The 461,373-nt window shown below is 37.2% G+C and carries 452 protein-coding genes, 1 tRNA gene, 7 pseudogenes, 4 riboswitches and 3 other annotated features (2 of these 467 cut by a window edge); of the genes and pseudogenes, 134 read left to right on the top strand and 326 right to left on the bottom strand.

What is annotated here, in order from left to right; genetic code table 11:
• A protein-coding gene (cyoE, locus tag AC625_RS07095) for a heme o synthase (RefSeq protein WP_049680653.1) crosses the window boundary here: on the bottom strand, positions 1 to 89 show its 5' portion. The gene continues 856 nt to the left of window position 1, outside the view; 89 of the gene's 945 nt are visible here — the first part of the coding sequence; it begins with the start codon at positions 87 to 89; its stop codon lies beyond the left edge, outside the window.
• Between the two features lie 703 nt (positions 90 to 792).
• Between cyoE and AC625_RS07090 the strand changes: the two genes are divergently transcribed.
• On the top strand, positions 793 to 1,770 hold the full coding sequence (locus AC625_RS07090; RefSeq protein ID WP_049680652.1) for a COX15/CtaA family protein: 978 nt from the start codon (positions 793 to 795) through the stop codon (positions 1,768 to 1,770).
• Positions 1,771 to 1,816: 46 nt separating this feature from the next.
• Here the strand turns inward: AC625_RS07090 and pyc are convergent, their stop codons facing one another.
• Together pyc and AC625_RS07080 are read right to left on the bottom strand one after the other, a co-directional pair.
• Complete coding sequence (gene pyc, locus AC625_RS07085; RefSeq protein WP_049680651.1) at positions 1,817 to 5,257, bottom strand: pyruvate carboxylase; 3,441 nt, start codon at positions 5,255 to 5,257, stop codon at positions 1,817 to 1,819.
• Between the two features lie 350 nt (positions 5,258 to 5,607).
• A complete protein-coding gene (locus AC625_RS07080) occupies positions 5,608 to 5,889 on the bottom strand; it encodes an Fpa/YlaN family protein (protein ID WP_049680650.1) in 282 nt (93 codons plus the stop codon).
• Between the two features lie 367 nt (positions 5,890 to 6,256).
• Between AC625_RS07080 and AC625_RS07070 the strand changes: the two genes are divergently transcribed.
• The gene (locus AC625_RS07070; protein WP_049680648.1) at positions 6,257 to 6,754 is read left to right on the top strand and encodes a hypothetical protein; all 498 of its coding nucleotides are present in this window, start codon (positions 6,257 to 6,259) and stop codon (positions 6,752 to 6,754) included.
• Between the two features lie 280 nt (positions 6,755 to 7,034).
• Here AC625_RS07070 and AC625_RS07065 read toward each other — a convergent pair whose 3' ends face one another.
• Positions 7,035 to 8,363 carry a PhoH family protein gene (locus tag AC625_RS07065; RefSeq protein WP_049680647.1) on the bottom strand — a complete coding sequence of 443 codons (1,329 nt, stop codon included), beginning with the start codon at positions 8,361 to 8,363 and terminating at the stop codon, positions 7,035 to 7,037.
• A gap of 330 nt (positions 8,364 to 8,693) precedes the next feature.
• Between AC625_RS07065 and AC625_RS07060 the strand changes: the two genes are divergently transcribed.
• Positions 8,694 to 9,293: a YhcN/YlaJ family sporulation lipoprotein gene (locus AC625_RS07060; RefSeq protein ID WP_180320072.1), complete on the top strand. Its 600-nt coding sequence runs from the start codon at positions 8,694 to 8,696 to the stop codon at positions 9,291 to 9,293.
• Between the two features lie 310 nt (positions 9,294 to 9,603).
• On the top strand, positions 9,604 to 9,804 hold the full coding sequence (locus tag AC625_RS07055; RefSeq protein ID WP_049680646.1) for a YlaI family protein: 201 nt from the start codon (positions 9,604 to 9,606) through the stop codon (positions 9,802 to 9,804).
• Positions 9,805 to 10,782: 978 nt separating this feature from the next.
• On the opposite strand, the gene AC625_RS07050 is transcribed toward AC625_RS07055, so the two are convergent.
• Positions 10,783 to 11,091 carry a YlaH-like family protein gene (locus AC625_RS07050; protein WP_049680645.1) on the bottom strand — a complete coding sequence of 103 codons (309 nt, stop codon included), beginning with the start codon at positions 11,089 to 11,091 and terminating at the stop codon, positions 10,783 to 10,785.
• A 28-nt stretch (positions 11,092 to 11,119) separates the two neighbouring features.
• Positions 11,120 to 12,961, bottom strand: coding sequence for a translational GTPase TypA (typA, locus tag AC625_RS07045; RefSeq protein WP_049680644.1), 1,842 nt, complete (start codon positions 12,959 to 12,961; stop codon positions 11,120 to 11,122).
• Positions 12,962 to 13,087: 126 nt separating this feature from the next.
• Here typA and AC625_RS07040 point away from each other — a divergent pair, with 126 nt between their 5' ends.
• Positions 13,088 to 13,270, top strand: a complete 183-nt coding sequence (locus tag AC625_RS07040) for a YlaF family protein (protein ID WP_049680643.1) — start codon at positions 13,088 to 13,090, stop codon at positions 13,268 to 13,270.
• Positions 13,271 to 13,494: 224 nt separating this feature from the next.
• Here the strand turns inward: AC625_RS07040 and AC625_RS07035 are convergent, their stop codons facing one another.
• The gene (locus AC625_RS07035) at positions 13,495 to 14,307 is read right to left on the bottom strand and encodes an inositol monophosphatase family protein (RefSeq protein WP_049680642.1); all 813 of its coding nucleotides are present in this window, start codon (positions 14,305 to 14,307) and stop codon (positions 13,495 to 13,497) included.
• Between the two features lie 450 nt (positions 14,308 to 14,757).
• Positions 14,758 to 14,955, bottom strand: a complete 198-nt coding sequence (locus AC625_RS07030; protein ID WP_049680641.1) for a hypothetical protein — start codon at positions 14,953 to 14,955, stop codon at positions 14,758 to 14,760.
• Between the two features lie 185 nt (positions 14,956 to 15,140).
• Here AC625_RS07030 and AC625_RS07025 point away from each other — a divergent pair, with 185 nt between their 5' ends.
• The gene (locus tag AC625_RS07025; protein WP_049680640.1) at positions 15,141 to 15,779 is read left to right on the top strand and encodes a YktB family protein; all 639 of its coding nucleotides are present in this window, start codon (positions 15,141 to 15,143) and stop codon (positions 15,777 to 15,779) included.
• 334 nt (positions 15,780 to 16,113) lie between these two features.
• Here the strand turns inward: AC625_RS07025 and trpA are convergent, their stop codons facing one another.
• The 9 genes from trpA to AC625_RS06980 all read right to left on the bottom strand — a co-directional run bounded on the left by trpA (position 16,114) and on the right by AC625_RS06980 (position 24,496).
• Positions 16,114 to 16,899 carry a tryptophan synthase subunit alpha gene (trpA, locus tag AC625_RS07020; protein WP_049680639.1) on the bottom strand — a complete coding sequence of 262 codons (786 nt, stop codon included), beginning with the start codon at positions 16,897 to 16,899 and terminating at the stop codon, positions 16,114 to 16,116.
• Entirely contained in the window at positions 16,889 to 18,100 is a 1,212-nt protein-coding gene (gene trpB, locus AC625_RS07015; RefSeq protein WP_049680638.1) for a tryptophan synthase subunit beta, read from the bottom strand. Before trpB ends, trpA begins: the two co-directional genes overlap by 11 nt.
• Positions 18,097 to 18,714, bottom strand: coding sequence for a phosphoribosylanthranilate isomerase (locus AC625_RS07010; RefSeq protein ID WP_049680637.1), 618 nt, complete (start codon positions 18,712 to 18,714; stop codon positions 18,097 to 18,099). The genes trpB and AC625_RS07010 overlap by 4 nt, the downstream gene beginning before the upstream one ends.
• Positions 18,704 to 19,498, bottom strand: a complete 795-nt coding sequence (gene trpC / locus AC625_RS07005) for an indole-3-glycerol phosphate synthase TrpC (RefSeq protein WP_049680636.1) — start codon at positions 19,496 to 19,498, stop codon at positions 18,704 to 18,706. Before trpC ends, AC625_RS07010 begins: the two co-directional genes overlap by 11 nt.
• A complete protein-coding gene (trpD, locus tag AC625_RS07000; protein ID WP_049680635.1) occupies positions 19,499 to 20,524 on the bottom strand; it encodes an anthranilate phosphoribosyltransferase in 1,026 nt (341 codons plus the stop codon).
• Positions 20,508 to 21,107 (bottom strand): anthranilate synthase component II, encoded by a 600-nt coding sequence (locus tag AC625_RS06995; RefSeq protein WP_049680634.1) that lies wholly within the window; start codon positions 21,105 to 21,107, stop codon positions 20,508 to 20,510. Before AC625_RS06995 ends, trpD begins: the two co-directional genes overlap by 17 nt.
• Positions 21,091 to 22,485 carry an anthranilate synthase component I gene (gene trpE / locus AC625_RS06990; RefSeq protein ID WP_049680633.1) on the bottom strand — a complete coding sequence of 465 codons (1,395 nt, stop codon included), beginning with the start codon at positions 22,483 to 22,485 and terminating at the stop codon, positions 21,091 to 21,093. Before trpE ends, AC625_RS06995 begins: the two co-directional genes overlap by 17 nt.
• A 53-nt stretch (positions 22,486 to 22,538) precedes the next feature.
• Positions 22,539 to 22,866: a binding site (T-box leader), on the bottom strand.
• 39 nt (positions 22,867 to 22,905) lie between these two features.
• Positions 22,906 to 23,135 (bottom strand) — a binding site (T-box leader).
• A gap of 63 nt (positions 23,136 to 23,198) precedes the next feature.
• Entirely contained in the window at positions 23,199 to 23,474 is a 276-nt protein-coding gene (locus AC625_RS06985) for a UPF0223 family protein (RefSeq protein ID WP_049680632.1), read from the bottom strand.
• A 62-nt stretch (positions 23,475 to 23,536) separates the two neighbouring features.
• On the bottom strand, positions 23,537 to 24,496 hold the full coding sequence (locus AC625_RS06980; RefSeq protein ID WP_049680631.1) for an NAD(P)H-dependent flavin oxidoreductase: 960 nt from the start codon (positions 24,494 to 24,496) through the stop codon (positions 23,537 to 23,539).
• Positions 24,497 to 24,723: 227 nt separating this feature from the next.
• On the opposite strand from AC625_RS06980, the gene AC625_RS06975 reads away from it, so the two are divergent.
• On the top strand, positions 24,724 to 26,181 hold the full coding sequence (locus AC625_RS06975) for an aminotransferase class I/II-fold pyridoxal phosphate-dependent enzyme (protein ID WP_049680630.1): 1,458 nt from the start codon (positions 24,724 to 24,726) through the stop codon (positions 26,179 to 26,181).
• 230 nt (positions 26,182 to 26,411) lie between these two features.
• Here the strand turns inward: AC625_RS06975 and AC625_RS06970 are convergent, their stop codons facing one another.
• The 7 genes from AC625_RS06970 to AC625_RS06940 form a co-directional block, all read right to left on the bottom strand.
• The gene (locus AC625_RS06970; RefSeq protein WP_049680629.1) at positions 26,412 to 26,537 is read right to left on the bottom strand and encodes a GapA-binding peptide SR1P; all 126 of its coding nucleotides are present in this window, start codon (positions 26,535 to 26,537) and stop codon (positions 26,412 to 26,414) included.
• Between the two features lie 626 nt (positions 26,538 to 27,163).
• Complete coding sequence (locus AC625_RS06965) at positions 27,164 to 27,412, bottom strand: hypothetical protein (protein WP_049680628.1); 249 nt, start codon at positions 27,410 to 27,412, stop codon at positions 27,164 to 27,166.
• A gap of 384 nt (positions 27,413 to 27,796) precedes the next feature.
• Positions 27,797 to 29,209: a dihydrolipoyl dehydrogenase gene (gene lpdA, locus AC625_RS06960; protein WP_049680627.1), complete on the bottom strand. Its 1,413-nt coding sequence runs from the start codon at positions 29,207 to 29,209 to the stop codon at positions 27,797 to 27,799.
• A gap of 4 nt (positions 29,210 to 29,213) precedes the next feature.
• A complete protein-coding gene (locus AC625_RS06955) occupies positions 29,214 to 30,506 on the bottom strand; it encodes a dihydrolipoamide acetyltransferase family protein (RefSeq protein ID WP_049680626.1) in 1,293 nt (430 codons plus the stop codon).
• A 146-nt stretch (positions 30,507 to 30,652) separates the two neighbouring features.
• Positions 30,653 to 31,630 (bottom strand): alpha-ketoacid dehydrogenase subunit beta, encoded by a 978-nt coding sequence (locus AC625_RS06950; RefSeq protein WP_049680625.1) that lies wholly within the window; start codon positions 31,628 to 31,630, stop codon positions 30,653 to 30,655.
• A gap of 3 nt (positions 31,631 to 31,633) precedes the next feature.
• Complete coding sequence (pdhA, locus tag AC625_RS06945; protein WP_049680624.1) at positions 31,634 to 32,749, bottom strand: pyruvate dehydrogenase (acetyl-transferring) E1 component subunit alpha; 1,116 nt, start codon at positions 32,747 to 32,749, stop codon at positions 31,634 to 31,636.
• Between the two features lie 607 nt (positions 32,750 to 33,356).
• Positions 33,357 to 34,196, bottom strand: a complete 840-nt coding sequence (locus AC625_RS06940) for a YkyA family protein (RefSeq protein ID WP_156187440.1) — start codon at positions 34,194 to 34,196, stop codon at positions 33,357 to 33,359.
• 87 nt (positions 34,197 to 34,283) lie between these two features.
• Here AC625_RS06940 and AC625_RS25535 point away from each other — a divergent pair, with 87 nt between their 5' ends.
• Both AC625_RS25535 and def read left to right on the top strand, forming a co-directional pair.
• Positions 34,284 to 34,451 (top strand): YjcZ family sporulation protein, encoded by a 168-nt coding sequence (locus tag AC625_RS25535; protein ID WP_082190977.1) that lies wholly within the window; start codon positions 34,284 to 34,286, stop codon positions 34,449 to 34,451.
• Positions 34,452 to 34,770: 319 nt separating this feature from the next.
• Positions 34,771 to 35,325, top strand: coding sequence for a peptide deformylase (gene def, locus AC625_RS06935; protein WP_049680622.1), 555 nt, complete (start codon positions 34,771 to 34,773; stop codon positions 35,323 to 35,325).
• Positions 35,326 to 35,477: 152 nt separating this feature from the next.
• Here the strand turns inward: def and AC625_RS06930 are convergent, their stop codons facing one another.
• Entirely contained in the window at positions 35,478 to 36,254 is a 777-nt protein-coding gene (locus AC625_RS06930) for a Cof-type HAD-IIB family hydrolase (RefSeq protein WP_049683624.1), read from the bottom strand.
• Between the two features lie 615 nt (positions 36,255 to 36,869).
• Between AC625_RS06930 and AC625_RS06925 the strand changes: the two genes are divergently transcribed.
• Positions 36,870 to 37,085, top strand: coding sequence for a DNA-dependent RNA polymerase subunit epsilon (locus AC625_RS06925; RefSeq protein WP_049680621.1), 216 nt, complete (start codon positions 36,870 to 36,872; stop codon positions 37,083 to 37,085).
• A gap of 3 nt (positions 37,086 to 37,088) precedes the next feature.
• Positions 37,089 to 38,756 carry a ribonuclease J1 gene (gene rnjA / locus AC625_RS06920; RefSeq protein ID WP_049680620.1) on the top strand — a complete coding sequence of 556 codons (1,668 nt, stop codon included), beginning with the start codon at positions 37,089 to 37,091 and terminating at the stop codon, positions 38,754 to 38,756.
• A 312-nt stretch (positions 38,757 to 39,068) separates the two neighbouring features.
• Here rnjA and AC625_RS06915 read toward each other — a convergent pair whose 3' ends face one another.
• From AC625_RS06915 to AC625_RS06900, 5 genes and pseudogenes are all read right to left on the bottom strand, one after another.
• Entirely contained in the window at positions 39,069 to 39,728 is a 660-nt protein-coding gene (locus tag AC625_RS06915; RefSeq protein WP_049680619.1) for a potassium channel family protein, read from the bottom strand.
• A 284-nt stretch (positions 39,729 to 40,012) separates the two neighbouring features.
• Positions 40,013 to 40,163: pseudogene (locus AC625_RS28475) on the bottom strand (N-acetyldiaminopimelate deacetylase); the annotation flags it as partial.
• Positions 40,164 to 40,228: 65 nt separating this feature from the next.
• Positions 40,229 to 41,110 (bottom strand): transcriptional regulator CcpC, encoded by an 882-nt coding sequence (locus AC625_RS06910; RefSeq protein WP_049683623.1) that lies wholly within the window; start codon positions 41,108 to 41,110, stop codon positions 40,229 to 40,231.
• Between the two features lie 509 nt (positions 41,111 to 41,619).
• Complete coding sequence (gene cbpB, locus AC625_RS06905; protein ID WP_049680618.1) at positions 41,620 to 42,063, bottom strand: cyclic-di-AMP-binding protein CbpB; 444 nt, start codon at positions 42,061 to 42,063, stop codon at positions 41,620 to 41,622.
• Positions 42,064 to 42,728: 665 nt separating this feature from the next.
• Positions 42,729 to 42,968: a DUF1797 family protein gene (locus tag AC625_RS06900; RefSeq protein WP_049680617.1), complete on the bottom strand. Its 240-nt coding sequence runs from the start codon at positions 42,966 to 42,968 to the stop codon at positions 42,729 to 42,731.
• Between the two features lie 729 nt (positions 42,969 to 43,697).
• Between AC625_RS06900 and AC625_RS06895 the strand changes: the two genes are divergently transcribed.
• The gene (locus tag AC625_RS06895) at positions 43,698 to 43,937 is read left to right on the top strand and encodes a glutaredoxin domain-containing protein (protein WP_049680616.1); all 240 of its coding nucleotides are present in this window, start codon (positions 43,698 to 43,700) and stop codon (positions 43,935 to 43,937) included.
• 114 nt (positions 43,938 to 44,051) lie between these two features.
• Here the strand turns inward: AC625_RS06895 and AC625_RS06890 are convergent, their stop codons facing one another.
• A complete protein-coding gene (locus AC625_RS06890; RefSeq protein WP_049680615.1) occupies positions 44,052 to 45,908 on the bottom strand; it encodes an SLC13 family permease in 1,857 nt (618 codons plus the stop codon).
• Positions 45,909 to 46,277: 369 nt separating this feature from the next.
• Here AC625_RS06890 and AC625_RS06885 point away from each other — a divergent pair, with 369 nt between their 5' ends.
• The 3 genes from AC625_RS06885 (at position 46,278) to AC625_RS06875 (ending at position 48,454) form a co-directional block, all read left to right on the top strand.
• Positions 46,278 to 47,144 carry a metallophosphoesterase gene (locus AC625_RS06885; protein ID WP_049680614.1) on the top strand — a complete coding sequence of 289 codons (867 nt, stop codon included), beginning with the start codon at positions 46,278 to 46,280 and terminating at the stop codon, positions 47,142 to 47,144.
• A gap of 283 nt (positions 47,145 to 47,427) precedes the next feature.
• A complete protein-coding gene (locus AC625_RS06880; protein WP_049680613.1) occupies positions 47,428 to 47,751 on the top strand; it encodes a hypothetical protein in 324 nt (107 codons plus the stop codon).
• Positions 47,752 to 47,950: 199 nt separating this feature from the next.
• Positions 47,951 to 48,454, top strand: a complete 504-nt coding sequence (locus AC625_RS06875; protein ID WP_049680612.1) for a YkyB family protein — start codon at positions 47,951 to 47,953, stop codon at positions 48,452 to 48,454.
• A gap of 130 nt (positions 48,455 to 48,584) precedes the next feature.
• On the opposite strand, the gene AC625_RS06870 is transcribed toward AC625_RS06875, so the two are convergent.
• From AC625_RS06870 to AC625_RS06835, 7 genes are all read right to left on the bottom strand, one after another.
• A complete protein-coding gene (locus AC625_RS06870) occupies positions 48,585 to 49,490 on the bottom strand; it encodes a chemotaxis protein (protein WP_049680611.1) in 906 nt (301 codons plus the stop codon).
• A gap of 185 nt (positions 49,491 to 49,675) precedes the next feature.
• Positions 49,676 to 50,677, bottom strand: coding sequence for a magnesium/cobalt transporter CorA (corA, locus tag AC625_RS06865; protein WP_049680610.1), 1,002 nt, complete (start codon positions 50,675 to 50,677; stop codon positions 49,676 to 49,678).
• 595 nt (positions 50,678 to 51,272) lie between these two features.
• Complete coding sequence (locus tag AC625_RS06855) at positions 51,273 to 51,638, bottom strand: hypothetical protein (RefSeq protein WP_049680608.1); 366 nt, start codon at positions 51,636 to 51,638, stop codon at positions 51,273 to 51,275.
• Between the two features lie 247 nt (positions 51,639 to 51,885).
• Positions 51,886 to 52,764: an NAD(P)-dependent oxidoreductase gene (locus AC625_RS06850; protein WP_049680607.1), complete on the bottom strand. Its 879-nt coding sequence runs from the start codon at positions 52,762 to 52,764 to the stop codon at positions 51,886 to 51,888.
• Positions 52,765 to 52,809: 45 nt separating this feature from the next.
• Positions 52,810 to 53,595, bottom strand: coding sequence for an SDR family oxidoreductase (locus tag AC625_RS06845; protein ID WP_049680606.1), 786 nt, complete (start codon positions 53,593 to 53,595; stop codon positions 52,810 to 52,812).
• 293 nt (positions 53,596 to 53,888) lie between these two features.
• Positions 53,889 to 55,610, bottom strand: coding sequence for a phosphoenolpyruvate--protein phosphotransferase (ptsP, locus tag AC625_RS06840; RefSeq protein WP_049680605.1), 1,722 nt, complete (start codon positions 55,608 to 55,610; stop codon positions 53,889 to 53,891).
• Complete coding sequence (locus AC625_RS06835; protein WP_028393030.1) at positions 55,610 to 55,876, bottom strand: phosphocarrier protein HPr; 267 nt, start codon at positions 55,874 to 55,876, stop codon at positions 55,610 to 55,612. The genes ptsP and AC625_RS06835 overlap by 1 nt, the downstream gene beginning before the upstream one ends.
• 638 nt (positions 55,877 to 56,514) lie before the next feature.
• Between AC625_RS06835 and AC625_RS06830 the strand changes: the two genes are divergently transcribed.
• Positions 56,515 to 57,276 (top strand): thermonuclease family protein, encoded by a 762-nt coding sequence (locus AC625_RS06830; protein ID WP_049680604.1) that lies wholly within the window; start codon positions 56,515 to 56,517, stop codon positions 57,274 to 57,276.
• 211 nt (positions 57,277 to 57,487) lie between these two features.
• Here the strand turns inward: AC625_RS06830 and AC625_RS06825 are convergent, their stop codons facing one another.
• Positions 57,488 to 57,682, bottom strand: a complete 195-nt coding sequence (locus AC625_RS06825) for a hypothetical protein (protein ID WP_049680603.1) — start codon at positions 57,680 to 57,682, stop codon at positions 57,488 to 57,490.
• A 628-nt stretch (positions 57,683 to 58,310) separates the two neighbouring features.
• Here AC625_RS06825 and AC625_RS25530 point away from each other — a divergent pair.
• Positions 58,311 to 58,487, top strand: coding sequence for a YkvS family protein (locus AC625_RS25530; protein WP_082190976.1), 177 nt, complete (start codon positions 58,311 to 58,313; stop codon positions 58,485 to 58,487).
• Positions 58,488 to 58,942: 455 nt separating this feature from the next.
• On the top strand, positions 58,943 to 59,695 hold the full coding sequence (locus tag AC625_RS06820) for a hypothetical protein (RefSeq protein ID WP_049680602.1): 753 nt from the start codon (positions 58,943 to 58,945) through the stop codon (positions 59,693 to 59,695).
• Between the two features lie 31 nt (positions 59,696 to 59,726).
• On the opposite strand, the gene AC625_RS06815 is transcribed toward AC625_RS06820, so the two are convergent.
• The 3 genes from AC625_RS06815 to AC625_RS06805 all read right to left on the bottom strand — a co-directional run bounded on the left by AC625_RS06815 (position 59,727) and on the right by AC625_RS06805 (position 63,586).
• Complete coding sequence (locus AC625_RS06815; protein ID WP_049680601.1) at positions 59,727 to 60,773, bottom strand: YkvI family membrane protein; 1,047 nt, start codon at positions 60,771 to 60,773, stop codon at positions 59,727 to 59,729.
• A 381-nt stretch (positions 60,774 to 61,154) separates the two neighbouring features.
• Positions 61,155 to 62,849, bottom strand: coding sequence for a M3 family oligoendopeptidase (locus AC625_RS06810; protein WP_049680600.1), 1,695 nt, complete (start codon positions 62,847 to 62,849; stop codon positions 61,155 to 61,157).
• Between the two features lie 299 nt (positions 62,850 to 63,148).
• Positions 63,149 to 63,586 (bottom strand): MarR family winged helix-turn-helix transcriptional regulator, encoded by a 438-nt coding sequence (locus AC625_RS06805; protein WP_049680599.1) that lies wholly within the window; start codon positions 63,584 to 63,586, stop codon positions 63,149 to 63,151.
• Between the two features lie 280 nt (positions 63,587 to 63,866).
• Between AC625_RS06805 and AC625_RS06800 the strand changes: the two genes are divergently transcribed.
• Together AC625_RS06800 and AC625_RS06795 are read left to right on the top strand one after the other, a co-directional pair.
• Complete coding sequence (locus AC625_RS06800; RefSeq protein WP_049680598.1) at positions 63,867 to 65,075, top strand: MFS transporter; 1,209 nt, start codon at positions 63,867 to 63,869, stop codon at positions 65,073 to 65,075.
• An 87-nt stretch (positions 65,076 to 65,162) separates the two neighbouring features.
• Positions 65,163 to 65,891 (top strand): ZIP family metal transporter, encoded by a 729-nt coding sequence (locus tag AC625_RS06795; protein ID WP_049680597.1) that lies wholly within the window; start codon positions 65,163 to 65,165, stop codon positions 65,889 to 65,891.
• 294 nt (positions 65,892 to 66,185) lie between these two features.
• On the opposite strand, the gene AC625_RS06790 is transcribed toward AC625_RS06795, so the two are convergent.
• Positions 66,186 to 66,449: an aspartyl-phosphate phosphatase Spo0E family protein gene (locus AC625_RS06790; RefSeq protein ID WP_049680596.1), complete on the bottom strand. Its 264-nt coding sequence runs from the start codon at positions 66,447 to 66,449 to the stop codon at positions 66,186 to 66,188.
• 377 nt (positions 66,450 to 66,826) lie between these two features.
• Between AC625_RS06790 and AC625_RS06785 the strand changes: the two genes are divergently transcribed.
• A complete protein-coding gene (locus AC625_RS06785) occupies positions 66,827 to 67,240 on the top strand; it encodes a YkvA family protein (protein ID WP_053178024.1) in 414 nt (137 codons plus the stop codon).
• Here AC625_RS06785 and AC625_RS27610 read toward each other — a convergent pair.
• The 4 genes and pseudogenes from AC625_RS27610 to AC625_RS06765 all read right to left on the bottom strand — a co-directional run.
• Positions 67,231 to 67,410: pseudogene (locus AC625_RS27610) on the bottom strand (methylated-DNA--[protein]-cysteine S-methyltransferase); the annotation flags it as partial. The gene AC625_RS06785 and the pseudogene AC625_RS27610 sit on opposite strands and share 10 nt — an antisense overlap.
• Positions 67,411 to 67,543: 133 nt before the next feature.
• Positions 67,544 to 67,954 (bottom strand): hypothetical protein, encoded by a 411-nt coding sequence (locus AC625_RS06775; protein ID WP_049680595.1) that lies wholly within the window; start codon positions 67,952 to 67,954, stop codon positions 67,544 to 67,546.
• A gap of 12 nt (positions 67,955 to 67,966) precedes the next feature.
• Positions 67,967 to 68,542, bottom strand: coding sequence for a replication-relaxation family protein (locus AC625_RS25525; protein ID WP_180320071.1), 576 nt, complete (start codon positions 68,540 to 68,542; stop codon positions 67,967 to 67,969).
• Positions 68,490 to 69,788 (bottom strand): FtsK/SpoIIIE domain-containing protein, encoded by a 1,299-nt coding sequence (locus AC625_RS06765; RefSeq protein ID WP_049680594.1) that lies wholly within the window; start codon positions 69,786 to 69,788, stop codon positions 68,490 to 68,492. Before AC625_RS06765 ends, AC625_RS25525 begins: the two co-directional genes overlap by 53 nt.
• Before the next feature lie 264 nt (positions 69,789 to 70,052).
• On the opposite strand from AC625_RS06765, the gene AC625_RS06760 reads away from it, so the two are divergent.
• Positions 70,053 to 70,262, top strand: a complete 210-nt coding sequence (locus tag AC625_RS06760; protein ID WP_049680593.1) for a helix-turn-helix transcriptional regulator — start codon at positions 70,053 to 70,055, stop codon at positions 70,260 to 70,262.
• 62 nt (positions 70,263 to 70,324) lie between these two features.
• Here AC625_RS06760 and AC625_RS06755 read toward each other — a convergent pair whose 3' ends face one another.
• The 5 genes from AC625_RS06755 to AC625_RS06735 all read right to left on the bottom strand — a co-directional run bounded on the left by AC625_RS06755 (position 70,325) and on the right by AC625_RS06735 (position 73,048).
• Positions 70,325 to 71,260, bottom strand: coding sequence for a hypothetical protein (locus tag AC625_RS06755; protein WP_049680592.1), 936 nt, complete (start codon positions 71,258 to 71,260; stop codon positions 70,325 to 70,327).
• A gap of 2 nt (positions 71,261 to 71,262) precedes the next feature.
• On the bottom strand, positions 71,263 to 71,898 hold the full coding sequence (locus AC625_RS06750) for a hypothetical protein (protein ID WP_049680591.1): 636 nt from the start codon (positions 71,896 to 71,898) through the stop codon (positions 71,263 to 71,265).
• The gene (locus AC625_RS06745) at positions 71,895 to 72,368 is read right to left on the bottom strand and encodes a hypothetical protein (RefSeq protein WP_049680590.1); all 474 of its coding nucleotides are present in this window, start codon (positions 72,366 to 72,368) and stop codon (positions 71,895 to 71,897) included. Before AC625_RS06745 ends, AC625_RS06750 begins: the two co-directional genes overlap by 4 nt.
• Positions 72,369 to 72,591: 223 nt before the next feature.
• Positions 72,592 to 72,831 carry a LexA family protein gene (locus AC625_RS06740; protein ID WP_082190972.1) on the bottom strand — a complete coding sequence of 80 codons (240 nt, stop codon included), beginning with the start codon at positions 72,829 to 72,831 and terminating at the stop codon, positions 72,592 to 72,594.
• Positions 72,824 to 73,048, bottom strand: coding sequence for a hypothetical protein (locus AC625_RS06735; RefSeq protein WP_049680589.1), 225 nt, complete (start codon positions 73,046 to 73,048; stop codon positions 72,824 to 72,826). Before AC625_RS06735 ends, AC625_RS06740 begins: the two co-directional genes overlap by 8 nt.
• A 104-nt stretch (positions 73,049 to 73,152) precedes the next feature.
• On the opposite strand from AC625_RS06735, the gene AC625_RS06730 reads away from it, so the two are divergent.
• Both AC625_RS06730 and AC625_RS06725 read left to right on the top strand, forming a co-directional pair.
• On the top strand, positions 73,153 to 73,413 hold the full coding sequence (locus tag AC625_RS06730) for a YolD-like family protein (RefSeq protein ID WP_049680588.1): 261 nt from the start codon (positions 73,153 to 73,155) through the stop codon (positions 73,411 to 73,413).
• Positions 73,406 to 73,768, top strand: coding sequence for a YhjD family protein (locus AC625_RS06725; protein ID WP_049680587.1), 363 nt, complete (start codon positions 73,406 to 73,408; stop codon positions 73,766 to 73,768). Before AC625_RS06730 ends, AC625_RS06725 begins: the two co-directional genes overlap by 8 nt.
• 219 nt (positions 73,769 to 73,987) lie before the next feature.
• Here the strand turns inward: AC625_RS06725 and AC625_RS06720 are convergent, their stop codons facing one another.
• From AC625_RS06720 to terS, 36 genes are all read right to left on the bottom strand, one after another.
• Entirely contained in the window at positions 73,988 to 74,806 is an 819-nt protein-coding gene (locus AC625_RS06720) for an N-acetylmuramoyl-L-alanine amidase family protein (RefSeq protein WP_053178021.1), read from the bottom strand.
• Between the two features lie 57 nt (positions 74,807 to 74,863).
• A complete protein-coding gene (locus AC625_RS06715; protein ID WP_049680586.1) occupies positions 74,864 to 75,256 on the bottom strand; it encodes a phage holin family protein in 393 nt (130 codons plus the stop codon).
• A 63-nt stretch (positions 75,257 to 75,319) separates the two neighbouring features.
• The gene (locus tag AC625_RS06710) at positions 75,320 to 75,718 is read right to left on the bottom strand and encodes a hypothetical protein (RefSeq protein ID WP_049680585.1); all 399 of its coding nucleotides are present in this window, start codon (positions 75,716 to 75,718) and stop codon (positions 75,320 to 75,322) included.
• 623 nt (positions 75,719 to 76,341) lie between these two features.
• The gene (locus AC625_RS06700; RefSeq protein WP_049680583.1) at positions 76,342 to 76,620 is read right to left on the bottom strand and encodes a hypothetical protein; all 279 of its coding nucleotides are present in this window, start codon (positions 76,618 to 76,620) and stop codon (positions 76,342 to 76,344) included.
• Positions 76,621 to 76,623: 3 nt separating this feature from the next.
• A complete protein-coding gene (locus tag AC625_RS06695) occupies positions 76,624 to 76,809 on the bottom strand; it encodes a hypothetical protein (protein WP_049680582.1) in 186 nt (61 codons plus the stop codon).
• Between the two features lies 1 nt (position 76,810).
• Positions 76,811 to 79,315, bottom strand: a complete 2,505-nt coding sequence (locus AC625_RS06690) for a hypothetical protein (protein ID WP_049680581.1) — start codon at positions 79,313 to 79,315, stop codon at positions 76,811 to 76,813.
• The gene (locus tag AC625_RS06685; protein WP_049680580.1) at positions 79,315 to 79,824 is read right to left on the bottom strand and encodes a hypothetical protein; all 510 of its coding nucleotides are present in this window, start codon (positions 79,822 to 79,824) and stop codon (positions 79,315 to 79,317) included. Before AC625_RS06685 ends, AC625_RS06690 begins: the two co-directional genes overlap by 1 nt.
• 201 nt (positions 79,825 to 80,025) lie before the next feature.
• The gene (locus AC625_RS06680) at positions 80,026 to 80,277 is read right to left on the bottom strand and encodes a hypothetical protein (RefSeq protein WP_049680579.1); all 252 of its coding nucleotides are present in this window, start codon (positions 80,275 to 80,277) and stop codon (positions 80,026 to 80,028) included.
• Between the two features lie 14 nt (positions 80,278 to 80,291).
• Positions 80,292 to 81,527 carry a WD40 repeat domain-containing protein gene (locus AC625_RS06675; RefSeq protein ID WP_049680578.1) on the bottom strand — a complete coding sequence of 412 codons (1,236 nt, stop codon included), beginning with the start codon at positions 81,525 to 81,527 and terminating at the stop codon, positions 80,292 to 80,294.
• Positions 81,528 to 81,968, bottom strand: coding sequence for a hypothetical protein (locus AC625_RS06670; RefSeq protein ID WP_049680577.1), 441 nt, complete (start codon positions 81,966 to 81,968; stop codon positions 81,528 to 81,530).
• Entirely contained in the window at positions 81,968 to 82,516 is a 549-nt protein-coding gene (locus tag AC625_RS06665; RefSeq protein WP_049680576.1) for a putative phage tail protein, read from the bottom strand. Before AC625_RS06665 ends, AC625_RS06670 begins: the two co-directional genes overlap by 1 nt.
• Complete coding sequence (locus tag AC625_RS06660) at positions 82,500 to 83,564, bottom strand: baseplate J/gp47 family protein (protein ID WP_049680575.1); 1,065 nt, start codon at positions 83,562 to 83,564, stop codon at positions 82,500 to 82,502. Before AC625_RS06660 ends, AC625_RS06665 begins: the two co-directional genes overlap by 17 nt.
• On the bottom strand, positions 83,564 to 83,965 hold the full coding sequence (locus tag AC625_RS06655) for a DUF2634 domain-containing protein (protein ID WP_049680574.1): 402 nt from the start codon (positions 83,963 to 83,965) through the stop codon (positions 83,564 to 83,566). Before AC625_RS06655 ends, AC625_RS06660 begins: the two co-directional genes overlap by 1 nt.
• Before the next feature lie 5 nt (positions 83,966 to 83,970).
• Positions 83,971 to 84,228 (bottom strand): DUF2577 domain-containing protein, encoded by a 258-nt coding sequence (locus AC625_RS06650; protein ID WP_049680573.1) that lies wholly within the window; start codon positions 84,226 to 84,228, stop codon positions 83,971 to 83,973.
• Positions 84,221 to 86,242 carry an XkdQ/YqbQ family protein gene (locus tag AC625_RS25520; protein ID WP_082190970.1) on the bottom strand — a complete coding sequence of 674 codons (2,022 nt, stop codon included), beginning with the start codon at positions 86,240 to 86,242 and terminating at the stop codon, positions 84,221 to 84,223. Before AC625_RS25520 ends, AC625_RS06650 begins: the two co-directional genes overlap by 8 nt.
• Before the next feature lie 15 nt (positions 86,243 to 86,257).
• Positions 86,258 to 86,923 (bottom strand): LysM peptidoglycan-binding domain-containing protein, encoded by a 666-nt coding sequence (locus AC625_RS06640; RefSeq protein ID WP_049680572.1) that lies wholly within the window; start codon positions 86,921 to 86,923, stop codon positions 86,258 to 86,260.
• Positions 86,923 to 89,118, bottom strand: coding sequence for a phage tail tape measure protein (locus tag AC625_RS06635; protein WP_049680571.1), 2,196 nt, complete (start codon positions 89,116 to 89,118; stop codon positions 86,923 to 86,925). The genes AC625_RS06640 and AC625_RS06635 overlap by 1 nt, the downstream gene beginning before the upstream one ends.
• A 4-nt stretch (positions 89,119 to 89,122) precedes the next feature.
• Positions 89,123 to 89,467 (bottom strand): hypothetical protein, encoded by a 345-nt coding sequence (locus AC625_RS06630; RefSeq protein ID WP_049680570.1) that lies wholly within the window; start codon positions 89,465 to 89,467, stop codon positions 89,123 to 89,125.
• Between the two features lie 279 nt (positions 89,468 to 89,746).
• Positions 89,747 to 90,100: a lipoprotein gene (locus AC625_RS06625; RefSeq protein WP_049680569.1), complete on the bottom strand. Its 354-nt coding sequence runs from the start codon at positions 90,098 to 90,100 to the stop codon at positions 89,747 to 89,749.
• Positions 90,101 to 90,431: 331 nt separating this feature from the next.
• The gene (locus AC625_RS06620) at positions 90,432 to 90,860 is read right to left on the bottom strand and encodes a phage tail assembly chaperone (protein ID WP_049680568.1); all 429 of its coding nucleotides are present in this window, start codon (positions 90,858 to 90,860) and stop codon (positions 90,432 to 90,434) included.
• A 64-nt stretch (positions 90,861 to 90,924) separates the two neighbouring features.
• On the bottom strand, positions 90,925 to 91,440 hold the full coding sequence (locus tag AC625_RS06615) for a phage tail tube protein (protein WP_049680567.1): 516 nt from the start codon (positions 91,438 to 91,440) through the stop codon (positions 90,925 to 90,927).
• Between the two features lie 17 nt (positions 91,441 to 91,457).
• Positions 91,458 to 92,768 (bottom strand): phage tail sheath family protein, encoded by a 1,311-nt coding sequence (locus AC625_RS06610; protein ID WP_049680566.1) that lies wholly within the window; start codon positions 92,766 to 92,768, stop codon positions 91,458 to 91,460.
• Complete coding sequence (locus AC625_RS06605) at positions 92,769 to 93,011, bottom strand: hypothetical protein (protein ID WP_218971215.1); 243 nt, start codon at positions 93,009 to 93,011, stop codon at positions 92,769 to 92,771.
• Positions 93,012 to 93,185 carry a hypothetical protein gene (locus AC625_RS27225; RefSeq protein ID WP_180320070.1) on the bottom strand — a complete coding sequence of 58 codons (174 nt, stop codon included), beginning with the start codon at positions 93,183 to 93,185 and terminating at the stop codon, positions 93,012 to 93,014.
• Positions 93,186 to 93,191: 6 nt separating this feature from the next.
• A complete protein-coding gene (locus AC625_RS06600) occupies positions 93,192 to 93,614 on the bottom strand; it encodes a phage tail terminator family protein (RefSeq protein WP_049680565.1) in 423 nt (140 codons plus the stop codon).
• Complete coding sequence (locus AC625_RS06595; RefSeq protein WP_049680564.1) at positions 93,607 to 94,071, bottom strand: HK97 gp10 family phage protein; 465 nt, start codon at positions 94,069 to 94,071, stop codon at positions 93,607 to 93,609. Before AC625_RS06595 ends, AC625_RS06600 begins: the two co-directional genes overlap by 8 nt.
• Positions 94,071 to 94,436: a hypothetical protein gene (locus AC625_RS06590; protein ID WP_049680563.1), complete on the bottom strand. Its 366-nt coding sequence runs from the start codon at positions 94,434 to 94,436 to the stop codon at positions 94,071 to 94,073. The genes AC625_RS06595 and AC625_RS06590 overlap by 1 nt, the downstream gene beginning before the upstream one ends.
• Positions 94,433 to 94,810, bottom strand: coding sequence for a phage head-tail connector protein (locus AC625_RS06585; protein WP_049680562.1), 378 nt, complete (start codon positions 94,808 to 94,810; stop codon positions 94,433 to 94,435). The genes AC625_RS06590 and AC625_RS06585 overlap by 4 nt, the downstream gene beginning before the upstream one ends.
• A complete protein-coding gene (locus AC625_RS06580; RefSeq protein WP_049680561.1) occupies positions 94,800 to 95,024 on the bottom strand; it encodes a DUF7210 family protein in 225 nt (74 codons plus the stop codon). The genes AC625_RS06585 and AC625_RS06580 overlap by 11 nt, the downstream gene beginning before the upstream one ends.
• A gap of 48 nt (positions 95,025 to 95,072) precedes the next feature.
• Positions 95,073 to 96,116 (bottom strand): major capsid protein, encoded by a 1,044-nt coding sequence (locus tag AC625_RS06575; RefSeq protein ID WP_049680560.1) that lies wholly within the window; start codon positions 96,114 to 96,116, stop codon positions 95,073 to 95,075.
• Between the two features lie 15 nt (positions 96,117 to 96,131).
• A complete protein-coding gene (locus AC625_RS06570) occupies positions 96,132 to 96,488 on the bottom strand; it encodes a hypothetical protein (protein ID WP_049680559.1) in 357 nt (118 codons plus the stop codon).
• A 14-nt stretch (positions 96,489 to 96,502) separates the two neighbouring features.
• A complete protein-coding gene (locus AC625_RS06565) occupies positions 96,503 to 97,102 on the bottom strand; it encodes a phage scaffolding protein (protein WP_049680558.1) in 600 nt (199 codons plus the stop codon).
• Positions 97,103 to 97,195: 93 nt separating this feature from the next.
• Entirely contained in the window at positions 97,196 to 98,224 is a 1,029-nt protein-coding gene (locus AC625_RS06560; RefSeq protein WP_053178019.1) for a minor capsid protein, read from the bottom strand.
• On the bottom strand, positions 98,208 to 99,644 hold the full coding sequence (locus tag AC625_RS06555) for a phage portal protein (RefSeq protein WP_245644943.1): 1,437 nt from the start codon (positions 99,642 to 99,644) through the stop codon (positions 98,208 to 98,210). Before AC625_RS06555 ends, AC625_RS06560 begins: the two co-directional genes overlap by 17 nt.
• Before the next feature lie 13 nt (positions 99,645 to 99,657).
• On the bottom strand, positions 99,658 to 100,935 hold the full coding sequence (locus tag AC625_RS06550; protein WP_049680556.1) for a PBSX family phage terminase large subunit: 1,278 nt from the start codon (positions 100,933 to 100,935) through the stop codon (positions 99,658 to 99,660).
• Entirely contained in the window at positions 100,932 to 101,687 is a 756-nt protein-coding gene (gene terS, locus AC625_RS06545) for a phage terminase small subunit (protein WP_049680555.1), read from the bottom strand. Before terS ends, AC625_RS06550 begins: the two co-directional genes overlap by 4 nt.
• A gap of 236 nt (positions 101,688 to 101,923) precedes the next feature.
• Here terS and AC625_RS06540 point away from each other — a divergent pair, with 236 nt between their 5' ends.
• On the top strand, positions 101,924 to 102,703 hold the full coding sequence (locus AC625_RS06540; RefSeq protein WP_049680554.1) for a DUF4393 domain-containing protein: 780 nt from the start codon (positions 101,924 to 101,926) through the stop codon (positions 102,701 to 102,703).
• Between the two features lie 129 nt (positions 102,704 to 102,832).
• Here the strand turns inward: AC625_RS06540 and AC625_RS06535 are convergent, their stop codons facing one another.
• The 3 genes from AC625_RS06535 to AC625_RS06525 all read right to left on the bottom strand — a co-directional run bounded on the left by AC625_RS06535 (position 102,833) and on the right by AC625_RS06525 (position 104,099).
• A complete protein-coding gene (locus tag AC625_RS06535) occupies positions 102,833 to 103,267 on the bottom strand; it encodes a LuxR C-terminal-related transcriptional regulator (RefSeq protein WP_082190968.1) in 435 nt (144 codons plus the stop codon).
• Positions 103,268 to 103,365: 98 nt separating this feature from the next.
• Complete coding sequence (locus tag AC625_RS06530; protein WP_049680553.1) at positions 103,366 to 103,866, bottom strand: hypothetical protein; 501 nt, start codon at positions 103,864 to 103,866, stop codon at positions 103,366 to 103,368.
• Positions 103,863 to 104,099, bottom strand: a complete 237-nt coding sequence (locus AC625_RS06525) for an XtrA/YqaO family protein (protein WP_049680552.1) — start codon at positions 104,097 to 104,099, stop codon at positions 103,863 to 103,865. The genes AC625_RS06530 and AC625_RS06525 overlap by 4 nt, the downstream gene beginning before the upstream one ends.
• Positions 104,100 to 104,537: 438 nt before the next feature.
• A riboswitch (cyclic di-GMP riboswitch) is annotated at positions 104,538 to 104,620 on the top strand.
• A gap of 69 nt (positions 104,621 to 104,689) precedes the next feature.
• Here AC625_RS06525 and AC625_RS06520 point away from each other — a divergent pair.
• The gene (locus tag AC625_RS06520; protein WP_082190967.1) at positions 104,690 to 105,052 is read left to right on the top strand and encodes a response regulator; all 363 of its coding nucleotides are present in this window, start codon (positions 104,690 to 104,692) and stop codon (positions 105,050 to 105,052) included.
• Between the two features lie 279 nt (positions 105,053 to 105,331).
• On the opposite strand, the gene AC625_RS06515 is transcribed toward AC625_RS06520, so the two are convergent.
• Complete coding sequence (locus tag AC625_RS06515; protein WP_049680550.1) at positions 105,332 to 105,652, bottom strand: hypothetical protein; 321 nt, start codon at positions 105,650 to 105,652, stop codon at positions 105,332 to 105,334.
• 18 nt (positions 105,653 to 105,670) lie between these two features.
• Positions 105,671 to 105,865: a hypothetical protein gene (locus tag AC625_RS06510; protein ID WP_049680549.1), complete on the bottom strand. Its 195-nt coding sequence runs from the start codon at positions 105,863 to 105,865 to the stop codon at positions 105,671 to 105,673.
• A gap of 171 nt (positions 105,866 to 106,036) precedes the next feature.
• On the opposite strand from AC625_RS06510, the gene AC625_RS06505 reads away from it, so the two are divergent.
• The 3 genes from AC625_RS06505 (at position 106,037) to AC625_RS06495 (ending at position 108,268) form a co-directional block, all read left to right on the top strand.
• Complete coding sequence (locus AC625_RS06505) at positions 106,037 to 106,336, top strand: DUF378 domain-containing protein (RefSeq protein WP_049680548.1); 300 nt, start codon at positions 106,037 to 106,039, stop codon at positions 106,334 to 106,336.
• Positions 106,337 to 106,638: 302 nt separating this feature from the next.
• Positions 106,639 to 107,496, top strand: a complete 858-nt coding sequence (locus AC625_RS06500) for a manganese catalase family protein (RefSeq protein ID WP_049680547.1) — start codon at positions 106,639 to 106,641, stop codon at positions 107,494 to 107,496.
• A 259-nt stretch (positions 107,497 to 107,755) separates the two neighbouring features.
• On the top strand, positions 107,756 to 108,268 hold the full coding sequence (locus AC625_RS06495; RefSeq protein ID WP_156187436.1) for a DUF3231 family protein: 513 nt from the start codon (positions 107,756 to 107,758) through the stop codon (positions 108,266 to 108,268).
• Between the two features lie 445 nt (positions 108,269 to 108,713).
• On the opposite strand, the gene AC625_RS06485 is transcribed toward AC625_RS06495, so the two are convergent.
• The 18 genes from AC625_RS06485 to AC625_RS06420 form a co-directional block, all read right to left on the bottom strand.
• A complete protein-coding gene (locus AC625_RS06485; RefSeq protein ID WP_049680544.1) occupies positions 108,714 to 109,019 on the bottom strand; it encodes a hypothetical protein in 306 nt (101 codons plus the stop codon).
• Positions 109,003 to 109,251 (bottom strand): hypothetical protein, encoded by a 249-nt coding sequence (locus AC625_RS06480; RefSeq protein ID WP_049680543.1) that lies wholly within the window; start codon positions 109,249 to 109,251, stop codon positions 109,003 to 109,005. The genes AC625_RS06485 and AC625_RS06480 overlap by 17 nt, the downstream gene beginning before the upstream one ends.
• A gap of 68 nt (positions 109,252 to 109,319) precedes the next feature.
• On the bottom strand, positions 109,320 to 109,781 hold the full coding sequence (locus AC625_RS06475; protein WP_049680542.1) for a DUF1064 domain-containing protein: 462 nt from the start codon (positions 109,779 to 109,781) through the stop codon (positions 109,320 to 109,322).
• Entirely contained in the window at positions 109,778 to 109,921 is a 144-nt protein-coding gene (locus AC625_RS26495; RefSeq protein ID WP_156187435.1) for a DUF6011 domain-containing protein, read from the bottom strand. Before AC625_RS26495 ends, AC625_RS06475 begins: the two co-directional genes overlap by 4 nt.
• Positions 109,918 to 110,091, bottom strand: coding sequence for a hypothetical protein (locus tag AC625_RS26490; RefSeq protein WP_156187434.1), 174 nt, complete (start codon positions 110,089 to 110,091; stop codon positions 109,918 to 109,920). Before AC625_RS26490 ends, AC625_RS26495 begins: the two co-directional genes overlap by 4 nt.
• Positions 110,091 to 110,363: a YopX family protein gene (locus tag AC625_RS06470; RefSeq protein ID WP_049680541.1), complete on the bottom strand. Its 273-nt coding sequence runs from the start codon at positions 110,361 to 110,363 to the stop codon at positions 110,091 to 110,093. Before AC625_RS06470 ends, AC625_RS26490 begins: the two co-directional genes overlap by 1 nt.
• Positions 110,364 to 110,473: 110 nt before the next feature.
• Positions 110,474 to 111,298, bottom strand: a complete 825-nt coding sequence (locus AC625_RS06465; RefSeq protein WP_049680540.1) for a DnaD domain-containing protein — start codon at positions 111,296 to 111,298, stop codon at positions 110,474 to 110,476.
• Positions 111,299 to 111,480: 182 nt separating this feature from the next.
• On the bottom strand, positions 111,481 to 112,359 hold the full coding sequence (locus tag AC625_RS06460) for a recombinase RecT (RefSeq protein WP_049680539.1): 879 nt from the start codon (positions 112,357 to 112,359) through the stop codon (positions 111,481 to 111,483).
• Positions 112,359 to 113,303 (bottom strand): YqaJ viral recombinase family nuclease, encoded by a 945-nt coding sequence (locus AC625_RS06455; protein ID WP_049683613.1) that lies wholly within the window; start codon positions 113,301 to 113,303, stop codon positions 112,359 to 112,361. The genes AC625_RS06460 and AC625_RS06455 overlap by 1 nt, the downstream gene beginning before the upstream one ends.
• Positions 113,304 to 113,407: 104 nt before the next feature.
• Positions 113,408 to 113,617 (bottom strand): YqaI family protein, encoded by a 210-nt coding sequence (locus AC625_RS06450; RefSeq protein WP_049680538.1) that lies wholly within the window; start codon positions 113,615 to 113,617, stop codon positions 113,408 to 113,410.
• Between the two features lie 290 nt (positions 113,618 to 113,907).
• On the bottom strand, positions 113,908 to 114,102 hold the full coding sequence (locus tag AC625_RS06445) for a hypothetical protein (RefSeq protein ID WP_049680537.1): 195 nt from the start codon (positions 114,100 to 114,102) through the stop codon (positions 113,908 to 113,910).
• Positions 114,099 to 114,365, bottom strand: coding sequence for a hypothetical protein (locus AC625_RS06440; protein WP_049680536.1), 267 nt, complete (start codon positions 114,363 to 114,365; stop codon positions 114,099 to 114,101). The genes AC625_RS06445 and AC625_RS06440 overlap by 4 nt, the downstream gene beginning before the upstream one ends.
• Complete coding sequence (locus tag AC625_RS06435; protein ID WP_049680535.1) at positions 114,356 to 114,619, bottom strand: helix-turn-helix domain-containing protein; 264 nt, start codon at positions 114,617 to 114,619, stop codon at positions 114,356 to 114,358. The genes AC625_RS06440 and AC625_RS06435 overlap by 10 nt, the downstream gene beginning before the upstream one ends.
• A gap of 182 nt (positions 114,620 to 114,801) precedes the next feature.
• Positions 114,802 to 115,644, bottom strand: a complete 843-nt coding sequence (locus AC625_RS06430) for a phage antirepressor KilAC domain-containing protein (RefSeq protein ID WP_082190963.1) — start codon at positions 115,642 to 115,644, stop codon at positions 114,802 to 114,804.
• Between the two features lie 9 nt (positions 115,645 to 115,653).
• Entirely contained in the window at positions 115,654 to 115,797 is a 144-nt protein-coding gene (locus tag AC625_RS26485; protein WP_156187433.1) for a hypothetical protein, read from the bottom strand.
• Positions 115,797 to 115,982, bottom strand: a complete 186-nt coding sequence (locus tag AC625_RS06425) for a helix-turn-helix domain-containing protein (protein WP_049680534.1) — start codon at positions 115,980 to 115,982, stop codon at positions 115,797 to 115,799. Before AC625_RS06425 ends, AC625_RS26485 begins: the two co-directional genes overlap by 1 nt.
• Before the next feature lie 47 nt (positions 115,983 to 116,029).
• On the bottom strand, positions 116,030 to 116,182 hold the full coding sequence (locus AC625_RS26480) for a hypothetical protein (protein ID WP_156187432.1): 153 nt from the start codon (positions 116,180 to 116,182) through the stop codon (positions 116,030 to 116,032).
• A 16-nt stretch (positions 116,183 to 116,198) separates the two neighbouring features.
• A complete protein-coding gene (locus tag AC625_RS06420; RefSeq protein WP_049680533.1) occupies positions 116,199 to 116,423 on the bottom strand; it encodes a helix-turn-helix domain-containing protein in 225 nt (74 codons plus the stop codon).
• A 162-nt stretch (positions 116,424 to 116,585) separates the two neighbouring features.
• On the opposite strand from AC625_RS06420, the gene AC625_RS25045 reads away from it, so the two are divergent.
• The 6 genes from AC625_RS25045 to AC625_RS06390 all read left to right on the top strand — a co-directional run bounded on the left by AC625_RS25045 (position 116,586) and on the right by AC625_RS06390 (position 121,433).
• Positions 116,586 to 117,011, top strand: a complete 426-nt coding sequence (locus AC625_RS25045; RefSeq protein WP_053178017.1) for a helix-turn-helix domain-containing protein — start codon at positions 116,586 to 116,588, stop codon at positions 117,009 to 117,011.
• 118 nt (positions 117,012 to 117,129) lie between these two features.
• Complete coding sequence (locus AC625_RS06410; RefSeq protein ID WP_049680532.1) at positions 117,130 to 117,714, top strand: ImmA/IrrE family metallo-endopeptidase; 585 nt, start codon at positions 117,130 to 117,132, stop codon at positions 117,712 to 117,714.
• 158 nt (positions 117,715 to 117,872) lie between these two features.
• Positions 117,873 to 118,556 (top strand): Ltp family lipoprotein, encoded by a 684-nt coding sequence (locus tag AC625_RS06405; protein WP_049680531.1) that lies wholly within the window; start codon positions 117,873 to 117,875, stop codon positions 118,554 to 118,556.
• A gap of 163 nt (positions 118,557 to 118,719) precedes the next feature.
• Entirely contained in the window at positions 118,720 to 119,640 is a 921-nt protein-coding gene (locus AC625_RS06400; protein ID WP_049680530.1) for a hypothetical protein, read from the top strand.
• A gap of 244 nt (positions 119,641 to 119,884) precedes the next feature.
• Entirely contained in the window at positions 119,885 to 120,082 is a 198-nt protein-coding gene (locus AC625_RS06395; protein WP_049680529.1) for a hypothetical protein, read from the top strand.
• Positions 120,083 to 120,257: 175 nt separating this feature from the next.
• Positions 120,258 to 121,433: a tyrosine-type recombinase/integrase gene (locus AC625_RS06390; RefSeq protein WP_049680528.1), complete on the top strand. Its 1,176-nt coding sequence runs from the start codon at positions 120,258 to 120,260 to the stop codon at positions 121,431 to 121,433.
• A gap of 137 nt (positions 121,434 to 121,570) precedes the next feature.
• Here AC625_RS06390 and AC625_RS06385 read toward each other — a convergent pair whose 3' ends face one another.
• Complete coding sequence (locus AC625_RS06385) at positions 121,571 to 121,930, bottom strand: methylated-DNA--[protein]-cysteine S-methyltransferase (RefSeq protein WP_049680527.1); 360 nt, start codon at positions 121,928 to 121,930, stop codon at positions 121,571 to 121,573.
• Between the two features lie 10 nt (positions 121,931 to 121,940).
• Complete coding sequence (locus tag AC625_RS06380; protein ID WP_049680526.1) at positions 121,941 to 124,115, bottom strand: PAS domain S-box protein; 2,175 nt, start codon at positions 124,113 to 124,115, stop codon at positions 121,941 to 121,943.
• Between the two features lie 724 nt (positions 124,116 to 124,839).
• Here AC625_RS06380 and AC625_RS06375 point away from each other — a divergent pair.
• Entirely contained in the window at positions 124,840 to 125,883 is a 1,044-nt protein-coding gene (locus AC625_RS06375) for an acyltransferase family protein (protein WP_049680525.1), read from the top strand.
• 100 nt (positions 125,884 to 125,983) lie between these two features.
• Here AC625_RS06375 and AC625_RS26475 read toward each other — a convergent pair whose 3' ends face one another.
• Positions 125,984 to 126,127, bottom strand: a complete 144-nt coding sequence (locus AC625_RS26475; protein ID WP_156187431.1) for a hypothetical protein — start codon at positions 126,125 to 126,127, stop codon at positions 125,984 to 125,986.
• The gene (locus tag AC625_RS27220; RefSeq protein ID WP_049680524.1) at positions 126,120 to 126,284 is read right to left on the bottom strand and encodes a hypothetical protein; all 165 of its coding nucleotides are present in this window, start codon (positions 126,282 to 126,284) and stop codon (positions 126,120 to 126,122) included. The genes AC625_RS26475 and AC625_RS27220 overlap by 8 nt, the downstream gene beginning before the upstream one ends.
• Positions 126,285 to 126,396: 112 nt before the next feature.
• Between AC625_RS27220 and AC625_RS06365 the strand changes: the two genes are divergently transcribed.
• From AC625_RS06365 to AC625_RS06355, 3 genes are all read left to right on the top strand, one after another.
• Entirely contained in the window at positions 126,397 to 126,594 is a 198-nt protein-coding gene (locus AC625_RS06365; RefSeq protein ID WP_049680523.1) for a hypothetical protein, read from the top strand.
• Positions 126,578 to 126,769, top strand: a complete 192-nt coding sequence (locus tag AC625_RS06360) for an alpha/beta-type small acid-soluble spore protein (protein ID WP_049680522.1) — start codon at positions 126,578 to 126,580, stop codon at positions 126,767 to 126,769. Before AC625_RS06365 ends, AC625_RS06360 begins: the two co-directional genes overlap by 17 nt.
• Positions 126,770 to 127,202: 433 nt before the next feature.
• The gene (locus AC625_RS06355; protein WP_049680521.1) at positions 127,203 to 128,393 is read left to right on the top strand and encodes an FtsW/RodA/SpoVE family cell cycle protein; all 1,191 of its coding nucleotides are present in this window, start codon (positions 127,203 to 127,205) and stop codon (positions 128,391 to 128,393) included.
• A 63-nt stretch (positions 128,394 to 128,456) separates the two neighbouring features.
• On the opposite strand, the gene nhaC (AC625_RS06350) is transcribed toward AC625_RS06355, so the two are convergent.
• Positions 128,457 to 129,836, bottom strand: a complete 1,380-nt coding sequence (gene nhaC / locus AC625_RS06350) for a Na+/H+ antiporter NhaC (protein ID WP_049680520.1) — start codon at positions 129,834 to 129,836, stop codon at positions 128,457 to 128,459.
• Between the two features lie 336 nt (positions 129,837 to 130,172).
• Entirely contained in the window at positions 130,173 to 131,750 is a 1,578-nt protein-coding gene (locus AC625_RS06345; RefSeq protein WP_049680519.1) for a peptide chain release factor 3, read from the bottom strand.
• 1,006 nt (positions 131,751 to 132,756) lie between these two features.
• Here AC625_RS06345 and cspD point away from each other — a divergent pair.
• Complete coding sequence (gene cspD / locus AC625_RS06340; protein WP_049680518.1) at positions 132,757 to 132,960, top strand: cold-shock protein CspD; 204 nt, start codon at positions 132,757 to 132,759, stop codon at positions 132,958 to 132,960.
• Between the two features lie 126 nt (positions 132,961 to 133,086).
• On the opposite strand, the gene AC625_RS06335 is transcribed toward cspD, so the two are convergent.
• The gene (locus AC625_RS06335) at positions 133,087 to 133,254 is read right to left on the bottom strand and encodes a YvrJ family protein (protein WP_049680517.1); all 168 of its coding nucleotides are present in this window, start codon (positions 133,252 to 133,254) and stop codon (positions 133,087 to 133,089) included.
• Between the two features lie 236 nt (positions 133,255 to 133,490).
• On the opposite strand from AC625_RS06335, the gene AC625_RS06330 reads away from it, so the two are divergent.
• A complete protein-coding gene (locus AC625_RS06330; protein WP_049680516.1) occupies positions 133,491 to 134,315 on the top strand; it encodes a glycerophosphodiester phosphodiesterase in 825 nt (274 codons plus the stop codon).
• Between the two features lie 122 nt (positions 134,316 to 134,437).
• Here the strand turns inward: AC625_RS06330 and AC625_RS27605 are convergent, their stop codons facing one another.
• Positions 134,438 to 135,253: a hypothetical protein gene (locus AC625_RS27605; RefSeq protein WP_180320068.1), complete on the bottom strand. Its 816-nt coding sequence runs from the start codon at positions 135,251 to 135,253 to the stop codon at positions 134,438 to 134,440.
• 264 nt (positions 135,254 to 135,517) lie between these two features.
• Between AC625_RS27605 and AC625_RS06315 the strand changes: the two genes are divergently transcribed.
• Together AC625_RS06315 and yidC are read left to right on the top strand one after the other, a co-directional pair.
• On the top strand, positions 135,518 to 135,805 hold the full coding sequence (locus tag AC625_RS06315; RefSeq protein WP_049680515.1) for a hypothetical protein: 288 nt from the start codon (positions 135,518 to 135,520) through the stop codon (positions 135,803 to 135,805).
• Positions 135,806 to 135,865: 60 nt separating this feature from the next.
• Positions 135,866 to 136,621, top strand: coding sequence for a membrane protein insertase YidC (gene yidC / locus AC625_RS06310; RefSeq protein ID WP_425415479.1), 756 nt, complete (start codon positions 135,866 to 135,868; stop codon positions 136,619 to 136,621).
• Positions 136,622 to 136,709: 88 nt separating this feature from the next.
• Here yidC and cphA read toward each other — a convergent pair whose 3' ends face one another.
• Complete coding sequence (cphA, locus tag AC625_RS06305) at positions 136,710 to 139,325, bottom strand: cyanophycin synthetase (protein WP_049680513.1); 2,616 nt, start codon at positions 139,323 to 139,325, stop codon at positions 136,710 to 136,712.
• Positions 139,322 to 140,131 carry a cyanophycinase gene (locus tag AC625_RS06300; protein WP_049680512.1) on the bottom strand — a complete coding sequence of 270 codons (810 nt, stop codon included), beginning with the start codon at positions 140,129 to 140,131 and terminating at the stop codon, positions 139,322 to 139,324. Before AC625_RS06300 ends, cphA begins: the two co-directional genes overlap by 4 nt.
• Positions 140,132 to 140,408: 277 nt before the next feature.
• Here AC625_RS06300 and opp4A point away from each other — a divergent pair, with 277 nt between their 5' ends.
• Positions 140,409 to 142,205 carry an oligopeptide ABC transporter substrate-binding protein gene (gene opp4A, locus AC625_RS06295; protein WP_425415478.1) on the top strand — a complete coding sequence of 599 codons (1,797 nt, stop codon included), beginning with the start codon at positions 140,409 to 140,411 and terminating at the stop codon, positions 142,203 to 142,205.
• A 472-nt stretch (positions 142,206 to 142,677) separates the two neighbouring features.
• Positions 142,678 to 143,727 (top strand): M42 family metallopeptidase, encoded by a 1,050-nt coding sequence (locus AC625_RS06290; RefSeq protein ID WP_049680511.1) that lies wholly within the window; start codon positions 142,678 to 142,680, stop codon positions 143,725 to 143,727.
• Positions 143,728 to 143,956: 229 nt separating this feature from the next.
• Here AC625_RS06290 and AC625_RS06285 read toward each other — a convergent pair whose 3' ends face one another.
• From AC625_RS06285 to AC625_RS06265, 5 genes are all read right to left on the bottom strand, one after another.
• On the bottom strand, positions 143,957 to 144,841 hold the full coding sequence (locus AC625_RS06285; RefSeq protein WP_245645081.1) for an ABC transporter permease: 885 nt from the start codon (positions 144,839 to 144,841) through the stop codon (positions 143,957 to 143,959).
• A gap of 35 nt (positions 144,842 to 144,876) precedes the next feature.
• Positions 144,877 to 145,842, bottom strand: a complete 966-nt coding sequence (gene opp4B / locus AC625_RS06280; protein ID WP_049680509.1) for an oligopeptide ABC transporter permease — start codon at positions 145,840 to 145,842, stop codon at positions 144,877 to 144,879.
• A gap of 13 nt (positions 145,843 to 145,855) precedes the next feature.
• The gene (locus tag AC625_RS06275; RefSeq protein ID WP_049680508.1) at positions 145,856 to 146,782 is read right to left on the bottom strand and encodes an ABC transporter ATP-binding protein; all 927 of its coding nucleotides are present in this window, start codon (positions 146,780 to 146,782) and stop codon (positions 145,856 to 145,858) included.
• On the bottom strand, positions 146,769 to 147,788 hold the full coding sequence (locus tag AC625_RS06270; RefSeq protein ID WP_049680507.1) for an ABC transporter ATP-binding protein: 1,020 nt from the start codon (positions 147,786 to 147,788) through the stop codon (positions 146,769 to 146,771). Before AC625_RS06270 ends, AC625_RS06275 begins: the two co-directional genes overlap by 14 nt.
• A 527-nt stretch (positions 147,789 to 148,315) precedes the next feature.
• A complete protein-coding gene (locus AC625_RS06265; RefSeq protein ID WP_049680506.1) occupies positions 148,316 to 148,825 on the bottom strand; it encodes an acyl-CoA thioesterase in 510 nt (169 codons plus the stop codon).
• A gap of 361 nt (positions 148,826 to 149,186) precedes the next feature.
• Between AC625_RS06265 and AC625_RS06260 the strand changes: the two genes are divergently transcribed.
• Positions 149,187 to 149,702 (top strand): GNAT family N-acetyltransferase, encoded by a 516-nt coding sequence (locus AC625_RS06260; RefSeq protein ID WP_049680505.1) that lies wholly within the window; start codon positions 149,187 to 149,189, stop codon positions 149,700 to 149,702.
• Between the two features lie 404 nt (positions 149,703 to 150,106).
• Here the strand turns inward: AC625_RS06260 and AC625_RS06255 are convergent, their stop codons facing one another.
• The 4 genes from AC625_RS06255 to helD form a co-directional block, all read right to left on the bottom strand.
• Entirely contained in the window at positions 150,107 to 150,289 is a 183-nt protein-coding gene (locus tag AC625_RS06255; protein ID WP_156187429.1) for an aspartyl-phosphate phosphatase Spo0E family protein, read from the bottom strand.
• A 386-nt stretch (positions 150,290 to 150,675) separates the two neighbouring features.
• A complete protein-coding gene (gene fbpA, locus AC625_RS06250; RefSeq protein ID WP_049680503.1) occupies positions 150,676 to 150,861 on the bottom strand; it encodes a Fur-regulated basic protein FbpA in 186 nt (61 codons plus the stop codon).
• 280 nt (positions 150,862 to 151,141) lie between these two features.
• Positions 151,142 to 151,247: riboswitch (SAM riboswitch) on the bottom strand.
• 66 nt (positions 151,248 to 151,313) lie between these two features.
• The gene (locus tag AC625_RS06245) at positions 151,314 to 152,525 is read right to left on the bottom strand and encodes an MFS transporter (RefSeq protein WP_049680502.1); all 1,212 of its coding nucleotides are present in this window, start codon (positions 152,523 to 152,525) and stop codon (positions 151,314 to 151,316) included.
• A gap of 84 nt (positions 152,526 to 152,609) precedes the next feature.
• Positions 152,610 to 154,919, bottom strand: a complete 2,310-nt coding sequence (helD, locus tag AC625_RS06240; RefSeq protein ID WP_049680501.1) for an RNA polymerase recycling motor HelD — start codon at positions 154,917 to 154,919, stop codon at positions 152,610 to 152,612.
• Positions 154,920 to 155,470: 551 nt separating this feature from the next.
• Here helD and AC625_RS06235 point away from each other — a divergent pair.
• The 3 genes from AC625_RS06235 (at position 155,471) to AC625_RS06225 (ending at position 160,436) form a co-directional block, all read left to right on the top strand.
• Positions 155,471 to 156,958 carry an aldehyde dehydrogenase family protein gene (locus tag AC625_RS06235; RefSeq protein ID WP_049680500.1) on the top strand — a complete coding sequence of 496 codons (1,488 nt, stop codon included), beginning with the start codon at positions 155,471 to 155,473 and terminating at the stop codon, positions 156,956 to 156,958.
• Between the two features lie 477 nt (positions 156,959 to 157,435).
• The gene (locus AC625_RS06230) at positions 157,436 to 158,929 is read left to right on the top strand and encodes a peptide MFS transporter (protein WP_049680499.1); all 1,494 of its coding nucleotides are present in this window, start codon (positions 157,436 to 157,438) and stop codon (positions 158,927 to 158,929) included.
• 274 nt (positions 158,930 to 159,203) lie between these two features.
• Entirely contained in the window at positions 159,204 to 160,436 is a 1,233-nt protein-coding gene (locus tag AC625_RS06225) for an aminopeptidase (RefSeq protein WP_049680498.1), read from the top strand.
• Between the two features lie 99 nt (positions 160,437 to 160,535).
• Here AC625_RS06225 and AC625_RS06220 read toward each other — a convergent pair whose 3' ends face one another.
• Positions 160,536 to 161,615, bottom strand: coding sequence for a site-specific integrase (locus tag AC625_RS06220; protein WP_049680497.1), 1,080 nt, complete (start codon positions 161,613 to 161,615; stop codon positions 160,536 to 160,538).
• A gap of 380 nt (positions 161,616 to 161,995) precedes the next feature.
• Here AC625_RS06220 and AC625_RS06215 point away from each other — a divergent pair.
• Positions 161,996 to 162,408: pseudogene (locus AC625_RS06215) on the top strand (DUF3888 domain-containing protein); the annotation flags it as partial.
• A gap of 431 nt (positions 162,409 to 162,839) precedes the next feature.
• Here the strand turns inward: AC625_RS06215 and AC625_RS06205 are convergent.
• From AC625_RS06205 to AC625_RS06150, 14 genes and pseudogenes are all read right to left on the bottom strand, one after another.
• Positions 162,840 to 164,396, bottom strand: coding sequence for an ABC-F family ATP-binding cassette domain-containing protein (locus AC625_RS06205; RefSeq protein WP_049680495.1), 1,557 nt, complete (start codon positions 164,394 to 164,396; stop codon positions 162,840 to 162,842).
• Positions 164,397 to 164,685: 289 nt separating this feature from the next.
• A pseudogene (locus tag AC625_RS26470) lies at positions 164,686 to 165,129 on the bottom strand (IS66 family transposase); the annotation flags it as partial.
• 132 nt (positions 165,130 to 165,261) lie between these two features.
• Positions 165,262 to 165,858: a YdcF family protein gene (locus tag AC625_RS06200; protein ID WP_049680494.1), complete on the bottom strand. Its 597-nt coding sequence runs from the start codon at positions 165,856 to 165,858 to the stop codon at positions 165,262 to 165,264.
• Positions 165,859 to 166,172: 314 nt separating this feature from the next.
• Complete coding sequence (locus tag AC625_RS06195) at positions 166,173 to 167,096, bottom strand: S66 peptidase family protein (protein WP_049680493.1); 924 nt, start codon at positions 167,094 to 167,096, stop codon at positions 166,173 to 166,175.
• A gap of 237 nt (positions 167,097 to 167,333) precedes the next feature.
• On the bottom strand, positions 167,334 to 168,479 hold the full coding sequence (locus tag AC625_RS06190) for a TcaA second domain-containing protein (protein ID WP_049680492.1): 1,146 nt from the start codon (positions 168,477 to 168,479) through the stop codon (positions 167,334 to 167,336).
• A 15-nt stretch (positions 168,480 to 168,494) separates the two neighbouring features.
• Entirely contained in the window at positions 168,495 to 169,556 is a 1,062-nt protein-coding gene (locus AC625_RS06185; protein ID WP_049680491.1) for a DUF5105 domain-containing protein, read from the bottom strand.
• Positions 169,557 to 170,070: 514 nt separating this feature from the next.
• Positions 170,071 to 170,247 carry a YezD family protein gene (locus AC625_RS25500; RefSeq protein ID WP_180320067.1) on the bottom strand — a complete coding sequence of 59 codons (177 nt, stop codon included), beginning with the start codon at positions 170,245 to 170,247 and terminating at the stop codon, positions 170,071 to 170,073.
• 84 nt (positions 170,248 to 170,331) lie between these two features.
• A riboswitch (SAM riboswitch) is annotated at positions 170,332 to 170,432 on the bottom strand.
• A 146-nt stretch (positions 170,433 to 170,578) separates the two neighbouring features.
• Positions 170,579 to 171,352, bottom strand: a complete 774-nt coding sequence (locus tag AC625_RS06180) for an amino acid ABC transporter ATP-binding protein (RefSeq protein WP_049680490.1) — start codon at positions 171,350 to 171,352, stop codon at positions 170,579 to 170,581.
• Positions 171,349 to 172,059 carry an amino acid ABC transporter permease gene (locus AC625_RS06175; RefSeq protein WP_049680489.1) on the bottom strand — a complete coding sequence of 237 codons (711 nt, stop codon included), beginning with the start codon at positions 172,057 to 172,059 and terminating at the stop codon, positions 171,349 to 171,351. Before AC625_RS06175 ends, AC625_RS06180 begins: the two co-directional genes overlap by 4 nt.
• Positions 172,060 to 172,076: 17 nt before the next feature.
• Positions 172,077 to 172,772: an amino acid ABC transporter permease gene (locus AC625_RS06170; RefSeq protein ID WP_049680488.1), complete on the bottom strand. Its 696-nt coding sequence runs from the start codon at positions 172,770 to 172,772 to the stop codon at positions 172,077 to 172,079.
• Between the two features lie 29 nt (positions 172,773 to 172,801).
• Complete coding sequence (locus AC625_RS06165) at positions 172,802 to 173,617, bottom strand: transporter substrate-binding domain-containing protein (RefSeq protein WP_049680487.1); 816 nt, start codon at positions 173,615 to 173,617, stop codon at positions 172,802 to 172,804.
• Between the two features lie 47 nt (positions 173,618 to 173,664).
• Complete coding sequence (locus tag AC625_RS06160) at positions 173,665 to 174,195, bottom strand: GNAT family N-acetyltransferase (RefSeq protein WP_049680486.1); 531 nt, start codon at positions 174,193 to 174,195, stop codon at positions 173,665 to 173,667.
• Between the two features lie 25 nt (positions 174,196 to 174,220).
• Positions 174,221 to 175,526, bottom strand: a pseudogene (locus AC625_RS06155) (LLM class flavin-dependent oxidoreductase).
• Between the two features lie 48 nt (positions 175,527 to 175,574).
• Positions 175,575 to 176,579 (bottom strand): LLM class flavin-dependent oxidoreductase, encoded by a 1,005-nt coding sequence (locus AC625_RS06150; RefSeq protein ID WP_049680485.1) that lies wholly within the window; start codon positions 176,577 to 176,579, stop codon positions 175,575 to 175,577.
• Between the two features lie 471 nt (positions 176,580 to 177,050).
• Here AC625_RS06150 and AC625_RS06145 point away from each other — a divergent pair, with 471 nt between their 5' ends.
• Positions 177,051 to 178,442 (top strand): amino acid permease, encoded by a 1,392-nt coding sequence (locus AC625_RS06145; protein WP_049680484.1) that lies wholly within the window; start codon positions 177,051 to 177,053, stop codon positions 178,440 to 178,442.
• A 471-nt stretch (positions 178,443 to 178,913) separates the two neighbouring features.
• On the opposite strand, the gene AC625_RS06140 is transcribed toward AC625_RS06145, so the two are convergent.
• The 7 genes from AC625_RS06140 to AC625_RS06110 all read right to left on the bottom strand — a co-directional run bounded on the left by AC625_RS06140 (position 178,914) and on the right by AC625_RS06110 (position 185,872).
• Entirely contained in the window at positions 178,914 to 180,626 is a 1,713-nt protein-coding gene (locus AC625_RS06140; RefSeq protein ID WP_049680483.1) for an adenine deaminase C-terminal domain-containing protein, read from the bottom strand.
• A 17-nt stretch (positions 180,627 to 180,643) separates the two neighbouring features.
• Entirely contained in the window at positions 180,644 to 181,708 is a 1,065-nt protein-coding gene (locus AC625_RS06135) for an ABC transporter ATP-binding protein (protein ID WP_049680482.1), read from the bottom strand.
• 15 nt (positions 181,709 to 181,723) lie between these two features.
• Positions 181,724 to 182,512, bottom strand: a complete 789-nt coding sequence (locus AC625_RS06130) for an ABC transporter permease (protein WP_049680481.1) — start codon at positions 182,510 to 182,512, stop codon at positions 181,724 to 181,726.
• A 7-nt stretch (positions 182,513 to 182,519) separates the two neighbouring features.
• Positions 182,520 to 183,341: an ABC transporter permease gene (locus tag AC625_RS06125; RefSeq protein ID WP_049680480.1), complete on the bottom strand. Its 822-nt coding sequence runs from the start codon at positions 183,339 to 183,341 to the stop codon at positions 182,520 to 182,522.
• 23 nt (positions 183,342 to 183,364) lie between these two features.
• A complete protein-coding gene (locus tag AC625_RS06120) occupies positions 183,365 to 184,291 on the bottom strand; it encodes a nucleoside hydrolase (RefSeq protein ID WP_049680479.1) in 927 nt (308 codons plus the stop codon).
• 18 nt (positions 184,292 to 184,309) lie between these two features.
• Positions 184,310 to 185,353: an ABC transporter substrate-binding protein gene (locus tag AC625_RS06115; RefSeq protein WP_049680478.1), complete on the bottom strand. Its 1,044-nt coding sequence runs from the start codon at positions 185,351 to 185,353 to the stop codon at positions 184,310 to 184,312.
• A 174-nt stretch (positions 185,354 to 185,527) separates the two neighbouring features.
• Complete coding sequence (locus AC625_RS06110; RefSeq protein WP_049683608.1) at positions 185,528 to 185,872, bottom strand: hypothetical protein; 345 nt, start codon at positions 185,870 to 185,872, stop codon at positions 185,528 to 185,530.
• Positions 185,873 to 186,295: 423 nt separating this feature from the next.
• Between AC625_RS06110 and AC625_RS28470 the strand changes: the two genes are divergently transcribed.
• Together AC625_RS28470 and AC625_RS27385 are read left to right on the top strand one after the other, a co-directional pair.
• Entirely contained in the window at positions 186,296 to 186,481 is a 186-nt protein-coding gene (locus tag AC625_RS28470; protein WP_049680477.1) for a DnaA N-terminal domain-containing protein, read from the top strand.
• A gap of 6 nt (positions 186,482 to 186,487) precedes the next feature.
• The gene (locus AC625_RS27385; RefSeq protein ID WP_218971213.1) at positions 186,488 to 186,688 is read left to right on the top strand and encodes a hypothetical protein; all 201 of its coding nucleotides are present in this window, start codon (positions 186,488 to 186,490) and stop codon (positions 186,686 to 186,688) included.
• Positions 186,689 to 186,766: 78 nt separating this feature from the next.
• Here the strand turns inward: AC625_RS27385 and AC625_RS25495 are convergent, their stop codons facing one another.
• From AC625_RS25495 to AC625_RS06090, 4 genes are all read right to left on the bottom strand, one after another.
• Positions 186,767 to 186,919 carry a YpzG family protein gene (locus AC625_RS25495; protein WP_082190958.1) on the bottom strand — a complete coding sequence of 51 codons (153 nt, stop codon included), beginning with the start codon at positions 186,917 to 186,919 and terminating at the stop codon, positions 186,767 to 186,769.
• A 115-nt stretch (positions 186,920 to 187,034) separates the two neighbouring features.
• Positions 187,035 to 188,507, bottom strand: a complete 1,473-nt coding sequence (locus tag AC625_RS06100; RefSeq protein ID WP_049680476.1) for a nicotinate phosphoribosyltransferase — start codon at positions 188,505 to 188,507, stop codon at positions 187,035 to 187,037.
• Positions 188,508 to 188,849: 342 nt separating this feature from the next.
• Positions 188,850 to 190,247, bottom strand: coding sequence for a penicillin binding protein PBP4B (gene pbp4b / locus AC625_RS06095; RefSeq protein ID WP_049680475.1), 1,398 nt, complete (start codon positions 190,245 to 190,247; stop codon positions 188,850 to 188,852).
• 396 nt (positions 190,248 to 190,643) lie between these two features.
• Positions 190,644 to 192,563 carry a heavy metal translocating P-type ATPase gene (locus AC625_RS06090; RefSeq protein ID WP_049680474.1) on the bottom strand — a complete coding sequence of 640 codons (1,920 nt, stop codon included), beginning with the start codon at positions 192,561 to 192,563 and terminating at the stop codon, positions 190,644 to 190,646.
• Between the two features lie 328 nt (positions 192,564 to 192,891).
• On the opposite strand from AC625_RS06090, the gene AC625_RS06085 reads away from it, so the two are divergent.
• Both AC625_RS06085 and AC625_RS06080 read left to right on the top strand, forming a co-directional pair.
• On the top strand, positions 192,892 to 193,182 hold the full coding sequence (locus tag AC625_RS06085) for a phasin family protein (RefSeq protein WP_049680473.1): 291 nt from the start codon (positions 192,892 to 192,894) through the stop codon (positions 193,180 to 193,182).
• A 21-nt stretch (positions 193,183 to 193,203) separates the two neighbouring features.
• A complete protein-coding gene (locus AC625_RS06080; protein ID WP_049680472.1) occupies positions 193,204 to 194,880 on the top strand; it encodes an ABC1 kinase family protein in 1,677 nt (558 codons plus the stop codon).
• Positions 194,881 to 195,123: 243 nt separating this feature from the next.
• On the opposite strand, the gene AC625_RS06075 is transcribed toward AC625_RS06080, so the two are convergent.
• The 8 genes from AC625_RS06075 to hmpA form a co-directional block, all read right to left on the bottom strand.
• The gene (locus tag AC625_RS06075; protein ID WP_049680471.1) at positions 195,124 to 195,414 is read right to left on the bottom strand and encodes a YxcD family protein; all 291 of its coding nucleotides are present in this window, start codon (positions 195,412 to 195,414) and stop codon (positions 195,124 to 195,126) included.
• Positions 195,402 to 195,842, bottom strand: a complete 441-nt coding sequence (locus AC625_RS06070; RefSeq protein ID WP_049680470.1) for a hypothetical protein — start codon at positions 195,840 to 195,842, stop codon at positions 195,402 to 195,404. The genes AC625_RS06075 and AC625_RS06070 overlap by 13 nt, the downstream gene beginning before the upstream one ends.
• Positions 195,843 to 196,075: 233 nt before the next feature.
• Positions 196,076 to 197,473, bottom strand: coding sequence for a PcsB-like coiled-coil domain-containing protein (locus tag AC625_RS06065; protein ID WP_049680469.1), 1,398 nt, complete (start codon positions 197,471 to 197,473; stop codon positions 196,076 to 196,078).
• Positions 197,474 to 198,298: 825 nt separating this feature from the next.
• The gene (locus AC625_RS06060; protein ID WP_049680468.1) at positions 198,299 to 198,601 is read right to left on the bottom strand and encodes an iron-sulfur cluster assembly accessory protein; all 303 of its coding nucleotides are present in this window, start codon (positions 198,599 to 198,601) and stop codon (positions 198,299 to 198,301) included.
• A 263-nt stretch (positions 198,602 to 198,864) separates the two neighbouring features.
• Positions 198,865 to 199,857 (bottom strand): Gfo/Idh/MocA family protein, encoded by a 993-nt coding sequence (locus AC625_RS06055; protein ID WP_049680467.1) that lies wholly within the window; start codon positions 199,855 to 199,857, stop codon positions 198,865 to 198,867.
• A 387-nt stretch (positions 199,858 to 200,244) separates the two neighbouring features.
• Positions 200,245 to 201,162 carry a proline dehydrogenase family protein gene (locus AC625_RS06050; protein WP_049680466.1) on the bottom strand — a complete coding sequence of 306 codons (918 nt, stop codon included), beginning with the start codon at positions 201,160 to 201,162 and terminating at the stop codon, positions 200,245 to 200,247.
• 238 nt (positions 201,163 to 201,400) lie between these two features.
• Complete coding sequence (gene pruA / locus AC625_RS06045) at positions 201,401 to 202,948, bottom strand: L-glutamate gamma-semialdehyde dehydrogenase (protein WP_049680465.1); 1,548 nt, start codon at positions 202,946 to 202,948, stop codon at positions 201,401 to 201,403.
• 491 nt (positions 202,949 to 203,439) lie between these two features.
• The gene (gene hmpA / locus AC625_RS06040; RefSeq protein WP_049680464.1) at positions 203,440 to 204,654 is read right to left on the bottom strand and encodes an NO-inducible flavohemoprotein; all 1,215 of its coding nucleotides are present in this window, start codon (positions 204,652 to 204,654) and stop codon (positions 203,440 to 203,442) included.
• Between the two features lie 172 nt (positions 204,655 to 204,826).
• Between hmpA and AC625_RS06035 the strand changes: the two genes are divergently transcribed.
• Positions 204,827 to 205,279, top strand: coding sequence for an RrF2 family transcriptional regulator (locus tag AC625_RS06035; RefSeq protein ID WP_049680463.1), 453 nt, complete (start codon positions 204,827 to 204,829; stop codon positions 205,277 to 205,279).
• A 244-nt stretch (positions 205,280 to 205,523) separates the two neighbouring features.
• A complete protein-coding gene (locus AC625_RS06030) occupies positions 205,524 to 206,492 on the top strand; it encodes a DMT family transporter (protein ID WP_049680462.1) in 969 nt (322 codons plus the stop codon).
• Between the two features lie 223 nt (positions 206,493 to 206,715).
• Here the strand turns inward: AC625_RS06030 and glpK are convergent, their stop codons facing one another.
• Together glpK and AC625_RS06020 are read right to left on the bottom strand one after the other, a co-directional pair.
• A complete protein-coding gene (gene glpK / locus AC625_RS06025; protein ID WP_049680461.1) occupies positions 206,716 to 208,206 on the bottom strand; it encodes a glycerol kinase GlpK in 1,491 nt (496 codons plus the stop codon).
• Between the two features lie 310 nt (positions 208,207 to 208,516).
• The gene (locus tag AC625_RS06020) at positions 208,517 to 209,851 is read right to left on the bottom strand and encodes an FAD-dependent oxidoreductase (RefSeq protein WP_049680460.1); all 1,335 of its coding nucleotides are present in this window, start codon (positions 209,849 to 209,851) and stop codon (positions 208,517 to 208,519) included.
• A gap of 415 nt (positions 209,852 to 210,266) precedes the next feature.
• On the opposite strand from AC625_RS06020, the gene AC625_RS26460 reads away from it, so the two are divergent.
• The 4 genes from AC625_RS26460 to AC625_RS28465 all read left to right on the top strand — a co-directional run bounded on the left by AC625_RS26460 (position 210,267) and on the right by AC625_RS28465 (position 213,307).
• The gene (locus AC625_RS26460) at positions 210,267 to 210,605 is read left to right on the top strand and encodes a hypothetical protein (RefSeq protein ID WP_156187427.1); all 339 of its coding nucleotides are present in this window, start codon (positions 210,267 to 210,269) and stop codon (positions 210,603 to 210,605) included.
• A gap of 405 nt (positions 210,606 to 211,010) precedes the next feature.
• The gene (nagA, locus tag AC625_RS06015; protein ID WP_049680459.1) at positions 211,011 to 212,198 is read left to right on the top strand and encodes an N-acetylglucosamine-6-phosphate deacetylase; all 1,188 of its coding nucleotides are present in this window, start codon (positions 211,011 to 211,013) and stop codon (positions 212,196 to 212,198) included.
• Positions 212,198 to 212,953: a glucosamine-6-phosphate deaminase gene (gene nagB, locus AC625_RS06010; RefSeq protein WP_049680458.1), complete on the top strand. Its 756-nt coding sequence runs from the start codon at positions 212,198 to 212,200 to the stop codon at positions 212,951 to 212,953. The genes nagA and nagB overlap by 1 nt, the downstream gene beginning before the upstream one ends.
• A 156-nt stretch (positions 212,954 to 213,109) precedes the next feature.
• Positions 213,110 to 213,307 carry a hypothetical protein gene (locus AC625_RS28465; protein ID WP_425415435.1) on the top strand — a complete coding sequence of 66 codons (198 nt, stop codon included), beginning with the start codon at positions 213,110 to 213,112 and terminating at the stop codon, positions 213,305 to 213,307.
• Between the two features lie 60 nt (positions 213,308 to 213,367).
• On the opposite strand, the gene AC625_RS06000 is transcribed toward AC625_RS28465, so the two are convergent.
• Positions 213,368 to 213,439 (bottom strand) — tRNA-Val (locus AC625_RS06000).
• Between the two features lie 540 nt (positions 213,440 to 213,979).
• Between AC625_RS06000 and AC625_RS05995 the strand changes: the two genes are divergently transcribed.
• The 5 genes from AC625_RS05995 to AC625_RS05975 all read left to right on the top strand — a co-directional run bounded on the left by AC625_RS05995 (position 213,980) and on the right by AC625_RS05975 (position 216,783).
• Positions 213,980 to 214,705 (top strand): alpha/beta hydrolase, encoded by a 726-nt coding sequence (locus AC625_RS05995; protein ID WP_049680456.1) that lies wholly within the window; start codon positions 213,980 to 213,982, stop codon positions 214,703 to 214,705.
• A 102-nt stretch (positions 214,706 to 214,807) separates the two neighbouring features.
• Positions 214,808 to 215,326, top strand: coding sequence for a YjcG family protein (locus AC625_RS05990; protein ID WP_049680455.1), 519 nt, complete (start codon positions 214,808 to 214,810; stop codon positions 215,324 to 215,326).
• A 5-nt stretch (positions 215,327 to 215,331) separates the two neighbouring features.
• A complete protein-coding gene (locus AC625_RS05985) occupies positions 215,332 to 215,757 on the top strand; it encodes a GNAT family N-acetyltransferase (protein WP_049680454.1) in 426 nt (141 codons plus the stop codon).
• A gap of 156 nt (positions 215,758 to 215,913) precedes the next feature.
• A complete protein-coding gene (locus AC625_RS05980) occupies positions 215,914 to 216,159 on the top strand; it encodes a hypothetical protein (protein WP_049680453.1) in 246 nt (81 codons plus the stop codon).
• Between the two features lie 138 nt (positions 216,160 to 216,297).
• The gene (locus AC625_RS05975) at positions 216,298 to 216,783 is read left to right on the top strand and encodes a spore coat protein (protein WP_049680452.1); all 486 of its coding nucleotides are present in this window, start codon (positions 216,298 to 216,300) and stop codon (positions 216,781 to 216,783) included.
• A 55-nt stretch (positions 216,784 to 216,838) separates the two neighbouring features.
• Here the strand turns inward: AC625_RS05975 and AC625_RS05970 are convergent, their stop codons facing one another.
• Entirely contained in the window at positions 216,839 to 217,150 is a 312-nt protein-coding gene (locus AC625_RS05970) for a hypothetical protein (protein WP_049680451.1), read from the bottom strand.
• A 376-nt stretch (positions 217,151 to 217,526) separates the two neighbouring features.
• Between AC625_RS05970 and AC625_RS05965 the strand changes: the two genes are divergently transcribed.
• Positions 217,527 to 219,809 (top strand): UvrD-helicase domain-containing protein, encoded by a 2,283-nt coding sequence (locus AC625_RS05965; protein WP_049680450.1) that lies wholly within the window; start codon positions 217,527 to 217,529, stop codon positions 219,807 to 219,809.
• Between the two features lie 95 nt (positions 219,810 to 219,904).
• Here AC625_RS05965 and spoVIF read toward each other — a convergent pair whose 3' ends face one another.
• From spoVIF to fabI, 10 genes are all read right to left on the bottom strand, one after another.
• Positions 219,905 to 220,162, bottom strand: coding sequence for a sporulation-specific transcription regulator SpoVIF (gene spoVIF, locus AC625_RS05960; RefSeq protein ID WP_049680449.1), 258 nt, complete (start codon positions 220,160 to 220,162; stop codon positions 219,905 to 219,907).
• A 291-nt stretch (positions 220,163 to 220,453) separates the two neighbouring features.
• Entirely contained in the window at positions 220,454 to 220,591 is a 138-nt protein-coding gene (locus AC625_RS25485) for a YjcZ family sporulation protein (protein WP_082190956.1), read from the bottom strand.
• A gap of 114 nt (positions 220,592 to 220,705) precedes the next feature.
• Positions 220,706 to 221,062 carry a stage V sporulation protein AE gene (gene spoVAE / locus AC625_RS05955; RefSeq protein ID WP_049680448.1) on the bottom strand — a complete coding sequence of 119 codons (357 nt, stop codon included), beginning with the start codon at positions 221,060 to 221,062 and terminating at the stop codon, positions 220,706 to 220,708.
• A gap of 37 nt (positions 221,063 to 221,099) precedes the next feature.
• Positions 221,100 to 222,128 (bottom strand): stage V sporulation protein AD, encoded by a 1,029-nt coding sequence (gene spoVAD / locus AC625_RS05950; protein WP_049680447.1) that lies wholly within the window; start codon positions 222,126 to 222,128, stop codon positions 221,100 to 221,102.
• Between the two features lie 2 nt (positions 222,129 to 222,130).
• On the bottom strand, positions 222,131 to 222,598 hold the full coding sequence (spoVAC, locus tag AC625_RS05945) for a stage V sporulation protein AC (RefSeq protein WP_049680446.1): 468 nt from the start codon (positions 222,596 to 222,598) through the stop codon (positions 222,131 to 222,133).
• 16 nt (positions 222,599 to 222,614) lie between these two features.
• The gene (locus tag AC625_RS05940; protein ID WP_245644939.1) at positions 222,615 to 223,091 is read right to left on the bottom strand and encodes a sporulation protein; all 477 of its coding nucleotides are present in this window, start codon (positions 223,089 to 223,091) and stop codon (positions 222,615 to 222,617) included.
• Between the two features lie 345 nt (positions 223,092 to 223,436).
• Positions 223,437 to 223,802, bottom strand: coding sequence for a DUF1360 domain-containing protein (locus tag AC625_RS05935; protein ID WP_049680445.1), 366 nt, complete (start codon positions 223,800 to 223,802; stop codon positions 223,437 to 223,439).
• 16 nt (positions 223,803 to 223,818) lie between these two features.
• The gene (locus AC625_RS05930; protein ID WP_049680444.1) at positions 223,819 to 224,397 is read right to left on the bottom strand and encodes a hypothetical protein; all 579 of its coding nucleotides are present in this window, start codon (positions 224,395 to 224,397) and stop codon (positions 223,819 to 223,821) included.
• A gap of 14 nt (positions 224,398 to 224,411) precedes the next feature.
• A complete protein-coding gene (locus AC625_RS05925; RefSeq protein ID WP_049680443.1) occupies positions 224,412 to 224,699 on the bottom strand; it encodes a hypothetical protein in 288 nt (95 codons plus the stop codon).
• A gap of 289 nt (positions 224,700 to 224,988) precedes the next feature.
• Positions 224,989 to 225,762, bottom strand: a complete 774-nt coding sequence (gene fabI / locus AC625_RS05920; RefSeq protein ID WP_049680442.1) for an enoyl-ACP reductase FabI — start codon at positions 225,760 to 225,762, stop codon at positions 224,989 to 224,991.
• 313 nt (positions 225,763 to 226,075) lie between these two features.
• Here fabI and AC625_RS05915 point away from each other — a divergent pair, with 313 nt between their 5' ends.
• A complete protein-coding gene (locus AC625_RS05915; protein WP_049680441.1) occupies positions 226,076 to 226,969 on the top strand; it encodes a cation diffusion facilitator family transporter in 894 nt (297 codons plus the stop codon).
• A gap of 253 nt (positions 226,970 to 227,222) precedes the next feature.
• Here the strand turns inward: AC625_RS05915 and mgtE are convergent, their stop codons facing one another.
• Positions 227,223 to 228,602 (bottom strand): magnesium transporter, encoded by a 1,380-nt coding sequence (mgtE, locus tag AC625_RS05910; protein WP_049680440.1) that lies wholly within the window; start codon positions 228,600 to 228,602, stop codon positions 227,223 to 227,225.
• A gap of 182 nt (positions 228,603 to 228,784) precedes the next feature.
• Between mgtE and prpE the strand changes: the two genes are divergently transcribed.
• A complete protein-coding gene (gene prpE, locus AC625_RS05905; RefSeq protein WP_049680439.1) occupies positions 228,785 to 229,534 on the top strand; it encodes a bis(5'-nucleosyl)-tetraphosphatase PrpE in 750 nt (249 codons plus the stop codon).
• Between the two features lie 136 nt (positions 229,535 to 229,670).
• On the opposite strand, the gene AC625_RS05900 is transcribed toward prpE, so the two are convergent.
• The 4 genes from AC625_RS05900 to AC625_RS05885 form a co-directional block, all read right to left on the bottom strand.
• Positions 229,671 to 230,582 carry an RluA family pseudouridine synthase gene (locus AC625_RS05900; protein WP_049680438.1) on the bottom strand — a complete coding sequence of 304 codons (912 nt, stop codon included), beginning with the start codon at positions 230,580 to 230,582 and terminating at the stop codon, positions 229,671 to 229,673.
• Positions 230,583 to 230,597: 15 nt separating this feature from the next.
• Entirely contained in the window at positions 230,598 to 231,392 is a 795-nt protein-coding gene (locus AC625_RS05895; RefSeq protein WP_049680437.1) for an NAD kinase, read from the bottom strand.
• Between the two features lie 28 nt (positions 231,393 to 231,420).
• Entirely contained in the window at positions 231,421 to 232,050 is a 630-nt protein-coding gene (gene yjbM / locus AC625_RS05890) for a GTP diphosphokinase (RefSeq protein WP_049680436.1), read from the bottom strand.
• A gap of 258 nt (positions 232,051 to 232,308) precedes the next feature.
• Complete coding sequence (locus AC625_RS05885) at positions 232,309 to 232,680, bottom strand: UPF0738 family protein (protein WP_049680435.1); 372 nt, start codon at positions 232,678 to 232,680, stop codon at positions 232,309 to 232,311.
• 354 nt (positions 232,681 to 233,034) lie between these two features.
• Between AC625_RS05885 and AC625_RS05880 the strand changes: the two genes are divergently transcribed.
• From AC625_RS05880 to AC625_RS05865, 4 genes are all read left to right on the top strand, one after another.
• Complete coding sequence (locus AC625_RS05880; protein ID WP_049680434.1) at positions 233,035 to 233,613, top strand: CYTH domain-containing protein; 579 nt, start codon at positions 233,035 to 233,037, stop codon at positions 233,611 to 233,613.
• Between the two features lie 18 nt (positions 233,614 to 233,631).
• Positions 233,632 to 234,294 carry a lytic transglycosylase domain-containing protein gene (locus tag AC625_RS05875; RefSeq protein ID WP_342670984.1) on the top strand — a complete coding sequence of 221 codons (663 nt, stop codon included), beginning with the start codon at positions 233,632 to 233,634 and terminating at the stop codon, positions 234,292 to 234,294.
• Between the two features lie 233 nt (positions 234,295 to 234,527).
• Positions 234,528 to 234,932, top strand: a complete 405-nt coding sequence (locus AC625_RS05870; RefSeq protein ID WP_049680432.1) for a globin domain-containing protein — start codon at positions 234,528 to 234,530, stop codon at positions 234,930 to 234,932.
• The gene (locus tag AC625_RS05865; RefSeq protein ID WP_082190954.1) at positions 234,929 to 235,816 is read left to right on the top strand and encodes a ClpXP adapter SpxH family protein; all 888 of its coding nucleotides are present in this window, start codon (positions 234,929 to 234,931) and stop codon (positions 235,814 to 235,816) included. Before AC625_RS05870 ends, AC625_RS05865 begins: the two co-directional genes overlap by 4 nt.
• Positions 235,817 to 237,086: 1,270 nt before the next feature.
• Here the strand turns inward: AC625_RS05865 and pepF are convergent.
• The 9 genes from pepF to AC625_RS05820 form a co-directional block, all read right to left on the bottom strand.
• Positions 237,087 to 238,901 (bottom strand): oligoendopeptidase F, encoded by a 1,815-nt coding sequence (pepF, locus tag AC625_RS05860; RefSeq protein ID WP_049680431.1) that lies wholly within the window; start codon positions 238,899 to 238,901, stop codon positions 237,087 to 237,089.
• A gap of 224 nt (positions 238,902 to 239,125) precedes the next feature.
• Positions 239,126 to 240,313 (bottom strand): competence protein CoiA, encoded by a 1,188-nt coding sequence (locus AC625_RS05855; RefSeq protein WP_049680430.1) that lies wholly within the window; start codon positions 240,311 to 240,313, stop codon positions 239,126 to 239,128.
• 139 nt (positions 240,314 to 240,452) lie between these two features.
• A complete protein-coding gene (gene mecA, locus AC625_RS05850) occupies positions 240,453 to 241,124 on the bottom strand; it encodes an adaptor protein MecA (RefSeq protein ID WP_049680429.1) in 672 nt (223 codons plus the stop codon).
• Between the two features lie 439 nt (positions 241,125 to 241,563).
• Entirely contained in the window at positions 241,564 to 241,959 is a 396-nt protein-coding gene (spxA, locus tag AC625_RS05845; RefSeq protein WP_049680428.1) for a transcriptional regulator SpxA, read from the bottom strand.
• Positions 241,960 to 242,379: 420 nt separating this feature from the next.
• Complete coding sequence (locus tag AC625_RS05840; RefSeq protein ID WP_049680427.1) at positions 242,380 to 243,321, bottom strand: ABC transporter ATP-binding protein; 942 nt, start codon at positions 243,319 to 243,321, stop codon at positions 242,380 to 242,382.
• The gene (locus AC625_RS05835; RefSeq protein WP_049680426.1) at positions 243,321 to 244,364 is read right to left on the bottom strand and encodes an ABC transporter ATP-binding protein; all 1,044 of its coding nucleotides are present in this window, start codon (positions 244,362 to 244,364) and stop codon (positions 243,321 to 243,323) included. Before AC625_RS05835 ends, AC625_RS05840 begins: the two co-directional genes overlap by 1 nt.
• Positions 244,365 to 244,380: 16 nt before the next feature.
• Positions 244,381 to 245,409 carry an oligopeptide ABC transporter permease gene (gene opp3C / locus AC625_RS05830; RefSeq protein WP_049680425.1) on the bottom strand — a complete coding sequence of 343 codons (1,029 nt, stop codon included), beginning with the start codon at positions 245,407 to 245,409 and terminating at the stop codon, positions 244,381 to 244,383.
• A complete protein-coding gene (gene opp3b, locus AC625_RS05825) occupies positions 245,409 to 246,338 on the bottom strand; it encodes an oligopeptide ABC transporter permease (RefSeq protein WP_049680424.1) in 930 nt (309 codons plus the stop codon). The genes opp3C and opp3b overlap by 1 nt, the downstream gene beginning before the upstream one ends.
• Positions 246,339 to 246,465: 127 nt before the next feature.
• The gene (locus AC625_RS05820; RefSeq protein ID WP_049680423.1) at positions 246,466 to 248,142 is read right to left on the bottom strand and encodes a peptide ABC transporter substrate-binding protein; all 1,677 of its coding nucleotides are present in this window, start codon (positions 248,140 to 248,142) and stop codon (positions 246,466 to 246,468) included.
• Positions 248,143 to 248,473: 331 nt separating this feature from the next.
• On the opposite strand from AC625_RS05820, the gene AC625_RS05815 reads away from it, so the two are divergent.
• Both AC625_RS05815 and trpS read left to right on the top strand, forming a co-directional pair.
• Positions 248,474 to 248,821, top strand: a complete 348-nt coding sequence (locus AC625_RS05815; RefSeq protein ID WP_049680422.1) for a DUF3899 domain-containing protein — start codon at positions 248,474 to 248,476, stop codon at positions 248,819 to 248,821.
• Between the two features lie 119 nt (positions 248,822 to 248,940).
• Positions 248,941 to 249,930, top strand: a complete 990-nt coding sequence (gene trpS / locus AC625_RS05810) for a tryptophan--tRNA ligase (RefSeq protein ID WP_049680421.1) — start codon at positions 248,941 to 248,943, stop codon at positions 249,928 to 249,930.
• A gap of 226 nt (positions 249,931 to 250,156) precedes the next feature.
• Here trpS and AC625_RS05805 read toward each other — a convergent pair whose 3' ends face one another.
• The 4 genes from AC625_RS05805 to AC625_RS05790 all read right to left on the bottom strand — a co-directional run bounded on the left by AC625_RS05805 (position 250,157) and on the right by AC625_RS05790 (position 254,707).
• Positions 250,157 to 250,912, bottom strand: a complete 756-nt coding sequence (locus AC625_RS05805) for a YjbA family protein (RefSeq protein ID WP_049680420.1) — start codon at positions 250,910 to 250,912, stop codon at positions 250,157 to 250,159.
• A 305-nt stretch (positions 250,913 to 251,217) separates the two neighbouring features.
• Complete coding sequence (locus AC625_RS05800; protein WP_049680419.1) at positions 251,218 to 251,991, bottom strand: DUF2268 domain-containing putative Zn-dependent protease; 774 nt, start codon at positions 251,989 to 251,991, stop codon at positions 251,218 to 251,220.
• Between the two features lie 487 nt (positions 251,992 to 252,478).
• The gene (gene fabF / locus AC625_RS05795; protein ID WP_049680418.1) at positions 252,479 to 253,720 is read right to left on the bottom strand and encodes a beta-ketoacyl-ACP synthase II; all 1,242 of its coding nucleotides are present in this window, start codon (positions 253,718 to 253,720) and stop codon (positions 252,479 to 252,481) included.
• Positions 253,721 to 253,768: 48 nt separating this feature from the next.
• On the bottom strand, positions 253,769 to 254,707 hold the full coding sequence (locus AC625_RS05790) for a beta-ketoacyl-ACP synthase III (RefSeq protein WP_049680417.1): 939 nt from the start codon (positions 254,705 to 254,707) through the stop codon (positions 253,769 to 253,771).
• Positions 254,708 to 254,929: 222 nt separating this feature from the next.
• Between AC625_RS05790 and AC625_RS05785 the strand changes: the two genes are divergently transcribed.
• The gene (locus tag AC625_RS05785; RefSeq protein WP_049680416.1) at positions 254,930 to 255,169 is read left to right on the top strand and encodes a hypothetical protein; all 240 of its coding nucleotides are present in this window, start codon (positions 254,930 to 254,932) and stop codon (positions 255,167 to 255,169) included.
• Between the two features lie 40 nt (positions 255,170 to 255,209).
• Here AC625_RS05785 and AC625_RS05780 read toward each other — a convergent pair whose 3' ends face one another.
• The 3 genes from AC625_RS05780 to AC625_RS05770 form a co-directional block, all read right to left on the bottom strand.
• A complete protein-coding gene (locus AC625_RS05780) occupies positions 255,210 to 255,398 on the bottom strand; it encodes a ComZ family protein (RefSeq protein WP_049680415.1) in 189 nt (62 codons plus the stop codon).
• 255 nt (positions 255,399 to 255,653) lie between these two features.
• A complete protein-coding gene (locus AC625_RS05775; protein ID WP_049680414.1) occupies positions 255,654 to 256,427 on the bottom strand; it encodes an NAD-dependent epimerase/dehydratase family protein in 774 nt (257 codons plus the stop codon).
• Positions 256,428 to 256,520: 93 nt separating this feature from the next.
• On the bottom strand, positions 256,521 to 257,243 hold the full coding sequence (locus tag AC625_RS05770) for a hypothetical protein (RefSeq protein ID WP_049680413.1): 723 nt from the start codon (positions 257,241 to 257,243) through the stop codon (positions 256,521 to 256,523).
• Between the two features lie 212 nt (positions 257,244 to 257,455).
• On the opposite strand from AC625_RS05770, the gene AC625_RS05765 reads away from it, so the two are divergent.
• A complete protein-coding gene (locus AC625_RS05765; protein ID WP_049680412.1) occupies positions 257,456 to 257,644 on the top strand; it encodes a YjzD family protein in 189 nt (62 codons plus the stop codon).
• A gap of 89 nt (positions 257,645 to 257,733) precedes the next feature.
• Here the strand turns inward: AC625_RS05765 and clpB are convergent, their stop codons facing one another.
• The 10 genes from clpB to AC625_RS05710 form a co-directional block, all read right to left on the bottom strand.
• Positions 257,734 to 260,328: an ATP-dependent chaperone ClpB gene (gene clpB, locus AC625_RS05760; protein WP_049680411.1), complete on the bottom strand. Its 2,595-nt coding sequence runs from the start codon at positions 260,326 to 260,328 to the stop codon at positions 257,734 to 257,736.
• Positions 260,329 to 260,554: 226 nt separating this feature from the next.
• Entirely contained in the window at positions 260,555 to 260,734 is a 180-nt protein-coding gene (locus AC625_RS05755; RefSeq protein WP_049680410.1) for a YjzC family protein, read from the bottom strand.
• Positions 260,735 to 260,886: 152 nt separating this feature from the next.
• Complete coding sequence (gene argF, locus AC625_RS05745; protein WP_180320066.1) at positions 260,887 to 261,840, bottom strand: ornithine carbamoyltransferase; 954 nt, start codon at positions 261,838 to 261,840, stop codon at positions 260,887 to 260,889.
• Positions 261,837 to 264,956 (bottom strand): carbamoyl-phosphate synthase (glutamine-hydrolyzing) large subunit, encoded by a 3,120-nt coding sequence (locus AC625_RS05740; RefSeq protein ID WP_049680408.1) that lies wholly within the window; start codon positions 264,954 to 264,956, stop codon positions 261,837 to 261,839. Before AC625_RS05740 ends, argF begins: the two co-directional genes overlap by 4 nt.
• On the bottom strand, positions 264,949 to 266,031 hold the full coding sequence (locus AC625_RS05735; RefSeq protein ID WP_049680407.1) for a carbamoyl phosphate synthase small subunit: 1,083 nt from the start codon (positions 266,029 to 266,031) through the stop codon (positions 264,949 to 264,951). Before AC625_RS05735 ends, AC625_RS05740 begins: the two co-directional genes overlap by 8 nt.
• 82 nt (positions 266,032 to 266,113) lie before the next feature.
• Positions 266,114 to 267,265, bottom strand: coding sequence for an acetylornithine transaminase (locus AC625_RS05730; RefSeq protein ID WP_049680406.1), 1,152 nt, complete (start codon positions 267,263 to 267,265; stop codon positions 266,114 to 266,116).
• Entirely contained in the window at positions 267,262 to 268,035 is a 774-nt protein-coding gene (argB, locus tag AC625_RS05725; protein ID WP_049680405.1) for an acetylglutamate kinase, read from the bottom strand. Before argB ends, AC625_RS05730 begins: the two co-directional genes overlap by 4 nt.
• Before the next feature lie 12 nt (positions 268,036 to 268,047).
• A complete protein-coding gene (gene argJ / locus AC625_RS05720) occupies positions 268,048 to 269,280 on the bottom strand; it encodes a bifunctional ornithine acetyltransferase/N-acetylglutamate synthase (RefSeq protein ID WP_049680404.1) in 1,233 nt (410 codons plus the stop codon).
• Between the two features lie 17 nt (positions 269,281 to 269,297).
• Positions 269,298 to 270,329: an N-acetyl-gamma-glutamyl-phosphate reductase gene (gene argC, locus AC625_RS05715; RefSeq protein WP_049680403.1), complete on the bottom strand. Its 1,032-nt coding sequence runs from the start codon at positions 270,327 to 270,329 to the stop codon at positions 269,298 to 269,300.
• Positions 270,330 to 270,811: 482 nt separating this feature from the next.
• The gene (locus tag AC625_RS05710; RefSeq protein ID WP_049680402.1) at positions 270,812 to 271,120 is read right to left on the bottom strand and encodes a metal-sulfur cluster assembly factor; all 309 of its coding nucleotides are present in this window, start codon (positions 271,118 to 271,120) and stop codon (positions 270,812 to 270,814) included.
• Between the two features lie 209 nt (positions 271,121 to 271,329).
• Between AC625_RS05710 and AC625_RS05705 the strand changes: the two genes are divergently transcribed.
• The 3 genes from AC625_RS05705 (at position 271,330) to AC625_RS05700 (ending at position 272,616) form a co-directional block, all read left to right on the top strand.
• Positions 271,330 to 272,145 carry a Cof-type HAD-IIB family hydrolase gene (locus AC625_RS05705; RefSeq protein ID WP_049680401.1) on the top strand — a complete coding sequence of 272 codons (816 nt, stop codon included), beginning with the start codon at positions 271,330 to 271,332 and terminating at the stop codon, positions 272,143 to 272,145.
• Positions 272,146 to 272,284: 139 nt separating this feature from the next.
• Positions 272,285 to 272,437, top strand: a complete 153-nt coding sequence (locus tag AC625_RS27210; protein ID WP_180320065.1) for a hypothetical protein — start codon at positions 272,285 to 272,287, stop codon at positions 272,435 to 272,437.
• Positions 272,437 to 272,616 (top strand): DUF3813 domain-containing protein, encoded by a 180-nt coding sequence (locus AC625_RS05700; protein WP_049680400.1) that lies wholly within the window; start codon positions 272,437 to 272,439, stop codon positions 272,614 to 272,616. Before AC625_RS27210 ends, AC625_RS05700 begins: the two co-directional genes overlap by 1 nt.
• 173 nt (positions 272,617 to 272,789) lie before the next feature.
• Here AC625_RS05700 and AC625_RS05695 read toward each other — a convergent pair whose 3' ends face one another.
• A complete protein-coding gene (locus tag AC625_RS05695) occupies positions 272,790 to 273,632 on the bottom strand; it encodes a YitT family protein (protein WP_049680399.1) in 843 nt (280 codons plus the stop codon).
• Positions 273,633 to 273,769: 137 nt separating this feature from the next.
• Here AC625_RS05695 and AC625_RS05690 point away from each other — a divergent pair, with 137 nt between their 5' ends.
• The 3 genes from AC625_RS05690 (at position 273,770) to AC625_RS05680 (ending at position 276,470) form a co-directional block, all read left to right on the top strand.
• A complete protein-coding gene (locus tag AC625_RS05690) occupies positions 273,770 to 274,639 on the top strand; it encodes a DegV family protein (RefSeq protein WP_049680398.1) in 870 nt (289 codons plus the stop codon).
• Between the two features lie 104 nt (positions 274,640 to 274,743).
• Positions 274,744 to 275,235, top strand: a complete 492-nt coding sequence (locus tag AC625_RS05685) for a YajQ family cyclic di-GMP-binding protein (protein ID WP_049680397.1) — start codon at positions 274,744 to 274,746, stop codon at positions 275,233 to 275,235.
• A 371-nt stretch (positions 275,236 to 275,606) separates the two neighbouring features.
• Positions 275,607 to 276,470 carry an SDR family oxidoreductase gene (locus AC625_RS05680; RefSeq protein ID WP_049680396.1) on the top strand — a complete coding sequence of 288 codons (864 nt, stop codon included), beginning with the start codon at positions 275,607 to 275,609 and terminating at the stop codon, positions 276,468 to 276,470.
• A 114-nt stretch (positions 276,471 to 276,584) separates the two neighbouring features.
• Here AC625_RS05680 and AC625_RS05675 read toward each other — a convergent pair whose 3' ends face one another.
• From AC625_RS05675 to asnB, 7 genes are all read right to left on the bottom strand, one after another.
• Positions 276,585 to 277,619: a LacI family DNA-binding transcriptional regulator gene (locus AC625_RS05675; protein ID WP_049680395.1), complete on the bottom strand. Its 1,035-nt coding sequence runs from the start codon at positions 277,617 to 277,619 to the stop codon at positions 276,585 to 276,587.
• Positions 277,620 to 277,774: 155 nt separating this feature from the next.
• Complete coding sequence (locus tag AC625_RS05670) at positions 277,775 to 279,436, bottom strand: glycoside hydrolase family 13 protein (protein ID WP_049680394.1); 1,662 nt, start codon at positions 279,434 to 279,436, stop codon at positions 277,775 to 277,777.
• Between the two features lie 274 nt (positions 279,437 to 279,710).
• A complete protein-coding gene (locus AC625_RS05665) occupies positions 279,711 to 281,252 on the bottom strand; it encodes an alpha-amylase family glycosyl hydrolase (RefSeq protein WP_049680393.1) in 1,542 nt (513 codons plus the stop codon).
• Between the two features lie 40 nt (positions 281,253 to 281,292).
• Positions 281,293 to 282,135: a sugar ABC transporter permease gene (locus AC625_RS05660; protein WP_049680392.1), complete on the bottom strand. Its 843-nt coding sequence runs from the start codon at positions 282,133 to 282,135 to the stop codon at positions 281,293 to 281,295.
• Between the two features lie 2 nt (positions 282,136 to 282,137).
• The gene (locus tag AC625_RS05655) at positions 282,138 to 283,424 is read right to left on the bottom strand and encodes a sugar ABC transporter permease (RefSeq protein ID WP_049680391.1); all 1,287 of its coding nucleotides are present in this window, start codon (positions 283,422 to 283,424) and stop codon (positions 282,138 to 282,140) included.
• Between the two features lie 254 nt (positions 283,425 to 283,678).
• Positions 283,679 to 284,971: an extracellular solute-binding protein gene (locus tag AC625_RS05650; RefSeq protein WP_049680390.1), complete on the bottom strand. Its 1,293-nt coding sequence runs from the start codon at positions 284,969 to 284,971 to the stop codon at positions 283,679 to 283,681.
• 568 nt (positions 284,972 to 285,539) lie between these two features.
• Positions 285,540 to 287,390 carry an asparagine synthase (glutamine-hydrolyzing) gene (gene asnB, locus AC625_RS05645; protein ID WP_049683604.1) on the bottom strand — a complete coding sequence of 617 codons (1,851 nt, stop codon included), beginning with the start codon at positions 287,388 to 287,390 and terminating at the stop codon, positions 285,540 to 285,542.
• A gap of 505 nt (positions 287,391 to 287,895) precedes the next feature.
• Between asnB and AC625_RS05640 the strand changes: the two genes are divergently transcribed.
• Positions 287,896 to 288,468 (top strand): DUF2777 family protein, encoded by a 573-nt coding sequence (locus AC625_RS05640; RefSeq protein ID WP_049680389.1) that lies wholly within the window; start codon positions 287,896 to 287,898, stop codon positions 288,466 to 288,468.
• Between the two features lie 148 nt (positions 288,469 to 288,616).
• On the opposite strand, the gene AC625_RS05635 is transcribed toward AC625_RS05640, so the two are convergent.
• From AC625_RS05635 to AC625_RS05625, 3 genes are all read right to left on the bottom strand, one after another.
• A complete protein-coding gene (locus tag AC625_RS05635) occupies positions 288,617 to 288,967 on the bottom strand; it encodes a YisL family protein (RefSeq protein ID WP_049680388.1) in 351 nt (116 codons plus the stop codon).
• 100 nt (positions 288,968 to 289,067) lie between these two features.
• The gene (locus tag AC625_RS05630) at positions 289,068 to 289,961 is read right to left on the bottom strand and encodes a fumarylacetoacetate hydrolase family protein (RefSeq protein ID WP_049680387.1); all 894 of its coding nucleotides are present in this window, start codon (positions 289,959 to 289,961) and stop codon (positions 289,068 to 289,070) included.
• Between the two features lie 24 nt (positions 289,962 to 289,985).
• Positions 289,986 to 291,167: a DUF418 domain-containing protein gene (locus AC625_RS05625; RefSeq protein ID WP_049680386.1), complete on the bottom strand. Its 1,182-nt coding sequence runs from the start codon at positions 291,165 to 291,167 to the stop codon at positions 289,986 to 289,988.
• Between the two features lie 200 nt (positions 291,168 to 291,367).
• On the opposite strand from AC625_RS05625, the gene AC625_RS05620 reads away from it, so the two are divergent.
• From AC625_RS05620 to AC625_RS05595, 6 genes are all read left to right on the top strand, one after another.
• Complete coding sequence (locus AC625_RS05620; protein ID WP_049680385.1) at positions 291,368 to 291,589, top strand: spore germination protein; 222 nt, start codon at positions 291,368 to 291,370, stop codon at positions 291,587 to 291,589.
• A 24-nt stretch (positions 291,590 to 291,613) separates the two neighbouring features.
• Positions 291,614 to 291,844 carry a spore germination protein GerPB gene (locus AC625_RS05615; protein WP_049680384.1) on the top strand — a complete coding sequence of 77 codons (231 nt, stop codon included), beginning with the start codon at positions 291,614 to 291,616 and terminating at the stop codon, positions 291,842 to 291,844.
• A gap of 261 nt (positions 291,845 to 292,105) precedes the next feature.
• The gene (gerPC, locus tag AC625_RS05610) at positions 292,106 to 292,720 is read left to right on the top strand and encodes a spore germination protein GerPC (protein WP_049680383.1); all 615 of its coding nucleotides are present in this window, start codon (positions 292,106 to 292,108) and stop codon (positions 292,718 to 292,720) included.
• The gene (locus AC625_RS05605) at positions 292,710 to 292,892 is read left to right on the top strand and encodes a spore gernimation protein GerPD (protein ID WP_049680382.1); all 183 of its coding nucleotides are present in this window, start codon (positions 292,710 to 292,712) and stop codon (positions 292,890 to 292,892) included. Before gerPC ends, AC625_RS05605 begins: the two co-directional genes overlap by 11 nt.
• 4 nt (positions 292,893 to 292,896) lie before the next feature.
• Positions 292,897 to 293,340 (top strand): spore germination protein GerPE, encoded by a 444-nt coding sequence (locus AC625_RS05600; protein ID WP_049680381.1) that lies wholly within the window; start codon positions 292,897 to 292,899, stop codon positions 293,338 to 293,340.
• 174 nt (positions 293,341 to 293,514) lie between these two features.
• Positions 293,515 to 293,733 (top strand): spore germination protein, encoded by a 219-nt coding sequence (locus AC625_RS05595; protein WP_049680380.1) that lies wholly within the window; start codon positions 293,515 to 293,517, stop codon positions 293,731 to 293,733.
• Between the two features lie 133 nt (positions 293,734 to 293,866).
• Here AC625_RS05595 and addA read toward each other — a convergent pair whose 3' ends face one another.
• From addA to AC625_RS05580, 3 genes are all read right to left on the bottom strand, one after another.
• Positions 293,867 to 297,634, bottom strand: coding sequence for a helicase-exonuclease AddAB subunit AddA (gene addA, locus AC625_RS05590; protein ID WP_049680379.1), 3,768 nt, complete (start codon positions 297,632 to 297,634; stop codon positions 293,867 to 293,869).
• Positions 297,627 to 301,127 carry a helicase-exonuclease AddAB subunit AddB gene (gene addB, locus AC625_RS05585; RefSeq protein ID WP_049680378.1) on the bottom strand — a complete coding sequence of 1,167 codons (3,501 nt, stop codon included), beginning with the start codon at positions 301,125 to 301,127 and terminating at the stop codon, positions 297,627 to 297,629. Before addB ends, addA begins: the two co-directional genes overlap by 8 nt.
• Positions 301,128 to 301,439: 312 nt before the next feature.
• Positions 301,440 to 302,054 (bottom strand): TVP38/TMEM64 family protein, encoded by a 615-nt coding sequence (locus AC625_RS05580; RefSeq protein WP_049680377.1) that lies wholly within the window; start codon positions 302,052 to 302,054, stop codon positions 301,440 to 301,442.
• A gap of 488 nt (positions 302,055 to 302,542) precedes the next feature.
• Between AC625_RS05580 and AC625_RS05575 the strand changes: the two genes are divergently transcribed.
• Complete coding sequence (locus tag AC625_RS05575; RefSeq protein WP_049680376.1) at positions 302,543 to 302,902, top strand: YhjD family protein; 360 nt, start codon at positions 302,543 to 302,545, stop codon at positions 302,900 to 302,902.
• Between the two features lie 71 nt (positions 302,903 to 302,973).
• Here AC625_RS05575 and AC625_RS05570 read toward each other — a convergent pair whose 3' ends face one another.
• On the bottom strand, positions 302,974 to 303,549 hold the full coding sequence (locus AC625_RS05570; protein WP_049680375.1) for a competence protein ComK: 576 nt from the start codon (positions 303,547 to 303,549) through the stop codon (positions 302,974 to 302,976).
• Positions 303,550 to 303,761: 212 nt separating this feature from the next.
• Here AC625_RS05570 and AC625_RS05565 point away from each other — a divergent pair, with 212 nt between their 5' ends.
• A complete protein-coding gene (locus tag AC625_RS05565) occupies positions 303,762 to 303,998 on the top strand; it encodes an IDEAL domain-containing protein (RefSeq protein ID WP_049680374.1) in 237 nt (78 codons plus the stop codon).
• Positions 303,999 to 304,203: 205 nt separating this feature from the next.
• Here AC625_RS05565 and AC625_RS05560 read toward each other — a convergent pair whose 3' ends face one another.
• The 9 genes from AC625_RS05560 to hemE all read right to left on the bottom strand — a co-directional run bounded on the left by AC625_RS05560 (position 304,204) and on the right by hemE (position 315,514).
• Complete coding sequence (locus AC625_RS05560; RefSeq protein ID WP_049680373.1) at positions 304,204 to 305,016, bottom strand: YitT family protein; 813 nt, start codon at positions 305,014 to 305,016, stop codon at positions 304,204 to 304,206.
• Positions 305,017 to 305,366: 350 nt separating this feature from the next.
• Positions 305,367 to 306,638, bottom strand: coding sequence for a M48 family metallopeptidase (locus tag AC625_RS05555; RefSeq protein ID WP_049680372.1), 1,272 nt, complete (start codon positions 306,636 to 306,638; stop codon positions 305,367 to 305,369).
• A gap of 479 nt (positions 306,639 to 307,117) precedes the next feature.
• A complete protein-coding gene (locus AC625_RS05550; protein WP_049680371.1) occupies positions 307,118 to 307,642 on the bottom strand; it encodes an HD domain-containing protein in 525 nt (174 codons plus the stop codon).
• A 452-nt stretch (positions 307,643 to 308,094) separates the two neighbouring features.
• On the bottom strand, positions 308,095 to 309,084 hold the full coding sequence (lplA, locus tag AC625_RS05545) for a lipoate--protein ligase (RefSeq protein WP_049680370.1): 990 nt from the start codon (positions 309,082 to 309,084) through the stop codon (positions 308,095 to 308,097).
• Positions 309,085 to 309,115: 31 nt separating this feature from the next.
• On the bottom strand, positions 309,116 to 309,850 hold the full coding sequence (locus AC625_RS05540; protein WP_049680369.1) for an MBL fold metallo-hydrolase: 735 nt from the start codon (positions 309,848 to 309,850) through the stop codon (positions 309,116 to 309,118).
• Positions 309,851 to 310,166: 316 nt separating this feature from the next.
• Positions 310,167 to 312,362, bottom strand: a complete 2,196-nt coding sequence (locus AC625_RS05535; RefSeq protein ID WP_049680368.1) for a YhgE/Pip domain-containing protein — start codon at positions 312,360 to 312,362, stop codon at positions 310,167 to 310,169.
• Positions 312,363 to 312,437: 75 nt separating this feature from the next.
• Positions 312,438 to 313,010, bottom strand: a complete 573-nt coding sequence (locus AC625_RS05530) for a TetR/AcrR family transcriptional regulator (protein ID WP_049680367.1) — start codon at positions 313,008 to 313,010, stop codon at positions 312,438 to 312,440.
• Between the two features lie 414 nt (positions 313,011 to 313,424).
• Positions 313,425 to 314,360 (bottom strand): ferrochelatase, encoded by a 936-nt coding sequence (gene hemH / locus AC625_RS05525; protein ID WP_049680366.1) that lies wholly within the window; start codon positions 314,358 to 314,360, stop codon positions 313,425 to 313,427.
• A 116-nt stretch (positions 314,361 to 314,476) separates the two neighbouring features.
• A complete protein-coding gene (hemE, locus tag AC625_RS05520) occupies positions 314,477 to 315,514 on the bottom strand; it encodes a uroporphyrinogen decarboxylase (RefSeq protein ID WP_049680365.1) in 1,038 nt (345 codons plus the stop codon).
• Between the two features lie 361 nt (positions 315,515 to 315,875).
• Here hemE and AC625_RS05515 point away from each other — a divergent pair, with 361 nt between their 5' ends.
• On the top strand, positions 315,876 to 316,391 hold the full coding sequence (locus tag AC625_RS05515; protein WP_049680364.1) for an antibiotic biosynthesis monooxygenase family protein: 516 nt from the start codon (positions 315,876 to 315,878) through the stop codon (positions 316,389 to 316,391).
• A 147-nt stretch (positions 316,392 to 316,538) separates the two neighbouring features.
• On the opposite strand, the gene AC625_RS05510 is transcribed toward AC625_RS05515, so the two are convergent.
• The 3 genes from AC625_RS05510 to AC625_RS05500 form a co-directional block, all read right to left on the bottom strand.
• Positions 316,539 to 316,748, bottom strand: coding sequence for a hypothetical protein (locus AC625_RS05510; protein WP_049680363.1), 210 nt, complete (start codon positions 316,746 to 316,748; stop codon positions 316,539 to 316,541).
• Positions 316,749 to 316,862: 114 nt separating this feature from the next.
• The gene (locus AC625_RS05505) at positions 316,863 to 317,090 is read right to left on the bottom strand and encodes a hypothetical protein (protein WP_049680362.1); all 228 of its coding nucleotides are present in this window, start codon (positions 317,088 to 317,090) and stop codon (positions 316,863 to 316,865) included.
• Entirely contained in the window at positions 317,090 to 317,287 is a 198-nt protein-coding gene (locus AC625_RS05500; RefSeq protein WP_049680361.1) for a hypothetical protein, read from the bottom strand. Before AC625_RS05500 ends, AC625_RS05505 begins: the two co-directional genes overlap by 1 nt.
• Before the next feature lie 398 nt (positions 317,288 to 317,685).
• Here AC625_RS05500 and AC625_RS28460 point away from each other — a divergent pair.
• Positions 317,686 to 317,823: pseudogene (locus AC625_RS28460) on the top strand (MFS transporter); the annotation flags it as partial.
• Between the two features lie 136 nt (positions 317,824 to 317,959).
• Here the strand turns inward: AC625_RS28460 and AC625_RS05490 are convergent.
• The 3 genes from AC625_RS05490 to AC625_RS05480 form a co-directional block, all read right to left on the bottom strand.
• The gene (locus AC625_RS05490; protein WP_049680359.1) at positions 317,960 to 318,640 is read right to left on the bottom strand and encodes a superoxide dismutase family protein; all 681 of its coding nucleotides are present in this window, start codon (positions 318,638 to 318,640) and stop codon (positions 317,960 to 317,962) included.
• Between the two features lie 322 nt (positions 318,641 to 318,962).
• On the bottom strand, positions 318,963 to 319,217 hold the full coding sequence (locus AC625_RS05485; RefSeq protein ID WP_049680358.1) for a hypothetical protein: 255 nt from the start codon (positions 319,215 to 319,217) through the stop codon (positions 318,963 to 318,965).
• Between the two features lie 323 nt (positions 319,218 to 319,540).
• Complete coding sequence (locus AC625_RS05480) at positions 319,541 to 320,203, bottom strand: phosphatase PAP2 family protein (RefSeq protein WP_049680357.1); 663 nt, start codon at positions 320,201 to 320,203, stop codon at positions 319,541 to 319,543.
• Between the two features lie 116 nt (positions 320,204 to 320,319).
• Between AC625_RS05480 and AC625_RS05475 the strand changes: the two genes are divergently transcribed.
• Together AC625_RS05475 and AC625_RS05470 are read left to right on the top strand one after the other, a co-directional pair.
• On the top strand, positions 320,320 to 321,504 hold the full coding sequence (locus AC625_RS05475) for a M20 family metallopeptidase (protein ID WP_049680356.1): 1,185 nt from the start codon (positions 320,320 to 320,322) through the stop codon (positions 321,502 to 321,504).
• Between the two features lie 104 nt (positions 321,505 to 321,608).
• A complete protein-coding gene (locus AC625_RS05470) occupies positions 321,609 to 322,424 on the top strand; it encodes an ABC transporter ATP-binding protein (RefSeq protein ID WP_049680355.1) in 816 nt (271 codons plus the stop codon).
• Positions 322,425 to 322,503: 79 nt separating this feature from the next.
• Here AC625_RS05470 and AC625_RS05465 read toward each other — a convergent pair whose 3' ends face one another.
• The 3 genes from AC625_RS05465 to AC625_RS05455 form a co-directional block, all read right to left on the bottom strand.
• Entirely contained in the window at positions 322,504 to 323,250 is a 747-nt protein-coding gene (locus AC625_RS05465; protein WP_049683603.1) for an EcsC family protein, read from the bottom strand.
• 110 nt (positions 323,251 to 323,360) lie between these two features.
• Positions 323,361 to 324,566, bottom strand: a complete 1,206-nt coding sequence (locus tag AC625_RS05460; RefSeq protein ID WP_049680354.1) for an ABC transporter permease — start codon at positions 324,564 to 324,566, stop codon at positions 323,361 to 323,363.
• Positions 324,559 to 325,302 (bottom strand): ABC transporter ATP-binding protein, encoded by a 744-nt coding sequence (locus AC625_RS05455; RefSeq protein ID WP_049683602.1) that lies wholly within the window; start codon positions 325,300 to 325,302, stop codon positions 324,559 to 324,561. Before AC625_RS05455 ends, AC625_RS05460 begins: the two co-directional genes overlap by 8 nt.
• A 1,252-nt stretch (positions 325,303 to 326,554) precedes the next feature.
• Here AC625_RS05455 and AC625_RS05450 point away from each other — a divergent pair.
• From AC625_RS05450 to AC625_RS05440, 3 genes are all read left to right on the top strand, one after another.
• Positions 326,555 to 326,980 carry an HIT family protein gene (locus AC625_RS05450; RefSeq protein WP_049680353.1) on the top strand — a complete coding sequence of 142 codons (426 nt, stop codon included), beginning with the start codon at positions 326,555 to 326,557 and terminating at the stop codon, positions 326,978 to 326,980.
• Between the two features lie 184 nt (positions 326,981 to 327,164).
• Entirely contained in the window at positions 327,165 to 328,277 is a 1,113-nt protein-coding gene (gene serC, locus AC625_RS05445) for a 3-phosphoserine/phosphohydroxythreonine transaminase (RefSeq protein ID WP_049680352.1), read from the top strand.
• A 144-nt stretch (positions 328,278 to 328,421) separates the two neighbouring features.
• Entirely contained in the window at positions 328,422 to 328,940 is a 519-nt protein-coding gene (locus AC625_RS05440; RefSeq protein ID WP_049680351.1) for a tryptophan transporter, read from the top strand.
• Positions 328,941 to 328,995: 55 nt separating this feature from the next.
• On the opposite strand, the gene yhzF is transcribed toward AC625_RS05440, so the two are convergent.
• Positions 328,996 to 329,172: a membrane protein YhzF gene (gene yhzF / locus AC625_RS26455; RefSeq protein ID WP_156187425.1), complete on the bottom strand. Its 177-nt coding sequence runs from the start codon at positions 329,170 to 329,172 to the stop codon at positions 328,996 to 328,998.
• A 271-nt stretch (positions 329,173 to 329,443) separates the two neighbouring features.
• On the opposite strand from yhzF, the gene AC625_RS05435 reads away from it, so the two are divergent.
• Positions 329,444 to 329,809 carry a YtxH domain-containing protein gene (locus AC625_RS05435; RefSeq protein ID WP_049680350.1) on the top strand — a complete coding sequence of 122 codons (366 nt, stop codon included), beginning with the start codon at positions 329,444 to 329,446 and terminating at the stop codon, positions 329,807 to 329,809.
• 256 nt (positions 329,810 to 330,065) lie between these two features.
• Positions 330,066 to 330,644 carry an HTH-type transcriptional regulator Hpr gene (locus tag AC625_RS05430; protein WP_049680349.1) on the top strand — a complete coding sequence of 193 codons (579 nt, stop codon included), beginning with the start codon at positions 330,066 to 330,068 and terminating at the stop codon, positions 330,642 to 330,644.
• Here the strand turns inward: AC625_RS05430 and AC625_RS05425 are convergent.
• Positions 330,641 to 330,976 carry a DUF1878 family protein gene (locus AC625_RS05425; protein WP_049680348.1) on the bottom strand — a complete coding sequence of 112 codons (336 nt, stop codon included), beginning with the start codon at positions 330,974 to 330,976 and terminating at the stop codon, positions 330,641 to 330,643. The genes AC625_RS05430 and AC625_RS05425 overlap by 4 nt on opposite strands.
• Before the next feature lie 215 nt (positions 330,977 to 331,191).
• Here AC625_RS05425 and AC625_RS05420 point away from each other — a divergent pair, with 215 nt between their 5' ends.
• Together AC625_RS05420 and AC625_RS25480 are read left to right on the top strand one after the other, a co-directional pair.
• The gene (locus tag AC625_RS05420) at positions 331,192 to 331,737 is read left to right on the top strand and encodes a DUF3267 domain-containing protein (protein WP_049680347.1); all 546 of its coding nucleotides are present in this window, start codon (positions 331,192 to 331,194) and stop codon (positions 331,735 to 331,737) included.
• A 112-nt stretch (positions 331,738 to 331,849) separates the two neighbouring features.
• Positions 331,850 to 332,029, top strand: a complete 180-nt coding sequence (locus tag AC625_RS25480) for a hypothetical protein (protein WP_082191243.1) — start codon at positions 331,850 to 331,852, stop codon at positions 332,027 to 332,029.
• A 329-nt stretch (positions 332,030 to 332,358) separates the two neighbouring features.
• Here the strand turns inward: AC625_RS25480 and AC625_RS25475 are convergent, their stop codons facing one another.
• Positions 332,359 to 332,442, bottom strand: coding sequence for a YjcZ family sporulation protein (locus tag AC625_RS25475; RefSeq protein ID WP_082190951.1), 84 nt, complete (start codon positions 332,440 to 332,442; stop codon positions 332,359 to 332,361).
• A gap of 151 nt (positions 332,443 to 332,593) precedes the next feature.
• A complete protein-coding gene (locus AC625_RS25470) occupies positions 332,594 to 332,680 on the bottom strand; it encodes a YjcZ family sporulation protein (RefSeq protein ID WP_082190950.1) in 87 nt (28 codons plus the stop codon).
• A 254-nt stretch (positions 332,681 to 332,934) separates the two neighbouring features.
• On the opposite strand from AC625_RS25470, the gene AC625_RS05415 reads away from it, so the two are divergent.
• A complete protein-coding gene (locus AC625_RS05415; protein WP_049680346.1) occupies positions 332,935 to 333,807 on the top strand; it encodes a peptidylprolyl isomerase in 873 nt (290 codons plus the stop codon).
• Positions 333,808 to 333,912: 105 nt separating this feature from the next.
• Here AC625_RS05415 and AC625_RS05410 read toward each other — a convergent pair whose 3' ends face one another.
• From AC625_RS05410 to AC625_RS05385, 6 genes are all read right to left on the bottom strand, one after another.
• Positions 333,913 to 334,101, bottom strand: coding sequence for a sporulation YhaL family protein (locus tag AC625_RS05410; protein ID WP_049680345.1), 189 nt, complete (start codon positions 334,099 to 334,101; stop codon positions 333,913 to 333,915).
• A gap of 263 nt (positions 334,102 to 334,364) precedes the next feature.
• Positions 334,365 to 335,309 carry a 3'-5' exoribonuclease YhaM gene (gene yhaM, locus AC625_RS05405; RefSeq protein WP_049680344.1) on the bottom strand — a complete coding sequence of 315 codons (945 nt, stop codon included), beginning with the start codon at positions 335,307 to 335,309 and terminating at the stop codon, positions 334,365 to 334,367.
• A gap of 109 nt (positions 335,310 to 335,418) precedes the next feature.
• Positions 335,419 to 338,520 carry an ATP-binding protein gene (locus tag AC625_RS05400; RefSeq protein ID WP_082190949.1) on the bottom strand — a complete coding sequence of 1,034 codons (3,102 nt, stop codon included), beginning with the start codon at positions 338,518 to 338,520 and terminating at the stop codon, positions 335,419 to 335,421.
• Entirely contained in the window at positions 338,439 to 339,647 is a 1,209-nt protein-coding gene (locus AC625_RS05395; RefSeq protein ID WP_049680342.1) for a metallophosphoesterase family protein, read from the bottom strand. Before AC625_RS05395 ends, AC625_RS05400 begins: the two co-directional genes overlap by 82 nt.
• Positions 339,648 to 339,861: 214 nt before the next feature.
• On the bottom strand, positions 339,862 to 341,112 hold the full coding sequence (locus AC625_RS05390) for an ABC transporter permease (protein WP_049680341.1): 1,251 nt from the start codon (positions 341,110 to 341,112) through the stop codon (positions 339,862 to 339,864).
• A complete protein-coding gene (locus tag AC625_RS05385) occupies positions 341,105 to 342,004 on the bottom strand; it encodes an ABC transporter ATP-binding protein (RefSeq protein WP_049680340.1) in 900 nt (299 codons plus the stop codon). Before AC625_RS05385 ends, AC625_RS05390 begins: the two co-directional genes overlap by 8 nt.
• 257 nt (positions 342,005 to 342,261) lie before the next feature.
• Here AC625_RS05385 and AC625_RS05380 point away from each other — a divergent pair, with 257 nt between their 5' ends.
• The gene (locus AC625_RS05380; RefSeq protein WP_049680339.1) at positions 342,262 to 342,450 is read left to right on the top strand and encodes a YhzD family protein; all 189 of its coding nucleotides are present in this window, start codon (positions 342,262 to 342,264) and stop codon (positions 342,448 to 342,450) included.
• 407 nt (positions 342,451 to 342,857) lie between these two features.
• Positions 342,858 to 343,706: a dimethylarginine dimethylaminohydrolase family protein gene (locus AC625_RS05375; protein WP_049680338.1), complete on the top strand. Its 849-nt coding sequence runs from the start codon at positions 342,858 to 342,860 to the stop codon at positions 343,704 to 343,706.
• A gap of 167 nt (positions 343,707 to 343,873) precedes the next feature.
• Here the strand turns inward: AC625_RS05375 and AC625_RS05370 are convergent, their stop codons facing one another.
• The 8 genes from AC625_RS05370 to AC625_RS05335 all read right to left on the bottom strand — a co-directional run bounded on the left by AC625_RS05370 (position 343,874) and on the right by AC625_RS05335 (position 350,961).
• Entirely contained in the window at positions 343,874 to 345,382 is a 1,509-nt protein-coding gene (locus tag AC625_RS05370) for a coproporphyrinogen III oxidase (RefSeq protein ID WP_049680337.1), read from the bottom strand.
• 325 nt (positions 345,383 to 345,707) lie between these two features.
• Positions 345,708 to 345,980 carry an HU family DNA-binding protein gene (locus AC625_RS05365; protein ID WP_049680336.1) on the bottom strand — a complete coding sequence of 91 codons (273 nt, stop codon included), beginning with the start codon at positions 345,978 to 345,980 and terminating at the stop codon, positions 345,708 to 345,710.
• A 260-nt stretch (positions 345,981 to 346,240) separates the two neighbouring features.
• Entirely contained in the window at positions 346,241 to 346,657 is a 417-nt protein-coding gene (locus AC625_RS05360) for a VOC family protein (protein ID WP_049680335.1), read from the bottom strand.
• Positions 346,658 to 347,138: 481 nt separating this feature from the next.
• Positions 347,139 to 347,321, bottom strand: a complete 183-nt coding sequence (locus AC625_RS05355; protein ID WP_049680334.1) for a helix-turn-helix domain-containing protein — start codon at positions 347,319 to 347,321, stop codon at positions 347,139 to 347,141.
• A gap of 281 nt (positions 347,322 to 347,602) precedes the next feature.
• Positions 347,603 to 347,821 carry a hypothetical protein gene (locus AC625_RS05350; protein ID WP_049680333.1) on the bottom strand — a complete coding sequence of 73 codons (219 nt, stop codon included), beginning with the start codon at positions 347,819 to 347,821 and terminating at the stop codon, positions 347,603 to 347,605.
• Between the two features lie 142 nt (positions 347,822 to 347,963).
• On the bottom strand, positions 347,964 to 348,830 hold the full coding sequence (locus AC625_RS05345; RefSeq protein ID WP_049680332.1) for a Cof-type HAD-IIB family hydrolase: 867 nt from the start codon (positions 348,828 to 348,830) through the stop codon (positions 347,964 to 347,966).
• 291 nt (positions 348,831 to 349,121) lie between these two features.
• Positions 349,122 to 350,066 (bottom strand): metal ABC transporter substrate-binding protein, encoded by a 945-nt coding sequence (locus AC625_RS05340; protein ID WP_049680331.1) that lies wholly within the window; start codon positions 350,064 to 350,066, stop codon positions 349,122 to 349,124.
• Positions 350,067 to 350,610: 544 nt separating this feature from the next.
• The gene (locus tag AC625_RS05335; RefSeq protein ID WP_049680330.1) at positions 350,611 to 350,961 is read right to left on the bottom strand and encodes a YlbF/YmcA family competence regulator; all 351 of its coding nucleotides are present in this window, start codon (positions 350,959 to 350,961) and stop codon (positions 350,611 to 350,613) included.
• Positions 350,962 to 351,668: 707 nt separating this feature from the next.
• On the opposite strand from AC625_RS05335, the gene AC625_RS05325 reads away from it, so the two are divergent.
• From AC625_RS05325 to AC625_RS05290, 9 genes are all read left to right on the top strand, one after another.
• Positions 351,669 to 353,033, top strand: a complete 1,365-nt coding sequence (locus AC625_RS05325) for a YheC/YheD family endospore coat-associated protein (protein WP_049680328.1) — start codon at positions 351,669 to 351,671, stop codon at positions 353,031 to 353,033.
• Positions 353,034 to 353,061: 28 nt separating this feature from the next.
• Entirely contained in the window at positions 353,062 to 354,159 is a 1,098-nt protein-coding gene (locus AC625_RS05320; protein ID WP_049680327.1) for a YheC/YheD family endospore coat-associated protein, read from the top strand.
• Positions 354,137 to 355,513: a YheC/YheD family endospore coat-associated protein gene (locus AC625_RS05315; protein ID WP_049680326.1), complete on the top strand. Its 1,377-nt coding sequence runs from the start codon at positions 354,137 to 354,139 to the stop codon at positions 355,511 to 355,513. The genes AC625_RS05320 and AC625_RS05315 overlap by 23 nt, the downstream gene beginning before the upstream one ends.
• Positions 355,510 to 356,706, top strand: coding sequence for a YheC/YheD family endospore coat-associated protein (locus AC625_RS05310; RefSeq protein ID WP_049680325.1), 1,197 nt, complete (start codon positions 355,510 to 355,512; stop codon positions 356,704 to 356,706). The genes AC625_RS05315 and AC625_RS05310 overlap by 4 nt, the downstream gene beginning before the upstream one ends.
• A gap of 258 nt (positions 356,707 to 356,964) precedes the next feature.
• On the top strand, positions 356,965 to 357,102 hold the full coding sequence (locus AC625_RS26450) for a DUF5342 family protein (protein WP_156187424.1): 138 nt from the start codon (positions 356,965 to 356,967) through the stop codon (positions 357,100 to 357,102).
• A gap of 136 nt (positions 357,103 to 357,238) precedes the next feature.
• Positions 357,239 to 357,424, top strand: coding sequence for a hypothetical protein (locus tag AC625_RS05305; protein ID WP_049680324.1), 186 nt, complete (start codon positions 357,239 to 357,241; stop codon positions 357,422 to 357,424).
• Between the two features lie 218 nt (positions 357,425 to 357,642).
• Positions 357,643 to 358,533, top strand: coding sequence for a helix-turn-helix domain-containing protein (locus AC625_RS05300; protein ID WP_049680323.1), 891 nt, complete (start codon positions 357,643 to 357,645; stop codon positions 358,531 to 358,533).
• A gap of 115 nt (positions 358,534 to 358,648) precedes the next feature.
• Positions 358,649 to 359,785 (top strand): ABC transporter ATP-binding protein, encoded by a 1,137-nt coding sequence (locus tag AC625_RS05295; RefSeq protein ID WP_049680322.1) that lies wholly within the window; start codon positions 358,649 to 358,651, stop codon positions 359,783 to 359,785.
• A gap of 963 nt (positions 359,786 to 360,748) precedes the next feature.
• Positions 360,749 to 361,633 (top strand): DMT family transporter, encoded by an 885-nt coding sequence (locus AC625_RS05290; RefSeq protein WP_049680321.1) that lies wholly within the window; start codon positions 360,749 to 360,751, stop codon positions 361,631 to 361,633.
• Positions 361,634 to 362,154: 521 nt separating this feature from the next.
• Here the strand turns inward: AC625_RS05290 and AC625_RS05285 are convergent.
• The 8 genes from AC625_RS05285 to AC625_RS05250 form a co-directional block, all read right to left on the bottom strand.
• The gene (locus AC625_RS05285) at positions 362,155 to 363,906 is read right to left on the bottom strand and encodes a CocE/NonD family hydrolase (RefSeq protein ID WP_049680320.1); all 1,752 of its coding nucleotides are present in this window, start codon (positions 363,904 to 363,906) and stop codon (positions 362,155 to 362,157) included.
• 196 nt (positions 363,907 to 364,102) lie between these two features.
• Entirely contained in the window at positions 364,103 to 365,584 is a 1,482-nt protein-coding gene (locus tag AC625_RS05280) for a sodium:solute symporter family protein (protein WP_049680319.1), read from the bottom strand.
• The gene (locus tag AC625_RS05275; protein WP_049680318.1) at positions 365,581 to 365,769 is read right to left on the bottom strand and encodes a DUF3311 domain-containing protein; all 189 of its coding nucleotides are present in this window, start codon (positions 365,767 to 365,769) and stop codon (positions 365,581 to 365,583) included. Before AC625_RS05275 ends, AC625_RS05280 begins: the two co-directional genes overlap by 4 nt.
• An 85-nt stretch (positions 365,770 to 365,854) precedes the next feature.
• On the bottom strand, positions 365,855 to 366,949 hold the full coding sequence (locus tag AC625_RS05270; protein ID WP_049680317.1) for a tartrate dehydrogenase: 1,095 nt from the start codon (positions 366,947 to 366,949) through the stop codon (positions 365,855 to 365,857).
• Positions 366,950 to 366,968: 19 nt separating this feature from the next.
• A complete protein-coding gene (locus AC625_RS05265; protein ID WP_049680316.1) occupies positions 366,969 to 368,420 on the bottom strand; it encodes an aldehyde dehydrogenase family protein in 1,452 nt (483 codons plus the stop codon).
• Complete coding sequence (locus tag AC625_RS05260; protein ID WP_049680315.1) at positions 368,413 to 369,498, bottom strand: aromatic ring-hydroxylating oxygenase subunit alpha; 1,086 nt, start codon at positions 369,496 to 369,498, stop codon at positions 368,413 to 368,415. Before AC625_RS05260 ends, AC625_RS05265 begins: the two co-directional genes overlap by 8 nt.
• A 101-nt stretch (positions 369,499 to 369,599) precedes the next feature.
• A complete protein-coding gene (locus AC625_RS05255) occupies positions 369,600 to 369,848 on the bottom strand; it encodes a ferredoxin (RefSeq protein ID WP_049680314.1) in 249 nt (82 codons plus the stop codon).
• A 32-nt stretch (positions 369,849 to 369,880) separates the two neighbouring features.
• Positions 369,881 to 370,900, bottom strand: coding sequence for an NAD(P)/FAD-dependent oxidoreductase (locus tag AC625_RS05250; RefSeq protein WP_049680313.1), 1,020 nt, complete (start codon positions 370,898 to 370,900; stop codon positions 369,881 to 369,883).
• A gap of 266 nt (positions 370,901 to 371,166) precedes the next feature.
• Here AC625_RS05250 and AC625_RS05245 point away from each other — a divergent pair, with 266 nt between their 5' ends.
• Positions 371,167 to 372,534, top strand: coding sequence for a sigma-54 interaction domain-containing protein (locus AC625_RS05245; protein WP_049680312.1), 1,368 nt, complete (start codon positions 371,167 to 371,169; stop codon positions 372,532 to 372,534).
• A gap of 251 nt (positions 372,535 to 372,785) precedes the next feature.
• Here the strand turns inward: AC625_RS05245 and AC625_RS05240 are convergent, their stop codons facing one another.
• The 6 genes from AC625_RS05240 to AC625_RS05215 form a co-directional block, all read right to left on the bottom strand.
• Positions 372,786 to 373,685: a glycerophosphodiester phosphodiesterase gene (locus AC625_RS05240; RefSeq protein WP_049680311.1), complete on the bottom strand. Its 900-nt coding sequence runs from the start codon at positions 373,683 to 373,685 to the stop codon at positions 372,786 to 372,788.
• Positions 373,686 to 374,236: 551 nt separating this feature from the next.
• On the bottom strand, positions 374,237 to 375,004 hold the full coding sequence (locus AC625_RS05235; RefSeq protein WP_049680310.1) for a glycerophosphodiester phosphodiesterase: 768 nt from the start codon (positions 375,002 to 375,004) through the stop codon (positions 374,237 to 374,239).
• A 486-nt stretch (positions 375,005 to 375,490) separates the two neighbouring features.
• Positions 375,491 to 376,834: an ABC transporter substrate-binding protein gene (locus AC625_RS05230; protein WP_049680309.1), complete on the bottom strand. Its 1,344-nt coding sequence runs from the start codon at positions 376,832 to 376,834 to the stop codon at positions 375,491 to 375,493.
• A gap of 51 nt (positions 376,835 to 376,885) precedes the next feature.
• Positions 376,886 to 377,704 (bottom strand): carbohydrate ABC transporter permease, encoded by an 819-nt coding sequence (locus AC625_RS05225; RefSeq protein WP_049680308.1) that lies wholly within the window; start codon positions 377,702 to 377,704, stop codon positions 376,886 to 376,888.
• Positions 377,701 to 378,639, bottom strand: coding sequence for a carbohydrate ABC transporter permease (locus AC625_RS05220; protein WP_049680307.1), 939 nt, complete (start codon positions 378,637 to 378,639; stop codon positions 377,701 to 377,703). The genes AC625_RS05225 and AC625_RS05220 overlap by 4 nt, the downstream gene beginning before the upstream one ends.
• Complete coding sequence (locus AC625_RS05215) at positions 378,636 to 379,763, bottom strand: ABC transporter ATP-binding protein (protein WP_049680306.1); 1,128 nt, start codon at positions 379,761 to 379,763, stop codon at positions 378,636 to 378,638. The genes AC625_RS05220 and AC625_RS05215 overlap by 4 nt, the downstream gene beginning before the upstream one ends.
• Before the next feature lie 592 nt (positions 379,764 to 380,355).
• On the opposite strand from AC625_RS05215, the gene AC625_RS05210 reads away from it, so the two are divergent.
• Both AC625_RS05210 and AC625_RS05205 read left to right on the top strand, forming a co-directional pair.
• Positions 380,356 to 382,089 (top strand): ABC transporter ATP-binding protein, encoded by a 1,734-nt coding sequence (locus AC625_RS05210; protein ID WP_049680305.1) that lies wholly within the window; start codon positions 380,356 to 380,358, stop codon positions 382,087 to 382,089.
• A gap of 277 nt (positions 382,090 to 382,366) precedes the next feature.
• Positions 382,367 to 382,861 (top strand): GNAT family N-acetyltransferase, encoded by a 495-nt coding sequence (locus AC625_RS05205; protein WP_049680304.1) that lies wholly within the window; start codon positions 382,367 to 382,369, stop codon positions 382,859 to 382,861.
• 186 nt (positions 382,862 to 383,047) lie between these two features.
• Here the strand turns inward: AC625_RS05205 and AC625_RS05200 are convergent, their stop codons facing one another.
• Both AC625_RS05200 and fumC read right to left on the bottom strand, forming a co-directional pair.
• Positions 383,048 to 383,290: a hypothetical protein gene (locus AC625_RS05200; protein WP_049680303.1), complete on the bottom strand. Its 243-nt coding sequence runs from the start codon at positions 383,288 to 383,290 to the stop codon at positions 383,048 to 383,050.
• Between the two features lie 185 nt (positions 383,291 to 383,475).
• The gene (gene fumC, locus AC625_RS05195; RefSeq protein WP_049680302.1) at positions 383,476 to 384,858 is read right to left on the bottom strand and encodes a class II fumarate hydratase; all 1,383 of its coding nucleotides are present in this window, start codon (positions 384,856 to 384,858) and stop codon (positions 383,476 to 383,478) included.
• 434 nt (positions 384,859 to 385,292) lie between these two features.
• Positions 385,293 to 385,403, top strand: a riboswitch (SAM riboswitch).
• Positions 385,404 to 385,482: 79 nt separating this feature from the next.
• Here fumC and AC625_RS05190 point away from each other — a divergent pair.
• Both AC625_RS05190 and metC read left to right on the top strand, forming a co-directional pair.
• Entirely contained in the window at positions 385,483 to 386,595 is a 1,113-nt protein-coding gene (locus tag AC625_RS05190; protein ID WP_049680301.1) for a methionine biosynthesis PLP-dependent protein, read from the top strand.
• Complete coding sequence (gene metC / locus AC625_RS05185) at positions 386,592 to 387,764, top strand: cystathionine beta-lyase (RefSeq protein ID WP_049680300.1); 1,173 nt, start codon at positions 386,592 to 386,594, stop codon at positions 387,762 to 387,764. Before AC625_RS05190 ends, metC begins: the two co-directional genes overlap by 4 nt.
• A 154-nt stretch (positions 387,765 to 387,918) precedes the next feature.
• On the opposite strand, the gene AC625_RS05180 is transcribed toward metC, so the two are convergent.
• The 18 genes from AC625_RS05180 to AC625_RS05100 form a co-directional block, all read right to left on the bottom strand.
• A complete protein-coding gene (locus tag AC625_RS05180) occupies positions 387,919 to 389,772 on the bottom strand; it encodes an LTA synthase family protein (RefSeq protein ID WP_049680299.1) in 1,854 nt (617 codons plus the stop codon).
• A gap of 6 nt (positions 389,773 to 389,778) precedes the next feature.
• Entirely contained in the window at positions 389,779 to 391,371 is a 1,593-nt protein-coding gene (locus AC625_RS05175) for an aminotransferase class V-fold PLP-dependent enzyme (protein ID WP_049680298.1), read from the bottom strand.
• A gap of 13 nt (positions 391,372 to 391,384) precedes the next feature.
• On the bottom strand, positions 391,385 to 391,966 hold the full coding sequence (locus tag AC625_RS05170) for a glycerol-3-phosphate acyltransferase (protein ID WP_049680297.1): 582 nt from the start codon (positions 391,964 to 391,966) through the stop codon (positions 391,385 to 391,387).
• A gap of 513 nt (positions 391,967 to 392,479) precedes the next feature.
• On the bottom strand, positions 392,480 to 394,498 hold the full coding sequence (locus AC625_RS05165) for an ABC transporter ATP-binding protein (protein ID WP_049680296.1): 2,019 nt from the start codon (positions 394,496 to 394,498) through the stop codon (positions 392,480 to 392,482).
• Positions 394,495 to 396,246, bottom strand: a complete 1,752-nt coding sequence (locus tag AC625_RS05160) for an ABC transporter ATP-binding protein (protein WP_049680295.1) — start codon at positions 396,244 to 396,246, stop codon at positions 394,495 to 394,497. The genes AC625_RS05165 and AC625_RS05160 overlap by 4 nt, the downstream gene beginning before the upstream one ends.
• An 822-nt stretch (positions 396,247 to 397,068) precedes the next feature.
• Positions 397,069 to 397,617 (bottom strand): signal peptidase I, encoded by a 549-nt coding sequence (gene lepB / locus AC625_RS05155; RefSeq protein ID WP_049680294.1) that lies wholly within the window; start codon positions 397,615 to 397,617, stop codon positions 397,069 to 397,071.
• Between the two features lie 209 nt (positions 397,618 to 397,826).
• Positions 397,827 to 399,056 (bottom strand): exo-beta-N-acetylmuramidase NamZ family protein, encoded by a 1,230-nt coding sequence (locus AC625_RS05150; protein WP_156187634.1) that lies wholly within the window; start codon positions 399,054 to 399,056, stop codon positions 397,827 to 397,829.
• Positions 399,057 to 399,092: 36 nt separating this feature from the next.
• Positions 399,093 to 401,168, bottom strand: coding sequence for a glycoside hydrolase family 3 protein (locus AC625_RS05145; RefSeq protein WP_156187423.1), 2,076 nt, complete (start codon positions 401,166 to 401,168; stop codon positions 399,093 to 399,095).
• Positions 401,169 to 401,515: 347 nt separating this feature from the next.
• On the bottom strand, positions 401,516 to 402,283 hold the full coding sequence (locus tag AC625_RS05140; protein WP_053178015.1) for an ABC transporter permease: 768 nt from the start codon (positions 402,281 to 402,283) through the stop codon (positions 401,516 to 401,518).
• 1 nt (position 402,284) lies between these two features.
• On the bottom strand, positions 402,285 to 403,193 hold the full coding sequence (locus AC625_RS05135) for an ABC transporter ATP-binding protein (protein WP_049680292.1): 909 nt from the start codon (positions 403,191 to 403,193) through the stop codon (positions 402,285 to 402,287).
• Positions 403,194 to 403,215: 22 nt separating this feature from the next.
• Positions 403,216 to 403,410: a PLDc N-terminal domain-containing protein gene (locus AC625_RS26445; RefSeq protein ID WP_156187422.1), complete on the bottom strand. Its 195-nt coding sequence runs from the start codon at positions 403,408 to 403,410 to the stop codon at positions 403,216 to 403,218.
• Between the two features lie 609 nt (positions 403,411 to 404,019).
• Positions 404,020 to 404,658 (bottom strand): SdpI family protein, encoded by a 639-nt coding sequence (locus tag AC625_RS05125; protein ID WP_049680290.1) that lies wholly within the window; start codon positions 404,656 to 404,658, stop codon positions 404,020 to 404,022.
• A complete protein-coding gene (locus tag AC625_RS05120; RefSeq protein ID WP_049680289.1) occupies positions 404,655 to 404,927 on the bottom strand; it encodes an autorepressor SdpR family transcription factor in 273 nt (90 codons plus the stop codon). The genes AC625_RS05125 and AC625_RS05120 overlap by 4 nt, the downstream gene beginning before the upstream one ends.
• Before the next feature lie 378 nt (positions 404,928 to 405,305).
• Positions 405,306 to 406,670, bottom strand: a complete 1,365-nt coding sequence (locus AC625_RS05115) for a TrkH family potassium uptake protein (RefSeq protein ID WP_049680288.1) — start codon at positions 406,668 to 406,670, stop codon at positions 405,306 to 405,308.
• 500 nt (positions 406,671 to 407,170) lie between these two features.
• Complete coding sequence (locus tag AC625_RS05110) at positions 407,171 to 408,007, bottom strand: HAD family hydrolase (RefSeq protein ID WP_245644938.1); 837 nt, start codon at positions 408,005 to 408,007, stop codon at positions 407,171 to 407,173.
• A gap of 426 nt (positions 408,008 to 408,433) precedes the next feature.
• Positions 408,434 to 408,586: a YjcZ family sporulation protein gene (locus tag AC625_RS28130; RefSeq protein ID WP_082190946.1), complete on the bottom strand. Its 153-nt coding sequence runs from the start codon at positions 408,584 to 408,586 to the stop codon at positions 408,434 to 408,436.
• 478 nt (positions 408,587 to 409,064) lie between these two features.
• Entirely contained in the window at positions 409,065 to 410,240 is a 1,176-nt protein-coding gene (iadA, locus tag AC625_RS05105; RefSeq protein ID WP_049680287.1) for a beta-aspartyl-peptidase, read from the bottom strand.
• Between the two features lie 65 nt (positions 410,241 to 410,305).
• On the bottom strand, positions 410,306 to 412,315 hold the full coding sequence (locus tag AC625_RS05100) for a transglycosylase domain-containing protein (protein WP_053178013.1): 2,010 nt from the start codon (positions 412,313 to 412,315) through the stop codon (positions 410,306 to 410,308).
• Positions 412,316 to 412,599: 284 nt separating this feature from the next.
• Between AC625_RS05100 and AC625_RS05095 the strand changes: the two genes are divergently transcribed.
• Together AC625_RS05095 and AC625_RS05090 are read left to right on the top strand one after the other, a co-directional pair.
• Positions 412,600 to 413,715 carry a histidine kinase N-terminal domain-containing protein gene (locus AC625_RS05095; protein WP_053178011.1) on the top strand — a complete coding sequence of 372 codons (1,116 nt, stop codon included), beginning with the start codon at positions 412,600 to 412,602 and terminating at the stop codon, positions 413,713 to 413,715.
• 388 nt (positions 413,716 to 414,103) lie between these two features.
• On the top strand, positions 414,104 to 415,423 hold the full coding sequence (locus AC625_RS05090) for a hemolysin family protein (RefSeq protein ID WP_049680286.1): 1,320 nt from the start codon (positions 414,104 to 414,106) through the stop codon (positions 415,421 to 415,423).
• 155 nt (positions 415,424 to 415,578) lie between these two features.
• Here AC625_RS05090 and uptA read toward each other — a convergent pair whose 3' ends face one another.
• The 3 genes from uptA to AC625_RS05080 all read right to left on the bottom strand — a co-directional run bounded on the left by uptA (position 415,579) and on the right by AC625_RS05080 (position 417,051).
• Positions 415,579 to 416,193 carry an undecaprenyl phosphate transporter UptA gene (uptA, locus tag AC625_RS05085; RefSeq protein ID WP_049680285.1) on the bottom strand — a complete coding sequence of 205 codons (615 nt, stop codon included), beginning with the start codon at positions 416,191 to 416,193 and terminating at the stop codon, positions 415,579 to 415,581.
• A gap of 217 nt (positions 416,194 to 416,410) precedes the next feature.
• On the bottom strand, positions 416,411 to 416,566 hold the full coding sequence (locus tag AC625_RS26440) for a hypothetical protein (protein ID WP_156187421.1): 156 nt from the start codon (positions 416,564 to 416,566) through the stop codon (positions 416,411 to 416,413).
• 86 nt (positions 416,567 to 416,652) lie between these two features.
• Positions 416,653 to 417,051: a FixH family protein gene (locus AC625_RS05080; protein WP_049680284.1), complete on the bottom strand. Its 399-nt coding sequence runs from the start codon at positions 417,049 to 417,051 to the stop codon at positions 416,653 to 416,655.
• Between the two features lie 496 nt (positions 417,052 to 417,547).
• Here AC625_RS05080 and AC625_RS05075 point away from each other — a divergent pair, with 496 nt between their 5' ends.
• Positions 417,548 to 418,930, top strand: a complete 1,383-nt coding sequence (locus AC625_RS05075) for a hemolysin family protein (RefSeq protein ID WP_049680283.1) — start codon at positions 417,548 to 417,550, stop codon at positions 418,928 to 418,930.
• 140 nt (positions 418,931 to 419,070) lie between these two features.
• On the opposite strand, the gene AC625_RS05070 is transcribed toward AC625_RS05075, so the two are convergent.
• From AC625_RS05070 to AC625_RS05055, 4 genes are all read right to left on the bottom strand, one after another.
• Positions 419,071 to 420,060, bottom strand: coding sequence for a YeiH family protein (locus AC625_RS05070; protein ID WP_049680282.1), 990 nt, complete (start codon positions 420,058 to 420,060; stop codon positions 419,071 to 419,073).
• Between the two features lie 283 nt (positions 420,061 to 420,343).
• The gene (locus AC625_RS05065; protein ID WP_049680281.1) at positions 420,344 to 420,754 is read right to left on the bottom strand and encodes a GNAT family acetyltransferase; all 411 of its coding nucleotides are present in this window, start codon (positions 420,752 to 420,754) and stop codon (positions 420,344 to 420,346) included.
• A gap of 646 nt (positions 420,755 to 421,400) precedes the next feature.
• Positions 421,401 to 422,060: a phosphate signaling complex protein PhoU gene (gene phoU, locus AC625_RS05060; RefSeq protein ID WP_180320064.1), complete on the bottom strand. Its 660-nt coding sequence runs from the start codon at positions 422,058 to 422,060 to the stop codon at positions 421,401 to 421,403.
• A gap of 320 nt (positions 422,061 to 422,380) precedes the next feature.
• Entirely contained in the window at positions 422,381 to 422,992 is a 612-nt protein-coding gene (locus AC625_RS05055) for a Type 1 glutamine amidotransferase-like domain-containing protein (RefSeq protein ID WP_049680279.1), read from the bottom strand.
• A 330-nt stretch (positions 422,993 to 423,322) separates the two neighbouring features.
• Between AC625_RS05055 and AC625_RS05050 the strand changes: the two genes are divergently transcribed.
• On the top strand, positions 423,323 to 424,783 hold the full coding sequence (locus tag AC625_RS05050) for a SulP family inorganic anion transporter (RefSeq protein WP_049680278.1): 1,461 nt from the start codon (positions 423,323 to 423,325) through the stop codon (positions 424,781 to 424,783).
• Positions 424,784 to 425,110: 327 nt separating this feature from the next.
• Here the strand turns inward: AC625_RS05050 and AC625_RS05045 are convergent, their stop codons facing one another.
• Positions 425,111 to 426,040: a manganese-dependent inorganic pyrophosphatase gene (locus AC625_RS05045; RefSeq protein WP_049680277.1), complete on the bottom strand. Its 930-nt coding sequence runs from the start codon at positions 426,038 to 426,040 to the stop codon at positions 425,111 to 425,113.
• Positions 426,041 to 426,595: 555 nt separating this feature from the next.
• Here AC625_RS05045 and AC625_RS05040 point away from each other — a divergent pair.
• From AC625_RS05040 to AC625_RS05025, 4 genes are all read left to right on the top strand, one after another.
• Positions 426,596 to 428,908, top strand: a complete 2,313-nt coding sequence (locus AC625_RS05040; protein ID WP_053178009.1) for a ribonucleoside-diphosphate reductase subunit alpha — start codon at positions 426,596 to 426,598, stop codon at positions 428,906 to 428,908.
• A 654-nt stretch (positions 428,909 to 429,562) separates the two neighbouring features.
• Positions 429,563 to 430,615, top strand: a complete 1,053-nt coding sequence (locus tag AC625_RS05035) for a ribonucleotide-diphosphate reductase subunit beta (protein WP_049680276.1) — start codon at positions 429,563 to 429,565, stop codon at positions 430,613 to 430,615.
• Positions 430,612 to 431,070, top strand: a complete 459-nt coding sequence (locus tag AC625_RS05030; RefSeq protein WP_049680275.1) for a flavodoxin domain-containing protein — start codon at positions 430,612 to 430,614, stop codon at positions 431,068 to 431,070. The genes AC625_RS05035 and AC625_RS05030 overlap by 4 nt, the downstream gene beginning before the upstream one ends.
• Positions 431,071 to 431,236: 166 nt before the next feature.
• Positions 431,237 to 431,539, top strand: coding sequence for a DUF3892 domain-containing protein (locus AC625_RS05025; protein ID WP_049680274.1), 303 nt, complete (start codon positions 431,237 to 431,239; stop codon positions 431,537 to 431,539).
• Between the two features lie 62 nt (positions 431,540 to 431,601).
• Here AC625_RS05025 and AC625_RS05020 read toward each other — a convergent pair whose 3' ends face one another.
• Together AC625_RS05020 and AC625_RS05015 are read right to left on the bottom strand one after the other, a co-directional pair.
• Positions 431,602 to 431,799 (bottom strand): cold-shock protein, encoded by a 198-nt coding sequence (locus AC625_RS05020; protein WP_028393295.1) that lies wholly within the window; start codon positions 431,797 to 431,799, stop codon positions 431,602 to 431,604.
• Between the two features lie 216 nt (positions 431,800 to 432,015).
• Positions 432,016 to 432,495, bottom strand: coding sequence for a hypothetical protein (locus AC625_RS05015; RefSeq protein ID WP_049680273.1), 480 nt, complete (start codon positions 432,493 to 432,495; stop codon positions 432,016 to 432,018).
• A 429-nt stretch (positions 432,496 to 432,924) separates the two neighbouring features.
• Between AC625_RS05015 and spx the strand changes: the two genes are divergently transcribed.
• Positions 432,925 to 433,320 (top strand): transcriptional regulator Spx, encoded by a 396-nt coding sequence (spx, locus tag AC625_RS05010; RefSeq protein WP_049680272.1) that lies wholly within the window; start codon positions 432,925 to 432,927, stop codon positions 433,318 to 433,320.
• A gap of 98 nt (positions 433,321 to 433,418) precedes the next feature.
• Here spx and AC625_RS05005 read toward each other — a convergent pair whose 3' ends face one another.
• The 18 genes and pseudogenes from AC625_RS05005 to AC625_RS04930 form a co-directional block, all read right to left on the bottom strand.
• Positions 433,419 to 433,739, bottom strand: coding sequence for a hypothetical protein (locus AC625_RS05005; protein ID WP_049680271.1), 321 nt, complete (start codon positions 433,737 to 433,739; stop codon positions 433,419 to 433,421).
• A gap of 212 nt (positions 433,740 to 433,951) precedes the next feature.
• A complete protein-coding gene (locus AC625_RS05000) occupies positions 433,952 to 435,373 on the bottom strand; it encodes a HAMP domain-containing sensor histidine kinase (protein WP_245645080.1) in 1,422 nt (473 codons plus the stop codon).
• Positions 435,363 to 436,055: a response regulator transcription factor gene (locus AC625_RS04995; protein WP_049680269.1), complete on the bottom strand. Its 693-nt coding sequence runs from the start codon at positions 436,053 to 436,055 to the stop codon at positions 435,363 to 435,365. The genes AC625_RS05000 and AC625_RS04995 overlap by 11 nt, the downstream gene beginning before the upstream one ends.
• A gap of 246 nt (positions 436,056 to 436,301) precedes the next feature.
• Positions 436,302 to 437,171, bottom strand: a pseudogene (locus tag AC625_RS28455) (cation diffusion facilitator family transporter).
• 725 nt (positions 437,172 to 437,896) lie between these two features.
• Entirely contained in the window at positions 437,897 to 438,493 is a 597-nt protein-coding gene (locus tag AC625_RS04985; RefSeq protein WP_049680268.1) for a DedA family protein, read from the bottom strand.
• A 793-nt stretch (positions 438,494 to 439,286) separates the two neighbouring features.
• Positions 439,287 to 439,415: a hypothetical protein gene (locus AC625_RS28125; RefSeq protein WP_281177215.1), complete on the bottom strand. Its 129-nt coding sequence runs from the start codon at positions 439,413 to 439,415 to the stop codon at positions 439,287 to 439,289.
• Between the two features lie 641 nt (positions 439,416 to 440,056).
• Positions 440,057 to 441,199 carry a mannitol-1-phosphate 5-dehydrogenase gene (locus tag AC625_RS04980; RefSeq protein ID WP_049680267.1) on the bottom strand — a complete coding sequence of 381 codons (1,143 nt, stop codon included), beginning with the start codon at positions 441,197 to 441,199 and terminating at the stop codon, positions 440,057 to 440,059.
• Positions 441,200 to 441,204: 5 nt separating this feature from the next.
• Positions 441,205 to 443,295, bottom strand: a complete 2,091-nt coding sequence (locus AC625_RS04975; RefSeq protein ID WP_049680266.1) for a BglG family transcription antiterminator — start codon at positions 443,293 to 443,295, stop codon at positions 441,205 to 441,207.
• Positions 443,296 to 443,528: 233 nt separating this feature from the next.
• On the bottom strand, positions 443,529 to 445,436 hold the full coding sequence (locus AC625_RS04970) for a PTS mannitol transporter subunit IICBA (protein ID WP_049680265.1): 1,908 nt from the start codon (positions 445,434 to 445,436) through the stop codon (positions 443,529 to 443,531).
• A 208-nt stretch (positions 445,437 to 445,644) separates the two neighbouring features.
• Positions 445,645 to 445,971, bottom strand: a complete 327-nt coding sequence (locus AC625_RS04965) for a YnfA family protein (RefSeq protein WP_049680264.1) — start codon at positions 445,969 to 445,971, stop codon at positions 445,645 to 445,647.
• Positions 445,972 to 446,242: 271 nt separating this feature from the next.
• A complete protein-coding gene (locus tag AC625_RS04960; protein ID WP_245644937.1) occupies positions 446,243 to 447,322 on the bottom strand; it encodes a copper resistance D family protein in 1,080 nt (359 codons plus the stop codon).
• On the bottom strand, positions 447,319 to 447,879 hold the full coding sequence (locus AC625_RS04955; RefSeq protein ID WP_049680263.1) for a copper resistance CopC family protein: 561 nt from the start codon (positions 447,877 to 447,879) through the stop codon (positions 447,319 to 447,321). Before AC625_RS04955 ends, AC625_RS04960 begins: the two co-directional genes overlap by 4 nt.
• Before the next feature lie 151 nt (positions 447,880 to 448,030).
• Positions 448,031 to 448,537 carry a PCYCGC motif-containing (lipo)protein gene (locus AC625_RS04950; RefSeq protein WP_156187420.1) on the bottom strand — a complete coding sequence of 169 codons (507 nt, stop codon included), beginning with the start codon at positions 448,535 to 448,537 and terminating at the stop codon, positions 448,031 to 448,033.
• A gap of 280 nt (positions 448,538 to 448,817) precedes the next feature.
• Entirely contained in the window at positions 448,818 to 450,236 is a 1,419-nt protein-coding gene (locus AC625_RS04945; protein ID WP_049680262.1) for a SpoVR family protein, read from the bottom strand.
• Positions 450,237 to 450,350: 114 nt separating this feature from the next.
• A complete protein-coding gene (locus tag AC625_RS28450; RefSeq protein WP_425415477.1) occupies positions 450,351 to 450,485 on the bottom strand; it encodes a hypothetical protein in 135 nt (44 codons plus the stop codon).
• A gap of 465 nt (positions 450,486 to 450,950) precedes the next feature.
• Positions 450,951 to 451,817, bottom strand: coding sequence for an MBL fold metallo-hydrolase (locus tag AC625_RS04940; protein WP_049680261.1), 867 nt, complete (start codon positions 451,815 to 451,817; stop codon positions 450,951 to 450,953).
• Position 451,818: 1 nt separating this feature from the next.
• Positions 451,819 to 453,234 (bottom strand): Na+/H+ antiporter NhaC, encoded by a 1,416-nt coding sequence (gene nhaC / locus AC625_RS04935; protein ID WP_049680260.1) that lies wholly within the window; start codon positions 453,232 to 453,234, stop codon positions 451,819 to 451,821.
• A 184-nt stretch (positions 453,235 to 453,418) separates the two neighbouring features.
• Positions 453,419 to 453,612 (bottom strand) — a binding site (T-box leader).
• A gap of 243 nt (positions 453,613 to 453,855) precedes the next feature.
• Complete coding sequence (locus tag AC625_RS04930) at positions 453,856 to 454,071, bottom strand: hypothetical protein (protein WP_049680259.1); 216 nt, start codon at positions 454,069 to 454,071, stop codon at positions 453,856 to 453,858.
• Between the two features lie 280 nt (positions 454,072 to 454,351).
• Here AC625_RS04930 and AC625_RS04925 point away from each other — a divergent pair, with 280 nt between their 5' ends.
• A complete protein-coding gene (locus AC625_RS04925; RefSeq protein WP_049680258.1) occupies positions 454,352 to 454,870 on the top strand; it encodes a hypothetical protein in 519 nt (172 codons plus the stop codon).
• Positions 454,871 to 455,197: 327 nt separating this feature from the next.
• Here the strand turns inward: AC625_RS04925 and AC625_RS04920 are convergent, their stop codons facing one another.
• On the bottom strand, positions 455,198 to 455,506 hold the full coding sequence (locus AC625_RS04920) for a DUF3889 domain-containing protein (protein WP_049680257.1): 309 nt from the start codon (positions 455,504 to 455,506) through the stop codon (positions 455,198 to 455,200).
• A 53-nt stretch (positions 455,507 to 455,559) separates the two neighbouring features.
• Positions 455,560 to 456,540, bottom strand: coding sequence for a M14 family zinc carboxypeptidase (locus tag AC625_RS04915; RefSeq protein ID WP_049680256.1), 981 nt, complete (start codon positions 456,538 to 456,540; stop codon positions 455,560 to 455,562).
• Positions 456,541 to 456,776: 236 nt separating this feature from the next.
• On the opposite strand from AC625_RS04915, the gene AC625_RS04910 reads away from it, so the two are divergent.
• Positions 456,777 to 457,019, top strand: coding sequence for a YhdB family protein (locus tag AC625_RS04910; RefSeq protein WP_049680255.1), 243 nt, complete (start codon positions 456,777 to 456,779; stop codon positions 457,017 to 457,019).
• A 180-nt stretch (positions 457,020 to 457,199) separates the two neighbouring features.
• Here the strand turns inward: AC625_RS04910 and AC625_RS04905 are convergent, their stop codons facing one another.
• The gene (locus AC625_RS04905; RefSeq protein ID WP_049680254.1) at positions 457,200 to 458,930 is read right to left on the bottom strand and encodes a phospho-sugar mutase; all 1,731 of its coding nucleotides are present in this window, start codon (positions 458,928 to 458,930) and stop codon (positions 457,200 to 457,202) included.
• Positions 458,931 to 459,390: 460 nt separating this feature from the next.
• On the opposite strand from AC625_RS04905, the gene AC625_RS04900 reads away from it, so the two are divergent.
• Together AC625_RS04900 and AC625_RS04895 are read left to right on the top strand one after the other, a co-directional pair.
• Positions 459,391 to 459,828 carry a disulfide oxidoreductase gene (locus AC625_RS04900; RefSeq protein ID WP_049680253.1) on the top strand — a complete coding sequence of 146 codons (438 nt, stop codon included), beginning with the start codon at positions 459,391 to 459,393 and terminating at the stop codon, positions 459,826 to 459,828.
• The gene (locus AC625_RS04895) at positions 459,825 to 460,301 is read left to right on the top strand and encodes a thioredoxin family protein (protein WP_049680252.1); all 477 of its coding nucleotides are present in this window, start codon (positions 459,825 to 459,827) and stop codon (positions 460,299 to 460,301) included. The genes AC625_RS04900 and AC625_RS04895 overlap by 4 nt, the downstream gene beginning before the upstream one ends.
• A gap of 145 nt (positions 460,302 to 460,446) precedes the next feature.
• Here AC625_RS04895 and AC625_RS04890 read toward each other — a convergent pair whose 3' ends face one another.
• On the bottom strand, positions 460,447 to 460,845 hold the full coding sequence (locus AC625_RS04890; protein ID WP_049680251.1) for a DUF5365 family protein: 399 nt from the start codon (positions 460,843 to 460,845) through the stop codon (positions 460,447 to 460,449).
• A gap of 207 nt (positions 460,846 to 461,052) precedes the next feature.
• Between AC625_RS04890 and AC625_RS04885 the strand changes: the two genes are divergently transcribed.
• Positions 461,053 to 461,373, top strand: partial view of an RluA family pseudouridine synthase gene (locus AC625_RS04885; protein ID WP_245644936.1) — the beginning only. 582 nt of this gene lie beyond the right edge of the window; only the first 321 of its 903 coding nucleotides appear in the window; it begins with the start codon at positions 461,053 to 461,055; the stop codon falls past the right edge of the window.

The following is a 461,373-nucleotide window of genomic DNA, read 5'->3' as shown; positions in this document are numbered from 1 at the left end:
AAATCCTTCCATGGTGTTGTTTCATTGTCAGAAATAGATATAGTGTTTGGTTTCATATCAGCTTCTGTCAATACTCTCGAATCAGACATTATTCATTCCTCCTTAGAGTATTTCGACAAATACATTCAAGTATTTAGGTTCCCTACTATTATTCCATACTTTTCATTATTTGTAACTATGGAAGCGCCAAATTATTAAAAGCAATGTTACCCAAAGCTTCGATAGCTTTCCAAGTATAGCGATTGGAAGCTCGAATACAATAAAAGTAAAATGCAGGAAAATACCTTTTTCAGATATTAAAGCATACTTTTTAACTATTTTGTGTGTGTTTTTCGTTTTCTTTTTGACGGAATTGTGACTCTTCCGGGAAAGATCTTCCTTTCTACTCAACCTAAGGAATAAGTAATTACAAATTATTAATTTATGCATACTCTTTATTTCTACCAGACTCTTGAGAAACTTTCAACCTTCTATATGAAAAATCTAAATAATTAGATTTCAATTATTATTTCACAGGTTGAGTTAGGTAAATTTGTAAGGGTTGTAATAATCTTATTGGCGTTATAATTCCCTTCCCACTTTCATCTATTCTTTTGTATGATAATAGCATCTTATTGTAATATCCTTTTAAATTGGCTACTAACAAGGAATTGTTTTATATAACTAAACATCGACAGACTGCTGATAACATATATAATTACATTAATTGTCGAAATATTGACATCATAGTTGATATAAATATGCTAAGATACATACATAGTCGAAATTGTAAATTTAAAGAAGGTGGAGTACATGCAAAAGCGCTTAAAATGGTTTGCTGTTTTAACAACGTTAGGAATGTTACTTATTTTATTAGGTGGTGCCCTCGTAACTAAAACGGATTCTGGTATGGGTTGCGGGCGTTCTTGGCCATTATGTGAAGGCCAGCTCATTCCAAAAGTAATTACACCAGAACTATTAATTGAATTCGCTCACAGAATAGTATCCGGTGTTGTTGGCCTCATGGTTCTCATTCTTTCTATTTGGAGCTGGAGAAAGATTGGCGATATCAGAGAAACTAAATTTCTTTCTGCTCTCTCTTTTTGCTTTCTTCTTCTTCAAGGATTAATCGGAGCAGCTGCTGTTAAATGGGGACAATCCGATTTTGTACTCGCTGCTCATTTTGGGATTTCATTAATTTCTTTTGCCGCTGTTTTCTTGCTAACATTACTTATCTTTGAGGTTGATAAGAAGTTTGATGCAGATAAATTGATCGTTGACAAACGAATGAAATTTCATATCGTCGGTTTAATCTCCTATTGTTTTTTTGTAGTCTATACTGGCGCATTAGTAAGGCATACAGAATCCAGTCTTGTATGTAAAGACTGGCCTCTTTGTGTAAATAATGGGTTTGTTCTTCCTTCTAATATGTATGAATGGGTTCAAATGGGACATAGGGCAGCTGCTGGGCTCATTTTCATTTGGGTCCTTTATATAACGGTTCTAGCATATAGACGATATCGACAGCAGAAAGTGCTCTATTGGGGTTGGCTTTACGCATTAATTCTTGTTTTTCTGCAAGTAGCCGCAGGGGCTCTCATTATCTATTCAAGACTAAATCTGATAATTGCACTCTCTCACGCCTTATTTATCGCTTGTTTCTTTGGCGTTCTCAGCTATTTACTACTTTTAACCTCTAGAAGCAAAAAGAATGAATTGGCATTAATGCAAACAATGCATATGAAAAGTAAAGATGAAGATATATCAAGTTCTTCAGTCACGATTCATTAAATAACGAAAAAGAGAAGGCTGACCTAGGTCAGCCTTCTCTTTTTCGTTATTTAATTATTTCTATCAATAAATCTCCTGTACTAATTGCATCGCCATTTTTAACATGGATATCTTTGATGATTCCAGAGAATGGAGCTTGTACAGTAGTTTCCATTTTCATTGCTTCATTAATAATAAGGTGATCACCTTGCTTAACTTGATCTCCTTTTTCAACAACCACTTTTAGTACTGTTCCTGGCATTGTAGCTCCAATATGTGATTGATCTTTCGAGTCTGCTTTAAGCTTTGCTTGTACAGATGACTTTATGCCCTCATCCTTTATGATTACTTCACGGGATTGACCATTTAACTCAAAATAAATCACTCTCGTACCATCAGATTGCGGCTGAGAGATCGAAACAAGTCTAACAATTAAAGTCTTACCTACTTCGATTTCCACTTCTATTTCTTCACCAAGCTGCATGCCATAAAGGAATGTTGGAGTATCTAGTTGCGATAAATCACCAAATTGTTCGCATGTTTTTACATAATCCAAAAATACTTTAGGATAAAGCGCATAGGCTAATACATCAAAACTTGTAACCGGTCTACCAAGTTCTTTAAATAAATCATCTCGTAATGCAGTAAAATCAACTGGCTCTAATAATTCACCAGGTCTTACGGTAATTGGAGCTTTTCCTTTTAGAATCACTTCTTGTAATTCTTTAGGGAATCCACCTTCTGGCTGACCTAAATACCCTTCAAACAGTTCAACCACTGAATCTGGAAAGTCCATTGTCTTTCCTTTTGTCATGACATCTTCTTCAGATAGATTGTTTTGAACCATGAATAGAGCCATATCACCAACAACTTTAGAAGAAGGCGTGACTTTAACAATATCCCCAAACAAAGCATTTACACGACGATACATTTCTTTAACTTCATTCCATCTTTCGCCTAACCCTACCGCCTTAGCCTGTTGCTGAAGATTACTGTATTGTCCGCCAGGCATTTCGTGTTGATAAATTTCGGTATGTGGTGAAACCATTCCACTTTCGAAATCATGGTAATACGTCCTTACACCTTCCCAATAAATGGACAATTTCTCGAGTGAATTGATGTCAATCTTTGGTTGTCGTTTCGTTCCTTCTAGTGCATAATAAAGCGTTTGTGCACTAGGTTGAGAAGTAAGACCTGCCATTGAACCAAGCGCTGTATCAACAATATCAACGCCTGCTTCAATCGCCCTTGCATACATATATGTGCCATTTCCACTTGTGTCATGGGTGTGTAGATGAATAGGTATGTTTACTGTATTTTTAAGTTCAGAAATCAAGCGATAAGCAGCTTCTGGTTTTAAGAGACCTGCCATATCTTTGATCCCAAGAATATGTGCTCCTTGGTTCTCCAATTCCTTCGCTAAATTTTTATAGTAGTCAATTGAATATTTCACTCTTGTCGGATCGTTAATATCTCCAGTATAACAAATAGCTGCTTCTGCTATTTTCCCGGATTGTCGAACAGCGTCAATAGCAACTTCCATTCCTTTAACCCAGTTTAAACTATCAAAAATTCGGTATACGTCTATACCGGCTTGTGAAGATTTTTGGACGAATTCCTCGATGACATTATCCGGATAGTTCTTATAGCCAACAGCATTTGATCCACGTAAAAGCATTTGGAACAGGACATTAGGTGCCTTTTTTCTTAGATCAAGAAGTCTTTCCCATGGATCTTCTTTTAAGAAACGATAAGCTACATCGAACGTAGCTCCTCCCCACATTTCAAGGGAGAAAAGATTCGGCACCAGTTTTGCCGTTGGTTCAGCAATCTGCAATAAATCCGTTGTTCTAATCCTCGTTGCCAAAAGAGATTGATGGGCATCACGAAACGTCGTATCAGTGATTAGGACATCATTTTGTTCTTTAATCCATTTCACGAGACCATCAGCACCATTTGCGTCAAGTATTTGCTTTGTTCCCGGCTGAGTCGGGACATCTGCTGAGATTATTGGAATAATTGGTTTTTCAAACACTGGTTTCTTCTTCTTTTCCACTCCAGGAAATCCGTTTACTGTTACATTCCCAATATAGGAAAGCATCTTCGTACCACGGTCTTTACGCACAGGGAAGGAAAACAGTTCAGGTGTTGTATCAATAAACGAAGTGTCATACTCGCCAGTTATAAACTTTTCATGTTTTACAACATTTTCAAGAAATGGAATGTTTGTTTTGATTCCGCGAATCCTGAATTCTTTTAAATTACGCACCATTTTAGCTGCAGCTTTTTCAAAGGTGAGTCCATGAGTAGAAACTTTAACTAATAAAGAATCATAGTAAGGCGTAATGACTGCTCCTTGGAATGCGTTCCCTGCATCCAAACGTACTCCAAAGCCACCGCCAGAACGATAAACTGCCAATTTCCCAGTATCCGGCATAAAATCATTTAATGGATCTTCAGTTGTTACCCTTGACTGGATAGCAAAACCATTCGTTGTAATTTCATTTTGATGAGGGATACCAATTTCCTTTTCATGTAATTTATGACCTTCAGCAATTAATATCTGTGACTGAACAATATCTATTCCAGTAATCATTTCAGTAAGAGTATGTTCAACTTGTATACGTGGGTTTACTTCTATAAAGTAAAATTCATGATTTGCAACGAGGAATTCAACCGTTCCTGCATTCACATAGTTCACATTTTCCATTAATCGTACAGCAGCTTCACAAATCCTCATTCTTAAATCTTCTGTTAAAGAAACGGATGGGGCTACTTCCACTACCTTTTGGTGACGTCTTTGAACTGAACAGTCCCGCTCATATAAATGAACAATTTCCCCATGTTTGTCTCCGAGAATTTGCACTTCAATATGCTTTGGATTTTGAATAAAGCGTTCAACATATACTTCATCATTACCGAAAGCCGCTTTCGCTTCAGACTTTGCCCTGTCGTACGCCTCCTGAACTTCTTCCAGGTTGTGAACAATACGCATGCCTCGTCCACCGCCGCCAAGCGTTGCTTTAATAATAATTGGAAAACCATGTGTTTGACCGAATGATGCAACTTCTTCTACAGAAATTACAGGACCATCACTTCCTGGTATAACAGGAATATTCGCTAGTTCAGCTTGAGTTCTCGCTTTTACTTTATCACCGAACATATCTAAATGTTTTGTTTCAGGACCAATAAAAATAATGCCTTCTTCTTCACAACGACGAGCAAAATCAATATTTTCTGCCAAAAATCCATATCCAGGATGAATCGCATCAACATTGTTTTTCTTGGCGATTTCAATGATGCCTTCAATATCTAAATATGCATCGATTGGTTTTTTTCCTTCCCCAACTAAATATGCTTCATCCGCTTTAAAACGATGGTAAGAATTTTGATCTTCTTTTGAGTATACAGCTACAGTTCTAATATTTAATTCTGTACAAGCTCGAAAAATCCTAATTGCGATTTCTCCCCGATTTGCTGCCAAAACTTTTTTTATACGTTTTACCATTAACTCACACCTACTTTTATGTATTTTTCATTTGTATATTGTAAAAAGAGCAAGAATCAAATCAAGATCTTATTCACACATAGTTATTACACATTTAAACAACTTTTATTATGAGGCATAGTTTGAACATTACGACATTTTTACTCATAATTTTGGTCCAAAAAAACATTTTAGTCAATCATTTTTTAAAATTCAAAATAGTTTTGATTATAGAATTTATTATTGCTTAGTATAATACAATGTTAATAAAAAAGTATATAACAATAATAGGAATCTAGTATAATAAGATAGAATTATATAAAAAAACTCAAACAACTATGATGATTCGTTTGAGTTAATTTCTTACTATATTATTTTCGTAAAGAAGCCTCATGTAAAGCAGATAGTTCCCTCTCAAGCGATTCTAAGAGTGACTTTCCTTCCGTCTCATCGACTAAACCTAAACGAACAGCGAAATCTATTTCACGAGATAGGCCGTACATTTGAGTATCTAGAACCTCTTCATATAGAGGACATTGAGGCATAGTTAAATTATCCATTTGTACTTTTATCAATTTAAGAATCTTGTCAGCATCTGCTTTTAATAAAGCATAGGCTTTTTCTTGATGATTGACAAGCATTTCAGATGCCATATGAAATCCCCCCGCCAATGAAGCGTACATTCTTATCTATAAATCTTACCCTTAGTCGTCTAAAAAAGCAAGGGTAATTAGAAAAACCGTCACTAGTTCTTGTCTACAATAATCTATCTAGTCGAACATATAATAGTTAGCCATTATGACTCTTCGAAAAACATTAACGTCTTAATTCTATAAGGACAAACTGATTGCTTCAGGAAGCTTAGACGCGCACAAAATCCATTTAGGAAAACGACTTTGAATCCACCTGGACAAATGAAAAGGTTTTCTGTGACTTTTTTAGCAAGTTTCTTTATACTTATTCTTGTATAATTATTATTAAGATCTTTTTGACCATACATAGAGAGAGGAATGTTCATAGATGGAATCCATCGTATTTATTCAAGGAAAAGTGAAATTTTCAATAACATTAGATCCAGGAGTATGGATTTTTGACGATCGTAAAGTTGAGCTTGAAACCTATTTTCAAGCTGAAAAAAAAGCGGAAAATGAATTAGAGGAATATACGATTGCAGCTTCAAAGCATTGGGAAAAAGAAATCCGCGAGGGAGCAACAATGCCCCCAACATTAAAGACAGAAAGAAAGTTTGAGAAACAACGTCTATTAGAAGGTACGTTTGTCATTCCTTTCAAGCCTTTTCTTGATAACGCTGAACCTAATTCCGATGCCTCTGAAGTTGTAGTCAAAACAGCGGATACTGAACAAGTGTTCACTAAAGAAGATGCCGAAGCATTTGTTCTAGGTTTTTCTATCGATGGAAGGCCTATAAAAGAAAATGGGCCAATGTACATTTATTTTGGAGATGGATCCAATATAAAGCAGCCAATTAAAGATGTACGCGCATTTATTATTCGTTAATATAATCTTAGCTCCATGACAAAGTGTCTGATTATTTTACCGACTCTTCGTCATGGAACAACTTTTTTCTTAAAGAGGTTGTTCAAAAAATCCGGTAAAAAAGCTTACGAATTGCATCAAATCTCATGAATGACCTTCTGTTAAGATCCGCACGTTCTGTGCGCAACACAGAAGTCAGCATAGCCTGTGCAAGTCCGGTCCTCACGTATTACTGTATATGCGCATGGCTAGAGACGATCGCAAACTTCTCGACTCTTTTTATTCTCCTTTTTAAACGTACTTAAAGTAGATTGGCGGCTAGCTGGGCCAAACCAGACCTTTCTCCTTTTATTAATTTTACATGACCTGCAATCTGCTGTTCTTTAAATTTCTCCACTACATAGGTTAGCCCATTATTATATTCATCAAGATACGGATGGTCTATCTGCTCGGGGTCCCCCATCAATACGATTTTACTTCTTTCGCCAACCCTCGTCAAAATCGTTTTTACTTCATGTTTTGTAAGGTTTTGAGCTTCATCTATTATGATAAATTGATCAGGTATGCTTCGACCTCGAATATATGTGAGTGCTTCGACCTCAATCGAACTCATCCCTGCCAAAATTGCATCCAATTCTCCTGGCTTCTTTGTGTTAAATAAGTACTCTAAATTATCAAATATCGGCTGCATCCATGGTCTTAGTTTTTCTTCCTTTTCCCCTGGCAAATATCCTATATCCTTTCCAACCGGCACGATTGGCCTTGCAACAAGTAGCTTTTTATATCGGCCAAGATCTTCAGTTTGCATTAAGCCTGCCGCAAGAGCCATAAGCGTCTTGCCTGTACCTGCTTTTCCAATTAGTGTAACGAGTGGAATATCCGATCTAAGCAGCATCTCCATTGCCATAATCTGCTGAACATTTCTAGCTTTAATTCCCCATATATGATCTTCATCAAAGATCAACTTTCTTGCGGTCTTTCCAGTGAAATCAACAAGAGCAACAGCCGAAGCGGAAGTGCCTAGAATATCTTTCATCAATATAAATTGATTAGGATGTAGTGTTTCTTTGGTAATACTTGAAACAAGTAGACTTCCTTTTCCATAAAATTGATTAAGTAGCTCTCGTGAAACTAATATTTCTTGAAAGCCACTATAAATATGATCTAATTCAACAACTCGATCATTTAGAAAATCTTGTGATAGTAATCCAATTGCATCAGCCTTCACACGAACAAGTGTATCTTTACTAACTAAAATGACTGACTTGCCATTTTTTTTCGTTTGTTCTTCAAGTGAAAGGTTTTTGGCTACTGCGAGTATTCGATTATCATTTGTCTTCTCGATAAAAATTTCTTGGAGTTCATGAAAAGAACGATGGTTCAACTCAATTCTTAATTCCCCACCATTATGGAGCAGGATCCCGTGATGCAATTTTCCTTTTTCGCGAAAACCGTCTATTAGCTTTGAGACTTGTCTCGCATTCCTGCCGATTTCATCCATATATCTTTTCTTTGAATCCAATTCTTCCAATACAACTGCAGGAATGATAACCTGATTGTCTTCAAACGAAAAAATAGCGTATGGATCCTGCAGTAAAACATTCGTATCTAACACATAAATTTTGTTCAAAAGGACGCCTCCCGCCTAATCTTTTGTCGGAATATTTGTGTTGTTATTCAAGGTGGTGACTTAATACATGATAAAGTTCCACCGGCGTATCCTTTCACATTTTTTTATTTGCTTGATTAATGAAACCTATGGTGAATGCCACCTTTTATAGTGGACGAGACGACTGTTGATAAAATATATGTCAATCTGCATAAAATAGAAGAACAATTACAGACTATAAAGGAAACTTCCATTAGTTTATGCATTACGACTCCATATACTTGTGGATAGTTACCTTTGATAATCTAGAAAAGCATATGAAAAAATACGAACATAAAGGAGGGACAATACATGATAAATCGCATAATTCCTTATTTGTTTGCCAGTTTTCTTTTATTAAATGGCTGTTCTTCAAATCAACAAGGTCAAGAGAATGTAAATACGAAGAAACAACAAGCAAAAAATGTGAATTATTCAACGATTCAACAAACAGATCAGGCAACAAATTCTGACACTGCTCAAAGACTTATTGATTTAGCTTCAAAAATTCCTCATGTAAATGATGCAACTGCAGTTGTTTTTGGTGATTATGCTATTGTTGGGATAGATATTGATTCTGATATCGATCGCTCACAGGTTGGGACGATCAAATATTCAGTTGGAGAAACATTAAAACATGACCCATTTGGAGCTAAGGCCGTAGTTGTTGCTGATCCGGACTTAAATGCACGGATTAAAGAAGTGGCTAAAGATATCCAAAATGGAAAGCCCGTTCGCGGAGTCTTAAATGAACTTTCGGACATTACATCAAGAATTATCCCAGAAGTTCCAGGGGATATTCAAGACCCCACTCCTGCAAAAGCCATTGAAGAACAAAAAGGGAATTTAAATAATCATGAAAAAAAGAATTTGGATGACAAACAGGAAAAGCAATCGAATGGACATAAATAAAAGGAATCATCGTACGGCGAGTTTACTTTCGAACTAAGCACCCTCTCTTCATATATACCATAAACAACATAGATAATTATTTACTATATGTTAAGAGAGGGTAAAGGTTCTATGAAGAAATACTTACTCATTAGGAGAGGGGTTATTCCTCTTCTTTTTGCTTTACATTTCTTCATTATCTAAAAAACGTGGTATACTAAATTATCAATGTTTTTTGTTAAAGCTGTGTCATCTAACGCTGTTAATCTCCAGCTCATCTTAACCAAAATCGTTTTATTAACAATTTTTTATATCGAAAGAGGTTCTTACTATGAATGTAAAATGTGTAATTTGCGATAAAGTTGAACCCATTCCTACGGATTCTCCAGAAGCAAAAAAGCTCCGAAATCGCCCTATACATACATATATGTGTCAAGAATGCCATCAGAGAATTGAAGTAAAAACAAATGCACGTATTGATACAGGTAATTTCAGACTTTATCGAACGGTTAAGAAGGATGATGAATGGTGAATATTCCCATTTGTCATTTAGCAAGAATTTTTCTTTAAACCACTAACAAAATGAACTAGATTCAACGTCTCTTCATTATTTTTTATATGTACTCCTTATCAGAGTCTGTTCAAAAAGTCCAGGAAAAATAGCTGTCGAATTTCTTCGTTGCTCTGTCTTTCCGGTCCTCACGTATTACTGTATACGCTTCGGTCCTCGAACTTCTCGGCTCTTTTTATCCTCCTTTTTGAACACGCACTAATCAGTATAAAAATTATGTGTTGTAAAGTCCGGTCAATCTTAATCACGTTCTAACAGCCCCCTGGCACAACCAAATCATTTTTTATAGCCAAATACCGCTCTAAGAGAAGAACATTAGCATCAAAAGATGTGGTCTTACATACGGATACTATTAAATACAGCTACGCCATGAGTCGATTAATTGACTCATGGCGTAGCTGTTAGTGACATAAAGGCGCACAGATGCCCCGCAAGCAATTAGACAACCTTGTTCACCTTCAAGCACACTAACCTAAAGCTTTCACTAGAGATTAAAATCCATTAAAACTAATACCATCAGCCCTTAGTTTTAATAAATTAGTTATTCTAACGTTAACTATTTCCTAATTCTGGTAAGTGAAGGTTAAATACCAAGTACTAAGTGAAAAAATTCTTTCTTCACTTAAAAACCGTTCACGATAGTATCACTTTATTTACATTTGTTTGCTTCAACTTTAAACAATAATACTCACGCGTTTTTGTTCATATATGCAAAAGTGTAGTCCATACATAAGTAAATTGCCTTCACTATTATTCTTATCCTCCTCGCAACCTTTTAGCCTATCTATTCCCCCATCATAGATTCAAATGATTTAACATCCTTTTCATACTGCACGTTTAAACATGAAACTACCACTATAAAAAAGAGGCTAATCCAAGTGGATTAGCCTCTTTTTTATAGTGGTAGTCAATCATCATTACAAGAATCAAGCAAGCTTTCTAAACCTGCTTTTCTGTTCTTGAATTATGCAAGCGATACTTATAAATTCCAAGGACAAAAGCTGCAATAGCAAGTGCCTCACCCATCGGAAGAAAAACTGCTAGGAAGGACATAACGGTACAACCAAGAGCCATAATTGCATAAATGACTACATTCTTTAGCAGTGGTAGTTTTTTCGCAAACCCTAACTGATAGACGATAACACAAAGTGCAAAAATCGTTAAATACAGGTACCACATACCAGCTTCAGGATTTTCATCAACTCGGTATAGAGCTGCAAAAAATGACAGCCGCTCCTGTATATCCATTTCAATCCCTCCTAGAGGCAGTTATTTATTATTCAACTTCAGCAAATTTTTTCTTTTTCGCTGATTTTTCACGCTCATTTTTTTCTAGAATTTTTTTACGAAGACGGATGGATTCTGGAGTTACTTCACAGTATTCATCGTCATTTAAATATTCAAGAGCTTCTTCAAGCGACATAATTCTTGGTTTTTTCATTGATGAAGTTTGGTCTTTGTTTGCAGAACGCATGTTAGTCATTTGTTTTGCTTTTACGATGTTAACAGTCAAATCACTTTCACGGTTATGCTCACCAACGATCATACCTTCATAAATTTCAGTACCCGGTTCAATAAAGATCACGCCTCGATCTTCAACTTGCATCGTACCGTATTGCGTAGTTTTTCCTGTCTCCATCGAAACAAGAACACCTTGACGTCTTCCACCAACTTGCCCAGCTGCCATTGGCTGATAGCTGTCGAATGTATGATTCATAATTCCATAACCACGTGTCAAAGTTAAAAATTCTGTTGAATAACCAATTAATCCACGTGCAGGAATGTTGAAAATAAGACGAACTTGACCGCCATTATTAATCATATCCAACAATTCACCTTTGCGAGCTCCCATTGATTCCATAATCGATCCAGTATTTTCTTCAGGAACGTCAATTTGTACACGCTCGATAGGCTCACAACGAACTCCATCAATGAGACGTACGATAACTTCTGGTTTTGACACTTGAAGTTCATATCCTTCACGACGCATGTTTTCAATTAAAATAGAAAGGTGAAGCTCACCGCGTCCTGAAACCGTCCAAACATCAGGAGAATCTGTATTATCAACTCTTAAGCTCACATCTGTTTGCAGTTGAGTTCTTAAGCGCTCTTCAATTTTACGTGCAGTAACATATTTCCCTTCACGACCTGCAAATGGACTGTTGTTTACTAAGAACGTCATTTGAAGAGTTGGCTCGTCAATCCGCAGAATAGGAAGAGCTTCTTGGTGTTCAGTTGGACAAACCGTTTCACCAACATTAATATCTTCCATACCAGAAACAGCAATCAAGTCACCCGCAACAGCCTCTTGGATTTCAACTTTTTTCAAGCCGATGAAACCAAAGATTTTTGTAACACGGAATTGCTTGACAGAACCATCAAGTTTCATTAAACCTACTTGTTGACCAACATGCATTTTCCCGCGGAAAACACGTCCGACACCAATACGACCGACATAGTCGTTATAATCAAGTAATGCCACTTGGAATTGAAGTGGTTCATCACTGTTATCAACCGGAGCTGGAATATTTTCAACAATGGCTTCAAATAAAGGAGTCATGTCCTCTTCTTGTTTAGCTGGATCTGGATCGACACTTGCAGTTCCAGAAATACCAGAAGCATAAATAACTGGGAAGTCTAATTGATCATCCTCAGCACCTAGCTCAATAAATAAGTCAAGTACTTCATCCACTACTTCTCCTGGACGTGCTGATTCTTTATCAATTTTGTTTACCACAACGATTGGCGTGATTTTTTGCTCTAATGCTTTTTTCAAAACAAAGCGTGTTTGTGGCATACAACCTTCATAAGCGTCAACAATTAGTAGAACACCATCAACCATTTTCATGATTCGTTCTACTTCTCCACCAAAGTCAGCGTGACCAGGTGTATCCAGAATATTAATACGTGTTTCTTTATATTGAACAGCCGTGTTTTTCGCAAGAATGGTAATTCCACGTTCTTTTTCAATAGCGTTGGAATCCATCGCACGTTCTTCTACGTGCTCATTCTCACGAAAAGTACCTGATTGCTTCAGCAATTGATCCACCATTGTCGTTTTTCCATGGTCAACGTGGGCAATAATGGCTATATTTCTAATATCATTACGTAATTTCAAACAATTCACTCCTAGAGGAAATTTAGTTTAAGCATATCTATATCATTAACTTACATATTATATCACAAACATAGTATAATCAAAGCAAGAAATTCTGTACATTACAAAATAAAAGAGGTGAAAATCATGGTTATCAAATGGAACTTCCTTGTATTGGCATTATTGGCAGTTATCTGCATTAGTGGTATTGGAATTGCAATTGCCGAAAAAAGCATTACAATCGCCGCTATTTGTTTCATTGCTTTAACAGGTATTATGGGGTATGGGTTTACCCAAAAAAAAAAACTACGAGAACAAGGAAAGTTGTAGGAGTGTCTCTTGCAAAGGAGTCACGAGTAACAAAAAAAGATTTAGTGCCAGAATTGAGATTATCATATTACAATGCGATATGACAAGAGATACTTTTATTTCTCACATTCATCGTAAAATAAATTCTGGCGCTAAATGTGAAAATTTTTAGTATGCTATCTACAAAAAAATCGCCTAATAATTAGCGATTTTTTTGTTCCCATTGTGATGTATTTAATAAATTTTTAGTAATTTACAGCTGGCCAGCTATTGTGAAAATAGGATTCTAAAATCTCTTGATGAAGACCTGGTTTTGAAACAAACAATGAAGAACCATTTATATAATCGAGCGGATTTCCCGACATCGTTGTTATTTCACCACCTACCTCCTCAATCAGAATTGAACCAGCAGCAAAATCCCACGGCGCAAGTCTCATTGTCATATAAGCATCTAATCTTCCGCACGCAACATATGCCATTTCAATAGCTGCCGAGCCATATGATCTTGTTCCCCTAACATCCTTAACTAGAGGTGTAAGTATCTGGTGATCAATCCTTTTGTTTTCCATAAGCCATGTAGCATTTAATGACAAGATCATTTCCGAAATTGGTACTTTTGTCAGCTTAGGTAGTTTTATATCATTCAGATAGGCACCTTTTCCTTTGAATGCATGATACAGTTCATTATGTACAACATCATAAATTAGTCCAATTTTGCCGATGCCATCTTCATAAATTCCAATGGATATCGCAAAATTCCGTTGTTGATGAACAAAATTCATTGTCCCATCGATTGGATCAATAATCCAAACAACGCCCTTTAAGTCTGTGACTCGTTTACCCATTCCTTCCTCCCCGAAAATTCGATGAGTAGGAAACGTTTCAGTTATCCTATCAAGAAAAAATTGTTCTATTTCTTTATCCATGTTGGTAACTAAGTCATTGGCATTCGCCTTTGTTTCAATATTGAGGTTCTCTTCAAATGATGATTTAAGTCTTTTTCCCGCGGTCATGATCCATTCCTTTGCATATGTACCAATCCCTATATAATTTTCCATCACTTTATCCTCCAGACATAGATGTTAGAAATCTGCAAACGATATTCGTACTTCAAGAATAATGGAAATATTGTCCTGTATCAAGTTTTATCATAGCGTATTTATTTAATTGAATCCTAATCTTATTTCACATTAAGGATTCCCATAATCAAAATAATATACAAAACGAATAGGCCCTGAAAAGCCATTAATCAGGAAGGTAATACATAGGTAGTGCCGCAAAACTAACTTAACAGTGTCCTGTAAAGAGCCAAGCTAATTTGAATGTATCCGCAAAATCTCTGTCGTCTCCATCAAAATTAGAAATGCTTGCACACATCATCTCTCTAAACAAAAAGCGGACACCTTCACCAAATTAAAAGGGTCCGCTTAACCAAAGTTTACTTTCATACAACAATTTTGTTGAATCCAATAACCCATCGTTTCTTTCATAATCATAATTTCTATATCTTACAAAGCCTTTAGTCTTAAAAGCTCATTCCGAATGCGTTCTAATTTTTGTTTACACTGCTTTTTCTTTTGCTCATTGTCTTCCTCAATTGCTTCAAAAAGAGTAGCCAATTCATAATCCATTTCCATACGAAGCACTGCTTTTCGGTGTTTTTCAACTTCTTTAGCTTTCATCGCTTGATTCATTACTTGTTTCATAAATAATTAGCTCCTTTCAGTAATTGACCAAATTTTCTGTTTTTTTATTACATACTATGATATCACTGCGGAAATCGTAACTAAATTGTGCTCTAACCTATAGCCAAGTTTTTTGTAATCCGATTTTTTTAATTATGTTTTTACCTATGCTACAATATCACTTAAAGAAATGAAGGAGGGAAAATATGAACGTAACAAGTTTTTCAGCTACAGATTTTAATGTATTTAAAATTGAAGGTCTCGATTATAGAATGCAAGCACTAAAAGATCGGATACGCCCTAAACTAGATGCACTTGGTGACCACTTCGCAAGTGAACTTTCCGCAATGACTGGTCAAGAACTATTCCCTCATGTAGCTAAACATGCAAGACGAACAATCAATCCACCTAATGATACTTGGGTCGCTTTCGCTGCTAGCAAAAGAGGTTATAAAATGATGCCTCATTTCCAAATTGGTTTATGGGGAAGTCATATGTTCGTTTGGTTTGCTGTCATTTATGAAGCTCCCATTAAGGTACAGTTTGGCGAAACACTTGAAAAATCAGTAAAGAATATTAAAGAAATGATCCCTGGCAACTTTGTGTGGTCGCTCGATCATACGAAACCAGAAGTAATTCCCCATAATACCTTATCTTTAGAGGAATTAACCGCTATGTTCAAAAGGTTGCAGGAAGTTAAGAAAGCGGAGATTCTTTGTGGGATTAAAATCCCACGTGAGGATGCTATTAATCTCTCAAATGATGAATTTTTCAGTACCATTCATGATGCTTTTGTCCATTTAATGCCCTTGTATAGATTAACTCAAACTCTAATTTACAAATGAGAGTTAACCTTTTGTATGAGGACATGGGGACGGAGCTTCGCGGCTTACTAATATAGCTAATCTACTTTGCAGATATACGTACTTTTTAAGAAAGCACTTCAAAATCCGGCTCCGAACCGCCACCATTATGATTAGGCGAGTGTAGTGTGCTTAATGATAGATCCTTCATAGTAAATGGTGGCGTTTTAACGCCATATTCATGTTGTTTGTAGGACTTAGTAAAGGGTCAGACCCCGCAACAACTAAATACAGTTTTAAGATAAGTGTATGAAACACTACATACTGATTTAGAGTGCGAGGTCAGACCCTTATGAGATACCTTCCTATCCTTTATTCAATAGATTACTTTTTTACTTGCTAAAATTAATTCATCAATTTCACGATAATTCTCCGATTGCAAACTTTGAATGATTTTACTGCCGACAATTACCCCATCACAATATAACGAGGCTCTTTCCACATGCTCAGGAGTTGAAATTCCAAAGCCTGCGAGAACTGGTATAGAACTTGCCTCACGGATTCTGTTTAAATAAAGACCAACTTCTTCTTCAAAGCTTTCACGAACACCTGTTATTCCTGTTACAGTGACAGCATATATAAAGCCTTCTGCGTTTTCAACAATTTTTTCGATTCTTTCCTGGGAGCTTGTTAAAGCAACCAATCTGATCAGCGAGATATTCGCATTTTTCAAATCTTGTGCAAGAATCTCTTCCTCTTCTATCGGTAGATCTGGGACAATACACCCTGACACACCAGCTTTGACACAATCATTACTGAAATTACCGATTCCATATGCAAGCAGAGAATTTAAGTAAGCCATAAAGATAATAGGAATGTCCACTTCATCTTTGATTTCGATAAGCTTGGAAATGATTTTTTTTAAGGTCACTCCTTCTGCCAACGCCCGCTTCCCTGCAAGTTGGATAGTTGGACCGTCCGCAACTGGATCAGAAAAGGGAACACCTAATTCGACCGCCGTTGCTCCGGCATTTTGCAAGCGAAGCAGGTCCTCCTTAAGCTTATCTAACCCACCATCTCCAGCCATAATATAAGGAATGAAGGCTTTTTCTTGCCTTACATGTAGTTCAGCTAATGTATCTTGTAATGATTTATTCCCCATCTTCGCGTCCTCCTAGTAATGAACGAACTTGTTCAACATCCTTATCCCCTCTACCTGATAAGCAAATTACAAGCCCTTCATCTTCCTTCATTTCTTTTGCAATCTTCATCGCATAAGCTATGGCATGTGAGCTTTCTAAAGCAGGAATAATCCCTTCCTCCCTAGATAAAAGAACAAATGCATCCAGCGCTTCATCATCGGTGACTGACGTATATGTCACTCGATTTTCGTCTTTTAAAAAACAATGTTCTGGACCTACACCAGGATAATCTAGACCTGCCGATATGGAATGGGCTTCTTGGATTTGACCGTCTGCGTCTTGAAGCAGATACATCAATGAGCCGTGAAGAACCCCTTTCGTTCCTTTTGTCAGACTCGCTGCATGCTTTTCTGTATCGAGCCCGCTTCCTGCTGCCTCGACACCTATTAGTTTCACAGAGGGATAATCGAGAAATGGGTAAAACATGCCCATTGAGTTACTTCCTCCTCCAATACAAGCAACAATCGTATCAGGCAACTTCCCTTCTTTTTCCTTATATTGTCGTTTTGTTTCATAGCCGATTACGCTTTGAAAATCACGAACAATTTGTGGAAACGGATGCGGTCCTAATACAGATCCCATAATATAATGCGTATCTGTAACATTAGATACCCAATATCTGAGGGCTTCGTTTACAGCATCCTTCAAAGTACCACTTCCTTGATCAACAGACACAACCTTCGCTCCAAGAAGCTCCATTCGGAACACATTCAATTTTTGTCTCCGCACGTCTTCGCTTCCCATAAAGACGACGCATTCTAGATTCAGCAAGGCACAAACTGTCGCAGTGGCTACCCCATGCTGACCCGCCCCTGTTTCTGCAACGATTTTTCGTTTTCCCATCCTAACCGCAAGCAATGCCTGACCGATCGTATTATTAATTTTATGAGCACCTGTATGATTTAAATCTTCACGCTTCAGGTAGATCTTCGCACCTCCAGCAAGCTTCGTTAAATTTTCTGCAAAATATAATGGATTTTCTCTTCCAATATATTCTTTCAAGTAATATTGAAGCCTTTCCTGGAACTCAGGATCCTGTTTTGCTTCCTCATATACGTTTTCGAGTTCTAATACTGCTGTCATTAATGTTTCTGGAACAAATCGACCGCCATATTCACCGAAATGTCCAGTTTTGTCCGGTCCACTATACGTGCTTATCATGCTAATTCCTCCTCTTTTAGATGCGCTTTACTAATAAATTTATTGATTTTTGTAAGATCCTTTACACCGCCTGTTTCGACACCACTTGATACATCAACAGCATAAGGTTGAATGACTCGAACGGCTGTTTCTACATTATCAGGAGATAATCCCCCCGCAAGGAAAATATGATTGCTATATAGTAATTTCCCCTTCATTTCCTCCCAATTCAGAGTCTTGTTTATAGGAGCTGTTTGATTTTTCGGTAAATCAAGTAGAATATACTCTGTTTTCCATTCATGAACCTTTAATAAATCTTCTATAGAATGTATTGTAATAGCTTTAATGACGGGTAATGAAAGCTGACTTGCAATTTCTTGACTTTCTGTACCGTGAAGTTGAATAATATCTAGCCCTGCATATTCGGCAATTTTTGATATTTCCTCAACCGATTCATTAACAAAAACCCCTACCTTTTTTACATTCCCCTTTAAATTTCTAATAATTTCTCGTGCTTTTATTGGGGTCACTTTCCGTTTACTTTCGGCAAAAATGAATCCTAGATAATCTGCTCCTGAATCAATAGCTGTTTGTGCTGCTTCTAAAGTTGATAAACCGCAAATTTTAACGTGCATAATTTTCACCTTTAAGTATGACGCCAAACTCTTTAAAGCTATGATTTAGATTTTCCGCTTGCATCAATGTTTCCCCAACTAATATCCCTTTCGCTCCAGCATCTCTAACTCGCTCAACATCGTGACGTACTTTCACTCCACTTTCCGAGATAAAGAGTTTGTCCATCTCAACTAATTGAGAACCGAGTCGCTCTGTTACTTCCAGATTAACTTCAAAAGTTTTTAAATTCCGATTATTAATTCCAATTAACTCTGGATCAATCGGAAGCACAGCTTGAAGTTCTTCTTCATCATGCACCTCTACTAGTACTTCTAGGTCTTCTGATTTGGCATATCGGTATAGTTCCGTCAAACGTTTTACTGGCAGAGCAGCTGCAATAAGGAGAATGATGTGCGCTCCCGCTCGTTTAGCATGATCAATTTGTATTTCATCAATAATAAAATCTTTACAGAGAATAGGGATTTTCACAGCTTCACTCACCTTCTTAAGATCCTCAAAAGATCCTTTGAAGAATTCTTTGTCTGTTAAAACAGATATCGCAGCGGCACCATTTTTTTCGTAAGCAATCGCTTGTTTTACAGGATCTACATCTCGATCTATGTCTCCCCGGGATGGTGAAGCTCGTTTTATTTCTGCAATAATTGAAACTTTTTGTGATTCCTTCATGCTTTGCAAAAGCGACCTCTTCGTATATTCTGATTGATAATTGGGAAATTTCAATTTTTTAAGTTTAATAATTTCCTCATGTTTAACAGCGAGTATCGCCGTCAGTATATTTGCCATTTACATTACCCCCGCCTGTTTATAGGTATCAAAATGTATAAGTGCTTCAAGTTTCTGCAATGCCTTCCCACTGTCAATACTTTCTTTTGCCATTGCAATACCTTCACGAGCATTGTCTGTTTTCCCATTTGCATAAATTCCGAGGCCTGCATTTAAAAGGACTGTATCACGATAGGCACCTTTTTCACCTTGTAATATTCGAAGCATAATGTCAGCATTCTCTTTTGCTTCACCACCGCGAATCATATCATTTGTATAATAAGGTAAATCCACATCCTCAGGGCTTAATGTGAAGTGTGTTTTCTTGCCGTTTTCTAATAAAATCATCGAATTACTCCCTTGTAGACTAGCTTCATCCATAGACCCCGCGCCATTTATCACTAAGGCTCTTCTTCTCCCTAACTTATCTAAGACCGATGCAAACAGATCGAGCATTTCACGTCGGTTAATCCCAAGCAATTGAGAGTCTAGTTGAATTGGATTAGTTAGTGGACCTGTATAATTAAACACCGTCGATATTTTCAGTTCTCTTCTTATTTTCATGATTCTTGCCAAATTCGGATGAACAGTAGAAGCAAACAGAAAAGCAATACCAATTTCTTTCAATCTCTCTTCAATTTCCTGAGTATTTAAATGAAGATTCACTCCTAACTCTTCCAATACGTCAGCACTTCCCGTTTTACTTGATACACTACGGTTTCCATGTTTGGCGACTTTGATACCTGCACCTGCAAGTACGAAAGCCGAAGCTGTGCTGATGTTAAAACTCTGTGATCCATCTCCGCCTGTTCCGCAATTATCCATCACATGATTAAATTGCACGTTAAAAGGGGTCGCTTTTTGTCTTAGAACAGTAGTAAGACTTGCAATTTCTTCAGCTGTTTCACCTTTAGATTTAAGAGCTATGAGAAATGCAGCCATTTCGCTATCTGTAATTTCATCAGAAAACAATAAATGGGCCGCCTCTAACATTTCTTCTTGCGATAATGATTCATGTTGCGACAGTTTTTCAAGATATTTTTTCATATCGAACACCATCTTTCACATTTTTGATAAATTGCAAGAGGATTGATTTCCCCGTAACTGTTCCAATCGACTCTGGATGAAATTGCAACCCATATAAGGGAAATTGTTTATGTTGAATTGCCATGATTTCTCCGTCATCAGCGGATCTTGCGAGAATTTCAAACTCTTTCGGAAGACTATGATCTTTTACAACCAATGAATGATAACGCATAACTTCTAAATAGCTTTCTTGAGCTTTGAATAGGCCTCTCCCATTATGCAGAACCACTGACGTTTTTCCGTGCATAATCTGAGTAGCCCGTTCCACCCTCCCTTTAAATGCACATGCAATTGCTTGATGCCCAAGACAAATGCCTAAGATAGGGATTGTTTTGTAAAAATGTGTGATAACCGGAATACATATCCCTGCCTCTTCCGGGCGCCCGGGCCCTGGTGACAGAATAATTGCTTGAGGGTTCATAGTTTCAATTTCTTCAATTGTGATTTGATCATTTCTTTTCACGATAATATCGGGGTAAAATTCACCAAGATATTGATATAGGTTATACGTGAACGAATCATAATTATCAATGAGTAATATCATCTCTTTGCACCTCCAATAGTGCTTTCGCTTTATTCTTCGTCTCTTCATATTCAGTGGCAGCTACGGAGTCATAGACAATCCCTGCCCCTGCTTGAACATAGGCAACATCATCTTTAATAACCATCGTTCGAATCGCCAGTGCCATATCTAAGCTACCACCAAAACCAAGATATCCGACTGATCCTGCGTAAACACCTCTTTTTACATTTTCTAATTCGTTGATTAACTGCATAGCTCTAATTTTCGGCGCTCCAGAAACAGTTCCTGCTGGCATACAAGCGATTAATGCATCAAGACTGGTAAGTTCCGAACGTAACAGCCCTTTAATTTTTGAAGCAATGTGCATAACATGTTTATATCGTTCTATTTTCATTTGAGCAGTTAATGTAATCGAACCGATTTCACAAACTCTACCAAGGTCATTACGACCAAGGTCCACAAGCATCTTGTGCTCTGCCAGCTCCTTCTCATCCTCAAGCAGACTTTGTTCATGCTTTTGATCTTCTTCTGGAGTATTTCCCCTCGGTCTAGTACCAGCTATTGGATTTACCGTGACTTGCCGATCCTTCACACTTATTAAACTTTCCGGTGAAGAACCAAGAACGGTGTATTCGTCAAAGTCGATATAAAACATATATGGTGACGGATTGGACAATCTAAGTCTACGATATGCCTGAAATGGATCAGCGTGAAATGGTGACTGAAACCTCTGAGATAAGACAACTTGAAATACTTCTCCTTCGATAATGGCTTCCTTGGCCTGATGAACAAGGTTTTCGAACATTTCCTGACTCATATTTGATTGAAAATCTAACTGCACTCGTTCACTCTCAGATTCGTTGCCGTTGGCCGATTCAATAAGCTTTTTCATGTCAGACAACCTTGTTTCAAACTCAGAGCTACATGTAATCAGATGAATCTTTTCTGTTAGATGGTCAAAAACGATAACATCTTCAAAAAGTAGAAAATGTGAATCTGGCATCTTTAAGGAGTCTTCTGGCACATAACCAATTTCCTCATACTGTCGAATCATATCGTAGCCCAAGTAACCAACTGCTCCGCCAAAGAATGGGATGTCGTAATCGTTCATTTCAAATTCGACGTCCAGCTCTTTTTTCAGTTCATCCATTAGCGAACCATTTTCTACCTCTTTTTTTTGATTCGGGCTAATTCTTTCAGTTACCTTATCTGTTGAAACTAATTCCAAGTACGGGTGGAAACCAATATAAGAGTACCTCCCTTTATCATGATGGGAAGGTGAGCTTTCTAATAGAAACTTCTTCCTACCAGGAAGTTTCTGAAAAATCGATATCGGTGTATGAATGTCACCTTCAACAATAACCTTATTGAATTTCAATTTTCTACTTGCACTTGTCATGTTATCCCTCCTTAAAAATAAAAAAGTCCCCTGCATACACAAAAAATATGTATGCAGAGGACGATTCATTCACCGCGGTGCCACCTCAGATTGAGGATGTCTTAAAAAGGGTTTCTGATCCCGTATCCTCTATACAGTAATTACATCACTGTATAGAGGGCACGAGGTCTAACACTTTTGTAGGAACATCCTCCTCTTTTTAAGTACAGGATCTATTATCCTAATACTAATCCCGATAACGGTGGAAGCCGTGTTCCTCTACTACTCATTCAAGGAACCTCTCACAAGTCCATTCCCCTTTTCATATCGTACCGGTTCCCACCTGCCCCGGCTCTCTGTTACGCGTCTAAAAAGGCTACTACTCTTGATCATCGAATTGTTCATTTATAGTTTTCAAAAAACACAAAAAGGGCCCCCATCCAAAAGGACGAGGAACCCGTGGTACCACCTTTATTAGCTCGAAAGCTCACTTTACAGCATTAATTAAAATGCCTGCCTCAAATAACGATGAGACGTTCCGCCAAAGCCTACTTTACATTTCGGTTTGGAGCTCAGAAGCCCATTCGCTTAAAGTTGTTCACCGATTTACACCAACCACCGGCTCTCTATAGAACAAACAATAAGGTACTCTTCTTCTTCAACGCTTTATATTCATTTTATTATTTATTATCTTAGATTGAATGATAATCTTTGTCAATGCCTTTTCAGAAAATTTATTTTTTTAATATTATCCAGCCTCCGTCATCTGTTTCTTTTGCACTTTTTATAACTAAGTAAGCAGAATACCCGCTACTTTCCTGGAATTCATCCGTAAAGTTCTTCTCATCAGCCTTTCCAGGAACAATTTCTTTAAAGCGTCTGTACGTTTTCATAAAATCTTCTTTACTGACGCGGCTTTCATAGGCTTTCTCAACACTTTCAAAAAATTTAATTACATCGACAATTTCTTCTGTACTCCAAGTAAAATCCAGTGGATATTGATATTCCATTTAAAGTCACCTTTCATTTATGCATTTTCATTGTATATACTTGCCTGGAACGGCATCGTTACTTATTTTATCCATTTCCTACTTATTTCTTCCGCTTCGGCAATCATCCTTTCGAATAAATCAGCGGTAGTAGGAATATCATGAATCAACCCAAGAGCTTGCCCAGCCCAGCCGAATCCTTCATCTGGTACACCATCATAAATATAACGCCTATTAGCCGTACCGCTTATGTACTCTTTTATTGATTCATACCCCGTATTTTCCTGTTCAATTTCCAGAATCTTTTCTGTCCAGTTATTAGATATAGCTCGGGCAGGCGCTCCGATTGATCGCTTAATTACGACTGTATCATATTCATTTCCCATAACCAATGATTTTTTATAGGCTTCACTCGCATGTACGCATTCTTTTGTAGCAATGAATCTCGTTCCCATCTCAATTCCTTCTGCACCGAGCGCAAGTGCCGCCATCATGCCTCTTCCATCTGCAATGCCCCCTGATGCAATGACTGGTATTGAAACCGCATCTACAACTTGAGGAATTAACACCATTGTTCCGATATCATCCCGACCAAGATGCCCACCGCCTTCCTGACCGACAACCATAACCGCGTCAGCCCCAATCTCTTCTGCTTTTTCCGCCTGCCTTCTAGCCGCAACCAGCACCAGCTTCTTTACATTAGCACCCTTCAGATGTTCAAAGAAGGGGGTAGGATTTCCCCCAGTTACCGATACAACTTCAATTCCTTCTTTCAGGGCTACTTCGAGCATATGCTCATAAGGTCTTCCGTGCTGCCCAATCGCGAAATTCACGCCAAACGGCTTATCTGTCATCGCTTTGGTTTTACGAATCTCATCACGTAACAGATCTGGAGTGGCTAAAGACATTGCAGTTACCTGACCAAGCCCCCCTGCATTCGACACAGCCGCCGCAAGTTCCGCATAAGCCAAGTAGGCAAGTCCCCCCTGAACAATTGGATATTTAATACCTAATAGCTCAGTAATTCTTGTCTTCCATTTCAACTATATTCCCCCTTTCAAGTACAACTACTCTCTTAATCGAGTATAATAAATTATTAATTATTAGACCAACGTTTACTAATACTATAATTTATACTACTAATCCCTTAATCGAATGTTTTTCTCATTGAGTATTCACTACATAATTATTCTTTTCAAATAATATTACGCATGATATAATTCATTTGTTTTCTTAAATTATACTTATAAAGAAGTGGGGTAATAAACAATTGTCACAGAACGAAACTCCCTTATTCACAGCTTTAGTGAACCATGCCAAGAAAAATCCTATTCAGTTTCACATACCTGGTCATAAAAAAGGACAGGGTATGGACCCCGAATTCCGTGAATTCATTGGTGATAATGCATTATCGATTGATTTAATCAATATCGCTCCTTTAGATGACCTTCATAGTCCAAAGGGGATAATCAAGCACGCTCAAGAACTAGCCGCTGAGGCATTCGGTGCTGATCACACGTTTTTTTCTGTACAAGGAACAAGTGGCGCTATCATGACTATGGTTATGACCGTTTGTGGCCCTGGTGATAAAATACTCGTACCTAGAAATGTGCATAAGTCGATTATGTCGGCGATTGTGTTTTCTGGTGCTATCCCAATCTTCATTACTCCTGAAATAGATAAAAACCTTGGTATTTCCCATGGAATTACAATAGATTCTGTCGAAAAGACATTGAGAGAAAATCCAGATGCAAAAGGTCTTCTTGTTATTAACCCGACGTATTTTGGAGTTTCTGCTGATTTAAAGAAAATTGTTGAATTGGCACACTCTTATCAAATACCTGTTCTTGTTGATGAGGCTCATGGGGTTCATATCCATTTCCATGATGAATTACCTTTATCAGCTATGCAAGCAGGAGCTGATATGGCTGCAACAAGCGTACATAAGCTTGGCGGCTCTATGACACAAAGCTCAATTTTAAATGTTAAAGAAGGTCTTGTTTCAGCTAATCGTGTCCAATCAATCATAAGTATGTTAACAACAACTTCAACCTCTTATATTCTTCTTGCTTCGCTTGATACTGCAAGAAAGCGTCTAGCAACGGAAGGGTATGAATTGATTGATCGCTCTATTAAGCTAGCGGATCAGTTGCGAACTGACATAAATAAGATTCCATTCCTTCATTGCATTGGAAATGAAATTATCGGTTCGCCAGCTACCTTTGATTACGACCCAACCAAACTTATCATTTCAGTTAAAGATCTCGGCATTTCTGGCTACGAGGTTGAGAAATGGTTACGTGAAAAGTACAATATCGAAGTCGAACTTTCTGATTTGTACAACATTCTGTGTATTATCACGAATGGTGACACCAAGCATGAAGCGGGTATTCTACTGCAAGCATTACAAGACCTGTCAAAAGAATTTAATCATCTTGCAACAAGCGGGAACAACCATGCAGAAGTCCTGCTCCCGACAATTCCTGTTCTCGCTCTATCGCCTCGAGAAGCTTTTTACTCAGAAACAGAAATCGTCGCGATTGATGAATCTGTAGGCCGTATCATTTCTGAGTTTATCATGGTATACCCACCAGGAATCCCGATCTTCATTCCAGGTGAAATAATTACGCAAGAAAACATTGATTATATTAAAGCGAATATAGAAGTTGGACTACCTGTTCAAGGTCCCGAAGATCCTAATCTTCAATACTTGAGAGTGATAAAGTGAAACTTCCATTAGTGGGATGCCTTCCCCACTGATGGTTAATCCCGTTCTAGTGTCGCTAAATCGCAAGCTCATCGTAGATTATGCGACACTACAAACTAATTCAATTAACACAGACGATGAATCCTTCGTCTGTGTGCCCAATAGGCCCTCAGGGTCTTCGAATAATCAATAATTAGAAAAATGAGGCTAACCATTTCTGGCTAGCCTCTTATTTTTTATCAGGATCGACATTAAATTTCTACTACTTCTTCTTCTTTACAGTCGCAATGGTTGCAAAGCGCATAAAGTACACTCACTTTTTCATCTTCGAAATGATCAATTGTTCCATTACATATTTGACAAACTATTGTACCCATTTCCAAAACTCCCTTCAAACTAAATTGAAAACGCTTTTACAACTTATTAATCTCATAATAATATAACACAATTAATAATTCAAGCATTAATTGTATGTCACATTTATTTTTTTTTGCATTCGTGACATCCAAAATGAAAAGGGAAAATTATGAGTTATTACTTTTAATCTATTATTTATGCATCAAACGATTGATTTACGACTATTATTTATTCCAAAATGTATCTGACTACTAAATAAGGGTATTCATCTAAATTATTTAATCTCCTTTTTATTTATTAACAATTCAAATAAAAAAACTCGATGACATCAAAGTTTCTTTACGATCAAGGAATTTTTATTTCGTTTTGAGTGATCATTTCGTAGCCATTTTCCTGAAGTCCTTTTATATATTTTATAAAAATAAGGCTGCTTTCGCATACTTTGTTGCTTTTAAATGATATTTACATCAATATCCTGGGTTGATTTCCGTTGCAGGTACTCGCTCTCAGGAGTCCTGTACCTTCCACTACAATCAACATCTGTTCGAATTTGTTTTGCTAATAACAACAATCTTTACGAAAAAAGCCAAAAATAAAGATAATTATTATACGATTTGCTTTTGTATCATGTTCCTCTATAGTATCTCTAAGTAATCGGTAAAATTGTTTGGAATAGAACTTGAATAATTGCATAACAGAGTAAACTGACACCGGTAACGATCAATGTCCGTTTATTTGATTTTAGTATAGCCTTAGCTATATATATAGCTAAGTATGAAAAGATGAAGAACATAATCACTTTAAACACAAGTTTGTCATGAGTTGAAAGCCATTCGACAACAGTATAACCGCTCCATACCATTAATTGAAAAAGAAACACAATGTAATTTTTCAAACAATCCAACTCCTGTCAAATGAATTGGTCCGCAGTCTATATGCCAGAGAACAAAATATCGTTTTATAGGGTCACAAAATTCGACCCTTTTTTAATATCTCTTTTTATAACACAGGCTGTACACCTAATCGCGTGACCCATTATATGTAAGTTATGAAATATTATGATTAGTATTACCTATAAGATTCCCTATCCTGCTAGATATATTTTTAAAATCCCCAAAACATTGTAGTATATAAAAGGATCAACTCCCAAAAGACACCGTTACTAAAATGAGATATTCTTAGGTCATGCATTGCACTAATAATTACTTCGATCAAATCATTTTTACAAAAAAAAAAAAACACACCCGAAATAAATCGGATGTGCTTTTTTGTAGCTCTATTATTTAACGATGTGAATAGGCATTCCTAAAGCCACTTCTGCAGCTTCCATTGTAATTTCACCTAAAGATGGATGTGCATGAATGGTCATTGCAATATCTTCAGCTGTCATTCCAGCCTCGATAGCAAGACCAAGCTCAGCAATCATGTCAGATGCACTTGGACCAGCAATTTGAGCTCCAATCACTAAACCATCTTCTTTACGAGTGATTAGTTTCATAAATCCATCTGTATTGTTCAATGAAAGAGCACGGCCATTTGCAGCGAATGGGAATTTAGAAGCCTTAGCATCAAGTCCCTCTTCTTTTGCTGATTGCTCAGTGTGACCAACTGTAGCAAGTTCTGGCTCAGAGAATACAACTGCTGGGATTCCCAAATAGTCGATTTCTGAAGCTTCTCCAGCAATTACCTCAGCAGCAATTTTACCTTCATAAGAAGCTTTATGTGCTAATTGAGGACCAGATACAACATCGCCAATCGCATAAATGTTTTTAACATTTGTACGGCATTGTTTATCAATTTCAATTAAGCCTCTTTCAGTAAGCTTAATCCCTACTTGTTCAAGACCCAGTTCATCCGTATTCGGACGACGACCAACCGTTACTAATACATAATCAGCTTCGATTTTTGATTCTTGACCGTTTACTTCATAAGTTACGACTACACCGTTTTCTGTTTCTTCAACGCCTTTTGCAAGAGCTTTTGTAACAATTTCTGCACCGTGTTTCTTCAAGTTTTTCTTAACTAATGCAGTCATTTGTTTTTCATAACCACCTGAAAGAATGTCTTCTGTTCCTTCAAGAATCGTTAATTTAGTACCCATATTTGCATAAGCGCCACCAAGTTCGATTCCAATAACGCCTCCGCCAATTACAACTAGAGAAGCTGGAACTTCCTCAAGTGAAAGTGCACCAGTCGAGTTGATCACACGTTTAGAATATTTAAATGTAGGCAGTTCAATTGGAGTTGAACCAGTAGCAATAATTGCGTTTTTAAATGTATATGTTTGTGCGGACGTTTCAGTCATAACACGAACATTGTTTTCATCAACGAAATACGCTTCTCCGCTAACAACTTCAATTTTGTTTCCTTTTAAAAGTCCACTTACTCCACCTGTTAATTTATTTACAACGGATGATTTAAAAGCTTGCACTTTTGAAAAGTCCAGTTTTACGTTTTCAGCCGTAATCCCCATATCTTCTGAATGCTTAGCTTCATGAAAACGATGTCCTGCTGCGATTAGCGCTTTTGATGGGATACAGCCTACATTTAAGCAAACTCCACCGACCGTTCCTTTTTCAACAACTGTTACTTTTTGCCCAAGTTGTGCGGCACGAATTGCGGCAACATAGCCACCAGGACCAGCACCGATGACTAAAGTATCTGTTTCAATTGGAAAATCTCCTACTACCATGTTATTACGCCTCCATTAACAATAGTTCTGGGTCGTTAAGCAATTTTTTAATGTGATTTAATGCATTCTGAGCTGTTGCACCATCAATCATACGGTGGTCAAAGCTTAATGATAATGATAATACTGGAGCAGCAACTATTTCACCATCACGCACTACAGGTTTTTCTGCAATACGGCCAATTCCTAGGATTGCAACTTCCGGATGGTTGATTACTGGAGTGAACCATTGTCCGCCTGCAGAACCAATATTACTAATCGTACAAGAAGCACCTTTCATTTCGTCAGGAGCTAATTTACCGTCACGAGCTTTTGCTCCAAGTTCGTTGATTTCATTTGAAATAGCAAATGTAGATTTGCGATCCGCATCTTTAACAACAGGAACAAGAAGACCTTTCTCAGTGTCAGCAGCAATACCAATATTGTAATAATGCTTATGAACGATTTCACTTGTAGCGTCATCAAGTGATGTGTTAAGTGCAGGGAATTCACGTAATGCACTAGTTAATGCTTTTACAACATAAGGAAGGAATGTGAGTTTAATTCCTTTTTGTGCTGCAACCTCTTTGAATTTCTTACGATGAGCAACAAGTTTTGTCACATCAATTTCATCCATCAACGTAACATGAGGAGCTGTATGCTTAGAATTCACCATTGCTTTAGCAATCGCTTTTCTAATTCCACTCATTTTCTCACGTGTTTCTGGATATTGACCTGCAGGAATAGCCACAGCTGCTGCTTTAGTCGTTTCTTTTTCTTCAACTTGAACAGAATCAGGTTGTGTTGTAGCTGGTGCTGCAGAACCGCCAGTTAAGAATGAGTCAATGTCACCCTTAAGAACACGTCCATTGTCCCCGCTACCTGCAACTTGACGAATGTCTGCACCTTTTTCACGAGCGTATTTACGGACAGATGGCATTGCAATAATACGACGGTTAGAATCTACTTCTGCTTGCGCTTCTTGTTTAGGAGCTTCTTCTGTTTTCACTTCTTGACCTGATTCAGCTTCTTTAGCGCCAGATTCTTCACCGTGGTCACCTTTGAATTGAAGATCTTCATACCCTGGAGCATCAAAAGAGATTAAGATATCTCCTACTATTGCTACAGTTCCTTCTTTTACATGTACTTTTTCAACTGTACCTTCTACTGGTGATGGGATTTCTACAACGGCTTTATCGTTTTGTACTTCACAAAGCACGTCATCTTCCTGTACTTTATCCCCTGGTTTTACAAACCATTTTACTATTTCACCCTCGTGTATACCTTCACCGATATCAGGGAGTCTAAATTGAAATGCCATTTAGTCTCAACCTCCTATAATTTAATCATACATATTATCTGAAAAAAAGTAATTTATCTTTCATAATTCGAGCAATTTTGCATAAAACCTAAAATCCGGCATCTATAAATTATGTAGGGACCGGATTTCAGTGAATTTTTAGATCATTAGAAATTCAACACTTTTTTCGCAGTTTCCATAACATCCTTGTAGTTAGGAAGCCAAACCGGTTCAGCTTGTGAGAATGCAAATACAGTATCTGCTGCTGTTACACGTAACACCGGTGCATCTAGGCTAAGAATGGCACGGTCATTAATTTCCGCTACAACATTTGCCGCGATTCCAGCTTGTTTTTGAGCTTCTTGAACGACAATTGCACGACCTGTCTTTTCAACAGATGCAATGATTGTGTCAATATCAAGTGGTGAAATCGTACGAAGGTCGATGACTTCTACTGAATGTCCTTCTTTTTCTAATTCTTCTGCGGCTTTAATTGATTCTTGAACCATCGCACCGTAAGTAATAATAGAAAGATCTTTCCCTTCACGTTTCACAGCAGCTACGCCTAGAGGAATTGTATATTCTTCTTCAGGCACATCTTCACGGAAAGAGCGGTATAATTTCATATGCTCAAGGAAGATGACTGGGTCGTTATCACGGATAGAAGAAATTAGTAACCCTTTTGCGTCATAAGGAGAAGAAGGAATCACTACTTTCAATCCTGGTGTTTGCGCCATTAATCCCTCAAGGCTGTCCGCATGCATTTCTGGTGTGTGTACACCACCACCGAAAGGAGAACGGATTGTAATTGGTGAATGGTAACGGCCACCTGAACGGTAACGCATACGAGACATTTGTCCTGCGACAGAATCCATTACTTCAAATAGGAAACCGAAGAATTGGATTTCAGGAACCGGACGGAATCCTTGAAGTCCAAGACCGATGGCAATACCGCCAATACCTGACTCTGCAAGCGGAGTATCAAATACACGATCTTCGCCAAATTCTTTTTGTAGGTTTTCCGTAGCACGGAATACACCACCGTTTTTACCAACGTCTTCACCGAAAACAAGAACATTTTCATCGTTTTTTAATTCAGTGCGTAACGCATCTGTAATAGCTTGAATCATCGTCATTTGAGCCATGGCTTACTTCGACTCCTTTTCTTTGTAAATTTCGTATTGTTCTTTCAAATTGGAAGGCATTTCTTCAAACATATTTGAAATTAAATCAGTAACCGTTTGTTTCGGCTCTGCATCTGCAACTTTAATTGCTTCTTTAATATCTTCTTTTGCCTTTTCAATTGTTTCATTTTCCATTTCTTCATTCCATAAACCTTTAGTTTCAAGGAATTTACGGAAACGAACTAGTGGATCTTTCAATTCCCATTCGTTATCAAGATCTGATGTACGGTAGCGAGTCGGATCATCACCAGCCATTGTATGTGGACCATAACGGTATGTTAAAGTTTCGATAAGTGTTGGGCCTTCTCCGTTAATTGCGCGCTCGCGTGCGTCTTTTACAGCTTTGTATACAGCAAGCGGGTCCATTCCGTCTACAACAACACCAGGAATACCAGCCGCAACTGCTTTTTGTGCTAATGTCTTAGATGCTGATTGTTTATCTACAGGCGTAGAAATCGCAAATCGGTTGTTTTGAATAATAAAGATGGCAGGAGCTTTAAATGCACCAGCGAAGTTGATTCCTTCATAGAAGTCACCTTGTGAAGTTCCACCGTCACCTGTATAAGTAATTGCAACAGCTTTAGCACCACGTTTCTTCATTCCAAGAGCAACACCAGCAGCTTGAACGTATTGAGCCCCGATAATGATCTGTGGAGAAATAACATTTACACCTTCAGGAATTTGATTTCCTTTAAAGTGGCCACGTGAGAATAAAAACGCTTGTGAAAGCGGCAATCCGTGCCAAATTAATTGTGGAACATCACGATATCCCGGCAGAATGAAATCTTCTTTTTCAAGTGCAAATTGGGATGCAAGTTGAGAAGCTTCTTGTCCAGCAGTTGGTGCATAGAAACCCAATCTTCCTTGACGGTTTAAAGAGATAGAACGTTGGTCAAGAATACGTGTATAAACCATTCTTCTCATAAGTTCTTGTAATTGCTCATCTGTTAACTCAGGCATTGCTGCTTCGTTTACGATTTCGCCTTCTTCATTTAAAATTTGTAATGTTTGAAACTGTTCTTCTACTGTTTCAAACTGTTTCTTGACATCAAAATTAGCTTGGTTTGCTTTAGAAGCCATCTGTGCCACCTCATCCTTTCAATAAAAAGGTTATATTTTATAAAGCATTCTTCATTTCTAAACGTCTAAATGAAATACCAATGTATTTTCCCCATAAATAATGAATGCAAAACATTCTTTTGGGTTTCCATCCTCACGATATTCTGTATCAGTAATAACTAATAACAAAATGATACAATGCTTTATCCATAATTCAGTTTACCTCACCACATGAGCATAGTCAATCACAACGACCTATATTAATAGGCTTTGGAACGATTAATATTCATAGAAATATTTATCATAAAAAAACTGTTATACTAAAAATTCAATATCTGTACTATAAAAGATGTTCTGTTTTAAGACAGATGTATGCGCTATCTTTAAATAATGCTTTTCTACCCATTTCTTTACATATGTTGCAATTCCCCTATACTATCATTACACAATTTCATAAAATTATTATATCCATACATTCATTTTTTCAGGAATCATATTAAACAAGCTGCAAGTACACGTACTCAGTGGATACAAACAAAATTAACTACCTAAAAATAAGCAACAGAAAAAACCGATCAGAATATGAGTCGGCTTCATTAGAGAATCCAGGTATTTTTTGCCATTCATTTTACTTAGCTTCATCCGTAGTTGCAATTTCAATCTCTGCATCTTTATAGAACTTCTGTTTTTCTTCATTATATTGATTCGTTTTATTATTAAAAGCATCGTTTGCTTCAATCACCGTTTGGTAGGATTGATTAATCTTCTCGATTTGTGCTTCTAGTTCATCCATCTTTAAGTTTTCTTTTTGAAAAAGAGTATATAAAGCTTTATCCAAATCTAAACTTTTCTTATAAAAAGTATAAAGTTTTTCGTGCGCCTCATACCGTTCAATCATAGTCACCTTTAATTTTTCCGCTTCTTTTTTTAGGTGCTGATCCTCAATATTTTTAATTTTATCATCAATTTGTTTAAACTTTTCGTGAGAAGCAAGCATGCTTTCACGTTCTTTTTCAATAAGCTCTTTTCGTTTTTCAATATTATTGATAGCTTCATTAGAAAGTTTAACAATTTGGTCAAACTCCCTCAAGCCAAGTTTAAGAATCGTGGTGTAATACTCTTTTTCTTTATTCTCCAGTTCAGCAATAGGCTGCTGCTGCTCTTCAAAGGTTTTTTCTTTCTTCACAGCCGCTTCGAGTATTTGATATATTTGTTCTTCTGGAGAGTCTTTAGCTGTACATCCCGAAAGGATTCCGCCCAACACTAAACATAACACAGTCCATTTAAAAAACTTACTCATTGTTAAACTCCCCCTAATCTCTATATAGACTACTATACTGGAATTCGTTTGTTTTTGACAGCTAACATCTATCCGTATATCCTGCCCCTTAGCATCTGAAAGAAATTTATATATATGTCCAGTATCTCTTGAATATATGACTTGTCTTAAATCTTTATGAATAGGCAAAAGCCCAGACCAATTTATCTTCTTCGCATAGGTTGTAAGTACATCGCTCCCTTAGGATTGATGGAATAAAAAAACGGAGGGATCCTTATGTATTATGGTGGCTACGGAAATGACTGCTGTTATCCAATTGAGACTTGCCCCAGTTATGGATACGGCGGAGGCGGAGGCGGATTTGGAGGCGGATTTGGTAGCGGATTCGCATTAATTGTCGTACTCTTTATTCTATTGATTATCGTCGGTGCTTGTTTGTGTTAACCCACACCTAATCTTTAATCTCTTAAATTTAAAAAAGAAACAAATAAAGTTTAGCTTATTCAAGTACCATTTCAAGGGAAGCGCTATATGTAGTAGCTTCCCCCTCATTGTATTTTTTGTATTACCTAAAACTGAAGCATAAAAAATTTCACCTATACTGTCATTAACACATTGAGACCATTAACTATTTGGTTAAACTTTGATAAACTATCTTTATGTATACATATAAAGCGAAACCCCAATTCAGTTGGGATTACAGCTTGTAAATCTAAGTAACATTTCTATCTCTGGATATATTTAAGAAAGAAGGTCGAAAGATATGCTTACAATGGAAGATATCATTAGAGAGGGACACCCAACACTTCGTAGTAAAGCTGCTGAAGTAACCTTACCAGCTTCTAAGGAAGAACGAGAAATTTTATCAAGTATGCTCGACTATGTTAAAAACAGCCAAGACCCTGAAAAGGCAAATGAATTTGGACTCCGGCCAGGCGTTGGGCTTGCCGCTCCCCAAATTAATGTATCAAAACGAATGATTGCTGTTCATGTAAAAGATTCTGAAGGAAACCAGTATAGTTATGCATTATTTAATCCAAGAATCATCAGGCACACAAAAGCGCAAACCTATTTAACCAATGGAGAAGGTTGCTTATCAGTTGATCGTCCCTTCCCGGGATTTGTTCCAAGATACGCAAAAATAACCGTCAAAGGTGTGGACTTAAATGACGAAGAAATAACGCTTAAGCTAAAAGGGTTGCCTGCTGTCGTTTTCCAGCATGAAATTGACCATCTAAATGGCATTATGTTTTTTGATCGAATTAACGAAATCGACCCATTCGATATTTCTGCTGATGCAATACCGCTTGAGCGATGATGGCGTTAAGCTAAAAAAGAAGGAGGTTGTCTCAAATTGATCTAACCTCACACTCTATACTCAATTTATTGTGTTAGATACACATCATAAAACGATATATAGTAGATGTGGGGTTTCTAACCCTTTCATTTTGGGACAAGCCTCCATTTTCGTTATATAAGCCCTACTTGACGTAAGCCATAAAGAATTCCGTCTTCACTTACATCCTTTGTTACATAATCCGCGTGTTTCTTAACCTCGTCTTGTGCATTACCCATCGCTATGCCATATCCAACCGTTTCAAGCATTTCAATATCATTTAGTCCATCACCGAATGCATAGACATTTTCCATGTCAAAGCCAGCTTTCTTTACAAACTGTTTAATTCCTTCTGCTTTTGAACCACCAAACGGTAACACATCGATAGATAGATCATGCCAACGAATAAATTTGAATTTATCGAACTTACCAGTAATCAGTGCCTCTTCTTCTTCCGTTGTACAAAAGACAAGGCTTTGATATATTTCTTTATCATGATAGAAATCATCTTGACGTTCCGGATGTGGAAATTTTAATGTACCTATCGCCTCTTCAATTCTATCACTATGACTAACATTCGCTTTCATCGTTTTCTCATTCATAAACACTAGAGATGTTTCATCATTCTCTCTGGCCATCTCATGCAAACGCTTAAGTTCATCGACTGAAAGGGGATTTTTGTAGATCACTTCATTTTCAAATACTACATATTGACCGTTAAAGCTAACAAACGACTCGATGTCCAATTCCTCTCTTAAGGATTCGAACATAAATGGTGCTCTTCCAGTTGCAATCGCAACATAAACCCCATTCTCTTGCAGTTGCTTAATAGCAGCCTTAGTCGATGCAGGCAATGTCTTCTCGTAATCAAGCAATGTTCCATCTATATCAAAAAATACAATTTTCTGCATATCTTCTTCAACACGTCCATTCCATTTTAATAAAGTTTTTGTCAAATTTTTTATCTTATTTGATTTTTTCTTAAAAATTATTCTGTAGCATTCTTCATATTTATTAAAAACTGCGTTCTGGTATATGTCAAGAATCTTCCATTAAAGAATGTTTTATCATCCATTATTTGGCATTAGAGAATTTTCATTCTATGTATATACTATAACTACTTCCTTCATCGGTCAAAGCTGGGTATCAGTGGTTTTTTTCTGATAATTCCTATTATCTGGGAAATATGTATTTACTTTATTAAATTATTCTATACAATAAAAGACAAGGGAGTGATCACCATGTTAAAGAAGCTACGCAAAAAGCTACGTAAACAATGGAATGATCTTTTAAAAAGGAAATCAATCGCATAAAATTATTTGATATAGCCCTTCAAATACTTGCGAAGGGCTTCTTGCTTGTGTAAAGTGCATTATAGACCTAATGAACGGAAATGAATGGACAGAAGAGGTCTTCACACTTACACTTAATTGATTCAGTGTTCACATGATGTACTAAAACATGAAAAAATTGTTTTTTTTATATATAATGAAACAAGCAATTTAAAAAGAAGAGGAGAGAAAGTAATGGTTTTTAAAGTTTACTATCAAGAAGATCCAAAAAATGTACCCGTAAGAGAGCATACCCAAGTTATTTATGTTGAGGGAGAGTCTGAGCGAGAAGTTCGCGATAAAATAAAGGATTTTCCTTATAATATTGAATATGTTGAGGCGGTTACAGGGGCATATTATGAATATGAAAAGAAAAATAAAGAAGATTTTAATGTATTGGAGTTAGGATAATTTATGAAATTTGTGAAAAATGACCAAACTGCCGTTTATGCACTCGGCGGCCTAGGTGAAATCGGTAAGAATACGTATGCAGTACAATTCCAGGATGAAATTATTATTATCGATGCAGGAATTAAATTTCCAGAGGACGAACTTCTAGGCATCGACTACGTGATTCCAGATTATACGTACTTAGTAAAAAATGTAGATAAAATTAAGGGTCTTTTCATTACCCACGGACATGAAGACCATATTGGCGGAATTCCCTATTTACTAAAAGCCATTAACATTCCTGTTTATGGTGGAAAATTAGCATTAGGATTGTTACGCAATAAATTAGAAGAGCATGGTCTTCTACGTCAAACAAAATTACATGAATTTCAAGAGGATGACGTGATTAAGTTCCGTAAAACATCTGTTTCGTTTTTCAGAACAACTCACAGTATCCCAGATTCTTATGGGATTGTTGTTAAAACTCCTCCAGGACAAATTGTTCATACTGGAGACTTTAAATTCGATTTTACACCAGTAGGAGAACCTGCTAATTTAACAAAGATGGCTGAAATTGGAAAAGAAGGCGTTCTATGCTTACTATCCGATAGTACGAATAGTGAGGTTCAGACTTTTACAATGTCAGAACGCCGTGTTGGCGAGAGCATTGATGATATTTTCCGTAAAGTGGAAGGTCGAATTATTTTCGCTACGTTTGCTTCAAACATTCACAGACTGCAACAAGTCGTTGAAGCAGCTGTTAAAAATGGGCGGAAAGTCGCGGTTTTTGGTAGAAGCATGGAAGCAGCACTCACAATCGGACAAGATTTAGGGTATATTGTTGCACCAAAAGATACGTTTATCGATGCTCAACAAATCAATCGACTTCCTGCAAACCGTGTAACAATTCTTTGTACAGGTAGCCAAGGCGAGCCAATGGCTGCTCTATCAAGAATTGCTAATGGTACGCATCGTCAAATTCAAATCATTCCAGGAGATACAGTTGTATTCTCATCTTCACCGATTCCAGGAAATACAATCAGTGTTTCTAGAACGATTAATCAATTATACCGCGCTGGTGCGGACGTGATTAGTGGACCGCTCAGTAACATCCATACGTCAGGTCATGGTGGACAACAAGAACAAAAGCTGATGCTTCGTTTAATTAAGCCAAAGTTCTTCATGCCGATTCATGGTGAATATCGGATGCAAAAATTGCACAGCCAGCATGCCATCGACTGCGGGGTTCCAGAGGAAAATTGTTTCATCATGGATAACGGTGAAGTACTTGCCTTAAGTGAAAATACAGCACAAGTGGCTGGAAAGATCCCTTCAGGCTCCGTTTATATTGATGGTAGCGGTATTGGTGATATCGGGAATATCGTTTTACGTGACCGTCGCATCCTTTCTGAGGAAGGACTTGTTGTCGTGGTTGTCAGCATCAACATGAAAGACTTCAAGATTGCCGCTGGTCCAGATATCATTTCAAGAGGCTTTGTATACATGAGAGAATCAGGCGACTTAATTAACGATGCCCAAGCGCTCATTACAAAGCACCTAAATAAAGTAATGGAACGCAAGACGACTCAATGGTCTGAAATTAAAAATGAAATTACAGACACACTATCTCCATTCCTTTACGAAAAAACAAAACGCCGTCCAATGATTTTACCAATTATCATGGAAGTATAACAAAAGTTATATATAAAAGAGGATGTCCCAAAAAGGTCGGACCCAGCACTTACCACACAGTTTATCGTGTTACTTACACTTCATTTAAACTGTATGTAGTAGTTGCGGGGTCCGACCCTTTGCTTTATGGGACATCCTCTTTATTACTGGGCATACTATATGATTTTATTATGGATCATTTAATGGGTCTGTCCGCAACTAGTGCAAACAACTACAAACGAATCAATCTAATGGGAAGAAAGTCGCCCCCCATACAACTTGCTTGTCTTATGCTTTAAGTTGAAGTTGATCAAGGCGCTTGTGCATTTGTTCTTAATCTACAGTCTTTTTTTCAAAACGGTTAATATCTGAGTCAGCACCGATGACAATCAAGATATCCCCTTTGTGAATTGGATCATTTCCTTGAGGCGAAACAATGATTTCTCCCCCTCTTTTTACAGCAACAATATTAATTCCATAACGCGCCCTAATATCAAGATCAATAATGGTTTTACCTTCCATTTTAGAACTTACCACAATTTCCACGATGGAATGTTCATCAGATAATTCTAAATAATCAAGAACATTATTCGATACGATGCTGTGTGCAATACGCTTTCCCATGTCTCTCTCAGGATGAACAACATGATCTGCACCAATTTTTATCAAAACTTTCTCGTGATAATCATTTTGGGCCTTCACTGTAATACTTTCAACACCTAATTCCTTTAATATTAAAGTCGTCAGGATACTCGATTGAATATTATCCCCAATTGCGACAATCACATGATCGAAATTTCGGATTCCAAGGCTTTTAAGAACATTTTCTTCTGTTGTATCTCCAATAACTGCATGTGAAGCAATCATCGCATATTCATTAACCCGATCCTCATCCATATCAATGGCAAGCACTTCCATGCCTTCCTCGATTAGAGCTCTAACGATACTGCCTCCAAATCGTCCAAGCCCGATTACTGCAAATTCTTTTTTCACGAATTCTACCTCCAACAAGCTAACTTTATGCACTGCTATTCTACCATATGAGAAGCGCGAAAGCTTTTTTCAACTCAATAAGCTTGAAGATAATGAAAATCCCCTTACCTCTCCTTATTATTATTTATTCGATCTTTTATAAAGTTATATTGTGAATAAGCAAAGTAATTGTTTTTCAATCGCCTGCTCATCTGGATTTAATTTAGTATGATGCAGTCGATATGTTGAATTTACACCTAACCAGAACATAATGTGAAACTTCAATCATGAGGATTTTCTTCATCAACCGCTAAATCAGGCGAATTCACGTTTCTAAAACAGTTGATTGCAGCTAGTGAACATGCAGCAACAACCATATCACTTGTTTCATGCGGATAAGCAACATGCCCCCTTCCCTTTTAAATCAATAAACAGTTCCGACGTATTAGCAATTAAAGGCCTTCTTTCTGGAAATAAAGGGTTAAAATCCTCCTACAATCATTTTACTCATACCTTGTTAATCATAGTCCATGCGTGAGAATATGTTCAGCAACAATCTCTTCAAATGCTTTTACTTGCTTTAATTGAAATGCAGATTCGTATCCACACAGCCATGTATCTCTCTGAATCGAATGATTTTGTCCGTCTAAGAGGGGGATTTTAAAGACATTTTGATCTTTATCATGAAGTGTAATAGCTGGAAGAATAGCATAACCGATACCATTGAAAACCATTTGCTTACATGTTTCAATTTGGTCAACAATAATCGTATTCTTAGGTGTCGTCTGGAAATGGCGATGCCACCAATCTTGAATTTCCTGATAATAATTTGAATCACTCTTAAACTGGATGAATGGCCGATCTGTTTCTAGAACTTGTTCAAGCTCATTCATTTCCGTATCAACTAAGTACAACATATCAGTGAATAAATGCTGTTTATGGCCCTTCCAATCAGGTGCCCCACGTATAATCCCAATATGTACTTGGCCATCATATAATGATTTTAATATTTCACTGCTCCAGCCAGTAATAAGTGAGATTTTGGCATAGGGATATTTTTGCACAAATTTTTTCAAGACTGGAGGTAGCCAGTTTTGCCCAACAATTGAAGCACAAGCTATTTTCAATGTTCCATACACTTCATGATCCATAGCTTGAATACTTTCTCTGGCTTTTTCTTCTTTTACTAATACTTCATTTGCTAGACGGATGACCACTTCCCCAGCTGGTGTTAAAGTAAGTCCTTTTTGTGAACGAAGAAATAATTTAGCATTCCAATCCTTCTCAATCGTTTGCAATCGCTGTGACAAGGCAGGTTGTGAGACGAATAAACGTTCAGCCGCTTTACGCATGTTCATTTCTTGCGCTAAAACAGATAATAAATGAAACTCAGAAAATGACATATTTTCAACACCTTGATTCGTTTTTCTTATACCAGATAAATATGAAACCATAGTATCATTTAATAATCTCCATATAAAGTAAAACTTCCAAAAGATTGTTCTGCATCCCTACTGATGGTTAATCTCGTACTAGTTTCGCCTTTATCGCTGCCACTTCGTCCATGTGACCCACTTCTTAGGCCTTCCTACGTGAAATGTAGCATTCTCCTTACCTAGCTGAACCTTTGCTCACACATCGGTAAATTTCACTGTATCTGACCAATCAGGATTTACTCCAAATAGCGATACGACTGCTCAACTCACCAAGTAGGATCGCTAATAACCATCTTTCTAGCTGTAGCAAGAAGTCGGGGCCTTTTAGTTGATGAATAAGTAAAGGACCAGACTCATAACTACTACATACCATTTAAATGAGGTGTAAGTAACAGTTGGATAAACCCATTTGGAACATCCTCGTGTTATCTCCCGTTAAAACGGGTTAAAAATAAGCCCCCAAAGGGGGCTTATTTTTATTTAGACGGAGATGCTGGACCTTTATATATTTCTTTCAAAATAGCTCTTCTTGTTAGAATTCCTTCAAAAATTCCCTCATCATTTTGAACACATACAAAAGGTTGATCAATTAAGAGCTCAAGCCCTTTATCCATTTTTTCTTCAACATGAAGTCGAGGAATATTTTTATTCATAATTTCAGAAACCTTTTTATTCTCCAACTTTTCAAATTCAATCCGTTGCATCCCTAAGATAGAGTCGAGGATGACTGGTGTACTTATCAGACCATGTAGCTTATACGTAGGATCTAACACAGGGATGGCTGTATACCCGCTCTTTGTCAAAACAAGAAGCGTGTGCTCTAGATTATTGGCAATCTGAACGTGAGCAACACATTCAGAAGGAATCATCAAGTCTTTCACATTTAACTCCAGTAAGTTCCCATCGTGAGTACCGATCATGTCAAAACCCCTTACCTAATAAGTCATAATTTCGTATATACCTCTAGTGTAACATAGGTAAAGGAATCTTTCTTCTTGAATTGACCTATAAAGTAAAACTTCTATCAGTGGGGGTTTCCTCACCTCCCACTGATGGGTAGTCCCGTTCTACTATTGCTAAGTTCTTCGATTTCGTTTCGACCATCACCAACACGAACTAAGGTTCAATGAATCATAGACTAAGCACACCATGTCCTTTAGTCTTTCGTCTGTGAGACCCAAACATTATGCTATGGGCCTCAACTAAAGCGCTGAAGAGCACAGTGGTGGGTCTTACTCCGGTTAAGAGTGGGATAAATGAGAGTTCTTATGTCAGCCCTTACTCGTTTCGATATTTCTTACCATACACCCACACTCGGGACACTCGTAAATGACGTTTTGATTAGACTGCGCTGTTAATACTTTACTCATTTCATTTTTTCTTTTACATTGCGGACATATTACAGTTGGCTTTTCCAATTCTTATCCCTCCATTTATTTAGAATGCAAAATTCAACTAGATTTCATGCGTTCAAACTGAAAATCGCAAAAGTACATTTATCCGTTTTTTTAAAATTCCATATTTCTGTAAGACAAAAAAAGCCGACAGCTTATGCCATCGACCTTTATTATGTTTTGCAATCTGATTATGATTGCAAAAGATCAAAAATTTCAATTGTAATCATATCAACATTGTCAAATTGATATTTAGAGGATTTGCTTTTTTCATTAAAAACTTCTAACTCAAACATCTCCGTTTTACTGAAATATGTAACCTGACATTTTAAAACACCATCTATTTCAAAAAAACGCTGAGCAGATTCAGTTTCCTGTGCTTGCTCCTGAAGATTTTTCAATCTAGTAAGAATGCCTTGTAATTGAGACATACTCCCACTCCTTTCTAGTATAAAACCTTTCCAATAGGTTTCACTATAACATAAAAATCTATCCAAAAACCAGAACGAATTAATTTCAGAATTTTTCATCAAACACGTCATTCTTCATCCTTTTCTGGTCCTAATAAAAGCATAGAATAACAGATTAATTTTGTATATAAAAACTTTAAAAAAAATGTCGAAAATATAGTTATTTTTTCTCAAAAGACGTTTCGCTATTCAATTTTGAATATTTTTTCATCATTTTGGTCGAGAAGACTCCCACTTCAATTTTGTGCAAGGCATAGCAAAAAAATAAGTGGAAGATAAATCGACTTTTTGCGTAGAGAAACACTTGTTCCTATGGTACAATGTTCCTGTAAGTTGTTCTTTGAAAACCCAAGATATACGATTGTGACAGAAAAAAACGTCTGTCACATAAAATCTTCAATGTTCTAAGCGTCCCACAGCGTTCGAAGTAGCGATAACCAAGTAAAGTAGAATGTGGGAGTCCAATGTACACGATATTTTGTGCCTTCACCGTAGGGACTACGGGTAGAGCCTACTCAATAACTGGTGGATACACGGGTGCTCGTAGGAATCCCCCACTTCAAGCGTTAGCTAAGTCAGGGATAGTTCAAAATAGCATTAATCTAAGTAATAATACTAAGTATTCTAAAATGAATTGAAAATCTTTTTGTTTCTTTTGAAATTTTACCAAGTATATATCGGAGGATAAAAATGAATAAAGTTACGCTATTTACACAACCAGACTGCCCACCTTGTACTATCGTCAAAATGTTTTTTAACGAATATAATATTTCGTTTCAAGAAAAAGATATCAAAGCAGATGCTTCAGCAATGAGAGAATTAACTAAAAAATACGGTTCCTATTCGACTCCAACAGTCATCATTAACGGAGAAGCGATTATTGGATTTGAAATTGAAAAAATGAAGATAGCTCTTTCCATCAACGACTAATGAACCCCGCATGCCATCTGCGGGGTTTCACCTTCCTATATAGCATTTTAGCGCACATTTGGGACATCGATTCTTGATTTCCCCCCCTTTATGTAATGACTCATCCCAATGATTTTAAAATGGAAAAAAGAAAGGAATGGCAAAAATCATGATTACACCAATGAAGAGTTGTAATAGAATACCAATCACCGCAAAATCCTTTTGCGTGTATTCCCCAGCAGTCATCACAAGTGCATTTGATGGTGATACAGATGGTGATGAGAATGCCATGCTTGCTGCAACTGCTACACAGATTAACACGGGAAGTGGACTATAGTGCAGGTTTTCAGCAAGTGTATAAGCAATAGGTGCAACGATGATTGCTACAGCCCCATTTGGAATAAAAAAGCTCATCAGCATTGTCAGTAAATATAAGATGCCTAATAATCCATAAGGGCCTGCCCAATTGATTACATTTTCTAATATCGAACTAATCAAAAGTATTCCACCCGTCTTTTCAAGTGCAAGTGCGAGAGGAATGTTGGCACCAATGAAAATAACGGACTCCCAGTTCATTCTTTGATAGGCCTCCTCTATTGATCGAAGACAACCTGTTACAATCATCAGCAAAGCTGCCATAGACATCGACAACGTAGGAGAAATCAAATCATTAGATAGCATAATTACCATAAGCAAGGTAATACCAGCGGCTATAAGAGCTTTATTTTTAGACACCTCAGGCTCTGTCTCAATCGATACACTACCTACAACTAGTACATCTTGCAAATCAGCAGACACCCTTTCAATATTTCCCCATTCGCCATGAATAAGAAGCGCATCTCCGGGTCTTAATTGTTCAGTCCCTAATTCTGATTGGATATATTCTCCTTTTCGATTAATCGCTAATACACTGCATTGATATTTTTCACGAAAATGGATATTTTGCAAGGATTGATTCTCATAATCAGAATGAGGCATGATCAGCACTTCTGTTAACCCGAATTTACTGCTAAGAAAATGTTTTTTGATCTCTTCCTGTTGAAAAGATCTCATTTCCAATTCAAAGTCATCTGCAAACCGCATTACTGCATCATCTTCACCAAAGACTAAAATAATATCTTCTGGATGAAGCACTTCTTCTGCTTTCGCTGAAAAAATCTGAGGTTTCGTTAAGATTGAACGCTGTTTATCTCTTGTTTTTCTTTTAACTTCAATAACAGTAATTCCATAATCAACCGGCAGCCTTAGTTCAGATAAACGTTCTCCAACAATGTCAGAGTCCGATGGAATATAGAGATAATGTAAGCGATCGTAAACTTTATACATTCCAGCCAATTCACTTACAGATAAACCCTTACCACTATTATTCAAGGAAATAAATCGATTCGGAAGAAGCCTTTTCCCTATAGTGAGCATAAAAATTAAACCTGAAAGAAGGGCCACAATTCCGATAGGCGTAAAATCAAAGAAAGTTAAATTTGCGTATTCATTTGTCCGTAATATCTCACTAACTACTATATTAGGCGTTGTACCGATCATTGTTAACATACCACCAAGCCCGCTAGCATAAGCTAGTGGAAGCAGGAGCCTGGATGGACTTTTCTTATTCTTTAAAGCCATGCTTGTCACGATTGGAAGCATCAAGGCAACAATCGCCGTACTGCTTAACAAGGAACCTAGTATTCCCGCAGTAGCCATTACATAAATAAGCATCCTAGCTTCACTGCCTTTTTTGCGTTGGTTTAATTGGCTTACAATTTTATCAGCAAGTCCGGACAGTGAAATTCCTGCTCCAACGACGTATAGAGATCCAATCATAATGACAACCGGATTTGAAAATCCAGAAAGAACCTCTTCCAAATTTAGAATACCGGTCAGCCCAAGTGTCACAAGTGATATAAGCGCTACTAAATCTGCACGTAATTTTCCTTGTATGATAAGTGCAAATGTGCAGACAAGTATGATAAATGTTACCAACATTGGTTGTGTCATGCGTGTTACCCCCAAAAAATGTTCCATAACCAATAGACTTTTCCTCTATTTGAAAAGATTACAAATGCAACTTTACGCTTGTAAGTCATAATTTCAAAGTGCAAGCGCCCTGTAAATAGGAGAAACAGCTAAGAACAGGCCTGTATGTCCTACTCTCAACAAGCCCCCAGACAAGCAAATGTTCTCTTCACTCGCGAAGTCACGTCTTTAACTTCCTTTATGGAGGTTATTTGGCATTAGTGAGCCAGCTTGTGTTAATTAATAAAGCTCACTAAAAAACTTTTATTTTAAAATATAATATATACTTCTTTTTATACATATTGTTTGGTAGTATAAGGAAGTGACATTTAAGTAGATAGGTTGATACGAATGAATAATAATATGACAAGAAGATCTTTTCTAAAAAAAACAGTAGGTACCATATTAACTCTAATGGGAGCAGGAGTAGGCGGTAGATATTATGTTCATGATATCGAACCTAAATGGATTGAATTCAATGAAATAATGATTCAGCATCCACTCATCCCAAAAGGTTTTAACGGCATGAAGATTGTTCAATTTAGTGATACTCATTTAGGTTTTCAATTTCAGTTAAAAGATTTGCAGGCTGTATTATCGAAAATACAGACATTCTCTCCAGATGTTGTTTTTTTCACTGGTGATTTAATGGATGAGCCAAATAAATATCCGCATCATTCCGAAATTATTCCACTGCTACAAAACATTCAAGCTCCCTTAGGGAAATTCAGTATATACGGCAATCATGATCACGGAGGGTATGGTTCTAAAATATATGACCAGATCATGGGGCTTTCAGGTTTCACTTTATTAAAAAACAGACATGCTGCAATTTCCTTATTAAACGGAGATAAAATATATGTTGCTGGAATTGATGATGCCATGCTTGGATCTCCAAACATAAATAAGGCCCTATTAGGTGTTCCAGAACAAGCTTATACCATCCTTTTATCACATGCACCCGATCTTGCTGATTTCGCAAAAGATTACCCAGTACAATATCAAATGAGCGGCCACAGCCACGCTGGACAAATTCAAATTCCTTTTGCTGGCGCCCTTGTGACGCCTCCCTTCGGAAAAAAATATATAGAAGGAATGTACGAGCTTGAAAACTTAACCCTATACGTGAATCGAGGGCTAGGAACTACAAGACTCCCTTATCGCTTCCTTGCTCGCCCAGAAATAACTTTATATGAATTACAGTCTAATGAAAAATAATATGCCAGATATGCCTTACAGAACAACAGCTAACTAACTTATCTGGCATTCTATCCATAAGTGTGCCTGGTACTTCTTAGTTAAAAAAACAAAGTGTCTATTGCAAATATTATACCATTAGTAGACTCAGAGCAGAACATAAACTTTTTATTCCAACCGCTCCTTTTATGTACAAGATAATAGAAGTAGCTAATAAAACGCACGCAAGCCAATGAAAAACAGTCTGATACAGGCTCCAAATTGAAAAACAACCATACAATAATGAGAGAAAGGAGAGAACCCCATGCAACCTTATGACTTCCCAGCATATCAATACTATCCAGCCGTTCCATCGCGAAATGGTCAAGACGAGCGTTTTTTTCCATTTCTGCTGCCATTCGTGGTAGGGGGTGTTGCAGGTCTTGCTACTGGATCATTACTTTTTAACAATCGACCATATTATCTTCCGTATCCGTCCCCAGCTCCTTATCCGTATCCTTATCCTTATCCACCAAACAATCCATATCAAGGCTACCCTGGATATCAGGCATATCCCCAAAGCTTCGGAGCCCAGGCAGGAGTATCGGAAAATATAAATATCTATACGTCTCCACAATACTCAAAATGAAGATTAAACGAGAAGAGGGAGATTTCATACCTCTTCTTTTTATTTACTATATACGAAGTAAGCAACTATCCGTATCATTTTTTGCTTTCGAAAAATCCCAATAAAAAGTTTTGTCTTATCTCTCTTTTACTTCCTTTCAAATTTGAAAATGGTATAATGAGAACTGTATGCAAGACCATATTAGGAAAGGAGTTTATTTATGAATGACATAAAAGGGGAGCCTTCCTCTATGAATACAGTCAACAGTCTTGCCCAAGCAATCTTTGTCGTGAATAAGCACGCAAAAACAGCCCCAGAACCAAAAACTTTATACGAATTAAAGCGACTTTCTCTTAATAAATTACTTACTGAAGGGAAAGCGAAAAAGTTAGGACTCCATTTTTCCGATAATCCAAGATATTCAGCGCAACAATCTGATGTAATTGTCGAATGTGGTGAATATATTTTCCACCTCCCACCTTCAAGAGAGGATTTAAAAAAACTCCCTCACTTAGGAAGCCGATCATCATCGGTTCGTAATCCTAAAGCTGCATTATCCTTATCACGAGCAAAGAAGATTTTGCATGCGTATATCGGCAATGCGAGCGAACCAAAACCACGTGAGCAAGCTGGCAGACCTCGCCATCAGGAGCGAAGTAAAACAAACTCTGCTTTTCAAAATACATTTCCTTCTTCATTTTTAGGGAAAGGTTTCAAACTTTAATTGGACCGCAATCATGAAGCAATTCCTGTCCATCAATATGAAATATCCGCAAAATAATAGGCTGACTTACAGGCAATCATATACCTGTTTAGTCAGCCTATTTCCGCTTTAAAGAAAGACTTGTCTTTCTTTAAAGTATATGCTCGTCAATCAATCGAATAAGTTCGGCAATTTCTGGCTTACTTACTTGTGCGTCCGCGCCAACCATATTTCCCTTATGGCGTAAATCATCCGTAATTAATGAAGAGAAAATAATGACAGGTAGCTTGCCTAAGTCATTATCTGCCTTCATTCGCTTTGTAAAATGAAGACCGTCCATTTGCGGCATTTCTACATCCGTAATCACAAGCTGAACTTCCTCTGTAAGTTCTTTCCCCGATTGAATGATGCTTTCTAAATAGTTTAAGGCATCTTCGCCATTTTCGAAGAATTCGAGGAATTCGTAGCCTGCTTCTGATAAGGTATCATGAAGGAGCTTTCTAAGAAGTGGTGAATCTTCGGCAACTACAAGCTTCTTATTGGATCTCTCTCTCTTTCCAAGCTTTTTCACTTGTTGAAGACTAATTCCAGATTCAGGATTGATATCCACAACGATTTTCTCAAAATCCAGAAGTAATAGCATTTCTCCATTAAGTTTAATGACCCCGATAATTTGACCTTCAAGACCTTGATACATGTCAGAAGGCTTTTCAATTTGCTTCCAAGAAATTCGGTGTATTTGTGTTACAGTATGTACATGAAAAACAATCTTCTGCTGATTAAATTCGGCAACGATAAATTTATCATCCTTCGGTTTTTCCGATGGCGGAAAACCAAGTGCCTTTGCTACATCAACGACTGGTAGAATTTCGCTTCTGAGCTCTATGATTCCTTCCACATTCTTGTGTGCATGTGGTACATATGTAATGGGGACTGGATTTATAATCTCTTTTACTTTAATTACATTAATGCCAAATTTATTTGTTCCTATTCCAAATTCAACGATTTCTAATTCATTTGTACCACTCTCAAGCAGAATACCTTTTGTTTGGTCCATTTTATTCGTCCTTCCTTTATCTTTCTTTCTAAAATATATCATGTTTTAGATTCGTCTTATAAGATATTTTAGTGAAATTAGCCTATATGTTAAAAAAGTGACTTATACTTATTGATTCGGTAAAAATAAAGATTTCTTAAGATAAATTGATAAAAAAGAAAAATATTCAATATATACTTGTTCACTCAATCATTTCGGCGATGCTTATTTTTCCTTCTAAATTTCATCATAGGAAGCCAGCCTTTTTTTATAAATAAACCGCACATCAAAACAGCAATCAAGGCCATGATTCCTATTACCGCATAATAACCGTAGTGCCAATGGAGCTCTGGCATATGATTGAAGTTCATTCCATAAATCCCGGCAATAAACGTCAAGGGCATAAAAATTGTTGTTATAACGGCCAATGTCATCATACTCGTGTTTAAACTATTGGAATTTACGGACAAGTAACTGTCACGGATATCGGAAGAAAAATCTCGATATGATTCAAGCATCTCCACCAGTTTAAGTAAATGATCATGTACATCATTAAAGTATAAATGCCGCTCTTTCAAATAACTCAAACGATCCGAATAATTCATCCGATACAGCATATCCCGCATAGGCAAAATGGTTTTTCTCAAAGTTGACATTTCAGCTCTCAAGTCAAATAACCGCTCAATTAACTCAGCTATTGTTTCATTTTTTGTGTTATCTTCTATCCAGTTCAGTTCTTCTTCAATTCGATAAACTAGCGGGAAGTACTCATCAACTAATTTATCAATCAAACCGTGCATGAGGAAAAATGGTCCTTTTCTCATTGAGCAGTTTCGATTCATTAAATCCCAAACCGTCTCAAGCTCCCTGATGTCCTCTTTATGGAAGGTAACAATAAATTTCTCGCTAATAAACATATTAAGCTCTATTGCTTTTAGATTATCTTTATTTAGGGCATGGAGCACTAGAAATTCATAATCTTCATAGAAATCAATCTTAGGTCGCTGATTGAAATCATCTAAGCTATCTTCAATTGCTAACGGATGAAATTGAAATGTACTCGATAATAATGACGATTCTTCTTCAGTTGGGTTAGCAAAATCAACCCAATACCAAGCTACATCCATTTTATTTAACTCATCAAGCTCTACATTATAAAGCGTCTCATTGTCTTTCGTTATGACACATGTTCTAATCACATTATCCATCCTTAATTAACTTTTTTACGTGCTTGTTCAACTTGATAGATAATAAAATCCATGCAGTTCAAGAATCTCTTTGTTTTAACCTAACAAGTATACATTTATTAAGCTCGAGATAAGAGACGGTTACTTTAAGAGCTTTGATACAATCTGACAATGATCTATCTTAGACTTTTTGAACATGCTCAACAAGGAGACTATTTGCAATATATCTTTCTCTACAGGTATTATACTTCACTCTCATTTTGCCTTGAACTTGTTGAAAAAACAAAGGTAGCTGTGATTCCAAGAGATGCCTTTTCCCAGCTTGGCGAGGGATATTTTCGATTTTCTTACGCTTGTTCTCTAGATATATTGAAAGAGGCTTTAAATAGAATTGAATGATTCCTTAATGAACTACCTGATATTCCTGGACATTAAACAAAATAGGGGCAAGGAAGCCTCAAATGGAGCTGCCCTCATACTCTATACATCGTTTATCGTGTCACATGCACACGTCATAATAACGATATATAGTTGATGTAGGCCTGAATCCTTTCCTTTTGGATATCCTTAGTCCCTTTAAGATAGCTTATTGTAAAAAATTTATTTAGTAGATACTTCAATAGAGCTTGCGTAGAAATCGAATATCTCGAAAGCCTTCATTTTGCTTAGTCGTCGTAATGTTCACTTCAATTATCGCACCCTTTAAACCTGTCAGAACCTCTGCAAATTCGGCTGCGGATTTTGGCTTTAAGCAGCCCAAATTCTTCAACTCACGCATTAGAATTTGAAATCCATAATTCGTTTCTATCTGACTGACTTTGACTGGTAAAGCAAGCGAACTCTCATTCATTAGCTTTAACTCCCAGCAAAGCGGATTCAAGTTGTGTTTCGTTTTTTTTCTATAATAGTTTTCAATTCTTACAATATACCGTCCATCCTCAAGCTCTTGAAACATTTGACCAATATCATCAAACATCCCCATACTAAACCGACTTCCTTTCGGTTGTTATATGACTAGCCTATTCATGACAGTATGCTTGTATTCAAGAGATTGGAGCGAGTTTTAAGAAAACGATTATATGAGGTTGTTCAAAAAATCCGATGAAAAAGCTAGCGAATTGCATCAAAGCTCATGAGTGATCTTCTATTAAAATCGCACAAGTCTAGAGACGATCGCTTGCAGAACTTCTCGGCTCTTTCTATCCTCCTTTTTGAACACTTTATAAATATTAAAAAAAATGTTTATAAAGTGCTTGAGTACCACAATCCTCTTCTCCAGCTTCGGCTAATTGATCATAAAGCGATTTAGCAAGCGTTAACCCAGGTAATTCTAGGTTCATTCGTTCTGCTTCTTCCAGCGCAATCTTCATATCTTTCAAAAAATGCTTAATATAAAACCCTGGTTCGAAATCACCTTGGATCATTCTAGGGGCCAAATTAGAAAGTGACCAACTACCTGCTGCTCCTGTAGTTATACTCTTTAATACAGTATTCGGATTTAGACCGGCTTTTTGGGCGTAAACAATTGCCTCGGTAACTCCAATCATATTAGATGCAATCGCAATTTGGTTACACATCTTCGTATGCTGACCTGAACCTGATTCTCCTTGGTATACAATATTCGTACCCAGAACTTCAAATATTGTGATTACCTCATTAAATATATCTTGTTCACCACCAACCATAATTGCTAACTTTCCATCTCGCGCTCCTATGTCTCCACCTGATACAGGGGCATCTAGTGAATACATGCCTTTTTCCTTTGCACAAGATGCAATCTTTTTGGCAAGGGTTGGTGTAGAAGTCGTCATATCAATTATAATCGTATTTTCATCCGCATAGTGGATGATGCCTTCCTCACCAAAGTAAATTTCCTCTACATCGCTCGGATACCCAACAATGGAAATAATCACATTTGTTTGTTTGGCTAACTCTTTTGGTGATTCCGCCCAGCCCGCTCCTGCTTTTAGAAGATCTGCCGCCTTCTCTTTAGTCCGATTATAAACCGTGACATTAAATCCCGCTTTCAATAAATTGCTTACCATGCTTTTTCCCATTACACCCGTTCCAATAAATCCAATTTTTGCAGTTTCGATCAAATGTGCCATATCATGTCCCCCTTTGTATTACGTTCACATTGGTATTCCCTACTTTTAAATCGATTTAATTGAACCACCATCCACTAAATACGTTTGTCCAGTAAGATAAGAGTTTGCCTCTGAAAGCAGGAATGTAACTAATTTTGCAAATTCCTCAGGCTCGCCGTAGCGCCCCAAAGGAATTGCTGCTTTCATTTTTGCTTCCATTTCCTTTACACTGACGCCTTGCTTATCAGCATTAACTTGATCGAGATGGGCTACTCTATCCGTTGCAATACGGCCAGGCCCCACTGTATTAATCAAAATGTTATCTGTAGCCAACTCTGTCGCCAAAGTTTTAGACAGACCAACAATGGCTGTTCGAAATGTATTAGATAAAATCAACCCAGGAATAGGCTCTTTAATTGATGAAGAAGCGATATTCACAATCTTCCCGCCCTGTTTTTGCAAGGATGGGAGTGTTTCGCGAATGATTCGGATATAGCTTAGTAAATTCAATTCAAATGAATGTTGCCAATCATCATCACTCATTTCAATAAACGAACCGGCCTTCGGACCTCCCGCATTGTTTACAAGTAGCTCTATGCCACCGAATTCCTCATTTGTTCGATTGACAAGATTCACAATCTCATTATTTTTTGTAATATCCGTGACACAATAGGCTACTCTACCGCCTTCTGAGCTTTCAAGCTCTCTTTGCACAGCTTTCAGTTTTTCTTCATCTCTACCAGAAAGCATAACGTTTGCACCTTCTTTCACAAGCAAAGCTGCAACCGCTTTTCCTAACCCCTGACTTGAAGCAATAACGAGTGCATTCTTGTTACGTAAACCTAATTCCATATGTAATTCCCCTCCATCCATTTTCTTCACTATCATTATAGCTTAGCGGATCTAAAGTGGAAAACCTTTTGCTAGTTAATAAAGACAAGTTGTAGCAAATCCGAACATAAGAATGTTTTTCGAATGTCCCTTAACAACGTAATTATAATTCTTATCAAAAAAAAGAGGCTGGCCCAAAACAAAAGAGTCAGACCCCACATCTACTATATTTCGTTTAAGACGTGAACATAACATAATAAACGGTGTATAGTGTGTGAGGTTAGACCTTTAATTTGAGACATCCTCTTTTTTAATTACGCTTTTGAAACAGCTGCTTCAACAGCAGCTTGTACATCTTCATTTGTTTCGAGATCCAAGACAGATATCGCCAATGCTTCCATTTCTTCTTTTGAGAGTTTGCTGATTAACGAACGTGCTCTCAAGATTGAAGTGGCACTCATTGAAAATTCATCGAGACCTAGACCGAGCAATACAGGGATTGCTGTTTCGTCACCAGCCATTTCTCCACACATACCAGCCCATTTGCCTTCTTTATGAGCGGCATCAATGACCATTTTTACTAAACGTAAAATAGCCGGGTTGTATGGTTGATATAAGTATGAAACTCGTTCATTCATTCGATCCGCAGCCATTGTGTATTGGATAAGATCATTTGTTCCAATACTAAAGAAATCAACTTCTTTTGCAAATGTATCAGCCATAACAGCAGTGGAAGGTATTTCTACCATAATTCCGACTTCGATACCTTCAGCCACAGTAACACCCTTCGCAAGAAGTTGTTGTTTTTCTTCTTCCAAAATCGCTTTTGCTTGACGGAACTCACCAAGGGTAGCAATCATCGGAAACATAATTTTCAAATCTCCGTACTGGCTTGCGCGCAATAATGCACGAAGCTGGGTACGGAAGATTTCCTGTTGATCCAGGCATAAGCGAATCGCTCGGTATCCTAGGAATGGGTTCATTTCTTTTGGCAAATTAAGATACGGTAGCTCTTTGTCTCCACCAATATCAAGAGTACGAACGACCACAGGTTTTCCTTTTAGGCCTTCTAATACAGCTTTATACGCCTCAAACTGCTCTTCTTCTGTTGGCAACTGCTCTCGGCCCATGTAAAGAAATTCGGTACGATAGAGACCGACACCTTCTCCACCATTATTAATCACGCCTACAAGGTCTTTAGGTGTACCAATGTTTGCAACCAGTTCAACATGGTGGCCGTCTTTGGAAATCGTTTGCTCATTAACAAGCTTTGCCCATTCCGCTTTTTGCGCTTCATAAGCTTGTGCTTCTTTCTCATACTGTTTAATAACTTCAGGGGTTGGATTAATATGTACTTGTCCATTTAATCCATCTACAATCACGATATCGCCGTTCTGAATCGTTTTCGTAGCTTCCTTAGTACCAACAACTGCAGGAATTTCCATAGAACGAGCCATAATCGCAGAATGTGACGTTCGACCGCCGATATCTGTCGTAAAACCTTTTACAAATTGGCGATTTAATTGCGCTGTGTCTGAAGGCGTTAAATCTTCAGAAATCACGATCACTTCTTCTGCAATCATGCTTGGATTCGGAATTTGAACACCCAAAAGATGCGCAAGAAGCCTTTTCGTAACGTCACGAATATCTGCTGCACGCTCTCTCATGTATTCATTATCCATTTGCTCAAACATCAAGATAAACATATCCGCTGTTTCCTTTAAGGCAAATTCAGCATTAATATTTTCGGATTTAATTTTGTCTTCAATCGGACCTAATAGTTCTGGGTCAGATATTACTAACAAATGAGCATCAAAAATCGCAGCTTTATCTTCACCTAAATCTTCAGCTGCTTTTTCCCGGATATTTTGTAATTCTGATTTCGACATATCTACCGCTGCTTTAAAACGAGCTGATTCTTCAGCAACATTTTCAATCGACTTCTTTTCAACCTTTAATTCAGGTTCAATTAACCGATATGCCTTCGCAATCGCAATCCCGTTAGAAGCGGCAATGCCGGATAATAAAGTTGACATTATTCAGCTAATCCCTCTTTTTTCAATGTTTCTTCTAATGTGTTAAGTGCGTCTTTCTCGTCGCTTCCTTCAGCAGAGATCGTAATTTCAGCATCTTTGCCAACTCCAAGTGACATAACTCCCATGATTGATTTAAGATTTACTTTCTTGCCATTATATTCAAGATTAATCTCCGAATCGAATTTACCTGAAGCTTGAACTAACAATGTTGCAGGACGTGCATGAATTCCAGTATCTGCTATTACTTTAAATGTTTTTTGTTGCATTAAAATCAATCTCCCTTTTCCAATAATATAAATAATCTTAACATATAACCACATTAAATGACGCAATAACTACTGTCATTTTACCCAATGTTGGTTATATCATGTTAAAAAGCAAAAAAGTATGCAAATGGAATTGAAAGTATTCCCATATATCTCATGTAAAATATCTCATGTTCCACTCATAATTAAGAATAGCATTCCTAATGATATCAGACAATGATTTCACCTTGCTTTTTCAAGGAAAATCCTACAAGAAATCCTTTATAAAAGCAACTATTATTCAATGTTAATTTATTCTTTTATGTAAATACCTAATTATTTTGAATGGAAAGAAACCCTTCACCACAGCGGAAGACATCGCTTACATAATCAGGAATTAATTTATAAAAAAATGGTACCTTTTTAAGTAAAATCGATCAAAAACAACCAAAATCATTCATGCGTAAATATGGCATTCACCATTTTTTCAATTCTATTTAATTGTATTTTTTACTTTCCTCACTGTAATATACATATTTGCATGGTCCATTTTTCAAAGTAGCCAATACTATTCTTATTTTGGAAATTTTTCTTATGGCTTGCAATCCAAAAATCCATCTGCTTTTTTTCCTTTTTACAACATTACTCCGGAGGTTAACATGAAATTTTACACTAATCAAATATTAATGATCTTTGCTTTTATATGCTGTATGACACTTATAGGATGTTCAAATAGCCAGAATACTAACGAAAGCAATCACCCCCATAAAACCGATTTAGCTGAGGTAAAAACTTCTACTATCCCAGCTTCCATTGTTCGGGTCGTGGACGGCGATACAATAAAAATCAAACTGGATAACAGTAAAGAAGAAACAGTAAGGCTTTTACTCGTTGATACGCCAGAGAGCGTACATCCTACAAAACCAGTCCAACCGTTTGCGATTGAAGCGAGCGACTTTGTTAAAAAGCTATTACCGGTTGGCACAGACGTCGAAATAGAGCTTGGTACGAATGAACGGGACAAATACGGCAGACTACTTGCATATCTATATACAAATGAAAAAATGGTGAATCAACTTTTACTTGAAAAAGGATATGCTAGGGTTGCTTATGTATTTGCCCCAAATACGAAATACATCGATGAATTCCGCGATATCCAAGAAAAAGCTCAACTAAATGAAATTGGTATTTGGTCCATCGAAAATTATGCAACAAGTACAGGTTTTGCTGAAAAAAAACAGAAAGAAAACGAAAGTCCTATTGCTTGTACAAATCCTGAAATTAAGGGAAATATTAACTCGAAAGGTGAAAAAATATATCATGTGAAAGGTGGACAGCATTATGAGCAGACGAAACCTGAAATGTTGTTTTGTACGGAAAAGGATGCACTTAAGGCTGGCTTTCGAAACGCTAAAAGGTAACAACATCCTAATACTTGAGATAGAACCGCGAAGAATCATTTCGAGTTTCCTTTGAACCACCTTATTAAAGGCTAAAGAAATTTCGGAAGCAATAAATGATGATGGATTTAAACGGAGTAAAATCTGAACAAAAAATACCTAAATCTAATAAAAAATGCCTGTCTTTATTTACGCAAGGAAAACGCATAGCTAGACAGGCTTATGTAAAAGTTTAACTTCTTGGTTCGTCCATGTATTGATAAGTGACTTCTCCACCATGTTTTGCTATACCACGAAAGCGTTTGAAATCTTCCCTGTTGACAAGAACAAGTTGGAAAGACAAAAAATGCTCCTTCGTAATGGTACATTCATCAATCTCCCGGTTTGCAAGCTGATTCAACAGCGTCTCTACTTCTTCTTTCTCCAATCCAATACCTCCACACGTTTCATAATTAATTCCAAAATCCAGTACTATAATACGTGATCATTGCGCATTATGCAATTTTTCAATTATGCTGCAAAGGAGTGAAGCTCTTTTATAATCACCTGGATATCTGCGTCTATTTTTTTAAGAGCAATACTTAATCCCAAAAAACTGACCAATATATCAATAATTGTAAACAAATTCTTTACGTATGGGAAAAAGTAGTGCAAACTGTATAGTAAACTATTCAGCATTTTACTTTTTTAATATACTCGTAATCATAAAGGAATTTATGAAAAGTTTTGTAGAGTTATTGAAAAATACATTGAAAGCGCTCTATGGATTTATTTACCTGATAACAGGAATATCTTTAAATCACTGAATAATCCCTCTATTGTTTCTAAATTAAGAAACAACACGGCGTTAAACGCTACAATCTAGTTTGAAGAATGTCTTTATGGAGCGGGAAAACAACTCTAATAAGGGGACGGAGCAGCAATTTTATAGATGTTCACTCGAAATCTAGTTTAACTTACAGTTTAATTGGTAACTGGTTTAAGTTAACAAAACTTCGTTCCCTTTTCCTTCAAACAAAAAGACAATTATGAGATGAAAAGGATGGTTGATAGCTATGAAAAAAGCAGAAATAGGTAATATTATTGAATTCCGAGATGGCTTGCAAGGAATCGTAGAAAAGGTTAACGAAAATTCAGTAATTGTAGATGTTACTTATATGGCTAATTACAGAGATTTTGATTTGGAACAGAAAACGGTAGTCAATCATAAAAATTATAAAATCATTAAATAGATGTTTATTGAGCACGCTACATATTAAAGCTTGGAAAGTGTTCGATAATTATTTACCCTGGTTTACTAGGCTGTAATACTCCCACCTCATTTTTTTGAGAAAATCAAGAAAAAATTGGTGGGGGATAAACTGCCTGTAAATCTCCAATTCATACAACACCTATATTTAGCGTACTTAAAATCGAGGGTGTCTCATAAGGGTCTGACCTCGCACTCTAAATCAGTATGTAGTGTTTCATACACGAAACTTGTACTGTATTTAGTTGTTGCGGGATCTGGCCCTTAGCTTTTGTGGCATCCTCTCCTCTTTTACAACAGATTATATAGAATTCGTAACCTTTTTTTAATCGATTCGTCTAACATTGTAAAAGCATTTCTACACAATTTATGGTATATTGAAATTGCTTTTTATTCTTTAGGAAGCGGGAAACTCACACAGGAAAGGGGATTATTCCAATGAACAAATGGAAATTAGTACTAGCTGGACTTACAGTTTCTGCTTTTGTACTAAGTGGTTGTGGTACTGGCAATAATGACGATAATGCCAAGGAACCAAAACTAGAAAATACAGACGTCAGTACAGAAATCACTGGAAATACTTCTGATACCAATGAGAATAGCAGTGAGGCAAACAAAGACAGCACCGTAAACACTGACTCTACTGATAATGCCGATCCATCTACAGACGAGCCAACTAAAGTAGATGGAGCTACTGAAACTTCAACAACCGAGGATAAAGGCGAAACAGTCCGAATTCCTGAACAACCGTTGAAATTCAAAGTCAATGGTAAAGAAAAAGAAGAAACGGCGTTCCTAAAAAAGAGCGATAATCAGCCATTCAGTTTGTATGTGCTGCCTGAATTTGAGCTAACTGCAGAAGAACCTAATAAGGATGTCCTGTATTTAACTGAACAAGATGAAGTTTACATGCGGATTGAGCACTTCCCTACTAATGTGAATTGGGATGAAATCGAAGCAAATGTCAAAACACAATTGAATGCCATTTCAGAAACGGTCACATCAATTGACGCTTCCCAATATTCTCTTGACCATGCAGTCGTTTATGAAGCAGTAAATGGAGACGACATCGTCACTTCTGTTCTTTTCCAAGACGAAAAGAACCAATCTAGAATAACGATTTTTACTAATAAAGATCATGATTACAGAGATGCCTTCATTCAAATGGGTAAATCAATAATGAAAAACTAAAGCAAAGCCATGAAATAGGTACCTACCTATTTCATGGCTTTTTTATTACGGGATTTCTAAACCATACCAGCACTAGAAAAATTAGAGTAATGTACCCAAACAGCGGGTACAAATATCCCAATAATTGTCCATATTCAAACTTCCCTATCAGAGCAGATAGAAGACATATCATGACAATTACTGTAAAACCAGGTATTTTTATATAAGTTTGAATTTGCTTTTGCAGACCAAATATATTGCCAATGACTGAGGTAAAGATTTCACCATAGATGACTAATATGAATAGCCAATGCAGATGTGCTGCTGCATTTTTCATTAATTCTGCTGATGGAATCGAATAGTTCATTAAATCGGGCAACATAACAAGCGAAAAATGCCCTGACAGCAAAATAACGGTCAAAAAGAAACCACCAAGCATCGCGCCTCGCTTCAATACCTTTTCCTCACGAATTTCATAAGCTACTGGGACTAGCACAGCTAGAGAAAGGGACAGATTAAAGGCCGTATAAGCAAATGGTGACATAACGATATCTAAGGTTTTCCGTCCTTCTGGAGTCGCTGTAAAAGCGGATACAAACCCACCACCCTTAATTGTAAGGATACATAACATTACACTAAAAAAAATCATCATTGGGACAACAAAGGAATTGACTGCAAACAACCCTTTCATTCCTCTCATCAGTACGATAGATGTAAACAATATCGTCACTGCAACGCCAACATTCTTTGAAAAACCAAGCTGTTCTTCAAAAATTGCTCCTGCACCAGAAATCATAACAGCTGTAACCCCAATTAACATGATCATAAATAACAAATTGACGAACACAGCAATTTTTTTCCCAAATAAAAGCTGATTGAATTCTTCGTATGTCGAAACAGCCGCTCGAGAAGATAACAACATGATTTTCGTACCAGTGAAAATAAAAATATATCCGGCTATCAATACTCCAAAAAAACCATACATGCCATATTGAGTGAAGAATTCAGCGATTTCCCTTCCTGTGGCAAACCCCGCTCCAACAACTGTTCCCACATAAACCGCTGCGATTTGAAATGCACCTGTCCATCTTGAAAGCATCCGCTCCCCTCCCCATTACCATATATATGTTAGGTTGAGGGAATTAAGACAAGCAATAGCTCAAGTAATTTCCTAGTGTATAAATATTGGCTGTTTTCTCGTGATTTTTGAAACAAAAAGAGGATGTACCGTAAGTTAAAAGTCAGACTCCGCAACTACTGCGCAGTTTAAATGAAGTGTAAGTAACACGATAAACCGTATGGTGTGGGCTGGGTTAGACACTTTTGGAACACCCTCTTTTGTCTTTAAATAAAGTAAAACGTCCATCAATGTTTTTTCATACCCAACCATTTTTTCAGTTTCTCTCATAAAAATTGAGGTAGGGATATTACAGCCTGTTAAACTGGGATAAGAACTAAATTCCTTATTATTTTATCTTTTTTAAAGTTTTGTATCATCTATCGATGTCAACCACTCGTCGATCACACAGACAACATTTTTGACGGTGCCGTCAGTAAACGGTGAATCTAAATGTGCAGATTCCACAAGCCCGAGAAACGATTGGCTACCACCAAGCTTACAAAGACTTAAATAATCATCCCATGCTTTCTCCTGATCTTCCCTTGATCGTTTCCAGAATTGGAAGGCACATATTTGCGCTAACGTGTAGTCAATATAATAAAACGGAGAATTGAAAATATGACCTTGACGCTGCCAATAGCCGCCATTTTCTAGAAATTCCACACCATCGTAATTACGATGTGGTAAATATTTTTTCTCAATGTCACGCCATGCTTCCTTTCTTTCGCTTGGCGTTGCTTCGGGATTTTCATATACGAAATGCTGGAATTCATCCACAGTCACCCCATATGGCAAGAAAGTGAGTGCGCTAGCCATATGCGAGAATTTGTACTTGTCAGTATCCTCTTTAAAAAACAGCTCCATCCATGGCCAAGTAAGGAACTCCATGCTCATTGAATGAATTTCACATGCCTCATATGTTGGCCAGTAATACTCAGGGAGCTTTGCGTTTCTGCTACTATACACTTGGAAAGCATGTCCGGCTTCATGAGTAAGCACGTCAATATCACCTGATGTACCGTTAAAGTTCGAGAAAATAAAAGGTGCACGATAATCTTCAATCATTGTGCAATATCCGCCACCAGCTTTTCCTTTTTTAGCTACAAGATCCATTAATCCATTATCTTGCATGTAATTAAAGAATTCAGCCGTCTCAGTAGATAACTCACTATACATCTTCTTTCCGTTCTCTACAATCCAAGCTGGCCCCCCTTTAGGTTCGGCATTTCCTGTTTGAAATTCAAATCCTTCATCATAAAATTTCAGCTCATCCACATTAATTCTTTGCTTTTGACGTTCTTTCAACTTACTTACGAGCGGAACGATATATTCTTCAACTTGTTTGCGGAAATTAGCAACCATTTCGGCATTATAATCCGTTCTAGCCATTCGATAATAGCCAAGTTCAACAAAATTCTTATATCCAAGCTTTACTGCGACTTCGTGACGAACTTTAACGAGCTGGTCGTAAATCTCATCTAGTTTCTTTTCATTTTCTTCAAAGTAACGAAATATCGCTTCGCTTGCATTTTTCCTAATTTCTCGATCTTTCGATTCAGTAAATGGCTGTAGCTGAGCAAGTGTTCGTTCTTCCCCTTCAAAATCAATTTTGGCAGCAGCCAGTAATTGCGTATACTCGCTTGATAACTTATTTTCCTTTTGCAATAAAGGGATGATTTCTTGCGAGAAAGTTTTCAATTGTGCTTCCGCTAGGGCAAACAACTGAGAACCGTATTCTGCTTCGAGTTCTTTACGGTATTTAGTTTTCACAAGTTTTTCATAATATTGAGATACTAAATCTTCAATTTCTGGTGATAATTCATCAAGATATTCATTCTCTGATTTATAAAATTCATCATTTGTATCAATCGAATGGCGAATGGAACAAATCGTTAACATTGTTCCTACGTTATTTCTTAAGCGATTAATTTCGTCAATCGCTTCTTTTTGTCCATGCACACTTTCAGCTGCCTCAAACTTCTCCAAAAGACTTGTGAATTTCAGCTTCACTTCTTCTAAATTAGGACGAATATACTCATATTGTTCAAATGTCAAAAAAACACTTCCCTTTGCTAAAATATGGGTTAATTTCACTACCTATAACTTACTTAATTTTCTCGATACTTAATGAAAACTCCTTCTTTTTTGCTTTATTTTTTCTAAAAAGGGTGTTCAATAAGGGTATATCATTATTCTTGTTTTACAAAAAAAGCCGTTCAACCTTTTGATGGATGAACAGCAAGCAGCCATATGCTATTTTGCCATTGAGTATGTAAAATAAAATGGGTGTTAAACCGATTTCGTGCTTACTCGTGTGAAACCATAGTTTCATAATACCTTTTAGCGTAGACTTTTCATTCGTACGCTTTATAGCCAATTTTTTTTATGAACTCAATAGCAGTTTGTTTCTCTTCTGGCTTAAGAATATTCATGATTTCATCAATCTGTTTCTCGTGTTCTGGAAACACCTTTTCAATAAATGTTTTTCCTTCTTCAGTTATCCTTGCATAAATAACTCTTCGATCCTCTTTACAGGCGACACGCTCTAAGTATTGCTTCTTCTCAAGCTTGTCTACTACATAAGTAATACTACCACTAGCAAGCAGTATTTTCCCGCCAATTTGCTGTAAAGGCTGTTCTCCTTTATGATATAACAGTTCTAAGACCGCAAATTCAGTTGGATTTAAACCTTGTGCAGCAATATATTTATTAACAACATCATTGATGGAGCGATGTGCTCTGGATAAAACAATGAACAGCTTGAGTGACTGCTGTACGCTATTATTCTCCATTTTATTCACAACCTTATTATATAAAATTTAAATATCTCGAATTAAGGCTATTATAAAAAATAAAATTGCTTTTGTCAATTTTTCATATTAAGTTTAATTTAACTGTTTCCAAATTAAGTTTGCTATACTAAAATTTATATCAATGCGAAAATTTATTCCATCTTGCCAAACGATTTACTCAGAAAAGTATAAACAGAATAGAAATCCTCGTTCTACTTACTGTATAAATAGAATGAAGGAACTTTGATATATATAAATTACTTGATAAGGAAGTGGTATCATGACCTCAATTTCTCTCAAGGTCGACAAACAATTACCTAATACCACAACAGCTTATTGGGTTTTGGTTCTTATGGGGTTTTGCCATTTATTAAATGACTCGCTTCAGGCTGTCGTACCAGCCATGTTTCCAACTCTGGAAAAGTCCATGCATTTAAACTATACACAGCTTGGATTGATTGCCTTTGCTCTTAATATCGTCGCATCCTTAATGCAACCTGCAATTGGTTGGTATGCTGATAAAAAACCGCTTCCTTTCGCTTTGCCTATTGGTTTAACGAGTACACTTATTGGTATTACTATGCTTGCTCTTTCACCTACATATGGGATGATTATTTTTTCAGTAATCTTAATCGGAATTGGGTCTGCGATCTTTCATCCAGAAGGATCAAGAGTGGCTTTTATGGCTGGAGGTCCGAAAAGAGGGCTTGCACAATCCATTTATCAAGTAGGTGGAAATGCGGGTCAGGCACTTGCACCACTCATTTCCGCATTGATCTTTCTCCCTTTCGGACAGCGAGGTGCCCTCTGGTTTGTCCCTGTTGCATTTTGTGCAGTTCTTATCCTCATCTATATTGCTAGTTGGTACAAATCAAGATTAGTTGATTTTCCTCTTCCTAAGAAAAAAGCGCATAAAGATGCAGGTAAGATACATCGAAAAGTATTAGCTGCACTTGGAATTGTTTTATTTATCATTTTCGCACGTTCGTGGTACATATCATGTATGACAAATTTCTATGCATTTTACCTGATAAACGATTATTTATTTTCCATACGATCTTCACAAATTTTCATTTTTGCATTTTTAGCAGCTGGTGCACTTGGAACCTTTTTCGGCGGACCTCTTGCCGACAAGTATGGTAGAAAAAATATTATCCTGTTTTCAGTAGCTGGAAGCGCACCACTGACAATTCTTCTACCGTTTGTCCCTGCATATGTATCCATTTTCCTACTTTTGCTTGCCGGATTTATCATAATGACTAGTTTTTCAGTAACCGTTATCTATGCTCAGGAACTATTCCCAGGCAAGGTAGGAACTATGGCAGGTTTAACGGTTGGATTCGCCTTTGGTATGGGGGCAATTGGCTCAGTTGCTTTTGGGTACTTAGCAGATTTGATTAGTATTGGAACTACTATAAAATTGGCCGGATTCTTGCCAATTCTTGGTTTGCTTGGAATATGGCTACCTAATAATACACAACAAAAATAGCGTATTCCATAAAAAAAGATTGAACGTGCGAAATGGTAGAGAGAATATTTTCAACAGAAGTTTTTTACTAAAGCAAAGGAGTTAATTATGAGTGAAGTACTACTAGGCAGCATTCTATCTGCCATGTCTACTGGAGTAGGAGCATTACTTATCCTGTTCATGCGTGATACATTAACACACCGACTTCGCGATAACTTATTAGCGTTTACAGCAGGGATCATGATGGCCGCATCCTTGCTGAGTCTAATTCCAGAATCTTTAGAGACAGGCGGATATATTCCGCTTGTCGTCGGGGTTTTTTTTGGGGTGTTAATTTTAACATTATTGGAGAAAAACATTCCCCATATTGATCTCGGTCATACAAAAAAAGGAATCGAATTTGATGAAAAAGCCTTATTGATTATTACAGCTATTACATTGCACAATATTCCAGAAGGTCTTTCAGTTGGTGTAAGTTATGCCTCTGATACTGAAGGAACTGGCAATCTTATTGCCTTTGCAATTGGTTTGCAAAATGCTCCAGAAGGTCTTCTTGTTGCACTATTCTTAGTCAATCAACAAATTAGTAAACTAAAAGCATTTATTATAGCTACCTTGACTGGTGCGATTGAGATTGTCACTGCACTGCTTGGCTTCTACCTCACCTCTTATATTGGTTTTCTTGTTCCATATGGCTTGGCCTTTGCTGCCGGAGCCATGTTATTCATCGTCTATAAAGAATTAATACCAGAAAGCCATGGAGATGGGAACGAGCGAACGTCGACTTATTCCTTTATTGTTGGACTTTTATTTATGATTCTTCTTCTTAATATGTAGATGAAATTGATGTCTTTTGCGATTTGAAAAGGGTTCACGTCTCATTTGATGGTTACGGAACGAATCGGGATGAGGTTACACGCTGTATCGTTATGATGTTTCTTTTTTAAAAGCTGTTTTTACAGGATAGATAAATTCTGAGAACAGCCTTTTTTAATTATCTTCGTTGTTTATCTAAGATTTTACATCTATTTTTGATATAGAAATCTGGGTGGAGGTCGTTTCTTAGATGATTTGAATGGTCGTTCTATTAATCTGACACTATTCGATGATTGAGCTTGCGAAGTTTTTTGATTATGTAGAGCTTACAACGGTTTGCTGAGATTGGTTCTGGTAAGAGAATGGTTGTTGAACAATAATAATCATATTGTTCACTTTAAGCTTTGATTCAAAAACAGGGCTGTCTTGCACAATACTATATTCATTTATTAGCACATCAAGCTCTTGACTAGAACGTATCGTAAGTTCATCTGTCATTCCGTACATTTCTGCTAATTGTAGCATTTCCATTCTCTTTTCTTGAATTTGATTAAACATTTTTACTGAACTGGGTTTCATGATTACTTCAGCTTCCTCCTGCCAAGTTAAAAGTTGAATACTAATGGATTATTACAAATTTTCCATCCTATGTAAATAGATTCGCAAAAATAGACAAAACCTTTTAAATTTTTACATTCGTATTCAAACAGTGTTGAGAAAGATAAGAAACTCAATTTTAGTGAATCAAAGAGTATACAATGATTACGGGAGTACCGGAATCAGTGCCCTAGAAAGGATCTCAGGCACAGATAAGTGGTTTTTTTCAGAAAAAATTCCCTCTAAACATTTTGAACTACCTTTACAAAAAAAAAGCAAAGCATTTATACAGTATTTGCGCTTCAATTTTGTTCAAATTGGGTAGATTAGGTACAGTAAAGTAAATGGGGGGCAGAAATATGATCCGACAAAGACTATTCAAAAAAAGCATTTCACTATTTAAAAAAGATGCTCAACATTATACAACCAATAAGGAAGATGCTAGTAAATTATTAGGGGTAGCAGGTATTAAAGCAAAAAAAAATAAAACAACGCTTAAAGGTGTTTGGACCAACCTTCAAACGCTGTTTCAAATGATAAAAGCGTGGATTTCCGGTGATTATCGGCAAATTCCAACCCGTTCTTTACTCATCATATTCGCTGCGATTGCCTATTTCGTCTCACCTATTGATCTCATGCCAGACTTTATATTTGGGTTCGGTTTGCTCGATGATGTAGCGGTCCTTACTTTTGCTTTTAAACAAATTGAACATGATATAGAAGCCTTTAAACTATGGAAACAAAAAGGAGAGCAATTGAATAATCAGTATTGAAAGGCCCTTTGACCAATTTGTTCTCCTTTAAGCAATAATTCTTTAATATGTATCCGACTGCCGGCGTATCCTGTTAATGTTCCGTTTTTTCCGACTACTCGATGGCAAGGTATAATGAACGGGAAAGGATTCGCGCGGCTTGCTTGACCAACCGCTCTAACGGTAGCAGGGCTTAATAGGAAGGTTCTAATTTTATTAGAACAAACCTTGACAGCGTGAGGGTTTTCAGAACGTTCATAGGATGTATTCTGAAACTTTTTATTCAATAATGATGAATTCCGCCCCCAATCCACCCCCAATAAGTTAAATTGCACCCCCAACTTCTTTTAACACATTCAATAAAAGAGGCATGATTTGAATTAGTACATAACCCAAACCGGCGTTCTGAATGCTACTCCAAGCTCTATCGCTTTTTCCAAGCATGAAGAAGAAACAAGCTCCAACTATAATGACAGAACAAACCGGAAAACTTAAAGCTACCATTAAATCTACTAGTGGATCCAAAGCGTGCGCAATTGTTTCTAAAGTCTTTTCCCCGATATACTGTGTAGCCCCTACTGTAATAGCTTCAGGTCCTGACGCAAAGGCACGCAAAGGAGATAGTAGGAAAGGCACTGATATCGTAGCAGCTGCTCTTAAAGATATGAAATTCTTTTTCTCCTTCTTATATGAGCCGGACATAAATTCACTAATTGACATACTTTGTGTTTTCATCATGAAGCCCCCTTATTTAATATCTTCCCATAAGTAAACCTTTCCTTTTAGTCCGGTACACAGTGATTCAAGTTTCTTTTTTCTATAAGGAGTTTTCGTCACCCATATCAGAGCAAACTGTGAATTAATTGTGGACAGTTTTTTATATCTATTTATCTTATCAACATTCTTCTTCATGGATTGTTGATAATCGACTTCGACAAAGTGGTGTATTTTATTGGAGATGAATGCGGAATCTGCAACTATAGATAGTTTGGTATCCGGGATCGATATTTTGATTTCATTCTTCCAGGATGACGGACGGTTCATATGAATATATAGATCATTTCGCATTAGATAGTGATGGATCATCGCTGTTTTCTTCCGAACTTTTTCGGATTGCACCACTTCGCGGCCAATTGCATTAAGATAATAAATTTTCTTCCGGTCCTCAGTAAAATGAGAAATATATTCTTCCATGCTACTTAATAATCGCTGAGCGTTTCGAGTTTGACCAAGATTGTGCATTTTCTGTAACTGCTCTCTTGATAAGTAATCACATTTCTTCAAGCTCAAAAGTATTTCCTCGATGCGTTGTTGGTTCTTCAATGATGGCATCCTCCTTCCTAGCTTTGATAACGATATGAGGTTTAATGATTTTCTCGATTGTTTTATTTTCAATAAATGGAGTCTGTATGATCTGTACACCATCTGGTGTCTTATAAATGGCCCGCCCTGGAACTGGTAATGATTCAGCTCCGGACTCATCAAGGACCACTCGTGAAGCAACTGCATCACGCAATTTATAAGTAATGACCGTATCACAATTCTGTTTGATCTGTTTGTTCATAACGTCTGCCGTAGGGTATTGGCTGCAGTAAATGAGGCGATATCCTAGCCCTGCTCCAATACGAGCTATTTCCGAGAGCGCTTCTTCACATTGCCGCGCTTTTTCCTTTTCTTCTTTCCCTGTGAGGATGTTTGGCGAGATTTGTGCTGCTTCATCAACAATAATGAAATGTCTAAGATCAATCCCAGCTTCTTTAATGTCTTCGCATCCATTTTTATCGAACCATCCTTTCATCTGCTCCATTTCCTTTTTTACCTGCTTCAAAGCAACCAAGGCGCTATCTAAGTCCGTAGCAACCATTTCTACTTGCTTCGCATTCTTGAATCTTGAGAAGGCAAGACCTCCTTTTAAATCAATTAGAGTGAGCTTTGTGTTATCTGGGTTTTGGTTTATCAACGAAGTGATAAGGAGCTTAAGAAAAACGGTTTTCCCCTTCCTGGTTGCCCCAGCTAGTGTGATATGGCCACGCTCCATGTCATGATGTAGAAAACCATATCTTGATTCTCCCAAAGGAATTTCCCAGTCGATACATTGACCAAGCATAGCTTCTTCGAAATATATTTGGTTAGGCATGTGTCGATCCAGTACCTTGATATGAAGCATACCGTCATAACTAAGCTCAATATCCTTATCAGATACATAACGATACTTAAAGATTTGCTTTATTTGCTGTAAAAGATTTTCTTTGAAATCAATTTGTAAAAATGCTTGCAAATCAATAGGATTCTTCCTGTTGTTTAGCCCATCCCTTAGATGTTCAGTTCTCTTCTTAAAATCAGCGAGAGATAAGCCTAGTGGTATTCGGTAAATGTATTCCATTCCCCAATCGCGCTTTTTCTTTCTATACAATTGCATAGCTTTGATCTCCTTCCCCTCTTTCACGTAGAGGCCACAATTAAAAGCAATCTTCTTAATCTTTTCTCCATCATCCAATTGTGATGTTTTCAAATAGCTCATTCCAACCAATCCAGCAGCAACAGAAGTAGAGAGAATTTCAAACAGCATTTCTTCACCTCGTTTATTATTTATAATAAATAGCTTCACCGTAAACGAATTCTAAAAGAAGTGTTCAATCTGTTGATATGACTAAACTTGTAAGATTCACTTACATGTTCGCTAGGTGTATTTGAGAATGAATATGTAAGACGAATAGTATTGTGAAGCTGTTTCTGTATTGATAAATGTATATTAAGGGTGATGTTTGTCCTAAAACAATTATTTTTAAAGGACAAACAGTTTTTTTGTTGAACATTAAATACAGGTGATGATATGGAGACGAAATTACAAATGATCTTAAAAGAAAACGGAATTAAACAGGGGTTTATTGCTAAAAAGGCAGGTATCTCACAAGGAACTTTCAGTTTAATTGTAAGGGGAAAATCAGTGCCTACTTTACCTGTAGCTTTAAAGATTGGCCGTACTTTGAATAAGAGTGTAGAAGAATTATGGGGATATCTTGTGGACGCGAAGGAGTTTTAAAAGGGGAAATAAGCCCATCTCGATTAGAGAAGGGCTTTTACACTACACATTTACGAATTTCCTTAAAAATCTCCTGTATTTGACAATCGACTTACTTTTTCATTAACTTTAGCCTGTATACTCTCTCCAATACCCTTGATTAATTCAATTTTTTGGTTAATCGACCAATTTTCATTAGCGATATCATTACCATAACTATCTATAATATTCGGAATAGATTCTAGCGCAACCATTAAAACCACTTTTGCAGTTAATTCTTCGGGTGGGTCCATAAAATAGTCCCCTAAGTAATTTTCAAAATTTATGTCAATAGATCCACTTAGCTTTAAAAAAAGCTCTATCGTATGACTTTTATACTCTATAACAGGCTTTACATATGTGACTTCTTCGTTTTCAAAAAGAAATGCAAGGGTACTTAGTGCATTCATAATTCGGTTTCCGGATCCAATTACTTCGGCCAACTGATCATGTGATGACCCCTTGAACCCAACAATCTTTTTTATAACTAGATGTGAGGACTCATCGATAGACTCATTAGTAGAGTTTAACACTTTAGAAATCATCCAGATAAAGAAATCCTCAGTTATTTGAAAGGGGTTACTTTTAATTTCTCCTTGACTAGTATAATTATTTATTTTCCTTAAAACAGTTTTTGTAGTGTCATTATTAGGTTTATTAGTAATATATTGCGTTCTTACATTATCAGAATAAACAATTATGTAACCTGCTATTGAGTGTATTCTGGAGGAACGCATTTCATTGGATTCTTCTCCCGTTCTAACTCTTTCATATTCATAATTTATTATATTGTAATTAATTTCTGCGCCATTTAACTCTATTACTTTATTATTTTCAAAAGCCTTCGTAATATTGTAACGTAAATCTTCATCAGTTAATGGATCTGTAACTGATATGTTCCATTCTTCGTAATTCAGCATATTTGATATTATTTCTTCCATAGATTTTTCTGTATTATCTGACCACCTAGATAAAGACATGCTCAATTCCCCTTTATTTCTATTTTCAATCCTTGAAATTTAACTCTTCTTAGAGGATTTCTATTTCCCTTTGTTAACTCAGGGATAATCTCAATTGAATTTTTTTCTTCAGGGTTGCCATTACCAATTAAATCAATAGCTATTTCCTTGGTTTGATTGATTTCTTTTTGTTGATTGAACATTTTTTGCAAATCTAAAACATATTGATTCTGCTCATCTAGTGAGGTCAAATAAGGTCGGCCCTTTATTTGCATATCTAACCAATCAGGATAATTTAACACCATTTCACCAGGAATGTTTTTCCTTTTACCTTTAGCTGTAATTTCTAATATTATTTGTTTGTTTTCATTATGTTTTATCTTTACATTTTTAAGTTTATCTTCAGTATAAAACAATTTAATTTCAATTGTTGTTTTTAAAGAAGAATAAAAATACATGAATGTAGATGCAATTATTGAAAAAATAAAATTATAAATACCCAAATCCATAAACCATAGGAGTTTATCATTTTGTGAATTAATGAACTTTTCTGCAAGTGATATTTCAAAATAGAGAGGAATTACTGTGAAAATAAGAACTATCAGATTTTTCAAATAATTTTTAAATTCTTTTTGTATATCTTTTTTTAATTCTGTCATGATAAGTAATTATCTAAAACTTTCTCAATAATATCTTCGAAAATTAAATTCAATTTATTACCCATTATCAATCCGTTTGAATAAACAGTATAATGGATTTTGTTATAATATAATTCAATATTAAAAATATCTATAGAGTTATTATCTAGAGCCCATTTTAAGAGTTCCTTTAAATTTATAAATTGCAAACGATCTTTTCTAATTTTTAACACGAAATTTTTTACATCTATTTTTAAATTTTCGTCTGTATTATCTGTGAAGTTTATACCTAATATGTACCCTTCGTTCATAATAACCGCATTTAGTATTTCTATCATTAGTTCTGAATTAATGATTACTTGTTTATAACTTTTGGCTTTCATTCTTAATATAACTTCATGATATTTTTCTACATCTGGATTATAGGATTCCATGCAAATATTCAGTTTATCATTAGAATACTTACGGAATATTTTTCCATATTCATCCATAAAAAAACTCCTCTAAAAATCTATAGTATATTACTTAAAAAAATGCCTATTCCAACTTGTAAAGTATACTACCCCAATGATTTATTTTAAACCTAATTTGCTAAATTAATTTATTCTACAACAAACTTATTTATCCTTTTTTCTGAATTCTTTATTTTATATTAACAGATATACGTTGCCCCTCTCAACTAAGAGAAGGGCTCTTTTTATGCAAATTATCTATTTAAACAAGGACTTCATTATCCTCTTTACTTATTACATGTAGCGTCCTCGGTTTCCCTTCCTCCCAATCAATTAGCCCTTTGTCCCTTAGCTTAACTAAATGACCTGAGACTGTGCTAGATGATTTCAAGCCCACTTCTTTTCCGATATCTCTAATTGAAGGTGGATATCCTTTATTTGAAAGATGATTTTTGATTGTGTCAAATATACTCTGTTGTCTAGTTGTAAGATTATTAAGCATGATTTACTCCTTTTCTTATCCGTGGTTTAGCAGCTGATAAAATGTTGGATTTTATAAATAATCTTGGTTGCCTTTTCTTAAGACAATAAGCACGAATGAACTTCTCATCTATCCCCTTTACGATAATTAGACGATCTGTAACGACTCCCTTGTTATTCATATACATAATTTCTACAGGTATTTGCTTTTCTAGTGACGCAATGAATAATCCCAACATTTTACCAACTCCTTTATTACCATCATTTTATACGAACGTTCGTTTGTTTTCAAGTTGTTTTCGAACATTTGTTTGTATATAATAATAAAAAAGGAGATGATTATTTGATAAGAAATGAAATTTTAAAGAAGACGGTGTTAGAGGAGCAAGTATATAAACAAATCGGTATTGCAGTAATGGAATCCCTCAACTACACTTTGCCCGTTCGTATTACCTATTGGAAGGCTGATAAACTAGTCAATAATATAGGTATTGTTAGCAAAGTAGATAGGCAAATGAAGTATTTAATACTGGATTTACTAAGCGGGGACATTAAGATTGAACTCGATTGTGTAGTAGCTGTAGAAAGGTATAACCATGACTAGGATTCCTGAGAATGACAGAGAAATTATAGAAACAGCTTTGTATTTACCAATGCTGCTTAAAATACTGGAACGAGATAAAGTTTTGATTGAACAAGGATCTTTTAAAATAAAATCACCCTATGTGGATATAGTTGAGAATGCAATTGTGACTGTACGGAAAGATTTAAAAAATGCCGAGGACCATTTACATAAGGAAAAAATTAAACTAGCAGAAATTAAAAGAGATGCTGATTTCACGATGTACTCATTTATATACAAAGGCGTCGAAGAACATCATAATTATTTCAATCCGCGATTGAGGAATAGAACTGAGGAATTGTTAAGGTTATATTTGCAGAAAGATTCAACAGGATAAGCCCCTCTCGATTAAGAGAAGGGCTCCTTGTTTGTCTTATTTTTGTTTCGTTCTTGCGTGTACTGACAGGCACGTTATTATGATTACCAACTATATTAGCTTTATACACAAAAAATTCACCCCTCTCAATTAAGAGAAGGGCTTAAGCATATGGATCACAGGGGTATTTATTATTTACCCCATTCTACAAAGAAACAAACATTAATTGAGTAAGATTTTTTATTTTTTATCTTCTTTTTCAATCTCCTGTAGCCTTGCTTCAAGCGCCTTTATATCATTTGTATTATTGCCAATTAACTTTAAAAAATTACTTCGTAGACGATTAATAACAACCGCAGCTTCTTCCCTCGTTATTGTTGCCCCAGGTCTTGTTCCATCAAAGTAACCATTTGCTACAGCCTCTTCCCAATTCTTTTCAGCCCAAGGACTTACTTTGTTAATATCTCGTTCTACCACTTTTGATTCCTCCATTGGTACTGGCATTTTCTTAACTGGCAAACTCAAATATTTTGCGACTCCTCTCGCGTATGCAGCAGCCATATCCTTGATGAAATTATTATTCTTTAGCAATTCAGCATCTTTTGAGTCAATATAAGCAATTTCAGTTAATACTGCAGGCATATTAGTTTGACGAACAACAGCTAAATTTCCTTGTTTGTTGTCTATACCATGAGCACCTAATCCGTACTTTTTAGCAGTAGCAAGAGCTTCAGCATTAACACTCTCTTGTAATTTCACTGAACCTGAACTTGGCTTTGTGTATATATAAGACTCATATCCAGTACCACCACCAGCATTCACGTGATTGGAGATAAATACATCTGAACCGTCTCTATTTGCAATGTTGGCGCGTTCTGATAGTTCTATGAAGATATCTGTTGTCCTTGTAAGAGTCGTTTCATGCCCTGTATAATTTTCATCAAGATACTTTTTCATTTCTTTTGAGATATCCAGAGTGAGATTTTTCTCTAGCAATCCATTTCCAACTGCACCCGAATCTTTTCCACCGTGGCCTGAATCAATTTTAATTTTTTTCATCTTTATCACCTCATATTTTTATTTGTATGCATTAAAAAAGCCATCCGTGTGGACAGCTTATTTTCCTTCCCTCTTTTGAAATATTGCTAAAGCCTTTTTAATTGGTTCAGGCATATCCACACCTAATCGGGCACTATTTTCGCTAAGCGACACAATTTCGTTTAATATGAACATTACTGTCACTGCATCAGGAATAACTTGTCCTGCTTCTAAGCCTTGTTCGCCTAAGATTAAATAGATAAGGTTAGCAATGACAATCCAAACCCACATGAGCCCTTTCTTGATGATGCCTTGAAAGCCCCGTTTACTATTGATATCCCCCCAGGATGCAGCCATTCCAGTTATGAAGTCTAAAAAATTCAAAATTAAAAGGACAGTCAACAAAAGCGACCATCCCCCAATTAACCATGATAAAAAACCAAACGCTGTTGAAAAAATAGCTTTCTCCATGTTTCACCTCTTTTTCTCAAAATAAAAAGAGCCCTAGAAAAGGACTCTTACTAAACAAAACATTTATTGTTTTTCATTCTTTTCTTCGCTAAAATCTAAAGCCACCATTCCTGGTTTTATTAATTCAACGTCACCAACTACAGGAGCATTTTTGTGATTTTTTTCAGCAAATAAAGATCCAATAATATACCCATTGATTACAAGGGTAGTTACCGATACAAAACTAAATATGATTCTTTCAAAATAATCCTCGATATAAAAGGAATCCAAATCTAAAATCGGAAATATATAGCCTATAACTAATAAAATTAAACCAATCCGTAATAACCAAGTTTGCTTATATCGCTCTAATGATCCTGGTAACTGTTTTCCGAAAACAGGAAATTGAAATGTGTCTGTAACAATAAAACTGGCAATCCCTAACAGAATACCAGCAGAAAGTTGAAAAATGTTTGCGAACAATTCAAACTCCTCCAAACCTCATTATATTATGAAGGAGATTACTATAATTTTCAACAATGGGTAAGAATTTAACCATCGCTTTGTTATGCCACAACAACTTCATCCTATTAGTAATAATTACTCCTGTAAATGCACTATTTTATTGAGAATTATTGACTAATAGATGATTCCTCAATTCACATCGTGTCCATATATTCCGATTCCGTAATATATAGACGATTTAAATAACCCGGACAATTAATTGACCGGGTTTTTCCTTGCTTATTTTTTCGTGAAACTACTAGACAGTTTCCACCAACTAAGACACAAACAAAATAATAATTAACATATAAAAAACTAAACCTAAGATTAATGAAACTACTTTAATCCACATTTTTTCTTTAACTATTAATATAAAAATAGTGGCGATGATCATCCAAATCCACTTTGATACATTGAATTTTAGAGACTTTATAAACTCAAGTTCAGGTAATATAGCAATGGTTAAAAACAGTAATATTCCTACTGTTAATGAATAAAATAATATGTTCAAAGCCTTCAAATTTTACACTCTCACTTCTTTTATAAAATAATAAATAGTATATCAAATAATTTTATAAAAATGAGAGCGTAAAAAATACACCTTACTCAGTAGGTGCTTCCTCTGGTACTATCGGAGTTTCAACTTTCGGTTTTGGAAGTTCCCAATCAGGATTCTTAATCTTCATCGTCTCCACATATTCATCTTCAGTAATGTATGCTTTGTCATACGCTTCTTTAATCTGCCAATCATAATACTTTGTGGCTGCATGTTCCTTAACAGATGCGTGATACTCGACAGGAACTCCACCATCAAATTTTCTGGCTCCATAGATGTACACGTTTTGTGCGTATGATGTTGTCATAAAAGATAGTATAGCCATTTGTTACATACCTCCTGCAATATGTTCCATGAATTCTAGTAGTAGAGTACTGGTTTCTTCTTGTTGCTGCTTAAGTGTTTCTAACTTCTTCGCTTGGTCTGTTTCGCCTCTTAGTTTTTCAACTTCTCTATCGAATTCATCTTGTGTTTTTCCTAATTCGTCTAGTACACGTTGTAGTAATTCTTCCATATTAGATTCCACCTGCTTTCATGCGAACAAGCATATCGTATATCAACTTGGAATATACACTTACCGTGGTAGCAATATCACTCTGCTTATTCGCAATATCCTTAACCGCACTTGGCAGTGATCCAGCCCAACTAACAGGAACAGAAACAGAATTCGTGGTTAATTTTTCTTTATCTAGAGCGATGTAGGTTACTGTGTATTCTGATGCTGGATCGAAGTCTGCTTGTGGAATGTATATTCGAATATTGTTTTTGTAAGATGAGTCCACACCAATAAGCCATTTAGTATCTCGTTGACCATTTTTATACAATCCAACAATTCTTAATGGTGTATTTTTAAAGTGTGTTGTAGGCATGGAAATATAATTCAAAAGATAATTAACACCATTTATTACAGGCGTAACCTTCTCCCGCACAATAACCCCACTACCAACCTCGATCTGAGTCAGCCCATTAACCGCAATATCACCCTCGACTAAGTGATTTACAACTTCCGTAACAGGAGTAGCTAAAACATACGACAATTTATAAGGCGTGTAATTAGGTGCCATATTCGTCTTCACATAAGCAAGAGTCTGCGTTGGTGCATCCGAACCGTCTACGATAGATTTCCATGCAGTAGGCTTACCATTAGCATCAACAGTCTTCACTTGCCAGCCGTTGAAGTAGGCTTTGATTTCATCAGATGTTGGTGCCACAGATTCTGTAAATCCAGTATCAGTATTAGAAACGGTAATAACTAAACTACTTGCCCCTGTATAAGAGTTATCCGATGATGTTGTGTCACCGATTAATCCATTAAGAACTGAACCATTATACTTGCTCAGTTTAAATTGATTACTTGACGCAATGATGTTAGTTGGATTAGTAAATGCGAACGCCTTGAATCCTGTTTTATTCGCGCTAAAAGCCCACGGCAAACTCCCATCCAATATTACGTCAAGTGTTGTTTCACGTCTGACTTTCCAATCCCCATTATCGTACATTAAAATATCTTTTTTATCGCCAATTTGTCCTAGCTTGACGTTAGCAAAAAGATAAGATGGATTTCTTGGGACATGTGGCTTGGCTGTTGATCCTAGTGTGAGCATTGGATCTTTAAAGGTACATTTTATTCCGGAGTCAACCGCCCGGAAGGTTACCTCAGTTATCTCGCTAGTTGCTGTGAAAGTGACAAACTGTTCACCCGTTAAAATGATTTTAGTTATTTCAATTCCGTTTTTATCCCGAACATAAATTCTTACTGCACCATTAGAAATAGAATTAACTTTAAATGTGTAAACTTGATTCTTTATAGTTGGAAGTTTCATAAACTTAATTTCTTGATTCGCAGATGGATTTGTAAATTCTACTTCATACGGTGCTTTAACACTTGCGCTGGCGCTAATAATATCAGCTTCATAAAAAGCCGGGAATAGATTCGCACCTTCAGCCATTACATAAACGCCCTGCAAATGCTTCGTACCTTCAACTCGTGGATAACGAGATAAAACAGTGTTTTCATCATAATTCACGAGTAATTTGTCGTACTCCGATTTATCAACTTCGAAAAGAGGTACCCGTGGGTCGTGTAGAATAGCTTCGGGTTTTAGTTCGATTTCGAGCTCTACCATATCGGTTGATATCGTCGAAGGGACAACCATACCCGGACTACTTTCTCCTGCTGGTTCAGCATAGGCTAGGAAGTGGACGAAACCGTCTACACTAATAACTACGTTTATGTCCGCTTGAGTCGACACTGGTCTTGTTATTTTCGTGATGTTCGGAGAAGAGCTTGAAATGTTCCCATACCATTTCATTGCATCATTACTCCACATTGCTACTGTTGCCTTATTCCCACCAACACTACTACCAAATCCATGCCAGTTAGCAGACAACTTCGCGATATTATCTTTCAACCACTGCACCTTATAAGTAATCGTCAATCTAGGGATACGTCCGATTTGGCGTTCGATTTCTTGAATGATATCAAAGGAGAATAGTTGTTGAGCTATATTGTCTTTTATACCAGCGCTCATTGCCCTAGTGATTCCGTTTAATGATTGTATATCAGCGTAGCCATTAGAACCCGTTATTTCTTCAACAAATGCACCAGAAGAAGGTGTCAAAAGGGCTGAACCTTGTCCTCTTTTCGCAATATGCGGATTCTCCACCGCACTCCCCGAAATTTTAGACTCAAAATTAGCCACACGTATAATCGTAGGACGCTCTGCTTTTGCAGTAAATTTCGCTACACCAGTCGTAATAGTAGCATCTGCCCATTTCAGCTTCGTTCGTTTGTCGGCAAGGACGTAATAGCTACCAGGAGAAAGTACCGTGTTATGCATTGGAACTCTCGTACAACCTTCCACACGCACATCGAGTGGTGCGTTCTGGTCAGATTGCAGGACTTGTAAACCTTGTGTTAGGACTTGATCTCGGCGGTTAGTTTCGGCCAACTGTCTATTAGTTTCTTCTACTTTATCGTCTATTTTCTTTGCCATTCCTCTTGCGATTATATCTGCCATTATGCCACCGCCGTTCCTTTAATTGTTACATTCCCACCACTAATTGCTGATATACGAACACGGAATTTCTTTTGTCCTGTAATGGAAAAACTCCAAGATTCATTAGATCCACTTGTTTGCGTACCCATAGCGAAGTCATCATTTTTGACCCCTTGGATGGGTTTGAAAACTCCACTAGGTCCTGCTGCTTCAAATAAGATTGTTCGATTTGTTGATGTTCCGTAAATATCAATCGTTATATCTTTGAATGCCAACACTTCAAATTCATTTCCATTAGCCACGGTTATTGCGGCATTGTGGAAAGTAAAATCGAGAATTTTAAATTGTAGATCACCAAGCGTAATATCACCAGCTTGAAGAGTAACGCTCTGCCCACCTGTCAATTTAACTGGTAAAGGATTATTTTCTCCCGTGATTTCAAATTCTCCATCCTGCCCCTCATGTTGAGGAAGTGGCACCTCTACTCCATATAAATAAGTAAATAGTAAATCTTTTACTCTTTTCGGCATGATCTCACCTCTTTATTTTTTTGAAAAGAAGGTCATAAAAAATACACCTCATTGGGTGTTTTGGTTACTGCATATAATCTTCCTATTCCGTAATAACTTGCTCGTCCAAGATGGCTGTTTTATATGGTTCTGGCACGTCATCATTCGTTATTCGGTTCATTTCAATAAGGAACTTGTAACCTCTTAATTTTATTTCATTCATTATGCATTACCTCCGAATAAGATTAGTTCCCAAAGATCTGCTACTTGGTTTTTTAGATCCGCGATTTCTTCTGATTCTGTTTTAGGTTTTAATTCGGGATATTCAACAATCACACCATTTTCTAATTTGAACCAACCGCCATTCACACCGGGCGGCAAATGTTCCACCTCATATTCAATGTAATTGCCGTATGGATACGTAATCGCGTCCGTTATCAGACCGTCTTTTTGTACTTGTAAATAAAACTTCATTTCATTTACCCCCGTTATTTAATTGGTATAGTTGTAATTTTTTTATTAGTACTATTTGCTGCACCAGGAGATTTAGCTACTCCGAAGTTTACGAAATTTCCCTTCGATAAATCTCCGAATCCGCTATACTTATGGATATACTCTCCTAGTATGTCAGACTTAAAAACAGTCATATATGGAGATGAATCATGACCATACACTAGGTAAGGGGCGTTTCTTGCAAATGAAATGCCTTTACCTTCGCCCATAGGAATAATGGCTGGATTAGATAATCGGGTCAAACTTTCCCCTTCTACTTTAAACATGTACATGTATGGAGAACCTTCTGATGACACCGCTAAATACTGCCCATCGCTAGTCAATGAACAAGCGTTTCCAGCCCCGTTTATCGTCAACGGCGGTTTAGGTAACTTCTTAAACGAGTTACCGTCCCTTTTATACATTTCTAAATACGGCGAGAACCTGTGTACAACTACGAAAATACTACCATCCGGATAAGTTGCTACTCCCCAGCCCATTTGACCTGATCCAGAAGTCATCGCGTCTATATTAGTAACGCGTGTTAAAACACCGTCAATCCTATCGTACGCAAATAAGAAAGGTGAACTACTAAGTCCCACTATCAAAGTTTTTCCATCACCACTTAAAGACAAATCCCTTACTTGTGTCGTTGGGGTGTTAGCAACAGGGTCGCCTTTTCTAAATTCAGAACCAATAATGTTGTACACTTGCAAGTAGGGGGCGCTAGTTGTTCCTATAAAAACCTGCGAGCCATCCCCACTAAACTCTATCGCAAGTACACTACTAGTAACCGCATCAAAGGAATTTATCTCCTTAAATGTATCCCCATTAACTTCAAAAATTTTCAGAAAGGGTGACGAACTATAACCGACAAACATATACTTGTCGTCAATACTGAACTTAATAGCGTTTACGGTTTGGCTGGACACACCACTTATTACTGGTAGTTTGACAAGTTCATCGCCTATACGTTTGTGCGGTTGTAAGTTACTTGTGCCCATCGTGCCGTAAACGATTATAGACGCATCACTATTTATCCCTACACTATAAGTTGAGGCTGTCATCGTTACAACTGGATTCGGAAGCTTATACATATCGTCGAAACCGAAGTACCTCCGTGTTGTAACCAAATCACCTTTATTAATGTCATCAATATACGTGCCTATATATTCACCTTGTCCTTTAATCTTGCTTCCAGAACTACCTGTGTTAACTCTTCCAATAGCCATCTAAAACACCTGCCTAATCATCTTTAGATCACAGCTAATATTTTCGGTAGGCTTCGCCTCCGCATACAGTTGTACATACCCATTAAACGACTCGTTAGCTGATTTTAGATCGCTCGCTTTTTCTAAATCAGTAACTTTTATATTTACATCCACAACTGTATTTGCAAAGATATCCGTATCATTTAATTTATATTCGTACAGTTGAGTGGATTGATTAAGCAGCCATCCATTTGATGCAATGGTAATACCCTGTTTTACTTTGATGCGCTTCGCATCATCCGCCTGATGTTTAGCAAGATCTTGTTCAATATTCTCAACCTGAACATGAATGTTATTAAACTCAGTATCTATTTTATCCAAGTTCTGATTCGTAACTTTCACATCATAAAATTCATCTTGACCTGGTTTAGTGAGTTTAATATTAGGAGTTGTTGTCGGCATTAATTAAACACCTCATTTCTTAATTGTTCATGCGTATAGTTACTCAGTTGGCCGTGAGTGAATTTGCTTAACGCGCTATATTGATTGTATTTTAAGCTTAAATCAATGATTAAGTTTGCTGGCACTACCCTATCCAGTAGATTTTCAACAGCTTGGAAATTTGATTTTGCAGTCAAAGCTATACGAACTTTTAATATATAGTTGTTATGATCTAGCACTAACGAATAGCCATCTTCACCACAAAGATTAATGAGCTGCCTTGCGAGTGTTCGTAATGTATTGGGTAACTGCTCATTCATCCTAACTAATATCCGGAACTTTCTTTCATCAAGTGTATCCGTACCTTTTGGTGTGATTCTCATTAATTTTTCACGTCTTTGAACACCAACTAAAGTTGACGTGCTTACAAATTGATCATCTTTAAGTTGTTTTATAGCAGCTGATAATTCATTAATATCCTGCTTTTCAGCACGTGTCAGTATTTGATACTCTTTTATTTCTTGTAAAACGGGAGGGAGGTACTGTAATAATTCAATTTCTCTGTCCATTAACACCACCCCTTACAGGAATACTATCCGCATCCAGTATTATGTTCTGTTGAGCTCCATTAATTGTCGTATTCATGATATCGACGACTCCTGTTACATTTAGCAATCTTGTTTCTATTTGACTAATGCGGACCACAAGGTTATCAGATTTGGCCCATGTCTCGGCGAGCTCAGAAAAATAATCATCAATTACAGAAAAAAAAGATGATTCTACATCATCCCAAGTCCAGCCATCTTGTAATGTTACATCGGTGGCAATGTTTAATATCGCCTCCAAAACACCATCTACAGTGACTACATGACCAATTGGTGCTATTCCTACTCCTTCTCCTTGGTTTTCTAAAGGATCAATACCTGTTTGGACATCGGCAATGAGAGTTGCGCTTGGTTTATGGTAATCAGAATTAATGATGACCAGTTTAACAGTCCCCCCACCATTCCATGCTCGGTAGACCTTCACACCACCAACACCGGGAAGCTTATTCGTCTTTTCTTTATAATCAGCCGCATTCCCCCCAAAAGCTTGAGAATTGAAGCTATTAAAATATTTTCGTCTAAGGGATTCGTTATCGTCTCCATCTTCACCAGGAACTAATAACTCTGTTAATCTTGCGATGGTCAAACCGTCGATATACTCAACAGGAATCAAAGGTCCTAAAAAGGAATTTGAACCCACCCCTTCAGCTTCACATTCCAACTTATAGATTCCTTCACTAATTTTTTCTCTAACTACATAGTTAAAGTCTTCTAGAGAAAAACGAGATTCTATTGGAACATCCATGTTAAATTCACCCTTGAATATCGCGTGAGTAGCAGGATCTGGAGTAATTCCACGCTCCGCACATCGCCGAATCAAATACTCGTCTTCGGCCGTATCAGCAAACGTTTGATCATATGTGTAATCTATTTCAGCATACATATTACATACTTCAATAGCAGCTGGAGCTAAAGCATTCCAAATAATCGACCCTTCTCTCTTATCAACATCATCTGGGACCTCATCCAGCATTCTTTGCATAACAAGATCATACGTTATGTGCTCGTACATTAGATCTTCACCGTCCTTTCAGATTCAAAGTCGCCATATATGGTGTTAACGGTAAATGTAAGATGGATCGATTTCTTTTTCACATCAAAAGAAAAAGCATCAACCCCAAGAATCCTTTCATCCTGTGTTAATGCCTCGTATATTCTTCTTTTTAATTCGGGAATAACATATGATGTAGGTTCCCCATATAAATCATGCAATTCTATACCATAATTCCACGAATAGATAATATGCTCATAACGCTCTGTATTCAGTATTAAAAATACCGTTTGTTTAACTGCAGCTAAACCGTCCACATTACCAGCTACACGATTTTTGTTTAAATCTATCTCATATGTTTTGGTAGGTTGTTCTTCTATTTCAAAATCACTTTGCAAATCATTATTATCGTTAGGGATCATAATTATCACATCCGATCTAAGACAACGAACAATTGCCCTTTTTGTTGCCGTAAGAGTATTACATTTTCCCCTTCTTTAAGAGGTTGACCCTCTTTAATCCGAGCAGGGAGAATTAAATGGGCATCTTCTAAGGTTAGTTTTTGTTCTATATTGACCTTTAAAGGGCTAGCACTTACAACCTCACCAAACACTACAGCAACCGGCTTGGAATCCTCCACTACATTTAAAGCAATCTTTTTAATAAGATCCACTAAATTAGGCAATAAATTCACCGCCCCTAAGAGTCAAGTTCATAAAGTGCTCATCATCTCTATAAGAATGTTTTACTTTCTCAACTAACATATAGTTATTTGTTATTAAATCTCCGAGGTTTAATATTACTGCTATCAAACTACCGCCACGCACACGCCAATCTCCTAACGCATTGTTTATGGTTAGATTACGAGTTCTTTGATTGTACAGTTCTAAAAGGGCATTTGCTTTTACTTTCCCATTTACATTACCATCAATTTTCTCGAAGTATTGCAAGACACCCCATTTGTTCATGTTTGCGCCATGTTGAGCAATATAAATTTCACGTACACCTTTTTCTTTGTTTTCATAGGAAAGTTTGATTTTGTTATAGGTTTGCTCGTCGATAGATGACGAATAAGTAAAGTTCTCTCCGGTTTCTTCATCAATCAGAAGATCCAGTTTCATTTTACTGATATCTTTTAATGCTAGCTTTCCGAAGTCATCATAAAGAACATACATTTTCTTCTTGGTCATTAGGGTATCATCCAAGGCACTTTGTACAATATCAAATAACGTCTTGTTATCTTCTATTTTGGAAGCAATCTTATGCACAGTATTTTCAAGAGTACCAACGTTTAGAAGAAAATCATTTACGATCATTTTTACTACTTCATCGGCTCTCTTATTAGAGTAGACATACGTATCTTTATTTTTAAAATATCTAAGCTGATCGTAAGCTGTGACCTGTATATGCTGTTCTTTATCACGTTTTTTTGAAAAGACAAATCCATAAAAAATTTTCATCCCATTAATAATCAAACGGACAGCATTGCCTTCTTGAAAAGCTATTTCTTGATCCTTAACAACGGTGAATTTCAATATCCCGGGCGAACCCTTACGTTCAGTCTCCCATGTAATCTCGTCCTTCAAGATAGGCAGATATACATTAGAACCATTCTGAATGATTAGCTCCACATCATCTTGAGTGACTGTTCCAGAGTAATTTAATAATAAGTTTTCACGTGTTTGAATAGAGCTGCCGGTCACATAAGTAACTGTGCTAGTGATGGGCTTATTTGCTGCACTTGGTGTGCTTGATGCTCCAGTTGCACTCAGTGATGCCGTTGTCCCGTTTTCTATAAACCTAATAACTCCACATATTTTCGTTGTATTATAAGATATATTCCCTTTTATTACGCCTGTCTTGCTGTTTGCTGCATGAATAATGCCACCATCAGTATTAACGGCAGCAACATGGGTAATTTTATTCGACCTTGAAGTACCACTATCTGTATTATAGAAAATAATATCCCCTGGCCTAACTCCAATGGTGCTCAATACATTAGATGGTGAGGGGAGATTTTTACCGACCTTACTATAGCTGTTTGGATATAACAAAGAAAAACCTTTTGCATATACTTCTTCACTAGAAGTGTTGACGGCCCTACCGTTATCCTTATGCACAAGGGAGACGCCTGCAGATTGAAAAGCACGGTAGATAAAACTTGAACAATCAAAACTATTAGCTCCAAATCGGTTTGATTGACTATACGCTTTACCTAATTGCTGGTTCATATATTTTAATACTTGATCTATAATAGTTACTGATTTACCAGATGTTTTGGTTGCTGCTATTGATGTTTTATTGTCATACTGATTCAATGTATATTTTTGTATGGTACTAATTAACTTAGATGTATAATTAGTATCTTCCGCATATCCGGCCTGATAAACATATCTACATGCCATTTTATAATCAGTACAACCTATAAGATTCTTATATCGACTTTGCCTTAAAAATAATCCTGAATGATCAGATATGCTTTCTGACCATGAATTATACTTTCTATATCCATTATAAGATTTTCCGTTATAAGTACCTTTCATCCCAAATAAATTATTCGCTTTTTCAGCTAAATTACTACTACCAAACCCACTTTCAAGACAAGCTTGAGCTAAAGTTAGACTTGCTAATATACCCGTCCTTTCCATATCAGCAACAACGATTGGAGCAATTGTATTAATAAAATTACTTGTGCTCAATTCGTCACCTCATTTCTAACTTAACTTTATAATCTGTCCGGGATATATTTTGCTTGGATCACTTAATTTATTTAGTTTTGCTATCTCTTTATATTTATTGCCTTCACCTAGATACTTTTTGCAGATATTAAACAAAGAATCACCCTTTTGGACGGTGTATGTCTTTGCTGCAGGCTTATTTGTAGTGGGACGATTTGTGGCAGTTGTACTGACCGCTTTACTATTTGCCGTTGCTTCCTTTTTAATCACAAATTTTTTCGTGGAATACGATTTGAACTGTTTTAGCTTAAAAGATATTACAAGATCTAGTCCTTCCTCTGCATCCTCATCGATACTGTAATCTTCAAGAGATACAGTAAGATTTGTATCAAACAAATACTTCCCACTTGGAGATGTCCTTGTAACAATAAATTGAAACGGCTTCTGATTGATCTTCAGTTTTTCTATGAACTCTAAGTAATAAGCAGCGTCTTTAAATCCATCCTTATAGATTGCATATGGATAACGAAGTTGAGGAATCGTAGCTTTAAACTCAATTTCTGTTAATCCGGCAGCTTTCAAAATATTAACCTCACCATGATTGATGAGGTTAATCGTTTTGTTTTGATTCATGATAGACATGGTAATTCGCGATGGTGTAACCGGTAATGGAAGTTTATCTAAATAAAATACATAGGCCATTATAGGTGATCCCCTTCAGCAGCAATGCTCATTTTTTCGTATATAGCATCTTCTAAATGAGCAACCACACCATCAAGGTCCAGTTCACTGTTAATATTGTTTTGCATACCACTCATGTCGACTTTGATTTCAGCTGTAGTAAAACGGTTCACAACTTCTTGCTCTGCTAGATCACGAAGATATTTCAAATCCTCTTGTGATGCGTCTATGGATTTAGCCATCTTAGCTGTGTTTTCAGCCGTTTTCCCACCACTTTTGTCAATATTTTTTAAAGCGTCACCATCAAACCCTTTTTTCGCATTATCAAAGATACCATCGATATTAGTTTTAATTTGATCTTCAGCTGTATCCTTGCCTCCGAAAAGATTCGCACCCCAATTGTATCCAGTATCCCATGCACCTCTAACATTCTTCATTTCCATTTTTGGTGCTTCCCAATAGGTAGCTGGAGCTTCTCCTACCCAATCATTTATATTGGCTTTTACATTTCTTAACGTACCCGTAAAGGAATCAGTTTTACTCAACAATCCCCATTTACCAATGTCAAATCCAGGTATACTATTCAGAGCATCTATAAGTCCATTTATAGAACTAATTGCAATGTTTACAGCCCATACAAAGGCATTCGCAATATTCGTTGCTACATTATCCCATCCTGATGTCATAGCAATTCCCATATCAAGAACGTTGTTTGTTAAATTAGCAAAAAGGCGTTTTATTGCATATGTTCTGTTATCAGCTGCATTTACAATAAACTCAAAGAAAGATGAGAACATATTCCACCAATATGCTACTAGGTTGTAAATAACTGCACCAAGAACAGCAAAGGCCCCAGCTATCATCCCTGTCGCCGAGTAGGATTCTCCTGCAAAATGATTAACAGCAGCCACTGCAGCGTAAAAAATTGCAATTAAGGCGATAACTCCTATTAGTATCCATGTAATTGGACATGCATATAAAGCTGCATTCAAACCTTCTTGCGCTACAATCAATGCAAGAATTGCAGCCGTTTCAGCCCACGACACAGCTGTACGCCATATCTTTGCTGCAATGTCTTTCATAGTTGTTAGCCAAGCGATACCCATTGTCGCGTTATAAACGATTAGTGCCGCTATAGATCCCAAAATTACCGGCTCGATCATGGACCAGTTATCTACAAAAAATCCTACTACAGCACCAGCTACATTAATAATTCCACCAAGCACATCCATAACTACAGTTGCTGCATAGGCAAAACCAAACATTAACGCCTCTATGGTTGGCATATTTGAATTTATTGTATTGAAGAACTTAACGACTGCTGGATATACTTCATTTCCGACCTTCTGCTTTATCCCATCAAAATTATTGGCCATTTGGACGATTTGCCCTTGCGGAGTGTTTGCCAACGCTTCGGCTAATCCATCCCAAGATTCGCCAATAATATCAACAATAACTGCAACTCGTTCCATTTCTGTTCCGTTTTCTAGAATTTTCTTTTGAGCCTCTGATACATCAAATCCTTTCTTTCTTAATCCATCGAATTGACCGTCTAACGCCTTACCGAGTTGAGTTGCATATTCAACCATTCCTCTATCGTCAACGTTTATACCGCCCATCCCCGCTGCGTAATTAGCCATTGTATCCATCATAGCTTCAATTGCTTTTCCAGATTGCAAATAGGTTGCAAGTTCTCCGGCACCAGCCAAGAGAGATTCAGCGCCATAAGTTGTTTTACTTTCCACTTGAGCGGCCTTCTCTTTCAAGGATTCAAATTCAGATTGAGCAGCACCCATATTGCTCATTACAACCGCTAGCTGATTCTCGGCTGTATTTATTACATCTGCGGACCCTAACCAATCACTTATGATACCGGCTCCCTTTTTGATACCCTGAATACCAAGATAAGCACCAACTATCCCTTTGATTTTTCCAACTAAACCATCTGCGGCAGATTGTCCATTTCTAATATCATCATTTAACTGATTTTGAGCTGCATCAGCTTCCCTAATACCTCTTTCAATATCATTAAATGCTGTTTCTGCATGAGCAAGTTCTTGCCTTGCAGCTTGTATGCTGCTTGTATCAATTGCATTGCTCGAAGCATTTTGAAGTGATTCAAAACTATTTATGACAATACTCATTGCCCTATTAATACTTTGAAATGGTCCTGTCATTCCATCATAGACTTGAATAGCTGTTTTTATCGTCGCCATATTTTCACCTCGCTTTCTTTAATCTCGATCTTCTTTCAATTTCCACCTGAACCATAGAAGCATACAAGATTTGATTAGCAGTTTTATTTTTCAGCCTCTTGCCTAAAAACAATTCTTTTTTTAATTGCTTATTTGATTTCTTCATCAACTTTGGAAACATACCTTTTAATAACGGATAACCTTTATGATCTTTGTTTAAAAGCATCAATCCATCATTGGTTATACGTCCAGGTTCTTCAAACATTGGAATTTCCGGATCAGGCAAATAATCAATCTCCGTTATATAGGGAAGAAAACAGAACTTGACCGCCCATAATTCCTTGTTTATTACTTCTATATTTCGATTCAACTTTATACCCCATTTATCAGATTTAGTTATATTCACAGCTTGTATAGCTGCTCATAACAGGAAAGTTAAAAAGGCATTAAACTAAACCCAATTACGAGGGAAGTTTAATGCCTGATTTATAAGCCTTGCCATTAGTCTCTAATGCTGCTTTTATTTCAGTTTGATATGATTTTCAGTATTCATAGCCCTTCTAAATTCACAACATAAGTACATCCTCCTAATAAAAAAGAACAGAACAAGGAGATACTTAGCAGGGCCCATACTAATGGATTCTGAAGATCACTTTACTTTATTGAAAGTCTCTTTTGATTTTTCATCTTTTGTCTCTAACAAAAACAGGCCATTTCTATCCCAATCCTTAGCGGCAGGTAAAGCTTCTTTCGCTTTTTTTATAGAATCTTCCGAATCAAATTCATAAATCTTAACAGGACGATTATCATTTTCGAAGATAATGCCGTCCTTGGCTCCAATCAGGCTATACATAGGTTTTTTATCGACATCTATTTCAAAACCTTCTTGTTCAAATGCTTGTACGAATGTCTCCATACTCATTTTTGATTTGTTTCCGTCTACAGAAGAACTACAACCAGCAAGAATAATGATAAATAATAAACTAAATAAACTCTTTTTCATAAAATCTCCCCTATTTATTGATATAAATGTAGTATTTTTCTACACATTCAGGAGGTTTGTTCTAACTTTATATCTCATAATGTCAGCATATCCACCTTTCAATATGTTACTTAAATAATATAACAAAAGGGGAATATTTTACTAGGCTATTTTCTTTTTCTTCCTTTCTTTACTTCTTTTTCTCTCTTTTTATCTTCTTCAATCTTGATTTGGACAGCAGCTATTACTAAAGCTTTTTCATATTTAGGTAGTCCATCAAATTCAGAAGGCCATTTATGAATCTTGTGAAGACAAAAATAAGCTATGTTAGCCTCATAATCGCCTTCCTCAATTAGTTTTTTGCTTCTTCTACCGCCTCTTCCAAAGACTTTTCAAAACCATTTACTTCTTGTACCTTTGCCAAATAGTCAGCGTATTCTCCTGGTGTAAGCATGACTTTTAAGAGTGCATCAGCTCCCATCACGCCATATGATGTTTGTAACTCAGCATCATTCAAATTTGGGAAAACTGTACATCTAGCAGCTAATTTTCCTAAATAAGCATTGTAATCTGTTTCAGGAGTAAACTGATTTCGCTTGCCTGGTACTGGAACTTTTCTTGTACAAGATTTACGTAACTCTTCATCTTCCGTGGAAGTAATGGCACAAATTTCCCACTCCATCGGCTTTCCATCTTCACCAACAAATCTTTTCGATGTTACATACTTTTCATTTTCTACTTTAATTGCGTTTTGACTTAAAAATGCGCTTAAATTACTCATATATTTTCACCTTATCCTTTTTATGATTATTTTAATTAAAAAAACTTCCCTAAAAGAGAGAAGTTTACTGCATACCAGCAAGCATTGAAAACTTTTCAGGGATTTCGAAATCGTCGAATGTACCTTCTATTGGTTCATCTAGATATTCACCATTAGCATCAAATTTAGCTAGTACACCGCCATCTGAATTACAATCTTTATGAATTACGGTTTGCCTACCAACAGAAGAGGTTGGATCTGCATTCGTGACTTGAATATCAAAATAAATATCTTCACCCGTTTCTTTAAATCTATAAAGAAGATTTCGGAAGATTGATTGGTTATAGTGTGCTGTTCCAGAGAAAGTGCCTGACCATCCAGTTGACTTATTTCCTTTTCCTGTTTTCCCAAGGATAGGAACTTCAGTTTTTGTTTTTTTAATATTGGATTCAAAGTCAATAATTTGCATAAAATTATATCTGTTACCCTCTATAGTAACGAAACACTCAGCAAGAGCAGCGCTTACTGAATCTTTTGCGTTCATCGATTGAGAAAAATGTTGTAAATCTAAACGTAATAGATTTATTTTTTTATCATTCATACTTACAGCCCCTTTCACTACTTTACTGATACTGTCATATATAATTGCCCCATAGCATTTGTAACGGTGACCGTATCACTAACAAGTACCGATTTTTTAGAATCCCCTTGTTCAACAACAACATCATCGGGTTTGAAATCCTCAATTGCCTGGATCTGTTCTAGTTCTTGATGGTGTTTAACGATGTCATTCCAGAAACTAATGCGGCCACTTGGATTGTTTTGGATCTTTCCTAGATATCGACCATTAAACAGAACTGCAATGTCATTTGCGATTTGATCAAGTACTCTAATTGTTTGGTTATATTTGAAATCATCATTTTTTTCAGAAGTAAACGATACGAATGTATTTATATCTTCAAGCACACGTACCTCATCACCAACACGATGGAAAATAAATTTCCCTGCTTTTAGGGCATCTTGTAACTGTAGTTGCTTATAATCCACATCTACTGTAAATTCTCCATCATACTTTTTATTCGTATTAGATTTATTAACAGGGCATCCGGCTGCGGCTCCTGTTGTCCAATAAATAAGTGACGCTTCGTTTGTTTCAGCATCAGTTACCTTGTTTTCAACCGAGATTATCCCCTCATAATCAACCGAATTTGCTTTGTAAAGCACCGTTTGGAACTTAGCCCCTACCTCATCTCGCAAACGTTTGGTGAAGGCGATATACAACGATTTGACAGCTTCTGTTATAGAAGTACACCCAAGCGTATGGAAGTTAAAAGGCTCGATCTTATCTAAAAACGTTTGGTGATCTTCTCCTGTAATGGAACTAGCATTAGTGCCACCCGTCAAAGGTACTCCAGCAGAAACAGCTAAAGTTGCATCCTTTTTAAACTGAACAAAGTCATTGTCAATCAATTTAGTCGCAACAGAAACCGTTTGGGTATCCACTCGTTTATTATCAAGTAAAGTCGATACATCAAAATCAGAAGGATTATCAGCATTTTTTGCGATCACAATTTTCAAATCGTTCCCTCTAATTCCACCATGCATAGCCGTTGCATAGTTGTTTGCAGCTTTCACACCTTTCCCCAATCGATAAAGATGAAGAGTTTTAGCATTAAGGAACAATTCCCTAATCCCTATCAACTTTTCATGAGTGTATTCGTACCCAAAAATAAATTGTGAATAACGTTGGAATTCCTCGTTATTTACAGTAAAAACTTTTCCTTCTTGTCCCCAATCAAGTTCAATGGCAATTGCCGCCACCCCGCGATCAGATAAAGATGAACTTGCCCTAGCAGCACTTACAAAGTTAATATATGAACCTGGTAATACCTTATTTTGACTAGTAAATGTACCTCCACCCAAAACCATTTATTTCACCACGCCTTTCAAAAAGCCATTAATTGTTGTCTCTACCTGTTTTAAGGTATAAGTTTGATTATCTTTTAATAGAGCTTCCACAAGGTCCCGTTGACCTCTGTATTGTTCTGAACTACGAATTTGTTCTTTTGTAAATATAGGATATGAACTTGCTCTTGCGGCACTTACAAAGTGAATATATGAACTTGGCAATACCTTATTTTGACTAGTGAATGTACTGCCATCCAAAACCATTTATTTCACCACGCCTTTAAAAAAACTATTAATTTTTGAATCTACTTCTTTAAAACTATAAGACTGACCGTCTATCAAAAGAGCCTGTATGAGGTCTGATTTCTCTCTAAACTGCTTAGATTTTATAATCTGCTCCTTTGTAAATACGTGTTCATCAACTTTATTTTGTGGCATTATTGATCACCTCAGTCCATTTCCAAATGATATTTGTTCCATTTCGTTTTCTTTCAACATGTCTTTTAACATGACCATGTTGTAATTCACAAAGAAATGGAGAACACCATTCACAGTTTCCGTGCTCATTTTCGTTCCGCGTACTAAGTAACCATCGACTGTGATAAGCTCCATTTCATCAATTAATAAAGCGCTAATATCGTTGATTTCTCGATTTGGTTCACTCGAAGATGGGAAAAAGTGAATATCAAAAGCATGGTTTCGTTTGGATCGAACACCAAGTAACGAAGTTGATGTCGCCAACAATGGGACAATAAAAAAACAAGGCTCTTTAAAGCCCTGCTTAATGTCCTCGCTATATATTTCATAGGAATCTCCAAATACCTGATTCAACTTAATCGATATCCCGTCAATTATATGATTAATCACCGAAACACTTCCCTAAGAATTTCTGGAGTTTTTTTTCTACAATTTCAGGAGCTTGTAAGTCCAATTCATTTTCCGAAATCGTTAGCATAAATTGGCCTTTTACCCACCCCTTATGGTCCTTTGTGCGGTGGCCGAACTCTACATAGGGCAAATAGTGAACAGGATTGATAATCTCAACCTCATAGATAGTTCCTGTTTTCTTTATATTCAATGAATCGACATAAGAGGTTGCGCTTGCTCCAGCAGTCCAACCTCTTCTTAACGTACCGCCCTTCTTACCAGATGAATTTGGATATTGACCAACTGGTGTACGTTTAATAACCTTTGCTAGTAATCTCGCTGTCAATTCCTTTGCTACTTCTTCACAAAACTTTTCAAAATCAGCTTGCTGTAATTTTTCCATCCTCTTTTGTAATGCCTTTAACTGCCTGAAATCAGTGCTTCCCCACTTAGCCATTATGACCAACCATTAAACAATTCAAGGCTAACCTCTTGATGAGTAGAATAAACAGCAGGTACTCCACTTTGAGAATAATCAGTTGTCACACCATTTTGAGTGACGGTAGTTTTGGATCCTGGTTTGATTGCAATATCAGGAGAGATAAATAGTTTGACAGATTGGGATACAGTGCCTACATTATTGCTCTCACCTGTAGTAGTGATTGTTTTAAACGACAATCTGCAAGGTTGCCCCTCTAATACTATTACTTCCTGATGTGTCGTTCTTTTTTTCACTTCATCCCTGACAGGCTGATACTCCAAAATGTCACATGTGCCTATATACTGTTTTTCAATAGCTTTCCTCTGCCTTGAAAAGTTCATAGACTTTTCAACCTTCGGAACCGATTAAGTTCAGGTGAATAATTCAACACGATATCATCCATGCTTCTTTTTGAAGTGCTGGTCACTTCGTTCCCTTTGTTTCCGTATCCAATCGTCGTATCTCCTAGCTTTACGCTATTGATAGCCTCACTGACGTTAGCCGCGATCGCTTCCTCATTTGGATGCTCGATGCGGAGAATATCTATGACCATGGATGCCCAGACAAATTTGAGGGCTTCCGGTATCTCACTGACATTGCAATAAAGCTTGATCTTCCACTCTATCTGCTCGATGTAATCCATGATCAAATCATCAAGAGAATCGTCAGATAGTTTCAATCGGCGTTTGATGATGGCAAGAATATTATCCCTCATCGATTAGACCACCTTTTAGGAAGGTATCATGTTCTGATTTGAGTATTTCAATTTTCTCACCTTTTTTATATCGTTCTTCCCCGTATTTAATATTACTTTTCAAAGTAACCTTAACAGTTTTTCCTTTCTTCGGAGTCTCTGTTTTTTGTTCATCCTCCGTGATCTCGTTATCCACATCTTCAAGCGATGTTGCTTTTTCATCATTCTTAGACATACGAAAGGCTCCCTTCTGTATTAAATAAGGAAAGGTTTTACTCTCTCCTTAGTTCACTTTTGCAATAAAAATATTATCGATAGTTTCAAAGCTTGGTAGAACAATCTCGGAAACAATTGTCATAACGTTTACTGGATGTTCCTCTTTTACAGTCGTAACAGCGACTCCTGTATTAACGATTGATACATCTGCTTTTGATGCACCTGTCATTAAATCACTCTCTTCAGGTGTGGTTCCATAATAAGTTGAACCAAGATTACCGTCAGGAATAAGTGTAAAGTGATCATCTGGATAGAAATTGTGTAGAGATCCATCCTCTGCACGGTATTTCTTGTTGTAGACTGCAACAGAAAGGCCTAATTTAGCAGACAAGTATTGTTTTAACATCGACTCTGTCATGATAATGTTTTGTCCACCTAAAGGATTCATGTCAAGTCGGATACTCTTATGCTCAAGCAAATAGGTAAAAGTTTTTCGAGACAAGAGCCCGTTTGTCGGACGAACACCTGTGTTATCTTCCACCGTATCCATCCAGTTTAAAATATCCTGAATTGGAGTTGAAGCTGGATTGCTCCATTGTGCGCCAGCAACTAGTGTCTCTTTATGATCTACTTTCATCTTATAATCGTAATCTAGGTTTACACGGTTGGCCGTGATAGCAATCTTTCCTGTAGAAAGCAACTGCATAATCATTCGTTCTGGTTGCACTTCTGCCCCTTTTACTAAAGTTGAAACATCATCGTATATGTTATTGACAATCGATTTATAAGCTTCTTCTAAATTTGTAGTCAGCAGTCTATTCAATTCCTGTCGGTCTTTTTCTCCGATTCGCATTGATTCGCGGAAAAAAGGCATTTCCGTTTGAACTTTGCTAAATCCAATACGGTCACGTACTGTCGCTTTCGTGTCAAATTCAGAAGGAGTAAGAGCTACTGGTAACCCATTAGAACCTTTAATCCACGATAAGTCTAGGCCAAGCTGCTTCTTTGCTGGGAAAAGTGTTGAACCAAGATAAGGTATTTGGTTAGATGGATTATTTTCATAATAAGATGCAATATTTTGAGCATTTACTAAATCAAAGATTGTTGGCATATAATCATTCCTCTCTTATTTCAAAAATGTGATTTGTTTTAGTGCAGAAATAGCATCCGTAGTAGGCGCGGTAGGAAGTTTATTCAAATCCACGAATCCATGAATCAACATAGCTGCAGATGCAGGACCGTATGTTACATCCGTATCATTGAATAAAACGCCTTCTGAGCCTACCCCATTAACCGCTTTTGCTTTTTTAGTAGGATCTGCAAGAATGCCACCGCCAAGTATAGTACCTGCGGTAACTATTTTCTTTCCGTTAACAGCAGTTACTCCCGCATCATCTATTGTCACAGCAACATTTACATAGTGATCTGGGAATTTTAGAATCCCTTTTTTATTTGTGTATGATGTTTCTACAAATTTACTCATTAACTTTTCCCTCCTTATTCAAAGTAAGATTTCCGGGCTTCTTCTAACCCTGTATTACTTTTAGCTGCTTCTTCAGCAAGCTTTTTACCAAAGCTATTAATCGCCCCTTTGTTACCACCCTCAGGATCTCCCCCAGGTGGTGTAGCTCCTTTTATTCCCGACGAATGCGCTTCAGGAACAAATAAAAAGGACTTCGATGTTTGCAGGTCTTTAATCTGCTCCTCGAGTCCTTTCGTAACGTTTCCGTCTTCACCTAATTCGATTTTCGATTTGTCGATCTGTCCGATAACAAGATCTGCATCATGGACCTTTCCTGCAAGTGCTAGTTTAAGAGCTCCAGTCAGTTGAGTTTCTTTTAATTTAGCCTCATAATCAGTTTTGGTTGTTTCATTATCTTGCTGCAATTCAGTAATTTTCGTTTGAAGACCTGCACCATCTATTTTCTTTAGTTCCTCAAGCTGTGTATCACGTGTTGTAATTTCTTTTTTTGCTTCGTTTAGTTCTGCTATTTTATCGTCCAAACGTGATTTCGGTACCATTTGACCAAAACCATTGATTATCGTAACTGCTTGCTCTTCTGTCAAACCAAGTGTGATTAATTGTTCTTTATTCATTCTTATATGCCTCCTAATCCGTTTTTAACGTGTAACGACACGATAGGATTTTCACCCATTTTTTAACGTCTACAAGTGAAAAAAGACGAGTTATTAAGCTACAAATCTCTTTTCCCATTCCGGATATTTAATCTTGCTATCAATGTAGTATACCTTTCCATCTTTACCTCGAGCGATGCGCTGACTATAATTATCCTCAAAGTAAGGCACTGTCGTGGTCCTACAATAAGGATGAAACGGATTGGCTGTTACACCAGGCTCAAATTCACTCATTTTGAAAACTTGTCCATCCATCGATTGGCAAATAGAACTTGTTTTACTATCAAGCGTTGCTACGATCTCATAACGTTCAACATCCAACTCACTAAACGTTTCCCTTTGAGCAGAAGCACTAAAAAACGCTGATTCAGTCATTACAAGACGCGCAGCGTTAGATCGAGAAGTATTTAGTTTTTTAGATATGGTAGTAATAACCTTATCTGGTGCTTGCCCTCTAGCAATCGATTGTGTTAATTCTGTATGCAATGTATTGACTAATAGTTGCTTATCGCGCCATATCTTATCGCTGAAGGTCATTCGGTCTAATGTCCAAGGCTTGCTAATGATTTTCGTCAGCTTGGTTTCATCAATAGCTTGCATTGAAAAACCTATTCCAAATGCACTTTGAATCTCAAATGCTGTATGAAGATAAGTGCTTTGATATGTTTCTTTCATTAAGCGCTCCACTGCCTCTATTTGGCCGCCATACAGTTTTTCAATGTGTCGCTGTAATTGTATTTGCAAACTCTCTAAACGGCTAATATGGACCCGGGCAGATGCATTTTCTAGTTGTTTCATCCATGCTTGATTTATTGCGTTCTTTTCTCCATATTTGACGTACTCTTCAACCGTCCATCTGAATTCCTTTAACTCATCAGATTTAAGCAAGCGTTTTGCTTCAGCAAGAGAAATTTCATTGTTAGTAGCAAAGCGTCCATACCATTTAGTTATATCCTTCTCAATCTCACTTATTGTTTGAATATAAGCACTTTCCATATCAACAAGATAGTTTTCGCTTTTATTAAGCTCTGCATCCAACAACATTTCAAATCGTTTACGCCAATAATCACGTCTCTTGGCCATCTAGACCACCACGCTTTTCCTTGAAAGTAGACAAGTAATTATCGTATTCGTCCTTCTCTTTCTGGCTTTGTTCTTCTAGCCGTTTCTCAACTTCCTCGTTGTACCAAGGATGATTTTCACGAATTGTCTTATCGTCTAGGATTCCTACTGAATTTTGACAATCTTGAATCACATCTGATTCGGCTATAATGATGTCCCGATTAAAGATAATATTGACCGATTCCTTTGTAAAATCACCTTGATCAGTCATAAGAAAATACTCATTAACGAACCATAGAAGATGTTCAAGGGATGCTTGCAATTCCGTCTCTAAGATATTACAGTCCATATCTAAGTCTGAATAACGATAACGTAAGGCGACACCAGAAGCATTCCCTAGATTGGCGTCTGTTGTATCAACACCACGACCAAACTCATATATTGATTTCCGTCCTCGATCTAGTTCTTTCTCTGTCGCATCCGTTTCGGGAGTAGCTTGAAGTTTATCCAGATCTCCGTTTTCATCTAGATTTACAGCTCTATAGAGATTCAAATCACTCAGAAATTCTTTTAAATCGGTACCACCATAATTAATAAGCTTGTAAATGAATTGTGGAATATCAGCTAACAAATCAGAATTTGTTGAAGCCTGGGTATTATAGTTATCTATAAGAGACTTAATTTGATCTATTAACGGCTGTTCTTCCTCATTGTACTTGAATGGGATTAGCGGAATTCGTGTCCATAAAAATGGCTGGTCATTAATGGTGAAATGATGCGTCACTTCTATACCTGCTGGAACGTCTGCAACAAGCTTGCCGCCTTCAAGTAAAAAATATTTAATGCCATCTGGATAATGATACTCAATTTTAGTCAGAACTTGTTTTTTGCCATTCATATAGATTGATTCGTTATAAACCCGAATAAATGAAGAAAGTTCTGTATGCTCATCGTCTTTCCAAAAAGGTATTATTTGTTCGGAAGGAAATTTCTTAAAGGAAAGCACGCCACGTTCATCAAAATAAACGTAAAGATACCCTATTCCCTTGTTAATCGCTTCTTTACCAACGTTTTTAAGTGTCTTTAACACTTTTCGGTCAAAGACATCATTTATCTGTTCTCTATATTGATTTTTCTCAGTTGCAATCGTTGGCTCCTTGGTGAGTAAGTAACCAATCTTTTGGTCTACTAATTTTTTAGCAAATCCATGCTCCAATTTAATATTAGACTTCCAAACGATATCTCGCTTCTTTTCGCGAATATCGGTCTTATTACGATAATAAGCTTCTCCAACTAGCATGCTTTTTCGGGTATCACTTTCTAGCCATTCTTTAATCTCCCGAACCAACACTTCATTTTCAGAAATCACACCATCCACCATATTTTTTATGATATCGTTCAGATACTCATGGTATGGTCTTCGAAATAAATCCTCAATCATCATATTCTTCACCTCACTTTAGAACAGAAACTGAACCGCCTTTAAGATCAGAAACTTCATATCCATCTAATCCATACCAAATAGCACTAAAGGTATGAGGATCAATCTTAAATTCATCCGGAATGATATGGCCGTCATTGCCCACCTTGTAAGTTAGGGGCTTCAATTCCCTTATTACATCGGAACAATTGGATGAACAGATAATCTTCTTAAATCGCTTTAACTTTTTGGTATTAGCTAATCTGGAGCCTTGATACTTCTTAGCACCCTTCATTCTAAATCCATTTTGTTTAAAGTATTGAATTGTTTTCGGCTCAGCGCTATCAGCAAGGATTAACTCCTTTGTTTGTTTAAACTCCTCAAGCTCTTCCGCTGTCTTATCATCAGTCATTTTGTTTTTATAGTACTGCCAATATATATATAGAATCTTTTCATTGTGGTCTACGGCTAGACGAACAACCGCGTTAAAGGATTCCTCAAATCCAAAGTCCATGCCCACCCGTTTAATAGGGTTACGTATATTGCTAATGGCCTCCATCACTTCATCGTGTGGCTTTACCTCGAACTGTGGCAGCACCTTAACGCCATTCACGCCAAAACGACCTTTCCGTGCAATGCGGTAAAGGTCTGGATCATATTCTTTCATTTCCTCCAGCTGAGCGATATAACTTTCTGGAAGAAACAAATTATCATCAGCAGTAGAATGATGGTAATAGGTATCATTGGTAACGACAGTACGCTTTTCGTAAAGTTCGTTATCATCCAGAACTAAACGCTGGATCAACTCATCCTTAAAAAAGTGCTTAAAAGACCAATTATCCTCACCGACAGGGTTAGTTGACAACAGCATATGGAGCTCTAATTTAGGATGCCGTAATCGCCCAAGAAGCTCCTTGAATCCTGCATATTTAACCTCGGAACACTCTTCAATCCAGATAATCGATACGTTATTTATAGATTTCAGCTTTGCTGGCTTATCCATTCCCTTGAATATGATTTTGCTACCATTGGGAAAGCGTAGCTGCATAGGAGATGATAAGCATTTTATACGTCCCTCAAGACCAAGATCAATGACTAACTCTTCTAATAGAGAAAAAGTAGAATCCCTATGAGTATCGTAAACTTCACGGACAACAAGTGCTGTTCGCTTTTCTTCAAGTAGCTTTAATATCAGTTTCAACGCAACGTGATAGCTTTTGGATGATCCATACCCTCCAACAAGAAATTGAAACTTCGTTGACCAATCAAACAGAAAATCTTCAAAGTGGGGATTGACCTCTTTTTCGATCATGTGCCATCACCTTTGTTTTTTCGCTTGATCAGGATTTCTATAGGTTTATCATCAGAACCAGTAGAAATTTTCTCAACCTCCGCTTTTGTTTTCTCGATACCTAAGCGCATACCTTCAAGTTTAAGTCTTCGCTCATCATCAATATGAGCCATTTCATCGAATTGCTTGATAAGTCCTCTTAGCTCGCCCATGGCTCGAGATTGAGCATTAAGGAAAGTAGCGTGGCGGTCCCAAGCAAACTGAAATTCGTATTCCTCTTCGGTGATGGATTTCTCAACACCCCCACCTTCACTTTCAGGGATTGGATAATACTCATATTTTGCTTTCTTAAGCTCTTTAATCATTTCTTGTTTACCTTCAACAAACATGATTTTCTGAGCACGAATAATAGCAGTGTATTGAATCATTATTTGGTCCCACAGCATATCAGCTGGTAAACGCTCTTGTATCTCTTCCATGATATCCAATGATTCTTGTGGAAGGAATTTGGAGAAGAAGCCATGAGTGACAGCATTGGAATTCCTTTTAGGAGCACCGCCATCATTACCAATAGCATTTTTATTCCCCTTCGGAGCACCACGTTTTTTTTTGTGCACACCTTTATCAGAGGGTGCACCCTTATTTCTCACCCAGCCATGACGTTGTTTCCATGACTTGACGGTGTTCAGTGAGACACCATATTTCTCAGCGATGTCTTTGTATTTCATGCCTTTGACATAATCTTTCTCTGCATTAACATGGTTTTCAGCCATTTTACATCACCTGCCACCTCCTAGTATTTGAGTTGTTTTGGACAAAAGAAAAGGCGCTCTTTATTGAGCACCTTTTGGTTTTCTTTAAATAATTAATTTTTGAAAGCAGATTTTAGACTAGCTAAACAAAAACATACCCAGAAAATGAACCAAGTTGTTAACAAGGGATGACTATAAATTATTTCCATAAACATCGTCTCCTTTTTGATATAATACTATTGAAAGGAGGTGCAATAATGAATTTTTTCCCAAAATTTATTGATGAAGCAATGAGTCCTGTGGCGCAATCAGTTGGAACGACCATTTCTAACCTTTGGCAATTAGGGCTAGGGAGTCATGTTGACTTTTGGACTCAGAAACAATCAATAAGACAATCAAATGCACTTGAAACCTATAGAATTCAAATAGAAAATAAAATTACCGAGATACCTGAAGACAATTTAGTAGAACCTCAACTACATATTGTTGGGCCTGCTTTAGAAGCCTCTAAGTATTATGTTCAAAATGAAGATTTGCGTAACATGTTTGCAAATTTAATTGCTTCTTCAATGGATATTACAAAAATCGAACAAGCACACCCTTCATTTGTTGAGATAATTAAACAAATGTCGCCGTTAGATGCTAAAAATTTAAAGTTATTTTTCGACAATGTAATGCATCCAATTGTGAATTACAAACTAACGAATTCTAAGCTCGCTGAAAATATCATAAAAACAGACGTTTTCTTAGGTAACCATGAAGTTAATGATATCGATTTGAACGCTGCTTCTTTGACTAATCTTTCTCGCTTGGGATTGATCACTATAAAATATGAACAATATATAAATGATGAAACAACCTACGAAAAGTTTAAAAATACCGATTTGTATTTAAGTATCAATGATCTTTTTAACACTAGTAGTCATCTAAACGATCCTTTTCTTAGAAACTATGAAAGAATTGTAATTCAAAAGGGTGTCATCGTGACTACTCCTTATGGAAAAAACTTTATTAAGACTTGTGTAGATAGATTTTAAATTAGGAGCTGTAACTCCTAATTCTTTAACATCAACAAACGCCACCGCAAGGTGACGCACCGACCAAAATAGAGGGAAGCAGCTTGTTTAACTGCCTCCCCGTCCTGCCTTTAAGTTTATAGGAAAATTTTAACTCACGCACTTTTCCGACCTATCCGACATAACGGACATTTTTCTCACGATTTCATCACGGATTCTTCTAATATGCCTATCTGAAAAACCCATATGTTGAGCGATCCAAATATAACTCTTCCCTTCCAAAATCCAATGCAAAACTTCAACTTCACGATCATCCTGTATGACAACCATTCTATCTTGAACAATTTGAACTATTTTTTCATATTGAGCAATCCTTGTGTACCTTTTTTCCCGACGGACCACTTCTTTATATACAGGGTCACTAGTAACGCCCTGCGGTTTCGGGAGTGTGGCTTCAATGCCGTATTGAGCAGTAAGTCCTTCACCTGCATCCTTCATTGAATCCCGTAATATCTTTATGGAGTTCATCATCCAATGGTAGTCTTTCAAAATACTCTCAATCTGTTTGCTGGCAGCTTCTTTCAAATCAATCGCTCCTTTTTGTAAAAATAAATAAAAAAGGACACCAAACGACGGATTTAACCGTTCATTCAGTGTCCTCCAGAGGGCTGGTAGAACATTTATTAATATTTAATTGATTTTAAAATTGATAAATACAAAACTTTTCTCCTTGGTAACAGTTTCATCCAAATGCGTGAACTAAAAAATACAGTGAAAAGAGCTCCAAGCCACATCATAAGAAAACTATTAAGAAGTTCTAATGCATTTGCTTGCTCATAACTTTGTTTCGCTTCCGCCATTTTTATAGCTAATTGAAAATCGCTATTTAGAAAAAAAACAATCACAACTGACATAATTGAAAAGAAAGAAACAACTAAAGGGATAACGATGGAATATACTAGTTTTATATAGTCACTATCATTAGTAGTATTAAGATCTAATTCATTTGCCATCAATTCAATTTCTTCCTCTGAATGGTGCTCTTTCAGGAATTTCTTAAAAGTTATTTTTTCTTCTAGAGTCCTTACACGCTTTTTCTTCATTATACTCTTCTCAATTGCTCGAAGATAATCTACACTGTTTATCTTTTGATATCTTAATTTATTTAATTGAAATTCCTTCAAAACTCTTCCCCCTCATCAAACTTTACCCTCTTTATTTTGCCTTGATGAGTGATGATCTTTGTTTCCCCATGTTCAGGTAATCGAGTAAACTTGGCCTTCCCATCACATACAACAATGGCAAAGCTTCCTTTTACATCCATTATATCAATTTCCAGTCTTTTTGTCCTAGAATCAATTTCAAGATTTTGGAGTCTAGTAGAATTTTCATTTATAAGCCTGGCAGCTTCTTTCATTGAGATTCCTCCCTGTGGTATAATTCAATTAGGTAGGTCGGGAGAAATCTCGGCTTTTTATATTTAAACTAAATGAAGGAGCAGAGGAACATTGGATATAATTAAAAATTTTTTCCGGAATACAATTGAATTAACTCTTGCACTTGGGATCATATACACCGTTGCATATCATGGAGATGCTATTTTTAATTACCTGTTTTCTTTTTCTGTGTAGCAACCACTCCTTCAGGACAGTATATTATAAAGAGCAAGGCGTTTAGTCAGGTACACTACACCACCAGTGAGCCTTGCTCCTTCGTTTTATATTCGATCTGTGAAATCGTATTTTTAAAAAGCAGCAATATGTCTTTCCTTCCATCCAATTATCACTCCAAATTTAATTCAAAAACAAAATGTAGTCTTTTAGATCTATTTATCAGAACACTAATAAGTGATAATATACCCATTAGGCAAATTTTACGAAAGTAAAAGACGCAAAGCCACGGACCTAAGGTTTTTACTATGGTAGCCGGGTTACCAAGGTTTTTTATATCTTGTAATTGAAGCATTCTTTCAAATTTGCCTTATCATAATGAAAGAAGGTTTTCAAAATTAAATCAGTTCTACTTGTTGACGACTCTAAATTTATGCGAACTATACTAAGGAAGATAATAAACGGTAAAGATTACTTTATTCTCAGCGAGGCTAGTAACGGATTTGAAGCTGTTGAGCAGTACGTTTTTTTTCGTCCTGATGTAGTAATAATGGATATTACAATGCCGAATATGAACGGAATAGAAGCCTTAAAAAGCATCTTAGAAAATGATTCCAAAGCCAATGTGATTATGTGTTCTGCGCTAGGTCAAGAGTATTTAATAAACGAAGCACTTGAATTAGGCGCTAAGGGATTTATTGTAAAACCAAATTTTGATGACATTTTTGATACGTTACAAAGTATAGTCCCTAGCAGATAACTTCTCTTATTTGAGAAGGTTAATATATCAGTATAGGGCAAGACGCTTAGTCAAACATGGAAACCCACCAGCAAGCCTTGCTTCTTTTTATGTTTTTTTATAGAATATTAAACATTTATTCATAGTTTAGTAACATCTACTCGGTAAGATAAAGAAGTGAAGAGAAACCCATCTTTTTCATAAGTATCCTATTATTTTGTCCGGCAAATGCCGGATTTTTTTGTCTTTCGTTCGCACTGTAAATGACGTTTGCTTTCACATTGTGCATAATAGTCTATATCAACGATTCAAGATTTCTTGTGCTATTTTCATCTTCGTCCTAGCTTGAGCTCCTCTTAAGTTTTCAGGAAGTTCGGCTTGTTGCTGAAGCTTGTGATGATGAGGGCAAAGGTCAGCTTTATTTTGGTCATGAGTACACTCTTCGCAAAGAGGTAAATCGCATGTCTCGTTGTGAGGATAACTATTCTCTTCAACAAACCTTTTATAGTCCCTGATAAAAATAATGCTGTGGTCATATTTAATTATATAATCACACCATCTAGTTGCTTTTCGGACTCTACATATTGCGCAAGGTGCAGCGAAAACTCCAGGATCATTCATTTTACCTTCCCTCGCTTCTTAATCGTACCGCCCATTAATTTCATCTTGAGTTGCGTGTCTAATATACTCCTTATGAACCATCCATTTACTTTTATCGTCACAAAATTCAATCCGAATAATGCTTGAAACTACCTCATCTATCACTTTGACTACTCCATTTAACTCAGGGCAATCAGGATGTTCAACTATTACATACTCATCTTTTTTGAACATTGAAAGCCTCCTTTTAATGAGTCCTGATTTATGCACTCTTCACTAAAATTTTAATTACTCCAATTAGTTTAAAGAACAATATGCCAAAATCCGCTAATGTTTAGTATAAAATCGAATTATTATACAAAAGTTATTACTGTTAAAGAATTATTTAATGAAGGAGTTTTATCCATGAAAATAATACAACGTATAGCTTTAGCTTTAATTATTATCGGCGCTGTTAACTGGGGTCTAATTGGATTTTTTCAATTTGATTTAGTAGCAACAATCTTTGGTGGACAAGATGCCTTTTTGTCCAGGTTAATTTATGGCCTTGTAGGTATAAGTGGTTTAATTTGTTTAACTCTTTTATTTGCTCCAATGAACGAAGAGGTTGAACGTAACACGAACCTACAAGGCAATAGAAACCTTAATTATTCTACTGAGTTTGGCGAAGAAAAAGATTTATCGAAATTAAAAGATGATGAATAACTTCCTTGAAGAAGGTGAGTAAAACTGCTCACCTTCAAGCATTTCAACATGAGTTAAGATTGAATATTTTTAATCTAGAATAGCCTCTTATTTAATTCCATTCCTATCACCTCGCAATGCCTCATTACTTTGTCTACTACTCATCGTTTTCTTACTATGCCACATGATCATTTACATTTATCGATTCTTTAACTTCTGCTCTACATTCAATTTTGCTTCTATTATGCTACGGATACTATACCTGCTTTTTTGAATAATTCACTAATGGTTAGGCATTATAAATATAAGGAGAATGATAACCCATGTATTTTTATAAGGAAGATTTAATTAATATGATTGTTCCGGATAAACCCGATCCTCATGCCGCGAAAGTCCTTCAAGAAGCTCTAGGCGGACAATTCGGTGAAATGAGAACGATGATGCAATACTCTTTCCAGAGTGCCAATTTCAGAGGGAAAGCAAAGCCTTACCGTGACCTCATTAGAGGAGTATTTCTAGAAGAGCTTAGTCATGTAGAACTTGTTCAATCTACCATCAATCAACTACTAAATGATGCTGGTGGAAATATGCCTGGAAATCAGGCCAATGACGAAGCTCCCTTAAATGGAGTGATTCAAGGAGGTGCTAATCCTCATCACTTTATTATGGGTGCAAAAGCTTCACTTCCTGAAGATGCAGGCGGCAATCCATGGAATGGATCTTGGGTATATGACCATGGTAACCTAGCCGCGAACCTTCTAAATAATGTTGTTCTTGAATCAACTGGAGTGCTTCAAAAATCAAGAATTTACGAAATGAGCAGTAATAAAACATTAAGAGAAACAATTGCTTTTTTAATTGTTCGTGATAATGCCCACCAAAATGCATTTGCTAAAGCATTGGAAACATTAGGAGTGGATTGGGGTAAATTATTCCCGATTCCTAATTACGATTTGAATAAATATCCTGAGTGTCGCAAATATGTTGAGATGGGTTTCCATAATGCACAGTTCAACTTCAGGTTGGATGATACACTTATAGGTGAAATATTCCAGGGTACTACCCCGAGTAGAAATGAGGGAGACCTCCAAGTTACAGAACCACCGAAAGGATATCCAGTACCTGAAATGCCTGAAATGCCTAATGAACATGCCCCAGGTCTTTTTGATTTAAATAATTAGATTATAATTTACTTAATTTACATCTATCATTAGCGCCCTCTTTTTTGGGCGCTTTTTCTTTTGTATATGGAATGAACTATGTTTCAATTGCTTTGAAATATTTTAATTCTCCTTTCTGCACAATTTAATCGAACTGTTCACTATTTCAGTTTTACAAACAAATGAATATTCCTAGCCAAAAAGTCGCACACTAATTATTGGTACTATTTCCTTGTTAAAGGAGAAAATGATGAAACTCAATATGATAAGGAGCGCGATTATGGGAATTTTGAGTGGAAACCCACAAGATGAACCAATGCACTATGGTGAAGTTTTTGGTACTTGGACATACCTTGCTGTAAATAAAGGGTGTCTCGTTGCGTATCAAACTTTCGTCAACCATGCAGGTGACGACGACTTAAAGAAACTGCTTCAAGAAGCTATCCAGGGTATTAAAACCGAAAATCAACAGATTGAGGAGTTATTGAAAGCTAATGGGATAGCCCTCCCTCCGTCACCACCTGAACGCCCAGTAGCAAAGTTAGAAGATATTCCTATTGGAGCTCGGTTTGCTGACCCAGAAATTAGTGCCGCCTTGTCCATGGATGTAGCAAAAGGGCTAGTAGCTTGTAGCACGATTATGGGTCAATCCATTCGTGAAGACATAGCTGCTATGTTTGGTCAATTCCATATAAATAAGGCTATATTTGGAGCTAAGGTGCTGAAATTAAACAAAGAAAAAGGTTGGTTGGTCCCTCCACCACTTCATTTAGATACTCCAAACAAAGATTAAATTTGTAAAGCTAGGAGAGATCCTGGCTTTTTTTACTATACAGTTTGTGTCATAAATCGAGTTGCATGTTCTCTCTCCTTTGTTTATTAGGTCTAAATCACTATTATAATTTTCCCATTTAGATTATAATTTCCTAGTAAATTAAATTATTGACGAGGTGTTAAGTGTGAATATATTTGAAGGTGTAGAGATTAATACAATACAATTTATAGGTCCAATACTTGTTTTAGCAGCTATTTTGTTTGCTTTAGGCTTTATCTGGTTCTTCCTATTTGAAAAGCTACCAAAATTTATATCTAACTTCCTTTTTGGATGTACTATGCTTAGTGGGTGTTATATCTGGTTTTATCCAATGAATATGGGTTTTTATGAATTCTTTAAGTAACATTTGAGCATCTTTAGATGCTCAGTATTTTGGATTTCCATCCCTTCATTTACGGGTAATTCAAAAAGGCAATTCTTGTGGCAATTTATCCTGCAACTCATCAAACCACTGTCTATCCTCCGTATCCAGAGCGAAATCCATCATGGAATATAGATCATCATCTTCAAGAGAAAATTCATAAAGAACAGCACAATTGAAATCTACCCACATCGGTGAATTGATTTCTGTTTCAATAGGAGTCCTTGTAAACCAAACGTAATACTGTTTTCTTATTAAAGAAACTTTTTCAATATATCCTGAAAACCGGAAGTTCCCCTTAAGGATTATCCAATCACCTTCATTTAAGATGCTATCTTTGGCTTTCAAATTTATCGCTCCCTTCCCTTTCATCAAATTGCTGCATAAAATACTTCGCAATTTTTGCCGCCGTCTTCTCATCAATTCCAGGAACGGTTTCAAGGTTTTCTAAAAGTTTCACAAATTTATCAGCATCCGATTCTTGCTGCTGTTTAGCACCTGCAGCATAGCCGCGGTTAAAGGCTGTCATGATATCTGGATTAAAAGGAGAAACCTTTTGCTGTTTCAATGCATTATTCATAAACAACCCACCCTTGCTTCAATTTCACTGCCAGCTGCTTCTTGCGTAAAGGTTCATAGATATAGACCCTACGCCCTTTTTCTTTTCGATGTAGGAACACCCAGTTTCTTTGCCTTTCGCGCATTTGGCTTTGCCTTCTTTTCAAGCTTTTTCAAATCCTCCCACGTTATAAAACCGCCATACTCAGGTTTGTGAAAAATCACTGACAATTTTTCCGGATATAATCTTTCAAAAAGCTTATGCTTTAATTTAAAAGCTTCAGTTGGTGGAGCTCCCTTTATATCTACAATTTCAATGGAACCGTCCAAATTATGAATCTCAAAATCTGCAACATATTCAATCATTCGAAAAGTGACGCCGTTCTTTTTGAATGATTCCTGCAAAAGATACCGTGGTTGCAGTTTGAATGATTTAATTTGTTTAGCTTGTTTTAGCCATTTAAGCTGGCCATAATATGTAGATTCTGCAATGCTGTCGAACTTATAGCCATCCACCATGACCTTCTTGTTGCCGTATTTAGTAGCCATTATTCCACCTTCAATTCCATTTTTAGTTGATCTTTAGGAGCTTCATTGTCTATTTTATTTACCTTAGTTGCACAAACAGGACCAATGCCTTTAGCGATGCTTTTTGCACTTTTTAATGGGCGGTTACATACTGGACAATTCATGACCTCACCGCCGATGCTCTAGCATGCTCAATTTTCAATTCCTCGTAAGTTAGTAGATCAATAGGTGATCCTGTACGAGAACGACGTATACCCATTTCTTTTAGTTTGGATAGGACAAAATTCCGTTTCATTTCATTTTGAGATTGTACAGCTTGGTAAAGTAATCCCATTATTCCGCCACCTCCAATAACTCAGGGTTTTCGTAAATGTTTCCTTTAACGAAACAATCTTCATTTGTTAAGTATGGATATCCCCTTGTTATAAATCTCGCTGATTCAGAATCCCATTCAACAACACCGATAAATTCTTCTCCAGCGATATTTCCAGGAGCGTAAAAAATATCCCCCTCATAAATCTCCACACCATTTTTATCTTTTAAGCCGGTGTATTGCCCTAATGTCTTATGTTGAATTGGAACGATATCCCACAAACTGTTGTACATGTACCATGTCCCTCTTATGTGAAACGGTTGTCTATATATCCATTTCTTCGAGTTTAATACTCTTGCTCTATATTTAATTTCCCTAACCATCAAACATCCTTCCTTTCCAACTATGGATTTATTTGCTGAAACATCTGCTCCATTTTACGTTTACGATCTTCCAAATCTTTAATATTCGCAGGTTCATTAGGCTCATCGGATGGCTTATTTTGCATCCATTCTGGAACAACCTCAACTCTTGCCGAACCTTTTCTGTATGGAGTAACCTTATTCTGTTTCTGAGCTTGCTTCTCTTTAAATTCAAGCTCATAGGCTTCTACATCAGCCACTGTCTTAAGGCCCTTGCCGAACCAATCTATTAAGATGGCTTCAACATATCTCCACGTCTTTTTACCCTGTTCTGTTGAACGCTTCATGGCCAATACAACTAGTTCATCCGAAAGGTCTTCACACCAGGTAGATATCTTTTCTGATATATAGCTGCCAATTACACCAAAGCCGTTCTCTTCGTAAAATCGAAATGGATTTTCTTTAGCTGGCGCATCATCTTTATTAATTATTTCGTTTCGTTTAGTTTCGTTTAGTTTAATTAATGCGGAAGCATTGTCGGAAAGGTTGTCGGAAACATTGTCGGAAAGGTTGCCTGCAATGGTTGCCGACAAATCTACTAAACTATAGATGGCTGCTTGATTTCCCTTCCTAGACCTAAAATCAATGAATCCCTTAATCTTTAAATCATTTCTGGCATTATTAACTGTTCTTTCAGAGAGGCCTGCTTTAATACATAACACCGATACAGCCACCGAAAATTCTCTCTGCCATCCTGCCTTATTGTTTACGTGCACTAATGCGTGCCATAAAGCAATTGCCGATGTGCTAAGTGAATTCGTCTCGAGCCGATCATAGAATGCATTAATGAGCTTTATGTAATTCACGATGTACCTCCTCTCTTTATTGTTTTACACAGACTGCAAAGCCATTTTTTACTGAGATAACGGTATAATCCGGGTAAACCTTCATATACTGTAGGATAAGCTTTTTTAAGTGATCCTCATCCTTTGCCTCCTCCCACAACTTTCGAGGAAGGAGGACATTTGTTTATATTCAAAATTACTCATCAGTCAAACTGAATTTCCTGATCAATGACAGAAGGCTTTTCTTTCGAATCAGTTTTTCCTGTTTTAGGGGCCGCATCAATGATCTCTGGTTCTGGAAAATCCTCAACCTCACTTGCCTCATCTGTAATATCCTTCATTTCTGGTTCCTTTTCATCCTCCGTGACAGCTGTCTGCATCTCGATAGAAAGAATACCCCATTTGCCAAGCATGTTTCTAAGTACAGTTTTCATAGCCATAGCGTCATAATCAGATCGCCAAACATTGTTTAAACTCGTTTTGTCCTTGGCTTTATTAAACTTAATTCGATGTGCTTCAATTTCATCTCTAGTCCAATAAACCGTTTTTTCAAAGCCATTTGTCAGTCTAAAATAACCACAGTATCCAATTATCTTGTCGCTTGCGGCTGCATCTAAGGCAAGGTCTAATTCTTCCGTGATTCGGTTCCATTTCACTAGTTCACCCTCAAAAACAGGACTGACATTAATTTTTTTGTATTGTCCTGTTCTAAGTGCCAACTGGATGTATCCCTTATAACCCAGTTGGAACTGTGCTGCCTTATGCCCTTTTTTACTGTCATAGAAAGGAACTATCCAGGCGTAACCCAAGTTCTTATCGATAGGTAAATCCAGCGTTGCGGCTACCATTGCAGATGAAACGATACTCATTGGCTCAGCTGCTTGGATATTCGGATCGCCATTATATAAATTCAAAAGCGATGTCATAAACTGTGGAGCTTTTTTATCTAGAACCTCTTCAAATTTCTTCTTCATGGTCGGTGCACCAAGTAAGTTTTTAAGCCCAAGAGATTGAGCAGAAACTTGCGTTGTAGCATCCTGTTTATTTACTAATTGATTTTTTAAAGCAGCATTTGTAGCCATTAATTAGCCATCTCCTTCACAGCGAATTTACGAAAACTCGTTTCTTTCAAGACTTCACGGTAAACGTCAGGGAATTTCTCCTTCAAAGTCTTTGTATCGACTCTGCTTTGTGATTGGTTTTTCCAAGATACAAGGAAGCTGTCGACCAGTCCTGTTTCAGAGTCTTTTAGTTCAGCCTTGATTTTATTTTCAATTTCCGTTTTTGCGGACTTGATGAGTTTTTCATCAGCTTTGATTTTTTCGTATTGAGATAAATACTCTTTATAGTCAGATGGGAGAATAATCTCCTTATCCTTTTCTGCACGGTCATATTTTTCTTTGAGGTATTTTTCAGCTGCACTGGATCCATCCAGTTCGGGAGGAATTCCTTGCAGAACATGAAACTCCCAGAAATGCTTTTCAGCTTCGAAGATCACGTCTATCAGTTCTTGATCTCGTTCAACCTCTTTCCAGATAAACTTATTACCACCGACAAGTACCGCAATATAACCTTTTTCCTTACCAGTAACACCTAAATAGTGTTGAACTTGTACAAGGTAGGTGGCAGGAATTTCGTCTGACTCCCACTCTTTCGCTAGATACGCACTGGCTGTCTTGCACTCCAGCAGAGCAGATTCTCCGATCACCATACGGTCCAAGTTAGCTTTAATGAACGGATATTCTGGATGAGAGTACATGAAGTTTGTTCGGCGTACCTTCTTATCTGTGCGCTTTTCAAATTCCTTGGCAACCACATTTTCCATCTCGTTTCCCCAATAGATGGCTTCATTATCGATTTCTTGTGGTGTAACTTGTCCCGTTTTTTCAAGCCATAATTCAAATGCTGTACGGTATTTATTTAAGCCGAGAATGATTCCAGCATCACTGCCACCGATTCCTTTAGTACGCTCTTCAAGCCATTCCATACGGCTCATATCACGAGTAGAAATTGCATTCATATTCATTGCCATAAAATAGTCCTCCTTTACCGTCACTGGACAATGTGCTAGAATGACGGTAATCAAATTATTTTAAAATCATTGGTTCCTGTTCTCAGCAGGAGCCATTTTTATATTGCTGTTGAAAATTTAGCCTGATATTCTTCTACAAGAAAACGTTCAAGATTAGCTTTCAAAATCAATTCACCATCGATTTCAACATAATCATCACCTGATAGAATCTCTGTTCCGAAATAATCAGTGCCAGCGTGTTCTAGTTGATCTACCATATTCGGATAACCAGTTCGCTCTGTTTCTTCAATTACTGGATGATCTCGCACCTTTTACACCTCCTTATAAATGAATTTTGGTGCATTCACACCGTCGAACTTAGGCGGCTTACCAAACAGGACTAGGAGGAGTCCCTTTCCTAAGCTCGACGGCAGGAACGTACATTTGCCGCAGCAGTGATAAACTGCTATAATAGAACTAACAAATCGAATATTTGTTTCCCGAAAGTAGTAAGTTACCGCTTACTGCTTTTTTTGTGCTAATTTTAGTAATGCGCCTTTTTCATTATCAGAAAGGCTTAACCATTCTCCTGCAGTGATCTTCATGTAAATCCTCCTTTTCAAAACATTGAAAGCTGTTCAGTCTCTTTTTTCGGATTCTCTTCTAAGCGTTTATTCAATCGTTTTTTCCATTCAAGCAAACTATGACCGTATGGGGTATCTATACTTAATTCCCTAGCTCTCTTAGCCATCTCTTTTCTACACCAATCAATTGCTTCAGCGTCAGTCATATCATCCAAATTTGGCAACTTCATCGCGCATCTACCACCATCTGCAATGTACGAGTATTCACTTCCTTAGCAACTTCCAAAAATCTATCGTATTCAAGTTTTTTAAGATGCATTTTCTCTAGTTCAATAATTGAATTATTAAGGTCCCGTGCGGTCAATTTCGCTTCTTTAAAGTTCCCTTCATAAAGTGATTTTTCAATTCGCCCATAACAGCTATGTATAGCGCCAAATTCTCTAGCAGCTCGCTGTATGTCTTGTGATAAAACTGAATTTTTAGTTAAATCCATATAATAAACCCTCCAATTAAAGTTGATAGGTTTTGAACAACAGTCGAGATGTCTACTCCGCATAGAAGAGCAGCCAGCGCTTCTGGAGCTTGAGTAGCCTGGAACCATCTAATAGCATCCGCTAACTTTAATTCCAATTTGTCATTCTCTAATCTTGAAACAGCACTTCGAGAAAGAAATATCTTTTCAGCTAGTTCCTCTTGGCTAAACCCAGAGCGAATCCTTGTCTTTCGAAGCATTGAACCAAATTGCATAATATGCTCACCTCCCTTTATTGTGCAGATATTGCACATGTGCAGAATCCGGACAGATTTTATTTATTAAAATTAGTAAAATTTACATATAGGTAGAAACTAGATTACTAGAATATCTACTTGATTTTGTTACCCGGAAGATTTACATGAAAAGCCTGGCAGCTTCTTTCTTTCGGGTAAACTTACAAACCAACTAATCGAAGTTTACGATCTACTTCAATATCCATCATTGGGTAGATCCCTTTATTTTTAAGTGTTTCATAGATGAACAATCTTCCCTTTTGGGTCCATTGAGTATTCATGACAATCTTTTTCGTACCGTCTTTTCTGGTTACATCTGCGGTTTTTGATTTGGTGTAACCTTCACCTTTATGTTTGGTATACAAAAGCCACTGGCCGTTAATCTTGTGCTGTATCCCGTTCTCATGAAGGAGCTTGTTAAATTTTTGAGCAGACATTCCGTAATCTTCTGCTATTTGAGAAATCGTTACTGAATCCGCTGAGTTGAGTATCGTATCTAGGTATGTAATCTTAGGTTCATATTCAGCAACTTGTTGCTCTAACATGAGCGTTTTAACTTCCAGTTGTTCTCGAGCCTCGACTTGTTCAACTAACTGAAGAAGAGCTTCTTTGTACGTTGTAGGTAGTTGGAAAGATCGTTCTTTCAGTTCTTGTTCCATCTTTTCGAATTGGGTTACATAGGATGCTGTGAAGAGCACTCCCTTTTCACCAGTCATTTTATTCGCTACCATGTCGCAACCTTTTCTGGTGAGAAGATAACATTTATAAGACTTGTTATTACCCGATACTTTAAAGCTACTTTCTATAAAAAATTCAGATGGTGGGAAAAGTCCACTTTCAGAAATTGTGGGTAAAAAACCGATATGTTTTACTCTGCCGTCTTTGTGTTTTTGACCTTCAATCATGGCTAAAATTTCTTTATGTTCTCGCCCAACCATTTCAGCTACTTCACGACTATCAACTAACAGCTGACCATTATCACTTATGATTTGTAATTGATTCATTTAGACCTCCTATAAATTATGTTTATCAAGCAATTCAAGAAGTTCAGCAGTCGCTTCTTCTTTTGAATAACTATCATCGGTGGTTAAATAATTAACGATTGTCAAAATGTCAGTTCGTAGTTCTGAGGCACGAAGCATTTCTTGGATGTCCATCAGATGACCTCCAGCTCATATTGGGATTCTTGCTTTTTAATCCAATCGTTGATTGCTTCTGTACTAAAAAGGATTCTACGACGAACCCTGAAATGAGGAATCTGTTTTTGCTTCACCATCGTGTAGATGGTATCGGGGTGAACACCTAGGTATTCAGCAACATTCTGAACAGTTAATGGCCTCACCTTCTCATCTCCTTTCTTGGAGTTCTTCACTCCCTGTCTTAATCAGACTAAGGATTTTGAATTACTTGTTGCTGGCAAATATCGCTTAGTTCCAGTTGCATGCTTTTTAAAAGCTCTGGAACCTCTTCAAAAGTTATATTGTTGATTGCCAGAACCTTTATCAGTTCGTTTATAACTTGTTTTTTTCGCTTTTGGTTCAATTAAGTCCCTTCTGAATTAAATTGCTGTTTTAGCAACCTTTTGGGCAAAAAAATCATTTATCTCACAATTTAATATTCCTGCAAGCCCTGGTAATTGTTCTGCTTTGAATGCGTAAGTGCCGGCTTCGTATTTCAAATACGTTGAAGCATTTTTAAAACCTAACCATTCGGCCATCTCTTGAAGTGAAATACCAAGAGTTTGTCTTCTGCGTTTAATATATTCCAACTGAAGTGTTTTCATTGTTTACCTCCCTTGCATTGCTGTTTTAGCAACCTTATGAATTTATAATACATTTCTATTTTAGCAACGTCAACACTTTTCGTTTCTCTTTTAGAAATTTTCTTTTTTCTATTTTGGAAACGTGCTAAAATTTAATTGCTAATATAGAAAGTTGGTGGATTTATGGATACTGGGGAAATCATAGTAGAGTTACGAGAAAAAAGAAATTGGAGTCAAAGAGAATTAGCTAGACGCGCTAATCTAAATTCTAGTGTTATGAACAGAATTGAAACTGGTGATCGTCCTATAAAAGCTATCGAATTAAAGATTTTCGCTGATCTATTCGGTGTAACTACAGACTTTCTCTTGAATCGAACAAAAGAACAACACCAACAAAGAGTTTCAGTATCAGGACAAGAAATTACCTTATCTCCAGAGGAATTTAAGATTTTTGAAGAACTTAAAAAATACCCTATTCTGTTTCACGATTTAGCAACGGACCCAGAAAAAAAGGTAAAAGAATTAATAAAGCTACAAAAGGCTAAGAAGTTGTTTCTTGAAGATGATGATGAAAAATACGGAGATGGCTTCGGAGATTTTGAGGATTAACGCGACTTCGCAAATGTCGTGTTTATTTTTTATCTACATACGGAAAATATAAACTATTTTTCTATTTCAAGGTAATAATCTATTTAATTCAACATTTTTTGATTCGGGGATGTGTTTTATGCAACTGTCGCAGTTAGCCACAAATACTGACGATTGGGAAAAGAGAGCTGAAAAGGTTCTATCTCATTTTAATTACAACTCAGCAGATCAGATTGATATGTTCGACATTTGCTGGAGGTATGGAATCAGTGTTAAACCTTTAGAAGAACCTTTTATTAGTAAAGACTTAGATTTTAATTCTATCAAACACTTAAAATCTTTTTCTGTCCCTAAGTCTACAGGAAGAAAAGGTACGATATATCTTCAACCATCCTTAGATGCAGTTGAAAAAAAGATTATTCTCGCTGAAGAATTTTGTCATATATATTCACATTATTCATCACAACTCACTGCGAACAAATACATGATAGCTAAACAAGAAAATCAAGCTAAAAGAATGGCTGCCTATCTGCTGCTACCAGCAAAGTTCTTGAAAGATGTATACGCTACGGCTATATATGAGCCCGTCATGATTACGGACATTGCAGATCACTTTCTAGTAACAGAAGATTTTGTTCATTTCCGATTAGAACTTACTTTTCATCACCGCGTCGATGGCTTTGTGCAATTGAAAGAGAGATTATGTAGTTTTGAGTGGATATAAAAAGAGAGAAAGTCATCTTAAAAATTTTTACACAACGACTAGGTATATTCACACACTACGATTTCATCACGAAAATACATTCGTGTTTTTATTTTACGGTTTCACTGGGTTTTGCGCCCATTTATACATAAATTTATTAAAAAAAAGGGGAGTTTTTCGTGTCGAAAGAGAAAATTAAAAAGCCATTTTATAAAAAATGGTGGGTATGGGTTTTAGCAATCATTATTATTGGTAGTATCGCAACATCAGGCGAAGAAGAACCAAATGAAACTTCTAGCAAAGATAAATCTACAAAAGAAATAACAGAGACTCAACCTGAAGAAACCAGTTCAGAGGAACAAACGAATGAAGTATCAAAGGAAGTATCAAAGGAAGAGGATAACGTTCCTGGAGAATATAAGTCCGCTTTGAAAAAAGCTGAAACGTATGCAAAAACAATTAACATGTCCAAAAATGCTATTTTTGAACAATTAACTTCAGAATATGGTGAAAAGTTTTCCGCAGAATCTGCTAAGTATGCAATGGATAATCTTGAATTTGATTGGAAAGCAAACGCTTTGAAAAAGGCTGAAACTTATTCAAAAACTATGCAAATGTCAAAACAAGGAATCTATGAACAACTTATTTCTGAAAGTGGTGAAAAATTTACTGCCGATGAAGCACAGTATGCAATTGACAATCTGAAAGGTGATTTTAAAGAAAATGCCTTAGCAAAAGCGAAAACTTATCAGGAAACAATGAGTATGTCACCTGAAGCGATAAGAGACCAACTGACTTCTGAACATGGAGAGAAATTCACGCAACAAGAAGCTGATTACGCTATCGAACAATTAAATAAGTAAAAATGAATAACCATAAAACATCAAAAAATTACACACGCGAAATATAAAATAATAATAGCTCTATTTTCATAGGGCTTTTCTTTTAAACACAAAACAGAACAAGTATGCAAGATGTTTTAATTTACAAACAAATATCGATTTCGCAGGAAGGGTAGGAGCTGTATTGAGTGATTTATCATTAGAGATAAAGTTAGAAATTGCAGATGAATCTTTTCGAATAGCAGAAAAATACTACAAACTATATTTTAAAGCTTATAGGGAAAGAGTTGAGAAATTCTATAAAAGTATATCGGAAGAAGAACCAGATTTTTTCCCTTTTATTAATCCAATAGAAGTAATAATTATTTATCAAAACTATAATTATTACATTTTTTTCTCAAACTCCAAAAGCAATGAGGATACAGTAAGGTATATTACTGATTTTATTCAAGATACTGATGAATACGCGAAAATTAAGGATATGCCAGAACATATTCAGGATAAACGTTTGTTAGAAAAGGCTAAGATAGGTAAATATATAGAAAATGATAAAGGAAATTATGGAATGAACTTCCCTAAACCTGATATTAATTTTCATATTCCTTATTCTGAACAATCAGGTAGAGAGAAATGTGATGAACATTATCATAATTACGAGTTTTCTAAGGCATTTAAAGAAGCAAATATGCCCTCTAGCGACTTCCCTCTTTTTGAGATGGATTTAATTTATAGTTTGGTAAATAACGAACAATTTAAATATGAGTTAGAAGAGTCAGTTAAAGCATATAATTCAGAACTGTTCTTGGCTTCTATTGTTACCGCTGCTGTCTCATTAGAAACACTATTAAAAATTTCTATAATTAACAAGTTAGGAGAAGATTATTTACCTAAAGAGGATCGAAAAAAATATACCTTAAATTATGCTCAAATTTTACTAAATCAAAATGTGATAGATGAAAGGCTTAATCACAGAATAAGAGCCATTAATGAATTGCGACGTGGTGGTGCTCATAGTAAAACTGGAAAGATCGAGCAATGGGATGCAGAACAAATAATCTCAGGAATTAGAATAATTGTCGAATTTATCTTCAACGTACGAAATTAATTTATTTCGTAAAACACTTTCTTGGCACTCTTCAATACCAAACTCATAATCAATAAAGTTAAGGCAATCAATAAGAATTTGAATTTCATTTTGACTTAAACGAATACTAAATCCATTCCTACTTTCCATTGTTAACACATCCTTTTTTATATAGCTATGAACTAATCTTTTATATTCATAAGCCTTTATGGCTTTTCTTTTAAAGATAAAATAGAACATATATTCCATTCAGGAGGTTTACAAGATGATTACGAAAAACGACATTGAAAAAATAAATATACACGACCAAATAAAACAAGCTAAGCGAAAAGGCATGCAAATGGTTAGAGTGCCATTATTAACGAATCTTAAACTAGTCGACGGTAAATTGCAATATGACATTGAAAGGTACATAGTGACTCCTGCTCATTTTATTTCTGATGAAAATAGGAATTTGAATTGAAGATTTTGGCGCTCGCGTTCTTCATCCTCTTTATTCGTTTAGTTTAGTTTCGTTTAGTTTAATTAATGCGGAAGCATTGCCGGAAAGGTTGTCGGAAGGTTTGTCGGAAACACTGTCGGAAAGGTTGCCCGCAATGGTTGCCGACAAAACAATAAATGAAAGGTTGTAGAATATTTTGGCATATATCGAAAAACGCGGGAAAGATAAATATAGACTTACAGTGAATATTGGTTATGACGAGAAAGGAACTGCAATTAAGGAACGAAAAACCGTTCAAGCCAAAAATCCTACTGAAGCTAAAAAGTTACTTAGTTTATTTGAAGCTGAAATTTTGACCGGGAACTATATTAAAATCGAAGAAAAAATGACACTTAATAAGTTTTATCCTGAATGGTTAAATAAATACGCAAAGACAAATCTTACCGATGATACATCACGCGGTTACAGTGATCTACTTAAGGTTAGGATTCTTCCTAAATATGGTCATATGAAACTCACTGATATCAAAACCATGCATATTGTCAATTTCATTAATGATTTAAAACAAGATGGCCAACGTTTAGACGGTAAAGAAGGCCTTTTATCTGATTCCTCAATAAGTAACTGTTATAAAGCATTTAATAACATTTTGGCCTGTGCGTATGACTGGAAGCTGATAAAAGAAAATCCTGCTTCCTCAGTGAAAGTCCCCAGAGCAAAGCGACCAAAAACCGAAGTATATACTAGAGAGGATTTAAAACAATTATCGAATTTGCTAGAAAAAGAGCCCTTCCATTGGAGAGTACTTGTCATGCTTGCGATTACGACCGGTGCCCGTGAAGGTGAAATCGCTGCACTTGAATGGAAGCATATTGACTTTAATAAAGGAACGATATACATCGAACAGGCTATAACTGAGGTTGTTGGAGAAGGTGTAAAGATAAAATCCACAAAGAATGGCAGAGAACGTATGGTATCAGCTCCAAGTTCATTAATGATTCAATTGAAACAATTAAAGGGTATTAGAAGCGAAGAAAAATCACAGGTTGACGAATTATGGGAATGGAAAGGTCATTTTTTTATCTTCGGGAATGAATTTGGAAAACCTATTCGTCCTGATAGCATTAGCAAACGCTGGCGAAGGTTTACAAAAAGAGAAAACTTTAAGCACATTCGGTTTCATGCTCTCAGACATACATCGGCTACCTTATTAATTAATGAAGGTGTACACGCTAAAGTAATTAGCGAACGGTTAGGCCATTCAAATATCAGCACCACTATGAATATTTACGGACATGTTTTAGCTGAAGCAGATCAAGCAGCAGCCAGTCATTTTGATTCATTTTTTGAAAAAAAAGAGAAAGAAATTTAAATTCGCCCCCAATCCGCCCCCATAGCATGGGGGTGGTGCTTCTTAGATATCTTTTCACTCAAATTAAAAAAGGGCTAATCCCTATCGTATCAAGGGTTTACCCCTCATTCCATTCTAGGTAAATAACTCTCTTTATACTATAGACCAACAGCTCTAACGGCAAGAGGCCGCTTAATTGCTGCTGCGATTTCACTATAAGTCCTCGTTTCACCTCTTGGAATTTTACTGATTTCCTCCCATACTAATCGTTGGAACTCTGTACCATTCAAAATACATACTACAGGAAAGTCCACTACTTCTCCATTCAGGTATGCAGATAACAAAGGAATGATCTTAGTGAAAACAAGATGTTCCTTATTGATTGTCACATTCAATTTCTTTCTTCTTTTTTTAAAATCATCTTCTCCAAATGAGATACTGACAAGTTGCTCTTCATTGGCAAGTAAGTATAAGTCGCCAGTGAATGGATGATGATAATACGTATAATAATATGTCATAATTCTAGCTCTAACCCTCTCTTGGAATAGGCAGGAAGATATGGAATGCCGTTCCTTTACCTACTTCACTTTCTACTTCGATATATCCCTTATGCTCTTCAATAATTTTATAACTAACCATGAGTCCAAGACCTGTCCCTCGTTCTTTCGTTGTATAAAATGGTTCCCCTAGCCTTCTCAGCTTTTCTGCTGGAATTCCAGGACCTTGATCGATAATCGAGATTTTTACAAATGAATGATCAATTCGGTCCGTATTAATGATTACGAAACCACCATCATTCGATACTTCAATCGCATTTTTAATAATATTGATGAGTACTTGCTTTAATTGATTTCCTTCACAAAAAATTTCACAATCATTCTTCGTGAGATTTCGTTTAAGCTGGATATTATTAAGCATAGCTTGAGCGGCAAGAAAGTCAGCTGTTTCTCTTACAATAACATTTACATCTTGGTTAGAGAATTTTAGCGCTTGAGGCTTAGCAAGGAATAAAAACTCCGTTATAATCGTTTCTATACGCTGAAGCTCTGATGTAATCACATTAAAATAGGTCGAAAAGTCTTCTTTCACACTGCTTTGAAGCAATTGAATAAAGCCTTTTATAGCAGTCATGGGGTTGCGAATTTCATGTGCAATTCCAGCTGCGAGCTCACCTACAACATGAAGTGTATCTGATTTACGAATCTGCTCTTCCATTGCCAGTTTTTCTGTGACATCTCGAATAATTGTAAAATTAGTCCCAACGTATACGTTCTCTCGTGTAGCAAATTCGATATGTTTTACCTCTCCATTTTCATACCGAATCGCAATGGTTGATATTTCAGATTCATTTAGCATGGCAAGCTCAATATGCTCATTTAATAGTTCAATTAATTCTTTTTCAGTGTTAGGAATGATTATTTTTTCAAATGACCCCTTAAGAGAATCTTTCTTCTGAACTCCGAGTATTGAAGTGCCTGCATGATTAATATCAATAATTCGGTCATTAGTCCAAAGAATCATACCATCTAGCGAACCTTCAAAGATTTTTCTAAACTTCCACTCACTTTTCCTTAGTTCTGTTTCAATCTGCCATCTCTCACTAACATTACGAAAGATTGTTAAATTATAGCCCTCAGCATAATGTTTTTTTCCAGTGAACTCTAATAATTTTATTTGACCATTTGGCATTTTAAAAAATAGCTCTTCTCGGATTTCTCCTATTTCTCGGAATTTTCTAAATACTTTTTTGAAATTTTGATTATTTTTGTATACATAGCTGCCAATTGTGCTACCAATTAGTTCATCGTGAGTTGATTCAAAGATTTTACAAGCTGCTTCATTCGCCTGGAAAATTAATCCATCATCTTTCCAAAAAAGAATCGCATCCATTGAATGGTCGAACAACTCCGCGAAGATCTTTTCACTTTTCTCAGCTCTTTGCTTCATCATCATTCCTTCTGACATATTTCTTAAAATAGACATATACAGGTTGTTTTGCTTATTCGTGCTTGTGATGTATCTGAATAAACTGAATTCATCATCAGAATACATTTCTACCTCTCCGTTAAAGGACCCATATTGGTTCACTTTCTCCATCCCTTCCTGCCAACTGTGTAGGCTATAAGGAGAAATAATTTCTTGTATGTTATCACCAATAATATCTCTTTTATACTTGCCAAGCATTTTACAAAACGAATCATTCGCATCCATAATTTCTCCATTTTTATCGTAAATTATGATGCTATCGACTGCATACTTAAATACATCCAAAAATAATTGCATCGGAACAATGGGCTCATAACTAAAAGTGGTCTTACTTGTCACATCTTGTAACTTCAAAATGCGGTGACCATACCTTTTGGAGCAATTTTTTTCATATTCAATCTGTTTGATGTCTCCGTTTTTTAACTGAAGAATCCACTGATTACAATGCTTCAGGTTTTGAATCGTAGTAATTAAAGGAAGACAAATCATTTGTGACTCTTCTATTATCTTACCCAATAGAATCTCTTCTGGAGTCAGCTTAAATAACCGACAAGCAGACTGATTAGCATAAGTTATTTTATTTTCGATGTTTAACATAATGTATGCTTCAGATAATGAATCAAGTAAATCGTTAAATTCTTCAATTCGATAAAGTAAATGGTCTATTTCCTGTTTATAACTAGATAAATCCGGTAGTGAAGGATTTACATTTTTCATTCTGATACGGGTAAAATATCTCGACTTCGCTACTTTTTTTCAAGTCGAAAATACTTCCCTTCTCTCCTTTCATTTCAAATATTTTAAACGTAAGCGCATACGGTACATCGGCTAAGATCTGTTTAAGTCTATATGCTTTGCAAAAGTTAGAATATCCTGTTTTAATTAATCAAATATATGCTCTGTATACCTTTGAAGTCTAAATATCCAAAAACTAAAATATTTCAAATGTAAAATAAGGAAATTGGAGAAATAATCAATCTCTTAAAAAATACCATATAATTAGAAAAAATAGGCGATATGTGAAACAAATTCTATTGGATGTTCTTCAAAAATTCAAATAAAAAAGCTTACGAATTGATTCAAAGCTCTGCCTCTTTGCTGCTCACGTATTACTGTATACGCGTAGGTCGAGAGACGATCACTCCTCGAACTTCTTGGCTCTTTTTATCCTCCTTTTTGAACAAGCATTATTAGACGTATATTTTCTGTTAATATATAGAAAAATGTTACAATTACTTTCTTTTACATATTAACATTATTTCGTTATTTAACCTGACTATTTTAGAATTTTTTCAATTAAAATTCAGATAATTGCGAGGATAATAATATTTTTTTTATAAAAGAATATTTAGTATAATGATTTTCGTTCATAAAAAGTGGGTATAAAAAAGTGTACCTTTTTTTGCTCATGTAAGGAGATATTTTGAATGGAGGACACTTTGTGACAAAAAGAAATTTTTATTTTGATAATGCAAAATTTATTTTGATAGCGTTTGTCGTATTCGGCCATCTTTTAAACAGTTATATTCAAGGTAGCGAGGAAATATATGCGCTCTATAAAACCATTTATTCCTTCCATATGCCAGCTTTTATTTTAGTTTCTGGTTTTTTCGCAAAAGGATTTTACCAAAAAGGATATATTTCTAAAATTACAAAGAAGCTAATTATTCCCTACCTAATTTTCCAAGTCATCTATTCGATTTTTTATTTTTTTCTATATGACAAAACTACTTTAAATGTAGATCTCCTCAATCCACATTGGTCACTTTGGTTTTTAATTAGCTTATTTTTCTGGAATATCATGTTACTTGGCTTTGCAAAATTGAAGCCATTAACTGGAATTGCAGTTGCATTTGGCATTACACTGCTCGTAGGCTATGTAGACATAGTCACTAATTTCTTAAGTTTATCAAGGACTTTTGTATTTTTCCCTCTGTTCCTTATCGGGTACCATCTGAAGAAAGAGCAATTGGTCAAGCTGTTCAATCCAAAAATTCGTTTAGGAGCAGCAATGATTATGGTTATTGTATTTATTGGTTTTTATTTATACCCAGACATTAACTATAAATGGCTTCTTGGATCTAAGCCATATTCCGAATTAGAAGCAGCGAGTATCATTTCGATGTTCAAAAGGTTTGGATTCTATGGTCTAAGCTTGCTCATGGTCTTTAGTTTTCTTTCTTTAATTCCTCGAGAAAGACACTTCTTCACCAAATGGGGAGAGCAAACACTGTATGTATATTTACTTCATGGCTTTATTATACGTATCTTTAGAGAAAGCAATATAAAAGGTTTCTTTACAGATCCAGAAAATTATATAATGCTTGCGGGAATTTCCTTCTTACTAACCATTCTTTTATCAAGCAAGTTCGTAACATCACTTGCACAACCAATCATTGAAGTACAAACAACACAATTTGTAAACTTAATCAAGAAATTTTCTCTGTACCTCAAACTCTATAAAAAGCGCTGGCAGGATCAATAAAAAGAAATCCGACCTTACTTCCAAAGATTTAACCCCTAGTCTACATAAGACTAGGGGATTGCTTTAACTTATCTATTTATCATCGTCAAATTTTCATTTGTTACTTCTTTTTGTTCTTTTTTGAAGCGAGAACGTCATAAATTTTTGCTGCGTTCATATCACTTGTAAATTCCGTGCCGAATTCTTCTCGAATTTGGTATTTAGGAAGTGGGTTTTCGCTTTTTTTGGCCTTTTGCTTATTCATGTGTTTTCCCTTTTCTTCCTTGTTTTGAATTGCGATTTGCACCTTTCATTACATTTTCATCCATTGCAAACTCATTTGCATATTCATTCTCCGCTTGATTTCGTTTTGGCGTCTTGCTCGTTTTCACAGCACCATCTACATTTGCTTTTCGTTTCATTTTTCATCCACCATCCTTGTTCAAACTACCTTGCTTGTTAGGATGGGGTAATTACTTTCTATTTTATTCAGATTTCAGCAATCCTGAATACAGAAAAATAAAGAGGCCGAAAATGCAACAAACGCACGATGCAACTAATAGCATCCGTAATTCTACATGTATTCCATCTTCATCCTTTCAAACCATTATTGATGTACTTTCCCAAAACAAATCATTAATAAAAACAAGTGATTATCCCATAATATTAGTACAGTGGTTAACCACCACTGAAAAAAAGTTAGGGGCGATTACAAATGGCAAACAACAGTAATAATTTATTAGTACCGGGAATTGAACAAGCACTTGACCAAATCAAATATGAAATCGCACAAGAATTCGGAGTGCAATTAGGTGCAGAATCAACATCACGTTCAAATGGGTCTGTCGGTGGAGAAATCACCAAACGACTTGTTCAACAAGCTCAATCTCAATTACAAGGAAGATAATTATAACCAAAAACTGAATATCTAATGGATTTAAAAGACAATCACATGCATTGTAGCATGAGTTAAACAAAGGATGATTCTAAGATAGCAATTTCTCTAAAAGCACGATAGGGGGAGTTGTTACTAGAGTCATCCTCTTTCTATTTACTATGTTTACCCATTTTCGTTATACCCAAAAATGAATTCTGGAAAAACTGAAATAAATCATTATAAACTAACTATTACAAAAAACAATAAATGCGAAAAGGATTATGTATGTTTATTAGCGAATGTTAAAGGGTATGTAATAATGTTTTGAATAGAATACACATCAACATTTATTAGCAAGTAGTGGTAATATCATGATATGATATTATCATTCTTCTTGATTTTCCGTTATCAAATAATCGGTTAACAAACAGATAGCTTAAACGTATCAGAGGTGAACACACAATTGAAAAGAATATTAAAAGCTTATGATTATCCCACCTTCATCGCCATTGTGTTACTCTGCTTATTCGGTTTGGTCATGGTATACAGCTCGAGCATGATTGCAGCAGTAGCAAGATGGGATTACGACATCGATCATTTTTATCAAAATCAAAAAAAAGCGATGCTACTATCTTTCTGCGCTATGTTTTTTATGATGATCTTTCCTTACAAATTTTTTCAGAATAAAAAATTCTTAATGATTATGATGTTCGGAATTACTGGATTACTACTCTTTACTTTTTCATATGGACATACAGCTGGAAATGCTCAAAGTTGGCTTAAAATTGGCGGACTTTCTATCCAGCCTGGTGAATTTTCTAAACTGGCCTTAATTATTTACTTAGCAGCCATTTATGGAAAAAGACAGGACAGAATCAATAATATGGACAAAGCCGTTATGCCACCGATTATTTTTCTTGTAACAATCTGTTTACTTATCGGAATACAGCCTGACTACGGAACTGCAGCCATTGTATTCTTAATTTCTGCATCCATCATCATTTCATCAGGAATGACCTTTAAAGGGCTAGTGAAGTTATCCACCGTTTTTCTAATGGTCGCTTGCGTAGCCATTGCCGCATTTTTTGTTACTGGTAATATTTCAAAGATTTTTTCTGCTAATAAAGTCGCCCGTTTCACAGGTTTTTCAGATCCTTTTCATGCAGGGGACTCTGGTCTTCAATTAGCAAACTCATTACTTGCAATTGGCAACGGAGGCTTAACGGGAGTTGGATTGGGAGAAAGTACCCAAAAATATGGCTATTTACCTGAAAGTCATACCGACTTTATCATGGCCATTATTGCAGAAGAGCTCGGCTTTCTTGGAGTGGCTTTCGTATTGCTTACTTTAGGGTTTATTGTATTAAGGGGACTCATTCTTTCTGCTAAATGCGACGATCCGTTTGGTAGCCTTCTACTTATTGGAATTTCCTCAATGATAGGGATTCAAGTTTTTATTAATGTTGGTGGCGTTACCGGCCTCATCCCAATTACTGGAATAACATTACCGTTTGTTAGTTATGGCGGATCATCACTCTTACTATTGATGACTTCTATTGGGATGTATCAAAATATTATTATGCGTATGAATCTTAAGTCACAGAAAGAAGCAGAGCAGCCTATCAGTAAACAGGACTTCGTATCCAATAATTAATTCAATCTATCTACACAAAAAAACGCTGTTAGAACTCTAACAGCGTTTTTTTGTGTAGATAGATTATTTGAAGTGCAATCCGATTTTTGTCCAACCGCTAAGCAAACTTAACAAGGGACAAAGAATACAGAATAAAGCAAATGGTGCATATTCAACGGTCGAAACGCCAAGTACTTGGGTTAGAAATACTCCACAAACCCCCCAAGGAACAAGCGGATTTACTACAGTACCTGAATCCTCTAACACTCTCGCCAATGACTTTGCTTTCAATCCCATTTTCTCATATTCCTGATCAAACGTTTTCCCTGGTAAAAGAATCGATAAATACTGTTCACCCGCGAGAAAGTTCACGCCAACTCCAGTCAAAACTGTAGCAGTTACTAAGCGTCCAACATTCGTCAATGTTTTCTTAACGGCTTCTAAAATAGCAGGGATAATACCTAGTTCAAAAAGTAAGCCGCCCATCCCAAGTGCCAGAATCACAAGTGAAATGGAAAACATCATACTCGTAATTCCTCCTCTTGAGACAATCGAATCAAGTTGTTCTACTCCACTATTTAAAGAAAATCCTGAGTATAAAATATCAGCTATTCCTGTTAAAGTCACATCTGGTGAGGTAAAAAACGTAATAATAATTGCCGTAATAATCCCTGCGGATAATGTAGGTATTGCGGAAACCTTTTTCATTGCTAGTCCACCAACAATAATGAATGGCAATAAGCTCCATAGACTGATTGTCGTGTGTGTAGATAATGCGGATACCATTTCATCCATTTCTTTAGCACCCACAACTTTTTTGTTTGGAGAAAGAATAAAAAACAATACCAAACTAATCAAAAATGCTGGAATGGTTGTCCATAACATATTTCGAATATGCTCAAACAATGGAACTCCTACTGTTTCAGATGCGAGATTGGTTGTATCGGATAACGGAGACATTTTATCACCAAAGAATGCTCCAGAAATAATTGCACCTGCCGTAATTGCCAATGAAAAGTCAAGCGCAGTTGCCATCCCGATAAATGCGACACCTACAGTAGCAGAAGTTGTTAACGAGCTACCAATACATAAGCCAATTAATGAAGTTGATAAAAAAACAATTGCAAAAAAAGAGCCACCTGAAATATATTCAAATCCATAAAACATAAGGGTCGGAATGGTCCCACTTGCCATCCAGCTCGAAATTAACATCCCAATAAAAAAGAAAATGTAAATCGCACCTAAACCAGGAGCTGCCCCATTTATCATAGCCTTTTCAATGATTGAGAAGGTTAGCCCTTTCATTCTTCCATAAATAATTAGAACAAGCATGGCACCAAGTATCGGTATATGAGGCGTCATTTCATAATGAATAATTCCAATTCCAATTATAGCCAATGAGATGGCAAGGATGACCAGCGCTTCTCCCACTGACAGCTTTAACTTCACATTCTTTACTTCCACCTGTTTTCCCCACTTTCATGTTGTAAAAACGACTTAGTTGCAAATGTAGAGAATTATCTATCTCTTTCACTTAAACGCTTTTAAGCGATAAAGCATAAAGATAAATTTAAGCCAATACGCCGGATTTGTCAATCTTTTTTTATCTATCAAGATTATGATACGCTACGTTACAACTTTCCTTTCATCAATTTCATATGTGAACAATTCGGAAGTAATAAAAAAATGAGGTTGTCCCAAAGGATCTGACCTCACACTCGATACACCGTTTATTGTGTCATATTAACGATATAAAGGAGATGTGGGTCTAACCCTTTCATTATGGGACAGCCTCATTTTTTATTCACTCATATCCATTGGATTATATAACTTTACATCAGGGTTTTTGTCTTGGAACCAGCGCAGAGCGAAATCATTTTCGAAAAGGAACGCATATTTATCGTAACGATCTTTCACAAGGATACTACGTGTGCTATGAAGATTTTCATCAATCTTTTCATCCTCTACCCAACGAGTAATCTTGCTGCCCATTCTCTCCATAATAACGTCGACGTTGTATTCATTGCGCATCCGGTGTTCAAATACTTCGAATTGTAACTGGCCTACTGCCCCTAACAAATACTCTTCCATACGTATAGTTTTGAACAACTGAATCGCACCTTCTTGTACGAGCTGATTAATCCCTTTATGGAAATGCTTTTGTTTCATTACGTTTTTAGCGGTTACTCTCATAAATAATTCTGGAGTGAATTGTGGTAAACGATCAAATTGATACATTTCCTTGCTCGTTGTAATCGTATCACCAATTTGATAATTCCCCGTATCATAAAGTCCGATAATATCACCACTCACTGCCTCATTTACCGTATTACGATCATCAGCTAAAAATTGAGTGGATGATGACAGATTAATCGGTTTTCCTGTTCTACTAAGAAATACGCTCATCCCACGTTCAAACTTGCCGGAACATATGCGTAAAAACGCAATGCGATCACGATGCTTAGGATTCATATTCGCTTGGATTTTAAAGATAAAGCCAGAAAAATCCTCGTTTATTGGTTGAATTTCGCCTACTGTCGTATTTCGTGACTGTGGTGCAGGAGCAAATTGTAAGTATGCATCTAAGAAGGTTTGCACGCCAAAGGTCGTCAATGCACTGCCGAAAAAGACTGGACTAAGCGTTCCTGCTAGTATATTTTCTTCCGAGAACTGGTTACCTGCTTCAGAAAGCAGCATGATTTCTTCAAGCGTTTGCTCATATAAAGGTGAATCCTTTAATTCATGATCAACTGCCAATTCTCCTTCATCATTCAAAGGAAGATACCGATCTTTTTCATCACTTTTGAATTGCTCAATTCGATTATTAAACCGGTCATAGACACCGACAAATTCTTTTCCCATTCCAATCGGCCAATTCATTGGATACGTCTCTATTCCCAATACTTCTTCTAGTTCAGCAAGTAGCTCAAGCGGCATTTTTCCTTGACGGTCCATTTTATTAATAAACGTAAAAATCGGAATCCCGCGCATCCGGCATACCTTGAACAGCTTGATCGTTTGGTCTTCAATCCCTTTGGCTGAATCCACAATCATCACAGCACTATCGACAGCCATAAGTGTACGGTATGTGTCTTCACTGAAATCTTGGTGACCTGGTGTATCTAATATATTCACACGAAAATCATCATAATCAAATTGCATGACAGATGAAGTGACTGAAATTCCACGTTGCTTCTCAATCTCCATCCAATCACTTGTCGCATACTTACCTGTTTTCCTTGCTTTAACAGTTCCTGCATCGCGGATGGCACCGCCAAATAAAAGCAGTTTTTCCGTTAAGGTTGTTTTCCCAGCATCCGGGTGGGAGATAATAGCAAAGGTTCTTCTTGTTTGAACCTCATCGTTTAATGTAGTCATATGTTTATTCCCTTCTATCCTATATAAGTGGAGTGTCCACCATCAAGTAAACTAACGCCCATCTTTTCTTATTCATCACACACGAAAATGAAGATCTTATTCGGCAGTGTCTTCTTCATTTTTACCAATAGATATAGTTCATGTACGATGTTCATTCATTCTACACTTTAGAAATATATCATATCTGCTTCTTTTTTGGCTATACCTTAAGATGAGTTGCACATTAGAATAACACAAACGACTTCATCAACCTTTGGCATAGCATAAGATAAGGTATAAGACTGCTTTCGCTAGACATCAAATATTATTGAAGAAACTTATACATTTTTATCTTTTTATAAAAAGCGAAAACGGCTTTAAGGAACTTCAACAAGCAAGTGGGAGAAGGCGGTTTGCTACCTGTTTGCATAGTGAAAAGCGTATGAAATCACAGTTTCACACAATTGAACCAAAATACGTTTAAACAACCATATTGTTTCACACAGCTTTCATTTTAAAAATAGTCACCTTAGTTTGGCACCTATCGCTTTTGTTGTTTTGCTTGTTGTTTCTTTTGCCAATATTTTTTTGCTTCTTTTATCAACAAAGGAGCAACTAATACGGCAACACGTTTTAACATCTTTCTCTTCATATTCTAGAACCCCTCTTCCAAATTAATCGTTAATAAATCACTACTCTCTATCCTTCTGTTTAACCTGAGATGGAAAACTTAAACATACTTGCCTTAGTTATGTATGTTTTAACAGCTGATTATTCATGTATACAGGTATAAGAAATCATTTTTTAGGATACGATAAAAAATGTCATTTTGATGAAGGTTAGTGATTGAGGATTAAAATAATATGGATTATAATTTGGGTAGATAATATTTAGAAAAGTGAAACGAATTCATATATTAGCAAGCATCCACAACTAGTGGAATTTTGCTAATATATGAATGGCTTATTTTAACTAATAAGCTTTATCATATATTAATATTTGCTTAATTTTTAGGAGGATTTATCGAATGACAGTTACAGGTAAAGTGAAATGGTTTAATGGTGAAAAAGGATTTGGATTTATTGAAGTAGAAGGCGGCGACGACGTGTTCGTACATTTCTCTGCAATCCAAGGAGATGGTTTCAAAACTCTTGACGAAGGTCAAGACGTCGAATTCGAAATTGAAGAAGGCAACCGCGGACCTCAAGCTAAAAATGTTGTAAAACTATAATCTACCTAAATGGGTGAAGATGCTGCCACTTGGCTGCATCTTTTTTATTGAAACGTTATAACTCCGGATTCGGTGTAAATAAAATGGATGAAACAGATCGATTCATCCATTTTTTCACACTATCATTCAGCAATCATTTCTATCATTTAAATTGAAGTGATCCTTCAAACGATCTGGCAGTTCAACAATGGTTTGAGTAAGCACATCAAGCTTTGCTTCAAATCGATGAAGCAAATATAACGTGACGATAATTGGAAAGCCAACGTCACTGACAAATGTTAGAAGTTCGTTCATCTCGTTCACCTCCTTTCACTCTCGTTATACCTCCAAACTTTGAAAAAGTAGCAGCATATTATAAATTATGTACCACCGATATACGATTAGGTCATAATCAAGAAGGAGGATATGATGAGCTTAGAATTTCGAAGAGAGGGAGTCTTCATGGTTTTGCATATTATAAATACATGAGAGCCAGGCTTTTTGAACAGCATTTAATATTACATAGAGTTCTTAGAAAGTGAGGTAACCGAATGAAATCAATCTTTCTTTTATTTCACAGTTGGTTTAACAGGAAAAAACAGCCACTTCTACCCTCCACATATGGTTCTTTCAAGATCGGTCATCGTGGTGCTTGTGGGCATCGCCCTGAAAACACAATAGCTTCATTTAAAAAAGCTTTAGAATATCAAGTTGACTTCATTGAAATTGATATTCAAATGAGTTTTGATGGAAAGATTGTTGTCTTTCACGATTCAACCTTGGAAAGAACAACAAATGGAAAGGGAAGAGTTCGGGATTTCACATATGAAGAGTTGGCTAAATTAGACGCTGGTGGCTGGTATGACGAGCGTTTTAAAGGAGAGAGAATTCCCTTATTAAGCACTGCATTGGATGAAATTTTACCCTTTTCTGGAATTTTAATCGAAATAAAACATCCCGAACACTACCCTGAAATTGAATTGGTATTAGCTCATGAGCTTAAGAACAGATTACAAGTAAGCTTTGCGTCTCCAAAAGTGATGGTTCAATCTTTCAATATTACTTCAATTAAGAAGTTCCACGAGCTTCTACCTGAAGTCCCAGTCGGAATCCTAATCAAACATACTCCAAAAGGAATATCAAACAAAGCTTTACGGAATTATTCACAATTTGCTTCATTTATCAACCCCAAAAGAACAATGATGAACGAAAAGCTAAAACAAAGAATACAAGCATGTGGAATGATGGCATTTACTTGGACTGTCAATAACCAAAAGCAGATCCACTCATTTGAGAAAATGAAGCTTGATGGAATCGCGACTGATTTCCCTGAATATTTCAGTTTAAATGAAAAGAATAACGGGCCTATTACTTGATTTTCCTTAATATGAGCAATTCCCAATTCTCTATAAACAATAGAGGCATTAAAAGTATCTTAACGAATACTTCTAATACCTCCTCTTTGTTCATGTACAGTTAAATTAAATCGTGTGCTCCTTTAATAGCATTGGAATGAACGAATTTGATCCGCGTCTACACCAAAGTAAACCCACCGCTGCAAGTTTCTTCTCCAGCGGTAACCTGCAACAGAATATCTGCCAACATATGTCGGATAAAACCAAAAGCCTCTGCCACTTTCTAGCCAAATATAGGTATTTCGGTACAAACAACCTCTTAAACTACCTGGATCCACAGCTTTCAAAAGCCCACCACTTAATTGCGGAACAAATAGTGGAGGTGCCGCTGTTGGCGGTCCATCATGATGATCCTGGCCATGCCCCCCATGTGGTGGTGGACCAGGATATTGACCATGGCCCCCTCCTTGTGGTGGACCGGGATACGGACCATGGCCTCCTCCTGGTGGTGGGCCAGGATACTGACCATGGCCTCCTCCTGGTGGTGGACCGGGATACGGACCATGGCCTCCTCCTGGTGGTGGACCTGGATACTGACCATGCCCTCCTCCTAGTGGTGGTGGACCAGGGTACTGACCATAGCCTCCTCCTGGTAGCGGTGGGCCAGCAGGGTACTGACCCTGACCTCCTCCTGGTAGTGGTAGGCCAGGGTACTGACTATACCCACCTTCTTGTGGTGACTGATTTGGATACCTAAATCCTTCACCGAATACAGGCTGATTTAAATCTTCCCACTGATGACTTGGCAATTGCCCTGGATCATTCATTGCCTGTCTAGCTATCACGTCGTCATACTCTCCATAATTATCATATTCATTAAAGTAAGGATCATTGTTTTGTTCATTAACATACTGATTTCCTTCAAGATTAAAACCGGAATTTAGGTTGAACGGATTCATTTACCTTCACCTCGAATGTACTTTATCATTACCCTTTACACTATGTGGGCATATAACCTATCGTACCTTGTTTCATTCCTATTTTCCCTTTAAAATGGTGGTAGAGTTACAGCTTGTTAAAATGGAATAAAACAATTCCTCAGGAAACATTATATCCACAATTTCCGTTAGGAGGAACCTTCTCCCTTTCTTAAAACACTTGTATATTTAATATAATTTGTTATAGTGTACGTAGAGCTTTTAACTAGAAAATGAGGGATTTCTATGTGGGAATTATTGCTTGACTTTGATTATCAAACCGTACTAAACCCAATGATGGCTGGATATATTCTCACCCTCTTTATTCCTGTTGCAGCCGTTTACTTTATTCATAGAAATGACTTCTTAACCCAAGGAAAAGGGCAGGATGCACATCAAATCATGCAACTGAAGCATGCATATATATCTGCAGAGTTTTTCGAACGCAGAGGAATTCAGCAATTTTTTATAGCGATTCGTAGAAAAGAATCTCCTGATGACTCAGATGAACCAGCTTCCCTTCTCGTTGTTTAGATTGATTAAACAAACCGAGGAGGAAATATATTGAAGAAAAATATAATCGTAATTGTTTCAATGCTTTCACTTTTGTTAACTGGTTGCCAAGCCACTTCTGGATCAAGTGATGGTTTTTTTCATACATTCCTGATTAATCCATTGATTTGGCTCCTTGAATTCAACGCTCACCTATTCCATGGTAATTATGGATTAAGCATCATCTTAGCGACGCTACTGATTCGTATTCTCATTCTTCCTTTAACAATGAAGCAATACAAAACACAGCTTAAGATGAAAGGTAAAATGGACAATTTAAAGCCTGAAATGGCAGCCATTCAAGAAAAAATCAAACACACAAAAGATCCAGTAAAAAAACAAGAACTTCAAAAAGAAATGATGGCATTGTACCAAAAACATGGAGTCAACCCTTTAAATATGGGCTGCCTGCCAATGTTAATTCAAATGCCAATTTTGATGGGCTTTTATTATGCCATTAAAGCTTCACACGAAATTGCTACACATAGCTTCCTATGGTATAACCTAGGACAGGCAGATATGATCATGGCTGTAATTGCGGGTGTAATTTATTACCTACAATTCAAAGTTTCTCTGAAACAAATGCCTACTGAGCAACAAGCGAGCATGAAATTCATGGGCTTACTTTCACCCGTTATGATTCTCTTTGTTTCATTTTCAGCTCCTGCGGCTTTGCCTCTCTATTGGTCAGTTGGAGGATTATTCATGATTGTCCAAACGTACACATTACAAAAATTATACAAACGTGAACCGAAACAAGAAGTACTTACTTCTCCTGAAACGTTAAATGAATCATGACATGAGCATGTTATTTTAAGACAACCTCTTGTTATTTGGCCATCGATAAAACCCCGACTTTCTCTAAGTCGGGGTTTTATCATATAGTTTAGTTAAGAGTTGGTTTGGCGATTTTCGAAAAGAATGCCGTTACATAATCAAAGTCGGTATAAAAAAACAACAAGAGGTCACCAGGCTTTGAAAGTTCCCACGCTTCACGGTATGCATCAGGTTCTTTCGGAACAATAAGTACATTTTTCTTACTCATATGCTTGTTGATTGCAGTTTCTTTCATTATTTTAGCAACTTCCAATGGCTCTCTTCCACGTAAGTTATCATCTTCCTTCAACATTAGGATATCTGAATGCTTACTTAGTAACTCTGCCATTTTTCTTAGATCTTCATCTTTCCGATCACCTGGGCCAGCAATCACAGACACGACCCTCCGTTTAGCGAAGTTTTTAACGGTATCAAATATCGCAGCGAGGCCACTTACATTATGTGCATAGTCAATTATTATTTTTCTCCCATTTAATTCTCTTATATTAAATCGCCCCTTTGAAAGTTCACTATCAGGATAAAAACATAACGCTCTTTCTCGTAACTGATCCATCGTGACGCCTTGTGAATAAGCAGCAGCTAATGCTTGGAGCAGATTTGCTAGATTATGTTTTGCCGTACCATTAATTGTAATTGGAATATCGCTTCCTAACAGAAAACGTTCTTTTTTCCCCTCGCACGCATATATAATCCAACCAGAATCATTGACATACCAAACTACCGCCCCTTCTTGTAGCGCTTCTTTTACAAGACCATTTTGCTCAGTAAGTGATGTATAAATAATTTTCCCTTTACTATGTGAACTCATCTTAGCAACATTCGAATCTTCAGCATTTAATATGCAATACCCTGACTCATGAACAACCTCAGCAATTAACCGTTTCAACTTGACCAATTGTTCAAACGTAACGATTCCATCGCTTCCTAAATGATCTTCAGCCACATTTGTGATGATGCCTACATCACAATGCCTAAAGGCAAGTCCCTCTCGCAAAATACCACCTCGCGCAGTTTCAAGGACCGCATAATCAACATTCGGATTTGCTAACACTTTTCTCGCACTTATCGGTCCGCTGCAATCCCCTTCATCTATACATTGACCACCAATGTATACGCCATCAGAATTTGCCATTCCCACTTTTCTTCCTACTTCAGACAAAAAATGAGACACGAGCCTTGCAGTTGTCGTTTTACCATTCGTACCGGTTATCGCGATAATCGGGATAGCTGCTTCTGTTCTATCTTTAAATAGATAATTCACAATGGCTGCTCCAACATCTCGCTTTTTCCCTTCACTCGGAAAATGATGCATTCTTATTCCAGGTGCTGCATTGACTTCAATAATAGCCAGTTCCTCTCTGTTAAAAGACTTTGAGATGTCTGGGCAAATCACATCAATTCCTGCGATATCCAGATTAATTGCTTTAGCTGCTGACACCGCTATGTCTTTTATTGTGGCGTGTACTTGATCTGTTACATCAATTGCTTTCCCTCCTGTTGACAAATTTGCATTCCCAACAACTTGAATAATGTCACCCTTTTCTGGAATAGATTGCAGCGACAGATTCATTTTTTCTAAATAACAGCTAACAGAATGATCTAATGGGATCTTTGTCATTGGTTTTTCATGATCGTCGCCTCTAAGCGGATTCTTATTCTCCAATTCAATAAGCTCTTGTATTGTGTCGGTGCCATTTCCTATAATATATGGGGGAATTCTCATGCTTGCCGCAACAAGTTGACCATTCACCACAAGAAGACGATAATCACTTCCTTGGTAATAGCGCTCAATAATATATGACTCTCCCTCTGTCTCAAGACAATTGACAATATTAAACAACTGTTCACGATTCTTAATATTCGTCATCACCCCTTGACCTTGTCGCCCTTTCAGTGGTTTAAGGACAAGCGGATAGCCGATTAAATCCGCTTTAAGGAAGATTTCCTCAAGTGTAGAGGCAACCATCCCAATTGGCACTGGCAGACCACAATTTGTTAAAATATCCTTGGTCATTTGTTTATCACAGGAGTGTTCAACAGCCAAATTTGATGTTTGACTCGTAATCGTTGCTTGAACAAACTTTTGCCTAGAACCGGTACCAAGTCTTAATAAACTATCATCGCCTATATGTTGCACAGGAATCTCCGCTTTTAAAGCTGCTTGATAAATAGCTTCGGTACTTGGTCCTAATTTATTTGCATAGTAGAGCTCCTCAATTTCAGCCACATACGATTCAATTTTTACAGGTTTTGATTCGGAGAGGATGCTCTCTACGATTTTTACTGCAGAATTAAATGCACAAAGACCTGATTTTTCCTCTTTATAACTATACGTAACATAATAGATACCTGGATTTTCCCCTGCAATCGTTTTCCCGCGTTTTACTTCAATTCCTGCTAAATTTTGTAGTTCTATAGCTATATGTTCCAAAATATGCCCCATCCAAGTACCTCGCTTAAGACGATCAAAGAAACCACCAGTATAGCCAGGTGAACAAGTATGGGAAAGAAGTGAAGGCATCGATGCCATTAACGCTTCATTAAACCCTGGTATGATATCAGAAGGTTGGTATTCCAATTCTTCAATATCCAACTCGATAAGCAAGGTAGGCGAATATGAAAAATAATTGGGCCCCTTTAAATATCTGACTCGATTAATTTTCATTTCATTTTCTCCTTTTTTATAAGTTGTCTTTTTATTAAATCAAAGCGATATCCTTTAGTAAGTGTATGAAGTGTAAAGTTTGCAATCGTTAATTCCTCACTGCCATTTTCTGAAGCAATGATTTCTACAAAATCACTATTTCTACCATCAATGACTAATACCTGATGCTCCCCAAACACTTTAAACTGATCGTTTTTCACAAGAATAGCTGTATTTTCATCTATCCCAATCCCGATAACTTCCCTATTTTCTGCAATGGCACTAAGCAAGCGATCGAATCTACCTCTTTGCGAAAAATGCTGGTCAATGATGAACTTGTCAAGGAACCCAAATCCCACTCCGAGCTCAACCTTCAATTTATCATCTTCAAGTTTCGTATCCGCAGCAACAATCATTTGATGTGCCATAATGGATGCACCAGCGCTCGTTCCACCTAGAATCAACCCATCTCTCCAAGTGTCCATTAATGCTTCATGAAGAACGGTCCCTCTAATGATGTCTGCCAGTCGGCTTTGATCTCCACCTGTAATAAATACAGCCGCAAGTGATTCTATTCGTGTCCGAATTTCAGGAGAATCAGCTTCTTCCCTACTTGTAATGGACAATATATCAAGATCTTTAACGTCCAATTGATGAAAGGTGCGAATATAGTCTTCACACACCTCTTCTGGAATCTCACTTGCTGTTGGGATAATACCAATTGCTCCTGATCTTCTTCTTGCCAAATCAACAAACAGATTTAATACTTCTCCTTGTGGACACTTTTTTTCAGCTCCACCTATTATTAATAACTCACCAACACTCATGGATTTTGATCACCTTTATAGAATAATTTGTTTTCCAAATACCCATCATCTACTTCTTTTGAAAAAATCATACCTATTTATTATGATTTTTCGCATGAAAAATATGCATGTAGAATCAGAGGTTTGATAAATTTATTGGTTTGGAATTTGATTAATGAGGAAGAATACGTGTGAAAAGGCTGCAAGAACTGGGAAATTTGGTATGATTGCTGCGAAAATTAGAACAGAGGTGGAGACAGCTTTGGTTGAAGGAAAAAATGTAAGATATGACTCGAAAATTAATAAAAATAGAATCAGTTACAAAGGGTTATGTATGATAGTGGTTTCTATTCTATCATTAACAGCGTTTAGCACAGAGAGTACTGCAATCATCAATAGGGATCATAAAAAACTAATTGAAACACATGAAGATACGGCAAAATCACCAAATATGGTTACAAACCGTTTTCCGACAGTTACAACTAATTCCAAACCCGCTATCAGGAATGGGCATTTGAATTACGGGATGTCGACTGATACCCCTTTTACAGGTATTCTAAACTATTCATTATATACTGGTAATCCAGATTCTTTAATTTTACAATTTTTTGATGAAAGTTTATTACAATCAGATGAGAACTATTCATTTAATAATGAAGGTGCTGCAACATATGAAATGTCTAAAGATAATAAAACAATAACATTAACCATTAGAGACCATGTAAAGTGGCATGATGGAACACCTGTCACAGGGGCAGATTTAGAATATGCATTCCATGTAATCGGTAGTCCTGACTATACAGGTGTCAGATACGATAAACAAATGCAAATGGTTGAAGGTATGGAAGAATACCATACCGGAACCGTAGATAACATTTCTGGTATTAAAGTAGATGGACAAAAAATCTCCATTACTTATAAAGAAGCGAATCCATCCTTACTTACAGGTGGGGTTTGGACATATCCGATGCATAAAGAATATTTGAAAGATGTAGCCATTACTGACTTGGAAGCTTCTGATAAAATCCGACAAACACCAATTGGTTTTGGACCATTTAAAGTAAAAAAAATTATTCCCGGTGAAGCAGTCGAGTTTGTTGCAAATGATGACTATTGGCAAGGAAAACCTCAACTTAGAAGTGTTACACTTAAAGTGGTTAACCCTGATTTAGCAGTAAAAGCTGTTGAAACAGGCGAATTAGATATCGTTGAAATTTCAGCTGAGCAATATGACCAAGCTAAAAATTTGAAAAATATCGAAACGCTCGGTTATGTTGGATTTGCTTATTCGTATATTGGCTTTAAATTAGGGCACTTTGATGCGGCTACGAAAACCACGAAAATGGACAATCCGAAAATGGCTAACATAAAACTTCGTCAAGCAATGGCCTATGCGATAGATAATAAATCTGTCGGAGAAAAAATTTATAAGGGGCTTCGTTTCCCAGCCAACACTGTTATTCCAGCGGTTTCTCACTATCATAACTCCAATATTAAAGGATACTCTCTGAATCAGGAAAAATCTAAACAACTATTGGATGATGCCGGTTATATTGATACAGATGGCGATGGGATACGGGAAGATTTAGAAGGAAATAAATTCACGATTCATTTTGCTTCTATGAATGGAGATTCGAATTCAGAGCTACTTACACAATATTACATTCAGCAATGGGGAGATATTGGTTTAGATGTTCAACTCGTTGATGGACGCCTTCAAGAGTTTAACTCATTTTACGATATGGTAGAATTGGATGATCCAAAAATCGACATTTATCAAGCAGCATGGCAAGTTGGTTCTGATCCAGATCCATCAGGGATCTGGGATAAGAACTCAGATTATAACTATACACGTTGGGTGAATGATCAGAGTCAAGAATTACTCACAAATGGGCTGTCGCCTGAAGCATTCGATGAGAAATACCGTAAAGATGTTTATAATGAATGGCAGCAACTTGTTCATGATGAAGTTCCGGTTATCCCTACTTTATTCCGTTATAATTTAGTAGCTGCAAATCTACGGATAAAAGAATTTGATTTCAAAAATACAGATTGGTCTAAAGTTGCTGTAACTGCTGAAGATGCTGTAAGATAAAGTGAATCTTCCATCAGTGGGGGTTTATTTCATCCCCCACTGATGGTTAGCTGAACCCATCGGGGATTTACAGGCTGTTTATCCCCCACCGATTTTTTCTTGATTCTCCCATAAAAATTGAGGTGGAGGTATTACAGCCTGTTAAACCGAGATAAAGGGATGAACTAACATGGTTGTCGTAAAAGCAAAGCGTCAGACTCTTATGAGACATCCCCGTTTTTGATACATAGGTTACCATTTCGAACTTATGGAAATTACATTGAAGAATAAACGCATCAATTTCTCATTGAACGAGTAGAAAAACGGTATTAGTGCGTGTTTAAAAGGGAGGATAAAAAGAGTCGAGAAGTTTGGAGTAGCCATCGTTTCTAGAACCGGAGAGACAGAGCTTTGATGCAATTCGCAAGCTTTTTTATCGGACTTTTTGAACAACCTCTATAATAGTGAGATGTAAAGAAAGGAGATTTTTATCATGGTCAAGACAATAAATAATAAAGAAATTGTACAATACATAAAGGATCTCGTTTCAATTCCTAGTCCTTCAGGTTATACAGAAGCAGCAATCTCATATGTAGAAAAGTTCATGAAAAACAGGAACATTACCTATACTATTTCAAACAAAGGTGCCTTGATCGCAACAATCAAGGGAGATAATGATAGTAAGCATCGTCTATTAACTGCACATGTAGATACACTTGGAGCAATGGTGAAAGAAATTAAGAGTAGTGGGCGTCTGAGCCTGAGCATGATTGGTGGATTTCGCTGGAATTCTGTCGAAGGAGAATATTGTAAAATTCACACAGCAGATGGAAAAGTCATTACAGGTACAATCTTAATCAATCAAACATCTGTTCATGTGTACAAAAATGCAGGTGATGCCAAACGAGACGAAACAACAATCGAGGTGCGAATTGATGAAGTCGTCAAGACGAAAGCTGAAACAGAAGCCATTGGAATCTCAGTCGGTGATTTCGTGTCATTTGAACCACGTGTAGAAGAAACAGAAAGCGGCTTTTTGAAATCTAGGCACTTAGATGATAAAGCAAGCGTTGGCATCCTATTACATTTGATTGATATCATTCAAAAAGAAAAAATTACCCTTCCCTTTACAACTCATTTCCTCATTTCAAATAATGAAGAGATTGGGTATGGTGGAAATTCCAATATCACGCCTGAAACAGTTGAATATATTGCTGTTGATATGGGCGCAATTGGTGACGGTCAGACAACGGATGAATACAGCGTTTCAATTTGTGCCAAGGATTCTTCAGGTCCTTACCATTACAAACTTCGTCAGCATCTAATTGAGTTGGCAAAGAATAATAATGTGGATTATCGGGTTGATATTTACCCTTATTACGGTTCCGATGCATCTGCGGCAGTTCGTGCGGGCTTCGATATTGCTCATGGATTAATAGGTCCTGGCATCGATGCATCACACGCATTTGAAAGAACGCACATATCCTCATTAACACATACTGCGATATTGATTTATCATTATTTACAATCAGAATTAATCTAAAGAGAACTGTAAATAACAAATCTTCACCTATAATAGAGCCGTGGAAGTTGTCTACGGCCTTTTTTCAAAAAATATCTATACCTAATCGATACTTTTTGGTAGGGTTTGAAAGATGATGTGTAAAAGAAATCTCTATTAATACATCATCCTATGCTTCGTTCCTTCGAGTTCTTATCAAAATCTCATCGGAGACAATAGCCATTTTCTTTAATTAAAATACCCACGTATTTCATCCTCTTCTTTGCCTAGCGTCAGCTGCACGTTTTAAGGCTTGTCCAATAAAATTTATACTTAACATTAGTACTAAAATCATCGCTGCAGCAGGTAACCAAATCCACCATTTGTTCTCAAGAACATCTGGATTGCTTGCATAACTAATAAGAGTCCCAAGACTGGGTGTGCTTTCAGGTAGCCCGAAGCCTAAAAAAGTTAATGCGGTTTCAAGGCCGATATTACCTGCTAAATTCAACGTGAAGTTAACGATAATAATAGAACTTATATTAGGTAAAATATGCGAAAGAATCGTTTTCCAATGTGGCGTTCCCAAAGTTTGAGAAGCTTGTACATACTCTAGTTCTCGCTCAGCTAATGTTTTAGAACGTATCAACCTTGCCTTCCCTGTCCATAAAAAGATTGACATAATAAAGATAAAATTAATGACGGTAAACTTCGGTACAACTGTAACAAATACAATAATCATCATCGTTGAAGGAAGTGACATGATAAAATCGATAACACGCATGATTACATGATCTACAAAACCTCCAAAATAACCCGCTATCAGCCCTGCACATAAACCTATGAACGCTGTTAAAGATGTAATACATAAACTAATTGTGAACGAGTTACTTGTACCAAAAATAAGTTGTCCTAAAACATCTCGTCCAGCATAATCCGTTCCTAGCAAATTTGTATCAGAAGGGGGAAGATAAATAGAGAAAATATCTACTCGCGCAAGCGCCTTTTGATCCATCATAAAGGATGCAATATAGACACTTACCAATAAAATAAGTAGAAAATATAAAGATCCCAAAGCAAGTCTATCTTTTTTTAATTCCCCCCATATAATCTTAAATCCTGAAGGACTCACTTCTACTGGTTGAACATTGGTCATTGATTCTACCTTTATCTCCAACATCTGTTCCCTCCCTATTCAATCCGTATACGAGGATCAACCATACTTAATATGATGTCCGAGAGAAGAGTGCCGAGTAAAGTTGCGAACCCTAGCATCATAACAATCGCTGTTACAACACTGAAATCTCTTAGCCCAATTGAACTTACAAATAATTGACCAACTCCTGGATAACTAAAAATTGTTTCAATAATTACAGTCCCACCGACTAATCCAGTAATTTCATATCCTAAAAACGCTGCAATTGGTAATAATGAATTTCGTAGAATGTGGCGCGTATAAACTTTATTATCTGGAATTCCTTTTGATCTTGCAGTACGTGTATATTCTTTGAATTTGTTATCAATAATTTCATTCCTTAAATACTGAACAGTGCCTACAGTGGTAATCAGAGCTGTACTAAATGCCGGGAGGATGACGTGATGGAATTTGCTTAAATAATAAGCAAATGTCCTAGCATCAACTTTAGAGCTCACGCTGCCTCCAGTTGGAAACCACTCAAACGAAAACCCAAAAACGAATAACATAATAAGGGCAAAGATAAAAATTGGTGTCGCAAATCCTAAATAATTATAGCCAGTCACTACTTTATCAATCCATGTTTCGTTGTAGCGTCCGCTAAGAACCCCCATCGGAATAGCTAGTAAGTAGGTAAGGATAAGTGTTATTAGTGCTAAAAATACAGTATTCCAGATTCTTTCTGCAATGACTTCTGATACTGGTATTTTGTGAGTATATGATGTACCAAAGTCACCGTGTACGATACCGGAAATCCATCTTCCATATTGCTCATACCAAGGATCATTCAATCCTGCTTTTTCTCTTAATTCTTCAATCCGCTCTGGACTTATCCTCGGGTCCATAGATATTCCTGTTAAAGCATCCCCAGGCATTTGTTTAGCTAACGCAAACACGATTAAACTTAGGAGAAATAACTGAGGAATCATCACTAAAAAACGCCTAAGAATAAACTTCCACATATCCCTCTACCTCCTATGGTAATGCGACTCTGTGTGTGTCAGAAATCAGTTTTAAGTCATAAGCCCTCCCCTTATCATCAAAATATTTAGATCGGTATTGCTTATACTCATTTTCAACCCTTTTCCTTAAATGCGTTTTTTTCTCGCGACTTTCGGGATTTAAATCTGGAATAGCAGCAATCAGTCGTTTCGTATAAATATGCTGTGGATTTTCGTAAATCTCATCGCTAGTTCCTTCTTCTACTAAGCGGCCACGATACATAACTCCCATTCTGTCACACATATGTCGAATTACACTTAAGTCATGACCTATAAATAAATACGTTATTTTAAACTCTTTTTGTAAATCTTGGAGGAAGTTTAACACTTGGGCTTGTACAGAAACATCCAAGGCAGATACTGGTTCGTCAGCAATAATTAATTTAGGCTTTAAAGTAAGGGCTCTTGCGATTCCGATTCTTTGACGCTGTCCACCAGAAAATTCATGCGGGTATTTATACATGGAATCTGGACTTAAACCAACTTTATCCAAATAATTCTGAATAATTTTCTTTTCTTCTCCTACAGACAAACGCTCGTAATTCCTCAGTGGTTCAGCAATGATATCAACAACCCGTTTTTTCGGGTTGAGTGATGAATATGGATCTTGAAAAATCATTTGAATATCTTTTCGATATGGTTTCATTTGCCCAAAAGACAACTTCGAGAGATCCTGTCCTTCGAATAATATCCGGCCTGAAGTAACATCGTTCAATTTCACAACTGCTTTCCCAGTCGTTGATTTTCCACTTCCTGATTCACCAACCAGACCGTATGTTTCCCCCTCACTCAATTCAAAAGTAATACCATCAACTGCCCTTACATAATCAACGACTGTCCTAAAAAACCCACCACGGATCGGGAAGTGGACTTTTAAGTCTTCTATTTTAAGTAATACCATTAGTTATCTTCACCCCTCTATGATCCTGAAAGTAAAAATGTTTATAACATGTGCAACGTACCAAATGATCAGGAGCGACTTCATGTAATTCGGGAGATTCTTCATGCGCATGACGAGGTATCCATGGAATCCGAGGGCTAAATCTGCAGCTATCTCTATTCATATTTACAATGGACGGAACAATTCCTTCTATCACATGTAAACGTTGTTTATTTGTTACTGCCGATGGAATCGAATTCAATAACGACCTAGTGTATGGATGCAAAGGTTTAGCAAATATTTGCTTGACTGTACCAATCTCAACAACTTGTCCAGCATACATCACAACGATTCGGTCCGCTACTTCGGCAACAACACTCAAATCATGAGTAATCAGGATAATTCCCATTTTCGTTTCTTTCTGAATTGATTGGAGCAATTCCAAAATTTGTGCTTGTATCGTTACATCTAACGCCGTGGTAGGCTCATCGGCTATTACTAGAGATGGGTTACAGGCAATTGCAATGGAAATCATAACCCTTTGCCTCATTCCACCTGATAACTCATGAGGAAATTGTTTGTATGTACGTGTAGGAAACGGAATGCCTACTTGTGTTAATAGTTCTAAGGTTCTTAGTCTCTTTTTTTCTTTTGATAGTTTTGTATGAAAAGTCAAATTTTCTTCAATTTGATCTCCAACAGTCATTAAAGGATTCAAGGCCGTCAACGGTTCCTGGAATATGATCCCTATATCTTTTCCACGTACTTTATTCATTTGTGCTTCTGTAATAGAAACGATATTTCTTTCTTTATACTTGATTTCTCCTTCAATCTTCGTTCGTTGATTATTATGCAATCTCATAATCGATAGAGCCAAGGCACTCTTTCCGCATCCTGATTCTCCAACGACTGCCACAATTTCGTTTTCACTTACTGAAAATGAAACATGATCCACCGCCATATAATACTTATCTTTTATTTTAAAAGATGTGGTTAGATTCTCTATTTGAAGGATTGGTTTCTTCATTGACATTTCCCCTCCTTTACAGATCAAACACACGCTCTGCTCATCGTAGATTGTTTGTAAATCCCTTTCTCACAAACTAGATTGGATGCAAATTTTTAAACTTCGGCACCTAGTCTAGCTTCTCATACTCTTAAAGTACAATTATTACGCTTCGCTATTATTTTATTAAGGTAGATAATCATTTTCTACTCTATATCTTTATGTATACAGCTCTAATATAGAACATTCTCATAATTTTAATTCTCTAGTAAATCAAAATTTCAAAACAAATCCTCCTTTTGTGTACTCATTAAAACCCAATCAAACCCGCTAGAAATATGAATTATAAATGGGAGGAAACTAATTTCCCTTTCGTTAATAGAATTTATGTACTCGAAAAACAGTTTCTAGCAAACGATTCCTTTCCCAAAACAAAAGATGCAATCCAAACGAAAGGGTCAGACCACAAATCTACTATATATCGTTTAGGACGTGAACATGACACGATAAACGGTGTATAGAGTGTGAGGTCTGACCCTCTTTTGTTTTTATAGTTGGTTTGTCCCAAAGATATCAGCAATTGTTTTTGTACCTTCTCTTCGTTTCTTTCTCGCTTCTGCTCGCACCACAGCTGATTCATATAGTTTTATCTCCATCTCAGACTGTGGAATAATACTAGGTACAAGAGTTGGCTTTTCGTTTTCATCAAGGGCAACAAATGTCAAAAATGAAATCACACATAAATTTCGGGTCCCAGATAGTAAATCCTCTGCAATTACCTTGACAACTACTTCCATCGACGTTCTTCCTGTATAAGTGACAAACGCTTCTAAACAGACAGCATTGCCTTCGTAGATTGGATAAAGAAAGTCTACAGAATCGGTGGACGCCGTTACGACCGACCTTCTCGAATGACGCATAGCTGAAATAGCTGCTACATCATCAATGTAAGCCATTAATTTCCCACCAAACATCGTTCCATTATTATTCGTATCAGGCGGTAAAACAAGGCTTGTTTTTACTACAAGTGAATCACTGCAATATTTCTGTTCTTCCATTATCCAAACTCCCCTGTCCTATTAAATCTCATTTTGCAAGAGGTGGCCATTTCCCTCGGTTTAATTCTTTCAAATTGTAGCAAGACGTTCATTGATTAATAAAGAAAATTGTTGAAACCAAACAAACTTCTCGTGAGCATATTCACTCCCACTCTCTTATTTTACTTTACATATATCGAAAATACCCGAAGTAAGTGAAGTTTAATTTCCTTAGATGATCTTTTCAATACTAGATATTTGCTTTATAAATAATCTGGATATATATCCTTTCAAAAAAATATCACACTACCATTCATTTTATATTTCATGTATGATATGTTTACAAAAAATATTTTTCATTCACCAATAAGGGGTATTGCATATGAATCATTCATTACAATTTCGACTTGCTTCATTAGAGGATCTACCAAGAATTGTGGAAATTTACAATTCAACTATAGCCTCAAGAATGGTAACAGCTGACATTTCGCCAGTATCCGTTGAATCAAGACTAGCTTGGTTTCATGACCACATTCCTGATAAAAGACCACTATATGTAATAACAATAGATGATCGGACTGCAGGTTGGTTAAGCTTTCAATCGTTTTATGGGAGACCTGCCTATAACTCAACCGCTGAAATAAGTATTTATCTTGACGATTCGTTTCGTGGGAAAGGTCTTGGTAAGCTTGCTATCCAGAAAGCCATTGATCTATGTCCATCTTTAGACATTGCTACAATCCTCGGCTTCGTATTCGGTCACAATACACCAAGCATTAAATTGTTTGAGAAATTCGGGTTTGAAAGATGGGGCAATCTTCAAAAAGTTGCCTTACTAGACGGTATCGAACGCGATTTAATCATTTTAGGAAAAAGAGTGTTACACGAAAAAGGATAAAGTGAAATTTCCATCGGTGGGAGTTTTCTTCATCCCCCACCGATGGTTAGTCCCGTACTACTGTTACTAAATCTTCGATAAAGCGACACTACGAACCCGATTGGTTCAACTAAACCTCTGCTTACGCATCGGTAAGTTTCACCGTATCTCACCAATCGGGTATTTACAGGCTGTTTATCCCCCTCACCTATCTTGATTCTCTCACAAGAATTGAGGTGGGGGTATTACAGCCTGTTAAACCGGGATAAAAATTAAATAAAGGATGTCCAAACGAAGCTTCATCCCCGCAACTACGACATACAGTATATATACGTGTTATTTTCACATAATACTGTGTGTTGTAGTACGAGGTCTGACTCTTCCGAGACATCCTCTTCTCTATATAGCCTACCTCGAAACATCATCTAATACTCTTCACTATATTGTGCATCCGTAAAAGGCGCAATGTTAAAGATATTTATTAATATGTCAAGCTCTTGACTTGCTTTAATTGTTTTCGTGTTGGAAAGTCCGAATCCCTTCGCTAGTTGAATCATTTCTTCACGCTTTTCTTCAATTTCAATAGATAAATGAAAGAAAGATTTCATCACTATCTCACCCTCCATCACAATTTTTACTTATTTTAACATAACTTTAGAGTTATCTTCAACTAAAAATAATACTTTATTATCATAGGTTTTCTTCATAACTATATAATTCTCAAAATAGACACATTTCATACAATTCATTTAATATACTTTTCATTTTAATTTCTAAAAATTTTGTAATACACACGTAAATTAAAGAATTTCACCCAAAAGAGAAAAAAAAGAAGAGGCTGTCCCTGAAATAAAGGGTCAGATCCCGCAACTACTACAGTTAAATGATATGTAAGTAACACGTCAAACTGTGTAATGTTTGCTGGATCAGACTCTTTCGGACATCCTCATCTTATAAAGGTTGCTATTCGTTTTGTTAAACAAAATAACTTCTGCTAAGTGACAATATTTTTAGTTGTAGAGTGCTCATTATTTTGAATTTGTTCAAATTCTTTCACTAGAATATTCAAGGAAACATCATATAAATGTTTTTGATCGGATGTTTTATATACTCCATGGGATAATAATTGTTCGATTAATAACGCTTTTTGGGCCTCAACCATCTTCATTAACTTTGTCATTATATACACCTCTTACTTCACTTAACAATTTTTCTTAATTTATTTGGTAATTAATTCACGAGCTTATTTCAATATGAATTTCTTCAACAAACTTTATATACCATTGCTAAATACTCTTCAAACATTATTTCAGTAATTTAAAACTTTCATTGGACCAGAGTTTATTCATGTGAAAAACCATAGCCACTCTATTAAGTTGAGATTACAACCAGTAAATTCAAGCAATAAGAAAAACCCCTTCTTAAACAAGAAGAGGCTGAGGTTTACGTCCGTTCGACTCTTCTTATCTTCCAAGCCTTCGCTTGTTGGATGTGGCACAGTGCTCAGAGTTGAGTCTGTTGCCGAGGTATCGCAGGGCCAAGTCCCTCCACCTCTCTGGATAAGAATAATATATAATTGATATTCATGCCATTATACGATGTATTCCAAATAAAGTCAATAGAAATGTTTTACTAATCCTGTAAAACAGTATTCTTCGTTTCTTTCCCCCAAAATAACACGACGATTGCTCCAATTAAGATCGCGATTGTAAAAATTGTAAAAATCATACTAAGCGGAGTACCTCCTGCAACTAAATATCCGATTAGCAGCGGTCCCAAAACTCCCCCAACTCTTCCAGCAGCAGCAGCCATACCAGCGCCAGTACCACGTATAGTTGTCGGATATTGTTCAGGGGTGTATGCATAAAGCGCCCCCCAAGCTCCTAAATTAAAGAATGACAAGAACATGCCCGACGTGATGAGCATCGGTAGTCCCTCTGCCGCGCCAAAGAAATACGCACTTACAGCTGTTCCAACTAAATAAGTGACAAGAACGAACTTTCGGCCCATTCGCTCGATAAACCATGCTGCAGTAAAATATCCGGGGAGCTGAGCTAAGGTCATAATCAATACATATTCAAAGCTCTTGATTAAACTAAATCCTTTCATCACCATAACGCTGGGAAGCCATAAAAACATCCCGTAATAAGAAAACACGACACAAAACCATAGAATCCATAATACAAGAGTCTGTTGTCTATGTTTTATCGCCCACACACTTTTGATATTTTGCATAATCGTTGGCTTCGCTTTGTTTCCAAGTTCGACATACTTTGGTGAATCCGGTAGATGCAAACGTAAATACAGGGCATAAAACGCTGGGAGAGCACTTAAAATCAAAGCGATTCTCCACCCGTATCCAGGAATAACAAAATAGGAAATTAAAGCAGCAATAAGCCAGCCCAATGCCCAAAAACTTTCGAGTAGAACGACCACTTTACCTCGATTTTTTGCAGGTACACTTTCTGAAACAAGCGTTGAAGCGACTGGAAGCTCTCCTCCTAGTCCCATACCAATAAGAAAGCGCAGTACTAAAAATAAAGCCAAAGATGTAACGAGTGCCGATAAGCCGCTGCCGATTGAAAAAAGCAGCAAAGTAATGATAAAGACTTTCTTCCTTCCAACACGGTCGGCCATAATTCCGAAAAGGAAGGCACCGAATACCATTCCTATCGAATTAATACTACCGATCCAACCTACTTGTTGAGACGTCAAATCCCATTCTGCTTGTAATGCCACCACAATAAACGATAGCATACCTACGTCCATCGCATCAAACATCCAACCGAGTCCAGCAACACCAAGTAACCTACGATTAGAAATTGTTTTTGTCTTCCCCTCCATGACAGTCCTCCTGAACAAACGATACTTTAACTATAAATACTTCGTTATTTTACCATAAAGTGATTAACGAAAGTCTTTATTTGCTTATTCATAAAGACCCTCTGGAAGCGATTTAATGAACGGACTCATCTCACCAGTGAAACATATACATAATTCATGCATAGCACGAGTACAGGATGTGTATAGTAGTTTTCGTTCACTTTCCAGACTGTATTGATCCTCCGATGCATTATAGATAATGACTGAGTCAAATTCGATACCTTTTGCCAAATAAGAGGGGACAATCATGACTCCATCCGTGAATGTTGTTTTTCCAACTCCAACTCTCTTGACTTTCAATTTTCCCTTCAACATTTCATAGGCAAGACTCGTTTCCGCTTGTGTTTTACAAATAATAGCGATCGTTTTATGCCCGGACTCTAAAAATCCCTTCGTTTTCTTTAGAACCTCTGATACAAGAAGCTCCTGATTGCGACATTGGATAATGACAGGCTTTCTTCCTGTTCGATTAAAAGGTTCAATTTGACTTCCATCTAAAAGCAGACTTTTTGTAAATTCAACTATTTCCTTCGTTGAACGATAGCTTCTGTTCAAAATTACCTTTTCAGTGTCGTTTTTATCGAACAGATAAGTCAGAATATCCAAACCTGCATTGTTTCCATGTGCATAAATTGTTTGATTAAAGTCACCCAAGACTGTCAGTTTACTTTTTGGAAACAAATTCTTTAAAAAAGCAAACTGGAACGGCGAATAATCCTGAGCCTCATCAATGAATAGGAACCGAATTTGTGAATTGGTCGCGAAACCTTCCAATCGTTTTTTCATATATAAAAAAGGCGTCGCATCTTCATATAATAATCTTCCTTGATTAAGTTCATTTATTGTTAAACTTCGAATTTCCTCCCAATCGGTAACTGGCCATTCTATTTCTAACATTTTTTTATAAATGGCGCGAACATCAAGAAAAGCGAGAGATTTTATTTTCTTGTATAAAGGCTTAAATCGCTTTTTCACGACATACTCGCTAAGGATTCGTTGCTCGCGTTCTCCTTCATCAAATGAGTCTCGATCGTGGTCTTCGTGATTATTTGCGATCCGATAGCTTCTGAGATAGTCTTCTTTTTCTAAGTATTGTATTTCTTCTTCAACCCACGCGTCTTTTCTTTCTACTTTTTCAAGCTTTTTGATTTTTTTCAATAACCATTCAGAAACAAACTGTAGACGATCAGGAATGGATTTTTCACTACCTAGCTGATAAAAATACTCTGAAATTTCCACAGCCGATACGAGGAGCTTTCCTCGTATTTTAATATTTTTGAATACTAATCCACCCTGCTTCAATGTTTCCAAATATGCATCAACACCATGTAAATAACTGAGGGATGATTTATATTGAATGCCGTTCATTCTTGTTGTATAGTGTAGATCTCCCTCATTATTCAGTACAAATTCTAGTTGGTCAAATACATCCTCAATCATGAGATTCTCTCCGAGCATTGCAAGCAAATATTGTTGAAAGGTCGTCTGCTGCATATTGTCTTCACCAAGTTCCGGCAGTACATTGGATACATAGCTGTTGAAAAGAGGGTTTGGTGAAAACAATAAAATATTCTCAGCATTCATACCCTCGCGATATCTGTACAATAAATAGGCAATCCTTTGCATAGCCGCCGAAGTTTTCCCACTACCGGCTGCTCCTTGGACAAGTAAGAGACGACTCTTTTCATTACGAATAATAATATTTTGTTCTCTTTGAATAGTCGCAACAATGCTTTTCATTTGTGTGTCTGCATGCTTGCCGAGTACTTCCTGAAGCAAATCATCTCGGATCGCTTCACCCGTATCAAACATCCCCTCTAATACACCATTACGTATAATGTATTGACGTTTTAAGAGTAACTCGCCACTTACCTCCTCACTAGGTGCCGTATATCTGGCAGGGCCAGGTGAAAAGTCATAATATACACTGGAGATTGGAGCGCGCCAATCATAGATCAGAAATTCTTCACACTCTTCATCATAAAAAGTGCCGATTCCAATATAAATCTGCTCGCTTTCTTCCATGTCTTTTTCATGAAAATCAATCCTTGCGAAATAAGGTGATGCTTGAAGTCGATTCAAAACAGCTATTTGCTTCATTGAATGGTTTTGTCTCCGCTCTCTTTCAGAAAGCAATTCTGTTTGCTGATTGATACTCGCAACCGTTTCAATTGTTTCATCTTCATTTTCCACGTTCACTGTAACATCTTCCCAAAAGCGTTTGCGAATTGATACTATATCTGTCGTTGCTTCACCTGCAGATTGTTTCAAATGGTGTTTCGATTTAGTTACTTTGTCAATCACAATCTCTATTCGCTCTTGCTCGTATTCTTTTTCCATTTCCCAGTTCGTCATAGTACCCCTCCATATTAAGTAAAGTTCAAGCACCTTGTTCGACCTCAGGCATAGCATATTCCTTGCTTAGCTCTAGCCTTGAAGGGTTTGCTACTTCCGCTAGCTCCTAAAAAACTTTGAATTTCATACAACCTATTGACAATCATCTATATCTCATGTATGATTAAATTAGGATAATTATAATTTAATCATACATTTTTAATAATAGACTTTATTAGTATAACATCAGCTGTTTACGTATACAATAGCTGTGTTTTTTTATGGATTTCCCCACCTCCCACATAGTTGATAACCCGCAATTACTCCTTTCCATATTTTTTATGTATATTTCAACAAAAATCAGCGATAGGTAACACTATTCATCATTAGTATTCCATTAATTTGTAGTTTAATTGATTTTCTCATAGTTATTTGTCAAAATTTTCTGATTTAAAGTCCTGTCAATTTACAGTATTATTGCATTGACGGGTTTTGAAGAAGCCTTCAAAATATACGTTTTCCATTACATCATGATTTGCAAAATACCGACTAATCATTCAAGGAGGGTATTCATGCCAAATCTTACGCTAGAAATCAGTAAAAAATTGCAAAAGTTCTTACAAAGTCCGAAAAAGCTTTATATTAATGGGGAGTTCGTTGAAAGTGTATCCAAAAAAACATTTTCAACCCCAAACCCTGCTACAGGCGAGAAATTGGCTGATGTGTATGAAGCTGACAAAGAAGACATCAATCTAGCTGTTAAAGCAGCCCGAAATGCATTCGATAGTGGTCCTTGGTCACGTATGAGTACAGCCACAAGAAGCAGACTCATGTACAAGCTAGCTGATTTAATGGAAGAAAACAAACTTGAATTAGCACAATTAGAAACGTTAGATAACGGAAAACCAATTAGCGAAACGTCAAACGCGGACATCCCTCTCGCCATTGAACATATGCGCTATTATGCTGGCTGGACAACGAAGATCGTTGGTCAAACCATTCCAGTTAACGGAAATTATTTCAACTACACCCGCCACGAAGCAGTCGGTGTCGTAGGCCAGATTATTCCTTGGAACTTCCCTCTGCTTATGGCAATGTGGAAACTAGGTGCAGCACTAGCTACTGGATGTACAATCATATTAAAGCCAGCCGAACAAACTCCCCTTTCAGCTATCTATTTAGCAGAGTTAATTGATGAAGCAGGATTCCCAGATGGCGTAATCAACATTGTACCTGGATTCGGTGAAACGGCTGGACAAGCACTAGTTGACCATCCTCTTGTTGATAAAATTGCATTCACAGGATCAACTGCGGTCGGTAAATTAATTATGAGATCTGCCTCCTATTCATTGAAACGCGTTACACTTGAACTTGGAGGAAAATCGCCAAATATTATCCTTCCAGATGCTGACTTCCAAAAAGCAATTCCAGGCGCACTGAATGGTGTAATGTTTAATCAAGGTCAAGTTTGCTGTGCAGGTTCAAGAGTATTTATTCAGAAGAAGCATTATGATAATGTCGTTGCTGACATGGTCTCTCATGCTAAAAACATTAAACAAGGTATAGGTCTGGATCCGAATACACAAATCGGACCTCTTGTTTCTCAAGTACAACAAGATCGTGTGCTTGGATATATTGAAAAAGGGTTAAACGAAGGAGCAGAGGTGCTTATTGGCGGCAGTAAGCCCCAGGATGATGGGTATTTTGTATCCCCAACTATCTTCGCCTCCGTGCAAGATGACATGGCCATTGCTAAAGAGGAAATCTTCGGTCCAGTGATTGCAGCTATGCCTTATGAAGATCTGGATGATGTAATTAACCGTGCAAATGCTAGTGAATATGGACTGGCAGCAGGACTATGGACTCGTGATATTGCAAATGCCCATTACGTAGCAAGTAAGTTACGTGCTGGAACTGTTTGGGTCAACTGTTACAATGCATTTGATGCCGCTTCTCCATTTGGCGGATACAAGCAATCCGGCATGGGCCGTGAAATGGGCTCCTATGCTTTAAGTAATTATACAGAAGTAAAAAGTGTATGGGTAAACCTCGATAAGTAAATAAGTGTATATATTTAGAGAATGAGTAATCGGACAAACTTCTTCAAAAACAATCGATAATGATTTATAAACCCCATTAATCGATTGTTTTTGAAGCTTGATCCTATTACCTCATTCTTTTTTTGATTGATTCAATATTAAGATAATGTTTTATTTTTCTACCATAATAATACAAAAAAAATAATAACACATCCCTTTTAAAATACTCCATTTTTTCATATAAAAACATTGTTATCCCGCCTCCTAAAACCCTTACATGACTCCATTATAAAACGATAATAACTTTATATTAATATAGAAATATCGGCAAAAGTGTTTAATTTTTTTTAAAAGAGTGTATATTAATACGTAGACTATTTTTTAGTCAAAAAAATAACTGTATGTTCAAAAGGCTCCATTAATTGATAATCGGGAGCTACTTTATTTTGTTTTCAAGATGTAAGCATGCAGTAAACCCATATTGGGGGGAGTTTATTAATGAATAGTAAAGACAAGGATGAGGTAATCCGGAGTGTTCCCCAAACCGGTTTCTTTGGACATCCTCGAGGGTTATTCACTCTCTTTTTCACAGAGTTTTGGGAACGATTTTCTTACTATGGCATGAGAGCCATCCTAATTTTCTACATGTACTATGAAGTAACCCAAGGTGGACTTGGTCTTGATCGTACTACTGCTAACTCCATCATGGCCATCTACGGTTCATTGGTGTATATGTCTGGTATTATTGGTGGATGGATTGCCGATCGCTTATTAGGGACTGCTAGAACGGTTTTTTATGGCGGTATTTTAATCATGTTTGGCCATATTATCTTATCATTCCCTGGCAGTGCTACAGCATTATTTGTATCGATGGCCTTTATCATTATTGGGACTGGTCTCCTAAAACCGAATGTATCTAGTGTTGTTGGCGATTTATACAGCGATAATGATATACGCCGGGATTCAGGCTTTAGCATTTATTACATGGGGATAAATCTCGGTGGTTTTCTTGCACCGTTAATTGTCGGAACAATTGGACAAACATATAATTTCCATCTCGGTTTCGGTATTGCAGCGGTTGGGATGTTTCTCGGACTGATCGTCTATCTCGTTACCAGAAAGAAAAATCTTGGTCTTGCTGGTCAACATGTACCGAACCCACTTGCGAAAGAAGATCGATTCAAAGTATTCGGTTCAATCGGGCTCGGTGTAGTAATCATCGTCATTCTTGGATCCATCGGAATTGTTACAGGTTACTTAACCATTGATCGTTTTATACTCCTAGTGAGTATATTAGGAATTATTATTCCAGCTGCGTTTTTCATTTTTATGTATCGTAGTCCGAAAACGAACTCGGATGAGCGTTCTCGATTACTTGCTTATATCCCATTATTTATTGCAGCAATGATGTTTTGGGCAATTCAGGAACAAGGATCAAATATATTAGCCACTTACGCAAACGATCGAACACAACTGGAATTTGCAGGAATCAAACTACAATCATCTTGGTTCCAATCGCTTAATCCATTATTCATCGTTTTCCTTGCGCCCGTATTCGCTTGGATTTGGGTTCGTTTAGGTGATCGTCAGCCTTCTACACCGAAGAAATTTTCACTCGGATTGTTATTCGCCGGTCTATCCTTTATTGTCATGATTTTCCCTGCATACTTAAATGGTGCCGAAAGTCTTGCGAATCCACTATGGCTTGTTCTTAGCTTCTTCTTGGTTGTACTTGGGGAATTATGCTTATCTCCAGTTGGAATGTCAGCCACTACGAAGTTAGCGCCTGCCGCTTTCTCAGCACAAACGATGAGCCTCTGGTTCCTGACCAATGCTTCAGCACAGGCCATTAATGCTCAAGTTGTTAAATTGTATACGGAGAAAACAGAAATTCTTTATTTCGGGGTTATCGGCGGTATTTCCATTGTACTAGGAGTTATTTTGTTCCTTGTCTCTCCTATCATTCAACGGCAAATGAAAGGCGTTCGATAAGTGCAGGAGTTTATCACTCCTCCAAGAACATCCATGAGCGTCTACTCTAAAACTAAAATGATGAAGAAGCCTGTTCCTATTTTAAAATGGAGCAGGCTTTTTTCACCCCATTTTCATTAGATATCTATCACAAAAAGTTTCTTTTTTTATGAACAATCGATACAATATAAAGGAAGATTTTTATAATGTGAACCTTCCAGTATTGGAGGTATTACAGCCTGTTAAACCGAATTAAAAAATATCTTTAAAGAATTAATATGAGGAGTGTATATTGATGAATGACTTTCAACTGAAATTAGAAAATTATGCGGAACTTGCTGTTAAAGTAGGCGTAAACGTCCAACCAGGTCAAACTCTAGTCGTGAATACGACATTAGAAGGAGCTGAGCTAGTTCGCCTTATTGTAAAAAAAGCCTATGAAGCTGGGGCATACAACGTGATCGTAAACTGGAATGACGATGCTATTAACCGTACGAAATATGAGCTAGCACCAGATAAAGTGTTCATGGAATATCCGCATTGGCGAGCACAAGAAACGATTGAACTTGCTGAAAATGGTGCAGCTTACCTTTCAGTCATTTCTTCAAGTCCTGATCTTTTAAAAGGAATTGATCCTGAGCGAATTGCCAATGCTCAAAAAGCTTCAGGTACCGCTTTACAAAAATGGCGTCAATATATGCAATCCGATAAAGTCAGCTGGTCTATTGTCGCTGTACCTTCACAAGCTTGGGCAGATAAAGTATTCCCTGATGAAGCTGAGGAAAACCGTATACATAAACTATGGGATGCTATTTTTAAAGCAACACGTGCGGATGTTGAAAGCCCAATCGAAGCTTGGAAAAATCATGATGGAACCCTTCATGAAAAAGTCGATTATTTAAATGAAAAACGGTACCAAAAACTACATTACACCGCACCTGGTACAGACTTGACGATTGAACTACCCAAAGCTCATCTTTGGGTAGGTGCTGGTAGCACCAACGAAAAAGGACATGAATTTATGGCGAATATGCCAACTGAAGAAGTGTTCACGGTCCCCTTTAAAACAGGTGTCAACGGAACAGTCGCAAGTACGAAACCACTAAGCTATGGCGGAAATATCATCGACAACTTCAGCGTTACGTTCAAAGAAGGCAGAATTATTGAAGTAAAAGCGGAACAAGGAGAAGAAATCTTGAAGAAATTAGTAGAAACAGACGAAGGATCTCATTATCTCGGAGAAGTGGCTCTTGTTCCATTCAATTCACCGATTTCACAATCAAATGTTCTTTTCTTCAATACATTATTCGATGAAAATGCTTCTAACCATTTAGCGATTGGAAGCTCCTATGCATTCTGTATCGAAGGTGGCAAGCAAATGTCTCAAGAAGAACTTGCAGAGAACGGATTGAACCACAGTCTTACCCATGTTGACTTCATGATTGGCTCTGACAAAATGAACATCGACGGCATCAAAGCAGACGGAACTAGCGAACCTGTCTTCCGTAATGGGGATTGGGCTATTTGATTGAAACGTTGATATAGAGGCTTTTCTAAGGTCTAAAACCTTGAGTGGTCACATTTCTTTAACTTTAAACAATTTATCTAATTCATCAGCCACGTGTTTCTACATACTAGGAAGCACGTGGCTATATTTATCGAATGTAATTTGAATCGATGTATGTCCAACTCGCTCAGAGATGACCTTTACATTGACATTTTGTTTGATTAGCATCGTAACATGTGTATGTCTTAAATCATGAAAACGGATTGTAGGTAACTCTAGCTTTATCGATTGGGCTTTAAGTCGTTTGGAAAGAGTAGCAGAATCGAGCGGATTACCATAGTGTGTACAAACTACTAAATCATAATCATTAAAGTTCGGACCTTGCTTCAGCTTATGTCCAACAACAACGACTCTCTCTTTTTTCAGTTGTTCTATCAACACATCAGGAATATGAATAGAACGTACACCAGCACTCGTTTTAGCACCAACTTTGAACTGCTTTGCGTTGATATCATAAATTTGTCTGATATAAATGATTTTTTGTTCAAAATCAATATCCTTCCAACGCAAGCCCGTTATTTCACCTTTTCTCATCCCAGTTAATAACGCAATTAAATATACCGTATAAAACCGATGCTTCTTTGAGTGTTGTATGAAATACTCCACCTGCTCAGTATCCCAAGCGGTCATTTCAAGATTATTTCTCTTTGGCAACGTCACATTTAATACTGGATTTTCATTAACAAGCTTTAAGCTAACCGCTTTTCTAAAAACAACCTTCAACATATCAATTATTTTCTTTATCGTATTAGGACTTAAAACCGTTTCTTCGACCAAATCATAAATAAATCTTTGCACTATCAATGGTTCAATTTTTTGTATTCTAAAATGACCTAGTCTGGGATTAATATGACACTTATTAAAGCTAATATAATTTTGATAAGTACTCACCGCTACCTTCAATTTCATTTCCTTTAACCAGTCTTGAATGAAATCACCTAGCGTAATTTTATCTGGTTCAACATAGTTACCCAGTCTAACATCATTTAGAAATTCACTAAGAGCATGTTCCGCTTCCTTCTTAGTATTGAAACCCCTTTTTCTTTTTTGCGTTCGTTTCCCTGTTAAAGTGTCAATACCCATATCGATTACATAGTAATACTTGCCTGTTTTCTTATCTTTCTTGATACTGCCTTTCACTGTTAAGAACCCCCTAGATTACCTAACAGTCAATATCATTACCATTAGTTCTATTTTACCTAAACCTATAAGAATTTAATAGAACTACAATCCAAACTTACAGCAATTCTACTTAATAACTACCTTTCAATATTCCTACACGCCTGATGTTTTCCACTACCCCTAATTGAATCAATGTAAGTTACCGGCATGTCTGCTGGAAATTTTTATGTATAATGACTAGTTGGAACTCAGCGCAACTAAGCCCGCTCCGCTAATGAAAAAACGTCCTTGCTTTTTCACAGAAACGCATTCCGTTAGCTTAATAAGCACATACGTTTTTCCCATAAGGTAACAATAAAATTGAAGAGGAATAATCGTGAAGAGGTGTATTGAAAAAAATGAAAAAGATATTATTCGCTTTTATACTTTTCCTTGTTTTGTTACATTATTTCAAACAAAATTGTCTTCAGCAGATAAACCAGCTCAAGATTCCGAAGAAATTCGGTTACAGGATATGCTTATGAACATGCTCACTCCTTATATCAGAGAAGATTTGAATAAATATTATTATCCGAAGATTTTAAAGGATTTTTCACCTCAAGTCTCTCCATGGTTAATTGAAGTGATTGAAACAAGAAGAGTAAATGGCTTCCGTGGCTTAATAATGGAGATTACAGTTGATATCGAGCCTGACGATGGTGGACACCACGTTCCAGTTGGCAAGGACCGAATGACTTATCGGATTTCATATGGTCCGTCAGTTGAGTTAATTAAACACACTCATTTAGCTACATATGATTTACCGCCCGAAGTACAGGAACCGTCATCGTTTGATTTGAATAAGCTACCAAGTTTGTTTAAGCGTGCGCGGCAAGTGTAGGTATTGGCCTGTTACCATGCTTAACGCAGACCATATTGACCCCATTTCAACAGCGAGAATCATCCTTGCTGAGATTTTGAATAATAACAAAATTGTAGCCGTTGATCAGCTTGACGATGAATTCTTAGAATATGGGAGGCACCCAGGGGCAGGCACCTCCTCCCACCAAACATTTACAATTAGTAGAATGGATATAACTCTGTGGAGTCAATAGGCTTTACCATAGTCACACCGTGTAAAATCTTGTTTCACTGAAGATTTATGGAATATAAGAAAAAAGGAGAGTAATCATGATCGGCTCTCCTCTTTTACTATTCATATGGGTAGTCAGAAATGGCGACTCTTACTCGGAACGTTCAAGTTTAGATGGCTTTCGTTGTCCATGATTCTACGTCCCAAATATCTGTTACCACGTCTTGGTAAAAATCAGGTTCATGTGAGATAAGGACCACGCTTCCCTTATACGATTTCAAAGCTCGTTTTAGCTCAGCTTTTGCATCTTTATCCAAATGGTTGGTTGGCTCATCAAAAACAAGGATATTGCTTTCTTGGTTAAGGAGCTTACATAACCGGACTTTCGCTTGCTCTCCACCACTTAATACGGATATTTTACTTTCAATATGTTTTCTAGTTAACCCACATCTCGCAAGAGCAGCGCGTACCTGTCCTTGGCTTAACTGAGGAAACGTATTCGATATTTCTTCGATGCACGTGTTTTGATTTTCCGTTTTCACTTCTTGTTCAAAATACCCAATATACTGATGTTCACCGCGTTCAAGTGAACCAGCAAGAGATCTTATTTCTCCGAGCATGCTACGAAGGAGTGTAGTCTTACCAATCCCATTCGCTCCAACTAATGCCACTTTTTGTCCACGCTCTATATAAAGATTTAACGGCTTTGATAGTGGCTCATCGTACCCAATGACAAATTCTTTCGTCTCAACAATTAATTTACCTGAGGTTCTTGCTTCTTTAAAGTTGAAATCAGGTTTTGGTCGTTCCTGTGCTATTTCAATAACATCCATTTTATCGAGTTTTTTCTGTCTCGACATGGCAAGGCTGCTGGTAGATGCCCTTGCCTTATTACGGGCTACAAAATCTTTTAAACTAGAAATTTCTGATTGTTGTCTCTTAAAGGCAGCTTCAACTTGTATTTTTTTAGCTTCATAGGCAATAAGGAAATGGTTGTAATCACCCACGTAGCGATTTAATTTCTGATTTTCTAAATGGTAGATCACATTTGCAACGCTATTAAGAAATGGAATATCATGAGAAATTAATAAAAAAGCATTATCGTATTCTTGCAGGTAACGTCTTAACCACTCAATGTGTTGTTCGTCTAAATAGTTTGTAGGCTCATCTAAAAGAAGAATATCTGGTTTCTCAAGTAAAAGCTTGGCTAATAAAACCTTCGTTCGTTGCCCACCGCTTAAATCATGAACATCTTTTTCTAATCCTATACCATCAAGTCCAAGACCAAGTGCCACTTCTTCTACCTTAGAATCAATCATATAGAAATCATTATTTGTTAATATGTCTTGTAATGTACCAACTTCCTCTAACAACTTTTCTATTTCTTCAGGTGTAACGTCTGAAATCTTTTCATAAATGGTATTAATATTCGTTTCAACGTCAAAGAGATATTGAAAAGCCGTTTTTAATACGTCACGGATTGACATTCCCTTCTGTAAAACCGTATGTTGATCAAGATAACCGACTCGTTGATGCTTTGACCACTCTATTTTTCCATCGTCAGGCTGAAGTTGCCCTGTAATGATATTCATAAACGTCGATTTACCTTCGCCGTTTGCCCCAATTAAAGCTATATGTTCACCTTTTAACAAGCGGAAGGAAACATTATCAAAGATCGTACGATCGCCAAATCCGTGGTTTAGGTCTGTAACCGTTAATACACTCATATATTTAACCTCATTTAAATTTCATTTTATTTTGTTTCGTTTAGGAAATAACTATAAAATCGTTCATCTGATTGTTATAGTTCAATATTGAACTATAACACAGAAAATGGAATAGTTGAATGGAATAAATTTGGAAACGAAGGGACGGTTCTTACAGGGGACAATCGGAAGTTTTGCGCGCAAAAAGGCACGATAAGCGGTTTTTAGCTGCTTATTGTGCCTTTTCTATTCTTGAGTTTACGTAAACGTCAAGTAGCCCAAATACACGATGAAAATTGTGTTTTCAGGACTACTTGACGTTTACTTCCCTTTTTATCGGCACTTTGCATATGGAAGGTAAATCCGTTGACCAAGGTAAGACTTGATCTATTTCTTCTTTATTCGTTACATCCATATTTGGTAGCGTTTCAAATAAATAGCGAAGATAATGATACGGACTTAAACCGTTCTCTTATACCGTTTCAACGACACTATACATGATGGCGCTCCCTCTAGCACCTCGCAATGTATTGGAGAACATCCAATTTTTTCTCCCACTCACAAACGGTTTAATGGAACGTTCACTTCTATTATTATCGATTTCTAAATGGCCATCTAATAAAAAAGCTTCAAGGTGATTCCATTGTTTCAAACAATAAGTGATGGCTTTTCCTAGAGCGCTTTTGGATAGGTTTTGGTCTTTTTGTTCATAAAGCCATGCTGAAAAAAGGTCCAGAATGGGCCTGCTTTTTTCCCTTCCGTAATGGGGATTGGGCGTTTTAATGATTAGGAGGGTTTCTCAAAAAAAGGTCTGATCCTTAGGTTTGAGATCCCTCTTTTTTTTTATGGTCACACAAGGAATAATCTGTAAAAAAAAGCGGCCACATTATCCATCTATTAGTTTAATTCTTCGCAGCAACTCTGTACCGTAGAATTTCGTAATCGCTAAATATTCACGTATATACGATTTTACTAGAACAACTTTTGGTGTGTCTGCAGCAATTCCCTGAAGTTTCAATCCTTGACTCGCAGCAATTTTCTCAGCTCTGTAAACATGGAAATCATTCGTGACGAGAAAACCTTTCTTAGCGCCTTCTGGAATAAGCTGTTTTGAATATTTTATATTTTCATAGGTACTTGTCGATCGGTCTTCCATAATAATTCGTGACTCTTCAATTCCATTTTTCAGCAGGCCCCGTTTCATCGCTTCTGCTTCACTAATTTCTTCTCCATTTCCTTGTCCACCAGACACAATAGCAACCGTGGACTTGTTGCTAGTTAAATATTCTGCCGCAGTATTTATTCGATATTGTAGAGACAGAGATGGGACAGTACCTCTCACTTGTGCACCCAACACGATTAAATAATCAGCATGAATTGGTGCTTTTTTTTGAATGGCTTGCTGAATATTTACGTGTAGGAAACCAATATATACGACACCTAATATAGCAGCGATTAGCATAATATTATTGATCTTCCCCATCTTGCCCCCTCTGTTTTTTGAAAAATCAAGCTTCATTACATGACAGTCCCTTCAATACTATTAATCCGTAAATATCATCATTACCGCTTTTCACCTTTGGATTTTTTTCTTTCATTTAAAAGCCCCATTTTCTTTGAATAAGGAATCTAATCGATTAGTTCATTTACGAAATGATCGAGAAAAGGTTTCAGTTTTTCTAAAAGCAAAAACTCGTCACGATGGACGAGTTTTATATTCATTTATCCGCTAAATATTTGATTGCCCAGTGATGTTGTTTTCTAAAAATCATATTCTCGATTTTCACTTTGCTTAAATCATTGAACGCCACTTTCAATGGTTACTTCACGATTACTTGCATCAAGTTTAGTAAACGTGCCAAGTGGTATCGCCACATGTGGGGTACAATGACCAATCTGAAAACCTGATACTGTCGGTTTATTAGCAAGTTTGATGTAATGCTGTAGAACTTCAGCCAAAGTAAGCGATAGGGAACGTGTCGTGTCACATTCTTTAAAGTCGCCTATTAATATCCCTGCTGCATCAGATAATTTACCGCTCATGTACAACTGGTTCAGCATTCTATCTATTGAACGAGGCTCTTCATGAATATCTTCAATTAATAGCAGTTTATCTTTTGTATCTAATTCAAATTCCGTACCTAGCGTACTAACTAACAAAGATAAGTTTCCACCGATCAGTAGTCCACTTGCTTCACCAGGAATTTCCGTTACAAGTGGTGAGATTGTCTCATCATAAACAAAGGATTGTGAGTCAAATAATTGCAAAAATCGTGATTTAGTTAAGGGATCAATCGTTTCATCCCCCAAATCAGAACTTAGCATCGGTCCATGGAAAGTAACAAGTCCTGTTTTTTGAAAAAAAGCATTGTGCAAAAAAGTAAGATCACTGTATCCCCAGAAGATTTTCGGATTATTTTTAATGATTTCATAATCGATATGAGTAGCAATTCGCGGTGTTCCATACCCTCCACGCGCTGAAAAAACAGCTTTTATACTAGGATCAGAAAACATACTGTGCACATCTTCCACTCTTTCTTCATCACTGCCTGCTAAATAACCATATTGGCATTCTATGTTTTTTCCAAGCTTATAATGTAAACCTAGTTCTGTAAAAAAAGAAAGAGCTTGTTTAATTTTTGCTTGATCTGGTGGACTTGCTGGAGCAATGACTCCTACTGTATCCCCTTTTTGAAGGCGTGCTGGTTTTACCGTGTTCATGTTGATCCTCCTTCACATTCTTCTAATTCTATACGTATTACACAATTACTCTTTATATGAAGAAAAAGAGGGCGAAGCTATGCTAACTTTAGCTCTGTCATCAAATAACTTGAACACTAAGTTGAGCCAGATAAAAATTACCAATTCCAAAACTCACGAGATTTTTTCTAAGAACAAACCAAAAAACCTAATAAACGCAAAGTCTATTAGGCGAACATAAATAAATGGTTCAATTATTTAAAGCTGATCCACGCTCCCCTTCCTTTTCCATTTCATAACAGGTGAATTCTTTCCACTCAATTCAGCCTTTTTATCCCACTTGTCTTTTTCAAACCCGTCCGCGGGAACCTGATCCGCATCATCAATGAGCCATTTTTTTCTTTTATCATCATATTTCAAGCTATATGTGCGAATCTCTTTATAGGACGTATCTTTATACCCTTCGAGGTCACGGATCTTCAACTTATTATTATAAGCAACAAATGCTTCGACATCTGCGATCCATTCACTATGGATTTGATTAATATCTAAATCGTCAAGATTCACGACCGTTTCCGAATACTGCATTTGAATTTCATCTACATATTGTTCCAATTCATCAAATCCTGATTCAAAGTCGACAAATGCCAGATCTTCTAGAATTGAGTCCGTGACATTGGTTAAATGTTTGGCCTCAAAACCATTTGTCTGATACACGACAATATCTTTATTGAAAGTTTCCACTGCGGAAATGATCTCCTCTTGAACCCGCTGATCACTTTGGGCCAGTTTATCATCATCGATAATCAAGCTTACTTGTTTGCTCCCTCCCCAAACATCTACTTTTCTGTTGTCCAAAAAAGTGCCTAGCTTATTTTTTACGGTCAAATCAATTTGATACGTACCTGGAAGGATCGGGCCATATAATTTCTCTTCTTTGTCTTTTTTGAGGGATTCGCTGGATTTCTGGATGGAAAGATGAATCTCATCGTCTTTATGCTGACCGGTTACCTTGATGTAAGCCGTCTTAACTTTAAACTTATACTCCGAGAACAAACCCCATTTATTTCCAGTCTTCACCAAGCTAATTTGCTGGTTTGTTGTCTTGAATTCTTTCTTTTCCACCTGTTTATCCAAGCTTTCTGTTATCGCCTGGTAGCTATTATTATTTGCATTTAGATAAGCAACCAGAGCTTTCAAGGATGAATCATTTATTACAGCCTTCTTATCATCAGCCATAATCCATCCCTTAAGCTGGTTGGGTTTCTTCTGCTCCACAGCCTGTTCGAATGCTTCCACAGCTTGTTTCGGTTTGTTGCTTTGCTGGACAAAAAGGACTACGGCCATGATGACGATAATCAGAACAAAGGCTGCCGAGATTACATATAACCTCTTTTTACTCACACTGTTCACAGCTCCTTAATAAATTGATCCTTTTACAAAAATCTTATCTAAGCTTTCCCCATATTTATTAACGGGATCGATTGTCCATTTCCCATCCTTTTTTACAAGAGAAACCTCAATTTTTCTGCTCGAGGACTTTAATTCTATAGAATCTAGGATTCTGTCAAATTTAGATAGGACATACTCATCTATTGCCTTCTCATCATAACTGCCTGTTTTATCCCGGAATTCTTTTTGATATTTATACACTTCTTGATATAATTCCTGTAACGGAAGTGTCTTTACATCTAACGCAACGATGGCTTTATCATTGGCATATGCTGCAGTTGATGTAGTTACTACTGCTTTTTCTGCTAAAATATCACGATAGCTTATGTATAGTTTGTCGATATCTTCATCAGTTAAATCTTTTTTAAATAATTCTTTCACTTCGCTTTTAAACGTATTTTTTGCCTCTTCTTGCATGGCTGGTTTATCAGCTGATACAAATTGTTCGTAGTCGCTGTTTTCCTTTTCGTAATAAATTTGATCGATATAGGCTGTGAAGGCTTTCGCTGGATCTTGAAGTGTTTCGTAACTATCTGCATATTTCTTTGTATCCAGCTTGAGTGTCAGCTCATCATTATTTTCTTCAAAGTTACTAGAAATTGGACTCAAGCCGATTTCATACTCCTTGTCTTTCTCTACTTCAAAAATAGCAAGAAGTGATTTCGCTTTCCCGACACCGAGATTCCCGCTAGAACCTATATTCAAGTCTACTTTGCGATTATACAATTCTGGCTTAATATTGATTTGTTGATCTCCATCATACAATTTAACCCCATCATATTCTGAAAGAAGAATCGGTGAATCCGATAGATTCTTCACCTTTAATTTTACGGCGATGACTCCTTGTTCCTGATTTTCAGTAACGCCAAGGTCCGGAACTATGTATGACGCATCCTCAATCGATGCTTCTAATTGCTTATTCTTTCCCTGATTCTTGTCAGTAGATGCCTTTTCACCTGTACCTGTGCATGCACCTAAAACGAAAATGAGACCTAATAAGATCAAGAATCTGTTACCTTGTTTGCCCATTCCATTATCCCCTCTCAAAAATGCGCCAAACTAAAATAATATCTTTAATTAATTGATTCTCACTAAATAGATTATGGAATTTTTTATATGTTTTTCCATTATTTTTTATCCTACCATAAGTTTATTTTAGAAAGATGCCTTTTTTAAAAAATCGATCGTTTATCCTGTCTTTACCAAACTCGCGATCCAAAAATCTAGGAACTTCTGCTCAATTATAAGAAGAATCGAAAGAGTTAAACCGACCTATCTTTTTACATAAAATCACATCTAAACTAATTTACCTATGCCTTTCTCCATACCTCATAGATTACGACCAATAAAAAAAACATCCATCCTCTGATTAGTTAGTGTCAAGAATTTAATTCTATCGGCCACTAATTGATTTTCAGTTCGCATTTTCCACGCCCCTTTTACGGATTCTATATAGTACTACCAATCTATAATTGCAGTGTTTTTCCGTAATAAGAAAAAAGAGCACCTTCTACAAGATGCTCAATCCGCGTTTATTTCAAATTCAAGCTCTTCCTTGTTCCCTAATTTTTTGGTTTTTCAAGTTGGGAAATCTTTTCTTCTCTGTCACATCAATTTGAGTAATTTCCCCTTCATGAACGGTAATGTTCAAAGAACCAAACTCAAGATTCTTGAGACTGGATATAATATACTTTAATTTTAACTCATCAATGCTTCCCATTCGAATCCCCTCCAAATTTTCGGATATAAAAAAACCCCTTCCTAAAAAATAAGAAGAGGTTAAGCAACAGAACTGTACTTACTCTTCTTATCTATCAAGCATTCGCTCGCTGGAATTGGCACAGTACTACAAAGTCTGCTGCCGAGGTATCTTAGGGCCAGTCCCTCCACCTCTCTTGATAAGAAAACTGATTATTAGTTACATTTAGTGTAAATTCGCAAACAATCTTTGTCAATTATTTTCCCGACTTTCCAAAGGTGTTAAGTGTGAATTATAGTTGTAGTTTTCACCATCTTTTTAATCACCACTTCGACCTCATTTTCTCTGGTAGTTAAATGACGCTTGATAAATTTGATTCAAGAATACCTGCTTCTCGGTTTATTCTCTTAAAGAATCTTTTCGTTCTTTCTTCTTTTGGATAATTAAAAATAACCGTCGGGGTTCCTTCTTCGATAATTTCACCCTGATCCATAAACACAATATAATCTGAGACGTCTTTAGCAAAACTCACTTCATGCGTCACAATAATCATCGTAATTCCTTCATCGGCAATCCGCTTAATTACCTCAAGCACCTCTCCAACAAGTTCTGGATCAAGAGCGGATGTTGGTTCATCAAGTAAAATCACTTCTGGATTTAACGCAAGGGCTCTTGCAATACCAACCCGCTGTTGTTGTCCTCCAGAAAGCTGAACTGGATATGCATTTGCTTTCTCCGTTAACCCAACTTTCGCTAGCACTTCCATTGCCAATTTCCTTGCTGTTTCTTTTGAGCTTTTCTGAACCACAAGCAACCCTTCCATAACATTTTCCATAACTGTTTTATGTTTAAATAAGTTATATTGTTGAAACACCATGGCTGTTTTTTTCCGAAGTGTCAGAATTTCTTTTTTACTTGCTTGTTTACTATTCACCGTAAAGTCATCAACCATTACTTCACCCTCATTAGGTCTTTCTAGAAAGTTGATGCAACGAAGTAACGTTGTCTTTCCAGATCCGCTTGGTCCAAGTATGGAAACAACCTCTCCTTTATTTACTGTAAGATCAATTCCTTTTAACACGAGTTGATTACCGAATGATTTTTGGATATTTCGAAGCTGAATCATGCTACACCTCCTCGATTATAAACCGTCGCTCTTTTTTCCAATAAAGCAGTAACTTTTTCTGAGATAATCGTTAAGCCCCAGTATATCAAAGCCGCTGCTATATAAGCTTCAAGAAATTTCAAGTTATTTGAAGCCACAATATTTGCAGCACCCGTTAATTCTTTTTGCGACACGATAAAAGCTATGGAAGATGTATGCAAAAACCCGATAAAGATATTGCATAAATTAGGAAGCGCAACTGCAATGGCTTGAGGAAATACAATTCGTCTCATCGCTTGAAAATTCGTCATTCCAATTGATTCAGCCGCTTCCAACTGACCTTGGTCAACTGCCAATATACCCGCTCGAATAATTTCTGACATATAAGCGCCGGCTGTTAATGATAGGGCCATTAATACAAATAACAAAATTGGAATCGATGTGGATTGAAAGGCCCACTGAAAGGTGCCAGCCAGTTTGTCAATAAGAAGTGGTAAGCCCAAATAGATCAACATAATATGCATCAATGCCGGCGTCCCTCTTATAAAAGACACATAGAAATTGGCCAAACGGTACAATCCTTTTACTTTTCGAATCCTAATTAACGTAATTCCAATCCCAATTAGAAAACCAATCATTAACGGGACCAGGGTAATAATCATCGTCAATGGGAGTGCTTTGAATATTTCGATTAATGCCGTAAAAATAAATAGAATATCAATTTGCATAATTTCAAATCTCCTAATTATTTTGTATCTACCGCCAAGCTTCCTTCAAACCTTTGTAGCTTTTTCTCTGACAGTGAAAACCCTTTTTCCAAGCATAATACAACACCATAATAGATAATCGACAATGTCATATATACTTCGAGTGCGTGTAGAGAAGAAGCAATGAGCGTATTTCCTCTTCCTACCATATCCATTACACCAATTGTAAAAGCAAGCGAGGTATCTTTTAGTGAGCCTATCACTGAATTTGCGAAGTTTGGAAAAGCCATAGCCAATGCCTGAGGCAAAATAATCCGCACCAGCATTTGTTTTTCATTCATGCCAATTGAATAGGCGGCTTCAGTCTGCCCCCTTTCAACTCCGTTAACGGCTCCGCGGATAATTTCTGCGAATGATGCACCACAGCTTAGCCCATATGTGATCGCTACAAATAGTAAGGGATTTGCACGAGATACATCAATATGAACAAGTGTTAAAAGGGCCGGTAGTCCAAAGTAGATTAAGAAAAGCTGAATTAAGATTGGTGTACCCCTCATAAAGGATATATAAATGAGAGCTAATCGATTGAAGGCTGGAACTTTATAAATACGTATTAAAGCGATTGTCACACCAATTATTAGTCCAATTGCTACTGCAGCAACTAATATCAACAAAGTAATATGAAGGTACGAAATTAATTTTGGAAAGAAATCAATGATAAGGGTTATGTCCATCTATACATCCTGTACCTTTCATGAGAATGTTATTGATCGGTGTAATCCGCTCCAAGCCATTTTGTGCTTAATTCCTTTAATGTTCCATCAGCTTTGATCTCTTTTAGCGCTCTATCGATTGCTTCTTTCAAATCTGATTCATCTTTTCGTAACATGAAGTAAACTTTTGAATTCGAAAGCACATCTCCGACCACTTTTTGCTCGGCATCTGCCTGTTCATTTTGAAAATCAACCGCAAATGGAGTACTAATTGTAGCATCCGCCCTACCATTTTTAATTTGTGTGATTGTATCAGTACTCCCACTTCCACTGTAGACGATTTCAATTTCATTGCCATGTTCTTTGTTATATTTATCAAGCAATACCGCTGAGTTGCTCGTAGCACCTACAATCACTTTCTTGCCCTTTAAATCTTTAATGGACTTAATGGATGGATTATCTCTGTGTACGACTACTTGAAGAGGAAAAACATTATATGGCTCATCATTAAATAAGAATTTTTGCTGTCTTTCTTCATTTACTTCCATTTGATGAGCGATAAAATCAATTTTATTCGTTTCTAGGCTTAATAATAAAGAGGAAAATTCCATCGTCTTGAATTCAAATTCATACTCTGGAAGACGTTTATCGATTTCTTTGACAAGTTCTACATCATATCCTGTCAGCTTACCATCATCATCTATGAAGCAAATGTTAGGAAACTGTGTACCTGTTCCAACGATTATTTTTTTCACCTTTGGATCAGAATTTTTTGCTGTGCTCTCAGATTGAACACTGTTTGAACCACAACCTGCCATTAGAACAACCAGTAGCGCTCCTAATAAAACCAATAATCGTTTTTTCATCTCCCAATCCCCTTCTCCTTAGACCATTCTTTAGTAAACTCTTTAGATTAATTCGCTGCTCGAACATCTTCTTGTTTTTCCGTTTGATTATCTTTGTACTCAGGTAGCAAGTTTTTCTTCATGAATACACCAATTTGTCCGTCACCATGATTGGTTTCGAAAATTCGTTTATACCCTCTTCGTTCATACATCGAAACAAGCCATGGATGTTTCGGTGATGTCCCCAGTCCAACCGCCGGCTGATTCAGCTGGTCACGAATAACCACTTCCTCTACCCAGTCCAAGATTTTCTTCCCGTAGCCAAATCCTTTATAATCAGGATCAACAGCAAACCACCAAACACAGGTTAAATCAGAAACTTCAGCAAATGTCCTAACCGTAACGGTAGCTATGATGATTCCATCCTTTTCTAATACGTAGCAAGAAAAGTCCGTGATGTTTTGTTTAACTAACTCAATATTTGCTGTTGCCGCAGGCCACTTTATATCCAGCTCTCGAATCGGTTCGTACGCTCTCAAAGTTACATACAATAATCTTTCTGCATCATCTAAAGTTGCTAAACGAATAACTTCCGTCATATGATTCATCCTTCCTGATTATCCATTATTTATTTGTTACTTCGTCCCTCTCATATCGATTCCGAGGTATTTTCAATCCTAAATTTCCTCTTAACGTATCACTTTCATATTCAGTTCTGAACAAGCCACGTTTCTGTAGAATCGGTAGGACATGATCGACAAAATCAGTCAATCCGTCAGGTAAAACAGGACCTCCTATCATAAAGCCATCCGCCGCACCCGCTTCAAACCATGTTTGAATTAGATCTGCAATTTTTTCTGGTGTTCCGATAAAGTTTGTTTTTGGAGAAGTAACGCGCAAAGCAACTTCTCTTACTGTTAAATGTTCTTGTTTCGCCATTTCTTTAATTCGGTCTGTTGTGCTTTGAAAACTATTCTTACCGATATCCCCAAGCTCTGGGAACGGCTCGTCTAGCGGGTATTGCCTAAAATCAAAATGATCGAAATACCGTTCTAAATAATTAAGCGCATCGTCTATTGAAACAAGATTAGCAATTTCCAAATATTTTTGATAAGCTTCTTCATCTGTTTTCCCAATGATTGGCGAGATGCCTGGGAAAATTAATATATCATTAGGTGAGCGTCCGTTCGCTATGGCTCTTGCTTTCACGTCTCGATAAAACTCAATCGCTTGCTCAATGGATTCGTGTGCAGTAAATACGGCATCAGCCTCTTTCGCAGCTAATTCTTTACCGGGTTCAGATGATCCAGCCTGAAAAATAACAGGCTGCCCTTGCTTGGATCGAGAAATGTTTAATGGACCTTCAACGGAAAAATATTTCCCTGTATGATGTAATCGATGCATTTTACCTGGCTCGAAGAACATCCCTGTTTCTCTATTACGAATAAATGCATCATCTTCCCAAGAATTCCAAAGCCCTTTTGTCACTTCAATAAATTCAGTAGCAATTAAATAACGTTCCCCATGTTCTGGGTGCTCGCCTTTTCCATAATTAAGGGCTGAACCTTCTAATGGAGAAGTTACTGCATTCCAGCCCGCTCGGCCATCGCTTAATTTATCTAAAGAAGCAAACTGACGGGCCACTGTAAATGGCTCACTATAGGAAGTGGAAAGTGTTCCGACCAAACCTATTTTCGAACTGACCGCAGCTAGCGCAGATAGTATTGTCAGCGGTTCAAATCGATTTAGAAAATGTGGCAGAGACTTTTCATGAATGTATAATCCATCTGCGACAAAGGCCAAATCCAACTTAGCTGCCTCTGCCTTTTCAATTAGTTGGTTATAAAAGTTGAAATTCACACTTGCATCGATAGTTGCATTGGGATGTCTCCACGAAGCCATATGCCCCCCCCCCCGCTCCATGGAGCATAACACCTAATTTAAGCTGTCTTTTTTTTAGTCAATGAACATACCTCCTTTAGTTTTGAACCGTACTATCAAAAAATGCTTCTTTTAGCAATACAAATGATTCTAGTCTTTTTTCAAAATTGGCAACTGGTGTTACAATCATTATTTCGTCTGGATTATAAATCTCCTGAATGTCAAGAAGCCTCTTACGAATTGTTTCCTTCGATCCATACAGGATATTGGCTTCTTTGACACTAATTGTACACTCCTCATTTGATTGTTGAGCAAATTGCTCTGCATGTTCACGACTAGTAAACGTCAACGATTTCCCGCTTGCAAAATGAATCTTCACTACTTCCATCGACTTCACAAGAGATTGTGCAATCTCATCCGTTTCGGCTACTATAACGGATAAGGCAAGAATAAAAGTTGGTTGAAAGTCTTCTTTCCAATAAGTTCGATACTCTGTAATGGCTTCTTTTAATAAAGAATCCCCACTATTAAAGAAATGTGCAAATACATAAGATAGATTAGATTCAGCCGCTAGTCTTGCACTAGAACCGCTTGCTCCCAATAAAAATAAATCTGCCGGCTTTTTAACTGCTGGAACTGCTCTTAATTCAGTTAGCTCATTATCCTCTCGCAGATCATTTCGTATGAATCGATGTAAACCTTGAAGTTTTTCTTCAAAACTGAGAGCTGAGCCTCCCTGTTGTAATGCTTTCGTTGAATTAGGTAGCCCACCTGGACCTTTCCCAACACCTAAATCTACTCTTCCAGGTGCTAAGGCCGCTAAAACATTAAATGTTTCGGCTACTTTATAAGGGCTGTAATGCTGAAGCATCACTCCTCCTGATCCAATTCGAATGGTATTAGTCCTTGCTAGTAAATAGGAAACTAAGACCTCTGGTGCTGAGCCTGCCACCGAATCAGAATTATGGTGTTCTGATACCCAGAACCGATAATATCCAAGCTGCTCTGCCTTTTGAGCTAGCTTCACTGTATCGCGTAGTGCAACCTCTCCCCCACCGTCTTCAATTGGGCTTTGATCCAAAATACTTAATTTTACATTCAATTTATGATCCTCCTTCTAAAAAAAACGAAAAGGCACCCTCTATTCATTAAACTGGATAGAGGGTGCCTTTAGTTGTCTAATCGGCGCCTTTTGTCAAAATATATAATTCGCATCGATAAACTTGGTTTTAATATTAATACCTAATATAATTCATGATTATTTCCTTGTCAATATAAAATTAATAATTTTCCGAATAAATTAATTTATTTCCTTTATCGTTTTATCACTTTACCAAACTAAATTATTGGACTATAATTTTGATATAGAACGATATTAGAAAACAAGTTAACTATACGTATTTTCTGCGGAAAAGCGATAGGCCTTGCAAAACCAGCTTCGCACCGCCACCTTCATATAGGTGATACAAATTGAGTACCTGATCCTTTTACATCGTTTTAGTTAGGTGTAGAGGCTCATGGATGGTTTTTACTATAACGTCTAGATATAAATACAACAGAGAGGTTGTTTGATATGATTCAAAAAAAATGGGGACTATTTATATTAACAGCATTTGTGATTGGAAATATGGTGGGTGGCGGAATCTTCATGCTTCCTGCAAACTTGGCGCAAGTATCAAGCGCACTAGGGGCAACTCTCGCTTGGGGAATCACTGGAATTGGGGTGTTAATGATTGCTCTTGTGTTCGGGAATTTAGCTATCAGGAAGCCTGATCTTAAGGCCGGGCCACAAAGTTATGCACAAGCGATTTTCTCTTCCCCCGATAAAGGAAGAGTTGCCGGTTATAGTATGGCTTGGGGATATTGGGCGGCAAACTGGGCGGCAACGGCTTCTGTCATCATTGCATTTGCAGGTTACTTGTCTACCTTTTTTCCTGTTCTACAAAGCACGAAAGTCATCTATTCCATCGACAGCTTTAGCCTTGAACTTGGCAAAACCTTAACGTTTGCAGTGTGTTCATTAGCACTCTGGGGAATTCATACGATAACAGTCAGTAGCTATAACGGAGCAGGTAAAATAAATTTTATTGCTACACTTACAAAAGTTCTTGGATTTGCTTTTTTCATCTTTATCACCCTCTTCATCTTTGATTCAAGCAACCTATCAAGCGGTGGAGGATTCCAAGATTCAGAAGGTAAGGTTCTTTCGTTAGGAAGTCAAATTAATTCAGCAGCCATCTCCACTCTATGGGCTTTCATTGGCGTTGAAGCTGCTGTTATGCTTTCAAATCGAGCAAAATCACAAAGAGACGTAAAGAAAGCGACGATTCTAGGACTCCTTATTGCGGTAGCCATTTATATAGGAATCACCCTTTTAACAATGGGTGCACTTCCACAATCCGCATTGCGTGAATCTTCCCGTCCCCTTGTCGATGCTCTATCAGGAGCAATTGGGAATGAAGGTGTCTATGTAATGGCAGCACTAGCCATCATTTCCCTTCTAGGTTCTACGATTGGATGGGTCATGGTCAGTTCTGAGGTACCTTACCAAGCAGCCAAAGTTGATTTGTTTCCAGCATTCTTTGCTAAAACAAATAAAAAAGGAAGTCCTGTTCGATCATTAACTGTCACAAATCTATTGACTCAGTTGTTCTTATTTTCAACGATTTCAGGTACCATTACAGAAGCATATGGTTTCGCGATGGTTGTCGCAACACTTGCTTATTTAATTCCTTATCTTGTTTCAGCCATCTATCAATTGAAGCTAGTCATTACTGGGGAAACTTATGATATCATCAAAGGCTCAAGAGTTCGCGATGGAATAATCACTGTCTTTGCCTTAGTTTATTCGATCTGGGTGATTAAAACAGGAACAGCGAATATGTTCACTTTTATGTTAGGTATTGGCTTGTTCGTCGTAGGCTTGTTGCTCTATCCATTTGTGATGAAAAAGCGTACGTTTTAAGTGTGTGGTTGCCCTTTTTGGGTCAACCACTTTTTTTAATGCATAAATAATTGAAGCTGAAGCCAAAAATCTTATTTTCACATCTTACGGTTATTTTTTAAAATTGTCATAAATGCGGTTGGCTTGTAAAAATATGAACAGATGATCCGATGAGTTTTTGGTTAAATTTTACTCCAGCGCGTAAATTTCATTTCCAGCTCGTAAAAAATTTAGTTAGAGGATTCAGCTTAAATTCAACGTATATATTCCCACGGTTACCCACATTATTTCACCTATTTTCCATTAATGATCCGGCCTGGGGGAATATTCCGTAGTTTATTAAATGATTCTGTTAAAACATTGGCCCATCTTGCATTGATCAGTCAATTGTCACATTATATCAGCCATTTCCCCCGGCTATCGACTGTATGCCGTATACCTCCATAGTAAAAAAATCCAACGCTATTTATCAGCTGTTGGATTTTTTATTAGTTATGCCTTAACAACAAGCGGTACAAATTTCCCTTCATTGACTGAAATTAAACCACGATCTGTTATTTTTAATGCCGGGCTTACAGGTAGTGATAAGGTGCTTATAGACATGATGACATTATAATGCTTATAACCTAATGATTTCAAAGTACGCGTCAGATGATCCACCTGCTCGGCAACAATTTCTAAGGGCTCTTCTGAAAGAATTCCTCCGACAGGAAGCGGTACTCTTGATAATACTTCGCCATTCTCGACACAGCAAATACCACCTTGACTACGGATTACTTCATTCGCAGCAAGTACCATATCTTCTACGTTATGACCGATAACTAATAAATTATGATTATCATGAGAATAGGTTGTAGCTATTGCCCCTCGCTTAATGATGTCTCCACTAATTAATCCATGTGCTCGGTTTCCATTTTTCCCATATCGCTCAAATGTTGCAATTAAACCATACTTACTTTCCTGCCAATTAAGCGTACCATTTGAAACAGACAGGGTATCGTGAATCTCTTTTGTAAAAGTAGAGCCGTCATTCACTTCAATGATACGACAAGGATAGTTACCATCTTCCACTTCCACTGATACATCAAAATCTTTCGCAGTTAATTCCTTCAGCACGATACTACGATAAAAGCTTTCCGGGAAGCTTTTGCCACCTACCGCTTGCTTATAAGGATTTTGCTGATGGTAAACTTGTTCTCCAGCTTTATAAACCTCTTCTATGTTAAACGATTCAAGATCTGAAACTAGTAAAAAGTCAGCAATTTTTCCTGCTGCAATGATTCCGCGATCATGCATCTGCATTCTTTTCGCTGGCGTATACGTACAGGCATATATAGCTTTCTCAGGAGACATGCCCATTTGAATGGCCTTCTTTAGTAAATGATTCAATTGACCATACTTCTGAAAATAATCCGGCATCACATCATCGGTCACAAAGCAAAAATGCTCATCCACCGCTTCATTCGTTAAGAATGACATGATTTCTTCGGTCATGGATTTCTCTTGAATTTCTAAAAACATCCCATTAGCGATACGTTGTTGCATTCCTTCAATGGTTTGGTGTGTATGATCTGAATTGACACCCGCAAATATCATTTGCTGCAATTCCAAATCAAGTAGTTTAGGGACATGGCCTTCGATAATTAAGTCAGGATAATTTGTTTTGATATGATTCAAAATCTGATTCGTTTTACATGTTGGGTCAGTAACCACATCATAAAAATTCATGATTTCACCTAAACACTTCATTTCACCCGTTTGCAACAATTCATCGATATCTTCAATTTCGATACTTCCACCTGTTGTCTCCATCGTTGTCGCTGGCACTGAACTTGGAATTGCATAGAACATATCTGCTACACAGTCACGGCTTGCTTTCATCATTTCCTTCACACCAGAAACGCCAAATACATTCGCCATTTCATGCGGTTCTGGCACAATCGTGGTCACGCCATTTTTGATGATTCCATATGAAAAAGTAGCTGGTGTAACCATCGTACTTTCGATGTGTAAATGAATATCAATTAAACCGGGAATCATATATTTCTCTTTGGCATCCAACACTTTGTCAGCAGAAAAAAAAGCTTGGTCACGTTCGCCAACATAATAGAAATTCCCATCGATAATCGCTACATTACTTTTCGTGAATTTCTTTAAAAAGCTATTAAAAACATTGGCATTTCTAATCAGCATATCTATTTTCAATCTATTCACCTCCTGTTTTACTTAACAAGTACCATTTTGTTTGCCGGAAATTCGAGAATGATTTCATCACCGACTTGATAAGGTACAAGCATTTCTTGATTTACTGTAAAATCTCCAATTGGCGTTTCTATGATATATTGATAACTTCTTCCTAAAAACGTTCGTATCTTCACTTTTCCCGGCAGTTCATTTCCCCCTGGATTCACAAGTTCTTGAAACGGTCGAATCACTAAATTGTCAGGACGAATCGCACCAATTTTCCTGTCAGATTCTGTATTGGCTTGATTTTTTTGAACAATAAAAGTAAATCCTGATTTCGAAAGTTCAATTTCATTTTCATGAATGGTTCGGTTTTCAAACTCAATAAAGTTTTTAAAGCCAATAAAATCTGCGACAAATTTCGTCTTCGGATAATTATAGATCGTAGCGGGGTCACTTAATTGCTCAATAATTCCTTTATTCATAATTGCCACTTGATCTGAGATCGCGAAGCACTCCTCTTGATCATGAGATACGTAAACTGTTGTGATCCCAAGCTCCTGCTGAATACGGCGAATTTCAATCCGCATATTTTCACGAAGATTGGCGTCAAGATTACTAAGTGGCTCATCGAAAAGTAATAAATCTGGTTCAATGACAAGTGCTCTTGCGATCGCAACACGCTGTCTCTGACCACCTGAAAGTTCTTTTGGATATCGTTTTTCAAACCCTCTAAGATTAACGATTTCTAACACACTTGCCACTCGTTTTTCTATTTCACTTTTGGAAGCCTTTCTAAGCCGAAGTCCGAAAGCTACATTATCAAAAATCGTTAAATGAGGAAATAGTGCATAGTTTTGAAATACGAAGCCAAAATTTCTTTTGTTAACCGGGACCTTTGTATAATCCTTGCCTTTATATAAGAACTTGCCATTATTTGATTCAAGAAAGCCTGCAATTAATCGAAGGGTTGTCGTTTTTCCACAGCCACTTGGACCAAGCAGAGAAACAAACTTCCCTTCTTCAATTTCTAAATTAAAATCCTGCAATATATTTTGTTTGTTGTATGCAACTGATATGTTTTCTAATGTGAATAAAGCCATTACTTGTTGCCTCCGTTATCGTTTAGTGAAATATGATAAGCCCATTAACCGCTCAACTATGAACATAAAGAACGCCGTAATAATCATCAGCATTACTGAAATGGCTGCAATTGTAGGATCAAAGTACGTTTCAACATATGTTAGCATTTGTATTGGAAAGGTGCTGACACCTGGTCCAGTCATGAATACGGAAATATCAACATTATTGAATGATTCTAAAAATGCAATCATAACGGCTGCGATGATTCCTGACTTGATATTAGGCAGAACAACCTGAAAGAATGTTCCAATCTTGCTTGCCCCCAAGCTATGTGCTGCTTCTTCAATAGAGAAATCGAAGGTTGACAAACTTGAAGATATTACGCGGATAACAAATGGAAGCATAATAATTGTATGACCGATAAACAAGCCTGTATAAATTGGGAAATGATAGGTTGTAACAATATAACGCAAAAACGTAAAACCTAAAACGATACCTGGAATCAAAATCGGTGAAATAAACACGGCATTCAAGACAGATTTTCCTTTAAAGTCGAATCTGGATAAAGCATAAGCCGCTGGAATTCCTAATATCAATGCCAACAGATTTCCTGCTAATGAGACAATGATGGATGTCTTGAAAGATGTCAAAAACATGTTTACTTTAAAAATATTTTCATACCATTTAAACGAAAACGTCTCAATAGGAAATTTCAGAACACTTCCGCCTTCAAAAGATGTAACGGAAATGATGAGCAAAGGCCCTAGTAAAAAAACAAATACAAGGAACGTAAATACAGCCAATCCCCGATTTTTTTGCTTCATATTAACCTTACCCCTTTGGATTTATTTTATATGCAATTTGGTTCATGATTATAGTCACCAGTAACGTGATGACAATCATGATTGTGGCAACGATTGCTGCTGTATGCCAGTCATTTAATGTTGTTGCATTTTGATAGAGAAATGTGGAAATTACCCGTTGTTTCCCTCCCAATAAAGCTGGAGTTGTATAGGCCGTAAAGCTGCCGACAAAAACGAGAATACTTCCGATGACAAGTCCTGGCATGGACAGTGGCAGAACGACTTTCGTAAAAACACCTAGTCTAGATGCGCCTAAGCTTTCTGCTGCCGTTAACAAATCCTCATCCATATTTTCCAAAACACCGATTAACGTAATAATAATTAATGGCAAGAATAAATGAACGAGGCCAATAATGATCGCTGTAGGGGTGTACAAAATATTTAACGGTTCTTCTATAAGTCCTATACTAAGTAAAAGCTTGTTGAGTACACCATTCTTCCCAATAATAATCATCCAGCTGAATGAGCGGACAACTGAGCTAGTAAGAAGTGGGAAGATGGAGAGTAATAATAGGAGTACCTTGGTTCTTGTCCCAACCTTAGAAATATAGTAAGCAACTGGAAAGCCTAATAAAATACAGATAAACGTTGTTACAAGACTAACTCTAAGCGTTGTTAGTAAAATACCGATGAAATACTTATCTTGAAAGTAGTGCAGATAACCTTCAAAGCTAAAGCTGCCTTCATTAAAAAATGTTGATCCAATCGTTAACAAAATCGGAATCACCATAAAGATTGTTAAAAATAATGCTCCTGGCAATAACAACAGGTAAATCGTACGGTTTCTCATTTTATCCTCCCAGTTTGCACACTTTAAGAATTTATGACCTCATGAAATAGTGCAATAAAAGCTTTTTCATCTACATCTAAACAAACATCAAGATTAGCTGTTCTCCCTAAACGATTTTGGAAATCACAGACCGTTTGTCCGTCACATAATTCACTGCTCGTTTCTACATCTACATAATATTTCTTTTTTGTCACAATATTTGCGTCTATGGCAACGGCAACGGCAAGTGGATCATGCATCACAGCACCATGAATTCGATAACGCTCAAAATATCTTTGTCGATAATCCGTCGTGCTTTCTTTTATATAGGAAGCAAGAAGCGGATTATGAATGGCATCCATATGCTCTTCGGTTAAGAGCACTTTTCTAGTCACATCTAAACCGACTAAAGTTAAGGAAGGAAAACCAGCATGAAAGACGATTTTGGCCGCTTCCGGATCAGTAAACATATTATACTCAGCTGTTGGTGTGACATTGCCTACGTCTTTCACTACACCACCCATAAAGATTACTTCTTTCACAAACTTCGTAATCTCAGGACACTTCTTTACTGCAAGTGCTAAATTTGTAAGAGGCGCAGTCATAACAAGGGTTACCTCACCTGGAAAACTCAATATCGAATTAATAATGAAATCAGGACCAAACCCTTCATCGGGTTGTTTCTTAGGAACCATATCCTTTAATGCTCCACCGATTCCATCTTCACCATGTATTCGATGTTCAAAATAAGGGGTTCTGACTAATGGAGAAGAAGCCCCCATAATCACAGGGACATCCACTCCTACTAATTCAACAATCTTACATGTATTAATCGTTGCAGCTTCTAAAGATACATTTCCATTCACAGTCGTAATACCAAGCACATCCATTTGCTTGCTCTTTAAAGCAAGCAATATTCCAATGGCATCGTCTACTCCTGTATCAACATCAAGAATGACTTTTTTAGTCATAGTAAGCACCTCTACTTCTTATTGAGCTAATTCTTTATTCCAACGATCAATCCAATTTTTTGAGTTTTTATTCACGATTTTCATATCAAGGATGTTCAAGCCATTAATAACATCTTCACCATACGTAAGTCCTTTAGCTTCCTCTTCTGTTAATTGAACTTTCGTATTAACTGGGGAATCAATTTTTGCTTTTGCTGATTTCTCTTGAACTTCTTTACTTAAAATGTAGTTAATAAATTCCTCTGCTAGTTCTTTTTGATCGCTGTCTTTTACAATATTCACTGTATTCATGACCGCATATCCGCCTTCTTTAGGTGAAACAAATTTAGCATTTGGAACAGCTTCCTGTAATTGTGCAAAGTACATTTCCATGATCGGTCCACCTGCGATTTCACCTTGTGCAAACATGTTTACGAATTCAGAAGTTTGTCCATATTCCTTAAGCACATTTGGCATAAGCTCTTTTAATTTTGTAAAAGCAGCATCTTCATTAAATTTTGTATTTCCACTTACTTTCGAAGCAGCATCTAAAAACATCGGTCCAGTTGTCGATGTAATTCCAGGGATCGTTATCACTCCACCTAGATCTTTATTCCATAAATCAGCCCATGAAGTAATTGGTTTTTTTACCTCGTCAGGATTATACGCAATTCCGAATTGAGCAATTGTATAAGCAGGTCCATATTCTTTACCTAATGGAGCTTTTGCCATTTCATAGATATTTTCGACATTAGGAATGACGCTATGATCAATTTTTTCGAACAAACCGTCCTGAATTCCTTGCTCAGCATAATAGTCAGATAAATAAATGACATCGACATCTGAATTTCCTTGGCGGACTTTATTTAAACGATCCGCATTATTCCCAGAGTCCAAAACAATTTCAACATTATGTTCTTTCTCAAAGGGTTTATACACTTCTTCTCGAAAGAAATCTTCCGAAAATCCCCAAGTAGAAATAACTAATTTTTCTTTTTTCGCAGATGAATCGGATGAAGAACAAGCACTTAATGTTAAAGCCAATGCAGATACTAAAGATAGACTTTTAATAATTTTCATCATAATAAAAACTCCCATCATTTTGTTAGTATTTAAAGCAAGAAAAAAACAATCTTAAATAGAATAATGTTATTCTACCCAAGATTGTCTTGTCTTTGTAAACAAAGAGATCAATAATCATTTGGTTTATTATTGTGGCGTTTCGTCCAGATAAATCCGGTTGAAAATCCAATATTATTATGTTTCTCGTAAAACAATATTTGTAAAGGACTTTTGGGTGGCTGCATCATAATCTCTCAAAACAGCCTCAATATCCCAATCCGTTCTTTCTTCTAATTTCTGCCTTAATTTCTTCTTATAGAGTAAAGATAAATGAAAGTCGACTTCTTGCTTTAGGCTAGGTACTTCTCCCTCCAGCACAATCGATCGTGGTGCTCTACGATGCTTAGCCTGCAGTGTAAGCACATTTGCTTCAATTGATACCTTCATGGAAAGCGTGCCAATTCCAAATAAATCCTTTGAAACTTCATTATAAGCATGAGAAATTAATTTCTTTGTTTCATTATTGTTGCTTGGGAAAATATTGATCACCCCTGCATTACTTTGTTATTGATGATTATACATACTATTAACCCCTTTTTCAATATAATGTTCGTATTTTTTATCATTTTTTTTATATTTATATTATTTTTCTATATTTCCCCTGTCAAATACGAATAAATAGTCATTTTTTTCAAAATTCTGGATTGACAAGTCCTATTGTTGTTAAATATCTATTTTTAAAATTATTTTAATATAACTTAATTTAATTACTATTTAACCCTTCCCTACCTTTAAACTGTCCGCCCTTAGCGCTAAGCCCATAAAGTAGGGCAGTGAAATTCCCTCATTTTCACATTCATTTAGGATCATTATGTAAATTAACTGATTTTTTCATTACAATAGAATGATTTTCAAACCTCATTTTAGATAACAGCTTTAAAGGATGATATAACTCAAGAAGAAATGTATCAATTTTGGAGTCATGTGCTCGAATTGATTCAAAATAAGGTATCTAAACCTTCTTTTGAATCATGGCTTGTTCAAACAAGTTGTAAAATTACAGATGGAAAACTTTATATTCTTACTCAAAATGCGTTTGCAAGAGATTGGCTAGAAGAACGCTACGCCTCTTTAATTCTTGAATGTTGATCTGAAGTGACTCAGGAGAAATACGAACTTGTTTTTGTGATAAAAGACCAAGAATCCGTATCTTCAATTTCTTTTACAACGGAATCCACCACTCAGCTGCCTAAACGAAAAGCATTCAATGACGAGATTAGACATTTGCTAATGGAACAGAAAAAAACAAACCAATTACTAGAGGAACTATTGACGATTTTGAAGACATATGGATAGCTTATATAAGGCGAAATGCCGCGCTCCAAAAGAAAGAAGACCATTCGCAGGTCTTCTTTCCCGTACTTCAGAATTCCTTTACCATCTGTGAGCCTTTGCATTAGTTCTTAAGATAAAGGTGTTTTGTGTCATTTCGGTATGTCCATTAACTTGAGACTTTGAACGCTTAGGTCTTGTCCAATTATGGTGAAACTGTTTCGAATGGGCATCCAGCTGATCTTTATAACTCATTCCGAATCACCTCATCATTAGTATAGGTTATCCTGAAGCTGTGTGATATTACGAGAATATCTTTTAAAGTATGTGTCACTTTCCATGAATCCATACAAAGTTCTTACCATTTATTTTATTTATCATTAAATCCCTCACTCACTTTTGCTTTCACTTCTTCAATGCAGCGCATCTTTGTATCCCAGCATTTTTGACTTAAATCAACTGGATATTTCTCTGGATGGAGGGAACGCTTATACTCAGACCATAATTCATCTAAATTTCTCTCCAGCTTTTTTTGAATATCTTGTAGTTCTGGAAGTTCATATACCATTTCCCCATTCACAATAACTGGAATTTGCAGTTCTCTCGCTTCGAAGCAGGTAATAAATTTACTAATGTAGGTGTGAACGGGATCAAACATTTTAAGACGTTCTTCTGCTCCGGGATTTTCATCATCCATTGCGATGTATTCCCCTTCTGCTTTCCCATTCATTGTATTGATGATTCGATATACCCTTTTTAAGCCTGGTGTTGTAACTTTCTCAGGATTTGCAGATATTTTTATTGTATTAGTCAACTCTCCTGATTCGTTTTCGATTGCGACAAGTTTATAAACAGCACCTAAAGCTGGCTGTTCGTATGCCGTGATTAATTTAGTTCCAATTCCCCATGTATCAATCCTTGCACCTTGTGCTTTTAAGTTCATGATTGTATATTCATCTAAATCACTCGAAGCTGTAATTTTCGCCTTAGTGAACCCAGCAACATCCAGCATTCTTCTCGCTTCCTTCGATAAATAAGCAAGATCGCCACTATCTAATCGAATACCTTTAAAGTTTATTTTGTCTCCAAGCTCCTTAGCTACTCGAATCGCGTTTGGTACTCCAGATTTAAGCGTGTCGTACGTATCAACAAGAAAAACACAGTCTAAATGACTTTCCGCATATTTATGAAAGGCAATATATTCATCTTTATAGGCTTGAACCATCGCATGTGCATGCGTGCCAGCCACTGGAATTCCAAACATTTTACCTGCTCTTACATTACTCGTTGCATCAAATCCACCAATAAAAGCTGCGCGTGCACCCCAGATTGCTGCGTCCATTTCCTGCGCTCGACGAGAACCGAATTCCAAAGCCTGTTCATCACCAATCACTTGTTTGATTCTTGATGCTTTTGTCGCAATCAACGTTTGGTAATTAACAATGTTTAGCAATGCTGTTTCCACAAGCTGCGCTTCAGCTAAAGTTGCTTCTATACGAATGAGCGGTTCATTAGCGAAAACTAATTCCCCTTCTTCCATTGATTTTACCGTGCCAGTAAATTTCAATTTTTCTAAATAGGAGAGAAACTCTTCTGGGTAGCTCATTTCACTACGTAAATACTCAATATCACTCGAAGTAAATGCGAATTTTTGTAAATAAGAGAGCGCCTTTTCCAACCCAGCAAAAACAGCGTAGCCATTTCCGAATGGCATTTTCCGAAAAAATAATTCAAACACCGCTTTTCGATTATGAATCTGATCCTGCCAATACGTTTGGATCATATTAATCTGATATAAATCCGTATGTAATGCTAAACCATCATCATCATAGTGTTTTTTCATCTTATCGACCCTCCACCTTTTTAGTTCCTTACCATTATTGTTGGCGTCTTCTTACATATTCAATACACGATTATGGATGTCCTTCAAAAAATACAGTTTATAAAGCTGCATACCTTCCTTTGTTATATGTCGAAAAACAAAGGAATTAAGGCGGAAATCATTTTTGTATGCCGGAGCCAAATGCATGCCCGAAATTCATGAAACTCTCTTCCTTTATTCAGACGAGACAATCCTTTTCATACAAATTTTATAAAAGCCCCATAAGCTTTATCATGCGTTCGGGTGAAGACCATTCGATTTCAAGGCAAGATCAGGATGTTTGGTATCCCATGAAAATAGAAGTTATTGTAACGCTTCATAAACCTTGCTTATAACACTGCCATACGTACTAATGCTGAACATGTCCCCATAAAACCAATTTGAATTGACAAGATGATCAATAACTGCCGAATGCTTCTTGTTAGTTAAAAGAGCAATCGCTAGATGATTTTCCCGATCAATGACAGTTATCGTACCAGTCCACCCTGTATGGCCAATTACCTTATCACCTGCGTACTCACTGAACATCCAGTTCATGCTTTCATCCCCATTAAGCCTCCACCCAAGACCGAATGTCGGATTCAGCTCACTTGGTGTTGTAAATACGTCAATCGTTTCTTTATCGAATAGTTTTGTGTTTCCGTATCCTCCATCATTCAACATAACCTGAAGAAGTACTGCAAGATCGTGTGTATTACTGAACAATCCTGCATGTCCCGAAATTCCGCCCATTGAATAGTATGCATTTTCATCATGTACCTCTCCTTGTAGAGTATACGTTCTCATATTAGGAAACATTAGATATCCATCACGGGTATTACCGTTTAGCTCAGTCGCTGCAAAATCTTGTTCTTTGAAGCCTTTTTTTAATGGCGTAAAGACTGTGTGTTTCAATCCAAGCGGCTTATATATATTGTTTTCCACATACTGATCTAGTTGCTGGCCTGTTACTCTTTCAATAATAAAACCTAGGAGCATATAATCAATGTCACTATATATTTGAGCTGTACCAGGTATATAGTGTAAAGGTGTTTTAATTATTTTATCCAACATCGCTTTACGGTCTTGTGAATATAATTCACCTGCCTTTTCAGGGTTATAGTAATGAACGCTCGAAGGAAAACCTGCAATATGATGGAGCAAATCGACAATTAGCAACGTATCCTTTTCTTTTATCACATCATTCGGCAAATCATTAAACTCAGGGATATAATGCTGGATAGGATGGTTTAGATTGATTTTCCCTTCACTGACTAGTTTTTGAAGTGCATAGTTAACAGCGTACATTTTCGTATTAGAAGCCACGTCGAACATCGTATCCCTTTTCATCTTTTGTGGCTGCTTAAGAAAAGTACTTCCACTATATTTCTTTGCGTATCCATACGATGTGTTTTTCACAATTTTTCCATTTTTAATGACAATAAGCGCTGCTCCAGGAAAGCCATTCCTAATTTCATTTTCGATAAACAAATCAATTTCAGACAGTTTTTTGGTAGAAAACCCAACATCCTCAAGTTTTTTTATTGAAGTGAGTGTGGGATATTTACTTTTATTCTGAAACTGATTATCGTAGGTGGATTTTGTGTTATCGGCGTTTTCCTGATAAATGGTTGATGAAAAAGCTGGCGTAACCCTTAACACGAACAGAAGAACCAATAGTACTAGTCCTTTTTTATACATGGTATTTTTCATCTTCTTCATTCCCACTTCCAAATGCAGAATAGCTTTTAAAAAAGCCGTTTAGTAATACCTTCAGAACTCACTAAAAAATAAGTGGATTTTACATCTTAGCGAACACCTAACGATATTAATAAGTTACATATCATTATTCATACCGTCAGATAACTTGATCTATTGTACTTTATCAAGATAGCCTGTGTTTTACTTATCGTTTTTATTTATCCAATTTTGAGAAAAAAGCTCAAACTCCTTGATCCTCCAAGACAAGCATCAGATGAGCAGCATATGTGAAATGTAGTTTTTCTCCATAATTCTTGTCTGGCTTTTGACCTAAAGAAGTTAGATTGCTTTCGCTGGGTACGGGAAGATAAAATAAAAAGCACCAAACGAATATACTCGTTTGGTGCTGCAATATGATTAATTCTTCAGCAATCGTAAACTATTTAATATAACTAAAATCGTACTTCCTTCGTGACCGATAACACCAAACGGAAGATCAAGAAACTGCATGAAGTTAGAAGCAATTAATATCGTAATCACAGTAATGGAAAAAATCACATTCTGCTTAATGATTCGGTTCATTTTTTTTGATAATTTGACAGCTTCAGCAATCCTCGGAAGATCATTTTTCATCAGAACAACGTCTGCTGTTTCTAAAGCGACATCCGTTCCCTCTCCCATTGCAATCCCGACTGATGCTGTAGCAAGTGCTGGTGCATCATTAATTCCGTCACCAACCATCGCAACTGTACCAAATTGCTCTTTCAACCGTTTCACTTCATCTACTTTCGTTTCAGGTAGACATTCAGCAATATAGGCATCCACATGGCTTTCTGATGCAATCGCCTTTGCCGTTTTCTCTCCGTCTCCTGTAAGCATAATCGTATAAATTCCTTCTTGTTTGAGTGCTTCGATCGCAGTAATTGTTTCTGTTCGGACAACATCTTTAAGTGTCATAATCCCGGCAATTCCTTTGTCGTCTCTTGCAAAAACGATGGTTTTCCCTTGTTCAGCAAGTACTTGTGCAATGCCATTTTCAAATTGTCCCGCTTCCTCATGACCAACAAATTCCGCTCTACCTACTTTCCATTGCACGCCGCCAAGATAAGCTTGCACGCCATATCCAGAGATATCTTCCATGTCCTCCGGCTTCATTAATTCTGTAGAGATCCTGTCTTTTGTATAACGAACAATTGCGGATGCTAACGGATGATTGGAATAATTTTCAATGGAAGCTACATGTTGTAGAAAGTCCTCTTCTGTCATATCATCACGGAGTACAAGATCCGTAACTTCAGGTTTACCTTTTGTTAAAGTACCTGTTTTATCAAGAGCAATCGCTTGTAAGTTACCTAAATTCTCTAAATGGACACCGCCTTTGAACAGGATGCCATGACGTGCACCATTTGAAATAGCCGATAATGTAGCTGGCATGATCGATGCAACTAGTGCACACGGGGACGCAACTACTAATAGTATCATCGCCCGATAAAATGTCTCCGTCCAACTCCACCCTAGCAAGAAATGGGGAGCAAACATCATCAATCCTACAACGGATAAAACCACTTTCACATAGGTGCCTTCAAATCGCTCAATAAATAGTTGTGAAGGTGATTTTTCACTTTGTGCTGATTGTACAAGTGTAATAATTTTTTGAAAAAGGGTTTCACTACTTGGCTTTGTAATTTCAACAGTTATCGTCCCACGAAGATTAACCGTCCCTGCAAAAACCTCATCATGTACGGTTTTACTAACAGGAAAGGATTCCCCCGTTATCGCAGCTTCATCCAAATTCGTCTTCCCATCATTAATTTTCCCATCTGACGGCACTCGTTCACCTGGCTTGATTAAGATTAGATCACCGACACGAAGCTGTGATACAGCTACTTTCATTTCAATTCCATCTGTAACTCTTAGTGCTTCTTCTGGCTGTAAATCCATTAATGCAGATATTTCTTTATGGCTTTTATTCATTGTATAAGTTTCCAAGGCACCGCTTAATGCAAAGATAAAAATTAAGATCGCACCTTCTGTCCAATAGCCAATGATTGCAGAACCAATCGCAGCAAGAATCATTAACATTTCTACATTCAATTCTTTATCGGCAATGGTGTCTTCAATGCCTTCCTTTGCCTTCGCATACCCACCAATAACAAAAGCTGCTAAATAAATACCTACTGAAGCAGCTGGCATGCCAATAGACGACAAAATCCAACCAAATAATATAAGAACCCCGCTAAATAAAGCAGCAATTAATTCAATATGTGGTATTACTTTATCAAACCATGAAGATTGGTATTGCGCAGGTTTTTGTAAGTGTTTCGTTTCGGCAAGCATCTTTTTTTCCTCCTCTTAATTTCGTAATTCTCAATGATACCAATTCTCATTTAGTTGATATCCAATTGAGAAAGATAATCAGCATCATTTGTCATATAATTTATCAAAATTGTTAGTTTTTCCTCAAAATCAGTGTAATTTCGTATTTTTTTATGAATATCATTAGGATTATTTATATAATATCACATTCTTTCAGAAAAATAAACAATAATAATTCTAATTTAAGACGGATTATAAAAAACTCATAATTGTTATTCTTTTCCTTTAAGTGATCCATGTTGTATGATGTAGAAAATAATACTTTTTTCAAATATCGGAGGGATCTATTATGAAAAATCTACTTAATCAATTCATCTCATTAGGTGTAGGTGCAGCCGTTTTTAGCAAAGAACAAATTGAAAAATCAGTCGAGGAGCTTGTTAAAAAAGGGGAAATTAGTAAAGGGGAATCGGGCGAACTTATTGAACGCCTAATTGAAAAAGGTTCGAAACTGCGTGAAGAAATGGATTCGATCATCGCTTCAAAAGTTAGTCAAACGCTAGATCAACTTAATCTAGTTTCTAAGGATGAATTGAGAAAATTAGAACGTAGAATTGAAGAATTGGAACGAAGAGAGTGATTGTTTTTAGGAGGGTCCCTCATGCTTGGTAAGAGAATGAAACATGCACATCGATATCAAGAAATTATTAGTGCTTTCCTAAGAAATGGCTTTGGTTATATTGTTAAGGAGCTCGGGTTAACGGAGATGTTGAGCATACCTAGAAAAATAGCCGGCTTGAATCATAATGTATCTAGCCGTACACTCGGCCAGCGAATTCGCACCTTTCTAGAAGATCTTGGGCCCACTTTTATCAAACTTGGACAAATTGCCAGCACACGGAGAGATATCATTCCTGAGCATATTATTGTTGAATTAGAAAAGCTCCAGGATAGTGCACCTCCCTTTCCTTTTGAACAAGTACGTAGCATTATTGAAAATGAACTTGGCAATCAACTTGATCAACTGTTTGCTGAATTTAATGAAATCCCCTTGGCCACTGCTTCAATTGGACAAGTTCATTGGGCAAGACTTCATTCTGGTGAAGAAATTGCGATTAAGGTGCAGCGGCCAAACATACGTCCAATCATTGAGACAGATATGGAAATCCTTGAAGATTTGGCACGCCTGATGGAATCAAGGCTCTCTTGGGCAAAACGCTATCATATATATGAAATGATGGAAGAATTTTCGAAAGCTTTGCAGGCAGAACTTGATTATTATGTCGAAGGAAGCAATTCAGAAAAAATAGCTAATCAATTTGTCAATCAATCAAAGATTCGGATTCCGGACATTTATTGGGACTTCTCAACAAAGAAAGTGTTAACTATGGAATATATAAAAGGTACAAAAATTAGCCAGCTACAAGAAATGGATCATCTTGGATATGATCGTAAAGTCATTGCTGAACGAGTTACAAATTCTATGTTGCATCAAATTTTAATTGAAGGCTTTTTTCACGGAGATCCACATCCAGGAAATATGATGGTTTTACCCGATGAAGTTGTCGTATTCATGGATTTTGGGATGGTTGGCAGACTTACTTCAGACATGAAATACCAGTTGGCATCACTCGTCATTTCTTTAAAACGTGGTGATACCTTAGGAATCATAAAAGCAATCTCAAAAATGGGAATTCTTTCAGATCAGATAAATATGGCGGTACTTCGAGCTGACGTGGATGAACTTAAAGAGAAATATTATCACTTGCCATTAAGCCAAATTAGTCTTGGAGAGGCAGTGAATGATTTGTTTACAATTTCTTTTCATCATCAAATACAAATTCCAGCCGACATGACTATGCTAGGTAAAGCCCTTTTGACCGTAGAACGAGTTGTGGCTGATTTAGATCCTGATTTTAATATGATGCATGCAGCCGAACCATTTGGACAACGTCTACTATTAGATCGCTACCACCCAAAGAAAATCGTTAAAAACACGTGGAGCAAGTTTATCGAATATACAGAGATCGTCACTGAACTCCCTAAAAATATAAAAGAATTTTCGGATACATTGAAAAAAGGTAAATTTCGTTTAGAAATTACTATGCCAGATATTCATTTATTTTTAGAAAAGTTAGATCGAATCAGTAATCGTTTATCTTTTAGTATTGTTCTTCTAGCATTCAGCATCATTATGGTCGGTCTTATTGTAGGTTCATCTATTAGTGGTCAAGCCACTCTATTATGGAGACTGCCAGCCATCGAAATCGGTTTTGGCATTGCCCTAGTAATGCTCATTTGGCTACTCTATTTGATCTTTAAATCAGGTAAATTTTGATGAATTTGGAGGACTCATTTTACTGTTGTAATCGAGTGGTTTGTCTAATAGCTTGATTAGTTTAAATCTTCAAAAGCAATTCTAGCTACTCGTTCTTTTCCAAAGATTTTCTTCCATTAAAAAAGGGGAAGTCTCATAGCAAAGGGTCAGACCCCGCAACAACTAAATACAGTTCGAGATTAGTGTAAAACACTACTACTGATTTAGAATACGAGGTCTGACCCTTATGAGAAGCCCCTCTCCTTATTCTTTTACATAGGCGATAATGCCTTCATCATCATCAAGTACAAGTTCAATACCTGCATATGGATCACGATTAAGCATATGATCAAGCCAAAGTCTTAGCGCTTCAATAATATTTAACATGATTAAGATTTGCTGCCTACCATTCACATAAACTTCTGCAGAGAATCCATAATCATCGTCATACATTAATTCCACTTCAACTTCAGTCGGGGTAACTTGTTTCTTATCAGCGATATATATGCAAATAGCGTTAATAATATCTTGTTCAGAAATTTTTAACCTCTCCATGGATTAGGATTTTCTTTCTTTTTATTTTTAAAGAAAATATAGATGCGTCGGATAATTGAGATGAGGAGGATAATAGCAATCAAATTCACCATAAAACCTAAAACCGCTCCAATCCCACCCATGTTAGCAAATAAGCTACCAAATAAGAGACCCGCAATTCCACCGTAAAGGATTCCTTTCATTAATCCTCCTTTAGCAACAGGATTACTCTTTGCTTTTGTATTTGATTTTGTAGTAGCGTCAGATTTCTTGTTTCTCTGGATATTGGAATTATTGTTAGTTGTACTCCGATCCGTATTGAACGATCTTTTTCCCGATTTATATGACTTAGCGCTTACTGTATCATCTTGTCCAAGAAGAAAATGACCTCCTACCGGAGCAAAAATCAGAGAAAGTGTCAAAAATGCAGTCATTAATTTCTTTAGCATATAAAGTCCCCCATTCTAAATGATTGTGAAGAAATAAACTTCTATTTTATCATAGAAATTTCACTCTTCGATTATTTATACAATACTATATACGTAATGAAAATCAAATGGTTTCACATAATTGAATAAAATTTCGAAATAATATTTTAATGAAAGTTTCATATTTGAAAATCTAGCAGGGCAGATAAACTAAAGGAGGCAGGGATACCCCTGCCTCATACATGTATATTCTATTAAAAACGATGTACTCGTCCGTTGAAGTGTTGTGCCCAATAGCCGCTAGACATATTTGCAATCGCAACGCCAGTTGAACTTTGGGAACCGATAAATTTACCGCCACCCACATAAATTCCGACATGTCCATTCTTCTTATAAGTATCAAAGAATACCATATCACCAGGTTGCAAATCGCTTGCAGATACGCGCGTTCCATAATTTAATAATGTGTCTGTGTTACCAACCGAACCGAGATTGATTCCAGCCTGATCATATGCCCAGTAAACAAATGCAGAGCAGTCAAATCTTCCATTGTTAATATCCGATTGCGATCTACCACCGCCAAATACATAAACAGAGTTACCGATATATTTATTACCTGCAGTTATTGCCACGCTAAGATTACGGCTTGATGGGATGCTCACTGTGTTTTCATCATTATTGTTTTCATCATTATTGTTTTCATTTGAAGTAGAACTATTTGATGATAATGATTTTGTTACAAATGATTCTGAGCTAGATTTTTTCTTAGTTGATTCTTTGGCTATATTCTTAGCTGCTTCACGAGCTGCTTTTTCTGCAGCTATTGCCGCTTCTGCTTCAGCACGTTTTTTTGCAGCTACAATTTCCGCTTGGCGATTTAGTTCTGCAGTAATTTCCCCTTGGATTTTTACAACTTGTGCCGCTAAGTTTGCATCGCGTTTTTTCAAGTCAGCAACTAAAGTTGCAGTTTCTTGTTCTTTCCCTTTCAAACTTGCACTTAGTTGTACGCTCTGAGACTTTTGCTCTTCAATTTGAGCAAGCATGCCTTCAAGCTCTAATTTCATAGAAGTAAGGTCAGCTAGTTTTGTTTCAACGGCCGTTTGCTTTTCTTCCAACTCTTTCTTATCTGCTTCATGCTGCGTTAAAATATCTTGGTCAGCTTCTACCATAGTAGCAACTGCACCAACACGATCAATGAAGTTACCGAAGCTTGTAGCTCCTAGTAATACTTCGACATAACTAACATTACCGCCGCTCTCTTGATAAGAAACTGCACGTTCTTTCAATACCTCATTACGCTGTTCAATGCGTTTTTGAAGGGCTACAATATCTTCTTTAAGTTTCTTAATTTCTGCATTTGTTTCAGCAATTTGCACCTTTGTTTCGTCAATTTTCGCATTATTGTCATTAATGGCTTGTTCGATACGCAAGATTTGCTCTGTTAATGTAGCTTGTTCAATTTGAAGTGCTTTAATCTTTGCAAGTGCGGTATCTATTTCAGATTGAACTCCACTCCGTTGTCCTTGAATGGCTTGTTGCTGATTTTGCAAGTCATTTATGGATTCTGCCTGAACAGCTGGAACGGCAACAATACTTCCCAATCCAAGCATAGCAGTAGTACTCAACACAAGTAATTTCTTTCTCAAAATCATGTTTCCCTGCTTTCTTCTCTAGCCAAATTCGCCTATTAATCTATCTCCCTATCATAACGGTGAATATATATGGAACTAGAAATCTATGTATTATTTTTCGATAATGGTTATTTATATATATGCTAAATACGTTATTTCGACTTTTTATCCTATAGAGAGTATAGCATCATAATTTGTCAGTATGGTAATAAACTCATTACAGTTATATTTCAATTGTTACAATAAACAACTTTTTTTGCGTTTTTCCGAAAAAATTGGAGAATTGTAGGAGAGTTCATCTGCACTGTGAAATAATTTTACTTCTTAAAACTGAATAACAATCTATTTACCTAGGACTATTTACTTCTTATGATAAGCGATTTTTGGGGGTAGGTAAGGTGTGGGATTTCTTCATATATATTTTAATCAGCTTGAAACATTGAACTACCCACCACTTAATTTCATACGAAATTGGAAGTGGAGGATCCCTGCGAACATTCAAGTAGCCTTCGATTATTTAGCTTGATGCCTTGAACGTTGACTCGCCACACGCCCTACTTTAGCTTGTTTTTCGCAACTTCGGTACGTGTGAAGATATAAGAACGTTGAAGATTTTACGTGACGGACGTTTTTCCAGTCACAATCTCTTATCTTCAGTTTTCAAAAAACAATACAAACAAATGTTCTACTACACAAAAAGGCGATTCATCTCCTACTTATTTTTGGGCGTTGCCCTTCACAATATTGAAGTGGGAGTTTTCTCGCCTGGAATGATAAAAATAATGCGGATGGACTACCTAAAAAAAGCCAGTATCCTTTTTTAGGGATACCAGCATCCATTTCCTATTAATGATGATGTGCGTGGTCTTTTGAAGGATTTGTAATTTCAAAGCCTTCTTGTGGTACGTAAAAATATTTAATCCATACCCCGTCTAAGAATTCTTCACGTGCATCCAGTAATATATCTATTCCCTTGTCCGTTTTTACAATTTCATCATGTTCTGTTTGGATATCAAGGGTAATATCATAATGAGCATGATTGCCATGCATATGTGTAATGATAACTCGAATCATTTTCCCTTCTGCTTCTTCTTTGCTCAACATTGTTTTTAATACCTTTGCTGCATTTCTGTTGATTTTTACATTCATCTTGTTTTTCCACCTCAAGTATTTGATCTATAGCATTTCTTCCTCAATATTCCTCTCTTACACTCCTATTGAAAAGGAAAGTCCAATTATCTGTTTCCCCAGAATTAATCGAGTGTACTTGTGTCATCATTGGAGCTTATTTCCCATGAATGAGTAATCAAGGGCTTTGCTAGTATCTCCACTAACACAACGGGATACACTAAACTAAACCGTACCTATCAGAATTTTATAGTCAGTTAATTCGGGGTAAGAAGACTACCTAGTTAGTTCACCTGTTTATCATTTGGGAATGTTACGCCAATTTGTTTACGTGCTTCATCCATAATTTCCATCACATGTAATGAAGTCTCCCATGAGTTCAGTTTTGACTCGTTTTCCCTAGATTGAATCAATTGAATAAATTCAGCCACTTCATAGTACATCGGATCCATTTCTTGCTGGATACTTAGATCTTCGATTGTACCATCCCGATAGCGAATTTCAATCTTCTCAGGGCTCGAGATATGATCGATAACCATCGTAGCATCTTCCCCATGAATTTCTGAAGGAAGATTTGAATCGGTAATTTTCGAATACATAACGCTTGCCTGCATCTCATCATAAGTTAGCAAAATGCTCCCTTGTGCGTCAGCTCCTGTTTCAAGGACATGTCCTGAGGCTTTGACCGTATTCGGTTTCCCAAATAACGCGACGAGCGGAAAAATCGTATATACACCTAGATCCATCAAGGCTCCTGTTGCATACTCAGGGTTAAATGCATTCAAGACTGTTCCTTTTTTATAGGCATCATAACGCGATGAATACTGGCAATAATTCGAAAAATACGTGCGAATCTTTCCAAGCTTGTCCAAATTATCTTGAATCACTTGGAAGTTAGGCATGACTGTTGACTTCATTGCTTCCATTAAAACGACATTATTAGATTTAGCCGCCTCTATCATCGCTTTTACTTCCTTAGCATTCGCAGCAAGTGGTTTTTCACATAGGACATGCTTGCCATGCTCCATAAATAGGATGGCCTGCTCGGCATGGTATGAGTTGGGGCTTGCGATATACACCGCATCAATTTCATCACTTGCTGCCATTTCGTTTAAATCTGTAAACGTTAACTCTACCCCATATTTAGCGGCAAATTCACGTGCACGATCTTCCGTACGTGAATAGACGGCCTTTAAGACGAAATCTTCATGGTTAGCTACTGCTCCTAATAAGCGTTCTGTAATCCAGTTTGTTCCCACAATCCCAAATCTAATCATATTCGCACTCCTTTAATTTCGAATTTGTAATTCTATCATTTCTACTTTATAGTACCCTCAAACCGCAGACGATGCTATTTATTAGGATAACTTGCAAGAATAATATCTTTTGTTTTCCCAATCTTAAAAAATACTATTTACTTTAACTTTAATTTGGCAATGGGATGTTATTTCTTTAGATATGCGGATTGCTCCTCTTCAGTAATACGAAATTCAGAAGGAACGGGTGGTTCTAGAAGGTTTTATTCCAGTCGTTAGCTATCGTATTGGAAGCCACTGTTTCATTTTGTTCGTCTCACAGATTTTTTTAGGCTATTGCTAACTAATTTATGTACACACAATTAAAAGCCTGTTCTCAGAATGGTTAGTCTTTAACAGGCTTAGCTTCTATCTTTTCGAAAATAATCCCTTAATCCCAAATAGTACATTCTGCGGTCTTTCAGCCATTCTCCGCATAAAGTATGCAAACCAGTCATCGCCAAACGGAATATAAACACGCATCATGTAGCCTTCCTGCGCCAGACTCACTTGCATATCTTTTCTAAATCCATAAAGCATTTGAAATTCAAATTGATCTTTCGGTATGTTATTTTCTTGGACAAATTGTTTTACTTTTTCGATAATCTCATGATCATGAGTAGCAATTGCTGTGTGACTTCCGCTTAATAGATGGTTTTTAATAAGCTTCAAATAATTATTATCTACATCTTTTTTATTCTGGTAAGCTACTTCAGGAGATTCATGATAAGCTCCTTTTACTAACCGAAGACGGACGCCTTCTAAATCCAATACGTCCTGATTCGCACGAAATAAATAAGCTTGGATAACTGTTCCAACATTATCATATGTGTCACGGAGTTCCTTAAGAATATCCAGTGTAATTTGGCAATGCGTATAATCCTCCATGTCAATTCGAACAAAATTATTGGTTTGCTTTGCAGTTTCCAAAATTCGTTTCATATTTTGAATGCAAAAATCCCGATCAATATCCAAACCTAGCTGTGTTAGCTTAACAGATAAATGACTGTTCACTCCGGCTGCTTCGATAGCTTCCAATGTTCTTACATTATAATCTGTTGCTTCAATGGCTTCTTCTTTATTTGAAACGAATTCACCTAAATGATCGAGCGTGCACACTAAACCTTTTTCATTAAGTTCTTGAGTTTTTTTAATGACGCTCTCAATTGTAACACCCGCGACAACTTGAGATGCACCGAACCTGAGCCCCCATTTCTTCGCCGCCTTGTTTAATAATATATTTCGAGAAACCCTTAAGAAGAAATTTTTCGAAAAATTAGCCAGCATATAGATCCTCCTTGAATCATTATGTTACCGAGAAGTTCTAAATGAGTGACAAATTTGGCCGATTGCCACCCATTTGCTTTTTAGATGATTTTATCCCGCATTAACGGACAGTAACATCTCCATTCCACGATTTTATGTAGAGAAATTCGAGGAATTTGAATAGTGAAAACTGTCCGTAAATGCCCGATTGGTTCAACTAACCGTTAGCGAAAAGCCCATCGCTAACGGAAGTGTCACTTTATAACGTTTCGCTCGTTGTTTTTGCTTGCATATGCAAAATCAAATAATCCGGGCCACCAGCTTTTGAATCTGTCCCTGACATGTTGAAACCGCCAAATGGCTGGTATCCAACAATAGCCCCTGTACAAACTCTGTTAAAATACAGATTTCCGACGTGAAATTCTTTTTTTGCTCTTTGGATATGATGACGATTATTAGAGATTAATGCACCGGTTAAGCCATAATCTGTGTTATTCGCAATCTCCAGCATATGATCGAAATCTCGTGCTTTGCAAAAACCGACAACAGGACCGAAGATTTCTTCCTGCATCAAACGGGCATTTTCATCTAAATCAGCAATAATAGTTGGCTGAATAAAGTATCCCTTTGAATCATCTCCTTCCCCCCCAATCCTTAGCTTCCCTTCTTCCTTGCCGATTTCAATATATTTCATAATTTTTTTATAGGAAGCTTGGTCAATGACAGGACCCATATAATGGCTCAATCTCGCAGGATTGCCTATTGTTAATTCTTTCGTTAATGCCACTGCTTTTTCTAATACTTCATCATATACATCTTGATGAACGACTGCCCGAGAACCTGCTGAACATTTTTGTCCTGAGTACCCGAATGCAGATTTGACGATGGAAATAGCTGCAAGATCTAGATCGGCATCACAATCTACAACTACCGTATCCTTTCCTCCCATTTCTGCGATTACACGTTTCAACCAATTTTGCCCCGGGTGAACCTTTGCTGCACGCTCATAGATCCGGCAGCCTACTTCACGTGAGCCAGTAAAGCTTACAAAGCGTGTTTTTGGATGGTCAACTAAATAATCTCCAATTTCGCTACCGCTTCCCGGGATATAGTTCATAACACCAGCCGGCAAACCAGCTTCTTCTAACACTTCCACGAATTTCGCAGCAATAACCGGTGTAGTGTTCGCTGGTTTTAATAAAATGGTATTTCCAGCGACAATAGCAGCTGCCGCCGTTCCAGCCATGATGGCTAATGGGAAGTTAAATGGTGAAATAATTACACCGACACCTAAAGGAATATACGTGTATTTATTAATTTCTCCTGTGCGACTTTGGACTTCTTTACCACTGCTTAGCTCAATCATTTGCCGTGCATAATATTCAAGGAAATCAATTGCTTCTGCTGTATCGGCATCCGCCTCATTCCAAGGTTTACCGGCCTCTTTTACAAGATAGCTAGAAAATTCATGCTTGCGGCGGCGAATAATCGCTGCTGCACGGAATAATACAGTAGCACGTTCTTCAGGATCTTGATTACTCCATGATTTAAAAGAAGTGAGAGCAGTTTGCATAGCTTTCTCAGCCAGTTCTTGATTTGCTTTTGAAACAGTACCAATTACTTCTTTTTTAACAGCTGGATTAAAGGATAAAATTTGCTCTTCTGTTTTAAATCGTTCTCCGCCAATAATTACTGGATATTCTTTCCCTAGTTCTGATTGGACAAATACTAATGCTTGTTCAAAGTCTTGTTTATTTTTTTCAATCGAGAAATCTGTGAATGGTTCATGCTTATATATGATTGTCATATTTCATTCCCTCCAATGTGTAATCAATCTATTTGCGATCTATTACCTGAACTTGCAAGTTCCGTGCTAACTTCATCATATTCAGAGAATTAGCTCTTTCTTTCTTTCTTTTAATTACAAGCCCTTACTATATATGTACGAGGTGATAGCTACAAAAATGAATACAATATGAATACGATCCAAACATAATTCATACAATCAGGCACACACATTTGAATAACTTGTTCCTGTTTTAAAAACTTTTATAGAATACTATCAAAATCAAGTTTAGCGAGAGAAGAAATATTAATAGTGTAAAAAAGGATTTCAGACAGAAAGTGCCTACTTCAAATCAATACTTCTAAACCAAAATTTCAAAGCATCCATCGGCTCTTCTCTCGTATATGCATAATATAGCTTCACATCAATTGGGTTTGTATTTTCGGGTAGCAAAAAGAAGGGTCAAACCCCGTCTACTACATACAATAGTGCGAGGTCAGACCCTTCATATATTATCCCAACTGAATAGCTGGTCCAAAAAATTCAAAATGGATTTGTTCTTGTGCGATGCCACGATCCTTCAATAAGCCTAACATCGCCTGAATGAACGGAACAGGTCCGCAAATATAATAATCTGCTTTTTCGTCCACTTCTAGATGGTTTAACATCTCAGCATCTATATAGCCTTCTTTTTCAAAATACTCTTCGTTCCGATCCTCATCACTTGGCTCAGAATAAGCAAATGATAAGCGATAATCAATAATAGTATCCTTTATCGCTTTTAATTCATCCTTAAATGCTTGTACCGTTCCATTTTGTGATGCATGGACAAATGTCACATTCCGATTAGGTTGTTGATCTGCAATAGCATGGACCATGCTCATTAATGGGGTAATTCCAACGCCTCCACTTAAGAAAACAACAGGCGTATGTTGTTTTAAATTCAGTGTGAAATCTCCAGCTGGTGCTGTAAGTTCAATCAGGTCGCCAACATCCATGTGATCATGTAAGAAGTTTGATGCTTTTCCTTCTGGGGTGTTTGGCATAGCCTCTCTTTTGACAGAAATTCTATAGCTATCTTGACCAGGTTCAACAGATAAGCTGTATTGACGATTTATCAAATATTCTTCTCCTGGGATTTTAATTCTAACTGTAATATATTGTCCCGGTTGAAAATCTGGTAGAACTTCCCCATCAGCCGCCTTCAAATAAAAGGAAGTAATGACTGAACTTTCTTTTACTTTATGAACAACTGTGAAGTTTTTAAAATCAAGCCAGCCGCCTTCTTGGTTTGTCGCTTCTTCATACATTTCTTTTTCAATGTCGATAAAGACTTGAGCAATGACGCCATATGCTTCACCCCATGCTTGTAAGATTTCTTCAGTTGCAGCATCACCTAACACTTCTTTAATTGCTGCTAATAAGTATTTTCCTACAATCGGATAATGTTCAGGCTTTACAGTTAAGCTGCGATGTTTTTGAGCGATTTGTTTGACAACTGGAATAATCGCACCAAGATTGTCAATATGTTTAGCTGCTGCAAGCACGGTATTTGCTAATGCGGTTTGTTGGCGACCTCTTGTCTGATTCGTTTGATTAAAAATATTTAATAATTGCGGATAATCTTCAAATAAATGTTTATAAAAAATCGTCGTAATCTCGATACCTTTCATTTCTAATGCAGGGATTGTTGCTTTTACAATGTCTTTTGTTTGCTGAGTTAACATATTTTGTGCCCCTCTCAAAACCAATATATTAAATACATCTTTATAATAAATTGATTATTATTTTAAAGCAATACTTTATATACATCTATTAGTATCGACAGTTCAAAAGTTTATTATTCTGTCACAATTATGCTAAGATGTAGACATCTTATTTGAGTGAGGGATTACCAACATGCGATTAACCAGTTATTCTGACTATTCGTTACGGGTATTATTATATTTGGCAATTAACAAACCAGATCAATTAGTAACCATTAAAGAGATTTCGGAAGCCTACTCGATTTCCAGTAACCATTTAATGAAGATTACCTTTAATCTTGGCAAAATGGGATACCTCGAAACAGTACGGGGACGAAATGGGGGGATTCGACTCGCAAAAAAACCTACAGAAATTAATATTGGGACGCTTGTCCGGAAAACGGAGGAAGACTTTTATCTAGTAGAATGTTTTAATGGAGAGGGAAATAACTGCGTAATCTCACCTGTTTGTTCACTTAAGCATATGCTTAATGAAGCACTGCAAGCCTTCTTTTCTGTGCTTGATCAGTATACTCTTTCCGACATGATTATGAATAAAACAGTCCTTAAAGAATACTTTGACCAGTCAATAAGTCATAAAGGTTGATATTATCGAATCTTCTCTGCAACACTTCTCATGTTCCAAAGAGAAGTGTTGCATTTTTCGTAAGGCCTGTGAAAACGCAGATTTACTGATGTCTATTCGCTTTTTTCTACAAATATAGCATTGTAAATCAACTTAATATTCAATATATTTGTTCTATGACAAACTTTCCCACACAATCTATCAAACGTATATCTTTTGAATTGAAGGAAACTACCAACTCAACAATCGAAATGAGGTGAGTTACATGAAACCAATTATATTGGGCATTTTTGCTGCATTCTTTTTTGCCTTTACTTTTGTCCTTAATCATGCGATGGAATTGTCAGGAGGAAGCTGGATTTGGAGTGCATCGCTGCGCTACATCTTTATGGTTCCCTTTCTTCTTATCATAGTTGTCGCTAGAAGAAATCTTCGTCCACTTCTTAAGGCAATGAAAGAACAGCCCAAAACATGGCTGTTGTGGAGTTTTATCGGCTTCGGATTATTTTATGCACCATTATGCTTTGCTTCTGCCTATTCGCCAGGCTGGTTAATCGCGGCAACCTGGCAAATTACACTCATTTCCGGAATGCTGCTTGGCCCCCTATTTTTAGAAACGATTCAAACAAAGATTGGAATTGTACAAACACAGGGGAAAATCCCTTTAAAAGGATTGTCGCTTTCCTTCATTATTTTATTAGGAATCATTCTTATTCAACTGGAACAGGCGAGTACACTTTCTGTATCTACGCTTATTCTAGGTATCATCCCAGTCGTAGTTGCATCATTTGCCTATCCGCTCGGAAACCGAAAAATGATGGATGTTTGTCAAAATCGCCTTGATGCCTATCAGAGAGTCTTAGGCATGACGCTAGCCAGTCTTCCATTTTGGCTTTTGCTTTCCATTTACGGATTATTCACTGTCGGGGTTCCAAGCAAAGAACAAACCATTCAATCTGTCTTGGTTGCCGTTACATCTGGAGTGATTGCAACAGTACTCTTTTTTCACGCAACCGATTTAGTTAGAGGCAATATGCAGAAGTTAGGTGCTGTTGAAGCGACACAATCAATGGAAGTACTTTTTACGCTTCTCGGAGAAGTGATATTCTTATCCATTGCACTGCCTTCCAACTTATCTTGCGTTGGTATTGTTGTAGTTGTTTTTGGTATGGTTCTTCATAGCTTTGCTTCTCACTCGAAAAAAGATACAAAGGCAATTAGTATTACTCATTAAAATATGCTAAATTGGCTTTCCTATTCAGAAAAGAGCCCCTTACTAGACTAACAAGTTTCAATTCTAGTTAAAGGCTCTTCTTTTTGTGGAAAAGGGGTAGGTCTTTTAAAAAATCAGCTCCGCACCGCCATCTTCATAAGGCGAAACCATTTTTAGAACCTGAACCTTTTTCATCGTTTTAGTTTTAGAGCATCCGCTCATAGATGTTTTTTATTCGAGGAAATTATTTAAACGCCATTGCGGCATGAACGGCCTTTTTCCAACCTTCATATAATCCTTCTCTTTTCTTCTGATCCATTGATGGCATAAATGCTTGATCTATCCCCCACAGACTTGAAATTTCTTCTTGATTTTTCCAATACCCTACAGCTAAACCAGCCAAATAGGCAGCTCCAAGCGCGGTTGTTTCATTTATGATGGAACGCTCTACCGGGACATTTAACAAGTCGCTTTGAAACTCCAGGAGGAAGTTATTTTTCACGACTCCTCCATCTACTCGTAGTGTCTTTAATTCAATGCCCGAATCTTCTTTCATCGCATCAAGGACATCCTTCGTTTGATAGGCCAATGATTCCAAAGTAGCTCTGATAAAATGCTCCTTGGATGTTCCTCGAGTAATCCCAAATACAGCTCCACGAACATCGCTGTCCCAATACGGCGTTCCCAAACCGACAAACGCTGGGACCACATACACGCCATCTGTGCTCTCTACTCTTATTGCATAGCTCTCACTGTCTTGTGCATGTTTTAACATTCTCAAGCCATCTCGTAGCCATTGAATGGCAGATCCGGCTACAAATATACTACCTTCTAGGGCATAATTGATTTTTCCATTTAGTCCCCATGCAATAGTTGTTAGAAGCCCGTTTTCTGATCGAACCGCCTTTTCTCCCGTATTCATCAGCATAAAACACCCAGTTCCGTACGTGTTCTTTGCCATTCCCGGGTCAAAACAAGCCTGACCGAATAAAGCTGCCTGCTGATCACCAGCAACACCAGCAATTGGAATTTCCTGTCCGAAAAAATGATCATCCAATGTATTGGCATACACCTCTGAAGATGACTTTACTCCAGGTAGCATCGATTTAGGAACGGTTAAGATTTCAAGGAGTTCATCATCCCACTTTAAATCGTAAATATTGAACATTAAAGTACGTGAAGCGTTCGTATAATCGGTCACATGAGCCTTTCCACCTGACAAATTCCAAATCAGCCATGTGTCGATTGTCCCAAATAACAGTTTTCCTTCTACTGCTTTTTCTCTTGCCCCCTCTACATGATCAAGAATCCACTTTACTTTCGTGCCGGAGAAATAAGCATCAATTAATAATCCAGTTTTTCCCCTAATTAGATCGTCATGTCCCTGTGCTTTCAACTCATCGCAAATATCGCTCGTTTGACGTGATTGCCACACAATCGCATGGTAGACAGGTTTTCCAGTTGCTTTATCCCATACTACTGTTGTTTCTCTTTGGTTCGTAATCCCAATTCCAGCAATTTGCTCTGGTTTTATGCCGGATTCAGATAAAACACTCGCAATAACCGCAAGAACGGATCCCCAAATTTCATTTGCATCATGCTCAACCCAGCCTGGTTTCGGGAAATATTGCTTAAATTCTTGTTGTGCAATGTGAATGATTTCTCCTTTCTTATTAAGTAGCATCGCTCTTGAACTTGTTGTACCTTGGTCTAATGATAAGATGAACTTTTCCATATATGAATTCCCCCTTCATGTATCTCTACCGCTAGTTTGAACGGATCTCTTTCATTCACTTGTTTCTTACCTATAAGGATATGTTAATCCTAATAATACCAATCATGTAACCTTTACACATCAAAAAAAGTCCTTAAATCTAAAGTAAAAAAAACCCACCCGAAATCTTCCATTGAACAAAAGGAATAATTCGATTGAGTCAGATAGATTATTAAGTAATCTTCAAATTCGCTAGACAAAAACCAATCGAGAAATTAAATTCTCCATAAGCTCCTAATTATCACATGAATGTAACTCTAAAAGAGAGCCATTACTTTTCCATCGCTTGTAAGCCCGCTTGGTTCAGAATGTTCATCGGTTTATTGAAATGCGGTTGGAAAAAGAAATCCACATAGGCCAGTTCTTCCATCGTCATTTCACTTTGAATGCAGACTGACATCGTGTTGATCGATTGCGTCATATCCGCTTTAGAAATGACTTGGGCTCCGACGATACGATTTGTTTCTACTTCATAAACTACTTTCAACATGACTTCTTCGTAAGTCGGCATAAATTCAGGTCGATTGTTTTCTTTAATTGCGATACTTTTCACATTCATATTTACATGTTTTGCAGCTGTCTCGGTAAGACCTGTAGAAGCCATATTATAGTCATAAATATGCAAGCCCGAAGTTCCTTGAGTGCCGATATATTTACTTGTTGGTTTCGTTAAATTTTTCGCCACTAAAGTTCCCATCCGGACAGCATTAGTTGCGAGTGGGATATAGGCATGCTGTTTAGTAGGATTATACATGATCGCACAACTGTCTCCCGCAGCAAACACTTGCTCTTTACTTGCCTGCATGTATTCATTCACTTTAATTGCCCCGTTTGGAAGCATATCCACTTGCCCTTTTAAAAGATCAGTATTTGGTCGGAAACCTACGCAAAGTATTACAAGATCTGCCTCATATTCTCCTTTTGTAGTGACTACTTTTGCTACTTTTCCATTTTCACCTTCGAAACAAGTAACAGTTTGATTCAATGCCATGTTCACACCATGATTGATTAATTCCGCTTCAATCATATCTGTATATTCTGCGTCTAAATATTTACTTAGAATGCGTTCTTCCCCATCGATAAAGGTTACTTCTTTCCCGTATACTTCAAATGCTTCGACAAGTTCGACACCTATATACCCCGCACCAATTACTGCGATTTTCTTTGCTTGTTTAGCTTTTTCAATAATTTGATTAGCATGGTAAAAGTTTTTACATAATACAATATTGTCTTGATTGATTCCAGGAATATTTGGGATAACCGGCCAAGAACCCGTAGTCATGATTAATTTATCAAATGTGTCTTCGAAAATTTCTTCAGTTTCTAGATTTTTAGCTATTAAGATATTTTTATCTGTATCAATCGTCAACACTTCATGCTTCATCTTCATATTGGCACCAAGCTTTGTAAGTTCATTTGGAGAAGAATAGAATAAGCCGTTTGGATCTTTCGCTACTCCGCCGACATAAAGAGCAATGCCACAAGATAAAAAAGATACGTTATCATTTTTCTCATACACTGTAATTTCCACTTCAGGATATAATGCCGCTATATTTTTAACTGCTGCTGTTCCTGCATGAGTACATCCAACCACTGCTACTTTCATAAAAACGCCTCCTCGGATTATGAATCACAATACATGTGAAATATTTCACATGTATTGTGAAGCATTTCACAATGTTTATATTGCAAGTATATGCAAGATCGTAAAAAAATGCAACAAAGAAAAGAAATAATTTTTTCGCTATCCAAATACAAAATAAGTATCAAAAAAATGATCACCAGCTAGCGTCCTAGTATAATCTATTACCCTTTCTCGACATGCACACATTTTCTGTAAAAATAGGGACTAACCTATACATTATGTCCGATGCGTTCATAAAATACCGTGTACTACAAAATAAAGGAGTGATAGTTAATGTGTAATAACGGTAATAATTTTGATTGTGATGAAAATGTTCGTGGTGTTTCCGAAAACCGTCATCATAAGAATCGAAATGTAAGAGTAGAAGCTCACATTGATGGTAATGAATTCTGTCGTGCTGTACGTCGCTGCCGAAGGAATGAACGGGAAGATGTACGTGGTATTGAAAATGAGAATAATCAACAACATCATCATCATCATCACCACGACCACAGATGTGAAAACAGATGCGAAAATAGATGTAGATGCAATAGAGGATGTTTCTGGTTCTAATTCGCTTAATCTAGAAAGTCCACGATTCTTCGTGCTGCCTGTTTCCTTCAGAGACAGGCAGTTTTTTTGTATCCTACATATATCACTCCATTTGATATTTCGTCCTTTATCCTCCTATTATGGATCTAAGTACGGTCATAATCTGATATTCAATCCAAGTTAATCCTTATAGTGTGTGTTCAAAAAGGAGGATAAAAAGAGCCGAGAAGTTCGAGGTGCAATCGTCTCTAGACCTGCGCGTATACAGTAATACGTGAGGACCGTTGAGACAGAGCTTTGATGCAATTCGCAAGCTTTTTAACCGGGCTTTTTGAACAACTTCTTATAGTCTCTATTGTTGTCTACCCATTCAACTATATTAAATAGGCTGTCCCGATTAAGGAGGCAGCTTCCAAAACAATGATTTACAATGAAATAAGTTCTGTGTAATACTATATTGTGTGTTTAGAACCTTTTTCGACATTTTTTTTAACTGGTATAGGCAACTACTCCTATTAGCGATACACTAAATGTAAAGTTTTTATGTAACAAGCAAAATCCCTAATAACTTTTACAAAGGAGACTGGGTATGAATGCAAATCAAACATACATTATTGTAAATCTAACGGTTTATAGTGAAAACGAAACCTATAAAAATGGTTATATAAAAGTGGTTGATGGAATAATTGCAGAAGTAGGTCCTTTCAGCCAATATAAACAAGATGACACCGCGAAAATAATCGAGCTTTCTCCCACGTATCTAGTTATTCCTGGCGCTATTGATGTACATATTCACGGTGCAGCGAATGCAGATGCAATGGATGCAACGAGCACTGCTTTAACAACGATGGCTCAGACACTTCCAAAAGAGGGAACAACAAGCTTTCTAGCGACAACGATGACGCAATCAACAGAGGCTATTGAACAAGCATTGCGTAATGCTGGTGAGTACATGACAAATCAATTGGATGGTTTAGCTGAAGTAGTAGGAATTCACTTAGAAGGTCCTTTCATTGCTCCAATTCGAAAAGGGGCCCAGCCACTTTCACATATTATTGATCCTGACGTCGCCTTATTTAAAAAATGGCAAGAAATCGCACAAAATCAAATTAAGCTTGTCACATTGGCACCTGAGCAGCCAAACGGCTTAGAGCTGACCGCTGCTTTAAAAGAATCCGGTGTAGTAGCTTCAATTGGCCATTCAGATGCCCTATATGAACAAGTTGACCAAGCCATTCAAGCTGGCTCTACTCATATTACTCACCTCTATAATGGAATGCGTGGTCTGCATCACCGCGAACCAGGTGTGTTAGGTGCTGCTTATTTACGTGATGAGCTATTTGTGGAGCTCATTGTAGATGGTATCCATAGCCGCCCTGAAATGGTGAAACTCGCGTATAATCAAATTACAAGCGATCGCATGATTTTAATTACTGATTCACTTCGTGCAAAGTGGCTTCAAGAAGGAACCTATGATTTAGGTGGTCAACCCGTCAACGTGAACGAAACAACCGCAACTCTTGCAGACGGGACACTTGCAGGAAGTATTCTTAAAATGAACGATGCGATCAAGAATATGATGACGTTCACCGATTGTACGATGGAAGATATCATTAAAATGACGTCAGTAAATCCAGCGAAACAACTAAACTTATTTGACAGAAAAGGTAGTATCACTGTTGGAAAAGATGCCGATCTTGTTATTTTAAATGAAGATTTAGATGTAGAAATGACTTTTTGCAGAGGAAAAATAGCATTCACAAAGGAGAATTCATAATGAAACTTATACAAGTACAGGACTATCAAGAAATGAGTCAAAAAGCAGCAGAAATCGTAATTGAAAAAATAAAAGAAAATCCACAAATCCAGCTTGGACTTGCAACTGGTGGGACACCTGAAGGGTTTTACAATCGATTAATTGCCGATCATAAAGAAAATCATACATCTTATAAACAAGTAAAATCATTTAATTTAGATGAATATATCGGTTTAAGCTCTACTAATCCGAATAGCTATCATTATTACATGGCCGATACGTTCTTTAATCATATTGATATTAATCAAGAAGACACTAACCTTCCAAATGGTACTGCAGAAAACATTCAAGAAGAATGTAGTCGTTATGATGAAATGATTGATAAAATGGGCGGAATCGATTTACAAATCCTTGGCATTGGGCAAAACGGTCATATCGGCTTCAATGAACCAGGTACTTCCTTTGCATCAAAAACACAAGTTGTTGACCTTGCACAATCGACAATTGAAGCAAACGCCCGCTATTTCGACTCCATTGATGAAGTGCCAACACAGGCAGTAACAATGGGAATTGCGTCTATTATGAAAAGTAAGGAGATCGTACTTCTAGTATCAGGAGTAGCAAAAGCAAAGGCTTTGAAACAGTTGATAGACGGAGAATTAACAGAGGAGTTTCCAGCTTCTATCCTGAAAAAACATCACAATGTTACCATTATTGCCGATCAAGAAGCATTATCTGAGTACGCATCCAAAAGTGATTCAACTCTTCGTGGTTGATAAAAGCTCTTCTCTTCCGTTTTACTACCAAATTGAGGAAATCATAAAACGTCAAATTGAAGAAAGTGAATTACACCCGAACGATGTACGCCCAAACATGCTGGACTTAAAATCGGCTATGCAACGCAATCTTTAGAATCCACCATTGCATCAGATATGGGGGTTATTTCTTTGTCGATTGCTAAACATTTCCCTATTTTATTCATTCAACGCATTACTTATTTAGATGCTGGAAGACCACTTGAATTTATACGATTAAAAGAAAATGATATTTCCTTCATAAAGGCGAACCAACAGCGGGTTTTTTTCCCTTCCCTACTGTTGGTTCGTCTTATTTTCGCTTTGTTCCCTTAGTCCTAATAATAAACAAAAAAAGGCAGGAGCGCTGCTAATGCATCACTCCCGCCTTTTTGATGATCTGAGAGGGATTCGAACCCCCGACCCCGTCCCTGTCAAGGACGTATTCTCCCACTGAACTATCAGATCATATATTGTATAAGTTTTACGACAAAACTCATACTAAAGTATATATACTATTATACAATTCGACGTAAATAAGTCAACCGTTAAATTTTAACGATCGAATAACTTTTTGTTGTTCTTCTCACATAAAGAACATTTATTCCCATATACTGTTATTTAAGGAGGTTTAAAAGAGCAGAGAAGTCCGAGGAGCAATAGTCTCTCTCGGAAACCCAGATTGTATGAAAGGGTATTTAAGGACAGAAGAGACAGAGCAACAAAGAAATTCGCAAGCTTTTTTACCAGACTTTTTGAACAACCTCTATAAGTCCAATTCGAACATTCAATGATTTGGGATACCTTCTATGTATCTTGCTTTTATAAACGACTATGTACACTTCTCGCCTAAACTCCTTTACTTGATTAAGTCCGTTTAATTTCTCCAATCTATTCACTAAAAACTCTTTGCTCTGATTTTTATATCGTCAAAGAAGATATCGACCGATAATTGTGATAAAATATTTCCGTAAACCCTTTCAATTATTTTCTTTAGGGGGTGTTATTTTGGTTGATCAGCCAAAAGGGACGATTAAGGATATAACGTTTACAAGCAAGGAATTGGATGAAGTGCTTGAACTGCTCGTTTATTTTCCGCCCAACTATACTCCGTTATACAAATATACCGTTGTCATTGCCCAAGATGGCCGCGACTATTTTCAAATGGGACGAATTGGACGAATAGCTGATGATTTACTTCATAATGGCGAAATCGAAAATCTCATTATTGTAGGAATACCTTATCGCGATGTACATGACCGAAGAAAGAAATATCACCCTGATGGCGAACAGCATGCAGCTTACATACGTTTTCTCGCCCATGAGCTAGTTCCGTATTTGGATGAGGTGTTCCCTACTTATCAAATAGGAACTGGGAGAGTTTTGATTGGCGATTCTCTTGGTGCCACTATTTCTCTGCTAACAGCATTAAAGTATCCTCACACATTTGGAAAGTGTATTCTCCAATCACCTTTTGTGAATAATGAAGTGATGAATGCTGTTAGGGAATTCGAAGAGCCACATTTAGTTGAGCTTTACCATGTAATCGGCAAAGGAGAAACAGACGTTCCAACTACAGACGGAGGCATAAGCAACTTCATTGAACCGAACCGCGAGTTAAATACTATTATTAAGAAAAAAGGATTTACTTATTTCTATGACGAATTTGACGGTCAGCATACATGGAAGTATTGGCAAAGAGATTTAAAACGAGCTTTGAAAAAAATGCTCTAATCACCTTTTTATAGAAAATGACGAAGTTTATTAAAAATTTGTTATAATGATTTCATAACTTGATTTTTAAAAAAATTCAGTGTCAATCTGGGAGGTATCATTATGAACTATGGCGTCGCTATTTTTCCATCAAAACAGCTTCAAGATAAAGTAAATTCGTACCGTAAACGCTACGACCCGAACTATGCGCTAATCTCACCTCATATTACGCTCAAGTATACTTTTTTTGCAACTGAAGTAGAAATCGAAACAATAGCAGAACAATTAAATAACATCGCCAAATCCCATAAGCCATTTAAGTTAAATGTAGTGAAACCGAGTACCTTTCAACCCGTAAATAACACGATTTTTTTTAAAGTTGAATTAAATCCTGAACTTGAAAGTTTGCATAAAGAAATGAACCATGCCGATTTCTTCGGAGGTCCATCTCCTTATGCATTTGTTCCACATATAACAATTGGCCAGAAACTTTCAGATGATGAACATTCCGATGTATTAGGTCAGATTAGAATGCTTGACGTTACACACGAGGAAGAAGTAGACAGATTCCACCTTCTTTATCAGTTGGAGAATGGTTCATGGACTGTTTATGAAACTTTTAGACTTGGAGAAGAGGAATAATAAAAATGAACGTGAAAATGGTTACAAACACCGAAGAGAGAGAACTTGCTTATTCAATACGTAAAAAGGTTTTTGTAGAGGAACAAAATGTTCCTCTTGAAGAGGAAATTGATCAATATGAAGATGATTGTGCCCATTTCCTCCTCTTTAATGAAGATGATACGCCTATCGGCAACGGCCGATTCCGTATTTTAGACGGTATTGGCAAAGTACAGAGGATCTGTGTTCTCTCTGAGTTCAGAGGGAACGGCGCTGGACAAACGATTATGAATGCGATTGAAGACTATGCAAAAAAGCAAGATCTTTCTAAATTAAAACTGGACGCACAGACACAAGCCATTCCCTTTTATGAACGATTAGGATACCGTGTAGCATCTGAGGAATTTATGGATGCAGGCATTCCTCATCGAACAATGATTAAAGATATATAAACTAGCCCCCGGAGACTAATTTCCGGGGGTTTTTTTATATTTCTAAAGTCCAGCACTCCCCCCAAAAAACTTTTTTATAAAAATTCCACGTTTAACACTGCCACTTCGCCCTTTTTTTCATAATGTATTGTAAGAAACGATAAGGAGGGGATTTTTGTGAGTGAAAAAGAACTTCATTTGGACGATTCCCATCAAAAATTGATGGAATTATTAGTATCACGAACTTTGCGTAAACATGGTTTCAAAAAAGATTCCATTGATCTTACTGAAAGAGAAAAGAAAAATCTAAAGGAAACCGTCGAATTGCTTCAGAAGCAATCGCAGTCGTTTATTGACAAGCAGAACAACATCACCGAACAAGATGTTAATCCAATCACTAATGTATATGATGAGGGAAAGTAACCTACCTCCCTTAAGTTCTTGAAAAATTTCACAAACAAAAATTCTCAAAAATAGACGTTTGCATTGATATAATCGTCCAAACATCGTTTCTCGAACCGCATATTTTAATAGGGACCCAAATAAAAGGAGGATAAAGATATGAATCAAAATGAATTTCGCTCAGACAATTCTTGCGGACATAGCGAAAACAGATGGTCAGCCTTAGATTCTCGTTCAGATCATCCATTAGCAGAGTTTTGCGATAATCGTCGCGGAGGCATCGAGCAAGAATCCAGACAAGAGAATGTGGAGTACCAACTATCCGAAGAGCTAGTATATATCAAAGACTCATGTAATGTTCGAGTAACTTCAACAGATGTAAAAGCAGCTCTATCTCTCCAAGCCGCCTTACAAGCTGCAATTGCTGTAATTGTTAGCATCACTGTTGGCAGCGGCGAAAGTGCTGAAAGAATTACTCAAGAATTGCTCCAATCTTCCAAAATTAGTCAAATTTCACGTCAAAAAACGATTATCGAGAACTCTCGTGACGTTGAGGTTGTAACTACAGATGCCCAAGTTGCTGTTAACATTCAGCTATTGCTTCAATTATTACTTGCTCTAATCGTCGAAGTAGATGTTTTATAAGAATCAAATAATTGCAACACACAAAAGGACACATTCGTGTCCTTTTATGTGTTCACTAGATTCTTTGATTAAAGAATCCCCCTTTACCCGTTAAATCTGCTATTATTTGCTCTACTACATATTCAGGTACTTGCATTTTATAGGATGATGAATTTTGTGGATTGATTAAGGCCTTCTTTGTTTCTGATTTAGACGTAATAATGTTCTCAATCTGCTTGTCTTTATCTTGATTGAGGTGCTGAAATAACGGAAGTGGAAAAATTGACGATATACCACCAATTGATTTTACTGAACATTTCGCAGCAGCGACCGTTCTGTTTGCATATTGAAGATATTCAAATTGTGTAATTGGTATGATGTAGCCCATTCTACTCACCTCATAACTTTTTTATTTTCTGTCATTTACCCCCATGAAAAGGCAAACAATATTTCCATCGTTTTATGATGTGCATTTTACTCGCTTTTCGACTATTAGTGCGTGTTCAAAAAGGAGAATAAAAAGAGCCGAGAAGTTCTGCAGGCGATTGTCTCAAACCTTTCGCGTTACAGTAATACGTGAGAACCGGACTTGCAAAGGATGTGCTGTCCTCTGTGTTGCGCGCAGGACACAATTCGCAAGCTTTTTTTTACCGGACCTTTTGAACATCCTCTATTAAAGACTGTATTATGTTAGTTTCACTTTAACCTATGTTCTGGTATCATGAATGATACAAAGAATTGAATGAGATTTGAGGTCTTTTAGTATGCAAGCAGCAAAAGTAAAAAATGAAATAATCAATTTAGTCACTACCTCTGCCGAACAGCTTCAGGAATTATATGATAAAGGCAAGCGTGGGGAACTGACTTGTCCATCATGTGGTCTTCCTGTGAAGTTATTCTTAGGCATTAGTAATCCACCTCATTTTAGTCATAATTCACCTGGAATTACGGATTGCTCGTTCCCTTTGCTTGATGTTTCAGTTAAACAAAATAATCCTATTACAATCGACTATAAAGAAGATAACGGATTTAAGATTCCTAAAGGTCGAACTATTACAAAAGATCAACCTGAATGTGTACCGGCTAAAAACAGTGCATATATCACAGGGAATCCCGAATTCATACATGAAAAGCAAAGTCGGCTTCTTATTGAAGATCCATACTTTGGCAAACTTTACAATCATGGAGTTAGTTTGGACAAGGAACAAGCAGCTGCAATAACTACAATTGATGGTCCCCTCCTTGTTCTTTCAGGTGCAGGTAGCGGGAAAACTAGAGTATTAACTGTCCGAACAGCTTATATGCTTTCGGCAAAAATTATCGATCCTAAGTCCATGATGCTTGTTACTTTTACAGCCAAGGCTGCGAAAGAAATGAAGGAACGACTACTCTCCTATCCCGAAATGAATCCCATGCTTGTCAATCAATTAGTAACGGGCACTTTTCATAGTATTTTTTATAAAATCCTCCTCTTCCATGAACCAGATAATTGGCGACGTGATTTACTAATGAAATGGGAATGGGAACGTACAAGAATTCTTAAACTAGCTGGCAAAGAAATGGGGCTGGATGATAAGGAATTTGCATATGATCAAGCACTTCAACAAATTGGCCTATGGAAAAACTCTTTATTATTCCCAAATGAAATTAAAGCTAAAGACGAATGGGAAACATCTTGTTTGTCTCTTTATAAAAGCTATGAAGATTATAAATCACAGACAGGTAGCTATGATTTTGATGATATGTTGATTGGCTGTTATTCATTTTTTAAAAGTAATCCAGATGTCCTAGCAAAATATCAGAAGCGTTTTGACTATTTTCTTATTGATGAGTTTCAGGATATTAATAAAGTTCAATACGAATTGATCCAACTCCTGTCTGCTCGAACAAAAAATGTTTGTTTGGTCGGTGATGACGATCAGGCAATCTACGCATTTCGTGGTAGTGATCCATCATTTATCTTGCATTTTGAACGAGATTTCCCAGGAGCTAAAGTCGTAAAACTGACAGAAAATTATCGATCATCACATGAAATTGTTGCCACCGCCAACCGGATGATAAAAAAAAATCAGAACAGGCATCCGAAAACGATGAAAGCTCAGCATAATAATGGCAAACCCGCTCTGCTCTTTTATCCTTATGACGAGGAAACAGAAGCAACGATGATTGTTCATGATATCCAGGAAAAAATTACAAATGGTGCGAATCCAAGTGACTTTGCGATTCTTTATCGGACTCATGCGATGTCACGGGCGATTTTCGAGAGACTAGCCACATCCAATCTTCCTTTTGTTATTGAAAAAGATGCGGATAGTTTTTATGAAAGACGAATCGTTAAGAGTATGCTTGCTTATTTACGATTAAGCTATCAACCTGAGGATGCCAATCCAGTTGGGGACGTTTTATCATCCTTATTTTTAAAGCAAAGTGTGCTGCAGGATATGAAGGCGCAAACGATTCTACAGGATTGTGACTTTATTGATGCCCTAGCTTTCGTCAAAACAGCTCATCCTTTTCAAGAACGCAAACTTAAATCGTTACCTAAAATAATCCGCAGTTTAAAGGGGATGACCCCTTCTGTTGCTCTTTTAGTCATTGAAAAGGAAATAGGGTTTGCAGATTTTGTGAAGAAACGCGGCAATGAAGGCAATATAGAGAAAGGCTCTGATGATATTCGTGATTTGAAGGTAGCAGCTAAACGGTTTCATTCGGTAGCTGAATTCCTTGAACATGTGGGACATATGTCTGCTATGGTACATGAAGTGAAGCAGCTATCGAAGCATTTCCATGATGCAATCCAGTTAACAACCATACATCGTTCAAAAGGCCTCGAGTATAAATATGTGTATGTACTTGGAGCTATTGATGGTAGCCTCCCTCATGACTTCGCACTTGAATCGTTTCGTAAGGGTGACAATGAATCACTAGAAGAGGAGCGCAGACTGCTATATGTTGCGATGACGAGAGCAAAGGATGGTCTATTCCTATCCATACCACAAACACGAAGAGGTAAAACAGCTCACCCTTCAAGATTCTTGAGGTTTTGAACCCGCTAATTAGGGGAATTCTTAATTTTCATATGATGTTAGTATAAATAAAGACAGCGGTCATTAATTACACCGCTGTCCTTTTCATTTACATATTATTTTTTACCATTTAACATATTCGCTAATGTACTAAAATCAAGATTTTTACCATCTTTAACAATTGATTCGACAATTTTATTTTCCGTTTCAAGATTTACTGGCTTATTAGCAATTTGGGAAACACGTTTAATCACATTACGCACTGTTGCTTCATCCTTAAAATTGGCACCTTGCAGGGAGTTTGCTAATTCAAATACATCTTTCATACTTACACCCGTTTTGCTTTCAATGTTTTTAAAAAATTGGTTTTCCATTAAAAAGCCCTCCTTCTCTGCAACTATTCTATGCAGACTCAAGAGTTTTGTGCCTAAAAGGATTGAATACAAAGAACAAGTAACAAATCTGGAGCATTGAATAAGCTTAGAATATACTATGTAAAAGTTTTCAAAGGGTTGTGATATGTGGTTTATTCTCTAATCGAAAAAAACTCTATGATAAAATCAGTCATAACAAATTAAGATGGTATTTGCTACTTGACAAAAAATCTGTTTATACGTTAAAAACGGAACGGGCCTGTACTGCCCATTCCATCTTTAGTAAATTCATTAGCAGAAAGAAGCTCCGACAATAATTAACAAAATGAATAAAACGACGATTAATACAAACCCAGAACCGCCAGTATTGCCGCCGTAGCCGTAGCCGCCACAACCACCGCAGCCACCGCCATAACCCCAACCGAACATATAGCTTCACCTCACTTTTCGAATAGCTCACTTCTAACATATGTAGAAGATGACAAGATTGTATAGGTCTTCTCCTAATTCTTTGCTATCTAATTCGAAAAGAAGGAATTATGTTCACCCCTTTGGTTTGAAAACAAGAGCTCCGATAAATCCAAAGATAATTGCAGCTGATATACCTGAGCTGGTAATTTCAAACATCCCTGTTAATACACCAATAACTCCGTGTTGTTCGGCCTCTTGCATGGCTCCGTGGACGAGAGAATTCCCAAAAGAAGTTATTGGTATACTTGCTCCTGCGCCCGCAAAATCAATTAAGTAATCATAAAGACCAAAACCGCTTAATATTGCACCTGTTACAACGAGTACGCTCAAAGTATGGCCAGGCGTTAACTTTGCAACATCGAATAATAGTTGCCCGATTACACAAATCAGTCCACCTATGACGAATGCCCAAAAAAACATTGGCAACATGAACCTTCCCTTCCTTTCATTAAAGTTTCTAAAAAAATTAAAGTGTACCTGCTCCATACTCAATTGCCACTGCATGTGCTATACATGGAATACTTTCATTTTGTTGTACAGAAAGCGGCGATAGTAAGGCTCCCGTTGCGACAAACAATATCCGTTTCAATTTCCCTACCTTCATTTGATTTAATATGTGGCCATAAAGAACGGTTGCCGAGCAACCAGCTCCACTACCTCCTGATAGAACTGGTTGATTACTTTTGTATATCATCAAACCGCAATCCTTAAACTTGTCTTTAGCCATATCAAACCCTTTTTGACTTAATAAATCATAAGCTGCTTCCCGGCCGACATATCCAAGATCACCAGTTATGATTGCATCATAATAATCGCTTGTAAGCTTAAAATCGCGGAAATGAGCCAATATTGTATCCACTGCAGCAGGGGCCATTGCACCGCCCATATTGAATGGATCATTTATCCCCATATCGATCACCTTGCCAATTGTAGCAGATAGAATATGCGGGGCAGGGCTATCCCCACTTTTAGCCTGTGATACAAGCGCAATTCCTGCTCCTGTAATGGTCCACTGTGCGGTTGGTGGTTTCTGCCCTCCATATTCAGTCGGATATCGAAATTGCTTTTCAATAGCTGCATTATGGCTAGAAGCTCCTGTCAGCACATGGTATGCTCCTGAATAATTCACAATATATGCAGCAAGAGCCAGCCCCTCCATCGATGTCGAACATGCTCCAAACAACCCAAAATAAGGAATCTCATTCGTTCTCGCCGCGAAACTCGTCGGTGTAATTTGGTTAACTAGGTCACCAGCCAGAAAAAATTGCACATCTTCTTTTTTTACCATTCCTTTTTCAAGTGCAATTTGCACAGCTTGTTCAATCAAAAGCCGGTGTGCCTTTTCATAGGAATCTTGTCCCATCCATAAATCTTCATGAAGAAGATCAAAATCTGTAGCCAAATGACCGTTTGCTTCAAAAGGACCGCCTGTTACACCTGTGGATGTTATGACAGGTTGGTTGGCAAATGTCCATGATTGCTTTCCTATTAGCATCTTTACCCTCCTAGCATGCCAAAGAGTGTTTTTATAAGTGCGACAACGAAAGCGGAAAAAACACCGAATACAATGACAGATCCTGCAAGCTTGAACATATTGCTTCCTACTCCAAGTACAAAGCCTTCTGTTCTGTGTTCGATCGCAGCTGAAATAATTGCATTTCCAAATCCAGTAACCGGAACAGCACTACCGGCACCTGCAAATTGCCCGATTCGATCATAAATACCAAAACCAGTTAGGAGTAAAGCGATAAAGACCATCGTTGCACTTGTAGGATTCCCAACCGTTTGTTCAGTAAAATTAAAAAAATAAATATAGAAGTACGAAATCGCCTGTCCTACTGTACAAAAGAGGCCGCCAACTAAAAATGCTTTTAAACAATTTTTTGCAATTGGTCGCTTTAACTCATGTTTTCCTTGTAGTTTTTCGTAATTCTTTTGTTCAATCGTTTTCTGTTGTTTCTGCATCCATGACCCCTCTTTCCTATGTTTTTTCTTCCTTCAATTCGACAATTTGTTTAAATTCTTTTTTGGCTTCTTCCCTAGGAATTTCATTCTCACGTAGAAGTTTATTTAATCTGACCGCCTCAAGAAAAATTTTATAATCACTTGAAACGATGAAATGTATTCCTTCAAATTTTTTATTAAGGTCTTTTGTTAGTTTTTTCTCGACCTGCTTCATTTGAAATCTGTGCATATGTTTTATTTTATAAGCAACTAGCATCTCTTTCCCATTCTTTACAATGACAACATCATAAATATGGTCATTCTTTATAACTTCCTTTTTCACAGCTTCTTCGTCACCAATCTTACTATCTGTTGCATCAATTATATCCATTGGCTTTGGATTCGTTTCCTTTAACAGAGCAAACCTCTCTGTTTTACCATCACCATTTGATGCACAGCCACTTAGAAAAAGAGTAAAAGTAAAAAGGAGCTGTAAGCATAAACGTCTCATCATAATTTCACTTCCTACAGTTAGGTTGTATCTATTATTGTCTTTAATCATCAATCATATTATGAATGGTAGGATAAGGAAAACAGGTAAACAGCAAGACACCAAAGCTCATTGAAATAGCATATACTACAAAAAATAACCCGATCCCTAAAACTCGGATCAGGCATTATGCAGACTCCATTCAATTTTTCTTTTGATTACAGCCACAACCTTTTTTCAGCTTATTTTGCGAACTTTTTTTAATTGGCTGTGCATATGGTACATTAATTATCTTTTTATTCATAATACACCTTCTTCCTGTAAAAGGAATATAAGACAGTATATGATTAGGTTTGTCAGTTGTATATATTAGTTGCCTATCCATTTGCTAATTATTACCTCAATAATGGAACCAATTGCAGCTACAGCTAAAATAAGAATGATAAAGCTCCCTGTTTTAGCGCCTGCAAGAAATAAAATGGTTATTCCAACGCTGACCCAAATCCCAGTACACCAAAAACAGCTTAATAATTCGCCAATCCATTTTTTCAACCCTTTTTCTTTTGGTAAAAGATAAATGTCTTTCGTACCATCCTCATTCGTTTCTTCTACCTCATTAAAAAAAGGGCTTCTGAGAAATTCAGTAATTTTGTCGTATACAATCAGCCTCGTCAATCTAAAAGATGCAAGGCCAAGAATAAGAATGGTTACAAATGATATCTCCTGTAATATCATTTTATGCCTCCAGAAATTAGAGAATTGTTAAATCAGAAAGATCGTGAAGAGGGATGCTTTGGATATGACTGCCTACTTTAATTTTAATGATGTCATTTCTTTTACTTATCACTTGAAAACGAACAGTTTGACCGCCAATTGAGGCTTCACAAAATGGTTTAGGGTCCTTTTTAATTAAGTCTGTGAGAACACTTCTCATTTTTTTTACTTCTGGTGAATCTTTTTGCTGTTCTTGAACTTGATTCTCCTGATTTGCCCCGGAAATTACTCGAACATTTCCTTCTGGTTCATGAAGATTATTTTTAATTTTTTGAATAGAGTCAAGTTCTGTTTTGATTTCACCTAGGGCATCATACACACCAAATTCTCGTTTAATTTGATCTAATTTAGCTTCTTTAGCTTCTTCAGCTTCTTTTTTTGTATGTTCTTCTTCATTTTCTGCGGTAAGGACTTCTTCTGATCCTTTATTATGATCATTTCCCTTCTTTTTTTTCGTTTTCGTTCGGTATACTTCTTGCATTTCAGGTCTTTCGGGTTCTGTGATTTTCGGTTGCACAATATAAAAAAGTGGTTTGGAATCTTTTTCATCCGACATGTAAAACGCCTCCTTTAAATTGAGATAACTGACAATGTCTCAAGCTCCGCAATAGAATATTTAACCACCTTCTTGCCGTATCCATGCCTCATATAAACAAAATCCTTTGTCTTGCTCTCAAACCTGCCAATGTAGGTCGACCCATTATGTGAAAAACGACAAAGTGGTCTCGGACCAAAACTAGGAAGTCTAGCTAACATTTCAAGCTGAACCATTGCTTCTCTATATCGGCTAATCGGCGTTTTTATTCGAATCTGTTTCACTGACAAAGTTGCCTCTTTACTCTTTAATTTCTCATTCATAAAGAACCTCCTCGTATACGTGAGAACAGGATATTGGGTCGCAAATTCTTTCCGAGAATAAGCAAGAAATTTTTCCTTCTCTGTATCATATATACGAATTCTTCTATTTATGACATTTGACTTTTCATAATCATGTTTTCGGATAAAATGAAACTTCATCCATACATATTTCATCAGCCGTAATGAAATGTTGTTGGAATAATCACGAACATAAACAAAAATAAAAAACACCCATTTGTGAGTGTTTTTTAACTTGGATTCAGCGCTACCCGTTAATGTGAGATACTATTTATCCCATTATATGATAGCCAGAATCTACATGAATGTTTTCTCCTGTAATTCCTCGAGACATGTCGCTAAATAAGAAAGTCGCTGTGTCGCCAACTTCTTCGGGCGTTGTCGTTCTCTTCAATGGTGCTTCTTCTTCAATTTTTCTCAAAATTGAGTTAAAATCGCTAACCCCTTTTGCAGAAAGCGTACGAATCGGACCTGCTGAAATACTATTTACACGAATTCCATATTTACCAAGATCATAAGCGAGATAGCGGACGTTTGCTTCAAGGGACGCTTTCGCAACACCCATGATGTTATAATTCGGCATGACCCTTTCTCCACCTAGATAAGACATTGTGACAATACTTCCACCTTCAGCCATTAAATCTTTAGCTGCTTTTGCAACTGCTGTTAAGGAAAAGGAACTAATATTATGCGCTAGTAAGAACCCTTCTCGCGTCGTATCCACAAACTCTCCATCCAATTCATCTTTGTTCGCGAACGCAATACAATGGGCAATTCCATGTATGAGACCAACATCTTCTTTAATTTTTGCAAAACATGCTGTTATCTGTTCATCGTTTGTAACGTCACATTGAAGAACGAGTGATGGTTCACCTTCTAATGTACCTGCAAGCTCTCTCACGCTTCTTTCCGTTCGGTCCCGACCATATGTAAAAATCAACTTTGCGCCAGCTCCATGGAGAGATCTAGCCACTCCCCAAGCGATACTTCGCTTATTCGCTACACCCATAATAATAAATGTTTTTCCTTTTAAAGAAAAAGTCATAGTAAAGTCCCCCTGAATTGATACAAGTTATTAGTACCAGATAATAAATTAGTATAGCAAATAATAATCAATAACTCAAATTCCACCCAAGCAACCAATAGATGTTGCATACATAAAACATTACAAATATCGACATATTTTTTAGTATTCCTGCTAATATTTTACGCAATACTATATCAGTGATGTATTTTCCCTAAACCAACATTCTTAGTTAGCTACCATTAACATGAATGAATAAAAGAAGATTGCTATAGACCCACCCGCTTTACGTTTGATACTATTTCAAGAGGATTTTTAGAATTGAGGTGGATGAATATTGGGAAAAAGAGAAGCCATAGCAAAAAAAGTTGCTTGGATAAGTTTATGGAGTAATATTGCTTTAACTTTAGGAAAAATGGTGATTGGATGGAAAGCAAATAGTGATGCTGTATTTGCAGATGGGATTCATTCAGCAGCAGATGTTTTTGCGTCTGTAATCGTACTACTAGTCCTTAAAATTTCTAATAAACCAGCCGATAAAGAACATCCATACGGCCATGGAAAAGCGGAAATTATTGTATCTGGAATCATCGGGATTTTATTAACACTTGTTTCAATTTACATAGTCTTCGAATCGATTAGTGGGTTTTTTCACCCAATTGAAGCTCCCAATATTCTCGCTTTATGGATTGCACTTCTTTCATACGGATTAAAAGAATATTTATATAGGTATTCACTTAGGATTGCAAAACAACAAAAAAGCAAGGCAATCGAAGCAATCGCTTTAGACCACAAAGCAGACATAGTGGCATCAATTGCCGCTGCAGTGGGTGTATTGCTATCTATTATAGGGGATCATCTTCAGATCGTTTATTTAATGTATGGCGATAAGGTAGCAAGTTTGTTCGTAGCTTATTTAATTTTCAAAATAGCCAAGGAAATGCTTACTGAGGCCTTCGATATCCTTCTTGAACGAAGCATAGATACGGAAACCATTAATGCTTATATTTCAATCATTTCAGAATTCCAAGAAGTAAAAAGAATCGATAAAATTCGAGCAAGAGAACTTGGACATTATATAATTGTTGATTTAAGAATTTCAGTTGATCATACAAAAACCATCAAAGAAGGCCATGACCTCTCTAGAGAAATTAAATATGCGTTAATGAAAAAATTTGACAATGTTCAAGAAGTTCTGATTCACCTGAATCCTTATTTTTTCGAATAGTAAAAGGTCTAAACGAAAAGAAATCAAAAAAATGACGGAACATTTCCCGCCATTTTTTTCATACTAAACCTGTATGTCGTTAAAACGCCACCATTGACCATGAAGGTTAAATTATATTGCACGCTACACTCACCTAATCTCGATGGTGGCGGTGCGGAGCCAGATTTTGGGGTACTTTCTATACTACAATTAGTATACCTGCTAAATAGACTTGGCTATATTAATAAAGTTGCGAAGTCCCGTCCCCTTTTCCTTAAATTAAATAGTTCATGAACATAGTAGCCATACCAAAATAAACAAAAATACTAATAATGTCATTGATTGTTGTAATAAATGGCCCTGAAGCTACCGCAGGGTCAATTTTCATTTTATGCATAATGAGTGGGACAAGTGATCCTGCAAGAGTAGCAAAAATTAATGTTGTAAAAATGGAAATTCCAACTAAGCTTCCAAGGATTAGATCATGTTGCCAAATAAAAACAACTATAGTAACAACGACTCCACAAACGAATCCCGTAATAAGCCCTGTCCCTGCTTCTCTCAAAACAAGCTTCCATTTACTCTCATGCTCTAAATCACCTGTTGCAATCCCGCGAACAGCCACGGCAAGTGCTTGGGTACCAGTGTTTCCAGCCATCCCACCAATTAACGGAATAAACACGGCAAGAATTGCCTTTTGACTTAGTGTCTCCTCAAATTGACCGATTAAGCTTGCTGTCATCATCCCAAGAAATAGCAGAATAACAAGCCATGGCAGACGCTTCCTTGCCGCAGATATTGGGCTCTTATCGACAGTATCAAGATCAGATACACCAGCAAGTTTAGAATAATCATCTGATGCCTCTTCATCCATGACATCAATAATATCATCGACTGTAATAATACCTAGTAAATGATTCTGAAAATCAACAACTGGCATGGCTAGAAAATTATAATCACGCATCTGCCGTGCCACTTCCTCCTGATCCTCTGTGACAGAAACAGAAACTACCCGATCATCCAAAATCTCAGAAATCATCGTATCATCATCACTGACAATCAATGTCCGTAACGAAAGAACACCAACTAGTTTTTTATTCACGTCAACAACAAATATATAGTAAATCGTTTCAGCTTTTGGCGCTTCTTTTTTCAATATATACATGGCTGATCGAACAGTTTGGTTGGCTTCAATCGCCACGAATTCAGTCGTCATAATACTACCAGCTGTATATTCTTCATAACTTAACAGCTCTTTAAGCTCACGCGCAGATTCATCATTCATGATGGTTAAATAACTACCTGCTTGTTCTGAATCTATTTCATTTAGAACATCAGCTGCATCATCGGCATACATAAGTGAAAGCATTTCAGCCGCATAAACAGGGGCCATTTCAGCTAAGAGACCTTCGTATTCCGTTTCGTCAATTTCCATGATTTCAAACAATGTAGCCATTTCTTCTGGTGATAAATAATGATAGACCTTCGGGCGTAGTTCTTCGTTTAGACTCGTAAAAAAGTTCGCTTGATCATATGGGTGAGACTCGATGAACTCATTTCTGAATATGTCAATTTGGTCATCAATTAAAGCTTGAATAAGTAATTCTTCATTAATTTGACTATTTTGCTTTTTTTGAGAATCCGCTGTTCCCATTCTACTCCCTCCTTCCATAAATACTTTCTTAATAAAGTGAAACGTCAATCAGTGGTACTTTTACTGCCCGTTAATACGGGATAAAAGTGTCATACATATTCTTTTCATGAATCGTACACCTTAGTGATAACATATAAGTATATATCATTTATTACTATTCCAACAAGTTTGCAGGTGAAACAATGAAAATTGACATTATTGGTGATATTCATGGCTGTTATAAAGAATTTACCCAATTAACCGAAGAATTAGGCTACTCTTGGGGAACAGGGTATCCGGTTCATCCTGACGGCAGAATCATAGGTTTTGTAGGGGACCTTACGGATAGAGGGCCACAATCGTTAAAAGTCATTGAATCCGTATATGAACTAACCATCGTTCATAAATTGGCCTTATATGCTCCAGGCAATCATTGCAATAAGCTGTATCGCTATTTTTCTGGAAACAAAGTACAGATTACCCATGGGCTTGAAACAACAGTAGCTGAATACAAAGAGCTGCCTATGCGCCAGCAAAAAATAATCCGCAAGAAATTCATGGATTTATACGAACAATCTCCACTCTACCAAGTCATTAACAATGAAAAACTTGTAATTGCTCACGCAGGTATTCGGTCCGATTATATTGGAAAAATCAATGATAAAGTGAAGTCATTTGTTCTATATGGAGATGTTTCCGGTGCAAAGCATCCTGATGGCTCCCCTGTCAGACGCGATTGGGCTCAATTCTACCATGGACATGCTACAATCGTTTATGGTCACACCCCTGTATTAGAACCAAGGAAAGTAAACAGCACCTATAATATCGATACAGGGTGTGTATTCGGTGGAAAACTAACCGCACTTCGTTACCCCGAGTTAGAAATGATTTCTGTACCATCTACTCTGCCTTTTTTTGCAGATAAATTCAAGACAAGTTTTGATGAATCATGAAGATTTTTTAAAAGAACCTGTCTAAAAACCAAAGGATCAGACCACACAAACCCTATATACAGTCTAGTTGTGTATGTAACACTTTAAACTGTATATAGAGTGTATGGTCTGACCCATAGACATTCTCTGTTTCCCCTTAGTAAATGAGTGTAAGAAGTTGTAGAAAATCCGCAGGCGGTTTCTCGTTAAAAGTCAGAGTAGCTCCTGTAATCGGATGAATAAATGTTATTTGGCAGCAATGTAAAGCTTGTCTCGTTATTCTATCAAGCTGTCCGCCATACAAACCATCTCCACAAAGAGGATGACCGATATAGGCAAGGTGAACACGGATTTGATGCGTTCTCCCTGTTAACAGTTGTAATGATAGATGAGTAAAATTCTTTCCAGACTGCAATACCTTAAATTTTGTACAGGCATACTGACCGTCTTCTCTTACCTCACGTTCGATAATACTCGTCTCTTTCCTCCCAATCGGAGCTTCTATTTCTCCTTGCTCTTCCTGAAAATCCCCTTCAACAACTGCTTCATACCTTCTGAGAACCTTTCCTGCCTTCTGCTGTTCACTTAGGAGATGATGGATATGGCGGTGTTTCGCTACTAATACTAACCCCGAAGTATCGCGATCCAATCTCGTGACAACATGAATAGTCGCAGCAATGCTATGTTCCTGATAATACCATAGTAAAGCATTGGCGAGACTCCTTGTTGGATGCTCTCTCGAAGGAATGGTATTCATATTAGCAGGTTTAACCAATACCATTAAATAATCATCTTCATAACTAATATGAAGGGGCAATTTTTCTGGAAGTAACCCTTTACTTCCAGTTTCAAGCGGGAATTCTGCCGTTACAGTATCTCCCGTCTTAAGTACGTGACGAACAGTCACTTCTTCTTTATTGACTGTCAACTTTCCCCCATCAAACTTAATTGCTGTTAATGCGCGTTTTGAAATACCTTGTTCTTCAAGAAAAGTTCTTAAAAGCTTTCCCGCATCTTTCTTCGCTACATCCCAATTTAATCGAAATGGGGATCCAGTTTTGTTTAGCATAAACACCGTAACTCCTTAATTTGCAATAAACGAATCATGCACTCGCTTCCAAAAAGGAAACGGTCTAAATCGCGCAAACCGAATTTTCTCATCTGCTACTCTAAATTGTATCGATTTTACATCTTCATGAAGCAATGAAAGATGATCAATGGTAATTTGAAAATCAACATTGTTAACTGGCTTCAACATGCATGTATGATGAGCAGGCAAGACTAGCGGCGATCCTACCGTCCGAAATACACGATTATTAATGGAAGCCATTTCTGCAAGTTGAATCGACGGGATTGACGGATGAATAAGCGCTCCACCTAGTGCTTTATTGTATGCCGTACTCCCTGAAGGGGTTGATACACAAAGCCCATCTCCCCTGAATGTTTCAAAATGCTCACCACGCATTTCCACATCCATTACGAGTGTACCTTCCACACTTTTAACAGTTGATTCATTCAGTGCTAAAAAACGCGACTCCCTCCCGCCATGCTGATACCTGACAATCACTTCAAGAAGTGGGTATTCAACGACCTGAAATGGAGTTTTTGCCAAAGCAATCACTAACTTCTCGATTTCCTCTGGAGTCCAATCTGCATAAAAACCAAGGTGACCAGTATGAACGCCAACGAAGGCGGTTTTATCAAGGCGGTTTTTATAACGATGAAAGGCATATAGTAAGGTACCGTCTCCCCCAACAGAAATGACTATATCTGGCTGGTCTTCGTCATACTCTAATTTAAAATCTTGGAGATACGTCCTCATGCGATGCATTAAAGTATTCGACTTCGAATCTCCCTTTGAGGTTATGGCAAATTTCATACAATCCCACCTTCATGTTTTCTGCTGCTCATTCTTTTGGTTTATCTTTCTTTCGTGAAAAAACGCGCTGGGCTTCCTGTATTTCGAGGCGTATTTGTGACATTTCTTCATCCAGCAAGAAAGCTGCTTCGGCTGCCCGTTGTAGGCGTATTCGAATATCTTTGGGAAAATCTCCACGATATTTATAGTTTAGAGAATGCTCAATCGTTGCCCAAAAATTCATGGCGAGTGTCCGGATCTGTATTTCAATGAGAATCTTTCTCTCTCCATGTATGGTTTGGACAGGATACCGAAGAACGACGTGATAGGAACGATAGCCACTCACTTTTTTATGAGAGATATAATTCCGTTCCTCTACGATTTCAAAATCATTCCGGGCCCTTAGTAACTCAACTACTTTTGTTATATCATCTACAAACTGGCACATCATTCGTAATCCTGCAATATCTTGCATTTCCGTCGCTAATTTATTTAGTGGGATATTCTTCTGTGCTGCTTTATCTAAAATACTTACAATCGGTTTTACTCGACCTGTCACAAATTCGATTGGTGAATGTACATGATCACGCTCGAATTCATTGCGTAATCCTTTAAGTTTTACCTTTAGTTCTTCTACTGCTTGCTTGTACGGAGCCAAAAAGTCATCCCAATGTTCCATTGCCGCACCACCTGTTCATAGAAAAGCGCAAGCGCCTTTTAAGGAACTTCGACGTTCGCTAAGCATAAGACAAGCAAGTAATATCGCAAGTGCTATTCACACTTATAGCTTGTATGTCTGAAATGCGAAAGTGCCTTTGGCCGCTTGCGCTAGCACCAAAATTTATTAAATTCGCTTACACTAAGAATAAGCCACCATTTCTTGGCTATGTAAATTTAGAGCAAATATTCATTTGAAACTAAACATGGAAATAGTTTATTAAGATATAAACATCTGTTCAACTTTTGCAACAAACCCTTCCCCATAATTCCCATTTCCCTCTATATTATCAATTAAATAAGTAAGTTCTTCATATAAACCCGGTAGTTCTAGTTTTTTATCCCCAGACTTCAATATGACTGGCAAACGTTCTTCCATAGCCTGTTTCAAAGATGCCCATATCGCTTCAGGTAAGAAAATATATGTATAACTTTCAACATCTTCTACTAAATAAATGAAAGATGCGTTATCTGAATCTACGATTACTTGTTCCTTCGGTATTAGCTTTGCAATTTCCACTTCTTTATCAGGAATCAAAACAAGATTCCCCGTTTCGATAACCGCTTCTACTATATGTATCTTCTCTCTCATGAATCATTCAACCTCCCATTTTAACGATTATATTTTATCACATCCTACAAAGTATTCCTAAATATTCAGGGTTGTCTTAGCAAATTTTCAAATTCATTACACTTTTTTACCTTTAATAAATCTAGTTCTTGTTGTAGAGTTACTACACAAGCGTATTATGATACGAATAAACTAAGGCTCAATGAACACAGACTAAGTACGCCGCTTCCTCATATCTTCGTCTGTGTGACCCATATCCTGCGGGCCCAAACTTTACCTCTGAAGAGCACATCGGTAAGTTCCACTGGATCTCACCAATCGGAATTTCAGCCTGTTAAACCGAGATAAAAAAATTAGCTAGAAAGGAAGTACCTAATGAACCAGCATCTTGAAATTGAATTCAAAAATCTACTAACGAAAGAAGAATTTCAGCGATTAAAACAGAGTTTTTCTGTTAAAGAAAGCGATTTTATCTATCAGGAAAATCACTATTTTGACACAACTCAATTTTCATTAAAAGAAAACGAATCAGCACTAAGAATCCGTCATAAAAAAGGCGATTATGAGTTAACATTAAAGCAGCCTGCAAAAGAGGGACTACTTGAAACAAATCAGCCGCTCTCAAAAGAAGAAGCCGATTCTCTGCTTCAAGGTAATCGCCTTCCTGAAGGTTATATCACCACTTTAATTGGTGAAATGGGAATTCATTCGGATATACAATTTTTCGGCACGCTCGGGACAAATCGAGCAGAGTTCGCTTATAAAGGTGGCCTGCTTGTACTTGATCATAGTCTTTATTTAAATACAGAGGATTTTGAGGTAGAATATGAAGTGACCAATAAATTGGCAGGAAAAGAAATTTTCGATAATTTGTTAGATAGCCTTCAAATTCCAACCCGAAAAACCGAAAATAAGGTTAGACGATTTTACCAAGCTAAGAAGAAACAACTATAATCACTACCATATTCAGAGGTGTACATATTGAAAATAGAGGATTTTAGAACTTTAATAGAACTCCAAGCCCTTAAAGGTTTAAATACAACGACTAGTACAGGAGAAACATCTACAAATGACATGTTTCAACAACTCTTATCGGAATACATGACGAAGAATCCGAGTATACAATCTAATATGCAGTCGTTAGGAACTGTGTATGACAAAATCAGCGAGGAAACTTCCAATAATCGCTTATCAAGTCACCTACCAATCAGTATTTTTCCAAGTGTACCGCCATCCATTAGCACTGGTGCTGGTAAAAAAACTGATTATGATCATGTTATTCGTGAAGCAGCCTTGCAATACAATATCCCTGAAAAGCTGATTAAGTCCGTCATTTTGCAAGAGTCTAATTTTAACGTTGCTGCCAAAAGTCATGCAGGAGCATCAGGACTTATGCAACTTATGCCCGCAACAGCAAAAAGTCTTGGCGTGACAAATATCTCAGACCCTATTCAAAATATTATGGCTGGAAGTAAATACCTAAGCAATATGCTGAACCGTTATAATGGAGATACCAAACTTGCACTTGCTGCCTATAATGCCGGACCAGGAAATGTAGACAAGCATAATGGAATCCCACCCTTTAAAGAAACCCAAAACTACGTGAAAAAAGTCATGAAAACGTATTTAAGCTAAGAACGATCCTGAAATCAGAATTGAAATGATACGTGTAAAGAAGCACCCAAAGGAGTACAAATCCTTTCAGGTGCTTTTTACTTTGTCTAGGGAGCATGCTATCAATACGAAATGTTCTATGATTGTGTGTAGTAGTACAGAATATCTAATTTCCTTAAGCTAGATATTTGTTATATTGCAATGGCGTTGTTAAAATGAAAATATACTTATTCTTTTTAAAGGGAGTAATCATCATGACACAAGCGAACCCTACACCATTCGAAGTAATTGGAGAGGCGCTTCTATATAAATTAATTGATGTTTTCTATGATAATGTGAGCCGTCACCCGGAATTACAGCCTATTTTTCCTGAGGAATTATCGGAAACAGTCCGTAAGCAAAAACAATTCATGGCTCAATATCTAGGAGGCCCCTCTCTCTATACAGAGGAACACGGCCATCCCATGCTAAGGGCCCGACATCTTCCATTTGAAATCACTCCCAGTCGTGCCGAAGCATGGCTATCCTGCATGAGGCAAGCAATGGATACGGTCGGACTCGTTGGAGATATAAGAGAGTTTTACTACCATCGTCTTCATTTGACAGCACAGCATATGATTAACACAACCGATCAAGACATGAAAGGAGAAGAAAATTGAGCGCTCAGAAACCAATTTTCAACATATCTAATTGGATTAAATCGCAGCATTGCTATGGAATTGGAAAAAAGCCGATTGAAATCTATGTGTTTATCGACCCAATATGTCCTGAATGCTGGGCGCTTGAGCCTATTATTAAAAAGCTCCATATCGAGTATGGTCAATTATTCAGCATCAAGCATGTTGTAAGCGGGAAACTATCTTCCCTTCATAGCACAAAGACCAAAAACTATGAAAATATGGCACAAACTTGGGAAAGAACAGCCAGCCGCTCTGGCATGTCCTGTGATGGAAACTTGTGGCTTGAAAATCCAATTTCTTCTCCATATGCTGCTTCAATTGCTATTAAGGCCGCTGAATTACAGAGCAGAAAGCTGTCAGCCCGTTTCATTAGAAGGTTACAAGAGCTGCTGTTTCTTGACAAGCAGGACATTTCCAAACTCGAAGTCCTAACTCAATGCGCACGTGAAATTGGATTAGATGTGGAGGAATTCCTTAATGACATCACTTCTACAAGTGCAGCAAAAGGATTTCAATGCGATCTTAAGATTACATCTGAGATGGAAGTGAATGAAATACCTTCCCTTGTCTTCTTCAATGAAAATATTGAAGAAGAAGGAATCAAAGTATCCGGCTTGTATGCATATGAGGTGTATGTAAATATTCTTGAAGAAATGCTTGAAAGACTTCCTACTCCCTCAACTCCGCCTTCCCTTGAGGCATTTATACGTTGTTACAAATTTGTCGCAACGAAAGAAATTGAAGTAGTTTATAATATGAATAAACAAGAAGTCGAAAAAGAAATGAAAAAACTTATCCTCAAGCAATTTGTAGAAAAAATCCCTGCCAAATACGGAACCTTCTGGAGATATATCGAAAATTAGACATTTAATTAGAAAAATCTAAAGTGTCTCTTGGCTTCCAAAAGCATAGACGTTGGAGCTAGATATCAGAACCCATTGGAAAAACTTATACTTTCTTACCTTTTTAAATAGGGGCCTGTCTTGACTAGGCTCCTATTAGAGGTTGTTCAAAAAGTCTGATAAAAAAGCTTGTGAACTGCTTCAAAGCTTATGAATGACCTTCTGTTAAAATCGCGCACGTCATGACGAGCAACAAAGAAGTCTGCACATCTCAACGTTATTGTATACGCGAAAGGTTTGAGACCATCACTCACAGAACTTCTGGGCTCTTTTTATCCTCCCTTTTGAACAGGCACTATTATGCAAAAAACCTAGCAAATCGCGAATTTGCTAGGTTTTTTTATCTATTTATACGAACAAAGGGGATGGGAGAAATTTTTCACGATCAAACAAAGGGGTATAAGTTTGTTTGTGATTAACTTCACAACAATAATATAACATGATTCATACTTCGAAGCAATAACTATGTGATTAAATTCACAAGAAAAATTTGGTAATTACAAGGACGACTCATTCAAACATAAAGTGAAACTTCAATCAGTCGGGGTTTCTCCACCCCCCACTGATTGTTAGTCCCGTTCTAGTGTCGCCAATATCTCACCAACCCGGCTTTTACGAGCAGCTAATGCGTGATAAAAAAGCAAAGTTCCTAATAATTGTTGACAAGCAGATGACTGTACTAAGATCTGGATTTCAGAAGGAATCGAGATTTACCAGTCTGAATTAGCATTTTACAGCCCAAAACGCGTTTTATCAATCTAGATAGAATAAGGAAAGCCCAGCAAATCGCGAATTTGCTGGGCTTTCCTATCTATAATATACGAACAAAGGGGATGGGAGAAATTCTTCACGATCAAACAAAGGGGTATAGGTTTGTTTGTGATTAACTTCACAAAAATAATATAACAATATATACGACATTTTTCAACATTTTATGACTTCCTTCACAAAATTGTCATATTTTTAGAATGCAGATGCATATTTTATAGAGAGAATACTTCTGGAGGTAAGTAACATGAAAATTATCTTATTCTTATTATTGATTCTAATCTCACTTTCCCTGCATTTTTTAGCTTTTCTAGGACTTTTCCCTATATACATCAGCTCACCTATTCTTTTTCTTTCCCTATTTATTATTATCTTTACTTTCAGTCAGAAAAATCGGTTCAAAGGTTATAAATAAAAGGATGATCTTTAAGAGCAATACGTCTTAAAGCCATCCTCTCTTCCCTTAAGCTAATAAAGATTCCAATTCGGTTAACTTTTCTTCAAACACTTTTAAAGCTTCTCGAATCGGCTCTGCCTTCGTCATATCGACGCCCGCCTTTTTCAAAACCTCAATTGGATAATCCGAGCTTCCTGATTTCAGGAATTCTAGGTAGCGTTCGACGGCTGGCCCTCCTTCTTCAAGAATTTGTTTACTTAAAGCTGTTGCCGCACTGATTCCAGTAGCATACTGATACACATAGTAATTATAGTAAAAATGCGGAATTCGTGCCCATTCAAGACCAATTTCCTCATCGATGATAATATTAGGACCAAAGTATTTCTTATTCAGTTCATAATATTCTTGTGTTAATACTTCAGCAGTTAACGCTTCTCCATTTTGTGCTTTTTTATGGATCGTATGCTCAAATTCAGCAAACATGGTTTGGCGGAAAAGCGTGCCGCGGAATCCTTCCAATTGATGATTTAATAAAAAGATTCGCTTCTTCTTATCTTCAATTGTATCAAGAAGATAATCATTCAACAGGTTTTCATTACAAGTTGAAGCAACTTCCGCAACGAAAATCGAATAATTTCCATATGGATATGGCTGATGCTTTCTTGTGTAATAACTATGAACGGAATGACCAAATTCATGGGCAAGGGTAAACAAGTTATTAACATTATCCTGCCAGTTCATCAAAATGTAAGGATTCGTTCCGTATGCTCCAGATGAATAAGCGCCACTACGTTTCCCTTTGTTTTCATGAATGTCCACCCAACGATTTTCAAAGCCTTCTTTTAATACGTTAAGATAGTCTTCTCCTAAAGGAGCTAAGCCTTTTAGAATATATTCTTTTGCTTCATCATACTTTACATCCATTTTCACTTCTTTAACGAGTGGCGTGAAGAGATCATACATATGAAGCTCATCTAAGCCAAGTACTTTTTTACGTAAATCAATATAACGGTGAATCAAATGCAAGTTCTCATTTACTGTCTGAACAAGATTGTCATATACAGTTTCAGGAATATTATTATCACTTAATGCAGCATGACGGGCAGATTCATAGTTGTGCGCAGAAGCATTGAAATTATCACTCTTAACTTGACCTGCAAGTGTGCTTGCAAAAGTATTGCGGAACTTGCCATACGTCTCATATACACCTTTAAATGCATCCTCGCGCACGCGACGATCCTCACTCTCAAGAAAACGAATATAACGACCATGAGTAATTTCTACTTCTTCACCGTGTTCATCTTTAATGGTCGGGAAAACGAGATCTGCATTGTTGAGCATACCAAATGTATTGCTTGAAGCATCAAAAACCTCGGATGCCTGTGCAAGTAATGCTTCCTTTTCTGCTGACAAAATATGTGGTCGTTGAAGATTGATTTGTTCGAGAGCATGAGCATATAATGTAAGCTCTTCCTTTTCATTAAGAAATTCGCTAATTTTACTTTCTTCAATACTTAGAATTTCTGGAACAATATAAGAAAGTGCACTGCTCGCCTGAGCAACCAAGCTTTTTATACGTGAATCCATTCCTTGGTAAAAAGAATTTGTCGTATCTTGATCATAGCGCATATGTGAATATGTATAGGCTTTCCCCAACTTCTCCCATACTTGATTTTGATATTGTAATACGGCAAAAAGCTTTTCGGCACTTTCACCAAGGGTGTCCTTATACGCATCTGCCTTCAATAAGTCTTCTTTCACTGCTTGAAAAGCATTTTCCCAATCTTCTTCAGTTGCGTAGATATCCTCCAATCTCCACGTATCTTCAACAGCCACTTCACTTCTAGTAGGTAATGCTTTTACTGCATTTTCTTGTCCCATAAATATAATCCTCCATTCTAGAAAAAACGTTATCCTAGTTTATTGAACACAGTTAATAAACTACGTCAATCAGCAACGTCTGCCTGATTCTCCGCATGTAGTCCAAACTCCCTTTGCTGGAAGCTTCTCGTTACCATATTATTTCTCTATTATTCGAAATAATCCTTCCCGTTTCTATTCGAATTACGAAATAACTGTTCATACATTTCATTGTACTCTACTTATTATAATAAAATCATTTCTGAAAGCTTGGAATAGATACTACTTTCTAATTGGACATATTCAACACTGCTCGTAGGTAGGTTAAGCTTATTTTTAATTAAATAAATCCCTTTTCCTCCAAATTCTAAAATCTCAAGCTTAACCAATAGGGTTAAATAGGCATCCACTGCTAAAAAAGGGTTTTTCGCAGAAATCATAGGTAACGTTCTTAATCGAATCTGACCGTTTGAAATTCGTCGTTGAAAAGAGTGATAAATTTGACTACGATAAATGCGACTTCCTATTTTCTTATTTTGTAAACAATCCATGAAAATCCAGCCTTGCCATTCAACCGCAGATGTCTCAATCATTACCATTCCTTCTACAGGGAGTCCAATTTCGCTCGGAATCCACGCCGGTGACAAACCATTCTTATACAATCCATTGAAAAACGGATTACTTTGCTTTGCTGTTTTTACACTATGAATAGCCCACGACTTTCTTTGTGCTCGCCATTCTTCAGTAAAATGAAATTTCCAAGTTTTATTAGTGGAAAAAAGGATTTGCGGAAGAGTATTACTTAGAGGTAGAACAGCTAACTGAGAAAAGGTTGTGCGTGGTGAGAATGGAGTTAAGGGTTCTAACATGTACAACTTTTGTTTGTCAGGGCAAAACGTAAAAATCATCGGGGATTGAACAGTATTCATCGCAAATAGCCATTGAAAAGCAGAAAGTGAATACTTCCTAGTTTTTTTACGTTTAATTCGCTTCTCTGCTAATATCCAAATCGGTTTAATTCCAGCTCCTTGATAGGATTTTGTACGGGAGAGAAACACCTCCTCCGATATGGGTGAGCATTGAAATTCAATCGCATAGGATTGTTCCTTATAGTAGATGAGGATATCGGGACGCTTTCTTATTTCAGGAAGATATGGTTCCATTTCTGGTTCAATATGATTGTTTACAAACCATTGGAATAATTTCCGCTTTCCTAAAAGGTGATATTCCGATTCTGGTTCAGACGAAGCTGTACAAGCGGATGTTTTTTTGTGAGCAAAATGCGGAATCTTGATTTGGCCTGCCTTTAGGATTAGCTCTGCTGTACAGCAAGGACAATAATATTGATTTGTTTGCCATTCAACTAACCGTTCTTTCGGGATATTTTCAGGAATAGTAATAATTTTCCCTTGAACATCTCGAGCAGTAAGCATATAAATCCCCCTTTCTTTACAACATATTCTACATTAAAACAGCCATCCCTCTTTTTCGAGGGAATTTTTAAAAATATCAGACATATTATCATACAAAAAAGCCGACCTCATAATCGTTCATAATGAAATCGGCTGTTAGTTATGAAAAATATTTATGGACCGTTTCAAAAACATGTTCACCCATTACCAGTCTTCCATATTCTTCAAGCATATGGATTGTAATTGAAGATTCTTGACTGTATTCAAGTAAAAGACTTAAAACATCGTCAATTTCTTCTTCTTCAATTTCCTCTTCCTCAAATTCGATATAAAGAAAATATCTATTCTCATAGGCATATAATTGGGTCTTAAAGTGATCAAGTCCACTGCGCTTACTTAATGAAATAACATCTTCAAAATCATTGAACTCCGTGATAAATTCAATGATACCGTCCTCAAACTGAATAGGTTCATGGCCTTCGTCTTTCCCTTGATATTGTTCATCTAACAAGGATTCAAGCTTATCATCGACATGAAGTTCTCCGAATCTCTCATCAGTAATCGGCAGTTCTAGCTTCTGACCATCCTTCGTTAATTGGGCCTTCGTAACCAATATTTCAAGACCTTTTTCCAAAGCTTGAACTTGAATCCATAATGGACCTTCAATCATAAACTCTTCTTCTTGATGTACTTCATCCATCATCTCCCAGAAAAGCTCCTCACTTCGTTCTCGGCTATACCAGATATCTTCCCTATTGAAGCCGCGATCTTCAATATCTATATAAGAAATGTAAAACTTCACTGTATCTTCATTTATACGTTCGATCTCCACGTAAATCCTCTCCCTTCTGTGCATGTTTTGAAGGGATTTACCCCCGAGCAAGTTATTGCTCTTTCTTTTATCGATACCCACCATACCCTCTTGCATAACCCGTAGATAAGGAAATATGTTGTCATATTTTATTTTATGATAAAACTCTTCATAATGGAAATAAAAAAGCTTCAATCGGTTAAAAACAAACTATTGCCTAATGTTCCATATATTTTACAAAATCTCTACAGGTTATGCAACTGTAAAAGAGGAAATATTTTTGGAATAACTCCATCTATACTGGATATTCCTATGTTAAAGGAAACGCTTAACGGATTAGTATTGTAATGCATTACTTTCATCTGTCAGTATCTTGTTTCGCACACTTTTGTTTCTAATCTAAAAAAGAGATACATTAAAAAAACCCTGTCAATGATTCAGACAGAGCCTGTGCTTATAATTAGTTGACCATTCGCTGAGCTTCACGCAGTTGGAACGAACGGACTTTACGTGGTAAGAATCTGCGAATCTCATCTTCGTTATATCCAACCTGTAATCTTTTTTCATCAAGGATAATTGGTCTTCTTAATAAACCTGGATTATCTTTGATTATTCTATACAATTCTTGAAGTGGAAGAGATTCCACATTTACATTTAGTTTCTGGAAAGTTTTCGATCTTGTCGAAATAATTTCATCTGTTCCATCTTCTGTCATACGAAGAATCTCTTTTATCTCTTCAATTGTAAGCGGTTCAGAAAAAATATTTCTTTCAGAATAAGCAATATCATGTTCCTCAAGCCACGCTTTTGCTTTACGGCAAGAAGTACAACTAGGTGATGTATATAAAGTTACCATGTTAACACTCACACTCCCTAAGTATAGAATCGGCGATCTATGATGGGAAACTTATCATTCACTACAGTTTCAAGTCTAGATTGAAATAACTATAAAATAGTAATTCATATTGATATTATACACTAAAATCAGCAAAATGCATACTCTTTTCACAAAGTTTGATACGCTTTCAAAGGCCAAGTTTTATTTTACAATCAAGCCATCCCACTTTATTATTTTAGTTTACGAATGGGTATACTAATTGAAAATTAACATAAATGATTCTCAATTACTTTATCCGAACACTATTTAAAGTACCCAGTTTACCGAGTTATAAACATTTTAGTTAGTATCTTTCATTTTTTTCTATACCCAATTTTTGTTCCTGTTTTCATAGATTTGATAACAAAAAAACGATCTCTAATAGAGATCGTTTTTTTGTTATTGCTTATACAGTTGTTGATATTGTTTAACTTCCTTTTCAGAGCAATTCACAAAGTGTCCTGGTCTTACTTCACGCATCTTCACATCATCGTTTTCACTATAGTTGTGAATGTTTGGATTGTAAATAATACGTTTTCTTATACGTTCGCTCTCAGGATCCGGAAGAGGGATTGCCGAAAGCAGAGATTGAGTATAAGGGTGAATTGGGTTGCTATACAAGTCATCACTTGGTGCAAGCTCCACCAATTTCCCGAAATACATAACTCCGATTCGATCACTGATGTACTTAACCATGGAGAGATCGTGTGCGATGAAGAGATACGTTAGACCATGTTCAATTTGTAGTTTTTTCAATAGATTAACAACTTGTGCCTGAATAGATACATCCAATGCTGAAATTGGTTCATCAGCAATGATGAATTCAGGCTTAACAGCTAGTGCACGGGCAATTCCGATACGTTGGCGTTGGCCACCGGAGAATTCATGCGGGTATCGATTGGCATGTTCACGATTTAAACCGACCGTTTCAAGCAAGCTGTAAACACGTTCAGCTCTCTCTTTAGGAGTTTTCGCTAAGCCATGTATGTCAATTCCCTCTGCAATAATATCCATAACCTTCAATCGCGGATTTAAAGATGCATAGGGATCTTGGAAAATCATCTGCATTTTTCGGTTAAAGTCCTTTAATTGCTTCCGATTTTTCGTTCCGTGAACATTTTCGCCATCAAAAATAACTTCGCCATCCGTTGCATTATAAAGGCGAATAATGGTTCGACCAGTCGTTGATTTACCGCAACCTGATTCACCAACTAATCCAAGTGTTTCACCTTTGTAAATATCGAAAGAAATACCATCTATTGCTTTAACCATATTCGGTTTTCCAACATTGAAGTATTGCTTTAGATTTTTTATTTCGAGTAACTTCTCACGTTCTGCCATCATTGCCCCTCCTGTCCAGCTTGGAATTGTTTCATCCGTTTGGCTACAGCTGCTGGTGGTTCTACTTTCGGTGCATCAGGGTGCAATAACCAAGTTGCCGCATAATGTGTGTCAGAAACCTTAAACATTGGCGGTTGTTCTTCTAAATCAATCTGCATCGCATATTCATTACGTGGCGCAAATGCGTCGCCTACAGGCGGGTGCAAGAGATTTGGAGGAGTTCCTGGAATCGCGTATAACTCTTCCTCAGTCGAATCCAAACTCGGCATTGAACTGATTAATCCCCATGTATATGGATGTTGAGGATTATAGAAGATTTCATCCACTGTTCCTATTTCAACAATTTTCCCGGCATACATAACTGCTACTCGATCCGCTACATTGGCAACAACACCAAGGTCATGCGTAATGAAAATAATCGACGTATCAATTTTCTTCTGCAATTCTTTCATTAATTCAAGAATTTGAGCCTGGATCGTTACATCAAGCGCTGTTGTTGGCTCATCTGCAATCAAGACCTTTGGATTACATGCAAGAGCTATTGCGATAACGACACGCTGTCTCATCCCACCTGAAAATTGATGTGGATATTGTTCAAAACGCTGCTCAGGATTCGGAATCCCTACCATGCTAAGCAATTCAAGCGTCCGTTTTTTTGCCTCACTCTTACTTGCATTCTGATGCTTAATAATCGGTTCCATGATTTGCTTACCGACTTTAATTGTCGGGTTTAAAGATGTCATTGGATCTTGGAAGATCAGTGAAATGTCTTTTCCACGTACTTTTTGCATCTTTTTTTCACTTAAATGAGCTAAATCTTTCCCATCGAAAAGAATTTCGCCACTCTTTATTTCCGAATTTTGCGGCGGTAAAAGGCGCATAATTGCTTTAGTCGTTACTGATTTACCTGATCCTGATTCTCCTACTATTGCAAGTGTTTCACCTTTTTTCAATTCAAAGTTCACACCTCGAATCGCTTGAACTTCTCCCGAGAACGTATGAAACGATATATTCAAATCTTTAACTTCTAATATGTTTTCCAACTTTTTCACCTACCTATTAATCGCGCATTTTTGGATCCAATGCATCACGGATACCATCTGCAATCATGTTAAAGCAAACCATAATGATGCTGATAAAGACTGCTGGGAAAATCATTAAGTGTGGATACAATCTCAATGTTTTAAATCCATCATCAATTAACGTACCTAATGAAGCTAGTGGCGATGAAAGTCCCAAACCAATGAAACTTAAGAATGCTTCAAAGAATATTGCATTCGGAATGGTAAACATGGTGTTAATAATGATAACACCCGCTAAATTTGGCAGTAAATGTTTGAAAATGATTTTGCTATGAGAGTTTCCTAACGTTCTTGAAGCAAGTACATATTCTTGTTCTTTCAATTTTAGCACTTGAGCTCGCACAACTCGCGCCATCGTTGTCCATCCTGTAATAGCAAGTGCAATCGTAATCGACATAATCCCTGGTTTGAAAACGAGGATCATTAATATCACGACAACAAGGTTTGGTATTCCAGAAATCACTTCAATTACACGCTGCATCATACTATCCAGTCTGCCACCAAAGTATCCTGCTATTGCTCCATAGGTGACGCCGATTAACATGTCTAATAATGCTGCCAAGAAAGCGATATAGAGGGAAATTTGAATTCCTTTTGCCACACGTGTGAATAAATCACGGCCTAAAGAATCTGTCCCAAACCAGAAGTATTCATCAATATTCTTCTGTTCATATACATCGACAACTGTACCATCATTACGGACCATTGTTCCGTCAAAGGGTAACCAGCTTACACTTTCCAATACCGGGATTTTAGCAGGCAAATTTGTCCGTTTTAAATCTTGTTCATTTGTTCCATGTCCGCTAATTAGTGGACCTACAAAGGCTAGGATAATGACCAAAAGCATCACAATTATACTAACCAGAGCTGCTTTATTTTTTCTTATTCTTAGCCATGAATCTTGCCAGAAATTTAAGCTAGGCTTGCCAATTGCCTCACCTAAGGAAGCATCCAGAATGGCAGGAGCAAACTTGTCTTTACTTATTTTCATATCTTCTTTCGCCATTACTTTTTACCTCCTGACAACCTAATCCGCGGATCAATAACCCCATAAAGAATATCCACTATAAGGATAATGACAACAAACATAAATGAGAATAACAGAGTCGTTCCCATAATAACGGAATAATCATTTACTGTTATCGCTTTAACGAATTGTTCCCCGATTCCCGGGATGGCAAATATCTGCTCAATAACGAGAGAACCCGTCATTAAGGAAACCGTTAGAGGTCCTAATACTGTTATTACTGGGATTAACGCATTTCGTAATCCATGTTTAAAGGCAACCTCGAAGCTACTTGCACCCTTGGCTTTTGCAAGGGTAATATAATCTGAACCTAATACATCAATCATTTCTGTTCTCATAAATCGAGCCGTAATGGCGATAGGGAACATAGCTAGTGCAATCGTAGGCATAATGGTGTAGTCCCAACCCTTCCAGAACAATACTGGTAACCAGCCTAGCTTAACGCCAATATAATATTGCATGACACCCGCAAACACGAAGTTAGGGATCGATTTACCAAGAACAGCTATGAATGTTGAACTATAATCAATCCAAGTATTTTGTTTTAATGCGCTAATAACTCCTAGCACAATTCCGATAATCGTACCGAAAAAGATGGCTTGAAATCCTAACACTAGTGATGGTTGAATCCGCTCAAGTAATAATTGTGTGACTGGAACATTATTAAACTGAAACGAAATTCCTAAATCACCTTTAAGTAAACCAACAATATATTGTGCGTATTGTACCGCTACAGGTTGATCTAATCCGTAATTTTCCTTCATGATTTGTAATTGTTCAGGTGATAATTTTCCCGCCGTGGAAAAAGGCGTACCTGGAATCAATTTCATCAAGAAGAAGGTTAGGCTGGCAATAACAAATAAGGTAATTAACATATAAATAAACCTTTTTATAATATATCGAGCCATTTGCACACCTCCTACATATTCGAATTTTCTCTATAATTCGACAATTTTTATAATAGGGAAAAGAGAGTATACCAAGTACATATACTCCCTTTTCTGCTTTCAAATCATTTTTATATGTTTTGGCATCCTATTCTTCAACTGTGATCCATTTATAAGAATAGTTTGGACCAAATGGTAAAGCAACTAATCCTTTAACTTTAGGACTAATTAGGATGTTATCTGCTCTTTGGTAAGTTGGTGCCACACCATAGTCTTCAGCTAAGAATACGCGTTCAGCTTCTTGAAGTGTTGCAACATACTCTTCTGGATTCGCAGCCGCTTCTTCAGCTTTTTTAATTAACCCGTCATATTTAGCGCTTGAATATGACATTTCATTATTCGGGCTGTCTGTTAACCAAAGATCAGCGAATGTCATTGCATCTGGATAGTCAGGACCCCAACCAGAGTGAAGTAAATCATAGTTTCCAGCTTTTGCACGATCAAGACGAATTGCAAATGGAACACTCTCAAGATTAACTTTTAATCCAGGTAGGTTCGTTTCCAATTGGTTTACAATGTACTCATCTTGCTTCTTAGCTGAATCTGTGTCTCCACCTAGGTAGCTAAGCTCAAGCTTGTCTAGTCCTAGTTCAGCCAAACCTTTTTCCCATGCTGCTTTTGCTTCATCAGCATTAAACACAATCAAATCGCCGTTTTTCTCACGGAAATCTTTACCGTCTGGAGTTGTTACAAACTTGTCTGGTACAAAATAGTTCGCTGCAATTGAACCGTTGTTCAAAATGCTTGCTGCAAGATCCTCTTTATTGAAAGCTTTTGCAAGTGCTTCACGAATGTTTACATTTGCAAGTGCTTTATTTTTATAGTTCATTTTAATCCAGTAAACAGATGGTTGAAGAGCACTAACCATTCTTTCATCACCTTGATATTGTGGAACAAGATCGGATGATAAGATATCAGTGATATCTGCTTCTCCACCTTCAAATGCATTCACTTGTGCATTATTATCTTTAACAACATTAAATGTAATCTTCTTAAGTGTAATTGCATCTGCATCTCGGTAAGTGTCGTTCTTTTCAAGAGTCCATTCCATAGCAGTAGGACCTTTCCAAGCTGCTAATTTGAAAGCCCCGTTTGATATTAGGTTTTCTGCATTACTAGCATATGCATTGCCTTTTTCTTTCACAAACTTTTCGTTTTGTGGATAGAATGTTGGGAATGCCATTAAGTCTTTCCAGTAAGGAAGAACTTTCTCAAATTTAACTTCTAGCGTTTTTTCATCTATTGCTTTAATACCTAAAGTATTTAAATCAAAATCTTTTTTGGCAACTGCAGCATCAGTAATTTCTTGAGCGCCTGCAATTTTTCCATTCATCATATATGGACCATATTCTGAAGCTGTAGCAGGATCAATTGCACGCTGCCAAGCGAATACGAAATCTTGTGCAGTCACAGGATCTCCATTAGACCATTTTGCATCGATAAGCTTAAATGTTACAGTTTTCCCGTCTTCACTCACTTCTGGCTCTCCATCTACTAAAGCAGGAACAGAACTACCATCTTTATCTTGTGTGTAAAGACCTTCGTTAATACTATTTAATACGTTAAAGCCAATTTCGTCTGTCGTCTTAACAGAATCCAATGTTGGGATCTCAGATTTACTTAGTATTTTAATTTCTTGTGCTGCATTAGATGTTTTTGCACCATCAGATTTTTTATCTGTATTGTTTCCACCACTACATGCTGCCAAGAAAACGCTAAGTACTAATACCAAGGTCAAAAGCAGTGAATATTTAGATTTTTTCAAATTCGTGACACCCTTCCCTTATTTTTTAGTGTAACATTTACTATTATACAAATTATTTAGAATTTGTACATAAATATTCGAAAATAATTTAATGACATATAATCATTTTTTTAATAATCGAGTATTTTTACAGTGAGTCGTAAGTTTAATTGTAATTTTCACAAAATTAAGCCTTTTCATTAGGTAAATATTCCCTAAATGTTTATTTCATCTTTTGAAGTCACTCCTTTTATCGAACTTTTCATTATATTAAGATAATAATAACTTATTGCATGTACCTCTTTATGTTTTGGTATACTTTTTTTAGTAACATTTAGAGAGGGTAGTGAAAATGAAAAAAACAATGATTTGGACAATGGTAATGTTTTTGCTTTCTTTACTTTTATCACTCGTCTTTTATCATGAGATCACGTTGCGTTCGTTCCTTGATATGATCTTTTATATAACTGGATGCCTATTAACCTTCTCCTTATTTACGTTGGTACTACAAAAAGGTTTTTTTGATGTAATTCATTACAGCTTTCGTAAAGTACTTCCAAGTAAAAGTACAGAAAGGGAAGAAGAAAGAGAAATGCGTCGGCTTTCTGATTTAATAACGTTGAACCTTAGTGTCCCTTTCTCAGCTGGATTCATTCTTTTACTCATTTTAATTATTGGATTATATGTTTATTACTTATGATTTTTTGCAATAATGGCGATGCTGTAAGGGAAATATGTAGATTTCAACAGTAAATATCTCTACAATGAAAGTAGTAATCAAACTATTATTTTTTAAGTTTATACAGGGAGTGACAATAGGTGAAAAGGATTTTCTCAGGCATACAGCCTACTGGTTCCATAACATTAGGAAATTATATTGGTGCGATGAAGCAATTCGTCGAACTTCAACATGAATATGACTGCTACTTCTGTATTGTTGATCAGCACGCAATTACCGTGCCACAGGACCGATTAGAATTAAGAAAAAATATCCGTAATCTTGCAGCATTATATCTAGCAATTGGATTAGATCCAGAAAAGAATACGATCTTTATCCAATCTGAAGTACCAGCACACGCCCAAGCAGGCTGGATGATGACATGCAATGTCTATATTGGCGAGTTAGAAAGAATGACTCAATTTAAAGACAAATCTGCTGGAAAGGATGGCGTATCAGCTGGTTTATTAACGTACCCACCATTGATGGTCGCTGACATCCTTCTATATAATACTGATCTCGTACCAGTAGGTGAAGATCAAAAGCAACACATTGAATTAACACGTGATTTGGCTGAACGTTTCAATCGGAAATATGGGGAGATCTTTACAATTCCTGAAATCAGCCTACCAAAAGCAGGCGCAAGGATTATGTCTCTACAAGAACCGGATAGGAAAATGAGTAAATCTGATCCAAACAAAAAAGCGACGATTGCCTTATTAGATGATCCAAAACAAATTGAAAAGAAAATTAAAAGTGCAGTTACCGATTCAGAGGGTATTGTCAAATACGACAAGGAAAATAAACCTGGTGTATCTAATCTCCTTTCCATTTATAGCATCTTTAGTGGTAAATCAATTACCGAAATCGAGGCGATGTATGAGGGTAAAGGGTATGGAGACTTTAAATCTGGTTTAGTTGAAGTCGTTCTCGCCGAAATCCAACCGATTCAAGATCGCTACTATAGCCTACTGGAATCCACTGAACTGGATGAAATTTTAGATAGCGGCGCTGAAAAAGCAAATATGGAAGCAAATAAAATGCTCCGTAAAATGTCTAATGGCATTGGCTTAGGACGTAAAAGAAAATAATACGATAATATCCTAGAAGGGTCTGGTCTCATACTCTATCGACAATTTACGATTCATTTCTACTGTCGATAGTTGTTGCGAGGCAGATCCTTTGATTTTAGAACAACTTCTTTGAATAGTTGATTCGTCTATCAGCTTCGTCAAATTGTAATGAACTTTTACGTAGATAACGATTAAAATAATTGAAAAAGACGCCTCACTAAGCACGTCTTTTTCTGCGTCTATTTTATAACATGGACTGACTATCGCCGACTTCCATTTCCCATAGCTTTTCAAAGAACGGTTGGCCTTTTACCAAGTGTTCACACATGTGAAGATGTTTATCTGACCAGCCTGTTTTCATTGCTTCATATAACCCAAGCCAAGCTTCTTCGAAATTCATCTCCTGTATACTTTCATATTTTTCTGGTGACCACTCTGTAAACCAGTAGCGTATCTCGGCTGTGTGTTTGGCTGTAAATAGTTGATCCATAGCCATAAATAAAAGCTGCTTTAATTGACGTTCTTTTCGAGTAAGACCCTTCATATAGTTCGGTGATGGAGATAAAATATGATATTCTTTTTCTGCTGGATCACTATCTGTAAATGTGTATTCTAACGCAGGATGGTTATCAATCATGTCATATACAATTTGCTCTTGGCGTGGAATTAGCCGGCTTTTCCGAATCGGAATGTGATAGCCAATTGTATCAATAGCCAGTATCCCGCTTCCGTCTGTAATAACAAAACAGTAATCTAATTGAATTCTTTCATGGTTCTTTCTCGCATAAGCTTTTTGATAAATATCATTGAGTAGTGCTTTCGGTAATTCAGACAAATCATTTTCTATGTAATGAAAAAGGATAGACGAAATTTTCAAAAGCGGAACTTGATCGAGCAGTTCAATTCCGTCATCTTTTCTCCATTCATGAAAATGGCAAATATTGTAGCCGTTTTCTTCTCCTTCAAACCAATTCACCCAAACATCATGAAGATACAACATCATTTGACCCCTCGCTTACTTAGTTCTATTTGTCCATCAGTATAGGCAGTTGTGAGAGAATTTATTCCCTTTATTGGCATATGATTATTTTTCTTTTTTTTAAACGAAGGTGATGCGAACTACACTACAATACAGTTTCCCATTAACAAATTCAGTTATTTACCAATTTTTGATAACGCTTTCACGAAAACTTCGTAACTTTATGATGCGAGGCAGGCATTTTTAAGCAGACACTACAAATGACGTTTCAAGACAAAAAAAAACTCTTTTTATCCGATTCAATAACCCAGTAACATTACTATTTTTTAGCCTTTTTCCGTTTCCTGCAAATAAAAAACTTCAGATGGAATAGCAAATGTCTTTTTAATCTTAAGATTGTTTTTTTGTTTCACCAGGAAATATCCAACTCCATAACCAAGCATTTTCGGATAAGGTGATTTGCCTAGTAATAATTGGTCGTGTTTTCTCTCGATACGTTTCAGCTGAATATTCTCTTTAAGATATTTCTCCCAAAAATGCTGAAGCTGCTCATCCGAATATAAGTGGGTCCATTTCGCTAAGTAATCCTTCCCAAGATAGGTCTTGACAGCATGTTCAGCTAGACCCTCCATGACCATTCGATCAAGCAACGTGAAATCCTTTTCATCTTCTTTAACGCAAGCTAACCTACATACATGATGGTATTCATGAATGAACACTGCTGTAAGTTCTTTCAGACTAATGCCAGGACGAACAAAAAGGAATAATTTATCCCGAAAAGCTAAACCAGATTTTGTATCTTGTGTACGGTGAAATAAGCCTCCTGCATGCAATGGGAAAATATAAACTGGGATGTCTGGACCTTTCCATAACCCATGGAATCGTTCAAAAATAGCCTTTCCTTTACTCCATATGTTCTCTGAAACTAAAGATTCTACGTCTCTTTTTGTTTGAGATGAATCTTTATACATCCCATGATACTGTAACAATTGATAAATACTATTCGGTCTCATTTTCGGGAACTCATCTACTAAGTGTTTACATATTTCATTTGGGCTGCTATCGTTCTGAAGCCAAACATTTGTATCAATGATTCCCATCACGCTCACCCCGGCTAGTTTTATCCCATTATATGCTGGGCAACATATGATGTTACTATCAATTTATAGTATTTTCTAAAAAGTAGTTTTATAGATTTCCAAATCATATATATTTAGAAATTGTTTAAAAGTATCGCTTTTTTAAGGTGCTTAGGTTGAGATGTAGAATTATTTCGGATTTCTACTTTTAAAATCAAACAAAACGAATATGGCGTTATAACGCCACCATTTATCATGAAGGATTCATCCAGTAGCACACTACACTCGCCTAATCACAGTGGTGGCGGTGCGGAGCCAGATTTTGAAGCACTTTCTTAATAAAGAAAGTATTTTTGCAAAGTAGATTGTCTAGATTAGTAAGTCACGAAGCCCCGTATGTCTTCATACAAAAAAGATTCTCCTTACACTAGGACGTCCACAACCAAGATCCCCGTGAGGTAAGATCTTTTTCGGACATCCCTAATGCTGCAGAGAATCTATCGATTATTTATTCTTCATATTTCTTTAAAACGATTGTTGCATTATGACCACCGAAGCCCAATGAGTTGCTTAGAGCAGCGGTAACTTCTGCTTTACGTGCAGTATTGGCAACGTAATCTAAGTCGCAGTCAGGATCTGCATTTTCTAAATTAATAGTCGGCGGCAAAATTTGATCACGGATAGCAAGTGCAGTAAAAATAGCTTCAACACCGCCAGCTGCTCCTAGCAAATGTCCTGTCATCGATTTAGTTGAGCTTACTGCTAATTTATTTGCATGTTCGCCAAACACTTCTTTTATCGCCATTGTTTCATATTTGTCATTATAAGCTGTGCTTGTTCCATGCGCATTTATATACTGAATATCTTCCGGTTGGAGATCCGCATCACTCACTGCTTGCTTCATTGCTCTCGCCCCACCTTCACCACCTGGAGCTGGGGAGGTAATATGGTAAGCATCTCCAGTTGAACCGTATCCGACGATTTCACAGTAAATAGTGGCACCTCGTTTTCTTGCAAACTCTAAATCTTCTAGAATGATAATGCCAGCACCTTCTCCAATAACAAAGCCATCACGATTTACATCAAAAGGACGGCTCGCTGTATTAGGATCAGGGTTTGTCGATAAGGCCGTATTCGCGCAAAATCCAGCGACAGCCATTTTTGTGATAGGGGCTTCCGCTCCACCCGTAATCATCGCGTCAGCATCACCACGTTGGATGGCCTTGAAGGCATCACCGATGGAGTTCGTCCCAGACGCACATGCCGTAACTGTACATGAGTTAATACCTTTAGCGCCTAATGCAATCGATACCTGGCCTGAAGCCATGTCAGGTATCATCATTGGAACGAAAAACGGACTAACCCTTTTATAGCCTCGATTTAAAAAGTTCTCATGTTGGTTTTCGAATGTTTCCATTCCACCAATTCCTGAACCAATCCAAACCCCGATTCTATCTGCATTCGTTTCATTAATTTCTAAATTAGCGTCTTTTACCGCCATTGTAGATGCTGCTACTGCGTAATGTGTGAATCGGTCCATCTTTCGAGCTTCTTTTCGATCCACATATTCTTCTATATTAAATTCTTTTATTTCTGCTGCTACCTTAGCAGAATATTCATCCGCATTTAATCGCGTTAATGGGCCAATGCCAGATTTACCTTCTAAGATATTCTCCCAGGTTGTTTTTGCATCATTCCCCAGGGGCGTAACAGCACCAATACCCGTTACAACAACTCTTCGTTTCATCATATAGTATTCTCCCTTCGTTATTTAGAAATAACCGTCGCAGGTAATATATTATTTCCCCCAGCGCATAGCTATGGCTCCCCAAGTTAACCCGCCGCCAAAACCGACCATAACAACTAGATCGCCATCTTTGACTTTTCCTGCTTCAAGTTCTTCAAATAGCGCAACAGGGATAGACGCTGAGGAATTGTTTCCATATTTTTTAATTGTAGTAGACATTTTCTCAACTGGAAGCCCGAGTCTTTCTCTAGCCGCTTCCATAATTCGAATATTTGCTTGATGAGGGATAAGGAAATCTACCTCTTCTTTTGATAGCCCAGCCTTATCAAGAACCGTTATACATGATTCTCCCATTTGACGAACAGCAAACTTAAATACTTCACGACCATTCATGACAATGTTACTTCCAGTATCTTGATACAAATGATCGCCACCCGCTCCATTTGCACCTAATTCGAATGAAAGAATACCTCGATTGTCAGAAACCTGACCAATTACCGCTGCGCCTGCTCCATCACCAAACAAAACGGCCGTATTACGATCTTCCCAGTCCGTAATTTTCGATAGCTTTTCAACACCGACAACCAACACATGTTTGTATGTTCCGGTTTTAACGAATTGTTCTGCAGTTACCATGCCATACATGAATCCGGCACATGCAGCACTTATATCCATTGCAGCAGCCTTTGATGCGCCAAGTTTGTCTTGTAACATACATGCTACAGTTGGGAACGGTCGATCTGGCGTTACAGTCGCAACTAAAATCAAATCAATATCTTCTGCATCTATATTCGCATCTTTGATTGCTTGCAAAGCTGCTTCATAGGCCATATCTGATGTATCCATATCATCAGCTGCGATTCTTCGTTCCTCAATACCAGTCCTAGTCTTAATCCATTCATCTGAAGTTTCTACCATTTTTTCCAAATCCAAATTCGTTAACACTCTATCGGGCAAATAGCGTCCAATTCCAATTATTCCAGCATTCATTCTGCCATCCCCTATCTATTATTAAATCCGTTCTTATCATCAATTATTATTACCTGGTGCTAATTTTATAATAAAGAAGCTCATGTTGCAAGAGGTATGAATAGGGTAAAAGATTAAGATTAGGGAAAAGTTGGACAAGAGCCTAAGCGGGAAGCCAACCATCCCCATACAATAAAAAGAATGATAATATCCTCATCTCAAAGAATAAGGAGGAATGAAAACATGGCTGATCCTAACCGGTCCCAGGGTGGTGATCTTTTCACAACGTTGATGTTTCCAAAAAGAAAGGAGCCTGAACTTCAGGAAGAATTTAAAACTGATGAAACTACTTCTAATATTGATTACATTCAATTAATGGAAAACGTCGATACATTACTATCTCTCTACGAAAAAACGAAGCCCTCTCTTCAGAAATTCAATCCGCTTTTCGCTCATTTATTATCTCAAGTTAAAGGGAAATAAAATAAAAAAGGGTGGAATACGAAATTCCCCCCTTTTTTATTTAAATCTGATTTGCTACATCTTTTTTACCTAATTCATATGCTTCATACATGACACTTTTGAAAATTTCAAGAAACGGCATAACCATCTCCATTGAAACTTCTACACCTGATTCTTCAAGCTTTGCTTTAGCTTCTGGAAAATATTTCATCGCAATTGCCATGAATTCCATTGTTTTATCATTCTGCATGATTAATCCTCCTCGTTAGAAAAGCGCAAGCGCCTTGTTCACCTCGTCAAGTATAAGACTTTTTCGGCACAGAAGCTGCACACCAAAATCTTTTTTACTAATCTAAATGATAGATCGTTAAGGTCTGTATCAAGGGATGACTTCCTTCTTACTACTGTATTAGATATCCATATTGAATATCATACCCATACATTAGAGAAATGAAAAGGATTTTACCTATTCTATTTATGAATTTCTGGATAACTCATTCACCAGTCAACGAATACGATGTTGTACCTGTAATGCTATGCCCTCTTCAGGTGAAGTATGGTTTTCTATTTCAAACATATAGGTTTGATGTTTTGGATCAATTTCAGCATTTCCTCTAAGTCCTTCTAACAACTCCGGATGAAATACTAACTTAGCACATAGCGACCATTGATTTTCTTGTTTACTTTTTACAGTAATCATTCTTTCGTTCAATGTTGTAATTTGAGGTAAATTTTCCAATAAATCATCGATGAAGATAGCGTCATTTTTGTATTCACGTTCTAATGCCTTTTCAATTTCTGATCTACTTTTTTTATGGATACTTACCTCAAAGGCCGATTCCTCATGCTGACCTGGTCCATAAATCGTTGGTAGATAAATCATCTTCATCCATTCAGCTTGTTCAACAATAGAAAGAATTCTCTGATGTTTTACTCCCAATGGATAGAGAAGGACAACGGTCGGCCGATTTTCATTTGGTACCTTACTCCAACTGTTAAGAGCAAGAAAGATTTCTTCTGTCTCCTCAAATGAAAAAACACTTCTTCGGTTATTGAAGTCATACCAAGAAATATAAATCATCGTCTCATTTGATACGTTCATGTACGATAAACTACTAGGCTTCAGGAAAGAAAAATTTGCGTTTCTACCGATTTCGAGCTCTTTTTCCTCATTTAACTCCCAATCTATACCGATCACATCTTCACCAAGTTCTAGCAGATGTTTCGTTAAATGAAAACCGACAAATTGATACATGCCTACGATTACAGTTTGATCCATCATGCCCCCCCTAATCCAGGACTAGGTTATGACTAGAACCTTTCCCTTTTCATGCTGTATCGTATGCCTAATCTATTGTAATTAGTTCTAAAATCAAAATGTATCTTCATTTCCCTTGAAAAATTGGTGAATTTGATAAGGAATCTTGTATCTTTTTTCTGGGAGTAAATAAACCATTTCTAAATTTTTTCTCTTTTGTTCATTGAGTTGTTTATAATGGTTTGCCTGAGCTGTATCATTGTTGCCCAGAACGCGAATAATCTTCAGAGGTGTATGTGTTGGAATTGGATGATCCGGCATAGATTCAATATATTCTTCAATCTCGTTTAGGCTTCTATCATAGGCGAACGCTACCTCTCGAAGCCATTTTTTATAGTACAGCTTATTTTCCCTTTCTCTCAATAACGGTGACTTTATCGATAGCCAAGGATCAATTAAAACGACAGAACGAATTTTGTCATCCATAAACTCAAGCAGTTTTAAAGCTACTAAGCTACCTGCCCCCTCTGCCAGTATATGGATTTTATCGTTTAGAATTTCACTTTTCATCATCATGAAATAAAGTTTTTCCGCTAATTCAACTGCCTTCTTGCTCCCCCAATTTGCTCCATATAGATGTGAGGAAAAAAGCATGTAGCCAGAATCTTTTAAGTGATTCAGAATACCTCGTCTGCCAGGGTGTTGAAGCCAATAACTATCCCCTTCGCAAACGAAGTGACCACTGTCACCAATAAGAAGAATGGAAAACCCACTCGGTCTAAATGGATAATAAACAATACTCCACTGTCCGTCCATTTGAAAAGTACGTTGGTCCATTTGTCTTACTCCTTTTAAATAATACTTGTTATATATTATGCTTTTTCCCTTCTAATGGAAACGTTATATACCTATGATACCGTGTAAATCCTGTTATGTCATATATTTATTGGGAAAAGCTTTAGTTTACTTGAAAATTGATAAAAACCCATTTTATCGAATTAGTAAATATGATAAGATTAAAATAATGCAATAGAATGAGGTGAATATCCATGCGTTATTTTATGACTTTTTTCTGGGCATTCATATTGATGCATATGCTAACATATGTTGCCGGTTCCATGATTGGTGTCGCATATAATTTTACAACTGCTTCTATTTTAGGTGTAGTAAGCACTGTCTTAATTTTGATTGTGCCTGCTATCCTTTCCAACGATTCGGTTGAAAGAACAAGCCACTAATTTAATCATGAAACATGTTAAAGAGGCTGACAATTGTCAGCCTCTTTTCAAACTACACTTTCCAGATGAAAGTTAAGTGCTCGTTATTTTTATAGTAGAAGAATCTTCTCCCCGTCATAGTCAAATACAATTTGCTGTTGGTCTGATACTTCACCTGCGATAATACTCCGTGCAAGCTTTGTTTCAATTTGCTTTTGGATAAACCGTTTAAGTGGCCGTGCTCCATATACAGGATCATACCCTTGATTGACGATGAATTCTTTCGCTTCATCTGTGATCGTGAGCGTTAAATGCTGATCCTCAATACGTTCCTCCAGTTGAAAGACCATTTTATCAACAATTTTCCCAATATCAGATTTCGATAAAGGCTTAAATAAAATAATATCATCAACACGATTTAAGAATTCAGGACGGAAATGACTACGCAACTCGTTCATTACTTGTTCTTTCACTGGTTCTTCGATTACACCCTCACGATAATCGGACTGTAATAAATAATGGGAGCCAATATTTGACGTCATAATGATGACTGTGTTTTTACAATCAATGGTTCTTCCTTGCGAATCTGTAATTCTGCCATCATCAAGCATTTGCAATAGGATGTTGAATACGTCTGGATGCGCTTTTTCAATTTCATCAAGCAAAATAACAGAATACGGCTTGCGGCGGATTGCTTCAGTGAGCTGTCCCCCCTCTTCGAATCCCACATAACCTGGAGGCGCCCCGATTAACCGGGAAACTGAATGTTTTTCCATATACTCTGACATATCGATTCGGATCATCTGGTTTTCACTATCAAATAAAGTTTCTGCAAGTGCCTTTACTAGCTCTGTTTTCCCTACACCTGTTGGCCCTAAAAAGATGAAAGAACCAATTGGTCGATTCGGGTCCTTAATGCCTGCTCTTGCTCTAAGAACCGCATCTGAAACAAGTTCGATTGCTTCTTCTTGACCAATTACCCGCTCACTTAGGATTGTAGGAAGCCGTAGTAACTTTTCTCTTTCTCCTTCCACTAGCTTGGTAACAGGAATTCCTGTCCAACGTGCAACGATTGACGCAATTTCCTCTTCTGTTACTTCTTCACGTAGTAGTCGGTTGTCTTGTTTTTCTTCTTCTAAATTCGCAACAAGAGCCGCCAGTTCTTTTTCCTTTTGTGGAATTAATCCGTGTCGCAACTCTGCAGCCCGATTTAAATCATATTCATTTTCCGCTTGTTCTAAATCTCGGCGAAGCTTTTCCAATTGCTCACGATGTTCAGACACATGTTGCAGGGATGACTTCTCCATCTGCCATTGTGCCTTCATTGCGTTTGCCTGATCACGTTGCTCAGATAGTTCTTTTTGCAAAATGGCTAATCTATTTTTACTCGGTTCATCACTTTCTTTTCGAAGTGCGGCTTCTTCAATTTCAAGTTGCATGACCTTTCGGGTAATCTCATCTAACTCAGTTGGCATTGAATCGATTTCGGTCCGAATCATGGCACAAGCCTCATCTACTAGATCAATCGCCTTATCAGGTAAAAATCGGTCTGTGATATAGCGATTAGACAGAACAGATGCTGCTACGATGGCACGATCATGAATTCGGACACCATGGTGGATTTCAAACCGCTCTTTTAATCCTCTAAGGATAGATATCGTATCTTCGACGTCTGGTTCCGATACAAGTACCTGTTGGAATCTTCTTTCCAGAGCCGGGTCTTTTTCAATATACTTCCGGTACTCATCAAGCGTCGTTGCTCCAATGCAATGCAATTCCCCGCGAGCAAGCATCGGTTTTAACATATTCCCAGCATCAAGGGCGCCATCTGTTCTGCCTGCACCTACAATGGTATGAATTTCATCAATAAATAATAAGATTTTCCCATCGCTTTTCTTGACTTCATGAAGAACTGCTTTCAAGCGCTCTTCAAATTCGCCGCGGAATTTAGCCCCAGCAACCAGTGCACTCATATCGAGCGAGAATATCGTTTTGTCTTTCAACCCTTCTGGCACATCTTTTCGAACAATTCTTTGTGCAAGACCTTCCACAATAGCGGTTTTCCCTACACCGGGTTCCCCGATAAGCACTGGGTTGTTTTTGGTTTTTCTTGAAAGAATTCGAATGACATTTCGAATTTCTGAATCTCGTCCAATGATTGGATCAACCTTGCCGGATCTTACTTCAGCCACAAGATCCCTACCATATTTCTTCAGAACTTCATATGTGCTTTCAGGATTTTGGCTAGTCACTCTCTGATTCCCCCTAATCTCCTTGATAATGTTTAACGCGAACTGATAGCTCACATTATATGGTGAAAATAGTTTCTTTATATAAGTATTGTTCACTTTAAGTATCGCGAGTAGGATGTGTTCTACAGATAAATATTCATCAGAAAAACGTTTCCTTTCAGACTCTGCTGCATCCATTATGTTTCGTAGCGCTGCCGATAAATAAACACCTTTTCCTTCTGTACTCCCTGTTACTTGCGGTAGTTTGTTTAGTTCTTCATCAAGCACTGCTTCAAATTGATTTATAGGCTGATCACTCTCTGAAAGAATTCTCATTAACATGCTTTCGTCTTGACTAAAAAGAGCATGTACAACATGTAGTTCATTCAATTCCTGGTTATTTCGAGAAAGAGCATAATCCTGACTTGTTATAAAGGCCTCCTGTAATTTTTCTGTCATTTTTTCCATATCCATAAGTATCCCTCCAACATAAAGCCAGGTGGTATCACCTATTATTTGACCTTTTTTGACCTTTAATTTTATTATAAAATAAAACTCAATAAAGTAAAGAAGGAAACTTATATTCTGACAAAAGTAAAGGGTCAAACTCTATACTTCAACTACAGTTTACGTGTATAGAACACGAAATACTGTAGTTGAAGTATGAGCAAGACCCCATTGATTCCTCTATTTACGTTGATTATGGTTTACGTTGATACATCCAAACGCGATTATGATTAGAGTTTTCAGGAAAAGCTTCTCCTGTTTTTAGCTTTACTTTTTTTGGATTATTTACTGTGCTGCCTGTTTCACCGATTTCAACATACACTCCATTATTCGGCGCTTTTTGCCCAAATTTAAATTGATGATTTTGACCCATGATCATCACTCTCCTTTTGCTGACTGTTCTTGTAGTCTTTCCAAAAAGGAGTGTGATTATCAATCGTATATTCACGAAAATCAGAAATTTTCAGGCGGAATTTTTGAACGAACATGCCTTTTTCTATATAGCTTGATAACCATGAATCATTTTTATTGAAGCAAGTCGACCAAAATTGCTTTTTGAGCATGCAGCCTATTTCCTGCTTGATGAAACACGACAGAATGTGGTCCATCAATAATTTCAGCTGTCACCTCTTCCTCACGGTGCGCAGGAAGGCAATGCATGAAAATATAGTCTTCTTTCGCATGCTTAACTAGCTCTGCATTAATTTGGTACTCTTTAAATGCTTCTAGTCGAACGGCATTCTCAGCTTCTTGTCCCATTGATGTCCAGACATCTGCATAAACGATATCAGCACCTTCTATCGCTGCAGTTGGTGAATCTGTTACTACAATTTCGCATCCCTGTTGCTTAGCCTCTTTTTTTGCATATTCAATAATTTCCTTATTCGGCTCGTATCCGGCTGGACACGCAATGGAAAAGTCAATTCCAGTTTTTGCACAGGCAATCATTAAAGAATGTACGACATTATTTCCATCGCCGATATATGCCATTTTCAGGCCTGCAAGCTTCCCTTTCACTTCCTGAATCGTCATTAAATCAGCTAGTGCCTGACATGGGTGGAACATATCCGTTAAGCCATTAATAACAGGAATCGTTGCCGATTCAGCCAACTCTTCAATCTTTTCGTGACCAAATGTTCGAATCATAATTCCGTCGACAAATTGGGATAGGACTTTTGCCGTATCCGCGACTGTTTCTCCACGACCGATTTGGATATCATTGCTGCTTAAAAACAAGCCATGACCGCCAAGCTGAAGCATACCTACTTCAAACGATACTCTCGTTCTTGTCGATGATTTTTCAAAAATCATCCCTAATGTTTTTCCTTTTAAAGGCACATACTCTTCATTCGCTGCCCATTTCGACTTAATATCACTAGCTAATTTTAGCAACTCCAAAATCGAGTCAGGTGGAACGTTAGCTAGTGTAAGAAAATCCTTTTGCTGAATGATTTTCCCCTTGTTGATAATTGTACTCATGCAAGTGTCACTCCTTTTTTATTTAAATGAAGCCAATGTTGTAATGAAGCAATTTTTATCTCTTTTTCAGAAAGCGATTGTAGGTATGCAAGGAATGTTTCTTCTTCTGAAAAAGCAAGGACACGATATTTCGCTGCTAATAATCGCAAATGTTGATCTTCCTCAGATTTTCCATATGATAATACTGCCGCACCATTTCCTTGTTTAAGCCATGATTCAAAGTCACCATCCGCAATGACCATTTTTGCATCTAGCACTCGATTTAACGTTTCCTCACTTAGATTAATCGTAGGGGAAATGAATAAACCATTTTTATTTGCTGACCTATGACCATGGTAAACCTTTGCAAGTGCCTCTGTAACCGTATTTGCGATTGCAATACCTTCTCCAGTCGATTTCATTTCTGGTCCGACTTTCGAATCGAGACCACTTAAGGCAAATGTTGAAAAGACTGGATATTTAATGGCAGAATACGAGAAATCGTCTTCTAGCCCTGTTTTTCCTAGTAAATTCGACAACGAATATTTCCCAAGCAATATTTTTGTCGCAATTTGCACGAGTGGTACACCGCTGATTTTACTGATTAAAGGAATTGTACGACTTGCACGTGGGTTTACTTCCAGCACATAAATATTATGGTTTTGAATAACGAACTGAATATTCATGAGTCCTTTATAACCAAGCTCTTCTACTAATTTTTTAGAGTAAACGACCATTTTTTCTTTCACTTCATCAGAAATCGTTGTGCTTGGAAAAATAGCGAGACTGTCTCCTGAATGGACGCCGGCCTTTTCAATATGTTCAGCAACCAACGGAATATAGACATCATTTCCATCTGCAATTAAATCAATCTCTGCTTCTTGGCCAGGAATATAAGAATCAATGAGCATTGGGTAAACAAGGGACTTCCCATTGTTCAATCGATTATTTAGACTTTGAAGATCCTGTATGATTTCCATCCCCTGACCGCCAATTACATAGGAAGGACGCAATAAAACAGGGAAGCCAATTTGTTCCGCTTGCTTTAGTAATTCTTGTGCTTTATTCGCCATCTCACCAGGAACATGAGGAATATCAAGCTTTTGTAGCAAGGTATAGAAACGATCACGATCTTCTAATTGATCGACGATATCAAAGGATGTTCCCAATAAATTAATGCCTTGCTCTTCCAACCCTTGTGCAAGATTAATTGCCGTTTGACCGCCAAATTGAACGATTACATCCTGAATTCCTTCAGCCTCAATGACATTTAAAACATATTCAAGCGTCAATGGTTCAAAGTAAAGACGATCTGCTGTGGCAAAATCTGTGCTCACTGTTTCAGGATTATTATTAATCATGATGGTTTCTACATGTTCTTGTTGTAGGGCGTAAACACTGTGCACAGAACAATAATCAAATTCAATACCTTGCCCAATTCGGATCGGTCCACTCCCGATAATCAAGACCTTTTGTTTAGCTGACTTTTCCTGCTCATTTTCACCGAAATATGTCGAGTAATAATAATTCGTATGGGATTCGAATTCAGCCGCACATGTATCAACCGTTTTATACGCAGCTGTGACTCCGAGCGTAATACGTTGCTTTCTTACTTCATGTTCAGAAACACCCCATGCAGATGCCAAGTAACGGTCAGAAAAACCTTTTTCCTTTATGAACACGAATTCTTCCTTCGTGACTTCATAAAGTTTTTTGTCCGCAAGATTCTTTTCCATTTCTATTATGGTTGAAAAACTCGCTAAGAAAAAATAGTCCATTTTAGTTGCATCATGAATCGCCTCTAATGTAACATTTTTGCGAAGTAATTCGAAAATAATAAAAATTCGTTCATCTGTTTGTTCATTAAGCATATCCCAAAGATCTGCTAATGATTTTTCTTTTAACGATTTTAATTGAAGTCCCAATGTCTTCAATTCTAGTGAATCAACTGCTTTTTGGAAGGCTCCTTCAAAACTTCGATGCAAGGCCATTACTTCCCCGGTCGCTTTCATTTGCGTTCCAAGCTTACGCGTTGCTGTTGGAAATTTATCAAATGGCCATCTTGGAAATTTCACAGCTACATAATCAAGTGCGGGTTCAAAGCTTGCATACGTGCTCTTCGTAACGGGATTGATCAGTTCTGACAAATGATAGCCAACTGCCAATTTTGCTGCAATACGGGCAATCGGATAGCCCGTCGCTTTTGAAGCAAGTGCCGAAGAACGGCTTACCCGAGGATTCACTTCAATTAAATAATAGCTTTTACTATTCGGATCAAGAGCAAATTGGATATTACAACCGCCGATAATCCCTAATGCTGAAATAATTTTAATCGATGCCGAGCGTAGCATTTGGTATTCTTCATCGGAAAGCGTCTGAGAAGGTGCCACAACAATTGAATCTCCTGTATGAATGCCAACAGGATCGATATTTTCCATATTACAAATCGTGATACAAGTTTGATTGCTGTCTCGCATTACTTCATATTCAATTTCTTTAAAACCTGCAATGCTCCGTTCAATGAGACATTGAGTAATCGGACTTTCCTGTAGCCCGCCTCTGACAAGCTCCTTGAATACGTCCATCTCTTCTGCAATACCGCCACCAGTACCGCCTAGTGTATACGCTGGCCGAACAATGATCGGAAACCCAATTTTTTCTGCAAAAGCAACCGCTTCATCATAGGTATGAACAATCATGCTTTCAGGAACTGGTTCGTTGATTTCAAACATCAATTGTCGAAAAAGCTCCCTGTCCTCTCCTTTTTTAATGGAGTCAATTGGAGTCCCGAGCAATGTAACGCCATACTTTTCCAAAATACCTGCTTCATGAAGCTGATACGCAAGATTTAATCCTGTTTGGCCTCCTAATGTAGCGAGCAAGCCATCTGGTTTTTCCTTTGCGATGATTTTTTCAAGTACATCACAGGTTAACGGCTCAAAATATACTGCATCTGCATTCATGTCGTCGGTCATAATGGTAGCTGGGTTGTTATTCACTAAAATGACCCGATAGCCTTCCTCTTTAAGCGCTAAACATGCTTGAGTGCCGGCATAATCAAATTCTGCTGCTTGCCCGATGATAATCGGGCCTGATCCGATTACTAGGATAGTTTGTATGGAATGATTCTTAGGCATATGCTTTTTCTCTCCCGCTATAGTCATTTATCATCTGTAAAAACTCTGTAAAGTGTTCCACGCTTTCGGCTGGGCCTGGATTTGCTTCCGGATGGTATTGTGTCGTGACAATCGGTAGTTCAGTATGGACCAAACCTTCAACTGTGCCATCATTCACATTGCGGAATCGTACCTGTAATCCTGTGTTCATCAAACTCTCTTCCGCCACTTCATAGCTGTGATTTTGCGAGCTCATGTACACCCGTTTCGTTTTCAAATCAACAATTGGCTGATTGGCCCCTCGATGACCGAAAAGCATTTTCTTCGTATTCCCACCAAATGCAAGAGCTGTAAGTTGGTGACCAAGACATATGCCCATCGTCGGATACTGAGTGAGTATGCTTTTGATATTTTCAAGTAAATGATTTAGTTGCTTTGGATCACCCGGCCCATTAGATAGGACTACACCATCCGGATTCAGGTTCTGAATCGTTTGAAGGCCCGTATCGAAAGGTACTGTCGTTACTTTACAATTTTGATTGATTAAACTGTCCAAAATCGATTTCTTGTAGCCAAAGTCAAGAAGAACAATATGCTTTGTACCGTTTCCATAACTCGTAATTTCCCTAGAAGAAACTTCTGAAACTAATTGAGAATTTTCATTATAGCTGGTTTCCACTTTATAAATCAGATCTGGGGTAATCGCAGCTTCCATAGAACCTAATTTTCGAATCGTCTTCACAACGGCTCTCGTATCGATCTGACTTAGCAATGGTATATTCCATTTATCGAGATAATCTTTTAGTGAATGACGGGCTTGAAAATGAGAATAACTCATATCTCCTTGATAAACAATTACACCAGCTACATGCGGCTTTCTGCTTTCAAAGTCTTCATCGTTAATCCCATAATTTCCAATTAACGGATACGTAAATACGACAATTTGATTTTTATATGAAGGGTCTGTCAACACTTCTTGGTAGCCTGTCATTCCTGTAAAGAAGACCATTTCACCTTGCATGGCATCGTTCATATCTTTAGTTAATAATTTTCCCTCAAAAGATTGACCATTTGATAAATGTAAATAGCTTTTCATGATTTCACTCCTATGCAAGACTGTATTTTTATATAACATAAAGTATTTTTATTCATTCAATTTGTAAAAAATACAGTCATTTTTAGACTGGCTGCTTACTTCCTATTACATTTGCAATCTTTTCAATGCATATATCCAACTCATTTTGATTTGTTGTTAATGGCGGCAGTAATCTAATTACATTCGGACCTGCTGTCAAAACAAGTATTCCTTGTTTTTGGAGCTCTAGTAAAATTGGTTGACTAGCATTCACTAATTCAATCCCAATCATCAGCCCCAACCCGCGTATTTCTTTCACGTTTTCTATATCCTTTAGTTTGTCGTTCAATTGATTGAAAAGATAGTTTCCTTTTTCAACTACTTCTAAAAGAAAATCATCTTTGAACACTTCTTGAATCGTCGCTTCTGCTGCTGCGATACTGACTGGATTTCCGCCAAACGTCGATCCATGGCTACCCGGTCCAAAGTCCTGAGCAAGCTCTTTCTTACCTACCATTGCACCGATTGGAAGACCATTTCCTAGTCCTTTAGCGATTGTAATAATATCCGGATCAACCTGATAGTGTTGAAAAGCAAATGGCTTACCAGTACGGCCGATTCCAGTTTGGATTTCGTCAATAATTAATAGGATTCCGAATTTTTCACTTACAGTTTTTATTGCATCCAGGAATTCCTGTTCAATTTTATGAATTCCACCTTCGCCTTGAACGATTTCAATCATGATTGCAGCGGTATTTGCATCCACACTGTTTACCAATGCATCGGTATCATTGAATGGAATATAATGAAACTCTTCAAGCATTTTCCCAAAACCGACTTTGACCTTTTCCTGCCCTGTTGCAGCCATCGTCGCAAAGGTACGTCCGTGAAACGATTGAATGCATGTGATGATTTTATTTTTCCCTGATACTTTCCTTGCAAGCTTTATCGCAGCTTCATTTGCTTCGGCACCACTGTTACAAAAGAAGACAGACCCTAGACCAGATGCTTCCGTAATGAGTGAAGCGGTTTTTTCCTGCATTGAATTTTCGAACATATTCGATGTGTGCCAGAATGAAGCTAATTGTTTTTCAACGGCTGTTTTTACTTTTTCATGACAATGCCCAAGATTCAACACACCGATTCCAGACGTATAATCCAAATATTTCATGCCATCCTTACTCGTTAACCAAGATCCCTTTGCCACATCTGGTTCAATCTGCCATCTATCATAGGTTGGAAATAATGAACTCATTGATATACCCCTTCCTGTGTAACAAATTTCGTTCCAATAAAATCATTGTTTTCATAGAAACAAGATTTTCCGCTGACAATCATCACTTCTGGTATACTTTTTTCCAATACGGAAAGCGCAGTGGTAACCTTAGGAATCATGCCGCCATAAATAGTACCTTCTTTAATCATTTCTTTCGTTTCCGTTGCTGTAAGCTGTGAGAGTAAGCTGCCTTCTTTTAGAACTCCCTTAACATCAGTAACAAACAAACACATTTGTGCACCAAGTGCTTTTGCCACTGCACCAGCTGCCATATCAGCATTCACGTTCAGCTTCTGTCCTGATTCCGTTATCGAGATGGGAGTTAGCACAGGACATATTCCTTTTTGAAGAATCATTTCCAACAGGTCTGTATCAACTTGCTCAATCTCGCCAACGGCTCCTAAAGCCGATTCATTAATATAGGACCCAATCAACATCTTGCCATCAGAACCATTTAAGCCAATTGCTTTAATATCATGTGATTCAAGCTTATGAACAAGGCTTCTATTCGATTTACCTGCAAGCATCAATTCGACAATTTCCATTACTTCAGTCGTTGTCTTACGTAGTCCGTTTTCAAAGATTGGTGTGATATTGCTTTGCTCAAGCATGGCGTTAATATCTGGACCGCCGCCATGTACAAAGACCATTTGCCAGCCACGGCTTTGTAGTTCTTTTATGCTTTCAAAAAAAGCATCTGACAGTTCATCAATAATACTGCCGCCGCATTTAATAACTAAGGTTTTCATTCTGCACGCTCCTTAGGATCGATAACTCGCATTGATTTTTACATAATCATAGGTTAAATCGCAGCCCCATGCTGTTCCTGTTTCAGAGCCTTCTTTAAGCGTAACATTTATCACGAGTAAATCTTGTTCCAAATAAGCTTTGGCGATTTCTTCAGAAAAATCAACTGGTTCACCGTCTTCTAATACAACGAGATCTCCGAAGGCAATCGTGACTTGTTGCGGGTTAAAATCGATTCCGCTGCGTCCCATTGCTGCAATAATTCTTCCCCAGTTTGCGTCTGCTCCATATGCCGCTGTTTTAACTAAATTAGAGCCAATGATCGTTTTGGCAATGATTTGTGCCGCGTGCTTTGATTCCGTTCCGAAAACATTGCACTCGATTAGTTTGGTTGCACCTTCACCGTCTTTGGCGATTTGCTTTGCTAAGCTTTCACTCGTTTGTTTCAATAATTGAATAAATGTATCCCATTGCGGATGTGTTGGTGATAAAGCTTGATTACCAGCTTTGCCATTTGCTAAAACAAGCACCATATCATTTGTTGATGTATCGCCATCTACTGTAATTTGATTAAATGTCTGATCGGTTATAGTTGAGAGTGCAAGCTGTAAATCGGCGGACTCAATGGCTGCATCTGTCGTAATAAATCCAAGCATCGTAGCCATATTAGGGTGAATCATTCCCGATCCTTTCGCTGCTCCACCCATCGTGACCGTTACCCCATCTATTTCGACTGAGTACGCACAGTTCTTCGTTACGGTATCTGTTGTTAAGATTGCTTGTTCGAAATCTATAGCATCCTTATCCGCTGGTGATGGTTCTAGCAGTTCAATCCCACGCTTAATTTTATCCATTTTCATATATTCTCCAATAACACCTGTTGAAGCAACTGCAAGATAATGTGGCGCTAAATCGAATTTTGAAGCAGCAAGATTTCTCATTTCATAGGCGTCTTTTAGTCCTTGTTTACCTGTGCAAGCATTGGCGCAGGCACTATTAACGATAATGCCTTGTAATTTCCCTTCCACCTGAATGCTATCCTTCGTCACGTCAAGGGGAGCTGCTTGGATAACACTTTGTGTGTAAACAGCTGCAACTGAAGCTGGTATATCCGATAAGATGATCCCAAGATCTTTCTTCGAATAGCGTAATCCAGCGTGAACACCTGCTGTTTTAAACCCCTGTGGTGTAACAATATTTCCTTGTTCAATTTTCTTTATAGATGCAACACGCTGTAGTGTTTTCATGACTTACCTCCGAATAGTTATGGATAAATGGGAATTGTGGATAAACCTGCTGTTTCATCCAAGCCCATCATAATATTTGCATTTTGAATCGCTTGCCCGGCTGCACCTTTCACAAGGTTGTCAATAACCGATACAATCGTTACTTTTCCTGTTCGTTCATCATAAGCCATCCCGATATCGCAGAAATTAGAGCCATATACTTGTTTCGTGACCGGGAACTGCCCTGACCTTTGGATTCTTACGAAAGGATGGGAATTGTAACTCGTTTGATATAGATCATAAAGCTCTTGTGTAGAAATTCGTTTGTTTACCTTTACATACATAGTCGCCATGATTCCTCGCGTCATTGGAACAAGATGTGTTGTAAAGGTAATGGGCTGCATATTTTGTGACCACGTGGATAGCTGTTGTTCAATTTCCGGGATATGCTGATGCTCATGGACTTTGTATATTTTAAAATTTTCATTCATATCGCTAAAATGGGTCATTTCTGATGGAGACTTTCCTGCTCCTGATACACCTGATTTTGCATCAATAATCACATCTTCTGTAGCTAGACCTTCTATAAATAATGGGGCAAGACCAAGCAGAGTTGCAGTTGGATAACAGCCTGGATTTGCGATAATGTTTGCTTCTTTAATTTGCTGTGCGTTCCATTCCGAAAGACCGTACACAGCTGAATCAATGATTTTCTGCGGTGCAGCCGTTTTTTTATACCATTTTTCATATTCTCCTGGGGTTTTTAAGCGTAAATCACCAGATAAGTCAATGACTTTAACATTCACCTGAGAAAAAGCGGATACAAGCTCTGCTGATACCCCTGATGGTGTAGCCAGAAAAACGATATCAGATTTATCTGCAATTTTTTCAGGATTAACTTCTTCTAAAACAAAATCTTCATGCAATAAATGTGTATGATTTTCACTTATTTTCCTATCAAATTTAGACGATGTATGCAATGAGGCAATTTTCATGTTTGGATGATTTTTCAAAAGACGAATAAGTTCTAATCCGCCATAGCCTGTAGCACCAACAATTGAAACGTTCAAATTATCATCTCCATTGTATTCTTCCCTACGATTCTATAATAATAGTATTATATGACTGAATAAAAATAAAATCAAATGTATTTTTATGAAATAAGTGAATTTTTTAAACTATTTTTAAATATCAGCATTTTTCTGTAGAAAAGGGGCGGGGCTTCGCAAAATCAGCTCCGCACCGCCACCTTCATAAAGTGATACAGCTTTTAGAACCTGAACCTTTTTTATCGTTGGGCTTTAGAACAATCTCTCATGGATGTTTTATTAAAAAATGCCTCGGTAATACATGGAGAATCTCACGAAATAAAGCCGCCAGATAGACTGACGGCTTTACTTATGTAATATAATTAAATAAAAGAGGGTGCCCCAAAAGGGTCTAACCTCACATACTATACTCCGTTTATTGTGTCAGTTACATGTCATATAAACGATATATAGTTGATCTGGGGTCTGACCCTTCGTTATGGGACAACCTCTTTTCATAACATTTATTTAATACCTAATGCGATTTTCGCATATCTTGACATACGGTCTCTTGACCAAGGCGGGCTCCAGACAATGTTTACATCTGAGTCCTTCACTTCTGGAATGTCTTCTAGGACATATTTCACATTATCTACAATCGTTCCAGCAAGCGGGCATCCCATAGCTGTTAGTGTCATCGTAACGATTACCATTCCAGCTTCGTCCATATCAACATCGTATACGAGACCTAAGTTCACAATATCTACTCCAAGTTCAGGGTCAATGACCTGTTCTAATGCTCCCATTAAATTATCTTTTAAATCTTGATCCATTTCTATTCACTCCTTTATCTACTTCGATAACTCTATCATATCAAACTTGTCCTCATTAATTAAGCAAATACTTTTTTAGAATAAGTCATATCAAATTTACTTATTACTCCACAAAGGCAGTACAAAATTAAAAACATTTAACATTGCTTACAAATAGGGGTAATATGGATAGTATATCCTATAAAAAAATAGAAATTGAAGGTGACTAAATGACTGAAAAACATCTGATTGTCTTAGACCTTGATGGCACATTACTTACAAATGAAAAAAACATCTCCAATCGGACAAAAAGAACATTAGCAAAATTAAAAGATGATGGTCATGAGGTTATGATTGCAACAGGAAGACCGTACCGTTCCAGTGAACCATATTATCGTGAGCTCGATTTACACACCCCAATCGTAAATTTCAACGGGGCATTCGTTCACCATCCTAAAAACAGTGCTTGGGGAGCCTTTCATTCACCACTTGATATAAAAGTGGCGAAAGATATCGTCGAAGCTGTTCAAAATTTTACTTATCATAATATTATTGCTGAAGTACGCGATGATGTATTCTTTCATTACCATGATGAAAAACTAATTGATCTTTTGCAAATGGGCAGTACAAGCATTACGACTGGTGATTTGCGTAATTTTCTTAACGCGTCTCCCACAAGTATGTTAATCCATACTGAACAACAATATGTAGAAGAAATAAGAAAGCATTTGTCTGATGTCCATGCTGAGGTTATTGACCATCGACGCTGGGCTGATCCATTCCACGTAATTGAAATTATCCAGACCGGCTTAAATAAGGCGGTTGGTCTTGACCGTGTTTCCAAATCTTTAGATATACCAAAAAACCGTATCATTGCTTTCGGTGATGAAGACAATGATTTCGAAATGATCGAATATGCTGGGATTGGCGTAGCAATGGGCAATGCCATTGATGATTTGAAATCGCTCGCCAACGTCACCACACTAACGAATGAAGAAGATGGAATCGCTGTTTTTCTTGAGGACAAATTCAACCTGAAATTTTAAAGAGATCAGATAATATTTACTATTTTTTCCCTCCTTTAATTCTTGCTGAGTAAGCCAAACTATTAGTGAGGTCGACTAAGAAGGGGGAAAACCCCTTTTGAACCTATCTCAGACGCTTTAGAATACGGAGGCGATAAGAATGGGTAAAAGTAGTAAATCCAAACGTTTTGTACAGCAAGGGAAGAATACAGTCTCGCAGCACGCTGAACGGATACCTTATCATTCTACGTACGCTGAAGCTGAAGAAAAAAGAACTCAACTTATGTCTGAACAAAGCTATGGTGGATTATAATGGCAAACAAACTATTTCAGCAAGCTAGAAAATTTGTCGAAGAAGCAGTGAGTGAAGATCATGACCAAGAGCAAACAATGGAGATCGCCAAAAATGCACTCTCTTCTGCCTACGCCAATTCGACTGAAGCAGAACAAGTACAGTTGAGAGAGCTCCAGAATAAGTTAGAGTCAAAATAAGCAAAGCGCAAGTGTCCATAAGCGCAGAAGAACTAGATGCCAAATCTAAGTCTGAGATTTTTTGCTTATATTAAACCCTAAAAGAGTCTGACACCACACTCTATATACAGTTCATCATGTTACACACACCTTAATTGAACTGCATAAAGGAGTTGTGGGGTCTGACTCTTTTTTTACTCCTTTCGAAACAAGCCTACTATTCCCGTTGTCTGAAGAATATTCGTAAACGCATGGGGATCCACTTCATTGATAATTTTTTCTAAATCATATTGCTCATACCGAGTAACCACGATTAATAGCATCTCTTTGTTTTCATTTGTATACCCCCCTTTTACCGGGACTGTGGTTATGCCGCGGACAAGTTTTGAGTGAATTGCACGCCTAAGCACATCTCCCTTCTTCGTTATAATCATCGCTGTAAGCTTTTCATGACGTGTATGAATGGCATCAATGACTCTTGTTGATGTATAGAGGGTGACTAATGTATAAAGCGCCTTTTCAGGTCCATAAATTGCTCCAGCAGTCACGATAATGACCCCATTTAGTAAAAACAAGTATGTACCTACCGGCTTATCCTTTACACGGGAAAGAAGCATTGCGATAATATCCATTCCTCCAGTCGATGCCCCATATTTCAGAGTTATTCCAACCCCAACAGCCGCTATAACTCCACCAAATACTGCATTTAATAAAATATCAGGCGACATTTTGTAAACGGGTATCACCTCCATAAATACAGTCATTAATACGACACTAAAAAAACTGTATACAGTAAATGATCGTCCGACTTTTTTCCAAGCAATAATGGTAATCGGAACGTTTAAGATAAATAAAATAATTCCTGTTGAAATCGTAAATGGTGCGTATGTTGCAAGTAATGTGGAGATTAATTGAGCAACTCCAGTAAACCCGCTTGAATAAATGTTGGCAGGAATAAGGAACAAATTCATGGCTACCGCATTAAAAAGCGCACCGATAATAACAATCATGATTTTCTTACCTTCTAAAAGATACATATTCTCCCTCCAATCTTAGCTATAGTATCCAACTACCCATTAGCAGTTATTCCATGCTCTATTGGATTGTTTTTTTTCTTTGCCATGCTACACTATTATTAGTCATATATATTCAAGTTTAGAAAGCAGGTGTTATCATGACAATTACCATCCTAGCTGACAGTGCAAGCGATTTGCCTCTGTCTTACTATAAAGAAAACAAGCTTCGTTTTATACCGTTACAAGTTTTGCTTGACGGACAAAATTATCAAGATCTACAAACGATCGAGCCCAATGAAGTCTATGAGGCCATGCGTAACGGACAATCTCCTAAAACTGCTCAAGCTTCTCCCGAAGATTTGTTTGAAATATTTACGGAGTTGGCTAAAGAGAAGAAGCAAGGGATATATATAGCTTTTTCATCTGAATTATCAGGTACATATCAAACAGCTGTAATGGCCCGAAATCAAGTAAAGGAAGAGTTTCCTAATTTTGATTTAGAAATAATCGATACAAAATGTGCCTCTCTTGGGTATGGACTTGTCGTTAAATCTGCGGTCAATGCTGCTAGCAATGGCGCTTCAAAGGATGAATTAGTAGAGATTATCACTTTCCAAGCCCAACATATGGAACATTTATTCACAGTCGACAATCTTGAGTACCTTGCACGCGGCGGGCGGATTTCAAAAGCCTCTGCGATAGTCGGTGGCCTTTTAAATATTAAGCCGCTTCTTCATGTTGAAGATGGTAAGCTGATTCCCCTTGAAAAAATCCGTGGCAAGAAAAAATTATTGAAACGGGTCATTGAAATTATGCATGAACGCGGCGCAAATTTAGACAATCAAACCATCGCAATCAGCCATGCCGATAATGAAGAGACAGCGCTCGAATGGAAGCAAGCTATTCATGACGAATTTGGGACAGATAGTTTTGTGATTAATTCGATAGGTGCAGTTATTGGCTCACATGCCGGACCAGGAACAGTTGCATTATTTTTCCTAAATAAGTTACCAGAAACATCGTCCTAATATGATTTTAGCTACGTAACTCACCTACTTAGCATGCACTTTTAGTTGTGTTACATCGTCACATTCACTATAATAGTAGAAATAATGTACTCTGGAGGTAGAAAATGGCTAAAGATAGTTCATTTGATATTGTTTCACAAGTTGATTTTTCAGAAGTAACAAATGCTGTAACAATGGCAATGAAAGAAATTCAAACCCGCTATGATTTTAAAGGAAGCACTAGCACGATTACACTCGACAAAGAAGACCTTGTTCTAGTTTCTGATGACGAATACAAGCTTGATCAACTAAAAGACGTATTGATCAGCAAATTGGTAAAACGTAATGTCCCCATCAAAAACCTGGATTACGGCAAAATCGAAGGGGCTTCAGGTGGTACCGTCCGCCAGCGTGCAAAGCTAATCCAAGGGATTGATAAAGAACAGGCCAAGAAAATTAATACCATTATTAAAAATAGTGGCCTTAAAGTTAAAAGCCAAATTCAAGATGATCAAATCCGCGTAACCGGAAAGAACCGCGACGATCTGCAAGGCATTATCTCTGCCATACGTGGCGCAGACTTGTCGATTGACGTGCAATTTATGAATTATCGCTAATGTGAAAAAGAAGCCTAGGAAGTCCGTATTTTAACTTCCTAAGCTTCTTTTTTCTTAGATAAGCGGTAGTTCTTAGAATGACTGTAATTAAAGAAAAAATGTGCGCTTTTAACAAAGCAGAATAATAAGAGTACGTCCCAAAAGGATAAGTTTTCACACCTATACACGGTTTATCGTATCATTTACACGTTACCTAAATGATATATCGTAGATGTCGATTCTGCCCCCCTTTTTTTGGCACTTTTCTCTTTATTTCCTCGTAAGCCTTCCCTACCTCACTTTTATGCTTGTCCCATATTTTCCCACGTTTTTATTTTTCAATTCGAAGGAATATGAATGATGTAGATCATTACGAAATAGGAGGGTTCTATATGGAAAACAAGGACAAGCAAACATTTCCACCACAGCATCAGAATCATCAACCTGGGGTTGAATCAGAAATGCATCCAAAACCAGATTCCGTCTGTTCAAAGTATCAAGGAAGCGGTAAATTACAAGGAAAAACAGCGATTATTACAGGTGGTGATAGTGGAATTGGTAAATCAGTCGCGATTTACTATGCAAAAGAAGGCGCAAATGTCGTGATTGTTTATCTAGATGAGCAAAGTGATGCAGAAACAACAAAGGAACTTGTCGAAAAAGAAGGTCAAAAATGTCTTCTACTTTCAGGGGATATAGGGGATGAATCTTTTTGTAAAGAAGTCGTAGATCAAACAATTGGAAAGTTTGGTGCTTTAGATATTCTCGTTAATAATGCTGGGGAGCAGCATGTCCAGGAAAACTTCCTTGATATTACATCTGAGCAGCTTGAGAAAACGTTCAAAACGAATATCTTCTCTATGTTCCATCTAACAAAAGCGGCATTGCCACATTTAAAGAAAGGTAGCAGCATTATTAATACAGCTTCCATCACAGCGTATGAAGGAAATCCCAAATTAATCGATTACTCTTCTACAAAAGGGGCGATTGTTTCCTTTACTCGAGCTCTTTCCAATTCCATTTCGAAAGATGGAATTCGTGTCAATAATGTGGCTCCAGGTCCGATTTGGACACCTTTAATTCCTGCATCATTCAATGAAAAAGATGTCGCCAAATTTGGAGCGGACACCCCAATGGGCAGAGCTGGTCAACCTAAAGAACTTGCAGGTGCCTACGTGTTTTTAGCAAGTGATGAGGCAAGCTATATTAGTGGGCAAACGATACATGTAAATGGCGGAACTGTCATAAATGGATGAATAAAAGGGATGTCTCAAACGTTCTGACGTCGTTTTAACATACAGTCCATTGTGTTTTTACACTAACCTTATCTTGTATGTAATTGTTACGATGTCTGACTTGAGACACCCCGTTTATTTTTTTAGGCTTTGTACATTCGTACAGGAAACCCGTTCAATCAGCTGATGAGGAACGATAATTCGCTTCACTGGTTCTTTAGGATTTAAAAGCATTTGTATCAAACTTTTCGCGGCCTGGTAGCCTAAGTCAAAAATATTAATATCAATTGACGTCAATTGCGGTCTAGCTAATTCTGAAAAAAAGACATTATTAAAACTAACTATGGACATATTCTCTGGTACGGCTACTTCTAGTTTCGTTAACGTGTTAACGACACCTATTGCCATCAACTCATCTGTTACAAGTAGTGCGGTTGGTGGGGTTTCCAGCAATAGTAATCCCTGTATCGCCTCTTGGCCACGTTCAAGCAAGAATTCATCATGTCTAACATATTCAGGAACAATTGGAATTCCTGCTCCTTTCAGAGCCTCTTGATATCCTTGCAGGCGCTCCATTGTCATAACTAGGTTTTTGTTTCCTCCGATAAAACTAATTTTATCGTGGCCTAGTCTTATTAAATATTCCGTTGCTTCCCTTGAAGCCCGGTAATTATCATTATCCACATGAGTAATTTCTTCTTCCCACTCGCATGGTCTGCCAATGACGACAAACGGAAATTGACGATCACGCAAATATTTTAAAATTTCATCATCTATTCGAGAATAAAGCAGTATAATGCCATCTACCCTCCCTCCTTGAACCATGTTGACAACATCCTGATAAATTTGTTCTTCCGTTTTTCCAGTACTCATTTGCAATGCATATTGCTTTTCATGAGCTCCTTCACTTAATCCGCGAAGGACCGTTGAAAAAAATGGATTTTGAAAAAATACATCGGATGAGCTCGGCAATACTAGACCAATAACTTGAGTAGATTGACTAGCAAGACTTCGTGCAATAAAATTTGGATGGTACCCTAACTCTACCATGGCTTCTCGGACGCGAACCTTTGTTTTCTCGCTTATTCGAGGATTATTTGCGATGACACGCGAAACAGTCGAGGGAGCAACACTCGCCAATTTTGCAACGTCTTTTATTGTAATTGCCATGATTCATCCACTCCTATATAAGCGCTTACATCCATATTGTTGTACTGAACCAAAAAAAATTATGTATCTATCATACACCTTGAATCTACATTATTTCTATTTTTTATCGAAAAAATAAGCGGAGCGATGCATACTAATCGGCTCCGCCGTTTCTTTTAATACAAGTATACTCTTGTTTCATAAGGACGAAGGATAATCTCTTTCGCAAGCCCTCCATCACCATCCGAATAATTCCCTAGCAGGAGTTGCGTTGCTTCCGCTTTAATTTCAGGTAAGCTGACTACTTGTTCTGTATTTTTGAAATTGCTAAGCACAACCGCCGATTGATTTTCTAGCGTTCTGGTATATGCGTATACAGCAGGGTGTTCCTTAAGAAGTAGCCTATACTCGCCATACACAAACACTTCATGCTTCTTTCTAAGCTGGATCATTTTTTTATAAAAATGATAAATCGAATCGGAATCTTTTTTCTGTTGTTCAACATTTATCGTTTCATAGTTCGGATTTACTTTCATCCAAGCAGTTCCATCCGTAAATCCAGCATTTTCACGATCACTCCATTGCATCGGCGTTCTTGAGTTATCTCTTCCACTGTTCCAGATTACTTCCATCACGTGATCATGTGGAGTGCCTTTAGCCACTTCAATATTATAAAAATTAATCATACCTACATCATCATAATCCTGAATCGATTCAAATTGGACATTTGTCATGCCAATTTCCTGCCCTTGGTAAATGAATGGAGTTCCTTGCATGAAGAAATAACAAGCTGCGAGCATTTTCGCACTTTCCTTCCAATATTCCTTATCATTTCCCCAACTTGACACGCTTCTGGGCTGATCATGATTTTCCCAGAACAAAGCATTCCAGCCCTTTTCATGTAAATTTGTTTGCCATTTTGAAAGAGTTTCCTTCAGCTTGACAACATCAACATCTTTTTCAATCCCTTTTCGCCAAAGACCAAGATGCTCAAATTGAAAAATCATATCGAACTTGCCATTTTGTTCACCGACCCAATCATCTGCCTGATGAATTCCGACCCCATTCGCTTCTCCAACAGTCATAATATCGTATTTCGCAAAGGTATCTTCTTTTAATTCTTTGAGATAATCTTGAATCCCTTCTTGGTTTGTATGCATCTCAAATGCAGGTACATAATTAAGGCCATATGGATTAAACATATCAGGGAAGCCTTCCCGTTTTTTAATATGACTAATCGCGTCAACGCGGAAACCATCAATCCCTTTATCAAGCCACCAGTTTACCATGTCATACAAAGCTGAACGAACCTCTTGATTTTCCCAATTTAAATCTGGCTGTTTTGTTGCGAAAAGATGCAAATAATATTCATCTGTTACAGGATCATATTCCCACGAACTTCCAGAGAAGATACTTTCCCAATTGTTTGGTGGCAAATCCCCTTTTCCTTCTTTCCAAATATACCAATCACGTTTAGGATTATCTTTCGAAGATCTTGATTCGATAAACCATGGATGCTCATCACTTGTATGATTAATAACTAAGTCCAGGATTAATTTCATCCCACGTGCATGCGTTTCTGCCAACAACTCGTCGAATTCCTCCATCGTACCGAATTGTCCAGATATATCTTGATAATCACTAATATCATAGCCATTATCCGCATTGGGGGATTTGAAAAACGGACAAATCCAAATTACATCGATTCCCAGATCTTTAAGATAATCGAGCTTAGAAATAATTCCCTTGATATCCCCAATACCATCACCATTGCTATCCATAAAACTTCTCGGATAAATCTGATAGCTAACTGCTTCCTTCCACCATTGCTTTTTCATTAAATCCCCTCCCGATTCTTATTGTATCGGCTTTTTAGTTGGAATTCTTATAAAAGGATGTTCAAATAGTCCGGTAAAAATAGCTGTCGAATTGCTGCGCCGCTCATGAATAACCTTCTGTTAAAATCGCGCAGGTCTAGAGACGATTGCTCCTCGAACTTCTCGGCTCTTTGTATCCTCCTTTTGAACACGCACTATAAGTACCACTTCCAATTTAGAGTGTACTAATGATTGGCCTGTAAATAGAATGCGAGAATGGGCAATTTGCTATTTGCTATTGAAAAGATCGATTACGCTTTGATCTTTTCAAAATGAAGACAATGAAAATAACAAATGCAAAAATGACAACTCCCGTCACAACCAAATACGGAATATTCAGGCCTGATTTATCTGATAACGTATATATCTCAGCCTTTTCACGATCAATAATAATCGAATATTTCCCATCATTATTACGTACCAAATCATACTCAACCAATCCTCTTAATTCTTTATCATTACCCAATTTATCAGCGTCTAGGTCAATCGTTTGTGATTTCGATGAATTGTTAATCACGACAACAATCGTATCATCTTCAAAAGTTCGTTTAAAAACTGCCGAACTATCATTAGCATGAAGCAATTCAAGTTCACCCTTCATTAGTGCCGGATGCTTTTGCCTTATTTCGCTTATTTTCGTAATATAGTCCATTAAAACAGGGTCAGCCTTAAATCCCATAAGTCGTCTGTTATCCGGATCATTTCCACCATTCATCGCAATTTCTGAACCATAATAAATGATTGGGATGCCTGGTGTTGTATACATATACGTTAGAGCAAGCTTCCAACGAGTTTCCGGATTTTCCTTATTTGCAGCAATTTCATGAGTAAACCTTGTCATATCATGGTTATCAATAAACTGCCCAAGCAATTCAGGATGGGTGAACATTTTTTCATTTCGGTCCAGTGCAGAGAATAGAAAATTCAATGATTGATCAGGTTTAGAAAAAGCATCACGCATACTTGAATTTTGCGGAAAGTCCATGAAGCCATCTATGCCTGTATCTTGATAATCGGCAATAATATTGGGGTCTTCCACCCAAACCTCACCAATTAAATAAAAATCTTTCTTCTCTTCTTTAACCGCTTTAGAAAAATCACGCCAAAAATCTTTAGCAACATGTTTTACTGTATCTAGCCGATATCCATCAATATCTGTTTCTTGAATCCACCATTTAGCAGCATCTAATAAATACTTCCGTGTTTCTCGGTTATCTTGGTTTAAATCAGGTAAGTCATACACCCAGCCTGTTTCTACTTCACTCTGATCATTCCAATTTGTGATTCCTTTCTTTTCATGGAACCAATCCTGTTTTTCTGGATCGTTTACCCATGGATGGTTCGGTCCTACATGATTGACAACAAAATCAAGGATAATTTTCATATCACGCTTATGTGCCTCTGCTACAAGCTGCTTGAATTCATCCATTGTCCCGAAATGCTCATCCGTATTATAGAAATCATTGACCCAATACCCATGGTAGCCACCATCCTCATTATCAAAAACAGGTGTCAGCATAATTGCTGTAAATCCCATATCTTTAATATAGTCAAGTTTATCTGTTATACCGGCAAAATCACCACCTTGATAAGCAAGTGGATCTTTCACATCCACATCTTTGTCATTTTTTGTATCCCCATTATTAAAACGGTCAATCATTAATGAATAAATGATTTCATCCTGCCATTTTCGTTCTTCCTTGTAAACAGCACCTGCGGGTAGGGCGTAAATAAGTAAGAACGAAAACAAAATGAGTGAAAATGCTCTTTTTCTCATATCTGTTTCCCCCTTATGTAACTTCTTCACGCCTTTAAGATTAGCCTTTCGTGCCCCCTGCCGTCAAACCTGAAACGAAGTATTTTTGGAAACAAAGGAATAAAATTGCAATCGGAATTGCGATTAAAACAGAACCTGCTGCAAAGGTGGTAAAGTCTTTGCCGAATTGTTTCGCTACCATTTCATATAGCCCTACCCCCATTGTAAATTTCTCATTACTTCGTAGTATAATTCTCGCTAAAATAAAATCACCGAATGGAGCAATAAATGCGAACAAAGCAACAACAGCAATGATTGGTTTAGCAAGAGGCATAATGATTTGCACGAATATTCTTATATGACTTGCACCATCCACTTTTGCTGACTCATCAAGTTCTTTAGGAATTGTATCTAAATAGCCTTTCATTAACCACGTATTCATTGGAATTTGGCCACCGACATAAATCAAGATTAAACCTAAATGCGTATCGATTAAGCCTGTGCGATTCGCTAATACGAAAATCGCAATTAATGCGGCAAAATTAGGAATCATTTGCAAAATCAGAAACGTAAGCAGCCCATTTTTCCGTCCAAGGAAACGGTATCTAGAAAATGAATACGCTGTAAATGATACAAGAATGATTGTCGAGATCATCGTGATTATACTGATTTTAAGAGAGTTAACGTACCAGCTAATATAATTAGATTTTTCCTGATCGAATAAATACGCATAGTGTGCAGTCGTTGGATCTTTCGGAAACATCGTTGCGCCTGATAAACTTTGACCTGGATTAAAGGAAGAACCGATCACCCACAGCAATGGATAAATGACGACTGCACACATCAGAAGGATGATCAGGTATGAAACAGTTAAGCGAATGATTTTGTTTTTTTTCATACTCATGATTAGTTCATATCCTCCTCTTTAAACGATTTAGACCGTTTAAATTGCCACAGTGCAACTGTCACAACAACTATTGAAAGAAGCATTGTAATGGCAGCTGCTTTCCCATATTGCGCAGAAGTCATGGTCAGACTATAAATCCAGGAAATCAAAATATCTGAACCGCCGGCGTTTTGGCCTGGAATCGCTGGACCACCACCGTTAAATAAGAAAATTACATTAAAATTATTAAAGTTAAAGGTATATTGGGTGATTATGATCGGTGCTGTCGCAAATAAAATCATCGGCAAGGTAATTTTCGTGAATTTTTGCCAAATGGTCGCTCCGTCCACATTTGCTGCTTCATATAACTCATCAGGAATCGATTGAAGCACCCCTGTCGTCATGGCGAAGATAAAAGGAAAGCCTAACCATGTCTGAATGAAGATCAACGCAAATCTAGTCCAGTTTTCTTCTGTCATCCAAGGAACTGGATCAATTCCGAATGCATGAAGGATGCCTGTATTAATAACACCGAATGATTCATTAAACATTCCTGAGAAAATTAGAATTGAAACAAAAGCCGGTACTGCCCAAGGTAAAATAAATACCGTGCGGATTATCGCTTTGCCTTTTAAATCCTTTTGATTCACAATTATCGCTAGAAAAATACCAAGTGCTACCTGGAATGTTGTTGCCACAAATGTCCATACAATCGTCCAGCCAAGAACGCCGATAAATGTCTTGCGCCATAAATCCAGCGTAAAGATATCAATGTAGTTTTGTATTCCTACCCAGTCTACTAACTTTGCCGGCGGTGAATGATATAAATCGTAGTTCGTAAATGATAATAAAATAACGAAAAGTAATGGGAAAATAACGACAAAGATTAATAGCAGAAAACCTGGTGAAATCATTAAATAGGGAAAGCCACTATCTAGTAAATTATGATATTGCTCCTTCACTGAAGAAATCATAAATCCAAGATCACGCTTTTTTCCTGTGTTATACGCATCGTACATATTGAATACATAGATACCTAGACCAATCGCCGTAATGATTAAGGCGATAATTCCATCAATTAGCAAAAAAATCGAATGATCGAGTCCAGCAATCGTTCCTAGTGTGAGCAAGCCCCAAAAGCCCCAGTTCAAAGTATCTAAGAAGCTGAAAAAAAAAGAAATTGTTAGAATAAGGAAGGTGAATCCTTTTACATATTGTTTATTATAAAACTGCCCAAATCCAGGTATAATAGATAAAAGTGTAGCATTTCTGCCATGCTTAGTTGCAGGTTTTATAACATCCACCATAATCAACCTCCCTTTCAAAGGAGAGCATAATTTTATCCCTGTTTACCTAACCATTAATGGGAATTACAAAAGTCTTCACTGATGGAAGTTCACTTTGTATTGACGAATGCGCAAACGCTTGCCTCATAAGGGCTTAAAAAACGGCAAAACGCCGTCAGTGATTCTATTGCTAATATTAACCAACCAAACTTTCATCTATAAGGGGTCTGACCCGAAACGCTGCTTAATTATTTGGCTACTGTTTTTTTATTATATTATTTTGAAGGATGATTTGCTGATATGTTTGTTTCGATTGATTTGACTGCATCATCCATCGCTACTTTTGGTTCAGCTTTTCCAGTTGCAATCGTTTGTAATGCTGAAGCTACAGGTTTCCAAACTTCTGCCATTTCTGGAATATTAGGCATCGGAACTGCGTATTGAGATTGAACGGCTACAGCTTTAGCACCTTCATTTTCTGTAATAATCGGATCTTCAATCAATGTTTTCACCGGTGGAATTTCTTGTGTTAATTCGAACCGAATTTTTGCATTTTCTTCATTTGTCAACCACTCGATTAATTTTGTTGACCAGTATGGATTTTTTGTAAACGCTGTTATATTCCATCCTTTAACACCCATGAACGTTTTCATATGCTCTCCATTTGGGAGTGTAGGCATCTCAGAGACACCTATATCAATTCCAGCATCTTTCATTCCTTGGAATGCCCACGGGCCATCCATAACAGAGGCAACTTTACCTTGGTTGAATAAACCGTCTTTCGTTGAACTACCGTTATCTCCGATGATCCCTTTAGGAAATAATCCTTCTTTGTACCATTTTTGAATGTATTCTGCACCTTTAACCGCGCCTTCGTTATTCAAACCAAGATCTTTGGGATCAAGGCCTTTGTCCGTTCCGTTAAATACATATCCGCCCATACCTGCGATTACACCATGTGCAAAGTAGAAGTTATCCCATAGTGCCAAGAATCCGTATTGGTCACCTTTTGTTAACTCTTTTGCTTGAGTATATAATTCATCCATCGTTTTTGGAGCTTTACTCATTAATGCTTTGTTATAGATGAATACAGGTGTTTCAGTCGCTTTTGGCAGACCGAATAATTTCCCATCATACATTTGAGCGTTTACAGATGAATCAGTAAATGTATGAAGAACATCATCTGATACATTGATTTCTTGAATCAAACCTTCTATTACCACTTGACCGATTTGGTCATGAGGCAATGTCACTACGTCAGGTGCCTTTCCAGCTGGTCCGTCTAGTCGCAATTGATCGCGCATTTTATCAGCCATATTTAACTCTTGAAATTCAACTTTAATGCCGTATTCTTTCTCAAATGATTCAATTGCTGGCTTTAGGGCTACCGCTTTATCAATGTCTTCCCATACAATTAGTTTTTCTGGTTTTGCTTCCTCAGCCGTTTTATCTTTATTTTTAGTTTCATCTGTGGATTTTGTTCCTATTTCTCGTTCAGGTGCTCCACATGCAGCAAGTATTCCGATTAACAACATAAGCATCATAAAAATAGACAATGGCTTCTTCATGAATTAACCCCCATGTATGTATTTGATGTATAAGGTGGCAATTGTTAATGGAAACTATGTATGTAAACGCTAACAAATTATCCTAAAAATAAAAATCTTGCATCTTTTTCTTTGAAAACTTCTTCAAAAATAAAGAATTCTAAGATTCGGAAATAACTGATGAAACCGATTGCGCAACTTTATTATCCTAATTATACAATTTTTTTTGATTTTGACAAGCAAATTTTTCGAATTTTTTTCCATTTTTAATTCCTCCGATTTAGAAAAATAGATTAAAAATGGGCTAACACTGGATTACTACATGATTTCCTCAAAAAAATAATCATCACCAAGAAGACAATATATCTTCTTAATAATGATACTCCTGCCATATAAACTTTAAATACGTTGTGATTACCTATCTATTAACAAGTATAGTCAAAAGCTTTTTTTTACAAAAAACTGTATTTTTTTGATCTATGACCTTTCAGATTTTTTACCTTAATTTGAAAAGAATTGCTCTAAGACAAGCCCCCTCTTTACAGAAATTTTCTCTGCTAAGTGGGAGAATACAAATTTGACTGGTCATTCATGATTCAATGACTTGAATTCCATAAGTCTTAAACCATACATCGATTTGAGCAAGATGTGCTAAAAGCTGTGGGCCTGACATGAGCTGACCAAACCATGGTTCTTTAAACGCCTCTCCTTTTGATTCGACCAAATCATTTAGCTTTTGCTGATCGAAGAACTCATGAAGAACTGAATTTCTATCCTCTAGTATTTGCTTTAGCCAGTTGTTGACTCCATCCGTATACACTGGATTATGTGTTTTCGGATATGGACTTTTTTTGCGATATAAGATTTCTTCCGGCAAGAGACCTTCTAACGCTTTGCGCAAAATTCCTTTTTCCCGATTTCCTGTCATTTTCATTTCCCAAGGGATATTCCATGCATATTCCACTAGACGATGATCGGCAAACGGCACCCTTACTTCAAGACTTGCTCCCATGCTCATTCTGTCTTTCCGATCAAGCAGCGTGGTCATGAACCATAGTATATTCAAATAAAATAGCTCTCTCCTTTTTGCTTCTTCTCCTATTTCTCCATCGAGCTTTGGCATTTCTGCTATCGTCTCCAAGTATTTCGCTTCAGCATATTCTTTCAGTCTTAATTTGCTCCGCCAATTTTCTTTTAGCAAAGACACTCGTTCAGCTGTGGAACGCATCCATGGAAACCCTGAACGATTTAAATCTTCACTGCGATGAAACCACGGATACCCACCGAATATTTCGTCCGCACATTCGCCTGATAGCCCGACCGTAAAGTCTGGTTTGATTTCCTTACAAAACCACAATAAGGAAGAATCCACATCTGCCATTCCTGGAAAGTCTCTTACTCTGACGGCCTCGGTTAAGTAATCAATCAAAGTCTCCTGCTTGATAACTGAATAATGATGCACTGTGTCGAATTGATCCGACATCAGCTTAATCCATTGAGCATCAGAATTTGGTTGGTATTCATTTGATTGAAAAAACTTGTCATTGTCTTCATAGTCAATCGAATAGGTATGCAGCCTCCCTTTTCCTTCTTTTTTATAGGCATTGGCTGCGATTGCTGTTATTGCACTGGAATCAACACCTCCTGATAGGAACGTACATAATGGTACATCTGAAACGAGCTGGCGAGTCACAGCATCACAAACTAAAAACCTTACCTTCTCTGATGTTTCTTCAAGCGAATCTTGATGTTCCATACTCTTCACATTCCAATAACGCCATACTCTAAGACCTTGCTGTGATAAAGTTAATGCATGTGCAGGCCGCAGTTCCTTTATGCCACGAAATATCCCTGATCCAGGCGTTCGCGATGGACCAAGCCCGAATATTTCGGCCAATCCTTCTCTTGTTACTTCTGCCTTCACTTCAGGATGTGCGAGAATGGCTTTAATTTCTGAGGCGAACAAAAAACCGCCATTTGTTTCTGAGTAAAAAAGTGGCTTCACACCCAAGCGATCTCTGGCAATAAATAGTTTCTGCTCGTTTACATCCCAGATTGCAAAGGCAAAAATGCCATTAAAAAAATCCACGCATTTTTCTTTCCATTCTATATAAGAAGTTAGTAAAACTTCTGTATCAGAATGACCTTTGAAGGAATATCCTTTTAATAGTAGTTCTTTGCGAAGTTCTTCGGTATTATAAAGTTCACCGTTGTAGCAAAGGATATAAGAATTTCCGTCTTTCTCTTTCGCCATTGGCTGTTTACCGCCTTCTGAATCGACGACAGTCAATCGGCGATGACCAAACAACATATGGGTATCATGCCAAATGTTGTGTTCATCTGGACCCCTTTTCACCAGTGTATTCGTCATCTGTTCTATAACCGTTCTTTCCTTGCGCAGATCTCGTTTAAAGTGAATCCAACCTGTAATACCGCACATAACCTTCATCCTTTCAATCAGCATCACAGAATTCACTATTCTTATAGCCGCATAAGTATTAATGCCAACTAACATTCTGATTTAACTGCTGACTCCTTATTCAAGCCCTACTTTGACACATTCCTAAATGAGCCATGCAGCGAGAGTATAACATAGCCTATGCTTAAGGCGATGGATGGTTATTTGTCCAAAAAAGTAAAATTTCCATAATTGAAGATTAGCCCACAGGATGCGATTTATAAAGACCGAAGTATGAGGATATAATGATTAAAATCTGCGTTCTACACTTTTCCAGCTAAGTTTCTCTATTCTTCAGTACTTTTTAAGATGAGGGTTATGAAAGATAATTGATTTGAATCCAAATATCTTTTCAATTTCTTGTTCATTTTATGTATTAATGTTTCTTCAGTTTACAATTGGGGAATAAATCTACGCTTAAATGGTTATAAAATAGAGACATTTTGTCTAAAAAGAAGGGGAGGTAATCCATTTTTGGAGGTAAATTATGAATGATCAGCAACGAATGAATCTTATTAATCATCAAAATCGCGCTTTTTTAGAAGGAACGGTTGAGAATATCAATCAGCAATGGATTTTCTTTGATGACGAGACAGATGAAGCTACTTCTTTAGAAGAATATTCACAACTGGAAATAGATATCTATCGGAGAAAAAATTGGTACAGAGGCATCATTGAAGAAAATGGTGTTGTGAAAATCCACAAAGACATAATCCATTTATACGACGGAGAAACAGTAAAAATTCGCAAACCATTGTTGAGATCTTTTGAAAGATTACTGAAAAAAATAGAGACTGAGTCATTCGTCCAGTTTATCACAAGTTTAAATTCACTAGATTTCTCGATTCACGATTGCATCTACTGTTATAATCAGCTTGACTTCTCGGAAGGAGCATCACCAAAAACAGGAGTGAATTTCCTGGTTTTTGACAACGAACTTTCCGTATGTTCTGTACAGCACCATTTCTTTTACACATCAACAAATCATGACCGTTTTGAATTCACAATCAATACAGGAAAACGGATTATTATTGAAAAAATCAATTCCAAACATTCCTGAGATTAGCACAAAGGACGCCCCATAAATAAGGGTCAGACCCACAACTCCTACGTACAGTTTATGTGAAGTGTAAATACTATAAACTGTATGTTGGTAGCTGGGTGAGACCATTTGGGACATCCTCTTAAATGTATTTCATCTTGGTTTGTTACACACCTTTTGGTAAGATAGAGAATCCATAATATCCAATAATCAACAAGGAAATAACAAATACCACCCATATTACTCCTGTACTTTTCCCTTTACCTGTTCGAACTAATATCATTTCCATTGCGGCAATTACAATCAACCCGAGAACCATTTTCATCCAATAATAACTAAACGCAGCTCCCATTAAAGCTCCACCAGTTAGAATAATAAGGATGTAAAATACCCGATTAACCATATGTACGATTTTGAATCCTTTAGTTTTTCCACTATTATGCAAAGCTAGTGCTACAAATAGTAGAATAATTGCGATTACCCAAGTGGTAATATGTGCATGCGTATATTGTGTCATAATACATTGCCCCTCCCTCTTAAAAGTTTCCATTTCATCATATCATAGTCAAATATCTAATAACAAAACTATCCCCTCGGCTACAAGAAATAATGAACATTTAGTGAACAGTATTCGTAAGCGTTCCAATTCCCTTGACTTTTATCGCTATTTCGTCCCCTTTTTGCAAAAATTGGGGCGGATTAAAGCCTTTACCGACTCCAGCCGGTGTGCCTGTGGCAATGATGTCACCTGGTTCAAGTGTCATTCCTTTCGAAAGTATCGCAATGATTTCTTCAACTGGAAAAATAAATTGTTCGGTGTTGGATTGCTGTCTGATTTCACCGTTGACTCGGGTTTCAATGTCCATCTGATTAGGATTTTTGATTGCTGATTTCGAGACAATAACCGGACCCATCGGGCAGGAACCATCCAAGCTTTTTCCAAGTAAATATTGCTTATGATTTGTTTGCAAGTCTCTTGCAGTAATATCATTGACAATCGTATATCCGAACACATAATCCATTGCTTCTTCTCGTTTGATTCCTTTACCTTTTTTGCCAATGACAACAGCGAGCTCTCCCTCATAATCGAGTTCGTCTGTTACGTCTTCATGAAGAGGAATGAAGCCTTCATGAGCGATTACAGCGGTTGGCGCTTTTGAAAATAGAATCATATGCTCTGGAATGTCAGCTTTACTTCCCATTTCAATTGCATGTTCGGCATAATTCTTCCCTACACAAAAGATATTTTTCGTTGGCCGCGGAATTGGAGCTTCCCAAACAAATTCATCCGTATAATATTCTGATTTGTTCATTTGAGTGGATGCCCATTGTTCAATTTCCTTTGCCTTTTGTAAAAAAACCTCCCCCTTTGCAATACATTCAAGTAGTGTTATGGGAATCGTTTCACCCATTTGTATTGCTACAGCTTGCAACAACAAAACACGAGAATGATCCTTTCCAACAAGTACAACCTGACTTTGCCCTTTCACTTTTACCGTTCCGAATTTCATCATTAACATCCCCTTTGCTTATGATTATTTTTTCAGCTTTGGACGGGTGCCATAGGTAGCAAACCGCCAAACATATTCAACAGGACCCATTCGATAATACCTCAACCAGATATTACTGAATAAAAGCTGGATAAAGTAAATAACAACAACTAGCATAACTCCTGCTGTAAAGGAAATTTTATCATATAACCCAAAGCCATACGAATAGAATAGCAACGTCCCAATGATGGACTGTAGCAAATAATTACTCATGGATAACCGACCGACATTGGCTAGTGGGGATAAAATTTTTGCAATAAATTTGTTTTGCAAGAGTAATACAATCGCGGTCAGATAAAAAATCGATAGCACAGGACCACCTATCATGTCTTGAAGGGACACTGTGAAATAATTGTAGTCTGCTATATATGGACTTGCTTTAAGTAAACCGCCGATGATGAAACTTACAACAGCCATTATCGTCAGTTTTCGCTGATTGTGCGTCGGTTCCTCCAACCACTTTAGCTTTGCAAACCCTGCACCAATCAAAAACAACGGAAAGATGGAGAAAAAGAGGATGATACCATTTCCTAAATGATTCACCATATACCACTCTTCAAAACGTTGCTGAAAAATATCCATAAAGGTACCAGATTGATAGGCTTCAATAGAAGCCTTAACCATTTCAAAATTAGTTACGATTGCAGCCTCATCAGGTATCGTTAGGTAAAGCAACATCATCAATAAACTAAACAATAATGCTGGAATGGCAAAGAGAAGTGAGCCTAGCCATAGGAGAGTTTGGCCGCTCATCTTATAAAATAACAGAAAGATAAAACCAAACAACGCATAATTGATTAAAATGTCTCCATGCCAAATGAGAAAGGCATGGACACACCCAATGACCAAAAGAACGACCAATCTTCTAGCAAATACAAGTGGAAATGATTGATTTCTGCTCTGAACCCGCTCCGCAAGAATAACAGCGCCAAAGCCGAACAAAAACGCAAACATTGGATAAAAGCTTGCCTGAGCAAATAAATCAACCAATATGTAGATTATACGATCAGGGTTATCCCTCCACCACTCAAGTGGATTAATATGTAAAAACGGTGAATGAAAATCAGGCATATTTACGAGAAAGATTCCAAGTATAGCTAATCCTCGCAAACTATCGATACTTTGAATCCTTTGACCTTCATTAATAATTTGTCTATTTTGTTTCATTCCTTACTCTTCAGCTCCCCATCGATACGCTTTTTCTTATATTTTATACGTTGTAGTTTGATAACGGAATATTTCTTTCATCATCATTTTTTCACTACCTACATGAAAGATTTTCTAAAGCACTTATTAGGCGATTGAATCACAACGTTGCACAAATTACATAGTATATGGCAGGGAAATTTTTCAAGGAGGAGTTATTTATGCCCGCCATCGTTGGGGTCGTTCAGGTCATCAGCCTTGGAACAAGCGCCGTTTTCAATATTGGAGATGTGTATAAAGTAACTCCATATTCCACTACGAAAACCTATTCCGGTGCTGGCTCATTTAATACTGGAGATAACATTTCACTATATAACGGGAATAGTACGACAAATACGTATGATTCGGATGTAACTGATCAACCAATCCTATTCAACATTTGAACCGTTTTAGAGAGGGGAATCTTGATGATTTTTAATATTCAGCAAAACATTCACATTCATAGCATTAAAATCACGAGTATTGGGAATTCCTCCGTTTTCCAAATTGGCAGTGCTGGTGTTATTAAACCGCTATCTCAGCTTAGTAATACGGGTGGATTTACTGAGCCTGCACCGCAGTTAGAACTAGAGCCTTCGACGCCCTTAGCAGCGCCTGCTTCAAGCCGTCCGGTCACTCAGCCTTCTCATAGAGATTAGTTGATGAATGTTGTTGCATGAAGGACATGGGGCGGGTCTTCGTGACTTACTAATATAGCCAATCTACTTAGCAAATAGACTTATAATATTGAGAAATATTCCGAAATCTGGCTCCGCACCGCCACCATCGTGATTAGGTGAGTGTAGCGTGTTACATGATTGATCCTTCATGGTAAATGGTGGCGTTTTAACGCTATATTCGTTTTGTATGAAACTTGTAACCCTGTATCATTTGGCGAAAAAAGCGAGGTGATGAGAACGATGAATGACTTCTACTCTTATACCATACAAATGCAGAAATATCTCTCCAGCCAAAATAAGCGTATCGAAAACCTCGAGTCCACGGTTCAATCTTTGTTGGAGCAGTTGGAACAATTAAAAGCGAAACCAACGGTCAATGTTGAACGAATCGAATATAAGTTTGATCAATTAAAAGTGGAAACACTCGAAGGTACTTTGAACATCGGATTAAATCCAAATGATCTTAGCAATATTGAAGAATTAGCAGTCCCTTCATCGAATCCTTCAACTTTTGAGCCGTACATGTTTCCCGCAAGAAATGAACTTATTCAGGACATTCAAAATCACATTCTTACCAATCTTGATACACTGATTACAGATACTGAAAGTGAAATTAACGCCAAGCTTGACCCATCCTATCATGAATTTATTAGAAATGATCTTGAAAAGCAGCTCAAACAGCGAATTGAACAATACCTAAGCCAAACGTCACCAGATCAACGTTCTCCACATCGTCACGAACAAATGAAACAACAAATCATAGAAAAACTCAACACAGATATTCATATTGCGATTCGAAATTTTATTATAGCTTCACACAAACAGTCAGGAGGAAATTCAAATCATGGAATTTAACATTACAAATGGTGAATTATGCGTTGGGCAAATCGAGGTTCGGATCGTAGCCAGTTCTTCTGTATTTCAAATCGGAGATGTGCAAACGATACAACTTTCTTCTGCATTTGATACACCACCCGAAGCATTAATTGTCGGTACTTCATTCCTACCATTAGCACCAAAAGGATAATAAGATGTTTTCTAGAATTTCTAAAGTCGATCGGATTAATATTCAAATTGCTTTATATAGTTCATTCATACAGATTGGGGATTGTCAATTTATTGATAGTGAGAATGATGTATTAGCCATTCAACGCCGTTCAGATGTTATGCACATTCAAGAAAAGGATTTTAAGGATTATCCACTATTCCAATCTTATCCACCCCTTTTGCCTATAGTAGAGCCAGTTGTTATGAATACTAACCATCTTCAACCATTTATCTCTGTAGGAGCTATTAAAATTAGTGCTGTTTCAGCTTCATCCGTAGTAGGTATTGGGAAAACTGATCATATTAGAATGCGTAATCGGGTGATGCATGTTCGCTATATTTCTAAGAATAAAACAGGTGTAAATACTCTACCTGAAGGAACGATTCAGTTCCAAAACGGAGTTCTACCAGTAGACAATGAAAAATAAAAAAATTCCACCATACACTCATCTGAGTCCTTTGATAAGCTAAATACTTAATCACATGATAATCCGAGGGCGGCAAATATTCGTTTATCTTAACTCATTTTTAATTTTCATTGAACAGGTCGATGTGATTTAATTTATAATTGCATACTAAACTTTCTTAAAAGGATGATTTACATGCCAGCTATCGTTGGTCCCGTTCAAGTAACCAGTAATGCTGGGGGAATCGTGCAATTTGGCGACTCGCTTGCCATCTCTCCGAAAAGCTCGTCAAAATCCGTAGCAGGTTCTGGTTCTAGTAACACAGGACTCTTTATTTTTAATGCAAATGGACTAAGTGGAAACAATATTCTTGATTTGGCTGGTGTTGATCAGCCAATTGCTGGGAATAATTAAAATAGGGTCAAAAAAAGGCTGTTTCATAACTAAAAGGTCGGACTCCGCATTATTATATACAGTTCAATTCAGTGGATTAACACTATAAACTGTGTATAGAATGCGAGGTCTGACCCTTCTTGTACTCAGCAAACTATTCTATTTCTAGTAAATATCCACCATCGAAGAAAAATAAATAGCGGTGATTCACCTTTTTCTTTAATATCCCTTCAATTGCACGCGTATACCATTGCAGTTGAATCCGATAACGATCAGCCAATATCTCTCTGGCACCTTCAAACCCATTATGGAAACGATCGGTAATGCCATCTGTTTTATAATCCAATAAAACAAGGCCGTCTTCATCTTCAAAAATACAGTCTATTACCCCTTGAACAAGAACAGTCTCTTCTTCCCCACACCAATGGGAATACGCTTCGCTAGCTGGAACCGCCAATGTAAATGGAACTTCTCTGCGGATCACAGATGCTCTTTGCATCCTTTGGCCTATTTCAGAATCAAAGAACGAGACAATTACCTCGACGTTAACAGCGTTTTTCTGTTCTTCCGTTAACAGCTCCCTTATGATTAGCTCGTTCAGTAATTGCTCAACCGATTCGATAGTTATCGGCTCTTTTACGCTAATATGCTGCATCACAAGATGGGCAATCGTCCCTTTTTCAGCAGGTGTTAATGATTTTTCCTGCATAAAAGCAGGTCGATTAGCTATCGGTCGTTTAAATTTACGCAACAGGTCTGTTGAACTTTGCTCATCTTGAAATTCAAGCTGACGTTTCAACTCTGAAACAGATTGTTTTGAACGGTTTACACTAGCATCTCTTTCACGATATGTCCAAGCAAGTTGAGACATAATTTTATCGTGAAACTCTGACTCTATATCCATTTTTTCAGCGTTTTTAATGTGCTCGAGCCAGCTCTCCCCTTCGTTCACCGTTTCATCTTCCTGCACTTGAAGCTGTTCTCTTTGTACCGTTTGAATGATCCAATGTGATGGATGATTACTGACATCGTCTATATAGTTGAATATCTGACCCGCTCCCTCCAAGAAAGTAGTACTGTGAGGGTGACGAACGAGCGCAGGCCCTATCCAATCCATATAGCTGCGTGCATTTGCACGAACATAGTCCTTTAGCAGCCACTCAGAATCACTTGCATCACCAATCCATTTCGAAGCACTTTTCTCAATATCCTTCAACGTTCCGATTAGATATAACTTTTCTTTAGCTCGAGTCATCGCTACGTATAATACACGCATTTCTTCTGCAATCATTTCAAGCTGTTTCTTTTTCTTGAACGCAATTTGCGGAAGAGAAGGATAGGTAATTCGCAGCTCTGGGTTCACATAGTCACTAGCGAAACCATACTCTTTATCTAGCAAATAAGATTTACGAAGATCCATCATGTTGAATTGTTTGGAAAGCCCCGCAATAAATACGAGCGGAAACTCCAGTCCCTTCGATGAATGGATCGTCATTAAGCGAACCACATCTTCCTGCTCCCCGAGTGCACGAGCCGCCCCAAGATCATCGCCGCGCTCCTGCATTCGATCTATAAATCGCAGAAAGCGGAATAATCCTCTAAACGAGCTTGTTTCATATTGTCTTGCCCGGTCATATAAAGCACGTAAATTCGCCTGACGTTGCTTCCCTCCCGGCATTCCACCAACAAAGTCATAAAATCTTGTTCCACCATAAAGTTGCCATATTAAATCAGACAAAGATACTTGCTGAGCCATTTTCCGCCATTTGGATAAGTTTCGATAAAACAAAGAAACTTTTTCATAAACATCTGGATATTGATCATGATCAGCTTTCCGGTAAAAATCTGCCAACGCATCATAATAGCTGCCTGAATTGAATAGTCTCACCTGTGCAAGTTCTTCTTCATTTAAGCCGACGATTGGCGAGCGTAATACAGATACGAGTGGAATATCTTGCTGTGGATTATCAATCGTCTTCAGCAGTGACAACATAATGGCCACTTCTGTTGCCTCGAAATAACCGCTCGATAAATTTGCATACACTGGAATTCCTTGTTTCTTGAATTCCTCCATAATTTGTGGTGCCCATGGCATAGAACGCAACAGGACGACAATATCTCGATACGTTGCAGAACGATATAATCCTGTTTTACTATCGTAAATTTGCTGTTTTTCAGAAATTGCTTTTTGAATAAGCTTTGCCATCATCCTTGCTTCAAGCTGTGCATTTTCCAATTCATCCGCTTCAAAACCTTCGACATGTTCTCCGTTACTTTCTTCCCCTTTAAAGCTTGCTTCCTCTGAACTAGCACCATCAATTAAATATAACTCAATCGGATATTCAAAATCCTCCGGATAATCTGCTCCTTTTTTCAATTCGGCTTGTTCATCATATTCAATTTCACCAACGAGTACTCCCATCAACCGTTTGAATAAGTAATTGGTTCCATCTAGTACTTCTTTACGGCTTCTGAAATTACGATTCAAATCAATTCGTAATCCTGTTTCATCCCCATCACGAGTAAATCGCTTGTATTTACCAAGAAAAAGATTCGGCTCTGCTAAACGAAAACGATAAATGGATTGCTTGACATCACCTACCATGAACATGTTCCCCGTGTTCTCCCCATCAGCTGTAACCAGTTTCAAAATCGATTCCTGGACAAAGTTGACATCCTGGTACTCATCGACTAACACTTCCTTAAATTGCTGACGGTACTCCAATGCCGCTTGGGATGGCGTGCGGTTATAACCTTCCACTTTTTCCGTTAAAATGGCTAAGCAATAATGCTCTAAATCGGAAAAATCAACGATGTTCTTTTCCGCTTTTGCTATCCTGAACCGCGCATTGAACTGATTGACAAGCACGACCAATGTTTCGACATACTCTTTTAATTCTCGGATGTCTTGCAGATAATGCTCAGGCTTTCGCAAAAATAACTCACCCTTGACTGTTTCAAGAATTTTCTTTGCTTTATTCCGATGCTTTGTAGTCAGCTCAACAAGATCTTTATCGAAGGCATCTCCCGAGCATCTCTTCGCCGTTGTAAACTTCCAAGTTTGCATGCTTTCATACATTTTCTGCCATGATTCTACAGTGGCTTTTTCTAATCGTTCTACAATCATTAAATCATCCAACAGATTCTCGGCTCTTGGCGCGGGACCGCTTGGCAATTTTGTCAACTCAAGCGCCTGCTCCAATAAATCCCGAGCCGATTGAAGCTGCATAGAGATATCAAACTGTAATGAGCCCAAAAATGGCAGATCTTCAATCTCTGCATCGTCGGCAATGTTATACATTGTTGCTGCTTGTTGTAACCATGATTCAGGGTCTGGGTATGATTGGGAAAAATTATGAAGCGAACGAATAATCTGCTGAAGAGCTGCATCATTACGATCACTAGTAAATGCATCCACCAATCTAAAAAAATTCTCATCACTTTGACCATAGTGTTCCTCAAGCAATTCTTCCATCACTTCATCACGAAGCAGTTCCGCTTCTGTAGAATCTGCAATCCGAAATCCAGGATCAATATCTGTTAAATAATAATACTTCCGAATCACTTCTAAACAAAAAGAATGGAGGGTTGAGATTGAAGCACGATTGATTAAACTCAGTTGCTTTCGTAAATGCTGTGATCTTGGGTTATCTGAAATTGATTTCTCCAATGCTTCACCAATTCGATGCTTCATTTCTGCGGCTGAGGCATTCGTAAAGGTAACGACCAATAGTTCATCTACGTTAATTGGATTATTTTCAGATAGAATCTTTTCAATAATACGAGTCACCAGCACAGCTGTTTTCCCCGACCCAGCAGCAGCCGCCACGAGTATATCCTGATCTGTTGCCCAGATCGCTTTCCACTGGTCATCAGTCCATGTAACATGATCAGGTTTTACTGGGATATTCGTCTTACTCATGTGTCGAAACCTCCCTTCTTAATACATTCATTACTTCATCTTGTTTATTTGAAGACAATAATCGATACTCATTATCCTCTGTGGATTGGTCAAATTGGCATACAGACTTAAATGCACAAAACGTACAAGGAATTTTATCCTTAAGTTTATAAGGATTAATCTCTACGTTGCCTTCAACAATTTCATTACCCGCTTCTTGATACAAATGACGGATGTGATTTTGCAAGAGCAAAAACTCTTCCTGACTTGCAATCTTAGATTTAGCCTGCAACGTTCCATCCTTTTTTAAACCGGCTGGAATCATATTTGAGTTGCTTAGAACACCCTGTTCCAATGATTGATCCATTAATTGAACAACGTCTGGATCACCTAAAAGCAGACCTTTCATTTTAAAACTTTTAAATATTTCTTGCTCAAGTTCCGAAAGCCCGACCATCCCCTTGCTTTTTACAACTGGGTTATGGACATGAAAATAAAGTACGCCAGCAGGCAATGCTTCTTTTCCAACCAAAGTATTTGAATGAGTAATCACGATATCTAAATATGTGAGCATCTGCAGGGCTAGTCCGTAATACACTTCACTTAAATTCAAATCCTTCTCACTGGATTTATAATCTAACACTCGTAAATAAACACTATCGTTTTCTTCTGCTTTATCAATCCGGTCAATCCGGCCAACTAGTTCCATCTTTGTTCCATCTTTCAACTCAAATGAAAGTGGTGGTAACTGACCATTTTTCCCAAAGCCTAGCTCTAACCCTACGGGTACAAAGCCACTTTGCTTCGCTTGCTCACTTAGGACAATGGAAGCTCGCCCAATTACCTGTTCTAACTTTCGCTTTAAATAATGGTGTCTGTTACTGCTTAATAAGATTTGGTTTTGTAGCTTCGGTGCGAGCTGTTCAACAGCCTTTCTTGCAAGCATCAAACATTGTTCCTTTGTTAAAGATGACCAGGATATGTTCCGTTCATATAAATAATCCGAGATAATTTTTAACGCGCCATGAAACATTTCACCAATGTCAGGAGCATCCAATCGAAAAATCTTACGCTCTTTTAGTTTTAATCCATGGGCAGCATAATGAGCAAACGCGCAGCTATTGAATAATTCCATCCGAGACACACTGGCTAAAATGTTTTCTCCATAGATTTTTCTACTCGTTTCTGCAGATATTCTTTTCGTCTTGTTTTGATAAAATAAGCTCGACAGCACCCGAACTGCTTCTGGTCTCATCGCTTCATGATCCATATAGGCATTATAAACATCCCACCATACAGGATGAACTGGATAATTCCTTTTTTTAAGCTGGAGCTGCGCTGTTAAATATGACAAAGCCACATCGTAATTCGCAGCATATTCTGCTTGTTCACTTGCATCTAAGTCAGACGGGTCATTCATGAACACCCATTCTTTCACTTTCGGAAGGACATCCTTCACCCGCTTAATATAGGAAGAAGGAAGCAGCGCTTTCCCTTCTTCATCTGCGAGCGGATACGTTAAATACAGTGATTCGGATGGTGTTGTAAAAGCTTTATACGCGACAAACTCTTCATCTAGTAAACGGAGTTTTGAGCTTGGTGCCACCTCAAATCCGTTAGCGGCTAGGTTTTCACGGTCCTGATCTGATAAAATCCCATCCTTTCCAGCCTTACCTGGTAAAACACCTTCATTCAGACCTATGACAAATGCGGTACGAATGTCATCTAGCCTTGATAAGTCAAGGTTTGCAACAAGTACTTGGTCAATTGCTGGTGGAACAAGGGAGAACTTTAATGTTTCAAAACCGCTTTCCATTACAGTTGAGAACTGCTTGAGCGTTATTTTTTCTTCGCTGAGTAATTCTACGAATTGATCAAGCAAATTAACAACCGAATTCCAAGCCTGTTCATGTTCTCTTGCACCGATCAGATCATCTCGCTCTTCTGCTTCAACTTTCAATTTTTCCAACTTTTCTGGAATGTGCAGCTCTTCTAAGTATAAATACAGCGATTCGCACATTTCCTGGCCTGTTTGTGCACGCTTCAAGCGTTTGGACAAACGTAAAATAGCAGTATTAAAAAGTTCCTTCATTTCGTTAAGTTCATCTTCCACTTGCTTTTCCTTATCAGTCTGGCGCCTATCCTCAAGCTCTAATCCTCTTATTCTCCTGTAGGTCCATGGTTCTTTTGAATACCACCTATTCCCTTTTATCCCGCGAGAGAGTACGTAATTTTCCAATCGGTCTACCTTTTCACGCATAATATCGGAATTCAGGTTGATTGGATGTAGAAGTTCTGTTTTTATGGCTCTAAACACCGGTTCATAACGCCAATTCGTGTTCAAAATCTCTAAGGTAGAGCGAATGAGTTCAATTAACGGATGATTCAACATGGTTCTTTTTATATCGATAAAAACAGGAATCTGATAATCCTGAAAAACCGTGTTTATCAGATCATGATAGGATTCGCCGTTTCGGACCAATATTGCAAAATCTCGAAAGCGGTGATTGCCATCGCGAACAAACCGTAAGATTGTCCGAGCAACTCCTTCTACTTCTGCTCTCCGATTCATCGCCTGTACGACTGTAACGCTCGTTGCCCCATTAAACTCTTGCGCTGGCCGTACAGTAAGATTGGCTTCAAGATGTGCCATTCCTGGATTTCCTATAAAACGAGGCGCGCTCTCTAAATGTTCATCATTTTCAACAATAACGCCTATTGCCAGTGCCCCTTGATAAATACTGAAGTAGGTTGAACCGGTCTGCCTGAAAAGATCCAGCCCATCAGGTGGGGATATCCTATACGGCTGATCGAGCGTTAATACTACAGTTACATCTTTACATAGCTTCAATAGTTCTTCTACAATTTGCAGTTCCTGAGGCGTTAAGCTATAGAAACCGTCTAAATAGATTGAAGCTTCTGTTATATAACTTGATTGAGCCAATTTTTCAATCAATAAACGGAAGTAATCCTCTGAATCCAAATACTTGCCCACCAACTCATCTTCAAACGCTTGATAAATTAACTCTAAATCATGTAGTTTATCACGAACGGCATCTGATGACTGTTGTAAGGAACGTTCTCGAAATTCATTGATATCTTTAGGATCAAGACAATAGCGTTTAAACTCAGTCAGCATTTCCTCCATTTGCACGATGAAACCAGGTTTGTCCGCTGAACGACGAAACATTTTTAACTCGTCCTTTTTGTCTTCCATAATCTTGCGGATGAGCATGTTCACTCCAACACTATCAAGATGGCGCCTGTTCCCCCCGCCCGTTTCCTGAAGGATTCGCCACGCTAAACGACTAAAGCTGAAAACCTGCGCTCGTATCATTCCCTCTAGGCCTGGTGTTTTAATTAATTTATTTTCAGACAGAAATGTCATTTGATCCGGAACTAAATAAATAATCGGTTTACCTGCTGGATCTTCCCTAAGCTTTTCACCTATTTCATCTAGCACCTTTGCCGTCTTCCCTGATCCCGATCGTCCTGTAATAAATTTCAGCGCCATGACCTTGCCCCCTTTTTTCTAGATTATATCTTCTATATCATCCATCGTAGTTTCTGATCAAAAAGAGGATGTCTCAAATGGGTCTGACCTCACACTCTACATACCGTTTATCGTGTTATTTACGCGACATATAAACGATATATAGTAGATGTGGGGTCTGACCCTTTCGTTTAGACACCCTCTTTCTTATTATACTCTTAATTCAATATTTTTTCTTGTTCAATGATTGGTAGCGTAGCACACTTTAAACAATTATAGTAAATGGTTAACAGCAAGAATTTCCCCATTATTCAGTTTTCATTTTCTGGAATGCTATTGCCCATTTTCCCTGCTCATGGTTCTATTTAACCTTGTCTCTATTCGTTTCCCAACAAGCCATAAAACAAAGACAATGATGATGACGATTGCCGTGCGTAATGGCTGATGAAACAATGAAGTTATATCATATCCAATAAAACTAATTGTAAAAATCATGACCATCTTCCCACCTAATAATGCAAGTACATATGGCATCGGCCTAATATTCGAAAGACCTGCTACAATATTCACAAGTGCCGCAGGTGTAAACGGAAAACAAAGTAGAAGAAAAAGCGGACCGAATCCGTGTCTCTCAACCCAATTCATAAGTTTATTAATCTGTTTATTTTTTTGAAGATACTTTAATAGTCTCCGGTGACCATACTTGCGAAATAGGAAGAAGACAAGTAGCGATCCCGTAACGGTCCCAACCCATGAATACATAAACCCTAGCCATAGTCCAAAAGCACTCGCATTTGCAAATACTAATATGAAGAGCGGTAGAAAAGGAAGGAATGACTCAATCGTTGGTAAAAAGATTCCTGGCAATGGCCCGAACGAACGATACTGCTCAATTAATCCCAATATATTTTCTAATGTAAACCAATTACGAATATGCTCCAAATCCATTTCAATCTCCTCAATGTACAAAAATCCAACACTTCTTCTCTTACTTTATTTTGTGAAGTAGTCAGCTTATATGTATATCATTTATGCCCTTTTTACCCACTTATAATGTGTTAAACATAGGCATGTCCCAAAGGCCTGACCTTACACTCTGTACACCGTTTATTGTGTAGTTTACATGCTTTTAAACGATATTGACCCTTTCGGTATGGGACACCCTTATGTTTGGTCAATGTGAAACTTCCCAATTATACGCCTACCTTTTAACTAAAATCATAAGCTATTTTTTGAAATAAATAAATAAATGACTTAGGGCTTATCTGAAATTTAGCTTCATTTTCATACTTCCCCCACTTGGCAACTGATAATCATACTTTCACATTTTCATTTAATTTTAACTTGATTAATGATGCATTTTCCATTATCACAACAAAAAGAACAAATGTTTCCAAACAAGTTCCAGATGGGTATTGTCAGTAAGGGGGATGATAATGACTCGAATTCCAGAACACGACCGCAATATCATTGAAAAAGCACTCTATCTTCCTATGGTCGTTACAATTTTCAATCGCGATTTACAAATAATTGAGGGCAGTTCTCTCAAGATGAAGAGGCCTTACTTAGAAATCGTAGAAGCAGCGTTGAAATTAGTTCAATCCGATTTGGTTCAAGTTAAAAAATACTTAGGAAAAGAAAATATTAAGGTTAGTGAGCTAAAAAGAGACCAAGAATTTACAATGTATCGCTTTTTATACAAAAGATATGAAAAGCACCATAATTATTTCAATCCACGATTAAAAAATAAGGTAGAAGAATTATTGCGAAGTTATTTCAAAGAAGTATTTACCTAAATATCCTTTTCACACCTTATCCAAGGAGACATAGAGAAATAGACAGATTCATCACGTCTCCGTTCCTCCGCTTATTCGTCAGTTTTTTCAGTTGAATAATTACGAGGAGTCTCTGAAGCTTCCATATCGTTATGCATTCTGTGCAATCCATAAGCCATCTTTCCTATTTCTTTATTTATTTTACTAACCTTGGACTCAAGCACTGCAGTTCTTTGCATTTGATTCGTGAATGAACCAATTGACATATTTACCTCTAACGTGATGTTGTTGCGAAAATAAACTTGAACCATTCCATTGCCTTTCTTTTTATAATCTATAACATGATGATGCGCAATCCAAATACAATCATCACTTAAGGGTGAGGTCGTTGGAAAAAAGAAAATAGGATTCGTCTGATCAATAATAATTGGCGCTTTATGAGTAACACCAATTAATCGCCTTGTTCCGCTTTTCCTTCCTTCATAGCTGCTTCCGAAGTACTCACAGCTTTGATTGATAATTACCTTAGGCTTGAATGGCGAGATAAATTCATCATTTAATTCAACAACTTGCGAATAGATTTTGCTACCGTATACAATCGGCTTAATGAAACACGTAAATGGGGTAATTTCGTAATTTTCAATTAATGATCGTTTTGATTTTTTCACTTTTCTTTTCCCCTTCCCTGTTAAATCATACGAAATCAATAATATCATAAAAATAGTAATATATACCTATTCGATACATATTTAGAAATTTTGTAACAAATTTACAAAATCTAAACATTTTAGCAATAATTATTTTTTGAAAATTTAAAATTTTTATTGATTTTTCCCCTGATGATTCCATATAATAAAAAAAAGGTCAGGAGTGGATCTTCATGAAAAATGAAAAATTACCTTCAGAATTAGTAAAGTCGTATTTGGCCAATAAGAAAAACCAGGACGCTACACTGCAGGATACATTCATTGAGATGATTATTCACGAATCTATACTTATTAACAAAAGAACACAGCTTGAACAGCAAATCGACCAAGCACTCGATAAGAGGAATAAGCCTTTATTTTTAAAATTAAGTAGCGAAATAAACGAACTGCTAAAAATGTTTGGTACTTAAGAACAAAAGCACAAGCGCCTTGTTCAACCACGAAAACACTCACAGTCCATTTGGATGAGAACGTCCTTTGACTTCTTGAACAACCTCTAAAAAAGAAAAAGGTCTGACCCCACCACACTTCAAACAGTATAAATTACGTGTATAACACGATGAACTGAATGGAGTATGTGCGGTCAGACCCTTATAAAACTTTCACTTTTTTCTTCTACTTCCCTCTGTCAAACATGCCCATTACCTCGGTCGTTTCCGTAATATTAACAAATGCATTCGTATCGATTTCATTAATCATCAATTTAACATCCGTTAACTGATAGCGAGTAATAACTGTCATAAGAACTTTTCGACCCTCCCCTGTATATGCGCCCTCTCCATCCATTACTGTAATCCCTCGATAAAGGTTAGCGAGCAGCTTCTCCTTCATCTCATCACCCTTATTTGTAATGATCATCAATGTTAATTTAATATGGCTCGTATGAATCGTATCGATGACCTTTCCTGTTGCATAAATGGCAACGAGCGTATGAAGAGCCGCATTCCAATCAAACACAAAGCCAGAGATGATAACAACAACGGCATTCATTGCTGAAATTAGCGCTCCCAGTGGAAAGTCTCTCTTCTTAGTAAGCAGCATCGCAATTATGTCAAAGCCGCCCGAAGACCCGGATGCCCGAAAAATAATCCCGATCCCAATCCCCGTAATAACACCACCGAACAGGGATGACAGGATCGCTTCATTTGAGATTGCTTGAATAGGAACCACATACAAAGTAACTGAAAGCACGACGACAGACAAAATTGTATACCCAATAAAACGTTTTCCTAATTTCATAACTCCGAATACTAATAAAGGTAAATTAAGCAGGAAGTTCAAAATTCCGGTATTGAAGGGTGTAATGATTCCAAGCATAATCGCAATCCCGCTAAGTCCGCTACTTAAAATTTGATGGGGAATCAAAAATAAATTATAAGCAACCCCCACAATGATGGAGCCAATTATTATGACCAAAATATTGCGCATAACTACTCTCCCTTTAAACCAGTGACATTTCCTGATCATTTCCAGTCTAAAAACGACTCCTCTGTCTACAGGAATTATTGTTCGGTTTAGATATTCTTTCTACTAATAATTATTATTATAGTAGAAAAATAAAGGAAAAATAATATAATAGTTTTTTCAGATTATAAAGGAAATTTCCTAGGTGATACATGATAAGAAAATCGTAACTTACCATGGGTCACAAAAAATGAATGTGTCTAATATACATTCAAAACTCGAATATGGCAGGTGCATAGTTAGTTAGACACTAAAGCTCATTGCAAAACATATAAATTCTTAATTTACAAAAAAATAAACTGACCGAAGCCAGCTTATTCATTCTGATTACTCGTATCATATTGATCAAGCGTTGATATTCTCTCGAGCATGGAAGGGTGTGTGTAGCGAAACCATTTCACAAGCAAAGGCGGATTTACTTGACTCAATCCAGCTCTTGTTAGCTCCTGAAAGGAACTAATCGCAGCATCTTTATCTTGAGTCATTTCAATCGCATAGCGGTCAGCTCGACTTTCCTGATACCTTGACACATAATTCGATAAAGGACTTGAAGCGAATAACAAAACAGAAGTAATCAATAAAAATAATGGTAATGAACGTATGCTACAAACTTCTGATATGTTCAGAACTTTCCCATAACGCCTGACGAAGTAATTCATCAATTTTGCAGTTAACCACAAACCAACAAGAGTTAAGCCTAAATAACCCGCAATTCCGATATAAATATGCTTCTCTACGTAATGCCCCATCTCGTGCGCCATGATAAAGAGAATTTCTTGATCATTTAACCGACTCAAAGTCGTATCCCATAAAACAATTCGGGAATTGGAACCGATCCCCGTGACATATGCATTCAAAGCATTTGTTTTTTCCGCCATATTCACTTCATATACATGCTCAGAAGGAATATTCGCGTTGTTCGCCATATCTAATATCTTTGTTTCCAATTCCTTGTTTTTAAGTGGATAAAAGTCGTTATAAAGTGGATCGATAACTACTGGTTGAACGAACATGATAAATAACGAAAAAGGAATCGTCAAAAACCAAGCATACAGCCACCACTTCTTCGCACTTTTTTTCATAAGCCAATATAAAACAGAGACAATTAGAATCATTGTTCCGAAATCGACCCAAAATTCAATCACCCCATCCTTCATCCAAGAAGAAAAAGATTGAGTACTGATTCCATAGCTCTTACTTAAGGTGTAGCGATAATAATTAAGCGGGAATACTACAACATAACTCAACAAAGATAACCAAAATAAATAAATAGCATTTTGCGCAATTTTCCACTTGGTTTGCGATAAAGACCACTTTTCAAACCCTCGGGAAATTCCAAATGTTAAAATAAGAAAATAAAATAACCAATCAAATGGCGCCGCCGCAAAAAACAGGAAATTTCTGATTTTCGAATACTCCTCACTCAATACCCATTCCCTTTCACTCAAAAAAACAGCTGGATCAGCAACTGTCCCTTTTAAAGCTTCTGGTATAGTAGATTGGGCTCCGTGAAATATATACACATACATACCCACTATATATAAACCAAATAAAACGATTGCAGTTAAGACCGATTTTCTCACCATGATCCAAACCCCTTTCTCAAAACTTCCTACTTTAAGTGTAGTACATAACGGACAAGTTAGAACCATTCCCTAATCTTGAAATGGTAAGTTTTATGCATATAACATTCATGATTGCAACCGAATCAGAGCATCGACTAAGAAATTCATCCAGTTTAGCAATTACACAGGGAAATTACGAAAAATGAACAACTCTCTTTCCATGTAAATACAATGAGTATTGGGTAGCAACAAAATCATGTTTATCAAATATTCTATACAAAATCGGAACACCGTAAACAACTGTTGTCCCATTATTTCACCAGTTGATTACTAACTTTTCGAAAATAATCGTCACCATGTTGAACAAAATCAAACTGATTTATCATACTACAATATGGCCGCCTCTCCCCATCTTCCACTATAAATGCCCACTACTTATTTCATCGTTTCACTGTTTATTAACGTTTCTTTTTAGTCTTTCAACAAAAATAGCCATCACCCTAGGATGATAGCTGTTTTCTTACTTTTTCAATCATTTCATCAAGACGAATAATACTTTTTTTTGCACGTTCGAAATCAATCTTTCGATAATGATGAAGACCACCTTCTTCTTCATCTTTCTCGTCGGCCCATTTTACAATTTGTTGAAGTGGGGTCCGAATAATATCATTTGTAGGTAAAAATGAATCAGTATGGAATAGAATCGCGAGAGATATGGTTTTAGCTTGGATTGGATTTTCTCCAAGTCGAATAAGTAGCTTATGAGCTCTTTCCGCACCTTTTATTGCATGTATATCATTTTGTTTATAAAGGTCATAATCCCACTTCCCATTTCTATACCATGTAAAATGTCCCATATCGTGAAGCAAACCGGCTTTAGCAGCTATATCAACGTCCACATTCTGCTCTTTGGCCAAGTGGAAGGCATGATATGCAACCGCAATAGCGTGCACTAATCCAGAACGGTTTAAATATTTCTGTGTAATATGATGCTGAAATATATCAAGAAGGGTCACATCTCTCATCCGATTTCTCCTCTCTATCATTTCTTACTTTACGTTGTTCTAGCGTAAAATTTTAAGATTTATCATATCGAATATGAAGAAATTTATCAAGTGAAAATTCCTGCTACTCTTTAAGGGGTATGATAAAAACATGGCCAATTTATTCGATAAATGTTGAATGAAAGATATCCGTTTTTATTTTCATTCCGAATCAGTAAAGTGAATCTTCCTTGATAAACCTCGTGTTGGTGTAGAATTCTCAATTGCAGATTGTACTGTGCGATTCTGATGTACTAGTCTGAAACCTTTTGAAAAAAAAGGTTTCCATTTATATATTCCACCTATATGATTCTTGTGCTTACCAATGAAATTGGATAATCATGGCTATGTATCGAATTCCTCCCAAAGCGTAAAGGAAAAACTAGAAGCCGCCTTATATCAACCTAATGAAATAAAGTGGTTCTAGTTTTTTATCAGTAAATAAGGTTTATAACTTCTTCTTTTGTTACATTACCAAAGTAATGCTTTACATCTACATCTTCTAAGACGCGCTCAATTTCAGTGCGTTCATAGCGAATCCCCGTAAGCTTCTCTTCAATTTCGCTTACATCGCCGACACCAAAGAAATCTCCATATACTTTACAGTTTTCAATTTTCCCTTTATTCACTTCTAAACGAATATCAATTGATCCGACTGGGAAACGATGTGAATGCTGTAAGTTGAACTTCGGTGATTTACCATAGTTCCAATCCCAGTTTTGGTAGCGTTCTTTAGAAAGTTCATTAATTTTTATCCAATCATCTTCCGTTAAAACATACTCAGGAATTATTTCGTTTTCTTCATAAATATATTTAAGAATCAAAGAACGGAATTCTTCAATGGTCATGGGATTTCCAAGGAACTCTGCGATATTGGCTACACGGCTTCTGACCGATTTAATTCCTTTGGATTCGATTTTATCCTTTTTCACTTTTAAACTTGAGACAATATGATCCATCTCGGAATTAAACAAAAGTGTACCATGAGTGAACATACGGCCTCTCGTACTGAATTGGGCGATGCCGGAGATTTTTCTGCCTTCAGCTAGAATATCATTTCTTCCGCTTATTTCTGCGTGAATCCCAAGCTTGCTAAGTGCCTTAACAACGGGCTCAGTAAATTTCTTAAAGTCATGGAAGCTTTGACCGTCATCCTTAGTAATGAAACTAAAGTTTAAGTTCCCAAGGTCATGATACACAGCACCACCTCCAGAAAGTCTCCGAACTACTTTAATTCCATTCTTTTCGACATACTCTGTATTGATCTCTTCAATCGTATTTTGGTTTTTACCAATAATAATGGATGGGCCATTGATGTAAAACAATAAGTACGTTTCATTGATATCAAGATTTTTTAATATGTATTCTTCAATAGCAAGATTCATTTGCGGATCGTTAATCCCTTTATTATCTACAAAGATCATTCGTGCTTCCTCCTTTATATTACCTGAAACATTATAATTGAAATTCCATGCCACTTCTAGCAAGGGCAATTTCTCGTTTAAATACTTCCCCTGCTTCTTTTTTCAATTGCTGTAAATCGCCATAATGAGGCAAGTGAGTAAGCATGAGTAAGTGAGCATCCGCAAGATTCGCAATCATCCCTGCTTCTCTTGCTGTCATATGACCTGCTGATGAGCCATCTGTATGTCCGTAAAAGTTACTTTCACATAATAACACTTTCGCATCTTTTGCAAAAATCGCTAACTCTTCCATATACGAACTATCACCAGTATACACAATGGATTGGCCATCCAGCTCAATTCTTATGGCATAGCAAGGCACAGGATGCTTTGTTCTTAAAAAAGTAAATGTAAATGGTCCAACTAAAAGAGGCTCGTCTTCTTTATAAGCAATCCCCTTTGTGATATCTTTATAGGTTAGCTTCTTAAATTCTTCTTCATCTAATTGATGACCGTAGATGGGGAGTATTTTTTTTGAATTTCCCAAGAATCTTCCAATTAGCAATGCGTGCTGTAGTACACCGATATCTGCAATATGATCCGGATGATAATGGGTTAGTACAACAGCATCTAATTCTTCCGGCTTCATATGGTTTTGAAGCTGAGCCAAAACACCGCTGCCACAATCGAGCAGCACCCTGTAATCTCCATATTCCACAAGATAACCTGAGGATGCTTCATTCTTAGCAGGATAGCCTCCCCAGCAACCTATTACAGTAATTTTCATACTCCAATCTCCTCCTGTGATGATTTTTAAAAGAGAAACGCATGCACTTTGTTCAACCTAAAGGTTAGACCTTAGAGTGGTTAGTCGCTTACACTAGACATCAAAACCCATAAAAAACTTATACTTATATATTAAATATATCGTATTATCCTATTCTTTTCATCTTTTACCTAATAAGATTAAAACCTTTACATGAGGGCTGTCCCATAACGAAAAGGTCTAAACCCCACACCTACTATATACGGTTTAAATGACGTGTAATAACGCAAACAAACCGTGTATATAGTGTGAGGTTAGACCCTTTTGTTTATGCTTTTTATTCTTGAACTACGTCGTTCATTTCTGAGTAGCTTTTTTTATATTTCACTACAAAATAAAGAATGGTAAGCACAAGAAAGCTAACCATGAACGCTAATAGCACCAAGCTATCCGTCCACATTAGACTAAAATTACCACTTGAAATGACTTCCTTAAACCCTCGTACAGAATACGCCATAGGCAATACATGATTTAACCATTGTAGCTGTGACGGGATTAACTCCACTGGGAATGTACCAGCACTTGTTGTCAATTGCAAAATCAAAATGATAACTGCTAAAAAACGTCCTGGGTTATCCATAGTTGTAACTAATAATTGGATCAGAGCCATAAATGTTAAGCTTGTAATGATTGAAAATAAGATGAATAATGGAATACTCTGAACGTCAAGACCTAGAAGAATGATGAGTAATCCAGAAACAAGTATTGCCTGGGTAATCCCAACAGCTGCAATAACACCAAATTTACTAAAGAACCATGTAAATCCATTTTTCGGAATACCGATCGGTTCTCTTAATGGAAAGACAATGGATAGCATTAATGCCCCTACGAATAAACCTAGAGATAAGAAATATGGCGCAATACCTGTTCCATAGTTCGGTACTTTGTTGATCCCTTCTCTATCTACCGTTATTGGCTTAGCAACCATGTTATACGTTTCTTCCGTAGGTTGTAATCCTTCTGATTCATTCGCCGCATTATTTAGTTCATCTTTAAATGTTTGGGAACCTTCTTTAAGATCCGTTGTACCATTAGCAAGTTGCTTTGATCCGTCTACTAATTTTGTGGAACCGTCAGCTAATGCTTTCGAACCTTCCTCTAATTGTCTAACTCCGCTCGTTAAGCTACTAGCTCCTGCTACAAGCTTATCTCCGCCTGCTTTGGCTTCATTCAATTTACTTGAGAACGTCGTTAGTCCAGAACTTAACTGCCTTTGACCACTAAGCAACTGATTTGCTCCTGTTTCTAATTTAGCTCCTCCGTTATTTAGCTCCTGCAAACCGTTTTGAAGAGCCTTTTGTCCTTCGGTTAACCCTGCTAGATTGCTAGAGACAGTTGCTGAACCAGCTGCCAGTTTCCCTGCTGAAGCCGCAATATTCGCGTTACCAGCTTCGAGTGCAGCTGTCCCTTGAGATAATTGTTCTAAAGCCTGTTTAAGTGCAACTTGGTTTTCTTCTGGAAGAGATGCAAGTACTGGAGCTAATTGATTTTGCAGGACGGCTACTCCATTCTTAACGTCCGTCGCTCCCATATAAGCCGAATTCGCTCCATCTTGAAGCTGTTTAAGTCCATCTGTCACTTGATTAGAGCCTTCATTTAGCTTACTTGTACCCGAAATAGCTTCGTCCATTTTCTGCACAATGGTGCTCATTCCTTGATGTGTTTGTTGAATTCCAACTTGTAAGCTTCTTGTTCCATCTTCCGCTTTCTTTGCACCATCCACTAGCTGAGTTTGAGCTTTTGAGAGCTGACCTAACCCATTAGTCAAGGTTTCAACCCCTGCTTGCAGCTCTTTAGTGCCGCTTTCCAATTTATTGGCACCACCAGTAAATTCAACTTGTTTCTCAGCTAATAGCGCTAATTTTTCTTCAAGTGTTTTAGCACCACTATTTAAATCTGCTACACCAGTTAACAGTTTTCCTGCCGCTTCATCAGCCGTTTGGTATCCATCTGCCATTTTTGTTAAGCTGTCGAACATCGTTTTGGCATAGGTTTCGGTCACTTTTTCTTGAAGATTCATTTGAATTTTTTGTATCGCTGTTTCACCGATTTGTGCCGATAAGAAGTTAAAACTTTCATTCGGTACATATTTCAATTCCAGCTTTTTCGGTGTATCATCGAGCAAGGTTGTTGCATTTTTAGAGAAATTTTCAGGAATTTCAACAAGCAAATAATACTTTTGATCTTTTAAATTTTTATATCCTGTTTCATGATCTACAAATTTAAAGTTAAAATCCTTACTTTCCTTTAAATTCTTGACAAATTCTTCACCAATTTCATAGGTTTTACCATCAAGTACTGCGCCCTGATCATTATTAACGATAGCAACGGGTAAATCGTCCAATTGCTCATAGGGATCCCAAAATGCCCATAATAACATACCACCGTACATAATTGGTATAAATAATATAGCTACTATAGAAACAAGCAATTTTCGATTTGTAAAAATAGACTTCCATTCACTTTTCAACATAAACTGCCTCCTTGATTCATAATGACCATTTTGTTTATTTGGTCATTAATCTGCAAAAAATGAGGATTACCCGTTTTAAAGTGATAATCCCTTAAATAAATATAGGTCGAACAATTCCGCAATCTCTTCTTTATTTAGAGGCTTCCTTATTCTCTCCCAATCTACAATAAGTGTGATATACATTTTCAGCAAAAGAAATGCCGTCAATTCAGGGTCACAATCTTTAATGTACTTTTTCTGGATTGCTATCTTAATCTTCTGTGCGATAAAAGAAATAATTGCATTTTCAATTTCCTCGACCATTTCCAATACAGCTGGCGTTCTTATTTCTTGTTCTTCTTGAAATAGTTTGATCATCAATTGATGTTCACGCCTAAATTCTAATAGACGATAGAGTGTTAGATGAAGATTCTCCGTAAAGGTTAGCTCAGGATTAATAGCATCGTCAGCTTCCTGCTCCATCTCTACAATCATGTTATCAACAATTTCTTTAAATAATTCCTCCTTATTTGCATAAAACGTATAAATAGTCCCCTTACCAACATTGGCAATCTTGGCAACCTGATCCATCGTTGTTGCTTTATACCCAAATAATGAAAAAGACTTTGTGGCGGCCTCGATAATTAATTTTTTTCGGTTAACTGACATCTTCCACCTCATAACTGACCGAATGAGAAATCCAGTCATCAAGTTCAATAACATATTAACAAATTGGTTTTGAAATTGCAACTACCTATTACAAAAGATCAATCATTACTACAGAGAGAAAAATAATATTTAACAGTAGATCTTCCCATTCCTTCAATCTCCACGTTCTTTGAGATAGCTTGCTTAGATTTTCTACTTATTATCTCTACCGTTTCCCCCCCAAAAAAAAAGGACACTCCACAAAGTCGTTCTTCCATTTAGAGAGGTTGTCCCAAAAGGGTCGACCTTCACACTCTATACACCGTTTATTATGTCATTTACACGTCATAAAAGATATATAGTAGATATGGGGACCCTTTCGTTATAAGTCTCTTTGGAGATCGAACTCTATGGAATTATCCTCTTGTTTTGTTTCTATTGTAGATCTAATTTTTTCATAATAATCGTTTTCAATGCGTCAATAAACGCAGGATTCACATTCGGCATATTAGGGCGATAGTAGTTTGCTCCAACCTCATCGGTTACAACCTTGCACTCATAATCATTGTCATAAAGAACTTCCAGGTGTTCGGCAATGAATCCGACTGGTATGTAAATAAAAGCTTTATAGCCATTTTTAGCGTGCAGTTCTCTCGTTAAGTCCTGAACATCTGGCCCTAGCCAAGGCTCTGGCGTTTGTCCAGCACTTTGCCAGCCTATTTCATAATTCTTAACATTTGCTGCTTCAGCGATTAGCTTAGCTGTTTCTTCAAGCTGTTTTGGATAAGGGTCGCCATTTTGTAAGATTTTTTCTGGTAGGCTATGTGCCGATACGATTAAAACATAATGATCTCTTTCTTCCGGTGTCATTTTTGCAAATGTTTCATTTAATTGATCCACCCAATATTGAATAAATTTCGGTTCCTTATACCAGCTTTCAACACATGTAATCTTTAAATCACCAAGTGTCTCGGCTGCTATCATCGCACGTTCGTTATACGATTTAACACTGAACGTAGAAAAGTGCGGAGCAAGAACAAGGCTTACAGCTTCTGTAATCCCGTCTGCATACATTTGTTGTACTGCGTCTTCGATGAACGGTTCAATATGTTTTAAGCCGATATACGCTTTAAATTCAATTTCGTTTTGCGCTTCGTTCAACATATTTTGTAGCCCTATTGCTTGACCTTCTGTAATTTTGGCGAGTGGAGATATCCCGCCAATTGCTTTATAACGCCCGCAAAGGTCTTCAAGTGCTTCCTCAGAAGGCTTTCTTCCGTGACGAATATGCGTATAATACCGTTCTATGTCTTCCTCTTTGTACGGAGTCCCGTAAGCCATTACTAAAAGACCCATTTTTTTTCTCGCCATTATTGTTAACACCTCATTTAGAATAAACTATCTAACTTCACAATCTACATTTTTAACGTACTACAAGGCCGTGGCGGACCTTAGTCGAAGTTCCTTAATCGAAGCTTATTCTTTTCTTATTTCCATGAAGAATATTCATGTATAAAAGCAGTCAACTTCTTCAATGTTTCCGGATTAACTTCTGGAAAAACGCCATGCCCAAGATTAAAGATGAAGCCAGGTTGCTCCATGCCTTGATCTAGGATTTGTTTCGCTTTATCTTCAATCACTTCCCATGGTGCTAAAAGGTAAGATGGATCAAGATTTCCTTGTACAGCCTTTTGAATGCCCATTTCTCTTGCTTCTCTGATTGGAAGTCTCCAATCTAAGCCAACAACATCAATCGGAAGGTCATTCCACTCCAATGCCAAATGTCTTGCACCTACTCCATGCATGATTAATGGTACATTTTCTTCACGTAAAGCAGAGAATATTCGGTTCATAATTGGTTTAATATACTTTCGGTAGTCCTCTACATTTAATGTACCTACCCAGGAATCAAAGATTTGGATTGCGCTTACACCAGCATTTATTTGGGCTTTAACATATGTAATGACCATGTCACCTAACTTATCCATTAAAGCAAACCAAGCTTGAGGCTCTGTATACATAAACGCTTTCGTTTTATGGTAATTTTTTGAAGGTCCACCTTCAATCATATACGATGCAATCGTAAATGGCGCACCTGAGAAACCGATTAATGGCACAGATAACTGTTCTTTCGTTAACAGTTTAATCGTATCCAACACATAAGTAATATCATTTTCAGGGTTTAATTCACCGAGTTTGCCTACATCTTCAATTGAACGAATTGGATTATCAATCACTGGACCGATCCCAGATTTAATCTCCACATTAACACCAAGTGCTGGCAGTGGTGTCATAATATCTTTATAAAGAACAGCAGCATCCACATCATATTGCTCAACCGGTAAACGTGTAACATAGGCACATAGTTCCGGTTGATGGGTAATTTCAAATAAGGAGTATTTCTCTTTAATTTTACGATACTCGGGCTGTGACCTTCCAGCTTGGCGCATATACCAAACTGGGACGTGGGCTGTTTTTTCCCCTTTTGCAGCCTTTAAAAAAGTATCATTCGTAATCTTAACCATTCATATCCACCTTTCGAACATGACGAATTTTATCGTTCATCGTCTTCCTAATATTAGAATAACAGAAGTCAGATTATTTTCAAATGCAACTGCTTACTACTTTAGGCTATTCCGCAATAGAAGTATACAAATTGTCTAAAATTGTCATGAATTCGACTTTTTTAAACGCATGAATCATGTGAGTAGAATAAATAAATAAATAAATAAATAATGCCTATCAACCCCTAACATATTATTCAAGAAAATCCCCTTCATTAATAAATAAGCATACAGATTTTTTTGTAATGGCGCTTTATTATTGCTATTATTTAACCATAGCAGTTTGAAAGGGTTACCAAAATAAAAATAAGGTGGGGAAATTATGAAGGTATTTATAACAACTGGAACACGTGAATTTCTGCAGAAGGTAAAAGAAAAACATTCAACGGAAAGACTTTATTTCATGGAAAATGTGGAACATGCTCTTCTATTACATGAGACAACTGATAATACAATCTTTTCTTCTCCAAGAAAATTTGAAGTAGTCGATGGGCGTGGTGAACTAAAGGAAGACGGATATGTAGTGATGAATAACATCCCGGTTACAGAGGAGGGCCGTCCAGGATTTGAATTCCGGTTTAAAAATCGCGCAGGCTTGATTGAAAAGGAACCTGGATTCACGGCACTTCGAATTCTGCGACCATTGAATTCGGATACGTATGTTATTTTGACCATGTGGAAAAATCAGGGGGCGTTCACGAATTGGAAAAACTCAAATTCCTTCCAATCCGCTCATAATAAAGATAACAAATCTCTTGATAATCCCGATTTGAATAAAAAGATTTTTTCAGGACCAGCTTATGTAACACAATATTCGTTAATAAATGAGGAAAGTTAATCAAGTAAAGCTTCCATCAGTGGGGGGCATCCTCTACTGATGGTTAGTTGAATCAATCCACCGGCAAACCTCAGATTACTTTCAATTTGGTATCAACTCCGCAAAGTTTCTAACCGACAAAATCATCATTCTTAAAATTCAGGCAGGTCAAACACCAACCCAATTAAACCAGCCTGTATAAGTGTTCTTCCACACTGCATAGATATTAACTACAAGTAAAACAAAAGCAGATAGTACAAGTACAAATGCATTTATGCTCTGCTCATTAAACCAATCGAACTTAACCCCAATTGTAGAGAAGAAAAAAAGAAGGGCTGTTAGGAACCCCCCTAGTAACGTGAAAACATCTTTTTTCATATTAAACCGACTCCTTTTCTAATGTATCTAACCTTTTAATAGCAAACAATCCATCCCCAAAAAAACTACTCCATTCCATGTTGCTCCTCCTATTTAAGACATAAAAAATACACCTTACTCTACCGCAGGTGCTTCCCTAATCTGCATCGTTTCCACGTATTCATCTTCCGTAATATATTCACTCGTATACGCCGCCTTAATCTGATCGTCCGAATAAACTATGACAGCATGTTCTTTAATAGACTGGTGATAATCCACAGGCACGCCACCATCAAATTTCCTATTACCGAAAATGTAAACATTCTGAGCATATGCCTTCGTTAGAAATGGTAAAACTGCCATCAGATATCACCTCCAGATAAGTATTCCATGAAGTCTAGCACCATTGCGCTTATATCCGACTGCTGCTTTATATCGGTAAGAACCTTTTTCAAATCATTGGCATCTTTAGCTGCTTCAACTTCACGATCAAAGTCCTCCACGGTTTTCCCAACTGCTTCCGTAACTCGCTGAATAAACTCTCTTTCTAATTCTTCCATATCAGATTCCACCTGCTTTCATGCGAACTAGCATATCGTAAATCAGCTTGGAATTTACGCGTACTGTTGTAGCAATATCACTATGCTCATTCAATAAGTCATTAAATGCTGCTTTAAATGATCCAGCCCAACTCACAGGAACAGAAACAGGATTCACCGTAAACTTTTCTTTGTCCAGAGCAATGTATGAAACTGTGTATTCAGCCGTGGAGTCGAAGTCTGCCTTTGCTATAGTAGCCCTTTCATTCCCATAGGCTAAATTAGTTTGTTTAATCCATTTAAAGGTATCAACTGTACCATTTTTATAAATATTAATAATTTTATTAACCCTATTTTTCAAAGGTACAATCCTACTAGTATCGTTAACACCGAAATATGCATTATTTATATCTGGTAGAGGAACGCTAATTCCTTGGGTTTTAATCCCAGCAGCAGCTATATGTAATGTAGATCCATTTGAACTAGCACGACGAAATCTATTGCCAGTGACGTTTGGATTAGTTGTTACGACCATTCTTGCAATGTTTTTAATGTAAGAACAGTTACTTTCGTATTTTTCCTTAGTATGCAAAAATGCCTAAAGTCATTAATAACTATTTTCTAACGAACTAGAAGAAGGATGTTTAAAAGGGTCACACTCTTTTAGGCATCCTTCATTCTTATCTAGCTTCATTATTGTTCACCAATCACACCGCATGCGATGCGATCTCCTGCATCACCGGCTGGCTGGGATTGATTGTCGTCTGCTTTTGCATGAATCACAAGTGCCGAGCCATCTGAATCGAACAATGAATTTTCTTGATGAGTCTTTAATGTAACATGTTTAGCTATAACTTCTTCTTTAATCATGCCATCTTTTCCTACTTCAATATTGGGAAGGTCACCTGCATGTGGTCCTTCTTCATGGTCTATACCGTGACTCGCATTTGTAGGATTAAAATGCCCGCCCGCTGTTTTAAAAGTAGGTGCAACACATGACGCTGTTTCATGAATATGAAAACCATGTATTCCTGGCGGCAAATTCGACGCCTCTAAGCTGATGCGTACCCCTGCATCGGTTTCTTCCAGGTTTACTGTCCCAACTTTCACACCTTCCGTATTTTGTAAGTAAACAGTTACCAATTCGCCCTCACCTTTAATCTTTTCTTGAGGGTTATTTTGCTCTACACCTGCATTAGCTGGATTCCCTTCTTGATTCACCCCTTCATCTGAGATTGACCTCTCGTCACTTTTTTCAGTATTGCTACCACTAGCGCTATTACCATTATTATCACTATTGTCATTGCCGCTTCCGCAAGCCCCTAATACAAACATCATGCCTATAAAAATCTTAAAAAAAAGGAAACGTTTCATAATTATCTATCCTTTCTCAATTTATGTTACTACTACATACACTCTTTACAAAATCGAACAACTTTAAACATTTCTAAGCCTTATTTAGACTTAACAACATATGCTAGAAAACAAAAACTACCTTTTCCTGTTGCATTTTGGAAATAGGTAGTTTGTCTAAAAATTAGTCGAAAAGTAAGAAATAAGATTTTTTCCCTACAGCCTGGAGTTTAACTATCTCGCTCCACATCAAAATTTATTAAAAATCGCATTGTTCCTATCTTAGTTTATGCTACTAAATCGCAAGACCATAAACACGAATTACTTTATAATGTCCACTTTATTAAAATAAATGATGCCATTCATAATGTAATGTATTAAGAATTGTCGCTGCAAAAAAACCGAAAATAAACAAAGTCGAACGCTTACCAATCCACAAAATCAATATGATTGCCAATCCAACAGCTGCTCCTATATACGCTAACCAAGGAAATTGAACTGTAGATAGAGATAAATAATAGCCTAAATTAGCAGCTAAAAATACCCCTAGAAGTAATCGATTTACTAACCTCAATTCCGAAAATGCGTGATTTTCCAAAGATAATCCCTCCTTGTTTTAAGTATTATCTCGAAATTTAATAAATACTATTCAAGAATAGCATCTATCTAAAGAAAATGGCTCCTCACATTATTCACTTCAGAAATTTCTTCCTATTCGGTAAATAAAAAGCCGATTAACTTGCCCGTAAAAGCCAAATTACGTTGATTATTGTCAATATCCCTTACCTTTGTTGCCTCATAGTCAGACTAAAAGCAATTAAAAAAGCGAGGATATCCTAAATAAAGATGGGTCAGACCCACATCCACTATATCGTTTATACGACGTGTCATGACACGATAAACAGTATAGGAAGTGTGAGATCAGACCCTTTTGGAATACTCTCGACCTTTATTCGTAAACCATTTATAAAACAAAACGCATGCGATCACAATAGCTCCCCCAAGTGAATAACCTGCCAATACATCAGTCGGGTAATGTGCCTTTAAGACAATTCTACTTAAGCCTATTAGTAGAACGAGTAAACAGAGAACGATTCTAAACGAGTTTTTCAAAATTGTTGACTTAATTTGTTTCCCAATAAAATAAATAGCCAAACCATAACAAGTAATACTCACCATTGCATGTCCACTTGGGAAGCTATACCCTACCGCATCAATCGCTGCATTAATACTCGGCCTGTCACGTTCGATGATTCCTTTCACAAACCGATTCAGCTGATCAGACCCGGCAACTCCAATCGAAACGACAGCCATCGCAAGATAATCTTTTTTCTTGATCCACAGCCAAACGACTACAATCAATGCGCAAACTCCAAGTATAATGGTTGAACCCATTTCTGTAAGCTTATAAAAAAAAGCATACATCCATGTACCTGAAACACTTGAAATGAAAGGTAAAAAGGCTTGATCCAGCTTCAATGGCTGGCCGCTTTGAACAGCTTTTGAAATGATAAAGTAAATAGCTAAACACATAAAAAAACCAATTAGAATAATCGGTACATTCTTCTCATAAACTTTTCTCATTTTCCCCTCCGTTTATTTGACTGAGAACTTACAAAACAGTTAAACCTTCTCTCCAAACATTGTATGCTATACTATTTCCTATATACCAATTATTCACTCAATTTCGGAGGTAAAATATGATTACTATGTTACATACCCAATTAGAAAAATCTTATGAAGAAATGGTCGTCATTCGACGCTATTTACACCAACACCCTGAGCTTTCTTTTCAAGAAACGAAAACGGCTGCTTATATTACCAATTTTTATCAACAACTTGGCATTGAAGTAAAATCTGGTGTTGGTGGTAATGGGGTTGTGGCAAGAATTACGGGTGCTAAACCTGGTAAAACCGTCGCACTACGTGCTGATTTTGATGCATTACCAATACAAGATGAAAAGGATGTTCCTTACAAGTCAACTGTTCCTGGTATCATGCATGCATGTGGGCATGATGGGCATACAGCTACCTTATTGATCCTAGCAAAAGTTCTTCATTCAATGAAAGAAGAACTAATGGGTGAGTATGTATTTATTCATCAACATGCCGAGGAATACGCTCCAGGCGGCGCTAAACCAATGATTGAGGATGGCTGTTTAGATGGAGTTGATGTCATTTTCGGAACCCATCTTTGGGCAACTGTACCAACTGGAACGATCCAACATAGAGTCGGTCCTTTTATGGCGGCAGCTGACCGATTCGAAATTACTCTTTTTGGTCAAGGCGGACATGGTGCACAGCCACATAAAACGAAAGATGCCATTGTCATTGGCGCTCAACTCGTATCAAACCTACAGCAAATTGTCAGCAGACGTGTCAATCCACTCGATTCTGCTGTCGTCACTATTGCATCCTTTGTGGCAGAAAACGCCTTTAACGTGATTGCCGATAAAGCAACAATCGGCGGCACTGTACGGACATTTAATGAAGATGTACGGACATTTATTCCAGAAGAAATTGAACGAATCGTAAAAGGAACCTGCCTTTCCGGAAATTGCACATATAAATATACGTATGATTATGGGTACCCTGCCGTGATTAATCATGAAGAAGAAACACATTTAATCGTCGAAGCAGCTTCTACAGTAGCCGAAGTAGATACGATTGAAGAAACGCTGCCTGATATGACAGGAGAAGACTTTTCGTATTATTTACAAAATGTGAAGGGAACATTCTTTTTCACAGGTGCTAAGCCGTACCCTGATTTTTCCTACGGACATCACCATCCAAAGTTTGACATCGATGAAAAAGCGATGCTTATTGCAGCTAAAACATTGGGCAGTGCTGCACTTTCCTATCACCAAAGTAGTGAAAATAAATAAACAACTCTACTACCATTTAATAAGTTAAAGAAGAGTTTTACGAACCACTCTCAATTTCTATAAGCTCGTATAATTTTGTAAACTTAACTATTGGAGGAGTCTAGATGGTTCAAGAAATAGAAAGTAATGTGATTCAACTAAACGAAATTATTTGGAACAGAGATCATAAGAATATATTGAATTGTATTTCCTGGAAAGTGAACAAAGGAGAACACTGGGCCATATTAGGATTAAATGGATCGGGGAAAACTTCTCTCTTAAAGATCATAACGGGTTATCAATGGCCAAATAAAGGCCAAGTTTCCGTTTTAGGAAATGTATTCGGTAAAACAAACATCCCTGAGCTTCGTAAAAAGATTGGATGGGTAAGCACTTCATTAGATGAAAAATTTCATTCCCGTCCAAGTGATACAGCTATAGAAGTCGTATTAAGTGGAAAAAATGCTTCGGTTGGATTGTATGAAGAAATAACGGAAAATGATATTGAAAAAGCTAGAGAACTTCTTCAACAATTCAGAATTAGTGATTTAACTAACCAAGCTTTCTCATCTCTCTCTCAAGGAGAAAAAAGGAAAGTGATGATCGCTCGAGCGCTCATGGCTTCACCGAGCTTGCTTATCCTGGATGAACCATGCAACGGTCTAGATCTCTATTCAAAAGAAGACCTCCTTTCTACAATTGAGAAGATGGCTCAATCAGCTGAAGGTCCTACTCTATTATATGTAACCCATCATATCGAAGAACTCGTTCCATCTATTACTCACACTTTGTTGTTAAATAAAGGAAATATTATTGCGAATGGACAAAAAAAATCAGTCTTGACCGAGGAGTTATTAGATAAGACTTTTGGTCTCCCCATTTCATTGGGATGGGAAGATGAACGTCCTTGGATTCGAATTAAATCAAAGAACAGAGTATAAATTCCTTAATAAATTTTATTTTAAAATATATAAGAGCCGCTTGTCTCATCTACTACGATTGACACAAGCGGCTTATTTCTTATTCCTTTTCAGATAGAATTCGCAGGCGATACCCATTCATCGCCGTTTCCCCTAGCTGCTCCAACAATTGATGATTGGCATAGGCCCCTACTGCTGCACCAATCCCTGGAACGAGCTGAAACATTTTGACGAAATCAATTTGATCTCTGTACTCTTGCTGAAATTCCTGCCAATCTAATTCCCTGGTATGTTCAGTTTCATTCCAATGCTCAATAATATCCAGTGTCTCTCGTCTCTTTTCTTCACCAGAAAAAGCTAGTTGAAAAATATGAAGAATGAATAGACGTTCTTCGTATTTCTTTGCGTCGAAACCGTACAAACCAGCTATTTCAAAAAGAAGCTTCATTTTGATACTTAATAATAACGGAAAATCAGCAAGACCTAATAAAATACCGCCTGCACCTGTACCTGCCCCTTCAATTACTGCCGTTTTTCGATAGGTTACAATGGTTTCCTTCACCCATTGATCTTTTTGCTGCAAGTTCAAGCAAGAAACATCTCTTTCCTTCGATACGAATTTAGACCCTTTTAAGACAGCTTCAACAAGATTCCGGACGCTCTCGGTAATAACTCCATGTACTTTTTTAGGAATAAAGGTGTTCATTTTGTTTTGTGCTGTTTTGGACATTCGCTCAAAGGTGCCTGATTTCCGCAAAATTTTCTTTTTCCATGCCATAAGCTCACGGTTGATAATTTGTTCATACGTGTCGATTGCAATCGCCTCCAGTTTCTGTATGAAAGACATGGGAAAGGGGCTTCGCACCGCTACCATTGTAATCAGGCGAGTATTGCGTGCTACATGATTTATCCTTCCTGGTTAATGGTGGCGTATTAACACCATAGGAGTTTTGCCTGTTAGAAACTCCTTATTTTTTTTGCAGAATAGCCTCTAAATATTAGAATAAATACAAGTGCCGCTAAGGATGATGCGCCGGCACCCAACCAATTCCCCGCAATAAGTAACACAAGGACAAACACGATTGCTTCAAAAAGTAAAAAGCAAGATACAAGTTGTATAACTGCTGTTTCTCGTAATTTAGCAGGCAAAGGATATAGGGATACCCAAATTTTCAATTCATGCTGTTTCCAAACCGGGAGAATTTGAATTCCTGTCATATAAAGAAATAAAATCGTCACGAGTATACTTGCAACCATTGAAGGAAAGGTAAGTAAAACAAACAAGCCTATAACAGTCAGCCTTATTAGTAGGCCCACATAATCATTGGCACGGAGCATCGTCCGAGCATACAAAAACGTGTAAGTTGATTTTTGGCGATATGGAATAAAGGTGAGTAGCCAGTCTAGCCATTTTCGTCTGGCCACTTTACCTCTCAGCTTAGGTACATCCGTGAATAAATTAGCAATACGGTAAAACGACATCATCCGCTTGCCCTCTAGTTCGATTAATCGCTCCCACTTAATGCCCTTCTTCAACGTTACGTTCCGGTAATAAAAGAACAAGCCGCAAAGAAGTGCTGGTAGTATCAAAGCTAAATTACCGGCCTCTGCAAAAACTAAATAAAGTAAAACAATATTCACTAGTAAACGGATAATGAAGTCAATTTTGATTACAGACGGCTCCGTATATTTCAACATATACCAATGAATATGTATGTTGAAAAATTTCACAGCGAGCAACACAAGGATAATACAAAGACTGTAACCCATATTTAGATCGATTACCTTTGTATACATCGGTAGGAAAACAATGTACACAATGATCAACATAAAGCCCTGCATAATCGCACTCAACAAAATTGAATTTCTAAAATACATTCTTAGCTTCATTTCCAGCGGCAATAGGAACACCACATCCGCTTCTTTCAAAAACGTCATAATCGGGCTTCTTGTTAATAGAAAACCAAGAACAACAGCCATGATCCAAGTTGCTGGAAAATCAGCGGTCAAGGTTTTCACCCATTCGCTGTAATAAAAGCCGAGACCACCGAGACCAATCACCATAACAAACATTAAATGTCCGTTAAATATATATCGTAAATACTTTTGCATTTCTTGGCTATAGCCGAGGAACCGCTCCTTCCATAATCCTTGGCTATTCATGTTTAGTTTCTTCCTTTGTCAATTGAATATATAAGTCATCAAGCGTTGCTCCTGGCATGTCAAATTGACTTCGCAGCTGTTCTAAATCACCCTTTGCACGAATTTCTCCATTGTGAAGAATGACGAAAGAATCACAATATCTTTCTGCTGTCGCAAGGATATGAGTAGACATTAAGATCCCTGCACCGCTTTCTTTCATATTTTGCATAAGGTCGAGTAACGACTGAATTCCGAGCGGATCTAGCCCAACAAATGGTTCATCCACAATATACAAGGATGGTTGAACAAGGAACGCACACATAATCATCACCTTTTGCCGCATCCCTTTTGAAAAATGGGCTGGGAACCAAGATAAACGTTTTTCCATATGGAATTCCTTTAATAATTTCCCCATCCTATCTTTAAACACGGATTCCTCTAGACCGTATGCCATCGCAGTAAGCCTTAAGTGTTCCTCAAGTGTAAGCTCATCATAAAGAATAGGTGTTTCAGGAATATAGGTATACTGTTTTCGATATGCATCTGGATTCTCTGCAAACGTTTTTCCATTAATCGTAATCGAACCACTCTTCTCTTCCATCAATCCAATAATATGCTTAATCGTTGTACTCTTACCTGCTCCATTCAAACCAATAAGTCCAACAAGCTCATTCGGTTGAATGTCAAAGCTGATTCCTTTTAATACAGGAATTCTTGTATAACCTCCGACTAAGTTGTTTATTTCTAATAAGGACATATCAACGATCCCTTCCATAATATATGTTAGTTCCATTTTAGCAAATTCCCTTTTGTTTATCGAGTTAAGAAAGCTTTAGTTTTTTAACGAATTTTACTGTCTACCTACAACGCTTTTCTAAATAGTGAAAAAAATATTATTAATCCTCGTGTATATAAAACTAAAATCGTGGTTATCATAAGTAGTGAAGAAGGGGTTCTTCATTAGACTTTTGATTTTATCATCTTGTCAAATGAGGTGTCAGTTAAAGACAACTAACTGCAATATACCAGAAACTTCACTAAACCAAACGTTTATGCAAGGAGATGGTTGCTTTGCGAACATTAGACGAAATAAACATTCATGAACGATCCAATATGCTTTATTGTTGCAAAACTTTAGAGTTATAGGAGATGGTTGCTTTGAATGCAAAAACTTTTTTAAACACTTAACCTTACTTTTAGTAAATGAGGTGTTTGTCGAAGACAAGTCTATGTAATTAAACGTATTTGAAGTGTGGCCCCTTTTTCATAGGCAGGGTGCAGCAATTAGCTGCATCCTGTTTCTTTTTTAACATATAAATTCATATATATTCCCAACCAAGGATATAACAACAACTTCTCTTCTATAAACGGATGGTCAAAAGTCCGGTAAAAAGGCTTGCAAATTGTGTCACCGCTCTGTCTTTCCGGTTCTCGAACTTCTCCGCTCTTTTCACCCTTCTTTTTGAATACGTACTATAATGTACGTTCATGTTATTTGGAAAACTTCGTTATTTTTATATAAACAAAAAACATATGTATATAAAATGTGAATCGTGGCTATCATAAGTAGTGAAGAAGGGGTTCTTCATTAAACTTATGATTTAATCATTTTGTCAAATGAGGTGTCAGTTAAAGACAACTAACTGCAATATACCAAGAACTTCAATGAACCAAACGTTTTATGCAAGGAGATGGTTGCTTTGCACACATTAGACGAAGTAAACATTCATGCACGATCCAATATACTTTACTGTTGTAATACTTTAGAGATATAGGAGATGGTTGCTTTGAATGCAAAAACTTTTTTAAACGCTAAAACTTACTTTTAGTAAATGAGGTGTTTGTTAAAGAAAAGTCTATGTAACTAAACGTATTGAAGGATGGCCCCTTTTTCAAGAATCGCAGGGTGCAGCAATCAGCTGCATCCTGTTTCTTTTTCTTTCCGACTTTCATGTAGCTATGATAGGATAAGATTACCTCTAAACATTAACCAAGGAAGGATGTCAAAGATGAGCGATTGTATTTTTTGTAAAATTATTAATGGAGAGATTCCAAGTACAAAAGTATTTGAAAATGAACATGTACTTGCCTTTCTTGACATTAGTCAAGTAACGAAAGGTCATACACTAGTCATCCCAAAAGTACATAAAGAAAATGTATATGAATTAACACCTGACATTGCAAAAAACATTTTTGAAGTGGTGCCAGAAATTGCTCGAGCTATGAAACAAGCGTTCAATCCAATCGGCTTAAATACAATAAATAATAACGGTGAAGCTGCTGGACAGTCCGTTTTCCATTACCATCTCCATCTAATTCCGCGCTACGGTGAAGGGGACGGATTTGGAGCCGTCTGGAAAACTCATACGAGTGAATACACAACTGAAGACTTAAAAATTATGGCACAATCCATTTCACAGAACATTAAGAATTAACCTAATTTAAGAAATTCACCTTTGGAGCCTGCCTCAACGGTGAATTTTTTTGGTAAAAAAGTAAAATCTTATTAAACTCATGATTTATTTCACTAAACATTCACTTTTTTCTTTCAACTTCTAAACATTTTCTGATAGGATAGAGACAATCAAATCCTTTCACATATTACAAGGAGGAACAAACATGAAAAGAGCACTTAATTTTAATGCAGGTCCTGCTGCTTTACCTGAAGATGTATTAAAAAGAGCACAATCTGAATGGTTAAATATCGACAACACAGGGATGTCGGTCATGGAATTAAGTCATCGTAGTGATACATTTGAAACGATCCATAATCACGCCATTCAAACGCTTAAAGAACTAATGGATATTCCAGAAAATTATGATGTACTCTTCCTGCAAGGCGGTGCTAGCCTTCAGTTCTCCATGATTCCAATGAACTTACTAAAAGCCGATAGCCTAGCAGATTATGTTCTAACTGGAAGTTGGTCGGAGAAAGCTTTACAAGAAGCGAAGAAAATCGGGACAACTAGGGTTGTAGCTTCTACAAAAGATGTAAATTATACATCCATCCCGAAACTTTCTGACATCGTCTACAATCAAGATGCAGCTTACTTACATATCACTTCGAACAATACCATTTACGGAACTCAATGGAATGTATTTCCTGATACAAAAAACGTACCTTTAGTTGCGGATATGTCCAGTGACATTTTGAGTAAAAAAATTGATGTCAGTAAATTTGGTTTAATTTATGCCGGTGCTCAGAAAAACCTTGGTCCGTCTGGGATTACCGTTGTCATCATTCGTAAAGACCTTATTTCTGATTCTTTGGACGAAATTCCAACCATGTTGAATTACCATACACATCAAGCTAGCAATTCTCTATATAATACGCCACCAACATTAGCTATTTACCTCCTCTCTCTTGTTCTTGATTGGGCGAAGGATTTAGGTGGGATTACCAAGATTGAAGAAAATAACGCGAAAAAAGCAGAATTGCTTTATCATGCCATTGATTCAAGCGACGGTTTTTATCAAGGTCATGCCAAGCCTGACAGCCGTTCTTATATGAATGTTACATTTACCCTTCCGAACAAAGAGATTGAGCAGGAATTTTTGCAAAAAGCTAAAGACGCAGGGTTTATTGGCTTGAATGGCCACAGATCTGTCGGTGGCTGCCGTGCATCCATTTATAATGCCGTTCCACTTGAACACTGCCAAGAGCTTGCTGATTTCATGAAAAACTTTAAAAAAACCTACCAAAATAGAGAAAAAACCTTGTTCAATGCATAAGCTATAACTTTTTCAAAGCATTGTTTGAAACTCCTTCTAAAAAAAGGTTAGTCATGATATACTAGTTTAAACTTCTCGCAATAGGCAATAGTGCACTATTGGGGAGGTAAACTTTAGACGAGACGAGAATGGGAGAGATGAGAAATGAATACGAAAGTACTAGTGTCATTATCCTTATTAATGGGATTAGGTGCTGTTCTGCATCTAGTTGTTCCGGGATTTGCTTTTGGGGTTAAACCCGATATGATGCTGACTATGATGTTTTTGGCCATAATCTTATTTCCAGAAAAGAAAAATGTTTTTCTTGTAGCAGTAGCAGCCGGTGTCATTTCCGGACTTACAACAACCTTCCCTGGAGGGTTCATACCAAATATTATCGATAAATTTATCAGTGCCTTTTTATTCTATTTCATGTTTTTAGCTATTCAAAAATTCACTAAATCAATTATCAGCATTGGTATTTTAACGGCAGTTGGAACTATTATTTCTGGCACGGTATTCCTTACTTCCGCTTATTTCCTTGCAGGTCTGCCAAAATCCTTCCTTGTGCTATTCTCAGGAGCAGTTCTACCGGCAATCGTATTGAACGTAATCGCCATGGCAATCATTTATCCAATTGTGACTGGACTTGTGAAGAGATCAAACATTCCTGCAAATATATAACATTTACTAATTCAAAACACCGGATCTTTTTCCGGTGTTTTTTTAAAACCATCATTTAAATAACAAGCTGGATCAGAATTCCAATTAGAAGGAAAGCGATACTTGCTACACCTAAGATCAGCACTCTTTGTTTTATAGTTTTTTTTGGCGGAAACATGCCTGGTCTTTGTAAAATGGCCAAATAAAAGAAGGCCGCCATTAAAAACGCGATCGATAAAATAAAGAAAAACAAGACGCATCTCCTCCTTTTCGGAATCTATTTGTCATGTATATGTCAAGCCTCTATTTTTTATGAATTCTCAATCTATAAACTATTTTTATTGAAAAAAATAAAGATGTTTAAAAAATTATTTTTGTGATATAAAGAATATATAAATTAACTCTTTTACTAATAAGTAAATTATGGTATTTTAATAAAAAGATTACCAACTATTATTTTCTTACCTAGCAGGTTTTTTTAACTATAAGGCGAAATTAATATAGTAGAAAAATGAGGTGGTCATATGAAGGCAAAATCAGTCATTCTTGGAGTTATAACAGGAACTATTGTTGGGGCAGCAGCAGCTCTTCTCACCGCACCAAGTTCTGGAACAGAGCTTCGCAGTCGGGTAAAGGTAAATTCAAATGAAATTTCTAACTCCTTTAAAGAGTTAAAAACAGAAGTGATGAATCTAAAAAAAGATGCCATGCATGCATCGAAAGTAAGCACAGAGACAATTAAAGCTTTTATAGAAGATGTGAAAATTTTGATTGAAGGCTGGAAGCAGGATATTGAACCAAATTCAGAAGAATTATCAAAAAATATGAAAGAAATCGAAGCGACGATTCAAGAACTGGAAAGGATTGCTTCTCCTAAAAACCAATCATGAAAAAACTGACCGTTCCATTTATCCAAAAGCCGGCTTACATAATGATTTTTCTGCGACAGAGTGTAAATATTCTTTAATGAAAAACAGGTCTTTTTAACCAATCCTAGCCGGTATTTTCTTCTTTTCACCATAGCTTAAGCTTATTCCAAAAAATTTACATAAAAAATTCTAAAAATTTCGCAAATTTAGCTTTATTAATCTTTACTTTATTGTCATAATAAAACTAGAGAATTCTGATAAGTAGGTGAGTGTATTCATGCAGGAAAAAAATTATACTATGAAAGATGCTATGATCTTCAGCCAGAGAATTGCTCAATTAAGTAAAGCACTTTGGAAGGCCGCGGAAAAGGATTGGCAACAATGGATTAAACCGTTTGATTTAAACATTAACGAACATCACATCTTATGGATTGCTTATCACTTAAACGGAGCTTCCATTTCAGATGTAGCTAAATTCGGAGTTATGCATGTTTCAACCGCATTTAACTTCTCCAAAAAGTTAGAGGAACGCGGTTTATTAAGTTTTTCAAAGAAAGAACATGACAAACGTAATACCTATATTCAAATTACCTTAGAGGGTGAAAGCATTTTATTAGAGTTAATGGAACAGTATGACCCAGCTAACAATTCTGTTCTTTCAGGAACCCTTCCAACGCGAGAGCTATATGGGAAATTCCCTGATATGATGGAGATGATGGCGATTATCCGGAATATTTATGGCGAGGATTTCATGGGGATATTTGAACGTTCATTTGATAATATCGATAAAGAATTTACCGTAGAAGAAGGGAAAATTGCGAAAAAAAAGTCAGAGAAAGAAACTGAGGCTGTTTAATTCTTTGCAATTTTCACCATATCCTTCATGAAAGAATCATATAATCCTTGCTTTAAACAAGCTTCAATTAGTTCTTTTACTGTTACTTTTGCTGTTAATTCCATTGTAAGGCGATTAAAAAGCGGTTGAAAGTGTATATACCCTTCCGCTTTTTCTATTTCATATTGCTTGCTCAACTTATCACATAATCTCAGAATCTCATGTGCTTCCGTTTCCGAAAGATTTTTTTCAAAAAATATAACGTCCAATTCCGCATTCGGGTTCCGAATAACATTTAATAAGAGCTTTTGATGAAATTTCAGTCTATTAATTTCCCTCTCTAAGTCTCGCATTTCCTGCCTCCACCAATCTTGTTCATTTACCTCTTTTCTCCATTATACATGATTTCTGTTACTTCTCCATGATTGCAAGCGCAAACAGATTATTTCATGTAATATTCTATTGATTTTTTTGCTTAATCATCGTAAAGTATGGGAAGGATTTTATAAGAAAAGCATATTGGCTTTATCTTATTATCCTTACTATTCCGCTTGTGGAGGCGAATTTTTTGAATAGCTGGAAGTCGATCAACTTGGATAGACAATTCGGGAGTCAATTTATCTTATTTTTATCCATGATGACCACGTTATTTTCTTTTATTGTTATTTATTTAAGCATGAGCGCGTTTTTTCCTAATGTCTCCATGTATGATGGTTATGGCTGGGTGTTACTTTTTTCAGTGCTTTTCTTATATCCAACTCATAAACTTATACACTACTGTCCTTGTATTTTGGAATATCCCAAAATTAGACCTGCACTTTATTTAAAATGGGGTGTAGTTCCACTCATTTCATTCAAGATAAATGACCCCATTCCAAAACGACTGTACAGATTAACCTTACTCTTTCCTTTTCTTGTATTAACCAGTGTTTTTATCGGTGGCGCATACGCTTTCCCACATTACGCGCATTATTTTACCATACTGCTTTCCATTCACACCGGATTATGCGTTTCTGATTTTATTGCGCTCAAATGTATGGTTGGGTCACCTGAACAAAGCTTTGTAGAAGAAACTGAGCAAGGATATGACATTCTTATTTTTAAAGATTACTAGGATATTTACAAATGGCGAAGACAACAAATTAAAAAGTTTTAAGTATCTTTTTATGAAATTATTTGGTATCGTAAAGATACAGACTTGTTCTAGAGGGAGGGATTCAGGAGTGATAATAATTGTGTTTATCATCTTCTCGGCCTTAATTCTATATAATATTAACAGAATGACAAACTCATTATGTATCCAAAAAGAAATTCCTGAAGACCGCCAGACGAAAGTATTCCGGACTATTAATATCTTAATTACGATTTTACTATTGTCCTCGTATGTTGAAATATCCTTTACATAAAGTGTGTGTTCGAAAAGGAAGATAACAAAAGCCGAGAAGGTCTGCGAGCGATCGTCTCGAGAACCGGAGAGACAGAGCGACGTAGAAATCGTAAGCTTTTTTATCGGACTTTTTGAACAACCTCATAAAGAATGAATTGTATAGGCGGCGGTCGGAATAACCGTTCTCGGTCCTTGATACAGCAAAAAGGACTACCCACGAGTGACTTATGACCCGTGGGTAGCAAGAGTAAGTTCAGACACCAAAATGAATCGAAAAAGATGTGCTTTTTGCTTATTGAACGAAAAAAGGTGAATCCATTAGTGGTTCACCTTTTTTAATATCTAATTTTATAACCATGAAGCCCCGATGATAATCAAAAGAATAAAAAGTACAACTATCAAAGCGAAACCTCCGCCGACGCCTCCAGACATTGTGTATCCTCCTCTCAATGGTACATACAATCAATCCCGTTTCCAAAAACTAGTTGCGTTTTTTACAACCATCCCTTTAACGGCTACGATATTCTATTCAGCTTAGCTTTAAGAAGCGTGGGCTTTTTGTTTTTTTAATTAGAAGTGGTGTTTACCCGCAAAAAGAAGCACCAACGATGATTAATAAAATAAACAAAACCACTATCAAAGCAAATCCCCCGCTAAATCCATTGCCCATATATATTACCTCCTTTATATTGATTGACAGCCTTTGTTAAAGAACAAGCTGCCTAATCTGCATAGAACCAATATGAGTGAACGATCCTTACATCATATGTAAAGGGCAGGAAATTGGGTGGGCGGTTACCTACTTTCTACAAACTAAGATGCAAAATTTGCACTTTAATTTTCGAAAAACTTCCAAATATGGTATAGTAAGTTTTGTGGATTCACATAACAGCCACGAATCTAGATAAACAGGAGTTGTTCTAAATGAAAAAATGGGCATTATCCATAATGGTAATTGCGGGTCTTCTTGGACTAGCTGCTTGTAGCAACGGCGGAGATTCTAAAGCAGTGGCAACTTCCAAAGCTGGAGATATCACGAAAGAAGAGCTTTACGATGTAATGAAAGAAAGATATGGCGATGCAGTTTTGCAAGAGCTAGTATACGAAAAGATTCTTTCAGATAAATATAAAGTAACCGATAAAGAGCTGGACAAAAAATTGGACGAGCTTAAGACACAGCTAGGAGAAAACTATGAGATGGCACTTGCTCAGTCTGGTATGGATGAAGCTGCCTTGAAGCGTTCTCTTAAAGTTCAAATGCTTCAAGAAAAAGCAGCACTTGCTAGTGTTAAAGTAACTGAAAAAGAAATGAAAGAATACTACGATAATCAAAAGCCTGAAATTCATGCAAGACACATCCTCGTTAAAGATGAAACGACTGCTAAAGAAGTGAAAGAAAAGCTAAAAAATGGTGAAGACTTTGCTAAGTTAGCAAAAGAATATTCTACAGATACTGGAAGTGCTGAAAAAGGCGGAGACCTTGGATGGTTCGGTCAAGGAGCAATGGTTGCTGAATTTGAAAACGCAGCTTACACATTGAAGAAAGATGAAATTAGCGAACCTGTTAAAAGCCAGTATGGATTCCATATCATTCAACTTCTAGATAAAAAAGAAAAAAAATCTTATGAAGAGTCAAAGGCTGAGATCGAAAAAGAATTAAAACTTTCTAAACTTGATAATGCTGCAGTTCAAAAAGCTCTTAATAAAGAAGTGAAAGATGCAGATTTAAAAGTGAATGATAATGATTTAAAAGACGCATTCAAAACAGAAGAGCCTGCAGAACCGGCTAAGAAATAAAACATAAACACATTTAAGGTTAAGAGCTGGATGTGTACAAGCAACTTTCATATCAACTCCCAAATCTTATGCAAACAAAAAGGCAGGTCTGATGACCTGCCTTTTCTAATGTTCCATTCCTGGCTGTTGCTCTTTTTCTCGGTCTTCCTGTTCTTCCTTCATTCTTTCTATATACTTTTGCCCTTCCTGTTCAATCCACTCATTTTCCTTTTTTCGATCCTGCCTTGCCGTATAAACACTCATCCAGGCACTGACTAAAATCCCTGCAAATATAACCCAAATCCAAATTGGCATGTTCTTGCTCCTTTCGGGGATCTTGTCCCACTTGTATTACTAATGAATATGCATGGGGCGAAGATATATGTCATGTTTTTCATCGAGACTGTTCCATGACGAAAGGGTCAGACCCCAGATCTACTATCTATCGGTTATATGACGTGTAAATGACATAATAAACTGTCTATAAAGTATGAGGTCAGATCCTTGGTGACATCCTCCTTTTCGGATAAATACAAAAAAAGCACCAATGCCAAAATCTTCGCACGGTGCATGTATCATCATTCAGAAAATGTCGGTTTATAAAATGAACGATTTTCAAGAGCGAATACTTTTTCAGTAAATTCGCCTGGTTTAGCCTTTTCAAGAGCACGGTTCATCATATTAATCTTCGCATCTAAGTTATCAATATAGTGGAGAACCTCTGCCTCACGAACTAAAGGTGGTTTCGCACTCCCCCACTCTGCTTTACCATGATGGCTCAAGACAAGATGCTGTAGAATCATGACTTCTTCACTTTGAATGTTCAATTCATCAGCAGCTTTTCCTATTTCATTGACCATAATCGTAATATGGCCTAGTAAATTGCCTTCAGTTGTATAAACAGTTGACACTGGACCTGATAGCTCTTTCACTTTACCAAGGTCATGCAAAATAATTCCCGCATATAAAAGGTCTTTATCAAGTGTTGGGTATAAAGCAGTGATCCCCTTCGCTAAGTCAAGCATGGAAACTACATGATAAGCAAGTCCTGAATAAAATTCATGATGGTTTTTTGTTGCAGCAGGGAATGTCAAGAAATCACTTTGGTATTTTTTCAGTAAATGACGTGTGACTCTTTGGATATTCGGATTTTTCATTTCAAAAATATACTGCGTAATTTTCCCCATCATTTCATCCTGGCTCAATGGAGCTGTTTGAATAAGATCGGCTGGAGTCACTCCATCCTGTTCAGTCGTCAATCGGATATTCCGAATCTTTAGCTGGCTGCGTCCTCGGAAATTCTGAACCTCTCCTAGCACTTTGACCGTTTTTTCACCTGAAAAATTACGCTCATCATCTTCAGAAATATCCCATAGCTTTGCTTCTATTTCTCCTGTTTTATCAGAAAGGATCAGTGTCAGAAAGGGCTTGCCATTACTAGCCACTGCCTTGTTACTGCTTTTTATATACATATATGTATCCATTGCCTCACCAACACCGAAGTGAATGATGCCTTTTTGCATGTGTATATACCCCCGTTCTATGTTAAGTATCAATAGTATACCATATCTTGCAATATTTCGGTTTCAACTTATTAGATTTTCATGATGAAACAATATTCCTATTTTTTGCTCATAAAGAGGCACCCATAGGATTAGATAAATAGGTCAAGCTTCCTTGTGAAAAATAGTTGAGCAGATGTTCATGGCATGTAAAGAAAATAATTTGCCTTTGTTCAGATATTTTCGCTAATAAAGCAATCGTGTTTCCTGTTCGTTTACTGTCAAAATTCACAAAGCTATCATCAATGATAAGCGGAAAAGGATCCTCCTTGAATGTGTGGTCCGCGAGCGCAAGGCGAATCGCTACGTATATTTGTTCGGCAGTGCCACGACTCACTTCATTGACATCAAACATCAGATGATCAGAGCGCTGGACAGTGAATCCTTCCGTATCATGATTCAGGAAAATTCGGCTATACTGTCCATCCGTTAAATAGGAAAAATACTCTTCTGCTTTGTTTATAACACTAGGGAGACGTTCTTTTTTGAACGCATCAATCGTTTGATTCAGCAAACTTCGTGCAACAGCATATTTGGCCCAGTCTTTGGCATCTTCGTTAAACACTTGGCGCGCTTCATGAAATTGATGCATTCTATCATCATATAATCCACCCTCTTCAAGCTGTTTAATTCTATGTTTCCAATCCGATTGTTTCTCTAGCAGCGTCGATTGTCTACTAGTGATTTCATTTCGGATTGCTTCAAGATTTTCAATCGTATACTTACTAATATCCATTCCCATATACTCAGTTAGCTGATTCCCTTGTAAACGTGACTGCTCCAGTTGCATGACGACAAGCTTCAGTTGGCTAAGAAGCTGTAGTCTTTCTTCAGCCCGTAATGCTTTTTCGCGAAAATCATCTTCATCCGCCACATTCGCTTTGTCGTACAATTCTTGTATTTGCCCGATGACATAATCCTTTTCAGATTTGTGATTCTCAAGTTCAACCATTGTTTTCGTTTCTTCCTCAACATGCTGTTTCAGTTGAATTTTCTTTTCGAACAAATCATTTAATGCTCTTTTTAAAATAGTAAGAGCTTCCTGCCAAGTACCCGGATATTCCCCCAGCTCCCCTGTATAATAAAACAATGTTTTCTTCCTATTTTGTATTTCACTATGAATATACTCATTGTTTTTACGAATCACATTTCTTTCTTCTACTTTCACTTTTAATTTTTCAAGCAAGCCAAAGACTTCCTCTAGGTCATGCTCGATCGCTTCATCTGGGATACCCCATACCTTAACAATAGTCATCGCTTCCGCCTGAGCTGTTTTCCATGATGCTTCCCAAGTTTCAAAATCGTGAATCACATCATCAAATGCTTGTTCCCGTTCTTCCTTCTTAAATGCTTCATTGGCTATTAATCGTTCTAGTTCACGATCTTGTTCAAGTAAACGCAAAGCTGCATCTGACTCATATTCCATTGAACGAGTTTGAGATTCTTCCTTCTCAACGGACACCCTCTTTTCTTTAGCCTCAGAAAGTCTCCGTATATCATCGGCTAACGTGTGTTTCTCCTTAAAAAAGAAGAAACCTATCCAAATAGCAACCAGCGCAACTACAAAGAAAAACGTAAGTATTGTCTGCTTAGTAAAAATCGAATAGATCGATAGGCCTAATAGAATCAAGCTAATGAAAGAAAAAATACCACGTTTTTTACTAAGTTGATCCCGCTCTTTTTTTTCCTGTACCTTATAGTTCCGCTCCAAGTCCGCAATTTGTTCATCAAGCATTTCTTTTTTCACTATATGATACTGTTTATTTTGCCTTTGATCTTTTGCTGTTTCGAGCTTTAGCCTCTGCTCCTTTGGCAAGCGCCTACATTTTAGTTCTTCAAGCCTCATTTCAGACTGCTCTAATCGTCCCTTTACTCGTTTATCTCGTTCATCAAGCTGCTCTTTTTCATTACTTAACACTCGTTTTTTTTGTGCGAGCGTTCTTATTTTCTCCTTCATAAAGGTGCTGAAGTCTAGTTGCAGGATTGCTTCTACATGGCCTTTAAAGGACAGATCATCCTTAAGATTGTCGATTTCCTTACTTACTAGTTCTAAAGCTTTGTCCTCTTTATGTTTATCAAGCTCCAATTGTTCAAGTAGTGCAGAACTCTCGATAGCTGTTTCGATACTTTCCTTATGTTCTTCTAAAAAAGGTGAAGGGGCCATCTTTTCCTTTCCAGTTATCAGTTCTTGATACTGTTGTTGAAGTGAAACTTGCTTGGCCTCATGCTGAATAAGAAGAGAGTTTAGCTGTTCCAGCCGTTTTAAACCGTCAATCGGAAAAACTTGATCACCTAACCGGTCCAGTCTCGATTGGATGACAGCCTGTTCCTCAGCAAGCGGCTTGATTCGAAGATATTCCCCTGTATAAAATAGCTGTTCTTCATTAACTTGAGATTGTTTCTTCAGCTCTTCTAGTTCTTCACCAATTTCTTTCAATTCACTTTGTAGTTCGTTATAATTCAGTTGATCATCACCTGAATTTTTCATATTTTGTTGATGTACTTTCAGCTGCTTCATTTGACTATTAAGTAGCGGCTTCTGTCCAGAGGGTTTAAACCGTAGATCCAGCTCTTTTTGCAATCTCCCTTCTGCATCCAGAATCTTATCATTGCCAACTAAACCTGCTGATAGCAAATACTTGCCAATGTCCCCTTCTCCCATCGTATGTAGCCCCTGTAGACCTTGTAGGTCAAAAGAAAAAATTGATTGATAATAGGCCTTATCCATGCCATGTAGGATATTGTTAAGTATTTCTTCTCCAGCAACTTCACCATTTGCAAAAGTGACAGATACATCCCCCGTTGCTTTTCCTTTTACCCGTTCAATTCTTATCTCGCCATATTGCTTTGTTGCAACAATAAGCAGCCCACCATATTTAGCGTGCATTTTCGGTTCATACCGTAACTCGTTTTGTACTTTGGTTGGAAAGCCAAATAATATACTGTGGATAAACGACATGATTGTCGATTTGCCTGCTTCATTTTTCCCGAAAAACACATGCAATTCAGTCAAATTTGTAAACCGTTCATTTTCCATTTTTCCATACCCATATACGTATATCTCTCTTATTCTCAAACCACTCTCCCCCCTTAATGCAGCATTTGCAAAAGCATCCGTTTGGCGTCTTTTAGAATTTGTTCTTGCTCCTCTTCCGTCAGTGAATCGAGCCATTTCTTAGCAATCCCATGCCGATATAGAGGCTGTAGGGCTTCTTCAAATTCTGTAAAACGTTCCACCTTTGAGAGAAGCTCTGATGTAAACGGAGTGTCCTGTAAAACAACCGGTATTGTGTCCCTGTGAATCGTCATCCGATATGGCCATACATTCCATTCCTCATTCTCTGACTGCTCTTGCAAAATAGAGAGAACATCAGCTAGAAATTCTTCGCTAAGTACATCAGGTTGATGAACATTTCTGCCATCTACTGTAAGTTCAAGTAAATATTTTTTTGTAACATCATGGTATTTTATTAACTGATTCTTGCACTCATCAAGGATTGAATCAAAAGTACTTATTTCAGGAATCGTTACAGTTTCTGTATCCCAAATCATTTCTGCCGTTCGAATAAATTCGTGTTTCCAATCATTACCTTCCAGCTCGATGATATAACAGCCCTTCTCTCCACTTTCCTTGCGATTTCTTCCCTGAATATTTCCTGGGTAAATGGCAAGTGGTTGCTCAGCGACAATTTGCCTTTTATGAATATGTCCAAGCGCCCAATAATCGAAATGCTTGTCTGTGAGATCTCGTAACGAGAACGGAGCATAAGGGCTATGAGTTGTAAATCCTTCTAAATTTCCGTGTAGAAGTCCAATATGATAATCGGCTCCCTCTATTTTTACATATGTATCGATCATTCTCTCTGTTACATGTCGCTTTGGATAGCTGAACCCGTAAATATGTACGAGCGTACCATCACATTTTTGAAATGACTTCATTCCCGCTTTTTCCGAAAATACATGAACATTATCAGGTAAATCCACTTGTATCCATGCTCCCCCCAAATGATCGTGGTTGCCGTGAATGATATATACAGAAATCCCAACAGCCTTCAAACGCTCCATTTCACTTCGAAACCTCACTTGAGTTCGTAAGCTTCTATTTTCGCCGTCAAATAAGTCTCCCGATAAAAGCATAAAGTCTACCTTCTTGTGAATGGCCGTATCAATGATACTGCGGAACGCCTTAAACGGACTTTCCCGAATTTCGCCTGCCCATGCTTGAGGTACATATTTTAGTCCCGTAAACGGACTGTCCAAATGCAAATCTGCCGCATGTAAAAAAACAATCGGTCTCATACTCAAACCTCCATTCCGTTTTTGATTCTTGTCTCTTAGTTTACCCTAATTGCAGCATAAACAGAACGCACTTTCCCATTTTATCATTCATGGAAAAGAAGAGGTTATCTCACAACAAAAAGGTCAGAAAAAAGGGTCAGACCCATATCTACTATTTATTGTTTATATGAAGTGAAGAGACTATAAACAGTGTATAGAGTATGGGGTCAGACCCTTATTTTTTCTTTGATAATTGTAAGGCGCTTTTAATGCTTTTTAAAGATTTCGAGCTTCCATACATCAAGACGCCACCACGATAGATTCTAGCACCTACAATACCTAGCAGGATAATCGTCGCGATTAATAGGCCAATACTTATGGCGATTTCCCAGAAAGGAACATTAAGCATGCCAACTCGTAAAAACATGATCATCGGGCTGAAAAATGGAATAAATGATGTGATGGTAATATAACTAGCTGAAGGATTGCCAAGGCCAAACATTGCAATCAGGAAGGCAATGACAACAAGCATGGTCATCGGAGAAATCATTTGCTGTACATCTTCTATTTTGCTGACGACAGAGCCAAGGCATGCGGCAAGTGTCGCATACAAAAGATAACCAAGCATAGCGAATATGATCGCATAAATAATAGTGGATATATTCGTGTTACCAAAACCAAAAATCGCGAAGAATCCTTCATTCATATCAGTCAAATTTCGTTTAATCGAGACATAACCCACTCCGAAAAATAAGATCATTTGGGTAAGACTCAGCAAGGCAACACCCAATATTTTCGCAAACATTTGGGTAATGGGCGAGACACTTGAAATCAAAATTTCCATCACTCGTGATGTTTTTTCTGTAGCCACTTCCATCGCAATCATCGTTGCATACATTAACACACCAAAATAAATGACGAATAAAAGCACATAAACGAGACCCCGAGCTTGATTCAGATCTTCCTCTGATTTTGCATTTTCTGCAAGAGCAATTGTTTCATAAGCTGGGGGTGTATTCAATTGTACGATTTGCTGGTCAGTCAAATTCAATTCGCTTGCTGTACGTTTGCTTTTCAAGTGAGAAAGCGCTAGAAATAAATCATTGCTAATCAATGAATCTGATATTTGATTGGCTTTATACGTTCCTTTTAAGCCATAGTTCACGTCTTTTTCAAGTAGTAAATACCCCCTGATTTCTTCATCTGTTACCTTTTTCTCTACATTTCCTTCATCTTGGGAAGCGATAATCGTAATTTCGTCGTTCACAGCTTCTACTTCAGCTTTATAGCTATCAAATAAATGATCACCCGTTTGATCGATGACGGCAACCTGCTCTTGTTCATCACTTCCGAATGCCTTCAAAATATTCGTCATGTTTGAAAGAATAAGAACCAATGCCATCATAATGACTGTAGTAATGATGAAAGATTTCGTTTTTAATTTTGATATATAGGTATGCGAAAGCACAATCCAAAATTTATTCATAGGCTGCACCCACTTTTTCGATAAAGATATCTGTCAATGACGGCTCTTCCAATTCGAATTTCCGAACAAATCCTTTAGGAACAAGATCACGAATGATACTCGCAGCAACATCCTCTCCCGTTACCTGTAGAATCTTCCCTTCCATCGTTGTCTTGACTTTCGTTACGCCAGGATAAGAATCCAAGAAAGATAAATCAAAATCAGCTCGAATCGACACATTCTTTTTCCCAAATGAACGTTTAATTTCTTTCAGTTTACCTTCAACAACAGGTGATCCCTTATGCATAATACAAAGATGCTCACACATTTCTTCAACATGCTCCATTCGATGGCTTGAAAAAACAATTGTCGTGCCACTATCCCGCAAGTCGATGACAGCATCTTTCAACATCTCCACATTCACCGGATCTAGCCCGCTAAATGGTTCATCAAGAATAAGCAATTCCGGTTTGTGAATCATGGAAGCGATCAACTGGATTTTTTGCTGATTTCCCTTAGAAAGCTCTTCAACACGCTTATCGATATATTCTGGAACCTTAAAGCGATCAAGCCAATATTCTAGCTCCTTCAAAGCTTTTCCTTTGTTCATACCTCTTAATCTTGCCAGGTAAACAATTTGATCGCGCACCTTTAGCTTCGGGTAAAGACCACGTTCCTCAGGAAGGTAGCCGATTAAAGAGCTGCTCGCATAGTCTATCTTGTTTCCATTCCAAACAATTTCCCCTTCTGTTGGGTCAAGTAGCCCAAGAATCATCCGAAACGTTGTTGTTTTACCAGCACCATTACCACCTAAAAAACCAAACATTTCTTTCTCAGGAATTGTGAAATTAAGATTATTGACAGCAGTAAATTCCCCAAATTTTTTTGTTACTCCTTTAATTTGTAAAGCCAACTGATTCCCCCCTATAAAGTGACACTTCCATCAGTAGTTTTTTTATCCGTACCTATTTTCTTGATTCACTCATAAAAATGAACGTAAGGTATTATCGCCTGTTAAAGTGGGTAATACACCATTCTTCTTTTATCTTAACGGAATTCCTATCCATGTACAACACGCAAAACTTGATATTAATGGTATAAACATTACAAAAAAAGGAATATTATAAAATTATCTCTATATGAAATTCTAAAATAAAAGGAGAGTTTTACATGAGCGGAACCTACAAATTGACAGTCTTTGAACCAACCGGGGAAAAATTGTTAGATGAGGCTTTTACAGCTGAAAATGATGAATTGGCAAAAGAATTAGGTCAGCGATTATTACTGGAAAAAAACTTTGAATACAAAACACATCGTTGCACTTCTTCAGCAGGTAAACTTCTTCTCTTTCACCGTTAAAGAGACATGCGTCAACAAAAGCTGGTGCATGAACCGCGCCGGCTTTTAAGTAAAACAAACAATTGAGCGTTCGGACCACCATTCATGCATTCTCTAAATCAAATGATGAAATCCATTCACCACCGCTTTTAGAGGTTGTTCAAAAAGTCCGGTAGAAAAGCTTGCGAATTGCATCAAAGCTCTGTCTCTCGTGTTCTCACGTATTACTGTATACACGAAAGGTTGGAGACGATCACTCCTCGAACTTCTTGACTCTTTTTATCCTCCTTTTTGAACACGTACTTTTATTAAAATAAATTCTACATGGCTCTTTTCTCCTTCTTTTTCTTAAATCCTTTAATTTCTGATGTTTTCTAAGTGATAAAAAAGGAAAGAATACAAGAAATAGTCCAATTAGGGGGATAAGTATGATAATAGGTCATGATGCCGCAAGCTATTGCATGAGTGAATATGATCTTTTAAAAAAAGTGATTGTCTGTGAGCCACAATATATGGAAATTCGCGAAGTAATCAATGAAACTCAAAAGCAATTCAAAGATGAGAACATTGATCGAAAACTGGCAATGCAGCAACATGAGCAATTTATTGAACGATTAAAAGAATTAGATGTGAAAGTATATAAACTTCCCGCCCTTGAAGCATTTCCTGAACAAGTTTTCACACGGGACATCGGGTTCACCATTGGAAAAACTGTATTTGTGGCCGAAATGGCGAATCATTTGCGACAAGGGGAGGACCATGTATTAAAGTCTTGGCTTATAGAGGAGCATCTGCCATTTTTCGACTTAACAACGGAGTATATTGAAGGTGGAGATGTATTGATTGACCGAAAATCAATCTACATTGGAATCAGTTCTCGAACCCATGAAAAGTCTATCAGACAATTGCAAAGTCTTCTTCCGCATTTTGAAATCATTGCCATGCCGTTTCAGGAAAAATTCCTACACTTGGATTGTGTATTCAATATCCTTTCGCCGACTGAAGCACTAATTTTTCCAGAAGCATTTGAACATAAAGAAATCGATATGCTTCGTTCACGTTTTGACCTGATTGAAGTTAATGACGAAGAACAATTCACGTTAGGTGCAAACGTACTTTCAATAGGAAGAAAAAAAGTCTTCAGTCTGCCCAGCAATAAGATGGTGAATCATCAGCTCCGAATGAGAGGGTACGAATTAATTGAAGTAGACATTTCCGAAATTATTAAATCAGGTGGTTCATTTAGATGCTGCACAATGCCACTTGTACGGGAATAATACACGGTTTGCCAGGTGCTTTTGATTAGAGGTACATCTGTGTCTTGACCCATAAATCTTGGATTCGACGCATATTTATTTGTTTCGTAAGATTCCGTGTCATTATAAACATAAATTTCAAAAAAGAACCCTCACCATTTCTAACCTGGTCTAGGGTTCTCCTTAGGTTATTTTTGTATAACTCCGAACAGTTCCTCAAGAATTTCTATCTTCTTCTCCGTATAGTGTTCAAAATTGTCATTGTATGACTTAGGATCCTTCGGGTTTGCAAAATGAGTAATTTTCCCTGTAACTGGGTCAAGGAACTTACTCGCCGCCCCACAGCCAAGCCCGATAATGGTTTGCTGTTCTTCCATGATCATGATGTTATACAAGCTTTCTTGACCTGGGAAGGAATAGCCGACATTTTCAAGGTTACCGAGAATATTCTTCTGGCGATATAAGTAATATGGCGTGTAACCATGTTTTTCTGTCCAGCTTTCGGCCGTTCGCATCATTTTCTCGGCTTCTTCACGTGAAGCTACTTTATACTTTTGCTTATTGCGTGTCATTTCAGAAGCACGTTTGAACGATAAGGTATGCACAGTCAGCGATTCAGGCAGTAGCTTTTCCGTTTCATCCAATGTTACCTGGAATTCAGGGAGCTCCTCTCCTGGAAGCCCAATAATTAAATCCATATTAATATTGTTCATGCCCATCTTTCTTGAGAGATGGAACTTCGTGATCGTTTCTTCAACCGTATGATGGCGACCGATTGCCTTCAGCGTCTCCTGAATATACGATTGTGGATTCACACTAATCCGGTCAATATTCCACTTTTTCAGTACTTCGAGCTTTTCGGGTGTGATCGTATCCGGACGCCCTGCTTCAACCGTTATTTCACGAACCTTTTCAACATCTGGGAAACTTGCATACATTTCTTCGTACAGCATATCCATTTCTTCTGCAGTAATACTTGTTGGTGTACCGCCCCCATAATAAATCGTGGTGATTTTTACATTATGTTCTTTCATCCAGCGACCCATTTCTTTAATTTCATAATGAAGACCCCCAAGGAATGAAGTCACAGAACCTTGTCTGCCATTAATCGCATAGGCTGGGAATGTACAATATGCACATTTTGTTGGGCAGAATGGAATCCCGATATAGATGCTCACTTCTTGTTTCAAATCGTATAAGTCCGGTATGGCTGCTAATTGCCGATCGACGATACGCTGCATCAGATCAATTTTCTCATCAGAAATTAAATAATCTTCACGGAGTTCAGCATGTGCTTGTTCTTTCGAAAGTCCTTGTTGAAGCTTTTGATGGAGGAGTTTGGTAGGACGGATTCCCGTTAAGATGCCCCATTTCTGTGTGATACCTGTGATCTTCTGAAGCACATCCAAATACACATGGGAAACAGCTCGCTTCACTTGTTTAAACTGCTCTTTATCTGTTTTTGCTGCAATCAGTTCTTGCTCATAACCAGCTATATAGCTTTTTTTCGTAGTTTTTTCCAGTAGTGCTGCAGATACGATAATTTTATCAGTTACTTCATACTGAAGTGTCACCTCAAAATCAGCATCATTGGCCTCGCCAAAAACAATTTCCGTTTCTTCATAAAATAAGTTCGCAATATTTCGAAGCGGACGTTCAAACCGCTCATCATGTAATCCCTTTATTTCAATTTGCAAAATGATCACCTGTTTAATTTTATTTCGTAAATATCCTTTTCATTTTACAGAATTGGACTAGTTCGGTCAATGTTAACAACAGCCAAATCAATTTGCTAGCGACTAATCCATCATTTTTTCCGAACAATTGAAATCCATATTTTTCCGACCTTTTATAAGTCATTTCGGCCGATAACTGAATGGCAGGTAAACGAATGATTAGTTAAATGATATACATACCTTACTTTGCTTGCTAGATAACAGTTTTCAAACTCTTTTAAATAGAAAATACTCTGGAGACTATCTTATCCCCAGAGTACTTTTACATGATTATAAATAGAATTACTTATTTCACAGCTTCTTTTAATTCCTTACCTGGTTTAAATGCAGGAACTTTGGAAGCAGCGATTTGAATTTCTTCACCTGTTTGTGGGTTTCTACCTGTACGAGCTGCTCGGTCGCGCACTTCAAATGTGCCAAATCCAACTAATTGGATTTTCTCTTCTTTAGAAAGCGTATTAGAGATCGTTTCAATCAATGCATCTACTGCTTTTTTAGCGTCTTCTTTTGTTAGTTCTGCTTGTGCTGCTACAGCACTTACTAATTCAGTTTTGTTCATAGTCTTACACCTCGTCCTTTAATCTTAAATAGTATGTAGAAATGACACCATAACATATTACCTCTATATCTGTCACCTAGTAAGGCTAAGAAAAAGCAAACTAAATTCCTGTAACTATTATTAAGTTGAAAATTTGTTCTCTATTATGATGCCTTGCTTTTAAAATTTTCTAATATTACTACTAGCAACATTCACTCTATGCAGTCGTTACACTACAGCATTCAGACTCCCATTATAGTTCATTAAGGGTTAGATAATTCTTAAGCTTGATGAACTGCACTGTCATCCATATAACATAACTCCCATTGATGACCGTCTATATCTTGAAAACTCCATTGATACATAAAGCCATGATCAACCGGATCACTTGAAGCCTTGCCACCTGCTGCTAAAGCCCTATCGACAAGCTCATCAACTTTCCCCTTACTTTCAACAGATATTGCCAAAATAACTTCTGAATTTTTAGTTGCATCCGGAATTTCTTTTTTTGTAAAATCTTTAAAATAATCTTCCACCAACAACATGACAAATATATGATCACTGATAACCATACATGTTGCATTTTCATCGGTAAATTGAGCGTTAAATTCGAATCCTATTTTCGAAAAAAAGTCAACGGATTTATTCAAATCTTTAACCGGCAAATTCACAAAAATTTTCTCCGCCTGAACTCCCATAATCCCCCTCCTCACTTCACTATTTTTTGTTTGTTGTTTTGAATAATCTCGCATAACTTGTGCCTAGATTAAAATTTAAACAGTAGTTCCCTTTATCAGTTTGTCCAAAAACAATGGATAGTATAAGTATTTATTACCGCCCATTTAGTTCGGTTAAACTGATCTATTCATATTGGACGAATAAGAGTCACCGTAGGAACTCCCTATTATAAACAAACACAATCGGTGTTTGAATTATAAAGCTTTATTAATCCATTTCAATTATACAAGAGGTAATTTCTTTAATTTCCCTTTCCTTTGATTATCGTCGTTTAAGTTACTCTTTTCATAATGTAAACTTGAAGATTAGGGTGCACTTAACTCGTAATCATTAGATCATGTAGGTAAAACATGAATGATTGAACTACCCGCGACTTCATTTTCTAACGAAAATTTGAAGTGGCGAATTCCTAGGAACACCAATTTATCAATCAGTTATAGCTTAGGCGATCCCCGTAGTCCCTACGGTTAGAAGTCTTATAGCTTCTTTTTTAAGATTTATTTCTTTTTGTTTACCAAGAAAGAAGTTACACACGAAAGGTGAACAGCCTATCGTTTTATTGATCAGTATGGCTTGATCTTTGTTTGGATAGATGCGGAATTTATAGGCCTTATTAACCAACATACGATTTACCTCCTATATCCTACTTACATTTTACCATTGATTATACAAAATACAAACATTCGTTCTGTTCCGAGTCAAAAAAACAGCAAATAAAAGGGCTACTAGGCTAACGCCTAACCGAAATTCATCTCCCCCTTATCGTTGGGCTACACCCTTCACACGATTGAAGAGGGAGTCTTCTTTCGGAAAATGATAAATCAACAAAAAACACATGGCGAGTTTCAAAACCATGTGTTTTTTGTATGCAAATTGTTGTTTTGTTAGTATAGAAGGATGATAAATTAAGATTCGCAGCCTTCACATTGAAAAATTTGTTTTTCTGCATCTAATACTTTTAATAACTTTCCAATCACCACATCTTCATCCTCAGTAAATTCCAAGTCAACAATTCTTTCGTGGATTAATGCTTTAGCCCGTTCTTCTGTTTCGGCTACTTGACTAAATTCACCTTTTTTCTGAGTGGAAAGCACTTCATATTCAAAAAGATACCGTTGTTTCATCGTATCACTCCTATCCTCTTGTTAATCTTCTATTATAATGATTAACTTCGAGAAAGAAGAATAATCTGCTCTATAATGGATTATTAGTTTTACCTATATAGCTTTTGTCCGGTTTATTGAAATGGAATTTATTCTTTGGTGATTATTTCAACACGTTCATCTTCGTTAAAAATTCAATATCATACTGCTTTCTGAAAAACTCCTTCAGCATATACGCCACACCATGTTCATCATTCGTTCGGGTTACCCATGCAGCAGCAAGCTTCACCTCATTTGGAGCATTTCCCATAGCAACTCCAAGGCCTGATTCGGAAATCATTTCGAAGTCATCCTCATCATCACCAATTGCGACAATTTCATTTCTTTTAACGCCTAAATAGTCCGCTAAATAAAGAATCCCGTTCCATTTTGAAACACCCTTTGGAACAATTGCAATTTTTTGATAATGATTATCAATCACTTCCACTTCAGGGAACAGCTCTTTTAGTAAAATTAACAAATCAGTTTGATCTTTACGACTTTTAAAAATCACATCGATTTTCACTGGTGAAAACGGCTGTTCGTTCAACTCTTCGCTTAAAACATCTACAAAGTGTTGCGAATATACACTTGGCTCATTTTTGTAGATTATCGTTTTTCCTAGCAAATTTTCAGGAAGATTCATTCGATTTCCAATCAAGGATTTTTCCCGGATTAATTGAATCTGGCATTCTGTTTTTTCAAGCAGCTGAACCATTTCAAGTGTTAATTCTTCACTCATTCTTTTTATAAAAATTGGTTTCTCAATCGTTGAACCGACAAAAGCTCCTTGATGAGCAATCAGCATCGGATTAATTTTCAACGCTTTCGCTACTTTCTTTGCTGAGAGATAATTTCTTGATGTTACAAGGGCTACATTCACACCTTTTTGATGTACATATTCAATAGCTTCCCTCGTGGATTTATGTAAACGGCCATTCGATTGAAGCAATGTCCCATCAATATTCACGGCTAGTAAGCGATACACCATGTTGACCACCCCTCCTACTCCAATTTATGAAGAAAAAATGGACGGTAGAACATAGGATGGGAAGATTTTTGCCGTTTTGATATTGGATTCACTTATTAGTTGCCAAACAGCAAATACAATCACAACACTTATAAAGAAAGTACATTTGACTTTTTATGATTCAAATATATTTTTACGAAGCTGATTTTGCGAAGCCCCGCCCCTTTTCCACAGAAAAACACACCCCAACCATCCCTTTTCAGGATAACTGGAGCGCTTCACCAAATTGCTTTTTATTCCCCCTCATCGTTATCATTTGGAATTATATAATGACATTTTTAACGCTGCTAAATTTTTTTCCATAACTCCTATATAGTCTAAACCTTGTTTTTCTTCTTCTTTTGTTAATCCTTCCAATGGATTTAATACCTCAGTATCAGCACCGATCTCATTAGCTAACGTTTGTGCCACTTTTGAAGAGGTAAGTCCCTCGAAGTAGACTATTTTTACATTCTTTTCTTTTGTAAGTTTCGCCAATTCTGCTAATTTCCCCAGTGTAGGTTCTGCGTCAGGGGAGATTCCTGCGATTGGAATCTGTGTTAAACCATATTGTTTCGCTAAATAACCAAATGCGGCATGCTGTGTTACGAAATCTTTTCGTTGCGCCTTATCAATCGTTCCTTTATATAACTGATCTAAATCGGCAAGTTTTGCTGTAATTGCTTCTGCATTTTTCTCATATTGTTCTTTATTCCCCGGATCAACTTCTTCTAAAGCTTTTGCGATATTGACAACCTCTTTTGCAGCTAATACAGGGGAAAGCCATACATGGGGATCTTTAGAAACATGATGATCTGTGTGATGATGATCTTCCTCTTCATCAGAATCCATTAGTTCGATACCCTTCGATGCCTCAACCACTTTTAATTTAGACATATCAATACTTTTAAATACTTTTTCCGTCCATGTTTCAAAGTATGGGCTATTGAAAATAAATACATCTGAATCTTGAATTCTAGCTATATCTTTTGCAGTTGGATCCCAATCATGTGGTTCAACGCCGCTCGGTATTAAGAGGTTAACATTTGCTACATCACCAGCAACTTGTTTCGTAAAATAATACATAGGGTAGAAAGTCGTGACAATTTGCAATTTTTTCGGATTTGTATTTTCACTTCCACCTTTTGTCTTAGCTGCATTAGAACAACCACTTAATAACAATAGAAATATTAGAATCACACTTAAATATTTCCCCAATTCTCATCTTCCCTTCATTACATGATTTATAAATTAGAATTATTACGATTTATATAGAATAAATATACATAACATCATTTTTTAAAACGTAATGATTTCGAATTAAATCTTATTACGTTTTCGAGCTTCCGTCAATCTTTTTTTAATAATGAGCTTACTAGACGTGCATATCCTTTTGATAGGTATACTTGATTTAAGGAAATCAATCTTATTGTAATCTATTAAAAGACAGTTTATGCTTCTACTTATTTCGCCTGTAAACGTACATCCTATATAGGTATATTATACAATTGTTGGTTTTTTTCAAATACTTAAAGCGCCACAAACCTTTGGTTTAGTGGAACTCCATATTTGATCTCATCACCTCATGTCTAAAGACGGGCTAACACCCTGCATGGGCTTTCTCGTTCGGAAAGTCTGTAAAAAACATTAGTAAACAAAAAAACACATGGCATTTTCAATGAGCCATGTGTTTTTTTGTTTACGATTTGATTGTTTGCACCCTGACGTGATTCCTTTACTATATCGTCAGAAGTTTGAACGATTATTGTTGTGGAGCGCCGTAAAGATCTTCTAGCGGTTTCATGATAATTTTGTTTAAATCAGCAATTGCCATGCTCATTCGTTGTTCTGCTTCCATTAGTTTTGAAATCGTTGGATGCTGTTGAACAAGTGCCACAGTTTTTTGCGCTTGTTCCACTTCTTCTGGCATAATCTCTTGCCCTGTCATTTGTTTTTGTTGCAAGTTCATTTGCAGATTACGGAAGTTCTCGAACATGCCTTTTGCAGATGGGTCACCGTTCACTTGGTCAAATAGACTTTTTAGGTCCTTGTATTCGTTACTCTCACGGATTGCTTTTTCTAAATCATATGCTGAATCATACAGATTACTCATTTATATTCCCCCATTCATGGATTTCTCATTTCCACTATACCAAACCAAAATGAAAATTACACATATTATCCAAAAAAACAGCAATGAATTATTGAACGATCCCGATGATTCCTCCTAATTTGAAGTATGCACGGAAAAAAAGTCGGAATTGTTTCTGAAATTTTTTCTTCGTTTTCGGAAGGTAAGACTCATCCAAGGTTTGATAGTGATATTCGCTAATCCAGCTATCATATTGACTCAATACAAATTCTATAGCAGAGTTTTCTAATTTTTCTCCAAGTTGATGTACTCCGAATTGAGCGAGCATCGTATTCAGGCTTTTTTAGTTGTTATGACTTTTTTTACTTCTCCTTGTATCCATTCATTCATATCCTATTTAAAGGAAGCGTTCATGATCTTACTTTAAATGCTTTCAGGAGTAAATAAATGCTCAACTACGACATTCCTAAGCTGTGTAGCCAATTTCTCTTAGCTTTTAGGCAATTGACCTGGCGTAAAAGGAAGGCGTTTTCCAAATAGTGCCTCCTTTTATTCGAGTTCAACTAACCATCAGCCGGAAAGACACTCGCTGATGGCAGTTTATAACAAAAATTAATAGGCTGCTGTACACACTCTTTATTCATTGAACATACAATAACCCAGAATAGTGCAAGCGCCTAAATTAAGTGGTATGACTTATCTATACCGAGCGTAAACGAGGAATGACAATGAAAGTATTATACGACAAAGTTTCAATAATTGCAGATAAAAGTACTGCGGGTCGTACTCCCACTATTTATGTCCCTCCATTTCTTTTAAAAAAGTGGCAGTTAACAGACTCCACCCGTATCTCATTACAAGTAGGTTCCAAACAAATAGACGTGTTCGTAAGTATCCATCAAGATAACTTAGCACAACTTAAGATTCCCGGAAATGTACTTCAGCTTCTAGCACTTCCTAATCGTTCATTCTTTGTTCAAATAGGCTTTTGCCCTTTAAGTTCTCGGCTATCTATTGGCCCTATTCTAGCACTTCTCACCCATCATACACCAAGTGAAACGAATGGATTTGGAGAAATGGAAGTCTTTTTTAGGGAAATGTACAGGTTTTGTTGCATGAATGGGTTTCTTTTTTTCGTCATTCCTCTGCAAACTCTTGTTGAACCAAAGGGATTGACAGGGTACCTTCCAAATGATGATGGCTGGGAATGGATGTCGCTGCCTATACCCGATGTTGTGTATAACCGGATTCATTCAAGAAAACTGGAAAACTCAGAATCATTCCATCGTTTCAGTACGTTATTAAACGAAGCTGCTATTCCCTTTTTCAATGGAAGTTTTCTGTCTAAATGGGACACTCATGAACTTCTATTAACCGAGGATTCGCTTGCTCCGTACTTGCCTGAAACCATTCTGTTCCAATCAGAAGTAGAATTTGTAACTTTTTTACAATCTCATACAGAGGTATTTGTAAAGCCGGCGTTTGGAAGTCAAGGTCGAAATATTTGTAAGCTTTCACGTGTTTCAGAAGGATGGGTCCTAGAGCATTCAAGTAATATACAAGACACTCATCTGATTGAAACCGAAGAGCAGCTTTATCGAGCCCTTATGAAAAACATCAAAAAACGTTCCTATATTGTTCAAAGGGGCATTCCATTACTCGATATTGATGGGCATAAAACGGATTTTCGAGTATTACTGAATAAAAACAAAAAGCAAGAATGGGCGATCACATCCATTGTCGCAAGGCTTGGCAATGCCGGACATATTGTATCAAATCTCGCTCAAGGAGGCGAAATGAAAAATGCAGCTGCATTTCTCTCCTCTGTTTTCGAACGACCAGAAGCGATTCGTATTTATAAAAGCTTGTCCAGCCTTGCTTTAAACGTTGCCAAAACAGTTGAAAGCAAGCGGGATGATTTATTCGGAGAGCTTGGCATTGACTTAGCACTTGACTCGGATAACCATCCTTGGATTATTGAAGTGAACTCAAAACCTTCGAAGAAATTTCATGCAGACTCTGATAAAATTCGTCCCTCTGTGAAAAACATCGTTGAATATATGAACACATTGTATGTAAGTAAGGGGTCCTAATCATTACCATTGGAAAGGAGCAGGAACTATGGTTTCCCTAGGCATCTTATTATCCGATTTATCAAAGGAACAACATTATAGTACCGGAATTGCAAAAAAAGCCAGTAAAAGTGGGATGGAGGTGTTTCGGTTCAGGCCTTCTGGAGTTAACACAGAGGCTAAAACAATTCAAGGTGAATCGTACAATCAGGTAACTAATCTTTGGGAATCTGAAAGGTTTACGATTCCAACATTTATCTATGATCGCAGCTTTCATGGATTAACCAGAGACAATCAAAAAGCACGAAACAAAATGAACTGGCTAAAGAAACAAGCTCAATTTCTCGGCCATGGCCTTCCTAGTAAATGGGAAGTTTACAGCAAACTCAATGATCTACCACTGCTTCAAGCTTATATACCCGTAACAGCACAGGCTACAGATTCAAAAACCGTTTGGAATCATCTTCATGAATATGAACAGATTCTGCTAAAGCCTTCATTCGGATCGAGGGGGACTGGAATTTATCTTTTGTCTAAGGTTGATAACGGTACGCTCGTAACAATGACGAAAAATGGAAAACGATATGATAGACACTTCAAATCAAAAGAACAGCTTCATAGATGGATTGAATCACTCTTAAACAAATTCCAATTCCTTATCCAGCCTTATTTACCATTATCCAATCTTGATAATGAACCATTCGATCTGCGCATCCTCTTGCAAAAAGACGCGACCAATCACTGGGTGGAACAAGGTAGAGGCATTCGTAAGGGAAACAAGGATTGCATCACATCAAATTTAGCGACAGGCGGCAAGGCCATTACCTATGAAAAGTTTATGAAAGAAATTGCCAATCCCCATCAAAAATATATTGAACTTACTATTGGGCATATCCTTCGTACGCTACCGGAAGAGCTCGAAGCAAGATTTCAGCCGCTTTTTGAACTAGGGATTGACCTTGGAATTGATCGAAAAAATCGCGTGTGGATTCTTGATATCAACTCAAAACCTGGTCGGAAAATTATTGAAACGCTACAGCCAGAAAAAAAAGAAGCCCTATATGAAGCTCCAATTGCTTATTGTCAATATCTTACCGACAACTTAGTGAAAGCAGGTGAAACCGTTGAAGAAAATCTATCCCTGTGAAATAACTGATATGTTGGGAGATGTTTTTTATTACCCGTCTGATCTTTGCGGGGTTGTCGATTTTGCAGATAAGGAAGCCGTTTGCTTTGGACATCGTGCACATCAAGCTGACATAAGAAGCAACCCTTCCATTCGGCAAACCTTTGCTCTTTCACGATCCCTTGCTGAAACGCTATACTTTCCAGAAACAGAAACTTCCTTGCATGTGTTCCCTTATCAGAACAGCATTCATATCGGTCCACTAGTTGGCATTTTTTCAGCGGGCTTTGGACCTTTTTTAACTAAGCCATTAGGCGAACGTTCTTCATTTTTTTCTAAGCTTTTATCTCTGAATAAAACAACCGGCTGCATTCCCTTCATTTTTGGCGAAAACCACATCAACTGGGAACAAGAAACGATTCGTGGCTATGTGTACCAGGACAATCAATGGGACATCTGTGAATTTCCGTTTCCAAATGTCATCTATGACCGTTTACCCAACCGAAAAACAGAGAATAAAACGGGTCCGAAGGAAGTGAAACGAAAATTCCAAACCGACTATTCCATTCCTTGGTATAATCCTGGCTTTTTTAATAAATGGGATGTATATGAGCGGTTAATTGACGATGAACGTGCTATCCCCTACCTACCAGTCACCTATCCATTTCAGTCTTTTTCAATTGTCGAAACGATGCTTTCGGAACATCGCCAAGTTTATATAAAGCCGATTCACGGTAGCCTTGGATTAGGGATTCACCAAGTCCTTTATGATAAGCATGATGATGTATACTACTGTCGTTATCGTGATCATGAAAATGAAAATCGACTAAAGCGCTTCTCCACCCTTGAATCAATGCTAAAGCATGTGTTTAAAAACAAGCGGATTGATCATTTAATCGTACAACAGGGGATATCCTTAATCCGTAATAACCGCCGTCCAATCGATTTCCGGGTCCATACAAATAAAGACCTTGATGGAGATTGGCAGGTTACTGCAATTGCCGCAAAAATTGCTGGTGAAGGCAGCATCACAACCCATGTAAAAAACGGTGGGACTATTATGACACTTGATGAGCTATTTGGTGATGATGATACAGTGTTTGAGGTTCATCAACAACTGTCTAAAGCTGCACTTATCTTAAGTGAGGCGATTGAAGAGCACTTGGATGGGATTGTTGCTGAAATTGGTTTTGACTTAGGCCTAGATAAGCAAGGGCAAGTCTGGATGTTTGAAGCCAATTCAAAGCCCGGACGGTCGATTTTTTCTCATCCTAAATTGCGAGAATTTGAATTATTAACAAGGAAGCTTGCTCTTGACTATGCCGTCTATTTAACAGAGCAATCACTCGCCAGTACTGGCGGCTTACAGAAATGAAATTGTATTACGATTTAACCAATCGTTTGTGGTCGCATCGTTCTTCTGGTCAAGAGGCCTATTTTGGTCAAGAAACTACACAAATCCATTCTAGTGAAGAGATCCCATTACCGTCCTTTTCAATCCAATCAAAGCTAGAGCACGGAAATCGAATATTGACCGTTGGTATCATGACCTGCCAAAACAAAAAGAACAAATTCGGGATCGCTGGAAACCTGCCTTTATTTTACGACTTGCATCAAGAGCTTTTAAAGCATGGGATCTTCTCATTTATTTTTACCGCGGAAGATGCTTTAGCCAATACCGGACTTGGTCTCGTTTATAGTGCTGATTATGAAACATGGATGAAGGTCTCCGTTCCCAAGCCATGTGTCATCTACAACCGGATTCCCTTTCGTTCATTTGAAGAAAGCGCTACGTTCCAATCATTACTGAATGATTTTAAAGCTCGTAACATCTCGGTTTTTAATCCTGGTTTTTTTCATAAATACGATATGTTTGCAGCGTTAGCTAAAAGTCCCGGACTAAGTCCGTTTTTACCGGAAACCATTCTGCTGTCTACATCCCAAGTACTTAAAGATTTTCTTGAAAATCATCGCGAAATTTATGTAAAGCCAGGAAAAGGCAATCGCGGAAGCGGCATTGCAGCACTTTCCTTAACAAATCAATCAGCGATAATGGTAAAAAAAACGAGTGGCACAGAAACCTACCCTGCTTTCGATGATTATTGGAAGTCCGAAGCAGACAGACTAATACGAAAAAAATACATTGCTCAGCGTGCGATAGAACCCAGAAAATTGCGTGGCCATCGCTTTGATTATCGAATCCTTGTTCATTATCAGAATGGTGTCCATCTTGTAACAGGTAAAGCGGTTCGGATGTCTCAAACCCAGGAAATAACCACACATATTCCAAGAGGCGGAAAGCTTTATCCATATAATCGATTGCAATCGGCAGAACTTGACGAGCAATTTAAAACGATTGCTGAACAATGCGGAATCATTCTTTCGAAGTCATTTGGTTTTTTCGGAGAATTTTCAATTGATATTGGTGAAGATCTTAATGGGAATCTTTTTATTTATGAAGTGAACGCAAAGCCTATGCAATTCGATGAGCCGGAAATTGAAGCAGCCCGTCATAAGCATTTGCGAAAAATATTCAGAGAAATTGGTCTGCCAAAGCTTCTTCCATGATAGCAAAACTGAGTGCTCTTCCTTTATACTACAACTAATCTCATTTATAAAGGTAACCATGTGAGCACTCATTTTCAGGTGACAACCGTTATATGAAGACAAACAATTGCCCGGATAGACAATTTCATTTTCTGTGGAAAAGGAGCGGGGCTTTTAAAAAATCAGCTCCACACTTCCACCTTCATAAGGTGATATAATTTGAGTACTTGAACCTTTTTCATCGTTTTAGTTAGGATCAGATGCTCATGGATGTTTATTATGATAAAAAAACAGTTTCAAACCATTTATCATCCTGATGGTAGGATTGAATATCGAGATTCAGAACCCGCTACTGCTGATATGAAGAAGCTAACGAGCATAATTCACGACTTAATGATCTTTCGCGTTTATGAATAATGCCTTTTTCTTCGGTAACACTATAACCAAATGAAAAGCACTTTGAACATCTCTAACAAGGTTTAGGCAAACAACTAGATGGTTGCTACTATTCTTTAGATGAAGGTGCCAAAGAACTCTACAGGAGGATCCCTACATGAAGGAAAAGTATACATTCCTCAAAGATACCGATTACGAAGGAAAAGATTCGGCCTATTTAGATGTCGATCGTATTATTAACGAAGGCATGGCAGGTGGAAACGTCTATCAATCAGGAAGCAAACAAAACATTGAGGAGTCGCATGATTTTCATGACGAAGAGCCCCCTCAAATAAATAATTAACCGGAATGAAAAGAGACGGGACCAACACGGTTCTGTCTCTTTCTGAATTTTTTATTAATATTCTTGTGTGGGGGGCTGATTTTTTTATAAAAGAGTCTTTCCTCAGTCGCTTTAACACTCCTCGTCTAAAAAAAGGCACATCAAATTGTTCTAATAGTTGAAATTTCGTTATAATGAAGACAGCTTCCCCGGAATACAAACAAGAAAGGCAGTCCATTATGATAGAAAAATTACTAAACAAATATCCAAATTCGATTTCCCATAAGCAGAATGCTTCTAATATTGAACAGTACTTATGGTTTAGTGATGATATTGGCTCTGAAATCGGCATACCGAAATCAGCCATTACACCGGAAGAAATCAACCTTCTTAGTCTCTTATTCCATATGGATTCATTCGACGGGCGAAACGATACTTCCGCCAAACAGCCTTGGAGTGACTTTTTGTTGCATAAGAATGGAAATTTGCCCAAAACACGCTGGGAACATGTGCGTTTCACCCACTTCCACTTTGATCACAATGATTTTTCCTATCGTGATTTTGAAGAAGCATTACTGTCATTCATTTCTTCAAATGCGATATTAGTATGGACGGGTGATAAATCTGGTTCTTTAATCGAGGAAAAAACAGAAGATCGTCTAAGAAAAGAAGAACTAGTGGCTATGCTTCAAACGCTGGAAAGTGATTTTTATACAAAGATTGAAATATTCCTAGGTAGTTTTCATTTAGTAGATAAAGAGTTATCCTCTCACTATGAAATGGAAAAGAAATACTATCTTAAAGTTAAGAATCTTATCCAAAATCAGAAAGTAGTCGTTCTTGCTGATTTACTTCCTCTTCTTTTTCTCGAAGGCATTTCAGAAGAAGAAAAACAATGGTTCACCACACAATTACTCGGTGAAACATTGTTAGATAAAGAACTAATTGGTACAGTAAAAACGTATATTGAATGCAATTCAAATGCAAGTTTAGCTGCTAAAATGCTTTATATTCATCGCAACAGTCTGCAATATCGCATCGATAAATTTATTGATAAAACGGGCCTTGATGTTAGAACCTTTAATCATGCATTACCTGCTTATTTACTAATTTTGTTATCAGAATTTTAAATCTATGGCAACATGCATAAAAACAAGCTATCATTTTTGTGCACCCTGTCCATACTATTTTGAATGCGCTTCCAATACAATAGATTCATAGACAAGTGATTGGGAGGTTTTATAAATGGCAGAATTACAATTAGAACATATTTTTAAAATCTACGATAATAAAGTAACGGCTGTAGAAGATTTCAATCTACAAATTGAAGATAAGGAATTTATCGTTTTCGTAGGTCCTTCTGGTTGCGGTAAATCGACAACATTACGCATGATCGCAGGACTTGAAGAAATTTCAAAAGGTGATTTCTTCATTGATGGAAAGCGTGTGAATGATGTTCCACCTAAAGATCGTGATATCGCGATGGTCTTCCAAAACTATGCACTATACCCACATATGTCTGTATATGATAATATGGCATTCGGGCTAAAACTTCGTAAAATGCCGAAAGCTGAAATTGATCAACGCGTGAAAGAAGCGGCGAAAATTCTCGGTCTAGAAGTATACTTGGACCGTAAACCTAAAGCCCTTTCCGGTGGTCAACGTCAACGTGTTGCCCTTGGTCGTGCAATCGTCCGTGACGCAAAAGTCTTCCTGATGGATGAACCATTGTCGAACCTTGATGCTAAGCTACGTGTGCAAATGCGTGCTGAAATTGCAAAACTGCACAAACGCTTAAACACAACAACAATTTATGTTACCCATGACCAAACAGAAGCAATGACGATGGCCACACGCCTTGTTGTTATGAAAGACGGTATCATCCAACAAGTTGGTGCTCCTAAAGATGTGTATGAAAGACCTGAAAATGTTTTTGTGGGCGGTTTCATCGGTTCTCCAGCCATGAACTTCTTAAATGGAAAACTGGAAAATGGGTTTGTTAAAATTGGCGACCAATCTATCGCAATCCCTGAAGGAAAAATGAAGCTTCTTCGTGATCAAGGCTATGTAGGAAAAGAAATCATTTTGGGAATTCGCCCTGAAGACTTCCACGATGAGCCTTTATTCATTGAATCTTCTCCAGAGACGAGAATGAATGCCCATATTGAAGTAGCTGAGCTAATGGGGGCTGAATTCATGCTTTACTCTTCACTAGGAGGCCAAGATTTCGTTGCACGTGTTGATGCTCGGACAATTGTTCAAGCAGGCGATAATTTGGAAATGGCACTGGATATGAATAAAGCGCATTTCTTCGATGTCGAAACAGAACAACGCATCAGACCTTTATCTGAAGTAAACCAGGTAAAAGAAGCAGTCAGATAATTTCGAACCTCCTCTTTTAGAGTGCCGAAATCTATGAAAACTTATAAAGGAGCAGTGCATTTCATGAAATTGCACTGCTTTTTTATTGTTTTCAATGAACGGTAACTTCCTCATAACACCTTCATTTCTACTTTTTTTAGAATATAAAGCAGATTTTTAGCCTCTAGTTTATTAAGTAAACGGATTAACTCATCCAAACCGACCAAACCTTTAACCCATATTAGGTATTGCTAAAACTTCTTACCCTCCCCTGTCCGTTCAACAAAAAAAGTCGCCGAAGCAACCTTGGCGAACTTATTTATGTCGGCAGTTTTTACAAACTTGAATAATGTTTTTTGTGTCCGTTTTATGAGAGTACAATAATTTAATTCTTTTTTTACCACATAAAGGGCAGTCTCCTCGTCCTTTTGAGGGGAGCTTACTTAATGTTTTTCCTCGGTATCTTTTCACCATTTCCATCCATCCCTCATATAAAAATTCATCCTTCCCTTTATTTAATGATGGACTGCAATAAATATTGTTGGGGGTTTTAATCAATTTTCATTTTTTTAAGATATAAATATTACATATGAAAAACCATTTAGATTTAAACATTAGTACCCGCTAGAACACCCCTAAATGGACTTAGTTTTTTCAAAACTTCACCTAGCAAAAAAGGATATATTAGAAAACCAAACATCATCCGAAATGGAGTGATTAGCAAAAATACAGGATTCCTTGAAACGAAGGTCATCGTTAATGACGTGTACATTGATTATTTTTAAATAATAAAATTACACCAACAAGTCAATTTAATCATTTTAGATGTTCGTTAACTAGCAGGGACCACTCTTGAGAGTAAATATCTAAAAGCAGTAGACAATCTAGTGAATTAGATGTAACCGGACAAAATTGTATACGGAACAAACTATTATGTTTATAATAGACCAATGGAATTTTGTTATAGGAACGGTGATGTTTTATATGTTAAAGGCTTATTCTTGGCTGATTTTATGTGTTGTCGTATGGGGAAGTAATTTTGTCTTTGGAAAAATATTAGTTCAAGATTTCTCTCCAACTATGCTAACTATGCTGAGACTATTGTTTATTGTCCTAGTTTTAATTGGATTATCTTTGTACAAAAAATCTAGTAGACGTGTGAATAAAGCAGATTTAATTTGCCTTTTTGCACTAGGGGTTATTGGTGTATTTGTTAATCAATGGTCTTTTTTTACAGGATTACAAACAGCTGATCCAACCACATCCGCACTAATTTTAGCTACTACTCCGCTTTTAACTGGTTTTTTAGCCGCTGTATTTTTAAAAGAAAGGTTAACGATTCGTATGTTGATGGGGTCCATTCTTGCATTCATCGGCATTTATTTTGTTGTAACGAAAGGAAATTTATCAACGATTCACATAGATAAAGGTTTACTATGGATTGTTGTTACAATGATTACTTTCGCAATTATGATAATTATGACAAGAGTACTCTCTCAAAGAATAGACCCTCTTACGATTACTTTATATTCAAACCTTGTAGGATTTATTGTATCGATCCCATTCGCTTTTTCATTAGACGATCCCATTCGGATCAGCTTTGATATTTCTGATTGGGCGCTATTAATTGGAACAGCTGTTATTGTTCATGGCATAGCCACACTTATTTGGAATAACAACATTCGGCATGTTAATGCTTCAAAGGCATCTATATTATCTAATTTAGAGCCCTTTGTCGCCATGGTTACAGGGTTCTTTTTACTAACCAAACCAATTACCAGTGTAGAATTATTAGGGTCCCTATTCATTGTGGGAGGAGTCGTGCTATCAACTTATCAATGGAAAAAGCAAATCAAACGAAGAGGGTGACCGAAGGGTCCCCTTTTTCGTTTGGTTGAACTCATCCGCTAAAGGTTCTTTTTTACAGTTAATACTTTTATTTTTGATTCCACTCCTCTTTTACCAGACCATAAACAACATGGTCAACATAATGGAGCAACTAATAAAGACATACCTTGGGAACCAAAAAAACCTTTTACTGCATTAGCGGAATATTACGAGAGATTAACTTCAAATATCACTCATTAAGAGCATCTTATTGGATGCTTTTTAATTGTCTCTAATTTTGGTTAGTATGCTATTAGCATATTCAATAATGATACCGATAGAATACGATTATAAAAGGATAAAAATATCGGTTACACCTCAAAATATTTCTTCTATTGCTTTCATTATATTAACAAATTTATGAATAATCTTTTTCTCTCCTGCCCCGATAGCCAACCATACAGTGAAGAAAACAGCGATATACCCATAAGAATGAGGGTAACGTCTTTTAGGCAGACATTGAAAAAAGTTGCTAATAAATAGCAACCTTTTCGATATTATTTTTAGTTTTCATTGCATGGGATGACCGGTAACAAAATATGAGAGGGGTACACTTCATTGTGATAAATAGTTTGGCTCGCTGTACTATAATTTGTACCGTTCAGCGTGGTTGTACCATTGTTAAAATTCACATCGAAGCGTGGGAAGTTACTAGACGAAATCTCCACTCTTAGTTGGTGACCAGCTAGGAACACGTTACTCGTTGCCCATAGATCGATTTCATAAGGTAGGATTTGACCTTGAATACTTTCAGTTTCCTTTTTATAGCTGTTACGAAAAGATGATCGAACAATCCCATCTGTTAAATTAAAAGCGGTCCCATCCGGAGCAACATCCACTAATTTAGCTGTAAAATCGGTGGAGCAGGCATCGGTTTTTGCATAGAGAATAACCTTTATTGGACCGGTCACTTCCATAGCCTCTCTTAATACCTCACTCGCATATACTAAAATATCTTCTCGTTCTTCGACCATTCTTTGATCCATCGGGCCAATCGAACCTATTTGATCAAAAAGGGTACCTCCACCCGTACTTGGTACTGGGTTTGATGGGTCAAAAATAAAATGATCTGTCATTTCTTCTCCTTGCATGTCAATGGACAACCTGCCGTCCCCAAATCTAGTATTTGCTTTCCCTTTGCTATGGAAATAGTAAGGAACATATTTCGTTTGTGGGAGTGGCCATGCATCTTCTTCCCGCCATGTATTCGTCCCCATCACAAAAATTTTCACTGGTTTTTCTTGTAGAATTTTTGTTTCTTTTTCTTTTAACCAATAATCGAACCAGCGGAGATGTAAATTTGTTAAATCTTCCTTATAATCAATCCAGTCCTGTGAAGCGTGTTGTCCAAATTTTCTTTGCCCAATCTGGGAACTAAAATCACCATGTGTCCACGGACCGATCATTAACTTTTGTGGCTGGTTTACGTTTTCTTTTGAATGAAGATAGTTTGCAATGGTTGGACTTAGTAAATTATCGTACCATCCCCCCAGATGAAACGCAGGAACAGTTATTCCTTTTAATTTTTCTACTCCTAACGAAAGTTCATCCCACACCTTATCTTTCAAATCATATTCCAACATTTCATAAAAGTAATTGGCAACACCTAGTTCCTTTAATGCGGGCCATTCTTTAAGTGGGAAGAAGCGAAATTCTTCTTCAATGTTATCGATTAGTTCAGCTAAGCGACGCATTTTCTGTTGATACTCCTTTGGATCAGTAAATTTACGTTTTATCGCATCTGGCGCAATTGATTCTAAAGCCCAAGTTATATTCAATCCTAGCCCATACGTTCCATTTTGATAAAAGCTTCCTTCCCTTAAATCATTAAATGTCTGAGCAGGGAAGATCGCCTTTAAATGTGGCGGATTTTCAGCAGCTGCTAGTAACTGAGTAAATCCGTAATAAGAAAGGCCATACATCCCAACTTTCCCATTAGAATATGGCAGCTCAGCAGCCCATTCAACAGCTTCGAATCCATCTTTTCCTTCATATTTAAAGGGGAAAAAATCTCCTTCTGAAGCAAAACGTCCCCTTACATCTTGAACAATCACCACATACCCATTTTCGACTAATCGATTCGTGTCCAAATAGCGATGAGAATAAAATGGATGACTTTTATTATATGGTAGACGGGTAAGTAATACTGGATGCTGTTGATCATCATCTGGGCGATAAACATCAGCATATAAAATTGTGTTATCCGATAGCTGACAAGGTACATTTTTTTCTAAAACGATTTTGTGTATGTTCATTCGGGCTTCCTTCCTTTAACTACTAAGTTGTTTTCTGGTGAAGCGCTCCACTTAAACAAATTTTCATTGGCCATACTTGATATATTGTAGAGTCAAGCATGGTCGTCTATAGATTCCTTACGTAATAGGTTAATAGGTTGTAGCAGATTCCAATCCCGTAAGTGGACGGTTTTTTGATTCTGCCAAGTTTCCTGAATCAAGAGGTAATTTTCTGACTGACAGTATCTTCTTGAATCGTTAGTTTGACTTTGCGTGTGAAGGCACTGACAGCAAGCATGATGATCGTGTTCACAGAAATTGACGCAATCCCAATATCAAGGTCCTGAATGAATTGAGGAGACGATGGGAATAACGTAGCCATTGTCGTCCCTGCCAATGTGTAGTAAGCAACCAATCCCACCCCAACAATCATTCCAACAGAAGCACCCGCTTTACTGATTGGGTTTTTCTTCAATAAACTGAATATTAATGGCGGGAACAGCTGCAGTACAAAGGTATAAGCCATCGTCAGCAATGAAAGCATTGTGTTGCCACCAAAGAATGTAAAATACAAGGAAATTAATGATACGATTGGGACGAAAATACGTGTTAATTTAGCAAGTTTTTCATTCGATGTATTAGGTTTAATGGCTTTATAAATATTTTTTGATAAAATTGTCGATGCCGTCAAAATTAACATCGAACAAGGAATAAGAGCTGCAAGCATCCCGGCTGATCCGACAACGCCGATAAACCAAGATGGAAATGCTGTCTTTGCTAGTTTAAACAAAGCAAGATCCGATTCTGCTCCTTGTAAGTTCGGGATTTGAATAGCAGCAGTAAAGCCGATAAATATAATAAAGACAAGAACGATTTGATACAAAGGTAATATTGCCGCGTTTTTCCGCAGGGTTGATTCGTTATGAGAAGATAAACTGGCGCCGAAACAATGCGGCCACATATACTGACCCAATGCAACAATGACGCAAAGGGAAATATACCACGGGATGCTCAAGCCCTTGTCAGCAAACAATAAGAAGCCTGGTTTGGTTGCTTCCAATGTTTCAAACATCGGCTGTATACCACCGAAAAAATGAATCGGCAAGTAAATGCCCAAAATCAGAATAACGACAAGCATGAGGATATCTTTTAGCATAGATGTCCATGCTGATCCGTGAATTCCTGAAACGTAAACGAAAACGGTCACAACTATCATGCCCATCCAAACAGCTATCGTTGGAGAAATCATACCGAACGATGCCTCTGAAGCAATAATTTGGAAGCCTTTTAATTGGATAACAATATAAGGAATCATTGAAACGACACCAATAATCGCGACTAGCAATCCCAATGGCTTACTATTATACTTTTTTGCAAAAAAATCAGATTGTGTCAGCAAGTTATGCTTTTTTGCATAACGCCAAATAGGGGGTAAAATCCAGAAAGGAACGATATAAGTAAGGGCACAAAATATATAAATTGCTGGAGCACCAAACCTGTAGGCTGCTCCGCTTGCCCCGAGGAATACAAACGTTGAAAACATCTCTCCTGCCATTAGAACAAACATGATTAAACCACCGAAGCTCCTGCCCCCAACTGCCCACTGCTCTAGCTTCATTTCCTGCCCTTTTCGTGCGCGGATACCTAAATAAATAGCCAAAACAAGAGTCGCAATAATAATTAATATGGAACTGTTCATTTATTCTCCTCCTGTTTCTCTTGAAGAATGCAGCTAATATAAAGACAGATTGACGTTATTATCAGCCAAGAGGCTGACCAGAAAACAATGAAGGGTAATCCAAGAATATAAGGTTCCAAACGATTCATAACCGTTAATGAACCAATTGCAGGTATGAGACTTAGCAAAATAATAAGTTTTTTCAATTTAAATCCCCCTTATTGAAAGCGCTTTAAAATCTAGCTGGTATTGCATGAAAAAAATTTTCTTCACACGATACCTAGCTATTCATTATTTCACTGCTATATCCTTAGATGATATGATTGTCGCAATAAGTTCTGACACTCGGTCTCCCACTTCTGAAGTAGACGCCGTCCCATTCATATCTGGTGTTAGTACTTGATCTTCTAACAAAAGCTGCTCAATCGCCTCAAGAACAACTTTTCCATGCGCTTCATAGCCGAAAAAGTCAAGCATCTGGCTTGCTGACCAAATTGATGCGAGCGGGTTACCGATGCCTTTGCCTGCAATGTCAGGTGCTGATCCATGAATCGGCTCAAACATCGATGGGAAATCTCTTTCAGGATTTATATTCGCTCCAGCTGCAAGGCCTATCCCACCAGCAAGAGCTGCGCCTAAATCCGTTAAAATATCGCCGAACAAGTTTGATGTCACAACGACTTCAAAGCGTTTTGGATCTTTAATCATCAGCATTGCTGCCGCGTCAACAAGATAAGAAGCTGTTTCAACTTCAGGATATTGGGCACTTACTTCTTCAAATACCTGGTCCCAGAAAACCATTGAATAATTGAGAGCGTTTGCTTTAGATATACTTGTCAACGACCTGCCTTCTTTTTTCGCCGTTTCAAACGCGTAACGGATGATACGCTCCGTGCCTTTACGGGAAAACACACTGTTTTGCAAAACGACTTCGTGTTCCTGCCCTTTAAACAGCCAGTCCCCTGCGCCTGAATATTCACCTTCACTGTTTTCGCGAATAAACAGCATGTCGATGTCTTCGCGTTTCACATCAACAAGTGGCAAGTGCGCTCCTTTTAACAATGTCACAGGTCGAATATTCACATATTGATCAAAGCTTTTACGAATTTTTAACAGCAGATCCCACAGTGAGATGTGGTCAGGGACGCCGGGAAATCCGACTGCACCCAAATAAATCGCGTCAAATTCTTTCAGCTGGTCAATTCCATCATCATCCATCATTTTTCCATTTTCCGCGTAAAACTCACATCCCCACGGAAAATATGTAAATTCAAATTGGAAGTTTGAATCCAGTTGAGCCACTTTATTTAATACTTTTACCCCTTCACGAATGACTTCAGGACCGATACCGTCTCCGGCAATAACTGCTATTTTAAATTGTTTCACACTGATCTCCCTCTTTTTTTTAGCTTTGGTTCCAAACGACCAATTTCATTTCAGTCATTTCTTCCACCGCGTATTTTATTCCTTCACGACCTGTGCCACTGTCTTTCACACCACCGTATGGCATTTGGTCGACACGATAAGTTGGCACATCATTAATGATTACACCGCCCACATGCAATTCCTGTGAAGCGTACAAAGCGTTTTTCACATTGTTTGTGTAGATGCCAGCCTGTAATCCGAAGCGAGAATCGTTAACTTGCTCAATTGCTTCTTTAACTGAAGCCACTTTGTTCACAACGACAACTGGAGCAAATGCTTCTTGACAAGATACTTTTAACGAATGATCCGCTTCTGTAATAATGGTTGGCAGAAGAATTCCAGCTTGCAGTTTGCCACCCGCTTCAATTGTTGCAGAACTACCTTTCGTTTCCTCAATCCAGTCTAGTACACGTTCTGCTTCCCCTTTTGAAATTAAAGCTGAAATATATGTGTCAGGATCTAGTGGGTCGCCAATTTTTAACTTCTTAGCAGCATTTGTGAACTTCGCAACAAATTCTTCATACACATCTACATGCGCATATACACGCTGTAAGGAAATACACACTTGGCCCTGGTTAGAGAAAGCCCCCATAATGCAACGTTCAATAATTTGATCAATGTCAACGTCTTTGTCGATAATTAATGCCGAATTTGATCCAAGTTCAAGGGTTGTCTTTTTCAAGCCAGCCTTGTTCCGAATACCGATACCGACGCTCGGGCTGCCTGTGAATGTGACCATACTTACCCGATCGTCCTCTACAATCGCTTCCCCGACCGTACCTCCGGGACCTGTTACCACATTTAATACGCCAGCAGGAAGACCAGCTTCTTCAAAAATTCCCGCGATAAAAAGAGCAGACAACGGGGTTTGTGACGCTGGCTTCAGAACAATGGTATTGCCAGCTGCTATTGCCGGACCTACCTTATGAGCAACGAGGTTCATTGGAAAGTTAAATGGAGTAATCGCTCCAATGACCCCAATCGCTTCTCTTAAAGTGTAACCGATTCGGCCGACGCCGCCAACAGCTGCATCAAAAGGAATCGTTTCTCCGTGTATTCTCTTTGCTTCTTCAGCAGAAAATTTATACGTTTCAATCGTTCTTGCTACTTCCGCTTTTGCGAACATAATCGGCTTGGCAGATTCGCGAGAAATAATCTCTGCCGCTTCATCCGCTTTGTCTGTTAATAATACTGCAACTTTCCCCAAAATTTCTGCTCGCTGATATGCCGGCATTTTTGCCATTACTCCACGTGCGTTGTAAGCAGCGGTAATTGCCTGAATAGTCAGCTCTTTATCTGCCATCGCAATTTGGGCGATTTCATCCCCCGAGTAAGGCGAGTAGAGTGGAGCATATTTCGCTGGTTCTACTTTTTCACCATTAATCATCAAAAACTGCTTCGTCGATTGTGCTTCATTCGCTAATTTACTCATTGAGGGCCTCCAATACCATTTCATGAAATTGTACAATCGCTTTTTCTGAAGACGAATATCTACCTTTATTAAATGCACGAGAGCGGAAACCGATTTGTTCTAACTCAACAAGCTCAACATCTTCCAGGCGAACTTGTTCAGCAAAAGCAACTAAATCTTTTTCTTCTTGAGTCAAATTCTCATCACGGAAATAATACGTGTAAAGAATCAAAGTTGTTTCATGATCAATTGGCACCAATTGAATCGTCGCCATATTGCCAGGACCCGGATAAATAGTCAACATTAAGTTTGGCCATAGCCAGTAGAAAGATCCACCTTGCATTTCCGCCTGATTTAAATCAACTGTTCCATAATTTTTATCTGGTTTAACGATTGAACCTTGAAGAGAATAGTTTTCACATGTAATGATTTGATAATCATCCATGTCTAATGCTTGAACAAAGCTTGGATGAGCGACATGGCAGTGGTCACATTCTAAATAATTATCAATAAACGCTTTCCAGTTCGCTTTAATCACCCGTGATGTTTGGTGTGTCCTTTTTAACTCACTTAAAAACGGATTTTTGTTCAAACGGTCGAAGAAATCACCATAAGATTCGCTAAGTGGCTGCGCGTTATCGTCTAAGTTGACAAAGATTAAAGATTCCATGATTTCCATACGGACCGAGCGCAAACAAGCGTCCTGTACACAAGCTTCATCTTCTTCGCCTCTAAAGTTCGGCGCTTTATTTAATGTTCCATCCAATTTGAACGTCCAGCCGTGATAACTACATTGTAAAATTTTCTTCTTACCAGATTCACTTTTTTCAAGCTTTGTCGCACGATGTGGGCAAACATTATAAAAAGCTCGGATAACTTCATCCTGGCCGCGATTGACGATAATTGGTTCGTTTGCTACTTCAGTCGTGAAGAAAGAACCTACTTTCTCCAATTGGCTGACATGCCCTACAAGCTGCCAAGATTTAGAGAATACAAGATCCATTTCTTTTTCAAGTACTTTCGGATCTGTATATTTATCATAAGTCAATGTTCTTTCAAACGTTCGATTCGTTGCATTTTTTACTTTATTATAAGCCATAATTCATTCTCCCCCATACATACATAAATAGTAGTAATCACTTGCAAGCAAGGCTAAGATTTTATCAAACATTTTTAGTAATAAATGAACAATCTACTTAATTATCCAGCTTGAACTGATTTACAAATAAAAGGTTCTAAAGCCACCTTAATGGAATCTGTTGGACAACCATCGAAAGCATCTTCTAAATCTTCTTCCAGTTCCTCTGGTACTTCAGTTATGCCTGTGTTGTCTTCAAGAATCGCAAAAGCAATCCCTTCGTCATTGTAATCAAAAATTTCTGGTGCAGTTGCCCCACATGCCCCACAAGCAATACATGTATCTTGGTCAACTAATGTGTATTTAGCCATGTGGATTCCCCCTTATATTCATTTAAATAAAATTAAACAACTGATCCGCTTTTTTCTTTTTCCCCCATAATGGAGGTGCTGTGAAGAGGCTGAACTTTCGAGCTCGGATCAATGTATACTTTTGCATTACTAACAGCTGTCGGCGCTTCACCAAAACCACTTGCGATCAACTTCACTTTCCCTTCGTACGTGCAAATATCACCTGCAGCATATATGCCTGTGATATTCGTTTCCATCTTAGAGTTAACGACGATGGAATTACTTTCGATTTCAAGACCCCAGTCTTTAATCGGGCCTAGCGAGGAAACAAAGCCGTAATTAACAAGGACATCATCGACTTCAAATTCTATCGATTCTCCACTCTTGGCCTGAGTCACAATCACTTTTTCTATTTTTTCATCGCCGACTAATTTAGTAGGCACGTATGGCGTTAAAACCTCCACTTTTGACTGTTTCAACTGGTCTACACTATGCTCATGGGCGCGGAATTTGTCTCGTCGGTGAATCAGCGTTACTTTTTCCGCAATCGGTTCAAGCATAAGTGCCCAGTCAACTGCTGAATCGCCACCGCCAAACACAACTACTTTCTTTCCGCTAAATCGGTCTAAATCCTTTACGAAATAATGAAGGTTAACGTTTTCAAATTTTTCTTCACCTTCAATCTTCAAGTGACGCGGTTGGAATGCTCCATTTCCAGCTGTGATAATCACAGCTTTTGTATAATGAGTTTCTTCGTTCGTCGTAATCGCGAACCCCCCATCGACTGTTCGAACGATGCTTTCAACCGATTGCTTGAGGCAAATAGTCGTTTCAAACTGATTCACTTGCACGAGTAATTGATCAATGAGTTCCTGGGCCCATACTTTCGGAAAACCAGCAATGTCATAAATATATTTTTCAGGGTACAAAGCAGACAACTGGCCGCCGAGCTGAGGAAGACTTTCGATAATTTTCACCGATGCCTGGCGCATTCCCGCATAAAAAGCAGTAAACAAACCAACTGGCCCTCCTCCAATAATTGTGATGTCAAAAACCTCATGCTGTTTTTCCATCCTCATTCCTCCCTAGCTGTATTAATTTGTAGATTTCCGCGTTGTTAATGTTAAAAATCAGGTAAAGATTATTGACACGCTTGCTTTGCATCCTGTCACTTTTATATATGCAAGTAGCGTGCCAACTTTTAAAAATAGCGTAAACACACGAAAAATCCAAAATTTAACATGAAAACGCTATCAAGTTGAGTTATAATTAGTTCAATATCATAAATTTGTCATCAAAAATAACTCATTACCTTTTTGAAAGTGAGGAAATACAATTGATGAAAAGTCCAAATACAACAGATCATGTTGAAATGACACTACAAACTCTATTAAAAATTCTCGATCACTCCTCAGATGAAATTTTCGTTCTCGATTGCGATAAGCGAATTCTTTACGTAAACCAGGCATGTGAGCGCCATTATGGCCTGAAACCAACTGACGTCATTGGCCAATACAATATCGACCTATTTGAAAAAGGTTATTGGAAACCATCCATCGTACCAGAAGTATATAAAAGAAAAAAACCTTGCTATATGAAGCAACAAACGTATATCGGGGCTGAATTACTGACGTCAGCGATTCCAATCTTAAATGATAGGGGGGAAATCGATCTCGTTGTTATTACTTCTACCGAAACACATACGTATAAAATGGTAAAAGCAAATGAAACGGTTGATGAGTTAACAACAACTCAAAATGATAATGAATTGGGTCGAATTATTACAAACAGCGGAAAAATCCACCGCATCCTGTCTTTCTGCGAAAAAGTGGCGCCAACTGATTCAACAATTTTAATTCAGGGAGAATCAGGAACAGGGAAAGGCGTCTTTGCCCATTTCATTCACCAGATTAGTAAGCGGAAAAGCGGTCCGTTCTTGACGATTAACTGCGCAGCCATTCCAGAAGAACTGCTCGAATCGGAACTATTCGGTTATTCCAAAGGCGCATTTACCGGTGCTAGTAAAACCGGAAAATCTGGATTGATCGAGGCGGCGGATGGCGGTACTGTTTTTCTTGATGAAATCGGAGAAATGCCGCTCGCTTTACAGGCTAAGCTTTTACAAGTCATTCAGGATAAACAATTTATTCCCGTTGGTGGCAGCGAAATGAAAAAAGTCGACATCCGTATCATTGCTGCAACGAACCAGAATTTAATTGAAATGGTTAATGATAAAAGATTCCGTGAAGATTTATTTTATCGGTTGAATGTGATCGATATTCACCTGCCGCCATTGCGTGAGCGAAAAGAAGATATTATTCCACTCACTTACAATTTCTTAAATAAATTCAATGAAAAATACCATGACAACAAAGTCATCTCGGAAGAATGCCTGAACATATTAATTCATTATTCATGGCCAGGCAATGTCCGTCAGCTGGAAAACTTAATTGAACGTTTAGTCGTCATTAGCGACTCAGTCATTCAGGTGGCTGACTTGCCTGATTTAATCACAGACAATGTAGAACAAGTCACCCAGCTTGCTCTTCCCACGTCATACGATAAAGCACTTGATGAAACGAAACGGTTCTTAATTAGGAGGTCTTACCAAACATATAAATCGTCTAGGAAAGTTGCGAAAGACCTATGCATCAGCCAAACGAAAGCCTCGAGACTAATTCGGGAATATTGTGAGCATTTGTTTTAACTGACTTGTAAAATTGCTATTACTCTTGAATAGTTAATAGAATACTAGAAATTAATTGAAAGGAAATAATTCTTCCTCGCTAGCTTTTCTCTTTGACCAGCCTTATCACTTAGATTAGAAAAGCTTTACTTCTTTTTGAAGTAAAGCTAGTTGGGAAATTAGATTTAATTTGGGAATCTTTTATACAACTACCAAGAACAAAAACAAAAGAGGTATAGTTTTTATAAATGGTCCATACTATTTTTTAACTTTTATTCATAATTAGTCGGTGTTGGAACCTCTTTACTTGCCTGGACAAGCCGGTCAGCCAAATCAGTAAACGCACCTGTAATACCATACCCAATTAATTTTTTCATATCTTCTTGGTTATCTATTGTATACGGATGAATCCACAAGCCGGCCTTTCTAATCGTATGAATGTAGTTTTTATCAATCATTCGATAGTTGGGTCCAATCCCACTTGCATACTCTTTCCATTTCTTGATTTGACTATTTGAGACTTTGGCTCTCCCTTGGTATTTTATTAATTGAATGAGCGGAATATCTGGATTACTTGCATGAATCTTCCGAAGACTTTTTTCGCTAAATGATTGAATCATTACTCTTCCTTTTATAGCACCTGAACCTATTAATCCATTATCATTTAATATTTTGAGTAATTCTTTTTCCACACCTGGATATTTGTCCGGATTCTTCGTTTCGATATAATAATTGGCTGTCTCTCCAAACGTGTCGATGATTTCCTCTAATGAAGGTACCTTCAAATTCTCATAAACTGATTCAGCAAACTTCTTATGTTCTTTGTTAAACCATGATCCTGCATCAAGCTTTTGAAGCTCTGCGAGTGTATAGGAAGATACTTTTCCTTCACCATCGGTTGTCCGATCGACCAAGTCGTCATGCATCGCAACTAACTTTCCATCTTTCGTCATCTGCAAGTCGATTTCCAAATAATCCGCACCCAGTTTTAAAGCAAGTTCATAAGAAGGAATCGTATGCTCGGGAGCATACCCCGAAGCACCGCGGTGTCCAATCACAATAAACGAATTCATGTCAACTTCTGCTCGATTCTCCATCCATGGACTATCCATTGTGGCATACACCCCGAAAATGAAAAATAAAAAGATAATAGCAGGCAATATTTTTTTCATCCGATAATCTCCTTCATAAAACGATGTACAATACCCTAAAATTGGATTTTTTCAACTTCCAGTTATTTATACGATAAAATGCTAGAAAGGCCAGTTACAGTTATTTTGTAAACGTCACGAAAAATTTTAATCATTCATTTCTATTTTTCACCTATATACCCTCGTAATAATCACACTTGTTTAATATTGTTTATTAAAATGGGTTTTAGGATTCGGTTCATTCAAAGGAGATGGGAGTAATTGAAGAAAGTTGAACTACTAAGTAAGTTCAAAATCCTTTCATAAGTAATACATTTTAACTCCTAACTAGTTTACTTGTGAACTCCATGACACTAAAAATGGAAAAATCAAAATAAAAGCAGATGGAAAAGCGGAGGTCTATTACAGGAAACCTCTACTCCATCTGCTCATTGTTTAGCTTATTTTATCAACACAGTACTTCACATACGTATAGTGTTTAATTGAATTGAATCGTTCCTCAACTATTCCATAGAAGTCTAGCAGCGTATTTTGTTCGGGTGATGCTGGTCATCAGTATCTTAAATCAAAAATCAAAATTTTACTGAGTGAGCATTTCTTAAGAAAAGAGCTTCCTTTGGAAAATCTGTCATAATGGTATCTATATTATTCATGTTTACTAGTTGTTCCATTTCTTTTGGATCATTTACTGTCCACGCTCTGATCTTAAAATCATCTGCACTTAGACCATAATTCTCTTTGTTTAATAGTAAATCTTTATGAAGATGTAACCCTTCTAATGCTAAACTTTGAATATACTCAGAAGGACGACTGAGTTCATAAACTACTAACCATGCAATTCTCGCACTTGGCTCAAATTTTTTCAATTTTAGTATAGTTGGTAAATGAAATGAAGAATAAATTACTTTATCGGCATAATCAAATTGATGAACAATCGCTAAAACCTTTTCTTCAATCCCATAGTAAGGAAACATATCTGTTTTCAATTCTAGATTTAATTCAATTTGATAAGGTGTAATCATTTCTAAGACTTCTTCTAGGGTTGGTATACGTTCTTTAGACCAAACATGTTTATCAAACAAGGCTAAATTCGAGAATTTTACTCCTGCACTAAACTGTTTTAATTCTTGTAGAGTATAGTCCTTCACATAACCTGTACCATCTGTCGTTCTATCGATTTTTTCATCATGAATCACTACTAATTCTCCGTCTTTTGTCAATTGTACATCGAGCTCAATACCATCTACACCCCACTCACACGCCTGGTAAAATCCTAATAGAGTATTTTCTGGCATAGTGCCCATACTTCCACGGTGACCAAATATTTTAGTTTGAATCATGATTTACACAATCCTTTCTTTCTTTCTTTCTTATAAAATGAATATGGCGTTAAAACGCCACCATTTAACATGAAGGTTCTATACATTAAGCAGGCTACACTCGCCTAATCACAATGGTGGCGGTGTGGAGCCGGACTTTGAAGTACTTTCTTAATAAAGGACGGATATCTGCAAAGTAGGTTGTCTATATAGATAAGTCGCGAAGCCCCGTCCCCATGTCCCTCATTCAAAATCGATATAGTATTTTAATGCCATGAATTAATATGAAGGAAGGTTTACATCTTAATAGCAAAACCAATCTAATAAGGTGTCGTGAGCAAAGCCAAATATCTATACAATTTTCAACTATGCCTGTTTATTTTCCAATAAAATTGATTAAACTTACCAAATGAGGACGCCCCTTGTACTTAGGGATAAAGAAATAGAGAACAAAGCATTTTTTCGCTTTATTCTCGTTCTTTTTACTTTATCAACGATCATTAAAAATTACTTTCCTCTTGCTGCATTAGATTGTTCAATCGCTGCATTCACCTGTTCAACAGCACTATTGAATGCTTCATCTACATCTCCACGGTTATAAACTGTTTCAAGTGCGGTTTCGATAATTTTACGTTCTGCCGGAATCATATCCATTAATGCGCCTTGTGTCGCAAAAGACGGTTTTGTAGCTTGAAGCTGTTGTACAGAAACTTGTAATTGTGGCATTTCTTTGTATGCATCTTTAACAACTTGCTCATCATAAGCAGCTGGATTAATGGCAAAGTAGCCTGTTCCTACATGCCATTTAGCTTGTACTGCTGGTGTTTGTAAATATTTCATAAATTCCCAAGCTGCATTTTGTTCTGCTTCTTCTTTCCCGCTTGACATCCATAAACTTGCACCGCCAATCGCAACACCTTGACGTTCCTCAGCTTCAGGATGAGGTAAGAAAGCTACGCCCACTTCAAAAGGAGCATTGTCAATCACGTCTCTTGAAGAAGCTGATGATTGTAAAAACATCGCTACATCGCCTGCTAAGAAGCCAGAAAGCATATTATCAGAGTTTGTTCCATAGTTTGCAAAAGTTCCAGCATCCGTCATTCTTTTTGCCCATTCGAAGATTGATTTCCCTTTTTCATTATCAAATTCGACTGCTGTAGGTGTATCTGTGCGACCATTGTCGTTATTTAACAGTAATCCACCTTGATTAGCTAATAACTCTTCAAATAACCAACCATATGCTTGTAAAGCGAATCCTTTCATTTGGTCATTACTTTTAACAATTTTCTTACCTGCTTCTTCTACTTCTTCAAACGTTTCTGGAGCTTTTTCAGGATCTAATCCAGCTTTTTTAAATGCATCTTTATTGTAGTACATGACAGGTGTTGAGGAGTTAAAAGGCATGGAATAGAATTTGTCATCTACTTTGTAATAGTTCACAATATTTTCTTCGAGACCACTCATATCATAATTTTCAGCATCGATAAATTTTTGAATAGCTTCAATATTCCCGCTATTAATCATAGACATTGAACCAATTTCTTGTACTTGAATCATGGTCGGAGCATCTTTCGTTCCACCAACACTATGAAACTTCGGAAGTGACTCTTCATACGTTCCTTGGAATTCTGCATTTACTTGAACCTTATCTTGGGAATTATTATATTCCTCTACAATACTATTTAATGTTTCTTGAGGCACGCCACTCATGGAATGCCAGAATGTAACAACTTGTTTGTCATCTTTTTCAGATGTAGATCCTTTCTCAGTACTTGATGTTTGATTTGAACCACAACCAGCTAGAATCACTAATAAACTTGCCATAAGTAAAGCGAAAAACTTTTTTATCATTGTAATAGTCTCCTTTAGTTTTTTTCTATTTGATAATCATTGAACCCATCATTATTTAAGTGCACCTTCAGCTAACCCTTTTTGGAGTCTCTTCTGCCCTACGAATAATAAAATCAGCGTAGGAATGGCCACAACCATGGCACCAGCCATTACAACTCCCCATTGATTGACTGTTTCTTGTGATTGCAATTGCTTTAAGCCAATTTGGACGGTTCGTACATGATCATTTGTTGTGGATAAAAGCGGCCATAAGTACATATTCCAAGCCGTTAAGAAGCCATAAAGTGCTAATGTAACTAGACTTGTTTTTGCAACGGGTAATACGACTGTTAAATAAAATTTAAAATGGCCCATCCCAGCAATTTCACTTGCCTCTTTAAGTTCTTTAGGAATTTGTTTAAATGTTTGTCTTAATAAAAAAGTACCAAATGCTGTAGCCAAGAAAGGCAAGGCCAACCCTGGATATGTATCTAATAAATTCATCCCTTTAACCGTTTGAAAGTTCGGGATAATCGACGCTTCAAATGGGATCATCATGGTTGCGATAAACAAAAAGAATAAAGCATCCCTCCCTTTAAATTTCAGAAAAACAAATGCGTAAGCCGCTAAACTAGACAAGACTAACTGACCGATCATAATGAGCAGAGAAGTCATTAAACTGTTGAATAGAAATTTCAGCAATGGTAAACGTTCGAATGCCTTCACGTAATTATCAAGTGTCCAAACAGAAGGGATTATTTTACCTAACATCGCATCCTGACTGTTCATAAAGCTCATCAAGAAAGCAAAGATGATAGGGACAAATACTAGAAATGCCGATACCGTGAGCAATGTATATAAGCTGATCTTTTTAGAAAGTGGCATCCTCATTGATAATGGACCTTCCTTTCTCCAAGCTTGAACTGGATCACTGTCATGATGAGTATAATAATGAACAAGATGACAGCCTGTGCACTTGCTGTACCATACTGATAGTTTACAAACGCTTCACGATAAATCGAGTAAACGATAAGATTTGTTTCGTTACTTGGCCCGCCTTTTGTTAACATATCGATTTGGCCAAAGGTTTGGAAGGAATTAATGATTGAAACTGTGACTACAAAGAATAAGGTAGGAGAAAGCATAGGGATCGTAATCCGCCGTAATTTGTAAAAAAATCCCGCACCATCTATATTTGCACTTTCATATAGGTGAGAGTCAATGGATTGCAACCCACCAAGAATAATTAAAAATGTGAAACCAATATTCATCCAAATTGTTGATAATGAAACAGAAGCAAGAGCCCATTCTGGATTCGTTAACCAACCGATTTTGTCAAAACCGAACGTCACTAATATTTTGTTAAAAAATCCAATACTCGGGTGAAATAAAAATAGCCAAAAAACAGAAGCAGCAGCTACAGATACCCCCATTGTGGATGAAAATATCATTCGGAAAAAGCCGATCCCTTTTATCTTTTCATTTGCAATAACTGCCAAAAACAAGCTTACAATAATCGTTCCCGGTACTGTGAATAAAACAAATAAAAATGTTGATGTTAAACTTTTCATAAATATTGGAGATGTGAAGATATCGATATAATTTTGCATTCCAACAAAAACTGTTGTTATACCTGCTTGATTTGTTAAAAAGAAACTTAAATATACCGTGCGGATCATTGGATAAAATATAAAAATACTAAATAAAAGTAATGAGGGTAATAAGAATAAAAGGCCTTTCAAGAAAACTTTTTTACGCTGTTGTTTTTTTAACTCCTCGAAATGAACTTGATTATACTCAAACGGCATAGCAGATTCTGTATTCATTGTGCGATGACCTCTTGCTCTTGATTTTGTTCTTGATATGCGGGTTGTATTAATTGACCATTTTCTGCATCAAAGAAACAAAAATTTTGAACTGAAATGTTAACCGGAACCTTATCACCCAGATTAATCGCCCATTGGCCCGGCCATTTAGCATTCCATAGATGGCCTCCTAATTCTTCAAAAACAATAATCGTTTCATTTCCTAACTGCTCCACACCAACGACTTCCAAATAATTAGTTGCATCTTGTTCAGTTGCTGGATAAATATGTTCTGCTCTAATGCCAATCATTGTCTTTTTGTCTGCTGGTATATGTATTAAATCTGATGGACTTAAATGAAACGTAAGCTTGTCCTCCACTTTAATTTGACGATTCTCAACGAATAACTCCGCTTTTCCCATATTCATCTTTGGGGAGCCAATAAAAGAGGCTACAAATGTATTGGCTGGTTCGTTATATAAAGTAATCGGTTTTCCAACTTGTTGTACTTTCCCATCATTCAAAACCATAATCCTGTCACCCATTGTCATTGCCTCGACTTGATCATGGGTGACATAGATCATTGTGAGACCCAACTTTCTTTGCAATCTACGTATTTCAACGCGCATATGCGCCCGCAATTTGGCATCTAAATTTGATAGTGGTTCATCCATTAAGCAAAGTGGTGCTTCACTTACAACTGACCTAGCCAATGCCACTCTCTGCCTTTGGCCACCAGATAGTTCCTTAGGTTTTCTTTTCAATAATTCACTTAAACCGATCATTTCTGCCGTTTCCATGAGTCTTCTTTTTTGTTCTTTTTTATTAACCCTCTTAACATCTAAACCAAAAAGGATATTTTGCTCTACTGTTAAATGTGGGTAAAGTGCATAATTTTGAAAAACCATAGATAAATTTCTATTTTTAGGTGGTAGATGATTTGCTACTTCATCATTTAGCTTCAGTACGCCTCCGGTTATTTCTTCTAACCCTGCAACCATTCTTAATAATGTGCTTTTTCCACATCCAGAGGGACCGACTAAAACAAAGAACTCACCCTTGTTAATCGAAAGGTTAATTTCATCCAATACATTGGTTTGTTTATCGTACGACTTGGAAATATCCATCAATTCTACGTGCTTCATTGTTCAACCTCCATCCTTCGTCAAACCCATTTAAACATATTTTCAAGCTTAAATAACAACATTTACCAATTCATTACATAAAAGTTAAATAGAACTAAATGAAAACGATTTAAGTAAATAAATTTACAAATTCTTAACACAAAAGATGCTTAGATAATCTGTCTAAGCATCTTTTACAAATGAGAGCAACGTTGAAACCTTATCTAAATATGATACGGTTCAAAGGAACACATAGTGAAGTTTCTTCATCTCTCACCTATGTTTCTAATGCCTCCCACAAACTTATAGTATGTACCCACGAAGGTTAGTATCTATTCTTGACTCAGGTCTAACGATTGTCCTCTAAATTCTTGATAAATCAACGGCTGGATTGCTTCCAAAAGATACATAAGAATTAATAATTATCATGAAGCAGCTGCAAGATTTGGGCAATATCATTTTCGTTACCTAAGCACAATGCTTGAAGTCATACCCGAGGCTGATCATATTATTGACATGAAACCTCGTGCTCGTCATAATGGAAGAACTGTAGCTGGAACCCCTCCACTCTCCACCAACAAAAGATAGATCGAATTGATAGGAGTTATAGACAATGAAGAATCAAAAAGGTGGCTTAAAGCCATTTATTTCCCTAATTTTATCAACGAATATCCCGAAGATGGCACTCATTATCGGTTTAACAGCAAGCCTTTTGACAACTATTGCTGGCCTTGTTGTGCCATTATTGACGAAAAATTTAGTAGACGGTTTCTCAGTTGCTTCATTAAGTATTCCACTCATGATCGGCATCGGGGCAGCCTTTATTATCCAAGCGATCATAAGTGGATTCTCCATTTATTTATTAAGCCTAGTCGGTCATAAGATTGTCGCCAGGCTGCGTGATCGTATGTGGATAAAATTAATTAGATTGCCAGTCAGCTATTTTGATAAACAATCGAGCGGTGAAACGGTGAGTCGGGTCGTTAATGATACAAGTGTCGTACGAGATTTAATTTCGAATCATTTCCCACAATTTATTACAGGTATTATTTCTATCATTGGTGCCATTATCATCTTACTTGTCATGGATTGGAAAATGACACTTCTAATGTTAATTTCTGTTCCCATTACATTAGTCATTATGATTCCACTTGGTCGTAAAATGGCAAAAGTCTCACGTGGTTTACAAGACGAAACGGCCACTTTCACAGGACAAATTCAACAAACGCTTAGTGAAATTCGCCTAATGAAATCCTCAACCGCTGAACAGAATGAAGAAACAAGTGGGCTAACAGGCATTGAAAAATTACTTGGTTACGGGTTAAAGGAAGCCCGCATCTTTGCATTAATCGGACCAATCATGTACCTCGTGATTATGGTCGTCATTGTGATGATTATTGGGTATGGCGGCATGCGAGTAGCAAATGGAACGATGTCGACTGGTTCACTTATCGCCTTTTTACTTTATCTGTTCCAAATTATTATGCCAATCACATCCTTTGCGATGTTCTTTACGCAATTACAAAAAGCAAAAGGAGCAACAGAGCGGATTATTGAGATTTTAGAACTGCCATTAGAGTCAGGTCAAGACGGTATAGAAATGGATATTACCAACGAGACGATTCGAGTTTCAAACGTGTCATTTGCCTATAGTGAAAATGAACCTGTTTTAGAAAATGTCTCACTTGAAGCTCAACCTGGTGAAATGATAGCTTTTGCCGGACCAAGCGGAAGCGGTAAAACGACGATGTTCGGTTTACTCGAACGATTTTATGAGCCTACTACTGGAGAAATACAAATCGGTAACACGCCAATAAATCAATTATCACTTGATTCATGGCGCAGTCAAATTGGCTATGTATCCCAAGAAAGTGCCATGATGGCTGGGACAATTCGCGAAAATTTATGTTATGGTTTGTATGATTCAGCACAAATATCTGATGAACGTCTATGGGAAGTAGCCAAAATGGCATACGCCGATCAATTTATTGAAGCTTTCCCGAAAGGATTGGACACGGAAGTTGGCGAGCGTGGTGTAAAACTATCAGGTGGGCAAAGACAGCGGATTGCTATCGCCCGTGCTTTTTTACGCGACCCTAAAATTCTCATGATGGATGAAGCAACAGCAAGCTTAGATAGCCAATCAGAAAGTGTTGTCCAACAAGCTTTAACACGATTAATGGTAGGTCGCACTACATTCGTCATCGCCCATCGATTATCAACAATCGTCGATGCTGATAAAATAATATTCATCGAAAAAGGACAAGTAACAGGCATTGGTACCCATCACGAATTAACACAATCACATGACTTATATCGTGAATTCGCTGAGCAGCAATTGGCATAGATAGGAAAATACTAAATCTTCTGTTAAGGTGAAATTAACAGCACTAAAGGGTGCCCAAAAAGGGTCGGACCACGCACTTTATACGCAGTTCATAGTGGTACTTACGCTTAAATTGAACAGTGTATTATGGTTGCGGTGTCTGACCCTTTCGTTATGGGACACCCTCTTTTTACTATTTCTTTTGAATATATAGTAACAACTAAAATCTTCGCATCTAAAAGTGCAGATGAAATACTTGTTTTGATTACATAAATCCATAGATAGAAAGGGGTAATAAGTGATGATTAGACCCATTGAAGTTCGTGATGCAGAAAGTTTTATCGAATTAAGTAAACAAATTGATGACTCTAATTTTATGTTATTTGAACCTGGTGAAAGAAACACATCACTAGAACAACAGAGCAAGTCCATTGAAAGAATTTTATCTGAAAAGAAATCGATGATCTTTGTTGCCGAAAGTGAAGATGAACTCGTAGGTTTTATCGCAGCATTTGGCGGGAATGTAAAAAGGAATCAACATTCTGCTTATCTCGTATTAGGTGTCCTTGAAGAGTTTCAAGGGCGAGGTATCGCATCTAAATTATTCAATCAAGTATTCGAGTGGGCAAAAGAAAATGAACTATCAAGATTAGGATTAACTGTTATAAAAGACAATATTAAAGCATTCAATTTATATCGAAAGATGGGTTTTGTCTTGGAGGGTGAGAAAGTTCATTCATTGATTATAAACGGAGCACCCGTTAATGAATACTATTTATATAAATTGTTATAAATGCCTCTTTTTAAAAGAGTAGTGGTTATGTGTGAACTGATCAATATTAAATTGAAATTATAGAACACACTATTCCTCCAACGAATATGGAAATTAGTATCCCTTTAGAAGAAGAACCTGTGAATTTTACTTTTGATGAATAAAAAACGAATCGATTCTCTATTGTCGAGGAGTCGATTCGTTTTTTTATTCTTGTACCAAGATTACCTCATCGTGATTACAGTTCAAACATTTCATTAAATGTGGACATTGACCTTTTATTAATGAATCTGGAAAGCCATCGTTTTGCTTTAAGGTATTAATGTCCATATAAGCACTATACTCATCATCATAGTCCATGGCTTTTCCCATATCCTTCATTTCGGATTCACATTCTGTGCATGTAACATGGATTTTTCGAAGTCCATTGCAAAGCGGACATAATGTCATATTCATTCCTCCTATTTACATGATTGAGTTTAATCAAAACCACAGGGGCGGGCCACGCAACTCTTATATTCAGAAAAATAAGTGATCGTACATTTTATACGTAGTAAAGAGTACGTGGCCAGACCCTCTTAACACACCTCTAACTTGAGTGTTTTTATTGCGCCTGTTGCTACACTTCCGCTTACTTAGTTATTCACCATATTTTGCGGATTTACCCACTCCTCGAATTGTTCTTCGTTTAGGTAGCCTAGTTTAAGGGCTGTTTCTTTTAATGTTGAGTTGTTTTTGAATGCTGTTTTTGCAATTTCAGCTGCTTTTTCGTAGCCGATATGCGGATTAAGTGCTGTTACAAGCATTAATGAACGCTCAACATTTCCCTTAATTTTGTCTAGGTTTGCTGTAATTCCTACTGCACAGTTGTCATTGAACGAGTGAATTCCGTCAGACAATAATTTTACAGATTGCAGGAAATTGTAAATAATAACAGGCTTGAATACGTTCAATTCAAAGTTTCCTTGGCTCGCAGCGAACGAGATTGCTGTATCATTGCCGACTACTTGAACAGCGATCATCGTTAAAGCTTCACTTTGAGTTGGGTTCACTTTACCAGGCATGATGGAACTCCCTGGTTCATTTTCAGGTATAGCGATTTCAGCAATCCCGCTTCTTGGGCCGCTTGCTAACCATCTTACATCGTTGGCAATTTTCATTAGATCAGCTGCAAGGGCTTTGATTGCGCCATGAGCATAGGCAATTTCGTCGTGACTTGTTAATGCATGGAACTTATTATCCGATGTAACAAAATCAAATCCAGTATCAGCTGCCATTTGTTTTGCGGATAACGCAGCAAATTCCGGCTTGGTGTTAATTCCAGTACCAACTGCTGTTCCACCAAGGGCCAGGTTTAAGATATGCTTGCTGCTTTCTTCAACCATATTAAGTGATTTATCAAGCATCGCTCTCCAGCCGCTAATTTCTTGCCCAAGCGTAATTGGTGTAGCATCTTGTAAGTGGGTACGGCCAATCTTCACGATGTCTGCAAATTCCTTTTCTTTCGCTGCAAATGTATCGCGAAGCACTTTGATTGCCGGAACCAATTTGCTCGCTACTTCAACATACGCTGCTATATGCATCGCGGTTGGGAATGTGTCATTCGAGCTTTGCCCTTTGTTTACATCATCATTTGGATGAAGCTTTTCGTCACTACCCTTTTCCTTCAACCACTCGTTTCCTTTGTTTGCGATGACTTCGTTTACGTTCATATTACTTTGTGTACCGCTACCTGTTTGCCAGACAACGAGTGGAAAGTGCTCGTCTAATGTGCCCTCTAGAATTTCACCACATATTTTTACAATGGCATTTTTCTTCGTTTCAGATAAATCACCAAGATCGAAATTTACTTTAGCAGCGGCTTGTTTTACATAAGCAAATGCGTGAATTAATTCAATCGGCATTTTTTCATTCCCTATTTTGAAGTTGTTTCGGCTTCTTTCCGTTTGTGCACCCCAATATTTGTCATAAGGAACCTTTACTTCCCCCATTGTATCTTTCTCAATTCTGTATTCCATTTCTTCTCCTCCTGCTCTCTCATCATCGATATCACGCTAATACAGTCCCACTTAATAGGAATCCCCTTTGTACTTCTCTTGTTAGCGCTTTAGTTTTTGAAAATTCTACATACAATATTATTGTACAAATGTTTTGCGCTTAAAACAAATAAAAAAAAGGTAGCCGATACTGATCTGCTTCACATAAGATTTGATTTTATAAGAGCTAGGTAATATAAATATCAAAGCAACATGATTGAGGCGATAATAAGGAGCATATTTTATCCGTTATTAATCCCTCCCATTTTGATTACACTAGTTAGTGCATATATACTTTACTTATCACGATCTCCTGATAGTTTCGTATATATTTATATTGTATAAATTACGAACTTCTTTTATTTGACATTAAAGAAAAAGTATAGTAAATTCATAATTAACTAAATAATCAATTTTTCTTATCAAGAGAGGTCGAGGGACTGGCCCTGTGACGCCTCAGCAACCAGCAATCGTAAATATTGCCAAGGTGCTAATTCCATCAAGCTATTTAGCTTGATAGATAAGAAGAGACTGCATTCTGATGCGATTTTAAAGTCTTCTTCTTAAAGAAGACTTTTTTATTTTCTTAAAAAGGAGCCGTGAACCATAGTGAAGATTGATACACAACTAGCCCAATTAGGGAATCGAAGTGAAACTGCAACTGGTGCAGTAAGTCCTCCTATATATTTCTCAACTGCTTATCGCCATAATGGTATTGGCCAATCAACTGGATATGATTATTCTCGTTCAGGAAACCCAACTCGGCAGTTGCTTGAAAAAGCGATAGCTGAACTTGAAGGTGGCGATCAAGGTTTTGCTTGTAGTTCTGGAATGGCTGCCATTTTCACAGTCCTTTCCCTTTTCCAGACTGGAGATGAATGGATTGTCAGCAATGATTTATACGGCGGTACTTATCGCTTGCTTGAAAAGGATTTTAAAAAATGGGGGTTAACATGTACATATGTTGACACAAGTAACATAACAGTGATTAAAAACAGTATTACCCCTCAAACAAAAGCGATTTTTCTTGAAACGCCTACAAACCCGCTTATGCAGGAAACGGATATTGACGCAGTGTCAGCCATTGCCAAACAATACGGAGTCCTATTAATCGTCGATAATACGTTCTATACGCCTCTTCTTCAAAAACCGATTGAAAGCGGTGCCGATATTGTGATTCACAGTGCTACGAAATATTTAGGCGGACATAATGATGTGCTTGCCGGGCTCATTGTATCAAAAGGGAAAGATCTTTCTGAGGCTCTGGCGCATCACCATAACAGTGCTGGTGCTGTACTGAGTCCATTCGACTCATGGCTGTTAATGCGCGGAATGAAGACACTTGCTTTGCGGATGGAAAGACATAATCAAAACGCACGGAAGCTTGCAGATTATCTTTCTACCCATGAATTGGTTACAGATGTTCTCTATCCAGGAAAAGGCGGTATGCTTTCTTTCCGGGTAAGCGAAGAACAATACGTGAATTCATTTTTACAAAACTTGGAACTTATCTCATTTGCAGAAAGCCTTGGTGGGACTGAAAGTTTTATTACCTATCCTGCCACCCAGACACATGGAGACATCCCTGAAGAAATAAGAATCGCAAACGGCATTTGTAATAGGCTGCTCCGATTCTCTGTAGGAATTGAAGCAGCGGAAGATATCATCCAAGACCTAGATCAAGCATTTGCTAAAATAAAAAAGGAGGCATTAGCATGACAACAGATCATTTCAGTTTTGAAACATTGCTTCTTCATAATAACCATAAATTTGATGCAACGAATGGAGCGGTTAGCGTGCCCATTCAACATGCTTCTACCTTCCATCAACTTGATTGTGATCAGTTCGGGAAATACGATTACAGCAGAAGCGCGAATCCGACTCGCGAAGCATTAGAAGAGATTATTGCTGGACTTGAGGAAGGTACAAATGGCTTTGCCTTCTCATCAGGGATGGCAGCAATCTCCACAGCTTTTATGCTGCTGTCGGCTGGTGACCATGTGATTGTATCTGAAGACGTGTATGGCGGAACCTTCCGGATGGTCACACAAGTACTTTCCCGTTTCAATATTGAACATAGCTTTGTTGATATGACGGACTTAGAAAATGTGAAAGCAGCTATTCAGCCCAATACGAAAGCCATTTATATAGAAACTCCTTCCAATCCCCTTTTGAAGGTAACAGATATTCATGGAATCTGTTGTATTGCGAAGGAAATTAACGCGTTAACGTATGTGGATAATACATTTTTAACACCAGCGTTGCAAAAGCCGCTAACATTGGGAGCAGATATTGTCCTTCATAGCGCAACTAAATTTTTATCCGGACATAGCGATGTCGTAGCCGGGCTTGCCGTCGTGCGGAATCCAGAATTAGCAGAAAAACTTGGCTTCCTACAAAATTCATTCGGAGCAGTTCTTGGCGTGCAGGATGCTTGGCTTGTGATGCGCGGTTTGAAAACCTTGCACGTTCGAATGGAACACTCAGTCCAATCTACTAAAAAAATCGCGGCATTCCTAGAATCACATCCCCTTGTAAAAAAGGTTCATTATCCAGGACTAGCAAGTCATCCACAGTTTACGTTGCAAAAGCAACAAGCGAAGTCAGCCGGTGCGGTATTTTCTTTTGAATTAGAAAATGAAGACATTCTACGCTCCTTTGTTGATAACGTCACTCTACCAGTTTTTGCTGTAAGCCTTGGTGCTGTCGAAACGATTTTATCTTATCCAGCGAAGATGTCACACGCTGCAATGCCTGACGAAGAAAGGGAAAAAAGAGGCATCACCAAAAGCCTGCTTCGTCTATCAGCAGGCCTTGAAAATCCAGATGATTTGATTAAAGATTTTACAGTAGCATTGGAAAAAAGTAAATTGGTACTTACCGTTTAATCATTTTATAACGGTAAGGGAGTCTCATAAGGGTCAGACCTCGCACTCTAATTCAGTATGTAGTGTTTCATACACTTATCCTATACTGCATTTAGTTGTTGCGCGGGCTGACCCTTTGCTTGGGACATCCACTTTTTTAGACTACCTCTTTTTTTTAATCTTTTCTACTTGTAAACCGCAATAAATCCCCATATATAATATCATCTGATAGCCCTAATTCATCATGAACGTTTTTTTGATATGGTTCACATGCAACATGATCTAGCTGTTCTCCCGTTGTTTTATTATAGCAAACCCCATCTTGGTAAATATACGTATCATTCACGAAGCCACCATCTCTGAAAATCACGGGATGGTTTGCTGATCTAGTGAATAAGTTGCGACCGAACGATATTGTATCTTCTGCTTTTATACCTAATAGATGTAAAAGAGTTGGCCGGATGTCGATCTCTCCGCCTGGGACAGCAATAGTCTCCCCTTTCTGACCAGGGATATGGATAATCACTGGTACTTGACGGTAATGACTATGATTAATTGGTGAATATTCATCACCCAGCATTTGACTTAACGCCGCTTCATATTTTTTTGAAATGCCGTAATGATCTCCATACAACACAAAGATTGTGTCTTTATACATCCCATTATCTTTAAGCGTTTGAAACAACCGCTTGATTGCTTCGTCCTGATAACGAACTGTTGTCACATACCGATTTACGACACCTTCGTCGGTATTGCCCATCGCGATCAGTTGGTCATTCTCATCCAGTAAAAATGGAAAATGATTCGTCAATGTAATTAACTTTGCAAGATAAGGTTCAGGCATTGTTTTCATATGCTCTACAGATTGTTCAAAAAAAGGAATATCTTTAATGCCATAATTCACTGAATTTTCATCAGTTACCTGATAATCTTGCTTAGAAAAAAAATGGTCATACCCTAAGTTTTCATACATCTTTTCTCGATTCCAAAAGGACGGGTCATTGCCATGAAAGGAGGCAGAATAATACGCACCATTTTCTTTCAATATATGTTGTAAACTATTAAACGTATTCTTAGGCCGTCGAACGAAAACAGATCCTCCAGACAGCGGGTATAAACTTGTATCAATCATAAACTCGGAATCTGATGTTTTCCCTTGTGCCGTCTGGTCATAAATCTGATTGAAATAAAAACTTTCTCCAATCAAGTTATTCAAAAAAGGAGTAATTTCTCGGCCATTCACTTTTTGATTGATTACAAAATTTTGCGTCGACTCCATACTGATTAACACGATATTCTTTCCTTTTGCCAGTCCAAATAAATCCGTCGTCTCATCCTGTTGATTCGCCACGTACTCCTCAATTTTCCCAGTATCTACATGCGTGGCTACCGCACGATCTATAGTGGGACGAAGCCCCATTACGATGTCATAAAGATGATAATTGTAAGGACCGACACTTTTAACCATCTGCTCCCTGTTATACGAGGCAGAGAAAAGATAAGGAGACTGGCTCCACCCAAGACCTGCTAATAAAATAAGTAGTACTATACTAAAGCTAATAAATCGTTTTTTGAAATGCACACTTATTTCTTGAGGCCGAATAGCAGAACTTTTTGAGAGCCAAGCAATAAGTAATACATCAACAAATAAGAGTAAATCCCACGCCTTCATCAACTCGAATGTACTTGGTCCAATTCCACCAACATTTTTAAATTGAAATAAAATAGAAACGGTCACATAATCAATATAAAAACGGTAATAAAGTAAATCGCCATAAAGCAATCCTGTTACTAGTAGCATAATCACTAAAAGCCAGTTAATATGAAGGCTTTTTGTAAAGTAAATGCTAAGTCCAATTAATAAAAGCAAGGAACCGATTGGATTGACAATAAGAAGCAGAGCATCGAACCATGAATGAATGGCGATATCAAAACCAATAAATGAAACGATAACGGTCTTCAACCACATACATGTACATGCAAATAAAAACAGCAACTTCGGAGTAACACGTATTCCCTTCTTCGTCATATCCCATCACACCTTACTAGCAAAGGCTGTTTTAGCTTGCGTCAAAGCAAGAAACAGAGTACGTATTGATTCTTCACTATGATGACCCATTAACGAAATTTGGAGCCAGTTTCGCTTTAATAAATAGTTACTTTCATAGCTTGTAAGGATGTTTTTACTTTTCAAATAATCACCTAGCATTTTGGAAGAATGATAGGATGGCAAACAAATGGTAATAATGCCTGGTGAATAGGCTTCGTCCCCTAAATAATTATAGCCGTTTTCTTCCAAAAATTTTCTGATGAATGCCGCTTTTGTTTCGATTATGCTGCTATCTACATTTTGCAATGCAACGTGTAATGCTTTTAATAGATTAGAAGAATGGGTAAAAGGAACACCTTCATAATCTTGATACATTCCAATATCTAAATACCTTGGTAATTTAGAATTCGGATGTAGCTTTTCCCGATGAAAAACAATAACCAGACCAGGATATGATCCTAGAGCCTTTCCACTGACTGTCGTCGCTATCAGTACATTTTTGAAGGACACAGGAACAACGCCAACCGAGCTACATGCATCGACACATAATTCAATGCCATAACGAAGACAAAGCTCTTCAATTTTTTCCAAATCAAATAAATAGCCAGTTGAAGTTTCACAATGTACCGTCCAGATCCAGCTAATGTTCGGGTTTTCTCTTAGGACATGTTCAATCTCTGATATCGAAATGGGCGTATTCCATTCTTTTTCAATCGTATAAAATGACAATTTAAAGCGCAAGGCATGGTCAATCAGTCGATAACCAAATTCCCCATTTGCCAAAATCAAGCCATTTCCTTCAATCTGAGATAGCTGAACAGACACCATATCATTCCCTAATGTGCCAGTCCCAACTACAACTTCTGCATACTTAGCTTCTGTCATGTCACAAAGAGTGTTCCGTATCTTGTCCATTTCATTCATAAATACATCTGATCGATGTGAGATAGCAGGCAGAGCGAAAGTCTTTACTACTTCAGGATGAAGCTGTACCGGACCTGGAAGAAACGAAACTTTGCTAGATTCATTGGATTTTTTAGCTATTAGCCGCTTGAATACCTTTGTAGAGTTTTCAAACCGCTCTTTTGTCAAATACATTGGCTGAAACTTGGCTCGCTCTGTTCCGACTACCTCCCCGAATGCTTGAAAACCCATTCTTTTGTATAATGGGATTTGTTGCTCAACACCTGATATGAGCGCCATATTATATTTTTTCTCCAAGCAATAGCTGACTAATAATTCAACTAATTTATAAAAAACGGGACTTTTTCTAAATTCATCTTTAACAGTAAGTAGTCTTATTTCACAAGGGTTCGCATCACTCGGTAAATAGTCGTCCAAATTAGTTAGTTTTTGATCCAATGAAAATGGACGGTTGGATCTAATAGCGATCATCCCAACAACTTCCTGATTTTTCTTAGCAATCACGTATGTATTTTGTTTGTCAAAACGATCAATCAATCGCTGCTGTTCGTTTTGGTCGTGTTGAGGAATTTCTTCCACGAATGTTTGATAATTAAGTTTATAAATTTGCTCGAACTCATTTTGCTCTGAAGCGATTTTATAAACAAATTCCACTATGTTCACTCTCCTAAGTCGTTTTTAGTTTTCTTTCTTCCTTCCTGCTGTTCGGTATATGAACGAGTAGTACAAGAATCAACATACACAGCAAGCCTATTGAATAAATCCGTGAATGACCTGTTACCCAAGTAGTAATCGGAATTGTCATCATCGATATCAAACCGGGAATTGTAAATCTACGAAACAATAAATAACCGATTCCCATGACAAGTCCTGTCACCAAAATAGCGACTGGGACAAGATAAAGGGTAACTGCTAAAAGAACCACAACTCCTTTTCCGCCACGAAATTGTAGCTGAATTGGCCAAATATGTCCGATTAATAAACCGAAAGCACATAATATAATGACCATTTCGCCGATTTCTATTTGGGTATTAACGATGAGTAAAGCCATAAACACCTTGATAGCGTCAATGACAACCGTAAAAAAAAAACCTTTTTTCCCTAGATGGCGGCCTGCGTTTTTTGCCCCAGCATTCCCGCTCCCAAGTTCGCGAATATCTTTTCCCATCTCCCATTTACTAAGATAATAAGCACCATTTATGCAGCCAAAAGCATAAGAAAGTACAAATAATAATATCGGTTGAGTCATTAAACCGCTCCATTCACTGTACTCAATTGGATTATTTTTCTACCAAGCCTTTTTATTTCCATTTTATATGAAAAGACCACACAAATAAAGGGAATATACTGTATTCTCTCGAAGTAGCGATTACATGCTATATATGTTGAAATAAAGAAGGTATGCCTGAAAGAAAAGTTTTCTTGTTTTGCGCATAATTTTGAGTTTGAATTGTTAGATCTGAATGTCAGGGGAAATTAATGAAATCGTGTATATGAAGGATTTTTTATTTGACGCATATTCTCCAATCTTGTCGCTACGATAAGATGAAATGACTTCCTCAGGCTGCTATTAACGCATCCAATGTCCCATCCTTGCACCTTGTTACACAAATCTAGCCAATATCGCTGAAACCATGGTTGTTGACCGAAAAATGCAAAATAAAAAAGGGTAAAAAAAACGGCTCCATACTAGATGGCCCTCCATTTACTAATGTAGTAAGAGTGTCCAATTAGTCTAAAGCCGTTCACCATCTATTTATTCCTATCCTGCAAGCCCGTTCTTCTGGCCTTTTTGTAGTTCATACATTTGATAATACTTTCCTTTCAGGGCCATCAATTCATCATGATTTCCCTTTTCAACAATTCGTCCTTTATCAAGCACAAGAATTTGATCTGCGTTTTTAATCGTTGAAAGTCGATGAGCTATGATGAAAGTTGTTCTACCTTTTTTCAAAACATCCATCCCGGATTGAATGATTGCCTCAGTTTCAGTATCAATGCTTGCGGTCGCTTCGTCTAAAATGAGAATGGCCGGGTTAAAGGCCAGTGCCCGGGCAAATGAGATGAGCTGTCGCTGTCCAGAAGAAAGCGTACTGCCTTTTTCAATAACCGGTTCATCTAATCCTTGCGATAAGTGACTTAATACTTTATCACCGCCAACATCACGTAGTGCTTTCTCAATCGCTTCCCGAGAAATCGCTTCATTATCAAGGTTAATATTGGAGGCTATTGTCCCTGTGAATAAATAAGGGTCTTGAAGTACGATCCCCATATGCTCTCTTAGGGTTTGATGCGGAATGTCTTGAATATCCTTCCCATCAATCGTAATTTTCCCTTTATTCGTATCATAGAACCGAAATAGTAGATTCATAATCGAGCTTTTTCCTGACCCAGTTTGACCTACCAAGGCAACAGTTTCCCCTTGCTTCGCTTGGAAAGTTATATCCTTTAACACATATTCATTTTCTTTATAACCAAATGATACGTCCTTAAATTCTACATTTCCTTTGTAGCGCATGATGCTTTTATCCTCAACTAAAATTCCTGGTTCATCCAATAAGCTGAATGCTCGTTCGCCAGCCACTAATGCTTGCTCCAGGTTTGCGAACTGGTTGACAATTCCTTGAACTGGTTGCAATAAACGATTGATAAAATCTACAACCGCATACAACATACCTAAAGAAATAGCGCTAGAAACGGTCATAGACATGCCCCCGAAATACCAGATGAACAGCACCAATGCACTTGTTTTTAATATGCCAATTAAATTGTGACCTGTTAGTGAATTTAAGTTCAGCATTTTATTTTGATACGTAAAATGCTCTTCGTTCAATCTTTCAAAAGATTCCTTTGCACCTTTTCCTTGGTTAAATGCTTGAATGATTGTCATCCCAGAAATGGATTCATTGATCATTCCATTAATATCACTGATTCTTGCTCGAATGATATGGTTATACTTTGAAGCAAACTTCCGATAAATAATCGTCCAAATCAATAGGATTGGGACTAGAACTAGAGCTGCCAGTGCGATCGTTGGGTTCAAAATGAATAAGGCAATGAATACCCCGATAATATTAATCGTACTTGAGAAAAAATTCGCAAGAACCGTTACATACAGCTCACGGATCGCTTCTGTATCATTCGTAATTCTAGCTACAACCTTGCCAGCTGGTAATTTATCAAAATAGCGAATCGGTAGCCTCGACATATGCGTGAAGAGGTCATTGCGCATACGTTGGATAATTCGATTTGCTGATTTTTGCAAATAATAGCTTTGGTAATATTGAAACAGCGAGGAGATTAAAACAAGACCGAAATAAAGAGCTACAAGCATGAAAATTCTAGCAATCTCTGGTTGATAAAAGCTCATTAAGTCTTGTTTTTCTAAAACTGTTGCAGGAAACGTCTCCGATTGCCCATTTTTCGTAACCGTTATACCCTCTCCATCTAACTTTCGGCTGCCATCAAACGGGACAGCGTCTTCCACAAAGACAAATTGGGTCCCAACCTGTAGAACCCTGACTTCCTGCCCTCTTGTTTCATGATTTGTAAAATAGTCAGTACGTTTATACCAGTTCCCTTGGTAAGGAACGGCGTCTTTACTTTCTTCTGTTTCGTACCACTCCGATTCAATACCAAGTATATGGGAATCTATGATCTTTTTTGCAACGAACGGGCCTGTTAAATCAGCTGCTACGGAAATGGATAACATGATGAGCGCGCCAATAATTAATTTTTTGTATAGAGTTGCATATTGGTATAGCTTTTTTACGACTTTCATACGTTCACCTCAGTTCCTACCTCTACCTGTTGACGTACATATTGTTCCTTATACCAGCCACCCTCTGCAAGTAGATCTTCATGCTTTCCTTCTTCAATCACCTTGCCGTTATCGAGTACAATAATCCATTGGGCATGTTGAACAGCGGATAGACGATGGGTAGTGATAATTGTCGTTTTTCCGGCACGCTCTCTTTGAATATTTTCAATGATGGTTGTTTCTGTTTTCGCATCCACTGCAGACAATGAATCATCGAGAATCAAAATCTCTGGATTTTTAATCAATGCCCTAGCAATCGAAATCCGTTGTTTTTGTCCACCAGATAGAGCGACCCCTTTTTCACCAACAAGTGTTTCAAGCTTTTCAGGGAGCATTTCGAGGTCTTTCTCGAAATCTGCCAATCGAATGGCGCTCTTTAAATCCTCTTCCGTTGCATCCATTTTTCCAAATAAAATATTATCTTTCACTGATTTTGAAAAAAGAAAATGATCTTGCGGTACATACCCTATCCAGCTACGGACTTCTTCAATCGTTAGCTGATTCACCGGCAAACCTGCAATCGAGAGCTTACCCTCACCAAGTGGATATTCCCGCAGAAGCTGTTTAACAAGCGTCGTTTTCCCGCTTCCTGTTTTCCCGACAATTCCTAATGTATGACCACGTTCAATCGTTACAGATACTTGGTCTAGGTTCACTACTTCAGACATGGGGTACGTAAAATGAACAGAATCAAATGATATATCTTCAGGATGACCAATCAGCTCTGCACCAGGTTCGTTTTTAACATCTACTTCATAAGACATCGTTTCAGTGAGACGATCAAGTGAAGCATTCCCACGCTGCATGATATTTATTAGTTCACCCATCGCGATCATCGGCCAAATCAACATGCCGAGATAGACGTTAAAAGATACTAGATTGCCGAGTGTGATTAACTGCTGAAACACCATATATGCTCCATATCCAAGACCAATCAAATAACTGATTCCAACAAGGATAGAGATGGTCGGGTCAAAGAGCGAATCAATTTTTGCCACTTCCAGGTTCTTCTTATAGACATCTTCCGTCATATCATAGAATCGGCGCTCATCTTCTCGTTCTTGAACATAAGCCCGAATCACCCGAACTCCCGCAACAGACTCTAGCACTTTATCATTCAAGTTACCAAAAGCGGTTTGTGCTTCTGTAAACCGTTTATGAATTCTTTTTCCATATACCTGCATCATGACTGCCATTATTGGCAGAGGTAAAACGGCTGTGATTGTTAATGTCCAGCTGATCGTAGCTCCCATCACAAGCAAAATCGTTAACGTAAACAAAACAGCATCTGCAAGTGTTAATATTCCAAATCCTGCTGTCATTGAAATGGATTTTAAATCATTTGTTGCTCTTGCCATCAAATCGCCAGTTCGGTTTTTTTCATAAAAAGTAGGTGTCATTTTCAGTAGATGGCTCATAAATCCAGTCCTTAGCTTACGTTCGACCAAGTGACCGCCGCCAAATAGTAAGTAACTCCATAAATAACCGAAAATATAGCTTGCCATGCCAACGGCTGCTAAATAAACGATATACCGAATGATCCCTTCACGAGTTAATGCTCCATTATGAATATCATCAATTGCCATCCCAATCAACTTCGGAGGAATGACCTCCATGATATTTACCAAGCATAAAAATAAAATCGCCATCGTGTATCGTTTCCATTGTTCCTTAAAATACCAGGACAACTTTCTAAAAATCGAAAACATATACTTCCCCCCTTGTTATCAAATCAGCCTTCCCTATCCACTCTCTGGATCTCCTACACTGAATAGTCTCACGTTTTTAAGTACTTTCATTTTCATTTCCTCCTTAAGGTTCGTCTTACTTATATTGAAAGGATGCGAATGCATCTATTTCAAAAAAACAAAAAGCTCCCGCCACTTAGCGAAAGCCTTTACACACCTTTACGTTCAAGCTAGAACGCAAACCATATAAAAGCGCAAGCCACGATAATGTCGCAGCCTGCGCTTGAAAGAAGCACCAGTTAATAGCTTTGTCAAAACGTCAAGACAAATTATTTGGGTAGGCTGTGATTATATTCATAATGATTCGTTTATGATTTCGCATAGCTAATGTCATCATCACGTTCGCCTCCCATTCATTGGATTTTTTATACATTTCCGTTGAATAGATTACTCCAGGTTAGTCACTTTGTCAATCGTATTTTTGTTATTTTTAAAATTATTTGTATTTTTTTTATATACAAGCACTTTTTTACCTAGAAGAGGTTGTTCAATAAGTCCGGTAACAAAGCTAGCGAATTGTGGCATCGCTCATTCATGACATCCTGTGCGCAACACAGAAGTCCGTGCTAAGATCCGGTTCTCACACGTATTATTGTATACACGAAAGGTTTGAGGTATGAGCTCCTCGAACTTCTCGGCTCTTTTTATCCTCCTTTTTGAACACACAGAATCGATTTATTGAACTATATCCCGAGAATTGACTTGCAATCGTTTTTTTTATGTCTACACCTTAAATGGTAACCTAACTGAAAAAGACGAAAAAATATCCTCCTAACCCCATTGCTACTTCTCTTGATGGTTCTTGAGTGGCCACACTTTGAATTTCACTTCACCAATGATGGATTTCATGGGAATATACCCAAAGTAGCGACTATCATTACTAATCAACCGGTTATCTCCCAAAACAAAAACATATCCTTCAGGGACGGTCGAACTTCCGGTTATATCTCTTAAGGTAAAATCCCCCGTTAACAGCATTGTCGCTTTGAGTCGTTCTTTCGCTTTCAATAAATAGGATTCTGGATGCGGTTCTCCATTGATATATAAAAGGTCATCTTTCATTTCCACAGTATCCCCTGGCAAACCGATTACTCGTTTCACAAAGTTTTCATCTCCGCTAGGTGCCCGAAAGACGACTGTATCAAACCTACCAACCTCACTCATTTTACTGATGATTACACAATTACCATCCTGATAGTTAGGCATCATGGATTCACCGCTCACCAAAGTAGGTGTAAATAGAAAGATATGGCAAATGAAAACCATCACGATAGCAATAGCACATGCCTTAAGGCACAATACAATTTCACCTTTAACTTGATTAAAACTCATCCAATCCCTCTCTTCAACAGTGATTACTATAAGTTTACCATTCTTTTTTTCGAATAATATTAAGGTTTTGAAAAGTTATCGAAAAAATCTTCATAGTACAAATGAAGGCCATCCACATAATGATTGGATGACCTTTAATTTATTCATACGTCGTTTATCGGGCCTTGCCTCCATCTACAGATATTAATTTATGAGAGTTTTTATATTTTCTATTCATAAAGTAAATACTGAGACCTTATTTTCTTAAAATCATCTAATTCTTTTTCCCACTGTTTCTTCATATCTTTCACGCTTCGTCCTTCTTCAATTCCTTGTCGAATCCAACCATTTCCTACAAGTTGGTCGAAGAATGAGATCCCTGCCCTATTGGCTGCCTGGAATTGAAATTGATCGGGATATAAGTCATGAACGATCTTCATCATATGAAGTCCAGATTCAAATGATTGGAACTTCTTCCGATCTGTTATGTGGATCTGTACACCATGAGATAGTTGATTGGCAAACTTAGAATTGGCCGGTATAAACGATGCTGCTCTAAACATTACTCCAGGTAATTTGAGAGCATTCAAGCGCTGTGCCAAATCCGTTCTATTGATAAATGGTGCGCCGATTAATTCGAAGGGCTTTGTTGTTCCTCTTCCCTCTGAAATATTTGTTCCTTCAAACAAAGCTGAACCTGAATAAACAATCGCTGTATCGAGAGTTGGCATGTTTGGAGAAGGTAGGACAAATGGTAGAGACGTATCATCATAATACATGTCCCGTTTCCAACCTTTCATCTTGACAACAGTTAAGCCGGCACCGATGTTGAACTCTCTATTAAATAGTTGTGCCAATTCCCCTACCGTCATCCCATGCCTTAGCGTAATCGGGTAATTCCCTACAAATGAAGCATACTTCATGTCTAAGACTGTCCCATCAACTTTTGATCCGGTCAATGGATTTGGGCGATCCAATACGATGATTGGGATGCCTTTTTCCTTTGCAGCTTCCATTGCATAAGCCATCGTATAAATATATGTGTAGAATCGTGATCCTACATCTTGAATATCAAACAAAAGCACATCAATCTTTTCTAACATTTCAGATGTTGGCTTCCTCGTTTGACCGTACAAGCTATAAACAGGCAATCCTGTTATATCATCCAGATAAAACTCTACATATTCACCTGCCTGTACAGAGCCGCGGACACCGTGTTCAGGTCCGTATAAAGCAGTCAATTCAATTTCATCGTCATTGTAAAGGAGATCAACAATACTAGTAAGCTTCTTATCTACACCAGTTGAATTGGTAATCACTCCAACTCTTTTTCCCTTAATTAGCTCCTTTTGTTCAGAAAGCAATACCTCAATGCCTAATTTTAATTTTTTGTCTAGTTTTCCATTTTTCGCCGAAACAATAGGTAATGATGATAGGACGAACATCACAGTCAAAAGCATAACCAAACTTTTCTTCACGAATTCCCCTCCTTCGTTTTAAAAAGTCAATCCTTGTCCATATTTGTATAGAATTCCACCATCTAACGTAGGAATCTTCACAGGAAGCTTGCCTCTGGGATTCACTTTTCCGAAAATCACTGCCCCAACAGCTTCAAAACTGGCCGTTTTAAATCCATACATGGCGAGATACGAATCAATCGTTGGGAACGCCATGACATCATATGGATTACGGATTCCGATTCCAATCACTGGAGCGCTTGTTTCAGCCATCACTTGATTGATCATTTTCATTTGCGGGTTCAAAAGTGAGCATCCGGCTACAGTCAAAGTATGTGACCCAATAATGACTACTTTAGCATTACGAATCTTTTCCCATTGTTTAGGTGATAAAGTATAGTTTATACTCGCCTCAATGACCGTTATATGTTGATGATGTTTTTTAACCGCATTTGCTAAATCCGTGAGATATGTTCGTCCAAGGACGACAATTTCATCTCCTTCTTTAGGCCGTAAAGGTAATATGTGATTGTTTTTTACTAGCGTCATTGATTTTTCAGCTACTTCTTTTTCAATTTTTTTATGTGCTGGAGAACCAACAACACTTAGCGCATGGGCAATTTTTTTATCTATTGGCTGAGGTGTTTCTTCCTTTATAATTTCCCGCTTGATTTTCAACGTGAGAATTCTCTCGACAGATTGTTCAATTCGTTTTTCTGAAATTTCCTGTGTTTTAACCGCTTTAACTAAACCTTTAGCAACATCTACCAAACCAACAGGCATTAATACGATATCTGTACCCGCTTTTACAGCGCGAATTGCGGCATCAACTGATCCGAAATGCTCGGCAATGGCATTCATATTCATCGCGTCTGTCGTGATAACACCTTTAAATTTCATTTCTTTTCTCATCAACTCTGTTAAGACTCTGGAGGATAATGTTGCTGGAAGGGCAATTTCTTCGCCTGTTTTTTGCGATATGACCTTCGTATTGTCGACTTTAGGGAAGGTAACATGAGCTGTCATAATCGCATCAGTATTGGCTTTCATTGCCTTTTGGAAAGGATAAAGTTCAACCTCCTTCAGCCTTTCTTTGTCATATGGAATTTCAGGCAGACCTAGATGGGAATCGATAGCTGTATCTCCATGCCCCGGGAAATGCTTGGCCGTCGCTACAACTCCAGCTGCTTGCATTCCTTTGATATATGCTGTTCCAAGCTTTGCGACAAGCTTTGGATTCTCTCCAAATGATCGAACACCAATCACTGGATTATCAGGATTATTATTCACATCCATATCAGGTGCAAAGTTCATGTTAATGCCGAGTGAGGCCAATTCCTCTCCAATCGCCAGTCCTACTTTCTGCGTTAATTCAGGTGAACGTGTGGCTCCTAATGCCATATTTCCAGGCATATCAGTTCCAGATTGCAGCCGTGTAACAACCCCACCTTCCTGATCAATCGCTATCAGCATTCCATACTTATCAGCTACTTGTTGATAATCCGCAATAAGCCTCACTGTTTGTTCTCTTGATACGACATTTTCATGGAATAATATCACCCCGCCTAAATGATACGCCTTAACAAGCGCTTCAATTTCAGGAAGCATTTTCGTTACATCACTGCCTTTCCACGTTCGGAAGTCTGGCATTAACATTTGCCCAACCTTTTCTTCCAATGTCATTTTTTTAATCGCTTGATTGATCACGTCATACCTTTTCCCTTTTTTCTTCACAAGCTCACCTTGCTTCTTGTAACGAACACCGATTTGATCCTTTAGTTTTCCTTTAGAAACCTTAATCTGGGCGCTTCCCTTCTTACCGGTAAACTCTACTTTCCCTAATTGATCAACCTTTGCTACCTGAGGATTGGTTGACCGCCACTTTACCCCTGATGTTGTGTGTTCAAAATGACCATCTTCATATCTTTGAATCGCTTTTAATCCAAATGAATGCCCTGCAATTGTTTCTGTTTGAGGAATATTTTGAAAAATAATCAAGTCTTGGATCGTATTATTCCCTTTCTTTGCTTGAACAGAACTGACTACTACTAGTTGGGAAATTATGATCGCTGCAATCATCGTATACTTCCCTATCATTTTCATCGATTGACTCATTTCTTTCCTCCTCCAATTCGTCATTCATAGCGTTCCCTTTTTAAGAAAAAATTACCTAATATTTTATGTAACCGTTAACAATTAACGCAACTGAAATAGGTACTTACGGCTATATGAATTTTGCACTTTTTAACTACATTAATATCATGTTTTATTTCATTATATAACTCTGATATATAGCACTATTGTTTTTTGACTCATATTAGCCCAATCCTCTAGGATCAACGGGCGAAGCGTGCTTTCTCTCTTGCTTCATGGAGGTGATGCTACCAAAAAGATTTTTACAACAGCATAGCCAATTAAAATATAAAAAGGATAGTCCATTTTACTATCCTTATACTTCTTTACTAAATTTCCTGTCTATTTAATTGGATAATACCTACCGCTAAAACAAGAACGATTAGGAAAAATACGCTTAGTAAAGGTCCAGCTATTTCAATCATGTTTCCTTTCATAAACTCATTTGCGCTTTCCACCAAACCATGCGGCAAATTGTCTACCCATGAAGCTTGGATGAATTTAGGAAGATTCGTAATCAATAGATAAACAACAATGGAGATAGTTCCAGCTGCAACAGGACTTTTGGAAAAAGTTGAAGCGCAGATTGAAAATGTAATAATTAAGACGATAAACGGAAGATAAAGTAGAATACCTATGATCGTATCACTCCAAATTAGATTCCCTGAAAATAATACGTTTGTATAGTATGCGGCTAACAGCATCCCAAAGATAAAGCTCCCAATAGAAAGCAACGAATAAACCGACCATTTTGCCAGTAAGTAAACGGCTCTGCTGACAGGTTTGACAAGCACCATCGCTGCCACTCCTTTGTCTCTTTCACCAGCAATACTTCCCATTGAAATAAGGATTAAAACGATGACACCGATCAGTTCAAAATTACTAAACGCAGCTGACATCACTTCTGATGTTGACTGTTCAGGAATTTTAATAACAGTCCCTTCAGGCATATCACTCGCTAATAAATCAGGCAATAGTTTCATCGAAATGGGAAAACTGATCATTAAGATCGCAAAGGCAATCGGTACGAAAATGATTTTATACGTACTTATTAGTTCTTTCCATTCTTTTTGGAACATGCTTATGAAAATCGTCATGTTATCGCACCTTCCTTAAAAAGATATCTTCTAAAGAAGGTATATCTACCTGATACGTGACAAGCATGGCACCTGATTGCGAAATAAGTTTCGGCAGTTTGGCATTCGCTATAACTAAGTCGTTAACAGTCAGAGTATAGTCTGCAATATTCACATGAATGTTCTTGACCCACTCTTGTTCAGCTAAAACCTTTGTTAAAGATTGCTTTTCTTCTGAAATGGAGAAGCGAATAACTGGAATTGTGTACGTTGATTTTAGTTCTTGCATGCTAGATAACAAAACCAGCTCACCTTTATCCATCATGATAATGTGATCTGCTATTTTTTCGACATCCTCTAGTATGTGGCTGGACATAAAAATCATCATATTGTCCTTTAACTTCATGATCATTTTTAACACTTCATGGCGCCCAACTGGATCTAGAGCAGATACTGGTTCATCGAGAATTAGCAGTTTTGGCCGATTCATTAATGCTTGCGCAAGACCCAGCCTTTGTTTCATGCCTCCACTATAGCCTGAAATTTTCCGGTCTCGTGCCTCCCATATTCCACAATCTCGTAAAAGGCTTTCTGTCCGCTCTTCAATCGTTTTCTTATTTAAACGAAATAACCGGCCAACCCATTGCATCCATTCTTTCCCCGTCATATATTCATAAAATGCTGGGTGCTGAGGTAAATAGCCCATTGTTTCTGCTAATTTTTCTTTCTCTTTTTTGACATCTAAACCGTTCACTTTCACAATTCCGGAAGTGGGCTCAGAAAGTCCTACCAACATGCGAATTGCTGTCGTCTTTCCAGCACCATTTCTGCCGAGAAAGCCGAAACAGCCATTTCCTTCAATTGTAAAACTAATTCCATTCAGTGCCTGAAATGAGTTATACGTTTTCGTAACATTCTCACAGTGTATCATTGTACATCTCTCCTTCGTGAACTCATTTTGTTTTTTTTCCAAATATAAAATAGAAAATCGGACCAATTGTGCTAAAAATTATAATCACTAGTACCCAAACTAGCTTGTTTTCCCCCTTCACCATTCTCCTTTCTCGTTTGAGTAAGTCTCGCAGTGCTACACCTTTTAAAATGAGTTCAAAAATAATAACTGGAAGCAAAAGCTGAATATATTCCACAATGATTCTCTCCTTTTTAATTAGTTAATTAAGTAATTACTTAATTATATGAAATAATTATAAAATCCGTTATTTTTTTATTAATAAAGGAAGTCCCTTTCATCCTATATCTATACAAGTTTGAAATGAGTCTAATATGTCGACTAGTCCAAACAATTTTGAGTGAACAAGAATATACTACATTTGTGTAGAGGAGGTGTTTTCATGAGTCACGGAAATATGAATCATTCTGGCAAGCATTCGAATAAGAATTGCTGCCACAAATACAGCCATTGTTATTGGGATAACTTCTTTGATAATGTATTTTACGAGTGTTCTAATTGGGAAGATCGGTATGGTGGATCTACCCGAAGATAGTTGTATCCTGGACAAGTCTTGCTAATATCCTTTTCTTTTTAGGATGAGAGAAACCATGTATGTTTCTGCATGGTTTCTTATGTTTATTTAAACTGCGCTAGTTCAGGTATTTTCATAACTTACGACTAGTTAGACTATTCCGATATAACACTTCGACTATTAAGGAGCTTATATACAGTAGCCTAAGATGAACGGTTTAGGTTGGCTCATTACTGGGCTAATCCAAGGGACTACAAAGGTCTCTAATCACATTTATTCTTTATCCATTCCTCGAAATATCCAATACGAATAGCCAATAGGCAGTAAGATGATTAGAAAAATAACCGGAAACATGAATTTCCCAACCAATAGACTTGGTAAAAAAGGAACACTCATAAATAATACACCAGCCAGAATAAAGATGCGTGACCCAAAACGATGCGTTTTCTTCCAAACGGTTTCATTACTTAATGTCCAAGGTGTTCTAATTCCAACAAAATAATTTGGTTTGACGGAATGCATATAATTTCCTAGCACGATAAACAAGAAACCAACGAGTAATGGTACTATTTTTCCGATTGGGATGTCATAGCCTATTCCAGTAAGAATGACAAGAACATTTATCAAAAAGAAAATAAATAAGATGGCGTTTATAATCATAGAATAGGATCTAGAAAATTTTTGATAATTCTGCGCTTTCGGATCTATTTTAGGTAAAAAAATCAACAATGCATATAGCAAAATCATTATACTTACGTTCAACAGCAGCCCATTAAATTTTGTTGCATATCCATTTGCAACGCCATTAAGATTCCAATGAATCGGTACTTGCGCTGGCAGCTGCTGATAAAATACAAGCCATAAACTAGCTGTGATCACAATCAATAATACAGGAAAAAGATGTTTCTTCATTTCTGTCCATCTCCTTTGTCGATAAAATCCAATGCCCAGCTGATTAATTCTTGAAACACCGTTGTATTTAAAGAATAGACTACAAATTGCCCCTTTTTTTCGTCCTGAACAAGATCGGCATTTTTCAATAATTTGAGATGCTGGGAAATACTCGGCTTTGTCATATTAAAATGATCTGAAATCTCCCCTGCCGTTAAATCTCGATTCTTCAATAAATCTAAGATTTTCCTACGGGTCGGATCAGAAAGGGCCTTAAACGCATTATTCATAGCTTATTTCCTTTCGAATTTATTTAAGTATTTAACTAAATACTACATCAAACTGTTTTATTTGTAAATATGACTTCTGTCTATTTTTTAGGAGGTACAGGATACGTAGCTATAATTGATAACCGATGGTATTAGTCAATTTAGTAAATTCTCGATTCGCTAAACTTGGCGCCGGCGCGCAAATTCGAATTCTAGATCATAATACTTGAAATGTAGAGTATACGCATCACTTTTTTTGCAAAATTGGGCAAGTTTCCGAAACTTTGAGCATAATTCTTACACCTATTTTAGAAAACACCTCTTTATTCGCAACAATTGGTCTAGTATGAAAAAAATACAAAAAATCCGGGTCCTTAAAACGGGCCCCGGATCTTTCATTTAACCTATAATAACTCTCTCTTTCGGATAATGATAATTTGCGTCCTTTTTCTTGCCTCCAATAATAAATAAGAAAGAAGTAAGCCCAATTCTTCCTATGAACATCAGAATCATAAGAACGAACTTCCCAAAAATGCTAAGATCCGGGGTAATCCCCATAGACAAGCCTACGGTCCCGAAGGCAGAGCAAACTTCAAAAACTATCTCCATAAGTTGATGACGAGGATCAGAAATACTGATTGCGACTACCGAAGTAAAGCACATGACAATAGCCAATAGCGTAATGGCCAGTGATTTCATGATATCATCTTGATGTAGTTCTCGATTAAACACTTTGATATCACGATTTCCTTTAGCAAAATGATAAATAAATAATATATTTAATGCAAATGTTGTCGTTCGGATTCCCCCGCCCACAGATGTTGGGGATCCGCCAATAAACATGAAAACACTCATAACCAAGAGCGTTGGCATTGTAAATTCAGTAATATCCATTGTAGCTAGTCCCGCACTTCTCGTCGTTGTAGCTTGGAAAAAAGCATAGAAAAAGCTTTTATGCCATGTCAAATCCTTAAAATAATGTTGATGTTCAAATAGCAAAATAAGGATTGTCCCAATTACGAGAAGAATGCCATATGTTGATGTCGCCAATCTTGTAAATAGTGAAAAACGAAAAGGATTTTCAAGATCCATCTTTTTCCTAAATAAAAATTCCTTTACTTCAATTAATACAGGGAATCCAATTGCCCCAAGAATGATTAGTATAATAGTTATCAATTGCACAAAATAATCGCTCGCATAAGGAACAAGGGACTGACCAGTTATATCCATTCCAGCATTTGTTGTCGCGGTTACAGATGCAAACAAACCTTGAAGAAAAGCTTCCTTCCAAGTTGGATAATAGTTCAAGAAATGCACGCCTAGAATAAGTGCCCCTAAAAGCTCAATAAGAATAATAAGCTTTATTATTTCTCTAACTAATTGAACGAGTCCTGATAATGCGAGCTGATTATGATCAACCATTATCAGCCGTCGTCCACGTAAACCAATTTTCCGTCCTAAAATCATCCAGAAAAATGTGCTAATAGCCATAATGCCAAGGCCTGCGAATTGCAATACAATCATAATAACAAAATACCCAAATACGCTATATGTTTCCGAAATATTAAAAACAGTTAAACCTGTATCACTTACCACACTGACAGCTGTAAAGACGGTATCAATAAAGGCCACTTCGACCCCTGGCTTATGTACTGCTGGAATACTGAATAATAGTATTGATACAGTTACGGCCATTAAATAATAGCCTGTAATAATCTGGGCAGGTGACAGTTTCTCCAGCCTGCTTCTTACGTTACTCCACATTGATTACATATCCCTTCGTTTTTTTCATATCCCTTATCATAAAGAATATCAGTTGGATTTGAAAGTACAATTTAAACATTTGGCACCTTTTATTTTTGGCCTTGTTAACGGCTGAATCTTCGCGTTATATGAAAGATGTTAATCAATATGTTATTGCCGCCTCTTTAGGGCATAGAAAGCATGACTATTCTATTTATAAACGACCATACTTTACATCGCTTTACAAGTATGGACGCCTTAAAGCAAGTCTAAGCATTTAACGCTTAAATACGTTAATCCCTTTACCTTTCTTGACTATCTAGTTTATAACAATGATTTGTCGTTTTTAAAAGATATCTAAATGACACATAAATGAGGATCCCCATAAGAAAAAGGGGCTAACTCCGCAACCACTTCAACAGTTTACATGAAATGTAGGTATCTCTACAAACTGTGTGGCGAGTGCTTAGTCAGACCCTTTTGGGACATCCTCATCATTGTTTCTTAGTCAAACTTTGTCATTACACGATTATTTCTAATTCCTCTTCTGTACTTATTAATTTTAAAAGATGACGCACTGCATAAGCAAACCCATCTTCATCATTTGTTTTTGTTATTAAATCCGCTTTTTGTTGAATATGAAGGGGGGCATTTCCCATCGCAACTGATTTGGTTGCTACCTCGAATTGGGCAAGATCGTTGCCCCCATCCCCAAAAGCATAAATCTCATCAAACGATAGGTTCATAATTTCTTGATATCGAAACAACGCTTTCCCCTTATGTGCTTCATGTGAAGTAATTTCTAAATTATTTGGGAATGAAGAAGCCATCGTAACGTCATCGATACCCGCTAATGCCTTTATTACTTCTTCAATTCTTTCCACATCTTCTTGGTGGACCAAAGCAATTAATTTATAGATTTTAAGATTGTCATATTTTAAAATGTCATCGTAATTATATTCATGAAATAGAGTATTTAGTTCTTCTTTACTCTTATGATGTAGAGGTGGCAAAGTAGAAGGGCACCCACCATAATTCGTATAGACAAGAATACCCACGTCTAATTTTTGTAAAACAGAGAATATCTTTTTATATGTCGAAATAGAAAGGGTTGCTTCATATAATATCTCACCGCTTTCTGAATATAGAACAGAACCATTTACACAAAAAATCGGGACATCTAGCTTCTGTACGGCTTCTAGTTTCACTACATCCGCATGAGCACGGCCCGTATTCAAAATGAGCTGATAACCTTTTTCAGTTAACTCTTCTAAAGCCCTTATACTTCCTTCGGTGATTTCATCTCGAGAAGTTAACAACGTCCCATCTAAATCAATTGAAATACATTTCATCTTCATCTCAATCCCTTTCTTCTTTTAATCTATATATACGTACATACTATCTCAAACGAGAGTTTAATGCTCCTGTTTTTTTATGTCAAAGGGTTTTAACTTTTCCATACCCCACCGAAACCAATGATATGTATTTTGTTAGGATTTTTAATTTCTATTTGCATCCCAACTTAATCTATTCGATATCAATCCCAAATTCACCTCTAACTTTACCATATTATTAAAAAACGTCTCACTTTTTATAGGTACGCACTAGGCATTTGAACATCTTTGGTACAGATACTTACAATAAACAGAAGATTTGACGCTAAAAACGACTTTATTGAACATGGACCATTCTATTTGTGATGAATCAAAAAGGATTGTTTCCCTTAAATTAGGATTCTAACTTGAAGAAACCGACCTACAATTAGGTCGGCTTTTTTAAACGTTTTAGCAGTATCCACCATATCCGTATCCTGGAGCGACTCCACCGCCGAAACCACCACAAAAACTAGCTCCAACAATGATTAACAGAATAAACAAAACAACGATAAAGGCGAAACCTCCGCCAAATCCAAAACCACTTTCTACACAACCTGACATAAACAAACATCTCCTTTTTGATTTTGAGGAGGTACTTACATGGGGCAATTGTATAGTATGTGTATCTCAGGTAAATGACACAATAAAGTGAAACTTCAATCAGTGGGGTTTTCTTCATCCCCCGCATCGATTGTTGTCCCGTTCTAAAGTCGCCAATATCTCCGCGCCTCTACGGAACTAGGGTTCAATGAATCACAGACTAAGAGTACGCTGCGTCCTCATGTCTTCGTCTGTGTGACCCACATCCTGTAGACCTGAAACTTTACCTCTGCGTAACTCTCGGTAAGTTTCACTCTATTTCACCAATCGGGCTTTTACGGGCAGTTATCCCCCACCTCAATTGCTCTAACCCTTGAGGTGGGGGGATTACTGCCCGTTAATGCGGGATAAATTTGATAATGAATTAAAAAGTGGTTTCATTCCTGTTTGAATAGCTAACATTGATTTCATTCCCTTAATAAAATTTCTTCCAGTTTGTTCAATTCTCAAACGTGCCTTTTACAATTGCTTCGCCATTCTCGATCATTTTCTGTCCCATTGCAAAGACCGTATCAATTTTGTACGTTTCTTTGTTTAGTAAGATTAGATCTGCATCTTTCTTCGCTTCTATGCGTCCTTTTCCCGCTAATTTTAAAATACTCGCTGGATTTTCTGTGACCACCCTAACCGCATCTTCAATCGACACACCGTCCTCAATAATCGCATCAATCACGGCTTTGTAAAGGGACATACATTTCCCGACATTGAGACCGAGCAAATTTCCAGCCCCATCAAAATTCGGAAGGCTCGCTTGTCCATCAGAAGTAAACGTAATCTTCGTAGGTTCGACACCTGCATCCAATGCTTGTTTTAAGGCTTTACTTGCTTTTACTTCCCCATCATCCAAGAATTGTTGAACTGTGCTTGTTGTGAAATCAATATAGCCCCCTTTTTGGGCAAATTTGATACCTGCTTCAAATAGGTGAGGATTACGATTGATATGCGTAGGATAGAACTGACTGATGGGAAGTTCTGTTTTTTCCACTACTTCTTCGATTACCTGTAAATGATCATAGCTATCTCCTACATGGATATTCACGATACCTGATTTCCCTGATAAAAGGCCGCCATTTCTAGCTTGGGAAGCAAGTTTAGCGATTTCCCCCACAGTCGGTTGTGAGGAACGATGGTCCGCAATCGCAATTTCCCCAACGCCAATAATTTTATCAACAAGGATAAGGTCGTCTTCTATTTTGCCTGTCAGAGTTTTTACTGGAACTTGATACGACCCTGTCTGAACAAAACAGGTGAGGCCTTCTTCCTCAAGTGCTCTCGCTTTTGCCAATAAAGCAGGCATCGTCCTCGTCGTCCCGTCCGTGCCTATGACACCGACTAACGTTGTAATTCCTGCGAGCGTAGCATCTGTTAGCTGAATTTCCGGCGTTCTCGTCTTATAACCACCCTCTCCACCACCGCCAATGAGATGAACATGCGCATCGATAAATCCTGGAACGATTAGCATTCCACTAGCGTCGATTACGTCAATCTCGACGAAATGTTCTGGCCTTTCAATTGTATCTTGCACAAATCCTATTTGCTTCCCTACCAACAAAACATCTTTTTTACCTAGATAATCTGGAGCATACACTTCACCGTTTTTTATTAAAGTTAACATGAAAATCTTCCTTCCTATTATATATTTATTATTTCTTATCATGTATCTAACCACTTTGCCATTTTTTACTCTTTTTTCAGTAGCTTGTCCCACCATTTTTTCCATGAATCCTGCAGTTCGCTTCCTTTATCACGCCAATATTGTTTTCGTTCTTTTTTTTCGAGTTCTTTTTTCCGTTCCTCAATTAACGGTTTCAAACTTGCTACATGAAAGGATTCCGCTTCCTGATTTAAAAGGACATTCGTCATAACCTTTTGAAAAATAAGGACTGTTCCTTGACTACTGTTTGTGGTTAAATAATGATCTTTATCCGAACGATCATACCCTGCCCAGACCGCTCCGACTAATGATGGCGTATACCCAACGAACCATTGGTCTTTTACACCACTTTTGACACCAGGAATTGTCACTTGTACAGAGCCTGTCTTACCAGCAATTTCATAACCCTCAACTGCAGCATTCTTTCCTGTGCCATATTCGACAACACCTAAGAGCAATCGGTTCATTTGGTCCGCCATTTTTTTCTCCATAATCTTCGTACTTTTTTCTTTCCATACCGCAACTTCTTGACCTTGTGCATTCTCAATTTTCACGATAGTATGAGATTCAACTCGTTCACCATTATTTGCAAAAGCAGAGTATGCCTCAGCCATATCCTGTGGGGACACTCCCTTTTCCATTCCACCGAGTGCTAACGATAAATTCCGGTCGTTTTCAGTTAACGGAATACCAAATCGCTCTAATGAACGGATGGACTTTTCGATTCCAATTTCGTTCATAAGCCAAACGGTAGGAACATTCAATGACTTCATAAGTGCTTCGTATAGCGGGACCTCGCCTAAATACTGACCATTAGCATTAGATGGCTCATATCCACCAAAGTTCATTTTTTCATCTACTAATAAATCGGTTAGCTTATACCCTTCTTCAAGTGCTGGCGTATACACAGCTAACGGCTTTATTGTAGATCCCGGAGAGGCTTTTAATTGCGTCGCTCGGTTGTAACCGAGGAATTGGTGCTCCCCTCTGCCACCGATTAAAGCATTTATTCCGCCCGTTTTCGGGTTAATCAATACCATACCACTTTGAACAAGCGCATCCGTCACTCCTTTTGGAAAATTTTTATTGTTTTCGTACACTTCTTCTAAGGCCTGCTGGATATGTTGATCAAGGGTTGTATATATTTTATAACCGCCTCGCAACAGTTCATCGATTTCCAGTTTGTATTTTTTCGAAGCCTCTGTTAACACCACATCGACAAAATAAGGATATTTCCCTTTCAATTGATCTTCTTTTTGATTATGGGCTAAAATAATCTCTTCACTTTTAGCTTGCTCAGCTTGCTCTGAATCGATAAATCCGTTCGTCGCCATCCTCGTCAGAACAAGATTTCTTCGTTTCAGTGCAGCATCATAGTGGTTATATGGATCAAGTTTTGTCGGGATATTGATTACTCCTGCAAGCATAGCCCCTTCTGACAAAGTCAGTTCATTCACATCTTTGCCAAAATAAATCCGCGCTGCTTTTTTAATTCCCCATGCTCCATGACCGAAGTAAATTTGATTTAAGTACATTCCTAGTACCTCATCTTTGGAATATTCCTTCTCTACTTCTCTCGCAATAAAAAATTCTTCAAGCTTCCTTTTAAATGTACGATTCTGTTCTAGTAAGGCAATCTTTATTAATTGTTGAGTAATTGTACTTCCACCCTCAACTACCTTACCAGCCTTCATATTCACATAAACGGCGCGGAAAATCCCCTTATAATCAATGCCATTATGCTCATAAAAACGGTGATCCTCAATTGCGACCACAGCATTTTTCACATGATTGGGAATATCGTCAATCGAAGCTCCTTCGGTTTTATTGGCGGTTATTTTACTAGCAAGCTCACCGTCCACATCATAAATTTCTGTTGCTCGCTTAAGCTCTGTTGTTAAAAGACTAATATCTGGTTTGTAAAAAGTTAATAAAACCACAGCTATCAATAGAACCGCGAAAAATGAAATAAGTCCGATATGAAAAAAATAGGATAGTTTGTTTTTATTGAATATTTTAGTAAAAAAACCTTTCATTTGACCCTCCTGAACGTAAATAATAAATGTATTAATATTCCTATACTACTATAGTTGCATACTTTTCTTTACCCACCTTTTGCCGATGTTACATATTATCTTATGATTCCTCTCGACTTTCTATTTAATTAATAACAGGTTATGATACTCCAAGAGGTTGATTTCAGGTCATTTCAGCTATGCATGAAAAATATTTAATGACCATCATAGCAAAAAAAAGGATTTTCTAATCTATTGGCGAAATTTACATATATTATGTCGGATTTTTTTAATTGGAGGTTCAAATGTTATCCATTAAAGAATCAGCGATTGACTTTCTCATAACTAACAAAAACAAAATCATCAATGAATGGAACGAACAAACCCTTTATTCTCCTGAGAATCCACTTTACGATAAAACTTCACTACATTTTGGGCAATTTATTGAGTTTTTGATCCAAACTTTAATGCACAAAGGTGCTCATACAGAAAAGATGATAAAGCAACTTGCACATACTGTAGCAGCAGAACGATTACAGGCTGAAACACCAATTGTGGATTTTATTAATCATGTTTCAAGTGGACGTTCCATTCTTATTCATCATTTATTGCTACAGAACATGTCTACAGTAGAAAATCAATCGATCATAAAATTAATGAATTCTTGCATGGATCAATTTTTATATGACTCGATTTCCTACTATTCGGAATTAAAGTCGGAAATGGTGAATGGCCAATGTAATACTCTAAGTCAGACTCATAAAGAGAGACTTACCCTTCTCGGAAAAATGACGTCCAGTTTTGTTCATGAATTTAGAAACCCACTTACTTCTATCATGGGATTTGTTCAACTCCTTCAAGCGGAAACACCTGACATAAAATATTTAGACATTATTTCAACTGAACTTCAACAGCTAAATTCGAGGATCACTCAGTTTTTAGATATCTCAAAAAAGGAAACTAAAGAAACAGAAAAAAATATATTTGATATTGGCCACTTAACTCAAGAGGTAATTGAATTCCTCTATCCAAGCATTCTTGAAGTGAATGCAAACATTACTACGAATTTGGCGGACAATATCTTAATTTCTGGTTCAAAAGAAGAATTTCGTCAAGTTCTATTAAATATTATTTTAAATGCTTTAGATGTATTATCCAATGAGAACTCAAATCCCTTGATTGATATTTCAACCACAGTAGAAATATCAAAGCAACTAACTATGAACATTTCCAATAATGGTCAAAAAATTCACGAGGACATGATTCGTGATATTTTCAAACCATTCATTACAACCAAAGAACACGGTACAGGTCTTGGGTTATTTGTATGCAAAGAAATCATTGAAAAAAATCAAGGTTCTTTAACGTGCAGTTCGAATGATGTACTAACAACATTTACTATTAGAATACCTTGTGTTTGATTGATGATTCATCGCTTTATTGTTTTTGGATCTTTAAGTATTTTACAGCCCGAATCAATAAATGATTGTGGCTTTTTTTTTGCTTCTATTTTCATTCGTCCGAAATCATCCGATTAATTTTGACTGCATGGCCATTTTTTTTATAAAATAGAGTTAAATAGCGTAAGAAATAGGTAATACCTATATATAGACAAACTATCATTAGTCATTCGATCTTTAATCACTACTTATTTATAACTGTAAGTATGAAGAAGATCACATATTCATTTTTATATAATTTATTGGGAGGTGACCGGTCCGAAATGATTCGTACACTCTAGTGAGATGTGACGTTTAAGCAAGCTGCATTCCCCTCTTTCTTATACGAATTCTTTTCGTTCCTTAACGTTTGGACATAGTAAAAATATTCTTGGTATTCATACTGATTATTTTCACTGCTTTTTTTGTTGCATCAGAGTTTTCTATTATCCGTGTTCGTGGATCAAGAATTAATCAATTAATTGAGAAACAACATCCGAAAGCACCCGCTGTCAAGCAGATCATATCTAATTTAGATGAGTATTTATCCGCTACGCAACTCGGGATTACGATTACCGCCTTAGGTTTGGGCTGGCTTGGAGAACCAACGATGCGTCATATTCTCAAACCTGTTCTTGATGTTCTTCATGTCCAAGAGCAACTCGGTCATGTGCTTAACTTTCTTATCGCATTCTCTATCGTCACTTTTTTGAATGTTGTCGTTGGGGAAATGGCACCGAAAACAATTGCTATTCAAAAAGCAGAGCAAGTAAGTCTACTTATATCAAAACCACTCATTTGGTTCCATAAGATCGCGTTCCCATTCATTTGGGTTTTAAACCATTCAGCTGGTTTTATTACTAGTATCATCGGCATCAAGCCATCCTCAGAAAGTGATGTTGCTCATTCAGAGGAAGAATTGAAAATATTATTATCTGATAGCTACAATAGCGGAGAAATTAATCAATCAGAATTTAAATATGTGAATAACATCTTTAATTTTGACAACCGAACAGCGAGAGAAGTCATGGTTCCTAGAACCGAAATCGTCAATTTTTCAAAAGATGATACACTACAAGATTTTATCCAACATGCTAAAGACTTAAGATTCACCCGTTATCCGATTGTTGAAGAGGACAAGGATCATGTTGTTGGACTTGTGAACATTAAAGAAGTTTTTTCTGATATTACTAAAAATAAACAAGTGAAGGCCATTACTCTAGATTCATTTACACGTCCTATTATCCGGGTGATGGAAAATACCCGGATTCAAGATTTGCTCATAAAAATGCAAAAAGAACGGATTCACATGGCGATACTCATGGACGAATATGGCGGTACTGCAGGTTTGGTAACCGTTGAAGATATATTAGAAGAAATAGTCGGTGAAATTCGCGATGAATTCGATGTTGATGAAATCCCTCCTATCCGTAAAATAACGGAAGATCATTTTATTGTTGACGGTAAAATCCTTCTTTCGGAAATCAATGATAAACTGGGGATTAACTTGGAAGACGATGACATTGATACAATTGGCGGTTGGGTGCTAACACAGAATTATGAAATCCAAACAGGCGATTGTATAGAGGCAGAATCTTTTATCTTCAAAGTAAATAAAATGGAAGATCATATGATTCGCTATATTGAAATTAAAAGAGTCCCGATAGAGGAAGGACAAGCTCTGTCCTAAGATGGATAGGAAAGATCATAGTAACTGTTCCCTATAAAGGAGGCGTCTCAAAAGCCAAAGATCAAACCCCGCAACAACTAAATCAGTATGTCGTGTATGAAACACTACATACTGATTTAGAGTGCGAGGTCTGACCCTTATACGAGACACCTCTTTTATTTTCTTTTAGAGACAATGACGATTGGCGGTTCTTGTTTTCTTTTCCAAATTGTATAAATCATGGCTCCAATTACCGAAACAATAATAATCGGCAGAATGATTGGCTGAGCAATATGTTTAATCTGAGACCAATTTTCACCAAGCATATTACCTAGCAATAAAAACAGGATCGTCCATGGAATCATAGCCGCTATCGTATAGACAGTAAATTTCACGAATGACATTTTAGCAATCCCTGCGGGAATCGAGATTGCATGGCGAACAATTGGAATAAAACGCGCAGTAAATACAACACCCACCCCATATTTCTCAAACCATTGTTCTGCAGCATCAATTTGCGTTTCTTTAATGAAAATATACTTCCCGTACTTTAGTAAAAATGGCCGACCTCCAAAATACCCCGCCCAATACAAAAACAATTGAGCAAACGTTCCCCCAATAACACCAGCAAGTAGTGCACCCCAAAAATTAATTGCACCAGTACCGATTAAATAGCCCCCAAACCCCAGCACAAGCTCACTAGGAATAATCTCAATCATCAAGCCTAATGCTATGCCTAGGTAACCCATTTCTTGAAAGAACGTTAATATATTCGTAATAAAGTTTGACATAGTTAACTCCTAGTCTTCATTGTTTTATACATAGTATATAAGCTTGGATCTATTTTTATTCTAAGTGCACAACGAAAAAAAGGCTTTCCCAAAAAGGTCTGGCCTCACTAATACACTGTTTATATATTTTACACGTAATATAAACAAAATATAGTTGATGTGGGGTTTAATCCTTTCTTTATAGGAGAGCCTCAGAGTTGACTTATTTAATGGTATTTTACTGTTTTGACTGTGAAGATTGAACTTCCTGGGTACTTAAATCTAACAAACCGGGATCTACTTCGTATAAATTCAAATAAATATCATGACGTGACTTCGTTTTGGCAATTTTGATCCCCTGACTTCTAAATTTCAAAATATAATGATTCACCATCTGAATTCACCTCACTCGTTTTTTCCATAATTTGTTATATAGCAACTATTACCCTTTTTAAGATGCTTATATTCATATACATCTAATTATTTACTTGCAATTTCAATCACTTTTTCTGGCATTACATGCAAACCGTTCGCAGTCACATGAACAACAATGTAGTATGTCCCTGCTTCTTCAAATGTGTATCTGCTACTATAATCCCCTTTAGCCATATGTTCTGCAGGTAACATTTTTCTCTCGTCTTGTCCCGCTCTACGAACCTCAAACACAACATCGTCAGCGTCTGCTACCGTCTTCGATCCTTGCATAACCGAAACAACCAGCTGCATTTCTGTCCCACTTGCCATTACTCCTTCTGTTTTAATCACAGCGGTCAGAGGAATCAGTTGACTACTGACTTCTTCACCTTCAGGTTGAGCGTTTCCTTGGCAAGCTACAAGCATCATGCTTATTAATACCCCTAATACTATTTTTTTAATCATCTCTTCTCACCTTCCATTATTTATCACACTTTTAGCCATAGTTACCCGGTAATTATAAAATTATACAAACTTCACCAATAAAGAAATTCAGACTTATTAATTCAAACATTTATGAAATCTTTTGAAAAAGGCTAATATATGTTCATAATGAGCCATATAGTTGAAATAATAACGAAATTAGGTTATTTTCACAGTTTGACGATATGGCTTTCCTTTTCTATAATGAACGTATTTACTTAATTTTGAAGCAGGGGTGATTAGATGGGGTATTAATTAATGGACGAATGAATAAACAATTTTTCCTTGACCAAAATGCAGGTAGATATATTCTTCTTAACTGCAGACAGGTCGATGTGATTTCCCGTCCGTATGCCACTGGTCACTGCGCTTAATTTGAACGGTGCAAAAACTATACGAATTTACCAAACAACTTATTCTTTAATATCTTAGGAGGTGGACTCCTTATTCGTCTTCACGACGAGTTAAGGGAGACTATTTGGACATAATAAACTTGGTTTTCATAGCCATTTTAATTGCTTTGACGGCATTTTTTGTAGCCTCGGAGTTTGCGATTGTGAAAGTAAGAAGTTCAAGAATTGATCAATTAGTCGATGAAGGTAGAATCAATTCCGTTCCAGCTAAGCATGTTATTTCCAATCTAGATGAATATCTTTCAACCTGTCAACTTGGAATCACTGTCACAGCCCTCGGACTTGGGTGGCTCGGAGAACCGACTATTGTAGAGCTACTTAAACCTTTATTGACGCAATTTGATATGCCAACTTCTGTTACACATTTCATATCGTTTGCCATTGCTTTCGCTTTTATTACCTTTATTCATGTGGTAGTTGGCGAATTGGCACCGAAAACTGTAGCCATTCAAAAAGCTGAGCAAATAACCTTGCTCGTATCCAGACCATTGATTTTATTTAATAAAATCATGTATCCATTTATTTGGATTTTAAATGGTTCAGCTAGGTTGCTCGTGAAAATGTTTGGATTTGAGCCTGTTTCAGAAAATGAATTGGCCCATACAGAAGAAGAACTTCGTATAATCGTGTCTGAAAGCTATAAAAATGGTGAAATTAACCAATCAGAGTTTAAGTATGTGAATAACATTTTTGAATTTGACGATCGGATTGCCAAAGAAATTATGGTGCCTCGTACTGAGATTGCTACCCTATCGATTGATGATACGATAGAAGAATTTTTCAGCGTGATCTCAAAAGAAAAATATACCCGCTATCCTGTGATTGACGGCGATAAAGACCATGTCATTGGAATGGTTAATATTAAGGAACTATTCACTGAAATGATTGCGAATAAAACACAAGCCACTCAAACAATTGAACGTTACGTTCGTCCAATTATTCGAGTGATTGATACAATACCCATTCATGATTTACTAGTGAAGATGCAAAAAGAACGTGTTCATATGTCCATTTTAATGGATGAATATGGCGGAACCTCCGGATTAGTGACAGTTGAAGATATTCTAGAAGAAATCGTAGGCGACATTCGCGATGAGTTTGACCTTGACGAAATTCCTGAGATTCAGAAAATAAAGGAAGATCATTATATTCTTGATGGAAAAGTACTAATTAGCGAAGTCAATGATTTGATAGGTCTTGAAATCATCGATGAAGATATGGATACAATCGGCGGCTGGATCTTATCAGAGAATTACGAGGCTAAGCAAGGTGATATCATCGAACACGAAGAGTATTGCTTCAAAATAAAAGATATGGAAGACCATCACATCCGTTATATAGAAATCTATAAAACAGTCAAAATGGCCAGCGAAGTGAAAGAGTTTCCACAGCATACCCAAGTGCATAAACAAAAAAAAACACAGCCTTCTACTGAAGTCGTTTCTTAAAGATGAAGAATGAGGAAAGGATCCTATCCTTTCCTCATTCTTGTGTAATTTCCGCCACATCTAATCTGTCTATTTATTTTTAAAAAAGAAATTTATTTATATGTAAATAATTCTCAATTCCAAACAAATCCCCTTCATTTTTAGAGAATTAACCATGCAATTAATAGTACAGCCGCTACTATTTGGACAACCGTCAATAACCCAGTATAAATGGCAACCTTCCCACCTTGTTCAACTAAATCTCCCAGTTGAATTCTTAATCCGATTCCCGCAAGAGCTACTACTTCAAGAAAAGTCCCGGTATTTTGTATCACTTCCTGCAGTAGGATCGGAAAGGAGAATATGCTATGTAATGCACATAGCAGCAAAAAACCTGAAATATACCAAGGGATTGGAAATTTTATTTTTGTACTCTTCTCTATTGGGGCTTTTTTGCTATATCTCCTCAGCACATAAATGACGGCACCGAGTAATAAAATCCTGACCATTTTATAGACGGTAGCTTCTTCTTTTACGACTTCACTGACCATACTTCCACTTGCTACAACTTGTCCAACTGACTGAAGCACCCCTCCAATCATTGCTGATGATGGTTGCGGTTCTTGTTTATATAGCAATGCTGTTACAAGGGGCAAAATAAACATGAGAACAGTGCCTGTTAAATTGACAACTGTTATGGCAAGTGATTTTTCCTTTTCCGCAGCTTGAATAGCAGGGGCTGTTGCAGCAATCGCCGAAGACCCGCAAACAGCATTTCCGCTCGCCATTAATAGTCGAAAGTTTTCTGGAAGTGCTAACTTTTTTCCTATCCAAAGCGCCGACATGAGCGTTACAGCCATTTGTATCAAGATAAAAACCACTCCAGAAAAACCAATTTCTACAATCGAATGAAAACTGATAGATCCGCCTAATAAGATGATTGCATAATAAAGCAATTTTGATTCTGAATATTTTGTTCCTGCATTGAACCGCCTAATCTTTCCAGTACCCACATTTCCGACAATAATCCCTGTAATAATTGCAAAAGTTCCTGCTCCGAATAAAGGGAATTTATTTGCGATTAAGATGGTAAAACAAGCGATTACGATACATAAAACTAAACCTGGAACGATTTCTTTCACTTTCGACATTCTCAATCCTCATTTCTAGGTGCGCTAAACAAAAGACTTATCTTATCATAAATCCTAATATGATTGCATTCAATTCCAAAATTATTTTCATCTCTTTTTCTATTTTTTGGGATGAAAATTAAAGATGCCCTTCCTCACTTTAGTAGTATCCAAACCTATTTATAAATAATTATCATAGATTACACTGGTTTTAATTAAAGCATAAACGAAAAAAGATACAAATAAAGGTGTCCCGTGACGAAAACGGACACCTTTATTTGTATTTGTCTACTTGTACAAGTCCTTACTTAATCCATTTTTCCATAAACACCAATTCATCTGTGTTATACCCAAGGTTTTCATAGAAGCCAATTACTTTTACATTATCGTACTCAATTAAAAGATTGATTTTCTTACAGCCGATTTTTTTCAACCTCTGTTCTAATTCTTCCATAATCAACCTACCTACCCGTTTTCCTTGATAATCAGGATGAACGGCTAAATGATTAATCCAGCCCCGGCGTCCATCGTACGAGCCCATCACAGACCCAACGATTTTCTCGTTTTCTTCTGCAACTAAAAACAGTTCTGAATCTCTTCCTACTTTATGTACAATCCCTTTGAGTGAGTCTGAAACTGATACTGTAATTCCTGCCTGTTCCCAAACGCTTGCTACCTCTACATAGTCTCCTAATGTAAACTCGCGTATCCTCATTGAACATCCTCCGTTATCGTTTCAATTATTTGTTGTAATTCATCCATATGTATTTTTCATTCACATGATTCTGATGATCATTTCTTTTCTTTCTCCAGGGTATTCGTACACTTTTTGCTGTCAGATATTTTCTATTTAATCTGTTTTAGTAATTTATTCAAAGTATTGTTTGTACCGTTCATATCGAAAGTTAATGAAATATGACAGCTTTCAACATTTTTCTTGCTTTATACTTGATTCTCTGTTAGAAGTAAAATTCCTACCTCTCACTCATTGGTCAATATTTCAAAGCATTTATTCTTTTCACATTGTCATTTTATCATTTTCGCATTATTATGAAAACACTATTTGTGAGATACAATTAAAATAAGATTGGATATAGCATATTATGTCGGCTGACAAGATTTAAGGAATCCGATAAAATGCGGAAAATAAATCTACTTTTCAACTTTTATTTTTTTCAATATTATACAAAGATTACAATCCACTTATATTAGAATTGGTAAGCTTTTGATGGAATCTCCTATTTCCCGTTTCCAAACCATTTTAAACGATTACTCACAATGCTCAACTTTTCAATCAAAAAAGACATGTGAATATTCACACGCCTTAAAAGGAATACTTTACTATTAACTTTCATACAGACTTAACTGTTTAAATCGTACAACTGACCTTTTACCATGAAAACAATATTTTCAGAAATATTCGTTACATGGTCACCGACTCTTTCTAGATCGCGACAAATGAATGATAATTGTGCAACTTGTGATGTTACTTCAGGATTTTTCGCAATATATTCTAATAATTCCTGAATAAGTCTTCCATACATTTCGTCAATCTCATTATCGAGCTCTGCCGTTTCTCTTGCCTTATCTTCATCTTGTACATCATAGGCGAGCATGACCTGATTTAACATCGAAGCTGCTTTCTCAGCCATCAAAGGAATGTCATATAATGGTTTAAACAATTCCTTTTCACCGATGCGAATAGTTGATTTTGCAACATTTACAGCCAAATCACCTATTCTTTCTAAATCTGTTGAAATCTTAATGCTTGAAATAATTCTCCTTAAATCTGATGCAACAGGTTGTTGCTTAGCAATCAACCATATAACTTTTTCATTTATTTCCTGATCAATTCGATTAATTCTATAATCTTTATCGATCACTTTTAACGCTCGGTCAATATCCTGTGTGACTAAAGCCTCCATGGATTCATGTAATGCATTGCCTGCTCTTGTCCCCATTTCAAGCACTAGATTTTTAAGAGCAAAAAGTTCTTCTTCAAACCCTTGACGAACACTCATTATTTATCCTCCCTATTATAAGTGAAACTTCAAACAGTAGGGTTTTCTTCATCCCACTGATCGTGAGTCCCACTCTAGTGTCGCTAATACCTCCGTAAAGCAAAGATAAAGCAACACTACGAACCTGATTGGTTCCACTATATCTTTAGTAAGTTTCAGAATATCTCACCAATCATGCTTTTACTCCCGTTAATGTGGGATAAAACCAAAACTGTTTTCTAATCTTAGCCTCTATGTATTAGAGCATATAATAGATGGATCATTATTTTCAACAAATTTACATAACATTTACATTCCTCAATCGTTTCAGCGATACCCACTTAAATGACAATTACACCATCATCCCTGAGGCGATTAACATAACAATGATGCGACCGCTCAAACTCAAGTATACGCTCTTCAACTCGTCTTCCTTGTTTATCTGGATACAATGTTTCGTCCCCATAGTGTGGAAAAACCCGTACATCCGTTACCCCTAAACCTGTTAAATCATCCAAGCCCACCGAATCCATCTCTGGGGAGAATTGCTGCATCAACTTAATATCAGGACCAAGAACGATAGAACCTGTGCTCACTCCTACAAGCAGCCCACCATTTTCAGCAAACTCTCGAATAATCGTATCTGCCCCACTTCTTTTGAGATGATAAAGTAAATAGAATGGATTACCTCCATTCAAATAAATGACATCGGATTGCCGAAGTATCTCAGGTTCTTCAAACTCAATATTTACAAAACGAACATTCTTCATTCCCATTTCATGAAAATCACGCAATATCTTTAAAGCAAACTCGTTATTCAATTTTTTATTAATTGAAGCAGTCGTTATAATTGATATCCTAGCGTCCTCTGGTTTAATTTCAAAGCATTGCAAAAAACGACTTCTAATTGCACCAGTATAAAAACCAGCTGATGTTAATAAAATTTTCCCCATCGACTCTCCCCCTCGCTTTGTATTAACAGTTCAGCAGCGATTCGGAAAACTCCTGCTGCATTTCCCAAGATATTTATCATCTCATGTCTCTAATCCAATTTTTTCTTTAGTAAAGATTACGGAAATGGCGAACTAGATCCATTGTAGAGCTACAACCTTCAGATGTTCACGCTTTCTCTTTGATTTTGAGACAACCGCATGTCACTATGATATTTAATAGGTAGCTATGCACTCTATTCATTGCCATAGACACATGTTATAATCAATTTCGTTGCATATCCATACGTTCCCTATTTAATCAAGTCATTTTTTATATAAAGGAGTGTTTAGTTGAATCCCGCTAGATTAAAACAAGAATGGTTTGGCAATACACGTGGAGATATTCTGTCGGGTATCGTTGTTGCGTTAGCCTTAATTCCCGAAGCGATTGCATTTTCAATTATTGCCGGGGTAGATCCGATGGTTGGCTTGTATGCCTCATTTTGCATTGCGATTGTCATTGCCTTTGTAGGTGGCCGCCCTGGGATGATTTCAGCAGCTACTGGAGCAATGGCACTTGTCATGGTTGATTTGGTTAAAGATTATGGCCTGCAGTTTTTATTAGCTGCGACCATTTTGACTGGGATCATCCAAATTTTACTTGGCATATTTAAAATCGGCAAACTGATGAAATTTATCCCGAGATCTGTTATGGTTGGCTTCGTCAATTCATTGGCAATCTTAATTTTTTCTGCTCAATTCACTCACTTTGTCGGTGAATCATGGGTAATGTACGTGATGACCGCTGGTGCACTTGCAATTATCTATTTATTCCCTTATGTTACTAAAGTCATTCCATCACCGCTTATTGCAATTATTGTCATGACCATCATCGCTGTCACAACAGGAGCTTCTGTTCGGACAGTCGGTGATATGGGGGAACTTACGCAAGCCTTACCTACGTTCTTCCTTCCTGACGTTCCATTTACGATGGAAACATTCATGATTATTCTTCCTTATTCACTTGCATTAGCATTTGTAGGACTACTAGAGAGTTTACTAACCGCTCAAATTGTAGATGATTTAACCGACACAGAAAGTAATAAGAACACAGAAGCACGAGGCCAAGGAATCGCGAATATCGTTGCGGGGCTTTTCGGTGGTATGGCTGGTTGTGCCATGATTGGACAATCAGGCATTAATATTAGATCTGGCGGTCGCGGCAGACTTTCTACCTTTGTTGCTGGTGGTTTTCTATTAATATTAATTGTTCTATTAAATGATGTTCTTGTGAAAATTCCAATGGCAGCCCTTGTTGGTGTGATGATTATGGTTTCGATTGCTACATTTGATTGGTCTTCACTGACAAAACTGCATCTAGTTCCTATCACTGACACATTGGTCATGCTAGTGACAGTAATCGTTGTTCTTTACACAAATGATCTTTCCAAGGGCGTATTTGCTGGTGTAATCTTAAGCATGATTTTCTTTTCGGTTAAGGCCTCTAAAGTGCAAGTTGAAAAAAAAGCGGTTGAAAACAGCAAAGAGACTCTATACTACGTACGAGGCCCTCTGTTCTTTGCGTCCGTACAAGAATTTGTGAAACAATTTGACCTAAAAGAAGCAAACAATCATGTTATTATTGATTTTAGTCGCTCGAAAGTATGGGACGATTCTGCTGTAGGTGCGGTGGATAAGATCATCTTGAAATACCGAGCACATGGTAAAACGGTCCAACTTAAGGGTCTTGATACAGAAAGCTCACAATTGCTCAAAAAACTAGCTGCATATAAAGTAGAAACAGTAAATTAATCCATACAAAAACGAATATGGCGTTAAAACGCCACCATTTACTATGAAGGATCCATCCTATACGCTACACTCCCTAATCACAATGGCGGCGGTGCGGAGCCAAATTTTGGAATACTTTCTTAATAAAGTACGTATATCTGCAAAGTAGATTGGCTATATGAGTAAGTTGCAAAGCCCCGTCCCCATGTCCTTCATACAAAAGAGGCTGTCCAAACAGCAAAGGATCAGACCCCACAACAACTAAACCAGTATGTAGTGTATGAAACACTACATACTGGTTTAGAGTGCGAAGTCAGACCCTTATGGGACAAACCTCTTTTATATTTATTAATTCGTGAAAATGTCAGTTAACACAGGCACGATTTGTTTCTTACGTGATACAACACCTTCAAGAACAGCAATTTTATTATTCAATGTGACATTATATGCACGTTCAACAGCTTGGGCTTGTGCACCTAGTGCAAGTCCGACAGAATCATTTGTCAAAATATCGGTTACGACAAATAGGAATAAGTCTAATCCTTTGTCTGCGATTACAGCCTCAATTGCTGCTTCCAATTCTGATTGGTGTGCTAACACTTCATTCACATCGACTGCATTTACTTGGGCGATTTCCACTTTAGCATTCCCCATTGTGAATTCTTTAGCATCTAGCGAGATGAGTTGAGAAATCGTTTTGTCACTAAGATCCGCACCAGCTTTAAGCATTTCAAGACCATACGTTTCCGCATTAACCCCGGAAATTTCTGCTAATTCCATTGCAGCCGCAACATCTTGTTCTGTGCATGTTGGTGATTTGAACAATAATGAATCAGAAATGATTGCGGAAAGCATCAGCCCCGCAACTTCTTTTGGTACTTCAAGTTTGTGTTCTTTATAGATCTTATTTAATATTGTTGCTGTGCAACCAACCGGTTCAGCACGATAGTACAACGGATCGCTCGTTTCGAAATTCGCAATTCGGTGATGATCAATGACTTCAATGACTCGAACTTGATCAATGTCTTCTACACTTTGTTGACGCTCATTATGGTCTACTAATATTACATCAGCAGCTTCTCCTTTCGCTGCTGTAATCAGGCGAGGTGCTTCGAATTTAAATGTATCAAGTGCATATTGTGTTTCACCGTTTACTTCGCCTAGGCGAACGGCTTCAGCATTCATTCCTAATTGTTTTTTCAAATCAGCATAGGCAATTGCTGAACAGATGGTATCAGTATCTGGATTTTTATGCCCGAAAACAAGTACTTTTTCCACGTTATTACTCCTTTAAATTAAAATTGTTTCAATTCTTTTATTTTAGCATAAAGTCCTTTGCAAAACACATTTCAAAATTGCAATTTTATTCTTTCAATAAAATTATATTATTAATTATCATATCCTTGCCCATTCTATCAACCATTTGATAGAATAAGCAATTCAAGCACTTATTTTACAAATATTTCAGCAAAAATTATGCTTTTTATAAAAATCAAGATTTGATTTATTTTTGTTTATCCAGTACGATAATAAAGAGCGAATCACAATATATAGACGTTAAAAACTTAAAATATATCTATATATAGAAATTAAACGTTATTTGTAATAATGCCACTTTGCAAATATGGATAGCATCGTCGTACAAAATCCTACAAATTCACTTAACTAGATATAGCTCTCTAACTTAAGTGAGTGAATGAAAAGATCGTCTGCAAACCAACATTTTTTATATTTGCGAGATTTTTTGATTCACTCACCATGTGTGACCAATGCGAATCGGCTTTTTACAAAAAACGCTACGATTTTTTGATTGTATTTAAGGAGGAGCTTACTATGAACCTACCAATTAATAATTCTTTCGCCTTTCCTGATGTGGAAGATTTTACAGAAAATGAAAACTCACTACAATTAAACCACCTGTCCAAAGATTTCGAAGGCAAATTGGACATGGACAAATATAAGAAACGCTTTATGAAGTGGCTTGATCGCCAAGACGGTCCCACAGAAGAGCAAACATCCAAGAAACTTATCCAAATGGCTCTTGAGAGTGTCGACATTGACGCTCCAGACTGGACGTTTGTCGCAGCGGCTGAGTTATTGAACTCCATGTATCGAGAAGCACAGGCTAATCGAGGCTATGAAGGGATAAAATATGGCTCACTATATGAATTGATTCACTTAATGTCCAGCGTCCAAGGCGGACAGCGCTACCCAGTTTATAAAGCCGAATTACTTGATGCTTACACAAAGGAAGAAATTGACGAGTTAGGCTCTACCATCGATCCTGAAAAAGACAAACTTTTCTCCTATATTGGTCTCTACTTATTAAACGATCGATACCTTGCACGCCCAAAGAATAATGCTGTCTATGAGTTGCCCCAAGAACGGTTTATGATCATCGCAATGGAAATTATGCGTCTTGAACCTAAAGAATATCGACTTCAATTCGTCAAAGAAGCTTACTGGGCCATGTCCAACCTCTACATGACCGTTGCAACACCTACTCTTTCGAACGCAGGGAAAACACATGGACAACTAAGTTCTTGCTTTATCGACGCAATTGAAGACTCCATTGATGGCATTTATCTATCAAACTATGATGCTGCGAAAGTTTCTAAATTCGGCGGTGGTGTTGGACTTTATGTCGGTAAAATCCGTTCACTCGGTTCGGACATTCGTGGTTTCTCAGGGAACAGTTCAGGAACAACACCTTGGATTCGCTTATTTAACCAAACAGCAGTAAGTGTCGATCAACTCGGCCAGAGAAAAGGAGCAATTGCGATCTATCTTGATGCATGGCATAAAGATATTATGAGTTTCCTAGATTTAAAAACACAAAATGGCGACGATCGTCTGAAAGCACATGATATTTTTACTGGCGTTTGTATTCCTGATCTTTTTATGGAAGCTGTAGAGAATCGTAAAGAATGGTATTTATTTGATCCACATACAGTCAAGCAAACACTTGGGTTCTCACTTGAAGATTTCTATGATGAGAAAAAGGGCGAAGGAAGCTTCCGTGATCATTACGCACTTGCGGTAGAAGCAGCCAAAAACGGTGTTCTTCCAAACTATGCGTTTGAAAAAATTAACGCAATCGAAATTATGAAAAGTATTATGATTTCTCAGTTAGAAGAAGGCGTTCCTTACATGTTTTATCGGGATGAAGTGAACCGAAAAAACCCGAACAAACATAAAGGAATGATTTATTGTTCGAACCTATGTACAGAAATCGCACAAAACTTAAGCCCTTCTTCCATTACGGAAGAATATGAAACAGAAGATGGCGATGTTGTCATGATTCGTAAGAGCGGTGATTTCGTTGTATGTAACCTCTCTTCCATCAATCTGCCTCGCGCTGTTGGAGCTGAAGTTCTAGATAGACTGATCCCGATTCAAGTACGAATGCTTGATAACGTAATTGATGTCAATAATTTGCCTGTCAAACAAGCGGAAATCTCAAACAAACGATACCGGGCGATTGGTTTAGGCACATTTGGATGGCATCACCTGCTTGCAGAGAAAAACATTTACTGGGAGTCAGACGAAGCTGTTGAGTTTGCTGACACTCTCTATGAGAAAATTGCTTATCTAACTATCAAAGCATCAAATGAACTAGCAAAAGAAAAAGGTAGCTATCCATATTACGAAGGCTCTGATTGGAATACTGGCAACTACTTCGAAATTAGAAATTACCAAGATGAATCTTGGACAGCTTTAAAAGAACAAGTACAAAAGCATGGCGTCCGAAATGGATACTTGATGGCGATTGCACCAAATTCCTCGACTGCGAAAATCGGGAATTCAACAGATGGTATTGACCCACTTTATGAAATTGAATTTTACGAAGAAAAGAAAAACTTTAAATTCAAGGTAACGGCTCCAGGATTGACGCCTTCAACCTATGAATACTATAAGAAAACGCGATTCCACTTATCGCAAAAAGAAAGCATCCGACATAACGCAGCTCGTCAACGTCATATCGATCAAGCAATCAGCTTTAACCTATACGTCCATAACACCATTAAAGCGAAAGATTTACTTGATATACACATGTCCGCCTGGAACAGTGGAATGAAATCAACTTACTACGTTCGTTCCACTTCTTCAGAATATGATAATGCATGCGAAAGCTGCTCTAGTTAAAAGCGAACGGCGGCCAATCTGCACGAACTTGAAATCGGAATTGATTAACCATATGAATTTTGAAATGAGCATGAATAACATAGACGCCTTATCCGTTGTAAAAAAAATAAAGTAATACTAGTTGTGCGTGTTCAAAAAGGAGGATAAAAAAAGCCGAGAAATTCGAGGAGCAAATGTCTCTAGACCTGTGCGTATACAGTAATACGTGAGGACCTGAGAGACAAAGCGACAAAGAAATTTGACAGCTATTTTTACCGGACTTTTTGAACAACCTCTAGTACACATCCGAGGCTGTCCCATAGCGAAAGGGTCAGACCCTACATCTACTATATATCGTTTAAGACGTGAACATGACACATTAAACGGTGTATAGAGTGTGAGGTCAGACCCTTTTGGGACATCCTCTTTTAATACGAGTTTTATACGAACTTATATTCCCTAACAGTGAGCGTTCAATAAGAATGATAAGAAGAACCCAAAAGTTCGAGTAGCGATAATCCGTCCCGGGAACCGAAGTGACAAAGCTTTGATAATTAGCCAACTTTAGAGCCTACTTCCATGAAATTGCCTCGTACTTTGATATAGTCTTTTTCATATTTCAAGAATTTTTATCGGACTTTTTGAACAACCTCTACATAACAAAGGAGCGATTACATGACAACCCACATTAATAAAATCCGCTTGTTAGAACCTACATATCCTACAAAGGCAACTGGGGTATTCAAAGGTGAGGCATCCGGTTTTCTCCTCTGGAACGATATCCAATATGAAAAATTTTATGATATCTATACACAACTAATCAATAACTTTTGGAAGCCTTCAAGTGTAAATATGATTCAGGATAAAAAGCAGTGGGGTGATTTAGACGAAGACATCCAAGACGCTTTTCTAGACATTCTTACGATGATTGCAGGTATGGACAGCTTACAAACACCAACACTAGTGGAGATTCTTCGATATGTCAAAGACCCTGCTGCTAAGGCCATTCTAGCGAACATGGCGCAGCAAGAATCGATTCATAACGAATCTTATTCTTACATCCTTGCTTCATTGGTTCCTCTTGATAAGCAGAAACATTTGTTTGACCGTATCAAACAGCATCCACAGGTTGTAAAACGAAATAAACCCATTGTAGATGCTTATCAGAAATTTGTTGATGATCCAAGTCCACAACATTTATTCGAAGCTTTAATTCATTCAACAAATCTCGAGGGTATTTATTTCTATCTTGCCTTTGCCTTCTATTACAATTTAGGCCGGCAAAACCTGATGACTGGTTCTGCAACGATGATTTCCTATATTCACCGTGATGAGATGGTCCACTTTGACTTTGTCGGAATGCTTGTGCAAATTTTAATGTATGAATATCCAGAGTTGAACAATGAAAGCAACACGAAATTCATTTATGAAACGTTAGAAAAAGCTGTTGATTTAGAAAAAGAATGGTCTAAGTATATGCTTGAAGACATTCAAGGAAAAGCAGATCTTGATTTAGAAGAGTTTTACGAATACATTGAGTACATTGCTAATAAACGATTGCGCATTTTTGGATTGGATAATCTCTATAAGGAATATCCAGAAAATCCAATGCCTTGGATTAAGACATTTGATGACGAATCAATCAGACTGACAAAAACTGACTTCTTCGAACAGAAGTCTAGAACGTATAGTCAGGTCAATGCAAGCAATGGATTCGATGAACTATGAAGACCGCCATCGTGTACCATTCTGCTGGGGGGAATACAAAAGCCCTAGCAGAAGCCATTTTTTCTTTTTTGCCAGAAGCGAAGCTATTTGGAATCAAAGATTTTGACCTTAGCACGATTTCCCAATATGAAGGTTTATTGGTAGGTACTTATACATGGGGCGATGGAGATTTACCCGCAAAAATCGTTCCATTATATGAAGAAATAGAAGTTGCTCAAGTACCCCACTTAGTTACTGGCGTATTTGGTACAGGTGAAACAAATTACAATCATTTTTGCGGTGCTGTTAACCGCTTCCGCGACATGCTATTTGCCAACACCCAATTAGCCGTTACCTTAAAGATTGAGCAGGTGTATCAAGATTCAGACCTTTATCGAATTAAAAAATTCACGGAAATTTACAAAACAAAATTAACGGCACAACAAAATAAGTTTGAAAACAAAGCTATCCTATAGCGAAAAGGTCATACCTTACACGATCAACTGTATATTGTGTGTGAGGTATGACCTTTTTGACTAATCCTTTTCATGAAATCAACTATCGAACAATACGAATTTACTATATTCTTATGCATACATTTATTGTCTTTGTACATTCTATGAATAGGAGGTGGTATTCAAGATGGACCGTTTTGTAGATGCATACAATCAATATAGGGAACAAGAAGCTACAGACAGCCGAATAAATCCAGAAATTGATGATGGCAAGGAATATATTGAAGCCGTTCGGAAAAACGATGATGGAAGTATCATTGCCATTAAAACAAATACTGGAAGAGAGCTGGACTACCCTACCGCACTATCTGAAGCGAAAGATGGAAATCTTGCTCATGTAGACGTTTTCCATAAATACGGAAGAGATATTTTACGAAGTGAGCCGGACGGGGTTAAAGAAAATAACCTGGATGAGCTACCACTCTTTTAAACTAGGTTTTTAAAACATGAAAAAGGCTCCAAAAAGGAGCCTTTGTCTTATAGATTTACAAATTATTTTTGAACGTTAGCAGCTTGTGGTCCGCGAGCACCTTGTTCGATTTCGAAAGAAACTTCTTGACCTTCTTCAAGAGTTTTGAAACCTTCACCTTGGATAGCTGAGAAGTGTACGAATACGTCGTCTTGACCTTCAACTTCGATGAAACCGAAACCTTTTTCTGCGTTAAACCATTTTACTTTACCTTGTACCATGTATAGTGCCTCCTGTTTGGAAAAAATCCTTTTATTACTATTCTTGATCTAGGATAATGTCTTCAAGAGGAAACCATAACGGTACTTCCTTCTATGAATCTTATTCCGAACAAAAATAATTGATTACAGTATACCATGTATTTCTGAAAAAAAACAAGGAGATTGCCAAAAAAACTATCGACAATTCCTCCTATTTTTCTACAATCAAAAATCTTTTTACTTCTTTTTTCTGAAGCGTTCTTCCATTAAATAACGCTCTGCCTCAACTGGGGATTCGAAGCATTCTTCAATATTAATGCCTGAATAAATATTCCATAACAAGTCCTCATGAACTAAAGTCAGCTCCTGTTTGTCACGACCAATCCAAATCCCCTCAAGGTCCGCAAATTCATCTTCAGCTTCCTCCACTTCTTCAAACGGTTCTGCTAAATATGCAAGGCTTGATGCAATGATTTTCTTCAATTCATCCTCGGAAAAATCTCTAATGTTCAAGAACCCTTTAGGTCCTCTTTCTTTCTTGGGCAAATGTCCTGCAAACACAAATCCATTTCCATTCGGATGTAGATGCTGCACCACAATCTTTTTCTCATGCAAGCTTTCTTCATAATGAAAATTCACTCTTCCAAGTGAAACATCTTTTCTCGTTAATTCTGGAAATGCTTCTATAATCTTTAATTTCTCTTCAAAGGTTAACAAAATCGTTCCTCATTTCATTCATTCATTCATTCATTCAGTAGTGTTCGTCGATTATAACATAAATGAGGATGTTTGAATAATTTTCTATAGAAAACAAACATAAACACCATCAAATTCGACAACAAGGTCGTCTAATATAAAGTAGAACTTCCATCAATCGGGATATTACAGCCTGTAAAACTGGGATAAAAGTAGCAAAAATTATTTTTCTACACAAAATAGAGATCTGACATGTAGCTGACACAAACAAACGGTAAAGTAAGAGTATCAAGAAAACAATCAACGTTCTCACCGCAGAACTTAGTGAAAAAGGTAACGTACTATTCCAGATGAGAGTTTCGTAATTTACCCGTTACTTCATCATTAAACAAACAACAACTAAACATTGAATACTTAAACTATTAAAATTTCTAAAAGGGGTCGATTGAATTGGTTACTATTTATACTACTCCAAGCAGCTTAGCATGTAGAAAAGCAAAATCCTGGTTAAACAAACGTGACATTGCCTACACAGAACGTAATTTATATGCACAACCATTAAGCGTTGAAGAAATTAAGGAAATCCTTCGTAAAACTGAAGGTGGCACAGATGAAATCATCTCGACACGTTCAAAAAAATTTAAAAATTTAAATATTGATATTAATACAACACCATTGAATGAGCTATGCAAGATCATTCAAAAAAATCCTGATTTGCTTCGCCGCCCTATTATCTTTGATGAAAAGAATTTACATGCCGGCTATAATGAAGAAGAAATGGGGCGTTTTCTGCCGCGCCAAGTTCGCCATATTCAATTGTGGAGAGCGATTAGTTTAATCAATTAATCTTGATTTATCTTAAAGAGACTGTCTCAAATAATGTTCTCTTTTGGGGAACAATAGTTAACTACTGACTTTTAGCTGTTTATGAAACAAAAAGATAGTCAGTAGTTAACTATCTTTTTGTTAGTAAAAAATGAAATTATCAATACTATTAATCCATTTACAACGAACAGAAGAGTGTAAATCACTGCTAAAAATCCAGCCCCAAAACCCCATCCATAAGTGACACCAATAAATACACAAGCAAAAAAGACCACAGGTGAGAGAAGAAGCAAAGTTGCACCGCCCCAAGCTCTTTTCTTTCTGTTTGTTCTTGCTATCTTGAAAATTAAGTAATTCGCTCCGAGCAATATAACAATAATTACAGCCCAGAACAGAAATTCCCCCCAAAAAATACCCCTTTTTTTTCCTAATTTTAACATAGACTTTTAACCATTTAAGCAATAATTACTTAAAAATTTTATTATACCAATTAAAAATAGACCCACTCGCTAATGCGAATAGGTCTGCGATTTTAGTTCTCTTTTTTACTAATCACTAATCCCCCAAAATTTTGATTTCAATACTCTTTACACCGTGTATTAAGTCATGTACACGATATATAATAACTTTGGGCATCCAACCTCACAAAATCTTAAGTCTCTGCTTTCCTAAGATGAATCGTAAAGGTCGTTCCGCACTCATTGCTTTCTTTCAGTGTAATATCTCCTTTTTGTGCTTTGGAGAGCATTTTACTGAACGGAAGGCCTAAACCTAATCCCCTTACTTTAAGCTTCTTCTTCTCCCCTCTGTAAAAAGGTTCAAAGACATAATTTATCTCGTGTAAAGGAATTCCTCGCCCATTATCTTTTACATCAATCCGAATTTCATTTTCCTTTTCGTACAAGGAGACTTCAATTTCCCCATTTTCCACCAATGCTTGTTTTGCATTATTCAGCAGATTGATGATAATTTGTTGGAGTCTGAAGGAGTCAACATAGCCAATAACAGATTGATCAGGCACTTGAACACGTAAATCAAAGTCTTGCTCCTCCTGCGTCATTTTCCAGCGATACACCATTTCTCGAAGAAATTCATTTACATCTGTATTCACCATGAGCATAGTAAATGATCCAGCTGACAGCGAATTATAATCGAGTAAATCCTCAATCATTCTTTGCAGCCGATGGGTCTCTTTAAGCGAAATATCCAAAAACTCCTTGCTTTCTTTCCCTGTCACGACATCATCTTTGACTGCTTGAATTAAGCCGCTGATGGATGTAACTGGAGTTTTCAAATCGTGCGTAACGCCAGCAAGTAATTCGGCTCGTAATTTCTCCATTTGAATTAACCGATTTGTCATTTCTTTGAATGATTCGACCAACTCATAAATTTCCTCTTCTCGTGTCTCTTCTTCTTTTAATTGGATATCATAATTACCTTCACGAATTTGTGCCGCAGCATTCGCTACATGTTGAATCGGTATTGAGATTTTCCGAGAAAGAACATAGATAACAGCCCAGCCAAGAATCAACAGACCACACATCATTACAGCAAGCATCCCATGATCCGTATTGATTTCATTTAAAGACGCTTCTTCCTGGGCAATAATCACCCATCCTTTTATTTCATCATGATCTATGATTGGAGACTTCACGATATACACTTCGTTTGCCTTTTCAAATTTCACTTTCTGAACCGTTTCCTCATGGTCCATAATAGCAGCTGGAAGTTTACTCGAACTGCTTTCAATATAGATTTGAGGTATGGTAGATATAATTTCCCCATCAGGCTCTACAATGTAGATAATGGGTGTTTTATTTAAATTAATCATTTTTTCCCGTTCTTCAATCGCTTTCGATAGAACAGGTCCAACAACGATTTGTCCATTTCCTTTTATTGCACGGTCAGCTGTTTCTTCTGCTAAGTACTTCAACAGATTAAGTCTGTATTCTAAAGCAGTCTTTTCCATCCACCAAAACGAAACAGCTGATAATATGAGCAAACCCGTTGTCAGTGTAATTAAGTATCTGGTTGTCCAATAGCGTATAAGTGTCGTTCTCTTCTTAATTTTCATAGACAAGCAACTGATACCCCATTCCGCGTAATGTTTTTATTTCTCCTTCTGTATCAGGCCATTTTCCCAGTGATTTCCTTATTCGTTTAATAGCAAGGTCCACTGCTCGATCACTTCCATCGTAATCCATTCCCCAAACCTGATCGAGTAGTTGCTCTCTTGTGAAAATATGGTTAGGATGTTTGACTAAGAATATGAATAATGAAAGATCACGTGGTGTGAACGGTATCTCTTCTTCATTCAAATGAACCTGATAAGAGTTAAAATCAACCTTTAGGCTTCCCAATTGTTTGAAATTTTCACTTTCCTCATCAACAAAGGCTGGGGATCTTCTAAGGACTGCCTGGACTCTTGCTACAACTTCGTCTGCTACAAATGGCTTTGATATATAATCATCTGCACCAGATTTAAATCCAGACAAACGATAATCCACATCTCCAAGTGCTGTCAACATGATAACCGGACAAGAGCTACTTTCACGTATTTTATCCAAAATTGTCCACCCATCCATCCCAGGTAGCATCACGTCTAGGAGTACAAGATCTGGTTCATGCTCCTTATATGCTATTAATGCTTGCGAGCCATCATATATTTGAATAATTTCATATCCCGCTCGCTGCATATATGCTTTTAGCACCATTGAAATGGCGATTTCATCTTCTACAATTAAAATCTTTTTCATTACCTTCTTCACTTCCTTGAATAAAAGTATAGTGAATTTATCACCGAAGTGCTAGTCGTTGGGCATAGGCCTCATAACATAGCAAAATCCATCACAAGACTTCGCTCTGATGGATGCTTCATTATAGGAACCAGTATATATGACATATGTGTCAGCATGATGTTAAAACCGGATGTTTTAGGTTGTTTGATTCAAAAAACAGATTATTTACTATAAAAAAGAGGAGGTATAAAGGATCAGAATCCTTTATACCTCCTCCTTTCTATCAATTACATATTTCATGTGTATAGGGCAGCCTTTGTCACGGCATTCGACTTGTATGTACTATGCTCAATGCTAAATTGATTATGTAGCAATTTTTGCGCTTCATACAACACGGTGTTATGCCCGACTGTTTTGTCGATAGCAATGTGACAACTCAAACTTATATATTCAGACATAATGGACCCAATACGCAAGTCATGCACATCCCTTACGTGTGTAATTTTTAATAATGCAGATTTTACTTCTTTTACATCCACTTGAGAAGATGTCCACTCCATTAATAGATAGAAGGATTCCTTTACTACTCTCCAGCCACTGATAACGATCAGCACAGCAACAATGATGCTTGCAATCGGATCGACAATGCTCCAACCGGTCCGATCATATCATCGATAACATGTAAAAAAGCACTTCAAACATTCTAATTATCTTTATCACCATTCAGTAATAACCAGGTTGCGATAATATTCACAATCAAACCAATCACAGCAATCGTCAACATTCCCATACTTTGAATTTCAGGAGGGTTTTGAAAACGACAAATGGCTTAAATAAAAATAAATATAGATATCACGATTAACGTGAGAACGTTTAAGGATACCGCGATAATTTCAAATCACTTATAGCCAAATGATTTAGACTGTGGGGCTTTTCGTTCACCTAGCTTAATCGCTCCAAAGCTCAACCCTAAAGCAACAGCATCGCTAAGCATATGTCCAGCGTCTGATGATAGCGCAAGACTATTCGTAAGAAGTCCTCCTATTACTTCCACCACCATGAAGATGGAAATCAATAGGAATATGCTTTCTTGTTCGCTGAATGATGGTGAGAATGTCCGTGGTGATGCCCCATACTAAATCCACCTATTCCCAAAACGAATCTGCAAATTAATTTCCTTACAGTAGCTTTCACTATTATCCAAACATAAATTTACTATTTTTTTCAAGTTTCTCTCGGAATTTGAATGAGTCATATATCCTGCTAAACATCGTTAAAACAAATTTACAAACCCTATCTGCCCCATTCACCAAGCTAATTCTTTGGAAATCTAATAAGCATCTCACAGCCTTTACACTATCAGTTGGTGCCCATTTTAAAAAACAAGCAAACATTTTTGGGTGATGAACATATGATGAATTAGCTTAGATGATTTGCTTTTACTAAGTCACTAGAAAGCTTTTCAGAATAGCGGAGGAACTACTATGTCTTGTGTAGAAGAACGTGATTGCGGTGGATTCAATAATGGTTTTGCTTTAATCATTGTGTGATTCATTCTTTTGATTATTATAGGGTGCAGTGGATTTGTCGGAGGTTTCGGTGGAGGTTACGCCGGAGGCTATGGTCTATGGTTGCTAACAGGCTTAAATAGTGAAGGAAGGCACTTGTATGGGCGTCTTTCTTCATTATTTATATGTCATGCTAATTCTGATTAATGTTACACTGGATTAATTGCGTCAAATTGAAAGATAACTTAGGATATACGGGTGAAAAACACTTCAAATACTATCTGTTCAAAAAAAGAAATAAGCTTGCAAAGATACATATCATTCTCTCCACAAGCTAGCACATTCTAATTATTAGCTTATTCTTTGCTTCGTTTTTCTGGCCTTCACAATCATCCAAATGATGATAATCGCAATGGGGATAAGAAGAAGGTTTGCGTATTGTCCAAAAATCGCACCGGCCTTTTCCCACTGGGGTCCAAGTTTATAGCCTAAATAGACATAAACACTCGTGACAGGGAACATAGCCGCATAGGTGTACACGATGAATTTCCAAATATTCATCTTCGTCATTCCACATGGGATTGAAATAGCTGTTCTTACACCAGGTATAAATCGTCCAAAAAACGCCACACTCCCACCATGTTTTTCAAAAAAATGATCTGCTTTATCAATATGATCTTCTTTCACAAGAAAGTATTTTCCAAATTTTAAAACAATCGGCCTTCCGCCATAGCGTCCTAAAGCATACAGTGTTAGAGGTCCTAACACGCCGCCAATCGAACCAGCGAAAATTGCCAAATAAAGATTCATATCTCCTTCGTATACCCAGAATCCCGCAAGTGGCAACACAAGCTCTGCTGGTACAAATTCAAAGGTTAAAGCAAGCATGATTCCAAAATAACCTAAGCCTTTAAAAGCCTCAATCATATCCATAATAATGGATTCCATTTGTAATACCCTCCATCTTCTAACCATTGCATACTAAAAAGGATGCCAAACTAAAGCAATAGACATCCGTTTTATTTCGACAAGTAACAGGCACCCGAAACAAGTATTAGCCAACCTACTCCTCGACTATACAACTACTTTTTTCTCTACTTAGAGTATAATATACAAGCCTTTCCGTCAATTCCAAATGACTAGAAAAGGTCCGGGTTATATGCCTTCAAGAGATGTTACACGACCATGCCTATACTATTTTTGATGTCTTAATCAATCTCGACATGCAATTTTAATTTCAAATGTGTAAAGCAACCTTGCCATTACTAGGAAAAATCGTATCAGAATCCAATAGGAAGAGCTGCTATTTATCTCTTTCTATTACTTCTGCATATAGAATGTACTATTCTTCCTCTTAAGTGTGGATTTTTTACATATATCAGCCGTTATCCTATTTCACTCCGAATGCTGTTACGCGGTTTATGTAAATTTTGCAATCGCGTAATCAGATGATGAATAAGGTGGCGGTAGCATGCGATATGCACTCTCACTTCTTTTTACACAGAACATGGTAATCCTGAAAAAAAGTGATGCAAGCCTTCATAAGAACTTCTCATTTTATTCATAATTTGTTCATCATTATCCTATATTATAAAGAATAAGCAAAATACCTTTTTCTCCTTATCTGAATCCAGTAGCTATTGCTGGATTTTTTTCGTGTGTACGGACGATTATTCCCTTAAAAAGTCCGCTAATAACAGCTGAATGCTGGCTGTTATTAGCGGACTATATTTGACAATCTTTAATCAGCATTCTTGATAACATACGCTTGCTTAATTTCTTTATATTCTTGTTCAGTAATGATTCCGAGTTGTTTAAAGATCGCTGAATATCCTACAATTTTCTTTTGAGTTCGCTGTGAATAAGACATATCTTTCCGTCTCCTTTTTTACTACATAGTATATTCAAAAATTGTTTACTTCGTGCAACTTAATTGCCCGAAGTAATAAAGCGAAACTTTCATAAGTGGGGGGCCATCGCTCGCCTAATTATTCTTGATTCTCTCATAAAAATTGAGATGGGGTATTACAGCCGATTAAACCAGGATAAATTTCACAAGTGGAAATATTAGACATAGAAAAGGAACCTGAACTTTGTAGAATTGAAGTTGATTTGAGTAGTATTATAGGAAATTGAAAACAAAAGATGGGATCGAAGCACTGAGGAAAAAATGTGGATATAATCAAGTTCTACTGAAGAAAGAGTATTTTATTACTATATAGCAGGGTGCTTTAGAGCTGATTCTGGAAACTATGCATCAGCGGGGATTCTGCTCATACTCCACACAAGCAAGAAAAAAATAATAATTATGATGAGAATATTGGATCATGCTATTTCAAATCAGGTATTTCTCAGTAAAAATGTACACAGAATACGATTTTTGGCATACTATTTTTCACTTTAATCCCATTCTAACACCGCTCTCGTAATAACGAACGGTGTTAAAATAAGTGATTAAATTGTATTTAGGTATAACAGGCGTTTTATTTTTATGACCTAAGAATCCATTATTTATTTTTTTAATTCATTGTAATGCTTGATTACTTCTAGCGTAATTTCACTATTTTCATCTAATTCGCTTACTTCTTTCAGAACATGCGCTACACCATGTTCTTTTATCATGGCTTGCATTTTTACTGCTTCTTCATCTTCCTTGTTATCAAAGAGTAAGGCTGATGCGATTGCCTTCGTAAGATTCGTGTAAGATAGTCCAGCTTTTTTTGCTTCAGTAGCTGGACGTACTAGACGGTCATTTGCTCCAAGCTTACGAAGAGGCGAGCGGCCCACTCTAGTCACATCATCATTTAAGTAAGCATTTTTAAAGCGATTAATAATCTTATTAATATATTGTTGATGCTCCTCTGGATTTAAGCCATATTGCTTAATTAAATAAGCACCCGTTTCACCAAGTGTTGCTTGAACTTGCTTGATAATCTTTTCATCAGCTAACGTTTGGTCAATCGTCGACTTATTCTCAAGATACCCAAGGTATGCAATAACAGCATGTCCTGTATTCACTGTAAAAAGCTTTCTTTCAATAAATGGTGCAAGTTCTGAAACAATTGTCATCCCTTCGATTGGCGGAATGCTTTCACTTGTTTCTACAACCCATTCATAATAAGGCTCAACCAGTACATCGAGAGAATCTTGATTGTTTTGAATGGGAACAATGCGGTCAACGGCTGAATTAAAGAAATAGACTTTACCAGCTAAATTTGCTTGGGTCTCTTCATCTAGATTTTCTAGTATATAGCCTTTTAAAAGGTCTGTTGCCGAGATTTGATTCTCACAAGCGATCACGTAGATTTTTTCATCATTTTCCTTTAGGCGAGCAGCCAAGCCCTTTGCGATCAATGGAGCAATACGTGGTAGGATATTCGGTCCAATTGCAGTCGTCAGGTAAGTTGCACCTTTAATCGCTTCAATGACTTCATTTTCCTGCCTCATATTATTTAGTCCTGATACATTTTCTATCGTTACAGCTTCTTTCTGATCTGTAGCCAATTTAACTTGATACTTCTTCTTCTCGTTTAACTGATTAATGATTTGATCCGCAAGATCGATAAATGTCACCTGATAACCAGACTGTGAAAAAAGTGCTCCAATAAATCCTCTTCCAATGTTTCCTGCTCCAAAATGTACTGCTTGTTTCATTCATATCATTCCCTTATTAAATTAGTATGAAGATAATCTAGAAAAACGGCTTCTAATTTTGCACGAATCATGCCCTCATTCGATGAGGAAAAAGTCATAATCGATTCATTATTCTCAATTAAACTTGTACTTATCAAACTTACGATTTCCTGCTTATTTACACTCAATTCCTCAGGCGCCAACATTAACAGCACATTCTTCATATACATGTCCTTGCCGTCCATACCTTTTATCAGACAAGGCTCTTCTAAATGGGAGATTTGAAAAATGAGCTCATGCACCTTCTCACTTCTGCAGTGAAAAAGTCCCATTCCTGTGTTCGGAATACCAAGCCCACCTTTTCTTTCCCTATCCATTAACAATTCAATCACTTCATTTGCATGAGTTAAAAGCTTTTCTTCTTCCGCTATCCATACCATTTCTTTAATAACTTGTTCATGGCTTTTTAAATGAGGTTTCCGATACACCCGAAAATGATCTAGAACAGCCTGGATGCTTTCTTGTACATCCTTCAGCTCTTGTAAGATTTCCCTAATCCCACCCTTTGCTACGCGAGAAGAGGAGGATTCTATTTGTGCTGATTTTTTATAATGCTTATTTTTTGTTAAGTTCTCGATGTTATTCCGTAAAAATCTCCTGATTGTTAAAATATTTTCTTCAGTTAAAAGTGGAGAGACCAAGATATTATCTTTGTTTATAAAAGGAAGCCTAACGGTTGAAATAATAACATCAAAATTTTCAAAATTCCCATGTTTCTGAAGATCTTTAATCGAACTGATTTCTATAGAACCAATCTCTGAAATTTCTTTTTTTACTCGGCTCGCTAGCATCTTTGAGGTACCAATACCGGTTGGGCAAACAATCAATGCTTTTATCGATATTCCTTCTTCTCGCATAACGAGCGCCGAGCCAAAATGAAGGACAATGAAGGCTATTTCATCCTCAGGAAAATAATCAATTTCTACAAATTCATTTTCTACACTGGTTTGTACGGCCATAAATAGAACTGGATACTTTTGTTTGATTTCCTCTTTAAGTGGATTAAATAATCCCATTTGTTGTTTAAGGCGGAACAATGCAGGTTCCATGTGAGCAAGAAGCCCCTGATACAAAGAAAAATCCATTGTTAAATCAACATGTAGCTTTGAAGACACATTTCGTATAAAGTTTTTTACTTTTTGACTTAGTATAACACTATCATAAGGAACGGTATCAGCTGCTTGTAGCTTAGAACCTTTAAGGATAACCGCCAAGTAAATCATGTCGGCTTTAGTAAATGCTACAGAGTAAGTTTCTTCAATCGCCTTACATATTTTCACGATTAGATTATATTCCTCAGTTAGTTCATGAGAATAATCTTCATATTCCTCTAATAGGAAACCGGATTCTGTCCTTTGCATCGTAATACACATATGTACAATTAGCCCGATATAATCGCCATCTGCTAGACGTGGTTGTAAACGATTTAAAGTAGCTATAACTAATCGATCAATAGTAAGAAAATACTCTGGAAGAAAGTAATACAAGACCATTTTTTTTGAGAATTTCCCATTTTCTAATAAAAATAAATTCTCAATCAGTTCTTCATTAAAATACAGTAAGAAATTGTTTGCCAAGGCTTTTCGCTTATTTGCTTCCGTTCCGAAAAGCTCAACCCCTACTCCTCTTTTTCTGGTAACTTGAACATTTGAATGAGTTAACCAGTCTGTCAATTCATCCAAGTATGTGGTTAGTGTTGTAATGCTGACACCCAAACTAGCGGCTAACGACTGGATTTTATATGATTCTTCTTGCAATAGTGCTATAAGTAGCTGCAGTTTTTTTTCCTCTGGTGTTTCATCGATTGGATGGATTCCCAATAAGTACTGAACCAGACGAAATATTTGTTCATTCTTCCCCTCAATCTTGAGCCCCTTATCCGCATTTCGAACTAAATCAAGCTCAAATGACTGGAGAATCTTTTCGATTGCATTTAAATCACGATGAATGGTTCTGACACTTACATTTAGATAATTCGCAATAGAAAAAGCTGTATGTTTCCCAGAAGTTTTAATAATTAATTCAATAATTGCTTTTTCTCTTGAGGTAATAAACATGATATCAGCTCATTTCATTAGAAAAGCGCAAGGAGCAAGTTTCGGTGACAGGACAAAGACTTATCAAGCTGTATAGGGAATATCCTTCTCCCCATTAGTTTGATTGTCTTATGTCCCCAGAGCCGATTGCGCCTTGCGCTAGAAACCGTATTTATTGTAAGAATCAATTCTTACAATAAAAGGGCGATTAAAAAAGCACTTAATTCACTTTTCTATTCGGTAAATACAATTATTTATTCTTTTCCTAAAATATCTATCATTTCTTGGGCTGTTTTCGCTTCAACCAACTTTTCAATATTCTCCATATCGGAACACGTCACAGCTATTCCAGATAATATCTCAAGATGTGTACCATCTTTCCCAGCAATACCGAAGATCAAACGTACTTTTTGACCGTCAAAGTCCACTCCGTTTGGAACTTGCAATACGGTAAATCCAGAATTAAGTACATCCTTTTTCGCTTCTTCTGTACCGTGTGGAATCGCAACATCATTTCCCATATAGGTTGAAGTCATTTCATCACGAGCAATCATCGCTTCAATATAGCTTTCGTTAACATATCCGGCTTTCACTAATGCTCGTCCAGCGAAGCGAATCGCCTCTTCTTTATTAGCAAACTCTTGATTAAGAAATACATTTTCCGGACGAAGCAAGCTGTCATTGTCATTTTCACCATCAGGGTTACCAGGGACGACTTCTTCAGCCTCTTCAACGATTTCATGAAGCTCTGCATTGGCTGGAAATTTTAACTGACTGATTAATCGATCATATTCTGGACTTGATAAGAAATTATCCACGGAAATGTGATACGCATTCGGCACTTGTTTCTGTGCTCTCGGTGTCAGTTCTTCCTGTGTGATGACAATTTGGGCATCAGAAGGAAGATTACTAATAGATGTATTCGTAACAGCGACATCCATTCCTGCTTCCTTCACTTTCTTGCGGAGAAGGGAAGCACCCATTGCACTAGACCCCATTCCGGCATCACATGCAAAGATGATTTTATTCACGTTATCCGGCATAGTACCATTTGAAGCAAATACATTCGCAACAGAACTTTTCTTCCCTTTCATTTCCTGCATTTTTTTTGCTGCATCTTCAATGCTTTCATCTGGTTGCTTCCCTGTTCTGAGGACGAATGCAGAAATAACAAATGATACAATTCCAGCTACTAACACGCCTGCGAAGTTTGCAATAAACGTACTTGTATGATGTGGAGTAACTGCAGCAATGGCCAGAATACTACCAGGTGATGCAGGAGCGAATAATCCTCCACCTAAAAGAACTAATGTAAATACGCCACTCATTCCGCCCAAGATAACGGCAAAAAATAACATCGGACGCATTAAGATATATGGGAAGTAAATTTCGTGGATTCCGCCAAAGAATTGAATAATGGCAGCTCCCGGTGCTGATTTCTTTGCTGTCCCTTTTCCAAAAATACTATAAGCAAGCAAGACACCAAAACCAGGTCCTGGGTTTGCTTCAAGTAGTAACAATACCGATTGGCCTGTCTGTTTAATCTGCTCTAAACCAATTGGTGAAAGGATGCCATGATTGATAGCATTATTTAAAAATAATATTTTTGCAGGTTCGATTAAGATACTTGTCAACGGCAGTAGCCCAGCCGCCACCAGCCAATCTACACCATTCACAAGCCAACCCGTAAACAAGTTTACAGCAGGACCAACCCCTAATAAGGATAGAATAGCGAGACCTCCGCCAATGATTCCTGCTGAGAAATTGTTAACAAGCATTTCAAAGCCAGCTTTCACTTTCCCCTCAATAAACTGATCAAATTTCTTTATTGCATATCCGCCGACCGGTCCCATGATCATGGCACCAAGAAACATCGGAATGTCTGATCCTACGATGACACCCATTGTCGCAATAGCACCAACAACACCACCGCGTTGATCATGTATAATCTTACCGCCTGTGTACCCTATTAATAGTGGCAACATGTATTTAACCATTGGATCGACCATTTGACCTAAGCTTTCACTCGGAAAGAAGCCAGTAGGTATAAATAGTGCGGTAATTAACCCCCACGCTATGAAAGCTGCAATATTCGGCATAACCATCGAACTAAGGAAATTACCGAACTTTTGTACAGCTACTTTTATATTTAATTGAGCCATTATCTCTCTTCCCTTCATTATATTCATCATTAATGGTAAAGGACGAGTCTCAAGCATTCAATAACGAAGAAAGCTAACTTTGTCGCGACAAAGGAGACAAAGATATTGTTTCTCGAATATATTCGATTTATTCTCTTGTTAAAAGATTGCAAGCTTATTTTATTGTGGATAATATAATAACAGTATTATTTCATTACAATCGATTTGTTTATTGCCTTGGTGCCCATAACATAACAGATACACCAATTAAACAAATGGCACCACCTACCCAGTCGTACAAGTCTGGCGTTTTTTTATCTACTCCCCATCCCCATAATACCGAAAGGATAATAAAGACACCTCCATACGCAGCATAAACACGACCGAAAGATGGAAATGTTTGAAACGTAGCAACAACTCCATATAAAGCTAAGGCGAGTCCTCCTAACATCCCCAAATAAAAGGGCTTTCCCTCACGAAGCCATAACCAAATAAGATAACCTCCACCAATTTCTGCTAATCCCGCAAATAAAAATACAGCAATCGTATAGATCATCTTTACTCACATTCTCCTCACATATGTTTGGTAAAATTAATTATACATGATCCAATTCAAAATTCACTGAATTCTTCAAAGCCTATATAAATATCTCTATATAAACGATTTAAACATCCTGTCATTCAGACTATTTCATGTAAATAGGCAACATTAACTCTATTTTATAACGAGAATTCAATTAATTTAGAAGAAAAAAGCCATCCTCCTTTAACAAGAAGATGACTTTGATCCACATTTAGATTTGATAACAACATATTTGTATATGGATTTATATGGACATGGATAACATCAATCCCATATACACAGCAGCCATAAAACTCACTCCAAATATTAATCCTAAATAAGGTTTTCTATTTTTAAAACTTACAATAATCATCGCCAAAAATACGAAGGAGATGACTATTAACAATATCGTTTGGAAAAATGGAATAAACTGTACATGTAACGGAACAATAATATCTATACCTAATAACCATTCTACCCAAGGAGAGGCACCTTCAGAAATTACTGTAAGATCAATTGTATGAGGGGGCGATAATGTCCCCATTACAGCGGTAAAATAGAATACAAACATTAGTAAAATACTTTCACCAATCAGCCAAGGACGTGGGTTGAACGTCGAATGATTCATTGCTTTTTTCACAAGAAATCCGTTAACAAAAGCAAAAACAATGACAGGTATGATACTAATATGTTTAAGGAGCAACATCTGTCCATAAGGTAAGACCCAAGACTTCACATAATCTTTCGGTTCTACAATCGGTACCATCAGAATAAATCCACTTATAAAAATTACGACTAAACAGACGATAGCAAATGGTGTAAACCAGCGCAAAAATTTTAACCAAGAGGAATGATTTTTTGAAAACCATGAAATATGAATGAGTATACCTGTCCATAAAGAAACGATTAAAAAATGTGTCGTATGAGAGAATAATCCTTTCCAAAAAGACAACGATGCACTATGGCTCGCGTATCCTACTCCTAGAACCATTAAGAATAACAATAACATCTGTAAATATTTAGATCCCTTTACATAAATGGTCATCCATAAAAACGTTGCCATAAAGCCTATGAAAATCCACGACTTTCCAACCTGAAATTCAGTAAGTACAGACATAGTCGCCTGCTGTAACCCAACACTGTCTTTAAAATAGAAGATGACTTGCACAATGGGCACTAATGTAAAAATGATGATACCAAGAGTTGAAAGTAGCAATACAGATTTCGGAACATTTAGCTTTGGCTTACTTCCTTCTGGTACAAATTGCAGTACGACATGACCCGCAAGAATTGAAAACATCAGATAATTTCCAAATTCCGAAATCGGAATAAGTACATTCATCATTTACGCTTCTTCTTGAACAATAAAACGAGACCCAAAACCAAAATGGCGAAAAGAAGTACTGTGATGATTGTTGTTACTGTATTGGTTGATGGTTGATCTACAGTTTGGTTTTCAGTTTGAGTCTCAACTTTATCCTGCTGTTCATTCTCTTGTTTGTTTTCTTCTACTTTTGGTTGTACTGTTTCTGTTTCTTTTTCTTTGTTTATTTGTTCTATTTGTACAGTGAACGTAATCTTGCCAGTTATGGGATGCCCATCATCTCCTACAATATTCCATTCAATGATATAAGAACCATTTTCAAGAGGTGCAGATAAGGTTCCGATCAATTGCTTATCTTGTACTAGAATTTGAGAAAGTGAAATCTCTACTCCATCTTTCAATAGCTTCATGGTGCTTAGTTTTTCTATAGTCCCTGCGTAGTCGAGAGTGATTTCCTTAAGTTCCTCGGTCACAATTTGGCCTTCTTTAGGATTGGATGAAGATAGATGAGTATGTGCACTTGCCATAGTAGGGATTGTTATGAACATACATATCAACATAAAGAGTAATTTTTTCATTATTGATCCTTTCTTTTGACTATAATTTTTCGATACAACCCTTTCATCATAACATGTTTATCCTCGATAATTTCACATGCATTTTCGACAATTTTGTAAATATTATAACAATCTATTCCGATAACTATTGGAGGCAGCTATTTACAATTTATTAAGCTTCTGGAGTTGGAGTAGGCTTAGCATATCCATTCTCATACTTTGCATCAATATCTTTTCGGATTGCTTCAATTGATTTTCCTTCGTTATAATCAATGACTGATTGGGCAGCTATTTCTAAACAAACACCGCATTTTGTTCCATGATCATCCCAAATTACTACTCCGTTACTCTTGTTCTCATAAATAAAACAATCATAATTATTTTTATGATTTGCTGCTTCACCACATCCGCAATAACAAGGAATTTTTTCAAGCAAATCTTTATGGTTAGCGGCTGCGGTATAAATTAATTTCATATCTTCTGATTTACCGTTCATAAATTTTGGCAATACATCAACGCTACTTGTTTCTTCACGGATATCACTAATAGCATGTTCTGTGTGTTCTGTATGGACTTCTTCCTTTTCACTTTTCTGTTTCTCTGCCGTCGTATTTGAACATGCTGATACTACTCCTAATAAAACACAAATCACAATCATAAACGAATGTTTAACTTTCATTTTTTTATCCTTTCCTCTTCATTGTTAATTAAAGTGTAAGCTCCTGTATGCAAGATAACAAGTCCTATTAAACAGCTAGCTAGAGTTTGTGAGATTTTAACGAATCTGTCCACACTGATTTTTTTCGATAAAGGATGGATAATATATAAGTGCGTGTTCAAATAATTCTGTAACTCATAAATAATCAACTTTGTCTGTTGTTAGTGATTTTCATTATTACTGCCTGATCTACCCTGAGGTACATATTAAACAGCCGACCACATAAGCGGTCGGCTATCCTTTATAAATATTTCCGATGCACGCCTTTTCCATCATATGAAAAGAGTACTTCTTTTTTCTCCATGACCGATTCCAGATGGACAGGGCGCCCCCAAAGCTGGTAAATATAAGGAAGTACCTTCTCTAAATACTTCAAATCCAGCTCAATGTCTTCGTACCAATGCTTTAAATAAAGCTCACCGTTTCGTAGATAATCGCCGTCATTGACCGTAATGTATGGAAAACCACCATTAACGCGCATGCTGACGAGCTGATCGCGAACCTGCTCCCATGCCTTATCAACCACTTTGTAATCCTTCCCTTGCTTTTGGAATAAATACATATCTTCACGTGTCACTAAGTCTTTAGTTAAATAATTTCGTATAAAGGATATGTCCGCTTCGATTTCTCGAACTTCAAACATCTTTTCACGGCCAGAATCTGGCTTGACACCAAGTTTCTTCATTTCATCAGTCGGGTTATTATAACGTTCTTCAATATCTTCCAAAATCTTCAATCCAAGGTAATATGGGTTTATACTCGTACGTGACGGCTGGACGACACCGGCATTCAGCTTGGCGAACTCCAATGCGTCTCCCGAGGTCAAATCCAATTCCCTGACGATTCTTTGATGCCAATAAGATGCCCAGCCTTCATTCATGATTTTCGTTTCAAGCTGCGGCCAGAAATAAAGCATTTCTTCGCGCATCATCGTTAAAATATCCCGCTGCCATTCGGTCAAATCACGGCTGTATTGTTCAATGAATAGTAAGATGTCCTTTTCTGGCTGTGGTGGGAATTTCTTTTTCTTTTTCCCTACACTACGGATCGGTTTTTCTTTGTTATCCAAGGACCATAAATCATCATATGCGGATGCAATTGGTTTAATTTCATCCCCATCATTATCTTCGTCCTCCATGGACCAAGCTAGCTTCGGTCGGATTAAGGACGGATCGATATGTTCATCAATTGCCAATACTGCATCTAGAAATGTTTCGACCTCTTTTTTGCCATGTAGAATTTCATATTGGCGAATCCGATCGGCCGTTGCTGCCATGCTTTCGACCATATCACGCTTTGTATTCTGAAATCGAACATTATTTTTGAAGAAATCACAGTGAGCAAGCACATGCGCGACAATCAATTTGTTTTGAATAAGCGAGTTTGAATCCAATAAAAAAGCATAGCAAGGATTTGAATTAATAACCAATTCATATATTTTACTCAACCCAAAATCATACTGAATTTTCATTTTATGAAATTGTTTTCCGAAGCTCCAATGGGAAAACCTAGTCGGCATCCCATACGCACCAAATGTATAAATGATTTCTGATGGGCAAATTTCATACCGCATCGGATAGAAATCCAGCCCAAATCCCTCTGCAATCTCAGTAATTTCACTTATCGCATATTCCAATGCGTTCTGATCTTCTGTATTCATCCGCCTCTCCTCCTTTTTTCTTCCTTACATTAATGTATGAAAAAAGCGTGGGAACATGACGGATGTTGGATGGGCTCCCAAATATTATAACTAGTATGAAACGTATTAAAGAATTCATAGTATTGCACACAGCCGATCTATGTCCCTTTTTAGGAGTCTCATTGATTTCCTCAATTGGTCTCCACTTACCATTGAACCTGAAAAAAGCATTGATATTCCAATGAAAAATATTCCCATTCCTCCAGTAATTAAATAGGCTTTATCTATTCATTCAATTACAGTCCTTCGTTAGCAAAGAAACGCATATTCAACAAGCACTTGAACACGGAGTAAAAGTTTATCCAACCGCACATTACTTCATGAATAAGCTGCCTCATGAATCTACGCTTTCTTTAACTAGGTTGTAGCCATTTATCAAAGGATCAATTTCTTATAGATATCCAACTGTAAAAAAGCTTGGACATAAAGAAAGCAACGAAGGAGGGGTTCCTTGTTGCTTTCTTTATCAATCCACAATCCTATATTTTGATTTATAAATACTCAATCTGTCCTTTTACGTATCTTGCTTTTTATGTTTACAAAATAAAGAAGAACAGAGTTTAATTATCGGAAAACAATTAAACTTTATTTTAAGTCTACAACTTTTCTACCAAAATAATTTCATCTTTTCATCCTGCAAATTCACCGTTGGTCATTCCATGAAGTAAAAAATCTTTATAATAAAATTTCCATACCCTCAACAGCAATGTGAAAACCTCTATCCTTTACTTGTTTGATAAGGGAGTTTTCTGGATCTATGACGGGGTTGGTATGATTGAAATGAGTGAAATATATAGCTGTTTCATCCACTAAGTCTTGCAGGCGATCCATTGTTTCCGTCATCACCGGATGAGGAATTTCTTTATAATTTCGCCCCATTCGTTCAATTTCTTCTATTGAATAGAAAGTACCATCCAATAAGCAAATATCTGCTTCCTTGGCCATTTCATATATATCACGATCCCATTCATTCCATCTATCAATATCGGGTATATAAAGTAGTTTACGAGTCGGCCCAGCAATCCAAAACGCAAAGGTTTCAGAAAACTCATTTCGGTGCGGGACTTCCACAGGAGTTATTCGAACAACTGATGTAAGTTCGATGGGATGTTCATGCGTGATCTCTATTGGCTTAATATTTTCAAGATCAGCTAGTTGCTTCCATGGTGCATGATTTTCTAGTAGCTGTTTCATTTTTTCACCACAATAAACAGATGTTCCTTTAGCACCGATGGCTTCTTTTCCTAAAAACATTAATCCAGGATAATGTCCAATATGGGCATGAGTAAGCCAAATGCTATCCATCAATTGTTTTTGCAGCTGGTACTTCATTTGGATAAATGCCATTTGCTCCCTTAAGTCAGGAGTTGCATCAATCAAGTGCCACTCTTTTGACTTTGGTAGAATAATAGCCAAGGAAGAAGCAAACCTCCGAAACTTAGCATCTTCAATTGCTTTCACACAGTTCCTGCAAAAACAATTCGGATGCGGGACACCAGCATCTTGCGCTGTGCCAATGATATTCACGATGACTTCGCTCATGTCAATTCCCTCCTATTGATTCTGTTTCTTGCACCTGCTCCTCAGAATAATCTTTTTTCGTTATCGTCCAACCAGTAAATCCATAAATGACATTGATAAGGGGAACAAGGAAAGCAAAGAATAGATATGGAATAAATTGCTCTACTCCTACACCCAACATATTCGCTGCAAAAACAGCTGGTACACCCCAAGGTACCAGTGTGATTCCAACTGTTCCAGCAGCTTCAACGCATCTAGATAAATTTTTCGTATCAATTTTTAAATCTTTATATGTTTGAACGAAAGTTCTTGCAGGTAATATTATCGCTAAAAATTGGGCACCACTTGCGAAGGCAACAATAAAAGTCGATACAATTGTTGTCGTAATTAATGAACTAGTCGTCTTTATTTTATTGATGATAGGTCGAATTAAAGTTTGAAAAACACCAGTACCTTCTAAAAGACCCCCTAAAGCTGTAGCAATGGTTAATAAACCGATTGTATTAAGCATGGAAACTATTCCACCATTATTTAATAAAGAGTCAACCTCTTTGACACCGGATTTAGCCGTGAATCCATACGTCATTGTGTTAATAACGGAAGTGATTGATTGACCTTGTATAATAATAGCTACTAAACCACCCAACAATCCAACAATCATTAACGTGGGCAAAGCTGGCAAACGCTTCATCATAAGCAAAATAGTTAGTACAGGTAATAATAACAGCAAGGGATGAATGAAAAACGTCTTTTGGATCCCCGCCAAAATCATATCAATTTTCCCTGTATCTACAACATTTTGCTGTGCCCCATTGCTGATTATTCCATATAAAACTAGTGTAATGATAAAGGCAGGAACAGTATCCCAAAGCATATGGCGAACATGACTGAATAAATCCGTTTCTGCCATTGCTGGTGCAATATTCGTCGTATCAGATAGAGGTGATAATTTGTCTCCAAAAAATGCCCCTGACATAACGGCACCAGCAATAAGTCCTGGCGGAAACCCCATCCCTTCACCTATTACCATAAACGCTAAACCAATCGTAGCAATCGAAGTAAATGAGCTACCAAGCGTGACGGAAACGACCCCGGTAACAAGAGCTACAGCTGGAATAAAGAATGAAGGGTGAATAAATGATAATCCATAGTAGATCATAGAAGGAATCACACCACTAGCAATCCATGTTCCCACGATCAACCCAATAACTAGCAATATAAACATCGCAGGCAAAGCTTTGGATACACCATTCACCATCATTTTCTCCAGCTCATCCCATTTATAACCACTTATCACTCCAACAAGGACTGTCGCAATGATTCCAATAATTAAAGGGATAAACATACCGGCTTTCCAAATTAAAATAGAAGCAGCTCCTGCTGTCATTAAAGTTACAATTGGCAAAAGCGCTAAACCAATTGATATATTTTTTCTCATCTTACTTTTCACTTCCTTTATTAATTGTTTGTTCATATAAGAAAAGCGCAGACACCTTGCTCATCAACGTAAGAACTGTAGGGACTTCAACTAAGATAAAGAGACAGCAGACACTTGTCATGACTCATTCCCTTAATATATTTTACATTCTATTACTACTTATAATAAAAAGCTTCCATCCCTAAAAAGGGACGGAAGCTCCGCGGTACCACCCTGATTAACAAAAAAATTTTTGTTCACTCATTTGATTAACGGCATTGCCGGACAGAAGTCAGCTCCCTAATTGTAATTCACTGAATGCTCGGCTTAGTTTGCACCATCCACTAAGTCTCTCAACTTCCTAAACAACCAGTTACTTTTTTAGTTCAACGCTTTTACGCTTTTACGCTTTTATGCTTTTGTGTAAGTAAGTATGAAAGTATCTTAATATAAGACTCCTTAGCGTGTCAATAGACTATTTTTTAATAAGATTTCTTCAGTCTAGATGTCCCCTTTTAAAAAAAACGAAAAAAATCCCCTTTCTGTTTTTAATAATCAATTATATCCCCCTTCACCATTGGTCTTTCCATATAAATCCAAGATTCTAATTCAACTATTCTTCTCGTTAATTGAACAAATCATCTACATCTTACCGTTTTTTATCCATGTCCAAATTTGATAACTACCAAATACAGATACAAAAAAAAGCAAAATTATAAATATAACGTAGATGGATAAACTATTTATTTCTTGTAACCCTTCGCTATTTGCCACTACCCAGACGGATAAACCAATTAACACTAAATGACAAAATACATTTGGAATAATCCACATTATTCTTAGTTTTCGATTTTCCATAATAATCCCTCCATAAAACAAGTACGAATATTAGTAGGATTATGCTTCATATATGATATTGTTCTTGTTCAACTGATCGTTTTAGTAGAATCTTTCACAACTTATCTACAATACTTATTTTAACATAATATTTCCATTTTACTGCCAAAAAAGAAGTTCGCTCTATATTAAACAGACTGTCTTCGATAACTGCATCTTTGCAAAGAAGCAGTTATTATTTCCGGAAAAACTTATGAAATATATGGTAAAATTTTTATATACAATCAAAAAGGAGTTTTATATGAGACGAAATACCATGATTCTTATTACAATTGGAATTGTACTATTTTTAACATTAACGGCATTTTCAATTAACCATACTTTCCCTCGTTCATTTCATCATACATTTACAAAAACAACAGATTTAAGTAAAGAAAATATTGAAGGTCTGTATTTAAATGATAATTTTTATAGCGATGAAATCACAAAAAAATATGGAAAGAAAACAGAGCAAAGTAGAGATGTTACAGGTTATGATTACTATGAGTTAAGAAAAGGAATTGAAGTCGCAACTAACAAATCTGGAAAAATCACAAGATTTATCATAACTGACAGGAATTTAGAAACTGTAAAAGGAATAAAAATTGGTGACAATAAGGAAGATGTAATAAAAGTATATGGAAAGAATGATTATTTCCGTTCAGAACAAGGATTGAATATTATCGGCTATGTGGACAGAAAGAACAATACATCTATAGAATTTTGGTTAATAGATGAAAAATTGAACTTTTACAAACTTGATAATAAATCAATGAAATAACCGCTTAGCATTTGTGCTAAACGGTTTCTATATAGACCTCATTTTTTAAGCTAATTCTTATTTTGTACCTCTAAACCGAACCAGTTAGATGCAAATCACACGATCTTGCTCTTAACTATATCTCCATGTATCGCTGTTTGGTAAGCTTGTTTAGGATGGTTAATTTGATTTGGAAACAGTAATATATATAAAAGCGTGGGAACATGACGGTAGTTGGAATGGCTCCCAAATAAGAATCCGCATATCCTCCATTCTTCTTTATTTAATAACCTTCATTTTATTTCAAAAAAAGACACAGCTTTCTGCCATGCCTTTCAATTACCTCATTCACTTACTTTCTTCAACCGTTAAATTTAATAGCTTATTATTGGCTAAGTTATGTTTGATTTTGACAAGCACATTGAATTCTTTTCCATTTTCTGCTACCAAGAAAAGAAAATCATCTTCTACTTCATCTTTTGTCAATTGTTTTCGGCCTTTATATTCGTAATCGGTGACTTCTTCAGCCGGATGGTTTGCTTGAACAACAACAATGGCAATTTTTCCGTATTTTTCATAATCGGGCTGTTGGGCCAAAACTTGTTGGAACGTGCTAAGACTCAGGATGAATATAAGTAAACCTATGATTTTCTTCATCGTTTTCCTCCTGTTGCAATGGTATAGCTATAGTATGGATCATATTTTTCTTCTTATTCTACGGTTTTGCAAACTTCCGCTGCAAGCATCAATAATACGGCACGGTTGCGATTCCATTCCTCATGGATCACCTCAATTGGAGGGCTTGTTTCATCGACGAGATAGCTTAACTCAATCGTCATGGCTGGTCGTTCATACTCAGTAATGAACCAATCTGTATAGCCACTTCCATTGGCATGTTTCTCAGGAATAGACAAGTTGTAACCTGTTAAAATCGCCGTCTTTTTTGCCAAAGAATAATCACGTAAGATATTCTCAGGTTTATTATGGTAATACCAGAAAATTTCACGTCCAGATGTATGATAGGATACAGCAAGTATTGGATTGATTTGTTTCGTAAAGAGGACGAGCGCTTTTGATTCAGAGGCCTGAAGCGGTTTCTTTCCTTTATAAAATTGATAATTTGGTGCCTGGGTATTTGTGTCCAGCTCGCTCCAACCAGCAGGATATTGACGATTTAAATCTACTCCTCTTGCGTTCGCCTTCCACCTTGACCAGTTTGTGCTAAAGTTGTTCATCCCAAACAATGCCCATTTTTCCTGAAGATTAAATGCGGAAAAATCACCTTGCTGGATTTGAACGCCATCCGGATTTAACAGAGGCACAAATATAAGACTGATTTCATCTAATATAGATGTGGAATACCCATCGATGTTCAACTTTGATTCATAAGCTTCCGCGTAAGCTTTGATTATTTTCATGATTAATAAAGTCGAGAGCCATTCTCTGCCGTGATGCGAACCGCTAATCAAAATGTTTTTTTTTCCTTTTCCAAGCTTTACTGCCCAAATAGCCTTTCCTTTTTCAGATTGGCCGATTGATATCAAGTCAAGTTTATAGCGTTGCTCCAAATCCGTTAATTCTTTTTCAAACTGCTGAACTGAATAAACAGGATTTAGTGTCTTTATAGCTGCTTGAATGGGAAACGAAGTCAAAATCAGGGAACCTGCTATACAAACGATGAAGTATTTCATTCATGCACCACCTTCATTTATCCTAGATTAGCCTGTTCAGTTTTTTTAAAAGAAAATCTCTGGTTGGTGAGAGGCTAACCAGCAATGAAGGGTAAGAAAACTTCCACTGATGAAGTTTTACTTTATTCAGGTAAATAACAACAATCCCTAAGAATTAGCATCTCCACATTTTTCTTCGTAATGAACGAACGAGTTTGAACAAACTACAAATAGCTCCTTAGTAAGGAGGAGATTTCATGACCAAAACGGATTACGACAGAGCATTGTTTTACACGCACAGGTCGGAATGGGATAATTTGCTTATTTTAATGGTCCGCACTCGAGATCATTTTCTTTCAAAAAAGATTGAACGCTTTTTACATGCATACCACTTTGAACATGATTACAAGCTCATTGAGACATATCTACATGCATTACTTCGTTATCTCGATCACGCAGCTGAAAATACGACAGATTACTTTGAGCTTCTTCCTAGCTAACATTGCTATAGCTTCTGCAAATTGGAAACATATATACATGAAAAAGGAAGCGTCTCAAAGCAAAGGGTTAGACCCCGCAACAACTAAATACAGTACAAGAGTAGTGTGTGAAATACTACATACTGATTTAGCTTGCGAGGTCAGACCCTTATGAGACGCTCTCTTTTCTTTACACACCCATTAAATCAATTGTTGAATACGTGTCATGAAGTCTTCCATAACGACTGTTAATTTTTCTTTCGTGTCCTTCATCGTCTTTCCTTGTACACCAAAGTAAAATTTGATTTTCGGTTCAGTACCCGATGGTCGTAAACAAACCCATGTGCCGTCTTCTAAAAAGTATTTGAGTACATTGGATTTAGGTAAGTCAATTACGGTTTGTTCGTTTTTTAGCAATAAAAACTTTTGACTACTTTGGTAATCTTCCTGTACCGCTACATGGTACCCGGCAATTTCTTTTGGCGGATTTTCACGGAACTCGTTCAAGATCCCCTGTATTTGTCTGGCACCATCAATCCCTTTTAGCGTAAGTGATTGTAACCCTTCCAAGTAAAAACCATATTTTTCAAACACTTCTAATAATCCTTCATATAATGTCATGCCTTGTTGTTTGTAATACGCACAAACCTCTGTAGCTAGAACTGCAGATTGTACAGCATCTTTATCTCTCGCGAAGTCTTTAATTAAATAGCCATAGCTTTCTTCATATCCAAATAGAAACTGGTGCTGACCTGTTTCGTGGTACTGACCAATTTTCTCAGCTATGAATTTAAACCCAGTCAAGACGTCTATAGTTTGTAACCCGTAACTAGTAGCAATTGCGCGGCCAATTTCGGATGTCACAATCGTTTTCAATATCACTCCATTTGTAGATAGGGTACCTTTTGCTTGTTTTTGTTTCAATAAATAGTCCAAGAGCAGTGCACCGGTTTGATTTCCAGTTAAAACCACATATTCCCCATCTAAATTTTTAACCGCGACTCCAAGACGATCTGCATCCGGATCTGTTGCAATTAATAGATCTGCATCTACTTTGCTACCAAGCTCAATAGCCAATTCAAATGCCGCAGGCTCCTCTGGATTCGGAGAGGTTACTGTAGAAAAATTAGGATCAGGAAGCTCCTGTTCCTTTACAACGTGGACATTCTTATATCCAAGATCCTTCAATGCACGTTGCACGGATTTGTTAGCTGTACCATGAAGCGGTGAAAAGACAATTGAAATATCCGTTTTCGCTGCGAGGTTTGGGTTTTCAGGAATACTTAATAATTGTTCATTATAGGCTGCATCCAGTTCTTCTCCAATGGAAACAATAAACCCTTTTTCTTTCAATATCTCAGCATCATCAACTTGGATAACAAGTTCATTTTCAATCGCATTTACATAATGAATGACTTTGTCTGCGGCATCTGGTGGCAACTGGGCTCCATCTGGACCATATACTTTATATCCGTTATATTCAGGTGGATTATGGCTTGCAGTAATGACAATTCCCGCGAAAGCATTCAATTCTCGAACGGCGAATGATAATTCTGGTGTCGGACGTAGCTCATCGAAGAGATAGGCTTTAATTCCTGAAGTAGCAAGGGTCTTAGCTGCTTCTAATGCAAATTCTGGAGACTTATGTCTGGAATCATAAGCAATGACCACACCGCGTAATTTCGCTTCCTCACCAAATGATTCTATATATTGAGCTAGTCCCAATGTTGCCTTTCTGACCGTATACACATTCATTCGATTTGTTCCTGCGCCGATTTCCCCACGCATTCCACCTGTTCCGAACTCAAGGTTTTTATAGAATGCTTCCTCAAGTAAGGCATCATCGCCTTCTAACTGATTAAGCAACACTCGTAATTCGTTGTCTAAATTTTGATCCTCTGCCCATTTTGCGTATGTATCTTTCCAATTCACAAGTACAGTCCCCTTTTCTATAACGTGGATAATATTTCGAAAATTCAAATTTGGATATATTTCCTTTTTACCGTACCACATTTGTATAAAAAAAAGAAGCAGAAAAAGCGACTGTTACAAAAGAATAAAATAGGTTCTGTAACTACTTAAAACGTAGAAATCAAGGATGTTTTCACATTTCTATTTTTTACATTTATGAAAGTCTAAGTCATCTTATTTTTCCACTTCTTTATACCTATTTAATTTACCTTAATATCTCATCACTAATTCCGGATGAAAGTCTATTCATTCCTTTGCGTTTACCTGGAATACTTATATAACAAGCAGCAATTCTACTTAAAGTATCCATATAAATCCACCTTTTAACATTGCCTAAATAACTTTTAGTAAGTACATTTATTTTGCATAAGGGCTTTGGACATACTATAATTTTCATGAAAAAACAATAGGTGGAGAGAAGATGAAAACGACAAAAAACAATCGTGATAACTATTTATTTATTGCGTGGGCAGTATCTGTCATCGCAACACTCGGAAGTTTGTATTTTTCTGAAATTAAGCAATATGAACCATGTGACCTATGTTGGTTCCAAAGAATTGTCATGTATCCATTTACAGTGATATTAGGGATTGCGGTTGTTAGAAAAGATTATCGGATTAGTTTATATACCATGATTCTATCCGGGGTTGGAGCACTAATTTCAAGCTATCATTATTTAATTCAAAAAGTTGCTCTATTCGGTGATCATGCTGCTTCCTGTGGAAGAGTTCCTTGTACAGGGCAATACATTAACTGGTTTGGCTTTGTTACCATTCCGTTCCTTGCTTTAACTGCATTCGTCTTAATCTTCATCTGTAGCACTATCATCTGGAATAAATCCAAGGGGGAGTACGCATGAAAAAAATCATTATCTTTCTAGTCATCATCCTTGCGTTATTCGCAACACTAGGGATTGTAACGACTATGCAAAAAGACGAAAAATTAAAGGCAGCCGATAATCCATATGGTACCGACAAGCTGGCTCAAGCAACTATCGACCAATTGGATGATCCAAACTATCAAAACATCATCCTGCCAGCTCAATTAGATAAAAAGCTTAAAGCGAAAGAAGATGTAGCCGTTTATTACTTCAGTCCACTTTGTGAACACTGCAAAAGAACAACACCAGTTGTAGCTCCGCTTGCTGAAGAAATGGGAATCGACCTTGTTCAATACAATCTTCTCGAATTCGAACAAGGCTGGAATGATTACAATTTGAAGGAAACCCCAACAATTGTTTTCTATAAAAATGGCGTAGAGCAAGATCGTATCATTGGCGAGAATGAAGTAGCAACGTTTAAACACTGGTTCGAAGTTAATGGTGTTAATTAGAAAAGCGAAATTTTCTTTGAGGTACTTTGCCCTTTACACTAAACTCCCGATCCATTAAAGAACTTTTATATTCTTACCTTTTACCTAAACAAGAGGCTGACGAATTTGCGTCAGCCTCTTGTTTAGGTAAAATGAAAGATCATGACTAGTTTAAAAATTGATGGGCCGGCTCTTCATAGACCATCGAGGAGTTTTCATTAGTTGATTGAAGAAAGTGATTGCTAAGAAAAGGGAAAAACATACCGCTTTCATTAAGTAATTGAATATTCTTGCTTAAGAGTAATTCCCTTTTCATATCAATCGAATACTGTTCACTATTTTCATTTTTCTCAAGAATCGTGATGATTACTTGCAAACTAGTCATAATCTGATACGCTCTTCTTAACGTCCCAGCGTATGCCTCAGACTTAAGCACACCAATTTTTTTAAAATGTGAGATTTCGTCTTCCGGAAAGTAAGTCGGGAAAATAAAGTTAAAAAAATATGATACAAGATTTTCTATTCTTTGTTCTTGTTCATATGTAGAAGAGTAAACAACCTTCACTAACAACCCACCCTTGTAAATCAATAAGTATGATAATGGTTTCAGTTTCTTTCAATAGAATACCATAAGATTTAGGAAGAAAGGGTGGTAAATATCGCCACTTGCTTTTTTTATAGGTAGAAAGATTGGTGAAAATTCCATCATTCTATCAGAACAATGTAGTATTTTGTCGAATTTAATATTTATATGTCGAAAGTGGTGAAAAAATTGCTTACTAACAAGCGAATTCAAGATAATTTGGTAATAATTGTGCCCAAAAAGTGGAATGAATTAACAACAGAAAAACTTATGAAAGACTATTGGAAAGCTCCCAAAAAGCTGTTACACGAATGGCGAATGAGCAAAAAGGTGACAATTAATGGAGAAATTGCTCAGTGGACAAAACCTTTACAACAAGATGATTTGCTTGGGATCCCCGTATTCGAATTTCCTATCACGGATTACCCAGTGCCGAAGGATCTCCATATCGAAATTTTATATGAAGATGACCACCTTTTAATTGCTAATAAACAAGCTTGTATGGATACC

The organism is Peribacillus loiseleuriae (assembly GCF_001183985.1).
In the GTDB taxonomy this organism is placed as follows: Bacteria; Bacillota; Bacilli; order Bacillales; family DSM-1321; genus Peribacillus; species Peribacillus loiseleuriae.
The sequence above is the reverse complement of the archived record's forward strand: the minus strand, read 5'-3'. Positions and strand labels throughout refer to the sequence as shown.

Excerpts from the sequence above, each read along its gene's own strand:
- AC625_RS05855 (WP_049680430.1), bottom strand. The coding sequence starts at position 240,313 with ATGCTTACTGCTCGAGATGTTCAAGGGAAAATTATTACTATTCCTGAA.
- AC625_RS06615 (WP_049680567.1), bottom strand. The coding sequence starts at position 91,440 with ATGAATGATAAAAAAATAAATCTATTACGTTTAGATTTACAACATTTT.
- AC625_RS06655 (WP_049680574.1), bottom strand. The coding sequence starts at position 83,965 with ATGATCCCTAACGATAATAATGATTTGCAAAGTGATTTTGAAATAGAA.
- AC625_RS04970 (WP_049680265.1), bottom strand. The coding sequence starts at position 445,436 with ATGGCTCAATTAAATATAAAAGTAGCTGTACAAAAGTTCGGTAATTTC.
- AC625_RS06575 (WP_049680560.1), bottom strand. The coding sequence starts at position 96,116 with ATGCCAACAATCTTTGATTTAGTAAATGCTCAAAATATTGCATCTTAT.
- AC625_RS05325 (WP_049680328.1), top strand. The coding sequence starts at position 351,669 with ATGAAAGTATTATACGACAAAGTTTCAATAATTGCAGATAAAAGTACT.
- AC625_RS05970 (WP_049680451.1), bottom strand. The coding sequence starts at position 217,150 with ATGGGCTACATCATACCAATTACACAATTTGAATATCTTCAATATGCA.
- AC625_RS05350 (WP_049680333.1), bottom strand. The coding sequence starts at position 347,821 with ATGAAACAACGGTATCTTTTTGAATATGAAGTGCTTTCCACTCAGAAA.
- AC625_RS05265 (WP_049680316.1), bottom strand. The coding sequence starts at position 368,420 with ATGAGTAAATTAGCGAATGAAGCACAATCGACGAAGCAGTTTTTGATG.
- AC625_RS06365 (WP_049680523.1), top strand. The coding sequence starts at position 126,397 with ATGCAACAAACGCACGATGCAACTAATAGCATCCGTAATTCTACATGT.
- AC625_RS06820 (WP_049680602.1), top strand. The coding sequence starts at position 58,943 with ATGAACAAATGGAAATTAGTACTAGCTGGACTTACAGTTTCTGCTTTT.
- AC625_RS05365 (WP_049680336.1), bottom strand. The coding sequence starts at position 345,980 with ATGAACAAAACTGAATTAGTAAGTGCTGTAGCAGCACAAGCAGAACTA.
- AC625_RS06835 (WP_028393030.1), bottom strand. The coding sequence starts at position 55,876 with ATGCAACAAAAAACATTTAAAGTAATAGCAGATACTGGAATTCATGCA.
- yhaM (WP_049680344.1), bottom strand. The coding sequence starts at position 335,309 with ATGCAAAAAGGCATCATTCACTTCGGTGTTGGTGAGGCAATGGATACA.
- pruA (WP_049680465.1), bottom strand. The coding sequence starts at position 202,948 with ATGACAATCATATATAAGCATGAACCATTCACAGATTTCTCGATTGAA.
- AC625_RS05255 (WP_049680314.1), bottom strand. The coding sequence starts at position 369,848 with ATGGCTAAATACACATTAGTTGACCAAGATACATGTATTGCTTGTGGG.
- AC625_RS05260 (WP_049680315.1), bottom strand. The coding sequence starts at position 369,498 with ATGGCTTATAATAAAGTAAAAAATGCAACGAATCGAACGTTTGAAAGA.
- AC625_RS06640 (WP_049680572.1), bottom strand. The coding sequence starts at position 86,923 with ATGGCCTATGTATTTTATTTAGATAAACTTCCATTACCGGTTACACCA.
- AC625_RS05245 (WP_049680312.1), top strand. The coding sequence starts at position 371,167 with ATGAAAAGTCCAAATACAACAGATCATGTTGAAATGACACTACAAACT.
- AC625_RS06665 (WP_049680576.1), bottom strand. The coding sequence starts at position 82,516 with ATGGACAGAGAAATTGAATTATTACAGTACCTCCCTCCCGTTTTACAA.
- pbp4b (WP_049680475.1), bottom strand. The coding sequence starts at position 190,247 with ATGAAGAAGATGAAAAATACCATGTATAAAAAAGGACTAGTACTATTG.
- fabF (WP_049680418.1), bottom strand. The coding sequence starts at position 253,720 with ATGATGAAACGAAGAGTTGTTGTAACGGGTATTGGTGCTGTTACGCCC.
- AC625_RS06560 (WP_053178019.1), bottom strand. The coding sequence starts at position 98,224 with ATGGCCAAGAGACGTGATTATTGGCGTAAACGATTTGAAATGTTGTTG.
- AC625_RS05815 (WP_049680422.1), top strand. The coding sequence starts at position 248,474 with ATGAAAAAAACAATGATTTGGACAATGGTAATGTTTTTGCTTTCTTTA.
- AC625_RS06800 (WP_049680598.1), top strand. The coding sequence starts at position 63,867 with ATGACCTCAATTTCTCTCAAGGTCGACAAACAATTACCTAATACCACA.
- AC625_RS05110 (WP_245644938.1), bottom strand. The coding sequence starts at position 408,007 with ATGAAGATGAAATGTATTTCAATTGATTTAGATGGGACGTTGTTAACT.
- AC625_RS05740 (WP_049680408.1), bottom strand. The coding sequence starts at position 264,956 with ATGCCTAAGAATCATTCCATACAAACTATCCTAGTAATCGGATCAGGC.
- AC625_RS07050 (WP_049680645.1), bottom strand. The coding sequence starts at position 11,091 with ATGGATATACAGGAGCGGCTGTCATTTTTTGCAGCTCTATACCGAGTT.
- AC625_RS05200 (WP_049680303.1), bottom strand. The coding sequence starts at position 383,290 with ATGACATTATGTCCGCTTTGCAATGGACTTCGAAAAATCCATGTTACA.
- lpdA (WP_049680627.1), bottom strand. The coding sequence starts at position 29,209 with ATGGTAGTAGGAGATTTTCCAATTGAAACAGATACTTTAGTCATCGGT.
- AC625_RS05885 (WP_049680435.1), bottom strand. The coding sequence starts at position 232,680 with ATGAGAGAGAAGATACATATAGTAGAAGCGGTTATCGAAACGGGGAAT.
- AC625_RS05785 (WP_049680416.1), top strand. The coding sequence starts at position 254,930 with ATGGCTGATCCTAACCGGTCCCAGGGTGGTGATCTTTTCACAACGTTG.
- AC625_RS05880 (WP_049680434.1), top strand. The coding sequence starts at position 233,035 with ATGAACCAGCATCTTGAAATTGAATTCAAAAATCTACTAACGAAAGAA.
- AC625_RS05660 (WP_049680392.1), bottom strand. The coding sequence starts at position 282,135 with ATGAGTATGAAAAAAAACAAAATCATTCGCTTAACTGTTTCATACCTG.
- spoVAE (WP_049680448.1), bottom strand. The coding sequence starts at position 221,062 with ATGTTGCCAATGTTTTTTTGGGCATTCGTCATAGGTGGACTGATTTGT.
- AC625_RS04925 (WP_049680258.1), top strand. The coding sequence starts at position 454,352 with ATGAGACGAAATACCATGATTCTTATTACAATTGGAATTGTACTATTT.
- AC625_RS06380 (WP_049680526.1), bottom strand. The coding sequence starts at position 124,115 with ATGAAAAATGTAAATCCTTCACTACCGGATTTATCTAGTTATAAACAG.
- opp3b (WP_049680424.1), bottom strand. The coding sequence starts at position 246,338 with ATGGCTCGATATATTATAAAAAGGTTTATTTATATGTTAATTACCTTA.
- AC625_RS05870 (WP_049680432.1), top strand. The coding sequence starts at position 234,528 with ATGACACAAGCGAACCCTACACCATTCGAAGTAATTGGAGAGGCGCTT.
- AC625_RS26450 (WP_156187424.1), top strand. The coding sequence starts at position 356,965 with ATGATAAAAAAACAGTTTCAAACCATTTATCATCCTGATGGTAGGATT.
- AC625_RS05505 (WP_049680362.1), bottom strand. The coding sequence starts at position 317,090 with ATGGCAGTTTTACCATTTCTAACGAAGGCATATGCTCAGAATGTTTAC.
- AC625_RS06525 (WP_049680552.1), bottom strand. The coding sequence starts at position 104,099 with ATGAAAGAAGCTGCCAGGCTTATAAATGAAAATTCTACTAGACTCCAA.
- AC625_RS06635 (WP_049680571.1), bottom strand. The coding sequence starts at position 89,118 with ATGGCGACGATAAAAACAGCTATTCAAGTCTATGATGGAATGACAGGA.
- AC625_RS05005 (WP_049680271.1), bottom strand. The coding sequence starts at position 433,739 with ATGTTAAAATTAGGAAAAAAAAGGGGTATTTTTTGGGGGGAATTTCTG.
- AC625_RS05840 (WP_049680427.1), bottom strand. The coding sequence starts at position 243,321 with ATGGCAGAACGTGAGAAGTTACTCGAAATAAAAAATCTAAAGCAATAC.
- AC625_RS06805 (WP_049680599.1), bottom strand. The coding sequence starts at position 63,586 with ATGGAGAATAATAGCGTACAGCAGTCACTCAAGCTGTTCATTGTTTTA.
- AC625_RS05990 (WP_049680455.1), top strand. The coding sequence starts at position 214,808 with ATGAACTATGGCGTCGCTATTTTTCCATCAAAACAGCTTCAAGATAAA.
- yjbM (WP_049680436.1), bottom strand. The coding sequence starts at position 232,050 with ATGGAACATTGGGATGACTTTTTGGCTCCGTACAAGCAAGCAGTAGAA.
- AC625_RS26440 (WP_156187421.1), bottom strand. The coding sequence starts at position 416,566 with ATGGTGAATCATTATATTTTGAAATTTAGAAGTCAGGGGATCAAAATT.
- AC625_RS06995 (WP_049680634.1), bottom strand. The coding sequence starts at position 21,107 with ATGATATTACTCATTGATAATTATGATTCGTTCACGTATAACCTATAT.
- AC625_RS06950 (WP_049680625.1), bottom strand. The coding sequence starts at position 31,630 with ATGGCTCAAATGACGATGATTCAAGCTATTACAGATGCGTTACGCACT.
- AC625_RS05595 (WP_049680380.1), top strand. The coding sequence starts at position 293,515 with ATGCCAGCTATCGTTGGTCCCGTTCAAGTAACCAGTAATGCTGGGGGA.
- AC625_RS05735 (WP_049680407.1), bottom strand. The coding sequence starts at position 266,031 with ATGAAAAGCTATTTACATTTATCAAATGGTCAATCTTTTGAGGGAAAA.
- AC625_RS06910 (WP_049683623.1), bottom strand. The coding sequence starts at position 41,110 with ATGTCATTTTCTGAGTTTCATTTATTATCTGTTTTAGCGCAAGAAATG.
- spoVAC (WP_049680446.1), bottom strand. The coding sequence starts at position 222,598 with ATGCAGAAACAACAGAAAACGATTGAACAAAAGAATTACGAAAAACTA.
- AC625_RS04975 (WP_049680266.1), bottom strand. The coding sequence starts at position 443,295 with ATGTTTATTACCTCAAGAGAAAAAGCAATTATTGAATTAATTATTAAA.
- AC625_RS06125 (WP_049680480.1), bottom strand. The coding sequence starts at position 183,341 with ATGAGAAACCGTACGATTTACCTGTTGTTATTGCCAGGAGCATTATTT.
- AC625_RS06020 (WP_049680460.1), bottom strand. The coding sequence starts at position 209,851 with ATGAAAGTAGCAGTGGTTGGATGTACTCATGCAGGAACAGCAGCAGTT.
- AC625_RS05335 (WP_049680330.1), bottom strand. The coding sequence starts at position 350,961 with ATGAGTAATCTGTATGATTCAGCATATGATTTAGAAAAAGCAATCCGT.
- AC625_RS05070 (WP_049680282.1), bottom strand. The coding sequence starts at position 420,060 with ATGTCGAAAGTGAAAGAAATCGTTCCAGGTTTAGTTTTATGTATCGTA.
- AC625_RS06720 (WP_053178021.1), bottom strand. The coding sequence starts at position 74,806 with ATGAAAAAAATTAAAATTGATTCAGGCCACGGTGGAAAAGATTCGGGT.
- AC625_RS06760 (WP_049680593.1), top strand. The coding sequence starts at position 70,053 with ATGGAGACGAAATTACAAATGATCTTAAAAGAAAACGGAATTAAACAG.
- AC625_RS05235 (WP_049680310.1), bottom strand. The coding sequence starts at position 375,004 with ATGATTCAAACTAAAATATTTGGTCACCGTGGAAGTATGGGCACTATG.
- gerPC (WP_049680383.1), top strand. The coding sequence starts at position 292,106 with ATGAATGACTTCTACTCTTATACCATACAAATGCAGAAATATCTCTCC.
- AC625_RS04960 (WP_245644937.1), bottom strand. The coding sequence starts at position 447,322 with ATGATGAATGTACTTATTCCGATTTCGGAATTTGGAAATTATCTGATG.
- AC625_RS04915 (WP_049680256.1), bottom strand. The coding sequence starts at position 456,540 with ATGAAATACTTCATCGTTTGTATAGCAGGTTCCCTGATTTTGACTTCG.
- AC625_RS05220 (WP_049680307.1), bottom strand. The coding sequence starts at position 378,639 with ATGAATACAGAATCTGCTATGCCGTTTGAGTATAATCAAGTTCATTTC.
- AC625_RS04930 (WP_049680259.1), bottom strand. The coding sequence starts at position 454,071 with ATGGAAAATCGAAAACTAAGAATAATGTGGATTATTCCAAATGTATTT.
- trpA (WP_049680639.1), bottom strand. The coding sequence starts at position 16,899 with ATGGGGAATAAATCATTACAAGATACATTAGCTGAACTACATGTAAGG.
- AC625_RS05670 (WP_049680394.1), bottom strand. The coding sequence starts at position 279,436 with ATGAAAAAGCAATGGTGGAAGGAAGCAGTTAGCTATCAGATTTATCCG.
- AC625_RS06070 (WP_049680470.1), bottom strand. The coding sequence starts at position 195,842 with ATGCTAAAGAAATTAATGACTGCATTTTTGACACTTTCTCTGATTTTT.
- AC625_RS28125 (WP_281177215.1), bottom strand. The coding sequence starts at position 439,415 with ATGTCTTATTCACAGCGAACTCAAAAGAAAATTGTAGGATATTCAGCG.
- AC625_RS05780 (WP_049680415.1), bottom strand. The coding sequence starts at position 255,398 with ATGCAGAATGATAAAACAATGGAATTCATGGCAATTGCGATGAAATAT.
- AC625_RS05095 (WP_053178011.1), top strand. The coding sequence starts at position 412,600 with ATGTTATCCATTAAAGAATCAGCGATTGACTTTCTCATAACTAACAAA.
- AC625_RS05965 (WP_049680450.1), top strand. The coding sequence starts at position 217,527 with ATGCAAGCAGCAAAAGTAAAAAATGAAATAATCAATTTAGTCACTACC.
- AC625_RS06625 (WP_049680569.1), bottom strand. The coding sequence starts at position 90,100 with ATGAAAAAGAGTTTATTTAGTTTATTATTTATCATTATTCTTGCTGGT.
- AC625_RS06470 (WP_049680541.1), bottom strand. The coding sequence starts at position 110,363 with ATGTACAACAGTTTGTGGGATATCGTTCCAATTCAACATAAGACATTA.
- AC625_RS05465 (WP_049683603.1), bottom strand. The coding sequence starts at position 323,250 with ATGTCTTTCATACAGAAACTGGAGGCGATTGCAATCGACACGTATGAA.
- AC625_RS07040 (WP_049680643.1), top strand. The coding sequence starts at position 13,088 with ATGGTTATCAAATGGAACTTCCTTGTATTGGCATTATTGGCAGTTATC.
- AC625_RS06275 (WP_049680508.1), bottom strand. The coding sequence starts at position 146,782 with ATGGTATTACTTAAAATAGAAGACTTAAAAGTCCACTTCCCGATCCGT.
- AC625_RS05285 (WP_049680320.1), bottom strand. The coding sequence starts at position 363,906 with ATGAACATACACAAAATCGTTTTAGAAAAAAATGTACCTTGTCAGCTA.
- AC625_RS06985 (WP_049680632.1), bottom strand. The coding sequence starts at position 23,474 with ATGGAATATCAATATCCACTGGATTTTACTTGGAGTACAGAAGAAATT.
- opp3C (WP_049680425.1), bottom strand. The coding sequence starts at position 245,409 with ATGGCGAAAGAAGATATGAAAATAAGTAAAGACAAGTTTGCTCCTGCC.
- AC625_RS06880 (WP_049680613.1), top strand. The coding sequence starts at position 47,428 with ATGCAACCTTATGACTTCCCAGCATATCAATACTATCCAGCCGTTCCA.
- hemE (WP_049680365.1), bottom strand. The coding sequence starts at position 315,514 with ATGGTTAAGATTACGAATGATACTTTTTTAAAGGCTGCAAAAGGGGAA.
- AC625_RS06185 (WP_049680491.1), bottom strand. The coding sequence starts at position 169,556 with ATGGGCAAACAAGGTAACAGATTCTTGATCTTATTAGGTCTCATTTTC.
- lepB (WP_049680294.1), bottom strand. The coding sequence starts at position 397,617 with ATGAGTTTTAATCAAGTTAAAGGTGAAATTGTATTGTGCCTTAAGGCA.
- AC625_RS05700 (WP_049680400.1), top strand. The coding sequence starts at position 272,437 with ATGGCAAACAAACTATTTCAGCAAGCTAGAAAATTTGTCGAAGAAGCA.
- AC625_RS05440 (WP_049680351.1), top strand. The coding sequence starts at position 328,422 with ATGAATACGAAAGTACTAGTGTCATTATCCTTATTAATGGGATTAGGT.
- AC625_RS06830 (WP_049680604.1), top strand. The coding sequence starts at position 56,515 with ATGAAATTTTACACTAATCAAATATTAATGATCTTTGCTTTTATATGC.
- AC625_RS27220 (WP_049680524.1), bottom strand. The coding sequence starts at position 126,284 with ATGAAACGAAAAGCAAATGTAGATGGTGCTGTGAAAACGAGCAAGACG.
- AC625_RS05695 (WP_049680399.1), bottom strand. The coding sequence starts at position 273,632 with ATGTATCTTTTAGAAGGTAAGAAAATCATGATTGTTATTATCGGTGCG.
- helD (WP_049680501.1), bottom strand. The coding sequence starts at position 154,919 with ATGACGAACTGGGAAATGGAAAAAGAATACGAGCAAGAGCGAATAGAG.
- AC625_RS05620 (WP_049680385.1), top strand. The coding sequence starts at position 291,368 with ATGCCCGCCATCGTTGGGGTCGTTCAGGTCATCAGCCTTGGAACAAGC.
- AC625_RS06570 (WP_049680559.1), bottom strand. The coding sequence starts at position 96,488 with ATGAGTAAATTTGTAGAAACATCATACACAAATAAAAAAGGGATTCTA.
- AC625_RS06660 (WP_049680575.1), bottom strand. The coding sequence starts at position 83,564 with ATGTACGAGCACATAACGTATGATCTTGTTATGCAAAGAATGCTGGAT.
- AC625_RS05055 (WP_049680279.1), bottom strand. The coding sequence starts at position 422,992 with ATGGGGAAAATTTTATTAACATCAGCTGGTTTTTATACTGGTGCAATT.
- AC625_RS06870 (WP_049680611.1), bottom strand. The coding sequence starts at position 49,490 with ATGGACCAAACAAAAGGTATTCTGCTTGAGAGTGGTACAAATGAATTA.
- prpE (WP_049680439.1), top strand. The coding sequence starts at position 228,785 with ATGAAAATTGACATTATTGGTGATATTCATGGCTGTTATAAAGAATTT.
- AC625_RS05580 (WP_049680377.1), bottom strand. The coding sequence starts at position 302,054 with ATGGATTTGGAGCATATTCGTAATTGGTTTACATTAGAAAATATATTG.
- AC625_RS06850 (WP_049680607.1), bottom strand. The coding sequence starts at position 52,764 with ATGGCACATTTGATCGAAACTGCAAAAATTGGATTTATTGGAACGGGT.
- AC625_RS06030 (WP_049680462.1), top strand. The coding sequence starts at position 205,524 with ATGAAACCAATTATATTGGGCATTTTTGCTGCATTCTTTTTTGCCTTT.
- AC625_RS06175 (WP_049680489.1), bottom strand. The coding sequence starts at position 172,059 with ATGCAAATTGATATTCTATTTATTTTTACGGCATTAATCGAAATATTC.
- AC625_RS04950 (WP_156187420.1), bottom strand. The coding sequence starts at position 448,537 with ATGAAAGTTAAACATTCGTTTATGATTGTGATTTGTGTTTTATTAGGA.
- AC625_RS25535 (WP_082190977.1), top strand. The coding sequence starts at position 34,284 with ATGTATTATGGTGGCTACGGAAATGACTGCTGTTATCCAATTGAGACT.
- AC625_RS06565 (WP_049680558.1), bottom strand. The coding sequence starts at position 97,102 with ATGAATAAAGAACAATTAATCACACTTGGTTTGACAGAAGAGCAAGCA.
- AC625_RS06875 (WP_049680612.1), top strand. The coding sequence starts at position 47,951 with ATGAATGACATAAAAGGGGAGCCTTCCTCTATGAATACAGTCAACAGT.
- trpB (WP_049680638.1), bottom strand. The coding sequence starts at position 18,100 with ATGATAAGCACGTATAGTGGACCGGACAAAACTGGACATTTCGGTGAA.
- AC625_RS06700 (WP_049680583.1), bottom strand. The coding sequence starts at position 76,620 with ATGGCTATACTATCTTTTATGACAACATCATACGCACAAAACGTGTAC.
- AC625_RS06160 (WP_049680486.1), bottom strand. The coding sequence starts at position 174,195 with ATGACGGAAGTTATTCGTTTAGCAACTTTAGATGATGCAGAAAGATTA.
- AC625_RS05530 (WP_049680367.1), bottom strand. The coding sequence starts at position 313,010 with ATGTCAGTTAACCGAAAAAAATTAATTATCGAGGCCGCCACAAAGTCT.
- AC625_RS06090 (WP_049680474.1), bottom strand. The coding sequence starts at position 192,563 with ATGCTTGCCGAAACGAAACACTTACAAAAACCTGCGCAATACCAATCT.
- AC625_RS05210 (WP_049680305.1), top strand. The coding sequence starts at position 380,356 with ATGAAGAATCAAAAAGGTGGCTTAAAGCCATTTATTTCCCTAATTTTA.
- AC625_RS06145 (WP_049680484.1), top strand. The coding sequence starts at position 177,051 with ATGATTCAAAAAAAATGGGGACTATTTATATTAACAGCATTTGTGATT.
- AC625_RS05435 (WP_049680350.1), top strand. The coding sequence starts at position 329,444 with ATGAAGGCAAAATCAGTCATTCTTGGAGTTATAACAGGAACTATTGTT.
- AC625_RS06130 (WP_049680481.1), bottom strand. The coding sequence starts at position 182,512 with ATGAAGCAAAAAAATCGGGGATTGGCTGTATTTACGTTCCTTGTATTT.
- AC625_RS27605 (WP_180320068.1), bottom strand. The coding sequence starts at position 135,253 with ATGAATCCGTTCAACCTAAATTCCGGTTTTAATCTTGAAGGAAATCAG.
- AC625_RS05400 (WP_082190949.1), bottom strand. The coding sequence starts at position 338,520 with ATGGCTCGATTCACTGACGGAAGAGGAGCAAGAACAAATTCTAAAAGA.
- AC625_RS05540 (WP_049680369.1), bottom strand. The coding sequence starts at position 309,850 with ATGAAAATTACTGTAATAGGTTGCTGGGGAGGCTATCCTGCTAAGAAT.
- AC625_RS06845 (WP_049680606.1), bottom strand. The coding sequence starts at position 53,595 with ATGGAATTAGGTTTACGTAACAAGAATGCACTCGTTATTGCTTCAAGT.
- AC625_RS05410 (WP_049680345.1), bottom strand. The coding sequence starts at position 334,101 with ATGCCAATTTGGATTTGGGTTATATTTGCAGGGATTTTAGTCAGTGCC.
- AC625_RS25530 (WP_082190976.1), top strand. The coding sequence starts at position 58,311 with ATGAAAAAAGCAGAAATAGGTAATATTATTGAATTCCGAGATGGCTTG.
- AC625_RS05790 (WP_049680417.1), bottom strand. The coding sequence starts at position 254,707 with ATGAATGCTGGAATAATTGGAATTGGACGCTATTTGCCCGATAGAGTG.
- AC625_RS05605 (WP_049680382.1), top strand. The coding sequence starts at position 292,710 with ATGGAATTTAACATTACAAATGGTGAATTATGCGTTGGGCAAATCGAG.
- AC625_RS05975 (WP_049680452.1), top strand. The coding sequence starts at position 216,298 with ATGAATCAAAATGAATTTCGCTCAGACAATTCTTGCGGACATAGCGAA.
- AC625_RS05450 (WP_049680353.1), top strand. The coding sequence starts at position 326,555 with ATGAGCGATTGTATTTTTTGTAAAATTATTAATGGAGAGATTCCAAGT.
- AC625_RS06605 (WP_218971215.1), bottom strand. The coding sequence starts at position 93,011 with ATGGTTTTGGATGGCAGTACATTCACTAGTCAAAATAAGGTATTGCCA.
- AC625_RS06585 (WP_049680562.1), bottom strand. The coding sequence starts at position 94,810 with ATGAGGGATAATATTCTTGCCATCATCAAACGCCGATTGAAACTATCT.
- AC625_RS06745 (WP_049680590.1), bottom strand. The coding sequence starts at position 72,368 with ATGGATGAATATGGAAAAATATTCCGTAAGTATTCTAATGATAAACTG.
- AC625_RS05650 (WP_049680390.1), bottom strand. The coding sequence starts at position 284,971 with ATGAAGAAGCCATTGTCTATTTTTATGATGCTTATGTTGTTAATCGGA.
- AC625_RS05460 (WP_049680354.1), bottom strand. The coding sequence starts at position 324,566 with ATGAATAGCCAAGGATTATGGAAGGAGCGGTTCCTCGGCTATAGCCAA.
- AC625_RS05985 (WP_049680454.1), top strand. The coding sequence starts at position 215,332 with ATGAACGTGAAAATGGTTACAAACACCGAAGAGAGAGAACTTGCTTAT.
- AC625_RS05115 (WP_049680288.1), bottom strand. The coding sequence starts at position 406,670 with ATGTGGAGTAACGTAAGAAGCAGGCTGGAGAAACTGTCACCTGCCCAG.
- AC625_RS05800 (WP_049680419.1), bottom strand. The coding sequence starts at position 251,991 with ATGGGAATCATTGATACAAATGTTTGGCTTCAGAACGATAGCAGCCCA.
- AC625_RS06495 (WP_156187436.1), top strand. The coding sequence starts at position 107,756 with ATGGGAATTTTGAGTGGAAACCCACAAGATGAACCAATGCACTATGGT.
- AC625_RS06170 (WP_049680488.1), bottom strand. The coding sequence starts at position 172,772 with ATGGACATAACCCTTATCATTGATTTCTTTCCAAAATTAATTTCGTAC.
- AC625_RS25500 (WP_180320067.1), bottom strand. The coding sequence starts at position 170,247 with ATGGGAAGCATTGATGAGTTAAAATTAAAGTATATTATATCCAGTCTC.
- AC625_RS04945 (WP_049680262.1), bottom strand. The coding sequence starts at position 450,236 with ATGAATACAGAAGATCAGAACGCATTGGAATATGCGATAAGTGAAATT.
- AC625_RS06595 (WP_049680564.1), bottom strand. The coding sequence starts at position 94,071 with ATGGCTAAGTGGGGAAGCACTGATTTCAGGCAGTTAAAGGCATTACAA.
- AC625_RS05480 (WP_049680357.1), bottom strand. The coding sequence starts at position 320,203 with ATGAGAAAAGTTTATGAGAAGAATGTACCGATTATTCTAATTGGTTTT.
- AC625_RS06180 (WP_049680490.1), bottom strand. The coding sequence starts at position 171,352 with ATGATTCAGCTTCGAAATATCCAAAAATCATTCGGTAATCAACTCGTG.
- uptA (WP_049680285.1), bottom strand. The coding sequence starts at position 416,193 with ATGTCAAACTTTATTACGAATATATTAACGTTCTTTCAAGAAATGGGT.
- trpD (WP_049680635.1), bottom strand. The coding sequence starts at position 20,524 with ATGAAAAAATATCTTGAAAAACTGTCGCAACATGAATCATTATCGCAA.
- AC625_RS06890 (WP_049680615.1), bottom strand. The coding sequence starts at position 45,908 with ATGACACAACCAATGTTGGTAACATTTATCATACTTGTCTGCACATTT.
- AC625_RS06580 (WP_049680561.1), bottom strand. The coding sequence starts at position 95,024 with ATGTCTAAGAATGATGAAAAAGCAACATCGCTTGAAGATGTGGATAAC.
- AC625_RS06795 (WP_049680597.1), top strand. The coding sequence starts at position 65,163 with ATGAGTGAAGTACTACTAGGCAGCATTCTATCTGCCATGTCTACTGGA.
- AC625_RS04940 (WP_049680261.1), bottom strand. The coding sequence starts at position 451,817 with ATGAGCGAAGTCATCGTGAATATCATTGGCACAGCGCAAGATGCTGGT.
- AC625_RS05470 (WP_049680355.1), top strand. The coding sequence starts at position 321,609 with ATGGTTCAAGAAATAGAAAGTAATGTGATTCAACTAAACGAAATTATT.
- AC625_RS05665 (WP_049680393.1), bottom strand. The coding sequence starts at position 281,252 with ATGAGAAAAAGAGCATTTTCACTCATTTTGTTTTCGTTCTTACTTATT.
- AC625_RS06360 (WP_049680522.1), top strand. The coding sequence starts at position 126,578 with ATGGCAAACAACAGTAATAATTTATTAGTACCGGGAATTGAACAAGCA.
- AC625_RS04995 (WP_049680269.1), bottom strand. The coding sequence starts at position 436,055 with ATGAAAAAGATTTTAATTGTAGAAGATGAAATCGCCATTTCAATGGTG.
- nagB (WP_049680458.1), top strand. The coding sequence starts at position 212,198 with ATGAAACTTATACAAGTACAGGACTATCAAGAAATGAGTCAAAAAGCA.
- AC625_RS05930 (WP_049680444.1), bottom strand. The coding sequence starts at position 224,397 with ATGTCGGATGAAAAAGATTCCAAACCACTTTTTTATATTGTGCAACCG.
- AC625_RS06290 (WP_049680511.1), top strand. The coding sequence starts at position 142,678 with ATGGTCAAGACAATAAATAATAAAGAAATTGTACAATACATAAAGGAT.
- AC625_RS05765 (WP_049680412.1), top strand. The coding sequence starts at position 257,456 with ATGCGTTATTTTATGACTTTTTTCTGGGCATTCATATTGATGCATATG.
- AC625_RS06115 (WP_049680478.1), bottom strand. The coding sequence starts at position 185,353 with ATGATGAAAATTATTAAAAGTCTATCTTTAGTATCTGCATTGGCTTTA.
- AC625_RS04900 (WP_049680253.1), top strand. The coding sequence starts at position 459,391 with ATGAAAACGACAAAAAACAATCGTGATAACTATTTATTTATTGCGTGG.
- AC625_RS26490 (WP_156187434.1), bottom strand. The coding sequence starts at position 110,091 with ATGGGATTACTTTACCAAGCTGTACAATCTCAAAATGAAATGAAACGG.
- yidC (WP_425415479.1), top strand. The coding sequence starts at position 135,866 with ATGCTTTCACTTTTGTTAACTGGTTGCCAAGCCACTTCTGGATCAAGT.
- corA (WP_049680610.1), bottom strand. The coding sequence starts at position 50,677 with ATGGATAATGTGATTAGAACATGTGTCATAACGAAAGACAATGAGACG.
- AC625_RS05600 (WP_049680381.1), top strand. The coding sequence starts at position 292,897 with ATGTTTTCTAGAATTTCTAAAGTCGATCGGATTAATATTCAAATTGCT.
- AC625_RS04985 (WP_049680268.1), bottom strand. The coding sequence starts at position 438,493 with ATGGAATCCATTATTATGGATATGATTGAGGCTTTTAAAGGCTTAGGT.
- AC625_RS06195 (WP_049680493.1), bottom strand. The coding sequence starts at position 167,096 with ATGAACACGGTAAAACCAGCACGCCTTCAAAAAGGGGATACAGTAGGA.
- AC625_RS05895 (WP_049680437.1), bottom strand. The coding sequence starts at position 231,392 with ATGAAATTTGCCATAACCTCAAAGGGAGATTCGAAGTCGAATACTTTA.
- def (WP_049680622.1), top strand. The coding sequence starts at position 34,771 with ATGCTTACAATGGAAGATATCATTAGAGAGGGACACCCAACACTTCGT.
- AC625_RS07090 (WP_049680652.1), top strand. The coding sequence starts at position 793 with ATGCAAAAGCGCTTAAAATGGTTTGCTGTTTTAACAACGTTAGGAATG.
- AC625_RS05415 (WP_049680346.1), top strand. The coding sequence starts at position 332,935 with ATGAAAAAATGGGCATTATCCATAATGGTAATTGCGGGTCTTCTTGGA.
- AC625_RS06540 (WP_049680554.1), top strand. The coding sequence starts at position 101,924 with ATGAATTTTTTCCCAAAATTTATTGATGAAGCAATGAGTCCTGTGGCG.
- AC625_RS06235 (WP_049680500.1), top strand. The coding sequence starts at position 155,471 with ATGCCAAATCTTACGCTAGAAATCAGTAAAAAATTGCAAAAGTTCTTA.
- AC625_RS05770 (WP_049680413.1), bottom strand. The coding sequence starts at position 257,243 with ATGGACCAACGTACTTTTCAAATGGACGGACAGTGGAGTATTGTTTAT.
- asnB (WP_049683604.1), bottom strand. The coding sequence starts at position 287,390 with ATGTGCGGTATTACAGGTTGGATTCACTTTAAACGAGATCTGCGCAAG.
- AC625_RS06165 (WP_049680487.1), bottom strand. The coding sequence starts at position 173,617 with ATGAAAAAACGATTATTGGTTTTATTAGGAGCGCTACTGGTTGTTCTA.
- AC625_RS07055 (WP_049680646.1), top strand. The coding sequence starts at position 9,604 with ATGAATGTAAAATGTGTAATTTGCGATAAAGTTGAACCCATTCCTACG.
- addA (WP_049680379.1), bottom strand. The coding sequence starts at position 297,634 with ATGAGTAAGACGAATATCCCAGTAAAACCTGATCATGTTACATGGACT.
- AC625_RS05145 (WP_156187423.1), bottom strand. The coding sequence starts at position 401,168 with ATGAGTCAATCGATGAAAATGATAGGGAAGTATACGATGATTGCAGCG.
- AC625_RS05310 (WP_049680325.1), top strand. The coding sequence starts at position 355,510 with ATGAAATTGTATTACGATTTAACCAATCGTTTGTGGTCGCATCGTTCT.
- AC625_RS06075 (WP_049680471.1), bottom strand. The coding sequence starts at position 195,414 with ATGGAGAGGTTAAAAATTTCTGAACAAGATATTATTAACGCTATTTGC.
- AC625_RS06480 (WP_049680543.1), bottom strand. The coding sequence starts at position 109,251 with ATGAATAATGCATTGAAACAGCAAAAGGTTTCTCCTTTTAATCCAGAT.
- AC625_RS06205 (WP_049680495.1), bottom strand. The coding sequence starts at position 164,396 with ATGAGTGTATTAACGGTTACAGACCTAAACCACGGATTTGGCGATCGT.
- AC625_RS06750 (WP_049680591.1), bottom strand. The coding sequence starts at position 71,898 with ATGACAGAATTAAAAAAAGATATACAAAAAGAATTTAAAAATTATTTG.
- AC625_RS05625 (WP_049680386.1), bottom strand. The coding sequence starts at position 291,167 with ATGAAACAAAATAGACAAATTATTAATGAAGGTCAAAGGATTCAAAGT.
- AC625_RS05165 (WP_049680296.1), bottom strand. The coding sequence starts at position 394,498 with ATGAAAGTCGTAAAAAAGCTATACCAATATGCAACTCTATACAAAAAA.
- AC625_RS05035 (WP_049680276.1), top strand. The coding sequence starts at position 429,563 with ATGACAACCCACATTAATAAAATCCGCTTGTTAGAACCTACATATCCT.
- AC625_RS07060 (WP_180320072.1), top strand. The coding sequence starts at position 8,694 with ATGATAAATCGCATAATTCCTTATTTGTTTGCCAGTTTTCTTTTATTA.
- argB (WP_049680405.1), bottom strand. The coding sequence starts at position 268,035 with ATGAAAACCTTAGTTATTAAATGCGGCGGCAGTATTATTGATGAACTG.
- AC625_RS25485 (WP_082190956.1), bottom strand. The coding sequence starts at position 220,591 with ATGTTCGGTTGGGGTTATGGCGGTGGCTGCGGTGGTTGTGGCGGCTAC.
- AC625_RS05000 (WP_245645080.1), bottom strand. The coding sequence starts at position 435,373 with ATGAAAATTAAGAAGAGAACGACACTTATACGCTATTGGACAACCAGA.
- AC625_RS06765 (WP_049680594.1), bottom strand. The coding sequence starts at position 69,788 with ATGCTGTTTGAAATTCTCTCTACTTCTGTTGCTGCTGGATTGGTTGGA.
- AC625_RS25495 (WP_082190958.1), bottom strand. The coding sequence starts at position 186,919 with ATGAGTTATAAAGATCAGCTGGATGCCCATTCGAAACAGTTTCACCAT.
- AC625_RS05475 (WP_049680356.1), top strand. The coding sequence starts at position 320,320 with ATGATTACTATGTTACATACCCAATTAGAAAAATCTTATGAAGAAATG.
- AC625_RS06885 (WP_049680614.1), top strand. The coding sequence starts at position 46,278 with ATGAATAATAATATGACAAGAAGATCTTTTCTAAAAAAAACAGTAGGT.
- AC625_RS27210 (WP_180320065.1), top strand. The coding sequence starts at position 272,285 with ATGGGTAAAAGTAGTAAATCCAAACGTTTTGTACAGCAAGGGAAGAAT.
- AC625_RS04895 (WP_049680252.1), top strand. The coding sequence starts at position 459,825 with ATGAAAAAAATCATTATCTTTCTAGTCATCATCCTTGCGTTATTCGCA.
- AC625_RS06755 (WP_049680592.1), bottom strand. The coding sequence starts at position 71,260 with ATGTCTTTATCTAGGTGGTCAGATAATACAGAAAAATCTATGGAAGAA.
- AC625_RS05380 (WP_049680339.1), top strand. The coding sequence starts at position 342,262 with ATGAGCGGAACCTACAAATTGACAGTCTTTGAACCAACCGGGGAAAAA.
- AC625_RS05160 (WP_049680295.1), bottom strand. The coding sequence starts at position 396,246 with ATGTTTTCGATTTTTAGAAAGTTGTCCTGGTATTTTAAGGAACAATGG.
- AC625_RS05755 (WP_049680410.1), bottom strand. The coding sequence starts at position 260,734 with ATGGGTCAAAATCATCAATTTAAATTTGGGCAAAAAGCGCCGAATAAT.
- metC (WP_049680300.1), top strand. The coding sequence starts at position 386,592 with ATGACAACAGATCATTTCAGTTTTGAAACATTGCTTCTTCATAATAAC.
- AC625_RS28130 (WP_082190946.1), bottom strand. The coding sequence starts at position 408,586 with ATGTCAGGTTGTGTAGAAAGTGGTTTTGGATTTGGCGGAGGTTTCGCC.
- AC625_RS05675 (WP_049680395.1), bottom strand. The coding sequence starts at position 277,619 with ATGGCAATTACAATAAAAGACGTTGCAAAATTGGCGAGTGTTGCTCCC.
- AC625_RS06685 (WP_049680580.1), bottom strand. The coding sequence starts at position 79,824 with ATGCCGAAAAGAGTAAAAGATTTACTATTTACTTATTTATATGGAGTA.
- AC625_RS06515 (WP_049680550.1), bottom strand. The coding sequence starts at position 105,652 with ATGAATGATCCTGGAGTTTTCGCTGCACCTTGCGCAATATGTAGAGTC.
- AC625_RS06510 (WP_049680549.1), bottom strand. The coding sequence starts at position 105,865 with ATGTTCAAAAAAGATGAGTATGTAATAGTTGAACATCCTGATTGCCCT.
- AC625_RS05565 (WP_049680374.1), top strand. The coding sequence starts at position 303,762 with ATGAAAAATGAAAAATTACCTTCAGAATTAGTAAAGTCGTATTTGGCC.
- AC625_RS06790 (WP_049680596.1), bottom strand. The coding sequence starts at position 66,449 with ATGAAACCCAGTTCAGTAAAAATGTTTAATCAAATTCAAGAAAAGAGA.
- iadA (WP_049680287.1), bottom strand. The coding sequence starts at position 410,240 with ATGTTAACTTTAATAAAAAACGGTGAAGTGTATGCTCCAGATTATCTA.
- AC625_RS04955 (WP_049680263.1), bottom strand. The coding sequence starts at position 447,879 with ATGAAAAAATTACTCTTTATGTTGATATGTATGTTCATAACAATCCCT.
- AC625_RS06050 (WP_049680466.1), bottom strand. The coding sequence starts at position 201,162 with ATGCTGGCTAATTTTTCGAAAAATTTCTTCTTAAGGGTTTCTCGAAAT.
- AC625_RS06260 (WP_049680505.1), top strand. The coding sequence starts at position 149,187 with ATGAATCATTCATTACAATTTCGACTTGCTTCATTAGAGGATCTACCA.
- argF (WP_180320066.1), bottom strand. The coding sequence starts at position 261,840 with ATGAGTACAATTATCAACAAGGGGAAAATCATTCAGCAAAAGGATTTT.
- lplA (WP_049680370.1), bottom strand. The coding sequence starts at position 309,084 with ATGATCTTTGTAGATAATAAAGGGATTAACGATCCGCAAATGAATCTT.
- AC625_RS06065 (WP_049680469.1), bottom strand. The coding sequence starts at position 197,473 with ATGATTTTGAGAAAGAAATTACTTGTGTTGAGTACTACTGCTATGCTT.
- AC625_RS05300 (WP_049680323.1), top strand. The coding sequence starts at position 357,643 with ATGATAGAAAAATTACTAAACAAATATCCAAATTCGATTTCCCATAAG.
- AC625_RS05395 (WP_049680342.1), bottom strand. The coding sequence starts at position 339,647 with ATGAGACCGATTGTTTTTTTACATGCGGCAGATTTGCATTTGGACAGT.
- AC625_RS06955 (WP_049680626.1), bottom strand. The coding sequence starts at position 30,506 with ATGGCATTTCAATTTAGACTCCCTGATATCGGTGAAGGTATACACGAG.
- glpK (WP_049680461.1), bottom strand. The coding sequence starts at position 208,206 with ATGGAAAAGTTCATCTTATCATTAGACCAAGGTACAACAAGTTCAAGA.
- terS (WP_049680555.1), bottom strand. The coding sequence starts at position 101,687 with ATGGCTGAAAACCATGTTAATGCAGAGAAAGATTATGTCAAAGGCATG.
- AC625_RS06440 (WP_049680536.1), bottom strand. The coding sequence starts at position 114,365 with ATGGATTTAACTAAAAATTCAGTTTTATCACAAGACATACAGCGAGCT.
- AC625_RS06245 (WP_049680502.1), bottom strand. The coding sequence starts at position 152,525 with ATGGAGGGGAAGACAAAAACAATTTCTAATCGTAGGTTACTTGGTGTT.
- AC625_RS06775 (WP_049680595.1), bottom strand. The coding sequence starts at position 67,954 with ATGAAAACACAAAGTATGTCAATTAGTGAATTTATGTCCGGCTCATAT.
- ptsP (WP_049680605.1), bottom strand. The coding sequence starts at position 55,610 with ATGTCAACTTTATTATCCGGCATTGCCGCTTCTAACGGGATTGCGATT.
- AC625_RS05515 (WP_049680364.1), top strand. The coding sequence starts at position 315,876 with ATGAAGGTATTTATAACAACTGGAACACGTGAATTTCTGCAGAAGGTA.
- cspD (WP_049680518.1), top strand. The coding sequence starts at position 132,757 with ATGACAGTTACAGGTAAAGTGAAATGGTTTAATGGTGAAAAAGGATTT.
- AC625_RS05680 (WP_049680396.1), top strand. The coding sequence starts at position 275,607 with ATGGAAAACAAGGACAAGCAAACATTTCCACCACAGCATCAGAATCAT.
- AC625_RS05550 (WP_049680371.1), bottom strand. The coding sequence starts at position 307,642 with ATGAGAGATGTGACCCTTCTTGATATATTTCAGCATCATATTACACAG.
- AC625_RS06500 (WP_049680547.1), top strand. The coding sequence starts at position 106,639 with ATGTATTTTTATAAGGAAGATTTAATTAATATGATTGTTCCGGATAAA.
- serC (WP_049680352.1), top strand. The coding sequence starts at position 327,165 with ATGAAAAGAGCACTTAATTTTAATGCAGGTCCTGCTGCTTTACCTGAA.
- AC625_RS05080 (WP_049680284.1), bottom strand. The coding sequence starts at position 417,051 with ATGATTAAAAAAATAGTATTAGGGGTATTAATAAGCATGATGCTTGTA.
- AC625_RS06285 (WP_245645081.1), bottom strand. The coding sequence starts at position 144,841 with ATGACCAATGTTCAACCAGTAGAAGTGAGTCCTTCAGGATTTAAGATT.
- AC625_RS05150 (WP_156187634.1), bottom strand. The coding sequence starts at position 399,056 with ATGCTTTTGACTGTGATGTTCGTCCTATCATCATTACCTATTGTTTCG.
- mgtE (WP_049680440.1), bottom strand. The coding sequence starts at position 228,602 with ATGGGAACAGCGGATTCTCAAAAAAAGCAAAATAGTCAAATTAATGAA.
- AC625_RS05640 (WP_049680389.1), top strand. The coding sequence starts at position 287,896 with ATGAATGATCAGCAACGAATGAATCTTATTAATCATCAAAATCGCGCT.
- AC625_RS06035 (WP_049680463.1), top strand. The coding sequence starts at position 204,827 with ATGCGATTAACCAGTTATTCTGACTATTCGTTACGGGTATTATTATAT.
- AC625_RS06695 (WP_049680582.1), bottom strand. The coding sequence starts at position 76,809 with ATGGAAGAATTACTACAACGTGTACTAGACGAATTAGGAAAAACACAA.
- AC625_RS07080 (WP_049680650.1), bottom strand. The coding sequence starts at position 5,889 with ATGGCATCTGAAATGCTTGTCAATCATCAAGAAAAAGCCTATGCTTTA.
- AC625_RS26495 (WP_156187435.1), bottom strand. The coding sequence starts at position 109,921 with ATGAATTGTCCAGTATGTAACCGCCCATTAAAAAGTGCAAAAAGCATC.
- AC625_RS05430 (WP_049680349.1), top strand. The coding sequence starts at position 330,066 with ATGCAGGAAAAAAATTATACTATGAAAGATGCTATGATCTTCAGCCAG.
- AC625_RS06690 (WP_049680581.1), bottom strand. The coding sequence starts at position 79,315 with ATGGCAGATATAATCGCAAGAGGAATGGCAAAGAAAATAGACGATAAA.
- AC625_RS07010 (WP_049680637.1), bottom strand. The coding sequence starts at position 18,714 with ATGCACGTTAAAATTTGCGGTTTATCAACTTTAGAAGCAGCACAAACA.
- trpE (WP_049680633.1), bottom strand. The coding sequence starts at position 22,485 with ATGACAAGTGCAAGTAGAAAATTGAAATTCAATAAGGTTATTGTTGAA.
- opp4B (WP_049680509.1), bottom strand. The coding sequence starts at position 145,842 with ATGTGGAAGTTTATTCTTAGGCGTTTTTTAGTGATGATTCCTCAGTTA.
- pyc (WP_049680651.1), bottom strand. The coding sequence starts at position 5,257 with ATGGTAAAACGTATAAAAAAAGTTTTGGCAGCAAATCGGGGAGAAATC.
- AC625_RS04920 (WP_049680257.1), bottom strand. The coding sequence starts at position 455,506 with ATGAAGAAAATCATAGGTTTACTTATATTCATCCTGAGTCTTAGCACG.
- AC625_RS06505 (WP_049680548.1), top strand. The coding sequence starts at position 106,037 with ATGAAAATAATACAACGTATAGCTTTAGCTTTAATTATTATCGGCGCT.
- AC625_RS06735 (WP_049680589.1), bottom strand. The coding sequence starts at position 73,048 with ATGTTGGGATTATTCATTGCGTCACTAGAAAAGCAAATACCTGTAGAA.
- AC625_RS05355 (WP_049680334.1), bottom strand. The coding sequence starts at position 347,321 with ATGTTGGTTAATAAGGCCTATAAATTCCGCATCTATCCAAACAAAGAT.
- fbpA (WP_049680503.1), bottom strand. The coding sequence starts at position 150,861 with ATGACAAAGTTAATGAAGATGGTTGAGGCCCAAAAAGCGTTATTAATC.
- AC625_RS28470 (WP_049680477.1), top strand. The coding sequence starts at position 186,296 with ATGTATCAATTTTGGAGTCATGTGCTCGAATTGATTCAAAATAAGGTA.
- AC625_RS05375 (WP_049680338.1), top strand. The coding sequence starts at position 342,858 with ATGATAATAGGTCATGATGCCGCAAGCTATTGCATGAGTGAATATGAT.
- AC625_RS06080 (WP_049680472.1), top strand. The coding sequence starts at position 193,204 with ATGCTTGGTAAGAGAATGAAACATGCACATCGATATCAAGAAATTATT.
- AC625_RS05615 (WP_049680384.1), top strand. The coding sequence starts at position 291,614 with ATGATTTTTAATATTCAGCAAAACATTCACATTCATAGCATTAAAATC.
- AC625_RS05635 (WP_049680388.1), bottom strand. The coding sequence starts at position 288,967 with ATGACACAATATACGCATGCACATATTACCACTTGGGTAATCGCAATT.
- AC625_RS05360 (WP_049680335.1), bottom strand. The coding sequence starts at position 346,657 with ATGGGAGTTCAGGCGGAGAAAATTTTTGTGAATTTGCCGGTTAAAGAT.
- AC625_RS06315 (WP_049680515.1), top strand. The coding sequence starts at position 135,518 with ATGTGGGAATTATTGCTTGACTTTGATTATCAAACCGTACTAAACCCA.
- AC625_RS06430 (WP_082190963.1), bottom strand. The coding sequence starts at position 115,644 with ATGAATCAATTACAAATCATAAGTGATAATGGTCAGCTGTTAGTTGAT.
- fabI (WP_049680442.1), bottom strand. The coding sequence starts at position 225,762 with ATGACTTTTTCTTTAAAAGGAAAAACATTTATTATTATGGGTGTAGCG.
- AC625_RS05170 (WP_049680297.1), bottom strand. The coding sequence starts at position 391,966 with ATGACTCAACCGATATTATTATTTGTACTTTCTTATGCTTTTGGCTGC.
- hemH (WP_049680366.1), bottom strand. The coding sequence starts at position 314,360 with ATGGCGAGAAAAAAAATGGGTCTTTTAGTAATGGCTTACGGGACTCCG.
- AC625_RS05225 (WP_049680308.1), bottom strand. The coding sequence starts at position 377,704 with ATGAGGATGCCACTTTCTAAAAAGATCAGCTTATATACATTGCTCACG.
- AC625_RS05215 (WP_049680306.1), bottom strand. The coding sequence starts at position 379,763 with ATGAAGCACGTAGAATTGATGGATATTTCCAAGTCGTACGATAAACAA.
- AC625_RS05250 (WP_049680313.1), bottom strand. The coding sequence starts at position 370,900 with ATGGAAAAACAGCATGAGGTTTTTGACATCACAATTATTGGAGGAGGG.
- AC625_RS04980 (WP_049680267.1), bottom strand. The coding sequence starts at position 441,199 with ATGAAACAAGCAGTACATTTTGGAGCAGGAAACATTGGAAGAGGATTT.
- AC625_RS07030 (WP_049680641.1), bottom strand. The coding sequence starts at position 14,955 with ATGAAACAAGTAATGAATCAAGCGATGAAAGCTAAAGAAGTTGAAAAA.
- AC625_RS06395 (WP_049680529.1), top strand. The coding sequence starts at position 119,885 with ATGATTACGAAAAACGACATTGAAAAAATAAATATACACGACCAAATA.
- AC625_RS06550 (WP_049680556.1), bottom strand. The coding sequence starts at position 100,935 with ATGATCGAAAAAGAGGTCAATCCCCACTTTGAAGATTTTCTGTTTGAT.
- AC625_RS06855 (WP_049680608.1), bottom strand. The coding sequence starts at position 51,638 with ATGGGGATGTTTGATGATATTGGTCAAATGTTTCAAGAGCTTGAGGAT.
- AC625_RS26460 (WP_156187427.1), top strand. The coding sequence starts at position 210,267 with ATGGTAATGAATTCTGTCGTGCTGTACGTCGCTGCCGAAGGAATGAAC.
- AC625_RS04965 (WP_049680264.1), bottom strand. The coding sequence starts at position 445,971 with ATGATCTATACGATTGCTGTATTTTTATTTGCGGGATTAGCAGAAATT.
- trpC (WP_049680636.1), bottom strand. The coding sequence starts at position 19,498 with ATGGCAAATATACTGACGGCGATACTCGCTGTTAAACATGAGGAAATT.
- AC625_RS05655 (WP_049680391.1), bottom strand. The coding sequence starts at position 283,424 with ATGGTGGATGTTATAAAACCTGCAACTAAGCATGGCAGAAATGCTACA.
- AC625_RS05510 (WP_049680363.1), bottom strand. The coding sequence starts at position 316,748 with ATGAAAAAAGATGTTTTCACGTTACTAGGGGGGTTCCTAACAGCCCTT.
- cbpB (WP_049680618.1), bottom strand. The coding sequence starts at position 42,063 with ATGATCGGTACTCACGATGGGAACTTACTGGAGTTAAATGTGAAAGAC.
- AC625_RS05925 (WP_049680443.1), bottom strand. The coding sequence starts at position 224,699 with ATGAATGAGAAATTAAAGAGTAAAGAGGCAACTTTGTCAGTGAAACAG.
- AC625_RS05730 (WP_049680406.1), bottom strand. The coding sequence starts at position 267,265 with ATGAGTTCATTATTTCCAACCTATGATAGATGGCAGATTGAACCAGAT.
- AC625_RS05240 (WP_049680311.1), bottom strand. The coding sequence starts at position 373,685 with ATGAAAAAAATATTGCCTGCTATTATCTTTTTATTTTTCATTTTCGGG.
- AC625_RS05290 (WP_049680321.1), top strand. The coding sequence starts at position 360,749 with ATGTTAAAGGCTTATTCTTGGCTGATTTTATGTGTTGTCGTATGGGGA.
- AC625_RS06900 (WP_049680617.1), bottom strand. The coding sequence starts at position 42,968 with ATGTCTCAATTACAAGGCATTCTTACTAGATTGAAAAATCTTCAGGAG.
- AC625_RS05295 (WP_049680322.1), top strand. The coding sequence starts at position 358,649 with ATGGCAGAATTACAATTAGAACATATTTTTAAAATCTACGATAATAAA.
- fumC (WP_049680302.1), bottom strand. The coding sequence starts at position 384,858 with ATGGAATACAGAATTGAGAAAGATACAATGGGGGAAGTAAAGGTTCCT.
- AC625_RS06680 (WP_049680579.1), bottom strand. The coding sequence starts at position 80,277 with ATGAAGTTTTATTTACAAGTACAAAAAGACGGTCTGATAACGGACGCG.
- addB (WP_049680378.1), bottom strand. The coding sequence starts at position 301,127 with ATGGCGCTGAAATTTATTACAGGACGATCGGGATCAGGGAAGACGGCA.
- AC625_RS05775 (WP_049680414.1), bottom strand. The coding sequence starts at position 256,427 with ATGGATCAAACTGTAATCGTAGGCATGTATCAATTTGTCGGTTTTCAT.
- AC625_RS05040 (WP_053178009.1), top strand. The coding sequence starts at position 426,596 with ATGAACCTACCAATTAATAATTCTTTCGCCTTTCCTGATGTGGAAGAT.
- AC625_RS06135 (WP_049680482.1), bottom strand. The coding sequence starts at position 181,708 with ATGGCTTTATTCACATTAGAAAACATATCAGTTGCATACAACAAACAA.
- AC625_RS06785 (WP_053178024.1), top strand. The coding sequence starts at position 66,827 with ATGATCCGACAAAGACTATTCAAAAAAAGCATTTCACTATTTAAAAAA.
- AC625_RS06725 (WP_049680587.1), top strand. The coding sequence starts at position 73,406 with ATGACTAGGATTCCTGAGAATGACAGAGAAATTATAGAAACAGCTTTG.
- AC625_RS25470 (WP_082190950.1), bottom strand. The coding sequence starts at position 332,680 with ATGGGCAATGGATTTAGCGGGGGATTTGCTTTGATAGTGGTTTTGTTT.
- AC625_RS05100 (WP_053178013.1), bottom strand. The coding sequence starts at position 412,315 with ATGAAAGGTTTTTTTACTAAAATATTCAATAAAAACAAACTATCCTAT.
- AC625_RS05320 (WP_049680327.1), top strand. The coding sequence starts at position 353,062 with ATGGTTTCCCTAGGCATCTTATTATCCGATTTATCAAAGGAACAACAT.
- AC625_RS05125 (WP_049680290.1), bottom strand. The coding sequence starts at position 404,658 with ATGAAGAAACATCTTTTTCCTGTATTATTGATTGTGATCACAGCTAGT.
- spoVAD (WP_049680447.1), bottom strand. The coding sequence starts at position 222,128 with ATGCTAATAGGAAAGCAATCATGGACATTTGCCAACCAACCTGTCATA.
- AC625_RS05140 (WP_053178015.1), bottom strand. The coding sequence starts at position 402,283 with ATGACGATTTTCATAAGCATGTTCCAAAAAGAATGGAAAGAACTAATA.
- AC625_RS05685 (WP_049680397.1), top strand. The coding sequence starts at position 274,744 with ATGGCTAAAGATAGTTCATTTGATATTGTTTCACAAGTTGATTTTTCA.
- AC625_RS05345 (WP_049680332.1), bottom strand. The coding sequence starts at position 348,830 with ATGGTGTATCGCTTACTAGCCGTGAATATTGATGGGACATTGCTTCAA.
- AC625_RS05575 (WP_049680376.1), top strand. The coding sequence starts at position 302,543 with ATGACTCGAATTCCAGAACACGACCGCAATATCATTGAAAAAGCACTC.
- AC625_RS05560 (WP_049680373.1), bottom strand. The coding sequence starts at position 305,016 with ATGCGCAATATTTTGGTCATAATAATTGGCTCCATCATTGTGGGGGTT.
- clpB (WP_049680411.1), bottom strand. The coding sequence starts at position 260,328 with ATGGATATGGAAAAAATGACAGAAAAATTACAGGAGGCCTTTATAACA.
- AC625_RS06060 (WP_049680468.1), bottom strand. The coding sequence starts at position 198,601 with ATGAATGTAAAAATCAACAGAAATGCAGCAAAGGTATTAAAAACAATG.
- AC625_RS06300 (WP_049680512.1), bottom strand. The coding sequence starts at position 140,131 with ATGAGTGTTGGTGAGTTATTAATAATAGGTGGAGCTGAAAAAAAGTGT.
- AC625_RS05900 (WP_049680438.1), bottom strand. The coding sequence starts at position 230,582 with ATGCTAAACAAAACTGGATCCCCATTTCGATTAAATTGGGATGTAGCG.
- phoU (WP_180320064.1), bottom strand. The coding sequence starts at position 422,060 with ATGAGTGTTCGTCAAGGGTTTGAAGAAGAACTTTTTGCTCTTAAAAAT.
- AC625_RS06590 (WP_049680563.1), bottom strand. The coding sequence starts at position 94,436 with ATGAACTTTTCAAGGCAGAGGAAAGCTATTGAAAAACAGTATATAGGC.
- AC625_RS06270 (WP_049680507.1), bottom strand. The coding sequence starts at position 147,788 with ATGAAGAAACCAATCCTTCAAATAGAGAATCTAACCACATCTTTTAAA.
- argJ (WP_049680404.1), bottom strand. The coding sequence starts at position 269,280 with ATGAAAACACTACAGCGTGTTGCATCTATAAAGAAAATTGAACAAGGA.
- AC625_RS05065 (WP_049680281.1), bottom strand. The coding sequence starts at position 420,754 with ATGAGGATACGCGAGTTTACATTAGGAGACTATGTAGAGGTAGCAAGC.
- AC625_RS06230 (WP_049680499.1), top strand. The coding sequence starts at position 157,436 with ATGAATAGTAAAGACAAGGATGAGGTAATCCGGAGTGTTCCCCAAACC.
- AC625_RS05230 (WP_049680309.1), bottom strand. The coding sequence starts at position 376,834 with ATGATAAAAAAGTTTTTCGCTTTACTTATGGCAAGTTTATTAGTGATT.
- AC625_RS06225 (WP_049680498.1), top strand. The coding sequence starts at position 159,204 with ATGAATGACTTTCAACTGAAATTAGAAAATTATGCGGAACTTGCTGTT.
- AC625_RS06200 (WP_049680494.1), bottom strand. The coding sequence starts at position 165,858 with ATGGGGAAGATCAATAATATTATGCTAATCGCTGCTATATTAGGTGTC.
- AC625_RS06345 (WP_049680519.1), bottom strand. The coding sequence starts at position 131,750 with ATGACTACATTAAACGATGAGGTTCAAACAAGAAGAACCTTTGCTATT.
- AC625_RS05805 (WP_049680420.1), bottom strand. The coding sequence starts at position 250,912 with ATGTTGTATCTTCATGATGTTTGGGTGAATTGGTTTGAAGGAGAAGAA.
- AC625_RS05490 (WP_049680359.1), bottom strand. The coding sequence starts at position 318,640 with ATGAAACGTTTCCTTTTTTTTAAGATTTTTATAGGCATGATGTTTGTA.
- AC625_RS06715 (WP_049680586.1), bottom strand. The coding sequence starts at position 75,256 with ATGGAGAAAGCTATTTTTTCAACAGCGTTTGGTTTTTTATCATGGTTA.
- AC625_RS06925 (WP_049680621.1), top strand. The coding sequence starts at position 36,870 with ATGGTTTTTAAAGTTTACTATCAAGAAGATCCAAAAAATGTACCCGTA.
- AC625_RS05425 (WP_049680348.1), bottom strand. The coding sequence starts at position 330,976 with ATGCGAGACTTAGAGAGGGAAATTAATAGACTGAAATTTCATCAAAAG.
- AC625_RS28465 (WP_425415435.1), top strand. The coding sequence starts at position 213,110 with ATGGGGGTTATTTCTTTGTCGATTGCTAAACATTTCCCTATTTTATTC.
- AC625_RS06055 (WP_049680467.1), bottom strand. The coding sequence starts at position 199,857 with ATGATTAGATTTGGGATTGTGGGAACAAACTGGATTACAGAACGCTTA.
- AC625_RS06385 (WP_049680527.1), bottom strand. The coding sequence starts at position 121,930 with ATGACATATTATTATACGTATTATCATCATCCATTCACTGGCGACTTA.
- AC625_RS07070 (WP_049680648.1), top strand. The coding sequence starts at position 6,257 with ATGGAATCCATCGTATTTATTCAAGGAAAAGTGAAATTTTCAATAACA.
- AC625_RS07025 (WP_049680640.1), top strand. The coding sequence starts at position 15,141 with ATGAACGTAACAAGTTTTTCAGCTACAGATTTTAATGTATTTAAAATT.
- AC625_RS06455 (WP_049683613.1), bottom strand. The coding sequence starts at position 113,303 with ATGAATATGAATGCAATTTCTACTCGTGATATGAGCCGTATGGAATGG.
- AC625_RS05555 (WP_049680372.1), bottom strand. The coding sequence starts at position 306,638 with ATGGTGAGAAAATCGGTCTTAACTGCAATCGTTTTATTTGGTTTATAT.
- AC625_RS05455 (WP_049683602.1), bottom strand. The coding sequence starts at position 325,302 with ATGTCCTTATTAGAAATAAACAACTTAGTCGGAGGTTATACAAGAATT.
- AC625_RS06410 (WP_049680532.1), top strand. The coding sequence starts at position 117,130 with ATGCAACTGTCGCAGTTAGCCACAAATACTGACGATTGGGAAAAGAGA.
- AC625_RS06445 (WP_049680537.1), bottom strand. The coding sequence starts at position 114,102 with ATGAAGTTGCCAAATTTGGATGATATGACTGACGCTGAAGCAATTGAT.
- AC625_RS05135 (WP_049680292.1), bottom strand. The coding sequence starts at position 403,193 with ATGATACACTGTGAGAATGTTACGAAAACGTATAACTCATTTCAGGCA.
- AC625_RS06675 (WP_049680578.1), bottom strand. The coding sequence starts at position 81,527 with ATGGCTATTGGAAGAGTTAACACAGGTAGTTCTGGAAGCAAGATTAAA.
- AC625_RS05690 (WP_049680398.1), top strand. The coding sequence starts at position 273,770 with ATGACAATTACCATCCTAGCTGACAGTGCAAGCGATTTGCCTCTGTCT.
- AC625_RS06895 (WP_049680616.1), top strand. The coding sequence starts at position 43,698 with ATGAATAAAGTTACGCTATTTACACAACCAGACTGCCCACCTTGTACT.
- AC625_RS06100 (WP_049680476.1), bottom strand. The coding sequence starts at position 188,507 with ATGAAAAAACACTATGATGATGATGGTTTAGCATTACATACGGATTTA.
- AC625_RS06255 (WP_156187429.1), bottom strand. The coding sequence starts at position 150,289 with ATGAAATCTTTCTTTCATTTATCTATTGAAATTGAAGAAAAGCGTGAA.
- AC625_RS25045 (WP_053178017.1), top strand. The coding sequence starts at position 116,586 with ATGGATACTGGGGAAATCATAGTAGAGTTACGAGAAAAAAGAAATTGG.
- AC625_RS06335 (WP_049680517.1), bottom strand. The coding sequence starts at position 133,254 with ATGAACGAACTTCTAACATTTGTCAGTGACGTTGGCTTTCCAATTATC.
- AC625_RS06620 (WP_049680568.1), bottom strand. The coding sequence starts at position 90,860 with ATGAGTAATTTAAGCGCATTTTTAAGTCAAAACGCAATTAAAGTAGAA.
- AC625_RS05390 (WP_049680341.1), bottom strand. The coding sequence starts at position 341,112 with ATGAATAAATTTTGGATTGTGCTTTCGCATACCTATATATCAAAATTA.
- AC625_RS06970 (WP_049680629.1), bottom strand. The coding sequence starts at position 26,537 with ATGGGTACAATAGTTTGTCAAATATGTAATGGAACAATTGATCATTTC.
- AC625_RS06435 (WP_049680535.1), bottom strand. The coding sequence starts at position 114,619 with ATGCAATTTGGTTCAATGCTTCGAAAGACAAGGATTCGCTCTGGGTTT.
- AC625_RS06420 (WP_049680533.1), bottom strand. The coding sequence starts at position 116,423 with ATGAAAACACTTCAGTTGGAATATATTAAACGCAGAAGACAAACTCTT.
- AC625_RS26475 (WP_156187431.1), bottom strand. The coding sequence starts at position 126,127 with ATGAATAAGCAAAAGGCCAAAAAAAGCGAAAACCCACTTCCTAAATAC.
- AC625_RS06330 (WP_049680516.1), top strand. The coding sequence starts at position 133,491 with ATGAAATCAATCTTTCTTTTATTTCACAGTTGGTTTAACAGGAAAAAA.
- AC625_RS06085 (WP_049680473.1), top strand. The coding sequence starts at position 192,892 with ATGAAAAATCTACTTAATCAATTCATCTCATTAGGTGTAGGTGCAGCC.
- cphA (WP_049680513.1), bottom strand. The coding sequence starts at position 139,325 with ATGAAAATTAATCGAGTCAGATATTTAAAGGGGCCCAATTATTTTTCA.
- AC625_RS25475 (WP_082190951.1), bottom strand. The coding sequence starts at position 332,442 with ATGTCTGGAGGCGTCGGCGGAGGTTTCGCTTTGATAGTTGTACTTTTT.
- AC625_RS26485 (WP_156187433.1), bottom strand. The coding sequence starts at position 115,797 with ATGGACATCCAAGAAATGCTTCGTGCCTCAGAACTACGAACTGACATT.
- AC625_RS06740 (WP_082190972.1), bottom strand. The coding sequence starts at position 72,831 with ATGCTTAATAATCTTACAACTAGACAACAGAGTATATTTGACACAATC.
- AC625_RS05630 (WP_049680387.1), bottom strand. The coding sequence starts at position 289,961 with ATGAAATTCGGAACGGTAAAAGTGAAAGGGCAAAGTCAGGTTGTACTT.
- AC625_RS05280 (WP_049680319.1), bottom strand. The coding sequence starts at position 365,584 with ATGAACAGTTCCATATTAATTATTATTGCGACTCTTGTTTTGGCTATT.
- AC625_RS06460 (WP_049680539.1), bottom strand. The coding sequence starts at position 112,359 with ATGGCTACAAATGCTGCTTTAAAAAATCAATTAGTAAATAAACAGGAT.
- AC625_RS05120 (WP_049680289.1), bottom strand. The coding sequence starts at position 404,927 with ATGAATAATGCGTTTAAGGCCCTTTCTGATCCGACCCGTAGGAAAATC.
- AC625_RS05935 (WP_049680445.1), bottom strand. The coding sequence starts at position 223,802 with ATGATATTACAGGAGATATCATTTGTAACCATTCTTATTCTTGGCCTT.
- AC625_RS05710 (WP_049680402.1), bottom strand. The coding sequence starts at position 271,120 with ATGGATCAAGATTTAAAAGATAATTTAATGGGAGCATTAGAACAGGTC.
- AC625_RS06610 (WP_049680566.1), bottom strand. The coding sequence starts at position 92,768 with ATGGTTTTGGGTGGAGGTACATTTACTAGTCAAAATAAGGTATTACCA.
- AC625_RS27225 (WP_180320070.1), bottom strand. The coding sequence starts at position 93,185 with ATGCCACAAAATAAAGTTGATGAACACGTATTTACAAAGGAGCAGATT.
- rnjA (WP_049680620.1), top strand. The coding sequence starts at position 37,089 with ATGAAATTTGTGAAAAATGACCAAACTGCCGTTTATGCACTCGGCGGC.
- pdhA (WP_049680624.1), bottom strand. The coding sequence starts at position 32,749 with ATGGCTTCTAAAGCAAACCAAGCTAATTTTGATGTCAAGAAACAGTTT.
- AC625_RS06930 (WP_049683624.1), bottom strand. The coding sequence starts at position 36,254 with ATGCAGAAAATTGTATTTTTTGATATAGATGGAACATTGCTTGATTAC.
- AC625_RS04910 (WP_049680255.1), top strand. The coding sequence starts at position 456,777 with ATGACCAAAACGGATTACGACAGAGCATTGTTTTACACGCACAGGTCG.
- AC625_RS05705 (WP_049680401.1), top strand. The coding sequence starts at position 271,330 with ATGACTGAAAAACATCTGATTGTCTTAGACCTTGATGGCACATTACTT.
- AC625_RS05180 (WP_049680299.1), bottom strand. The coding sequence starts at position 389,772 with ATGACGAAGAAGGGAATACGTGTTACTCCGAAGTTGCTGTTTTTATTT.
- AC625_RS05940 (WP_245644939.1), bottom strand. The coding sequence starts at position 223,091 with ATGATGAGACGTTTATGCTTACAGCTCCTTTTTACTTTTACTCTTTTT.
- spxA (WP_049680428.1), bottom strand. The coding sequence starts at position 241,959 with ATGGTAACTTTATATACATCACCTAGTTGTACTTCTTGCCGTAAAGCA.
- nhaC (WP_049680260.1), bottom strand. The coding sequence starts at position 453,234 with ATGAGAAAAAATATATCAATTGGTTTAGCGCTTTTGCCAATTGTAACT.
- spoVIF (WP_049680449.1), bottom strand. The coding sequence starts at position 220,162 with ATGGAAAACCAATTTTTTAAAAACATTGAAAGCAAAACGGGTGTAAGT.
- AC625_RS06555 (WP_245644943.1), bottom strand. The coding sequence starts at position 99,644 with ATGATTGAGGATTTATTTCGAAGACCATACCATGAGTATCTGAACGAT.
- AC625_RS05535 (WP_049680368.1), bottom strand. The coding sequence starts at position 312,362 with ATGTTGAAAAGTGAATGGAAGTCTATTTTTACAAATCGAAAATTGCTT.
- AC625_RS06815 (WP_049680601.1), bottom strand. The coding sequence starts at position 60,773 with ATGCTTTCAAGATGGACAGGTGCATTTCAAATCGCAGCGGTTTATGTG.
- AC625_RS05020 (WP_028393295.1), bottom strand. The coding sequence starts at position 431,799 with ATGGTACAAGGTAAAGTAAAATGGTTTAACGCAGAAAAAGGTTTCGGT.
- nagA (WP_049680459.1), top strand. The coding sequence starts at position 211,011 with ATGAATGCAAATCAAACATACATTATTGTAAATCTAACGGTTTATAGT.
- AC625_RS07035 (WP_049680642.1), bottom strand. The coding sequence starts at position 14,307 with ATGGAAAATTATATAGGGATTGGTACATATGCAAAGGAATGGATCATG.
- AC625_RS05305 (WP_049680324.1), top strand. The coding sequence starts at position 357,239 with ATGAAGGAAAAGTATACATTCCTCAAAGATACCGATTACGAAGGAAAA.
- AC625_RS05500 (WP_049680361.1), bottom strand. The coding sequence starts at position 317,287 with ATGGAAGAATTAGAAAGAGAGTTTATTCAGCGAGTTACGGAAGCAGTT.
- AC625_RS06120 (WP_049680479.1), bottom strand. The coding sequence starts at position 184,291 with ATGACTAAAAAAGTCATTCTTGATGTTGATACAGGAGTAGACGATGCC.
- pepF (WP_049680431.1), bottom strand. The coding sequence starts at position 238,901 with ATGGGACAAGAAAATGCAGTAAAAGCATTACCTACTAGAAGTGAAGTG.
- AC625_RS06670 (WP_049680577.1), bottom strand. The coding sequence starts at position 81,968 with ATGCCGACAACAACTCCTAATATTAAACTCACTAAACCAGGTCAAGAT.
- AC625_RS05025 (WP_049680274.1), top strand. The coding sequence starts at position 431,237 with ATGGACCGTTTTGTAGATGCATACAATCAATATAGGGAACAAGAAGCT.
- AC625_RS05030 (WP_049680275.1), top strand. The coding sequence starts at position 430,612 with ATGAAGACCGCCATCGTGTACCATTCTGCTGGGGGGAATACAAAAGCC.
- AC625_RS06265 (WP_049680506.1), bottom strand. The coding sequence starts at position 148,825 with ATGGAAGAACAGAAATATTGCAGTGATTCACTTGTAGTAAAAACAAGC.
- hmpA (WP_049680464.1), bottom strand. The coding sequence starts at position 204,654 with ATGTTAACTCAGCAAACAAAAGACATTGTAAAAGCAACAATCCCTGCA.